Origin of the sequence: Gordonia sp. PvP123, from assembly GCF_040547295.1 — a bacterium.
Taxonomy (GTDB): domain Bacteria; phylum Actinomycetota; class Actinomycetes; order Mycobacteriales; family Mycobacteriaceae; genus Gordonia; species Gordonia terrae.
In genome coordinates, this window is the sequence record NZ_JBEPPN010000002.1 from 1 (window position 1) to 459,972 (window position 459,972).

At 68.4% G+C, this 459,972-nt stretch carries 407 protein-coding genes, 3 tRNA genes, 5 pseudogenes and 2 riboswitches (1 of these 417 only partly in view); of the genes and pseudogenes, 220 read left to right on the forward strand and 195 right to left on the reverse strand.

Features of this window, described 5'->3' with window-relative positions; all coding sequences use genetic code 11:
- Positions 1-159: 159 nt before the first annotated feature.
- Complete coding sequence (locus ABIC25_RS02875; protein WP_248644940.1) at positions 160-930, reverse strand: SDR family oxidoreductase; 771 nt, start codon at positions 928-930, stop codon at positions 160-162.
- A gap of 189 nt (positions 931-1,119) precedes the next feature.
- Here ABIC25_RS02875 and ABIC25_RS02880 point away from each other — a divergent pair, with 189 nt between their 5' ends.
- The 6 genes from ABIC25_RS02880 (at position 1,120) to ABIC25_RS02905 (ending at position 7,389) form a co-directional block, all read left to right on the forward strand.
- Positions 1,120-2,043 carry an AurF N-oxygenase family protein gene (locus tag ABIC25_RS02880; protein ID WP_004020056.1) on the forward strand — a complete coding sequence of 308 codons (924 nt, stop codon included), beginning with the start codon at positions 1,120-1,122 and terminating at the stop codon, positions 2,041-2,043.
- On the forward strand, positions 2,043-3,662 hold the full coding sequence (locus ABIC25_RS02885; RefSeq protein ID WP_354559866.1) for an FAD-dependent oxidoreductase: 1,620 nt from the start codon (positions 2,043-2,045) through the stop codon (positions 3,660-3,662). Before ABIC25_RS02880 ends, ABIC25_RS02885 begins: the two co-directional genes overlap by 1 nt.
- A gap of 76 nt (positions 3,663-3,738) precedes the next feature.
- The gene (locus ABIC25_RS02890) at positions 3,739-4,092 is read left to right on the forward strand and encodes a DUF2834 domain-containing protein (RefSeq protein ID WP_248644942.1); all 354 of its coding nucleotides are present in this window, start codon (positions 3,739-3,741) and stop codon (positions 4,090-4,092) included.
- Positions 4,093-4,199: 107 nt separating this feature from the next.
- Positions 4,200-4,547: a hypothetical protein gene (locus ABIC25_RS02895; protein ID WP_033203836.1), complete on the forward strand. Its 348-nt coding sequence runs from the start codon at positions 4,200-4,202 to the stop codon at positions 4,545-4,547.
- The gene (gene nirB / locus ABIC25_RS02900) at positions 4,547-7,057 is read left to right on the forward strand and encodes a nitrite reductase large subunit NirB (RefSeq protein WP_248644943.1); all 2,511 of its coding nucleotides are present in this window, start codon (positions 4,547-4,549) and stop codon (positions 7,055-7,057) included. The genes ABIC25_RS02895 and nirB overlap by 1 nt, the downstream gene beginning before the upstream one ends.
- Positions 7,054-7,389, forward strand: coding sequence for a Rieske (2Fe-2S) protein (locus ABIC25_RS02905; protein WP_354559868.1), 336 nt, complete (start codon positions 7,054-7,056; stop codon positions 7,387-7,389). The genes nirB and ABIC25_RS02905 overlap by 4 nt, the downstream gene beginning before the upstream one ends.
- A gap of 318 nt (positions 7,390-7,707) precedes the next feature.
- Here the strand turns inward: ABIC25_RS02905 and ABIC25_RS24930 are convergent.
- Together ABIC25_RS24930 and ABIC25_RS02915 are read right to left on the reverse strand one after the other, a co-directional pair.
- Positions 7,708-7,890: pseudogene (locus tag ABIC25_RS24930) on the reverse strand (GIY-YIG nuclease family protein); the annotation flags it as partial.
- Between the two features lie 312 nt (positions 7,891-8,202).
- Positions 8,203-12,318 carry a bifunctional nitrate reductase/sulfite reductase flavoprotein subunit alpha gene (locus ABIC25_RS02915; protein ID WP_248645555.1) on the reverse strand — a complete coding sequence of 1,372 codons (4,116 nt, stop codon included), beginning with the start codon at positions 12,316-12,318 and terminating at the stop codon, positions 8,203-8,205.
- Between the two features lie 240 nt (positions 12,319-12,558).
- Between ABIC25_RS02915 and ABIC25_RS02920 the strand changes: the two genes are divergently transcribed.
- The 7 genes from ABIC25_RS02920 to ABIC25_RS02950 all read left to right on the forward strand — a co-directional run bounded on the left by ABIC25_RS02920 (position 12,559) and on the right by ABIC25_RS02950 (position 21,536).
- A complete protein-coding gene (locus tag ABIC25_RS02920; protein ID WP_004020048.1) occupies positions 12,559-13,245 on the forward strand; it encodes a response regulator transcription factor in 687 nt (228 codons plus the stop codon).
- Positions 13,245-14,780: a sensor histidine kinase gene (locus ABIC25_RS02925; RefSeq protein ID WP_033203686.1), complete on the forward strand. Its 1,536-nt coding sequence runs from the start codon at positions 13,245-13,247 to the stop codon at positions 14,778-14,780. Before ABIC25_RS02920 ends, ABIC25_RS02925 begins: the two co-directional genes overlap by 1 nt.
- A gap of 218 nt (positions 14,781-14,998) precedes the next feature.
- Positions 14,999-16,516 carry a trypsin-like peptidase domain-containing protein gene (locus ABIC25_RS02930; protein ID WP_239403747.1) on the forward strand — a complete coding sequence of 506 codons (1,518 nt, stop codon included), beginning with the start codon at positions 14,999-15,001 and terminating at the stop codon, positions 16,514-16,516.
- 139 nt (positions 16,517-16,655) lie between these two features.
- Positions 16,656-17,324 (forward strand): MogA/MoaB family molybdenum cofactor biosynthesis protein, encoded by a 669-nt coding sequence (locus ABIC25_RS02935; RefSeq protein ID WP_004020045.1) that lies wholly within the window; start codon positions 16,656-16,658, stop codon positions 17,322-17,324.
- Between the two features lie 705 nt (positions 17,325-18,029).
- Positions 18,030-18,671 (forward strand): MspA family porin, encoded by a 642-nt coding sequence (locus ABIC25_RS02940; RefSeq protein ID WP_248644946.1) that lies wholly within the window; start codon positions 18,030-18,032, stop codon positions 18,669-18,671.
- Positions 18,672-18,742: 71 nt separating this feature from the next.
- A complete protein-coding gene (locus ABIC25_RS02945; protein ID WP_248644947.1) occupies positions 18,743-19,441 on the forward strand; it encodes an MspA family porin in 699 nt (232 codons plus the stop codon).
- A 190-nt stretch (positions 19,442-19,631) separates the two neighbouring features.
- Positions 19,632-21,536, forward strand: a complete 1,905-nt coding sequence (locus ABIC25_RS02950) for an ABC transporter ATP-binding protein (protein ID WP_420871526.1) — start codon at positions 19,632-19,634, stop codon at positions 21,534-21,536.
- Here ABIC25_RS02950 and ABIC25_RS02955 read toward each other — a convergent pair.
- The 3 genes from ABIC25_RS02955 to ABIC25_RS02965 all read right to left on the reverse strand — a co-directional run bounded on the left by ABIC25_RS02955 (position 21,471) and on the right by ABIC25_RS02965 (position 26,177).
- Positions 21,471-22,451: an alpha/beta hydrolase gene (locus tag ABIC25_RS02955; protein WP_354559871.1), complete on the reverse strand. Its 981-nt coding sequence runs from the start codon at positions 22,449-22,451 to the stop codon at positions 21,471-21,473. The two genes, ABIC25_RS02950 and ABIC25_RS02955, sit on opposite strands and share 66 nt — an antisense overlap.
- Positions 22,452-22,513: 62 nt before the next feature.
- On the reverse strand, positions 22,514-24,421 hold the full coding sequence (locus tag ABIC25_RS02960) for an ABC transporter ATP-binding protein (RefSeq protein ID WP_354559873.1): 1,908 nt from the start codon (positions 24,419-24,421) through the stop codon (positions 22,514-22,516).
- Positions 24,414-26,177, reverse strand: coding sequence for an ABC transporter ATP-binding protein (locus ABIC25_RS02965; RefSeq protein WP_248644950.1), 1,764 nt, complete (start codon positions 26,175-26,177; stop codon positions 24,414-24,416). The genes ABIC25_RS02960 and ABIC25_RS02965 overlap by 8 nt, the downstream gene beginning before the upstream one ends.
- Positions 26,178-27,569: 1,392 nt before the next feature.
- Between ABIC25_RS02965 and ABIC25_RS02970 the strand changes: the two genes are divergently transcribed.
- Positions 27,570-28,193, forward strand: a complete 624-nt coding sequence (locus ABIC25_RS02970) for a hypothetical protein (protein WP_248644951.1) — start codon at positions 27,570-27,572, stop codon at positions 28,191-28,193.
- 138 nt (positions 28,194-28,331) lie between these two features.
- Here the strand turns inward: ABIC25_RS02970 and ABIC25_RS02975 are convergent, their stop codons facing one another.
- The 3 genes from ABIC25_RS02975 to ABIC25_RS02985 form a co-directional block, all read right to left on the reverse strand.
- Positions 28,332-28,460 (reverse strand): hypothetical protein, encoded by a 129-nt coding sequence (locus tag ABIC25_RS02975; RefSeq protein ID WP_255220176.1) that lies wholly within the window; start codon positions 28,458-28,460, stop codon positions 28,332-28,334.
- 142 nt (positions 28,461-28,602) lie between these two features.
- On the reverse strand, positions 28,603-29,439 hold the full coding sequence (gene mscL, locus ABIC25_RS02980) for a large conductance mechanosensitive channel protein MscL (protein WP_239403752.1): 837 nt from the start codon (positions 29,437-29,439) through the stop codon (positions 28,603-28,605).
- A 178-nt stretch (positions 29,440-29,617) separates the two neighbouring features.
- Positions 29,618-30,289 (reverse strand): SAF domain-containing protein, encoded by a 672-nt coding sequence (locus ABIC25_RS02985; RefSeq protein ID WP_248644952.1) that lies wholly within the window; start codon positions 30,287-30,289, stop codon positions 29,618-29,620.
- Between the two features lie 229 nt (positions 30,290-30,518).
- Here ABIC25_RS02985 and nhaA point away from each other — a divergent pair, with 229 nt between their 5' ends.
- Positions 30,519-31,784 (forward strand): Na+/H+ antiporter NhaA, encoded by a 1,266-nt coding sequence (gene nhaA / locus ABIC25_RS02990; protein ID WP_354559875.1) that lies wholly within the window; start codon positions 30,519-30,521, stop codon positions 31,782-31,784.
- A 4-nt stretch (positions 31,785-31,788) separates the two neighbouring features.
- On the opposite strand, the gene ABIC25_RS02995 is transcribed toward nhaA, so the two are convergent.
- Entirely contained in the window at positions 31,789-33,336 is a 1,548-nt protein-coding gene (locus tag ABIC25_RS02995) for an alanine/glycine:cation symporter family protein (RefSeq protein ID WP_248644954.1), read from the reverse strand.
- Between the two features lie 233 nt (positions 33,337-33,569).
- On the opposite strand from ABIC25_RS02995, the gene ABIC25_RS03000 reads away from it, so the two are divergent.
- The gene (locus ABIC25_RS03000) at positions 33,570-33,902 is read left to right on the forward strand and encodes an FmdB family zinc ribbon protein (RefSeq protein WP_174316843.1); all 333 of its coding nucleotides are present in this window, start codon (positions 33,570-33,572) and stop codon (positions 33,900-33,902) included.
- A 78-nt stretch (positions 33,903-33,980) separates the two neighbouring features.
- Here ABIC25_RS03000 and ABIC25_RS03005 read toward each other — a convergent pair whose 3' ends face one another.
- The gene (locus tag ABIC25_RS03005; RefSeq protein WP_004020031.1) at positions 33,981-34,559 is read right to left on the reverse strand and encodes a 5-formyltetrahydrofolate cyclo-ligase; all 579 of its coding nucleotides are present in this window, start codon (positions 34,557-34,559) and stop codon (positions 33,981-33,983) included.
- 163 nt (positions 34,560-34,722) lie between these two features.
- On the opposite strand from ABIC25_RS03005, the gene ABIC25_RS03010 reads away from it, so the two are divergent.
- From ABIC25_RS03010 to ABIC25_RS03025, 4 genes are all read left to right on the forward strand, one after another.
- Positions 34,723-35,667, forward strand: coding sequence for a UTP--glucose-1-phosphate uridylyltransferase (locus tag ABIC25_RS03010; protein WP_004020030.1), 945 nt, complete (start codon positions 34,723-34,725; stop codon positions 35,665-35,667).
- Positions 35,668-35,824: 157 nt separating this feature from the next.
- Positions 35,825-37,129: a molybdotransferase-like divisome protein Glp gene (gene glp / locus ABIC25_RS03015; RefSeq protein ID WP_004020029.1), complete on the forward strand. Its 1,305-nt coding sequence runs from the start codon at positions 35,825-35,827 to the stop codon at positions 37,127-37,129.
- 174 nt (positions 37,130-37,303) lie between these two features.
- Entirely contained in the window at positions 37,304-37,960 is a 657-nt protein-coding gene (locus ABIC25_RS03020) for a GNAT family N-acetyltransferase (protein WP_239403735.1), read from the forward strand.
- Positions 37,961-38,022: 62 nt separating this feature from the next.
- Positions 38,023-38,262: a hypothetical protein gene (locus ABIC25_RS03025; RefSeq protein ID WP_354559878.1), complete on the forward strand. Its 240-nt coding sequence runs from the start codon at positions 38,023-38,025 to the stop codon at positions 38,260-38,262.
- A gap of 7 nt (positions 38,263-38,269) precedes the next feature.
- Here the strand turns inward: ABIC25_RS03025 and ABIC25_RS03030 are convergent, their stop codons facing one another.
- Entirely contained in the window at positions 38,270-39,040 is a 771-nt protein-coding gene (locus ABIC25_RS03030) for an ankyrin repeat domain-containing protein (RefSeq protein ID WP_248644955.1), read from the reverse strand.
- Between the two features lie 105 nt (positions 39,041-39,145).
- Between ABIC25_RS03030 and ABIC25_RS03035 the strand changes: the two are divergent.
- Positions 39,146-39,816, forward strand: a pseudogene (locus ABIC25_RS03035) (SIMPL domain-containing protein).
- 147 nt (positions 39,817-39,963) lie between these two features.
- Positions 39,964-41,244: a divisome protein SepX/GlpR gene (sepX, locus tag ABIC25_RS03040; protein ID WP_354559880.1), complete on the forward strand. Its 1,281-nt coding sequence runs from the start codon at positions 39,964-39,966 to the stop codon at positions 41,242-41,244.
- A 63-nt stretch (positions 41,245-41,307) separates the two neighbouring features.
- On the opposite strand, the gene ABIC25_RS03045 is transcribed toward sepX, so the two are convergent.
- A complete protein-coding gene (locus ABIC25_RS03045) occupies positions 41,308-42,051 on the reverse strand; it encodes a hypothetical protein (protein WP_239403731.1) in 744 nt (247 codons plus the stop codon).
- Positions 42,052-42,137: 86 nt separating this feature from the next.
- Here ABIC25_RS03045 and ABIC25_RS03050 point away from each other — a divergent pair.
- Positions 42,138-42,210 (forward strand) — tRNA-Ala (locus ABIC25_RS03050).
- A 157-nt stretch (positions 42,211-42,367) separates the two neighbouring features.
- On the opposite strand, the gene ABIC25_RS03055 is transcribed toward ABIC25_RS03050, so the two are convergent.
- Both ABIC25_RS03055 and ABIC25_RS03060 read right to left on the reverse strand, forming a co-directional pair.
- A complete protein-coding gene (locus ABIC25_RS03055; RefSeq protein ID WP_435529094.1) occupies positions 42,368-42,997 on the reverse strand; it encodes a DUF3159 domain-containing protein in 630 nt (209 codons plus the stop codon).
- 40 nt (positions 42,998-43,037) lie between these two features.
- Positions 43,038-43,520 carry a hypothetical protein gene (locus tag ABIC25_RS03060; RefSeq protein ID WP_354559884.1) on the reverse strand — a complete coding sequence of 161 codons (483 nt, stop codon included), beginning with the start codon at positions 43,518-43,520 and terminating at the stop codon, positions 43,038-43,040.
- 509 nt (positions 43,521-44,029) lie between these two features.
- Between ABIC25_RS03060 and ABIC25_RS03065 the strand changes: the two genes are divergently transcribed.
- The 5 genes from ABIC25_RS03065 (at position 44,030) to ABIC25_RS03085 (ending at position 47,997) form a co-directional block, all read left to right on the forward strand.
- The gene (locus ABIC25_RS03065; RefSeq protein WP_143707996.1) at positions 44,030-44,362 is read left to right on the forward strand and encodes a protease inhibitor I42 family protein; all 333 of its coding nucleotides are present in this window, start codon (positions 44,030-44,032) and stop codon (positions 44,360-44,362) included.
- 283 nt (positions 44,363-44,645) lie between these two features.
- A complete protein-coding gene (locus ABIC25_RS03070; RefSeq protein WP_354559886.1) occupies positions 44,646-45,071 on the forward strand; it encodes a DUF5994 family protein in 426 nt (141 codons plus the stop codon).
- Between the two features lie 84 nt (positions 45,072-45,155).
- Positions 45,156-45,596 (forward strand): hypothetical protein, encoded by a 441-nt coding sequence (locus tag ABIC25_RS03075; RefSeq protein WP_101821938.1) that lies wholly within the window; start codon positions 45,156-45,158, stop codon positions 45,594-45,596.
- A gap of 107 nt (positions 45,597-45,703) precedes the next feature.
- On the forward strand, positions 45,704-46,648 hold the full coding sequence (locus ABIC25_RS03080; RefSeq protein WP_354559888.1) for an esterase/lipase family protein: 945 nt from the start codon (positions 45,704-45,706) through the stop codon (positions 46,646-46,648).
- Between the two features lie 56 nt (positions 46,649-46,704).
- Complete coding sequence (locus ABIC25_RS03085; protein ID WP_354559890.1) at positions 46,705-47,997, forward strand: family 1 glycosylhydrolase; 1,293 nt, start codon at positions 46,705-46,707, stop codon at positions 47,995-47,997.
- A gap of 44 nt (positions 47,998-48,041) precedes the next feature.
- Here the strand turns inward: ABIC25_RS03085 and ABIC25_RS03090 are convergent, their stop codons facing one another.
- Together ABIC25_RS03090 and ABIC25_RS03095 are read right to left on the reverse strand one after the other, a co-directional pair.
- Entirely contained in the window at positions 48,042-48,365 is a 324-nt protein-coding gene (locus tag ABIC25_RS03090; protein WP_354559892.1) for an AzlD domain-containing protein, read from the reverse strand.
- Positions 48,362-49,138, reverse strand: coding sequence for an AzlC family ABC transporter permease (locus ABIC25_RS03095; protein WP_354559893.1), 777 nt, complete (start codon positions 49,136-49,138; stop codon positions 48,362-48,364). Before ABIC25_RS03095 ends, ABIC25_RS03090 begins: the two co-directional genes overlap by 4 nt.
- Positions 49,139-49,195: 57 nt before the next feature.
- On the opposite strand from ABIC25_RS03095, the gene ABIC25_RS03100 reads away from it, so the two are divergent.
- Together ABIC25_RS03100 and ABIC25_RS03105 are read left to right on the forward strand one after the other, a co-directional pair.
- Positions 49,196-49,759 (forward strand): helix-turn-helix domain-containing protein, encoded by a 564-nt coding sequence (locus tag ABIC25_RS03100; RefSeq protein ID WP_354559895.1) that lies wholly within the window; start codon positions 49,196-49,198, stop codon positions 49,757-49,759.
- A gap of 282 nt (positions 49,760-50,041) precedes the next feature.
- Positions 50,042-51,673, forward strand: coding sequence for a DEAD/DEAH box helicase (locus ABIC25_RS03105; RefSeq protein ID WP_354559897.1), 1,632 nt, complete (start codon positions 50,042-50,044; stop codon positions 51,671-51,673).
- A 246-nt stretch (positions 51,674-51,919) separates the two neighbouring features.
- Here the strand turns inward: ABIC25_RS03105 and ABIC25_RS03110 are convergent, their stop codons facing one another.
- From ABIC25_RS03110 to ABIC25_RS03130, 5 genes are all read right to left on the reverse strand, one after another.
- Positions 51,920-52,717 carry a maleylpyruvate isomerase family mycothiol-dependent enzyme gene (locus tag ABIC25_RS03110; RefSeq protein ID WP_354559899.1) on the reverse strand — a complete coding sequence of 266 codons (798 nt, stop codon included), beginning with the start codon at positions 52,715-52,717 and terminating at the stop codon, positions 51,920-51,922.
- A 147-nt stretch (positions 52,718-52,864) separates the two neighbouring features.
- Positions 52,865-53,827 (reverse strand): EamA family transporter, encoded by a 963-nt coding sequence (locus ABIC25_RS03115; protein ID WP_354559901.1) that lies wholly within the window; start codon positions 53,825-53,827, stop codon positions 52,865-52,867.
- Entirely contained in the window at positions 53,824-54,306 is a 483-nt protein-coding gene (locus ABIC25_RS03120) for a hypothetical protein (RefSeq protein WP_354559903.1), read from the reverse strand. The genes ABIC25_RS03115 and ABIC25_RS03120 overlap by 4 nt, the downstream gene beginning before the upstream one ends.
- Positions 54,307-54,312: 6 nt before the next feature.
- Positions 54,313-55,914, reverse strand: a complete 1,602-nt coding sequence (locus ABIC25_RS03125) for a 4Fe-4S binding protein (protein ID WP_004020005.1) — start codon at positions 55,912-55,914, stop codon at positions 54,313-54,315.
- Positions 55,915-55,945: 31 nt separating this feature from the next.
- Positions 55,946-56,980 carry an AurF N-oxygenase family protein gene (locus tag ABIC25_RS03130; RefSeq protein ID WP_354559905.1) on the reverse strand — a complete coding sequence of 345 codons (1,035 nt, stop codon included), beginning with the start codon at positions 56,978-56,980 and terminating at the stop codon, positions 55,946-55,948.
- Positions 56,981-57,502: 522 nt separating this feature from the next.
- On the opposite strand from ABIC25_RS03130, the gene ABIC25_RS03135 reads away from it, so the two are divergent.
- Genes ABIC25_RS03135 through ABIC25_RS03155 form a run of 5 tightly spaced genes read left to right on the forward strand, consistent with a single transcriptional unit; the run spans position 57,503 to position 63,981 of the window.
- Positions 57,503-59,104, forward strand: a complete 1,602-nt coding sequence (locus ABIC25_RS03135) for an FAD/NAD(P)-binding protein (protein WP_004019998.1) — start codon at positions 57,503-57,505, stop codon at positions 59,102-59,104.
- Between the two features lies 1 nt (position 59,105).
- Positions 59,106-59,555: a hypothetical protein gene (locus ABIC25_RS03140; RefSeq protein WP_354559906.1), complete on the forward strand. Its 450-nt coding sequence runs from the start codon at positions 59,106-59,108 to the stop codon at positions 59,553-59,555.
- Positions 59,552-61,030, forward strand: coding sequence for an FHA domain-containing protein (locus tag ABIC25_RS03145; RefSeq protein WP_354559908.1), 1,479 nt, complete (start codon positions 59,552-59,554; stop codon positions 61,028-61,030). The genes ABIC25_RS03140 and ABIC25_RS03145 overlap by 4 nt, the downstream gene beginning before the upstream one ends.
- 13 nt (positions 61,031-61,043) lie before the next feature.
- Complete coding sequence (locus ABIC25_RS03150) at positions 61,044-63,167, forward strand: cation:proton antiporter (RefSeq protein ID WP_354559910.1); 2,124 nt, start codon at positions 61,044-61,046, stop codon at positions 63,165-63,167.
- A 1-nt stretch (position 63,168) separates the two neighbouring features.
- Positions 63,169-63,981 (forward strand): protein kinase domain-containing protein, encoded by an 813-nt coding sequence (locus ABIC25_RS03155; protein WP_239403717.1) that lies wholly within the window; start codon positions 63,169-63,171, stop codon positions 63,979-63,981.
- 45 nt (positions 63,982-64,026) lie between these two features.
- Here the strand turns inward: ABIC25_RS03155 and ABIC25_RS03160 are convergent, their stop codons facing one another.
- The gene (locus ABIC25_RS03160; RefSeq protein ID WP_354559912.1) at positions 64,027-65,508 is read right to left on the reverse strand and encodes a serine/threonine-protein kinase; all 1,482 of its coding nucleotides are present in this window, start codon (positions 65,506-65,508) and stop codon (positions 64,027-64,029) included.
- An 88-nt stretch (positions 65,509-65,596) separates the two neighbouring features.
- Complete coding sequence (locus tag ABIC25_RS03165) at positions 65,597-65,902, reverse strand: hypothetical protein (protein WP_033203819.1); 306 nt, start codon at positions 65,900-65,902, stop codon at positions 65,597-65,599.
- Positions 65,903-66,103: 201 nt separating this feature from the next.
- On the opposite strand from ABIC25_RS03165, the gene ABIC25_RS03170 reads away from it, so the two are divergent.
- The 7 genes from ABIC25_RS03170 (at position 66,104) to ABIC25_RS03200 (ending at position 73,489) form a co-directional block, all read left to right on the forward strand.
- A complete protein-coding gene (locus ABIC25_RS03170) occupies positions 66,104-66,967 on the forward strand; it encodes a universal stress protein (RefSeq protein ID WP_033203817.1) in 864 nt (287 codons plus the stop codon).
- 72 nt (positions 66,968-67,039) lie between these two features.
- Positions 67,040-67,489: a redox-sensitive transcriptional activator SoxR gene (gene soxR / locus ABIC25_RS03175; protein ID WP_004019988.1), complete on the forward strand. Its 450-nt coding sequence runs from the start codon at positions 67,040-67,042 to the stop codon at positions 67,487-67,489.
- Between the two features lie 70 nt (positions 67,490-67,559).
- On the forward strand, positions 67,560-68,648 hold the full coding sequence (locus ABIC25_RS03180; RefSeq protein WP_354559914.1) for a patatin-like phospholipase family protein: 1,089 nt from the start codon (positions 67,560-67,562) through the stop codon (positions 68,646-68,648).
- Positions 68,645-69,874, forward strand: coding sequence for an MFS transporter (locus ABIC25_RS03185; RefSeq protein ID WP_004019986.1), 1,230 nt, complete (start codon positions 68,645-68,647; stop codon positions 69,872-69,874). The genes ABIC25_RS03180 and ABIC25_RS03185 overlap by 4 nt, the downstream gene beginning before the upstream one ends.
- 93 nt (positions 69,875-69,967) lie before the next feature.
- A complete protein-coding gene (locus ABIC25_RS03190; RefSeq protein WP_033203667.1) occupies positions 69,968-71,233 on the forward strand; it encodes an arginine deiminase in 1,266 nt (421 codons plus the stop codon).
- Complete coding sequence (locus tag ABIC25_RS03195; protein ID WP_354559915.1) at positions 71,230-71,646, forward strand: GntR family transcriptional regulator; 417 nt, start codon at positions 71,230-71,232, stop codon at positions 71,644-71,646. Before ABIC25_RS03190 ends, ABIC25_RS03195 begins: the two co-directional genes overlap by 4 nt.
- 31 nt (positions 71,647-71,677) lie before the next feature.
- The gene (locus ABIC25_RS03200) at positions 71,678-73,489 is read left to right on the forward strand and encodes a BCCT family transporter (RefSeq protein ID WP_239403713.1); all 1,812 of its coding nucleotides are present in this window, start codon (positions 71,678-71,680) and stop codon (positions 73,487-73,489) included.
- Positions 73,490-73,598: 109 nt separating this feature from the next.
- On the opposite strand, the gene ABIC25_RS03205 is transcribed toward ABIC25_RS03200, so the two are convergent.
- On the reverse strand, positions 73,599-74,921 hold the full coding sequence (locus ABIC25_RS03205; RefSeq protein ID WP_354559917.1) for an aminotransferase class I/II-fold pyridoxal phosphate-dependent enzyme: 1,323 nt from the start codon (positions 74,919-74,921) through the stop codon (positions 73,599-73,601).
- A gap of 79 nt (positions 74,922-75,000) precedes the next feature.
- On the opposite strand from ABIC25_RS03205, the gene ABIC25_RS03210 reads away from it, so the two are divergent.
- Complete coding sequence (locus ABIC25_RS03210) at positions 75,001-75,414, forward strand: DUF5313 family protein (protein ID WP_354559919.1); 414 nt, start codon at positions 75,001-75,003, stop codon at positions 75,412-75,414.
- A 43-nt stretch (positions 75,415-75,457) separates the two neighbouring features.
- Here the strand turns inward: ABIC25_RS03210 and ABIC25_RS03215 are convergent, their stop codons facing one another.
- Positions 75,458-77,038: a dolichyl-phosphate-mannose--protein mannosyltransferase gene (locus tag ABIC25_RS03215; protein WP_354559921.1), complete on the reverse strand. Its 1,581-nt coding sequence runs from the start codon at positions 77,036-77,038 to the stop codon at positions 75,458-75,460.
- A gap of 38 nt (positions 77,039-77,076) precedes the next feature.
- Between ABIC25_RS03215 and rsmI the strand changes: the two genes are divergently transcribed.
- A complete protein-coding gene (gene rsmI / locus ABIC25_RS03220; RefSeq protein ID WP_101821891.1) occupies positions 77,077-78,015 on the forward strand; it encodes a 16S rRNA (cytidine(1402)-2'-O)-methyltransferase in 939 nt (312 codons plus the stop codon).
- Here the strand turns inward: rsmI and ABIC25_RS03225 are convergent.
- The 8 genes from ABIC25_RS03225 to ABIC25_RS03260 form a co-directional block, all read right to left on the reverse strand.
- Entirely contained in the window at positions 77,939-79,186 is a 1,248-nt protein-coding gene (locus ABIC25_RS03225; protein WP_354559922.1) for a transcriptional regulator, read from the reverse strand. The two genes, rsmI and ABIC25_RS03225, sit on opposite strands and share 77 nt — an antisense overlap.
- 29 nt (positions 79,187-79,215) lie before the next feature.
- Positions 79,216-80,442: an aminodeoxychorismate synthase component I gene (locus ABIC25_RS03230; protein ID WP_354559923.1), complete on the reverse strand. Its 1,227-nt coding sequence runs from the start codon at positions 80,440-80,442 to the stop codon at positions 79,216-79,218.
- Positions 80,443-80,457: 15 nt separating this feature from the next.
- A complete protein-coding gene (metG, locus tag ABIC25_RS03235; protein WP_248644978.1) occupies positions 80,458-82,032 on the reverse strand; it encodes a methionine--tRNA ligase in 1,575 nt (524 codons plus the stop codon).
- A gap of 570 nt (positions 82,033-82,602) precedes the next feature.
- Complete coding sequence (locus ABIC25_RS03240) at positions 82,603-83,844, reverse strand: HNH endonuclease signature motif containing protein (protein WP_354559925.1); 1,242 nt, start codon at positions 83,842-83,844, stop codon at positions 82,603-82,605.
- 200 nt (positions 83,845-84,044) lie between these two features.
- Complete coding sequence (locus ABIC25_RS03245) at positions 84,045-85,034, reverse strand: HEAT repeat domain-containing protein (RefSeq protein ID WP_354559927.1); 990 nt, start codon at positions 85,032-85,034, stop codon at positions 84,045-84,047.
- A gap of 2 nt (positions 85,035-85,036) precedes the next feature.
- Positions 85,037-85,726, reverse strand: a complete 690-nt coding sequence (locus tag ABIC25_RS03250; RefSeq protein ID WP_354559929.1) for a HEAT repeat domain-containing protein — start codon at positions 85,724-85,726, stop codon at positions 85,037-85,039.
- A 67-nt stretch (positions 85,727-85,793) separates the two neighbouring features.
- On the reverse strand, positions 85,794-88,151 hold the full coding sequence (locus ABIC25_RS03255) for a glycoside hydrolase family 65 protein (RefSeq protein ID WP_004019672.1): 2,358 nt from the start codon (positions 88,149-88,151) through the stop codon (positions 85,794-85,796).
- The gene (locus ABIC25_RS03260; RefSeq protein ID WP_354559930.1) at positions 88,148-88,870 is read right to left on the reverse strand and encodes a beta-phosphoglucomutase family hydrolase; all 723 of its coding nucleotides are present in this window, start codon (positions 88,868-88,870) and stop codon (positions 88,148-88,150) included. The genes ABIC25_RS03255 and ABIC25_RS03260 overlap by 4 nt, the downstream gene beginning before the upstream one ends.
- A 170-nt stretch (positions 88,871-89,040) precedes the next feature.
- On the opposite strand from ABIC25_RS03260, the gene ABIC25_RS03265 reads away from it, so the two are divergent.
- The 4 genes from ABIC25_RS03265 (at position 89,041) to rsmA (ending at position 93,016) form a co-directional block, all read left to right on the forward strand.
- Positions 89,041-89,871 carry a PhzF family phenazine biosynthesis protein gene (locus tag ABIC25_RS03265; protein ID WP_354559932.1) on the forward strand — a complete coding sequence of 277 codons (831 nt, stop codon included), beginning with the start codon at positions 89,041-89,043 and terminating at the stop codon, positions 89,869-89,871.
- A 64-nt stretch (positions 89,872-89,935) separates the two neighbouring features.
- Positions 89,936-90,853 carry a TatD family hydrolase gene (locus ABIC25_RS03270; RefSeq protein WP_354559934.1) on the forward strand — a complete coding sequence of 306 codons (918 nt, stop codon included), beginning with the start codon at positions 89,936-89,938 and terminating at the stop codon, positions 90,851-90,853.
- 133 nt (positions 90,854-90,986) lie between these two features.
- Positions 90,987-92,111 carry a resuscitation-promoting factor gene (locus ABIC25_RS03275; protein WP_064569339.1) on the forward strand — a complete coding sequence of 375 codons (1,125 nt, stop codon included), beginning with the start codon at positions 90,987-90,989 and terminating at the stop codon, positions 92,109-92,111.
- A complete protein-coding gene (gene rsmA / locus ABIC25_RS03280; RefSeq protein WP_354559936.1) occupies positions 92,075-93,016 on the forward strand; it encodes a 16S rRNA (adenine(1518)-N(6)/adenine(1519)-N(6))-dimethyltransferase RsmA in 942 nt (313 codons plus the stop codon). The genes ABIC25_RS03275 and rsmA overlap by 37 nt, the downstream gene beginning before the upstream one ends.
- 122 nt (positions 93,017-93,138) lie before the next feature.
- Here the strand turns inward: rsmA and ABIC25_RS03285 are convergent.
- Positions 93,139-94,357: pseudogene (locus ABIC25_RS03285) on the reverse strand (IS110 family RNA-guided transposase).
- Positions 94,358-94,702: 345 nt separating this feature from the next.
- A complete protein-coding gene (locus tag ABIC25_RS03290) occupies positions 94,703-95,695 on the reverse strand; it encodes an LLM class F420-dependent oxidoreductase (protein WP_239400791.1) in 993 nt (330 codons plus the stop codon).
- Between the two features lie 142 nt (positions 95,696-95,837).
- On the opposite strand from ABIC25_RS03290, the gene ABIC25_RS03295 reads away from it, so the two are divergent.
- Both ABIC25_RS03295 and ABIC25_RS03300 read left to right on the forward strand, forming a co-directional pair.
- A complete protein-coding gene (locus ABIC25_RS03295) occupies positions 95,838-96,506 on the forward strand; it encodes an HAD family hydrolase (RefSeq protein WP_239400789.1) in 669 nt (222 codons plus the stop codon).
- A 75-nt stretch (positions 96,507-96,581) separates the two neighbouring features.
- Positions 96,582-97,544 carry a 4-(cytidine 5'-diphospho)-2-C-methyl-D-erythritol kinase gene (locus ABIC25_RS03300; protein WP_004019662.1) on the forward strand — a complete coding sequence of 321 codons (963 nt, stop codon included), beginning with the start codon at positions 96,582-96,584 and terminating at the stop codon, positions 97,542-97,544.
- Between the two features lie 77 nt (positions 97,545-97,621).
- On the opposite strand, the gene ABIC25_RS03305 is transcribed toward ABIC25_RS03300, so the two are convergent.
- Both ABIC25_RS03305 and ABIC25_RS03310 read right to left on the reverse strand, forming a co-directional pair.
- Positions 97,622-99,556, reverse strand: a complete 1,935-nt coding sequence (locus tag ABIC25_RS03305; protein ID WP_354559938.1) for an FUSC family protein — start codon at positions 99,554-99,556, stop codon at positions 97,622-97,624.
- Entirely contained in the window at positions 99,553-100,584 is a 1,032-nt protein-coding gene (locus ABIC25_RS03310) for a linear amide C-N hydrolase (RefSeq protein WP_354559940.1), read from the reverse strand. The genes ABIC25_RS03305 and ABIC25_RS03310 overlap by 4 nt, the downstream gene beginning before the upstream one ends.
- Positions 100,585-101,329: 745 nt before the next feature.
- Between ABIC25_RS03310 and ABIC25_RS03315 the strand changes: the two genes are divergently transcribed.
- The 7 genes from ABIC25_RS03315 to ABIC25_RS03345 all read left to right on the forward strand — a co-directional run bounded on the left by ABIC25_RS03315 (position 101,330) and on the right by ABIC25_RS03345 (position 109,612).
- Complete coding sequence (locus tag ABIC25_RS03315; RefSeq protein WP_354559941.1) at positions 101,330-102,097, forward strand: ATP-binding cassette domain-containing protein; 768 nt, start codon at positions 101,330-101,332, stop codon at positions 102,095-102,097.
- A 2-nt stretch (positions 102,098-102,099) separates the two neighbouring features.
- Positions 102,100-104,064, forward strand: coding sequence for a YhgE/Pip family protein (locus ABIC25_RS03320; protein ID WP_354559943.1), 1,965 nt, complete (start codon positions 102,100-102,102; stop codon positions 104,062-104,064).
- Positions 104,065-104,136: 72 nt separating this feature from the next.
- The gene (gad, locus tag ABIC25_RS03325; RefSeq protein WP_354559944.1) at positions 104,137-105,549 is read left to right on the forward strand and encodes a glutamate decarboxylase; all 1,413 of its coding nucleotides are present in this window, start codon (positions 104,137-104,139) and stop codon (positions 105,547-105,549) included.
- Positions 105,550-105,624: 75 nt separating this feature from the next.
- Positions 105,625-106,290: a hypothetical protein gene (locus ABIC25_RS03330; RefSeq protein ID WP_354559946.1), complete on the forward strand. Its 666-nt coding sequence runs from the start codon at positions 105,625-105,627 to the stop codon at positions 106,288-106,290.
- Positions 106,287-107,315 (forward strand): helix-turn-helix domain-containing protein, encoded by a 1,029-nt coding sequence (locus ABIC25_RS03335; protein ID WP_354559947.1) that lies wholly within the window; start codon positions 106,287-106,289, stop codon positions 107,313-107,315. Before ABIC25_RS03330 ends, ABIC25_RS03335 begins: the two co-directional genes overlap by 4 nt.
- Positions 107,316-107,355: 40 nt before the next feature.
- A complete protein-coding gene (locus tag ABIC25_RS03340; RefSeq protein WP_239400775.1) occupies positions 107,356-108,408 on the forward strand; it encodes an AraC family transcriptional regulator in 1,053 nt (350 codons plus the stop codon).
- 94 nt (positions 108,409-108,502) lie between these two features.
- The gene (locus ABIC25_RS03345) at positions 108,503-109,612 is read left to right on the forward strand and encodes an alpha/beta hydrolase (protein WP_435529098.1); all 1,110 of its coding nucleotides are present in this window, start codon (positions 108,503-108,505) and stop codon (positions 109,610-109,612) included.
- Between the two features lie 3 nt (positions 109,613-109,615).
- On the opposite strand, the gene ABIC25_RS03350 is transcribed toward ABIC25_RS03345, so the two are convergent.
- Positions 109,616-111,424, reverse strand: coding sequence for an ABC-F family ATP-binding cassette domain-containing protein (locus tag ABIC25_RS03350; RefSeq protein ID WP_354559950.1), 1,809 nt, complete (start codon positions 111,422-111,424; stop codon positions 109,616-109,618).
- A gap of 32 nt (positions 111,425-111,456) precedes the next feature.
- Positions 111,457-112,269, reverse strand: a complete 813-nt coding sequence (locus ABIC25_RS03355; RefSeq protein WP_435529097.1) for an SGNH/GDSL hydrolase family protein — start codon at positions 112,267-112,269, stop codon at positions 111,457-111,459.
- A 227-nt stretch (positions 112,270-112,496) separates the two neighbouring features.
- On the opposite strand from ABIC25_RS03355, the gene ABIC25_RS03360 reads away from it, so the two are divergent.
- Positions 112,497-113,195 carry a type IV toxin-antitoxin system AbiEi family antitoxin domain-containing protein gene (locus tag ABIC25_RS03360; protein ID WP_354559953.1) on the forward strand — a complete coding sequence of 233 codons (699 nt, stop codon included), beginning with the start codon at positions 112,497-112,499 and terminating at the stop codon, positions 113,193-113,195.
- On the opposite strand, the gene ABIC25_RS03365 is transcribed toward ABIC25_RS03360, so the two are convergent.
- Both ABIC25_RS03365 and ABIC25_RS03370 read right to left on the reverse strand, forming a co-directional pair.
- Positions 113,170-114,327 carry an acyl-CoA dehydrogenase family protein gene (locus tag ABIC25_RS03365; RefSeq protein WP_354559955.1) on the reverse strand — a complete coding sequence of 386 codons (1,158 nt, stop codon included), beginning with the start codon at positions 114,325-114,327 and terminating at the stop codon, positions 113,170-113,172. The genes ABIC25_RS03360 and ABIC25_RS03365 overlap by 26 nt on opposite strands.
- A 58-nt stretch (positions 114,328-114,385) precedes the next feature.
- The gene (locus tag ABIC25_RS03370) at positions 114,386-115,582 is read right to left on the reverse strand and encodes an acyl-CoA dehydrogenase family protein (RefSeq protein WP_064569346.1); all 1,197 of its coding nucleotides are present in this window, start codon (positions 115,580-115,582) and stop codon (positions 114,386-114,388) included.
- 378 nt (positions 115,583-115,960) lie between these two features.
- On the opposite strand from ABIC25_RS03370, the gene ABIC25_RS03375 reads away from it, so the two are divergent.
- From ABIC25_RS03375 to ABIC25_RS03390, 4 genes are all read left to right on the forward strand, one after another.
- Entirely contained in the window at positions 115,961-117,385 is a 1,425-nt protein-coding gene (locus tag ABIC25_RS03375; RefSeq protein ID WP_354559956.1) for an MFS transporter, read from the forward strand.
- Between the two features lie 161 nt (positions 117,386-117,546).
- A complete protein-coding gene (locus ABIC25_RS03380; RefSeq protein WP_354559958.1) occupies positions 117,547-118,680 on the forward strand; it encodes a thiolase family protein in 1,134 nt (377 codons plus the stop codon).
- A gap of 335 nt (positions 118,681-119,015) precedes the next feature.
- Positions 119,016-119,780, forward strand: a complete 765-nt coding sequence (locus tag ABIC25_RS03385) for an SDR family NAD(P)-dependent oxidoreductase (RefSeq protein WP_354559960.1) — start codon at positions 119,016-119,018, stop codon at positions 119,778-119,780.
- A gap of 58 nt (positions 119,781-119,838) precedes the next feature.
- The gene (locus ABIC25_RS03390) at positions 119,839-121,485 is read left to right on the forward strand and encodes a class I adenylate-forming enzyme family protein (protein ID WP_354559961.1); all 1,647 of its coding nucleotides are present in this window, start codon (positions 119,839-119,841) and stop codon (positions 121,483-121,485) included.
- A gap of 54 nt (positions 121,486-121,539) precedes the next feature.
- On the opposite strand, the gene ABIC25_RS03395 is transcribed toward ABIC25_RS03390, so the two are convergent.
- Entirely contained in the window at positions 121,540-122,724 is a 1,185-nt protein-coding gene (locus tag ABIC25_RS03395) for an acyl-CoA dehydrogenase family protein (RefSeq protein ID WP_064569379.1), read from the reverse strand.
- Between the two features lie 150 nt (positions 122,725-122,874).
- Here ABIC25_RS03395 and fabG (ABIC25_RS03400) point away from each other — a divergent pair, with 150 nt between their 5' ends.
- On the forward strand, positions 122,875-123,636 hold the full coding sequence (fabG, locus tag ABIC25_RS03400; RefSeq protein ID WP_064569351.1) for a 3-oxoacyl-ACP reductase FabG: 762 nt from the start codon (positions 122,875-122,877) through the stop codon (positions 123,634-123,636).
- 52 nt (positions 123,637-123,688) lie between these two features.
- On the forward strand, positions 123,689-124,912 hold the full coding sequence (locus ABIC25_RS03405; protein ID WP_354559963.1) for an acetyl-CoA C-acetyltransferase: 1,224 nt from the start codon (positions 123,689-123,691) through the stop codon (positions 124,910-124,912).
- A 58-nt stretch (positions 124,913-124,970) separates the two neighbouring features.
- On the opposite strand, the gene ABIC25_RS03410 is transcribed toward ABIC25_RS03405, so the two are convergent.
- The 6 genes from ABIC25_RS03410 to ABIC25_RS03435 form a co-directional block, all read right to left on the reverse strand.
- Complete coding sequence (locus tag ABIC25_RS03410) at positions 124,971-125,843, reverse strand: LysR family transcriptional regulator (RefSeq protein ID WP_239400825.1); 873 nt, start codon at positions 125,841-125,843, stop codon at positions 124,971-124,973.
- Between the two features lie 8 nt (positions 125,844-125,851).
- Positions 125,852-126,754: a LysR family transcriptional regulator gene (locus tag ABIC25_RS03415; protein WP_354559965.1), complete on the reverse strand. Its 903-nt coding sequence runs from the start codon at positions 126,752-126,754 to the stop codon at positions 125,852-125,854.
- Positions 126,755-126,892: 138 nt separating this feature from the next.
- Positions 126,893-127,654, reverse strand: coding sequence for a crotonase/enoyl-CoA hydratase family protein (locus ABIC25_RS03420; RefSeq protein ID WP_004022627.1), 762 nt, complete (start codon positions 127,652-127,654; stop codon positions 126,893-126,895).
- A 33-nt stretch (positions 127,655-127,687) separates the two neighbouring features.
- Positions 127,688-128,815: an MBL fold metallo-hydrolase gene (locus ABIC25_RS03425; protein WP_354559967.1), complete on the reverse strand. Its 1,128-nt coding sequence runs from the start codon at positions 128,813-128,815 to the stop codon at positions 127,688-127,690.
- 130 nt (positions 128,816-128,945) lie between these two features.
- Positions 128,946-129,731, reverse strand: coding sequence for an alpha/beta fold hydrolase (locus ABIC25_RS03430; RefSeq protein ID WP_354559969.1), 786 nt, complete (start codon positions 129,729-129,731; stop codon positions 128,946-128,948).
- The gene (locus tag ABIC25_RS03435) at positions 129,622-131,457 is read right to left on the reverse strand and encodes an ABC-F family ATP-binding cassette domain-containing protein (protein ID WP_354559971.1); all 1,836 of its coding nucleotides are present in this window, start codon (positions 131,455-131,457) and stop codon (positions 129,622-129,624) included. Before ABIC25_RS03435 ends, ABIC25_RS03430 begins: the two co-directional genes overlap by 110 nt.
- 214 nt (positions 131,458-131,671) lie before the next feature.
- Between ABIC25_RS03435 and ABIC25_RS03440 the strand changes: the two genes are divergently transcribed.
- Complete coding sequence (locus ABIC25_RS03440) at positions 131,672-132,682, forward strand: enoyl-CoA hydratase/isomerase family protein (RefSeq protein ID WP_064569355.1); 1,011 nt, start codon at positions 131,672-131,674, stop codon at positions 132,680-132,682.
- Between the two features lie 73 nt (positions 132,683-132,755).
- On the opposite strand, the gene ABIC25_RS03445 is transcribed toward ABIC25_RS03440, so the two are convergent.
- On the reverse strand, positions 132,756-133,505 hold the full coding sequence (locus tag ABIC25_RS03445; RefSeq protein WP_354559973.1) for a hypothetical protein: 750 nt from the start codon (positions 133,503-133,505) through the stop codon (positions 132,756-132,758).
- A 7-nt stretch (positions 133,506-133,512) separates the two neighbouring features.
- The gene (locus tag ABIC25_RS03450; RefSeq protein ID WP_101819224.1) at positions 133,513-135,123 is read right to left on the reverse strand and encodes a peptide chain release factor 3; all 1,611 of its coding nucleotides are present in this window, start codon (positions 135,121-135,123) and stop codon (positions 133,513-133,515) included.
- Positions 135,124-135,268: 145 nt separating this feature from the next.
- Here ABIC25_RS03450 and ABIC25_RS03455 point away from each other — a divergent pair, with 145 nt between their 5' ends.
- Complete coding sequence (locus ABIC25_RS03455) at positions 135,269-136,153, forward strand: PDDEXK-like endonuclease domain-containing protein (protein WP_354559975.1); 885 nt, start codon at positions 135,269-135,271, stop codon at positions 136,151-136,153.
- Between the two features lie 63 nt (positions 136,154-136,216).
- Here the strand turns inward: ABIC25_RS03455 and ABIC25_RS03460 are convergent, their stop codons facing one another.
- Complete coding sequence (locus ABIC25_RS03460) at positions 136,217-137,233, reverse strand: beta-ketoacyl-ACP synthase III (protein ID WP_004022635.1); 1,017 nt, start codon at positions 137,231-137,233, stop codon at positions 136,217-136,219.
- 290 nt (positions 137,234-137,523) lie between these two features.
- Here ABIC25_RS03460 and ABIC25_RS03465 point away from each other — a divergent pair, with 290 nt between their 5' ends.
- Both ABIC25_RS03465 and ABIC25_RS03470 read left to right on the forward strand, forming a co-directional pair.
- Complete coding sequence (locus tag ABIC25_RS03465) at positions 137,524-138,597, forward strand: ATP-binding cassette domain-containing protein (protein WP_239400743.1); 1,074 nt, start codon at positions 137,524-137,526, stop codon at positions 138,595-138,597.
- Positions 138,594-139,358: an ABC transporter permease gene (locus ABIC25_RS03470; protein ID WP_004022637.1), complete on the forward strand. Its 765-nt coding sequence runs from the start codon at positions 138,594-138,596 to the stop codon at positions 139,356-139,358. Before ABIC25_RS03465 ends, ABIC25_RS03470 begins: the two co-directional genes overlap by 4 nt.
- On the opposite strand, the gene ABIC25_RS03475 is transcribed toward ABIC25_RS03470, so the two are convergent.
- From ABIC25_RS03475 to ABIC25_RS03485, 3 genes are all read right to left on the reverse strand, one after another.
- Positions 139,355-140,380, reverse strand: a complete 1,026-nt coding sequence (locus ABIC25_RS03475; protein ID WP_239400821.1) for a beta-ketoacyl-ACP synthase 3 — start codon at positions 140,378-140,380, stop codon at positions 139,355-139,357. The genes ABIC25_RS03470 and ABIC25_RS03475 overlap by 4 nt on opposite strands.
- A 111-nt stretch (positions 140,381-140,491) precedes the next feature.
- Complete coding sequence (pth, locus tag ABIC25_RS03480; RefSeq protein WP_101819221.1) at positions 140,492-141,058, reverse strand: aminoacyl-tRNA hydrolase; 567 nt, start codon at positions 141,056-141,058, stop codon at positions 140,492-140,494.
- A gap of 75 nt (positions 141,059-141,133) precedes the next feature.
- Entirely contained in the window at positions 141,134-141,775 is a 642-nt protein-coding gene (locus tag ABIC25_RS03485) for a 50S ribosomal protein L25/general stress protein Ctc (RefSeq protein ID WP_354559978.1), read from the reverse strand.
- A gap of 235 nt (positions 141,776-142,010) precedes the next feature.
- Between ABIC25_RS03485 and ABIC25_RS03490 the strand changes: the two genes are divergently transcribed.
- A complete protein-coding gene (locus ABIC25_RS03490; protein WP_354559980.1) occupies positions 142,011-142,472 on the forward strand; it encodes a limonene-1,2-epoxide hydrolase family protein in 462 nt (153 codons plus the stop codon).
- Positions 142,473-142,491: 19 nt separating this feature from the next.
- On the opposite strand, the gene arsC is transcribed toward ABIC25_RS03490, so the two are convergent.
- The 3 genes from arsC to glmU form a co-directional block, all read right to left on the reverse strand.
- Positions 142,492-142,833, reverse strand: coding sequence for an arsenate reductase (glutaredoxin) (arsC, locus tag ABIC25_RS03495; RefSeq protein ID WP_354559981.1), 342 nt, complete (start codon positions 142,831-142,833; stop codon positions 142,492-142,494).
- Between the two features lie 248 nt (positions 142,834-143,081).
- Positions 143,082-144,059 (reverse strand): ribose-phosphate diphosphokinase, encoded by a 978-nt coding sequence (locus ABIC25_RS03500; protein ID WP_004022643.1) that lies wholly within the window; start codon positions 144,057-144,059, stop codon positions 143,082-143,084.
- Between the two features lie 57 nt (positions 144,060-144,116).
- Entirely contained in the window at positions 144,117-145,577 is a 1,461-nt protein-coding gene (gene glmU, locus ABIC25_RS03505) for a bifunctional UDP-N-acetylglucosamine diphosphorylase/glucosamine-1-phosphate N-acetyltransferase GlmU (protein WP_354560323.1), read from the reverse strand.
- A gap of 328 nt (positions 145,578-145,905) precedes the next feature.
- Between glmU and fabG (ABIC25_RS03510) the strand changes: the two genes are divergently transcribed.
- Together fabG (ABIC25_RS03510) and ABIC25_RS03515 are read left to right on the forward strand one after the other, a co-directional pair.
- Positions 145,906-146,661 carry a 3-oxoacyl-ACP reductase FabG gene (gene fabG / locus ABIC25_RS03510; protein WP_101819216.1) on the forward strand — a complete coding sequence of 252 codons (756 nt, stop codon included), beginning with the start codon at positions 145,906-145,908 and terminating at the stop codon, positions 146,659-146,661.
- Between the two features lie 112 nt (positions 146,662-146,773).
- A tRNA-Gln gene (locus ABIC25_RS03515) sits at positions 146,774-146,845 on the forward strand.
- Between the two features lie 66 nt (positions 146,846-146,911).
- On the opposite strand, the gene ABIC25_RS03520 is transcribed toward ABIC25_RS03515, so the two are convergent.
- The gene (locus tag ABIC25_RS03520) at positions 146,912-148,252 is read right to left on the reverse strand and encodes an NtaA/DmoA family FMN-dependent monooxygenase (RefSeq protein WP_354559982.1); all 1,341 of its coding nucleotides are present in this window, start codon (positions 148,250-148,252) and stop codon (positions 146,912-146,914) included.
- On the reverse strand, positions 148,249-149,421 hold the full coding sequence (locus ABIC25_RS03525) for an LLM class flavin-dependent oxidoreductase (RefSeq protein WP_354559983.1): 1,173 nt from the start codon (positions 149,419-149,421) through the stop codon (positions 148,249-148,251). Before ABIC25_RS03525 ends, ABIC25_RS03520 begins: the two co-directional genes overlap by 4 nt.
- Positions 149,422-149,606: 185 nt before the next feature.
- Between ABIC25_RS03525 and ABIC25_RS03530 the strand changes: the two genes are divergently transcribed.
- From ABIC25_RS03530 to ABIC25_RS03540, 3 genes are all read left to right on the forward strand, one after another.
- Positions 149,607-150,740, forward strand: a complete 1,134-nt coding sequence (locus ABIC25_RS03530) for an LLM class flavin-dependent oxidoreductase (RefSeq protein ID WP_354559985.1) — start codon at positions 149,607-149,609, stop codon at positions 150,738-150,740.
- Positions 150,741-150,750: 10 nt separating this feature from the next.
- Positions 150,751-150,945 carry a hypothetical protein gene (locus tag ABIC25_RS03535; RefSeq protein WP_033203652.1) on the forward strand — a complete coding sequence of 65 codons (195 nt, stop codon included), beginning with the start codon at positions 150,751-150,753 and terminating at the stop codon, positions 150,943-150,945.
- 76 nt (positions 150,946-151,021) lie between these two features.
- Positions 151,022-151,531, forward strand: a complete 510-nt coding sequence (locus tag ABIC25_RS03540) for a pyridoxamine 5'-phosphate oxidase family protein (RefSeq protein ID WP_354559986.1) — start codon at positions 151,022-151,024, stop codon at positions 151,529-151,531.
- Positions 151,532-151,609: 78 nt separating this feature from the next.
- Here ABIC25_RS03540 and ABIC25_RS03545 read toward each other — a convergent pair whose 3' ends face one another.
- From ABIC25_RS03545 to ABIC25_RS03560, 4 genes are read right to left on the reverse strand one after another with little or no spacing between them, the layout of a single operon-like run.
- A complete protein-coding gene (locus tag ABIC25_RS03545) occupies positions 151,610-152,611 on the reverse strand; it encodes a glycine betaine ABC transporter substrate-binding protein (RefSeq protein WP_354559987.1) in 1,002 nt (333 codons plus the stop codon).
- Complete coding sequence (locus ABIC25_RS03550; protein WP_004022651.1) at positions 152,611-153,429, reverse strand: ABC transporter permease; 819 nt, start codon at positions 153,427-153,429, stop codon at positions 152,611-152,613. The genes ABIC25_RS03545 and ABIC25_RS03550 overlap by 1 nt, the downstream gene beginning before the upstream one ends.
- Entirely contained in the window at positions 153,426-154,757 is a 1,332-nt protein-coding gene (locus ABIC25_RS03555) for an ATP-binding cassette domain-containing protein (RefSeq protein ID WP_101819209.1), read from the reverse strand. The genes ABIC25_RS03550 and ABIC25_RS03555 overlap by 4 nt, the downstream gene beginning before the upstream one ends.
- Positions 154,754-155,398 carry an ABC transporter permease gene (locus tag ABIC25_RS03560; protein WP_004022653.1) on the reverse strand — a complete coding sequence of 215 codons (645 nt, stop codon included), beginning with the start codon at positions 155,396-155,398 and terminating at the stop codon, positions 154,754-154,756. The genes ABIC25_RS03555 and ABIC25_RS03560 overlap by 4 nt, the downstream gene beginning before the upstream one ends.
- A 135-nt stretch (positions 155,399-155,533) precedes the next feature.
- Between ABIC25_RS03560 and ABIC25_RS03565 the strand changes: the two genes are divergently transcribed.
- A complete protein-coding gene (locus ABIC25_RS03565) occupies positions 155,534-156,184 on the forward strand; it encodes a vitamin K epoxide reductase family protein (RefSeq protein ID WP_004022654.1) in 651 nt (216 codons plus the stop codon).
- Here ABIC25_RS03565 and ABIC25_RS03570 read toward each other — a convergent pair.
- Positions 156,178-157,395: a PrsW family intramembrane metalloprotease gene (locus ABIC25_RS03570; RefSeq protein ID WP_354559990.1), complete on the reverse strand. Its 1,218-nt coding sequence runs from the start codon at positions 157,393-157,395 to the stop codon at positions 156,178-156,180. The two genes, ABIC25_RS03565 and ABIC25_RS03570, sit on opposite strands and share 7 nt — an antisense overlap.
- Positions 157,392-158,012, reverse strand: coding sequence for a hypothetical protein (locus ABIC25_RS03575; protein ID WP_354559991.1), 621 nt, complete (start codon positions 158,010-158,012; stop codon positions 157,392-157,394). Before ABIC25_RS03575 ends, ABIC25_RS03570 begins: the two co-directional genes overlap by 4 nt.
- 99 nt (positions 158,013-158,111) lie before the next feature.
- On the opposite strand from ABIC25_RS03575, the gene ABIC25_RS03580 reads away from it, so the two are divergent.
- On the forward strand, positions 158,112-158,813 hold the full coding sequence (locus tag ABIC25_RS03580; RefSeq protein ID WP_239400713.1) for a TetR/AcrR family transcriptional regulator: 702 nt from the start codon (positions 158,112-158,114) through the stop codon (positions 158,811-158,813).
- Between the two features lie 112 nt (positions 158,814-158,925).
- The gene (locus tag ABIC25_RS03585; RefSeq protein WP_354559993.1) at positions 158,926-160,509 is read left to right on the forward strand and encodes a cation:proton antiporter domain-containing protein; all 1,584 of its coding nucleotides are present in this window, start codon (positions 158,926-158,928) and stop codon (positions 160,507-160,509) included.
- 37 nt (positions 160,510-160,546) lie between these two features.
- On the opposite strand, the gene ABIC25_RS03590 is transcribed toward ABIC25_RS03585, so the two are convergent.
- Positions 160,547-161,122, reverse strand: coding sequence for a GNAT family N-acetyltransferase (locus ABIC25_RS03590; RefSeq protein ID WP_248645016.1), 576 nt, complete (start codon positions 161,120-161,122; stop codon positions 160,547-160,549).
- A 90-nt stretch (positions 161,123-161,212) separates the two neighbouring features.
- On the opposite strand from ABIC25_RS03590, the gene mfd reads away from it, so the two are divergent.
- Entirely contained in the window at positions 161,213-164,794 is a 3,582-nt protein-coding gene (gene mfd / locus ABIC25_RS03595) for a transcription-repair coupling factor (protein WP_354559995.1), read from the forward strand.
- A complete protein-coding gene (locus ABIC25_RS03600; RefSeq protein ID WP_248645018.1) occupies positions 164,791-165,699 on the forward strand; it encodes a nucleoside triphosphate pyrophosphohydrolase in 909 nt (302 codons plus the stop codon). The genes mfd and ABIC25_RS03600 overlap by 4 nt, the downstream gene beginning before the upstream one ends.
- A gap of 109 nt (positions 165,700-165,808) precedes the next feature.
- Here the strand turns inward: ABIC25_RS03600 and ABIC25_RS03605 are convergent, their stop codons facing one another.
- Genes ABIC25_RS03605 through ABIC25_RS03615 form a run of 3 tightly spaced genes read right to left on the reverse strand, consistent with a single transcriptional unit; the run spans position 165,809 to position 169,369 of the window.
- Positions 165,809-167,140 carry an amidohydrolase family protein gene (locus ABIC25_RS03605; protein ID WP_354559997.1) on the reverse strand — a complete coding sequence of 444 codons (1,332 nt, stop codon included), beginning with the start codon at positions 167,138-167,140 and terminating at the stop codon, positions 165,809-165,811.
- Positions 167,140-168,144, reverse strand: coding sequence for an isopenicillin N synthase family dioxygenase (locus ABIC25_RS03610; RefSeq protein ID WP_239400701.1), 1,005 nt, complete (start codon positions 168,142-168,144; stop codon positions 167,140-167,142). The genes ABIC25_RS03605 and ABIC25_RS03610 overlap by 1 nt, the downstream gene beginning before the upstream one ends.
- A 46-nt stretch (positions 168,145-168,190) precedes the next feature.
- On the reverse strand, positions 168,191-169,369 hold the full coding sequence (locus ABIC25_RS03615; protein WP_354559999.1) for a nitrate ABC transporter substrate-binding protein: 1,179 nt from the start codon (positions 169,367-169,369) through the stop codon (positions 168,191-168,193).
- Between the two features lie 295 nt (positions 169,370-169,664).
- Between ABIC25_RS03615 and ABIC25_RS03620 the strand changes: the two genes are divergently transcribed.
- From ABIC25_RS03620 to ABIC25_RS03635, 4 genes are all read left to right on the forward strand, one after another.
- Positions 169,665-170,444, forward strand: coding sequence for an ABC transporter ATP-binding protein (locus tag ABIC25_RS03620; RefSeq protein WP_354560001.1), 780 nt, complete (start codon positions 169,665-169,667; stop codon positions 170,442-170,444).
- Positions 170,441-171,319 (forward strand): ABC transporter permease, encoded by an 879-nt coding sequence (locus ABIC25_RS03625; RefSeq protein ID WP_004022664.1) that lies wholly within the window; start codon positions 170,441-170,443, stop codon positions 171,317-171,319. Before ABIC25_RS03620 ends, ABIC25_RS03625 begins: the two co-directional genes overlap by 4 nt.
- Positions 171,320-171,380: 61 nt before the next feature.
- Positions 171,381-172,412: an isopenicillin N synthase family dioxygenase gene (locus ABIC25_RS03630; RefSeq protein ID WP_354560003.1), complete on the forward strand. Its 1,032-nt coding sequence runs from the start codon at positions 171,381-171,383 to the stop codon at positions 172,410-172,412.
- Between the two features lie 52 nt (positions 172,413-172,464).
- A complete protein-coding gene (locus ABIC25_RS03635; RefSeq protein WP_004022666.1) occupies positions 172,465-173,115 on the forward strand; it encodes a GntR family transcriptional regulator in 651 nt (216 codons plus the stop codon).
- A 22-nt stretch (positions 173,116-173,137) separates the two neighbouring features.
- On the opposite strand, the gene efeB is transcribed toward ABIC25_RS03635, so the two are convergent.
- From efeB to efeU, 3 genes are read right to left on the reverse strand one after another with little or no spacing between them, the layout of a single operon-like run.
- Entirely contained in the window at positions 173,138-174,463 is a 1,326-nt protein-coding gene (gene efeB, locus ABIC25_RS03640; protein WP_239400691.1) for an iron uptake transporter deferrochelatase/peroxidase subunit, read from the reverse strand.
- A complete protein-coding gene (efeO, locus tag ABIC25_RS03645) occupies positions 174,460-175,668 on the reverse strand; it encodes an iron uptake system protein EfeO (RefSeq protein WP_354560005.1) in 1,209 nt (402 codons plus the stop codon). Before efeO ends, efeB begins: the two co-directional genes overlap by 4 nt.
- Positions 175,665-176,561 carry an iron uptake transporter permease EfeU gene (efeU, locus tag ABIC25_RS03650; RefSeq protein WP_354560325.1) on the reverse strand — a complete coding sequence of 299 codons (897 nt, stop codon included), beginning with the start codon at positions 176,559-176,561 and terminating at the stop codon, positions 175,665-175,667. The genes efeO and efeU overlap by 4 nt, the downstream gene beginning before the upstream one ends.
- A gap of 319 nt (positions 176,562-176,880) precedes the next feature.
- Here efeU and ABIC25_RS03655 point away from each other — a divergent pair, with 319 nt between their 5' ends.
- The 11 genes from ABIC25_RS03655 to ABIC25_RS03705 all read left to right on the forward strand — a co-directional run bounded on the left by ABIC25_RS03655 (position 176,881) and on the right by ABIC25_RS03705 (position 187,864).
- Positions 176,881-178,287, forward strand: a complete 1,407-nt coding sequence (locus ABIC25_RS03655; protein WP_354560007.1) for a sulfatase family protein — start codon at positions 176,881-176,883, stop codon at positions 178,285-178,287.
- Between the two features lie 141 nt (positions 178,288-178,428).
- A complete protein-coding gene (gene stf0 / locus ABIC25_RS03660; protein WP_248645024.1) occupies positions 178,429-179,238 on the forward strand; it encodes a trehalose 2-sulfotransferase in 810 nt (269 codons plus the stop codon).
- The gene (gene cysD / locus ABIC25_RS03665; RefSeq protein WP_354560008.1) at positions 179,235-180,218 is read left to right on the forward strand and encodes a sulfate adenylyltransferase subunit CysD; all 984 of its coding nucleotides are present in this window, start codon (positions 179,235-179,237) and stop codon (positions 180,216-180,218) included. The genes stf0 and cysD overlap by 4 nt, the downstream gene beginning before the upstream one ends.
- Positions 180,218-182,140 carry an adenylyl-sulfate kinase gene (gene cysC, locus ABIC25_RS03670; protein ID WP_004022673.1) on the forward strand — a complete coding sequence of 641 codons (1,923 nt, stop codon included), beginning with the start codon at positions 180,218-180,220 and terminating at the stop codon, positions 182,138-182,140. The genes cysD and cysC overlap by 1 nt, the downstream gene beginning before the upstream one ends.
- Entirely contained in the window at positions 182,137-183,096 is a 960-nt protein-coding gene (locus ABIC25_RS03675) for an SUMF1/EgtB/PvdO family nonheme iron enzyme (RefSeq protein ID WP_494337980.1), read from the forward strand. The genes cysC and ABIC25_RS03675 overlap by 4 nt, the downstream gene beginning before the upstream one ends.
- A 112-nt stretch (positions 183,097-183,208) precedes the next feature.
- Positions 183,209-183,997 (forward strand): lytic transglycosylase domain-containing protein, encoded by a 789-nt coding sequence (locus ABIC25_RS03680; protein ID WP_354560009.1) that lies wholly within the window; start codon positions 183,209-183,211, stop codon positions 183,995-183,997.
- Between the two features lie 183 nt (positions 183,998-184,180).
- The gene (gene eno, locus ABIC25_RS03685) at positions 184,181-185,464 is read left to right on the forward strand and encodes a phosphopyruvate hydratase (RefSeq protein ID WP_354560010.1); all 1,284 of its coding nucleotides are present in this window, start codon (positions 184,181-184,183) and stop codon (positions 185,462-185,464) included.
- Positions 185,465-185,476: 12 nt separating this feature from the next.
- Positions 185,477-186,166 carry a septum formation initiator family protein gene (locus ABIC25_RS03690; RefSeq protein ID WP_101819195.1) on the forward strand — a complete coding sequence of 230 codons (690 nt, stop codon included), beginning with the start codon at positions 185,477-185,479 and terminating at the stop codon, positions 186,164-186,166.
- A gap of 10 nt (positions 186,167-186,176) precedes the next feature.
- Entirely contained in the window at positions 186,177-186,713 is a 537-nt protein-coding gene (locus ABIC25_RS03695) for a DUF501 domain-containing protein (protein ID WP_004022678.1), read from the forward strand.
- On the forward strand, positions 186,710-187,657 hold the full coding sequence (locus ABIC25_RS03700) for a Ppx/GppA phosphatase family protein (RefSeq protein WP_354560011.1): 948 nt from the start codon (positions 186,710-186,712) through the stop codon (positions 187,655-187,657). Before ABIC25_RS03695 ends, ABIC25_RS03700 begins: the two co-directional genes overlap by 4 nt.
- Positions 187,658-187,687: 30 nt before the next feature.
- Positions 187,688-187,864 (forward strand): hypothetical protein, encoded by a 177-nt coding sequence (locus ABIC25_RS03705; RefSeq protein ID WP_167550895.1) that lies wholly within the window; start codon positions 187,688-187,690, stop codon positions 187,862-187,864.
- Between the two features lie 78 nt (positions 187,865-187,942).
- Here ABIC25_RS03705 and ABIC25_RS03710 read toward each other — a convergent pair whose 3' ends face one another.
- The 4 genes from ABIC25_RS03710 to ABIC25_RS03725 form a co-directional block, all read right to left on the reverse strand.
- Complete coding sequence (locus ABIC25_RS03710; protein ID WP_004022681.1) at positions 187,943-188,440, reverse strand: DUF4395 domain-containing protein; 498 nt, start codon at positions 188,438-188,440, stop codon at positions 187,943-187,945.
- A gap of 102 nt (positions 188,441-188,542) precedes the next feature.
- Positions 188,543-189,031 (reverse strand): hypothetical protein, encoded by a 489-nt coding sequence (locus ABIC25_RS03715; protein WP_004022682.1) that lies wholly within the window; start codon positions 189,029-189,031, stop codon positions 188,543-188,545.
- Between the two features lie 94 nt (positions 189,032-189,125).
- On the reverse strand, positions 189,126-190,340 hold the full coding sequence (locus ABIC25_RS03720; RefSeq protein WP_354560013.1) for a fatty acid desaturase family protein: 1,215 nt from the start codon (positions 190,338-190,340) through the stop codon (positions 189,126-189,128).
- Positions 190,341-190,412: 72 nt separating this feature from the next.
- Entirely contained in the window at positions 190,413-191,534 is a 1,122-nt protein-coding gene (locus tag ABIC25_RS03725) for a ferredoxin reductase (RefSeq protein WP_354560014.1), read from the reverse strand.
- A gap of 160 nt (positions 191,535-191,694) precedes the next feature.
- On the opposite strand from ABIC25_RS03725, the gene ABIC25_RS03730 reads away from it, so the two are divergent.
- The 4 genes from ABIC25_RS03730 (at position 191,695) to ABIC25_RS03745 (ending at position 196,189) form a co-directional block, all read left to right on the forward strand.
- Positions 191,695-192,357 (forward strand): TetR family transcriptional regulator, encoded by a 663-nt coding sequence (locus ABIC25_RS03730; RefSeq protein WP_004022685.1) that lies wholly within the window; start codon positions 191,695-191,697, stop codon positions 192,355-192,357.
- Positions 192,358-192,550: 193 nt separating this feature from the next.
- On the forward strand, positions 192,551-193,729 hold the full coding sequence (locus tag ABIC25_RS03735) for an LLM class flavin-dependent oxidoreductase (protein ID WP_064569254.1): 1,179 nt from the start codon (positions 192,551-192,553) through the stop codon (positions 193,727-193,729).
- Between the two features lie 67 nt (positions 193,730-193,796).
- The gene (gene sfnG / locus ABIC25_RS03740) at positions 193,797-194,924 is read left to right on the forward strand and encodes a dimethylsulfone monooxygenase SfnG (RefSeq protein ID WP_064569255.1); all 1,128 of its coding nucleotides are present in this window, start codon (positions 193,797-193,799) and stop codon (positions 194,922-194,924) included.
- Positions 194,921-196,189 carry an SfnB family sulfur acquisition oxidoreductase gene (locus ABIC25_RS03745; protein ID WP_354560017.1) on the forward strand — a complete coding sequence of 423 codons (1,269 nt, stop codon included), beginning with the start codon at positions 194,921-194,923 and terminating at the stop codon, positions 196,187-196,189. The genes sfnG and ABIC25_RS03745 overlap by 4 nt, the downstream gene beginning before the upstream one ends.
- 10 nt (positions 196,190-196,199) lie before the next feature.
- On the opposite strand, the gene ABIC25_RS03750 is transcribed toward ABIC25_RS03745, so the two are convergent.
- Positions 196,200-197,420, reverse strand: a complete 1,221-nt coding sequence (locus ABIC25_RS03750; RefSeq protein WP_354560018.1) for a TerD family protein — start codon at positions 197,418-197,420, stop codon at positions 196,200-196,202.
- Between the two features lie 291 nt (positions 197,421-197,711).
- Between ABIC25_RS03750 and ABIC25_RS03755 the strand changes: the two genes are divergently transcribed.
- From ABIC25_RS03755 to ABIC25_RS03765, 3 genes are all read left to right on the forward strand, one after another.
- Positions 197,712-199,355 carry a serine/threonine-protein kinase gene (locus tag ABIC25_RS03755; RefSeq protein ID WP_239400671.1) on the forward strand — a complete coding sequence of 548 codons (1,644 nt, stop codon included), beginning with the start codon at positions 197,712-197,714 and terminating at the stop codon, positions 199,353-199,355.
- Positions 199,355-200,302, forward strand: a complete 948-nt coding sequence (locus ABIC25_RS03760) for a serine hydrolase (RefSeq protein WP_354560020.1) — start codon at positions 199,355-199,357, stop codon at positions 200,300-200,302. Before ABIC25_RS03755 ends, ABIC25_RS03760 begins: the two co-directional genes overlap by 1 nt.
- A gap of 162 nt (positions 200,303-200,464) precedes the next feature.
- Entirely contained in the window at positions 200,465-201,310 is an 846-nt protein-coding gene (locus ABIC25_RS03765; RefSeq protein ID WP_354560329.1) for a hypothetical protein, read from the forward strand.
- A 6-nt stretch (positions 201,311-201,316) separates the two neighbouring features.
- Here the strand turns inward: ABIC25_RS03765 and ABIC25_RS03770 are convergent, their stop codons facing one another.
- From ABIC25_RS03770 to ABIC25_RS03790, 5 genes are all read right to left on the reverse strand, one after another.
- The gene (locus ABIC25_RS03770) at positions 201,317-202,651 is read right to left on the reverse strand and encodes a YibE/F family protein (RefSeq protein ID WP_354560022.1); all 1,335 of its coding nucleotides are present in this window, start codon (positions 202,649-202,651) and stop codon (positions 201,317-201,319) included.
- An 83-nt stretch (positions 202,652-202,734) separates the two neighbouring features.
- Positions 202,735-203,664 (reverse strand): MetQ/NlpA family ABC transporter substrate-binding protein, encoded by a 930-nt coding sequence (locus ABIC25_RS03775; protein ID WP_354560024.1) that lies wholly within the window; start codon positions 203,662-203,664, stop codon positions 202,735-202,737.
- Positions 203,665-203,764: 100 nt separating this feature from the next.
- On the reverse strand, positions 203,765-204,472 hold the full coding sequence (locus ABIC25_RS03780; RefSeq protein ID WP_354560025.1) for a methionine ABC transporter permease: 708 nt from the start codon (positions 204,470-204,472) through the stop codon (positions 203,765-203,767).
- Positions 204,469-205,527 (reverse strand): methionine ABC transporter ATP-binding protein, encoded by a 1,059-nt coding sequence (locus ABIC25_RS03785; protein ID WP_354560027.1) that lies wholly within the window; start codon positions 205,525-205,527, stop codon positions 204,469-204,471. The genes ABIC25_RS03780 and ABIC25_RS03785 overlap by 4 nt, the downstream gene beginning before the upstream one ends.
- The gene (locus ABIC25_RS03790) at positions 205,524-206,978 is read right to left on the reverse strand and encodes an LLM class flavin-dependent oxidoreductase (RefSeq protein ID WP_354560028.1); all 1,455 of its coding nucleotides are present in this window, start codon (positions 206,976-206,978) and stop codon (positions 205,524-205,526) included. The genes ABIC25_RS03785 and ABIC25_RS03790 overlap by 4 nt, the downstream gene beginning before the upstream one ends.
- Positions 206,979-207,047: 69 nt before the next feature.
- Here ABIC25_RS03790 and ABIC25_RS03795 point away from each other — a divergent pair, with 69 nt between their 5' ends.
- Complete coding sequence (locus tag ABIC25_RS03795; RefSeq protein ID WP_354560030.1) at positions 207,048-207,551, forward strand: mycothiol transferase; 504 nt, start codon at positions 207,048-207,050, stop codon at positions 207,549-207,551.
- Between the two features lie 86 nt (positions 207,552-207,637).
- Here the strand turns inward: ABIC25_RS03795 and ABIC25_RS03800 are convergent, their stop codons facing one another.
- Complete coding sequence (locus ABIC25_RS03800) at positions 207,638-208,051, reverse strand: DUF6764 family protein (protein ID WP_004020276.1); 414 nt, start codon at positions 208,049-208,051, stop codon at positions 207,638-207,640.
- 127 nt (positions 208,052-208,178) lie between these two features.
- Between ABIC25_RS03800 and ABIC25_RS03805 the strand changes: the two genes are divergently transcribed.
- The 3 genes from ABIC25_RS03805 to ABIC25_RS03815 all read left to right on the forward strand — a co-directional run bounded on the left by ABIC25_RS03805 (position 208,179) and on the right by ABIC25_RS03815 (position 210,444).
- A complete protein-coding gene (locus tag ABIC25_RS03805) occupies positions 208,179-209,108 on the forward strand; it encodes an LLM class F420-dependent oxidoreductase (RefSeq protein WP_354560032.1) in 930 nt (309 codons plus the stop codon).
- Between the two features lie 88 nt (positions 209,109-209,196).
- Positions 209,197-209,586, forward strand: a complete 390-nt coding sequence (locus tag ABIC25_RS03810) for a hypothetical protein (protein ID WP_033203633.1) — start codon at positions 209,197-209,199, stop codon at positions 209,584-209,586.
- A gap of 21 nt (positions 209,587-209,607) precedes the next feature.
- Complete coding sequence (locus ABIC25_RS03815; protein ID WP_354560034.1) at positions 209,608-210,444, forward strand: alpha/beta hydrolase; 837 nt, start codon at positions 209,608-209,610, stop codon at positions 210,442-210,444.
- Between the two features lie 16 nt (positions 210,445-210,460).
- On the opposite strand, the gene ABIC25_RS03820 is transcribed toward ABIC25_RS03815, so the two are convergent.
- The 4 genes from ABIC25_RS03820 to ABIC25_RS03835 all read right to left on the reverse strand — a co-directional run bounded on the left by ABIC25_RS03820 (position 210,461) and on the right by ABIC25_RS03835 (position 214,895).
- Positions 210,461-210,907, reverse strand: a complete 447-nt coding sequence (locus ABIC25_RS03820) for a hypothetical protein (protein ID WP_354560036.1) — start codon at positions 210,905-210,907, stop codon at positions 210,461-210,463.
- Positions 210,908-211,017: 110 nt separating this feature from the next.
- Positions 211,018-212,505, reverse strand: a complete 1,488-nt coding sequence (locus tag ABIC25_RS03825; protein ID WP_354560038.1) for an alpha/beta hydrolase — start codon at positions 212,503-212,505, stop codon at positions 211,018-211,020.
- Between the two features lie 75 nt (positions 212,506-212,580).
- Positions 212,581-213,381, reverse strand: a complete 801-nt coding sequence (locus tag ABIC25_RS03830) for an alpha/beta fold hydrolase (protein WP_004020285.1) — start codon at positions 213,379-213,381, stop codon at positions 212,581-212,583.
- Between the two features lie 89 nt (positions 213,382-213,470).
- Entirely contained in the window at positions 213,471-214,895 is a 1,425-nt protein-coding gene (locus tag ABIC25_RS03835; protein WP_239400653.1) for an aldehyde dehydrogenase family protein, read from the reverse strand.
- Between the two features lie 184 nt (positions 214,896-215,079).
- Here ABIC25_RS03835 and ABIC25_RS03840 point away from each other — a divergent pair, with 184 nt between their 5' ends.
- Positions 215,080-215,400 carry a putative quinol monooxygenase gene (locus tag ABIC25_RS03840; protein ID WP_064569264.1) on the forward strand — a complete coding sequence of 107 codons (321 nt, stop codon included), beginning with the start codon at positions 215,080-215,082 and terminating at the stop codon, positions 215,398-215,400.
- 6 nt (positions 215,401-215,406) lie between these two features.
- Here the strand turns inward: ABIC25_RS03840 and ABIC25_RS03845 are convergent, their stop codons facing one another.
- The 3 genes from ABIC25_RS03845 to ABIC25_RS03855 form a co-directional block, all read right to left on the reverse strand.
- Positions 215,407-217,764 (reverse strand): MMPL family transporter, encoded by a 2,358-nt coding sequence (locus tag ABIC25_RS03845; RefSeq protein WP_354560040.1) that lies wholly within the window; start codon positions 217,762-217,764, stop codon positions 215,407-215,409.
- 1 nt (position 217,765) lies between these two features.
- On the reverse strand, positions 217,766-218,425 hold the full coding sequence (locus tag ABIC25_RS03850; RefSeq protein WP_033203774.1) for a TetR/AcrR family transcriptional regulator: 660 nt from the start codon (positions 218,423-218,425) through the stop codon (positions 217,766-217,768).
- Between the two features lie 109 nt (positions 218,426-218,534).
- Positions 218,535-219,548: a LacI family DNA-binding transcriptional regulator gene (locus tag ABIC25_RS03855; protein ID WP_248645040.1), complete on the reverse strand. Its 1,014-nt coding sequence runs from the start codon at positions 219,546-219,548 to the stop codon at positions 218,535-218,537.
- 119 nt (positions 219,549-219,667) lie between these two features.
- On the opposite strand from ABIC25_RS03855, the gene ABIC25_RS03860 reads away from it, so the two are divergent.
- Entirely contained in the window at positions 219,668-221,140 is a 1,473-nt protein-coding gene (locus tag ABIC25_RS03860; RefSeq protein ID WP_354560042.1) for an MFS transporter, read from the forward strand.
- Positions 221,141-221,196: 56 nt separating this feature from the next.
- On the opposite strand, the gene ABIC25_RS03865 is transcribed toward ABIC25_RS03860, so the two are convergent.
- The 6 genes from ABIC25_RS03865 to ABIC25_RS03890 form a co-directional block, all read right to left on the reverse strand.
- The gene (locus ABIC25_RS03865) at positions 221,197-222,432 is read right to left on the reverse strand and encodes an alpha-hydroxy acid oxidase (protein WP_238422679.1); all 1,236 of its coding nucleotides are present in this window, start codon (positions 222,430-222,432) and stop codon (positions 221,197-221,199) included.
- Between the two features lie 20 nt (positions 222,433-222,452).
- Entirely contained in the window at positions 222,453-223,940 is a 1,488-nt protein-coding gene (locus ABIC25_RS03870) for a rhamnulokinase (RefSeq protein WP_354560044.1), read from the reverse strand.
- Positions 223,937-225,973, reverse strand: a complete 2,037-nt coding sequence (locus ABIC25_RS03875) for a bifunctional aldolase/short-chain dehydrogenase (RefSeq protein WP_354560046.1) — start codon at positions 225,971-225,973, stop codon at positions 223,937-223,939. The genes ABIC25_RS03870 and ABIC25_RS03875 overlap by 4 nt, the downstream gene beginning before the upstream one ends.
- Positions 225,974-226,042: 69 nt before the next feature.
- Positions 226,043-227,203: an L-rhamnose isomerase gene (gene rhaI / locus ABIC25_RS03880; protein WP_354560047.1), complete on the reverse strand. Its 1,161-nt coding sequence runs from the start codon at positions 227,201-227,203 to the stop codon at positions 226,043-226,045.
- A 112-nt stretch (positions 227,204-227,315) separates the two neighbouring features.
- Positions 227,316-228,689, reverse strand: coding sequence for an MFS transporter (locus ABIC25_RS03885; RefSeq protein WP_101819172.1), 1,374 nt, complete (start codon positions 228,687-228,689; stop codon positions 227,316-227,318).
- A 114-nt stretch (positions 228,690-228,803) separates the two neighbouring features.
- Complete coding sequence (locus tag ABIC25_RS03890; RefSeq protein WP_354560049.1) at positions 228,804-229,166, reverse strand: L-rhamnose mutarotase; 363 nt, start codon at positions 229,164-229,166, stop codon at positions 228,804-228,806.
- 246 nt (positions 229,167-229,412) lie between these two features.
- Between ABIC25_RS03890 and ABIC25_RS03895 the strand changes: the two genes are divergently transcribed.
- Positions 229,413-230,270, forward strand: coding sequence for an SDR family NAD(P)-dependent oxidoreductase (locus ABIC25_RS03895; protein WP_354560051.1), 858 nt, complete (start codon positions 229,413-229,415; stop codon positions 230,268-230,270).
- On the opposite strand, the gene ABIC25_RS03900 is transcribed toward ABIC25_RS03895, so the two are convergent.
- From ABIC25_RS03900 to ABIC25_RS03915, 4 genes are all read right to left on the reverse strand, one after another.
- Entirely contained in the window at positions 230,267-230,485 is a 219-nt protein-coding gene (locus tag ABIC25_RS03900) for a hypothetical protein (protein ID WP_064569269.1), read from the reverse strand. The two genes, ABIC25_RS03895 and ABIC25_RS03900, sit on opposite strands and share 4 nt — an antisense overlap.
- A 107-nt stretch (positions 230,486-230,592) precedes the next feature.
- The gene (locus tag ABIC25_RS03905; RefSeq protein ID WP_354560053.1) at positions 230,593-231,156 is read right to left on the reverse strand and encodes an SMI1/KNR4 family protein; all 564 of its coding nucleotides are present in this window, start codon (positions 231,154-231,156) and stop codon (positions 230,593-230,595) included.
- 5 nt (positions 231,157-231,161) lie between these two features.
- Positions 231,162-232,055: a DNA/RNA non-specific endonuclease gene (locus ABIC25_RS03910; RefSeq protein ID WP_354560054.1), complete on the reverse strand. Its 894-nt coding sequence runs from the start codon at positions 232,053-232,055 to the stop codon at positions 231,162-231,164.
- A 230-nt stretch (positions 232,056-232,285) separates the two neighbouring features.
- Positions 232,286-232,359: transfer RNA gene (locus ABIC25_RS03915), tRNA-Leu, on the reverse strand.
- Positions 232,360-232,552: 193 nt separating this feature from the next.
- Between ABIC25_RS03915 and ABIC25_RS03920 the strand changes: the two genes are divergently transcribed.
- The 5 genes from ABIC25_RS03920 to ABIC25_RS03940 all read left to right on the forward strand — a co-directional run bounded on the left by ABIC25_RS03920 (position 232,553) and on the right by ABIC25_RS03940 (position 238,564).
- On the forward strand, positions 232,553-233,791 hold the full coding sequence (locus ABIC25_RS03920) for an oxygenase MpaB family protein (RefSeq protein WP_354560056.1): 1,239 nt from the start codon (positions 232,553-232,555) through the stop codon (positions 233,789-233,791).
- A gap of 53 nt (positions 233,792-233,844) precedes the next feature.
- The gene (locus tag ABIC25_RS03925) at positions 233,845-236,118 is read left to right on the forward strand and encodes an MMPL family transporter (protein WP_354560057.1); all 2,274 of its coding nucleotides are present in this window, start codon (positions 233,845-233,847) and stop codon (positions 236,116-236,118) included.
- A 55-nt stretch (positions 236,119-236,173) separates the two neighbouring features.
- Positions 236,174-236,860, forward strand: a complete 687-nt coding sequence (locus ABIC25_RS03930) for a TetR/AcrR family transcriptional regulator (protein ID WP_239400625.1) — start codon at positions 236,174-236,176, stop codon at positions 236,858-236,860.
- Between the two features lie 144 nt (positions 236,861-237,004).
- Complete coding sequence (locus ABIC25_RS03935) at positions 237,005-237,871, forward strand: Bax inhibitor-1/YccA family protein (RefSeq protein ID WP_004020932.1); 867 nt, start codon at positions 237,005-237,007, stop codon at positions 237,869-237,871.
- A 132-nt stretch (positions 237,872-238,003) separates the two neighbouring features.
- Positions 238,004-238,564: a DUF6790 family protein gene (locus ABIC25_RS03940; protein ID WP_033203765.1), complete on the forward strand. Its 561-nt coding sequence runs from the start codon at positions 238,004-238,006 to the stop codon at positions 238,562-238,564.
- 16 nt (positions 238,565-238,580) lie between these two features.
- Here the strand turns inward: ABIC25_RS03940 and ABIC25_RS03945 are convergent, their stop codons facing one another.
- Together ABIC25_RS03945 and ABIC25_RS03950 are read right to left on the reverse strand one after the other, a co-directional pair.
- Entirely contained in the window at positions 238,581-239,804 is a 1,224-nt protein-coding gene (locus tag ABIC25_RS03945) for an acetyl-CoA C-acetyltransferase (RefSeq protein ID WP_064569274.1), read from the reverse strand.
- Between the two features lie 65 nt (positions 239,805-239,869).
- Positions 239,870-240,781: an SGNH/GDSL hydrolase family protein gene (locus ABIC25_RS03950; protein ID WP_354560330.1), complete on the reverse strand. Its 912-nt coding sequence runs from the start codon at positions 240,779-240,781 to the stop codon at positions 239,870-239,872.
- A gap of 122 nt (positions 240,782-240,903) precedes the next feature.
- Here ABIC25_RS03950 and ABIC25_RS03955 point away from each other — a divergent pair, with 122 nt between their 5' ends.
- The 4 genes from ABIC25_RS03955 to ABIC25_RS03970 are packed head-to-tail and all read left to right on the forward strand — an operon-like array spanning position 240,904 to position 247,956.
- A complete protein-coding gene (locus tag ABIC25_RS03955; RefSeq protein WP_354560059.1) occupies positions 240,904-242,298 on the forward strand; it encodes a cystathionine beta-synthase in 1,395 nt (464 codons plus the stop codon).
- Between the two features lie 10 nt (positions 242,299-242,308).
- Complete coding sequence (locus tag ABIC25_RS03960; protein WP_354560061.1) at positions 242,309-243,481, forward strand: cystathionine gamma-synthase; 1,173 nt, start codon at positions 242,309-242,311, stop codon at positions 243,479-243,481.
- A 22-nt stretch (positions 243,482-243,503) separates the two neighbouring features.
- On the forward strand, positions 243,504-244,703 hold the full coding sequence (gene ilvA, locus ABIC25_RS03965; RefSeq protein ID WP_101819165.1) for a threonine ammonia-lyase: 1,200 nt from the start codon (positions 243,504-243,506) through the stop codon (positions 244,701-244,703).
- Positions 244,704-244,731: 28 nt separating this feature from the next.
- Complete coding sequence (locus ABIC25_RS03970) at positions 244,732-247,956, forward strand: AfsR/SARP family transcriptional regulator (RefSeq protein ID WP_354560063.1); 3,225 nt, start codon at positions 244,732-244,734, stop codon at positions 247,954-247,956.
- On the opposite strand, the gene ABIC25_RS03975 is transcribed toward ABIC25_RS03970, so the two are convergent.
- The 3 genes from ABIC25_RS03975 to ABIC25_RS03985 all read right to left on the reverse strand — a co-directional run bounded on the left by ABIC25_RS03975 (position 247,938) and on the right by ABIC25_RS03985 (position 250,447).
- A complete protein-coding gene (locus tag ABIC25_RS03975) occupies positions 247,938-248,771 on the reverse strand; it encodes an ABC transporter permease (protein WP_354560065.1) in 834 nt (277 codons plus the stop codon). The two genes, ABIC25_RS03970 and ABIC25_RS03975, sit on opposite strands and share 19 nt — an antisense overlap.
- Positions 248,768-249,838, reverse strand: coding sequence for an ATP-binding cassette domain-containing protein (locus tag ABIC25_RS03980; protein WP_354560066.1), 1,071 nt, complete (start codon positions 249,836-249,838; stop codon positions 248,768-248,770). Before ABIC25_RS03980 ends, ABIC25_RS03975 begins: the two co-directional genes overlap by 4 nt.
- Before the next feature lie 90 nt (positions 249,839-249,928).
- Positions 249,929-250,447: an SRPBCC family protein gene (locus ABIC25_RS03985; RefSeq protein ID WP_354560068.1), complete on the reverse strand. Its 519-nt coding sequence runs from the start codon at positions 250,445-250,447 to the stop codon at positions 249,929-249,931.
- Between the two features lie 181 nt (positions 250,448-250,628).
- On the opposite strand from ABIC25_RS03985, the gene ABIC25_RS03990 reads away from it, so the two are divergent.
- Positions 250,629-251,546: a type IV toxin-antitoxin system AbiEi family antitoxin domain-containing protein gene (locus ABIC25_RS03990; RefSeq protein WP_354560070.1), complete on the forward strand. Its 918-nt coding sequence runs from the start codon at positions 250,629-250,631 to the stop codon at positions 251,544-251,546.
- A gap of 134 nt (positions 251,547-251,680) precedes the next feature.
- Here ABIC25_RS03990 and greA read toward each other — a convergent pair whose 3' ends face one another.
- The 3 genes from greA to ABIC25_RS04005 all read right to left on the reverse strand — a co-directional run bounded on the left by greA (position 251,681) and on the right by ABIC25_RS04005 (position 253,572).
- Positions 251,681-252,172 carry a transcription elongation factor GreA gene (gene greA / locus ABIC25_RS03995; RefSeq protein ID WP_004020945.1) on the reverse strand — a complete coding sequence of 164 codons (492 nt, stop codon included), beginning with the start codon at positions 252,170-252,172 and terminating at the stop codon, positions 251,681-251,683.
- Positions 252,173-252,301: 129 nt separating this feature from the next.
- Positions 252,302-253,078 (reverse strand): queuosine precursor transporter, encoded by a 777-nt coding sequence (locus ABIC25_RS04000; RefSeq protein ID WP_004020946.1) that lies wholly within the window; start codon positions 253,076-253,078, stop codon positions 252,302-252,304.
- Positions 253,075-253,572 carry a DUF4307 domain-containing protein gene (locus ABIC25_RS04005; protein WP_239400607.1) on the reverse strand — a complete coding sequence of 166 codons (498 nt, stop codon included), beginning with the start codon at positions 253,570-253,572 and terminating at the stop codon, positions 253,075-253,077. The genes ABIC25_RS04000 and ABIC25_RS04005 overlap by 4 nt, the downstream gene beginning before the upstream one ends.
- 48 nt (positions 253,573-253,620) lie before the next feature.
- Here ABIC25_RS04005 and mca point away from each other — a divergent pair, with 48 nt between their 5' ends.
- From mca to ABIC25_RS04020, 3 genes are read left to right on the forward strand one after another with little or no spacing between them, the layout of a single operon-like run.
- Positions 253,621-254,517 (forward strand): mycothiol conjugate amidase Mca, encoded by an 897-nt coding sequence (mca, locus tag ABIC25_RS04010; protein ID WP_248645061.1) that lies wholly within the window; start codon positions 253,621-253,623, stop codon positions 254,515-254,517.
- Positions 254,517-254,843 carry a hypothetical protein gene (locus ABIC25_RS04015; RefSeq protein WP_004019379.1) on the forward strand — a complete coding sequence of 109 codons (327 nt, stop codon included), beginning with the start codon at positions 254,517-254,519 and terminating at the stop codon, positions 254,841-254,843. Before mca ends, ABIC25_RS04015 begins: the two co-directional genes overlap by 1 nt.
- Before the next feature lie 22 nt (positions 254,844-254,865).
- A complete protein-coding gene (locus ABIC25_RS04020) occupies positions 254,866-255,369 on the forward strand; it encodes a TspO/MBR family protein (protein WP_354560072.1) in 504 nt (167 codons plus the stop codon).
- Here the strand turns inward: ABIC25_RS04020 and rocD are convergent.
- Positions 255,352-256,614: an ornithine--oxo-acid transaminase gene (rocD, locus tag ABIC25_RS04025; protein WP_354560073.1), complete on the reverse strand. Its 1,263-nt coding sequence runs from the start codon at positions 256,612-256,614 to the stop codon at positions 255,352-255,354. The two genes, ABIC25_RS04020 and rocD, sit on opposite strands and share 18 nt — an antisense overlap.
- 97 nt (positions 256,615-256,711) lie before the next feature.
- Between rocD and ABIC25_RS04030 the strand changes: the two genes are divergently transcribed.
- Both ABIC25_RS04030 and ABIC25_RS04035 read left to right on the forward strand, forming a co-directional pair.
- Positions 256,712-257,158 (forward strand): Lrp/AsnC family transcriptional regulator, encoded by a 447-nt coding sequence (locus tag ABIC25_RS04030; protein WP_004019376.1) that lies wholly within the window; start codon positions 256,712-256,714, stop codon positions 257,156-257,158.
- 248 nt (positions 257,159-257,406) lie between these two features.
- On the forward strand, positions 257,407-258,495 hold the full coding sequence (locus tag ABIC25_RS04035) for a 3-deoxy-7-phosphoheptulonate synthase (protein ID WP_010841814.1): 1,089 nt from the start codon (positions 257,407-257,409) through the stop codon (positions 258,493-258,495).
- Between the two features lie 19 nt (positions 258,496-258,514).
- On the opposite strand, the gene ABIC25_RS04040 is transcribed toward ABIC25_RS04035, so the two are convergent.
- From ABIC25_RS04040 to trhA, 4 genes are all read right to left on the reverse strand, one after another.
- Entirely contained in the window at positions 258,515-260,083 is a 1,569-nt protein-coding gene (locus ABIC25_RS04040; protein WP_354560075.1) for an alkaline phosphatase D family protein, read from the reverse strand.
- Positions 260,084-260,196: 113 nt separating this feature from the next.
- On the reverse strand, positions 260,197-261,714 hold the full coding sequence (locus tag ABIC25_RS04045; protein ID WP_354560077.1) for a PepSY-associated TM helix domain-containing protein: 1,518 nt from the start codon (positions 261,712-261,714) through the stop codon (positions 260,197-260,199).
- 94 nt (positions 261,715-261,808) lie between these two features.
- Positions 261,809-262,360, reverse strand: coding sequence for a hypothetical protein (locus tag ABIC25_RS04050; RefSeq protein ID WP_239400599.1), 552 nt, complete (start codon positions 262,358-262,360; stop codon positions 261,809-261,811).
- A 59-nt stretch (positions 262,361-262,419) separates the two neighbouring features.
- A complete protein-coding gene (gene trhA / locus ABIC25_RS04055) occupies positions 262,420-263,088 on the reverse strand; it encodes a PAQR family membrane homeostasis protein TrhA (protein WP_354560079.1) in 669 nt (222 codons plus the stop codon).
- Positions 263,089-263,243: 155 nt separating this feature from the next.
- Between trhA and ABIC25_RS04060 the strand changes: the two genes are divergently transcribed.
- Entirely contained in the window at positions 263,244-264,026 is a 783-nt protein-coding gene (locus tag ABIC25_RS04060; protein ID WP_004019366.1) for an isoprenyl transferase, read from the forward strand.
- Positions 264,027-264,053: 27 nt separating this feature from the next.
- Here the strand turns inward: ABIC25_RS04060 and pdxR are convergent, their stop codons facing one another.
- The gene (gene pdxR, locus ABIC25_RS04065) at positions 264,054-265,520 is read right to left on the reverse strand and encodes a MocR-like pyridoxine biosynthesis transcription factor PdxR (RefSeq protein WP_354560081.1); all 1,467 of its coding nucleotides are present in this window, start codon (positions 265,518-265,520) and stop codon (positions 264,054-264,056) included.
- A gap of 82 nt (positions 265,521-265,602) precedes the next feature.
- On the opposite strand from pdxR, the gene ABIC25_RS04070 reads away from it, so the two are divergent.
- The gene (locus tag ABIC25_RS04070; RefSeq protein ID WP_354560083.1) at positions 265,603-266,400 is read left to right on the forward strand and encodes an SDR family oxidoreductase; all 798 of its coding nucleotides are present in this window, start codon (positions 265,603-265,605) and stop codon (positions 266,398-266,400) included.
- A 26-nt stretch (positions 266,401-266,426) separates the two neighbouring features.
- Positions 266,427-266,906 (forward strand): carboxymuconolactone decarboxylase family protein, encoded by a 480-nt coding sequence (locus ABIC25_RS04075; protein WP_064571999.1) that lies wholly within the window; start codon positions 266,427-266,429, stop codon positions 266,904-266,906.
- Here the strand turns inward: ABIC25_RS04075 and coaA are convergent.
- Positions 266,878-267,819 (reverse strand): type I pantothenate kinase, encoded by a 942-nt coding sequence (gene coaA / locus ABIC25_RS04080; protein ID WP_004019361.1) that lies wholly within the window; start codon positions 267,817-267,819, stop codon positions 266,878-266,880. The genes ABIC25_RS04075 and coaA overlap by 29 nt on opposite strands.
- A 97-nt stretch (positions 267,820-267,916) precedes the next feature.
- Between coaA and ABIC25_RS04085 the strand changes: the two genes are divergently transcribed.
- The 5 genes from ABIC25_RS04085 (at position 267,917) to ABIC25_RS04105 (ending at position 274,698) form a co-directional block, all read left to right on the forward strand.
- Complete coding sequence (locus ABIC25_RS04085) at positions 267,917-269,158, forward strand: DUF885 domain-containing protein (RefSeq protein WP_354560085.1); 1,242 nt, start codon at positions 267,917-267,919, stop codon at positions 269,156-269,158.
- 154 nt (positions 269,159-269,312) lie between these two features.
- Positions 269,313-270,620 (forward strand): serine hydroxymethyltransferase, encoded by a 1,308-nt coding sequence (gene glyA, locus ABIC25_RS04090; RefSeq protein WP_101819148.1) that lies wholly within the window; start codon positions 269,313-269,315, stop codon positions 270,618-270,620.
- 43 nt (positions 270,621-270,663) lie between these two features.
- Positions 270,664-271,530 (forward strand): acyl-ACP desaturase, encoded by an 867-nt coding sequence (locus tag ABIC25_RS04095; RefSeq protein ID WP_239400589.1) that lies wholly within the window; start codon positions 270,664-270,666, stop codon positions 271,528-271,530.
- Between the two features lie 356 nt (positions 271,531-271,886).
- Positions 271,887-273,179: an RNA 5'-3' helicase PhoH2 gene (gene phoH2 / locus ABIC25_RS04100; RefSeq protein ID WP_004019356.1), complete on the forward strand. Its 1,293-nt coding sequence runs from the start codon at positions 271,887-271,889 to the stop codon at positions 273,177-273,179.
- Between the two features lie 553 nt (positions 273,180-273,732).
- The gene (locus ABIC25_RS04105) at positions 273,733-274,698 is read left to right on the forward strand and encodes a L,D-transpeptidase family protein (RefSeq protein WP_354560332.1); all 966 of its coding nucleotides are present in this window, start codon (positions 273,733-273,735) and stop codon (positions 274,696-274,698) included.
- Between the two features lie 18 nt (positions 274,699-274,716).
- On the opposite strand, the gene ABIC25_RS04110 is transcribed toward ABIC25_RS04105, so the two are convergent.
- From ABIC25_RS04110 to ABIC25_RS04120, 3 genes are all read right to left on the reverse strand, one after another.
- Complete coding sequence (locus tag ABIC25_RS04110) at positions 274,717-274,923, reverse strand: hypothetical protein (RefSeq protein ID WP_354560087.1); 207 nt, start codon at positions 274,921-274,923, stop codon at positions 274,717-274,719.
- Between the two features lie 155 nt (positions 274,924-275,078).
- A complete protein-coding gene (locus ABIC25_RS04115; RefSeq protein WP_354560089.1) occupies positions 275,079-275,978 on the reverse strand; it encodes a universal stress protein in 900 nt (299 codons plus the stop codon).
- A gap of 136 nt (positions 275,979-276,114) precedes the next feature.
- Positions 276,115-276,762 (reverse strand): response regulator transcription factor, encoded by a 648-nt coding sequence (locus tag ABIC25_RS04120; protein ID WP_033203760.1) that lies wholly within the window; start codon positions 276,760-276,762, stop codon positions 276,115-276,117.
- Positions 276,763-276,922: 160 nt separating this feature from the next.
- Here ABIC25_RS04120 and ABIC25_RS04125 point away from each other — a divergent pair, with 160 nt between their 5' ends.
- Positions 276,923-278,644: a sensor histidine kinase gene (locus tag ABIC25_RS04125; RefSeq protein WP_354560091.1), complete on the forward strand. Its 1,722-nt coding sequence runs from the start codon at positions 276,923-276,925 to the stop codon at positions 278,642-278,644.
- Positions 278,645-278,950: 306 nt separating this feature from the next.
- Here ABIC25_RS04125 and ABIC25_RS04130 read toward each other — a convergent pair whose 3' ends face one another.
- The 4 genes from ABIC25_RS04130 to glpX all read right to left on the reverse strand — a co-directional run bounded on the left by ABIC25_RS04130 (position 278,951) and on the right by glpX (position 283,872).
- Complete coding sequence (locus tag ABIC25_RS04130) at positions 278,951-279,640, reverse strand: PIG-L deacetylase family protein (protein WP_004019350.1); 690 nt, start codon at positions 279,638-279,640, stop codon at positions 278,951-278,953.
- Between the two features lie 5 nt (positions 279,641-279,645).
- On the reverse strand, positions 279,646-281,052 hold the full coding sequence (locus tag ABIC25_RS04135; protein ID WP_354560092.1) for a class II fumarate hydratase: 1,407 nt from the start codon (positions 281,050-281,052) through the stop codon (positions 279,646-279,648).
- Positions 281,053-281,058: 6 nt separating this feature from the next.
- Positions 281,059-282,756 carry a fumarate hydratase gene (locus ABIC25_RS04140; protein WP_101819276.1) on the reverse strand — a complete coding sequence of 566 codons (1,698 nt, stop codon included), beginning with the start codon at positions 282,754-282,756 and terminating at the stop codon, positions 281,059-281,061.
- 120 nt (positions 282,757-282,876) lie between these two features.
- Positions 282,877-283,872, reverse strand: a complete 996-nt coding sequence (glpX, locus tag ABIC25_RS04145; protein WP_004019347.1) for a class II fructose-bisphosphatase — start codon at positions 283,870-283,872, stop codon at positions 282,877-282,879.
- Between the two features lie 130 nt (positions 283,873-284,002).
- On the opposite strand from glpX, the gene ABIC25_RS04150 reads away from it, so the two are divergent.
- Positions 284,003-284,581 (forward strand): DUF4245 domain-containing protein, encoded by a 579-nt coding sequence (locus tag ABIC25_RS04150; RefSeq protein WP_033203614.1) that lies wholly within the window; start codon positions 284,003-284,005, stop codon positions 284,579-284,581.
- 57 nt (positions 284,582-284,638) lie between these two features.
- Positions 284,639-284,965 (forward strand): hypothetical protein, encoded by a 327-nt coding sequence (locus tag ABIC25_RS04155; RefSeq protein WP_354560094.1) that lies wholly within the window; start codon positions 284,639-284,641, stop codon positions 284,963-284,965.
- Here ABIC25_RS04155 and ABIC25_RS04160 read toward each other — a convergent pair whose 3' ends face one another.
- The 3 genes from ABIC25_RS04160 to ABIC25_RS04170 are packed head-to-tail and all read right to left on the reverse strand — an operon-like array spanning position 284,966 to position 287,216.
- Positions 284,966-285,211, reverse strand: coding sequence for an exodeoxyribonuclease VII small subunit (locus ABIC25_RS04160; RefSeq protein WP_354560096.1), 246 nt, complete (start codon positions 285,209-285,211; stop codon positions 284,966-284,968).
- Complete coding sequence (gene xseA / locus ABIC25_RS04165; RefSeq protein WP_354560098.1) at positions 285,208-286,533, reverse strand: exodeoxyribonuclease VII large subunit; 1,326 nt, start codon at positions 286,531-286,533, stop codon at positions 285,208-285,210. Before xseA ends, ABIC25_RS04160 begins: the two co-directional genes overlap by 4 nt.
- A complete protein-coding gene (locus ABIC25_RS04170) occupies positions 286,530-287,216 on the reverse strand; it encodes a lipid droplet-associated protein (RefSeq protein ID WP_248645078.1) in 687 nt (228 codons plus the stop codon). The genes xseA and ABIC25_RS04170 overlap by 4 nt, the downstream gene beginning before the upstream one ends.
- Before the next feature lie 52 nt (positions 287,217-287,268).
- Between ABIC25_RS04170 and ABIC25_RS04175 the strand changes: the two genes are divergently transcribed.
- A complete protein-coding gene (locus ABIC25_RS04175) occupies positions 287,269-288,222 on the forward strand; it encodes a 4-hydroxy-3-methylbut-2-enyl diphosphate reductase (RefSeq protein WP_004019341.1) in 954 nt (317 codons plus the stop codon).
- 37 nt (positions 288,223-288,259) lie between these two features.
- Here the strand turns inward: ABIC25_RS04175 and mycP are convergent, their stop codons facing one another.
- Both mycP and eccD read right to left on the reverse strand, forming a co-directional pair.
- A complete protein-coding gene (gene mycP / locus ABIC25_RS04180) occupies positions 288,260-289,657 on the reverse strand; it encodes a type VII secretion-associated serine protease mycosin (protein WP_248645079.1) in 1,398 nt (465 codons plus the stop codon).
- A complete protein-coding gene (eccD, locus tag ABIC25_RS04185) occupies positions 289,657-291,210 on the reverse strand; it encodes a type VII secretion integral membrane protein EccD (RefSeq protein WP_248645080.1) in 1,554 nt (517 codons plus the stop codon). Before eccD ends, mycP begins: the two co-directional genes overlap by 1 nt.
- Positions 291,211-291,308: 98 nt before the next feature.
- Between eccD and eccCa the strand changes: the two genes are divergently transcribed.
- From eccCa to ABIC25_RS04245, 12 genes are all read left to right on the forward strand, one after another.
- Positions 291,309-295,388, forward strand: coding sequence for a type VII secretion protein EccCa (gene eccCa / locus ABIC25_RS04190; RefSeq protein WP_354560100.1), 4,080 nt, complete (start codon positions 291,309-291,311; stop codon positions 295,386-295,388).
- 13 nt (positions 295,389-295,401) lie between these two features.
- Positions 295,402-296,793: a type VII secretion-associated protein gene (locus tag ABIC25_RS04195; protein WP_354560102.1), complete on the forward strand. Its 1,392-nt coding sequence runs from the start codon at positions 295,402-295,404 to the stop codon at positions 296,791-296,793.
- A 195-nt stretch (positions 296,794-296,988) separates the two neighbouring features.
- Positions 296,989-297,432, forward strand: coding sequence for a 50S ribosomal protein L13 (gene rplM, locus ABIC25_RS04200; RefSeq protein WP_004019336.1), 444 nt, complete (start codon positions 296,989-296,991; stop codon positions 297,430-297,432).
- Entirely contained in the window at positions 297,429-297,965 is a 537-nt protein-coding gene (rpsI, locus tag ABIC25_RS04205) for a 30S ribosomal protein S9 (protein WP_101819133.1), read from the forward strand. Before rplM ends, rpsI begins: the two co-directional genes overlap by 4 nt.
- Before the next feature lie 2 nt (positions 297,966-297,967).
- Positions 297,968-299,314 carry a phosphoglucosamine mutase gene (gene glmM / locus ABIC25_RS04210; RefSeq protein ID WP_004019334.1) on the forward strand — a complete coding sequence of 449 codons (1,347 nt, stop codon included), beginning with the start codon at positions 297,968-297,970 and terminating at the stop codon, positions 299,312-299,314.
- Positions 299,311-300,015, forward strand: coding sequence for an HAD family hydrolase (locus ABIC25_RS04215; protein WP_354560104.1), 705 nt, complete (start codon positions 299,311-299,313; stop codon positions 300,013-300,015). Before glmM ends, ABIC25_RS04215 begins: the two co-directional genes overlap by 4 nt.
- Before the next feature lie 255 nt (positions 300,016-300,270).
- Positions 300,271-300,606: a hypothetical protein gene (locus ABIC25_RS04220; protein ID WP_435529095.1), complete on the forward strand. Its 336-nt coding sequence runs from the start codon at positions 300,271-300,273 to the stop codon at positions 300,604-300,606.
- On the forward strand, positions 300,603-301,721 hold the full coding sequence (locus ABIC25_RS04225) for a hypothetical protein (RefSeq protein ID WP_354560108.1): 1,119 nt from the start codon (positions 300,603-300,605) through the stop codon (positions 301,719-301,721). Before ABIC25_RS04220 ends, ABIC25_RS04225 begins: the two co-directional genes overlap by 4 nt.
- Positions 301,718-301,978 (forward strand): hypothetical protein, encoded by a 261-nt coding sequence (locus tag ABIC25_RS04230; RefSeq protein ID WP_064571971.1) that lies wholly within the window; start codon positions 301,718-301,720, stop codon positions 301,976-301,978. Before ABIC25_RS04225 ends, ABIC25_RS04230 begins: the two co-directional genes overlap by 4 nt.
- Before the next feature lie 10 nt (positions 301,979-301,988).
- Positions 301,989-302,972: a dienelactone hydrolase family protein gene (locus ABIC25_RS04235; protein WP_354560110.1), complete on the forward strand. Its 984-nt coding sequence runs from the start codon at positions 301,989-301,991 to the stop codon at positions 302,970-302,972.
- 100 nt (positions 302,973-303,072) lie between these two features.
- Positions 303,073-304,935, forward strand: a complete 1,863-nt coding sequence (gene glmS, locus ABIC25_RS04240; protein WP_004019175.1) for a glutamine--fructose-6-phosphate transaminase (isomerizing) — start codon at positions 303,073-303,075, stop codon at positions 304,933-304,935.
- 9 nt (positions 304,936-304,944) lie between these two features.
- Positions 304,945-306,420, forward strand: coding sequence for an NAD(P)H-hydrate dehydratase (locus ABIC25_RS04245; RefSeq protein WP_354560112.1), 1,476 nt, complete (start codon positions 304,945-304,947; stop codon positions 306,418-306,420).
- Here ABIC25_RS04245 and ABIC25_RS04250 read toward each other — a convergent pair.
- Positions 306,368-306,838 carry a hypothetical protein gene (locus tag ABIC25_RS04250; protein WP_354560114.1) on the reverse strand — a complete coding sequence of 157 codons (471 nt, stop codon included), beginning with the start codon at positions 306,836-306,838 and terminating at the stop codon, positions 306,368-306,370. The two genes, ABIC25_RS04245 and ABIC25_RS04250, sit on opposite strands and share 53 nt — an antisense overlap.
- A 173-nt stretch (positions 306,839-307,011) precedes the next feature.
- Between ABIC25_RS04250 and alr the strand changes: the two genes are divergently transcribed.
- The 8 genes from alr (at position 307,012) to groL (ending at position 314,291) form a co-directional block, all read left to right on the forward strand.
- The gene (alr, locus tag ABIC25_RS04255) at positions 307,012-308,196 is read left to right on the forward strand and encodes an alanine racemase (RefSeq protein ID WP_354560115.1); all 1,185 of its coding nucleotides are present in this window, start codon (positions 307,012-307,014) and stop codon (positions 308,194-308,196) included.
- A complete protein-coding gene (locus ABIC25_RS04260) occupies positions 308,193-309,332 on the forward strand; it encodes an alpha/beta fold hydrolase (RefSeq protein WP_239400529.1) in 1,140 nt (379 codons plus the stop codon). Before alr ends, ABIC25_RS04260 begins: the two co-directional genes overlap by 4 nt.
- Positions 309,329-309,805 (forward strand): tRNA (adenosine(37)-N6)-threonylcarbamoyltransferase complex ATPase subunit type 1 TsaE, encoded by a 477-nt coding sequence (tsaE, locus tag ABIC25_RS04265; protein WP_004019181.1) that lies wholly within the window; start codon positions 309,329-309,331, stop codon positions 309,803-309,805. The genes ABIC25_RS04260 and tsaE overlap by 4 nt, the downstream gene beginning before the upstream one ends.
- Positions 309,802-310,512, forward strand: coding sequence for a tRNA (adenosine(37)-N6)-threonylcarbamoyltransferase complex dimerization subunit type 1 TsaB (tsaB, locus tag ABIC25_RS04270; protein WP_064571652.1), 711 nt, complete (start codon positions 309,802-309,804; stop codon positions 310,510-310,512). Before tsaE ends, tsaB begins: the two co-directional genes overlap by 4 nt.
- The gene (gene rimI, locus ABIC25_RS04275) at positions 310,509-311,018 is read left to right on the forward strand and encodes a ribosomal protein S18-alanine N-acetyltransferase (protein ID WP_064571634.1); all 510 of its coding nucleotides are present in this window, start codon (positions 310,509-310,511) and stop codon (positions 311,016-311,018) included. Before tsaB ends, rimI begins: the two co-directional genes overlap by 4 nt.
- A complete protein-coding gene (tsaD, locus tag ABIC25_RS04280) occupies positions 311,015-312,061 on the forward strand; it encodes a tRNA (adenosine(37)-N6)-threonylcarbamoyltransferase complex transferase subunit TsaD (protein ID WP_354560117.1) in 1,047 nt (348 codons plus the stop codon). Before rimI ends, tsaD begins: the two co-directional genes overlap by 4 nt.
- A 194-nt stretch (positions 312,062-312,255) precedes the next feature.
- Positions 312,256-312,555: a co-chaperone GroES gene (gene groES / locus ABIC25_RS04285; RefSeq protein ID WP_004019185.1), complete on the forward strand. Its 300-nt coding sequence runs from the start codon at positions 312,256-312,258 to the stop codon at positions 312,553-312,555.
- Positions 312,556-312,674: 119 nt separating this feature from the next.
- Positions 312,675-314,291, forward strand: a complete 1,617-nt coding sequence (gene groL / locus ABIC25_RS04290) for a chaperonin GroEL (RefSeq protein WP_064571632.1) — start codon at positions 312,675-312,677, stop codon at positions 314,289-314,291.
- Between the two features lie 102 nt (positions 314,292-314,393).
- Here the strand turns inward: groL and ABIC25_RS04295 are convergent, their stop codons facing one another.
- Positions 314,394-314,690, reverse strand: coding sequence for a WhiB family transcriptional regulator (locus ABIC25_RS04295; protein WP_004019187.1), 297 nt, complete (start codon positions 314,688-314,690; stop codon positions 314,394-314,396).
- A 415-nt stretch (positions 314,691-315,105) separates the two neighbouring features.
- Between ABIC25_RS04295 and ABIC25_RS04300 the strand changes: the two genes are divergently transcribed.
- From ABIC25_RS04300 to ABIC25_RS04310, 3 genes are all read left to right on the forward strand, one after another.
- Entirely contained in the window at positions 315,106-316,038 is a 933-nt protein-coding gene (locus ABIC25_RS04300) for a hypothetical protein (RefSeq protein ID WP_354560119.1), read from the forward strand.
- A gap of 175 nt (positions 316,039-316,213) precedes the next feature.
- Entirely contained in the window at positions 316,214-316,801 is a 588-nt protein-coding gene (locus ABIC25_RS04305; protein WP_033203601.1) for a sigma-70 family RNA polymerase sigma factor, read from the forward strand.
- Complete coding sequence (locus ABIC25_RS04310; protein WP_004019190.1) at positions 316,785-317,846, forward strand: anti-sigma-D factor RsdA; 1,062 nt, start codon at positions 316,785-316,787, stop codon at positions 317,844-317,846. The genes ABIC25_RS04305 and ABIC25_RS04310 overlap by 17 nt, the downstream gene beginning before the upstream one ends.
- A 133-nt stretch (positions 317,847-317,979) precedes the next feature.
- Here ABIC25_RS04310 and ABIC25_RS04315 read toward each other — a convergent pair whose 3' ends face one another.
- Positions 317,980-318,369 carry a DUF5319 domain-containing protein gene (locus tag ABIC25_RS04315; protein ID WP_064571630.1) on the reverse strand — a complete coding sequence of 130 codons (390 nt, stop codon included), beginning with the start codon at positions 318,367-318,369 and terminating at the stop codon, positions 317,980-317,982.
- Positions 318,370-318,516: 147 nt separating this feature from the next.
- Between ABIC25_RS04315 and guaB the strand changes: the two genes are divergently transcribed.
- From guaB to ABIC25_RS04335, 4 genes are all read left to right on the forward strand, one after another.
- Positions 318,517-320,028: an IMP dehydrogenase gene (gene guaB / locus ABIC25_RS04320; RefSeq protein ID WP_064571629.1), complete on the forward strand. Its 1,512-nt coding sequence runs from the start codon at positions 318,517-318,519 to the stop codon at positions 320,026-320,028.
- Between the two features lie 87 nt (positions 320,029-320,115).
- Positions 320,116-321,273, forward strand: a complete 1,158-nt coding sequence (locus ABIC25_RS04325; protein WP_033203751.1) for a GuaB3 family IMP dehydrogenase-related protein — start codon at positions 320,116-320,118, stop codon at positions 321,271-321,273.
- Between the two features lie 70 nt (positions 321,274-321,343).
- Positions 321,344-323,122: a GMC family oxidoreductase N-terminal domain-containing protein gene (locus tag ABIC25_RS04330; protein ID WP_435529093.1), complete on the forward strand. Its 1,779-nt coding sequence runs from the start codon at positions 321,344-321,346 to the stop codon at positions 323,120-323,122.
- Positions 323,123-323,217: 95 nt separating this feature from the next.
- Positions 323,218-324,153, forward strand: a complete 936-nt coding sequence (locus tag ABIC25_RS04335) for an epimerase (protein WP_354560123.1) — start codon at positions 323,218-323,220, stop codon at positions 324,151-324,153.
- A 28-nt stretch (positions 324,154-324,181) separates the two neighbouring features.
- Here ABIC25_RS04335 and ABIC25_RS04340 read toward each other — a convergent pair whose 3' ends face one another.
- The 3 genes from ABIC25_RS04340 to ABIC25_RS04350 are packed head-to-tail and all read right to left on the reverse strand — an operon-like array spanning position 324,182 to position 326,109.
- Entirely contained in the window at positions 324,182-324,784 is a 603-nt protein-coding gene (locus ABIC25_RS04340) for an energy-coupling factor transporter transmembrane component T family protein (protein ID WP_354560125.1), read from the reverse strand.
- Positions 324,781-325,455: an energy-coupling factor ABC transporter ATP-binding protein gene (locus ABIC25_RS04345; RefSeq protein ID WP_239400517.1), complete on the reverse strand. Its 675-nt coding sequence runs from the start codon at positions 325,453-325,455 to the stop codon at positions 324,781-324,783. Before ABIC25_RS04345 ends, ABIC25_RS04340 begins: the two co-directional genes overlap by 4 nt.
- Before the next feature lie 21 nt (positions 325,456-325,476).
- The gene (locus ABIC25_RS04350) at positions 325,477-326,109 is read right to left on the reverse strand and encodes a biotin transporter BioY (RefSeq protein WP_101819270.1); all 633 of its coding nucleotides are present in this window, start codon (positions 326,107-326,109) and stop codon (positions 325,477-325,479) included.
- Positions 326,110-326,206: 97 nt separating this feature from the next.
- Here ABIC25_RS04350 and guaA point away from each other — a divergent pair, with 97 nt between their 5' ends.
- Positions 326,207-327,823, forward strand: coding sequence for a glutamine-hydrolyzing GMP synthase (guaA, locus tag ABIC25_RS04355; RefSeq protein WP_435529092.1), 1,617 nt, complete (start codon positions 326,207-326,209; stop codon positions 327,821-327,823).
- A gap of 108 nt (positions 327,824-327,931) precedes the next feature.
- Here guaA and ABIC25_RS04360 read toward each other — a convergent pair whose 3' ends face one another.
- Both ABIC25_RS04360 and ABIC25_RS04365 read right to left on the reverse strand, forming a co-directional pair.
- On the reverse strand, positions 327,932-328,177 hold the full coding sequence (locus ABIC25_RS04360; protein WP_101819109.1) for a hypothetical protein: 246 nt from the start codon (positions 328,175-328,177) through the stop codon (positions 327,932-327,934).
- Positions 328,174-329,589, reverse strand: coding sequence for a PspC domain-containing protein (locus tag ABIC25_RS04365; protein ID WP_354560335.1), 1,416 nt, complete (start codon positions 329,587-329,589; stop codon positions 328,174-328,176). Before ABIC25_RS04365 ends, ABIC25_RS04360 begins: the two co-directional genes overlap by 4 nt.
- A 171-nt stretch (positions 329,590-329,760) precedes the next feature.
- On the opposite strand from ABIC25_RS04365, the pseudogene ABIC25_RS04370 reads away from it, so the two are divergent.
- Positions 329,761-330,858, forward strand: a pseudogene (locus ABIC25_RS04370) (PspC domain-containing protein); the annotation flags it as partial.
- Positions 330,859-330,968: 110 nt separating this feature from the next.
- On the opposite strand, the pseudogene ABIC25_RS04375 reads toward ABIC25_RS04370, so the two are convergent.
- A pseudogene (locus ABIC25_RS04375) lies at positions 330,969-331,028 on the reverse strand (hypothetical protein); the annotation flags it as partial.
- 36 nt (positions 331,029-331,064) lie between these two features.
- Between ABIC25_RS04375 and ABIC25_RS04380 the strand changes: the two are divergent.
- Positions 331,065-331,769, forward strand: coding sequence for a LuxR C-terminal-related transcriptional regulator (locus ABIC25_RS04380; RefSeq protein ID WP_101819107.1), 705 nt, complete (start codon positions 331,065-331,067; stop codon positions 331,767-331,769).
- Positions 331,770-331,790: 21 nt separating this feature from the next.
- Here the strand turns inward: ABIC25_RS04380 and ABIC25_RS04385 are convergent, their stop codons facing one another.
- On the reverse strand, positions 331,791-333,056 hold the full coding sequence (locus ABIC25_RS04385; protein WP_354560128.1) for a serine/threonine-protein kinase: 1,266 nt from the start codon (positions 333,054-333,056) through the stop codon (positions 331,791-331,793).
- A gap of 77 nt (positions 333,057-333,133) precedes the next feature.
- Between ABIC25_RS04385 and ABIC25_RS04390 the strand changes: the two genes are divergently transcribed.
- The 6 genes from ABIC25_RS04390 (at position 333,134) to ABIC25_RS04415 (ending at position 340,995) form a co-directional block, all read left to right on the forward strand.
- Positions 333,134-334,159 carry an Rv2578c family radical SAM protein gene (locus ABIC25_RS04390; RefSeq protein ID WP_354560130.1) on the forward strand — a complete coding sequence of 342 codons (1,026 nt, stop codon included), beginning with the start codon at positions 333,134-333,136 and terminating at the stop codon, positions 334,157-334,159.
- A gap of 260 nt (positions 334,160-334,419) precedes the next feature.
- Positions 334,420-335,250 (forward strand): DnaE2-dependent mutagenesis accessory factor ImuA', encoded by an 831-nt coding sequence (imuA', locus tag ABIC25_RS04395; RefSeq protein WP_354560132.1) that lies wholly within the window; start codon positions 334,420-334,422, stop codon positions 335,248-335,250.
- Positions 335,250-336,956, forward strand: coding sequence for a DNA polymerase Y family protein (locus tag ABIC25_RS04400; RefSeq protein ID WP_354560134.1), 1,707 nt, complete (start codon positions 335,250-335,252; stop codon positions 336,954-336,956). Before imuA' ends, ABIC25_RS04400 begins: the two co-directional genes overlap by 1 nt.
- Positions 336,957-337,017: 61 nt before the next feature.
- Positions 337,018-338,247, forward strand: a complete 1,230-nt coding sequence (locus ABIC25_RS04405) for a UPF0158 family protein (RefSeq protein ID WP_354560136.1) — start codon at positions 337,018-337,020, stop codon at positions 338,245-338,247.
- A gap of 106 nt (positions 338,248-338,353) precedes the next feature.
- Positions 338,354-340,264, forward strand: coding sequence for a S9 family peptidase (locus tag ABIC25_RS04410; RefSeq protein WP_354560138.1), 1,911 nt, complete (start codon positions 338,354-338,356; stop codon positions 340,262-340,264).
- Positions 340,261-340,995 (forward strand): DUF3159 domain-containing protein, encoded by a 735-nt coding sequence (locus ABIC25_RS04415; RefSeq protein ID WP_354560139.1) that lies wholly within the window; start codon positions 340,261-340,263, stop codon positions 340,993-340,995. Before ABIC25_RS04410 ends, ABIC25_RS04415 begins: the two co-directional genes overlap by 4 nt.
- A 10-nt stretch (positions 340,996-341,005) precedes the next feature.
- Here the strand turns inward: ABIC25_RS04415 and ABIC25_RS04420 are convergent, their stop codons facing one another.
- From ABIC25_RS04420 to ABIC25_RS04435, 4 genes are read right to left on the reverse strand one after another with little or no spacing between them, the layout of a single operon-like run.
- The gene (locus ABIC25_RS04420) at positions 341,006-341,626 is read right to left on the reverse strand and encodes a response regulator transcription factor (RefSeq protein WP_354560141.1); all 621 of its coding nucleotides are present in this window, start codon (positions 341,624-341,626) and stop codon (positions 341,006-341,008) included.
- Positions 341,623-342,891, reverse strand: coding sequence for a sensor histidine kinase (locus ABIC25_RS04425; RefSeq protein ID WP_248645104.1), 1,269 nt, complete (start codon positions 342,889-342,891; stop codon positions 341,623-341,625). The genes ABIC25_RS04420 and ABIC25_RS04425 overlap by 4 nt, the downstream gene beginning before the upstream one ends.
- Positions 342,892-342,921: 30 nt before the next feature.
- Positions 342,922-344,004 (reverse strand): alanine racemase, encoded by a 1,083-nt coding sequence (locus ABIC25_RS04430; RefSeq protein WP_239400495.1) that lies wholly within the window; start codon positions 344,002-344,004, stop codon positions 342,922-342,924.
- Positions 344,001-345,941, reverse strand: a complete 1,941-nt coding sequence (locus tag ABIC25_RS04435) for an SDR family oxidoreductase (RefSeq protein ID WP_354560143.1) — start codon at positions 345,939-345,941, stop codon at positions 344,001-344,003. The genes ABIC25_RS04430 and ABIC25_RS04435 overlap by 4 nt, the downstream gene beginning before the upstream one ends.
- A 204-nt stretch (positions 345,942-346,145) precedes the next feature.
- Here ABIC25_RS04435 and ABIC25_RS04440 point away from each other — a divergent pair, with 204 nt between their 5' ends.
- Positions 346,146-346,883 carry a hypothetical protein gene (locus ABIC25_RS04440; RefSeq protein ID WP_354560145.1) on the forward strand — a complete coding sequence of 246 codons (738 nt, stop codon included), beginning with the start codon at positions 346,146-346,148 and terminating at the stop codon, positions 346,881-346,883.
- Here the strand turns inward: ABIC25_RS04440 and ABIC25_RS04445 are convergent.
- Positions 346,819-348,762, reverse strand: coding sequence for a heavy metal translocating P-type ATPase (locus ABIC25_RS04445; protein ID WP_354560147.1), 1,944 nt, complete (start codon positions 348,760-348,762; stop codon positions 346,819-346,821). The two genes, ABIC25_RS04440 and ABIC25_RS04445, sit on opposite strands and share 65 nt — an antisense overlap.
- 92 nt (positions 348,763-348,854) lie before the next feature.
- Between ABIC25_RS04445 and ABIC25_RS04450 the strand changes: the two genes are divergently transcribed.
- Genes ABIC25_RS04450 through ABIC25_RS04465 form a run of 4 tightly spaced genes read left to right on the forward strand, consistent with a single transcriptional unit; the run spans position 348,855 to position 353,662 of the window.
- Positions 348,855-349,217: an ArsR/SmtB family transcription factor gene (locus ABIC25_RS04450; protein ID WP_004021707.1), complete on the forward strand. Its 363-nt coding sequence runs from the start codon at positions 348,855-348,857 to the stop codon at positions 349,215-349,217.
- Between the two features lie 40 nt (positions 349,218-349,257).
- Positions 349,258-350,061: an enoyl-CoA hydratase gene (locus ABIC25_RS04455; RefSeq protein WP_354560149.1), complete on the forward strand. Its 804-nt coding sequence runs from the start codon at positions 349,258-349,260 to the stop codon at positions 350,059-350,061.
- 57 nt (positions 350,062-350,118) lie between these two features.
- Complete coding sequence (locus ABIC25_RS04460; RefSeq protein WP_354560150.1) at positions 350,119-353,406, forward strand: error-prone DNA polymerase; 3,288 nt, start codon at positions 350,119-350,121, stop codon at positions 353,404-353,406.
- 28 nt (positions 353,407-353,434) lie between these two features.
- Complete coding sequence (locus tag ABIC25_RS04465) at positions 353,435-353,662, forward strand: DUF167 domain-containing protein (protein WP_354560151.1); 228 nt, start codon at positions 353,435-353,437, stop codon at positions 353,660-353,662.
- A gap of 2 nt (positions 353,663-353,664) precedes the next feature.
- On the opposite strand, the gene ABIC25_RS04470 is transcribed toward ABIC25_RS04465, so the two are convergent.
- On the reverse strand, positions 353,665-354,129 hold the full coding sequence (locus tag ABIC25_RS04470; RefSeq protein ID WP_033203743.1) for a tRNA (cytidine(34)-2'-O)-methyltransferase: 465 nt from the start codon (positions 354,127-354,129) through the stop codon (positions 353,665-353,667).
- A 55-nt stretch (positions 354,130-354,184) separates the two neighbouring features.
- The gene (locus ABIC25_RS04475; RefSeq protein ID WP_354560152.1) at positions 354,185-355,126 is read right to left on the reverse strand and encodes a serine/threonine dehydratase; all 942 of its coding nucleotides are present in this window, start codon (positions 355,124-355,126) and stop codon (positions 354,185-354,187) included.
- Between the two features lie 75 nt (positions 355,127-355,201).
- Here ABIC25_RS04475 and ABIC25_RS04480 point away from each other — a divergent pair, with 75 nt between their 5' ends.
- The 3 genes from ABIC25_RS04480 (at position 355,202) to ABIC25_RS04490 (ending at position 358,196) form a co-directional block, all read left to right on the forward strand.
- Complete coding sequence (locus ABIC25_RS04480) at positions 355,202-356,077, forward strand: bifunctional methylenetetrahydrofolate dehydrogenase/methenyltetrahydrofolate cyclohydrolase (protein ID WP_197505665.1); 876 nt, start codon at positions 355,202-355,204, stop codon at positions 356,075-356,077.
- Between the two features lie 110 nt (positions 356,078-356,187).
- On the forward strand, positions 356,188-356,451 hold the full coding sequence (locus tag ABIC25_RS04485; protein WP_004021699.1) for a DUF3017 domain-containing protein: 264 nt from the start codon (positions 356,188-356,190) through the stop codon (positions 356,449-356,451).
- Between the two features lie 167 nt (positions 356,452-356,618).
- A complete protein-coding gene (locus ABIC25_RS04490; protein ID WP_354560154.1) occupies positions 356,619-358,196 on the forward strand; it encodes an Hsp70 family protein in 1,578 nt (525 codons plus the stop codon).
- Between the two features lie 33 nt (positions 358,197-358,229).
- Here the strand turns inward: ABIC25_RS04490 and metX are convergent, their stop codons facing one another.
- Positions 358,230-359,384 (reverse strand): homoserine O-acetyltransferase MetX, encoded by a 1,155-nt coding sequence (gene metX / locus ABIC25_RS04495; protein ID WP_101819089.1) that lies wholly within the window; start codon positions 359,382-359,384, stop codon positions 358,230-358,232.
- 16 nt (positions 359,385-359,400) lie between these two features.
- A complete protein-coding gene (locus ABIC25_RS04500) occupies positions 359,401-360,738 on the reverse strand; it encodes a bifunctional o-acetylhomoserine/o-acetylserine sulfhydrylase (RefSeq protein WP_354560155.1) in 1,338 nt (445 codons plus the stop codon).
- Positions 360,739-360,800: 62 nt separating this feature from the next.
- Positions 360,801-360,921, reverse strand: a riboswitch (SAM riboswitch).
- A gap of 269 nt (positions 360,922-361,190) precedes the next feature.
- Here ABIC25_RS04500 and ABIC25_RS04505 point away from each other — a divergent pair.
- Both ABIC25_RS04505 and ABIC25_RS04510 read left to right on the forward strand, forming a co-directional pair.
- Entirely contained in the window at positions 361,191-362,942 is a 1,752-nt protein-coding gene (locus ABIC25_RS04505; RefSeq protein ID WP_354560156.1) for a cutinase family protein, read from the forward strand.
- Between the two features lie 128 nt (positions 362,943-363,070).
- A complete protein-coding gene (locus tag ABIC25_RS04510) occupies positions 363,071-364,348 on the forward strand; it encodes an MFS transporter (protein ID WP_101819266.1) in 1,278 nt (425 codons plus the stop codon).
- A gap of 75 nt (positions 364,349-364,423) precedes the next feature.
- Here ABIC25_RS04510 and bfr read toward each other — a convergent pair whose 3' ends face one another.
- A complete protein-coding gene (bfr, locus tag ABIC25_RS04515) occupies positions 364,424-364,909 on the reverse strand; it encodes a bacterioferritin (RefSeq protein ID WP_004021693.1) in 486 nt (161 codons plus the stop codon).
- 100 nt (positions 364,910-365,009) lie between these two features.
- Positions 365,010-365,192, reverse strand: coding sequence for a (2Fe-2S)-binding protein (locus ABIC25_RS04520; protein ID WP_010841902.1), 183 nt, complete (start codon positions 365,190-365,192; stop codon positions 365,010-365,012).
- 146 nt (positions 365,193-365,338) lie between these two features.
- Between ABIC25_RS04520 and ABIC25_RS04525 the strand changes: the two genes are divergently transcribed.
- The 3 genes from ABIC25_RS04525 to ABIC25_RS04535 all read left to right on the forward strand — a co-directional run bounded on the left by ABIC25_RS04525 (position 365,339) and on the right by ABIC25_RS04535 (position 368,468).
- Positions 365,339-366,190 (forward strand): exodeoxyribonuclease III, encoded by an 852-nt coding sequence (locus tag ABIC25_RS04525; protein WP_101819086.1) that lies wholly within the window; start codon positions 365,339-365,341, stop codon positions 366,188-366,190.
- A 23-nt stretch (positions 366,191-366,213) separates the two neighbouring features.
- On the forward strand, positions 366,214-367,269 hold the full coding sequence (gene trpS, locus ABIC25_RS04530; RefSeq protein WP_033203737.1) for a tryptophan--tRNA ligase: 1,056 nt from the start codon (positions 366,214-366,216) through the stop codon (positions 367,267-367,269).
- Between the two features lie 77 nt (positions 367,270-367,346).
- Positions 367,347-368,468 carry a YhjD/YihY/BrkB family envelope integrity protein gene (locus tag ABIC25_RS04535; protein WP_354560158.1) on the forward strand — a complete coding sequence of 374 codons (1,122 nt, stop codon included), beginning with the start codon at positions 367,347-367,349 and terminating at the stop codon, positions 368,466-368,468.
- A 43-nt stretch (positions 368,469-368,511) separates the two neighbouring features.
- Here the strand turns inward: ABIC25_RS04535 and ABIC25_RS04540 are convergent, their stop codons facing one another.
- The 4 genes from ABIC25_RS04540 to ABIC25_RS04555 all read right to left on the reverse strand — a co-directional run bounded on the left by ABIC25_RS04540 (position 368,512) and on the right by ABIC25_RS04555 (position 372,394).
- Complete coding sequence (locus ABIC25_RS04540; protein WP_354560160.1) at positions 368,512-369,819, reverse strand: D-alanyl-D-alanine carboxypeptidase family protein; 1,308 nt, start codon at positions 369,817-369,819, stop codon at positions 368,512-368,514.
- A 10-nt stretch (positions 369,820-369,829) separates the two neighbouring features.
- Positions 369,830-370,606 (reverse strand): type 1 glutamine amidotransferase, encoded by a 777-nt coding sequence (locus ABIC25_RS04545; protein ID WP_354560162.1) that lies wholly within the window; start codon positions 370,604-370,606, stop codon positions 369,830-369,832.
- Positions 370,607-370,694: 88 nt separating this feature from the next.
- Positions 370,695-371,093, reverse strand: coding sequence for a hypothetical protein (locus ABIC25_RS04550; RefSeq protein WP_239400467.1), 399 nt, complete (start codon positions 371,091-371,093; stop codon positions 370,695-370,697).
- Between the two features lie 116 nt (positions 371,094-371,209).
- Positions 371,210-372,394 (reverse strand): cytochrome P450, encoded by a 1,185-nt coding sequence (locus ABIC25_RS04555; protein WP_354560164.1) that lies wholly within the window; start codon positions 372,392-372,394, stop codon positions 371,210-371,212.
- Between the two features lie 162 nt (positions 372,395-372,556).
- On the opposite strand from ABIC25_RS04555, the gene ABIC25_RS04560 reads away from it, so the two are divergent.
- The gene (locus ABIC25_RS04560) at positions 372,557-373,111 is read left to right on the forward strand and encodes a TetR/AcrR family transcriptional regulator (protein ID WP_354560166.1); all 555 of its coding nucleotides are present in this window, start codon (positions 372,557-372,559) and stop codon (positions 373,109-373,111) included.
- A gap of 86 nt (positions 373,112-373,197) precedes the next feature.
- Here ABIC25_RS04560 and ABIC25_RS04565 read toward each other — a convergent pair whose 3' ends face one another.
- Genes ABIC25_RS04565 through sdhC form a run of 4 tightly spaced genes read right to left on the reverse strand, consistent with a single transcriptional unit; the run spans position 373,198 to position 376,627 of the window.
- Entirely contained in the window at positions 373,198-373,986 is a 789-nt protein-coding gene (locus ABIC25_RS04565; protein ID WP_004021684.1) for a succinate dehydrogenase iron-sulfur subunit, read from the reverse strand.
- Positions 373,986-375,740, reverse strand: coding sequence for a succinate dehydrogenase flavoprotein subunit (gene sdhA, locus ABIC25_RS04570; RefSeq protein ID WP_004021683.1), 1,755 nt, complete (start codon positions 375,738-375,740; stop codon positions 373,986-373,988). The genes ABIC25_RS04565 and sdhA overlap by 1 nt, the downstream gene beginning before the upstream one ends.
- 14 nt (positions 375,741-375,754) lie before the next feature.
- Positions 375,755-376,210 carry a succinate dehydrogenase hydrophobic membrane anchor subunit gene (locus ABIC25_RS04575; RefSeq protein ID WP_004021682.1) on the reverse strand — a complete coding sequence of 152 codons (456 nt, stop codon included), beginning with the start codon at positions 376,208-376,210 and terminating at the stop codon, positions 375,755-375,757.
- A 12-nt stretch (positions 376,211-376,222) separates the two neighbouring features.
- Positions 376,223-376,627 carry a succinate dehydrogenase, cytochrome b556 subunit gene (gene sdhC, locus ABIC25_RS04580; protein WP_004021681.1) on the reverse strand — a complete coding sequence of 135 codons (405 nt, stop codon included), beginning with the start codon at positions 376,625-376,627 and terminating at the stop codon, positions 376,223-376,225.
- 224 nt (positions 376,628-376,851) lie between these two features.
- Between sdhC and ABIC25_RS04585 the strand changes: the two genes are divergently transcribed.
- Genes ABIC25_RS04585 through ABIC25_RS04595 form a run of 3 tightly spaced genes read left to right on the forward strand, consistent with a single transcriptional unit; the run spans position 376,852 to position 379,717 of the window.
- Positions 376,852-377,256, forward strand: coding sequence for a cytidine deaminase (locus ABIC25_RS04585; protein ID WP_354560168.1), 405 nt, complete (start codon positions 376,852-376,854; stop codon positions 377,254-377,256).
- Entirely contained in the window at positions 377,253-378,590 is a 1,338-nt protein-coding gene (locus ABIC25_RS04590) for a thymidine phosphorylase (RefSeq protein ID WP_354560170.1), read from the forward strand. The genes ABIC25_RS04585 and ABIC25_RS04590 overlap by 4 nt, the downstream gene beginning before the upstream one ends.
- On the forward strand, positions 378,587-379,717 hold the full coding sequence (locus tag ABIC25_RS04595) for an adenosine deaminase (RefSeq protein WP_354560172.1): 1,131 nt from the start codon (positions 378,587-378,589) through the stop codon (positions 379,715-379,717). Before ABIC25_RS04590 ends, ABIC25_RS04595 begins: the two co-directional genes overlap by 4 nt.
- Positions 379,718-379,759: 42 nt before the next feature.
- On the opposite strand, the gene ABIC25_RS04600 is transcribed toward ABIC25_RS04595, so the two are convergent.
- The 3 genes from ABIC25_RS04600 to ABIC25_RS04610 all read right to left on the reverse strand — a co-directional run bounded on the left by ABIC25_RS04600 (position 379,760) and on the right by ABIC25_RS04610 (position 382,474).
- Positions 379,760-381,052 carry a SatS C-terminal domain-containing protein gene (locus ABIC25_RS04600; protein WP_064571601.1) on the reverse strand — a complete coding sequence of 431 codons (1,293 nt, stop codon included), beginning with the start codon at positions 381,050-381,052 and terminating at the stop codon, positions 379,760-379,762.
- Positions 381,053-381,176: 124 nt separating this feature from the next.
- A complete protein-coding gene (locus ABIC25_RS04605) occupies positions 381,177-382,133 on the reverse strand; it encodes a C40 family peptidase (protein WP_354560173.1) in 957 nt (318 codons plus the stop codon).
- Positions 382,130-382,474, reverse strand: coding sequence for a type VII secretion target (locus ABIC25_RS04610; RefSeq protein WP_354560175.1), 345 nt, complete (start codon positions 382,472-382,474; stop codon positions 382,130-382,132). Before ABIC25_RS04610 ends, ABIC25_RS04605 begins: the two co-directional genes overlap by 4 nt.
- Positions 382,475-382,623: 149 nt before the next feature.
- On the opposite strand from ABIC25_RS04610, the gene upp reads away from it, so the two are divergent.
- Positions 382,624-383,253 carry a uracil phosphoribosyltransferase gene (gene upp, locus ABIC25_RS04615; RefSeq protein ID WP_064571599.1) on the forward strand — a complete coding sequence of 210 codons (630 nt, stop codon included), beginning with the start codon at positions 382,624-382,626 and terminating at the stop codon, positions 383,251-383,253.
- A gap of 20 nt (positions 383,254-383,273) precedes the next feature.
- On the opposite strand, the gene ABIC25_RS04620 is transcribed toward upp, so the two are convergent.
- Positions 383,274-383,933: a hypothetical protein gene (locus ABIC25_RS04620; protein ID WP_354560177.1), complete on the reverse strand. Its 660-nt coding sequence runs from the start codon at positions 383,931-383,933 to the stop codon at positions 383,274-383,276.
- Between the two features lie 39 nt (positions 383,934-383,972).
- A complete protein-coding gene (locus tag ABIC25_RS04625) occupies positions 383,973-384,776 on the reverse strand; it encodes a purine-nucleoside phosphorylase (protein ID WP_101819078.1) in 804 nt (267 codons plus the stop codon).
- Between the two features lie 102 nt (positions 384,777-384,878).
- On the opposite strand from ABIC25_RS04625, the gene ABIC25_RS04630 reads away from it, so the two are divergent.
- Together ABIC25_RS04630 and ABIC25_RS04635 are read left to right on the forward strand one after the other, a co-directional pair.
- Complete coding sequence (locus ABIC25_RS04630) at positions 384,879-385,577, forward strand: enoyl-CoA hydratase/isomerase family protein (protein WP_354560178.1); 699 nt, start codon at positions 384,879-384,881, stop codon at positions 385,575-385,577.
- A complete protein-coding gene (locus ABIC25_RS04635) occupies positions 385,577-386,776 on the forward strand; it encodes an amidohydrolase (protein ID WP_354560180.1) in 1,200 nt (399 codons plus the stop codon). The genes ABIC25_RS04630 and ABIC25_RS04635 overlap by 1 nt, the downstream gene beginning before the upstream one ends.
- Before the next feature lie 11 nt (positions 386,777-386,787).
- Here the strand turns inward: ABIC25_RS04635 and ABIC25_RS04640 are convergent, their stop codons facing one another.
- Positions 386,788-387,267: a gamma-glutamylcyclotransferase family protein gene (locus ABIC25_RS04640; protein ID WP_004021668.1), complete on the reverse strand. Its 480-nt coding sequence runs from the start codon at positions 387,265-387,267 to the stop codon at positions 386,788-386,790.
- Between the two features lie 247 nt (positions 387,268-387,514).
- Here ABIC25_RS04640 and ABIC25_RS04645 point away from each other — a divergent pair, with 247 nt between their 5' ends.
- The 3 genes from ABIC25_RS04645 to ABIC25_RS04655 all read left to right on the forward strand — a co-directional run bounded on the left by ABIC25_RS04645 (position 387,515) and on the right by ABIC25_RS04655 (position 390,923).
- Positions 387,515-388,918, forward strand: coding sequence for an NAD(P)H-quinone dehydrogenase (locus tag ABIC25_RS04645; protein WP_004021667.1), 1,404 nt, complete (start codon positions 387,515-387,517; stop codon positions 388,916-388,918).
- 108 nt (positions 388,919-389,026) lie between these two features.
- Complete coding sequence (locus ABIC25_RS04650) at positions 389,027-390,448, forward strand: hypothetical protein (RefSeq protein WP_354560181.1); 1,422 nt, start codon at positions 389,027-389,029, stop codon at positions 390,446-390,448.
- Between the two features lie 34 nt (positions 390,449-390,482).
- Entirely contained in the window at positions 390,483-390,923 is a 441-nt protein-coding gene (locus tag ABIC25_RS04655; protein WP_064571595.1) for a hypothetical protein, read from the forward strand.
- A 13-nt stretch (positions 390,924-390,936) separates the two neighbouring features.
- On the opposite strand, the gene glpK is transcribed toward ABIC25_RS04655, so the two are convergent.
- On the reverse strand, positions 390,937-392,424 hold the full coding sequence (gene glpK / locus ABIC25_RS04660) for a glycerol kinase GlpK (protein ID WP_354560337.1): 1,488 nt from the start codon (positions 392,422-392,424) through the stop codon (positions 390,937-390,939).
- 76 nt (positions 392,425-392,500) lie between these two features.
- Between glpK and glpD the strand changes: the two genes are divergently transcribed.
- Positions 392,501-394,243 (forward strand): glycerol-3-phosphate dehydrogenase, encoded by a 1,743-nt coding sequence (gene glpD, locus ABIC25_RS04665; RefSeq protein ID WP_004021663.1) that lies wholly within the window; start codon positions 392,501-392,503, stop codon positions 394,241-394,243.
- An 86-nt stretch (positions 394,244-394,329) separates the two neighbouring features.
- Complete coding sequence (locus tag ABIC25_RS04670; protein WP_354560183.1) at positions 394,330-394,752, forward strand: pyridoxamine 5'-phosphate oxidase family protein; 423 nt, start codon at positions 394,330-394,332, stop codon at positions 394,750-394,752.
- A 16-nt stretch (positions 394,753-394,768) separates the two neighbouring features.
- Here ABIC25_RS04670 and ABIC25_RS04675 read toward each other — a convergent pair whose 3' ends face one another.
- Complete coding sequence (locus tag ABIC25_RS04675; protein ID WP_354560185.1) at positions 394,769-395,560, reverse strand: DNA-formamidopyrimidine glycosylase family protein; 792 nt, start codon at positions 395,558-395,560, stop codon at positions 394,769-394,771.
- 8 nt (positions 395,561-395,568) lie between these two features.
- On the reverse strand, positions 395,569-400,182 hold the full coding sequence (locus ABIC25_RS04680) for an ATP-dependent helicase (RefSeq protein ID WP_354560187.1): 4,614 nt from the start codon (positions 400,180-400,182) through the stop codon (positions 395,569-395,571).
- Between the two features lie 61 nt (positions 400,183-400,243).
- Positions 400,244-400,380, forward strand: a riboswitch (cobalamin riboswitch).
- A gap of 75 nt (positions 400,381-400,455) precedes the next feature.
- On the opposite strand from ABIC25_RS04680, the gene ABIC25_RS04685 reads away from it, so the two are divergent.
- The 4 genes from ABIC25_RS04685 (at position 400,456) to ABIC25_RS04700 (ending at position 403,418) form a co-directional block, all read left to right on the forward strand.
- Positions 400,456-400,692, forward strand: coding sequence for a CbtB domain-containing protein (locus ABIC25_RS04685; RefSeq protein ID WP_004021659.1), 237 nt, complete (start codon positions 400,456-400,458; stop codon positions 400,690-400,692).
- 41 nt (positions 400,693-400,733) lie between these two features.
- A complete protein-coding gene (locus ABIC25_RS04690) occupies positions 400,734-401,564 on the forward strand; it encodes a CbtA family protein (protein ID WP_354560189.1) in 831 nt (276 codons plus the stop codon).
- 19 nt (positions 401,565-401,583) lie between these two features.
- Positions 401,584-402,075, forward strand: a complete 492-nt coding sequence (locus ABIC25_RS04695) for a histidine phosphatase family protein (protein WP_354560191.1) — start codon at positions 401,584-401,586, stop codon at positions 402,073-402,075.
- A gap of 116 nt (positions 402,076-402,191) precedes the next feature.
- A complete protein-coding gene (locus ABIC25_RS04700; protein WP_354560193.1) occupies positions 402,192-403,418 on the forward strand; it encodes an acyl-CoA dehydrogenase family protein in 1,227 nt (408 codons plus the stop codon).
- Positions 403,419-403,438: 20 nt separating this feature from the next.
- On the opposite strand, the gene ABIC25_RS04705 is transcribed toward ABIC25_RS04700, so the two are convergent.
- From ABIC25_RS04705 to ABIC25_RS04735, 7 genes are all read right to left on the reverse strand, one after another.
- Positions 403,439-404,776: a diacylglycerol/lipid kinase family protein gene (locus tag ABIC25_RS04705; RefSeq protein WP_354560195.1), complete on the reverse strand. Its 1,338-nt coding sequence runs from the start codon at positions 404,774-404,776 to the stop codon at positions 403,439-403,441.
- Positions 404,773-406,212 (reverse strand): hypothetical protein, encoded by a 1,440-nt coding sequence (locus ABIC25_RS04710; protein WP_354560197.1) that lies wholly within the window; start codon positions 406,210-406,212, stop codon positions 404,773-404,775. The genes ABIC25_RS04705 and ABIC25_RS04710 overlap by 4 nt, the downstream gene beginning before the upstream one ends.
- A gap of 28 nt (positions 406,213-406,240) precedes the next feature.
- Complete coding sequence (locus ABIC25_RS04715) at positions 406,241-406,669, reverse strand: DUF7144 family membrane protein (RefSeq protein ID WP_354560199.1); 429 nt, start codon at positions 406,667-406,669, stop codon at positions 406,241-406,243.
- A gap of 159 nt (positions 406,670-406,828) precedes the next feature.
- Positions 406,829-409,594, reverse strand: a complete 2,766-nt coding sequence (locus ABIC25_RS04720; protein ID WP_354560200.1) for a molybdopterin-dependent oxidoreductase — start codon at positions 409,592-409,594, stop codon at positions 406,829-406,831.
- Positions 409,591-410,436 (reverse strand): FAD binding domain-containing protein, encoded by an 846-nt coding sequence (locus ABIC25_RS04725; protein ID WP_004021648.1) that lies wholly within the window; start codon positions 410,434-410,436, stop codon positions 409,591-409,593. Before ABIC25_RS04725 ends, ABIC25_RS04720 begins: the two co-directional genes overlap by 4 nt.
- A 182-nt stretch (positions 410,437-410,618) precedes the next feature.
- Positions 410,619-412,115 (reverse strand): MFS transporter, encoded by a 1,497-nt coding sequence (locus ABIC25_RS04730; RefSeq protein ID WP_064571585.1) that lies wholly within the window; start codon positions 412,113-412,115, stop codon positions 410,619-410,621.
- 123 nt (positions 412,116-412,238) lie between these two features.
- Positions 412,239-413,015: an SGNH/GDSL hydrolase family protein gene (locus ABIC25_RS04735; RefSeq protein WP_101819260.1), complete on the reverse strand. Its 777-nt coding sequence runs from the start codon at positions 413,013-413,015 to the stop codon at positions 412,239-412,241.
- Between the two features lie 520 nt (positions 413,016-413,535).
- On the opposite strand from ABIC25_RS04735, the gene ABIC25_RS04740 reads away from it, so the two are divergent.
- Positions 413,536-416,925: a pyruvate carboxylase gene (locus ABIC25_RS04740; RefSeq protein ID WP_354560202.1), complete on the forward strand. Its 3,390-nt coding sequence runs from the start codon at positions 413,536-413,538 to the stop codon at positions 416,923-416,925.
- Positions 416,926-416,959: 34 nt separating this feature from the next.
- Here the strand turns inward: ABIC25_RS04740 and uraH are convergent, their stop codons facing one another.
- Both uraH and uraD read right to left on the reverse strand, forming a co-directional pair.
- Positions 416,960-417,286 (reverse strand): hydroxyisourate hydrolase, encoded by a 327-nt coding sequence (gene uraH, locus ABIC25_RS04745; protein ID WP_101819061.1) that lies wholly within the window; start codon positions 417,284-417,286, stop codon positions 416,960-416,962.
- Positions 417,283-417,786, reverse strand: a complete 504-nt coding sequence (uraD, locus tag ABIC25_RS04750) for a 2-oxo-4-hydroxy-4-carboxy-5-ureidoimidazoline decarboxylase (protein WP_004021643.1) — start codon at positions 417,784-417,786, stop codon at positions 417,283-417,285. The genes uraH and uraD overlap by 4 nt, the downstream gene beginning before the upstream one ends.
- A gap of 49 nt (positions 417,787-417,835) precedes the next feature.
- Between uraD and ABIC25_RS04755 the strand changes: the two genes are divergently transcribed.
- Positions 417,836-418,420, forward strand: a complete 585-nt coding sequence (locus ABIC25_RS04755; RefSeq protein ID WP_354560204.1) for a nucleotidyltransferase family protein — start codon at positions 417,836-417,838, stop codon at positions 418,418-418,420.
- Between the two features lie 130 nt (positions 418,421-418,550).
- Positions 418,551-419,312, forward strand: coding sequence for a hypothetical protein (locus ABIC25_RS04760; RefSeq protein ID WP_354560206.1), 762 nt, complete (start codon positions 418,551-418,553; stop codon positions 419,310-419,312).
- An 11-nt stretch (positions 419,313-419,323) separates the two neighbouring features.
- Here ABIC25_RS04760 and ABIC25_RS04765 read toward each other — a convergent pair whose 3' ends face one another.
- From ABIC25_RS04765 to ABIC25_RS04775, 3 genes are read right to left on the reverse strand one after another with little or no spacing between them, the layout of a single operon-like run.
- Positions 419,324-421,429 carry a xanthine dehydrogenase family protein molybdopterin-binding subunit gene (locus ABIC25_RS04765; RefSeq protein WP_354560208.1) on the reverse strand — a complete coding sequence of 702 codons (2,106 nt, stop codon included), beginning with the start codon at positions 421,427-421,429 and terminating at the stop codon, positions 419,324-419,326.
- Positions 421,426-422,409: an FAD binding domain-containing protein gene (locus ABIC25_RS04770; protein ID WP_354560210.1), complete on the reverse strand. Its 984-nt coding sequence runs from the start codon at positions 422,407-422,409 to the stop codon at positions 421,426-421,428. Before ABIC25_RS04770 ends, ABIC25_RS04765 begins: the two co-directional genes overlap by 4 nt.
- The gene (locus ABIC25_RS04775; RefSeq protein ID WP_004021638.1) at positions 422,406-422,927 is read right to left on the reverse strand and encodes a 2Fe-2S iron-sulfur cluster-binding protein; all 522 of its coding nucleotides are present in this window, start codon (positions 422,925-422,927) and stop codon (positions 422,406-422,408) included. Before ABIC25_RS04775 ends, ABIC25_RS04770 begins: the two co-directional genes overlap by 4 nt.
- Positions 422,928-423,002: 75 nt before the next feature.
- Here ABIC25_RS04775 and ABIC25_RS04780 point away from each other — a divergent pair, with 75 nt between their 5' ends.
- Positions 423,003-424,313, forward strand: a complete 1,311-nt coding sequence (locus tag ABIC25_RS04780; RefSeq protein ID WP_033203577.1) for an NAD(P)/FAD-dependent oxidoreductase — start codon at positions 423,003-423,005, stop codon at positions 424,311-424,313.
- A gap of 104 nt (positions 424,314-424,417) precedes the next feature.
- Positions 424,418-425,545: a nitronate monooxygenase gene (locus ABIC25_RS04785; RefSeq protein ID WP_004019003.1), complete on the forward strand. Its 1,128-nt coding sequence runs from the start codon at positions 424,418-424,420 to the stop codon at positions 425,543-425,545.
- Between the two features lie 19 nt (positions 425,546-425,564).
- Here ABIC25_RS04785 and ABIC25_RS04790 read toward each other — a convergent pair whose 3' ends face one another.
- From ABIC25_RS04790 to ABIC25_RS04810, 5 genes are read right to left on the reverse strand one after another with little or no spacing between them, the layout of a single operon-like run.
- Complete coding sequence (locus ABIC25_RS04790) at positions 425,565-425,894, reverse strand: rhodanese-like domain-containing protein (protein ID WP_248645144.1); 330 nt, start codon at positions 425,892-425,894, stop codon at positions 425,565-425,567.
- A gap of 46 nt (positions 425,895-425,940) precedes the next feature.
- Positions 425,941-426,357, reverse strand: coding sequence for a MarR family winged helix-turn-helix transcriptional regulator (locus tag ABIC25_RS04795; protein ID WP_354560211.1), 417 nt, complete (start codon positions 426,355-426,357; stop codon positions 425,941-425,943).
- Between the two features lie 48 nt (positions 426,358-426,405).
- Positions 426,406-427,800, reverse strand: coding sequence for a flavin monoamine oxidase family protein (locus tag ABIC25_RS04800; RefSeq protein ID WP_354560213.1), 1,395 nt, complete (start codon positions 427,798-427,800; stop codon positions 426,406-426,408).
- 36 nt (positions 427,801-427,836) lie between these two features.
- Positions 427,837-429,291: an aldehyde dehydrogenase family protein gene (locus ABIC25_RS04805; RefSeq protein ID WP_354560214.1), complete on the reverse strand. Its 1,455-nt coding sequence runs from the start codon at positions 429,289-429,291 to the stop codon at positions 427,837-427,839.
- A gap of 53 nt (positions 429,292-429,344) precedes the next feature.
- Positions 429,345-430,781: an APC family permease gene (locus ABIC25_RS04810; protein WP_354560215.1), complete on the reverse strand. Its 1,437-nt coding sequence runs from the start codon at positions 430,779-430,781 to the stop codon at positions 429,345-429,347.
- A gap of 142 nt (positions 430,782-430,923) precedes the next feature.
- On the opposite strand from ABIC25_RS04810, the gene ABIC25_RS04815 reads away from it, so the two are divergent.
- The gene (locus tag ABIC25_RS04815; RefSeq protein WP_004572196.1) at positions 430,924-431,508 is read left to right on the forward strand and encodes a TetR/AcrR family transcriptional regulator; all 585 of its coding nucleotides are present in this window, start codon (positions 430,924-430,926) and stop codon (positions 431,506-431,508) included.
- 3 nt (positions 431,509-431,511) lie between these two features.
- Here ABIC25_RS04815 and ABIC25_RS04820 read toward each other — a convergent pair whose 3' ends face one another.
- Positions 431,512-432,993, reverse strand: a complete 1,482-nt coding sequence (locus ABIC25_RS04820; RefSeq protein ID WP_354560338.1) for a PAS domain S-box protein — start codon at positions 432,991-432,993, stop codon at positions 431,512-431,514.
- A 174-nt stretch (positions 432,994-433,167) separates the two neighbouring features.
- Between ABIC25_RS04820 and ABIC25_RS04825 the strand changes: the two genes are divergently transcribed.
- The 6 genes from ABIC25_RS04825 (at position 433,168) to ABIC25_RS04850 (ending at position 438,343) form a co-directional block, all read left to right on the forward strand.
- Positions 433,168-434,343, forward strand: a complete 1,176-nt coding sequence (locus ABIC25_RS04825) for an acyl-CoA dehydrogenase family protein (protein WP_354560217.1) — start codon at positions 433,168-433,170, stop codon at positions 434,341-434,343.
- Between the two features lie 47 nt (positions 434,344-434,390).
- On the forward strand, positions 434,391-434,753 hold the full coding sequence (locus tag ABIC25_RS04830) for a hypothetical protein (protein WP_004572199.1): 363 nt from the start codon (positions 434,391-434,393) through the stop codon (positions 434,751-434,753).
- 64 nt (positions 434,754-434,817) lie between these two features.
- Positions 434,818-436,095: an aromatic ring-hydroxylating oxygenase subunit alpha gene (locus ABIC25_RS04835; protein WP_354560219.1), complete on the forward strand. Its 1,278-nt coding sequence runs from the start codon at positions 434,818-434,820 to the stop codon at positions 436,093-436,095.
- Positions 436,088-436,585: an aromatic-ring-hydroxylating dioxygenase subunit beta gene (locus ABIC25_RS04840; RefSeq protein ID WP_239400399.1), complete on the forward strand. Its 498-nt coding sequence runs from the start codon at positions 436,088-436,090 to the stop codon at positions 436,583-436,585. The genes ABIC25_RS04835 and ABIC25_RS04840 overlap by 8 nt, the downstream gene beginning before the upstream one ends.
- Before the next feature lie 14 nt (positions 436,586-436,599).
- Entirely contained in the window at positions 436,600-437,352 is a 753-nt protein-coding gene (locus ABIC25_RS04845; protein ID WP_354560220.1) for an SDR family NAD(P)-dependent oxidoreductase, read from the forward strand.
- Positions 437,353-437,392: 40 nt separating this feature from the next.
- Positions 437,393-438,343 (forward strand): PDR/VanB family oxidoreductase, encoded by a 951-nt coding sequence (locus tag ABIC25_RS04850; RefSeq protein ID WP_101819048.1) that lies wholly within the window; start codon positions 437,393-437,395, stop codon positions 438,341-438,343.
- Positions 438,344-438,352: 9 nt separating this feature from the next.
- On the opposite strand, the gene ABIC25_RS04855 is transcribed toward ABIC25_RS04850, so the two are convergent.
- The 3 genes from ABIC25_RS04855 to ABIC25_RS04865 are packed head-to-tail and all read right to left on the reverse strand — an operon-like array spanning position 438,353 to position 440,586.
- Entirely contained in the window at positions 438,353-438,988 is a 636-nt protein-coding gene (locus ABIC25_RS04855) for a response regulator transcription factor (protein WP_101819047.1), read from the reverse strand.
- The gene (locus ABIC25_RS04860; RefSeq protein ID WP_004572205.1) at positions 438,985-439,263 is read right to left on the reverse strand and encodes a hypothetical protein; all 279 of its coding nucleotides are present in this window, start codon (positions 439,261-439,263) and stop codon (positions 438,985-438,987) included. The genes ABIC25_RS04855 and ABIC25_RS04860 overlap by 4 nt, the downstream gene beginning before the upstream one ends.
- Before the next feature lie 27 nt (positions 439,264-439,290).
- The gene (locus ABIC25_RS04865) at positions 439,291-440,586 is read right to left on the reverse strand and encodes an amidase (RefSeq protein ID WP_354560222.1); all 1,296 of its coding nucleotides are present in this window, start codon (positions 440,584-440,586) and stop codon (positions 439,291-439,293) included.
- A gap of 155 nt (positions 440,587-440,741) precedes the next feature.
- Between ABIC25_RS04865 and ABIC25_RS04870 the strand changes: the two genes are divergently transcribed.
- From ABIC25_RS04870 to ABIC25_RS04880, 3 genes are read left to right on the forward strand one after another with little or no spacing between them, the layout of a single operon-like run.
- Complete coding sequence (locus tag ABIC25_RS04870) at positions 440,742-442,190, forward strand: MFS transporter (RefSeq protein ID WP_354560224.1); 1,449 nt, start codon at positions 440,742-440,744, stop codon at positions 442,188-442,190.
- A 31-nt stretch (positions 442,191-442,221) separates the two neighbouring features.
- Positions 442,222-443,394, forward strand: coding sequence for a flavin reductase family protein (locus tag ABIC25_RS04875; protein WP_354560226.1), 1,173 nt, complete (start codon positions 442,222-442,224; stop codon positions 443,392-443,394).
- Entirely contained in the window at positions 443,391-443,954 is a 564-nt protein-coding gene (locus ABIC25_RS04880) for a nuclear transport factor 2 family protein (RefSeq protein WP_354560228.1), read from the forward strand. Before ABIC25_RS04875 ends, ABIC25_RS04880 begins: the two co-directional genes overlap by 4 nt.
- Here ABIC25_RS04880 and ABIC25_RS04885 read toward each other — a convergent pair.
- Together ABIC25_RS04885 and ABIC25_RS04890 are read right to left on the reverse strand one after the other, a co-directional pair.
- Entirely contained in the window at positions 443,890-445,290 is a 1,401-nt protein-coding gene (locus ABIC25_RS04885; protein WP_354560230.1) for an NAD(P)/FAD-dependent oxidoreductase, read from the reverse strand. The genes ABIC25_RS04880 and ABIC25_RS04885 overlap by 65 nt on opposite strands.
- 222 nt (positions 445,291-445,512) lie before the next feature.
- Positions 445,513-447,192, reverse strand: a complete 1,680-nt coding sequence (locus ABIC25_RS04890; protein WP_435529104.1) for an HNH endonuclease signature motif containing protein — start codon at positions 447,190-447,192, stop codon at positions 445,513-445,515.
- 218 nt (positions 447,193-447,410) lie between these two features.
- Here ABIC25_RS04890 and ABIC25_RS04895 point away from each other — a divergent pair, with 218 nt between their 5' ends.
- Both ABIC25_RS04895 and ABIC25_RS04900 read left to right on the forward strand, forming a co-directional pair.
- Positions 447,411-448,079 carry a DUF433 domain-containing protein gene (locus ABIC25_RS04895; RefSeq protein WP_354560233.1) on the forward strand — a complete coding sequence of 223 codons (669 nt, stop codon included), beginning with the start codon at positions 447,411-447,413 and terminating at the stop codon, positions 448,077-448,079.
- A 34-nt stretch (positions 448,080-448,113) separates the two neighbouring features.
- Complete coding sequence (locus ABIC25_RS04900) at positions 448,114-448,467, forward strand: PIN-like domain-containing protein (RefSeq protein WP_354560235.1); 354 nt, start codon at positions 448,114-448,116, stop codon at positions 448,465-448,467.
- Between the two features lie 64 nt (positions 448,468-448,531).
- Here ABIC25_RS04900 and ABIC25_RS04905 read toward each other — a convergent pair whose 3' ends face one another.
- From ABIC25_RS04905 to ABIC25_RS04925, 5 genes are read right to left on the reverse strand one after another with little or no spacing between them, the layout of a single operon-like run.
- Positions 448,532-449,422 (reverse strand): hypothetical protein, encoded by an 891-nt coding sequence (locus ABIC25_RS04905; protein ID WP_354560237.1) that lies wholly within the window; start codon positions 449,420-449,422, stop codon positions 448,532-448,534.
- Positions 449,415-452,615: a type I restriction endonuclease subunit R gene (locus ABIC25_RS04910; protein WP_354560239.1), complete on the reverse strand. Its 3,201-nt coding sequence runs from the start codon at positions 452,613-452,615 to the stop codon at positions 449,415-449,417. The genes ABIC25_RS04905 and ABIC25_RS04910 overlap by 8 nt, the downstream gene beginning before the upstream one ends.
- Before the next feature lie 52 nt (positions 452,616-452,667).
- Positions 452,668-453,849 (reverse strand): restriction endonuclease subunit S, encoded by a 1,182-nt coding sequence (locus ABIC25_RS04915; RefSeq protein WP_354560240.1) that lies wholly within the window; start codon positions 453,847-453,849, stop codon positions 452,668-452,670.
- The gene (locus ABIC25_RS04920; protein ID WP_354560242.1) at positions 453,842-455,467 is read right to left on the reverse strand and encodes a class I SAM-dependent DNA methyltransferase; all 1,626 of its coding nucleotides are present in this window, start codon (positions 455,465-455,467) and stop codon (positions 453,842-453,844) included. The genes ABIC25_RS04915 and ABIC25_RS04920 overlap by 8 nt, the downstream gene beginning before the upstream one ends.
- Positions 455,468-455,524: 57 nt before the next feature.
- Positions 455,525-457,420 carry a hypothetical protein gene (locus ABIC25_RS04925; RefSeq protein ID WP_354560244.1) on the reverse strand — a complete coding sequence of 632 codons (1,896 nt, stop codon included), beginning with the start codon at positions 457,418-457,420 and terminating at the stop codon, positions 455,525-455,527.
- A 189-nt stretch (positions 457,421-457,609) separates the two neighbouring features.
- On the opposite strand from ABIC25_RS04925, the gene ABIC25_RS04930 reads away from it, so the two are divergent.
- From ABIC25_RS04930 to ABIC25_RS04940, 3 genes are all read left to right on the forward strand, one after another.
- Positions 457,610-459,028, forward strand: coding sequence for a Fis family transcriptional regulator (locus ABIC25_RS04930; RefSeq protein ID WP_354560245.1), 1,419 nt, complete (start codon positions 457,610-457,612; stop codon positions 459,026-459,028).
- 59 nt (positions 459,029-459,087) lie between these two features.
- Complete coding sequence (locus ABIC25_RS04935; RefSeq protein ID WP_354560246.1) at positions 459,088-459,384, forward strand: hypothetical protein; 297 nt, start codon at positions 459,088-459,090, stop codon at positions 459,382-459,384.
- A gap of 142 nt (positions 459,385-459,526) precedes the next feature.
- Entirely contained in the window at positions 459,527-459,910 is a 384-nt protein-coding gene (locus ABIC25_RS04940; RefSeq protein ID WP_354560247.1) for a hypothetical protein, read from the forward strand.
- A gap of 36 nt (positions 459,911-459,946) precedes the next feature.
- On the opposite strand, the gene ABIC25_RS04945 is transcribed toward ABIC25_RS04940, so the two are convergent.
- Positions 459,947-459,972, reverse strand: the final stretch of a protein-coding gene (locus tag ABIC25_RS04945) for a DUF3349 domain-containing protein (RefSeq protein ID WP_248645157.1). Its footprint extends 298 nt past the window's final position; the window shows 26 of its 324 coding nt (coding positions 299-324); its start codon lies beyond the right edge, outside the window; it ends in the stop codon at positions 459,947-459,949.

Below are 459,972 nucleotides of genomic sequence, written 5' to 3' on the forward strand. Positions count from 1 at the left end.
GGCTACCGCCCGCTCACGCTGCTCCACCGACAACGAACTACGTGGATGCATACAACTCTCCCCGGGTAGTCGAAACTGATTTTCAGTCCAACTCCCGGGGAGCAGTCCATTAAGCCCGGTGGGTGTCTGGAAAAGGGGTGGGTTTGCGGGGGTGCGGGACTACTGGGCGATGTACTTGTTGACGGTCCGGTTGAGGAAGTTCGGGATGAACTTGGCGGCGTTCTGGAGGACGAGGGTCTGCGTGCCGACGGAGTAGCTGGTGCGATGCAGCAGCTTGTCCTGGCGGGTCGGGTGCACCGACTCCCAGATCTTGTCGGCGACCTGCTCGGGGGTGATACGGATGCCCAGCGTCTTCGTCGACTTCGCGCCGCCGGTCGCGAGCGCGGTCTTGGCCCAGAGCGGCCAGATGCTGACGACGCGGATGTCGTCGTGCTCCCACTCGAGCTCGAGTGCCTCGGTGAGGCCGGCGACGAAGAACTTGGTGGCCGAGTAGACCGCGATGCCGGGCTGGCCGTAGATGGCCGACGCCGATCCGATGTTCACCAGGTGCGCGCCCGGCGTCTTCTTCAGGTACGGGTACGCGGCCTGCGCGCCGAGCGCGACGCCGAGGGCGTCGATGTCGATCTGACGCTTGATCTGATCCGGCGTGATGTGGTCGATCTGGCCCTCGTGGAGGATGCCGGCGTTGTTGTCGAGGACGTCGAGTGTGCCGCCGGTGTGCGAGGTGAACTCGGCGAGGGCCTCGGCCCACTGCTCCGGTTCCCGGACGTCGATGGTGCCGGTGATGAAGTCGGGATGGTCTGCCTTCACCTTCGCCAGCGCGTCGACGTCGACGTCGTAGACGCCGACGGTCCATCCTTCGCGGCCGAAACGTTCCGCGGTGGCGAGACCGATTCCGGCGGCGCCGCCGGTGATGAAGATGGAAGGCATGCGAACTCCTAGTCGGTGAACAGAACAGTTGGACGTCGATGACCTGCGACGATCGTGCTCGGTGTCGAACTTACCGGTGAGTATATTCGTCGATTCGTTTACTCGGTCACACGGCGGTGCTATCTTGACAACACGCATTGTCATTACATCGATCATTGTCACGATCGACGACCGGGAAGCGAGTGCTCCATGACCGCCGCGATGGAACGATCCGAGAACGTCATCAGTCTGCGTGACCAGGGAACCGAAGAGGTCTCGGCACGGTTGCTGGCATCGGCCGCCCGGTTGTCACGCAACGCGATGACCGAGATCGACTGGTCCAAGCCGATGGACCCCACCAAGTACGGGTGCAGCCCGGAGTGGTCCTCGCTGTACGGAACCGCGTACTGGGACGAGCTGACCGAGGAGCAGCGCATCTCGGTGACGCGCCACGAGTTCGCGTCGATCATGAACATCGGGATCTGGTTCGAGATGATCCTGCAGGAGATGGTCATACGCGATCAGTACCTCGGCGACTACCACGGGTCGGAGTTCCAGTTCGCGCTGACCGAGGTCGCCGACGAGTGCCGGCACTCGCTGATGTTCGCCAAGGCGTCGGAGAAGATGGTCGGCGCCTCTTACCACCCGTCGAAGAAGGTCTCGCGCCTCGGCAAGATCTTCATGCAGACCGCGAAGAACGAGGTCGCCTACGCCGGCATCCTGGTCGCCGAAGAGGTCTTGGACGTCTTCCAGCGCGGCTGCATGCGCGACGACCGGGTGCTCGACTTCATCCGCACCGTGAACGAGATCCACGTCCTCGAAGAGTCGCGCCACATGAAGTTCGCGCGCGAAGAGGTCCGTGACTCCCTGGAGGGCGTCAGCTGGGCGCGCCGCCAATTCAGCGCATTCGCGGTCGCCGTCGGGGCCTACTTCATCGTGACGAGTCTGGTGCAGCCCAAGGCCTTTGCCGACGCCGGACTCGACGTCGACCGTGCTGTCCGGGAGATGCGCAGCAATTCGCACTTCCACTCGATGATCCGCAGCAGCTGCGCCCACCTCATGGAATTCCTCGACGAGGTGGGACTGCTCACCAAGCCGGCCATGCGGTACTACCGGAAAGCGCACATGCTCTGATGTTCGTCATCACCCAATCATGTTGTAGCGACGCGGCATGCGTCGCCGTGTGCCCGGTCAACTGCATCCATCCGACGCCGGAGGAGCGCGGCTTCGGCAGCTCCGACATCCTGCACATCGATCCCGAGGCGTGCATCGACTGCGGCGCCTGCGCCGACGCCTGCCCGGTCGACGCGATCTATCCCGCCGACAAGCTCGGCACCCGGGACAAGGTCTTCATCGACATCAACGCGGACTTCTACAAGAACAACCCGGATGTCCGGTCGGGCTGGGCGCCCATCGGCGAGGACTCGGAGTCGACGGTCACCTATCCGGACGTGCCGAAACTGCCTGCGGGACTCCGCGTCGCGCTGGTCGGCACCGGTCCCTCCGGCGGTTACGCGCTGCGCACGCTGCTCGATCGGACCGAGGCGCGGGTCACCGTGATCGACAAACTCCCGACGCCGGGCGGGCTCGTGCGCGCCGGGGTCGCCCCGGATCACCCGGGCACCAAGGGCGTGCTCCGCGGCTTCGACCTGCTCTACCGCGATCCCCGGGTCACGATGCTCACCAACGTGACCATCGGCGACGGTCGAGACCAGATCACGCCCGCCGAACTGGCCGAGCACTTCGACGCCGTGTTCTACGCGGTTGGCGCGAGTGAGTCGCGGCGACTGGGCATTCCGGGCGAGGACCTTCCGGGCTCGACCTCGGCCACCGATCTGGTGGCCTGGTACAACGGGGTGCCCGGCGTCGACGCCGGGCCGCCGTTGCGTCGCGGAACCTCCGACGACCCGGCGATGGGCCGCGCGGTCGTCGTCGGTACCGGCAACGTCGCTCTCGACATCGCGCGCATCCTGGTGTCGCCGCCGGAGCTGTTGGCCACCACCGACATCGCCGACCGTGCGCTGGACCTGCTGGCCGAGCAGAACGTGCACGAAGTGGTTCTGCTGGGTCGTCGCGATCAGGCCTCGGCGGCCTACACCGCGGCCGAATACCGTGCGCTGTCGGAGATCCCGGGCGTCGAGGTCGAGGTCATCGACGAGGTCGACGGTGCCGACCTCTCCAGGTTCCGTGAGCCGGCCGATCCGAATCGCCGCCGAATCGTGTTCCTGTTCCACAGCAGCCCCGAGGAGATCACCGGTGATTCGCAGGTCGAGTCCGTCACGGTCCGCACCGGCGAGGGACGTCACCACATCGCGACCGATCTCGTGGTGCGCTCGATCGGCTATCGTTCGACCCCGATTCCCGGGCTCACCTTCGACGATGCGCGTGGAGTCTTCAGCAACGTCGACGGCCGCCTCGTCGACGAGACGGGCGCGATCATCCCGGGCGGTTATGTGCTCGGCTGGGCCAAGCGCGGACCCAGCGGCGGGATCGGCGCCAACAAGATGTGTGCCACGCGAACCGTCGAGGACTTCCTCGCCGATGCCGCGGCGGGACGTCTCCGACGCACCGATCGCGAACCCGGTGCGTTCGGCGCCCTGGTCCGCAAGCGCGTCGCGACGGTGATCGGCTACCGCGGAATGCGTGCCATCGATCGACGTGAACGGCGTCGGGGCCTCGAGCAGGGGCGGCCGCGGGTGAAGTTCACCCAGGTCGCCGAGATGGTCGGCGCCGCCGGGTGGCGCCGGACCTGAGGTCCATCGTCGGCGCGGAATCTCGCCGCGCCGGCGCTCGACCGTGGCACGATCCCGGCATGTCGAGGGAGGCGCGATGACGACGACCGATACCGACCAGAAGTGGCGCGAGCGATCGTTGTTCGTGGTCTTCGTGGCTGCGCTGGTGACCCAGAACGCCATCGCGATTCCCTACGTACGACGTAACGGTCCCGAGTCGGTGAAGGACTTCTTCGTCGGCGACATCCTGAAGACGACTCCGGGCCGGTTCGCGATGGTGGACCTCACCTTCGTCGTCATCGGCTTTCACCTGTGGGCCTTCGCCGAAGCCCGTCGGCTCCGCATCCTGCCCTGGTGGGCCGCGTCGGTGGTGCTGACCTTCGGGGTGGGTATCGCCACCGCGATCCCGTTCTTCTTCCTCGCGCGGGAGCGTGCGCTCGGCGCGCGATAGTCGCGTTGCCCGCGCTCTCCTCGGCGGGCGGGCCCGGTGAGAACCAGACAACGTCGCCGTAACACCGAGGCAAGTCGCATTTCATGCGCCTCGCGGATAGTGGCGACATGTCGAGCACTCCACGTTTTCTACAGGGTGTCCATGCGTTCGCCGGCTCGGGTCTGTCCAAGCCGGGGCCGATCGACGCGTCGCTGACCTTCGTCGTGCCGTCGGGAATGACGGCTCAGCCGTTGTACTTTCGCGGCGGTAACAGCTCCGACGAACTCATCTGCGTGACCCTCGTGCGCGACGGCACCCCGATGCGAATGTTCCCCATGGGGGCGAAGTCGTCGGTCAATGTGCCGTTGCGGGTCGTCGAGGACGTGGAACCCGACAGCACACTGGAACTCCTGCTCGCTGCGCCCGAGGGGGCGAGCGGCGAGGTCGTCGTCGACTTCGGGATGGTCGTCTTCTGATGGGCGGCGAGTACGCGACGCCTGACCGGGAGGCGGTCCGCAGGCTGGTGGTGGTCGGCAACGGCATGGCCGGCGCGCGCACCGTGGAGGAGATCATCTCCCGGGGAGGCCGGGATCAGTTCGACATCACCATGATCGGCGACGAGCCGTACGGCAACTACAACCGGATCATGCTCAGTCACGTGCTGGCCGGTGAGGCCGCGGTCGACGACGACGATCTGATGCTCAACCCGATGGCGTGGTACCGGGAGAACGACGTCACTCTCCACTCCGGTGATCGTGCCGAGTCGATCGACCGGTTCGCCAAGACGGTGACCTGCGCGAGCGGACGGATCATCGGATTCGACGTGCTGATCGTCGCCACCGGGTCCCACACGTTCTTCCCGAACATGGACGGACTGCGCGAGTCCGACGGCCGGCTCGCGCGCGGGGTGTTCGGCTTCCGCACCATCGAGGACACCAACGGCATGCTGCAGATGGCGGCGTCTCGTGACGACGTGCGCGCGGTGGTGATCGGCGGCGGGTTGCTGGGACTCGAAGCCGCTTATGGCCTTCGGACGCAGGGGCTGGCCGTCGACGTCGTCCACTCGCCCGGGCATCTGATGAACCAGCAACTCGACGAGCGCGGCGGCAAGGTGCTGCGCAACCAGATCGAAGCGCTCGGGGTCGGTGTCCACACCGGTAAGCGGACCACCGCGGTGCTGCGCAACGACGACGGGACCGTTGCCGGCGTCGGTTTCACCGACGGGGATTCGCTGCCCGCCGACATGATTGTCGTGACCGCCGGCATCCGGCCCAACGTCGAGATCGCGCGCGGCGCGGGCTTGGTCGTCGAACGCGGAATCGTCGTCGACGATCAGATGCGTTGCGAGGACGAGGCGTTCATCTACGCGGTCGGCGAATGCGCGCAGCACCGCAGCGAGGTGTACGGTCTGGTCGCGCCGCTGTGGGAGCAGGCGGTGGTGCTCGCCGACGTGCTGACGGGCGCGAATCCGGCTGCGGAGTACCATGGTTCGCGCCTGACCACCAAGCTCAAGGTCGCCGGCGTCGACGTCGCGGCCATGGGTGTCAAGGGCCCCGAACGCGAGGACGACGAGTTCGTCCAGTTCTACGAACCGCGCAACGGCGTCTACAAGAGTGTGGTGGTCCGCGACAACAAGCTCATCGGAGCGATGCTGTTGGGGGACATCTCGAAGGTCAATTTCCTCACCCAGGCATTCGACGACAAGGTCCCGTTGCCGGACGAGCGCATCTCGATGCTGTTCGACCTGGGCACGCCCAGCGCCGAGACCGGGGCGGCCGAACTCGCCGACGACGTGCAGGTGTGCAACTGCAACGGGGTCACCAAAGGTGACATCGTGGCCTGCGTCGCGTCGGGGTGCACGAGCGTCGGGGATGTGTGTGCGAAGACCCGCGCCGGCAAGGGCTGTGGGTCCTGCAAGGGTCTCGTCGCCGACATCGTCGAACTGGCCGCGGGCGACGCGCTCACCGCCGACGCTTCGGCCGACTGGTACGTACCGGCCATCCCGCTGACGAAACCCGAACTCATCGCCGCCATCCGACGGCAGAACCTCCGGTCGGTCAGCGAGGTGTTCGACAAACTCGCACCCGACGGTGAGGACGCGACCGCCAAGATGCCGCTCGCGTCGCTGTTGCGGATCATCTGGGGTTCGGACTGGAAGCGCGAACCCGGCGCACTGTTCGTCAACGACCGTGTGCACGCCAACATCCAGCGCGACGGCACGTTCTCGGTGGTGCCCCAGATGAAGGGCGGGGTGACCTCGCCCGATCAGTTGCGCAAGATCGCCGACGTCGCCGAGAAGTACTCGATACCGATGATCAAGGCGACCGGTGGACAACGACTGGACCTGCTCGGCGTGAAGAAGGAAGACCTGCCGAAGGTCTGGGAAGATCTCGGCATGCCGTCGGGGTACGCCTACGGCAAGAGTTTCCGAACCGTGAAAACCTGTGTCGGAACCGATTACTGCCGATTCGGACTCGGCGATTCGACACAACTCGGCATCGACATCGAGACCCGGTACCAGGGGCTGGAGTCGCCGGCGAAGCTCAAACTCGCGGTGACCGGATGCCCACGTAACTGCGCGGAGGCGCTGTGCAAGGACTTCGGCGTCGTCGCGATCGGCGACGGCAAGTGGGAGATCTACGTCGGTGGCGCCGCAGGCGCGCACATCCGCAAGGGTGACCTGCTCGCGACGGTCGACTCGGCCGACGAGGTGATCCGGTTGTGCGGCATCTTCATCCAGTACTACCGCGAGCAGGGCAAGTGGCTGGAGCGCACATACTCATTCGTGCCGCGCATCGGCATCGACGAACTCCGCGCGATCATCGTCGACGACCGTGACGGACTGGTGGCGGGGTTACAGGAGGGGATCGACGCCGCAGTCGAGGCCTACGTCGATCCCTGGCTCGATCGCGCCGAACCGAAGTCGCCCGCACAGTTCACGTCGGCGCTGCCGCTGCTTCCGCTGCCCCAGGTGCCGGTCCGATGACCAGCGTGTCGGTGGACGCCGGCGTCGTCGTCGGTCCCATCGCGGATCTGCAGATCGGCGAGAGTCGGGCATATGCGGTGCAGGACAGACAGGTCGCGGTGTTCCGGCTGACCGACGGGACCCTGCGCGCCACCGACGCCGTCTGCCCTCACCGCGGGGGACCGCTCGCCGATGGCCAGTTCGATCTGGGCAGGGTCGTCTGCCCGTTGCACCAGTACGCCTTCGGGCTCGCCGACGGTCGATGTACCACGGACGGAATCGGTTCCGTCGGCGTCTACCGGGTCGAGGAGCGCGGCGGGGACATCGTGCTCTGGTTGGATAGCGCTCCCTGAGGAGCGATGGCGACCATCGGAATGCTCCTGAGGTGTGATGGTGACCATCGAATGCTCCCTGAGGAGCGAGCTTGCGAGGGCCCCATCCTGCTCCCTGAGGAGCGAGCTTGCGAGCGTCCCATCCTGCTCCCTGAGGAGCGAGCTTGCGAGCGTCACGAAGGGTCTGGGCGACTGCTCACCGAGATGCTCCCCTTGGCGCGACTCGAGAGTTGACGAAGGAGTTCGACGTCTCCGTCGATCAGGGCACGCTTCTTCGCAACGTGACCACCCGTGGATGCGTCGCTCGATCGCGTAAGCGTCCTGCAACTCTAGTTCAGCCGCCCACATGAGCTTCACCGGGCGTCGTCGGGATGTGAACCCGACTTGCGCGGAACTGTGCTGTTGCAGTCGCTTGTCAAGATCGCGCGTGCTCCCGACGTAGAACAAGCTGTCGGCGCACTCGAGTAGATAGACCCATGCCATCCGCCCATCCTCGGGGCACATGTGAACCAATGACGGCATGCGTACAGCTCTGTGTATGGACGAGTCGCTTCATCGATGCTTGTACACACCGCCGGATGAAAGTGTTGTCAGTTCGGATCGTGTGGTTGCGAGGACCCTTCGTGACGGCCCTCCGCAGGCTCCGGGCCTCCTCAGGGAGCGGTAGGGGTTGCGGCTGTCGGGCATTGCGCAGGGAGCGGTGGGAGGTTGTGGGTGTGGTTGCGAGAACCCTTCGTGACGCTCGCAAGCTCGCGCCTTGGGGAGCAGAGGGGGTCGCTCTTCGCACCTCAGGGAGCATGGGGGTCGCTCCTCGCACCTCAGGGAGCATGGGAATCAGTACACGTCTCGCACGTACCGCTTGTCGGCGGCGAGTGCCTTGACGTAGGATTCCGCACTCGCGGGGGATCGGCGACCGTGCTGCGCGACAATGCCTTTCAGTGTTGCGTCGACGTCCTTGGCCATCTTCGTCGCGTCCCCGCAGACGTACACGTGGGCGCCGTCGTGCAACCACTGGTAGAGCTCCTCGCCGTGCTCGCGCATCCGATCCTGCACGTAGATCTTGCGGTCCTGGTCGCGTGAGAAGGCGACGTCGAGGCGGGTCAACACTCCGTCACCGAGCATCGCCGTCAGCTCGTCGCGGTAGTAGAAGTCGGTGGCCGAGTACTGCTCGCCGAAGAACAACCAGTTCTTTCCGTTGTGCCCCAACGCCTCACGCTCGCGCAGGAACCCGCGGAACGGGGCGATGCCGGTACCGGGACCGATCATGATCATCGGGGTGTCGGGATCGGCCGGCGGACGGAAGTGACTGGTCGACGTCACGAAGACACCGATCTCGTCGTCGGCGCGGTCGGCGAGGAAGGTCGAGCAGACGCCGCCCCGGGGTGTCCCGAACAGGTTGTAGCGCACCGCCGACACCGTCAGCTGGACTTCGTCGGGACTTTCCATGGGGCTCGAGGAGATCGAATACGAACGCGGCGACATCGGTTTGAGGACCTGCATCCACTCCTCGACGTCGGCGGCGACGGGGTGATCGGCCAGGATGTCCACCGACTGACGTCCCCACGCCCACTCGGTGAACTGCTGCTTGTTCCCGGCGGCGATCAGGGTCTTGAGGTCGGCGGAGCCGGTTCGATCGGCGACGAAGCGGACGAGATCGGGTGTCACACGGGCGAACTCGATCCGCTCCCGCAAGGCGTCGTGCAGGGGCAGGTTCTCGCCGGCCACCGTCACCGACGCGCCGGCGTCGAGACCGGTGCGCTCGAGGAATTCCCCGACGAGTGCGGGATCGTTGCGTGGCCACACCCCCAGCGCGTCACCGGCCTGATAGGACAGGGTGTCGGCGGGGAGATGAAAGCCGAAGTTCCGCACGTCTTTCCGCGACCCGTCGGAGTTGAGTCTGACGTTCCGGACGAGCGAGGTGAGCAGGGGCTTCTTGCGCGAGTAGGCCGGCGCGGATCGCACCGACGGTGCCGCCGCGGAGTCGGCCGGTTCGCTGACCACGGTCACCCGGTCGTCGTCGACCCCGGAGGTGGGCGCCCGGTTCGACATGCTGATCGCCCGGATGACCTCGGTCAACCAGCCGCCGGCCGTCTCCTCGAAGTCGGGTTCGCAGTCGACACGATCGAGCAGGCGGCGTCCACCCAGTTCGCCGATGCGGGTGTCGAGATTGCGTCCGTGTCCGCAGAAGTCGTCGTAATTGGAGTCGCCGAGCGCCAGCACCGCGTAGTCGACCCCGGTCAGGTCGGGAGCGTCGTCGGAGTTCAGGGCATCCCAGAAGGATGTGCCGTTGTCCGGTGGGTCGCCGTCTCCGGTGGTCGAGGTGACGAACAGGGCGGTGCCCTTCAATTCGCCGACCTCGACGTCGTCCATGGATCGGGCATCCACTCGCAGACCACTGGCCTTCACCCGTTCGGCCGTTTCCACGGCGAGTTCCTCGGCGTTGCCCATCTGCGACGCCCACAGCACGGTCACGGTGTCGGTGTCCGGCACCGTCGACGACGAATCTCCCTGGGGTGCACCCGTATCAGGCGCCACGGTGCCCCGGGAGTACAGGCCCGCGAGCACGCCCGACACCCAGACGCGCAGCTCGGCACCCAGTGGTGCATCGGCCGGAAGGACCGGACTGCCCGCGGGAGATGCACCCACCCCGGCCGCCAATCCGGCCAGATAGAGGCGTTCGGCCGGCGTCATCGGGGGCGGCGCCACCTCGGACACCCCCAGTGCTTCGGTCAGTCTCGTCGACCCGGCGGCGACGACCGGCGCGTCGTCGGCGTCTCCACGCGCAGCCGGTACCCGGATCAAGGTCACCGCGCACACCTTCAGCTCCGGCTGCTGCGAGAGCGGGTCCACCGCGTCGGACGTGACCGCGTTGATCGCGAGATGCTCGCCGAAGACGTCGTTCCAATGGAACGGCACGAAGCAGTTGCCGGGCCGGACGCGGTCGGAGATCCGCGCGGGCAACACCGCCCGGCCCCGCCGGGACGCGACCTCGACCTTGTCCGCGGCTGTGATGCTCAGCCGGTCGGCATCGTCCGGGTGGATCTCGACGAAGGGCTCCGGATTCAGTTTGTTCAGCTTGGCCACCCGTCCGGTCTTGGTCATGGTGTGCCACTGATGCGGCAACCGGCCCGTGTTGAGCAGGAACGGATAGTCGTCGTCGGGCATCTCGGCCGCGTCGAGGTGCGGGCGGGCGAAGAACTGCGCGCGGCGGGTCGGGGTGGCAAAGGCCAGCCGCGGCGTCGACCCGTCGTCGAGGCGGTGCAGGGTTTGGCTGCGACCGTCGTTGAGATACCGGATCGGGTTGCGGGCACCGCTGTCGGCCGGGTCGGCGGCGTCGTCGGAGACCGGTGGACACGGCCACTGCATCGGAGTCCGGCGGAGTCGGTCGTAGGTCACCCCGCGCAGGTCGTACCCGGTGTTCGGGTTCGCGAACCGCGTGATCTCCGCGAACACCTCTTCGGCGCTCGAGTAGTCGAAGGCGTCGGCGAAGCCCATCTCCGAGGCGATCCGCGCGATCATCTGCCAGTCCGGGATCGCCTGTCCGGGTGCGGCGAGCGCGGGTTCGAACAGGGTGAGGTTGCGTTCGGAGTTGACCATGACACCGGTCGACTCCGACCACAGGGTCGCGGGCAGGACGACGTCGGCGTACTGGTTGGTCTCGGTCTCGACGAAGGTGTCCTGGGCGATCACGAGTTCGGCGCGTTCGAGTCCCTCGATGACGGTCTTGCGATTGGCCACCGAGGCAACGGGATTGGTGCAGATGATCCAGCACGCCTTGATCTCACCGTCGGCCATGCGCTGGAACATGTCGATGGTGCCGCCACCGACGTCGGTGCGTAGCGTCCCGGCCGGGACACCCCAGATGTCCTCGACGAAGTCGCGATCCGCCGCGGACACCACCGAGCGCTGGCCGGGCAGGCCCGGACCCATGTAACCCATCTCGCGGCCGCCCATGGCATTCGGCTGCCCGGTCAGCGAGAACGGTCCGCTGCCGAGTCGGCAGATGGCACCGCTGGCGAGGTGGAGGTTGATGAGCGCGTTGGTGTTCCACGTCCCGTGGGTGGACTGGTTGAGACCCATGGTCCAGCAGCTCATCCAGTTGGCTGCGTTCCCGATGAGGTCGGCGGCCGCCCGCAGGTCGGCTGCCGGTATCCCGGTGATCGATTCGACGACCTCCGGCGGGTACTGGGCGGCGAACTCGGGGATCTGGTCGAAGCCGTCGGTGAAGGACTCGATGAACTCGGAGTCGGTGTGGCCGTTCTCGATGAGCAGATGGAGCAGACCGTTGAGGAAGGCGAGGTCGGTCCCGGACCGGATCTGCAGGAACAGATCGGCTTTGTCGGCGGTCGCCGTGCGTCGCGGGTCGACGACGATCAGATTGGCTCCGGCTTTGACGCGGTCCATCATGCGCAGGAACAGGATCGGGTGACAGTCGGCCATGTTGGCGCCGATGACGAGGAAGACGTCGGCGTGGTCGAAGTCCTGATACGACCCGGGCGGCCCGTCCGAGCCGAGTGACAACTTGTACCCGGTCCCGGCGCTGGCCATGCAGAGCCGCGAGTTCGACTCGATCTGGTTGGTGCGCAAGAACCCCTTGGCCAGTTTGTTCGCCAGGTACTGCGCCTCGAGCGACATCTGGCCCGAGACGTACAGGGCCACCGCGTCGGGCCCGTGCTCGTCGATCACGGTGCGAAGCCGGCGAGCCGTGTCGGTGATGACGTCGTCGAGTTCGGCGGGCCGGAGCTGACCGCCGCGATCGTCCCGCACGAGGGGAGTCGACAGGCGTCCGCCGGCCGAGAGCATGTCCGCGGTCGTCGACCCCTTGGTGCACAGGCGGCCGAAATTGGTCGGATGATCGGATCGTCCGATCGTCTTGGTGACCCGGTCGGAGTCGTCGTCGAGCTTCATCTCCATGCCGCAGCCGACGCCGCAGTAGGCGCACAGCGACATCACCGATGGGGACACGACAGAACGAGTCGGGGCAGGGACGGTCACGGGTTCCAGCGTCTTAGGTCGATGTTTCGCGACCCGAAGCCCGGCGTTACGCATCCATCAACTTGACCTCACAGGACTCGGTCCCGGATGTGAAAGGGTGCGAGAACCGCAGGTGAGCGACGAGACCGTCACTCGAACGAGCGGGTTTCGGCGTTGCTCAGCCGGATCTCAGCCGGGGTGGATAAGACTGTATCCATGCGCATCCTCGTGGTCGATGACGATCGGGCCGTCCGGGAGTCGTTGCGACGGTCGCTCACCTTCAACGGCTACAGCGTCGAGACCGCCGGCGACGGCATCGAGGCACTCGAGAAGATCCTGGCCGACCGGCCCGACGTGGTCATCCTCGATGTCATGATGCCCCGTCTCGACGGTCTCGAGGTGTGTCGCCGACTCCGTTCCGCCGGTGACGACCTCCCCATCCTGGTCCTGACCGCCCGTGACTCGGTGTCCGAGCGGGTGTCGGGCCTCGACGCCGGGGCCGATGACTACCTGCCGAAACCGTTCGCCCTCGAAGAACTCCTGGCCCGGTTGCGGGCGCTGCTGCGTCGTGCGTCACCCGACGACGACGCGGACTCGGAAACCCTCACCTTCGCCGATCTCTCGCTCGACCCCGTCACCCGTGACGTCACCCGAGGCGAGCGTCCGATCAGCCTGACCCGCACCGAGTTCGCCCTGCTCGAGATGCTGATGGCCAACCCGCGCCGCGTGTTGTCGCGCAGCCGCATCCTCGAAGAGGTGTGGGGATACGACTTCCCGACGTCGGGCAACGCCCTCGAGGTCTATGTCGGGTATCTGCGGCGCAAGACCGAGGCCGACGGTGAGCCACGACTGATCCACACCGTGCGCGGCGTCGGATATGTACTCCGGGAGACGCCGCCCTAGTGATGGGGAAGTCGTCGAACCCCGCGTCACGTCCGAGGACGCGGGATCTCCTCCGCGACCGGGTCACCCGGGCGATCACGGGGCACAGCGCCGGTGACGGATCCGACGAGAAGGAGATGCGCGCGCCGATGCCGCTGATGCGCGCGGTGTCGCTGCGGACCCGGGTGACGATCCTGTCGGCGACCGTCGTCCTGGTCTCGGTGAGCCTGATGGCGGCCGCCGCGTACTTCGTCGTCTACCGCGCGATGTACAACGACGTCGACCAGCAGCTCGAGAGTCGCGCCGACGGGATGGCCGCGCTCGCCCGAGCGGGGGTGCTGCGCACGCAGCCCGAACAACTGGTGGCGGGCACGGTGTTCTCCACCAACATCTCGATCGCGCTGGTGACCCCCGGCGGCGAGACATATCTGATCGGCCAGGTGCCCTTCGACGACGTCGAGCGCGGCATCGTCCGATCGCCGTCGGTGCCCGGCTCGACGCAGCAGAGCTTGCGCACCACGCGAAACCAGCGAGTCCTGACGCGCAAACTCGACGACGGCAATACCCTCGTGCTCGCGCAGAGCCTGATCCAGACCGACCGGGTACTCAAACGTCTGGCCTGGGTGCTGTTCGTGGTCGGCTGCGGCGGGGTCGCGCTGGCCGCCCTGGCCGGGACGACGGTGGCGCGCGCCGGACTCCGGCCGGTGGCCCGGCTCAACCGGGCTGTGGAGCGGGTCGCCCGAACCAACGACCTCACACCCATCCCGGTCACGGGCAACGACGAATTGGCCAAGCTCACCGCGAGTTTCAATGCGATGCTGCGCGCCCTCGACGAATCACGGGACCGGCAGGCGCGTCTCGTCGCCGACGCCGGCCACGAACTGCGAACCCCCCTGACCTCCTTGCGGACCAACCTGGAGCTGTTGATCGCGGCGAGCCGACCGGGCGCCCGAGCCGTACCCGAGGACGACATGATCGACCTGCGGGCCGACGTGGTGGCGCAGATCGAGGAGTTGTCCACGCTGGTGGGCGATCTCGTCGATCTCGCACGCGAGGACGCCCCCGAGGTGGTGTACGAGGAGGTCGACGTCGCCGAGATCGTCGAACAGGCCCTCGAGCGAGTTCGACGGCGCCGCAACGACGTCGAATTCGAGGTCGATCTCTCGCCGTGGTTCGTCTTCGGCGAGGCGCACGGCCTCTCGCGCGCAGTGCTCAACGTTCTCGACAACGCGGCCAAGTGGAGCCCGCCGGGTCGGACGGTGAGTGTCGGCCTCACCCAGGTCGGGATGTCGAGTGCGCAGCTCACCGTCGCCGACGCCGGCCCCGGAATCCCCGAGGAGGACCGCGGTCTCGTGTTCGAGCGGTTCTATCGGTCCACCCAGTCGCGGTCGATGCCGGGATCGGGCCTGGGACTGGCGATCGTGCGTCAGGTGGTCGAACGACACGGCGGCACCGTGGTGGCCGACACGTCGCCGCTGGGGGGAGCGCTGATCCGGATGACCCTGCCGGGCCGGGCAACTGCCGCGGAACCATCCCCGCAGGTGATTCGTCAGTAGAGGAGAAGCGGTGACATCGGCGCCGACGACTCAGCTGCCGGCGACGGCGAACGGCTCCGTACGCACCCGGTGTGACCTGGTCATCGATAGGGTTGACTGAAGGCGCAGTTCGGGTACACGGCCGAGGAATCGGTCCCGGCCCGTCCATCGGAACAGATCAGCACCGGCTGCACAGACGAGCACGAGCACACGGCCGGACCGACGAGGAAGAGACGAAGATGACGACTGGCGGTTCGCACGGTGACGGTTCCTACGGGGGCGGTCAGCACGGGGATGGTCAACCCGGTGGCGATCAGCACGGTGGCGGTCAACCCGGTGGCGGCCGGCCTGCCGGGGCCCACCACGCGGCGCCCGGGAACGAAGCGTCATCGCCGGGTGGTTCGTTCGGCCCGCCGTCCGGGTCCTTCCCCGCACCGGGCGGCCGGCCCGGTTACCCCGGCAGCAATGCGCCGACGTCGTCGTACGGCCGACCCGGCACGAGTCCGTTCCCGCCTCAGGGCCCCTACGGTCCGGGTCCCGCGTACGGACAGTCGGGGCCGGCGCCCTATGGCGCGCAGCTCGGCTCGCAGCCCGGCATGCCGGGCCAGGGCGCGGACGGCTCGTCGGCCGCGCCCACCAAGAAGAAGGGGGGCGGCGGACGCCTCGTCGCCCTGGGAGTGGGTGCCCTCGTGCTCGCGTTGGTCGCGGGCGGTGCGGGCGGTGTCGCCGGATACAACCTGGCCGATTCCGACGGCGGTTCCAGCACCAGCAGCGGCCCGCTGGGCGGCGATCCCGGCAATGGCAACACGGCCCCGGTGGCCGCGCCGGCCGGTTCCGTCCAAGAGGTCGCGGCCCGGGTCACCCCGTCGGTGGTCTCCATCGAAGTCGCCTCCGGCGGGGCGATGGGCTCCGGCTCGGGGGTGGTGCTCAGCGACGACGGCGTCATCATGACGAACAATCACGTCGTCAGTGCCGGCGGCGACGGCCCGGCATCGCGCGTCGCGGTCAACTTCGCCGACGGTTCGCGATCGCAGGCCCGTGTCCTCGGCGCCGACCCCATCTCCGACATCGCGGTCATCAAGGTCGACCGCGACGACCTGACACCGATCACCGTCGGCAACTCGAACAATCTCGCCGTCGGGCAGGACGTGATCGCGATCGGCTCGCCCCTCGGACTCGCGGGGACCGTCACGACCGGGATCATCAGCGCACTCAATCGGCCGGTGCTGACGTCGCGTGACCCCGGAACCAACACCACCTCGGTCATCGACGCCATCCAGACCGACGCCGCGATCAACCCCGGCAACTCCGGCGGCGCACTCGTGAACGCTCGCGGCGCGCTGATCGGGATCAACACCGCCATCGCCACCCTCGGTGGGGGCGAGGAGCAGGCCGGTGGCAGCATCGGACTCGGGTTCGCGATCCCGATCGACCAGGCCATCCGGGTGGCCCGGGAACTCGAATCGACCGGCAAGGCCACCCACGCCAACATCGGGGTGTCGGTACGGCCGAGTGGAGCGTCCGACGCACCGGGTGCCGTGGTCACCGCGGTGACGCCCGGCGGCCCGGCCGCAAGCGCGGGCATCCCCGACGACGCGGTCATCACCAAGGTCGACGACCGCGTCATCTCTTCCGGGGACGCGCTCGTGGCCGCGGTCCGGTCGCACGCCCCGGGCGACACGGTCAGCGTCACCTACGTGGACAACGGTGCGACCAAGACCGCCCAGGTGAAGCTGGGGACGCTCGAGGTCGGCTGAGGGGGTGATCGTCGGCGGGACCGTCCCCGCCGGCGAGGACAACTGCATCGAGGAGGCTGCGTCGACGACCGCCCAGGGCGGCGGCGCAGCGCAGCACGAAAGACCGTTTCGACGGTCCCACCCATAGAAAGGGCCTGTCATGTCCGACGCTGCTTCGCGCAAGCCGGGTAACACCGTCGTCTCCGCCGAGAACGACATCGACGAGAACTCGCTGGACGTCCGCCTCGCGGGCGGGCCGGGACCGGTCGATCCCGCGGACGTGGTCGCCGCCGATGCCGCGGCGCGTGAATTCGTCGCCCGCCACGAGCAGGCCACCCATCGTCCCCAGGGTGAGGAGATCGGCCGCGCGCTGGTCGTCGTGGTCGACGACGAAGCGGCCCACGGTGAGGATCAACGACTTCTCGGCCCGCTCGTGAGCGAGTTGCTCGCCGAGGCCGGGTTCCACGTGGACGCCGCTGTCGTGGTCTCGGGCGACGAGGTGGAGATCCGCAACGCGCTCAACACCGCGGTGATCGGCGGTGTGGACCTCGTGGTGTCGGTGGGCGGGGTGGGTGTCGGCGCGCGCGATGTGACGCCGGAGGCCACCGAACCGCTCCTGGATCGACGTCTGCGCGGCATCGAAGAGGCCGTTCGCAGCTCGGGCCTCGCCGCAGGAGCCACCGACGGCGGACTTTCGCGCGGCCTGGTCGGAATCAGCGGCCAGACACTCGTGGTGAATCTGGCCAACTCGCGCGCGGCCGTCCGTGACGGGATGGCGACCGCCGCGCCCCTCGCCAAGTACGTGATCGAGTCGATCAGCGAGTTCTGACCGGTTCGCTCTTCGGGCCGTTTCTGGGCTGCGAAATCTGTTCAGCAATGCTAAGAAAACACCTGGTTAACAGGGTGATGACCGCCTCTCGATTGGACGTCTGACCCGGTGGCACACGATCCCACAGACCCGGAGAAATCCGCGATGAGCAGCGATGATGACGCCGCGCAGCACCGGGCTGCGCGGCGTCGTCGCCTCGACTCGGTGTTCGGGGACGACCTCCCTGAACTGACTTCAGACGAGAGTGACCAACATCACACAGGGCATTCTAAGGATTGGTTCGAGGCGCAACGACCGCCTCATCACGGGTGAGCGGGGCGCGCTCGCACGCGGGCACAGCAGGGTGTTTTCCTGTCGTTAACTTTCGACTTTCGATCGCTGGCGAATCCGGTATTCACGATGGTGCGTGGCCTGTTCGTGACACGCTCGAGTCCTCCTGTTGCCCCACTTGAGACCCCTCCGATAACGTTCGGCTCGACGACACGCCGGTCCCCAGAGTCGGGGACCGGGGGTAGTCCTGCGATCTGTCGCGAGTGACAACGCAGCAGTGACCAGGAATTCGATGGATTCTTAACGACAGCTAAGACATGCGTAAGAGCTGGCTTGGTGGTAACTGTGTGGAAGCCCATCGAACGTCGTGGGTCATGACTTGCGGGTGTGAGTGCATTCCGCGGGGTAACAGCCGAATCCTGTGAGAGGGAACGAATGAGCAAGTTCAGCAAGCTTGGGCTGCGCCGCGCCGCGGGCGCGGTCGCGATCGCCTCGGCCGCGGTCGTGGGCCTGGCCGGCATGGGTGCCGGTGAAGCCGCGGCAGTGAAGCTGCCGAATGGTTACAAGAACGCGACCGGCATCGACGGCGAGTCGATCCAGACCTGGCGTACCGCCGAGAGCGCGTACCCGATCCCGACCGTCGCGAACAACCCCGCATCGCGCGGATTCGTGATCTCCGGTACCTACTCCGGCAAGGCGTCAGCGGGCGTCGGCGGCAACCTGGCCGTGAAGTACATCGTCGGCTGCCAGGTCGACGTCAGCGGCATCACGCTTGACCTCGGTGGCGTGATCAGCCTTTCCGCGGCCACGCTGTCCGGATCGCTGAGTCTGCCGCTGGCGCCCGGCCAGGTTGCTGTTGTCAGCATCACCGACAAGGACTACTCCGACTCCGGTGTCGCTGCTGTCCAGCTGTCGCAGCTCTCGTTCAATCTGAACCAGTGCGGCGGCTACGCTTCGGCCCGCTCGGCTGTCAAGACCATCGGTGCCAAGGGTTACAGCACCGATGACGGCAAGCTGAGCGGCGAGGGCACCCTCATCCAGTCCACCCTGTACGGCAAGCCCTTCACCATCGGTTGATTCGGGCGCAGATAACCAGCTCCACCTGACTTGTCTGCCCTGAGCAGATCGATATTCCACGAAGGGGAATCATGAAGAAGAACATCACGCGTCGCGTGGTTGCGGCGGCCGGTATCACCGGTGCCGTCGCGATGGGCCTCACCAGCCTGGGCGCCGGCGGCGCCACCGCCGGCCCGCTCGCGGGTGGCACCATCACCAAGACCCTGGTCGATGGCACGCCCGTCACCGTTCAGCTGTTCGACGAGTACGTGAGCATCCAGCGTCCGATCAGCAATGTCCCCACCACCCGTGAGGGCTGGCTGTCGGGCAAGGTCCGCGTGACCGTCGGTGGCAAGGCCGAGGGTGGCTCGATCAAGGTCGGCTACGACGTCGGCTGCCAGGTCCATTTTGGTGGCGGCGAAGCGAAGGTTCCCGGCGCCGAGGCCGGGGTCGAATACGCCCCGGGTAACGTGACCGCCGGTGGCGGCCTGACACCCATCGACGACGACGACAACCTTTTCGGTGGCGGCGTCTCGCTCGGCCCGGGTGAGGTCAAGCGTCAGTGGCTGATCGACGAGACCTCCGGCGACAACACGGCGTACAAGGACTACAACCTGAGTGCTTACACCTTCAAGGGCCAGAGGGGCGGTGTCGCCTACAGCCAGGAGCAGTTCAAGATCGAGAGTTGCGCTGGTTACGCGTCGGCTCGCGCCTTCATCCAGGTGACCGTCAGCACCGACGCCGTCAAGGGTGTCGTGGCGCTGAACGGCAAGCCGTTCAGCCTCGGCTGATCGACTCTTTCTCTCCACGCCGCGGGGCGGGAATCCGAACGGATTCCCGCCCCGCGGTTTTTGGTTGGCGGCTGCTGCGGTGTCGCTGTGAGTCTCCTGTAACCGGCCTTCTCGCATGGTTTTTCGACGGTCATCGGTCGTAGTGTCGGTCGCGGCGGTCCCGTCCCGCCGGCGAGGAGTGAGAAATCAAGTGTGCACTGCAACCGAATCGAGAGCGGCCGACGGTCGAGCCGTGGCGGAGTCGGCGCCACCGATGCCGGGTCGTGACACCGGGCCGGCGGCGTTGTCCGTGCCGGCCACCGTCCGTCGGTTCGCTCCGCTGCTCGCCGGTCTGCGGTGGCAACTCGCGATCGCGGTGTTGTGCCACCTCGTGCAGGTGGGCACCACGGTCGTCACCGTCGCCCTGTTCGGTCACATCGTCGACGAGGTGCTCGTGTCCGGGGACCTCGGCGCGCTCTGGACACCGATGACGATCTGGGTCGGGGTGTCGATGCTCGGCGCGGGGTCGTCGTACGCCGGCGCGATGCTCACCGGAAACGTCACCGAGACGGTCCTGCTGCGCCTTCGCGATCAGTTGTATGCGCACACCCAGCGGCTCGCACCGCATGCGCGGAGCCGATTCGGAGGTGGAGACCTGGTGTCGCGCAACACCGGTGACGTCGAGGCGGTCGACAGTCTGTTGTCGTCGGGAGTGGTCGCCGGCGTCGTCGCGGCGGTGAGCGTGCTCGTCTACGGGCTCGCGGCATTCGTGACGAACTGGCAGCTGGCGCTGATCGCGGCGATCCTCGCGCCGCTGCTGTGGCTGATCGCCCGTCGATTCGGGACCGCGGTGAAACGCGCCTCGCGTCGGGAACGGGAGGCGGCCGGGCAGATCAGTTCGCTTGTCGCCGAGGGCATCGGCTCCATGGTGGCCTTGCAGGCCGACAATCAGACAGCGCGTCACCGGCACCGGGTCGCCGACCAGAGCCGCCGGTGGCGGGATGCCCGGATGTCGGAGCTACGGGCCGACGCCGCCTTCACCGAGGCCGTGACGGTCGTGGAGGTGCTGTGCATGATCGCCGTCATCGCGTTCGGGGCGTGGCAGATCTCCCGGGGCGAGGCGCAATTGGGCACACTGATCGCCCTGACCGGCTATCTCGGCTACCTCTACCCGCAGATCCAGACGCTGGGCGGTCTGGTCGTCGAGATCACGTCCGCGACCGCGAGTGCCGAACGGGTGGCCCAGGTCCTCGATGCGCCGATGGGTGCTGCCGACGAGCACCTCCTCGATCCCGGCCCCACCGAACCGAGTGTCGCCGCCCGGGCCCCTGCCGGCTCCGTGGTCGCGGACTCCGGCCCCGCGACCTTGTCACTGACCGGCGTGTCGTTCGCGTACCCGGACAGCAGGTCTCAGGTTCTCGAGGACGCCCACCTGGAGATCCGCGCGGGTGAGACGCTGGCGATCACGGGTCCGAGCGGCGCGGGCAAGAGCACCCTGACCTATCTGCTGTTGCGCCTGTACGACCCCGATGCGGGCACGATCCGGTTGAACGGCACCGACATTCGCGACCTCGACGCGGCCGGGTTACGGGCGCACCTGTCGGTGCTGCACCAGCAACCGGCCCTGATGCGCGGCACGATCGCCGAGAACATCCGCTTCGGTCTCGAGACCGCCACAGCGGCCGACATCAGCGCGGCCGCGAAGACCGCGGGCGCAGCCGAGTTCATCTCGAGAATGAGTGGCGGCTTCGACGCCGAGGTCGTCGAGCGAGGGGAGAACCTGTCCGGCGGTCAGCGACAGCGAATCGCGCTGGCGCGCACGGTCCTGCGGAACCGGCCGGTGCTCGTCCTCGACGAACCGACCACCGGTCTCGACGACGAGAGCGTCGGCGAGATCCTCCGGCCACTCGCGGAGATCGCGTCCACCCGGACCACGCTTCTCATCAGCCATGACCCGCGCGTTCTCGAGCTCGCCGACCGGCGAGTCGAGTTGCGCGACGGTCGTTTCCTCGCTGCCGGGCCGATGGGGCCGCGGCGAGCGAGGCGGGGGCTATCCGAGGGCGCGTTCGTAGAACGACCACGAACGGTGCAGCTGGTCCTGCCAGTACAGCCATGAGTGGGTGCCGGTCGGCGGGAGATCCACGGTCGCCGGGATGTTCAGCTCACCGAGACGGTTGAGGAGCTGGACGGTGCATCCGAGGGTGGCGCCCTCGATCACGCCACCGACGACGACCTGGTCGGCGAGGGTGTCCAGATCCTTCACGTACCGGGGATTGTCGTACTGCCCGGGCAGACCACCGGCATTGCTGATGTAGAGCTTCTGGCCGCGGAGTTTGGCGGCGTTGACCACCGGATCGTGGGCGCGCCAACCGGAACCGCCGTAGGGGCCCCACATGTTGGTGGCGTCGCCGTCGCCGCGGGTCTCCACGACGAGGCGGATGTACTCCTGTCCGAACGGATCCGACGTCGTCGGGCAGCCGCTGTAGGAGCCGACGGCCTCGTAGAGATCAGGGTGCTCGATGGCGAGGTTCAGCACCGACGTCGCCGACGACGAGATCCCACCGATGGCGTTGCGGCCCGAGGTGTTGTACGTGGCGTCGACGACCGCGGGCAGCTCCTTGCCCAGGAAGGTCGACCACTTGTGCACGCCGAGAACCGGATCGGGCTTCTGCCAGTCGGTGTAGTAGCTGTACTGTCCGGCGTTCGGGATCACCACGTACAGATTCTTGTTGCGGGTGAACTCGACGATGTCGGTCTTCTCCAGCCAGTTGGCGCGGTCCTCGCCGCCGCCCGCACCGTTGAGCAGGTAGAGCACCCCGCGCGGCTTCGACTTGTCGGCCGGCTTGATCACCGTGAGCGGAACATCGCGATTCATCGCGTCGGAATGCACCACGATGTCGGTGACACGGCCGGGTGAACCGGCGTCGACCAGTCGTGGTGCCGCGCTCGCCCCACCGGTCAGCGGGGCGACGAGCGAGACGCTGAGGGCGACGACTGCCGCCAACCCGAGCCTGCGCAGACTGCTGTACACGTTTCCTCCTGATCGGGAGACGACGGACCGGTGACCCGACCCGCGCTGGCTCCTGCCTTCTGTCACGGGTTCGACCCCGTGTCCGGACCGTTCGGACTGCTGCCGTCCACCCGCTCGTCGTCCCGAGTGGCCTCACCCGGACCGCCCGGCGCCAGTCCGCACCGCCGGGCGTAGATGCCGCCCGCGGCGATCAGTTCCTGGTGGGTCCCGGCCTCGGCAATCACCCTATCGTCGAGCACGACGATCGTGTCGGCCAACGCGGCGGTCGCCATGCGGTGGGTGATCAGCAAGGTGGTGGTCCCCGCCCGCAGGCGGTGCAGGGCGCGTTGGACGAGCAGCTCGGTACGGGGGTCGGCAGCGCTCGTCGCCTCGTCGAGGATAAGGATCTTCGGCGACGACGCGATCGCCCGCGCAACGGTGACCAGCTGTTTCTCGCCTGCGCTGAGGTTCTCGGATTCTTGACCGATGATGGTGTCGATGCCGTTCGGCAGTGCGGCGACGATCTGCGCGACGTGGCTGTCATCGAGTGCGGCGTCCACCGCCCGCCCGTCGTCGATGCCGAAGGCGATGTTCTCGCGGACGGTTCCGGTGAACAGCCACGGCTCCTGGGTGACGACGGCCATGTCGGTGCGAACCTGCTGCGGTCCGAGTTCGGTGAGGTCGACGCCGTCGATGGTGATCGATCCGCGGCTCGGTGTGTAGAACGCCTGCAGGAGGTTGGTGAGGGTGGTCTTGCCCGACCCGGTGGTTCCGACCACGGCGGTGGTCGTGCCGGGCGCCATGCGGAAACTCACCGACCCGAGGACGGGGTTGTCCTCGTCGTACGCGAAAGCCACGTCGTCGAAGACGATCTCGGGTGGGAGCTGGTGCCGGCCGGATGAGGCGGGTATCGGCACGCCGGTGTCGACCCCGACGTCCTCGGGGGCCTCGAGCACCTCGCGGACCTTGCTCGCCGACACCGTTCCGGACTGGACCTTGGTGACGAAGCCGGCGAGCTCGCGGACCGCACTGGTCAGCTGTTGCGCGAACACGACCACGACCTGGGCCGCGCCGAGACTCAGATGGCCGTCGACCACCATGATCCCGCCGAGGACGGCCAGGACGAGGAACACCAGGGCATTGACCGCGGTCAGCACGGAGGGCAGTGAACCGCCGATCCACTGGGCGGAACGGACCGAGGAGAAGAGGCTGTCGTTGAGGTCGCGGAAACGACGTGCCGCAGTCGGTTCGGCGTTGTAGGCCTGCAGCATCCGGCGCGCGCTGAGCTCCTCCTCGACGTGACCGGTCAGGGCGGCGGTGGTCGTCCACCGGGACTCGAGGTGCGGCCGCGCCCGGCGGGCGAGCAGGACCGCGGCCAGCGCCGACACGGGCGCGGCGACGAGAGCGACGCCTGCCAGGACCGGGGAGATGACGAACAGCACGGCGGTGACGACGACGAGCGTCAGGGCATTCGTCGGGACGGTCACCAGCACCGGGGCGATCACGGTGGCGGCGTTGTCGGTGTGCGCCGTCAACTTGCTCACCAGCGCACCGCGTTTGGTGTTCTCGAAGTAGCGCAGCGGCAGCCGGTGGATCTTGTCCTCGATCCGGGCGCGGAGTCCGGCCACCGACCGCTGCACGGCGACGGTCAGCAGCTGGCCCTGGGCGAGGCTGCAGGCCGCGGCGGCCACGAACACCACGATCTGGACGCCGAGCAGGGTCCAGAGCAGCCTCCAGTCCATCGTCGCCTCGCCGACCGTGCCGTCGACGATGACGTTGGTGATCGCGCCGAACAGGATCGGTGCGACCACGCCTGCGACGGCCGCCAGGATGGCGAAGAGGGAGATCGCGGCACCACGACCCCGGCTCAGGTCGAGCTGCCGCACGATCCAACGCAGGGATCCGTCCGGCCCGGTCGTCTTCGGCGACGGAGTCGGTCGCCGGCCCTCGGTGGGTGCGCCCGGCCGCGTCTGCGACCGCTGGTCAAGCATTGGTCACCGCCTGTGCGTAGGCGATCTCCCGGTAGATCTCGCTGCGGTCCCGCAGCACGGAGTCGGTGCCCAGGTCGACGATTCGTCCGGCGTCGAGCACCGCGATGACGTCGGCTCGCTGCACCGATGACACCCGCTGCGCGGCGAGCAGGACCGTCGCGTCCGGATCGGCCCGCCGCAGGCGGTCGATGATCGCGGCCTCGGTGTCGACGTCGAGGGCGCTGAAGGGGTCGTCGAGCACGTACAGCGACGGCCGGCGGAGCACCGCGCGGGCCAGCGCCAGCCGTTGACGCTGACCGCCGGAGAAGTTGCGTCCCTCCTGCGACACCGCGGCCTCGAGAGCGCCGGGACGCGTCGAGACGAAGTCGGTGGCCGCGGCGACCTCGAGGGCGGACCACAGTTCGTCGTCGGTCGCGTCGGGGCGGGCGATCCGCAGGTTGTCGGCGATCGTCCCGGTGATGAGTTCCGCGCCCTGACCGACGAACGCACTTCGTGCCCGAACCCACGCGGGTGCGAGGCCGGTCACGTCGTGCGCGTCCCAGCGGAGGAGCCCCGAGGTCGGGTCGGCGAACCGCAGGGGCAGGGACAGCAGAGTCGATTTGCCGCTCCCGGTGCCGCCGAGGATGCCGGTGACCGTGCCGGGCGCGCAGAACAGCGAGACCTCGTCGACGGTGGGGGCCTCGGCCCCTGGGAAGGAGACGGACACCGCGTCGAAGACGATCGCGGGTGGCGTCGACGATCCATCCGCCTGGGGAGCGCCCGGGTCGAGGGGCTCGGTGTCGAGTACCTCGGTGATGCGTCCCGCGCTGGTGACGGCGCGCGGGATGATCCCGGCGATCATGGTCAGCAACGACACCGCCAGCAGGATCTGCGCGAGGTATCCCACCGTGGCGGTGATCTGGCCGATCTGCATCTCCCCGCGGTCGACGAAGACCGCACCCAACGCGGTCACCGTGACCACGGCGAGGTTCGAGACGACGGTGACCATCGGGAGCATCAGGACCTGCAGACGACCCAGACGCAGGGCCACATGGGTGAGTTCGTCGTTCTCCGCCGCGAACCGAGTGCGCTCGCGGTCCTCGCGACGGAAGGTCCGGATGATCGCGATCCCGCGCAACTGCTCGCGCAGCACCCTGTTGACGACGTCGAGGCGACGCTGCAGCTGGGAGGCCCACGGCACCAGACGTCGTACGAGCACGGCGACCAGGATCACGAGCACCGTCCCCGCGACGACCAGCACCGGTGCCATCCGCCAGCCCTGAACCAGCGAGAGCACCAGTGCGCCGAACAGCATCAACGGTGCGGTCACCACGACGGTCAGGGCGACGAAGAGGAATCCCTGGACCTGGCCGACATCACCGGTGGTACGCGTCAGCAGGCTCGACAGGCCGATGGAGTGGACCTGCGGATCGCTGAACGCACTGATCCGGCTGTGCAGGCGGAGGCGGAGGTCGCGCGCGGCGGTCGCCGAAATGTGTGACGCGAGAAAAGTGGCTCCGATCGACACCACCAGGTTGATCACGGCGACGACGACCATCAGCACACCGACTCGTTTGATCGTGGCCACGTCGCCGCGCAGGATGCCGTCGTCGATGATCGCGGCGTTCAGTGCCGGCTGGGCGAGTGTGGTGAACACCGACGCCAGCTGGAAGACGAGGAAGCCGGCACAGGCCCAGCGGGTGGCCCGGAGCGCGTCGAACAGGAGCGCGAGCAGCGCGCGGACCTCATCCTTGCTCAGCGAGCGGGTGACGGGCATCAGGTGAGGCTACTCCGGGTCGTGGTGACGCTGGCGAACCGCGCGGAACGGAAATTCTGCCCCGACATCGGGCTCGGTGGATGCGCGGTCGTGAGTGTTCCGAAGTCTACATGCGCGCGTTTTGCGCCGGACCGCACCGGATATCCCGGCCGACGATTCATCCGCTCTATCGCAAAATGGGCGCGAAGAATGCTTCGATATAGCGGAAAAACGTCGGGTTTGGAGCCAAAAACCGCCCCGGACCGTAGCCCGGGGCGGTTGGTCTCGGATCGAGATCTACGCGGGAGCGTCTTCCGAACCCGATTCGATCGAACCCGTGACCAGTTCGACGATTGCGTCGGTGATTGCGCCCTGAATGATGTCGGCCATGTGATCTCCTTCGTCGATGTGGACTTCCGCCGTGGGCGTCGAACGCGAGCGAACGACGATCACGACGCAGACAATACGATATTCGACAATGCGCTCCTCAACAGTCCGTGGACTCAGGATGAACCGTTCCACAACACTCGGACGCGCTGACCCGGCAATTCTTTTCGGACGGTGTGGCGCAAAGCAAACCGCCCACGGCGTGGGCCGGGGGCGGTTTGGGGACTCGGTGGATCAGTTCTCGGACTGAGCCTCGTCCGACTGGCTGTCGAGCTGGCGGAAAATCTCGCTCAGGTTGATTTCGATTCCGGTGGCCATGTGCATCTCCTTCTTGGTGAAGCGATTCGGGTTGCGCGGCAGCGTGCTTTGGCCGCTGAAGTCACCTGCTGTTGCAGTCGGTCCCGCGAGCTCGGACCGATGAACAAGATGGCTGACTAGGAGGGATCCTCAGGAACCTCGGGGACCTCGGGATCGGCAGATCCGCTCAGCAACGATGCGATGGCCTGCGCGATGCTTCCTTCGACAATTTCACCCATGTGGTCTTCTCCTTGCTTGGTGTTTCGTTCTAAGTCTCTTCCGCGCGCCGTTTACCGCCGAACGGGTTACGTCGAAGCCGTGAACTATTGAGCCCTCGTAGAAAGCTTGGACGGACGCAGGCGTTCTTCGGCTTGGGACTGGGCTCCCCTGGATGACGAACTAGTCGCCGGTGGTGGGGGGAGGCAGCGGCTCGTCCGAGCCGCCGTCGGAAGCGGTGACCAGTTCCTCGATGTAGAGGCGGATCCAGGAAATATTGATCGCTTCAGCCATGCGAATCTCCTATTAAGTGTCGACGATCTTGTTGTGTAGCCCGGTCGTTCCATCGATAAGACGGCAACGCGGCTGACCATACCGCACGTTTCCAGGGCTGTCCTGACCAGAGAAGGTTGAATTCTCGGTGAACTCATTCGGCTCGGACGCACGGAACGGTCCTGTCGAACACCGACCGATGGTTGGCCGTCGGCCATGTGAATGTGCTGGTATGAACCGATGACGCAACGCGTGGAGGTAGGCGGCACGACGTCCCGGCAGTTGGTCGAATCGGATCGGGAGACCGCACTCGACCTGCTCGAACACGGACTGCGTGAGGTCCCGGTCTACCGCTGGCTGATCGGCGCGGACGCGCCTGTGGAGGCATACCGCTGGTACGGGGAGATCCTGTTCATCGAGTATCTGCACGGCCTGCACGGTGTGTTCGACGAGCGGGGTGAGATGATCGCGCTGATCGCGGTGTCGGCCCCCACCGACGAAGCCGGGCGGATCGACGAGGACCTCAAGACACGCACCAAGCATCAGGTACAGGCCATCGACGGCTTCATCCACCGCTTCACCGAGTTGCAGCGGAAGTCGGAGGAGGCGCAGGTTGCGGAGAACCCGATCCGGGTGATCTTCGCGCTCGTCCGGCCGGATCATCGCCGAGGTGGCACTCTCGCCGGGCTGGTCGACCCGGTCATCGAACGCGGACGACGCGAAGGGCTGCCGGTCACGTGCAGCACGAGCGACGAACAACTCTCGGCGTTGTACGCCCGCAGATGGAATGCGCTGGTACGCACGGAGTTCACGTTGACCGACGGTCCCACCGTGTGGGTCCAGCGCGTCGATCCGCCGGTGTGACGAGTTGTTCCGGCGGTGGGAGCGAAGCGAGCCACGAAGGGTGGTGGGTCACCAGCCCTTCGTGGCTCGTCGCTATCGCTCCTCGCACCTCAGGGAGCAGAGGGGGTCGCTTCTTTCGGATTAGGGAGCGGAGGGGTGTCAGCTACCGAAGAACCACGGGAACGTCTTGGGGCGGGCCTGCGGACGCGCCTGGTTGCGCTGCTGCGGACGCGCCTGGCGGCGGTTCTGGGGCTGCGGCTGACGGTTCTGCGCGGGCTTGTTGGGCATTCGATCATCCTGTTCTCGTTCGGTCGCACCGGTTTGGGGCCCGGTGCGGTCGCACGTTCCGGCGACGAATCCCAAAGTAGGGAGCCAACCTTCGGGTTCGGATGGTTCCGCCTGTCAGCTTCCTGGGAGACCGCGGTCCGCGTCAGCGCGAGTGACGGCCCGGCGCGTCCGGGCCCTCGCCCGGGAAGTCGCCCGGGTACTGCTCACCGGGATAACCGGATCCGGGGCCGGGCGGCGGGTAGTTGCCGGCACCCGGGTAGTTGCCGGGCGGCGGGTAGCTGCCCGGAGCGGGTTGCGGCGTCGGATACGGCTGTCCGGTAGGGCCTCCCGGCGGCGGTCCCTGCGGCGGGCGGTTCTGCGGAGGAGCCGACTGGGGCGGAACGGACTGGGGCTGGCCCGATTGCGGGGGAACCGGGTGTGAGGGCGGACCCTGAGGAGACGGGGGAGTCGAGATGCGTTGCGTCGTACCGGCTCCGGCGGGCGCCTCATAGGGGGCAAAGGAACCCGACGGCGGACCGTAGGAGTCGCCGGCAGGCCCGGCCGGATCGGACAGATGCGGCGGCAGGTCGCTCTCGGCTTCCGCCTTGGCTTTCGAGGTGCCCTCGGGGTCGAGCAGATCGCGGATCTCGGACAGCAGCGCGATCTCTGTGACCTCCGCCTTCTTCCCGAAACCGCCCAGTTCGGCCAGCTTGTTGTACGGCAGGATGATGATGAAGTACACCACTGCGGCGATGATCAGGAAGTTGATCACGGCAGTGATGACGCTGCCGAGGTCGACGAATGTCGATGGGTTGTCGGTGATCTGGAAGCCGAGTCCCTGCGCGGCGTCGGAGCCGACGGGGATCGAGTTGATGATCGGCTGGACGATGCCGTCGGTGAAGGCGGTGACGATCGCGGTGAACGCCGCGCCGATGATGACCGCTGTTGCCAGCTCGACGACATTGCCCTTGAGTATGAAGTCCCTGAATCCCTTGAGCACGGTGTGCGGCCTCTTTTCGGTGATGTCCTGCTCTTGTCCGGCGATTCTGCGCACGATCGGAGCAAATCCGACACGCGCTGTGCGAGCTCGTACTACCCTATCCACGATCGTGAAGGAACCGATCCATTTGAGTTGATTCGCGCCGCTGTGTCGTTGCGGGCGAGGTCGGTATCCGCGGTCAGTGCAGGACCACGGCGAGCGACGTGTCGAGCCCCGCGGCGGCCACCCGGTGAGCAGCCGCGGCGTCCATGGCGAGCAGCACCGGGGCGGCCGCCGCCCGGCTGGGAGCGAGGCCGCCGGACTGCGGCTCGGCGGCGTGGAGGGCCACGACAGCCCGGCGTGCCAACACCTCCGCGTCCTCGGTCAGCACGTCCACCACGTCACCCGGGCGGAGGAGTGAGGTCACCGCGTCGTCCGACAACCGGATCGGCACGAGGCGGGCGTCGTCGACCCCGGTCAGGTCGGCGGGCAGATGCGAGGACAGCAACCGCGCGTCGGTGAGGATCTCGCCTCCGCGGACGCGTCCGGTGACCGTCCGTCCGATGGCCGGTGCCGCCTCGGTCAGGACGCCGTCGGGAACCGTCCTGCCGGCGACCAGGTGGGATCGTAGGTCGCCTGACTCGACGATCTGACCCGGCAGCAGGTCATGCGCGGCGACCAGGACCTCGACATCGCCGTCGGCGCGCGTTCCGGCGACCCCGATGACCACCGCGGCGACGACCAGGCACGCGGCGGCGACGCGGCGGACCAGGAGGTTGCGTGTCCACCCCGGGCGCAGTGCGGAACTCAACCGGTCGCGAAGTCGAGGCCCGAGGGAGGCGCTGGACCGGTGCTTCGACGGGGCAGACATGAGGCAGAGGCTAGGTTCGTCGACCGGGATGGGCGGCGCTCCGGGCGCGCCTGTGGACAACTCGAAACCTGCCCTCGTTCCTGTGGACCTCGTCCTCGCGGGCGGGTCGGAATGGCCCGCGGCGTGGCAGTGGGGGAGAATCGGTGATCGGTGTGCCGGGAAGTCTGGTCGGCCGCTGCCCGGCGCGGGTGGCGTGACGATGATCCGTCCGTCCGACCAGAGGAGATCGATGACCGACCAGACACCAGACGAGCTCGCAGGCGACGCCGGCCGGGCGAACCGATTGCGGCGCTGGGCCGCGCTCGACACGACCAGCGGGGCACTGCTTCTCGTGGCCGCCGCCATCGCCGTGCTGTGGGCCAACTCGCCGTGGCGCGAGGCCTACGATTCCCTGCTCGACGTCGAAGTCGGGCCCGAGGCGCTCCACCTGCACCTGTCGCTGGCGCACTGGGCGTCTGACGGGCTGCTGGCGATCTTCTTCTTCGTCGTGGGGGTCGAACTCAAACACGAATTCGTGGCCGGGAGCCTGCGAGACCTGAGACTCGCGGGCGTGCCGATCGCCGCTGCGGTGGGCGGGATGGTCACCCCCGCGCTCTGCTACGTCGCGGTGGTCGCCCTCGGCGACCCCGAAGGGTTACGGGGCTGGGCCATCCCGACTGCCACCGACATCGCATTCGCCCTGGCGGTGCTCGCGATCTTCGGACGCGGACTGCCGCTCGCGCTGCGGACGTTCCTGCTGACGCTCGCCGTCGTCGACGACCTCCTGGGCATCATCGTCATCGCGACCTTCTACACCGAGGAGATCGACTTCGTCATGCTGGCGGCCGCGCTGGTCACGGTGGCCCTCTTCGCCGTGCTGGTGCGGCAGGCGTGGCGGTGGTGGCCGGTGCTCATCCCGGTCGCCGTCACCGCATGGGCGTTGATGCACGCCTCGGGGGTGCACGCGACAGTTGCCGGTGTCCTGCTCGGATTCGTCGTGCCCGCCGTTGCCATCCGCGGCGAGGCGCAGCGGCGCACCGAACGACTCGACGACGCGGTTCGCCCGTACTCCGCCGCGCTCGCCCTGCCGGTGTTCGCCTTCGCCGCCGCGGGGGTGACCGTCGTCGGCGGGGCCGGGTCGATCGTGCAGCCGGTGTCGATCGGCATCGTCGTCGGACTCGTCGTCGGCAAACTCGTGGGCGTCCTCGGCTCGACGTGGCTGATGACGACGTTCACTCCGCTGCGATTGCCCGACTCGATCGGACTTCGCGACCTCCTGCCGGTGGGCCTGCTGACCGGCGTCGGATTCACTGTTGCGTTGCTCATCGCTGAACTGAGCTTCGAGGCCGGCTCCGACGATCACGCCGCCGCGGCGAAGGCGGCGATCCTCGTCGGATCAGTGGTCTCGGCGATCCTCGCCGCGATCCTGCTGCGGTGGGACGCCCGGCAGGCGCGCGACCCGGACATGAACCGCGACGACATCCCCGACATCGACAAGGACGTCATCGGGGGATAGGTCCCTACTTCGACAGTGTCGCGGCTTCCCGGGTGTCGTCGGCCCGACCGTAGGACTCCCAGAACGTCGCTCCCACGATGCCCAGGGCGACCGGATCGAAGATCGGGTCCTTGCCTTCCTTCTTCTGCTTCTCGTAGTCGCGCAGCGCCTTGAACGCCGGCTGCTGCAGGATCAGGATGCCGATGATGTTCAGCCACGCCATCAGGCCGACGCCGATGTCGCCCAGCGTCCACGCCTCGCTTGCGGTGGAGACGCAGCCGATGGCCACCGACACCAGGATCAGGGCCTGGAGCAGCATGGTCAGGTTGGCGCCGAGCGTGCTGCGGAGCGGACCGATGTAGATCGTGGACGCCTTGCCCATCAGGAACCGCAGGTTGGTCTCGGCCATGTAGTAGTACGCGATGATCGTCGTGAGGCAGAAGAACGCGAGTGATACCGCGACGAAGGTCGATCCGGCGCCGCTCCACATGCTGTCGAAACCGATCTGGACGAAGGTGGGGCCCACATCGGTGCCGCCGGGGAGCAGGCCGCCGTCGGCGATCACCGCGCCGTCGGCGCTCTCACCTTCGAACACCCGGTAGGCGCCGGTCGAGATGATGAGGAAGCCGGTGGCCGAGCAGACGAACAGCGTGTCGATGTACACGGCGAACGCCTGCACGAAGCCCTGCTTCGCCGGGTGCGATACCTCGGCGGCCGCCGCGGCGTGCGGTCCAGTGCCCTGGCCGGCCTCATTGGAGTAGATGCCGCGCTTGACGCCCCACATCACGGCGGCGCCGACGACCGAACCGAAGACGGAATCGATCCCGAAGGCGCTCGCGAAGATCAGGCGCAGAACCTCGGGGATCTGCGACGCGTTGGTGATGACGACGACGAGCGCGAACAGGATGTACAAGACGGCCATGAACGGGACGACGATCGTCGCGAAGGTCGCGATGCGCTTGACCCCGCCGATGATGACGAACGCGAGCACGATGACCACACCGACCGCGACCGCCCAGTCCGCGATTCCCCACGCCTGGTTCATCGCGAGCGCCATCGAGTTGGACTGCACGCTCGGCAGCAGCAGTCCGCAGGCGAGAACGGTCACGGCGGCGAACACGAGACCGTAGACCTTGAAGAACGGTGCCGCCTTGGTGTGGGCGAGTGCCTTGCTGAAGTAGTAGGCCGGCCCGCCGCGGTATTCGTTGGTCAGCGGATCTCGGGTTTTGTAGATCTGCCCGAGCGTGCACTCGACGAACGACGTGGATGCCCCGAGGAAGGCCATCGCCCACATCCAGAACAGTGCGCCCGGTCCGCCGAAGGCGATCGCCGTCGCCACACCGGCGATGTTGCCGGTACCCACACGGCCGGCCAGCGAGATCATCAGCGCTTGGAAGGACGAGACACCGTCGGGGGAGCTCTCGCCATGACGCATGACCCGGATCATCTCGGGCACGTGCCGGATCTGCAGGAATCGCGACCGGATGGAGAAATACACCCCCACGCCGAGACACAGGTACACCAGCGGATTGCTCCAGATGATGCTGTTGAGGTCGTTCAGAAAATCGGTCATGGAGGGCTCCAGCGATGGTGGGTGTTGCCCTGCGGGCAGCACGTCGCGGACATTGCGCGGTGAACGGATTACTTCGGCTTGGCAAACACTTTGCACGACGCCACGCGGTGGTGCGCGACAAGCCGGGAATCGAACGACGGAAGATCAGCTCGGAGCCTTGCTTAGCACTCGGAATGACTGAGTGCCAAAGTCGGTTACACTGGTCAGCGTTTACTGACTTTTCGGAGGTTTCGGTGCCCACCTACTCGTATGCCTGCACGGAGTGCGACAACAAGTTCGACATCGTCCAGTCCTTCTCCGACGACTCGTTGACCGAGTGCCCGCAGTGCGCGGGTCGTCTGCGCAAGCTGTTCAACTCGGTCGGCATCGTGTTCAAGGGCAGCGGTTTCTACCGCACGGACTCGCGTCCGGGATCATCGTCGGACACCTCGACGTCGTCGTCCTCGTCAGAGAGCTCGTCGTCCTCGAGTTCCACGTCGTCGGACAGCTCGTCGAGCAGTTCGAAGTCGGACTCGTCCAGCTCGTCGTCGACGAAGAGCGAGACCAAGGCCGCGACGCCGGCCTGACCGGCGCCACGACGACATCATCGACGCAACCCGGGCGGCTGTCACGACGACACCGCCCGGGTTTCGCTGTCCCGCCGATCAGGCGAGCCTGCCGAACCCGTCCTCGGGTGTGAGTGTCCAGCCGACCGGGACGTCGTGGTCGCCGGACGGCAGTGAGTCGACGACCTCGTCGTCGTAGACCACACCGACGAGGTCGGCCGACAGCCCGTGCAGGGTGCGGTCGTAGTACCCCGCGCCCCGCCCCAGCCGCACCCCGCTCTTGTCGATGGCCAGTGCGGGCACCAGGATCACCGATGCCGCGCGGATCGCGGTCACCCCGACCCGGTCGGTCGTCGGCTCGAGAAGGCCCCAGCGGCCCGGCGCCAACGAGTCCGGCCCTGTGTAGGGAGCCCAGTCCAACGGTGCGGGACCGCCGTCGGGGACCACCGGGACGAGCACCGAGACGCCTCGGTCGACCAGTGCGTCGAGCATCGAATTCGAGCCGGGTTCGTTGCCCACCGGCACGTGGGCGGCAACCGTGACGTCGTACTCCAGACGGAACGGGCAGGCGTACATCCACTCGGCGAGGGCGGCGGCGGAACGGTCCCGTTCTGCCTCGGAGCGCCGGGAGCGTCGCTCTTCGATCTCTTGTCGCAGTTGCTGTTTCAGCGTTGGCAAGACCCGACCGTCCTTCGCGTCGTCTCGACACCGGTGGCGTGTGCGTCCCGGCGGTGACAGCCGGGACGCCCGCACTGTATCCGACCGTCGGAATGCGTGTGGTGAGGTCCCCGTGACCGCCGTCTGTCCGGCCGACCACTCACTCCTGTCCTAGGGTGGATTCATGAGTGCGACGGATAAAGCTGGTTTCAGTGAGTACGACGGTGTACCCAACACTCCGCCGATCCCGCGTACCGCGGTCGTCCCGGCAGCCGGGTTGGGCACGAGGTTCCTGCCGGCCACCAAGACGGTTCCCAAGGAATTGCTCCCCGTGGTCGACACCCCGGGCATCGAGCTGGTCGCCGAGGAGGCCAAGGCGGCCGGCGCCGATCGTCTGCTCATCGTCACCTCGCCCGGCAAGGACGGCGTGGTCGCCCACTTCGTCGAGGACCTCGTCCTGGAGAACACACTCGCCACGCGCGGCAAGGAGTCGATGCTGGCGAAGGTGCGCAAGGCGCCCAACCTGCTCGAGGTCGCCTCGGTCGTCCAGGAGAAGCCGCTCGGCCTGGGTCATGCGGTCGGGTGCGTGGAGAGCTACCTCGACGACGACGAGGACGCCGTCGCGGTCCTGCTGCCCGACGATCTGGTCCTGCCCGGCGGTGTCCTGGAGGTCATGGCCCGCACGCGGCAGCGCCGAGGTGGGTCGGTGCTGTGTGCCATCGAAGTTCCCGAAGAACGGATCAGCGCGTACGGCGTCTTCGACGTCGAGCCGCTGCCCGATGCCAACAACCCCAACGTGATGCGGCTCAAGGGCATGGTCGAGAAGCCCGAACCGCAGGACGCGCCGTCGAATCTCGCCGCCGCGGGCCGCTACATCCTGGACCGCAAGATCTTCGACGCGCTGCGGCGCATCGAGCCCGGGGCCGGCGGTGAGCTCCAACTCACCGACGCGATCGCGCTGCTCATCGAGGAGGGCGAGCCGGTTCACGTCGTCGTGCACCACGGCACCCGGCACGATCTCGGCAACCCCGGCGGTTACCTGAAGGCCGCCGTCGACTTCGCCCTCGACCGTGACGATTACGGCCCCGATCTGCGCGAGTGGCTGGAGAAGCGCCTCGCCGACAGTTGAGTCGGCGCCGCGATCGACGGTTGCATCCGCGCGCCTCGCACGCCGAGGCGGGAGTGCTCGATAACGTCTCCGACGTGTTGTATCGAGTGCACGACGCGCCGTGGGCTGTCGTCTGCACGTTCCGGTGCCGACCGGTTGAGACGAGAAGAGCGGTGAGATGCGGTCTGTCGAAGATCATCTGACGCTGGTGACCGCGGCGGCGGTGGCGCCGCGACCGGTGCGCGTCGCGATCTCCGAGGCGCAGGGCCTGATGTGTGCCGAGGAGGTCGTCACCGAGCACCCGATGCCCGGATTCGATCAGGCGGCGATCGACGGCTACGCGGTACGGGCGGTCGACGTGGGACTCGCCGGGGTACTCGCGCCCGAGGACCTCGAGGAGTTCGACGCCAACGGCGCGGAGCTGGTCGATCTCGAACCCGGTGAGCCGATGATCGTGTCGCTGCCCGTGGTCGGAGAGGTCGGCCCGGGTGCTCGCACACCGACGCGACTGCAGCCACGTCAGGCTGTGCGCGTCGAGACCGGGGCCCCGATGCCGACGCTCGCCGACGCAGTGGTCCCGCTGCGCTGGACCGATGGGGGCGATCAGAAGGTCAAGATCGGGCACGGTGTGGAGAGCGGCAACTACGTCCGGCGGGTCGGCGACGACGTACAGCCGGGCGACGTGGCTGTCCGCGCGGGTTCGATCATCGGTCCGGCCCAGGTCGGTCTCCTCGCGGCGGTCGGCCAGGCGCGGGTGATGGTCCACCCCCGGCCGCGGTTGTCGGTCATCTCGGTGGGCAGCGAGCTCGTCGACATCGACCGCACACCCGGACCCGGTCAGATCTACGACGTCAACAGCTACGCGCTGGCGGCCGCCGCCCGCGACGCCGGAGCCGATGTGAACCGTGTCGGCATCGCCGAGCGCGAGGCGTCGCGGATGCGCGAAGTCGTGGAGGCGCAGCTGATCCGCTCCGAGATCGTGGTGATCTGCGGTGCCGTCGGGGGCAGTGCGTCGACCGCCGTCGCCGACGCACTCGCCGATCTCGGCGACCTCGAGATCGTGCGTGTGGCGATGCATCCCGGCTCGGTCCAGGGTTTCGGGCGCCTCGGTCGCGACGAGGTGCCGACGTTCCTGCTGCCCGCCAACCCGGTGAGCGCGCTGGTGACCTTCGAGGTGATGGTCCGTCCGCTCATCCGGATCGCGCTCGGGAAGCGGCAGCCGATGCGGCGGATCATCAAGGCCCGCACCATCGGACCGATCGCGTCGGTCCGCGGCCGCAAGGGCTACCTGCGCGGGCAGTTGATGCGCGATGAACGTTCCGGTGACTACCTGGTGCAGGTGCTCGGGGCGTCGCCGACCGGGTCCTCGCACCTGCTCGCCGAACTGGCCGAGGCGAACTGCCTGATCATGGTCGACCCCGACGTCGAGGAGATGGGTACCGGCGACGAGGTGGAGGTGGCCTTCCTCGCGCAACGCGGGTGAGCCTCCGCTGACCGAGCCGGCCCCTGCTGGTTGAGGCGGCACCGAGCGGAGCCGCCGGGCCGAGCAGGCGACGGAGGAGCGCGTCGAGGTCGAGGAGCCGAGTCGAAGCCACCCTCGCATCCGAGATGCCGGTCTCATGCCGACACCACTGTGACTGCGCATAAACTTCTTCTCGTGTTCAGGTGGTTGAGCGGCAATCAGGGAAGCCCGGGCTGGCCGGCAACTCTCGGGCCGCTGCGCACCCGGACCGGCACGGTCACCCTGCGGCCGGTGAAGATGCGCGACGCCAAGACCTGGAGTGAGTTGCGGATCCGCAACCAGAACGCCCTCCTGCCGTGGGAGCCGACTGGCGTGGGGAGCTGGGCCGAACGCCATCAGCCGGGGTCGTGGCCGCCCCTGTTCGCGGTGTTGAAGTCCGAGGCCAAGCGTGGGGCGTTGCTCCCGTTCGTCATCGAACTCGACGGCCGCTACGTCGGACAGCTGACCGTGGGGAACATCCAGCGCGGCGCGGTACGGACCGCGTGGATCGGCTACTGGGTCGACGCGGCCTATGCCGGTAACGGCATCGCGACCGCCGCCGTGGCGCTCGGGGTCGACCACTGCTTCGGTGCCGTCGGCCTGCACCGGCTCGACGCGACGGTGCAGCCGCTCAACGAGGCGTCGCAGAAGGTGTTGACCAACATCGGATTCCGGCAAGAGGGTCTGCTGCTGCGCTACATGGACGTCAACAAGCGCTGGCGTGACCACATGCTGTTCGCGCTCACGGCCGAAGAGGTGGTCGGCAGCGCGGCCGAGGCACTGGTCCGGGCGGGCAGGGCGACGTTCCAGTGATGCGGGGCGCGGCGTCCCGACCGACATGCACTTGGGAGATCGGTGCATTCCGGGATCCGAGTATGTACTACTGGGTTTCGGGTCCGACCCAGCCCGACGGCCTCAACGACCTGACCGACATCGGCGGCACGCAGGCCGAGATCTTCTATGAGTCAGTGGGACTGGCGCGATACATCGTGCGCCTGGACCGCCACATGTTCGACGTGGCGTATTCGGCCGACACCTCGCCGGACACCCCCAGCGCGCCCGATGGGGCGGGGCTCGTGATCTCGGCGCTGCTCGACAAGTACGGCTACCGTTAGCCGCCGGTCAGCGTCCGGTTTCGACGGGGAAGTCCCGCGCGCGCATCTCCGATTCGATGGCCCCTCGAGTACGCAGATAGGAACTCGTCCGGATCGAGTCGTCGGCGGTGTACAGCGAGGGCAGGAACGTCGAACCGCGCTGATCCCGGTGCGCGCCATCGGCGCCCGCACGCAGCAAGACGAGGCAGTGATCGATGTTGAGCACATCAGCCGCGGTGAACAGCGGCGTCCGACCGGCGAGTGGCTGCACCGAGTCGAGGTCGGCGCCGCGGTCGATCAACAGACGCAAGGCGTCCCCGCGACGATGGCGGACCGCGGTGTGGACGATGTTGCCGCCGATCCGGTCGGACGCCTCGACCAGCCCCTCGTCGAACCCGATGATGGTGCGGAAGGCGTCGAAACGGTCGAGCAGCACGCTGTAGGCGACGGCGTTGTACCGGCCGGCGCCCGGCAGGTGTGGATCGGCGCCCGCGCGGAGCAGGGCACCCACGGCCGTCGGCGGCCCGAATTCCACCGCCCACTGCAGGGGTGTGATGTCCACGCGGCGGGGGTCGATGTCCGGGTCGCCGCCGAGTTCGTCGAGGTCGGCGCCGGCGGCGATCAGGGATTCGATCTGCGGCTGGTCGTCTCGCCGGGCGGCGTCGAGCAGTCGAACGGTGGGTGCGGTGAAGTAGTCGGCCGCGTCCACGCGCGTCGAGACGACATCGGCGATCCATCCGCATCCCGCGACCATGCACGCCGACATCGCTGCGGCGATCAACCCCACGAGTCTCCTCATCCGCACCAAGTCCTCCGCACCAGGCTGTTCCCTCCACGACCTTCGCCCCGAATGTCCGATTTCGACGATAGTCCGGATCGGCTCGTCGACACATAGGCTCTCGGAATGACCGAGCACATCGACGAACTGGAGATCGTGGTCCGCGGCAACGCTCGCGGGCGGTACCGGCCCGAGCGCGGAATCATTTACCTCGTGGTGCGGGTGGAGGGTGCGGACAAGCCGGCGGTGTACACGCGCGCGGTCGAGGTCCACGCCGAGCTGAGTCACGCGCTGACGGACCACGAGTCGGCCGGGATGGTGACCCGATGGTCGGCCGACTCGGTGCGGGTGTACTCCTATCGCCCGTACTCGGACACCGGGGAGCGGCGAGAACTGGTGTACAACACCCGTATTCGCATCGAAGCCGAGTTCGTCGACTTCGAGAGGCTGTCGGAGTTCATCGACCGGTGGGCGTCGGTCGACGCCGTCGAGATCGGGGACGTCGACTGGGATCTGCGCGAGGAGACACCCGCCGCGAACACGAACGAGAGTTGCGTCGCGCCGCGGTCGACGACGCGATTCTCAAGGCGCAGGCCTATTCCGATGCGGTGGGTCGGGGACCGGTGACACCTGTGCTGTTGTCCGATCCGGACATGGCTGTGCGCGTGCCGGCGTCACCGCGTCGGGCCATGCCGATGGCGGTCTCCGCCGGTCCACCGTCCTCGCCGTCGCTGGAACTGCGGACCGACGACATCGAGATCGCCGTGGCGGTGGACGCGCGATTCCGGGCGCATTGACCCTCTCGGCAACGGTGTTGCTGAGAGGCGCGTGTGAAACCCGTGCCGATTCGCTTGTGACACGGCGCGTCTACCCGGGGCCGACGTCTCGTCGCCCTAGATTGTGGAGTGGCTTCGTGTGACCAGAGTGAATGAAGGGAGAGTCGCATGCCCAACTCCGTACTGTGGGTCTGTCTCGTCGCGGTCTGGCTCTTCGTGCTGGTCCCGATGGTCATCAAGGGACGTCCGCAGATCCTGAAGTCGACCGACGCGGCGCGCAAGACGCGTCTGCTGCACCGTGGTGGGTCGCGTGCGACGACCGCTTCGGGCAACCGCCGCCGGTCGTCGGCCCGTCACCCGCACGACCCGTCCTGGAAGTCCTCGCGCCGCAGCACAACCGCGACGCTCGAGAGGGACGCCGACGTGGAGGCCGCGGACGACGCCGAAGTCGATGAGGCCAAGCCCTCGACCCGGATGCGTCGTTCCGGCGACGCCAAGGTCGAAAAGCCGGTGGCCGAATCCGTGGACGACGACATCCAGGTGGCCGAGACCGTACTCGACGAGACCGAGGACGGGCTGGTGGACGGCGACGCGACGGCGGAGACCGGCGACGACATCGAGGCCGAGGCCGACGTCGAACACGTTGACACCACCGAGGACGAGGCGGACGCCACGTCCGAGGCCGCCGAACACGACGACGACTTCGAGGACGTCGACAGCGAGTACGAGGACGCCGAAGACGAACTCGACGACGACACCGACCACGACGACACCGACCACGACGACGCCGACTACGACGACGCCGACTACGACGACGCCGACTACGAGGACGTCGCAGACGAACTCGACGAAGACGAGTACGACGACTACGCCCGTGGGTCGCGGCACACCGACGCGCCGTCCGCGGTCGACGAGGACGAGACCGCCGAGACGGACGACGCCGAGGTCGACGAGGTCGAGGACAGCCGCCCCGCGGCGCGCTCGTCGAGCAGTCGACGGTCCGGACGCAGCATCTACTCCTCGGACAAGGAACGCGAACTCAAGTACCGGGAACGTCAGCGCGTCACTCTGGGGCTGTTCGTACTCGTACTGCTGGCGATCGTGGCCGGGTTCGTCGTCGGGATGCCCGGCTGGGTCGCCACCGGCGTGCTCGGTCTGCTCCTGGTCGGTTACCTCGCGTACCTGCGTCGTGCGGTGAAGACCGAGCAGCAGATCCGGGCGCAACGTCTCGCGCGTGCCAAGCGGTCGGCGCGCGCCGAGGAGGAGCGTCGTCGACGCGCCGCAGCGGTTCCGGAGTTCGCCGCCGCACCTCCGCCTCCGCGACTTCGGCGACCCGGCGGCGCAACGGTTCTCGAGATCGACGACGAGGATCCCGTGTTCGATCACATCCCGCCGTTCCAGCGGCGTCGAATGGACCGCGAGGACCTGCAGTACCGCCGCGTCGGCTGACCCGGCATCGCAGTTCAGCAGAAGGTTTCGCTCGGCGACACCTACTGCCGAACTGCTTGTGGGTTACTTGGTCAGTGCCGGCCTGCCATGCGAATCCAGCCACGCCTGACCGGCTTTCGCGGCCCGCGACAGTGCGAACCGTTCGCCGAGGTAGGTCGCCGGGGCCCCGATGACGGGGATGTAGGCCAGCATGCGGAAGAGGGCCATCGGTTGCGGACGCTTCTCGAACTCGTCATCGACGGCGCGAAGTAACTTCGCCGCATCCCAGATCGCGGCGAACAGCGACTTCTCGCGTTCCTTCGGTTCCGACGGCAGGGACTCGCCCGACTCGGCGGTGACATCCGGGTTCGTGAGATCGCGCTTGCACAGCACCGACGCGAGCAGCTGCACCTGCCGCTTGCGATCGGTGACCTCGTACTCGCGGGCGATCGCCACCAGCACCATGGCCTGGTTGGCGAACCCGAGGTAGGGCGTGATCGGCAGACGCTTCGCCCACACGCCGAAGACTCCCGGAAACGCCACGGCGCCGGTGTTCAGGGTGCCGATGCGGGTCACCCACCAGCTCGCCCGCTTGTGCATCGACCGCTCGGACCAGCCCTTCGTGCCGGGCCACTCCGCGACGTCGAGCAGCTTCGACGCGGCGTGCTGGGCCTGCTGCAGGCGCGAGTCGGAATGGTCGTCGTCGTGGAAGGTGTGGCCCTTCAGCCCGAGCGGGTCCCGCTCGGCGAGGGCATCGAGGACGGGGTTGATCACCCCCACGACATTGTCGAGAATTCCGGCCAACTGCTGATCAGACATCCGAGGCACTCGTCCAGCCTAGTGGTGTACCAGCCGTTTGGGAGTCGACGACCCCGGGCTGATAAAGTGGCTCGCGGTTGGTCGCAAGACCTCCCGGGGCTATGGCGCAGTTGGTAGCGCGACTCGTTCGCATCGAGTAGGTCTGGGGTTCGATTCCCCATAGCTCCACCGATAACAGCAGTTCAGACGGCCTCACCCGCGTCCCGGGTGGGGCCGCTTCTCGTTGTCCAACGGGAACCTGCGCGAGGCGATCGAGCAGGCGCCGCGCGTCCGTCCCCCCTGAGTCCCCGGCTCAGAGTCGGGTCTGCAACCCCCAGCCTCGTCGTCAGTTGCCGGGGCTCCTGACCTCTCCCGGTTGGCGATCGCGTTCCTGACGCGCCGCTCCGACCGCATGCTCGGTGTATTTGCCGGCCAGAACGAGCAGCGCGATGGGCACCATCCAGTTCAGCAGCAGGTCGACAGGGCGGGAACCATCCGGCGGTGCGGACGCCGGCTCGACAAGTCCGGCCACCACATGGCCGACGCCCATGAACAGAACGGCCAGTCCCCAGACAGCACTGACCTTCCGGTTGGTCGCCCGGAACAACGGGCTCGACCATCGCTCTTCGGGTACCGAGTCCTTGGCGTATTGCTCGGTGAAGGGGACGGTGGCCGCGGAGATCAACATGAGTACGGCGAGTAGCAGGGTGGAGCCGCCGCGGGCGAAGTTTGTCAGCCACTCTCCGAGTGAGTCGCCACCGATGAAGCCGGCGACGGCGATGGCGCCGAAGGTCACCACACCTGCCACGTCGAGGAATTTGATTCCACCCCGCCCACGGCTGGTCCATGCCATGACCGCGGCGAGTGTCGCCGCACAGAGTGCGGCGATGGCGACCGAGTCGTCGCCGTGCCGGTGGCTGAGCAGCGAGAACAAGAACCAAGGTGCCAAACCGAGAACAAAGCCGATCGGATTCATGCGATCACCGAAAGTGTCTGGAGTCGAGTCGATGTCATGATCATCCCAGCACGTACGTCGCCTGGGAGTGCGCGCCGAAGCGGTCGATGCGCGCGAAGTTGATCTCACCGTCGGAGGCGCCGGTGTTGCCGAGGGTGGTGAAACCGAGCGCCCAGCTGAGTTCGGACTGGTAGCGCCAGTTCGCCCACCGGTAGCTGTTGGAGTACGTCACCGACGCGGACATGTGCGCCGGGTTCGCTGACCAGGCACGCACGACCTCGACGCCCCCACGCGGAAGGACCGGGGCGGGAGGGTCGATCCACTGTGTCATCGACGAGCTTCCTCCCCAGGTGTCGGTGGACGGCCATCCGCTCAGCGACAGGTCCCAGCCCGTCTTGTTGATCATGATCAGGGTCACGGTCGATCCGCCTGGAGGCGTCGGCCGTGCCTGAGCGTGCGGCGACGTGCCGATGCTCAGGCCGAGCGCGAACAGCAGTGCTGACACGAGTGCGATCAGACGGTTGGCGGATCGTGTTGTGTGCATGACGGGGTCCTCACTGATTGTTTCCATGGGGTGATCTGCTCGACGGGCACACTTTCCGAAATGCTGCTCGGTGTGGCAGGTCGACTCGCTGAGATGCGACGATAGCACTTTGAATATAGTCAAACTACATCAAAATAGAGACGGGATGCTTTCTCCGCGTCCGGCGGGCGATGGGGTCGTCCACCGCCCGGTGAAGGTGGCGGGATGGCCCGCGATCACCACCAGGAAACGGCGGGCCCACCGTGGGGGTGAACATGCTGGTGGTCGCAACGATCGAGATGTCGTGAATTGCACCGGCTTCCGGTCGCGGGCAGCATTGCGGATGCCGCCCTCGGTAGGGGGCGTTCGGTGCGGGCAAGGAGGTTGCGGTGAGTTGGTGCCGTGTAGCAGGTGGTCCCTGGTCAACGGCGCCCGCTCTTGCGATCGCGATCGCCGGCGCTCTGGTGGGCTGCGCCGGCACCACAACCGGCAGTGGCACGCCCGTCGGGTCGTCGACCCGTGGCCTGTCGGTGCCCTCGACAGTCGGGGAGGTTCATCTGGACGTCGGCGACACGTTGGCCGTCGAGTTCGGCACCGTGAACTACAGCGTCGGCGATCAGTGGAGGGTGGCCGATGATCCTGATCCCGAGGTGCTCACACCGTTGCTCGCCGACGGGTCGGGCGGCGAACAGGAGCCGGCCCCGCCCGGGAGTGCAATCGAGCTGACCATGCGGTTCGTCGCAGTGGCGCCCGGCTCGACATCGATCGCCTTCGAGTATTCCTATCGGGGTGGAGCGGGCACCCCACCCGATTCCGGCCCGCGGCGCCGAACCGTGACGGTGACAGTGGCAGGGCAGTCCTAGCGCGCGGCCTCTCGGTCGGGCACGTGCCGGCGGCGACGCAGATCGTGCGCGGGGTCAGCGATCCGCGGTGACCCGTGTACCCGGGAGTCACGCGGATGCGGCGGCGCGATGAGAACCGGGCGTACACTGCGGACAACTGGATCGAACATCTGACAGGCCCCTGTCGGCGTCGCCGGTGTCAGATGATCGCCCCTGGGTGGTCAAGTCAGGTGGCAACGGTGAAAGTCGTTACTCGTGCCGTGGGAGTCGACCCACGAGTTCCTCCGCACAACCGGCTCGACGGATGAAGCCGCTGCTCGGCCCCGCCCGGGTGCGATTCGGCGTCGACCCGGCCGCGGTCGTCGGCGGTGCCTGGTATCCGTACACGGTCCAACTCGCCGACGAACTCCCCGGGATGCTCACGACGGCGCGGTCGTCGGTCGGCGATGTCAGCGGCATCGACGTGAACTGGAGCAGCTTTCGTCGTCTTCCCGGTCTGGACTCGCCGGACTCGCCGGAGAAGCCTCCGCTGATGACACTCACCGCGTCCGGACGGTCGGTGACCCTGCTGGTCATCCCGCCGCGGACGGCGTCCTCACTCGCGGCGATCCTGCTGCGACAAGCGAGTGGCAGCGTCCTCGCGGACGGCCGGTGCCATTCGCTGGAATTCCGTCGTGCCGAGCGAATCCTGGCGCGTGCCGGCCTCGCGGCCACCCGCGAGACGCGCTGACCGCCTCGGCACCCAGACCGTCACTGCCCCTGACCCGGTCGCTTCCAGGGTCGTGGCCAAGCCCTGCGGTGTAGGTTTTCGCCCATGACCGCCGCGATGCTCACGTTCGCCGGGACGTTGCTCGTCGCGGTGATCGGTGCGGTCATCGCGCGGCTCGACGCCAACGACCGCCACCAGAAGCTCTCGCAGAAGGTCGACATCCTGACCAAGCTGCCGCATGACTCCCCGGCACACGCGCGGATGAGCGGGATCGTCCTCGACGCCATCGACGAACTCGGCGAGTACGAGCACCGGCGTCGAAGTGCGGTCTTCCAGCGGAGGGCCCTCACCATGGCGTTCCTGGCCTGGCTCGTGGTGGTCGGCCTGCGCATCGCTGCCGAACAATTCGACGTCGGGCACTACGAGCAGATCATGCACTATGCCGCCGTGACCCTGCTCGTGCTCGGCTTCGTGCTGGTGTTCGCCTCGGCGGTCGCCACGGTCCGTGACATCCGGCACCGCGACGAGGAACCCGGCTCGGACTGATGGCGGTCTCGCCCGGCGGCGGAGGCGGGCCGCGCGGCGATCTGGTTTTCACAGTGGGTCCTGTGAAACCCACGTTCCGGCCTGAGACGGTTTGTTAGGTTTCGTCCATGAAATCGCCGAAGACCCTGTGGGGCCTGATCGTCGCCGTGATCGGTGTGCTGGTGATGACCGTGGCACCCGCCCGTGCCGACACCCTGCCGGTCGCCTACAACTTCCTGGGCGGCATCCCGAACGAACTGGCCGATCCGGGCGGCTCACTTCCCGGTTCGAATGACTGGAACTGCAAACCGTCTGCGCGCCATCCCAATCCGGTCATCCTGGTCCATGGCACAGGCGGGTCGCAGCAGACCAACTGGGGTACCTATGTCCCGCTGCTGAAGAACGAGGGTTATTGCGTGTTCGCGCCGACCTACGGCGCCGTGACGGGGGCGCCGTGGCCGATCAGCGCAATCGGCGGCATGGGCGAGATGTCGACCAGCGCCGCACAGTTCGGTGAGTTCGTGGACAAGGTCCGCCGGACGACCGGCGCGTCCAAGGTCGACATCGTGGGCCACTCGCAGGGGTCGGTGGTGCCCGCGTACTACGCGAAGTATCTCGGCGGACGAGACGCCATCGACAAGTACGTGTCGCTGGCCCCGGCGTGGCGGGGCTCCGGGGTCGGTGGGAACGACGTGATCATGCCGATCGTCCGGTCTCTCGGACTACGGCCCGAGCAGGTGCCGTTCTGTCAGGCCTGCGCCCAGCTCGATCCCGGGGCCGAGGTGATGCGCAAGATCGCCGCCGGCGGTTTCTACCTGCCGTCGGTCCGGTACACCAACATCGCCACGCGGTATGACGAACTCGTGGTGCCCTACACCCTCGGATTGCCGCCGGGCGGTTCGAACGTACGCAACATCGTCGTGCAGGACGGGTGTTCGGTCGACTACACCGAGCATGCCGGGATCGCGGGTTCGCGGCGTGCGGCGTTCTTCGTGCTGAATGCGCTCGATCCGGAGAACCCGCGACCGGTTCCGTGCGACCGCGCCGCACCGATCACGGGGAGCCCGTTCTGAACGCGCTCGGAAGACGTTCCGTAGGCGGGGGTTTCAGGCGGATTCGAGGTCGTGCCGTGGCCACCGCGACGGCCGCGATCCTGGTCGGGATCTGCGCTCTCGGTGGTGTCGGGACGGCGTCGGCGGATGTTCCGTCGCTCGGTCCTGCCTTCGAGTTCGGCGTCGCCCAATCCGGCTTCCAGTCCGAAGGGTACAACCGCGACTCGAACTGGGTGCGATACGGCGATCAGGGCCGGGTTGCCCACCGTGTCGGCAACGCGGTCGACTTCTACCATCGCTACGCCGAGGACATCGCCCGCGCCGAGAGCCTCGGAGTGGGTATCTACCGAACGTCGGTCGAATGGTCGCGGGTGGAACCGTCGCGCGGGCGGGACGATCCGGCGGGGTGGGCGTTCTACGATCGGGTGATCCGCGCGGTCGTGGACGCCGGGATGCGGCCCATGATCACCCTCAACCATTGGGTGCATCCGGGCTGGGCGGTCGACCTCGGCGGTTGGAATCGTCCGCAGATGTCCGCGGACCTCGTGCGCTTCGCCGAGCGGGTGGTCGACCGGTATGCGTGGGCCGACCCGCTGTGGATCACTTTCAACGAACCCACCGAATACGTTCGGCGCGAGGTGATGTACGGGGGAGTGGCACCGCAGAACGCGGGGCTCATGGCCGACGGGATCGTGACGGCGCACCGGGCGATCCACCGCCACATCCACCGCGTCCAACCCGGGGCGCAGGTGTCGTCGAACATGGCGTACTACCCGATCGCCGGTGTCCAGACATGGCTCGAATCGGTGTTCCCGCAACGCATGCGCAACACACTCGATTTCGTGGGCGTCGACCACTACTACTCCTTCTCGGTCACCGACGCTTCCGTCGCCAACGGCGCGTCGGGTGAGTTCTGGAAGAGTTCGCAGGCGCCGGAGAGCATCTACTACGTGCTCCGTCATGTCGCGCAACAGTTCCCGGGAAAGCAGATCCGGGTAATCGAGAACGGTCTGGCCACCGACCCCCGAGGCCGGCGGCCGGACGGTTACCGGCGGGCCGACCACCTACGCGACACCGTGTACTGGCTGCAGCGAGCCCGCCAGGACGGCATCGACGTGGCGTCGTACAACTACTGGAGCCTCACCGACAACTACGAGTGGGGTGACTTCGACTCGCGTTTCGGTCTGTACACCGTTGACGCGCAGCATGATCCGAGTCTGACCCGTCACCCGACCGATGCGGTCGCCGCCTATCGTCAGATCACCCGTGACCACGGAGTTCGCCGCGACTATCGTCCGACGCGGATGCCGGTGGCGTGTTCGCTGGTCGCCGTGCCGGACAGCTGTACGACTCCGGCCGTGGTCCGGTGACGAAGCGCGGTGACGTCGTGCGGTGACGTTGCGCGACGATGACGTCAGGCGACGCCGAGTGCTCGTAATCCCGCGGCGGTGGCGGCGGCGAGGATGACGACGACGGCGAGGGGCGCCTTGAGCAGCGCCGCGATCACGCCGACCGCCACACCAGCGGGCCGCGCCCATCCGGCGAAGTCGTGGTCGATGAAGAACGCGCCCGTCAGCGCCACGGCGACGAGCAGGACGACGGCCGCCCGGTCCATCAGCTTCTCGGTCGCCTGCGACACCGAGATCCGGTTCCGCAGAACAGGTCCGGCTGCGCGCATCGCGTAGGTGCCGACGGCGAGGAGTGCGACGCCGATCGCGAGGGAGGCCCCGGTGTTCACTGCCCGCTCCGAATGGTGTTGTGCCCGAATATGTCACGTGTCGTGATGTCCTCGTCGGCGGCGTCGGAGTCGGACCGATCCGGTGTGCGCGGCGGTGCCGCACGGAACCGCCGGGCCGTCTCCAGCGCGGCAAACCCCCCGAGCGCACCGATGATCGGCAACCCGGCCGGCAGAAACGGTGTCGACGCCACGGCGACCGCTGCGCCGATGGTCACGGCCGCCCAGGTGGCGCCGTCGCGAAGGGCCGGGATGGCCAATGCGGCGAGCAGGGCGGGGAACGCGGCGTCGAGCCCGAGGCTCGCCGGGTCGGCGACCACGCCGCCGAGGGCGGCCCCCAGGGCTGCGCCGACGGGCCACGAGACGAGAACACCCAGCCCGCACAACAGGAATGCGGCGCGTGCGCGACGTGGGTCGGACTCGGCCGTCGCCAGGGCTGCTGTCTCGTCATTGATGAGGTGTGCGCCGAACAGGATCTCGGGAGTGCTGCGCAGGTGTTTCCCGACGGCGAGGCCGTATCCGAAGTTGCGGGTGTTCACCAACAGGCCCGCCAGCGCAGCCAGGATCGGGAGCCCGCCGGCGGCGAGGATGCCGACGAAGACGAATTCCGACGAGCCGGCGAGCACCACGGTGGCGATCAGGACGATCTGCCACAGCGCGAGACCCGCGGTGTGCGCGGCCACGCCGTACGACGCTCCGATGACGAGCACCGACAGAGACATCACGACGACGGCGCGCAGGGTCGCCGTGTCGAGTGTTCTCCAAGCCGAACGCATGACTATTATAGTGAACAAGAGGAGTGTGTTCGTCAAGATGGACGATCGGACGGTTTGATGAACGATGCACGGTCGGTGAACCCGAAAGAGCTCGTCGCGGCGTCGCTGAAACGGGAACGAACGCGGGCCGGTCTGTCCCTGACCGAACTCGCGCGCCGAGCCGGAATCGGGAAGTCGACGCTGTCCCAGCTCGAATCGGGGGAGGGGAATCCGAGCGTGGAAACCCTCTGGGCCCTCTCGACGGCCTTGGGCGTGCAGTTCTCGGCGCTGTTGGATTCGCCGATGCCGGCGGTCGAGGTCATCCGTTTCGGCGAGGGGCCGGTGATCCCGGCCGCGGACGCGGACTATTCGGCCACCCTGCTGTCCACCGCCTCGCCGGGGTCGCGGCGCGACATGTATGTCATCCGGGCCGAACCCGGCAAGCCGAGAATCTCGGCGCCGCATGCGCGCGGGATCATCGAGCATGTCGTGATCAGTTGCGGCCGTGCGCGTCTCGGTCCCACGGACTCGGCCGAAGTCCTCGCGGCGGGTGATTACATCTCGTACCCCGGCGACGTCGAGCACGTCTTCGACGCACTGGAGCCGGGTACCGTTGCGGTGATGCTCAGCGAGGCGTTCTGAGACGGTGGCACAGGTTTCGGCGAAACGCGACGTGCATCACAGCGATTCGCGGTATCGATGACCGACGCGTACTGTTGCTGTCAGTGATGCGCCCGTACCGGCCGCGTCTAGCGTCGTAGAACGCCTCTCTCGCAGGTCTGGAGATTCCGACACAGGTCGGCCACCTGCCATTGACTTCATACGGCGAACGAGCTCGCGCACCCGCGTGTTCGCCACCGGCACCGCCTTGCACGTCAGTCGTGCTGTTCGCGTGCCAAGCACAGGAAGACACCTGCACACCACATGACTGCTGTACTCGAAACCCCGACGACCACCCCTGCCGACGCCGCTGCGTCTGCTCCCGGTGTGTCGTTCGAATCCCTCGGTGTTCCAACCGAACTCGTCAAGGTCCTGGCCTCGCAGGGCAAGACCGACGCCTTCCCGATCCAGCAGGACACCCTGCCCGACACCCTCGACGGCAAAGACGTCCTGGGCCGCGGCAAGACCGGATCGGGCAAGACCCTCGCCTTCTCCATCCCGCTCGTCGCCGGCCTGGCCGAGATGCAGGTCAAGCGCTACGTGGGAGCACCCACCGGCCTGATCCTGGCGCCCACCCGCGAGCTGGCGACCCAGATCGCCGCGGTCGTCGAGCCGCTCGCCGCTTCCGTGGGACTCACCGTCACCACCGTCTTCGGCGGGGTCAAGCAGACCCGCCAGGAGCAGGCGTTCCGCCGCGGCGTCGACATCGTCGTCGCCTGCCCCGGTCGTCTCGAGGACCTGATGCGCCAGGGCATCGTCCGCCTCGACGAGGTCGAGATCACCGTGATCGACGAGGCCGACCACATGGCCGACCTCGGCTTCCTCCCCGTCGTGACCAAGATTCTGGCCGCGACCCCCGCCGACGGACAGCGGATGCTGTTCTCGGCGACGTTGGACAATGGCGTCGACAAGCTCGCCAAGCGCTTCCTCGACAACCCGGTGCTGCATTCGGTGGACTCGGCGGAGTCGCCGGTCGCCGCGATGACCCACCACGTCTTCGAGGTCTCCTCGGCGAACAAGCAGGATCTCGTCGCCGAGCTCGCCTCCGGCACCGGGCGCCGCATCCTGTTCATGCGCACCAAGCATCAGGCCAAGAAGCTCGCCAAGAAGCTGACCGAGGCCGGGATCCCCGCCGTCGACCTGCACGGCAACCTCAGCCAGGCGCAGCGCGACCGCAACCTCGCCGCATTCGGTGAGGGAGACGTCCGCGTCCTCGTCGCCACCGACGTCGCCGCCCGCGGCGTGCACGTCGACGGCATCGAGCTCGTCGTTCACGTCGACCCGCCGGCCGAGCACAAGGCGTACCTGCACCGCTCGGGCCGCACCGCCCGGGCCGGGTCGGCCGGCGACGTGGTGACCGTGTGCCTGCACGAGCAGCGTCGTGAGGTCGCGCAGCTGCTGCGCAGGGCGAAGATCAACGTCACCCCCGTCTCCGTCGACGCCTCGTCGGCGGCCGTCGACGAGCTCGTCGGCGAGCGCGCGCCCCGCGTGTCCGCAGCCGCGCGCGCCGCAGCCGAGGCCGCGCGTGGCGGCGGTGCTCAGGGTGGTCGGTCCCAGGGCGGCCGCGCTCAGGGTGGCCGGTCACAGGGGAGTCGCCGCGGCGGTCGTGGCCGAGGCCAGGGTGGTAACGGCAGTGCTCGAGGCGAGAACCGGAGCGCCGGCACCGGCGGTGGCCGGAACGCCGCCGGCGGTGACTCGCGCGGCACCCGCGGCGAGGGCCGCGGACGTCCGGCCCGGAGTGACTCACGGTCGGGCGGTTCGCGCTCGGCCGAGGGTCGCACAGGCGGTCAGGGTCGAGGCGCGGGACACTCGCGGGCCGGCGATCAGCAGCGCGCGGGCAGCCGCGGGCAGGGTCGTCGGGTGAGCCGCCCCGCTGGTTCGCCGACCGGTCGCTGAACCTGATACGTCAGCCGCACAATCGAAGAACGGCGCTCGCCTACGCGAGCGAAGTGAGCCTCGAGGGGCTGGTGACCATGGTCGCCGCCCTTCGAGGCTCGTCGACCTCGACGCGCTCCTTCGTCGCTTGCTCGGCCCGGCGGCTTTCGCTCCTCGCACCTCAGGGGGCAGAGGGGCGGCCCTCTCTCCGGACTACGGGAACAAGGAATCTGGTGCTGCTTTCGGATCAGGGAGCAACGCGCCCGCTCAGGCGGGTAGGAATCGCTGGGCCAGCCGCGGTGCGAGCCACGGGCGGGCGCCCCAGGCGATCGCCTTGCCGGTGAGGCCGATCCAACCCGGCGACACCCGGCCGTAGCCGGCCAGGAGGGCGGTGGCCGGGTCGACGCTGATGTGTACGTCGGGGCGGCGGGGTTCCGGCGGGTCGATCACGAGCTCGCCGTCGGTGAACTCGTAGACATGGCGTTCGCCGCACCCGCGCAACCGGATATCGTAGGTGCCGGAATGGCCGGCGGCGTTCACCGGATCGACCCAGCTCGGCAGGATGTGCTGGCGGGCGCGGATGATCATCGACACCACCTCGGGCTCGACCCACCAGCGGGCGCCGACGGCCCGGGCGATGTCGTGGGCGTGCACGACGAACTCACCGATCAGCAGACCCAGTGCGGCGTCCGCGCGGATGAGGCGGTCGCCGTCGAAGTGCATCTTGGGGACCTGGGCGTGGAAGTGCGACACCTCGTCGACGAGTTCGCGCAGGTCGTCGGCCAGCCGCCGGCACAGCAGTCGCACGTCTCGGGTGGGCAGGTTGGCGATCTGCTTGGCGTTGAAGTCGGGGACGTCGACCGCCGAACAACACCATTCGCCTTCGCCGCGGGCGAGTCCGAGAAAGCGCGACGGTGCCGAGGCCACATGACCCAGGCAGTCGGTCAGCGTCCAGCCGGGGACGTCCGGGAGCCGGGTGTCGGGGTCGTCGACCCCGAGCACGAGATCGGTGAACCGATCCCCGGTCGTGAGCGCGGCGTCGATGTAGTCAAACCTCGAGAACATCCCCGTCGCGCGTGGTTCCTCCCCCCACATGGGGCACGACAGTACCCCGGCGCGTTGCGACGTGCGACACATTCAGTCCCAACACGCCGAACCTGGGGACAGATGTGCAACGTGCGCAACATTATTCACAAACGCGCACGGTGATTCTCAATCGTGTGACGCTGCTGGGGCGGCTTCGCCGAGACGGACGCACACGACGCCGAGCACGATGAGCAGGCCGCCGGCGAGTTGGATCGGTGCCGGCAGTTCGTCGAGAACCAGCCAGGCGAAGACCACCGCGAACAGGACCTCGGACAGCGCGACGAAAGACATCACGCGCGCGCCGAGGAGCCGCCCGCCCGCGATGCCGAAGCCGTAGGCCATGGCGGCCGAGACCACACCGAGCAGGACCAGCGGCACCCACCAGGCCACCTCGAGTGCACCGACCCGGACCGGAACGGTGGTCATGGTCATCGGCAGGAGTCCGGTCAGTCCGGCGCCGACGAGGGCCAGCGCACCGATGAGCAGGCCGCCGGCGGCGAGGCTCAACGGCGGCCAGCCCGTGCGATCGTCGGCCGAGATCACGAAGTAGGCGGCGGCCCCGACCATCGCGGCCAGCGCCCACAGCACCCCGACCGCACTGATCGGCACGTCGCCCGTCAGGTCGAGCACGAGTGCCAGTCCGGCGATCGCGAGGGCCGCGCCGAGGACCGTGACCCGTCCCGGACGCTGACCGTGGCGGAGCCACAGCCACACCAGCACCGCGACCGGCGCGGTGTACTCGATGAGCAGCGCGACCCCGACCTGCAGGTAGGTCACCGCGTAGAAGTAGGCGAGCTGACAGCCTGCCACGGCGAGCAGACCATAGCTGACGAGCACGGGCCAGGACCGGCGGCCGGGCCGGTCCGGGACGGGCCGTCGGCGATCGCGGAAGGCGAGCAGGCCGGGCACGGCCAACACCAGTCCGCCGAGCGCGATGCGCACCGTGACCGTCGCGCCGGCCGACCACCCCGCCTCGATCATGGCCCGGGCGAGTACGCCGGAGATGCCGAAGCAGGCCGAGGAGATGAGTGCCAGCGTGATGCCGAGGGCAGGTCGGGGGAGGGCGGGAGTACGGTCCGCGGAGCTCACGGATTCTTCGCGGCGACGATCGCCGTGCGAAGGGCTTCGCGGCACTCCGGCCCGGCCGGCTCGCCGGTCCCGAGGTAGAAGCTGCCCGGGCGACCCTCGTCACCGGCGAACCCGGTCACCGAGAATCCGTCCGACTCGGGAAGATACGGGGTCGACGACATCGACGCGACAGCCAGCGGACACGACAACGCCGCGACCCCGCGCTTGGCCCCGGACACGACGACGATCAGGTGGGTCGGGTGCAGCACGATCAGCGTCTGGTGCTCGGAGTCGGGGTCGACCGGGTTGCTGCGTCGTCCGAAGACCTTGCCGAGGAAGGTCGTCGACGGCGGGTTGATGCTCCGGGTGATCCACGCCGGCAGATCATCGGTGACGGTGAGCTGCTTCGACTCGGCGTGGTCGCGCAGCGTCGCGGCGACGTCGGCGGAAAGATCGGACAGATCGGCACGCACGGTGGTGCGCTGATACGCGGGCCCCATGGCTGCTCAATCTAGTGCAGTGGCCCCGCCGTCGAGGCCGGCGACGGACTGCGCGACACCCAGACGTCGGCCGAGTAGCCGACGCCGACGCGGCACCGAGACCTCCGGCGCCTTCGCCTCGAGGTCGTCGAGCAACGACGCGACGGTCTGCGCGGAATCGGTCTTGTTGGTGCCGATGAAGCCCGACGGCCCTCGCTTGATCCACCCCGTCACGTACATGCCCGACACGGGTTCGGTCCCGTCGAGAACGCGGCCGTCGAGGTGGGGGATGACCCCCGCGGCGTCGTCGAACGGCAGGCCGGGTACCGGCACGCCGCGGTAGCCGACCGAGGTGAGGACCAACCCGGTCTCGAGAGTGGTGGTGTCGCCGGTGGGTTCGATGCCCACCGCGGACCCGGCGTCGTCGACGACCGGCCGGTTGCGGCCGACGACCAACGCGCTCGCCCGACCGTGGGGGCCTGCGGTCACCTCGGACGGTGAGCTGAAGAAGGCCAGCCGGATTCGACGGCCCGTCGGCTCGGGGCGCGCGGCGCATTCGGCCAGGATCTCGAGTTTGCCGCGGACGGTGGCGTCGAGATCGGCCGGCGCGGGGAGCGCATCGAGATCGGCGGCATCGACGGTGACCGGGACACCCGAATCGACCAGTCCGATGAGTTCGGGCAGGGTGAACGCCGCGTGCGCGGGTCCGCGACGTCCCATCACGACGACTTCGCGCACCGACGAGGCCCGCAGGGTCGCCAGCGCACTGCGAGAGATGTCGGTGGCCGCGAGCGTGTCCGGGTCGGCGACGAGAATGCGCGCGACATCGAGGGCGACGTTGCCGTTGCCCACGACCACCACACGCTCGGTGTCCAGGTCGACGTCGAGGTCGGTGAAGTCGGGGTGGCCGTTGTACCAGCCCACGAAGGAGGTCGCACTGGACACACCCGGGAGGTCGAATCCGGGCAGTGCGAGTCGCCGGTCGGTGGGGGCGCCGCCCGCCCAGATCACGCCCTGGTGCCGGGCGCGCAGGTCGGCCAAGGTGAGATCCCGCCCGACCTCGGTGTTCAGCAGGATCTCCAGACGCGGGTTGCGCGCGATGTCGTCGAACAGCTCCATCACCTTGCGGGTGTGCAGGTGATCGGGTGCGACGCCGAAGCGTGCCAGCCCGAACGGTCGGTCGAGGCGCTCGTACATGGTGACCGAGACCTGCGGCTGCCGCAGCAACTCGTCGGCGGCATACATCGCCGAGGGACCCGACCCCACGATGCCGATCGAGATCGAGCGCTCGACGGCCAGCTGCCGCGGCCGGTCGATGGGTGCGAGTGGCAGCCGACGGGCCGGGTCGACGGGGAAGCGAGCGGCCCCGTCGGCCGGATCGTGGTACTGCGTCGCGTTGACCTCGACGAACCGCTCCTGGCCCGCGGGCAGACGGTGACCCGGGACGATGGCGCCGACCGGGCACGCACTGACACACGCGCCGCAGTCGACACAGGTCGCGGGATCGATGTACAGCATCTCGGCGATGCCGAAGTCGGGTTCTTCGGGCGTGGGGTGGATGCAGTTGACGGGGCATGCATAGACGCACGACGCGTCGCCGCAGCACGCCTGGGTGACGACGTGGGGCATGGTCTCGGGATCTACCTGCGTTCGGTGCGGCTCAGGCCGCGGTGTAGGTGGGCTCGCTGCGGAAACGCGAGGGCCGACCGCTGATGCCGAGTGCACGCCACAGCAGTCGCGACACCGGGTTCATCAGCCCGCTCTGCTCGCCGAGCATCCGAACGTCGCCGAAGACGTTGCGCAGAAAGCGCTTCGACTCCGCCGACCGCCAGAAGATGTCCTTCATTACCTCATCGGGGACGTCGAAACGCTTGGCGAATCCACGCGGGGGCACCACGATCGCGCCGCACAGGATGCGCATGGTCAACGGGAGCATGAGGGACAGGATGAACCGCTGGAAACGGCCACGCTGCGGCACCTGCTCACGGATGAGGTGATGGGCGAACGAGATGTGGCGCGCCTCCTCGGCGACATGGAGCTGCATGACCGCCGCCATCGTGGGATGCAGGCTGGCGCGGGTGCGCAGGAAGTCCTTCTGGATGTGGTCGATCGGCTCCTCGCCGCCGAGGACCCCGAAGAAGAACAGGGTGGGGAAGACGGTCGAGACGAGCGGGACGAACGGAGAGATCAGCCGGTAGCCGATCTTGGCGCCCGGCACATCCACCCCGGTGCGGTTGATGAACTCCTGGAACATCAGGGTGTGGTTGCACTCCTCCTTGCATTCGTGCGTGGTGTACCGGAATTCGCGCGCGCCGTTGGGGAGCTTGAAGCTGTACTGCATCAGGCCGCGGATGAGGATCGACTCGAACTGCAGTCCGACCTTGGCGACGTTGGCCTGGCGCCACATGCCGATCTCGATCTGCTTCTCCTGGGGGAGCTGCTGGTACCACGGGTGACGGCCGATGGGATCGACCTCGTAGGACAGGATCCACCGGGGGTCGTTCTCGGTGATCGCCATGTGCGGCGCGTCCCAGTCGATGTCCACGTAGGGATCGAAGTTGCGGTGGACCGAGGCCGCGGACAGGTCGTCGAGCACCTGGCCGTAGTCGTGGTCGCCGCCGGACTTGTCGTGCTGCGGCACGTAGCGGGCGGGGGCCTCGTGCTCCCGATCGGTCGGGGTCAGTGCTTTCGTCATCGTCGCATCCCTTCGGGTGGGCGGCTCGGTCGGTGAAACAGACCACAGCGGATGACTCGAACGTATTTCGACGCCGCCTTATTTGTCAACAGTCGATGTCACGTTCGATACCGGCACAATGGGCTGGTGCACCTGCCGGCCGATGTCCGGCTTCGGGGGCTGACCTGGTGAGACGGGTGTAATTCGATCGGGTTATATAACCCGGTCGAGGCGATGGTCGCGGGTTAGAGTTACCACCGTCCGTGCCCGTGTCTGCTCACCTGGAGGAGCGATGTCCCGTCGTGTTCACGCGTCCCAGCGCTTCCGGGCCCCGACGCACTCCACCCGCGCCTGCCGGCACGGAGCGCCCGCGGTCGTGACCCGGGTCCGGAGCCGGTCGTGAATCAGCCGCCGCAGGGTCCGACGCGTGTCGTCCCCCCGCCGGGCGGGCCCCCGCCGGGTATGCCCCATCCGGGCGGTCCCCGCCCGGGTGCGCCGGGTCCTCATCGGCCCGGTCCGCCGCCCCCGCCTGCTCCCGGTCCGATGCCGCGGCAGGCCCCGCGGTCGCCGAACCGGGGTGCGCCCGGTCCCGGCGGTGCCCTCGGCGATCTGACCCCGCAACTCATCGACACCGACATCTGGACCGACGCGATGGTCGAGGGAGCGGGCATTCCCGTCGTCGACGTCCCGTTCGTGACGGTCGGGTCGGGCATCGGCTCGTTCGTGACCGTCGACTACTTGCGGATCAGCGGGGTGCCGCTCGATCGGATCGCGGTGCTCGGCCCGCAGGATGTGCCGTGGCACAGCTACGAGTATCTGACGCGGGTGTCGCAGATCCCCCGCGGGGAGCGCCTGCGTTCCGACTCGGCGTCGACCCCGGACAACATCTGGGGTTTCCCGTCGTACGCGGTCCGGGAGGCGTGGGCGGACAAGAAGTTCAAGCCTCTGTGGAACGTGTTGGTGGAACCCGTCTTCGCGAACTTCTACACGCCGAAGGCCGGACAGGCATTCGCCTCGATGGAGAAGGAGTGCGAGCGCATCGGCTACCTGAAGTGCCTGCACCGCGGCCAGGTCCGGATGATCCGGCGCCGCGCCGGTGGCGGGTATTTCACGATTCTCACACCGCCGCAAGGATCTTCGCCCACCAAGCGGGTGGCGTTCCGCAGCCAGTGGGTCCACGTCGCGATCGGTTACCCCGGGATCAAACTGCTGCCCGATCTGCAGGCGTTCCGGGAGACCTACCGCGACGCCAGCAAGGTCGTGAACGCCTACGAATCCCACGAACACATCTATCAGTCGTTGCAGCGCAAGCCCGGCACCGTGGTGATCCGCGGCGCCGGGATCGTCGCCTCCCGGGTTCTCCAGCGACTCATCGACGATCGCGACGCGTACGGACTCCAGACGCAGATCGTGCACCTGTTCCGCACCTACTACGACAAACCGCACGGGCCGCACATCTTCATGCGGCGCAAGGGCAAGGACGGCTGGGCCTATCAGGGGTTCAACTACCCGAAGTCGGTCTGGGGCGGACAGCTCAAGGCCCGGATGCGCAAGCTCGAGGGGCATGAGCGGGCCGAGGCGTACAAGCAGATGGGCGGCACCAACACGCCGGTCCGCGACGACTGGCAGGAGCAGCTGGCGCGTGGGCGGCGCGAGGGCTGGTACCGCGTCGCCGTCGGCAAGGCGGAGAGTCTGGTGCCCGCGGCGGGTGGTCAGGGTGTGGTGACCACGGTGCGGGTCGACCCGCACGCACCGATCCGGCAGGACCACCGGCCCGACGGGACCTTCGAGATCTACGCGGACTACGTGATCGACTGCACCGGACTCGAAGCCGACGTTCGCGAGCACCGCCTGCTGCGCGACCTGCTCGACCACACCGGTGCCGGCATCAACCCCGTCGGCCGCATGGATGTCGAACGTGACTTCGAGCTGAAGGGCACGCGGAGCGGGAACGGCAAGCTCTACGCCTCCGGCAGTGCCACACTCGGGGGCTATTTTCCCGGCGTCGACACGTTCCTCGGCCTGCAGATCGCCGCCCTGGAGATCGTCGACGACCTGGCGCGCCAGGGTTTCTGCAAGCGCCTGACGCCGTGGCGGTCGACCGCTCAGTGGTGGCGCTGGATGAACAACAAGGGAGTCGACTGACATGTTGCCCACCCTGTGGGGGCGAATCCAGACCCGCGTGCTCGTGCTCGGCATCCTCGGTGGTCTGTGGACCGTCGTGCTGGTCCCGTTCCTCTGGCTGATCTCCTCGGGTGATCCGACGATCCTCGACGTCTACCGGGTCGCCTTCACCGTGCTCGTCACCGTCATCGTCCTCGGGGTGTTCTGGGAATTCCTGTACCACTTCCTGCAGCAGTTCCGGTGGGAGAAGGACTGGCCGACGCTGTTCGGGCTCCTCACCGCCATCAACGAGGGAATTCTCGTGTGGGTGGTGATCGACAACACGGGACTCATCCCGGAATCCCTCCGGCCAAATCCCTTCGTGTTCTCGGTCCAGTTCGTCACCACGTGGCTGCTCGTGTGGGTGGCGGTCAACGGGCCACTGCGAGCGGTCTTCCCCCACTGGCGATTCCAGGGAGGTCGTTTCCTGTGACCAGTCCGGGCGACATCCCCAGCGTCACACCGACCGTGACGCTGATCCGCGGGGAGGGGGTCGTGATCCGGACGCCGGCGTTCCTGTGCCTGTTGAACGACACGGTGCCCGCGTCCTTCCTCACCGACCTCCTCGACATCGAATCGGCGGTCTCCGTGCCGGATTCGGCACCCCGACGCGGACGGCACCTGGTGCGGGCGCTGGCGCAACTGGTGGCCACCGCAGCCGACCCGGTCGACATCGCCTTCGCCGCACCCGACAGTGCCGGCATCGCGATCTTCCTCTCGGGCCGGGTGTACGGCGAGACCGACGGCAAGCGTGTCGAGCCGGCCGCCGGCGACACCTACGACCGCGCCGTGCCGTGGCCGTACGAGGGTCTCGGGCTGTATCTCGCCGGCACCGAGCCGGCCGAGGTCGGCGAGGAGCGATTCGACCTGGTCGAGGGCACGGTGCCCGCCGCGGGTGCGTTGCTGCACACTCCACTCGGTCTGCGCGGCACCGAGTTCCACGCGGTGTCCGACAGAGCGGCGCAGCCTCGGCCCGACAGAGCGGCGCAGCCGCGGCCGGACCGGGTGGTCGAACCGCCCCGACCCGACCCGGATGCGGGGCCGCCGACCGAGGCGCTGGGAGGGCTCGACGAGCCGGATCCCGAGATGCTCAGAACTCCGGCACCCGAAGCGGAACCGGAGCCCGACCCGATGGGCACCACCGAACGGATGGCCCCCGGCGCCGGGAGTCTCGGATCGCCCGCGCCGGGCCCGCTGCCGTTCACCTCGACTCCGCTGGGCGGCCCGTTCGAGGCGGAACCGTTGTCGCCGAACGCGCCGCTCCCGTCCGAGCCCGCGCCGCGGGACACCATGCCGCCGGGCGGACGCGCGCCCGTCGAACCCGGAGCCGCGTCGAATCCGTTCGCCGAGCCTCTCGAACCGCGCGCGCCCCTGCCCAAGGCAGAGCATCAGAAGCCCGCGACCGAGGTCGTCAAGATCGAGGCCTCCCGGGCCATGGTCCACGGGATACGTTGCTCGCGAGGCCATCTGAACCACCCGCAGTCGTGGCTGTGCGGAGTCTGCGGAATCCGGATGGATCAGTTGACGACCTTCCTCGTCGAGGGGGAGCGGCCGCCGCTGGGCTGGTTGCTGCTCGACAACGGATTCACCTTCCTGCTCGACGAGGACCTGGTCATCGGTCGAGAGCCGGGATCAGCCGGAGGCGGACCGGCGGGTTCGCCGAAACCGATTCGCGTACAGGACGAAACCGGTCAGCTGTCGCGGCGGCACGTCGAGATCCGGCTGGTGGAGTGGACGGTGCAACTGGTCGACCTCGGGTCCGCCAACGGCACCTTCGTCGCCGATCCCAGCAACGGCAACCGCGAGACCCGCCTGCTGCCGCATCGTGCCCATGTGCTGGTGCCCGGATCGCATGTGCGAATCGGCGGTCGGCACTTCATCTTCGAGTCGCACCACGCCCGCATCTGAGGGATCCGAGGTCATGGAGAAACACACGATCGCCTTCCTGCTGCTCGACGTCGCGGTCGTCATCGCCGCCGCCCGGGTGGGCGGGATGATCGCGCGGGCGTGCCGTCAGCCGGCCGTGGTCGGCGAGATCGCCGCCGGGATCGCGCTGGGCCCCAGCCTGCTCGGACTCCTGCCCGGCGATCCCGACCAGTGGCTGTTCCCCGACGACGTCCGGCCGCTGCTGGGCGCGCTGGCGCAGATCGGTTTCGTGCTGTTCATGTTCATCGTCGGCCTCGAACTGGACATGCGGCTGACCAAGGGGCGTGAACGCGCGGCGGCGAGCATCTCGGCCTTCTCGATCGCCCTGCCGTTCGCTCTCGGTGCCGGGCTCGGTGTGCTGCTCTACCCCTCGCACAACATGGTCGGGGGCATGGAGATCGAACGGCTCGGGATGGTGCTGTTCATGGGCGTCGCGATGTCGATCACCGCCTTCCCGGTACTGGCGCGAATCCTCACCGACCGCGGGATGATGCGGACCGTCCCCGGGGTCTTCAGCCTGGCCGCGGCCGCGATCGACGACATCCTGGCGTGGACGCTGCTGGCCTTCATCATCGCGATCATCCAGGGCGGCAGTCCGCTCGAGGTCGCCAAGATCGTCGGGCTCACGCTCGTGTACGCGGCCGTGATGTTCGGCGTGGTTCGTCCCCTGCTGGCCAAGCTGATCGCGTGGCGCGACACGGCCGGCCGGCTCACCCCGGACATCCTGGCGGTCATCCTGATCGGTCTGTTCCTCTCGGCGGCGGCGACCGACGTCATCGGCATCCACCAGATCTTCGGCGCCTTCGTGTTCGGCGCGGTGATGCCGAAGGTGGGGGCCGAGCAGCTGCACCGGGAGATCCTCGAGCGGCTCGAGCAGGCGAGCGTGCTGCTTCTGCTGCCGATGTTCTTCGTCGTGACCGGACTCAACGTCGACCTCACCGAGATCGGGTTCGCGGGGATGGGGCAGTTGCTCCTGGTCCTGCTCGTCGCGATCGCGGGCAAGTTCGTCGGTGCCTATGCCGGCGCGCGGGTGAGTGCGATACCCACCAGGCAGAGTGCGGCCATCGCGGTGTTGATGAACACGCGCGGACTGACCGAGCTGGTGATCCTCGCCGCCGGCCGGGAGCTCGGCGTGCTGAGCGACGAGCTGTTCGCCATGCTCGTCGTGATGGCGCTGGTGACCACGATCCTGACCGAGCCGTTGTTGCGCGTGGTGTACCCGGACCGGGTGGTGGCCAACGACATCGCGGCAGCCGAGCGGCGTGCGCTGGCCACCGCCACCGCACCCCGGGTCCTGGTGCTGATCCGCGATCCCGTCGGGACGGTCGCGGATCTGCGAGCGAGGCACCGGCGAATGCTGGATTGCGCCACCGGATTCGACGTCGTGCTGGCCGGGCTGCTCACTGCTCCGGATCGGTCCGCCCGTCCACTCGAGGTCGGTATCCCGGTGGTGCCGGACTTCGCGGCGATCGCCTCGGCCGTCGAGAAGCTCACCGAGCTGGGCTCGTCGCTGACCGGCGCGGGTTCGGTCTCTGTGCTGTGCCGGTTCAGCGCCGATCCGGCCGCCGACCTCGACGCGATGTCGGAGAACGCGCATGCCGACATCATCGTCGTGGACAGTGTGGACCGATCCCTGGGGGAGTCGCTGCGATCGGCCCCGGTCGCCGTGATCGACGAGGCCGCAGATGAGGCGGTGGCCCCGGGTCGCAGCACCGTCACCTGCTTCGCCGCCGACAGTCGCAGCGGCCGGACCGCTGCGCTGGTGGCCGCGGGTCTGGCGCTCTTCGGATCGCGCTCGCTGACCGTCGTCGCATCCGGGTCCCGGCGACGGTGGCTCGCAGATCTCAACGCTGTTGCGGAACAGGGAGTCTCGGTGTCGGTGCAGGATCCGCGGCGGCATCGCGACGATGCGGTGTCGTTCGCCGTCACCGCACCGGACGAGGGTGGCCCGGGCACACCGGTTCCGGTCACCGTCGTCGACAACACCGGGACAAGCGAGGAATCGCTGGGCGACCGCGTGGCGGCCCTCTATCCGCCGCCGGTGGCGCAACCCACGCCGTCGCGAGCGGCCCCCGACACATCCAGCCCCGACATCGGTTCATCATCGGAGAGGCACTGACATGGCGACAGTCGAGATCCCGCAGCAACTGGCGGATTTCACGGTGCTCGAGAAGCTCGGCATGGGCGGCAACGGGACGTTCTACCTCGCCGTGCCGCCGGCCCGATTGGGTCTGAGCACCGACCGCGTGGTGGTGAAGGTCTTCGGGGGAGTCTGCAGCGACGACGCCTACCGCCGAGGCGTGCGCGAACTGCGGGCATTCGCGGCCGTCGTGTCGCCCTACCTCGCGGGCCTCTACGACGCGGTGCTGCAGGGCCAGTTCATGTACGCGATGGAGTACTTCCCGCTCGGCTCGCTGGGCAGTCCGGCCCGCGAGTTCAGCCGAGACGAGAAGCTGGCCGCCATCGCCGACGCGGCGCGCGGGGTCGACGCACTGCACGAAGCCGGGATCGCGCACGCCAACATCACGCCGTCGAGCATCATGGTCACCGACACCGGTGGCAAGATCTCCGATCTCGGCCTGGCCCGGGTCCTCGCCGCCGACGAACCCATCACGAGCTTCGCCCAGCCCGGCGCGGTGCAGTACATGGATCCGGCACTGCTGGCGGGTGACGTGCCCTCGCGTGCGACCGACATCTGGTCGCTCGGAGCCTGTCTGCACCGTGCCCTCACCGGCGACGGGGTGTACGGGGAGGTCCCGGACGCCCAACCCCTGCTGGCGATCCGGGCGGCGCTGTCGACCCCGCCGGCGCTCTCGGAGAATCTGGACCGCGACGAACGCACCCTGATCGCCAACTGCCTGGCGCTTGCCGGTTCGCGTCCGTCGACCGCCGCGGAGGTCGCTGGCCGGATCGACGCGCTCCGCGGGCGCTGACCCACGGCCGCGCACCGGCCGCCGGGCGGGCGACAGTCCGGGCGGTCAGCCCAGCGGCGCGGTTCGCCACCAGTCGTCCAGGATCTCGCGGCCGGTGTGCCCGGGCCACGTCGTCACCAGGGTGTACTCCGCGTGTGGTGAACCGCTGAAATTCGTGACGACCCAGCCGTCCTCCACACTGTCCCGGCTCGTCGAAGCCGGCCCGTCCCGCCAGCTGATCTCGTCCCCGGGAAAACCTTTCAGGTCGGCCGTGACAGCGGCACGTGCGGCTGGCGTCGGCGTGCGCCACACCACGAATCCGACGCTCGCGTCGTCAGTACACGAGATGGCGTCGACGCCGTCGCGGAAGACGGCCGCGCAGGCGGCATCGCGCCAGCCGGTCCCCTCGGGTGTGTCGGGGAGGAGTTGCGGGAAGGCCGCGGCGATCGGGGCGACGGTCGACGGCCACGGGGGCCGGGTGGTGCGCGCACCGAGGAGCATCAGCGATCCGACGACGACGGCGACGACCAGCGTCGCGACGAGAAATGGTGCGATCCATCGACGGCGTCGTGGCGACGCCGGCACCGGTGTCGTGGACGGCTGCCCCGTCGCCGCGACCGTCCGGTTCCGGTCGGTGCTGATCTCGGTCGGCCGGTCCGGATGACCTGCGGGCTGGAACACGTGTGGGACGTGGTCCGGGCGGGGCGCGTTCGCGACGATGACCTCGGTCGGAGGTTCGCCGCCGGTGTGCGTGAGATGTAGGGCGAGTTCGGCGGCGCGGACGAATTCCGCGCAGGTGCGGTATCGGTGATCGGAACCGGCGTCGAGTGCGCGCGCCAGCACGGCGTAGAAGGCCGGCGACACGGCTCCCGACACCCGATGCCGTGCGACCGAGTCTGTGCCGGTGAGCAATTCGACGAGTGTTCGACCCAGGGAAGCGACATCGTCTGCCGGATGCGGCATCTGGTCACCGTTCGCCGGTGCGGTGAGGCCGAACCCGGTGAGCGTGACGACCCCGGGGGTCGCCGCGGTGGAGGCGGTCAGGTCTGCGGACTCGGCGAGCAGGATGTCGGCGGGGGAGACGTTTCCGTGCACCAGTCCTCGGCGGTGTGCGGCGTCGAGCGCCTCGCCCACGATCGAGACGATGCGCACGGCGAGTTCGTCGCCGATGCCGTCGGGCCGGCGGCGGACGAGCAGTGCGGCGTCGGAAGCAGGCACGGGTGTGACCGCCACCCATGACCGCCCGCCGGCAGAACCATGACCGGCGACGCGTGCGATCGCGGGATGCCGCATCGTGGAAGCCTTTTCGAGCGCAACGGGGAACCAGCCGTGGAACCCGGGGTCGGCCGAGGTCCCCCGGTCGACGACGGTGAGCAGAACCCGCTCGGCAGGCGAACCCGGTGTCGGGGGCTCCCCGGCGCCGCCGTGGCGGACGGTCGCGAGGTAGTCCGTACCGTGCGGGCGCCCGCGGAGCAGGCGGTCGACGCGATGAGGCCCGACGAGAGTGCCGGGCAGGAGTGGCTCGTCGTGAGCCGGACCGACGGACACGGCGCCCCCTCACCTCAGGTGAGTCCTGACTTTACCGGTCGGACCATGTCCGCCCGGGGTGATCAGTCGTCGGTCGTCGCCGCGGAGATCATTCGAAGAGGAGCGGGGCGGAGTTGAACAGCATCACGATGAAGAAGAACAGCAGGAACCACGCACCGCCCTGCCACACCTGCCAGCGGCCGTTGCGCTTCCAGACCAGGTACGTGCGGTACAGCATCGCGCTCGCGCCCACGAGAACCACGACGGGGGAGGCCACGACGAGTACGGTCTGCAACGAATCCGACGACGCGTGCGCGAGGAACAGCAGGCCGAGTCCGAGGGCGACGGTGATCCCGACGTGGATCAGGATCGCGCGAAAGTCGTTGGTGCCGTTCTGCGGAAGCGGTGACGTCATGGTGTCCACCAGGTTACACGCCGGGCGAATCGTGCAGAAAGCCACCGCGATCAGGACTTCGTACTCATTGCCGCGGCCACGACGCCGGGGCAGGATGGAGGGCGGGGCCGAACCGGGCCGCGCGGGGCGACCCGAACGGCCCGCGGCCGAACCCGAGGACCCCACCCGGGTCTGTCGAGATCAGAGGAGATGAGCCACAACATGAATGCGATACTCGTCGGCGTGGACGGGTCGGACGCGGCCACGGGAGCAGTGCGATGGGCCGCCCGGGCCGCCGCGGCCGAAGGTCTCGATCTCAAAGTGGTCGGTGTGTACGACGCCAGCACGAGTGACTACGCCCCCGGCCTCATCATCCCGCAGGACGTCGTCGACGCCATCCGCCAGGACGCGTCCGACGCCGTCCACGCGGCCGCCGACGCCGCGAAGGAAGTGGCGCCCGGGGTGACGGTCGCCACCTCGATCGTCGACGGCGACGCGACCCGGGTCCTGCTCGAGCTGGGCAAGGACGCGGCGATGATCGTCGTCGGCACGCGCCGTCTCGGCAGCGTGAAGGGACTGTTCCTGGGTTCGGTGAGCACCAGTGTCGCCGCCCACGCGCACGGCCGGGTCGCGGTGGTGGCCGCCGAGGGCAGTGACGCCGGCCCCGTCGTCGTGGGTGTAGACGGTTCGCCGGTCAGTGACGCCGCGGTCGCCGAGGCCTTCCGACAGGCGTCGCTGCGGAACGTTCCACTTCGGGCGGTGCACACATGGACCCCCCTCGACGCGGACGCGCTGCATGGTTACGGCATCGGGGCCGACGAGGTGGCGCGGATGACGCAGGACGCGGTGGAGGTGCTGGCCGAGCGGCTGGCCGGATACGCGCAGGACTACCCGGACGTGACGATCGAACGCTCCGTGCTGCCCGAGGACCCGGCGAAGGCCCTGCTCGACGCGGCGGGCGCCGACGCGTCGCTCCTCGTGGTCGGGAGTCGTGGGCGGGGTGGCTTCCGCGGGCTGCTGCTCGGTTCGACGAGCCAGAAGGTGATGCACCACGCCGAGTGTCCGGTGATGGTGGTCCGCGCCTGACCGGACGAACGCGGCGCGTCGTTTCCGATCGCGGACCGGGGCCGACGCACCGGCGGCGCTTACCATCGACGCATGACGCTGAAGAAGCTGGAGCTCTCGGTCGGGGAGCTCGCCCAGCGGGCCGGTATCGCCCCGTCGGCGGTCCGCTTCTACGAGGACCAGGGCCTCATCTTCAGTCGGCGCACCTCGGGTAACCAGCGCCGCTATCACCGGGCGATGCTGCGGCGCGTGGCCTTCATCCGCGCGTCGCAGGTCGCCGGTATCCCGCTGTCGGTGATCGGTGAGGTGCTCGCCGAACTCGGCGACCATGAATCCCCGCCCAAGTCGATGTGGGAAGCGGCGTCGAAACGCTGGATGGACGACATCAATCACCGCATCGCGCTGCTCGAGAACATGCGGGACATGATCGGCTCGTGCGTGGGTTGCGGTTGCCTCTCGCTCGGGGAGTGTCACCTCCTCAACCCCGGCGACGAACTCAACAAACTCGGTCCGGGGCCGCGCCGACTCCTCACCGATCAGTAGCGAGCTCGACCACAGCGGGTTCGGCCACTTGCGATTCGGGGCGCACAACTGCCGGCGGTACTGTTGCCCCATGGCTCGACCGTCGCGCGTGGCGCTGGCTCTGGGAAGTGGAGGCGCCCGCGGTTACGCGCACATCGGGGTGATCGCCGAACTCGAGGCACGCGGATTCGAGATCGTCACCGTCGCCGGCTCGTCGATGGGTGCGCTCGTCGGCGGCCTCTACTGCGCGGGCAAACTCGACGACTACGTCGACTGGATCTCCGGCCTGTCGCAGCTCGACGTCGTCCGGTTGCTCGACGTCTCACTGACCAAGCCGGGTGTCATCGGCGCCGAGCGCATCCTTCTCCGCGTACGAGAGATCCTCGGCGACACCGTGATCGAAGATCTCCCCGTCCCGTTCACCGCCGTCGCCACCGACCTGAACGCCGGTCGTGCGGTCTGGTTCCAGCGCGGTGTCCTCGCCGACGCCCTGCGCGCGTCGATCGCGATCCCGGGGGTCATCAGCCCGCACGAGCACGGTGGCCGGCTGCTCGCCGACGGCGGCATCCTCGATCCACTGCCGGTGGCGCCCACCTCGACGGTGTCGAGTGACGTGACCATCGGCGTCATCATCGGCTCCGACGGCGGTCCGGAGGCGGGCGCCATCCGCGAGCCGAAGGCCAAGGGACTGCTGCGCCGCAACGTGGCGCCGATCCTCGACAACGAGTTCATCCGCGCGGTCCGGGACCGGCTCGGCCACGAGGTGCCCCCGACCGAGCGCGGCGAGCCGTCGGCGACAGGCGGGGCGGCGACAGGCGGGGCGGCGACAGGCGGGGCGGCGACAGACGGGGCGACGACGGGTGGGGCAGCGACCGCCACCGGCGGTGCCGACATGGTCGACGCGGCGGCCGGGCCGGACTCCGTCCCCACCACCGAGCAGGCCGGGTTCGGCGTCGACGAGCCGGCTCGGATGGGACGCGTGGAAGTGCTCAGCCGGTCCCTTGACATCATGCAGGAGGCCCTGACCCGCTATCAGGTCGCCGGTTATCCGCCCGACGTCCTGATCAGGGTGCCTCGGCGGACGGTTCGCACGCTCGACTTCCACAAGGCCTCCGAGATGATCGAACTCGGCCGGACCCTGACCGCGCGAGCCCTCGACGACCTGCCCGAGCTGCCATGAGGCAGATCCCCCGCGGCATCTGGGTCCTGCTGTCGGCGAACGTCGTCATCGCACTCGGATACGGCTTCATCGCGCCCGCGTTGCCGACCTTCGCCCGCACCTTCAACGTGTCGTTCACGGCCGCGACCGCGGTCGTGTCGGCGTTCGCCGTCATGCGGCTCATGTTCGCGCCCGCGACCGGCCGCCTGGTCACGGTCTTCGGCGAGCGGCGCATCTATCTGACCGGCCTGCTGATCGTCGCGGCGAGCACGCTGGCGTGCGCGTTCGCCCAGACCTACTGGCAGCTGCTCGTCTTCCGCGGCCTCGGCGGAATCGGCTCGACGATGTTCAGCATCTCCGCGATGGCGCTGCTGATCCGGATGGCGCCGAGCGACATTCGCGGGCGGGTGTCGGGCTTCTTCTCGGCCGGGTTCCTCATCGGCAGCATCACCGGGCCGCTCATCGGGGCGGCACTCGTCGGCTTCGGCCTCCGTGTCCCGTTCGTGGTGTACGCGGTTGCGCTGCTGGTCGCGTCGACGGTGGTGGCCACCCAGCTGCGGGAGGTCATCGCCCCCGATCAGGCCGACGGCCCGGCCGGCGCGCTGATCGGTTTCCGGACCGCCCTGCGCGACAGCGCCTATCGGGCGATCCTCGCCTCGAACTTCACCCAGGGCTGGGCGTCCATGGGCGTCCGGGTCGCGGTGGTGCCGTTGTTCATCACCGAGAGTCTCGGTGCCGGAGCGGGAATGGCCGGGATCGTGCTGGCGATCTACGCCGCGGGCAATGTGCTGGCGATCCTGGTCGCGGGCCGGTTGTCGGACCGGTTCGGGCGGCGGCCCATCATGCTGCCCGGTCTCGTCATCACCGTCGTCGCGACCATCGCGCTCGGCTTCTCGCCGAACGTCGGCGTCGCCCTGGCGTTGTCGGTGGTCGCCGGAGTGGGCTCGGGTCTCTTCGCACCCACCCATCAGGCGGCCCTCGCCGACGTCCTCGGCAACCGTCAGCAAGGCGGTTCGGCGTTGGCCGCCTACGGCATGTCGTCGGACCTCGGCGCCGTCACCGGACCCGTGATCGTGGGGTTCGTGGCCGATCGGGTCGGCTTCGGCCCGGCGTTCGTGCTGACCGGGGTGGTGGCGGCGGTTGCGCTGGTCCTGTGGATCTTCGCGCGGGAGACCGCGCCGGCGATCGTGGGCGACGGCCCCACGATGACGCCGACCGACACGAACCCCCGCGGTGCCGATGAGTGATGTGCGCGGGCGGACGACGAATTACGGTTGAGCGATGACCGGTGCAGGGCAGTCGGATCACCCGCCTCGGCGGACCGTCGGACGCGTGGGCCGATGACGTCCGGCAACGGTGGCCGCGCGCCGGGATACGACTACGCGCTCGGGGCCGATTCGGAGGTCGGCGTCCTGCGGGCGGTCATGTTGCACCGTCCCGGCGACGAACTGCGCCGACTCACCCCGCGGAACAGCGATCAGCTCCTTTTCGACGGGCTCCCGTGGGTCGGGCGCGCGCAGGAGGAGCACGATGCGTTCGCGGAGGTGCTGCGCGGCCGGGGAGTCGACGTGTACCTCCTCGGCGACCTGCTCGCCGAGACGATCGCGCACAGCGGTGCGGCCCGAATCCAGGGCATCGCGGCGGCCGTCAGCGCACGCCGGCTGGGAACGCACCTCGCGGAGGATCTCGCCGCCCACTTGCGGGGTCTGTCGCCGGCCGACCTCGCCTACGTGCTGATGGCCGGGATGACGTTCGACGAGCTGCCGATCACCCCGTCGGCAGAGCGGTCGTCACTGGTGCGGCGGATGCACCACGGGCCGGAGTTCGCGATCGAGCCCCTGCCCAATCTGCTGTTCACCCGCGACAGTTCGTTCTGGATCGGTGGACGGTTCGCGATCACCTCGCTCGCGCTGCCCGCACGGGCCCGGGAGACGTCGCTGACTGATCTCATCTACGCCCATCACCCGCGGTTCACCGGCGCCCGACGTGCCTACGAGTCGCAGGTGGCGCCGGTCGAGGGTGGCGACGTGCTGCTGCTCGCCGCCGGTGTGGTGGCCGTCGGGGTCGGTGAGCGCACCACGCCTGCCGGGGCAGAAGCGCTGGCGCGCAGCCTGTTCGACGACCATTTGGCGCACACGGTGCTCGCGGTGCCGATCGAACAGTCGCGGGCCTTCATGCACCTCGACACCGTCTGCACGATGGTCGACACCGACGCCGTGGTGATGTATCCCAACATCCGCGACACGATGTCCGCGTTCACCCTCGTCCACGACGCCGCGACCGATGCGGTCCGGATCACCGGTGAACGGCCCTTCCTCGACGCGGCCGCCGAGGCGATGGGGATCTCCAAGTTGCGTGTCATCGACACCGGCCTCGACCCGGTGACCGCCGAACGGGAGCAGTGGGACGACGGCAACAACACCCTCGCCCTCGCCCCCGGGGTGGTGGTGTCCTACAACCGGAACTCCGAGACCAATCGGCGACTCCGCGATTCCGGCATCGAGGTCATCGAGATCGAGGGTCGCGAGCTGGGCTCGGGCCGCGGCGGGCCGCGGTGCATGTCGTGTCCACTCGCACGTGATTCTCGGGAAGGGGGCGCGTCGTGACCTCGGATTCATCGACCCCCGACGCGGCGAGCGACGCCGCCCCGTCGGCGCTCGCCGCACTGCGGATCGACGCAGACTCCGATCGGCCGCCCTTCGAGCAGGTGCGGGTCGGCGTCATCGACCTCATCGAATCCGGGCAGTTGCTCACGGGCGAACGCCTCCCGACGGTGCGGGCGCTGGCGTCGCGGCTCGGCGTGGCCGCCAACACGGTCGCGCGCAGCTACCGGGAGCTCGAGGCGGCCGGGGTCATCGAGACCCGTGGGCGGCAGGGATCGTTCATCAAGGCCGGTCGCCACGATGCGCTCGACGCCGGCTTCGCAGCCGCCGCCGCATACGTCGAAATCGCCCGTGAGCTGGGCTTCGACGATTCCCTGATCGTTGAGATGCTCAACCGTGTGCTCGGGCGAACTTGAATAGATTCACCGAGATTGATTGGCTTGAACGATGACAAGTGAACAGGATGTGATCACCAGGCGTCCGAAGCAGACATTGGACCCGGTGGTCTTCACCGTGACCGCGGTTCTGGTCATCGCCTTCGTGATCTGGGGGATCGGCGACAAGGAGAGCCTCAACACCACCACGACCGAGGTGCTGAGTTGGATCACCAACAACCTCGGGTGGTTGTTCATCCTCTCGGCCACAGGCTTCGTGATCTTCGCGATCTTCCTGGCCGTGTCCAAATACGGCCGGATTCCGCTGGGCCGGACCGGGGAGAAGCCGCAGTTCCGCACCATCAGCTGGATCGCGATGATGTTCAGCGCCGGCATGGGCATCGGACTGATGTTCTTCGGCGCCTACGAGCCGCTCTACCACTTCGCCAGTCCGCCACCGGAAATCGGTCCCGACGACATCCGCGCGGCCATGGCGACGACGATGTTCCACTGGGGTTTCCACCCGTGGGCGATGTACGCGGTCGTCGGTCTGGCGCTGGCCTACAGCACGTACCGGCTGGGTCGGACGCAGCTGATGAGTGCGGTGTTCGAACGGCTCCTCGGTCCGCGGGTGTCCAACGGGCCGGGCGGCAAGGTCATCGACATCCTCGCGATCTTCGCCACCCTGTTCGGCACCGTGGCCTCCCTGGGACTCGGCGCGCTGCAGATCGGATCGGGTCTCGACACCCTCGGCTGGGTCAACGAGCCCACCAAGATGCTGCTCGTCGCGATCATCGCGCTCCTGACCGCGGCCTTCGTCGCGTCGGCGGTGTCGGGAATCGCGCGCGGTATCCAATGGTTGTCGAACATCAACATGGTGCTCGCCGTGGTGCTGGCGCTGTTCGTCTTCGTCGCCGGTCCGACCATCTTCATCCTGAATCTGCTGCCGACCACTCTCGGGGCCTACGCCACCGACCTGACCACCTTCGCGGCCCGCTCCGACGCCACGGTCACGACCGAGGCGGGTCATCAGTGGCTGGCGGACTGGACGATCTTCTACTGGGCGTGGTGGGTGTCCTGGACCCCGTTCGTCGGTCTGTTCCTCGCGAAGATCAGCCGCGGTCGCACCATCCGCGAGTTCGTGATCGGCGTCATGGTCGTCCCCACGACGGTGTCGCTGGTCTGGTTCTGCATCTTCGGCGGCACCGCGATCCATCAGGACATCGAGGGCACGCTGGCCTTCGATCCGGCGACCGCGGCCAGCGAGAGCACGCTGTTCGATGTTCTGGCCCACATGCCGTGGACCGGGGTGGCCTCGGCCCTGGTGATGATCCTGGTCGGCATCTTCTTCGTGTCCGGCGCCGACTCGGCCTCGCTCGTCATGGGCACTCTCTCGCAGCGGGGCGTCGAACATCCGTCGCGCTCGCTGACCGTGTTCTGGGGTGTGCTGACCGGCGTGGTCGCCGCGCTTCTCCTGGCGATCAGCGGCGACGACGCCCTCGACGGCATCAAGACGATGGCCATCATCGCCGCGCTGCCGTTCGTCGTGGTGATGATCGGCATGTGCCTGTCGCTCTATCTCGACCTCCGGCGTGACCCGCTGATCGTGTCCCGGCACGTCCTGACGGCCCAGGTCGACGAGCACGTCCGTGAGCAGGCGGTCGCCATCGCGACGGGCGAACTCCAGTCGATCGACGCCGACGCGGTACGGCACCTGGAGAAGATCGACCCGGACTTCGTCGAGCAGGCGAACGGTTCGGAGGCCGCCGGATCGACCAACGGGTCGTCGCCCGCCGCGCCGTCTGTCGGTGACGACGGCCGCACCGACGGGAACCGGGACGAGGGCCAGCGCGACACCGATCGCCTGCCCGGACCTGCGGTCTAGCAACCGATCTGCCCCCGATGGGGCGATGACACCCGGTGGGCCGCGCGATGGTGCGCGGCCCACCGGCGTCGGCGGGGCCGTGCCGGGGGTGGGAAGGGCCGAGGGCCGCCTACGGAGCGTCGATCTCCGCGATCGACGCGGCGAGAGCAGCGGTGAACGTCTCGGCAGCCGCCCGGTCGAGCCGGGACGTCGTGACCCGCAGGCCGTTTCGGGGGGTGGCGCTGTCGACGGCGAAGATCGTCCCGGGTTGTACCGCCCAGCCACGCCGGGCGAGCTCGGTGCTCACCTTCTCCGCGGGGACCTCGCGGGGCAGGTCGACCCAGGTGTTGATCCCGTCAGGTGGTCCGAGCGTCGACGCGACGCCCGCGGAGGTGAGTGCATCGATGAGAAATCCTGTGCGACGGGCATATTCGTCGCGAGCCGTGACGATGAGCTCGGTCGTCGCCGGATCGGTGAGAAGGTGCGCCGCGGTGGTCTGCAGCAGGTGGCTGACCCAGGGGCGGCCGGACCGGAGTCGCGCGTCGAGTGCGGCCGCTGTCGTCGGGTCGGCATCGACGAGGGCGACCCGCAGGTCCGGACCCAGGAACTTCGCGACGGACCTGACGACGGCCCAGTGCCGGCTGTTGTCCGGGATCACGCGCCGGTAGTCGTAGACCGACAGCAGCGAGAAGTGGTCGTCTTCGATGACCAGCACCTCGGGGTACCGCTCGAGGAGCGTACGGAGTTCTCCCGCACGGGTCTCGGAGAGGGCGATCCCGCCGGGGTTGTGGCCGCGGCAGGTGACGATGACGGCCCGAGCGCCCTCGTCCAGCGCCCGCGCCAGGTGATCGGGTCGCATGCCGGACCCGTCCAGTTCCACCGGTAGCGCGCGATATCCGTTGACGCGAATCGTGCCGACGCTGGCGAGAAAACACGGATTCTCCACGGCGACACCGTCACCCCGGACGAGGTGGGTGTTCAACAGCCGTTCCATCGCGTCGACGGCGCCGTGGGTCGCGACCAGTTCGCCTTCCTGCGGATGATCGCCGAACAGCACCGGCGCCGCGGCCCGGAGCGCCGGAGCCACCGCGGAAGTGCCGTACATCGTGGGCCGGTACGGTGACGCGGCGATCGCGGCGCGCAGGTCGGGGAGGAGATCGGGGTCCGGGTTGCCGCCGGCGAGGTCGACGGCATCTGCCGGGGCGGCGAGTTCGCTGCCGGGGTGGAGTCGGTCGGCGACCACCGTTCCGCCGCGGCCTCGGGTGTCCGCCGCGCCCAGTACGACGAGCTGCCGGTATGCCGTGGCCACGGTGTTGCGGTTGACGCCCAGCTCGGTTGCGAGTTCACGGATCGGCGGCAACGTGTCACCCGGTCGGAGTCGGCCGGAGACGATCGCGTCCCGAGCGCTCTGAACGATCGCGTTCACTGTCTGCCCGGAGATCACAACGGACACTGTAACCCCCGCTCCCCATTTTTGTCCTAGGACAAATGCTACCCTGGTCGTACACCACCGAGATCAGGAGTGTTCGCCCATGAATCACGAGTCCCCGCGCCCGGCCTGGTGGCGCTATGTCGCGTACTGGTACGGCGGCAGACTGCCTGTCTGGGTGCAGGATTGGGTGATCAACGACCTCGTCGGTCCCGGCGCCTCGGCGCGGATGGTCGCTCGGTGGTCGATACCGTGCATCATCCTCGTGCTGCCGATGCTGTTCGTCCCGGGGCCGTGGGGGGTGCGGATCACCATGACCATGCCGATCCTGCTGTCGTACCTGTTCTTCTCCATCGCGCTGAACCGTGTCTATCGCCGCTACCGGCTGGTCCAGCACGGACTCGATCCGGCACTGATCAACGCGCTCGACCGGGAGAAGAACGCCGACCTCTACGCCGAGTACCACCGGAAGTACCGCAACGAGGCCGCACCGCCGCCGTTCCCCGTCTCACGGTGAGGCCGCGTAGGCCTCACGGGATTCGGTTGTGCGCCAGGAGTGCTCAGCCCCAGCTGGGCAGCCAGATCTGCTGGCGCCAAAGGCCCGGTGATATCGGGGAACCCGTCAGGATGGGCCACAACCAGACGAAGTTCGCGACGACCAGGCCCACGTAGATCGCGACGACCAGGATCGCGAGCGCACGGCGCTCGGGCCGGGCGCGCGCCGTCGCCGCAGCCGAACGCAACAGATCACCGCAACACAGGGCGAGACCCATCACCAGAAACGGCGCGAGGACGGTCGCGTAGAAGAAGTACATCTGCCGGTCGAGCGCGAGGAACCACGGCAGGATGCCGGCGAGGTATCCGACGAGGACAGCCGCGTACCGCCAGTCGCGACGCACGATCCACGACCACAGTCCCCACAGGAGCATCGGCAACGACAGCCACCAGAGCGCGGGCGAGCCGATGAGCATCTGGGCGCGGACGCACTCACCCCCGCCGCACTGGTCGGGCCCGTTCTCGAGCGCGTACAGCATGGGACGCAGGCTCATCGGCCACGTCCACGGCTTGGACTCCCACGGGTGATGGTTGCCCGCGGAATTGGTCAGCCCCGAATGGAACTCGAGGATGCCGGACTCGTAGTACCACAACGATCGCCAGGCACCCGGCACCCACGCGAACGGGCCGTCGGTTCCGATCGTGTTGCCCACCTGGTAGCGGTAGACGGCGGTCTCGCTGGTGAACCAGGGGATGTAGGTCAAGAAGTAGATGACGACCGGCATCACCGCGAGACTCGCGCCGCTCGGGACGACGTCGCGCACCAGGGTGCCGACCCAGGGGCGCGGCACGTGATAGGCGCGGCGGGCGGCCACGTCGAAGCCGATCGCCAGTGCGGTGAAGAAGATGACGTAGTAGATCCCCGACCACTTGGTGCCGCAGTTCAACCCCAGCATCACACCGGCGGTGAACCGGTACCAGCGGAAGCCGAGTCGCGGTCCGAACGGGCTGTCGGCGATACGGCCCTCGAGGTACACGCGGTACATGCGTTCCCGGACCTGGTCGCGATCGGCGACGAGCGCGGCGAACGTGGCCACGATGAAGAGGGTCTGGAAGATGTCGAGCATGCCCATCCGGGATTGCACGAACAGCACGCCGTCGCAGATCGCGAAGATCCCCGCGATGGCGCCCACCAGCGTCGACCGGGTGAGCCGGCGCACCGCGCAGTAGATCAGCACGACGACCAGCACGCCCGAGACGGCCGGTGCGACACGCCAGCCGAGTGGACCGTAGCCGAAGATCGCCTCGGACGCCGCGAGCATCCATTTGCCGACCGGTGGGTGCACGACCAGGCCGTACGCCGGGTTGTCCTCGATCCAGTTGCCGCCGGACAGCACCTGCCAGCCCTGGGGGACGTAGTGCTTCTCGTCGAAGACCGGTGTGCCCTTGTCGGTGGGGTGGGTCAGGGCCCAGAACCGGGTGATGGTGGCCAGCAGTGCGATGACGACTCCGACGAGGAGTCCACGCCCGCGGTCGGGGGCACCGAACAGCGGTGCGGGCACGTCCGGGCCCAGGCGGGGTCGCGGAATCGGAGACCGTGGGTCGCCGCCGGACACCGGGGTGTCGTGCACGGCGGTGATGGTCACCCGATCGATCCTAGTGGTCCCTCGTAAGCTGGCTGTCGATGAACACCGCCCACCCCGGCATGTCCCACGCCGACGACGACGCCTCCGGGCCTCCGGACACCAGTGCTGTCGCCGACCCCGGTCGCGTGTCCCACGGTCTCGGCCGGCTGGTGCTGGCCGCCACGCCGATGGGACAGATCGACGACGCCTCGCCGCGTCTGCGTGCGGCCCTGCAGACCGCGGACATCGTCGCCGCCGAGGACACCCGGCGCGCCCGGTCGCTGGCCGCGGCGCTCGACGTCGAGATCGGCGGGCGGCTGGTCAGTTACTACGACCAGGTGGAGGCCGCGCGTACCCCGGGTCTCGTCAGCGCGATCGCCGAGGGGCAGACGGTACTGCTGATCACCGACGCCGGGATGCCGTCGGTCAGCGATCCCGGGTATCGCGTGGTGGTGGCATGCGCCGACGCGGGACTCCCGGTCACGGCACTGCCCGGGCCGTCGGCGGTGACGACGGCCCTCGCGGTGTCGGCGCTGCCCTCCGAGCGGTTCTGCTTCGAGGGTTTCGCTCCCCGCAAGCCCGGCGCGCGAGCCGCGTGGCTGCGCGAACTGGTCGCCCAGCCCCGGACCGCGGTGTTCTTCGAGTCGCCCCACCGACTCGCCGACACGCTGGTCGCCGCGGCCGAGATCCTCGGTCCGGACCGCCGCGCGGCGGTGTGCCGCGAGATGACCAAGACCTACGAAGAGGTCCGGCGCGGCCCGCTCGCCGAACTCGCCGAGTGGGCGGCTGACGGCGTCCGCGGCGAGATCACCGTGGTGATCGCCGGTGCCGTGGCCGCCGAACCCGACGTCGACGACCTCGCCGATCGGGCCGAAGAACTCGTGGCAGGCGGCATGCGGCTCAAGGACGCGTGCGCCGAGGTCACGCAGGGTTCCGGTGCCTCTCGGCGCGACGTCTACCAACAGGTACTCGAAAGACGTCGAGCTGATCCGGGCTGACGCGCAGTTCCACTCGCGGCGCCAGTCGATACGGCCGGCTCGAGACGAGCGCCCCGACCACCCGGCGCAGTCGGGACAGCTCGGCGCGCACGCTGACGGTGTGGCCGTCGTCGCCGAAGAGCAGCTGGCTCAATCGCTGTGAGGTGAGGCCCTGGTCACCGGCGTCGGCGAGGAGCAACAGGATCTGGGCATGCCTACGGGTCAGCACCGTGCGCCACGGCTCGCCGTCGCCGGTGACCGTGACGGTCGGCTCGCCGTCGAGGGAGAGCTCGGCCAGGACCGGGCCGGACGGGCCCGCCGGACGCACCAGCCACCCCTGCCCGAGGCGTTCGACCACACAGATCCCGAGCCCCGGCACGAACTGCCGCATGTCGTCCGTCGGGGCGGCGACGCGGACGGGCGGCGTGCAGCCGCGCCCTTCGGCGACCCATCCGTCGTCGTCGATGAGCAGCCCCGGCCCGTGCAGCCCGGCCAGCTGCGATTGTCCTGCGAATCGCAGGTCGGCGAGCTCGCGCTGGTGGGCGAGGGTGATCTCGTGTTCGCCGAGGGCGGCCAGCGCGGAGGTGAACGCCGATGCCGCCGGCTGCATCTCCATGGCCGGGCCCGCCAGGCCCGCGATGGCGATCATGTCGCCGGTGCGGTGGTCGTGCACCGGCACCGCGGTGCAGAACAGCCCGTGCAGCGAGCTGTAGTAGTGCTCGGCACCGAACAGCCGGGTCGGGCGCTGGAGGTGCACGGCGAGGCCGACCGCCGTGGTCGCCGTGGAGTTCTCGTCCCATCGGCTGCCCTCGACGAGTTCGAGCCGGTCGGCCTCCGGGAGAACGGACGCCGAGCCGCCGCGCCACAACAGCACGCCGTCCGCGTCGAACACGCCCAGCGTCATCGAGGCATCGTCCGCGGACTGGGCGAACAATCGCTGAAGTGGTTGTACCGCGTCTCTCAGGGGGTGCGTGGCGCGCCGGGTCTCGAGCTCGTCGTCCGAGATGTGGCCTGGGTTGTGCGTGTTGACGGTGGACCGGTGCCTGCCCGCCCGGACACGGCCCCACGATTCGACGACATCCCCCGGGACGTCGGCACGCGGGGTGCCGCCCGACATGAAGGCATCGTGGTCACGGCGCAGATCACGATCGAGCACCGCGAGATCGGTGGACGACCGGATGGGCACAGTCATGGCGGAATCGTACCCAACGAGGGGGTCGATCATGCCCAACCGCGCGACCCGACGATGCTGGCGGCCTTGTCGAGGCATTCCTGCCATTCCCGGGCCGGGTCGGAGTCGATGGTGATCCCGCCGCCGACACCGAGGGCGAGTGCCCCGTCGGGCGTGATCTCCACGGTCCGGATGGCGACGTTGAGGTCGAGTGCCCGCCCGGGGCCGGCCATGCCGATGGCCCCGCAGTACACGCCGCGCGCGTCGGACTCCCAGCCCTCGAGCAGTTCCATCGCCCGCAGCTTCGGGGTGCCGGTGACCGACGCCGGCGGAAACGTCGCCGCCAGGACGGCGTCGTTGCCCGTTCCCGGCGCCAGGATCGCCTCCACCCGCGACACCAGGTGCCAGACGCCGGGGGCGGGTACGACGGTCAGGAGTTCGGGGACCCGCACGCTGCCGGTCACCGCGATCCGGCCCAGATCGTTGCGGACCAGGTCGACGATCATGATGTTCTCGGCGATGTCCTTGGCAGAGGCGGCCAGCGCATCGGGGTCGGCGGAGGCGGGCAGGGTGCCCTTGATCGGCGACGACGAGATGATGTTGCCGGTCCGGCGCAGGTACGACTCCGGCGACAGGCTCGCCACCGCCCCCCAGTCACCTTGCAGGAAAGCGGCTTTCGCCGGCGCGGTGGCGCCGGCGAGTCCGGTGAAGAACTCGACGGGCCGGCCGCTCAGCGTGCCGGTGAAGCGGGTGCACACGCACGCCTGATAGACCTCTCCGGCGCGGATGGCGTCGAGGCACTGTGCGATGGCATCCAGATGTGAACTCCGTTCGGGCGCATGCCATTCCGCCGTCGATGCAGCGGCGGATCCGCGCCGCGTGACGGGGTCCGCCCGGTCTCCGGCGGCGCGCACGGCCGCCTCCGCCCAGTCGGGTACACCGGTGCCGGTGCGACTCCAGCGTCCGTCGCGGAGTACGAGCACGCCGTCGGTGTGTCCGCCGACGTTCGGTGGCAGCGACGCATCGTGCGGCCGCACGGGAAACCCGAGGTACCCGAACCAGAACCGGTCGGGGTCATCCGGGGGCAGGCAGCCGGGTGTCAGTTCGATCGACGGTGCGATGACGGCGTCGGCGTCGTACCAGTCACCGATCAGCGCGGCCGGCGGCGGCAGGCGACGCGCGGCGGTCTCGGCGTGCAGTGCGCGCAGCACATCGAGTGCCGGCGCCACCGCGTCCGGGCCGAGCGAGTCCGACCCCACCCCGTCCCACGCGACCATTCTCGATGTGCGGGTTCAGTTCTCGTACCGGGGGAACACCGGAGTCGGCTTCGGCAGCGCGGTACCGGGTTCCAACCGGGTGGCGGCTGCGGTGAACTGGCGGTCGTCGCCGACGACGAGGAGGTCCAGGATCTTGTTGGACGACTCCGGCATGACCGGCTGGCTCAGCAGCGCGACGATGCGCACCACCTCGGCGCAGACGTAGAGGACCGTGCCGGTGCGGTCGAGGTCGGTCTTGGCGAGCTTCCACGGTTCCTGTGCCGAGATGTACCGGTTGGTCTCGGCCAGCGTCGACCAGAGCGCCTCGAGCGCCAGGTGGATGGCCTGGTTGTCGATGTGGGCGCGCACGATGTCGAGCAGGGAATCCGCACGTGTCAGCAGCGCGGTGTCGGTGTCGGTGAACTCGCCCGGTGCCGGCAGGGTGCCGTCGAAGTACTTGCCGATCATCGACAGGGTGCGCTGCGCCAAGTTGCCGAATTCGTTGGCGAGGTCGGCGTTGATGCGGGACACGATCGCCTCCGCCGAGTACGAACCGTCCTGACCATAGGACACCTCGCGGAGGAAGAAGTAGCGCACCGGGTCGAGACCGAACTCGTCGATCAGGTTCTCCGGGTCGACGACGTTGCCGACCGACTTGCTCATCTTCTCGCCCTTGTTGAACAGGAAACCGTGCGCGAACACGCGCTTGGGCAACTCGACCCCGGCGCTCATCAGGAACGCGGGCCAGTAGACGCAGTGGAATCGGATGATGTCCTTGCCGATGATGTGCAGGTCGGCAGGCCAGAACCGCGCGAAGGTCTCCGGGTCGTCGGCGAAACCGACGCCGGTGAGGTAGTTGGTCAGGGCGTCGACCCACACGTACATGACGTGTTCGGGATGTCCGGGTACCGGGACGCCCCAGTCGAAGGTGGTGCGCGAGACCGACAGGTCGGTGAGGCCGCCCTTGACGAAACTGATGACCTCGTTGCGCCGGACGTCGGGACCGACGAACTCCGGCCGGGACTCGTAGAGCTCCAGCAGTTTGTCCTGATACGCCGAGAGGCGGAAGAAGTAGGTCTCTTCCTCGGTCCAGGTGAGGACATGCCCGGTGTCGGTGGCGACGCGGTCGCCGGACTCGTCGACCCGGGTGTCGGCCTCCGCGTAGAACGTCTCGTCCCGGACGTCGTACCAGCCCGAGTACTTGTCCAGGTAGATGTCGCCGCGGTCGCTCATCCGCTTCCACAGTTCTTCCGAGGCGCGCTTGTGGTCCTCGTCGGAGGTGCGGATGAAGCGCTCGAAGCTGGACCCGAGGCGTTCCTGCAGCGACTGGAAACGGTCGGAGTTCCGCTTCGCGAGTTCGGCGGTGGGGATGCCCTCCGCGGCGGCGGTCTGCTGCATCTTCTGCCCGTGGACGTCGGTGCCGGTGAGGAACCGGACGTCGAACCCGTCGAGCCGCTTGAACCGCGCGAGCGCATCGGCGGAGATGTACTCGTAGGCATGCCCGATGTGCGGAGCGCCGTTGGGGTAGGCGATCGCGGTGGTGATGTAGTACGGGCGTCCGTCGCCGTGGGATGCGCCGGACGGATCGGGGCTGGTCAGATCGGGTGCCATAGTGCCCAACAGACTACCGACCGGCCGGGACGGCACCCAATTGCGGTCCAGACGATTTCTGGTCGGCGCTGTGTTGATCCTGCGCGCGGCGCTGGGTCTGCGGAGGCCGCGGGAGCTGCGGAACGGTCACCACCAGCTCGCTGACCATCGTGCTGGTCCATGAACGGGCTCATGCGCCGACCCAGGTGCAGAACAATGCAGCGTCCGAGGTGGCGAGGGCCAGACCCGCGTGGTGGCGGCACACACGACCGAGACGGTGACGGCTGAGGCGACCGGGACGGCGGCGACTGCCGCGACCAAGACGGCGGCGACTGACGCGACCAAGACCGCGACGACTGATGCGTCAAGGAACGCGTCGAGTAACGCGGATTCGTTGCGGTCCATCTCCCGAAGATCCAGGAGATGGACCGCATCGACGCCCACGCCGTGCTCGGCTTTCACACTGTGGAGTTGTCAAGGAACGCCGCGACGGCCATGCCGTCAGGATCTGTGGTCGTGAGGTGTTGTCGTGTCGGCTGCTCGGTCCCGTCTGAGATGGCTTGTCCGGCAGCGCGTGCGGTGGCGCAGGACCTACACGAAGACGTCGTCGAGCCGCATCGTGCGTCGGTTGTAGGCGGGCCGCGTGCGGCGCTGTGGGTCGATGTCAGCAGGCGGGATCAGCCAGGGGTGGCGGTCATATCCCATCGTCACTTCCCAGCCGTGGTGATGTACCTGGGTGTGGCAGCGTTGGCAGAGCAGGCACCCGTTGTCGAGGTCGGTGGGGCCGCCGTCCACCCATGGCACGATGTGATGCACCTGCGTATGTGCAGCGGGCGCACCGCATTTGATGCAACACAGGTCACGGACCGTGATGGCCTTCCGTAAGTGGGACGGGAAGAGCCGCCTACTTGTCCCCATCTGTAAGGGCACGCCTTCCCCGTCCAGGACGATCTCGCTCACAAGGGCGTCGCACGCGAGTCGCTTGGCGGTGGTCTGCGACACCGGACCGACCCATGGCAGTCGCGCCGGATCTTTCGCATCGGCCGGGATCGTCACCAACAGCTGGGTTCGAGGCGAACCGCTGGTGTCGAGGGTCGCTCCGATCGCCGCCTGATCCATCAACAACTCGAAGCCGTCGGCCCACCGCTGGTCCCGCGTCCGTCGATCCTCGCTGCCGTCGGGTTCGGGTCGCGGGCAGGATCGTTCGTCGATCATGGACAGGAACTTCTCACCGACCACAGCGGTGAGGTCGGCCTTGATCTCCACACGGCCATCGTCGGTGATGCGCGAGTTCACCACGTTCAGCGAGGCGTCCTCGGCAACCGGGATGGCGTCGTCGGCGGTGTCGGCGTTGCGGTGGGCGATGGTGCGTGCGTGGTCGGCGATCTCGGTGGGGGTGGCACCCGAGAAGGCTTGAGCCAGTAGCTCGGACTCATACGCCGCCCGGTCCTCGTCGGAAAGTCCTGTGGGTGTTTGCTTCTCGATGACGGTCAGGCCGCGGACAACCGCGTCGACGCATTCGCTCGCCAGATGCCCGTCGGAGGCGCAGTCGCCGAGCTTCGGCAACGAGTCGATCCGCTCTCCGATCCGTATGCTGCGGTGAGCGACAGCCGGCGCGAAACCCATCTCGATCAGCACCCCGCGTGTGGTCGACCCCACCTTGTCTGCCGCGCCGGTCGCTTCGAACGATGCTGCGTGCACGGCGATCTGATGACCGACGACGTTGTGCAGCAACCGAAGTTCGTCCAGTTGGTCGAAGATCTCCCGGCCGGTCGGGTCGGTGGGTGGTTCGAGGGTGATCACGAAGTCTCGCATCTCGGCGATCGGGGTCATGCCACCAAGGTACTCGACAATCCGTTCGAAGACGAGCGATTTCCACAACTACTTCGAGTCAAAGATGTTCTACGACAGCGATTTTCACATCAGAACCATCAGTGAACAGGAGCACCTTCAGTGAACCGCAGTGAACCGCAGTGAACCGCGGTGAACAGAAGTCTCACGAGTCACACAGTTTTCGTCGACTTGTTGAGCTATCAGCCCTGCGGCCGCCGATCGAGCAATACGGTCGCGGTGCGCGCGACCATTTCGTCGGCGTCACCGGTGCACGTCCGCAGCGCCGAAGCTGCTGCGGTACCGGGGATCTCGGCGAGAGCTTGCACCAGGCGCGATCGAACGGACGCGTCGGGGTCGGCACCCAGGCGGTCGACGAGAAGGTCGACGATCCGCTCGCGGTGGGCTTCGTGACCGGCGAGGACCTCGGCGGCCTCGACATCGCGGTCGCCGGCACCGATGAGCTCGACCAGGGCATCGACCGCGACCGCGGCACCGCGGCGTCCGAGGGTCAGGGCAGCGGTGCGTCGGACGGCGGGATCGGGATCGGCGAGCAGTCCCTCGAGAACCGACGTGACCTGTGTGGTCTCCTCGATCGCGGCGAGCGCGGTGACCGCCCGGCGTCGAACAACCGGATCGGGGTCGGCCGCACCGTCGACGAGGCGGTCGACACCGCCCGGTCTCTGCGCGAGCGCCCACCGAAGGGCACCGGCGACGTTGGGATCCGGCTCCTTCAGGAGTGCGTCCGCCAGCGAGTCCCCGGACACCCTGACCTCGCCGGCCAGCATCGCGGCAGTCTGACGATCGGCCGCGTTGTCGGACTGGACGGCGCGGAGCAGTCTGACCACTCCCAGCACCGCGGACCACTCGGTGGGCCCGGCACCCCGCACGTCCTGTAGACGGGCGAGGAGCTGGGCATCGGCAGCCATCCTCGCCTCGGTGTCGTCGATGAGGCGGTCCATGAGCGTGTCCGGTGCGAACCCCGGCTCGTCGAGCGCGCGGCCGACTTCGCGCAGCGAGAGTCCGAGCGATCGGAGGCTCTCGACGTGCATGAGCCGCTCGAGGTCGGCCTCGGAGTACTCCCGGTAGCCGCCGGACGTCCGGCCGGTCGGTCGCACGAGTCCGAGTGAGTCGTAGTGGCGCAGCATCCGGCTGCTCAAACCGGTGTGCCGTGCCACCTCGCCGATCAGCACCGCTACATTCCGTCCTTTGTTTCGACGGCCGAATCGTCGTCGGGGACAGGGCTGGTCGTCGGCGCGACGAAGTCCGACGCAGCGGCGAAGTCACCGTCCGGGTCGTCGATCAGCCGTTCGGTGGCCACGACGTGTGCGCGCACCGCGCCGTTGCCCCGCTGTTTCGCGACGGCAAGCGGTCCGGCCGTGGCGTCGCCGAGTCCGGCCAGGGCACGGCTGAGACTCCGTCGGACGTCGGTGCTCCCGCGGCCGAGTTCGCCGGCCAGTTCGTTCGCGAGCCAGGCCTCCCGGCCCGCCGGGACCAGGACGACCGCGGTCCGCCAGGCGGCGCGAGCCACCTCGTCGTCCGCATCGTGCAGGAGCGCGGGGGTGATCGACGTCCACGCCGACCGGTCACCGATCTTCGACAGGGTGTGTAGCGCCTGTGCCCGCGCCTGCGGAGACGCGGACGCCAGCTCGGGAATGAGGCCGGGCACCGTCAGTTCGGCGGGCAACCGCGTCAGGGCCCAGGTCAACATGTCCCGCACGAAGAAGTCCGGTTCCACGCCGCAGCGTCGGATCAGCTCCTCGGCATACCCGGGATGCGGGTTGCTGCCCGCCGCCATCGCGGCCCGCAGCCGCATCGACGCGTCATCGGCCGACAATGCTGCCATCAGGGCCGGATCGAGTGGGCGGGTTGTCTGGTCGGTCATGATCGACCACCTCCTTCACCGCCCACCTGACCGCTTGACACCGTGTCAAGGTCAAGCGTCGGGGGCTTTAGATCTCCCGACGATACGGATCACACCCGGGCGGGGCCTTGGGCGGCTCGCGATATTCCAGTTCCGGGATGTGCATGGTCATCGGGGCGGACTCGAGAGTGAACTTCTCGCCGTGATGCGCGAGGTCGATCGGCGGGCCCGACAGCAACCGATAGGTCGCGTTGTCCTTGTCGACGGCCACGACGATCTTCGAGTCACGGATGATCATGCGGAACGACATGTAGGTCAGCCGCTTCGGGAGCCGGGGCGCGAACGTGATGTTCCCGCCGAAGTCGCGCATGCCGCCGAAACCGGCCACGCAGTCGGTCCAGGCACCCGCGAGCGCCGCGATGTGTAGTCCGCTGCTGACGTTGTTGTGCAGGTCGTGCAGGTCGGTGAACACCGACTCGGCGAGCAGATCGTAGGCGAGATCGGGGTAGCCGACCTCGGCGGCGGTGACCGCCTCGCAGCACGCCGACAGGGACGAGTCGCGGACGGTGAGCGGGTAGTAGTAGTCGAAGTTGCGCAGTTTCTGCTCGGGGGTGAAGGCATCGCCGAACAGATAGGTCGCGAAGACCAGGTCGGCCTGCTTGACCACCTGCTTGCGGTAGAGGTCGTAGTACGGATAGTTCAGCAGCAGCGGATACCGCCCGACCGACGACTCGAAATCCCAGGCGCCCAGCAGGGTGAACGACTCGCACTGCTGGTGGACGCCGAGGGCGTCGTCGTAGGGGATCGTCATGTCGTCGGCGCACGCCTCCCAGTGCGCCGCCTCGGCGGTCGTGACCCCGAGATGCTCGGCGAGATCGGGCCGGCGGTGCACGGCGGCCACCGCGTCCCGCAGGTTCTGTTGCGCTGCGAGGTTGGTGAAGGTGTTGTTGTTCACGACCGCGGTGTACTCGTCGGGACCCGTCACCCCGTCGATGCGGAACTTCCCGTTCACATCGTGGTGACCCAGCCCGGCGAACAGTCGCGCGGTCTCCACGAGTAGTTCGACGCCGCACTCGGTTTCGAACTGCTCGTCGTTGGTCGCTCGAAGGTAGCGAGCGGTGGCGTTGGCGATGTCGGCGGACACGTGCACGCCTGCGGTGCCGGCGGGCCAGTAGCCCGAACACTCGTCGCCGTTGATCGACCGCCACGGGAACATCGCCCCGCGCTGGCCGAGTTCGGCGGCGCGGGACTTCGCCTTGTCCATGGTGGAGTGGCGCCACCGTAGTTCCTCGCCGGCGGCGGCGGGGACCGTGTAGGTGAGCATCGGCAGGATGAAACTCTCGGTGTCCCAGAAGGTGTGACCGTCGTAGCCGGGGCCGGTGAGGCCCTTGGCCGGGATGGCGCGGGACTGACCGCGTGCGCCGGCCTGCAACACGTGGAAGAGCGCGAACCGGACGGCCTGCTGCAGCTCCGGATCGCCGTCGAGTTCGACATCGGCGTCGCGCCAGAAGTCCTCGAGGTAGCGGACCTGGTCGGCCTTGAGTGAGTCCCAGCCGGTCTCCATCGCCATCGCGAGGGCCGCGTCGACCTGGGCGCGCAGTGCCGGCACCGAACGCCGCGCCGACCAGCCGTACCCCATGTACTTGGTCAGCGTGAGGCTCTTGCCCTTCGGCACGTTCGCCGCGATGGTGAGCCGGGCGAGGTCGCCGTCGGCGCGGATGAACGTGTCCGCCTTGTCCGGGAAGTAGATTTCGTGATCCATCCCGGCCGCGATGTGCAGGCCGGACTTCTTGGTGTGGTGGACCAGCATGCCCCAGTAGTTGCGGCATGTCGCGAGATCGGAGACGAGGGGTGCGTCGAGCGCGGCCGCCAGGCGCGGGTCGTTCCCGGGGGCGGGCACCGGCTCGTTGGCGAGGAGGTCCGACTGCAGGACGAGCTTCATGTCCTCGTCGACGGGCTCGACCTCATACCGGATCGCGGCGATGGTGCGCTTGGTGAAGGACACGAGCCGCTCGGATTTGATGCGCACCTTGCGGCCCGTGGGTGAGGTCCAGACGGTGTGGCGACGCAGTGTGCCGGTACGGAAGTCGAGGGTCCGCTCGTGTTCTTCGGTACGCCCGTACCGGAGGTCCATCGGCTCGTCCTCGACGAGCAGCCGGATGATCTTGCCGTCGGTCACGTTGACGACGGTCTGTCCCGACTCGGGGTAACCGTAACCGCTCTCCGCGTAGGGCAGGCCGCGCAGTTCGTAGAAGCCGTTGAGATAGGTGCCGGGATGATCGACGGGCTCGCCCTCTTCGAACGACCCGCGTAAACCGATGTGTCCGTTGGACAGTGCGAAGAGTGTCTCGGTCCGGCCGAGCATGTCGAGGTCGACTCCGCCGCGCCACTTTAGCTGCCACGGGTGGATCTCGAAGCCGAAGTCGTGGCCGTGCTCGGCGGTCATGCGGGGAGCAATTCGTCGAGGTCCGTCACGACGACGTTGGCGCCGGCCGCGCGCATCGCCTCGGCCTGCCCACCGCCGACACGGTCGACGCCGACGACGTAGCCGAATTCGCCCGCGCTGCCGGCCCGGATGCCGGAGATGGCGTCTTCGAAGACCGCTGCCGCAGAGGGTTCGACGCCCATCTGCTCGGCGCCCAGGAGGAACGAGTCGGGAGCGGGTTTGCCGTTCAGGCCCTTCGACACGATGTCGAGCCCGTCCACCCGGACCTCGACGAATTTCGACAGATCCGCTGCATCCAGCACTGCTGCTCCGTTCTTCGAGGAGGTCACGACCGCGATCCGGAGGCCCGCATCACGAGCCGCCTCGAGGTACCGCACCGAACCCGGATATGCCTGCCCGCCGTCCTCGGCCAGGGACACCAGGAACATGTCGTTCTTCCCGTTCCCGATGGCGGTCACGGTCTGCGGGTCGACGTCGTCGATGCCGCGGGAGGCGAGGAAGGCTCGCACGCCGTCTTCCCGGGGACGTCCGTCGACGTAGTCGAGGTAGTCCTGGTCGGTGAACTCGACGAAATCGGCATGGTCCGCGCCGCCCGCACGCGCGGCGAGGAAGGCGTCGAACGCCTTCTTCCATGCCTTGCGGTGCAACACCGCGGTCTCGGTGAGAACCCCGTCGAGGTCGAACAGTGCGACGGTGATCGAATCTGGCAATCCCAACACGCTTCGCCACGCTACCCGTCCCGGACGACTCCGGCGCGATTTGCGCGGCCGGGCGAACCGTTTTCCCGCGGTGGTGGTGCTCGCGGCGGCGGGCGACCGCTCGCCGTCCCGGGGTGACGGGCCCGAAAAACCTTTGACCGGGCTGCAACTGAGGGTGAGACGATGAACCGATGACCCGACGTTTCGCCCAGATCGATGTGTTCTCCGCCACCGGAACCGGTGGTAACCCGGTGGCCGTGGTGCTCGATGCCGCCGACATCCCCGACGACCGGATGGCGGCATTCGCCCGCTGGACCAATCTGTCGGAGACGACGTTCGTGCTGCCGCCGACCGACGCCGCAGCCGACTACCGCCTGCGGATCTTCACCCCGGACGGGGAGTTGCCCTTCGCCGGTCACCCCACGCTCGGTTCCGCGCATGCGTGGCTGACGACGGGCGGCCACCCTGCGGGGGAGGACATCGTGCAGGAGTGCGGCGTCGGCCTGGTCCGACTCCGCCGTTCGGGTGCACGGCTGGCCTTCGCGGCACCGCCGTTGCGACGATCCGGCCCCGTCGAGTCCGCGGTCGTCGCCGAGGTCGCCGCCGCACTGGGGATCGTGGCCGGCGAGGTCCTCGCGGCCGAGTGGGTCGACAACGGGCCGGAATGGATGGTGCTGCAACTCGCGTCCGGGGAGCGGGTGCTCGAGGTGACGCCGGACATCCCGGCGCTCGGCGATCACAAGGTCGGATTGTTCGGGATGTACGAGTCGGACGGTGAGGTCTTCGGAGAGGTCCGGGCCTTCGTGCCGGGCATCGGCGTCCCCGAGGACCCGGTGACGGGCAGTCTCAACGCGGGTATCGCGATGTGGCTGCGTGCGAACGGTCACGCCCCGGCGTCGTATGTCGCGGCCCAGGGCGCCGCACTCGGCCGTGCCGGACGCGTTCACGTCCACGACGACGGCGAGAACATCTGGATCGGTGGCGACACGACGACGGTGATCGAGGGCACGGTGACGCTCTGACCCGGATGCCCGGGCGTGAGGGCCGCAACCGGAGGGTGTCGGCGCGCTGTGCCAAGGTGGTGCCATGAGCGACGCCCCTGGCGCCCCGGACAAGAGCGATCCCGAGACGAGCGGCGACGAATCTCTGAGCAACAAGGCCGCCAGGAAGCGGCGTCGACGCGAACCACCGCCCGACCCGGCGCCCCTGCCCGGCCTCGTCGACGCCCACACCCACCTGGCCGCGTGTGGCGGGCGCGATGCCGAGACGGTCCGTGCGATCTGCGACCACGCGCATGCCGTCGGTGTCGACCATGTCGTCACGGTTGCCGACGACATGGTCGACGCGCGCTGGGCGGTCGCCGCCGGGGACTGGGACGACCGGGTGTACGCGGCGGTGGCCCTACACCCGATGCACGCCGGCGATCTGAACGACGAGACTGCCGCCGAACTCGAGCAGATGGTTCGTCATCCGCGCGTCGTCGCCGTGGGCGAGACCGGGCTCGACTACTACTGGCCTGGGAAGTCGGACGAGTGCGCGCCGCCCGAGGTGCAGCACGAGGCCTTCCGCTGGCACATCGACCTCGCGAAGCGTGTGGGCAAACCCCTGATGATCCACAACCGCGAGGCCGACCGCGACCTGCTGGACATCTTGGCCGCGGAGGGGGCACCCGACTCCGTGATCATGCACTGCTTCTCCGGTGACCGAAACGTTGCCCGCGAATGTGTCGACCGTGGCTTCATGCTCAGCTTCGCCGGCACTGTGAGCTTCGCCAACGCCGACGAACTCCGGGTCGCGGCCGAACTCGTGCCCGACGACCAGATCCTCGTCGAGACCGACGCCCCGTTTTTGACCCCGCATCCCTACCGTGGCCAGCCGAATCGGTCCTACTGCCTCCCGTACACGGCGCGAGCGCTCGCCGAGGTGCGCGGCGTGACCGATGTGGAGATGGCGCGTCTTCTCGGAGCCAACGCGCGACGGGTCTACGGCATCCCTTTGCCATAATCTGGCCGGTTCGTTATCGTACTGTGATCCGCCTGGCCGACGTGCTGATCCACTCGGCGGGCGTGGTGCCAGTGTTGCCTATCAGGATGTCGTGCCCTTGTCTTCCTTGCCCAATCCAGAGTCGTCCGAGCCGGTGTCGTCCAAGTCGGTGTTCGCCAAGATCAACGGATCGAACTCGTTGCGTGTCCGCGTCGCGGTCGGCGCCGTCTGCGCCACTGTCGCGGCCGGCGGGATCATGGGCGTCACCATGCACAAGAACGTCGCGATCGACGTCGACGGCGACGTCCGGCACGTGTCCACCATGGCGATGTCCGTCGAGAGCCTCCTCGAGTCCGAGGGGCTGGCGCCCGCCGACGGTGACAAGGTGAGCCCCGCGCCCGACTCCGGCTTCGGCGACGGCCAGACCATCCGGGTGAACAAGCTCAAGCAGCTCACCCTCGACATCGAGGGCAAGCGCGAGACCATCGTCACCAACGCCTCGACCGTGGACCAGCTGATGGCCGAGCGTGGGTTGACCCACGCCGCCGAGGAGACCGCGTTCGGCCAGGAGCTGCCGGTCGGCGGCGGCCAGATCGAGGTCGCACTGCCCAAGCCGGTGAACCTCGTCGACGGGCCGGCCAAGAAGCGTCCGACCGTCGCCGCGCACACCGTCAAGGATCTGCTCGAGTCGCTCGGGACGCCGCTGGGCGCCGAGGACAAGGTCACTCCCGCGGCCGACACCAAGGTCACCCCGAATCTGAAGATCGTCGTCACGCGGATCAAGACCGAGGACGTCACGCTCACCGAGCCGGTCGCGCCGCCGGAGGTCAAGAAGGAAGATCCGACCCTCATCCGCGATCGCAAGGTGGTCGAGAAGAAGGGCACGCCCGGTGAGGCGCGCGTGACGTACAAGGTCACCACCGTCAACGGCCGAGTTGTCAAGCGCGACAAGCTGACCAGTGAAGTGCTCACCGAACCGGTCGCGGCCACCGTCCGCATCGGCACCAAACCGGGCGCGCCGTTCGTGCCGTTCGGGTCCGTCTGGGACGCTCTCGCCGCGTGCGAGGCAACCGGGAACTGGGCCATCAACACGGGCAACGGTTTCTACGGCGGGGTGCAGTTCGATCAGAACACCTGGGAACGCTGGGGCGGTCTCGAGTATGCGCCGCGCGCCGACCTCGCCAGCCGCGAGGAGCAGATCGCCGTCGCCAGCAAGACCCAGGCGGTCCAGGGCTGGGGCGCGTGGCCGTCCTGCTCGTCCAAGCTGGGCCTGCGCTGATCGACGAGACGCCGGCACCTGACGAGACGCCCGCGGGCAAGCCCGACGAGGCTCCCCGTCTGCTCGGTCCCGCACAGATCCGGGAACTCGCGGCCGAGGTCGGCGTCCGGCCGACCAAGACGCTGGGACAGAACTTCGTCCACGACGCGAACACGGTCCGGCGGATCGTCGCGGCGTCGGGTGTCGGTCCCGAGGACACCGTTCTCGAGGTCGGTCCGGGGTTGGGCTCGCTCACCCTCGCGCTCCTCGGAACCGCAGGCAAGGTCGTCGCGATCGAGATCGATCCGGTTCTCGCCCAACGTCTTCCGGCGACGATCGCGGAGTACGCGCCGGGCCGTCAGGACAATTTTCAGGTCATTGTCGCCGATGCGCTGCAGGTGACGCGCGACGACCTCCCCGCGGTGCCCACCGCGCTCGTCGCGAACCTGCCGTACAACGTGTCGGTGCCGGTCCTGTTGCACCTGCTCGGTCTCTTCCCCGAGATCACCACCGCCCTGGTGATGGTGCAGGCGGAGGTCGCCGACCGCCTCGCCGCGGGCCCGGGCAGCCGGACCTACGGCGTGCCGAGCGTCAAGGCGCGTTACCACGGGCGCGTGAGCCGCGCCGGTGCGGTGGGACGCAACGTGTTCTGGCCCGAACCCAAGGTCGAATCGGGGCTCGTCCGTATCGAACGCACCGACGATCACTCCACCGATCCGGTTGAACGCGCGCGGGTGTTCGCGGCGATCGACGCGGCATTCGCCCAGCGCCGCAAGACGATGCGGTCGGCACTGGCCGGATGGGCCGGGTCGGCGGCCGAGGCCGAACGCCGACTGCGCGAAGCAGATATCGATCCCGGCGTGCGCGGCGAGAAACTCGACGTCGACGATTTCGTCCGGCTCGCCCGCACGACCGCTGGTCTCTGAACCAGCCAGGGGCGACGACTCATTCCGCTCGATGCACCAGCGCGAGCGACGTCTCACTCTGCTCCCTGAGGTGCGAGGAGCGATAGCGACGAGCCTCGAAGACATCCCAGGGGTGCATGGTGTCAAGCGGCGAGGGTGGTGCGGTGGTTCCAGGCGGTGTGTTCGTTGTAGGGGGTGCGGTGGGTGAGGCAGCCGTGGAGGATGCCGATGAGCCGGTTGGCGACTGCACGCAGTGCCTGGCTGTGGGACTTCTTCTGGTCGCGGAGGCTGTCGTAGTAGGAGCGGGCGCCAGGACTGCCGGTCAGGGCGCTTTGCGCCATCCGTAGGGCGGCGTCGTTGAGTCGGGTGTTGCGGATATGGCGGGCCAACACGACGTGTCCTTTGCCCGAGGCGATGGTGCGTGGTGAGGTGCCGGCGTAGTTTCTGCGAGACTTGGCAGTGGCATAGCGTTCGGGGTCGTCCCCGAACTCGCCAAGCATCCGGGCGCCGGTGATGTCACCGACTCCGGGCATGGACAGGTAGATCGCGGCGTCGGCGATGCGCGTTAAAAGACTGGGCCATAGTGGTTTCGAGTTGACCGATTTGGGTGTTGAGAGCGGCCAGCATTTCCACGGTCGCTGTCACGGTCGCGGCATAGGCTGCGGTGAGCGCCTCGGGTGCACCCAGGTGGCCGCTACCGCGTAGGGCGTGCTGGATGTCGCGGGCACGGGTGTCGATATTGCGTTGGCGGCCGCCCTTTTTCAGAGCTGATCGGATCGCCGCGACAGATAGTGCCGCGCCCTGTCGGGGCGTTGGTGCGCGACGCAACACCGCCAGGCAGTCTTTGTGGGCGAGGTCGTCGCCGAAGGCATCGACCGCGGCCGGGTAGTAGGCGCCCAGTTGGGCGCGCAACACATTCTGTTGCGCTGAACGCGCCCACACCAGGTTCTGGTGGGTGCGGGCCATCACCGTGATCGCGTCGGCAGCGACGGTGTCGGCGGCGACGAGGCGATGGTTGTGTCGGTCGGTGCGCACCAGATCAGCAAGGGTTTTCGCATCGGCCTTGTCGGATTTGGTGCCCCCGACGTGGTGGCGGTCGCGGTAGCGCGACACTGACAACGGGTTGATCGCGAACACCTGATAGCCCGCGGCGGCCAGGGCGGTGACCCACATGCCGTGATCGGTTTCGATACCCACCACCACCTCGGCGGGATCCTGCACATACCGGGCGAGTAGTTCGTGCATCGCGGTGGCACCGGCAGCGGTTTCGGGTATTCGGCGGGTGGCCAGGGTGGTGCCGTGCTCATCCATCACGCACACGTCGTGATGATCTGAGGCCCAGTCGTTGCCCACAAAGATCATGACAGTCGTTCACCTCGTCTTCGGTCGTCTCGACGATCTCGATGTGAACCTTGCGGGAGTCACCCTGGACGCGGCCTAATGGATCAGTGCTCACCCAGATGTTTCGGGGGCACGACATCCCAGAAGCGTTCGAGCGGGTGATCCCTCCCGGCCGGGCCACGGTCTTCGAGTAGAAATCCGACACCGTTTCAGGGCCTGGCAGTGGTCACCGACCAGGAAGGCTCACACGACCAGCATCCCCTCCAGGACACCGATCCACCCCCATTAGGGTCTGGCGACTCACGCTGCGAAAACCCTTCGTGACGCTCGCAAGCTCGCTCCTCAGGGAGCAGGGAATCGCGGGACTCAGTTCGACGCGGCGCGCAGCTTCTCCAGCAGCTCGGGAGCGGCGTCGCGCAGGAACTCCTCCTGGGTGTCGCCGCCGATCTGGACGAGCGCGATGTCGGTGAAACCGGCCTCCCAGAAGGGTTTCACCGCCTCGACGATCTGATCGAGGTCGGGGCCACACGGGATGTTGCCCGCCACGTCGTCCGGCGTCACGAACTGGGTCGCGGCGGCGAATCCCGCGGTGGTGCGCAGGTCGGCGTTGACATCCCAGCCGCCGGCGAACCAGCGGAACTGATCGTGAGCGCGCTCGATCGCCTTGTCGCGATTGCGATCCCAGCTGATCGGGATCTGTCCGATCGCGCGCGAGCCCTGCCCGTCGACGGTCGGGGTCGACGAATGGGCGTTCCAGGCGTTGATGAACTCGGCGTCGGGTTCGACGGCGATCAGGTGGTCGGCGAGGGGACCGAACGTCTCGATACCCGCGTTGCCCGCGACCGCGACACCGATCGGGACCGGCTGATCGGGGAGGTCCCAGATCCGGGCCGCGTCGACCTGGAAGAACTCGCCGCGGAAGTCGACGAGCTCGCCGGTGTGCAGCTTGCGGATGATCTCGATCGCCTCGGCGAGCATGTCCTGACGGTCGGCGACCGACGGCCAGCCCTCGCCGACGACGTGTTCGTTGAGGTTCTCCCCGGAGCCCAGGCCGAGGGTGAAGCGACCGTCGGCGAGGATCTGCAGTGTCGCGGCCTTCTGGGCGATGATCGCCGGGTGATAGCGGATCGTCGGGCATGTCACGTAGGTCATCAGGTCGACCCGCTCGGTCGCGTGGGCCACGGCGCCGAGGACCGTCCACGCGTATGGGGCGTGTCCCTGGGCCGAGAGCCATGGGAAGTAGTGGTCGCTCGACACCTCGAAGTCGAAGCCGGCGTCTTCGGCGCCGACTGCGTACCGCACCAGCTCTTTCGGGCCGGCCTGCTCGGTCATCAAGGTGTAGCCGAATCGGGTTGCCATGGGGTTCTCCTCTGCGAGATCGGTCGCGTCGGTGTAGGCGTTGAGTCGTAGGTCCGAAACCTGGGCGCTCGAGACGGTGGTGCCCGGGCAGGCGGACATTCGACGACGGGGCGCGGTTCTCGACCCCGGAAACGAGGTGCAGATGCCTGACCACAAAGCGGATGGGTCGATCGACACCGTGCTTCTCGATGTCGACGGTACGCTCGTCGACTCCACCTACCTCCACGCGTTGGCGTGGATGCGGGCCTTCGCCGGCCACGACCTGACCCCGCAGTGGTGGCAGGTGCACCGGGCGATCGGCATGGGTGGTGATCGTCTGGTCGGCGAGATCCTCGGCGACGACGTGGAGGAATCGCTGGGGGACACCCTCCGGGACGAGTGGGAGAGCGCGTACCGTGGCCTGCTGCCCGACGTGCGGCCGCTGCCGGGCGCTGCCGACCTGGTCCGCGGGTTGCTCGACGCCGGGTATCGGGTCGCTCTGGCGTCGTCGGGCAAGTCGGAGTTCACCGACGCGGCGCTCGAGTCGATGGGATTGTCCCGGAACGACTTCGCCGCCGTGACCACGTCAGACGACGCCGATTCGTCCAAGCCGGCACCCGACATCCTGTCGGTCGCCCTCGACGAGGCCGGCGGCGGCAAGGCCGTCGTCGTAGGCGACACGGTGTGGGACGTGGCGTCGGCGCACCGACTGCCTGCGGACTGCGTGGCGGTGCGGTCCGGTGGGTTCGCGGAGGGGGAGTTGCGCGATGCGGGCGCGGTGCTCGTCGTCGAGCATGTCGGCGAACTCGTGGACCGCGGCTGGCGCCCCTGACCGACCCCGGCTGGGCCCACGGCCGGTTGCGGCGGTGGGCACGGGGCCGACCCCGGGGCGCTAGGCTGGATCATTGTGTCGCGAACGTCGCTGTCGGTGGTGTCGGACTCCGTCACCGCGCGGGCTCCGTCGAAGGTCAATCTGCACCTCGGGGTGGGTCCGCGCCGCGATGACGGCTACCACGACCTGGTCACCGTCTTCCAGGCGCTGTCCCTGCACGACGACGTCAGGGTGGCCCGTGCCAACGAGATGACCGTCACCGTCCGCGGCGAGGGCGCCGCGTCGGTCCCGGCCGACGAGTCCAACCTCGCGGTTCGGGCGGCCCTGGCACTGGCCGACTGGGCGGACCGTTCCGGCAAGGTCGCCATCGACATCGACAAGACGATCCCGGTTGCCGGCGGCATGGCCGGCGGCAGCGCCGACGCCGCGGGGGCGCTCGTCGCACTGGCCGCGCTGTGGAAACTCGACATCGGCCGGGACGACCTCGCCGCGATCGCCGCGGGTCTGGGCAGTGACGTGCCGTTCGCGCTGCACGGCAACACCGCACTCGGCACCGGACGTGGCGAGCGGCTGATGCAGGTCCTCTCTCGCGGAGAATTCCACTGGGTCCTGGCCCTCGCGCGGGAGGGGCTGTCCACGCCGGCGGTGTATGGCGAGCTGGATCGGTTGCGCGACAGCCGATCTGGCGAGTGCGCCGACGACGCCGGGCGCGATCTGCTGCGTCGTCCCGACGAACTGATGCAGGCGCTGGCGTCGGGTGACCCGCACGCGGTGGCGCCGCTCCTGCACAACGACCTGCAACCCGCCGCGCTCTCACTGCAGCCGACCCTCCGCCGGACCCTGCGCGCTGGGGTCGATGCCGGGGCGCTGGGCGGCATCGTCTCGGGCTCGGGTCCGACGTGTGCCTTCCTCTGCGCCGACGAGACCAGCGCGGTGAACGTTGCCGCGGAACTGTCCGGCGCCGGCGTCGCGCGCTCGGTCCGCACCGCCAGCGGTCCGGCAGCCGGGGCGCGAGTGCTCGGGGCCGACCGAACCTGACCGTTCGTGCCGGCGCCCGCACGTGACCCTTCGACGAGGCGCGGGCAACAGCCAGCCGTCGAGTTCGACGAGGACGGTTATCGTCTGTCGGTCTGCGTCGTGCTGTCCAGTTCGTGGGGCGCAGGTCGGGATTCGCGACCGATCAGTGACCGCAGATGTGCGAGTTCGTCGGCGAGTTCACGCACAGCGGGGTCGGGGGAGTGCGCTGCGCGTGCGGGTGGTGTCGGGGTACGGCGTGCGCGGTGCTCGGCGGTGACCTGATGGTCGAGGTCGGCGAGCTCGCCGGCGAGGACCGAGAGTTCGTCGGCGTCGGGGGTCGTCGCCGGTGGTGTCCGCGCTGCGGATGCGCTTGTGACCCGGTCGGCGACGCGCTCCGTCGCGCTGACCACCGGAATCCAGGCCCAGGCTTCAGCTCCCGCCGGGGGAGGCTCGGAGAGGTTGCGCTGCAACGAGGTTCGCGCATCCGATAGCCGTCGATACACGATCCGGCGATCGGCGGTCACGACGTCTGGTGACGCATTGCCCGCCACGTCTTGGGCGTACCGTGCGAGAACGGTCAGCGTGGCGCCGAATGACTCGACCATGTGCACGCGGCGAGCCCCCGGCCAGACGAGGTAGCCGACGACGATCACGATGACACAGCCGATCACCGTCGTGGCCACCCGCGCTTCACTGAGATGGAGGATCGATGCGTGGGGTACGACCACATCGAGCAGAATCATGATCAGCGGTGTGAGCACCAATGCTTGCCCCAGATATGACCGCGTCATGGCCCAGGGCAAGGTTGCCGCAAGGACCGCGATGACAAGCCCGGAGATGATCGGTTGATGAGGGAGAACACCGACCGCGACGGCGACGCAGGCGCCGCCGACGGTGCCGATGCCACGAAGGACCGCACGACCGAACACCGAACCGAGGTCGGGCTTCATCACCAGCGCGACGGTCAGCGCGATCCAGTACCCATGTGCGACGGGCAGGACGAAGTACATGGCGTAGGCGATTGCTGTGCACAAGGCCAGTCGGCCGGCCGACGCGAGCAAGGCCGGACCCGGCGGGGACGGCGTGGTGCGTTCGGGCGGTGCGGTCGATACCGGCGAGGGCGCGTCGCCGAAGATCGCGTCCTCCAGCATGCCGAGGCGGATCAACGTCCCGTCCGGTGGGCGAGCCCCGGGTCGGCGCCGATGGGTGAGTGCAGCGGCGCATTCGGCCAGCCGCGGCGCCGTCTGTGTGGATAGGTCCCGATCTGCATCGTCGGCGAGCAGGCGGGCCATCAGCTGATCGGCAGCCCGCGAGATGGCCGCTGCCCGGTCGTACTCGGGGGTCGGTCCACCTGCGGTACCGCGCCCGGTGATGGCCATGTGATCGAAGGCGTCGAGCGCACTGATGGCCTGCGCCCGCTCCACGGCGAGATCGGTGTTGCCGGCAGCTTGTGCGCGAGCGAGCACGGACAGTGACCGCAGCAGGGTCACCAATGAGTCTCGCTGGGGCCGAGACCGGCTGATGGCCACCTCGACCGCAAGTCCCGCGGCATAGAGAACCGCCCCGGCGAGGAACAGTACCGCCGGTTCCCAATAGGGTCGAGCTGCTGGGACCCCGATCGCGATCGCCGCGATCACCATCGCCTGCATCGTCGCCACCGACACTGTTCCCGAGTACCCGCTGACGATGCCGGAGACGCCGGCGATCACGGCCATCACGGCCACGGTGACCGGGGCCGGTGCGGTGGACAGGACTCCGAGAAAGTACGCGGCGGCCGCGAGTGGTGTGGTCGTCGCGAACTGTCGGAAGCGGGCCCGGTACGCCACCGACTTCTCGCCGGCCGCGAGCAGCAGCGTTCCCATGCTGATCCACATCCCGACCAAAGGGTGACCGGTCAGCGCACCGAGGGTCACCGGGGCAGCAACGGTCACCGCGCCCCGGATCGACCGGCCCAGCGGCCATGTCGCCGACGGTGTGGCGAGGAGGGCCCGCATCCACACCGTCGGCTGCCAGCCGGGCAGGTCGGTGGTCACGACTGGTGCGACGGATCCTGCAGTGTGGCGAGTTGGGCGAGGAGTGCGAAGGAGAGGAACGTCATCGGACCCTGATCGGCGAACTGTCCGCTGACGTTGCCGGCGATCCCGCCTTCGACCGACAGTTTGCCCTGCAGGTCGAGTTTGAGTTGCGGAGAGCCCTCGGCGAAGTCGAGATCCTCGAGGTCGACCCAGACGATGTTCGGCCGTGTGGTCGACTCGAAGACGAAACGCTTGTTCGTCAGGTCGGTCACCGTCTGCCAGATCGTCTGCGAGGCATCGGGTTTTCCGGGATCGGGCAACCGGAAGGGTTGCGCAGCATTGCGGATGACGCTGAACATCCCGGCGATCGCCTCGACCTTGCTCTTCGGCTGGGGTAGTCGCCCGGAGTAGTACGCCGCGCGCGCGAATCGGTGCTCTGCCTCGGTGTCACCGGGGAGGGGCTGGTCGCCGCCGAGGCCCTCCCAACGCCGGAGAAGCTCGACCTGCTTGTCATAGGTCGGTGAATTCGTCATCACCCGGAAGGAGCTGTCGTGATAGACACGCGGCTTCCCGTCGATGTACTCGATGATCGCCGAGTCGCCGGTTGCATCGTCGAGCGCGAGATGAATGGTCGGCGGGTTCCCGCCGGTCGGATCCGGCATCTGGATGACCTGAACATTGGTGTCCTCGACCCACTGCACGGCATCGGCGACGGTTGCGAAGTTGTCGAGGAAGTACTGCAGCCAGACCGCCTGGCTGAGCGCAGGCCTGGATTTGTCGTGCTCGCCGTATGTGGATTCTGCCAGCCAGAGGACGTGACCGGCGAGTCCTGCTTCGTTGATGCCATCGACCGAGATGATGTCGAACGCAGCAGCGATCACGCTCCCGTACTTCGAGGTCCAGGTCAGCTCTCCCTCGACGCCGTCGTCGCGACTGATCCCACGGGGCTGGGTCCACAGGTTGGTCATCAAGTCCTTGTGGAAATCCATGTTGCGGCCCACGAGCACTGCGCCGGCCGCGTCTGGCCAAATCACCCGGGTGCACATCGTCGATCACCACTTTCTGTATAGGACAAACGAATTGGTGAGCCGAAGCGTCTGTGGACACGACCTTATCAACGGACAGCGTCATGGTTCTGACGCGATTGTCCTGTGACGGATCGCCTTTCACGAATCGGTGACCACTTCAGTCGCCCAAAACCCTAATACGCGAATGCGGTCGGCCGGTGCTTCGAGACCCATCTGGCACAGAATCGAGGTTTTGTGGTCTCAAAATCCGGGCACGCGCGCGCGCTTTCGTCGAGGTGTTCGTTTGGGACATTTCAGGCACGGATTCGTGCCGTGTTTGACGCGGTCGGCGGTGCGCCGTGTCGGCATCGGTCGTCAGGTCGCCGCCGCGGTTCCCCAAGGTTCTGAGTCTTCGAGATCTGGGGGACCACCGTGAAAAGTGCTGTACAACAGCGTGCTCGATCGCTGTGCGTTTGCTCCGACACGTTGCGGCGCACGCTCCCGGAAGTCGGTGATGCTTGCGAATGGGCGCGCGCGAACCGGCGCCCGAGTCGATTTCAGATCGCGGAGTATTGCTGTCTCGTGGCGCATTTCAGCGCTAATGTCCGCCCGTAACGATTACTGAGCCGGGCACCGCGATGTCTCAATCAGTGCGTTGTTCGAGCAGAGTCTCAAGTCCCGAGAAACGGGGACGAAGGTTCTGTGTCATGTGCCGTCGGGGCGGAACGAGAAGCGATCTCCGCGTCATCACCGCGGGTCGCCACTCGGAGATGAGAGGTCCACCATGAGTACGACCGGAGTACCCGGGCCCGAAGGTCCGGGTCCTGGCGGTGCTGCCGACGGGTACCGCGACGTGGATGAGTTCCTCCTCGTCGCGGAGGAGATTGCGGTACGTGCCTCCTGGGGGCCGATCTTCGGACCCACCGACGTGGCGATCCGCGCGGGCGGGGTCACGGTCCTGCAGGGGTCGGGCGGTCGTGGACGAACGGCACTCCTGCTCACACTGGCCGGGCGGATGGCGCCCACCAGCGGCTCACTCACCGCTTTCGGGAGGACGAACGACGCCCGAAAGCTCTTCAAGAACGCGGCGATCGCCGACATCGACGAGGTCGACGGCATCGACCAGACGATCAGGGTCCGTGACGTCCTGACCGAGCAGATCCGCTGGCAGGCCCCGTGGTTCCGATGGGTGGGGCAGTCGACGGCCGACGATCTGGAGCGGTTGTGCCGACCGGTGTTCGGGCCGCTGACCCTTCCGCACCTCGATGCCTTCGTCGAGGAACTGCCCGAACTGACGGCTGCACTGTTCCGCATCGCGATGGCGAACCTGCGACGACCGCCACTGCTCGTCACCGGCGGCGTCGACCGGATGACGCGGACCAGCAGCGCGCACCGGCTACTCGAGCGGTTGGTCGACCTCGGGCGTGAACAGACGGTCATCACCGCCGACGTCAACGGTGTCCATCCAGGTGTCGGCATACGTGAGGTCCTCCTGGTCGACAACCTGACCGACCACGAGTTCGTGCGAATCGTCTCAGAAGATCGGAACTGAACATGCTTGCCGCATTCTCTCCGGGCAGCGACTTCAAGCGTTACTACCGGGGCCGCATGCCCCGACTCGCGCTGATCGTCATCATCCTCATGCCGCTGATGTACGGCGCGCTCTACCTGTGGGCTTTCTGGAATCCGTTCAACGCCGTCGACAAGATTCCCGTGGCCCTTGTGAACGCAGACAGCGGTGCCGTCGTCCAGGGGGAGCCTCTCAAAGCCGGTGATCAGGTCGCGGCGGGTCTGATCGCTTCCAAGCAACTCGACCTCCACCCCGTCTCGGCAAAGGAGGCCGAGGAAGGCGTCGCGAACGGGACCTACTACTTCTCGATCACCCTGCCCGAGGACTTCAGCGAGGCCCTGGCGTCCCCGACGAGCGGCACGCCGCGATCGGCCGAGCTGATCTTCACTTACAACGACGCGAACAACTACCTGTCGACGGTCATGGGACAGGACGCCGCCCAGCAAGTTGTCAACCAGGTCGGTGCGCAGGTCGGCGCGCAGACCTTCGACATCGTCCTGAACGACGTCAGCCAGATGATCCCGAAGCTGCGACAGGCGCAGGCCGGTGCGAACGAGCTGAACGCCGGGATGAAGACTGCGAACACCGGTGCCGGGGAACTGGCCACCAACCTGGTGACGGCGCGGGACGGCAGTCAGCAGCTGGCCGGCGCCCTCGATGAGCTCGACACGGTCGTCCAGCGCGCGACGACCCCGCTGATCGCCGCACTCGGTCAGGGCCCTGGTTCCGGACCGAGTCCGCAGGAACTCGCGGCGACCGCGTCTCGGCTGGGCGCCACGAGCGGGTCCATCGCCGAGCAGCTCGGAGCAGTGTCCTCACGGCAGTCACAGGCGAGTCGACTGCTGTCCGACGCTGTGAATCGCCTGCGGTCCAGTCCTGACCCCAACGTGCGTGCCATCGCCGACACCATCGCACCAGCCCAATCGCTGCTCGACACCGGCGGATTGAGTCCCGACGCGAACAACCAGCTCACCCAGCTGCGAACCGACGCGCAACTGTTGTCCGGCCAGTTGTCGAACCCGCAGAGCCCGACGCGGATCGCGCTGGGCCTGTTCGCCGACGACGGCCTGCGCAATGACGTTCTCGCCGCGCGCTCGGCGTCCTCGCAACTGAGCTCCGGCGCCGACCAACTGAGTACCGGTCTGGTGGAGCTCAGCAACGGGGCCGACCAGCTCGCGGCGGGTACCGTCCGACTAGCGGCCGGTACCCAGCAACTGGCGACCGGGATCAACGAGGGCGTCGCGGCGATTCCCGCGTGGTCACAACAGCAGAAGGACGAACTGACCGCCACTCTGGCACGCCCGGTCGCGCTCAAGGAGAACACCCTCAACGAGGCCAAGACCTTCGGCACCGGTTTCACCCCGTTCTTCTTCGGGCTCGCGCTCTTCGTCGGCAGCATCATCGCCTGGATGCTGTTCAACCCGTTGCAATCCCGGCCGATCGCGCAGGGTCTCAATTCGTTCCGCGTGGTACTGGCGTCGTTCGCGCCGACTTTCATGGTCGGACTGCTGCAGGCGACCATCCTCTATCTCGTGGTGGTCTTCGCGATCGGTCTGCGACCGGCGTATCCCGTTGCAACGTATGGCTTCATGTTGCTGATGGTCGCCATGTTCCTCGCGATGATCCAGATGTTCAACGCGCTGTTCGGTCCAGCGGTAGGACGAGTGGTGACCTTGGCGTTCCTGATGATCATGCTCACCTCGGCGGGAGGTATCTACCCCGTCCCGACCACCACGAAACCGTTCCAATACATCCACTGGGTGGATCCGATGACGTACACCGTCAACGGCCTGCGGCAACTGACGGTCGGCGGCGTCGATCATCGCCTGTGGATCGCGGTCGGTGTGGTGGCCGGACTCACGGCGGTGTTCCTCGCCGTGTCCACCTGGGCGGCTCGTCGAAACCGTCAGTACAACATGGATCGTCTCTACCCGCCGGTGGAGGTCTAGATAGCCAGGTCACCCACGGACTGCCCGAGTACGTCAATCCGACTGAAACCCCTACTCCCAAGGAGAGAGAGTATGACCACCACCGAGCATTCGAATGCCAGAACAACCACCAACGCAACCGATTCGCTGTTCATCAACCCGGTCTTCGTGCGGCCCGGCGAGGCGACCGAGCTGCCGAAGTTCCAGATCCCGGACGGAATGAGCCTGCCCCAGACGGCGTATCAGATCGTGCACGACGAGGCGATGCTCGACGGCAACGCACGCCTCAACCTCGCCACGTTCGTCACCACCTGGATGGACGACGAGGCGCGACAGCTCTACAGCGAGACCTATGACAAGAACATGATCGACAAGGACGAGTACCCGCAGACCGCGGCGATCGAGGACCGGTGCTGGAAGATCCTTGCCGACCTGTGGCACGTGCCCGACGTGGAGAGTTCGATCGGGACATCGACCATCGGCTCGTCGGAGGCGGCGATGCTCGGGGGCTTGGCACTCAAGCGGCACTGGCAGGCGCGTCGCAAGGCCGAGGGCAAGTCGACCGAATCGCCGAACCTCGTGCTGTCCACCGCGGTTCAGGTCTGCTGGGAGAAGTTCCTCAACTACTTCGAGGTGGAGCCGCGGTGGGTTCCGGTCACCGAGGACCACGTCGTCTTGGACGGTCACGACCTCGAGAAGTACGTCGACGAGAACACGATCGGTGTCGTGGCGATCATGGGTGTCACCTACAACGGGTTGTACGAGCCCGTGAAAGCGATCTCGGAGAAGCTCGACGAGATCCAGGCGTCGACCGGGCTGGATGTGAAGATCCACGTCGACGGCGCGTCGGGCGCGATGATCGCCCCGTTCTGTCAGCCGGATCTGGAATGGGACTTCCGGGTACCGCGGGTGGTGTCGATCAACACCTCCGGGCACAAGTACGGCCTCGTCTACCCGGGCCTCGGCTGGATCATCTGGCGCGACACCGACGCCCTGCCGGAGAGCATGGTGTTCCACTGCAGCTACCTGGGCGGTGACATGCCCACCCTCGCGCTCAACTTCTCGCGTCCGGGCGCGCAGGTTCTGTTGCAGTACTACAACTTCCTGCGCCTCGGGCGGGAGGGGTATCGCCAGATCCAGCAGAGCTCACTGGACGTCGCGCAATACCTGTCCGGGAAGATCGCCGAGATCGGACCGTTCGAGCTGGTGAGTCGAGGCGACACCATCCCGGTCTTCGCGTGGCGACTCAAGTCCGATCACACCGACAACTGGACACTGTTCGACCTGTCCGACCGACTCCGGATGAAGGGCTGGCTCGTACCCGCCTACCCGATGGCGGACAACCTCGCGTCGATGACCCTGCAGCGCATCGTCGTCCGAGCGGGATTGAGCCATGATCTGGCGACCGCGCTGCTGACCGACATCGTGGCCGAGGTCGACTTCCTCGACAGTCTCGACGCTCCGATGCCGCGCGTGTCCGACACCGGTTCGCACTTCCACCACTGATGTCCCGGTGCCGGGGCGCCGTCGACGCCCCGGCACCGGTACGTGTGGTGTCCGACTCCTGAGGACGCACAACACATGAGCATCGCTGTCGAGCCGCGGCACTGGCGCCACCTCCTGCTCGAACCGACCCTCAACAAGCAGTGCTGGGGTTTCGTCATCGGCTCCGCACTGTTCGCACTCGGATCGGCCCCCGGCTTCGGCTCCTGGGCGGGGGCGTCGAACTCCAACCTGTGCTACTTCGTCGGTGCCTGGTTCTTCACCGCGGCCGGACTGGTCCAGCTGCTCCGCAGCGGACCCGCCACCGTCTCCGTCGATTACGGTTCGGGCACGATGGTGCGTGCGGAATGGCTTGCCGCATCGACCCAATCGGCCGGCACTATCATGTTCAACGTGAGTACAGCCTCCGCGCTCACCGCCCATACCGCCGCGGCCGACAAGCATTTCGTCTGGTCTCCCGACGCGGCAGGTTCGGTGGCGTTCCTCATCAGCGGTGTCGCCGCGATCATTGCCTACACCCGCACCGACCGATGGTGGAATCCGCGGAGCGTCGAATGGTGGTCGACCCAGATCAACTGGGTCGGCTGCGTCGCGTTCGCGGTGTCCGCGGTGGGTGCCTACGTCCTCGCCGACGGCAACAGCCTGGACAACACCCTCGCCAACACCGGTACGTTCGTCGGCGCGCTGTGCTTCATGGTCGCGTCGCTCATCGTCGCGCCGGTCTGGAAACGGCCCGTGGCGTGACACCCGCCTGGCAGTCGGCGGACACGTCTTCTTTGTTCTCCGACGACACCGTCGAGCAGTGGTACGGGCGGATCGGTGCCTTCAGTCCGATCGGTCAGAGCGCAACCCGGCACGTGTACCGAGCCGGGGCGGACGGGGCCGCGCACTACCTGCCGGCGCTGACCGTGTCCGGCCCGGACGGGGTCGACAGTTTCGCCGAGATCGTGTTCTGGCGGCCGTTGACGCTGATCTGCGCGTTTGCCGCCCTGCGCTCGCCGTGCACGATGTCGGGCAGCGGCCCACCCGTGGTCGACGGACTCGAGTCCCACGTGATCGTCGGCACCCAGTCCATGTCGTCGTCCGGTGTCGTCACCCATGGCCGGGCGTCGACGACATATCAGGGAAGCGACTTTCTGGGAGTCCTCGACACCTCGCAGGAATTCACGCACACGGCGTTCGACATCAGCGATCCGGCCGGCGTGTGGATTCCCACCGCACTGCTCGCCGAGGACTTCGGTTCCGGTCCGCTCATCGCCGAAAGCCCACTCGCCCGATCCGCCGCCGCCTTCCTACGCAACTTCGCTCATGAAGTCGCGGTGCGTGGCGCTGACACCGACGTCGAGGCCGAACTCGCCGCGATCGACGTCGTTCGTTGTGCATTGCGGAATTCGACGACGCGACCCACGCAGACGGACAACAATGCCCAGATCATCCAGGACGCCACGCTGTCGCTGATCGAACAGAACTATCGTGACCCGGGCTTCTCGGTCGATTCGATCGTCCGGAATCTCCATGTCAGCCGGCGACATCTCTACCGGATGTTTGCGGGGGCCGTCGAGTCGCCGGCCGCGCTGATCGCACGCCGCCGTCTGGAGCGGGCGCGGACGATGCTGGAAAGCCCCGGGGACATCACCATCGATCGGGTGGCGCAGGCTTCGGGATTCACCTCGGGTGCCATCTTGCGGAACAGATTCCGGTCCGAATTCGGCGTGACGCCGGATCAGTTCCGTCGCAACCGGTTCGAGCAAACGGCAGCGGACGAGTGACGGCGGGCATGTGATGGGGCCCGGTTATTCCAGGTCTGGTTTGGATTCTGCTGTGGTCGACGCCTGGTATCAGCGATGGGGTGTACGCGATCCGGGTGATCTGTCCGCACCCGTTCGACTCCGGGGACGAGCGGGCCTGGCCGCCTACTCGACCGGTTTCAGTGCGGTCAGTGCTGATCAGCCGGAGACCTACGAGTCCATCATCTACCATCGAAAACTGTCGATGATGATGGCGCACTGCGAATTACATACGCCTCGACGAACCGAACTGACCGAGACGACGATTCGCGCGCAACCGATGGAACTCGTCATCGTGGCCGCTCACGTCCTCGACAGCGAGTTGCGGATCACCCAGTACGGCAGACGGATGTCCTATGGCGAAGGCCAATTGGTGGTTCTTGCGCTCGACAGCCCGTTCGTCAACGTCGTCGAATCGGTGGCCGATTCCGCGATGCTGATCATTCCCAAGCGACTGCTCGGACTCGGCAACGGAGCCGAGCAGATGCCGGCCCTCCCGGCCGCAGCCGACTCGCTCGTGTCGCGATCGACCGCACAGTTCGTGCGCCGCTTCGCCGGTGATGCCGCGATGCTGGGGCGCACGGTGACTCCGGACATGGAGATCGCAGCGATTCGCATGGTCCGGGAGACCATCGGTTTGCACGGATATCACGAGCGTCATCCCCAGCACGACAGCATCGTCGTCCGGGAGACCGCGCTGGAATTGATCGAGCGGAGCTATCGCGACCCGCACTTCTCCGCGGATTCCATCGCGTCCGCGCTCCACATGAGCCGACGGCATCTCTACCGGCACTTCGCGGACGCGGAGTTCTCACCCGCCGTCCTGCTCAAACAGCGACGGCTTGCCCGGGCGATGGAGTTGCTCGCCGGTGCTCGGGAACTGCCCCTCGACGAGGTGGCGCGGCGTTCGGGATTCGTATCGGTCTCGACCATGCGCAACCGGCTGCGGGCGGAGATCGGTATGACGCCCGTCGAGTTCCGTGCCTCGGTTCGCCCCCCTGCGCCGGAAGTCCTGGCGTCGGAAGTCCCGGCGACCACGCAACCCCGCGCCGAATCGGGTGAGGGTGCGACCTGACCCGACTCGGGTCGCCGTGTCGCCTCCGGTGCGTCGGTACAGTTGATCGATGCCTCGCATACGTCGGACGGTCGCCGAATCCATCTCGGTCGTGATGCTGTCGACTGTGCTGCTGTTGGGGGCGCTGGTCGTCGCGGCACCAGCTGGTGCCGCCGCACCCGTCGACGGTTTCGTGTTCACCACCACCGACGTCGTTGCCGACGAACTCCCGTCGGCGGCCGCATCGGGCACCCGGCTCACCTACGCGACACGCGATCAGAACGGCCGTCCCGCGATGTCGAGCGGCGTGTACTGGGTGCCGAGGGGGACGCCGCCCGCCGGTGGCTGGCCGATCGTCTCCTGGGCGCACGGAACCGTCGGACTGGCCGACGAGTGCGCGCCGACCCTGCACCGACTCGGCGATGGCGTCGAAGCTCCCGTGCGGGCGGCACTCGCAGCCGGTTATGCCGTGACCGCAACCGATTACGCCGGGCTCGGATCGGCGGGGGAGACGGAGTACCTCGGCGGCCGGGCGGCGGCGTATTCGGTGCTCGACATGATCCGCGCGGCCCGGTCGGTCGATCCCTCACTCGGGTCGCGATGGGTGTCGACCGGCCATTCGCAAGGCGGTCACGCCGCGCTGCAGGCGGGCCGCCTCGCCGCGGACCATGCACCCGAGCTGCCGGTGGCCGGCATCGTCGCGATCGCCCCGGTCTCGTCGCTGGAGAACCTGTTCGGATTGTTCGGCCCCCGCGTCCCAGGTCTCGGCGCGCTCAATGTCCTCAGTGCGCCGTTCCTGTTCACCCTCGCCGGACTCGACCACGCCCACCCGGAACTCGGCGTCGCCGACTTCCTGACCTCCGACGGCAAGCGTTTCCTCGACCGCGCGCGAGCCCGGTGCAACGGCGATCTCGTCGATGCGCTGCGGTCGGTGTCCCCGGGCTCGCTCGTCGCGTCGTCGTTCACCGCCGAGCTGGAGTTCCGCAACGCCTTGCGCGAGTATGCCGAGGTCCCCACCTCCGGGTATCCGGCGAAAGTGACTCTCGCGCACGGTCTTCTCGATCCGGTGCTGCCCTATCCGCTGAGCCGGTCGCTGCGCTCGGCGATGCGCGACGCCGGCACCGACGTCGATCTCAAGACCTATGCGCGCGCCGACCACAGCAGTGTCGTCGACGAGTCGCTGCCCGACGTGATGACCGCGATCCGGGAGTCGTTCGGCCGGTAGCGATCACTCGAGCGCTTCGCCGAGTTCCATCCAGCGTTCCTCGACCTCGGCCAGCTCGGCCTCCATCGCGCGGATGCTCTCCGTCTCCGCGGCGAGCCCCTGGTAATCGGATTGATCGTGGTCGGCCAGTGCGGCTCGGGCGGCATCGATCTTGCTGTGCAGCTTGTCGATCCGACGTTCCAGCGAGGCCAGCTCCTTGTTGGCCGCACGCAACTCGGCGCCACTGAGAGACGGGCTCGAGTTCCCGCCGGCAGGGGTCGACGCGGTCGCCGAGGCCACCGCCGAGTTTCCCTTCGACTGTGCTGCACGCAGTTTCAGAAACTCGTCGACCCCGTTCGGGAGGTGACGCAGCTTGCCGTCGAGGACAGCGAACTGCTGATCGGTGACGCGTTCGAGGAAGTACCGGTCGTGCGAGACGACGATGAGCGTGCCCGGCCAGGAGTCGAGGAGATCCTCGAGCGCGGCGAGCATGTCGGTGTCGAGGTCGTTGGTCGGCTCGTCGAGGATCAGCACGTTGGGGGCGGCGAGCAGGATGAGGAGCAGCTGCAGCCGACGCTTCTGCCCGCCGGACAGGTCTTTGACGGGGGTGGAGAGCTGGGCGCTGTCGAAGCCCAGTCGTTCGAGGAGTTGCGACGGCGAGAGCTCCTGCGCCTTCGACCCCGAGCCGAAGGTGTAGGTGGTCTGTAGTTCGGCGATCACCTTCCGGACCGGGTCGTCGAGGTACCGGTCGAGATCGTCGAGGCGTTGGGTCAGCGTCGCGACCTTGACGGTCTTGCCACGCTTGACCCGTCCGCCGGTCGGCTCCACGGTGCCGGCGATGAGGCCGAGGAGCGTCGACTTGCCGGCGCCGTTGACGCCGAGGATGCCGGTTCGCTCACCCGGGGCGAGTCGCCACTCGACGCCGTCGAGGACGTCGCGGTCGCCATAGGACACCGACACGTCGAGGAGGTCGACGACGTCTTTGCCCAGACGCGCGGTGGCCAGGGACTGCAGGGCGACCGTGTCACGCACCGGCGGGACGTCGGCGATCAGCGCGTTGGCGGCGTCGATGCGGAACTTCGGCTTGGAGGTCCGCGCGGGGGCGCCGCGACGCAGCCAGGCGAGTTCCTTGCGGGCGAGGTTCTGCCGACGCGCCTCGACGGCCGCGGCCTGCCGGTCGCGTTCGACGCGCTGCAGGATGTAGGCCGCGTAACCACCCTCGAAGGGTTCGACGATCCGGTCGTGCACCTCCCAGGTGACGGTGCAGACCTCGTCGAGGAACCACCGATCGTGGGTGACGACCATCAACCCGCCGGCGTTGGCCGGCCAGCGCCGTTTGAGGTGCTCGGCGAGCCAGGTGATGGCCTCGACGTCGAGGTGGTTGGTCGGCTCGTCCAGCGCGAGGACGTCGTGCTCGCCGGCGAGCAGCCGGGCCAGCGACACCCGACGGCGCTGACCGCCCGACAGCGAACTGGTGGGCGCCGCCCATTCGACGTCCCCGAGCAGTCCGCCGATGACGTCGCGGACCTTGGCGTCGCCCGCCCATTCGTGTTCGGGGCGGTCGCCGACGACTGCATGCCCGACGGTCTCGCCCTCGTCGAAGACGTCGACCTGGTCCAGGACACCGATCCGCACTCCGCCACGCACGGTGACGCGACCGGAATCCGGCTGCATCCGTCCGGCGAGCATCGCCATCAGGCTCGACTTGCCGTCGCCGTTACGGCCGACGATGCCGATGCGGTCGCCCTCGTTGACCCCGAGGGACACCGACTCGAAGACCTTGGTGGTCGGGTATTCCAGGCCTAGGGTTTCCGCGCCGAGTAGATGAGCCACCCGTCAGACGCTAGTGGGTGGCCGGTGCCGGGCTAACGGCGGATGGCCCCGTTGACCATGGCCGCGAAGGCGACGGCGCCCGCCTGATTGACGTGGAAGGGCAGCGCGATGCGATTCGACAGCGAGCTCTCGTACCAGGGGTTGATCAGGTTGCACGCATCGTGGCCCGCCGATCGCCGGTTCGCGTCGATGAAGGTGCCGCCGACCTTGGTCGACGCCCGCCAGAGCGCGCCGTTGGCACGGTTGAAGACCTCGCGCATCCACCGGGCGTCGGGGTCGCTCAGCGGTACGAGCGGCCAGCATCCGCTGAAGCCGATGAAACCACCGAGCCCGACGACGATGATCTGGGCCTTCGGCGCCTTCTGCCGGATCGCACGCAGCGCCGGTGTCACCCGGTTCTCCATCAGGTCGATCCGCCACCGGACCTCGTTCTCAAGGGCGCGGTTGTGGCGACAGCGGCGGTCGGTGAACGCGGGGGTCCGGCACTGGTTCAGGATCGCGTTCCACCGCATGTCGTTGCCGCCGATGCTCACGGTGATCAGTTGCGCATCACGGGGGACCAGGTGCAGCTGGATCGGTTTGGTGCCGCCGCTGGTGTGCTGCGGGGACCGGTACAGGTGTGTCGCCTGCGCGCCCGCACACGAGGCGTCGATGAAATGCCGCGGCAGGGTCGCCCCGGCGACGAGGGTCGGGTAGTTGAACGCCGACCGCTTGCATCCCGCGAAGTACGCCGGGGTCGGGGTGTAGAAACTCCCGGACGCCCGCGAATCGCCGAGCGCGACATAGGTGCCGCCGGTGTAGCGCACGGGGGCGGCCTGCGCGGGCGCGGCCACCGCCGCCATCATCGACACCACGAACGCGGTGACCAACACCGTCGCCAACACCTGGAATCCGCCCCGGACAAACCCCACCACGCACACCACTTCCGCTACCCGCCGATTGCTCAGGAAATCTTAAGGCAACGACCCCGGGTCCGGCCGCAGAGTGCGGGATCGGTCTCGGAAGTCGGCACAAATACGGCACTCTGCCGCGGACGTGGAACCTGCACGGTTCGGCGTGCGTCTACCTGTGCATGGCCACTGCACCTGCCTTGCGGGCATTCGCTCTGGCGCGCGACGGCGTTGTCACCGCGGCCGAAGCCGGCGAGCACGGTCTCAGTCGCGGCACGATCGGACGGCGGGTGAACTCCGGTGAGTGGGTTCGTGCGAGTTCCGGCGTCTATCGGCTGGCCGATCATCCGGTGACCGCGAGGACCCGAACTCGCCTGGCCACTCTGCAGGTCTCCGCAGACGCCGTACTCAGCGGACTGGCGGCCGCATGGTGGCACGGTCTCGTGACCACACGGCCGGCGACGACAACCGTCACCGCTTCGCGGAGTTGGCACGGTTCGCCGGTGAAGGGGACGCTCGTCGTGCGAAGAAACCTCGACGAGTCCGACGTCGTGGTCGAGAAGGGCCTCACGGTGACGGCCGTGCCGCTGTCCGTCCTCGAGGGTGCCATCGAAGGAAAGATCGACGTGCTCGACCGCGCCTTGCAGGACAAGAGGGTCACCGTCGATGCTCTGGTGCAGACGTATCAGCGTCGACGACGCTGCCGAGGTGCACACGAGATGGCGAAGATGCTCGCGCTCCTGGGTTCTGGTGCTCGTTCGGTCGCCGAGCGATCGCCTGATGGTCCTCACAGAGTGCGGGATTCGTACTGGAAACCGGCACGAATCCCGCACTCTGCGGACACGGGTCCTACACCTACAGGCCGAGATCCTTGGCGATGATCGTCTTCATGACCTCGCTGGTGCCGCCGTAGATGCGGGTGACACGGGTGTCGGCGTACAGCCGGGCGATCGGGTACTCCAGGACGTAGCCGTACCCGCCGTGCAACTGCAGGCACTTGTCGATGACCTTGCCCGCCGTCTCGGTGGCGAACAGCTTCGCGCGGGCCGCGTCCGGGACGGTGAGCTCGCCCTCGTTGTGGAGTTCGAGTGCCCGGTCGACGAATTGCCGGATGGCCTCCACCTCGGCGGAGCACTCGGCGAGTACGAACTTGGTGTTCTGGAACGCGGCAACGGGTTTGCCGAAGACGTCGCGCTCCTTGGTGTAGGCGATCGCGTGCTGGACGGCGGCGGCCGCGGTGGCCGACGCCCCGATGGCGATGGTCAGCCGTTCCTGCGCGAGGTTGTGCGCCAGGTAGGAGAAGCCCGCGCCCTCCTCGCCGAGCCGATCCTCGACGGGAACCCGGACCGAGCTGAACGAGAGCTCGGCGGTGTCGGAGGCCTTGAGTCCGATCTTCTCGATCTTGCGACCCACCGCGAAACCCTCGGATGCGGTGTCGACGACCAGGATCGACAGCCCCGCACGACGATTCGACTCGTCGAACGCCGCGGTTCGGGCGACCACCAGGATGCGATCGGCCAGCGCTCCACCCGTGATGAACGTCTTCGCGCCGTCGAGTACGTAGTGCGACCCGTCCTCGGACAGCTTGGCCGTGGTCGAGATGTTGGCGAGGTCCGAGCCGGTTCCGGGTTCGGTCATCGCGATGGCGAACATGAGTTCGCCGGAACAGAATCCGGGCAGCCAGCGCTGCTTCTGCTCGGCGGTGGCGTACTCGACGAGGTAGGGGAGGATCAGGTTGGAGTGCACCGAGTAGCTGCCGAAGGTGACACCCGCGGCCGAGGTCTCCTCGGCTATCACCATCGAGTAGGTGAAGTCCGAGACACCTCCGCCGCCGAACTCCTCGGGCGCTTCGATACCCAGGACGCCGAGTTCGCCCAGCCGGTTGTAGAACTCGCGCGGCGGATGCCCCTGCTTCTCCCAGTCGTGGTAGACGGGCGCAACCTCTTTGGCGATGAAGTCCCTGATCGTCTTGCGGAAGGATTCGTGGTCCTCGGTGAAGATGCGGCGCTGCATGTGATCCCTCGAAACTGTTGTGGGCGGGTGGTTCTGACGACGTTCATCGCTGCGGCGGTCATCGCTCCCGATACTCGCGCAGCAGTCCCTTGGAGATGATCTGTTTCTGGATTTCGCTGGTGCCCTCGCCGATCAGCAGGAATGGCGCGTCGCGCATCAGCCGCTCGATCTCGAATTCCTTCGAATAGCCGTAGCCACCGTGGATTCGGAAGCTGGCCTGCGTGACCTCGGCGCAGTACTCGCTGCACAGGTACTTGGCCATCCCGGCGGCGACGTCGTTGCGCTCGCCGGAGTCTTTCAATCGCGCCGCGTTGACCATCATCAGGTGCGCGGCCTCGACCTTGGTCGCCATCTCGGCCAGCGAGAACGCGATGGCCTGATGTTCGGCGATGGGTTTGCCGAACGTGGATCGCTGCTGTGCGTACTTCACGCCGAGTTCGAATGCGCGCTGGGCGATTCCGCAGGCGCGCGCCGACACGTTGACCCGCCCGACCTCGACGCCGTCCATCATGTGCGCGAAACCGCGGCCGGGTTCGCCGCCGAGGATGTCCGTGGCCGGCGCGCGATAACCGTCGAAGATCAGCTCGGTGGTGTCGATGCCCTTGTAGCCCATCTTGTCCAGCTTGCGCGGGATCGTCAGGCCGGGCAGCACCTCGCCGAATCCGGCGGGTTTCTCCACCAGGAACGCCGTGAGGTTCTTGTGCGGCCGTTCGCTGCCCTCGTCGGTACGGACCAGAGCGGCAACGAGAGTCGACGACCCGCCGTTCGTCAGCCACATCTTCTGCCCGCTGATGACGTATGCGTCGGCTCCGTCCCGCTTCGCGATGGTCTTGATCGCCGCCACGTCCGACCCGAGTTCCGGTTCGGACATCGAGAACGCGCCGCGGACCTCACCGGTCGCCATGCGTGGCAGGAACCGTTGCTTCTGGTCGTCGGTCCCGTGCTGGCGGATCATGTACGCCACGATGAAATGGGTGTTGATCACCCCGGACACGCTCATCCACCCGCGAGCGAGTTCTTCGACGCACAGGGCGTAGGTGAGCAGTGACTCGCCCAGCCCGCCGTACTCCTCGGGGATCATCAGGCCGAACAGGCCCATCTCGGCCATGCCGTCGACGATGGCTTGTGGATACTCGTCGGCGTGCTCGAGCTCCTGCGCGGCGGGGATGATCTGTTTGTCGACGAACGAGCGGACGTTGGCCAGGATCTCCGTCTGGATCTCGGTGAGGCCCAGGGTCTGCGCGAGGCGGGTCATGGTGGTGGCTTGTCTCCGAAGTCGGTCGGGGTGCGAACGCACCATCGGCGGCGAAGTGGCGTGCGACTCCACACGGTCCGTCTCACAGCATGCACGCCTCGACCTCGGCGAGGTAGTCGCCGTGAACTAAGGGAGCGATAGCGCGTGCCAATGAAACGAGGGGTGCCGAACGCACCAACGCTAAGTCTCCGATAGGGCCTGCCAATGACCCCAGCTCGCGCCGGCGCGGGCCTGGACACATAGGCAGGCGCAGTCGGATCGTTTGCCGAGCGAACGTTGTCAGTGGTGTTCACGCGCGGTTTGAATCAGGACAGATGTGATCCACCCCACTCGGCGATCGCATCGTCACCCAGACCACTCGTCGGAAGAGGTATCACCATGCCGGTCACGACCACCTCCGGATCAGGACCCGGGAAGAGGCCCGCGTTCGCGGCGCGCGCCTCATCCGGAGAGGCCACGCAGACCACCGACTTCGAAGCGGGCCGGACCCCGCGGGGCCTCGGCCCGCGCGGCGAATCCCGCGCCGGCGCCTGGGGTCTCACGGCTCTGCTGGTGAGCCTCTACGTGATCAACTACGCCGACAAGGCGGTGCTGGGCATCATCGCGCAACCGCTCCGCGAAGAGCTGGGCCTGAGCTCGTCCCAGATCGGTCTCGTCGGCAGCCTGTTCTTCCTGACGTTCACGATCGGCGGCTTCTTCGCGGGACTGCTCAACCGCTGGATGACCCTGCGCTGGTCGCTGGTCCTGCTGGCGCTGTGCTGGGCCGCGGCGATGCTACCGATGGTCATGGTGGCGTCGTTCGCGGTCCTCATCCTCAGCCGGCTGTTCCTCGGTCTCGCCGAAGGTCCGAGTTCGGCGCTCCTGCACACCGCTGCCTACTCCTGGCACCCCCCGGCCCGACGCGCGCTGCCCGGCGCACTCCTCGCCGGGGCGGCGTCGATCTCGAAGATCGCGATCGCTCCGCTGCTCGCCGTGATCACCGTGAGCTTCGGATGGCGTTGGGCGCTGATCTCCCTCGCCGCCGGCGGCCTCGTCTGGTGCGTCGTCTGGCTGTCGACCTGGCGTAACGGCCCGTACATCGCGAGCGGCAAGGCGTCCAAGAAGACGCCCGCCGCGAGCGCCGATGCCGAACCGGCGACGCCGTGGATCTCGATCTTCCGCTCGCGCACCTTCGTCACCGGAGCCCTCGTGGTCATGAGTGTCTACGCGCTGGTCAGCGTCGTGCTGACCTGGCTGCCGTCGTACTTCGAAGAAGGACTGGGCTACAGCCGGCTGCAGTCCGGGTCGATGTTCGCGTTCCCCTCGATCGTCGGCCTGGTCCTGATGGTGCTGAGTTCGATCACGAGTGACCGGATGATCTCGAAGGGGGCGACGTCGCGGATGCTGCGCATCGTCGTGCCGTCGGTCGGGGTCCTCGTCTCGGGCGTCCTGCTGTTCCTGCTGCCCTCGGTCGGCACCCCGATCATCGCGGTAGCGATCCTGTCGATCGGCTATGGCTCCGCGGCCACGGTGTTCCCGCTGTTCAACGCCGCCGTCGCCGAGATCTGCCCGCCCCGGCAGACCGCGGGCACGCTGGGCGTCTTCCTGGCGATCATGGCGATCGGCGGTCTCGTCGCGCCGTACGCCACGGGTGTCATCGTCGACGCGGCCGCCACACCCGCCGAGGGCTACGCCACCGCGTTCCAGGTGCTCGGGATCGTCGCCGCGGTGTGCGCGCTACTCGCCCTGGTGTTCGCCGATCCCGAGCGGGACCGTGCCCGGTTGCGTCCGCACGCGCCGGCCGTCGAAGGCGCCACACCGTGACCTACGCGTCCCATAGGCAGGGCCTCATCGACTGTGAGTGTGAATCGACTTGTCTGCCAAGCGCCCCGGTGGTCGGCTCGTCACAACGGGCGATCGGCGTCCGCCGGCGTCGTGCACGCCGGACACAACCACATCCCTTGCCCTGACCTCGAGGAGTCCCCATGCGTGATGCAGTGATCGTCGACGCGGTCCGCGCGCCCATCGGCCGCCGCCGCGGCGCCCTGTCCGGTATCCATCCCGCCGATTTGTCGGCCCACGTACTCGAGGCGCTCGTCGAGCGGACCGGCCTCGATCCGGCCGTCGTCGACGATGTGGTGTGGGGTTGTGTCAGCCAGGCCGCCGAACAGGCGGGCAATGTCGCGCGGACGGCCGTACTCGCCGCCGGCTGGCCCGAGAGTGTCCCCGGGACCACCGTGACCCGTGCCTGCGGATCGAGCCAGCAGGCGGTCAGCATGGCGGCCGCGGCGGTTGCGTCGGGTCAGCAGGACGTCGTGATCGCCGGCGGTGTCGAGTCGATGAGTCGGGTGCCGATGGGCAGCGCGGCACCGAACGGCGAGCATCAGCCGCCCACGGTCCTCGACCGCTACGGCGTCGACAAGTTCAGCCAGGGGATCGGCGCCGAGATGGTCGCCGCGAAATGGGGATTGGATCGCACCCGTCTCGATGAGTACTCGCTGCGATCGCATGAGCTCGCCGCGCAGGCGGCCGACCGCGGCGCGTTCGACGCCCAGCTGGCCCCGATCCCGGGAGTGCTCGAGGGCGACGAGGGAATCCGGCGCGGTGGCACCCTCGAGTCGCTCGCCAAGCTCAAGCCGGCCTTCAGCGAGGACGGCGTCATCCACGCCGGCAACTCCTCGCAGATCTCCGACGGATCGGCTGCCCTGCTGATCATGTCCGCCGAGACCGCGAAGTCGCACGGTCTCACGCCGATCGCCCGAATCCACACCGCGGTCGTCGCCGCCGACGACCCGGTGATCATGCTGACCGGACCGATCCCGGCCACGGCGAAGGCACTCAAGCGCTCCGGGCTGTCGATCGACGACATCGGGGCCTTCGAGATCAACGAGGCTTTCGCCCCGGTGCCCCTGGCCTGGCAAGCCGAGACCGGCGCCGACATCGAGCGTCTCAACCCACTCGGCGGTGCGATCGCCGTCGGCCATCCCCTCGGCGGATCCGGCGCGATCCTCATGACGCGGCTCGTCCACCACATGCGCGACAACGGCATCCGGTACGGGCTGCAGTCGATGTGCGAAGCCGGCGGCATGGCCAACACCACCATCCTCGAACTGCTCTGACGGCAGAGCCTCCGCTCCGGCGGCGCGAGGAGCGGTGGGCCCCCTTCGCTCCCTGAGGAGCGTCCGGAGCTTGCGGAGGGCGCGCCTGTTCTCGCTCCCTGAGGAGCGTCCGGAGCTTGCGGAGGGCGCGTCACGAAGGGTCTGCCACGCACCTCGCCAGGACCCTTCGTGACGCTCGCAAGCTCGCTCCTCAGGGAGCAGGGTTGGGCTCGCAAGCTCGCTCCTCAGGGAGCAGGGTTGGGCTCGCAAGCTCGCTCCTCAGGGAGCAGGGTTGGGCTCGCTTCGCTCGCTCCTCAGGGAGCACGAAAAATCACATCGAAAGGTACTTAATAACAATGGAACTCAAAGGACGCTCGATCGCGATCACCGGTGGCGCATCCGGTCTCGGTCTCGCAACCGCCCAACGTGTCGTCGACGCCGGTGGGCTGGTCACCCTGATCGATCTGCCGACCTCGGACGGGCAGGCCGTGGCCGACGGACTCGGCACCGCTGCCTCGTTCGCCGCCGCCGACATCACCGATGCCGAACAGTTCGCCGCCGCACTCGATGTCGCCGACAACCGCGGAGGTCTGCGCGGACTCGTGCACTGTGCCGGAGCCGGCCGGCGGATGCGCATCCTCGACAAGGAGGGCAAGGCGGGTTCGGTCGAGGACTTCGAATTCGTCATCAAGCTCAACCTCGTCGGGTCGTTCCATGCGCTCGCGCTCGGCGCGGAACGCATCGCGCGGCAGGAACCGGTCGACGGCGAACGCGGCGCCATCGTCATGACCGCGTCGGTCGCGGCGTTCGAGGGACAGATAGGCCAGATCAACTACGCGGCGTCGAAGGCGGGCATCGTCGGGATGACGCTGGTCGCCGCGCGGGACCTGGCCAGCAAGCTCATCCGTGTCAACACCATCGCGCCGGGCACGATGGACACGCCGCTGCTCGCGCGTCTGCGCGACGACGTGCGCGATGCGCTGGCCGCGAGCATCCCCAACCCCGCACGGCTGGGGCGTCCGGAGGAGTTCGGCCGGCTCGCGGCCTCGATCCTGGAGAACTCCTACCTCAACGGCGAGACCATCCGCCTCGACGGGGCGATCCGGATGGCGCCGAGGTAGCCGGAGCCGGCACGAACGATTCGGCACTCCCACAACGCCTCTCGAGAGGAACATCGCGATGTCTGCCCCGACGCCCACCACTCTCCGCTATCCCGAGACCACGATGGCGGTACTGCCGGCGAGTATGGCGGCCCTGTACGGCGATCGTGCAGCCGTCGTCGACGGCGCGACGACGCTCACGTTCGCCGGGCTCGACGCACGGTCGGCCGCGGTGGCGTCGGCGTTGCGCTCCGCGGGGGTCGCCGATCGCGATGTGGTCCTGCTGTACCTGACCAACAGCGTCGAGTTCGTCGTCGCCTACTACGGGTCGTTGCGCGCGGGCGCATCCGTGACCCTGGTCAATCCGTTGCAGCCCGTACCGGGTCTGCGGCGTCAGATCGCGGAAACCGGTGCGGTGGTGGGTTTCACGCAGGTCGAACAGTCCGGGCGTCTCCTGGAAGCCGCCGCCGGTACGAGGTTGACGACGGTGGTGACGGTGGACGGGGCCGCGGATGCGCGGGACGGCATCGACACCGTCCCCCTCGCGGAGTTCGTCGCCGGGCATGGTGCGGCACCGCAGGTTTCGACCACGAGCGACGACGTCGCGCATCTGGCCTTCACCGGTGGCACCACGGGTGTGTCCAAGGGCGTGCGGGTCCTGCATCGCAACGTCCTCGGCAACGTCACGCAGATGATCGGCTGGCGGGCGGGACATTCCGTCGAGGTGGGTGCCGACGGGCTCCTGACGTTGGCACCCCGGTCGGCGGAGAACCCGGGGGTCGTCCCCGGGCACGCGGCGACGGTCGTGGTGTCCCCGCTGTTCCACGCGCATGCCCTCATCAACATGTCGTTTCTCCTTCTGTGCGGCGCCACGCACGTGTTCGCCGGTCGTTTCGAACCCGGACGGATGCTGGCCCTCATCGAGGAGCACCGGGCGTCGTACGTGACGGGTAGCCCAGCGATGTGGCACGCGCTCGCCGTGCACCCCGACGTCTCCGCGCGGGACCTGACCTCGGTGCGGGTCGTCTCCTCCGGCGCCGCACCGATCGACCATGTGACTCTCGAGCAGCTCCAAAAGGCGTTCCCGGCAGCGGCGATCGTGGAGGGCTACGGCCTCACCGAGGCGACATGCCTGGTGTCCTCGGCGCCCCTGACGTCCGCGGGACGATACCGGCTCGGCAGTGTGGGTCTGCCGACGTTCGACACCGAGATCGAGATCCGCGCCGTCGACGATCCGACCGTCGTCCTCGCGCCGGGGGAGAAGGGGCAGTTGTGGGTGCGTGGACCGCAGGTCACCGACGGCTACCTCGATCACCCCGACAAGACGGCCAAACAGTTCGTCGACGGGTGGCTCGACACCGGTGACATCGCCTACCGCGACGCCGACGGGTACCTCTACATCTGCGACCGCGCGAAGGACATGCTGATCTACAAGGGCTACAACGTGTATCCGCGCGAGCTCGAGGAGATCCTGGTGACGCATCCCGACGTCGAGGCGGCCGCGGTCGTCGCCCGGGAGGCGGGTGCGGTGGGTCAGGAACCGGTCGCCTTTCTCGTCGCCCGGGGCGGTCATGTCATCGACGCCGATGCGGTGTCGGACTTCGTCGCGGCACAGGTGTTGCCGTACAAGAAGATTCGCGATGTGTTCGTCGTCGACGAGCTGCCAACGTCGGCGGCGGGCAAGGTCCAGAAGGTGGCGTTGCGGGAGCGCCTGGCGAAAGCCTGAGGTCCCGGGCGCCGGCGCACGAACGAGGCGCCGGCGCGGCGCACGCCGGCGGGGTCAGCGTTGCGCGCGCTTGACCAGGTTGCGCCCGATGATGAGTCGCTGGATCTCGCTGGTGCCCTCGTACAGGCGGAGCAATCGCACCTCGCGGTAGATGCGCTCGACCGGGACGTCGCGCATGTAGCCGCTGCCGCCGTGGATCTGCACGGCGAGGTCGGCGACCTTGCCGACCATCTCGGTGCAGAACAGTTTGGCAGCCGACGGGGCGATGCGCCGGTCGGTGTCGTCGACCCAGGCACGGGCCGCCTCCCGGACCAGTGCGCGCCCGGCCATGACACCGGATTGCTGATCGGCGAGCATCGCCTGGACCAATTGGAACTCGCCGATGGCGGTACCGCCCTGGGTGGCGGTCGCGGCCCACGAGACAGACTCGTCGAGCGCCCGCTGGGCGGTGCCCACCGAGAGTGCGGCGATATGGACCCGGCCGCGGGCGAGGCTCATCATCGCGGCCTTGTAGCCCACGTCCTCACTGCCGCCGACGAGGGCCGAATCCGGCACGCGGACACCGTCGAAGTGCACGTCGGAGGTCCAGGCGCCCTCCTGGCCCATCTTGCGATCCTTGGCTCCGACGCTGAGCCCCGCGGCATCGGCGGGGACGAGGAACACCGCGATGCCGGTGCCGGCGTCGTCGGCCGGCCGGGTTCGCGCGAACACGACGAACAGATCGGCCAGCGGGGCGTTGGTGATGAACCGCTTCTCGCCGGTGATCACCCAGTCATCGCCGTCGCGGACGGCTTTCGTGCGCAGTCCGGCCGGGTCGGACCCGGCCCCCGGTTCCGTCAGCGCGAACGAGGCGACCACCTCGCCGGACGCGATCTTCTCCAGCCAGGCGGTCTTCTGTTCGTCGGTGCCGAAGTGGACGAGGACCTGGCCGGCGATGCCGTTGTTGGTGCCGAACATCGACCGCAGTGCCAGGGACGTGTAGCCCAGCTCCATCGCGAGTTCGACGTCCTGGGTGAGGTCGAGGCCGAGGCCGCCCCATTCCTGTGGGATGGCGTAGCCGAAAAGGCCCATGTCCTTGGCTGTTTGGCGGATGTCGTCCGGGATCGCGTCGGTGTCGAGGATCTCCTGCTCACGGGGGACCACCGCCTCGCGGACGAACGCACGCGTCGCGGCGAGGATGTCGGCGAAATCCTCTGGGCCCACCTGGGAGGTCGTGGCTGGTTGCATCACACCGGTCATGAAACCACTCTGGCGTGTCCGCCTGCGACCGTCCAATACGAAACCGGGATCGATCCGATAGCCGCTGCGTATGAGCGCGGAGGGGTTCGACGGCGCCGGATCTCGATAGATTGAGGTCACTCAACCGTTCCCGGAAGGACGACACCACACATGGCTCCCAGCACCACCGCCGAGTTGCTGCTCGAAGGACGCACCGCCGTCGTGACCGGCGGCGCGCAGGGCATCGGTCTCGAGATCGCCCGGTCGTTCGTCGGCGCAGGCGCCCGAGTCGTCCTCGGTGATCTCAGCCTCGACGCCGCGCAGGCCGCCGTCGACGAACTCGGCGGCAGCGAGGTGGCCCGGGCGGTGCGGTGCGACGTCGTCGACGCGGGCGAGGTCGACACACTGCTCGCGACGGCGGTCGAGGGCTTCGGATCCCTCGACGTCCTGGTGAACAACGCGGGAATCACCCGGGACGCGACGATGCGGACGATGACCGAAGACGACTTCGACCAGGTCATCTCCGTGCATCTCAAGGGCACCTGGAACGGGACGCGCAAGGCGGCGGCGATCATGCGCGAGGCCAAGCGCGGTGCGATCGTGAACATCTCGTCGTTGTCCGGCAAGGTCGGCATGGTGGGACAGACCAACTACTCGGCGGCCAAGGCGGGCATCGTCGGACTGACCAAGGCCGCAGCCAAGGAGATGGCCCATCACGGTGTGCGGGTCAACGCGATCCAGCCCGGCCTGATCCGGTCGGCGATGACCGAGGCGATGCCGCAGAAGGCGTGGGACCAGAAGATGGCGGAGATCCCGATGCGACGCGCCGGTGAGGTCGGTGAGGTCGCGAGCGTGGCCCTGTTCCTCGCCTCGGACATGTCGTCGTACATGACGGGCACCGTCCTCGAGGTCACCGGCGGTCGCTTCATGTGACGGTCCGCGCCCACCGAACCCCGCACGCTTCTCTTCACCCGAAAGGTCACCCATGCGCGACGTCGTCATCTGCGAACCGGTACGCACCCCCATCGGCCGCTACGGCGGAATGTTCACGAGCCTCACCGCCGTCGACCTCGGGGTCGCCGCGCTGACCGGAATGCTCGACCGCACGGGGCTCGACCCGGAGAAGGTCGAAGACGTCATCCTCGGACATTGCAACGGCAACAGCGAGGCGCCGGCGCTCGGTCGTGTGATAGCACTCGACGCCGGATTGCCGATCACGGTGGGCGGCATGCACATCGATCGACGATGCGGCTCGGGCCTGCAAGCCGTCATCCAGGCCGCCTACCAGGTGTCCGCGGGCGACAACGACCTCGTCGTCGCGGGCGGGGCCGAGTCGATGAGCAATGCGTCGTTCTACTCCGTCGACATGCGGTGGGGTGGGGCCCGCACCGGTATCGCGATGCACGACAGCCTCGTTCGTGCTCGCTCGACCGCCGGCGGCAAGAACTATCCGGTGCCCGGCGGGATGATCGAGACGGCCGAGAACCTGCGCAAGGAGTACGAGATCTCCCGCGCGGAGCAGGACGAGCTGGCTGTGGCATCGCACGAACGAGCGGTCCGCGCCCAGAAGGACGGCATACTGGCCGAGGAGATCATCCCGGTCACGGTGCCCGGCCGCAAAGGCGATCAGGTCATCGACACCGACGAACATCCGCGTCCCGATGTCTCGGTCGAATCGCTGTCGAAACTGAAGCCGATCATGGGCACGACCGATCCGGACGCGACCGTGACGGCGGGCAACGCCAGTGGCCAGAACGACGCCGCGTCGATGGCGATCGTGACCACACCCGAGGTCGCGGAGAAGCTGGGCCTACGTCCACTGGTGAAGCTGGTGTCCTGGGGTCTGGCGGGGGTACCGCCGCGCACCATGGGGATCGGACCGGTACCCGCGACCGAAAAGGCGCTCGCGAAGGCCGGACTGACACTCGCCGACATCGACGTGATCGAGTTGAACGAGGCCTTCGCGGCGCAAGCGCTGGCGGTGACGCGCGAGTGGGGATTCGGCCGGTTCGGCGCCGGTGGCGACTTCGAGCGCACCAACGTCAACGGTTCGGGTATCTCCCTGGGACACCCCGTCGGCGCGACCGGCGGCCGCATGCTGGCCTCGCTGGCCCGCGAACTGCACCGTCGAGATGCGCGCTACGGGCTGGAGACCATGTGTATCGGCGGCGGCCAGGGACTCGCGGCGGTCTTCGAGCGCGTCGCCTGACACCGAGACTCACCGGGCCCCACCTGATCCGCACCGGTGGGGCCCGGTGTTCCACCCGTCATCCCGCCGATTCGCGCACGAGGTCGACGAATGCCTGGCCGACGGCCGACAGAGACGGCGGGTGGAAAGCGATCGCGAAGGGACGCACTACATTCGGCTCGATCTCGCGGATGACGACCGGTTCGTCGGCCGACTCCGCGACCGACCGCTCGAGGAGCGTACCGCCGATCCCGGACTCCACCATGGGAAGCCGTTCCTCGCGGATCTCCGACAGTACGGCCAGCGGTGGCCGGACGCCCGCGACTCGGATGGCCTCCTCGAACTCGTCGGCCACCGAGTAGCCGCGCGGCACGAAGACCATCGGGATCGACGGCAGGTTGTTCAGCGGGATCGGGCCATCGGGCACCTCGGTACCGGGTGGGTAGACCAGCACGTGTTCGTGTTCGCCGATCACGATCACCTCGAGATCGTCACCGGCGATGGGCAGGTGGGCGACGGCGAACTCGCAGTGACCGTCCTCGATGGCCGACGCGGCCCTGGTCTCGTCGCGTAATTCGCCGAGTCGCACCGACACTCGCGGATACGTGGCCCGGAACCGGGCGACGAGATCGACGACGGGCCCGACGGCGGTCGCGGCGAAGGCGAGAATGTCCAGGTGGCCGGTGAGTTCGTCCGCCGACGCGGAGAGCAGATCGTCGACGGCATCCATGTCCCGCACGATCTGCCGTGCGGGACCGACCATCGTGCGCCCGGCCGCCGACAGGACCATCCCGCGACCGATGCGGTGGAACAGCTGAACCCCGAGTTCGCGTTCGAGCGCCCGGAGTGCCTGGGACACAGTGGGTTGGGCGACACCCAGGGCCGATGCCGCACCACCGATGCCCTTGTTCTCGACCACTGCCAGGAAGTATTCGACCTGCCGCAATTCCATGGTGGAACTCACCAATCCCGTGGTTCGGCGGGATCGGGAGCGATCCCGCAGTGGACCTTCGCCGCGGAGATGAAGGCGAGTGCGGCCGGCGAGGGGAGCCCCGATCGCAGGACGAGGCCCCACGGTCGGGTCAGGGGCGGGTCGAGTGCCAGGCGCCGGAGTCCCGCGAGCTGCCGGTCGGCCACGGTACGCGGGAGAACCGTTGCCCCGGTTCCTTTCTTGACCAGACTCCACACCGCGGACGGCAACTGGCAGTCGACCACCACGTTCTTGCCGTCGTCGTCGAGGAGCCCGTCGAGAAGCGCCGCGGTGATCGGGTCGCTGTGATCGATGACGAGAGGTAACGAGCGGACCGCCGCGTGCGGTATCGGATCGGGCAGGCTGTCGGCGAGCGTGGCCGGCGCCGCCACGACCAGCTCCTGCTCGGCCATCGGGATGGCCGTGAACGTCGCGTGCTCGGCGGCCGAGTCCATGATCCCGACCTCGGCGTCGCCCGATCGCAACGCCGACAGCACTCCGGCGGGGCTGTCGGCGGAGACGACCCGAACCGACAAGCGCGGGAAACGTTCCCGGAACAGCCGGACGACGTTGACCACCGGATCCACACTGAACGCCGCGTAGGTCACGACGTCCACGCGGCCGGCGCGCAACTCGCGAACCGCGTCGACCTTGGCCTTGGCTCGGTCGACGTCGGCCAGGATGCGCCGGGCGGCGACGTCGAGTTTGCGACCGGCCTCGGTGAGTTCGAGACGACGGCCGGTGCGGTCGAACAGGGTGACGCCGAGTCGCTTCTCGAGTGTCCGGATGGCCTGGGAGAGCGAGGGTTGTGAGATGTACAGCGACTGGGCGGCCTTCGTGATGCCGCCGTGGTCGACCACGGCGATGAAGTAGGTCACGAGGTGCAGGTCCACCCCGGTCACCTTATCCGGCGCCGGGAGCGGAGCGAGCGGGCCGAGTGGATCCGGCGCCGGGAGCGGAGCGAGCGGGCCGAGTGGATCCGGCGCCGGGAGCGGAGCGAGCGGGCCGAGTGGATCCGGCGTCCGGGGAGGTCACTTACCCGTCCATCGCGGCGCCCGCTTCTCGGCGAAGGCGATGGCGCCCTCCTTGGCGTCGTCGGAGGCGAACACCGGGCCGAGGAAGTCCCACTGCTTCTTGATCAGTTCGGGATCGGTGTAGCGGATCGCCATCGAGGTGACCTGTTTGGTCGCCCGGACGGCGAGGGGGCCGTTCGCGGCGATGACGGCGGCCAGTTCGCGGGCGCCGGCGAGTGCCTCACCCGGTTCGGTGACCCGGTTGACCAGCCCGAACTGGTGCGCGCGTTCGGCGGTGAGCGGTTCGCCGGTCAAGGCGAGTTCCATCGCGACCTGGTACGGCAGGATCTTCGGCAGGCGGAGCAGCCCACCTGCTGCGGCGGCGAGCCCGCGCTTGACCTCGGGGATACCGAATTTGGAGTTGTTCGCCGCGACGACGAGGTCGGCCGACAACGCGAGTTCGCACCCACCTGCCAGCGCCCAGCCTTCGACGGCGGCGATGAGTGGCTTGGTCGGCGGCGAATCGGCGAGCCCGCCGAATCCGCGGCCTTCCAGCGACACCACTTCGCCGCGCGTGAAGGCCTTCAGGTCCATCCCTGCGCAGAACGTCCCGCCGGCGCCGGTGAGGATGCCGATGGTGAGGTCGTCGCGTGCCTCGAGTTCGTCGATGGCGGCGGCGATGCCCTCGGAGACCTCGCGGTTGACGGCGTTCTTCGCTTCGGGGCGGTTGATCGTGATGACGGCGACGCCGTCGGCGAACTCGGTGAGCACTGCACTCATGGGGACTCCTGGATCGGTGGGTGGAGCGGGATGTCAGGTGTTCTCGGTCATGGAGATCGGTTGCGGCTCAGCCGATGTGGCGCTGTCGGTGAGGAACCAGCGAACCGGGTTCGTGGCAGCCGTGTCGTCGTCGGGAGCGCCGGCGGGCACGCGTGCGTCGAGGATCCCGCGTTCCTGCAGGACGACCAGATGGGCGTGTGTCTCCCGCAGCGCCAGGCGGCTGAGCGTGAGCGAAAGCTCCTCGAACGGGCGCGACCAGGTCACCGATCGGGTGATCTCCCACGCCGTGCTCTCCGGATGCCGGGCCACCGTCGCGGTGATCTCACCGAGTCGTTCCTCGTGATGCGTGAGCAGCCCCGTCACCCGGTTGCCGAGGCCCCGGAATCGGTACTCGTGGGACGGCAGCGCCTCGTGGTCGCGCATCTTCTCGGTGTTGGCCAGCGAGATCAGGTAGTCGGCGAGGGGGCTGCCGGTCTGCATGGGATTGGTCGAGATGTTCGGACTGATCCGCGGCAGCAGGTGGTCGCCGGTGAAGATGACGCCGGCGGTGTCGTCGGCGAAGCAGAGGTGTCCCGCGGTGTGGCCGGGGGTCCAGATGGCGCGGAGATCCCAGCCGGGGATGTCGAGCGGGGCGTCGCCGGTCAGCTCGCGGTCGACCGTCCGGCCGTCGGGCATGCGGATGAAACCCACCAGGCCCTCGTCGGCGACCTCGGCCGGTGCGCCGAGCAGCCGGAGTTCCGACCGCGCCTGCTCCAGCTGGCTCTCGACCTCGTCGTCGGAGTGGTGACGCAGATACCGGGCGTCGTCGCGATGCATCCACAGCTCGGCGTCGACGTGTTCGAGCAGGCGCGGCACGAGCCCGAAGTGGTCGGGATGGAGGTGGGTCACACCGATCGAGCGCACGTCGGTGAGGTCGTGGCCGGTGGAGCGGATGCCGGCGACGAGGACATCCCATGACTCGTCGGACGGCCAGCCGGCATCGATGAGCGCGAGACCGCCGTCGGGCAGTCCGAGGGCGTAGACGAGGACGTATCGCAGCGGATTGGGACCCATGGGTACCGGGATCGACCACAGCTGCGGCCGGACCTCCTCGACCGGCGGCAGGACCTTGTCGGCCCAGGCCTGCTTCTGCAGTACGCCGGTGACCTCGATCGGGACCATCCAGCCTCCTCCTCGGGTGCGTCGTTCGCGCCGGGCACCGCGACGAGTGGTGCAGTGAACTGCTGTCATCCGATCACGAGACGACTTCGACGCTCAAACTGGGTGCGGCTCAGACACCCTGAGGTAGGACCTATGTGTCGAGTTCGGCGACGCACACGGGTCGGCCGTCGGCCGGGTCGATGGGGCGGCCTTCGGCCGGGTCGCCACCGGCGGCCTCCACGGACCCACCGAGTGCGGCGGTGTCACACGCCGCCGCGACCTCGCCGATGAGACGACCGGCGAGTTCCGGCTGGATGAGCGGGAAGAGGTGGCTCGCACCGGGAATGACGGTGAGCGATCCATTCTGGGCCGCCTCGACGAACCGCTGCTCGTGCATCCGGAACTGGTCATGGCTCCCGTTGACGAACACCGTGCGACCCGGATAGCGCCGGATCTCACCGAGAGCGTCGAATCGCTTGATCCCGGCGACGACGTCGGCGATCGAACCCAGGGCGAGCCCGCCGATCTCCATGTCCGCCGACACCTGCCGCCCCACGGCGAGGCGGGTGGCCACCTGGCTGATGATGGCGGCCTGACGCGGGAGGAACGCTGTCACCGCCCCGAAAGTCTCGAACGGGGCGGCGAGCAGCGGACTCGGTTGCGTGGTCGCGCACATCGGGACCAGGGCCGCGGCAGCCTCCGGGTGGCGTCCGGCGACCGCCATCGCCACATAACCGCCCATCGACATCCCGGCGACGACCGCGGGTCGGCCCAGTCGGCGGATCTCGGTGAGCACCGTGTCCACCGCACCGGACATCGAGAACGTCTCATCGCGTCGCGCACCGTGGCCGGGGAGGTCCGGGGTGGCGACCTCCCGCCCCGGTGCGGCAGAACCGGCGACTGCCTCGGCGACGCGGTGCAGCGTTGCGCCGCTCACTCGTAAGCCGTGGACGAGGACGACTGGTGTGGGCTCGTCCACCGGGGAATCGACGGTGACGGGTGCGGGCGCGGCCATCGCACGCAGTATGCAGGCGAATCGGCCTCCACGCCGCGCGCGTCATCGACTGTTCGTCAGCGGGCTGCTTCGGAGTCCGTTGTTCGGTGTCTGTTCGTTCGAGATCTGCTTCCGCGGCGGGCGGGGACACCCGCCGCTCGATCCCGATCCGATCCAGGAACCCGGCGTCGTGGGAGACCACCAGGAGCGCACCGGTCCAGGCCTCCAGAGCGTCGACGAGTTGCGTGACGGTGTCGAGGTCGAGGTTGTTCGTCGGTTCGTCGAGGATCAGGAGCCGCGGTGTGGGGTCGCCGAGCAGGGCGTCTGCCAGGGCGACGCGTAGTCGTTCCCCGCCGGACAGTTCGGCGAGTGCGCGATCCGCGCGGGCCCCCCGGAACAGGAACCGCGCGAGGTGCGCCCGCACCTCCTGGGTGGAGATGTCCGGGTGGGTCCGCGCCAGGTGTTCGGCGATCGATCGCGCCGGGTCGGGGAAGGCGATCCGTTGAGGCACCGATGCGTACGGCACGACGACGGATTCGCGCGCGATGACGTCGGCGATCAGCGTGGATTTCCCGGAACCGTTGGGACCGACGAGGGCCACCCGCTCGGGTCCGTCGACGCGCAGACGGTCGTCGACGATGATCTGGGCGCGCGGGGCCACCTCCGGCGTCGGTACGACGATCCGGGCGGTCCGGTCGGCGCGGATGTCCTCGCGCGCCTCGTCGAGACGTGTTGCCGCGGAGGCGACGTCGTCGCGATGGGCGTTGCGGAGCTTGCCCGCCGACACCTGTGCCTCACTCTTCCGATTGTGCGCGACGATCTTCGGTACCCGCTTCTCGCGTTCGGCGGTGGCGCCGGTCCGGGCCCGCCGGTCGAGTTTGATCAACGCCTCGGACATCTCCCGGCGCTGTTTGCGCAAGTCGCCGGCCGCGGTGGCGACCGCGGCCTCGGCGGCTTCCTGCTCGGCGTCGACGATCTCGCGGTACTGCGAGTACGGGCCGCCGAACAGTCGCACGCGACCGTGGTACAGCTCCACCGTTGCGTCGACGCGCTCGAGGAGCTCGAGGTCGTGACTCACCACGACCACCGTGCCCGTGAACGCGGTGATGGCGTCGAAAAGCCGTGCGCGCGAGTCGGTGTCCAGGTTGTTGGTCGGCTCGTCGAGAAGCAGGATCGTCGGATTGGCGAGAAGCGCGGCGACGATCGCCAGCAGGGTGGCCTCGCCGCCGGACATGGCGCCGACCGGGCGGTCGAGGTCGCGCGGCAGGCCCATCTGCTCGAGGAGTCCGATGGCGCGCTCCTCGACGCCCCAGTCGTCCCCGACGGCGTCGAAGTCCGCCGGATCGACCGAACCGTTCTCGATTCGCGCTATGGCGCAGCGGATCTCGTGGATGCCGAGAGCCTGCGCCACGGTGGACGACGGATCGGATTGCGGGTCCTGTGCGACCACGCCGACCTCGGTTGTCGAGGCCCCGCCCGCGAGGGTGACACTGCCGGACGCCGACCGCAACCGGCCCGCGATCAGGCCGAGGAGCGTCGACTTGCCCGCACCGTTCGCACCGATGAGAGCGTAGGTCTCGGCACCGAGAGCGAGGTCGAGGTGATCGAAGACGACGGTCCCGTCAGGCCAGGCGAACGAGACGTCGGACAGCACGATGGAAGATGGCATGAGCACTCCTGAAGTGGGTCGGGTACACCGACGAGGGCGTCGATGATGTCCGCCGGCGGTGCCGACGGGCCGGGGCCACTTCAGTTCTTCATCGCGGTGGATCACTCCTGACAGGTCTGCGTGCAGTGGTGACCACCGTAGCGGACGAGTCCGGCGTTGCCAACGGAATTACGGCCGGAGTGTTCTGGTCCGGGGTCACCGCTACGGTTGGGGTATGTCTCACCTCCGAACCTCGGTGTCCAACGGCGTCGGCGAGATCGTCCTGGACCGGCCCAGGGCTCTCAATGCGTTGGACCAGAGCATGATCGACGACATGTACGTCACCCTCGGCGAATGGGGCGACGACGACGCGATCGACACGGTCCTGATCACCTCGGCGAGCGACCGCGCATTCTGCGCGGGCGGCGACATCCGCGCGATCCGCGAGCACGCCATCGACGGCGACGCCGCGGCCATCAGCAGGTACTTCGGCAGCGAGTATCGACTCGATCAGCTCGTCGCCGACTACCCGAAGCCCTACATCAGCCTGATCGACGGGGCGGCGATGGGCGGCGGGCTGGGGATCAGCGTGCACGGTGAGATCCGGGTGGTCACGGAGAAGGCGATGATCGCTATGCCCGAGACCGCGATCGGCTTCTTCCCCGACATCGGCTCGACCTACTTCCTCCCGCGACTCCCCGAAGGCGTGGGCATGTGGCTCGGCCTCACCGGCGCCCGGATTCGCGGTGTCGACGCGGTGGCCGTCGGCCTGGCAACGCATTTCGTGTCCTCCGCAGACCTGCCGGCGGTCGCCGACAGCATCCGTTCGGGTGCTCCGCTCGCCGACGCGCTCGCCACCTCCGGGACCGAGGACACGAGCGACGTGCCCCTGCGAAAGATCGGTGAGTACTTCGCCGACGACAACGTCAACGCGATCCTCGGGGGTCTGCGCGGTGCGGTCGGCGACGACTGGGCCCAGGAGATGGTGGGCCTCCTCGAGAGCGCCTCACCCACCAGCCTCTGGGTGACCGCGGCGATGATCAGTGCCGGCGCGAAGTCGGGGATCGACGAGTGTTTCGACCGCGAACTGTATGCGGCAGAACAGATCACGCAGACCCACGACTTCCGTGAAGGCGTGCGGGCGGTACTCGTGGACAAGGACCGCAGCCCCGCGTTCGACCCGGCCACCATCGACGACGTCGACCCCGCCCTCGTGGCGCGGATCGTCGGTGCCGCCGCTGGTTGAGTCGGCTGCCCCGCTGGTCGAGTCGGCTGCCCCGCTGGTCGAGCCATGTCGAGACCACCTGGCGACACCCGTGTCAGGGCGTGAGTTGGAACCACCCCGACAGTGCGACACTGTCTGTCGAATTGCCCTCGGCGTCCGGTTGTTTCGTCGTCGACGACTCGTCGAGGTCGTAGGCGACGTCATCGTTCGGGGCGAGTGGGTTGGCGTCGACCCGCGTCGCCGTCGGGCAGGAGAACGACCCGGCCGCGAGTGTGCCCGACATCCCGCTGACACTGAGCTGGCAGGTGGACGAGTGGTGATAGACGCCGTTGATCGAGACACCGATCTGGGCGTTGATCGGCCTGGTCAACGGCCCGACGGTGGGGCGGGTCGCGCCAACGGGCGGTAACAGGCCGCCGGTCAGTTCACTGATCAGGAACTCGATCTGTGCGCCGCCGGCACCGGCGTCCTTGAACACGAACAGCAGCGAGTCCGGTGGCACGTCGGGCCGTGCGGGTCCCCACCGGTCGAATTCGTAGCAGCTCGAGTCGGCGGCGCGGCTCGGACCCGCCGCGGGCCCGCGGCCGGAGTCCGCCGGGGTCTTCGTGACCGCGACCTTGATGTCGCCGTGGCGGAATTCGAAGTTCTGGCCGCTGCGGTCGACGCTGCCCTGGGGTGGCTTGTCGGCGCAGATCGCGGAGTCGACCGGTCGTGCGGTGGGCGTCGGGGTCGAGGTGGTGGTCGTCGACTGCGGCGGGGTGTCCGAGCCGCAGGCGGCGATGAGTGCCGACACCGCCGCGCCCATCAGCACGGCAGCGCGTACGGGTCGTCCCCGGGAACCCACCGTCCGGTCAGTCCGCGGCCGCGACAAGGGGTTCGAGAGTGAGGTCGGGGTGTTCCTTCTCGATGTACTGCAGGCGCCACTTGTCACTGAAGAGGGCCAGCACCGCGCCGTCGGTGCGCGTGAAGACCTCCACGCCGCGTTGCCGGTTCAGTTCGGCCGCGCTGTCGGCGTCGGTGCGCCGGGCGAGGGTGTAGCCAAGGGGTTCGATGATCGTGTCGACGTTGTACTCGGCCTTCATCCGGGCCGTCACGACCTCGAACTGCATCGGTCCGACCGCGGCGAGCACCGGCGACGCCTCACCGCGGGTCTCGTTGCGCAACACCTGGACCACGCCCTCGCTCTCGAGCTGGTCCATGCCCTTGCGGAACTGCTTGTACTTGTCGGCCGTGGTGGCGCGCAGCGTCGAGAAGTGTTCGGGCGCAAACGACGGGATGGGCGGGAACTGCACCTTGGGACCGTCGTAGAGGGTGTCGCCGGGAGCGAGCGCGGTGGCGTTGACCAGGCCGACCACATCGCCCGGATAGGCGGTGTCGACCGTCGAGCGGTCGCGGCCGAACACGGCCTGGGCGTACTTGGTGGCGAACGGTTTTCCGGTCTGGGCGTGGGTGACGACCATGCCGCGTTCGAACTCACCGGACACGATCCGCATGTAGGCCAGGCGATCCCGATGACTCGAGTCCATCCCGGCCTGCACCTTGAAGACCACCGCGCTGAACGGATCCGTCACCGGCCGGTCGGTGCCGTCGACATCGGCTCGGGGGCCGGGCGGGGGAGCGAGCTCCACCAGGACCTCGAGGAGTTGCCGCACACCGAAGTTGAGCATCGCCGAGGCGAAGATCATCGGCGAGGTCTGTCCGGCGAGGAACAGTTCCTGATCGTGGTCCTGGCCCATCTCGGTGAGGAGTTCGCTCTCCTCGAGTGCCGATGTCCACTCGTCGCCTTCGCGGGCCTGCGCGTCGTCGGCGGACATGATCTCCTCGGGCGCGATCTTGGCGCCGCCTGCGGTGCGGGTGAAGTGCACGTATTCGCCGGTGCGTCGATCGAGGAGACCGCGGAAGTCGCCCGCGATGCCGACCGGGAAGAACAGCGGGGTCGGCGTGAGGCCGATGCGCTCGGTGATCTCGTCGATCAGCTCGAGCGGACTCTGCCCGGGCCGGTCCCACTTGTTGATGACCGTGATCACCGGGATGCCGCGGTGGCGGCACACCTGGAAGAGTTTCAGGGTCTGCGGCTCGAGTCCCTTGGCGGCGTCGATCAGCATCACCGCCGCGTCGACGGCGGTGAGCACCCGATAGGTGTCCTCGGAGAAGTCCGCGTGACCCGGGGTGTCGACGAGGTTGATCACACTCGGGATCTCGGGGTCCGGCTGAGCGGCCGCGGAGTAGTTGAACTGCAGCGCCGTCGAACTCACGGAGATGCCGCGCGCCTTCTCCATCTCCATCCAGTCGGAGACGGTCGACTTGCGGCCTGCCTTGCCGTGGACGGCGCCGGCCTCGCTGATCATCCGCGCATGCAGCGCCAACGCCTCGGTCATCGTCGATTTACCGGCGTCGGGGTGGGAGATGATGGCAAAGGTACGACGACGCGTCACTTCGCGACTGATCACCTCGGAACTCACGAGGTTCCAGGCTACCGGGCGTGCAGAGGGCGGCCAAACTCGCTCGCGGTCGAGCGCCCGGGGGCAGGTTGTGCCGGTATGCGGCATCTGATGCCCCCGCGCCAGAAACCGGGAACCCGTCACCCGTGCTGCGCGTCTGATCATCGTGCAGCTTCCCCCGGGCCTTCGGCGCCGTGCTCTCGTCCGTGACGGGGTACTGACCATGGCCGATGCGCTCGACTTCGGCCTCACGCGGTCCGCGGTCCGGCGTCGAGTCGATTGCGGCGACTGGCTGCGGCACTCACGTGGGGTGTATTCGCTCGCCGATCATCCGGCGACGCCGGCCACGCGTGCGCGGTTGGCGGTCGCGACCGTGGGCCGCGGTGCGGCGCTGTCCGGAGCCGGAGCCGCGTGGTGGCACGGGCTGATGGACGAGCCGCCGAAGAAGTTCACGGTCACCGCACCGCGATCGCGGCATGGCACTCCGGTCGATGGCGTTCGGGTCCGGCGCCGCCGCCTCGCGGACGCGGAGGTGGTGACCCGCAAGGAGCTGCTCGTGACAGCGTTGCCGCTGTCCGTGCTGGAAGCCGCGATCGAGAGCGACAGCGGAGTCCTCGACAACGCTCTGCTCGTTCGCAAGGTCTCGCTGCGTCAGCTACGAGTCGCCGCTGATCGTCGACGCGGTAAGGAGGACGGACCCGCGATCGCGGCCCTTGTCGACGGCGTCGAATCCGGTGCGCGCTCGGTGGCGGAGCGGCTCGCCGTCGACGCGTTGAGCGCCGGGGGCGTGAGCGGTTGGTCGTGCGGTCATCCGGCCGGCGGCTACTTCATCGACCTGGCGTTCCCGGATCGGCTGCTGGCGGTGGAGATCGACGGGATGGCATTCCATCGCGACGCAGAGACGTTCCAGCGAGACCGCCGACGCCGAAACGACCTCATCGCATTGGGTTGGACCGTCCTCAACTTCACATGGAGTGACCTGCGGGAGCGGCCCGACGACGTCGTGGCGCGTGTCCGCCAGGCGCTGGGCCTGCGCGACCGGCCGGCATGACAAATACGGGGGCACCGTGAACCGCTGAGCGGACCAGATTGCCCCCGGACGCGATACGCCGCCCTACTCGAACGGCACCGGCGGCATGGTGACGACCTGCGCGGCGTAGGAGAGTCCGGCACCGAAGCCGAGGAGAAGTGCGGTCTGCCCGGGCTGCGCCTTGCCGGTGGACAGCAGGTCCTCCATGGCGAGCGGGATCGAGGCGGCGCTGGTGTTGCCGGTGTACTCGATGTCCTTGGCCACCACGGCGTCGTCGCGCAGTTTGAGGTTCTTCGCGAGCAGTTCGTTGATGCGGGCGTTCGCCTGGTGCGGGACGAACACGTCGAGGTCCTCGGAGCCGAGCTTCGCTGCCTCGAGGGCGCGGTGGGCGACCTTGCCCATCTCGAACGCGGCCCAGCGGAACACCGCGGTGCCCTCCATCCGCAGGTACGGGCGCTGGGTGCGGTCGCTGTCGAGGAAGGTGACCCAGTCGAAGTCCTGGCGGATGGCGTTGAACTGGGAGCCGTCGGAGCCCCAGATCACCGGGCCGAGCTGCTGCTGTTCGGTGGGTCCGACGACGACCGCGCCCGCGCCGTCGCCGAAGATGAAGCAGTTGGTGCGGTCGGTCATGTCCATGGTCACCGAGAGCTGTTCGGCTCCGATGACCAGCACGTGCGTGGCGCTTCCGCCGCGGATCATGTCGGAGGCGAGGGCCATTCCGTAGCCGAAGCCGGCACAGCCGACGGTCACGTCGAAGGCGGGGACGCCGTTGCAGCCGAGTTCGGTGGCGACCTTGGTCGCGCCGGCCGGGGTCAGCAGCAGGTGGGTGTTGGTGGCGAGGATGACGGCGTCGATGTCGGAGCCCTGCAGCAGCGCGTTGGCGATCGCCTTGCGCCCGGCGTTGACCGACATCTCCATGACGCTCTCGTCGCGACGCGCGAACCGGCGGGTCTTGATCCCCGTTCGGGTGTAGATCCACTCGTCGGACGAGTCGATGTGCTGACAGATCTCCTCGTTGGTGACGACGCGTTCGGGGCGGTACGCGCCGATGCCGAGCATGCCGATGTTGTTGATGCCAGTGGTGTCTGCGATGACCGCCATGGTGAACCCTTCCCGAAAACGTGCCCGGCGAATATGTGACCCGACATACGACGGTACTCACACGGTCTCTTACTTGGAAGTAGCGGGACCCCGCCCGTATTCGTTACGGACTTGCGAAATGCGGACCGAATTCGTCCTCGATGCGGTGGAACCTGGTCGGTAGGTCGATCGACCACCGTCGGGGCGTCGGAAAGTCGCCCCGAGGTCCGACGATCAGCACACGACGACGTACGTGCACCGCACAGCGCGCCCGTCGACACACCGTTCAGGCATCGAGAAGGGGAGTCCGCATGATCCATGCACGCGGGTTGGTCCAGGTGTTCCACACCGGGAAAGGAAAGAAGAAGCGCGAGGTGAGGGCCGTCGACGGTGTCGACCTCGACATCGCGGAAGGAGAGGTGGTCGGGTTCCTCGGTCCCAACGGCGCGGGCAAGACCACGACGCTGCGAATGCTGACGACCCTGCTGCGGCCGACCGCGGGAACCGCGACGGTCAACGGTTTCGATGTGGTCGCCGACCCGGTCTCCGTCCGGCGCAGCATCGGCTATGTCTCGCAGGCCGGCGGCACCTTCAGTCAGGCGCAGGCCGGCGACGAGATCGTCGATCACGGCATGCTCTACGGGCTGTCCCGTGCCGAGGCGACCCGCCGCGGTCACGACCTGTTCTCCCAGCTCCAGCTCGACGGTCTGTGGGAGCGGCAGCCCAAGAACATGTCCGGCGGCCAGAAGCGCCGGCTCGACATCGTGATGGGGCTGGTCCACGAACCGTCCCTGGTCTTCCTCGACGAGCCCACGACCGGTCTCGACCCGCAGGCGCGCGCGAACCTGTGGGACCACATCCGGCGCCTTCGCACCGAGCGTGGCGCAACGGTCTTCCTCACGACCCACTACCTCGACGAGGCAGACGAGCTGTCCGACCGGATCATCATCATCGACAACGGCCGCATCGTCGCGGCGGACACCGCCGACAACCTGAAGGCACAGGTCTCCGGTGATCTGGTGGCACTCGAGGTCGCCGACTCCGCGGCCGTGCCCACGGCTGCGGAGAAACTGGCCGCGGTCACCGGTGGTGGGGGCGAAGGCCGGATCGAGATCGACGGCCGACATGTCCGAAGCCGTGTGCCACGGGCCGGCCGGGCGGTTCCCGGGTTGCTGCGCGACCTCGACGCCGCGGGCATCACCCTGGACTCCATCGAGGTCATCCGGCCGACCCTCGACGACGTGTTCCTCACCCTCACCGGCCGGTCGCTTCGTGACGCCGAAACCGAGCGAGGCGACGACATCGCTTCGCAGACAACCGAAACCGAATCCGACTCGGCCGCCGCCGCGTCGTCCGAACTCGATCAGCAGGGGGCCAACCGATGACCACGTTCCTCCGCGAGAGCACCATCGTGTTCCGCCGACAGATCCGCATGAACCTGCGGAACCCGGCCTGGGTTCTCATCGGCGTGATGCAGCCGATCCTCTATCTCGTACTGTTCGGGCCTCTACTGAAGCCGCTTGTCGCGCAGTTCCCGGGCGGCGCGGACAATCCGTACACGTTCCTGGTGCCCGGTCTGCTCGTGCAGCTGGGCCTGTTCGGTGCGCTGTTCGCCGGCTTCAGCCTGATCGGCGAATGGCGCGAAGGGGTCATCGAGGCCGAACGGGTGACTCCCGCAAGCCGCACGGCCCTGCTCACCGGCCGGCTCATGCGGGACATGCTGCAGCTGCTCGTGCAGGCGCTGATCCTGGTGGTGCTCGGCTACCTGATGGGCATGCGCGGTTCGGTGGTCGGCGTGATCCTCGGCATCATCATCACGATGCTGATCGGTGGCGCGTGCGCCGCGGCGTCGAATGCCCTGGCGCTGACCACCAAGAGCGAGGATGTGATGGCGCCGCTCATCAACATGGTGATGATGCCGGTCCTGTTGCTGTCGGGCATCCTGCTCCCGATGACCCTCGGGCCGTCGTGGCTGCAGAGCCTGAGCGACTTCATGCCGTTCCGGTGGATCGTCGACGCGGTGCGCGACACCTTCTCCGGCGACCTCGCCAGTGCTCAGGTCCTGTGGGGCGTCCTCGCGTCGCTTGTCCTCGCCGGACTCGGAACCCTGTGGGGCACTTCGGTGTTCCGTAAGGAAAACGCCTAGCGCCCGTCGAAACTGGTGATCGCCGGGGCCGGGGGCAGGGTCACGACCGCGCCCGCGTAGCTGAGGCCTGCGCCGAAGCCGAGGAGCAGCGCGGTCTGCCCGCCCCTGGCCTTGCCGGTCGCGAGCATCTCCTCCATGGCGAGGGGGATCGAGGCCGCCGAGGTGTTCCCGGTGTTCTCGATGTCGTTCGCCATCGGCAGGTCGTCGGGGAAGCCGAGGTTCTTCTTCATCAGGTCGTTGATGCGGGCATTGGCCTGGTGGGGCACGAAGACCTCGATGTCCTCGACGCCGACGCCGGAGGTCTCCAGCACGGTGGCGAGGGCCCTGGGCAGGGTGATGGCCGCCCAGCGGAACACCTTGGGTCCCGCCATCGTCACCACCATGCGACCGACCGGGTCGGTCTCGGGGTCTTTGTCCTGATAGGCCTGCGCGCGGTCCATGTACTCGGGGATGTCCCAGTTCTGCCCGATCGCCTCGGCGTTCTCGCCGTCGCTGCCCCAGACGGTCGGGGAGATCCCGTTGTCCTCGCTCGGCCCGACGACGACCGCCCCGGCGCCGTCGCCGAAGATGAACGCGGTGTTGCGGTCGGTGGGGTCCATGACCACCGACATGGTCTCGACGCCGACGAGGAGGACGTACTCGGCGCTGCCGGCACGGATGGTGTCGGCGGCGACCCCGAGTCCGTAGCCGAAGCCGCCGCACCCGGCGGCGACGTCGTAGGCGGGGATCCCGTTCAGCCCGATGTCGGAGGCCACGATCGGCCCGCCGTGCGGGATCTTGGTCTTCCAGCTGTTGGTGGCGAGGATCAGCGCACCGATCTTCTCCTTCGCGATGCCGGAGTTCGCGATGGCCCGCTCGGCGGCCGCGGCGGCCATGGACCGCGCCGACTCGTCGCCGCTGATCCACCGGCGGTTGCGGATGCCGCTGCGCTCGAAGATCCACTCGTCGGAGGAGTCGAGGACCTCGCACACCTCGTCGTTGCTGACCAGGCGTCGCGGACGGTAGGCGCCGATGCCGAGCATCGAGACGTTCTGATGTCCGGTCTTCACCGAGAGGTTGACCACTGTTGCCGATCCCTTCGCATTGCCTGCCGCAGCGAGTCTAAGGCCGCGCCGCAGCCGAATTGGGTGTCCTCACCAGGCGTGCACGGTGTTCTGCGCGGACTCCAGATCTTGTCCGAGCAGCAGTTCGACGGCGTCGCAGCCGTTCGCCAGTAGGAGTTCGACCTCGCTGCGGGCGGCGGACGGGAACGGCTTCAGCACGAAGTCGGCCGGGTCCTGACGGCCGGGCGGGCGGCCGATGCCGATGCGCACTCGCAGATAGTCGCGGGTACCCAGTACCTGGCTGATCGACCGCAGGCCGTTGTGGCCGCCCTCGCCGCCGCCCCGTTTCAGGCGGACGGCGCCGAAGTCGATGTCGAGTTCGTCGTGGACGACGATCAGGTCGTCGACGGACACGGAGTAGAACTTCGCGAGCGGTCCGATCTGACGACCGGACTCGTTCATGTAGGTGCGCGGCTTGGCCACGAGCACCGACTGGCCGCCGAGGCGTACCTCGGCGACCTCGGCGCCGGACTTCTTGTGCACCTTCCAGCGCTCGCCGGCCGAGGCGACGAGGCCGTCGGCGACCATCGCGCCGACGTTGTGCCTCGTCTTCTCGTACTTGGACCCGGGATTACCGAGTCCGACAACCAGTTTCACCACTGTGGGAGCTTCACTGCCGGGCAGACCCACTCATGGCAACCTCACCACTCGACCGAAGGGCCGAGAGTCGGATCACTCCGACTCCGCGGCGGCTTCCGCGGAGGCCTCGGCGTCGCCCTCACCCTCGGCGTCGGCCGAGCCGTCGGCCTCGGACTCGGTGGCGGCGAGCTGCGCCTCGTTGACGGCGACGATGAGGGTCTCCGGATCGGCGGTGAGGGTCACGCCCTCCGGCAGGTCCAGATCGGCGGCGTGCACGGACAGGCCGACCTCGGCGCCCTCCACGCTGACGACGATCTGCTCGGGGATCGACAGGGCGTCGGCCTCGACCTCGACGACGCTCGCGTCCTGGACGACCAGGGTGCCCGGAGCGGCATCGCCCTCGACGATGATCGCGATCTCGACGGTGACCTTCTCGCCGCGGCGGACGATCAGCAGGTCGGCGTGCTCGATGTAGTTGCGGATCGGGTGGACGTCGACCTGCTTGGTCAGCGCGAGCTGGCTGCTGCCCTCGATGTCGAGATCGATGACGGCGTTGAGGCCGCTGTTACGCAGGATCGCGGCGAACTCGCGAGCCGGGAGGTGCAGGTGCTGGGGATCGGTCCCGTGGCCGTACAGCACGGCGGGGACCTTGCCCTCGCGACGTGCGCGACGCGCCGCGCCCTTGCCCTTCTCGGTGCGGGTGCTGACGGACAGCTTGCTGGTCTGGGTGGCCATGATGGTCTCCTCGCGATCGGTGGGTGTGTTCGGTCGGCGTCGCGACGAGCGACACCGGGCACGAGGACCGACGCGGGCATCCATCCGCCCGTAGGGCGTGCAGAGTGCTGCGATGGCCGCGCCGATCACGGTGACTGGGTCACCCTCGCCGAGACAACGGCGACCAGAGTAGCCGATGACCAGCCGGGATGTCACATCCCCCGCTGCCGACGCCGAGCTCGGGGATACTGCTGACATGACCTCACAGACCCCGATCGAGATCGTGACGACCCTGCTGACCGAGTTCGCGCGGGGCGACGTGCCCGCCGCACTGGAGACCATCGACGACGACATCGCCTACACGAACGTCTCGTTGCCGACGATCCGCGGGAAGCGGAAGGTGGCCGGCGTCCTGGGCGGGGTGGCGCGTAAGAGTTCGGTGGGATTCAACTACCGGATGATCAACGTGAGCGCCGACGACACCGGTGTGGTGCTGACCGAGCGGGTCGACGAACTCCGGTTCGGCCGGCTGCACCTTCAGTTCTGGGTGTGCGGTCGCTTCGAGGTGCGCGAGGGCCGGATCACGGTGTGGCGCGACTACTTCGACTACTTCGACATGACGAAGGCGCTCGTCCGCGGGGTCGCGGCCCTGGCCGTGCCCTCGGTGCAGCGGCCGTTGCCCGCGCCGGTGGTCTCGGCGCGACCCGCACCCGCCTGACCCGGCCGCTGCCGGGCGGTCAGAGGATCTCGTCGAGTTTGTCGATGGGCCGCGGGATGCGAGTGCCCTTGTCGGTCACGACGATCGGGCGTTCCACGAGGATGGGGTGCTCGACCATCGCGTCGAGGATCTGATCGTCGGTGGCCGAGGCGAGATCGAGTTCCTTGTAGAGCGCCTCGCGTGTCCGGACGGCCTGTTTGGGTGTGATCCCGGCGTCGGCGAACAGCTCGACGAGTTGCTCGCGGCTGTACGGCTCGTCGAGGTATTTGACGATGGCCGGCTCGATGCCGGCGTCGCGGAGCGCCTGGAGCGCCTTCCGCGAGGTCGAACACTTCGGGTTGTGATAGATCGTCGCGTCCACGGACCACACGGTACCCGGTTCGCGGCGCGGCCCTTCGTGGCTCGTCGCTAACGCTCCTCGCACCTCAGGGAGCCGAGGTGCGAGGGCGCCACTCGCTGGGGTGCGTGCGGAGCTGCCTTCTGTTCCCTGGGGTGCGAGCGAAGCGGCTGTTCCCTGGGGTGCGAATCGGAGCTGCCTTCTGTTCCCTGGGGTGCGAATCGGAGCTGCCTTCTGTTCCCTGAGGTGCGAGCGAAGCGAGCCTCGAAGGGTCAGGCGATGCCGTCGAACAGGCTTGTGACAGAGCCGTTCTCGAAGACCTCGCGGATCGTCTGCGCGAGCAGGGGAGCGATCGAGAGGACGGTGAGGTTCTCGAACCGCTTCTCCGCCGGGATCGGCAGGGTGTCGGTGGCGATGACTTCCTTGGCGCCGCAGCTCGCGAGACGCTCGGCCGCGGGGTCGGAGAACACGCCGTGGGTGGTGGCGATGATGACGTCGCCGGCACCGGCGTCCTTGAGCACGCGCACCGCGCCGGCGATGGTGCCGCCGGTGTCGATCATGTCGTCGATCAGGATGCAGGTCCGGCCCTCCACCTCGCCGACGACGCGGTTCGACTTGACCTGGTTCGGCACGAGCGGATCACGGGTCTTGTGGATGAACGCGAGCGGGGCGCCACCGAGGGTGTCGGCCCACTTCTCGGCGACACGCACGCGACCGGAGTCGGGGGACACCACGGCGATGTTGTCGGTGCCGTACTTGCCCCGGATGTACTCGGCGAGCTGGCCCTGCGCGTGCATGTGGTCGACGGGGCCGTCGAAGAATCCCTGGATCTGATCGGTGTGCAGGTCGACCGTGATGATCCGGTCGGCGCCCGCGGTCTTGAGCAGGTCGGCGATGAGGCGGGCCGAGATGGGCTCGCGGCCGCGATGCTTCTTGTCCTGGCGGGCGTACGGATAGAAGGGGAGGATGACGCTGATGCGCTTCGCCGAACCGCGCTTGAGGGCGTCGATCATGATGAGCGCCTCCATGACCCACTGATTCAGCGGGTACGGGCAGCTCTGCAGGACGAACGCGTCCGAGCCGCGCACGGAGTCCTCGAAACGGACGAACAGCTCACCGTTGGCGAAGTCGCGGGCGGTCTGCGGCGTGACCTTGATGCCCAGTTCGTCGGCGACTGCTTCGGCGAGTTCGGGATGGGCACGACCAGAGAACAGCATCAGGTTCTTCTGGTTGTCAGTGGTCCAGGTCATGAAAACTCTTCTGTTCGTGTCGTTTCGGATCAGCAGGGTCGAGCACGGGTCGGGGTGTCAGGCCGTCCCGGAGTCGTTCTCGCGTGCGTCGAGGGCCGCCCGCGCCGCCGCGGTGTCGGGCCGCTTGCGCACGACCCAGTCCTCGATGACGCGTTGTTCTCCCGCCGAGACCGCGAGGGCCCCCGGCGGTACATCTTGCCGCACGACGGTTCCGGCGCCGGTGTACGCCCCGTCGCCGACGGTGACCGGGGCGACGAACATGTTGTCCGAGCCCGTGCGGCAGTGGTCGCCGATCACCGTGCGGTGCTTGGCGACTCCGTCGTAGTTGACGAAGACGCTCGACGCACCGATGTTGGAGTGCTCGCCGATGGTGGCGTCGCCGACATAGGTGAGGTGCGGGATCTTCGATCCGTCGCCGATGGTCGCGTTCTTGGTCTCGACGAACGTGCCGATCTTGCCCGCGACCCCGAGCGCCGTCCCGGGACGAAGGTAGGCGAACGGACCGACGGTGGCGTCGGCACCGATGACCGCGTCGCTGCCGTGCGTCCGGATCACCTGCGCACCCGTTCCGACGGTGACGTCGGTGAGAGTCGTGTCGGGTCCGATCACGGTGTCGGCGGAGATGTGTGTACGACCGTGCAGCTGTGTGCCGGGCCGGATCTGCGCATCGGGCTCGATGGTGACGTCGATGTCGATCCACGTGGTCGCCGGGTCGACGACGGTCACCCCGTCGAGCTGATGACGACGGATGATGCGTCGGTTCAGTTCGGCGCCGAGCGCGGAGAGTTGAGCGCGGTCGTTGCACCCGGCCACGAGTACCGGATCGGCGACCGTGTGTCCGCGGACCGCCCGCCCCTCGCCGCGGGCGATCTCGACGATGTCGGTCAGGTAGTACTCGCCCTGCACGTTGTCCGTCGACAGCTTCGACAGACCGACGCGCAGCGCGGCGGCGTCGAAGGCGTACACGCCGGCGTTCACCTCGGTGATCGCCCGCTGCTCGGGGGTCGCGTCCTTGTGTTCGACGATCGCCGCGACGGCGTCCCCGTCGCGGATGATGCGTCCGTATCCGGTCGGGTCGTCGGCAACGAAGCTCGTCAGCGTGACGGCGGCCCCGCCGCCGTCGAGGTGGGTGTCCACGAGGGCGCGCAGGGTGTCGGCGTCGAGGAGTGGGACGTCGGCGGCGGTGACGATGACGGTGCCGTCGAAATCCTCGGGGAGCGCGCTGAGTCCGACCCGGGCGGCGTCGCCGGTTCCGCGCGGCGAGTCCTGCTCGGCGATGCCGACCTCGACACCCAGGAGCGCGGCGATCTCACCGATGGCCGCCGTCACCCGTTCGCGTTCGTGGCTGACGACCGCGACCAGGTGCTCGGGTCCGATGCCTGCCGCGCCGTGCAGCGCGTGGCCGACGAGGGACCGTCCGGCGATGGTGTGGAGGATCTTCGGGGTCTTGGACTTCATGCGGGTACCGGCGCCCGCGGCCAGGACGATCACGGCCACGGATGGCGACGTTCCCGTCATCGAATGCCCACCCTCTTCCTGATCGGTGACTGCCACGATCATGTCTCCTCGACGGCGCCGACGGGGGTCGCTGACCCGGCCTGCGGTCGCACGTCGGGTGCGATCCTACGCATCCGTGCCCCACGGCCGAAATGCAGCGCGCTGTTTGTGCCCGATACACCCGACGGGGCCTGATAGAACACATAGGGACCGCGAACGCCGAGCGATCAATCGGTAGATCCTGCTGATGTCCCGTCGACTGTCACCGACGGATCAGGGTGGGTGCGGGAGCGAGAACCAAGCGCGCCGGAGTTGTCCGGTTCGTGAAACGACCACACGGAGGTAATGAATGAGCACGCAGAAGACGGCGATCGTCACCGGGGCCGCACGGGGGATCGGCGCGGCCGTGGCCAAGCGTCTGGCCGACGACGGACTGGCGGTGGCCGTCCTGGACCTCGACGCCGACGCCTGCGCCGACACCGTCAAGGCCATCACCGACGGCGGTGGCAAGGCCATCGCGGTGGGTGCCGACGTCGCCGACGAGGCCTCGGTGAACGCCGCGGTCGAGAAGGTCGTCGCCGAACTCGGCAAGCCGACGGTGGTCGTCAACAACGCGGGCATCACCCGTGACAACCTCCTGTTCAAGATGACTGTCGACGACTGGGACGCGGTCATGGCGGTTCACCTTCGCGGCGCGTTCAACGTCACCAAGGCTGCTCAGAAGTACATGGTCGAGGCGGAGTGGGGACGCATCGTGAACCTGTCGAGCACCTCGGCCCTGGGCAACCGCGGCCAGGTCAACTACTCGGCGGCGAAGGCGGGCATGCAGGGATTCACCAAGACCCTCGCGATCGAGCTCGGCCGGTTCGGCGTGACCGCCAATGCCATCGCACCCGGATTCATCGAGACCGAGATGACCGCGGCGACCGCCGAGCGCGTCGGTGTGCCCTTCGAGGACTTCAAGCGCGCCGCAGCGGGCCAGATCCCGGTCAACCGTGTCGGTGTGCCCGAGGACATCGCGCACACCGCGTCGTTCTTCATCAGTGAGGGTGCGGGCTTCGTGTCCGGCCAGGTCGTCTATGTGGCCGGCGGCCCCAAGGACTGATCGGTCTCAGGCCTCGTTTCGACGACGCGATCCCGACCGGAGGCGCGAAGTCGAAACGAGGTCGCGCCGACGTGAGTGCCGCGGTGCTGTGGCACAATCGTCAGCGCAGTGATCCGCCATGGTGTAATCGGCAACACTCCTGATTTTGGTTCAGGCATTCTAGGTTCGAGTCCTGGTGGCGGAGCTCATGAGTCGAGGCGCGCTGGAGCCGTCCTGAGGTGCCCGGCAAGCGACGGGGTCCTGACGAGGCTCAGCCCGCCGGATGCGCCAGCCCCAGATTGTCCCGCAGCGTGGTGCCCTCGTAGTCGGTGCGATACACGCCGAGTTCTTGCAGGACCGGCACCACCTCGTCGACGAACCGGTCGAGCCCGCCGGGCACGATGTGGGGCACGAGGATGAAGCCGTCCGCGACGTCGGCCTGCACGAAGTCGTTGATCGTGTGCGCGACGGTCAGCGGCGAGCCGACGAATGACTGGCGGCCGGTGACCTCGATGATGAGTTCACGCGTCGTCAGGTTCTTCGCCTCGGCGAGGTCGCGCCACTCGCGGGCGACGGCGACCGGGTCGCGGTGCATACGCACGCTCGCTCGTCCCTTCGCGACCGTGTTCTCGCCCGGGACCGGATCCTCCTGCGGGAGCGGGCCGTCGGGGTCGTGGGCGGAGAGATCGCGGTTCCACAACTGCTCCAAGAACTTGATCGCAGTCTGCCCGCTGACCTGCTGCAGGCGCACCTCGTGGGCGAGTTCGGCGGCCTGCGCGTCGGTGTCGCCGACGACGAACGTGGCGGCGGGCAGCACCAGGAGTTCCTCGGGACGCCGGCCGTGGGAGGCGAGCCGCCGCTTGACGTCGGCGTAGAAGGCTCGGCCCGCGTCGTAGGTGGCGTGCCGGGAGAAGATGGCGTCGGCGGTCGCGGCCGCGAACTCCCGTCCCTCATCGGAGTCCCCGGCCTGGAAGATGACCGGCCTACCCTGCGGCGGACGAGGGGTCGGAAAGTGCCCGTGGATGTCGAATTGCGAACTCGTGAAGTCGAATTCGCCGGCATCCTCACGAGCCAGGAATCGGCCGCTCGAGGTGTCGGCGAGCACGTCATCGTCGCGCCACGAGTCCCACAGCGTCGCCGCGGCGGTGAGGAATTCCTTGGCGCGTGCATAGCGCTGGTCCTCGGGCAGATAGCCCCCGCGACGGAAGTTCTCGCCGGTGAACTCGTCCCACGAGGTCACCACATTCCAGGCCGCGCGTCCGGCGGACAGATGGTCGAGGGTGGCGAATTGCCGTGCGACGTCGACGGGTTCGTTGAAGGTCGAGTTGATGGTGCCGGTCAGGCCGAGGTGGGTGGTCACCGCGGCCAGGGCGGACAGGACGGTGAACGTGTCCGGTCGCCCGACCACGTCGAGGTCGTAGATCAGCCCGTTCTGCTCGCGGAGTCGCAGGCCTTCGGCGAGGAAGAAGAAGTCGAACTTCCCGCGCTCGGCGGTCTGGGCGAGATGGACGAATGAGTCGAACTCGATCTGGCTGCCCGACGCCGGGTCGCTCCACACCGTGGTGTTGTTGACCCCGGGGAAGTGTGCGGCGAGATGCACCTGCTTGGTCATGCGACACCGGCCCTTCCAGTGGCGAATCGGTTGGACGGGCGGTCGAGGCCGAGGTGTCCGCGCAGCGTCGACTCGGTGTATCCGGAACGAAAGAGGTTGCGGCGTTGCAGTTCCGGTACGAGCCCTTGCGTGATCGCGCGTAGGTCCTCGGACAAGGCGGCCGGGTGCAGCCGGATACCGCTGATTCCCGCCACCGCCGCCCAGCGTTCGATCTCGTCGGCGAGTCCGGTCGGTGTACCGGTGAACGCAGCACTGTCGGGTGTGAACGGTTCACCGGCCCAGTCGTCCAGTTGAGCCCGACGCCCTTCCGCCTCCTCGTCCGATGCGGCCAGCACCACGGACAGGTCGACGAACAACAGTGCGGGATCGTCGATCTCACGACCGGCGTCCGAATGGGCGGCACCCACGGCGTCCACCGCGCGCACGGCGTCGTCGACATCGCGGGGGCTGATGAACCCGACATCGGCACCCCGCCCGATCACCTGTAGGTCGGTGGGATGTGCGCCGGTCGCGGCGACGACCGGCCGCCCCTGCGGCGGGCGCGGGGTGATGGCGGGGCCCCGCACCGAGAAATGGTCCCCGGCGAAGTCGATGTAGTGCAGCTTGTCTCGGTCGATGAAGCGGCCGGTCGCGACGTCGCGGATCTCGGCGTCGTCCTCCCACGAGTCCCAGAGCAGTCCGAGCACGGTCGCGACATCCAGCGCCTCGGAAGCGAGGTCGGCGAGCACCGCCGGGTCGTCGGGGAAACTCCGCCTGCCGAACAGAGCGGCCTCGGCCGGGTCCGCGGTGGTGCGCAGGACGACTCCGGCACGGCCGTTGCTGACGTAGTCGAGAGTCGCGATCGCCTTGGAGACGTGGAACGGCTCGGTGTGGGTGACCGTCGCCGTCGGGATCAGCCCGATCGAGCGGGTCGTGGGTGCGAGACGGGAGGCGAGCAGTACCGAGTCGAGTCCACCGGTCGCCCGGTCGGTACGCGGGCGCACGCGGTGCAGGGCAAACGAATCCGCGAAGGTGACGAAGTCGAGCAACCCGGTTTCGGCCTCTGCGACCAGTCGCTGCCAGTATGCCGCCGTCGTCAGGGTGTGTGGCTGGGCCCCGGGCGCGCGCCACGCACCCGGATGCGACCCCGAACCGTCGAGCGCCACGGCAATATGCACGTGTTCGGCCATCGAGTCCTCCCTCAGTCGTGTCGTGGATGTCTGTCCCCGTCTCGAACGGTGGCGGGAAACCGGGGATTCCGGGATCCGGTCATCGGATCGTGGTGGGTCAAACCCTTCCGATCTGCCGCCGACCACGCTTCGGTGATCAGGATGAGGCGTGTTCGGCGGAGGACTCGAGACGGTCAGGGAGAGGCATGACAGACAAGGAACCGATACCGCTGTCGGTGCTCGACCTCGCGCCGGTCACCGAGGGGAGTGACGCCGCGACGGCAGTGCGTCGCAGCGTCACGCTGGCCCAGCACGCCGAACGCCTGGGATACCGGCGGTTCTGGCTCGCCGAGCATCACTTCGTCGCGGTCGCCAGTTCGTCGACGACCACCCTCATCGGGCTGATCGCCGGCGCGACCGAGTCCATCCGGGTGGGGTCGGCGGCGGTACAGAGCGGACTGCACACCCCGGTGTCGATCGTGGAGGCATTCGGGACGATCGACGCGCTGTACCCCGGCCGGCTGGACCTCGGCCTCGGCCGGTCCGCTCAACGTCGCACCGAGTTGTCGACCGCAGACCCGCAACCGGCACTCCGCGAGCCGGCACCCCGACAGCCCGACGAGATCATCGACGGCCTGCTCATCCCGACGCCGTTCCCCGTCGAGTCGGTCCTGAACGCACCGCGGGTCGTCGCCGCGTTCGAGGCGTCGCAGTTCGACGGTGCGTCACCGCCGGACTTCGACGACGCCGTCGGCGACGTCCTCGCACTCTTGTCCGGCGACTTCGTTCACCACGACGTTGCACTGACCGCTGTGCCCGGACGCGGTGCGGACGTGGCGATCTGGATCTTCGGGAGCAGCAAGGGGCAGAGTGCCCAGACCGCGGGGGCGCGTGGCCTGCCGTTCGTGGCCAACTATCACGTCAGCCCGAGCACGGTCCTCGAGGCCGTCGAGGCGTATCGCAGCGCCTTCCGCCCGTCGTCGGTCCTGGCCGAACCCTATGTCGTCGTATCCGCGGATGTCGTTGTCGCCGAGGACGAGCCGACCGCACGTCACCGCGCGTCCACCTACGGACACTGGGTGCACGGCATCCGGAGCGGGGCAGGCGCGCAGCCGTATCCGGACCCGGATACGGCACGTCCCCTCGACGACGGTGCGCGCGTTCTCGTCGACGATCGGGTACGCACCCAGTTCGTCGGTGATCCCGAGACCGTCGTGGACGGTCTGCGGACACTCGCCCGGGTGACCGGCGCCGACGAGTTGTTGGTCACCAGCGTCACGCACGACTTCGACCATCGATTGATCTCGCACGAATTGCTCGCCACCGCGTGGGGATTGTGAGGGCAGTGACGTGACCGGTTTCGCGACAGCGGGTTTCGGGAGGCGCGCGGGCGTGCTGGCGTCGTTGAACGCCGTATGTGCGGGCATCGGACGCCGTGTCGACGTCGATCTCCTCGCCGCCGGCGCGGCTCTGCATCCCGAGGCGCCGCCACTGGGTCTGCCGCTCCAGACAGCAAGAACGGTCGGCCGCGAACAGCCCTCGTAGCCGGCTTCCGGTGGCACCATGGGGTTCCTCGGCGACGACGGTCGTCGCCGGTGAACGGCCACGAGGAACTCTCACCATGTACGAGACCCCGGACGAACTCCGCGACCTCCAGACGCTTCTCGACGCGTCCCTGTCCCGATCGACCGACCACCTCCGTTCCATCATCAATACCGAGAACACCGTCGACGCAACCCGATTGACCGAGATCCTGACCGGCATGCGAGTGCTCGCGCTCTCGACGGTGACCGCATCGGGTGAACCGCGGATCAGTTCCGTCGACGGTCATTTCCTCCACGGCAAGTGGGTCTTCGGGACCGCGCGCACGGCCGCGAAGGCCCGGCACCTCCAGACACGCCCGGCCGCCAGCGCCGCGCACATCCAGGGCGAAGAACTCGGCGTGTTCACGCACGGGACGGTCGAGATCCTCAACCCGCTGGACGGTCCTCGCGCCGATGACTGGCCCGAGTTGGTGGCGCACTTCAAGAAGATCTACGGTGACGACGCCTTCGACTGGGACGTCGAAGTCATCTACTTCCGATTGCACCCGCACTGGATGACGGTGTACGCCCCGAACCCGTCTCGTTGACCGTGCGTCGAAATCATTGACTGTGCGCCGGTCGAACGTGGGACGCACAGTCAACGGATATGGACGCACAGTCGACGGTCAGTCCACCGGGTCGATGAACCCCTCGTCCTTGAGCCAGTTGTACGCGACGTCGGACGGGTCGGCCCCGTCGATGTCGATGAGCCCGTTCAGTTCCTGCATGAGCGGATCGGTCAGCTTGGCCGAGACCGGCGCCATGAGTTCGGCTATCTCCGGATTGGCCTCGTTGAGGCCGGTGTTGACGACGACGCACCCGCTGTAGGGGAGGAAGAATTTGCGGTCGTCCTCCAGGACGACGAGATCGAGGTTCTTGATGCGGCCGTCGGTGGAGTACACCATGCCGAAGTTGCAGGGTTCGCTGCGTGCGGTCGAGGTGTAGACGACACCGGAATCCATGGTGGTCACGTTGCCCTTGGGCACGCCTCCCGGGGCGCCGAGCGGGATGTCGTAGGCCTCCAGCATCGGGATGAAACCGTCGGCGCGCGAGAGGAACTCGTCGTTGATGCAGAACGTCCGCTCGGACTCGGGCAGCTTGGCGATGTCGGACATCGTGCGGACGTTCAGCCTCTTGGCGGTGGGCGAGGAAGCCGCGAACGCGTAGGTGTTGTTGAAGTTCGACGGCGGCAGCCACTCGACGCCGTTGGCGCGTTCGGCGTCCCGGACGCGTTCGTAGAGCTGTTGCGGGTCGGAGATCGTCTCGGTCTCGCCGAGGTAGGTCTGCCACGCCGTGCCGGTGTACTCCCAGACGATGTCGGCGTCGCCGTTGAGGACCGCCTGTCGCGACGACATCGAACCAGGCGCGTTGGTCAGGTCGTCGACGTCGGCCCCGGCTGCAGCCAGGTAGGTTGCGGTGATCTTGCCGAGCAGGACCTGTTCGGTGAAGTTCTTCGACGTCACCGCGATCGACGTCCCTTCGAGCGGACGTTCGCCGCCGGGAAGGGAGGCGGGACGGAAGGTTCCGGACGAACTGACCAGCCCGCACGCCGACAGTGTCATCACCAGGGCGGCCGACGCGGCCAGGAGAGTGAGTGCGCGCGAGCGGGACAGGCGTGACCGAGCCATCATGCGATCCCCCGTGGTGTGGCGGCGAGTTCGACGAGGCGACCGAGCCAGTCGATCGTCATGGCGAGCAGGGCGACCAGGATCGCGCCCGACACCAGCAGCTTGGGCAGGAACAGCGTGATGCCGGTGGTGATGAGCGTGCCCAGGCTGTTCGCGCCGATGAACGTGCTGAGGGTGGCGGTACCGACGAGGATGACCAGCGCGGTCCGCACCCCGTTCAGGATGACGGGTACGGCGAGGGGGAGTTCGACCTGGACGAGGGTCCGGACGGCCGACAGGCCGATGCCCCGGGAGGCCTCGACCGTCCGCTGGTCGACCTGCCGCAGTCCGACGATGGTGTTCTGCAGGATCGGGAGCACCGCGTAGACGACCAGACCGACGATGGCGGTGGTGAAACCGGTGCCGAGCCAGAAGGTGAAGAGCACCAGCAGGCCGATCGCCGGCGCCGCCTGCCCGATGTTGGCGATGTTGACGGCGATGGGGTTCAGCCACCGGAGGGACGGCCGGGTGAGCGCGATGCCCAGCGGAATGGCGATCAGGACGACGATGATCGTCGCGACGAGCGTCAGCTGGATGTGATCGAGGATGGTGGCGCGCAGCGCGGGCCACGACATCGACGCGCTCTCCGTGGTGGTGAACGTCGTGTTCGCATACCAGATGACGAAACCGACGCCGACGACCACGATCACCAGCGGCTCGAACCAGACGTCGATCGGGATGCGGGCGAGACGGCGTCGAAATCCCTTCGGGACGGATTCCGGCGCAGGCGGTTTCGCGGTCTCGGTGATCCTCGCCTCTTCGGCGATGAAACCCGTCACCGGTCGGCGCTCGTCTCGGGCGCGCCGACCGCGGCGGTTCCGGTGCCGGGATCGGTGTCCTCGAAGCCGGGTTCGTCGTCGGCGGCGACGACCGGGGTCTCGACGGGTGCCGATCCCTCGGCGTGGTCGAGGTAGCCGCCGTGATCGTCGTCGTCGCGAACGGTCGCGAGCTGTCCGCGGATCGCCTCCATCACCGACGCGATGTTCAGGGCACCGACGACCGCGCCGCGCCCGTCGGTCACGAGCACGCCGCCCTGACTGGTCGCGAGCATCGAGTCGAGGGCGTCGTTCAGCGTCGAGGACTTGGCGACGACGGGCAGCCGGTGATCGAGGTAGTCCGAGACCTCCGGCTTGGCGCGGATCTCCTCGACCGACGGCCAGGCGCGTGGGCGGCCGTGCTGATCGACCACGGCGACCCAGTCCTCGCCGGCCGCCTTCGCGCGCGACACCACGGCGCCGGAGGCTTCCCCCACCTGGGCGGTGACGACCTCGCGGAAGTCGACGTCGCGGACGCGGGTCAGCGTCAGGTGGGCGAGGGTGGCGCCCGAACCCACGAACTCCTCGACGAAGGGGCTCGCCGGATTGGCGAGGATCTCCTCCGGGGGAGCGAACTGCTCGATGTGGCCGCCCTCGGAGAGGATCAGCACCTTGTCGCCGAGTTTGGTCGCTTCCTCGAAATCGTGGGTGACGATGACGATGGTCTTGGCCAGCTCGTGCTGGATCGCGATCAGCTTGTCCTGCAGACGAGCCCGGGTGATCGGGTCGACGGCGCCGAACGGCTCGTCCATCAGGAGGACCGGCGGGTCGGCGGCGAGGGCGCGGGCGACGCCCACGCGCTGTTGCTGGCCGCCGGACATGTCCTTGGGGAGCCGGTCGGCGAAGGTGGCGGCGTCGAGACCGACGAGGTCGAGCAGGTACTCGGTGCGTTCGGCGATGCGCTTCTTGTCCCAGTTGAGGATTCGGGGGATGGCGCCGATGTTCTTGCTCACCGACCAGTGCGGGAAGAGCCCCCCGGACTGGATGACGTAGCCGATGGACTGACGTAGCTTGTCCGGATTCTCCGCGGTGACGTCGCGCCCGCCGATGTAGATGCGACCCTCGGTGGGTTCGATGAGCCGGTTGATCATCTTCAGGGTCGTCGTCTTGCCGCATCCGGACGGGCCGACGAAGGCGACGATGTCGCCGGCGTCGATCTCGAGGTCGAGGCGTGCGACGGCCGGGGTCGTGGTGCCGCGGTAGCGCTTCACCACACCGTCGAGCCGGATGGACTCGCCGGTGACGCTGCGGTTGTCGCCGTTCGGCGCGGGCGAGGTGGCGGAGTCGGTCATGAGAGTCCCTTGGAGATGGTGAGTCGGCCGAGCAGAACCAGCAGAGCGTCGAAGACGAGGGCGATGATGACGATCAGAATCGTTCCGGCAAGGGCCATTTCGAGAGCATTGGCGCCGCCCAGGCGGGAAAGCCCGTTGAAGATGAGCGATCCCAGGCCGGGGCCGAGAACGTAGGCGACGATCGCCGCGACACCGACGATCATCTGCGTCGACACCCGGATACCGGTCAGGATCACCGGCCAGGCGATCGGCAGCTCGACGGTGAGCAGGATCCGCCACCTCGAAAGCCCGATGCCGCGGGCGGATTCGACGACGGACGGCGGCACGGAGCGCAGTCCGACCACCGCGTTGCCGATGACCGGCAGCGTGGCGAAGAACGCGAGCATCAGAAACGACGGCGTCACACCGAGTCCGAAGGGCACGATCAGCAGTGCGAGCAGTGCCAGCGACGGAATGGTCAGCGCCACACGGCTCGACGTCAGCGTCAGCGCGCTCGCCAGGGGGAGCCGGTAGACGACGGCGGCGATGAGGATGGCCACGGCCGTACCCACGAGCACTGTCTGGAACGACAGCGACGCGTGCTGATAGGTCAGAAAAGTGAGTGATCGTGCGTTCTCGCTGAGGTAATCCCACAATTGCACTGTCGGTGTCCCATCCCCGGTGTCTGGCTCGACATTACGCACGGAACAACGAGACTGCCGACATTTGGACCGATCCAGTGTGACTTTCGCGCGTCCAGGGTCGAAGTCCGCCCGAAGCGGTGCCATCCTGGACGGGTGAGTGACAGTGCGCTGACCAGTTCGGAGGCCGGGCCCGACGACGACCGGGCCCACCTGGCCGAGGCCGTGCGTTCGTGGACGCGAATCGTCGCCTGGCTGCTGAGTGTCGGCGGGGCCATCGGGTTCGTCGCCGCGTTCGTGCTGACCGTGGAACGGTTCGAACTGGCCGCCGACCCCGACTACGTGCCGTCCTGCAACTTCAATCCCGTGCTGAGCTGCGGTTCGGTGATGGCCGAGCCGCAGGCGGCGCTCTTCGGCTTCCCGAACCCGTTGCTCGGCATCGCCGGTTTCGCGGTCGCGGTCACGACCGGGATGGCGCTGCTGGCCGGGGCCCGCCTCGCGGGGTGGTACTGGGCGGGGCTGCAGGTCGGGGTCACCGCCGCCATGGTGTTCATCGGGTGGCTCATCTACTCGAGCCTGTACTCGATCGGGGCGTTGTGCCCCTACTGCATGGTGGTGTGGGCGGTCACCCTGCCGATCTTCGTCTTCGTCAGTGTGCGCAACGCGCATGCGAGTGGTCTCACCTCGCGTTCGCGCCTCGCGCTGGTCCTCGCGCGCAATCACGCCCCGATCCTCGTCGTGGGCGTCGGCCTCGTGATCGTGCTGATCGCGGTCCGGTTCTGGTCGTACTGGTCGAGCCTCTACTGAGTCGGTGGGGGCGTGGTGTCGTGGCCGGTTCCGACTCGAGCTGCGATGCGCAGCCGTTCGACCTCCGAACGGGAGTGCCGGACGGCATCGGAGTCCTCGTCGCGGTATTCGGCGACGTCGTGAGCGAGGTCGAGGACCGCTCGTCGTAGGTGGCGTCGGGCCCTGCGGGAACGGCGGTCGGGTGCCGACTTCGCAAAGGCCTTGCGCGCCTGCTTGTCCAGGACGCCGTCGATCTCTGCGGCGGTCACCGTCCCGGCTTCGACCTCAGGGGCGAGTATGTCGCGGACGAATTGGTGCTCGCGGGGTGCGGCTCGCCGGAAAGCGACCGTCAGAACCGTGAAGCCGAGGATGATCGAGGCGGCCATGACGAGGAACGTCACGGCCGGGACCCCGAAGCCGAGCCCGCTTGCATCGTCCCAGGTGAAGTGGAGGAACATCCCGGTGGCCACGAACGCCACGCCGCGACCGATCCGCCGGGGTTGGGCCATGGTACCGATGAGGTAGATGGCGCCCGCGCACACGAGCGCGCTGAACAGCGGGTGGGAGGCGAAACTGACGGCGATCCGGACCGCGGACAGCTGCACCGCATTGCCGATCGGGTCGGTTCCGAAGGCCCGCGAGGTCGCGTTGGCGGCATACAGGAAGTCCTCGAAGATCGCGAACCCGAGTCCGATGAACGCACCGACGACGAGACCGTCGTTGGCGGTGCGGATCAGGCGGGGCGCCAGCCCCATGAGGAGGATGAAGCCGCACAGTTTCGCTGCTTCCTCGGTGATCGGCGCGGTGGCGCCGGCAGCCCAGTTCGCGCTCCACTCCTGGCCGAAGAGCTTGGGGTAGATGCCCAGCATCGCCGTGTTGACCGTCAGCGCGAAGGCGAACGTCGCGGGCACGGCGCCCCACAGGATCGCGGCCGCGACGAGCCGTCCGGGTTGACGCTCCCACCGGTCGATGTGTCGGAACCACGCGAACCAGGCGAGCCCGCACAACCCGCAGAGGATGGCGCCCACCGCGAAGCCGCCGGCGTAGAACCCGGCTTCGGGCGCGAAGTAGTTCCAGGCCCGCCAGGCCCCTAGAACGGTGAGTGCGACGTACACCCAGAAGCAGAGATTGTGCGGCTGGACGAGTGTGAATTGTTCGCCCCAGCCGGAGAGTGCGATGGCCTCGTCGCGCCGGCGCCGGGCGGGGCTCTCGGTCTCGTCGACGGTGCTCATCCTCGGTCCTCCTCGACGGTGCGGATGCTGGTCGTCATGCTGCGGACGGTGTCGACGGCCTCGGCCATCTGGGCGGGTGGGCCGTAGGCCCTGACCTCGACCCCGGTGGGGCCGACGACGAACGCGGCGACCACACCGTCTCCGGTGAGGCTGCTGTAGCCCTGCATGACGCCGGTGTGGCCGCTCGTCGTGGTGAGGGTGGCGCGGTCGCCGTCGACACGGAAGGTCGGATCCGTGGTCCGGGACGTCACCTTCTCCACCTGGTCGAGCAGCTCGTCGGGATCACCGTCGAAGGCTGCGGACGAGATGTCGATGGTGACGCCGGCATCGGCGAGAGTCGCATCGCCGGATCTGCTGCTGCCGGCGCGGAATCCGGCTTCGACGTCCCACCCGGTCGCAGGGGTGAACACGATGTCCTTCGTGAGCGCGAGTTCCTCGCCCGCACGTACCGGGTCGTCCCAGGCGATGGCGGCGTCGATGCGCGGCACGATCACCGTCAGGATCACGAAGACCGCCAGGACGACGAGGGCAGGCGGTAGCGTTCGTCGATCCAGGCCGAGTATGCGGTGCTCGACCGGCACCCGCTTCTGGTGCTGACCGTGATGGGTGTGACGCACGGCGTCCTCTCTTTGGCGGCTCGTCAGACACTCTGTCACGGCTGACGCGTCGAGGCGTCTCGCGGCGCCGGGGCCGAAGGTGTGACCTACCCTGAGCACATGGCAATCGGGCGTCCGACGGAGGGTTCGGCCGAGGTGCAGCGCGCGCCCCGGGCGAGGATGACGGGCGCGCAGCGGCGATTGCAGCTCATCGAAGTCGCTCGGGGTCTGTTCGCCGAGCGCGGTTTCGAGGGCACGTCGATCGAGGAGATCGCGCAGCGGGCCGGCGTCTCGAAGCCGATCGTGTACGAGCACTTCGGCGGCAAGGAGGGGCTGTATGCGGTCGTCGTGGACCGCGAGATGGAGACCCTGCTCGAGATGGTCACCTCGTCGCTCTCGAAGAACCGTTCGCTCTACCGCATCCAGCAGGTGGCGCTCGCGCTGCTGACGTACATGGAGGAGCGCACGGACGGCTTCCGCATCCTGGTCCGCGGCGACAGCACCGCCAGCACCGACGAGACGGCCACGTATTCGAGTCTCCTGAACGATGCGATCAGCCAGGTCGAGCACATCCTCGCCAACGACTTCGAACGACGCGGTTTCGATCCCACACTCGCCCCGCTCTACGCCCAGGCGCTCGTCGGGATGGTGTCGGTCACCGCGCAGTGGTGGCTCGATGTCCGCGAGCCGTCGAAGGAGGTCGTGGCCGCTCACCTGGTCAACCTGTGCTGGAACGGGCTGACGCGGCTCGACCCGGATCCCACCCTGGTCGGGCCTGACTACGTGGAATCGCTGAAGCGGACGAGGGTCGACGACGCCTGACCGACGCGCAACTATGGTTGATTCACTCTGCGTCCCCCGGCCGGAAGGATCACCCTGATGTCGACCCCAGGTGCCGACCGGCCGAACCCCGCCCTCCGCTGAGACTCCGGAGATGGAGACCGTCGGGATCTACCTGGTCGTCATCTTCGGATGCGGTTTCCTCGCGCGCGCGGCACGTCTCCCGACGCTGGTCGGCTACCTCGCCGCCGGATTCATCTTGCACGCCCCGGGAATCGACGAACTGCCGATCGTCGACACGATGGCCGAACTGGGCGTCACGATCCTGCTGTTCACGATCGGACTCAAGCTCGACGTTCGGATGCTGCTCCGGCGGGAGGTGGTCGTCACCACCGGGGTGAACCTCCTCGTCATCCTCGGTCTCACGACGGGCTTCCTCGGCATCCTGGGTGCGGTCGGGGTGCCCATGCTCGCCGGCGAGGGCTGGGAGACGCTCGCGCTGTTGGGGTTTGCGCTGTCGTTCTCGAGTACGGTGTTCGTCGTCCAGGTGCTCGACGAGCGCTCGGAGTCGCATTCCCTCTACGGCCGGATCGCCATCGGTGTCCTGGTCCTCCAGGACATCGTCGCCGTCGTCTATCTGACCGCGATGCAGGGCGAACCGCCCAGCCCCTGGGCGCTGGCCCTCGTGCTGTTGATACCCGGCGCGTGGATCGTCCGCCGGCTCTGGAACACCCTCGGCCACGGCGAGTTGCAGACGCTGTTCGGGATCGTGATGGCCCTCGTGCCCGGTTACTGGCTCTTCGAATCCGTCGGGGTGAAGGGCGATTTCGGTGCGATGGTCGTCGGCGTCCTGCTGGCGTCGCATCCTCGCGCGGGGGAGTTGTCGCGCACGTTGTTCGGGCTCCGTGAACTGCTCCTGGTCGGCTTCTTCGTGTCGATCGGGCTGCACGTCACCCCCACGACCGAAACGGTTCTGCTCGGCCTGCTCCTGATCGTCCTGCTGCCGTTCGAGGGGGCGGTGTACACACTCGTCCTCGCCCTGTTCGGCCTGCGTCGGCGGACGTCGATCCTGACCGGACTCGCGTTGGCCAACTTCTCGGAGTTCGGGCTGATCGTGATCGCGACCGGGGTGGGAGCGGGGGTCATCGGCGAGGACTGGCTGGTCGTGACATCGGTGGCGGTGGCGGGGAGCTTCGTGTTCTCGTCCCTGCTCAATCGCCGCGGTTCCGGCCTGGTGAACCGGTTGTCGGCGTTCGTCCCGACCACGGCCGCGGCCCGGAGACACCCCGACGACGCGCCGATCGTGCTGGCGCCGGCGCGGGTGCTCGTCCTCGGCATGGGCCGCGTCGGGCACTCGGTGTACGAGCGGCTCGTCGACGAGTACGGCCTTCCGGTGATCGGTGTGGAGAACGATCCGCTGAAGGCGAGCGAACTCGCCGGACGCGGCGTCCGGGTGCTCGACGCCGACGCCACCGAGACCGACTTCTGGGACCGTGCGGTCGGCGTCCACGAGCTCGAACTGCTTGTCCTGGCGATGCCCTTCCACGGCTCGAATCTGGTGGCGCTGGAACGGATCGAGGAACTCGGCGTCACCGGGACGATCGCCGTCGTCGCGCAATACGACGACGAACGCGACGAACTGCTCCTGCGCGGCGCCGACGTGGCGTTCCACATCTACGAGGGCACCGGCGTCGGGCTCGCCGACGCGGCGGCCGAGGCCGCCGGCCTGGACCGGTGACGTCCGTGGCGAACCTCCGCGCCGGTGTTTCCGGTCGTCAGCCGTCCGCGCCGTCGGGAGCGTCGCCGCCCGGCCACAGATCCTTCTGCATGTAGACACAGTCGATCCACTGCTCGGCCTTGTGACCGATGGCGCGTAGACGGCCCACCTCGGTGAATCCGAACCGCCGGTGCAGTGCGATCGACCCGTCACCGCCCGTCGCGGCGATCACCGCGACGATCTGGCGGACGTTGTCCGGATTCGCCCGCTCGAGCAACGCCGCCATGAGCGCGGTTCCGACTCCGCGCCCGCCCTGACCGGGCCGCACGTAGATGGAGTCCTCGGTCGACAGGTCGTAGGCCGGCATCGTCCGGAAGGTCCCGAGGTAGGCGTAGCCGACGACTCGCTCGACCCCGTCGTCGACGGCGCGTGCGACCACGAAGGGCCGTCCCGCGGCCGTGATCGCGGCGTGTTTGGCATGCCACTGGGACAGGGACGGGACCAGATAATCGAAGGTCGCGACGGTGTTCTGCACGTAGTGGGCGTAGATGTCGGCGATGGCGTCGCAGTCGTCGATCGTCGCGTCGGTGACCCGGATGGGGGTCGCGGGTGCCTCGGGTACGCGCTCGCTCATGCCGACGAGGGTAGGACAGCGGCACCGACCGCGAGAACTCCTGCTGACCGGGCGGGGACCGGCGGATCGTCGACCCATAGAATCGACGGAGTGTCGACGCAGTCTGCTCTGTCCGGTCTGGCCGCGCTCGCGTGTGCGGACAAGTCCTTCCGCGAGGTGCACACGCACCGGAACGAGCGTCGGCTGGACATCACCGCACCCGACGCGGCGCGGCCGTTCCTCGTCTCGTGCCTGGTCGCCGGTGCCGAGTCCCCGCTCCTCGTCGTGTCGGCCAACGGCCGGGAGGCCGACGATCTGACCGCCGAGCTCGCCGAACTCCTCGACGACGCCGACGCCGTCGCGCAGTTCCCGTCGTGGGAGACACTGCCGCACGAGCGGTTGTCCCCGAGTGCGGACACCGTGGGCCAGCGGCTCGCCGTGTTGCATCGCCTCGCCAACCCGGGTGACACCCCGTTGCGGGTCGTCGTGACCACCGTTCGCTCTCTGGTCCAGCCGATGGCCCCCGGGCTCGGCGACGTCGCGACGGTGACCTTGCGCGAGGGCATCGAGATCGACTTCGACGCGCTGCTGTCCCAGCTCGTCGAGATGGCCTACGAGCGCGTCGACATGGTCGGGCGCCGCGGCGAATTCGCGGTGCGCGGCGGCATTCTCGACGTGTTCCCGACCACGGCCGACCATCCGGTCCGCGTGGAGTTCTGGGGCGACGAGATCACCGAGATGCGCGCGTTCTCGGTCGCCGACCAGCGCAGTCAGCCGGAGGTCGAGACCAGCGAGGTCCGGATCCACCCCTGCCGTGAGCTGCTCCTGACCGAGAAGGTCCGCACGCGCGCCGGCGATCTGGCGGCGAGCAACGCCGACGACCCGACCCTCGCCGAGATGCTCGGCAAGCTCGCCGAGGGCATTCCGGTCGAGGGGATGGAGGCCCTGATCCCCGCGCTCGTCGACGGTGGCATGCAGTTGCTGACCGAGGTGATCCCGGACGGCACGCGGGTGCTCATCCTGGACCCGGAGAAGGTGCGGACCCGTGCATCGGATCTGTCGAAGACGGGGGCGGAGTTCCTCGAGGCGTCGTGGACCGCGGCCGCCATGGGTGCCGGGGCGCCGATCGACGGCAGGTCGTCGACGGGCCTCGGCATCGATCTGCAGGCCAGTGCGTACCGCCCGCTCGACGAGGTGCGGAAGGCGACGCTCGCCGCCGGCCGTCCCTGGTGGACGCTGAGTCCGCTGGCGACCGGCAGCGGGGACGAACTCGAACTCGATCTCGCGCCCGGTCCCGCGCCGCGCGGTGACGAGCAGGAGATCGCGGCGACGTTCGCGCAGTTGCGCGCACACGTGTCCGACGGCAAGACCGCGGCGATCGTGGTGGCGGGCAAGGGCACTGCCCAGCGCGTCGGGGAGCGGCTGTCCGACGCCGAGGTGCCGCATGTGATCGCCGACCCCGGGCATCGTCCGCAGCCCGGTGAGGTCACCGTGTTCTGCGCCCCGCTGCGCGCCGGGATCGTCTGTCCCGATGCGGGACTCGTGGTCGTGGCCGAGGCCGACCTCACCGGCACGCGGGTCGCCAACGTCCGGGACGGCAGGCGGCTGCCGGCCAAGCGGCGCAACCAGGTCGATCCGCTCGCCCTGGCCGCGGGCGACCTCGTGGTGCACGACCAGCACGGCATCGGCAAGTTCGTCGAGATGATCGAACGGACCGTGTCCGGTGCCCGGCGTGAGTACCTCGTGCTGGAGTACGCCTCGAGCAAACGTGGGCAACCGGCCGACCGGTTGTATGTCCCGATGGATGCGCTCGACCAGCTCTCCCGCTATGTCGGCGGCGAGCAGCCGTCGCTGTCGAAGCTCGGCGGATCGGACTGGCAGAACACGAAGCGCAAGGCGCGCAAGGCCGTTCGTGAGATCGCCGGTGAGCTCGTCCAACTCTATGCCGCCCGCCACGCCGCGCCCGGACACGCGTTCGGTCCCGACACGCCGTGGCAGCAGGAGATGGAGGACGCCTTCGACTTCACCGAGACCGTGGATCAGCTCACGGTCATCGCCGAGGTCAAGGCCGACATGGAGCGTGCGGTCCCGATGGACCGCGTCGTGGTCGGCGACGTCGGCTACGGCAAGACCGAGATCGCGGTCCGCGCCGCGTTCAAGGCGGTGCAGGACGGCAAGCAGGTCGCCGTCCTCGTCCCGACGACGATTCTGGCGCAACAACATCTGCAGACCTTCACCGAACGGATGAGCGGGTTCCCGGTGCGGGTGCGCGGACTGTCGCGGTTCACCGACGCCAAGGAATCCCGCGAGATCACCCAGGCGATGTCGAAGGGCGAGGTGGATGTCGTCATCGGCACCCACCGCCTCCTGCAGACCGGGATCGTCTGGAAAGACCTCGGACTCGTCATCGTCGACGAGGAGCAGCGCTTCGGTGTGGAGCACAAGGAGCACATCAAGTCGCTGCGCACCCACGTCGACGTGCTGACGATGTCGGCGACCCCGATCCCGCGCACACTCGAGATGTCGATGGCCGGCATCCGGGAGATGTCGACGATCCTCACCCCGCCCGAGGAGCGGCATCCGGTCCTGACCTACGTCGGCGCCTACGCGCCCAAACAGGTCGCCGCCGCCATCCGCCGAGAACTGCTGCGCGACGGTCAGGTGTTCTACGTGCACAACCGCGTCTCGACCATCGACAAGATGGCCAAGGACATCGCGGCGATGGTCCCGGAAGCGAGAGTCGTTGTCGCACACGGGCAGATGGGTGAAGATCAGCTCGAGCGAACGGTCTCGGGGTTCTGGAATCGCGAATACGACGTGCTGGTCTGCACGACGATCATCGAGACGGGCCTGGACATCTCGAACGCGAACACCCTGATCGTCGACCGCGCCGAGAACCTCGGTCTCTCGCAGTTGCACCAGCTGCGCGGTCGAGTCGGCCGTAGTCGTGAACGCGGGTACGCGTACCTGCTCTACAGTCCGGACCGGCCGCTGACGGAGACCGCGTACGACCGGCTCGCGACGATCGCGCAGAACAACGAGTTGGGCGCGGGCATGGCGGTGGCACTGAAGGATCTCGAATTGCGCGGCGCCGGGAACGTGCTGGGCGCCGAGCAGTCCGGGCACGTGGCCGGTGTCGGCTTCGATCTCTACGTCCGTCTGGTCGGCGAGGCGGTGGAGGCGTATCGCGCTGCCGCGGACGGGAAGCCGGTCGAATCCCGTGAGAAGGGTGAGGTTCGCATCGATCTGCCCGTCGATGCGCACATCCCGGTCGAGTACGTGGACTCCGACCGCCTGCGTCTCGAGGCGTACCGCAAACTCGCGTCGGCAACCGACGACGCCGCAGTCGATTCGGTCCTCGTCGAACTCAACGACCGCTACGGTCCGCCGCCGGTCGAGACCACGCGCCTCGCGTCGATCGCCCGGCTGCGGTTGCGGTGCCGGGAGCGGGGGATCGCCGAGATCGGTCTCGCCGGTCAGGGCGTCAAGATCTCGCCGCTCTCGCTCCTCGACAGCGAGCAGGTGCGCCTGCGTCGTCTCTACTCGTCGGCCACCTACCGCGCGACGACATCCGTGGTCAACCTGCCGATCCCGCGCACCGGTGGCGTCGGGTCGGCGCGTCTGCGCGACGACGAACTGATCGAGTACCTGACGACGTTCCTCACGCAGCTCCGGCCGGAGCCGGTCGCGTGACGGTGGTGCTGCTGGACCCGGCACGGCCAGACCTGATCCCCATCCGGGCGCGTAAGAGTCTCGCCGGACCGGTGCGGGTCACCGAGGACGTGCCCGCGGCGATGCTGTGGGAGTTCGACCATGTCGAGCCGGTCTTCGACGACTCGCCGGACGAATCGGAGTCGGTACTCGTCAGCACCGACCCCGACCATCCACTGGTGCGGTCCCGGATCGCGCGCGGGGAGGAGGTCGTCGCCGCGCAGACGGTCGCCGGCATGGCACTGCTCGAGTCCGTGGCGCTGATGGACACCCTGAGGCGGAACGGGCCATGGGAGAGCACACAGACGCACCACTCGCTGCGCCGCTACCTGCTCGAAGAGGTCTACGAACTCCTCGACGCCATCGAAGCCGGCGATCCCGTCGAGCTCCGCGAAGAACTCGGAGACCTGTTGCTGCAGGTGCTGTTCCACGCGCGGATCGCCGCCGACGACCCCGACGCCCCGTTCGACATCGACGACGTCGCCCGCAGTTTCACCGCCAAGGTCTCGGGCCGCACCCCCGGCGTGCTGTCCGGGGCGCACTCGGATCTCGAGACGCAGATCCGGGAGTGGGAAGAACGCAAGGCCGCCGAGAAGCGGCGCGGATCGGTGCTCGACGGGGTGGCGACCACCCAACCCGCGCTCGCGCTGCTGCAGAAGGTGCTCGAACGTCTCACCGCGGCGCACTATCCCGTCGACACCATCCCGGTGGAGACCCTCACCGTGACGGTGACCGCAGGCGACGACAGCGTCGAGGCGCAGGCGCGAGATCGGGCGCTCGCGTTGATGTCCGACGTCCGGGCAGCCGAGAAGCGCGCAGCCGAGCGGGGCATGACTCTCGACTCGCCGGAGGCGTGGGCGGCCGTGCTCGACGAGAACCCGGCCTGAGCGGGGGGCCGAGACGCTGCGAGCGAGGAACGGTGAGCGCACAGTCGACGAAATCTGGTGCTCAGTCGACGGAATTCGCTGCACAGTCGACGTCGGGTCAGCTCTCGCTTCAGATGGCGAGCGCGGCCAGCTGCTCGGTGAACCCGGCCTCGTCGATCCGGGTGTTGCGTCCGTCCTCGACGAGGATCTCGCCGCCGACCATCACCGTGTCGACGATCGACCGCGAGCCGGTGGTGAGCAGCGATGCCCCGGGATCCCGGACGGGCAGTGTGGCGTAATCGCGGTCGAAGCGCAGCAGCGTGAGGTCCGCGGGGGCCCCGACCGTCACCCCGCCGGCAACCGGCGGTAGGCCGAGTGCGGAGTTCGCACCGCCGCAGGCGATGTCGAGAATCTCGGCGTACCCGAGGAGGTCGGCGCGCCGATGGACGGCCCGCTGGAGGTAGGCGGCGATACGCAGGGTCGCCAGCATGTCCTGGGTGTCGTTGCTCGCGGCGCCGTCGACACCCAGCCCGACGGCCAGTCCGCGCTCCAGCATCGCCGGTATCGGGGCCACCCCGCTTCCCAGCCGCATGTTCGACAACGGGTTGTGCGACACCGCCACGCCTCGGGCCGCGAGGGTTCGCCGGCCGGCGTCGTCGAGCTCGACGCAGTGGACGGCGAGGACCCGATCCCACAGGAAGCCGTTCTGGTCGAGGTGATCGACGGCTCCGAATCCGGTGTGCTGCAGACACATCTGCTCGTCGGTGAGTGTCTCGAGAAGATGGATGGACACCGGCAGGCCGCGGTCTCGGGCGAATTCGCGGATCGTCCCCATCCCGGCCTCGGTGACCGAGCGTGGATTGGGTACCGCCAGGGCCATCGAGATCCGAGACCCGGCGACCTCGTTGCGGAGGTGGTCGACGTGCTCGAGAACGTCGCCGAGCGGTTGCATCAGCCGCGGCTCGAATCCCCACTTGCGAGTCGGATCGGCTCGGTCCGCGACTCCGCGGCCGAGGATCGCGCGGATTCCGGTGTCGCGCAGTGCTCGAACGACGGCGTCGTGGACCTCGCCCGAGGGGTGGGGCCACATGTGTTCGACGACGGTCGTCGTGCCCGACCGCAACAGTTCCAGGCACCCGGACACGGCGGCCAGGTAGGCGCGCTCGGGGGTGATCGCGACCGATTCCTCGCCGACCGCAAGCAACCACTCGAGCAGGGGCGTGCATTCGGCGACGCCTCGCATGAGGGTCTGTTGGAGGTGGGTGTGGGTGTTCACGAAGCCGGGGATCACGAATCCGCCGGTGCCCCCGGCTCCCCGGGTGGTCGACTCGATCGAGGTGACGACCCCCGCGGTGACGTGGATGTCGCAATGGGGTTGCCATCGACCCGCGGTGTACACGGTGACGTCGCGGAAGGCCGGGGCCGCCGTCGGATCGGCGGCCCCGGGGAGGTGTGCGTCCATCACTTCGCGAAGTTCGCGGCGATGCGCTGGGCGAGATAGTCGGCAGCGGTGATCGGCGGGTAGGTGCCGCCGGCGCTCTTGATCAGCACGTCGGAGTTCGCCTGTGCGAAGTACGCGAGCGTGTAGCGCGGACCGGTGTACTCGCCTCGTCGTGGGGCCCGGACCCGGTGGAAGTTCGACGGCAACCGGTCGTCGGACCAGCGCATGAGCATGTCGCCGATGTTGCAGGTGATGGCGTCGTCGGATGGCTCGACCGACGTCCAGGCCTGGCCGTCGGCCTCCGCTCCGGGAAGCACCTGGAGGCCGCCCTGGCCGGACCGCTGGAAGAGTAGGGTCAGGGCGTCGAAATCGGTGTGTGCGCCTGCGCGCCAGCTGTTCTCGGAATCGATCAACTCGTCCGGGAAGGCATAGTAGTGCAGTAGCCGCAGCGTGCTCTGATAGGTGTCCGCCGACGGGTCGTGCGCCCGGGTGAAGAAGTCGTGGGCAAGTCCGAGGCGCTCGGCGAAGCAGCTGAGCAGGGTCATGGCCAGCGACCAGCACCGGTGCTCGAACTCCTCGATGGTGGCGCGGAATCCGGCCAGCTCGTCCTCACTCGGCCACAGACCCTCCATGCGCGGGCGGGTGAACTGGTAGGACTCCTTCTGGTCCGGGGTTCCGATCGACGGGCGGACCTGGGTGCGGTACTCCCAGCCGGCGTTCTGACCCTTCTTGAGCGGGTACTGCTCCTTCACCTCACGGGGGAGTGCGAAGAACCGGGCGGACATGTCGAACGCGTGGTCCACCGCGGCCAGGTCGATGCCGTGGTCGACGACCTGGAAGAAGCCGATGTCGGTTGCGGCCGACCAGAGTTGATCGGCGATCTCGTCGCGGCGGTTGTCGAGGTCGGCAAGGCTGATGCGGCGAATCTCGCGGGCGGTGGTCTCGGTGCCCAGCCCGCCCATCCGGCGTTCGCGGTCGAGCTCGGCCATGTCGGCCGGTGAGTGCAGTGGGGTGGTCTCGGTCATCGTGAATCTCTTCTGTGGTCGGAGACGGTGGAACGGACGTGTCGGGTCAGCGGATCTGTTCGCTGATGAACTCGGTCGTGAACAACTGGTCGGCGGGCAGCGACGGTGGGAGGTCGGCGCCGCCGGCGTTCAGGATCGGGACGAGATCGTTGATCACGTTCTGTGCCTTGACCATGTCGTAACTGCCGTACACACCGTCGGTGCCCGGGGCGATGACCGCGCGATCCTTGAGCAGCCCCGCCGAGTACGCCGCCTCGCCGGCCGAATAGGGGGTGAAAGAGACGTCCTGGGACACCCAGTCGACGATGGTCGCGTTGATCGATTCCGGCGCGGCCACATAGTCCTTACCGGTCTGCTGGATCATCGGGACCAGCTTCGCCAGGCACGGCGACATCTCCGCGACGTCATCCGCGCGTACCGAGACGTTCGACGCATACACGTCGTACCCGGCGTCTTTCACCATCGCGTAGGCGACCGGCTTGTTCCACGACGGGGTCTCGTTCTCGTAGGTGTAGGGCTCGGAGTTGGCGAATCCCTGCTGGGTGATGGACGGGTCGCCGACGAAGCGGGCCGGTGCACCGTCGTAGCTGGTGTCGAGCTGACTCTGATCGAGCAGTCCCTTCGCCACCAGCCACTGCGGGAAGATCTGATCCTTGGAGACCACCACGCTGGCGTCGGATCTGCCGATGTCGGCGATCGTCGTGACGTCCGGGTGGGATGCGGGGTCCCACATGATGATCGACGGGTTGTACTGCAGCAACGGCGTCACTCCGACGACACGTTGATCTCTGGCCGCGGAGATCATCTGGTCGCCGTGGACGAGGCCGAGGTGGATGGAGTCGTCGGAGTACATCGCGGAGGGGACCGACTGGAATCCGATCGCGGGACCGCCTGCGCGCAAAGTGATGTCGACACCGGTGTCCAGGCCATCGAAGGCGAGCGGCCCGGAGACCGACTTGTTGTCGGTGTCGACGGTGTACCCCGGGCCGAGGAGTCCGATGACCCCGGCCATGTCGGACTGCGGTTGCCACTGCAGTTGGATCACGACGTTGTCGGGACAGGTTCCGGCAAGGGAGTATTCGGCGGGCGCCGGCGGCAGGCTCGACGCCGCGGTGTCGCCGGACCCCGAGCTCGAGCATCCGGCCAGAACGGCCGCGCAGAGGGTCGCCGCCGTGGCCACGGCCAGACGCGAGGCGTTGGTACGGGACGGTGGGTGAGAAGTCATGGGATCTCCTGGACTCAGGCCGGACGTTCGCGACACATTCGCGATCTACATGTGAAGCTAGGCGGCCGATTCGGATTCCGCCAGCCGGGACGAGGCGCGGTCTCATCGACATGAATCCGTCGGTAAATGCTTCTGAACTGGACTTATGTCGTTGGAGAGATTCGGTGATGGGGTTGGTTCCCCGTTGCCGGTGACGCAGTGTTTACACGATGTCATCGGGCTGAAATACATGTAACCAATCATGAACAGGCAGACATTGGCTGTTGCCTACATGTAGCGAAGACGGGAAGGCCGCATGAGAATGTACGACACGGTGAACGACGTGGATGCGCGACATCTCACCAAGGATGTCGTCGCCTCCGTCTCCGGGGTGACGAAGCGATTCCATTCGGGGACCCGTGCGCTGGACCGGGTGGACCTCGACGTGCGCACCGGCGACTTCGTGGCGGTCGTGGGACCGTCGGGATGCGGCAAGTCCACCCTGCTCCGGATGGTCGCGGGACTCGAGAAGCCTACGGACGGAAGCGTGGCGCTCGCCACGGAGTCGGTCGGGTTCATCTTCCAGGAGCCCACCCTCCTGGCCTGGCGCAGCGTGCGGGGCAATGTCGAACTCTGCGCCGAGATCGCACGACTGCCGCGGGGCGAACGCCGGCGCCGGGCGCAGGCCGCGATCGATGCGGTTGGTCTCACCGGATTCGAGTCGCAGCTGCCGCGCATGCTGTCGGGCGGCATGAAGATGCGTGCCTCACTGGCCCGGGCACTGACCTCCGAGCCCGAACTGCTGCTCCTCGACGAGCCCTTCGGTGCTCTTGACGAGATGACCCGACTCGACATGCAATCCGAGTTGCAACGGCTCTACGCCGAACGCCGATTCACCGCGATGTTCATCACGCACTCGGTGTCCGAAGCGGTGTTCCTCGCCAACCGGGTGATCGTGATGTCCGCACGTCCCGGGCGAATCGTCGCCGACATCGGCATCGACTTCGCTCACCCCCGCCACCCGGATCTGCGTCATGACAGCCGCTTCACCGACCGTGTCGCCGAGATCTCCGAGACCCTCCGAGGTGCACGATGACCACTGCCGCCCGATCCCGCCCCGTCACCGGCGTGCAACCCGATCAGACGCCGGCGTCCGCCGGGGGACCGTCGGGGTCATCGCGGCGCGGTACCGCGCGCCGCGCGGCGCTGGGCGTGCTCCGATACGGGGCCCCACCGGTACTGTCCCTCGCCGTCGCGATCGGCGCCTGGTATGCGGTCAGCTATCTGATCCTCGCTCCCGCACGGCGTTTCCTGCTCCCACCCCCGCACGCCGTGCTGTTCGACTCGCTGCTCGAACCGGATCACGTGGGCCCTATGCTCGACGCGCTCTGGGTCACCGCCAAGGTGTGCCTCGTCGGCTTCGTCGTCGCCGCGCTCATCGGGGTGTCCATCGGGGTCCTGATGAGCCGAGGGTCCTTTCTCGAACGCGCGATCTACCCCTGGGCCGTTGTGCTCCAGGTGATCCCGGTGCTGGCGATCGTGCCGTTGATCGGTCTGTGGTTCGGTTACGGGATGGTCGCCCGCACCATCGTGTGCGTGATCATCGCCATCTTCCCGATCATCGCCAACACACACTTCGGTCTCGTCTCGGTCGACAAGTCCTCACAGGAGCTGTTCACGCTGTCCAAGGCGACGCCGGTGCAACGCCTGCTGATGCTCGAGTTCCCGTCGGCGCTGCCGTCGATGATGACGGGTTTCCGGACCGCCTCGGGGCTCGTCGTGGTCGGCGCCATCATCGGAGACATGTTCTTCGCCAAGGGCGAGCCGGGAATCGGCACGCTGCTCGACATCTACCGGGCCCGCCTGCAGTCCGACGACCTGATCGCCGCGATCGTCCTGGCATCGGTCTTCGGCATCCTCGTCTTCGGCATCTTCGGCATCCTCAACGCCGCCGTCAACCGCCGACGCTGACGACACGTCGCATCCACGCTCGCACCACTCCACTTTCGTCTCGACTCCACCCGGAGGACACATGTTCACCGTTCCCACGATCGACATCTCGGCCTACCGCGACCCGCACAGCACGCCCGCGGAGCGGAGCCGAGTGGCGCGCGCCCTCGACGACGCCTGCAGCGGAGTCGGTTTCGTCCAGATCGTCGGTCACGGCATCGCACCGGCCGTCATCGACGCCCTGACCGCGGCGCTCGACGAGTTCTACGCGCTACCGCTCGAGGAGAAGAAGCGATATGCCCGGCCGGGTCAGAACCGTGGCTACAGCCCCCCGAAGAGTGAATCGCTGAGCATGAGTCTCGGTGTCGCGGCGGCCAACCAGATGAACGACTTCTACGAGGCGTTCACCGTCGGCTCGGAGGGTGCCTGGTTCCCGGACCTGGACCTACCGGAGTCCAGCTACCCGACGAACACGTGGCCGGACGCGGCCCCGGGCTTCCGCGGTGCCGTAGAGGACTGGTTCGGCGCCGCGCGCGACCTCTCCCGAGTTCTGCTCACCGCGTTCACCGATGCGCTCGGTCTGCCTGCGGGCCACTTCGACTCGATGACCGACCACTCCATCGATGCGCTGAAGTTGAACAACTACACCCTCCCCGAAGGGGAGATCGAACTCGCCGGGGACTTGACCGGGATGGGTGCGCACACCGACTTCGGCATCCTCACCGTGCTGTGGGCCGACCAGGTACCCGGGCTCCAGGTGCTCGATCACGAGGGCCGATGGCACGACGTGGCGCCCGCCGACGGCGCATTGCTGGTCAACCTCGGGGATGCCATGGCGCGGTGGACGAATGACCGGTGGCGTTCGACCGTGCACCGCGTCGACCCGCCGGTCGTCGACGGCCGGATCCTCCGTCGCCGGTCGGCGGCGTTCTTCTTCGACGGCAACGCCGACGCCCTCATCGAGACGCTGCCCGGGTGCGCCCGCACCGATCACCCCGGATATCCACCGATCACCGTCGCCGAGAACATCAACGCGAAACTGGCCGGGATGAAGAACGGCGTCGCACCCGCCGGAGCCGATCGCGAGGCGCAGCGCGTGATGGCCGCGGGATGATGCCGTCGGCGATGATGCCGTCTGGGCCGCGGCCTTCTACGCTGGGACGGTCATGACTGGAAACGGAGACGACGGCGCCCTGCTCACGCAGTCGGTCCTGCGCCGCATACGCGACGAGATCTTCGACGGCACCCTCGAACCCGGTGCGTCGCTCTCGGTTCCGGGGTTGGCCGCTCGACTGGACGTCTCGCGCAGTCCGGTTCGGGAGGCGGTCCAGCAACTCGTCATGGACGGGCTGGCCGTCTACACCCCGCGAGTCGGGGCGAAGGTCGCGGTGCTCGACGACGCGATGCTGCGGCACGTCTTCGAGGTCCGCGAGGTGCTCGACGGTCTCGCCGCCCGCCAGGCCACGGTGCGGGTGACGCGCGCGGAGCTGGCGGGCCTGTGGGAGCGGGTCCGAGAACAGGAGCGGTTGCTGGACACCGATCCCGATCACCGACGCGACGCCGAACTCGACCTCGACTTCCACACCGCGGTCCGGTCGTTGTCGGGCAATGCGCCGCTGTGCGATGCCCTGCTGAAGCTCGACACCCAGTCACACCTGTACCGGTCCGACATGTGGTCGCACGAGGACAACCGCCGGCATGCCGTGACCGAACACCGCCGGATCGTCGCGGCGCTGGAGGCCGGCGACGCCGACGGGGCCGACCGGGCCGCACGGGCGCACGCCGCCGGCGTCCTCGTGCGCCTGCTCCGGACCTGAGGCCCTCTCGTCGGGGCGCGACTCAGGCGAAGAGGTGTTGTCCCCACCACTCGCCGGGAGCGAGCCCGGGGGGTATGGCGAAGACGGACGACCCGTTGGGGATGAGGTATTCGGTCATCGCGTCTCTGCGGGAGAGCGCGTGTTGCATCGGGACGAACTGCCGTCCGGTGTCTCGGTTGAACGCGATGAAGAACAGGCCTGCGTCCAGGTGGCCGAAGCCGTCCGAGCCGTCGGTGAAGTTGTACCCGCGCCGCAGGATTCGGACGCCGCCGAGGTTGTCGGGATGCGCGAGCCGGATGTGGGCGTCGCGGGGGATGACCGGCGTGCGGCCGGAGGTGACCGCGAAGTCGGGTGTGTCGAATTCGTCGGTCTGTCCCAGCGGTGCGCCGGCCGCCTTCGTGCGACCGACGATCTGTTCCTGTTCGAGCAGGTGGGCGCGGTCCCACGGCTCGATGTCCATGCGGATGCGTCGGGCGACGAGGTAGGTGCCGCCGGTCATCCAGCGGGCGGCCGGCGGGTTGTCCTCGGCGCCGACCCACACCCAGCGGTCGAGCAGCTCGGTGTCCTCCGCCCGGAGGTTGTTGGTCCCGTCCTTGAACCCGAACAGGTTTCGTGGTGTCGACTGCGACTGGGTGGTCGACGAGGTGCGGCCGAAGCCGAGCTGGGACCAGCGCACCGCGGCCACGCCGAAGGCCATGCGGGCCAGGTTGCGGATCGCGTGGACCGCGACCTGCGGATCGTCGGCACATGCCTGGATGCAGATGTCGCCGTAGGACCGTGCGGGTTCGATCTTCTCCGCCGCGAAACCGGGAAGGTCTCGCAGGGCAGCGGGTTTGCGGTCACCGATGCCGAACCGGTCGGGGCGGGTGGGGTCGGCGGCGCAGGGACCGAACAGTCCCGGGCCGAAACCGATGGTGAGAGTGAGGTTCGCGGCGCCGAGTCCGAGCGCTTCGCCGGTGTCGGCCGGTGGTGTGTAGTCACCGAGTCCGGTCGCGCCGTCGTCGACGGTCTCCTCGCCGCGAGTCATCCGTTCGGCCGCCGCGGTCCAGCGTTGCAGCATGGCGATGAGTTCGGCGCGGGAGTCGGTGACGACGTCGAAGCTGGCGAAGTGCAACCGGTCCTGGGCTGCGGTGGTGATGCCTGCCTGGTGCTCGCCGCGGAACTCGACGATCTGGCCGGGTGGCGACTGCGACGACGCCGAGGCCCGCCCGAGGGCGACCCCGCCCGCGGCGACGACGAGTCCGGCGCCGGCGCCGCCGATCACCGCGCGACGGGAGAACCCGCGCCGTGGGGACCGGGGTGCGGCATCGGTTTCGCCGTCGCGCGGGTCGGAGGTCGGATCACTCACTGGGCCAGCACGATCCCGGGAACCTGCGACAGTGTCGCCGACAGCGCGTCGATCTGGTTGGACATCTCCTTGCGCTGGTCCGCGGAGACCTCGGTGTAGGACACGTACCCGTCGCCGGAGCGATAGGTGTTCACCGAGTCGCGCACGGTGGCGAACTGGGCGGTGATGGTGTCCATCAGCTTCGGGTCCTTCGCCGAGATGATCGGCTGCAGTGTCGCGATCGCGGTCTCCGAGCCGTCGAGATTGCCGGCGAAGTCCCACAGGTCGGTGTGCGAGTACCGGTCTTCCTCGCCGTCGATCTTGGTGGCGGCGACCTCGTCGATGAGCGCCTGGGGGCCCTTCACGAACGACCCGGTCTCGAACTCGAACCCGGGTGCGTTGACCTCGTCGCGGAGCTTGGTCACGTCGGCGAGGAGCTGATCGGCGACCGGCGCGATGGTCTGCGGGTTGTCGGTGGCGGCCGCGTTCTGCGCGTCGGCCGGGGTGATCTGGCCGGGTGCGTCGCCGATCTCGGCCGGCTGCGGCGGCCACAGGAAACGTTCGATGCGGTGGAAGCCGGTGAACGGCTGGGCGCCGTCCTCGGTGTCGTCCCACCGCATGTCGATGGCGGGGTCGAGGTCGGGGAAGGATTCGGCGACGGGCTCGATGCGTTCGTACGGTGTGCGTGCGAGTCCGAACTGGGCGCGAGCGGCGTCGAGGTCGCCTGTCTTGACGCTGCCGACGAAGGCGGTCACCTGTGCGTGCAGGGTGTTGAGCTGGTTGCGGACGTACTCGAGGTACTGGCCCTTGGCGGCGGTCACGTCCGCGGGCACGTCGGCCTTTTTCTTGCGCTCGCCGCCGACGGTGAGTTCGGTGCGGATGCCGGTTCCGACCATGCCCGGTTTGCAGGCCACCGTGTAGGTGCCGGGTTCGACGATCTCCACGCTGAGGTTGCCCGACAGTCCGGGACCGATGTTCTCGACCTCGCCGAGTACGCGGTTGTTGGTGCCGTACACGTAGAACTCGGTGACCTTGTCGCCGGAGTTCGTGACGGCGAAATCGACGTTGCCCGTGGTCGCCTCCGTGCTCGCGAGGTCGCATGCATCGTTGGTGGACGTGACCGTGATCGCACCGTCCGAGGTGGCCTTCTGGGTACAGCCGGCCAGCAGCACGGGTGACACGAGTGCCACGACCGCGCCGGCGGCCATCACGGTTCTGCGATTCACTGAGGGTTCCTTTCGGTTGCGGCTTCCGCGGATGCGGGGTTCTGCGTGGACGTCGAGCCCGGAGCGGAGGCGGCGGGGGAGACCTGGGGTGCCGGGCTCAGTTGCCGCCGGCAGAAGATCGTCAGTACGACGGCCACGTAGGTGACCCACGCGACGACCTGCAGGACGGTGGGGTCGGGCCGGAAGTTGAAGATGCCGCCGAGCACGGTGCCGTACCAGGACGACGCGTCGTATCCCCCGGAGACGTCGAAGGCCACCGCCCCGTGCCCGGGTAGCCACCCGACGGTCTGCAGGGCGCCGACGCCGTAGGTGAGGATCCCGGCCGCCACGAAGATCAGGAAGATGCCGGTGTAGATGAAGAACAACCGCAGATCCAGTCGGATCGCGCCGAGGTAGATCAGCACGGTCAGTGCGACCGCGGCCACGACCCCGAGCAGCAGGCCGATCAACGGCCACACTCCGCCGGAAACGCTCTCGGCATAACCGACCATCAGCAACGCGGTCTCGAATCCCTCGCGCCCGACGGCGAGGAACGCCAGTCCCATCACCGAGGCCCGACCGGCGACGAGCGCCCGCGACATCCCGCTCTTGAGATCGGCGGAGATGTGCCGGGCGGCCTTGCTCATCCACAGCACCATGAACGTCACGATCCCGACCGCGACCAGCGAGGCGACCCCGGCGATGGTCTCGGCCGCGAGCGGGGTCATGGTGGACGTGCCGAAGTGGATCACCAGGAACACCACGACGACCATCGCCACCGCGGCGGCCACACCCGACCAGATCCACTTGAGCGCGTCTCGTCGTCCGGTCTTCACCACGTAGGCGACGAGAACCATGACCACGATGCCGGTTTCGAGCCCTTCGCGTAATCCGATCAAACCGCTGCCGAACATCTGCGTGAACGTCGAGGGCGCGTCGCTCGCTGCTGCGAACAGGCCGCCGTCCGATACGACCAGTGTCACGAAGCCTTCCCTCCCGGTTCGGTGGCGCCGCAGGTTCGCTGAGGCTAACCACACCGAAGGTTAGACCCGAAAGGGTCTCCGGCATAGGGCATATCGGCTCACACGGCCGCCCGCACCCCCGGATTCGGTCCCGGCCAGGACTTTTGCGCACGGTGATTTGATGTCGTCTGGCTGTGCGGTGGGCGGATTGTCGGAATCGGCCCGCGTGGGTGGGGCCCGGGACGGGAATCGTCTGCGTCATCATGGGTGGATGCTCTCCTCGCCCGATGACGCGCGCCGCGACAACGTGATCCTCGTGCACTGGCACGATCTCGGTCGCCATCTGCGGTGTTACGGAGCCGACGGCGTCGAGAGTCCCGTGCTCGACGACCTCGCCGCGTCCGGTATCCGGTTCGCCGACGCGCACGCGACGGCGCCCCTCTGCTCGCCCGCCCGCGGTTCCCTGTTCACCGGGCGCTATCCGCACGGCAACGGCCTCGTCGGCCTCGCACACCACGGCTTCGAGTACTTCCCGGACGTGCAGACCCTCCCGGCGCTCCTCGGCGGCGCCGGGTATCGATCGGCGCTCTTCGGGATGCAGCACGAGAGCGCCGACCCGGGCCGGCTCGGCTTCGACTCGGTGGACGTGTCGGATTCGCGATGCGACTACGTGGTCGACCGCTCCCAGGACTGGTTGCGGCGTCATGCCCACGACGATCGGCCGTTCTTCCTGACCGCGGGCTTCTTCGAGACGCATCGGCCCTACCCGGCCGACGAGTACAAACCTGCCGACACCAGCACCATCGCCGTACCCGGCTTCCTGCCGGACACCGACGACGTCCGCGATGACCTGGCGGGTCTGCACGGGTCGATCACCAAGGCCGACGCCGCCGTGGGCCGGCTTCTCGACACCGTGGCCGAACTGGGCCTCGATGACTCCACCTGGATCGTGTTCGTCACCGACCACGGCCTGGCCTTTCCGCGCGCCAAGTCGACGCTGTATGCCGAGGGCACCGGGGTGGCGCTGATCATGCGGCCGCCCGCGCGGCTCGGCATCGCACCGACGGTCTACGACGACCTGTTCTCCGGAGTGGACCTCACCCCGACACTGCTGGAGTTGGTGGGTCTGGACATCCCGGAGGCCGTCGACGGCGACTCGCACGCCGCGGCGCTCGCGGGCGCGGCAGACGCCGCGGTCCGGACCGAGGTGTTCACCGAGAAGACCTACCACGATGCCTTCGATCCGATCCGGGCCGTGCGCACCAAGGAGTTCAGCTACATCGAGAACTACGCGGCGCGACCGGCGCTGCTGCTCCCGCTCGACATCGCCGACAGCCTGTCCGCTCGATCGCTGGATCAGCAAGAAGTGCAACGGGATCGGCCCCGCGCCGAACTCTACGACCTGCGTTCCGATCCCCATGAGCGCAACAATGTCGCCGACGACCCGTCCTACGCCCGGATCCGGTCCGATCTCGCGCGAGCACTGGTGGACTGGCGGGCGCGCACCGGTGACGAGCTACCCGACGACGCCACCGGAACGGCGATCGCACAGGCCTTCATGGACGCATTCCACGCCAAGGCGGCGCAGGTCGCGAGTGAGGAGGAGGCGTTGCCGTCGCGGCGTCCGCTGGGCGCGCGGCGCGAGCTGGCCGGCGACATCACGTCGGGCGAGGGCTGAGCGGCGCGCCGCGAGAACTCCTCGACTCGGACACCGCGGTCCTGACCCTGCACAGCGACGTTCCGGTGTCAATGGTTTCACCCCTCTTGCGCGTAAAAGGCCAGCTTGCGGTGGGTTTCCGGCTCGCTAGACTCATCGTTCATGTCACTGACGTCCTCAGCGGGACCGGCAAACTATCTGGTGTGCGCGAGCCAGCGCAGCGGCAGCACGCTGCTGGTGGAGTCGCTCGCCGCCACCGGCGTCGCGGGTCGTCCGGAGGAGTTCTTCCAGTACTTTCCCGACTCGTCTCAGGCGCCGCAGCCGCGTGAATGGTTCGCCGGAGTCGCCGATCCGGCCATCGTCGAGCTGCTCGATCCGCTCGACCCCGGGGTGATCGACACCCGCGATTCGGCGACGTGGCGCGCGGACGTCCGGGCCGCGGGGCGCACCCCCAACGGGGTGTGGGGTGGCAAGCTGATGTGGAACCAGACGCCGCTGCTGATCTCGCGCAGCCGCATCGCCTCGGGCGCGCTGCGCGAAGCCGTCCGGTGGTTGTTCGACGGGGCCGACCCGCTCTACGTCCATGTCCATCGTGATGATGTTGTGCCGCAGGCTGTCTCGATGTGGCGTGCGGTGCAGACCCGCGTGTGGCGCCACGATGGCTCCGACGCCGACGAGCACGACGACGCGGTGTATCACGCAGGCGGTATCGCGCACCTTGCCGGCATCCTCGTCGACCAGGAACGACAGTGGCGCAACTGGTTTGCCGCCGAAGGGATCGAACCGCTGGAGATCGAGTTCCGCGACCTGGTCAACGATCCCACGAAGGCGACCGCGCGTGTGCTGGAGAAGATCGGGCAGGACCCGGAGCTGGCGCCCCCGCCGCCGCTGAAGCCACAGTCCAATTCGCGGTCCAAGGAGTGGGCCCGACGCTATCGAGACGACGCCGAACGGAACGGATACCCACTGTGACCGCTGTAGACGAGGGCTCGCTCCATCGGGCGACCGCCGGCCGGGACCGTCCCGGCGACGACGTCGACCATGTGACCGCCATCCGGGTGCTGGAGGCCGAGGCGGTCCACATCATCCGCGAGGTCGTCGCCGAACTGGAACGGCCGGTGCTGCTGTTCTCCGGCGGCAAGGATTCCATCGTCCTGCTCCGGCTGGCCGAGAAGGCTTTTCGGCCCGCGCCGTTACCCTTCCCGATCATGCACGTCGACACCGGGCACAATTTCGACGAGGTGATCGAGTTCCGTGACCGTCGGGTCGCGCCGACCGCGGAGCACCCCGAGGGCATCGACCTCATCGTGGCCTCGGTCCAGGAGTCCATCGACTCGGGACGAGTCGCCGAGTCCACCGACCCGTCGGGTTCGCGGAACCGCCTGCAGACGCGCACCCTGCTCGACGCACTCGAGAAGGGCGGATTCGACGCCGCCTTCGGCGGTGCCCGTCGCGACGAGGAGCGCGCCCGCGCGAAAGAGCGCATCTTCAGCTTCCGCGACGAGTTCGGCCAATGGGATCCCCGCGCGCAGCGCCCCGAGCCGTGGTCGTTGTACAACGGGCGGATCCGTCGCGGAGAATCGGTCCGAGTGTTCCCCCTCTCGAACTGGACCGAGACCGACATCTGGCGCTACATCGAACTCGAGGGCCTCGAACTCCCGTCGATCTACTTCGCCGCCGAGCGCGAGGTGTTCGACCGGGACGGCATCCTGCTCTCGGTCTCGGAGCATTCTCGCCCCCGCGAGGGCGACGAGGTACGGACCGAGTGGGTGCGGTACCGCACGGTCGGCGATCTCACGATCACCGGCGCCGTCCGGTCCACCGCGACCACCATCTCCGAGATCATCGCCGAGATCAGTGAATCCACCGTCTCCGAGCGCGGCGAGACCCGTGCCGACGACCGCACGTCCAGCGCCGCCATGGAAGACCGTAAGCGCGAAGGGTATTTCTGATGACTCTCACCTCTCCGCAGCCGGTCGTATCCGGTGGCGACCAGACCGGCACGGCCGCACGGCAATTCCTGCGCATCGCCACCGCGGGCAGCGTCGATGACGGCAAGTCGACACTGATCGGCCGGATCCTGCACGACACCGGAAGTCTGCCGACCGACCACCTCGCCGCGGTCACCGACGGCGACGGTGACATCGACCTGGCCGCCCTCTCCGACGGCCTGCGTGCCGAACGCGAGCAGGGCATCACGATCGACGTGGCCTACCGCTTCTTCTCCACGCCCACACGCAGTTACGTCCTCGCCGACACACCCGGACACGAGCGGTACACCCGCAACATGTTCACCGGGGCGTCCAATGCGCATGTCGCGATCCTGCTCGTCGACGCGCGGCACGGGTTGCTCCGGCAGACCCGCAGGCACGCGCGGATCGCGACGCTCGTCGGTGTGCCCCACGTGATCGCGGCGGTCAACAAGATCGACCTCGTCGACTACTCCGAGCACCGTTTCGACGAGATCCGCGCCGATCTCGCCGAACTCGCGGTGCAACTCGGGATCGGGGAGATCCCGGCGATCCCGGTGGCCGCCAAACACGGGGACAACGTCGTGCACCGCTCGTCGAACACGCCGTGGTACCCCGGGGCAACCCTGTTGGAGTACCTCGAGGACGTCGAACTGCACGCGCCCGCGCCGGTGACCGAGGAACTGCGCCTCCCGATCCAGTGGGTGTCGCGTCCCAGCGAGTCGAACCGGCGCACCTACACCGGCCGGCTCGCCTCCGGAACACTGCGTGTCGGTGACGAGATCGTCGTGCTGCCGTCTGGCAGTCGGTCGACCGTGACCGCACTGGACACCCTGGATCCCACGAGAGACGTTGCGGTGGCACCGCTCTCGGTCGGAATCCAGATCGACGACGACATCGACATCGGCCGCGGCGACATCATCGTCAGCGGCGCACCGGGAGCGCACGTGCCGGTCCTCGCGCGAGAGATCGACGCACACGTGTGCTGGCTGTCGAACTCGCCGCTGCGCGCCGGTGACCGCGTCGCGCTCAAACACGGTCCGTCGACGGTGCGTGCGACCGTCCAGTCGCTCGAGCGGCGCCTCGACCCGGACACCCTCATCGAACATGTCGCCCCGGGTGAACTCGTGCTCAACGACATCGGCACCGTCACGCTGCGGACGTCGTCGGTGGTGCCGGCGGATCCCTATGCGAGCAACCGGGACACGGGCGCGTTCATCCTCATCGACGAGGCGTCCAACGACACGGTCGGCGCGGGGACGATCCTCGAACCGCGCGAGGTCGTCCCCGGCAAGGCGACCCGCAACGACATCAAGTGGCATCCGAGTTCGCTGGCCCGGGCCGAACGATGGGCGCACACCGAACAGCGCGGCGCCACGGTGTGGCTCACCGGTCTGCCGGCGTCGGGCAAGTCCACGGTCGCCGTGGCACTCGAACGGGCCGTCGTCAGCCGCGGTCGCGTCGCCTATCTGCTCGACGGCGACAACATCCGGCACGGGATCTCCGACGACCTCGGCTTCTCGGCCGGTGACCGCGCGGAGAACATCCGGCGCGTCGGACACGTCGCCCGACTCTTCGCCGACGCGGGGGTCATCGCCATCGCGTCGATGGTCTCGCCGCTGCGCTCGGATCGTGAGATCGCCCGCGAACTCCACCGTGCCGCCGACCTCGACTTCATCGAGGTCCACGTGTCCACACCGGTCACCGAGTGCGAACGCCGCGACCCCAAGGGGCTCTACGAGCGTGCCCGTCGCGGCGAACTGCGCGGGCTCACCGGCATCGACGCGCCCTACGAGAGTCCCGAGAACCCCGATCTGCGATTCGACACCACCGGCGCGGACATCGACCGGCTGGCGTCGCTGATCCTCGGCGCCCTGATGGATCGCGGCATCATGGCGGGGTGAGTTGCTGTCATCCCCGAGGACCCGCGCGCGACGGCGCGGATGAGTCACCGACGGTCGAGCAGAACGGGATCCTCGGGTCCGGCCCGCACCTCGTCGAGACCGTGAGTGTCCCGGCCGGAGTCTTCGACATGGGCGATGCCTTCGGCGAGGGTTACCGCACCGACGGCGAGACGCCGGTCCACGAGGTCGAGCTCAACGCCTTCTCGATCGACACCACCGCGGTGACCAACGCCGCGTTCGCGTCCTTCGTGGCGGCGACCGGTCACCGGACCGACGCCGAGACCTTCGGCGGATCCGCGGTCTTCCACACCTACGCGACCGCCCCTGGACAGGCGGTGCCGGGCACCCCGTGGTGGCTGGCGGTCGACGGAGCATCGTGGCGACACCCGGCCGGTCCGGGCAGCACCCTCGACGGCCTGGCCGATCACCCCGTCGTCCACGTCAGCCACCGCGATGCCCAGGCCTACTGCGACTGGGCCGGACGTGCCCTGCCCACCGAGGCGCAGTGGGAGTACGCGGCCCGGGGCGGACGGCGCGGGGCACGGTACCCCTGGGGCGACGAGCCGCCCACCGCGGACGATCCGCGCTGCACCATCTTCCGCGGCGACTTCCCGAACGAGCCGACCGGCCCGGTCGGCACCACACCCGTCCGGACCTTCGAGCCCAACGGCCACGGCCTGTACCAATGCGCCGGCAACGTGTGGGAATGGTGTGCCGACAGGTTCAGCGCCCGGTACTACCGGGTGTCCGACCGCACCGATCCGTCGGGGCCGGCCCGGGGGAGCGCACGGGTTCTCCGCGGCGGCAGCCACCTGTGCCACGACTCGTACTGTCACCGCTACCGCGTCGCCGCGCGATCGCACAACACGCCGGAGTCGACGGCGAGCAACATCGGGTTCCGGACCGTGGGTCCCCGGGACACCCGACGGGAACCGATCTCCACCGCGGTCAGTTGAGTCACCAGACTGTGTGTTGATCTTCGGGCGACCCGATCGGTTGTGCGATCGTGGTCCACCGGGCGGTTCCGCCCGGGAAAGCACCCCCGACCGGGACAGGAGTAGGGCAGGAATGCGTGTGGTGGGCCGGGATGCGTCGCGTCGGGAATCGAGGCGGCGGCTCTCGTGGAAGAACGGCCTCGTGGCCTCGACCGTGGCGGTCGCGTCGTCGGTGTTGCTGGCCGGGTGCATCGATCTGCCGTCGCTGAGCAGACCGGACATCCCGGAGGGCATCCCGCCGGGCGCGGGCGTTCCGCAGCCGTACATCGACATCAATGCGCCCGGACGGACCGCGAACAAGATGCACGACTGGGCGGTGCCGATCTCGGAGTCCACCGGCATCCCGATCATCTCGTTGCAGGCGTACGGCAACGCCGCCGAGATCCAACGGCAGCAGCACCCCGAATGCGGCATCGCCTGGACGACGCTGGCCGGTATCGCCGGCGTGGAGAGCAAGCACGGCCAGTACCGGGGGTCGGAGGTGGCCGAGAACGGGGACGTCAGCCCACCCATCCGCGGCGCGAAACTCGACGGCACCCGCGGGAACATGGAGATCCGCGACACCGACGGCGGCGAGCTCGACGGGGACCCCACCCACGATCGCGCGATGGGGCCGTTCCAGTTCATCCCCGAGACATGGAAGCGATATGGAGTCGACGCCAGTGGCGACGGCATCCCCGACCCGGACAACATCGACGACGCCGCCTTGTCGGCGGCCCGCTATCTCTGTGTCTCCGCCGGCAACGACATGACGACTCCGGAGGGGTGGGAGAAGGCCGTCCGGACCTACAACAATTCGATGGCCTACGTCCTCGACGTGCGCGATCACGCGAACGCCTACTCGATCAACGTCCGCTTCTGACCGCCGTCGGCGACGGCGGCGCGGGTTGCGCCGACCTTGTCACGTGCGGCTTCGGCGCAGCCACTAGGCTCTTGCGTATCGGCCGGCACCAGAACCGGCCGTCGTCGGCGTAGGCGGCCCCGCGGAGGCCTCGCCCCCTGGGATATCGCCGACGAACTCGTCCACCGAGATTGGGGTGCAACCGTGGCAATCATCGAGCAGGTAGGTGCGCGTGAGATTCTCGATTCGCGGGGCAACCCGACGGTCGAGGTCGAGGTCGTCCTGGACGACGGCACCTTCACCCGTGCCGCAGTGCCGTCCGGTGCGTCGACCGGCGAACACGAGGCCGTCGAGCTGCGCGACGGTGGCGAACGGTACCTGGGCAAGGGCGTCACCAAGGCCGTCGAAGGTGTCCTCGGCGACCTGGCCCCGGCCGTGATCGGTATCGAGGCCGAGGAACAGCGCCTCGTCGATCAGGCGCTGCTCGACTGCGATGGCACCCCCGACAAGAGCCGCATCGGCGCCAACGCGCTGCTCGGTGTCTCTCTCGCGGTCGCCAAGGGCGCCGCCGAATCGGCCGGGCTGCCGCTGTTCCGCTACATCGGCGGACCGAATGCCCACATCCTGCCGGTGCCGATGATGAACATCATCAACGGCGGTGAGCACGCCGACAACGGCATCGACTTCCAGGAATTCATGATCGCCCCGGTCGGCGCGCCGACCTTCAAGGAAGCACTCCGTTGCGGCGCCGAGGTGTACCACGCACTCAAGGGTGTCCTGGGCAAGCAGGGCATGAGCACCGCCCTCGGTGACGAGGGCGGCTTCGCCCCCGACCTGCCGAACACCGAGGCGGCCATCGCGGTCATCGGCGAGGCGGTCGGCACGGCCGGCTACAACTTCGGCCGTGACGTCGTCATCGCGCTCGACGCCGCGGCGACCGAGTTCTTCTCCAACGGTGCCTACAAGCTCGAGGGCAAGGAACTGGGCGCCGATGAGATGGTCTCGTTCTACGAGAAACTGATCAGCGACTTCCCGATCGTCTCGATCGAGGACGGACTGTCCGAGGACGACTGGGACGGCTGGGCCAAGCTGACCGAGTCGATCGGCGATCGCGTGCAGCTCGTCGGCGACGACCTGTTCGTGACCAACCCCGAGCGTCTCGAGGAGGGCATCTCCAAGGGCATCGCGAACGCGCTGCTGGTGAAGGTCAATCAGATCGGCACGCTGACCGAGACCCTCGACGCCGTCGCGCTCGCGCACAACAACGGCTACAAGACGATGATGAGCCACCGGTCGGGCGAGACCGAGGACACCACCATCGCCGACCTCGCGGTCGCCTGCAGCTGCGGTCAGATCAAGACCGGTGCGCCCGCTCGTTCCGAGCGGGTCGCCAAGTACAACCAGCTGCTGCGCATCGAGGAAGGACTGGGTGACGCGGCACGGTACGCGGGCGACCTCGCCTTCCCGCGTTTCTCGTTTGGTTCGTGATTAGCTGTCTGCATGGCTTCGCAGCGACGTCACCGCGGTGACGGGCGTCAGCGTGGGCGCGATCGTCGGGTAGACGCGCGCTCACGCGAACGCGCCCGTCGCACGCGGCGGCACGCTCGCCCGACCCAGCCCGTGTCGTCCGACGACATGGTCGAGGCCGTCGAGCAGGAGGTCCACGCCGACCCTGCCCCGCCGACCGCCGACGACGCCTTGGATGCCGACACCTCGGACGCCGGCACCCCTCGTGTCGCACGGGAGCGTTCGCCGCGGAACCGGCGCCGCCCCGCCCGCAACGGACTCGGTGCTCGCCTGCGGGGAATCGCGATGACCCCCGCGAGCCTCGCGACACTCGTGATCACCGTCGTCGTGGTGTGCGTCGTGGCGTTGACCCTGGCGATGCCGCTGCGGACGTACTTCAGCCAGCGGTCGGAGTTCCGTCAGCTGACCGCGTCGAACGAACAGTTGCGACGCGAGGTCGCGGACTACCAGCAGAAGGTCAACGAGCAGAACGATCCCGCCTACATCGAGGCCCAGGCGCGGACACGTCTGCAGTTCGTCAAACCAGGAGAGATCCCGCTCGTGATGTTGTTCCCCGCCGACGAGGCGCGGCGCGAGGCCGCCGAACGTGCCGAGGAGCGTGCTCGCGCACCGTGGTACGGAAATCTCTGGGACACCTTGTCGACCCCACCCGGCGTGCAGTGAGCATCTCCGCGTGACCAATCCTCACCCCGACGTCTCCGCGGAGGACCTCGCGACGGTGGCCGCCCAGCTCGGGCGCGAGCCGCGGGGGGTCCTCGAGATCAGCTATCGCACACCCGACGGCAGGCCCGCCGTGGTGAAGACCGCGCCCCGGCTGCCTGACGGCACGCCGTTCCCGACCCTGTACTACCTGACCGATCCGCGTCTGACCGCCGAGGCCAGCCGCCAGGAGTCGGCCGGTGTGATGAAGGAGATGACCGCGCGCCTGCACGACGACGCGGAGCTCGCCGCCGCATACCGGAGTGCGCACGAGGACTACCTCGCCGAACGCGACGCGATCGAGCCGCTCGGGACCGACTTCACCGGCGGGGGCATGCCGGATCGGGTGAAGTGCCTCCACGTCCTGATCGCGCACTCACTGGCCAAGGGCCCGGGGTTGAACCCGTTCGGCGACGAGGCGGTGGCGCTCGCAGCCGCGAACGGGTTGCGCGGCACCGCGATCCCGGCCGACTGGCCCGAGCCGGCCGACCCCGCAGGGGACGGCGGGTGAGCGTCGTCGGCGCCGTGGACTGCGGCACCAACTCGATCCGATTGCTGGTGGCGAAGCCGGGGCCGGACGGGACTCTGATCGATCTCCATCGTGAGATGCGGGTCGTCCGACTGGGTTACGGCGTGGACGCGACCGGGATGTTCGCCGCCGAGTCGATCGAACGGACGCGGGTCGCACTGAGTGACTACGTCGACACGATGGAATCGCTCGGCGTCGAGCGGGTACGGATGGTCGCGACGTCGGCGACCCGCGATGCGTCGAACCGCGACGAGTTCTTCGCGATGACCGCCGATCTGCTCGGCTGCGTGTCCACGGGCGCCATCGCCGAGGTCATCACCGGTGACGAGGAAGCGCGGCTGTCGTTCCGCGGCGCCGTCGGCGAATTGGATTCGGCAGCTGGGCCTTTCGTGGTCACCGATCTCGGTGGCGGCTCGACGGAGGTGGTGCTCGGCGATGCCGACGGAGTGACCGCGGCGCACTCGGCCGACATCGGATGTGTCCGTCTGACCGAGCGGGCGCTGCCCTCGGATCCGCCGACTCCCGAGGAGTTGGCGGAGGCGACCGAATTCGCGCGCACCCGTCTGGCCGAGGCCTTCGCCGCGGTACCGGTGGCGTCGGCGCGCACGTGGGTCGGCGTCGCCGGAACGATGACGACGCTGGCCGCGCTCGGCGCCGGCCTCCCCGAATACGACTCCGACAAGATCCACCTGTCGAGGATCTCGCTGCCCGAACTCGATCGGGTCTGCCGGAACCTGATCGGGATGACACGCGCCGACCGCGCAGCGTTGGGGCCCATGCACCCCGGCCGCGTCGACGTGATCGGCGGGGGTGCTCTGGTGACCCTCGAGCTCGCGAGAGTGCTGTCCGCGCGGGCCGGCATCACCGAACTGGTCGTGAGCGAGCACGACATCCTCGACGGAATCGCGATGGGAATCCTCGACTGAGTACCCGGCAACCCGGTTACCATGCGACACATGGCATATAACCTGCGTTGCCCCTGTGGCGAGTCCATCACGGCTCTCGAGACCGACTTCGTGCCGGCTGTCCAGGCCCACCTCGCGGCCGAACACCCCGGTCGCGACTACAGCGAGACCGAGATCATGATGATGGCCATGACGGTTCCGGACCGCTCGGTGAAGTCGGACGGCTGAACCGGCCACCTGAAACGACGAACGGCCGTGCCCACCACCTCGCGGGTGGTGGGCACGGCCGTTGGTGATGAATGGGCGCTAGACGGCGGCCGGATTGCGGAGCGAGATGTTGTTGCACGCCTCGCAGACGGACTCGGGGATGACGCCGCGGCGCTGCAGGAATCCGAAGATGGTGCATCCCAGGCAGAAGCCGAAGACGGCCTCGAGGGTCGCGGCTGCGATCAGGACGCCCGTGGTGATCTGAGCGGCCAACCCGTAGCCGAGCAGGCTCAGCACGAATGCGGTGGCGCTGACGACGAGTCCGATGGTCTGTGCGAACCGTTTGGGCGGCCCCGGTACCAGTTTCTCCTTACGGATGACCTTGGGGACGAGCACGCGCACCGAGAGCTGTCCGAATGGCGAGAGGGTGGGCCCCGACGCCACGCGCAGGACGAATCCGAGGGCCAGGATTCCGTACAGCACGGGGGTGTCAACCGCGACCGCGACGATGGCGAGGACGACGACGAGACCCGCGGTGGACCGCGCGGCATAGTCGTTGACCGGGTTCGGGAACGTGAGTACAGAGCGCACCGACATCGGGCGACAACCTCCGGAAGAGCAGGGACAACCGCCGACCAAGGTACGTGCGGTCGTCGCTGCGGGCAACGATTGTGCCCAGGGTGATCCGATCAGCCGGGGTCAGGACCCCGCGGTCGGATCCATCCGCGGCTCCGAGGCCGCGACATCGCGCGGATCGTCGACGTCCGGTTCGTCCTTGTCGGTCTCACCGCCGTCGGAGGCGAGTTCGGCCTCCCGTGAGATTTCACCCTCCTGATCGATCCCGGCCTGCTCGCCGACGTCGATGCGGTCGGGGAGTTCGTCCATGTCCACTCCGGTCACCTCTCTCGCCTGTTCGGATTCGGCATACGGATCCGTCGGGTCGACCTCGGTCGATGCGTCCGCGAACTCGGCATCGATGATGCCGAAGGTCTCGTCCGACCGCTCGTCGGCCTTGGCCTTGCGGGCGGCCTCGCGCATCTCGAACCCGTCGGTCACGATCTCACCGATCTCGCGGGTCACGCCTGCTACGGCGCCGGTGATGATCGTTGCGATCCGGCCGACGTGCGTGGCCGTGGACTCGATCAATTCCTGGAACAGATCCTTGTTGCGTTCGATGCTGTCGACCATCGCTGTGGGAATCCCCCTGGAGGAGTTGGTTGCGGCACAAAGCCTCGATCGGTGTGTCCCGAGGCTACCCCCGGGACACACCGATCAAACAGCCTCAGGCGACCGACGCGGGCTTCTCGCGCTCGACGATCACCGTCAGATCATCGTCGTCGCGGGTCATCCAGTTGGGCAGCGACAGCTTGGCGATCTTCTTCCAGGTCGACGCGAGCTGGTGGCTCAGGGACCCGGTGTTGTAGGGCAGCCCGTAGCGCTCGCAGATCTCCTGGACCTCTGCGGACATCTCGGGGTAGCGGCTGGCCGGGATGTCGGGGAACAGGTGGTGCTCGATCTGGTGGGACAGGTTGCCGCTCATGATGTGGAACAGCGGGCTCCCGGTGATGTTCGCCGAACCGAGCATCTGCCGCAGGTACCACTGGCCGCGCGTCTCGTTCTGGCATTCCTCCGACGTGAATGTCTGGGCGCCGGTCGGGAAGTGGCCGCAGAAGATGATCGAGTAGGTCCACACGTTGCGCACGAGGTTCGCGGTCGCGTTACCGACGAGGGTCGGGACGAACAACGGGCCGGTGAGCGCCGGGAACACCACGTAGTCCTTCAGGACCTGGCGACCGGCCTTGCGCCACATGCCTTTCACGAGGCCCTTGATGTCGCTCCACTTGCGCTTGCCGGTGATGACGTTCTCGGCTTCGAGGTCGTGCAGCATGACGCCCCACTCGAACAGCAGCATCAGTGCGGTCGCGTACCCGAGGTTCCCCAGGTAGTAGGGGTTCCACTTCTGATCGCGGGCCATGCGCAGGATGCCGTAGCCGATGTCGCGGTCCTCACCGAGGATGTTGGTGAAGGTGTGGTGTAGGTAGTTGTGACTGTGCTTCCACTGGTCGGCCGGACAGACGGTGTCCCACTCGAATTCGCGGGAGTTGTAGGTGTCCTCGCGCATCCAGTCGTACTGGCCGTGCATGACGTTGTGGCCGATCTCCATGTTGTCGAGGATCTTCGACACGGAGAGCGCGCCGACCGCGGCGATCCAGGCCGGCGGGAAGAACCCGAGATACATGAGTGCGCGCCCGCCGATCTCGAAGCCGCGCTGGGCGCGGATCACCGAGTACAGGTAGTCGCGGTCTTTCTGGCCGAGGTCGGCGACGATGCGGGCACGTAGGGCGTCGAGGTCCTTCCCGAGCGCTTCGACCTGCTCGTAGGACAGCACGACGGTGTTCGGGTCGTTCGCGACGGTGTCGTCGGCGCCGACTCGGTGCAGCGCGGGCAGGTTGTCGCCGATGGTGGTCTCGAGGTCACGGCTGATGTCGATGGTCATGGCAATGCCTCCTTCTGGGAGAGGAGATGTGGCTGGGGAGGGTGGATCTGTGGGGGTGTCAGGTGGCGGACATCAGATCTCGATGTCGACGGAGCCGACCGGGGCGCTGATGCACAGCTGGATCTGGGTGTCGGATTCGTCGTCGACCTCGCCGGTCAGGACGTTGCGGGTGCATCCGGACTTCTTCGTCGCGACACAGGAGAAGCAGATGCCCATCCGGCACCCGGACTCGGGCGTGAGTCCGGCGGACTCGGCCTGGTCGAGGATCGGACGGCCGTCGTTGGCCGCCGATGTCCCCGATGTGGAGAACGTGACCTCGCCCTCGACGGAGTCCGGGTCGACGGCCGGGACGATTGGAGCGAAGGCCTCGCTGTGCAGCGGCTGCGAGATCTCGAGTTCCGCGTGTGCCCGGGCGACCTCGTCCATCAGCGTGGCCGGGCCGCAGACGAAGACGTCGGCGTCGGACAGTCCGGGGATTCCGTCGAGGTGCGCGGCGGTGAAGTGTCCGTCGGCCTCGTCGCGCGTGTGGTGCAGGCGCAGATCGAACCGTGGATGCGCGGCGGCGAGCACACGGAGTTCCGTGCCGTAGGCGACGTCGGCCGGGGTGCGCGCGTAGTGTACGAACGTGATCGGTCCGGCGTACTGTCGGGCGATGAGTGTTCTCGCCATTGAGAGTACAGGTGTAATCCCACTGCCGCCGCTGACGAAGACCGCCGAGGTCGGATCGGTCTCCGGCAGTACGAAGTCACCGCTCGCGGCGGACAGTCCGACGACGTCGCCGGCGCGGGCGTGCTCGCGCAGGTGAGTGGACACGAAGCCGTCGTCGTGGGCGGTGATCGTCAGTTCGATGTCGCCGTCCGGGCCCGCGGCGGCATTGGCCGGCGAGAAACAGCGCGTGTGGCGGACGCCGTCGATGACGACCTTGAGCTGCACGAACTGGCCCGCTTCATGGCCTTGCCACTGCCGGGTGGGACGAATGGTGAGTCGGACGGTGCGCGACGTGGGCCGCTCGACGCGGGTGATCTCGCCGCGCAGGTCGCGCCAGGTGATCATCGGGTCGAGAAGTTCGAGATAGCGGTCGACCGGATGCGGCGAGAGTGCGGCTTCGACGATCGAACCGACCAGACGGCTCCACCGGCCGGGCGTGGCGTCGGCGTCGGCGCGGGTCTGGTCCTGGGGTGTGCGGATGCTCATGGGCTGGGCTCCGTTCGGTTCATTTCGGTGTACATGTGTACACCGGCAAGTGTGACATGCGGTGGTCGGTGATCGTCAAGGGTTCACCGTTGTGACTGCCGTCACCCCGGCTCTCGGCCGGTTCGCGGCGGTCCTCGGCAGGACGCATAGACTCGGGTGCGTGACACGCACGCGAGAGCCGGGTCGACGCGATGCTCAGACGCGTGCGGACCGCAAGAACCAGACGCGCCAGGCGCTGCTGGACACCACGCGGTCACTGGTCGGTGAGCGCAGCTTCGGCAGCATCAGCCTCCGCGAGGTCGCCCGCGGCGCCGGGATCGTGCCGACTGCCTTCTATCGCCACTTCGCGTCGATGGAAGATCTCGGGGTCACCGTCGTCGAGGACTCGATGCGCGTCCTACGCCGGGCGCTGCGTGACGGTCGACGCGACCTGGCGGCGCGCGAGGCCCTGCCGACCGCGCAGAACTCGCTCGCGATCCTGCTGCGACATGTGCGCGAGAACGAATCGCAGTTCCGGTTCCTGGTGCGGGAACAGCACGGCGGCATCGCCGAGATCCGGCGCGCGATCGACACCGAACTCCGGCTGTTCTCCAAAGAGCTCGCGATCGATCTCGCGCGTATCCCCGACCTGTCGCGCTGGCAGCCCGACGACCTCGAACTCGCGGCGGAACTGATCGTCGTCATCATGCTCACCGCCGTGGCCGATCTGCTCGACGGGGAGTACCGCGGCCGTGGCGCGGAGCAGGAGATCGTCGAACGCACCGAGCGGCAGCTCGTGATGGTCTTCCTCGGCATGGGCCAGTGGCGCCCGTCGACCGACTGACCTGCGGGAACACATCGTCTAGCTGGCCGGACCCGCGGTTGTCGATTTGCCCTCAGGGCGATTTCAACTGTGGTCCGTCGTCGTGATGGTGCCCGACACTGGGCCGAGACACCGTGGCGGCCCTCTCTGAGAACGAGAATCGTGGCGGTGTCGTGCTCGCTCTCTGCCGTCTCGACCGAAAGGTGCCCTCGCGGTGTCTCTGCATTTTCACTGGTTCCTGCCCACCTACGGCGACTCGCGCAACCTGATCGCCGGCGGACACGGCAGCCAGATGACGGGGGACCGCCCGGCCGATCTGCGATACCTCAAGCAACTCGCCGGTGCCGCCGAGGCCAACGGCTTCGAGGCGGTCCTGACCCCGGCCGGGCTGTGGTGTGAGGACGCCTGGCTGACCACGGCCGCACTGATCGACGCCACCGAGAGCCTCAAGTTCCTGGTGGCGTTCCGGCCCGGACTCATCTCGCCGACACTGGCAGCGCAGATGGCCGCCACGTTCCAATGGCATTCGCAGGGCCGTCTGCTGGTCAACGTCGTGACCGGTGGCGAGTCGAGTGAGCAGCGCGCCTTCGGTGACTTCCTGGCGAAGAACGCGCGGTACGAGCGCTGCGACGAGTACCTGGAGATCATCCGGCGGCTCTGGACCGAGGACGCGCCCGTCGACGTGGTGGGGAAGTACCTCCGCGTCGAAGGTGCGCAGCTCGGCCGCCGCCCCGATCCGACGCCGGAGATCTTCTTCGGCGGGTCCTCGCCGGCCGCCGGCGACGTCGCGGCCAAACACGCCGACACCTACCTCACCTGGGGTGAGCGTCCGGACGCGGTCGCCGAGAAGATCGCCTGGGTCAACGGCCTCGCCGCCGCGCAGGGCCGCGAGCTCTCCCACGGCATCCGGTTCCACGTGATCGCCCGCGAGACGTCCGAGCAGGCCTGGGCCGAGGCGGCTCGTCTGCTCGGTGCGCTCGACCCCGCGCAGGTCGCCACCGCTCAGCAGAATCTGGCGCGCTCGGAGTCCGAGGGGCAGCGGCGTATGTCCGAACTCCACGGTCGTGGAACCGGTTTCGCCGACCACAACGATCCGCACTCGCTGGAGATCCACCCCGGCGTGTGGGCCGGGGTCGGGCTGGTCCGTGGTGGTGCCGGTACCGCTCTGGTCGGTTCGTACGACGAGGTGGCCGCACTCATCGCCGAATACGCCGCGCTCGGACTCGACCATTTCATCCTGTCCGGCTATCCGCACCTCGAAGAGGCATACCACTTCGGCGACGGGGTCCGGCCCGCTCTCGCCCGGCTGGGCCTGCTCGACCCGGCGTCGGCCGGCCCGTCCGAGGCCGTGCGGACCGCATTCCTGCCGCGCCTGCAGGCCGCATCATCCTGAGCGACAACCTGTTTCACTCTCACCACGTCCCTTCTCGCCATTTCACCGACACCTCGCGGAGGTAGCCATGTCCACCGAGTCCATCGCGGATCAGATCAAATTCGCCTACTGGGTGCCCAATGTCAGCGGCGGGCTGGTCACCAGCACCATCGAGCAGCGCACCGGCTGGGACTACGACTACAACGTCAAACTCGCGCAGACCGCCGAGAACAACGGGTTCGAATACGCGCTGTCACAGGTGCGGTACGAGGCGAGCTACGGAGCCGAATACCAGCACGAGAGCACCAGTTTCAGCCTCGCCCTGCTACTCGCCACCCAGCGATTGAAGGTCATCGCGGCGGTGCACCCGGGACTCTGGCATCCGGCCGTGCTGGCCAAGCTCGGCGCGACCGCCGACCATCTGTCCAAGGGCCGCTTCGCGATCAACGTCGTCAGCGGCTGGTTCAAGGACGAGTTCACCCATCTCGGCGAGCCGTGGCTCGAGCACGACGAGCGGTATCGGCGCAGCGGCGAGTTCCTCGAGGTGATCCGCAAGATCTGGACCGAGGACGAGGTCGACTACCGCGGTGACTTCTACCGGATCCACGACTTCACGCTGAAGCCCAAGCCGCTCAACACCCCTGAGCGTCCGAACCCGGAGTTGTTCCAGGGCGGGAACTCGTCGGCCGCCCGCAACAACGGCGGTCGCTACGCGGACTGGTACTTCTCCAACGGCAAGGACTTCGACGGCGTCACCGAACAACTCGACGACCTCCGCGCCGTCGCACGCGCTCACGAGCGCGAGGTGAAGTTCGGGCTCAACGGCTTCATCATCGCGCGCGACACCGAGAAGGAGGCCCGCGACACCCTGCGCGAGATCGTCGAGAAGGCGAATCGTCCGGCGGTGGAGGGCTTCCGGGACGCCGTGCAGCAGGCCGGCAACTCCACCGGCGACAAGAAGGGCATGTGGGCCGACTCCTCGTTCGAGGACCTCGTCCAGTACAACGACGGCTTCCGCACGCAACTGATCGGTACCCCGGAGCAGGTGGCCGAGCGCATCGTCGCCTACAAGCGTCTGGGCGTCGACCTCATCCTCGGCGGCTTCCTGCACTTCCAGGAGGAGATCGAGTACTTCGGGGAAAAGGTCCTTCCCCTGGTCCGTGAGATCGAGGGCGCCCAGAGCGAGTCATCTCGGACTGCTGCGGGAGTGGCGTGACCGCAGTGAGCCAGGGCCGACGGTCCGCGACGCGAATCGGGACCGACGCCGAGGCGTTGTCCGTGGCCCGCGAACTGGCCGCAGAGTTCGCGGTCGGGGCGGCCGAACGGGACCGCGAGCGGCGGTTGCCCCATGCCGAGATCGATCGGCTCTCGGAGTCCGGTCTGCTGGCGCTCACCGTCCCCGCCCGTTTCGGGGGTCTCGACGTGCGGCCCAGCGTGCTGGCGGAGGTGGTGTCGATCCTGGCCGCGGCGGACGCGAGCATCGCGCAGATCCCGCACAGCCACTTCGTCTACCTCAACCTCGTCCGGCTGTCGGCAGGACCGGCGTTGCAGGAGCGGATCTTCACCGACGTGCTCGGCGGCGGGCGGGTGGCCAATGCCCAGTCCGAGCGGGGCGGCAAGACCATCGCCGACATCTCGACGCGGTTGAGCCCGGTGGGGGCGGGCTCCCCGACGCGATGCGTCCTCAACGGTGAGAAGTTCTATTGCACGGGATCACTTTTCGCAGACACCCTGGCAGTTCTCGCGAAATCGGACGTCGCCGTCGGCGACCTCGTGCCCGGGGAATACGTCGCGTTCATCCCGGCCGACGCCGCCGGCGTGGAGATCGTCGATGACTGGGATGCGGTGGGGCAGCGCACGACCGGATCGGGGACCGTCCGCTTCACCGGGGTGACAGTGGGGGTCGAGGATCTGGTGGCGCGCGCACCGGCCACGTCCACACCCACCGGGTACGGCGCGTTCGCCCAGTTGCTGCATGTGGCGATCGACGTCGGGATCGCGCGGGGTGCGCTGCGGGAGGCGGCCGAGTTCGTGCGCACCAAGTCACGGCCTTGGTTCGAGGCCGAGGTCGATCGCGCCGTCGACGATCCGCTCGTGGTCCAGCGATTCGGCGAGCTGGAGGTCGACGTGGCGACCGCCGAGGCGACTCTTGCGGCCGCCGGCCGTCGGGTCGACACGGCCGTGGGTGCGGCGTCGGGGGAGTCGGGTCGCGCCGGCGTCGTCGATGCGTCGCTCGCCGTCGCCGAGGCGTCGATCGCCGTCGCCACGGCCAAGGCGGTCGCCGATCGGGTTGCCACGCCGGTGGCCTCGGCGCTGTTCGAGGTGAGCGGAACGCGCAGTGCCGCAGCCGGGAGCGGTCTCGACCGCTACTGGCGTGACGCCCGCACTCACACGCTCCACGATCCGGTCCGCTGGAAGTACCAGCACATCGGCCGTTGGGTGCTGCGCGGCGAGGAGCCGCCCCTGCACGGCGTGATCTGATCGATCGGTCTCAGAGGTATGTGCCGACGTGCGATATGGCCTTCTTCGGTGTCTTCGCGTTGAAACCGTCGCCGATCGCCCGGAGCTTCCATTCGCCGCCGTCGCGGGAGATGACAGCCATCGCGACGGCGGTGAACGGCATACCGCCCTTGAGGGTGTAGCGGGCCAGCTCGGCCGAGGTCGTCTCGTCGACGAGACGGCAGTAGGCGTTCTCGATCTTCTCGAATGTGTGGCCCCGGTAGGACGTGACGATGAACATCAACGCGTCGATCTGGGGTGGGACCGATTGCAGCGCAACGCGGATGACCTCGTCGTCGCCCTCGCCCTCGCCGGTGAGGTTGTCCCCAGAATGCAGGATCGAACGGTTCTTGCTGTTGAGATGGCCGTAGTAGACGGTCTCCACGCACTTCCCACCCGAGAACATGAGCACCGAGGCGTCGAGATCGATCGAGCCGCCCCGGCCGAATCCGCCGCGTACCGGGTCCCATCCCAACCCCATCTGGATGTCGGTGAGCGCCACGCCGCCTTCTTTGCGGAGGGTCACCCGCTGCCCTTTGGTCAGGCTGACGGGCGCGCCCTTGCGGAGACTGATCTCCGGGGACGACGGCGGGGCCGGGGGTTGCGGCGCCGCGGCAGGCTGCGGCGGGGTGGCCGGGGGTGCCGGGGGCGGCGTGGGCGCAGCCGGACGTGAGTAGCTGACCGGCGCCGGCGGGGCGGGTGCAGCGTGCGGTTCGTCGTCGACGCTCACGCCGTGGTCACGGACGAGGTCGGCGAAACCACCGGCGTATCCCTGCCCGACCGCACGAACCTTCCAGTCGTCGTGTCGGCGGTACACCTCGAGCGCGACGACAACGGACTCACTGGTGAGACCGGTGATGGTGAAGTCATACAGAGGGCGGCCGGCGGCGTCGGTGACCCGCGCAACCGGCGGTGCGAACCGGCCGAAGGTCGACGACGCGTCGTCGAGGGTGATCACCGCGCGCACCGCATCGATGTCCGCTGGAATCCCGGTCGTCGAGACGTGCAGTTGCGCACCACCTCCCGGAGCCTGCTGCAATCGGACGCCCGGTCCCGAGGGCTGGTTGTAGAAGACGAAGTCGTCGTCGGTGCGTACGACGCCACGGTCGGTCACCAGCAGCGCCGACAGGTCGGCGGCGGTCGCGAGATCCACGGAGACGATGACATCGGTGGTCGGCAACGGGCCGTTCTGGCCTTTGGTCAGAGCAGACATGTCCGGGCGGTTCCTCACATGAGTCGGGGCGCACTGGCGCCGGGAGCGGAGCGAGCGGGCCGGTTCCGCCTGGCGCCGGGAGCGGAGCGAGCGGGCCGGTTCCGCCTGGCGCCGGGAGCGGAGCGAGCGGGCCGGTTCCGCCTCGCGCCGGGAGCGGAGCGAGTGGGCCGAATACGGACAGCGTAGTCATGCGAGGCCACGCCTTCGGGCGCCCGACGCGATGTCCCGGCGGGGAAGTTGCAATCGAGCGGCCGACAGACGGTGTCCGATTGGGGGCATATGCTCCTGCGTATGGCTGGGAGTCGGGTCAACACACAGTTCGGGCCGTACCGCCTCGACGAGTTGCTGGGCCGCGGTGGGATGGGCGAGGTCTACCGCGCATACGACACGACCAAGGATCGGGTCGTCGCGCTCAAGCTGCTCAATCCCGGACTGGCCCACGATCCGATGTACCAGGAGCGGTTTCGCCGCGAATCGCATGCCGCGGCACGGCTCGGGGAGCCCCACGTCATCCCGATTCACGATTGGGGTGAGATCGACGGGGTGCTGTTCATCGACATGCGCCTGGTCGCGGGCGAGGATCTGCGCGCGCTTCTGACGCAGAACACCCGGCTCGCCCCTGAACGCGCGGTGTCGATCGTCGAGCAGGTGGCCGCAGCGCTCGACGCCGCGCATTCCGAGGGGCTCGTGCACCGCGACATCAAGCCGGAGAACATCCTGGTCGGCGCCAACGACTTCGCCTACCTCGTCGATTTCGGTATCGCGCACGCTGCCGAGGACACCCACCTCACCCAGACCGGTACGGCGGTCGGGTCGATCGCCTACATGGCGCCGGAGCTCTTCGACGCCGCGCAGGTCAGCGCTGCCAGCGACATCTACGCCCTGGCATGTGTCCTCTTCGAGTGTCTGACCGGCCGCGTGCCGCACCCGGCGAAGACGGTGAGCGCGGCCATCAAGGCGGCGGTGCTGTCACCGCCGCCATCACCCAGTGCGGTCAACGCCGACGTACCGCCCGCGATGGACGAGGTGATCCGCACGGCCCTGGCCGCCGACCCCGCGGTGCGCCACGGCTCCGCGCTCGCGCTCGCCCGGGCGGCCCGCGCCGCTCTCGCCGGGGGCGTGGACGATGTCCGGTCGGGGCCGATCCTCGTCAAGCCGGCGCCCGCAGCGCCGGAGGCGCCGACCGGTGTCGTGCGTGCGCCGGACACGGTCATCGCGCCCACCGACCCGGTGTACGAACCGACCCTCGTACGGCACACGACGGGTCCTGAGGCGGGAGCCGGGACCACGCAGCTCTCCGGCCCGCAGCAGCTCTCCGGCCCGCAGCAGTTCTCGGGCCCGCACGGTTACGCGCCGCCGCAGCACTATTCGGGTGCCCAGTACCTCGGGGGTCGGGATCAGGGGTATCCGCCAGGCTTCTCGGGTCCGCACGAGGGGGCCTCGGCGTACGGACCACCCGGGTATCCGCCCGCATACCCGCCGGCCCAGCGCCGCTCGGTCGCGATTCCGGTGCTGATCGCCTTGATCGCGGTGGCGCTCGTCGGGCTCGCCGTCCTCGGCGGCGTCCTGATCGCGGGCTCGGGCGACGACACCACCACGCGGGCCGACGACGAACCGACCACGCCGACGGTGACCGAGACGGTCGCACCTCCGCCGACCGTCCAGAACGCCCCGCCGGCACCCCCGGCCCCGGCAGCGCCGCCTCCTGGCTCGAGCCCGTGCGATGCGACGGTCGGGATCGGTACCTCGGTGACCAGTTGCCCGTTCGCGTTCGCAGTCCGCGACGCCTACGCGGTGTCGGGGGCTGCGCGGTCCCCGCGCGTCGTGGTTGCGATCAGCCCGGTCACCGGCCAGGCCTATGCGATGAACTGCGTGCCCGAGGGCGCGATCGTCGCCTGCCGCGGAGGCAACGACGCCGTGGTGCACATCTACTGATGGGGATCACCGAACAGCAGTCCCGGCGTACGTCGAGTCCGAAGCCCCGGATGACAGGTGCGATCGCACTGGGCATGGCCGCGCTTCTCGCGGGATGCGCGGGCGGACCCGAGCCGGAGCCCGTCGAACCGGTCACGGTCACGGTGACCGCGGACCCCTCCGCATCGACACCCGCGCCCGGTCCGAACGCTCCGACCGCGTCGTCGACCGTTCCTCCTGCCGCGTTCGGGGGCCTGGCAGGCAGTTTCCGCAAGGTCGCGGCGTCGACCGGCCTGACGGTCGGCATGGCGATCGCGCCCGTCGGGGGGTCGGCCGTCCCGGCACTGACGCTCGGTGACGACGCGCCGAGGGTGGCGTGGTCGACGATCAAGGTGCCGCTGGCGGTCGCCGCGGAGCGCGCCAACGGCCCGAGTCCTTCGGCGCGCGCCGCGATCGTCGATTCCGACAACGCCGCCGCGGAGAGTCTCTGGTCCTCGCTCGGCGGTGGACAATCGGCGGCCGGTGCGGTGACCGCGGTGTTGCGCGACGGTGGCGACACCACGACGGTTGTCCCGGCGACACAGCGTCGCGCCGGCTTCACGGTCTTCGGACAGACGGTGTGGTCGTTGCCCGACGCGGCGACGTTCACTGCCGGTTTACCCTGCCTGGAAGGTGCGCGCAATGTGGTCGCGCTCATGGGGCAGGTGGCCGGCAACCAACAGTGGGGCATCGAGATCATGCCGGCACCGCGTGCCACCGCCGTCAAGGGCGGCTGGGGCCCGGGTGTCACGGACGGATACCTGGTCCGGCAGATCGGAATCGTCACCTTCCGCGACGGTCAACGGGCTGCGGTGGCGATGAGCGCGGTCGGGGGCTCGATGTCGGGTGGTGTCGCGGCATTGAACTCGGTGGCGAACTGGCTCAACAGCAACCTGGCCCGTCTACCGCGTGGTCGCTGTTCCGCCTGATCACTTCTCGGGCAGGTGTGACACCGGTCCCAGCTAGGTCCCGATTGGGTATACAGCCTGGCTCGAGAACTCGAACCGCCATAGTCTCATGTGTCTGGAGTGACTCAGGAGACAATTGTGAAAGTTGTGACAAGGATCGGCGTGGTGTTCTGCGCGGTCGTGATGTCGGTGGTGATCGGCGCGGGCTCGGCGACGGCGATACCGCTCCCCGTGCTGCCGCCGCTGCCGGAGCCCTTCGCGACGTGGTTCAAACCACCCGAGCCGCTCGACAAGAAGCTGGCGAAAAGCTATGCCGCACTGACGAAGTCGATGCGGAAGACGTTGCCCGGCCAGCTCGGGATCGCGATCGTGCCGGTCGGCGGCGACGAGGTCATCTCACTCGGATCGCTCAAGTCCGGGCGTGCGTGGTCGACGATGAAGGTACCGGTGTCACTTGCCGCGCAACGCGAGCGTGGGCCGGCGGTCGCCGCGATGGAGGACAAGGCGATCACGTTCTCCGACAACGACGCGGCCGGTGAACTGTGGGGAGTCCTCGGCGGTGGGCACGCCTCCGTCGATGCCGTCAGCGCGGTCTTGCGTGAGGGGCACGATGTCCGGACGCACGTGTCCTCCGAGGTCGACAACCCGCCGTCGTACCCCGGGTACACCGCGTGGGCGTTGCGCGATCAGGCGATCTTCGGCGCCCATCTGCCGTGTCTCCCCGACAGCGAGCACATCGTCCGGCTGATGAGTGCCGTTGCCCCGAACCAGCAGTGGGGAATCGCGAAGGTGGGACGCAGTCAGGGTGCGGTGACCGCGGTCAAGGGCGGCTGGGGGCCGGCGACGTCGAAATCCTCGGCGCATCTCGTCCGGCAACTGGGCATCATCAGCACCACCGGTGGTCAGGTCGCGGTGTCGATGGCCGCCATACCGCGTAGCGGATCGTTCACCGACGGCACCAAGATGTTGACGCGACTGGGCAACTGGCTCGGCAAGAACCTGGCCGACCTGCCGAAGGGACGGTGCTGAGCGCCGTCAGGCCGCGGCGTGCGCGGCGACCGTCTTTCCGGCGCCGGCCGGGGTGGTGAGCGCGGCGGCTATCGCTGTCGTGAGCGGAACCGACAGCGCGATCGCGATACCGCCGACGAACGAGCGGGCCAGCTCAACCGCCACGACATCGGTCGTGAGCAGTCCGCCCAGCGGTTGCTGGGCCACCGAGAAAAGCAGCATCAGCGGCAGAGCGCTGCCCGCGTAGGCGAAGACGAGGGTGTACACGGTGCTGGCGATGTGGTCGCGGCCGACACGCATCGCGGCGCGGAACGTGGCCAGCCGTGAGGGTTCGCCGGCTGCGGCCAGTTCGAACGCCGCCGAGGCCTGGGTGATCGTGACGTCGTTCAGGACGCCGAGGGTGCCGATGATGAACCCGGCGAGCAGGAGACCACTGACCGAGATGTTGCCCTGGTACACCTGCAGATTGGTGGTCTGATCACCCGAGAGTCCGGTGAGGTTCATCGTCCGGATCGCGAGCCAGCTGAGGAATCCCGCGAGCAGCAGAGAGGTCAACGTCCCGAGGAGAGCCGAACTGGTCCGCAGGCTCACCCCGTGGGCGAGGTAGAGGACGACGAACAGGATCGCCGCCGACGAGACCACCGCCACCGCGACCGGGGACGCGCCGTCGAGGATGGCGGGCAGGGTGAACACGGTGAGAATCCCGAAGGCGATCGCCAGCCCGATGATCGAGCGGAAGCCGCGCCAGGCGGCGACCAGCACGATCGCGGCGATGAACAGCACCGCCCAGAAGATGATCGCCGGCCCACGCTGGAAGTCGAAGAAGGTGTAGCGGTTGCCGTCGGGGCCGGGCACGGTCGAGAGCCGGATGCCGTCCCCGACGTTCAACGTCGGCTGGCCTGCCTGCGGGTCGTCGAGGGTGCCGGCCGCCGGCGCCACGGTGTCGGGCCCCGACCCGGCCTGCGCCCGGTTGGTGGGGATCTCCAGAACGGTGTACTGGCCGGCCACGTCGCCGGAGGAGAACCGGACCGCGTTGAGGATGCACGGGCCGCCGGGGACCGGGTTCACCGGGATGTCCGCGGTCTCGAGCACCGATCCCGCCACCGAGTTGAGGCAGTTCGCATGGAACTGGTCCACGATCTCGCCGTCGACCGTGGTGATCGGCCCGCCGTCGGCGGAACGGAACTGGGTGGGGATCGGGTGCTCGGATTCCGACGGCCACAGGACGACCATCCCGACGGCGACCGCGACCGCGGTGACGGCGAGCGAGCCGATGACGAACCATCGGGCGAACGGCGAGAGCGTGTGGCTGATGTCGGACAGCGAGTGCGCGTGACCGTGCCCGTGATGTGTGCGGCTCACGCGGTGAGCCTATGCGCCCCGCACCCGGGACGCGATGGGCGACCCGGGTGCGTTGACGAGGCGTGCGCCGGCGCTCCCGCTGCTCACAGCGGCAGCAGGATGCCCTTCACCCGCGGATCGGTACGCAGGAACTCCTGCACCGCGGGGTCCTTGAACGCGGCGACCAGATTCTTGATGTTCTCGGTGTCCTTCCACTGCGTCCCGATGGTCAGCTGCCCGGCGAATTCGTCGGGAGCGGGCGGGGCGTAGATCTGCTTGGCGATGTCGATGTTCGCGGCCAGGTAGTACTCGGTGTAGCCGACGGTCGCGTCCAGGTCGGCGAGCGAGCGCGACTGGGCGGCGAAATCGAGCAGCACGAACTGCAGATTGCGCGGGTTGGTGGCGATGTCCTTCTGCGTCGCCTTCCACTTGTCCACGCCCGGCTTGAGCGTGATGAGTCCGGCGCGTTCGAGCAGCCAGAGTCCCTGCGCCTCGTTCGCGGGATCGGAATACAGGGAGACGCGCGCGTTCTGCGGCAGGTCGGCGACGTCGCGATACTTGTCCGACCAGATGCCGAAGCCCCAGCGGAAGACCGGGGTCGCGGCTTCCTCCTGGAAGTCCGGGTTCGCCTCGAGGACCTGCGACAGCCACAGCTTGTGCTGATAGACGGTGCCGGCGACCTCACCGTCGCTGACCGCGCGGTTGAGCGTCGTGGAGTCGGACAGGCCCTTGAACGCGACCTTGATGTCGTACCGGGGTGCGACCTCGTCGGCGATGAACTCGACGAGTGCCTGCTCGGAGGCATTGCCCTCGGCGGTCACGACGGTCAGCGTCGCACCGGCGGTCTCGTTGGGTGACGTCGAGTCGGAGCCGAGGAATCGCCAGCCGATCACCGCGGCGATGACGGCGACCACGACCAGCGCACCGACGATCAGCGGCCAGCGTCGCCGGGCCGAGATCTCGATGCCGGAATCTCCCGGTGGCGAGGGGGAATCGGGTGAGGTCTCGGTGGTCGAACCGGTGTCCTGTGTCATGAGTGGCCTTTCGGGGGTGGGTTGGTGGCTGCCGGGGACAGGGCGGCAGTGGGTCGGCGACTCCCCGAACAGGGAGCAGCAGACTTCGGGCTTGTGAGGTTCAGCGGTTCACCCGGCGGGATGTGACCGGGTTGAGACTGCGGGCGAGAGCGTCGCCGGCGACCTGGATGATCGCCACCGTCACGATGAGCACGATGATGGTCGCGACCATGACTCCCTGGTCGAATCGCTGATATCCGTAGGTGACCGCGACGTATCCGAGTCCGCCGGCTCCGATGGTGCCGGCGATGGTGGAGTACTCGATCATCGCGATCGTGTTGATCGTCAGACCGCCGACGATGCTCGGCAGTGCCTCGGGTACCTGTGCCTTCCAGATGATCTGCGCGTTGGAACCCCCGGAGGCGCGTGCGACGTCGATGGTCGACGCCGGGACCGACCGCAGGGAGTTCTCCACGATCCGTGTGAAGAAGGCGATTCCGGCGATCGACATCGGGACCACCGCCGCGGCGATGCCGATGTTGGTGCCGGTGATCAGGCGGGTGAACGGGATGATCGCCGTCATCAACACAAGGAAGGGCAGCGAACGACCGATACTGATCACCCACGACAGCGGAGTGTGCAGCGATCGTCTCGCGAAAAGACCACCGGGAGCGAGGTTGTGGATGAGCGCGCCCAGCGGGACACCCACCACCAGGACGACGACCATCACGATGCTGACCATCAGGACCGTGTCGATCGCCGCCGGGATGAGCAGGTCGGGGATCTCGTCGAGCGGCACCGTGATGTTCGCCGAGTACGTGGTACTCATGCGGCCACCCCCGGGCTTTTGGTGGCGGAGCCATTGGTTGTGGTGGTGGCGGAGTCACCCGATGCCGGGGTGTCGGTGAGAAGGCGTGCGGCCAGCCCGAGTTCGCCTGCGGCCCCGATGAATGCCGACGCGTGCCCGGTCGGCACCGACACGGTGAGGTCGCCGAAGACGGTCCCGTCGATGGTCTGGACGTTGGCGCCGAGCACCGAGATGGGGAGATCGAGCCGTTTGCCCAGACGCGTCAGCCAGTCCGCGGGGACGGTCGAGGAGTTGTAGACGACGGAGACCGGAGTCTCGGCGGACGCCGCTTCGGCGCTCGGACCACGCGGTCGAAGTGCGCGCCCCAGAACCGAATCCGGGTCGAGGACGAGCCGATCCAGGCGGCCGTGTTCGACGATGCGGCCATGGTCGAGTCGGCCGACCGTGTCGGCGACCCGCACGATGGTGTCCATCTCGTGGGTGATGAACACCACCGCGAGACCCAGTTCGTCCCGCACGTCGGTGAGGAGTCGGAGAAATGTGTCCGTGGCAGCTGGGTCCAGGCCCGACGTCGCCTCGTCGGACAGGAGGACCGACGGTTTGAGCGCCAGGGCCCGTGCGATCCCGACCCGCTGTCGCTGACCCCCGGACAGCTGATGCGGGTACCGGTCGGCCTTGTCGGCGAGACCGACCAGGTCGAGCAGTTCACCGACGCGCGACGCGGTCGATCGCTGTGTGGCACCGAGATATTCGAGTGGGAGAGCGACATTCTGCGCCGCGGTGCGGCGGGACAGCAGACTTGCCGACTGGAACACGGTCCCGATCCGGCGCCGGGCATCGCGCAGGCCCGAGGTGCCCAGCGCGGTGAGATCCTCGCCGTTCACGACGACCTTCCCGGAGGTCGGACGTTCCAACAGGTTCAGACAGCGGGCGAGCGTGCTCTTGCCGGCACCCGACGGCCCGACGACGGCGAAGATCTCACCGGCATCGACGGTGAAATCGACGTCGTCGAGGACCGTCGTCGGATTCGGTGACCCGACCCCGAAGACCTTGGTCAGGCCCGCCACCTCGATCACCGGAGATCGCCTTTCGCGCCGGCGAGCTGTGTGGTCTTCCTGATCGAATCGTCGATGGTCGAGTTGGCCCCACCGACCCGATACGTCGACCCCCGGTGGTTCTCGGGCAACTGGTCACCGCGGCCGAAGAGCTTGTGGCGCAGGGTACCCGGGACGTAGGCGCGGTCGTAGAGTCCGCGCCGCTCCAGGGCGGGCACCACGTGGGTGATGATGTCCTCGAAAGATCCGGGTGTCACCGCGTACGCGACGTTGAAACCGTCGACGTCGGTCTCGGTCACCCAGTCCTGCAGGGCTTCTGCCACCTCGTCGCCGGAGCCGATCAGGACCGGGCCCATTCCGCCGATGCCGCCCCACGCGGCGATGTCCCGCACGCGCCATTCCTCGCCGGTGTCGCCGGCCTGCTGGAATGCCGCCACCGCGGACTGGATCGCGTTGCTGTGCACGTTGCCGATCGGTTCGTCGATCTCGTAGCTCGCGAGGTCGATGCCCATCCAGCCCGACATGAAGACCAGCGCACCTTCGCTGCTGGCATAGGACTGGTACTCCGCGGCCTTCGCGCGGGCAGCCTCCGGAGTCGAATCGGTGATGATCGTCAGCAGCGTGTAGATCTTCGCGTCGTATGGGTCGCGCCCGACGAGGACGAGCTCATCGCGCACCTTGCTCACGACATCGCGCAGGATGGCCTTGGTCGGTGCGGCGACGAAGATGGCCTCCGCGTTCTCCGCGGCGAAGCGGCGTCCCCGGGGCGAGGCGCCGGCCTGATAGATGACCGGCGATCCCTGCGGCGACGGCTCGGCCAGGTGGATTCCCGGCACGGTGAAGTGGGTGCCGTGATGGCCGATGTGATGGACCCGGGCCGGGTCGGCGAAGATGCCCGCCTCGCGATCACGGAGGACCGCGTCGCGTTCCCAGGAACCCTCCCACAGCTTGTACAGCACGGTCAGGTACTCGTCGGCCTGGTTGTAGCGCTCGTCGTGCTCGAGCTGGTCGTCGGCGCCCATGTTGCGGGCCGCGGCCGGGAGGTAGCCCGTGACCACGTTCCAGCCGATGCGGCCGCGGGTGAGGTGGTCGAGTGTCGACAGTCGCCGCGCAAACGGGTAGGGATGCTCGAAGCCGGTACCGGTGGTGACGCCGAAGCCGAGGTGCTCGGTGGCGTGCGCCATCGCGGAGACGAGTAGCAGGGGGTCGTTCACGGGGATCTGTGCACCCTGGCGGATGGCGGCTTCGTCGTTGCCGGCGAACACGTCATAGGTACCGAGGACATCGGCGATGAACAGGCCGTCGAATCCGCCGGTCTCCAGTAATCGTGCGAGGTCGACCCAGTAGTCGATGGTGTTGTAGTTCCACGACCGGTCGTCGGGGTGACGCCACAGTCCGGGCGATTGGTGCGCAACGCAATTCATGTCGAAGGCGTTGAAGCGGATCTTCCGCGGGGTGTTCGGTTCTGACACCGGAGGAATGATGCTGTCGGATCGGTGGAGTCGCCATCGTTGTGCCCACGGCGAACCTAAACTTGCGCCATGCGATCTTCAGAGGTGTTGCTCGACGGTCTGGGGCGAGTGGCCGAGAACGTTCACGCTGTACTCGACGGGGCCACGCCGGAGCTCTTGAACACCGCGCCCGCGCCCGGTACCAACACCATCGCATGGCTCGTCTGGCATCTGACCCGCGTGCAGGATTCCCACATCGCCGATGTCGCCGGTACCGAGGAGGTCTGGGCGGCCGGTGGATGGGCCGACCGCTTCGATCTCCCGTTCTCCTCCGGCGAGATCGGGTACGGGCAATCGGCCGACGAGGCCGCACGCGCGATCGTGGACGACGCCGGACTGCTTCGGGACTACTACGACGCCACTCACGCCGTCAGCGCCGACTACATCGGCGGGCTGACGGATTCAGATCTCGACCGCATCGTCGACCACAACTGGGATCCGCCGGTCACGCTGGGCGTGCGGCTGATCAGCGTGATCGACGACGACACCCAGCACATCGGCCAGGCGGCGTACGTGCGGGGTCTGTTGTCCTGACGCGTTGGTCCCCACCGGGATGTCGTAGCGAAAGAGGCTGTATTGGTGCGCATTTCGCCACCGGATCCCGGTGGGGTGCGGGGCGGTCAGGACAGGCAACCCTTGAAGGTCTGGAAGTCGCCCGCGAAAGCCGGTCCCTTGCAGGTCGGCCCGTTCTTGCCGTCGACGACGACCTCACCGCCGGGCCCCGCGATGCCGATGGCCAGACCGGGGCGTACTCCGTCCATGGTGACCGTCGCGCCGGGGCCGAGTGCGATCGCCGCGGGCCCGGCGAAGTTGTCGGCGGTCGAGGTGGCGACACCGCCGTTGTCGGTGATGGCCAGTGCCAGTCCGGAGGGTCCGGATTCCGCACTGCAGGAGGCCTGGGATGAGGACTGGCCGGGGAGTGCCGGGCATACTGCGGGGGCGGCGCCGGCGGACGGTGCGGCGGCGAGGGATACCGCGGTCGCACCTGCGGCCGCTACGACGAATCCAAGGGCTGTGCGCGTGACCGTCTTCATGGTGAACTCCTTTGTCGAGGAACGGTGTCGTGCGTGGAGCGATTCGGAATGGCCGTCGGGCCGGATGGGGTCCGATCGCACGCCGCCTCGCCGTCGGTGGGGTGCCCAGCGGGCGTAGGTTGAAAACGTGCAGCTGCGAATTTTCACCGAGCCCCAGCAGGGTGCGACCTACGATGACCTGCTCGCCGTCGCCAAGGCGACCGAGGAACTGGGCTACGACGCCTTCTTCCGTTCCGATCACTTCACCGGCATGGGTGGCGACGGTCTGCCCGGACCCACCGATGCGTGGATCACGCTGGCCGGCCTGGCCCGCGAGACCTCGCGCATCCGGTTGGGGACCCTGGTGTCGTCGGCGACTTTCCGCCTTCCCGGGCCGTTCTCGATCGCAGTCGCCCAGGTCGACCAGATGAGCGGTGGCCGTGTCGAATTGGGTATCGGTACGGGCTGGCACGAGCGCGAGCACGAGGCGTACGGTATTCCCTTCCCGCCGCTGAAGGAGCGCTTCGAACGCCTCGAGGAGAACCTCGAGATCATCACCGGGCTGTGGCAGACCCCGCTCGGTGATGAATTCGACCACGAGGGCAAGCACTTTCGCCTCTCGAAGTCGCCGGCCCTGCCCAAACCCGTGCAGAGCCCGCGCCCGCCGATCATCATCGGCGGCAGTGGCAAGAAGCGGACGCCCGCGCTCGCGGCGCGTTTCGCCGACGAGTTCAACGTCGTCTTCCAACCGCTCGACGTCGCCGGCGATCTCATCGGACGCGTTAGCACGGCGTGCGTCGACGCCGGTCGCGATCCGGAGTCCCTCACCTACTCGGCCGCGCTCGTATTGTGCTGCGGCCGCGACGAAGCCGAGTTCCGGCGCCGGGCCGAGGCCATCGGCCGAGAGCCGGCGGAGTTGCGTGAGAACGGCGCGGCGGGAACGCCCGACGAGGTGGCCGCGAAGATCGCGACCTACGGTGAGCTGGGCGTCACGCGCATGTATCTGCAGACCCTGGACCTGTCGGATCTCGACCACCTCGAACTCGTCGCCTCGAAGGTCGCCCCGCAGCTGGCGTGAGCGGTGCGGGGTGCCTGCGCTCCCCGAGCCTCGAAGGGTTCGCCCGACCCCGCACCCGGCCCGGCCGGAATGGGTCATAATCCACCTCATGGCCGACAGGGGCGAGCACACATCATCGAGACCGCCGGAACGTCAGCGCATCAAGAAGCTGGCACAAGCCGCACTGAACGCCGACGTGACCGTCGAACAACTCGAGGGCATCCTCGCCGACATGGGGGAGACCCTCGACGGGCTCGGGCCCACGATGGACGGGCTGAACTCGACCATCGCGAAGCTCGACTCGACGCTCGTGCGCCTGTCGGGGACCCTGGACCAGGTCGACGCCACCGTCGACCGCATGTCCGACGTCGTGGGACGGCTCGAGCGGGTCGTCGGACGGGTCGAGACGCTCGTCGGCATCGGCGAGGCCGCGCTCCGGCCGCTGGGCGCCCTGGAGTCGGCGGGCAGGTCCGTGGTCGCGCGATTGGGCTGGCACTGAACACCGAAACGAGATCAGGGAATGACACCGGAAGAGCACAGTTTTCGCGGTCGGCACGGGCACACCATCGTCTATGACGTCTACCGTCCCCGAGAGAGTCCGCGCGGCGTCGTCGTGGTGGTGCACGGCCTCGCCGAGCACGGACGCCGGTACCTGCATGTGGCCGATCGTCTCGTCGCCGAGGGCTACCTCGTGGCGATCCCCGACCATGTCGGTCACGGCCGATCGGGCGGCAAGCGCCTCCGGTTGCGCCGGTTCGCCGACTTCACCGACGACCTCGACACCGTCCTCGCCCACGTCGCCGACGGGAGCGTCCCGACGTTCCTCATCGGGCACAGCATGGGCGGGTGCATCGCCCTCGACTACGCGCTCGACCACCAGGACAGGCTCGACGGGCTGATCCTCTCGGGGGCGGCCGTGCTGCCCGGTGACGACCTGCCCGACCTGGCCGTCCGATTCGCGCCGCTGATCGGCCGGATCGCACCGGGGCTGCCCACCACCGAGCTGAGTTCGTCGAGCATCTCCCGGGACCCGGCCGTCGTCGCCGCCTACGACGCCGATCCGCTGGTGACGCGCGGCAAGATCCCGGCCGGACTCGGCGGGGCGATGATCGGCACCATGCGGTCGTTCCCCGAACGCCTGCCGTCGCTGCAGTTGCCCATCCTGGTGATGCACGGCAGCGAGGACGCGCTCACCGACCCGCGCGGCAGCGAACTCGTGGAGAGGCTGGCCGGGTCCGCGGACAAGACGCTCGTCATCTACGACGACCTGTTCCACGAGATCTTCAACGAGCCCGAGCAAGGGGTGGTGCTCCACGCCGTCACGACCTGGCTGCGTGGGCACACCGGGGACCGGTGAGATTCCCGGTCGGCTCTCAGACCAACCGCACCAGCACCCCGGCCACCAGTACCAGTACGCCGCCGATCTCGCCCACGATGAGCGCGAGCATGAACAGGTACGTGCCGGGAGTCGGGTCGACGAACTGATTCGTGGTGTCCCGCAGGGCCCCGTGGATGCAGTACGCGGCGATCGCGGCGACGAAGAAGACGATCGGGACCGCAGCTGCGATCACGTTGACGGTCGTCGGGAAGGCGCTCAGTTCGACCAGCGCCGCCAGCACGAGAGTGGCGAACGAGTACATCAGCGCCGCCCGGTGGGCGATGTCCACGTAGATGTGAGCCGTCCGGTCCGGCGAGGTGCGGATGCCGTGGTATTTCCAGACGCCCAGGGCGAGTCCCCAGACGAGGATCACTCCGGAGGCGACGACCACGAGGGTCGTGTCGAGGCCGACGAGATCGGCGAGATCAGGGTCGGCGGTCATGGCTGAACGCTAGCAGCAGGCGCGGCCGGCGGATTCGTTCGCTCGCGTACTCCGCTCCCGCTCACACGATTCTGGTGAGCGGGAACGGAAACCGTGAGGGGGCGGGCCGTTCAGCGGGACGGGACCGGGGTGCTGCTCGAGGTCGCGGGCGTGGACGAGGCCGGACCCTTCGGGGCGAGCCGGGGCGCGCTCGGCGCGCTCGACTCCGCGCTGGTGACCGACTCCGGGACGGAGGCATCCACCGATTCCGACCCCGACACCGCGGACGGTGCGAGTCCGGCCGAGGGGGATTCGGATGCCGACGACTCGGATGCCGACGACTCGGATGTCGAGGACGCCGACTCCGAAGCGGATTCGCTCGCCGACGAGCCGCGCGCCGACAGGCCCGAGAGGTCGAGGGCCGGCGATTCCTCGGCCGCCTTCTTGGCCGCGAGGGTCACCTTCGCGGGGCCCTCGGGATCAGGGTTGCCCGAGGCGGAGACGACGGTGGTCTTCGCGGTCACCGGCGGGTTGTTGCGCAGCGTGGTCAGCACGTGCTCCTTGCCGTCGCCGAGGGCGCGTCCCCAGTTCTCCCAGGTGTGGCCGCCGTAGTTCGGCAAGGAGATCACCGATACGCCGGCCTGCTTCGCCTGCAGCTGCATGAGCACGGTCGACACCGCCGACAGGATCTCGAGTGCCATCGCACTGAGCTGATCCTGCGGCGACAACTTGGCCATCTCCGACGGGGTCAGGAAGCCGTTACCCGAGGAGATGATCAGGACCTGGCCGTTGTCGGCGAGCTGAGTGAGGTTCTTCGACGGATCGTTGTCGGTCCAGCGGGTGCTTCCCGGCGCGCCCCACATGTTCACGACACCGTTGACGTAGTTCGACACCATCGTCTGAGTGGCCATGACGCCGAGGGCGCCGACCGGGTTGTCGGTCTGGTAGTAACCGGACATCGCCTGGACCACCTTGAACTGCTCCGGGTGGCGCTCGGCGAGGGTGACCGCCGGACCGCCGGACATCGACAGTCCGATGATCGCGTTGTTGTTGCGCGCCACGCCGAACTCGCTCTCGAGATAGCCCGGCAGCTCCGAGGTCAGGAACGTCTCCTGCTTGATGACCGTGTTCTTGTCACCGGCGCCGCCATCCCAGTCGGTGTAGAACGACGACGCGCCGCCGACCGGCATGACCAGGGTGGTGTCGGCCTTGGCGTCGTAGACCTTGGCGGCCTGGACGTCGGTGGTCCACGCCGAGCGGGCCTCGCTGGCCCGCATGCCGTCGAGCAGGTAGACGCCGCTGTCGCTGCCGCTGGACGCGCGGATCTGGACGATCACCTCGCGTTGCTGCGACTCCGACCACACCTTGCAGTTCTGGACGTAGTTGCCCGAAGAGTCCCAGGTACAGCCCTTGCGCAAGACCTCGGGGTGTCCGCGCAGAGCATTGGCGGTGTTCGACGTGTTGAGCAGGGTGCTCGCCCCGAACAGGCCGAGCGTGAGGATCGCGACCACCGAGATCCCGGTGAGGATGCGGCGTCGGGGTGAGAATCTGCGTGGCGACTCGGGCGTCTGGCCCGCGGGGGTGGAGGGGACGGGCGGTTCGCTGTGCGAGTGCGACATGGAGCTCCTGACATACGCGGCCACCCGATCACACGGTGCCGATGTCAGGGATGTCGTTCGGAGAGGGGACCGGCGTTACCGCCCGAGCGCATTTTTTCGGATGACCTCGGCGGTCTCCTCGGGACGTTCCCACCAGAACATGTGCCCGACGCCGGTCCATCGTTCCAGGGTCGCCTGCGGGATCAGGTCGGCGAGGCGCTCACCCTCGGCGACCGCGATCACCTCGTCGACGTCTCCGTGGATGACCGCGGTGGGCATGGTGAGTGTCCCTATCCGGTCGCGGGTGTCGTGTCCCGCGCAGGCACCCGCCTGCCACGCGACGACCGCCGAGGGCACGCGCCGCTGCGTCGACATCGACACGAAGTGGTCGAACGCGCCGGCGCCGGCGGTGTACGCGGCTGACAGGTTGACCTCGAATGCCGTGCGCGCGACGCGCGCCGCGTCGCGGGAGGAGATCGCCTCGACGAGGCGGACCGCGCCGGGTGCACCGATCGCCCCGGGGCCGCCCGCGGTCGTGCACCCGAGGACGAGACTGCGCACGCGGTCCGGTGCGGCGAGAGCGAGTTCCTGCGCGATCATGCCGCCCATGGAGGTGCCCAGAACATGGGCGGCGTCCCAGCCGAGGCCGTCCAGGATGCCGCGGGCGTCGGCGGCCAGGTCGGCGATGGTGAACGGACCGTCGGCGCGACTGCTCGTCCCGATGCCGCGGTGGTCGTAGACGGCCACCGAGAAATACGGCGTCAGCGCGTCGAGGAGTTCGTCGGTCCACATCCCGCGGTGTGCGGACATGCCGCCGATGAGCAGGAGCGGTTCGCCCTCGCCGACGACCTCGGCGTCGAGGACCGGGCCGGCGTCGGACGCGACGGGGATCTGCATGCGCCAGATCCTAACGGCGACCCGGTCGGAAGAAGTGAGGGATGCGTATCGGAGTCCGATACGCATCCCTCACCCGGAAACCCGGTCGGTCAGGCGCCGAAGCCGAGCAGCGACTTCACCTCGAGGAACTCGTCGAAGGCGTAGTCGCTCCACTCACGGCCGTTGCCACTCTTCTTGTAACCGCCGAACGGTGCGCTCGGGTCGAGCTGCGCGCCGTTGAGCGAGATCGAGCCGGCGCGGATCTGCGAACCGATGCGGCGCACCTCGTCGACGTCCTGGCCCGACACGTAGCCGGCGAGGCCGTACTCGGTGTCGTTGGCGACCTTGATCGCTTCGTCGATCGAGTCGTAGCCGATCACGACGAGGACCGGGCCGAACACCTCGGTGCGGGCGATCTCCATGTCGTTGGTGACGTTGGTGAACACGGTCGGCTTCACGTAGTAACCGGTCTCGAGGCCCTCGGGACGGCCGGCGCCGCCGACGGCCGCGGTGGCACCGTCGGCGAGGGCGCGCTCGATGAGGCCCTGGATCTTGTCGAACTGCGCCTCGGAAACCACCGGACCCAGCTTCACGTCGGTGGTCGGGTCGCCGACGGTGAGCTCGACGGCGACGCCCTTGGCGATCTCGGCGACCTCGTCGACGCGACCCGCCGGGACCAGCATCCGGCTCGGGGCGTTGCAGGACTGGCCCGAGTTCATCATCATCGTCGCGATGCCGCCCGCGACGTTCTTCGCGAAGTCCTCGTCGTCGAGGATGATGTTCGGGCTCTTGCCGCCCAGTTCCTGGGCGACGCGCTTGACGGTGGGCGCCGCGCTCTTGGCGACCTCGATGCCGGCCCGGGTGGAACCGGTGAACGAGATCATGTCGATGCCCTCATGGCTCGACAGCGCGGCACCGACGCCGGGGCCGTCACCGTTGACGAGGTTGAAGACACCGGCGGGAACGCCCGCGGCGTCGAAGATCTCGGCGACGATCGCGGCCGAGAACGGTGCGACCTCCGACGGCTTGAGGACCATGGTGCAGCCGGTGGCCAGAGCCGGGGCGACCTTGCACATCACCTGGTTGAGCGGCCAGTTCCACGGAGTGATGAAGCCGCACACGCCGATCGGCTCCTTGGCGATGCGCGAGCTGCCCCGGTCCTCGACGAACGTGAAGTCGGGGAGTTGCGCGGCGGCGGTCATCAGGTGGCCGAGTCCGATGGGTACCTGGGCGGCGTTGGTGAGACCGACGGGCGAACCCATCTCCTCGGTGACCGCGGCGGCGAGATCGCCCATGCGGTTCTGGTACTCGGCGATGATCCGGTTGAGGACCTCGAGGCGTTCTTCGACGGTGGTCTGACCCCAGGTGACGAATGCGCGACGAGCGGCGTCGACCGCTGCGTCGACGTCGGCGGCACTGCCGATCGCGACCTGACCGGCCGACTTCTCGGTGGCCGGGTTGATGACGTCGATGAGGTTGAGCTCGGCGGGCTCGACCCACTGGCCGTCGATGTAGAACTTCGTGATGTCCGGCATGGTGCCTCCATTGCAGCCTGAAGTGAGGACAATTGTTGTCTGTTTCACACTCTATGCCCTGCCGCGATCGGGGTCTCGTGAATCCCCGCCTTCCGGGTGGAACACTTCGTGACACATTCTGGGACAGCCGTCCCGGTCGCATTCTGCGACGCTTCGTCCTCACGCGGAGTACTAGGGTCGAGTCATGATCCTCATCGTCGTGAAGTTCCCGATCAAGCCCGAGTACGCCGACGAGTGGCCCGAGCTGTCACGTGAGTTCACCGAGGCGACGCGCGCCGAACCCGGCAACAAGTGGTTCGACTGGTCGCGGTCGCTGGCGGACCCGAACACCTACGTGCTGGTCGAGGCCTTCGACGACGACGCCGCCGAGGCGCACGTCACCGCTCCGCACTTCAAGCAGGCCCAGCAGGAACTCCCCAAGTACCTGCAGCGCACCCCCGACGTCATCAACACGACGATCGACGGGGACAGCTGGTCCGAACTCGGGGAGTTCCGGGTCGACTGATCTGCCTCAGCGGCCGGCGCGGACCTCGGCGTCCGCGTCGGCCCCCGTCGCCGAGCCGGCGGGGGCGTTGCCGAGTCCCAGCTTCTCGCCCTCGATGTCGACCTCGGGCAGGATGCGATCCAGCCAGCGCGGCAGCCACCAGGCCTTGTCACCCAGGACGGTGAGCACCGCGGGCATCAGCGTCATCCGGACGACGAAGGCGTCGAAGAACACCGCGGCCGCGAGCGCGAAGCCCATCACCATGATGAACGCCATGTCCTGCAGCATGAACGCGGCGAACACCGAGATCATGATGGCCGCGGCGGCCGCCACCACGCGGGCGCTGTGCCGGTACCCCTCGACCACCGCCGTCTTGGCGTCGGCGCCGTGCACGTACGCCTCCCGCATCCGGGTCACCAGGAACACCTGGTAGTCCATCGCGAGCCCGAACACGATGCCCACCAACATGATCGGCAGGAACGACACCAGCGGTTGCGGGTTGTCGACGATTCCCAGATCGCCATCGGTGAACAGGGCCACCGTCACACCGAAGGTCGCGGCGACGCTCAGCAGGAAGCCGAGTGCCGCGGTCAGCGGGACGAGGATCGAGCGGAACACGATGATCAGCAGGATGAACGCGAGACCCACCACGACCAGGAGGTAGGGGATCAGTGAACTCGACAGGCGGTCGGAGATGTCGAGTTCGATCGCGGTCTGGCCGGTCACACCGTACGAGATGCCCGTCGCGCCCTGCGCCTGGGACTCCATCTCACGGAGCGCTTCGACCAGTGCGGGAGTCGCCTCGTCCGACGGCGCGGTCGACGGGATGATCGTGATCTTCGCGGTGTCCTGGGCCTCGTTGAGACCACCCGCGCCGATCTGGGCAACCGCGACGTCGTCGATACGACCGAGGTCGTCGACGAGGGTGTCGAAGGCGCGCAGACGCTCGCCGGTGTCCTCGATGGCCCGACCGTCCGCGACGACGACAAGCGGTCCGTTGAAGCCGGGGCCGTAGCCCTCGGCGACCATGTCGTAGGCGCGGCGCTGTGTTTCGGACGGATCCGCGGTCCCGTCGTTGGGCAGCGCGAGCTTGAGCCCGGCCATCGGGATCGCGAGGACGATCATGATGCCCACGATCGCGACCGTCACGGTGCGCGGCCGGGCCACGACGCGCTGGACCCAACGTTGGCCGTTGTGGACGCGGTCGGCGTCATGCGGTCCGACATCGGGTGCGTTGAGGCGCGGCACCCGTCCGGCGAAGGCCTTGCCGCCGAAGAGGCCGAGGATCGCCGGCAGGAGTGTGAGGGCGACCAGCACGGCTGCGACGACGGTGCCCGCGGCGGCGATACCCATGGCGGTCAGGAACGGGATGTTCACGATCGCGAGTGCGGCCAGCGCGATGACCACGGTGCTGCCGGCGAAGACGACCGCGGAACCGGCGGTGCCGACCGCTCTGCCCGCCGCGTCGGCCCGGCTCGTCGATCGATGGATCTCGTGGCGATAGCGGGAGACGATGAACAGTGCGTAGTCGATGCCGACCGCGAGGCCGATCATCGTCGCGAGGATGGGGGTCTCGTTGCTGAGATCGAAGAAGTGGGTGCCCATCTGGACGCCGAGCATCCCGATCGCGACGCCGACGATCGCGGTGATGATCGGCATGCCCCACGCGACGAGGGAGGCGAACGTGAGGATGAGGATCAGCGCGCCCACGCCGATGCCGATCAGCTCAGAGGTGATCCCGAGCTCGAATTGCTGGGTGGCCGAGCCCTTCATCTCGACGGTGAGCCCCGCAGCGCGCGCGTCGTCGGCGATCTTGTCCATCTGTTCGCGCATCGTCTCGGTGACGTCCGACGACGCCTCGACATTCAAGGAGGCGCCGAGCTGCGCGACGGTGCCCGCCGCGTTGATCGGTGACGTGGCCTGCGCGTCGGCGGCCGCCTCCTCGGCGTTCTTGCCGAAGGTCTTCTCCTGGAAGGCCGCCGACAGTTCGCGGAGCTGACCCGGTGACTGCTCGGTGCCGTAGGAGACGAACGGGTTGGTGATCGAGTCGGGGCTCTTGACGTCCTCGACCGACTTCAGTCCGGCGACCATCGAGTCGATGGCCTCCTGGAACCGCGGCTCGGTCAGCGTCGAACCCTCCGGTGCGCGAACGACATACGTGACGCCGATGTCTGAGCCGAAGGTCGCCTCACCGGGGAAGCGCTCGACCATCAGGTCCTGCGCCTTCTCCGACGGGATGCCCGGGATCGAGAACGATTCCGAGGTCGGTTTGGCGAGAAGGCTCGCGCCGATGCCCAGTCCGATGAGGACCAGAACCCAGATCGCGATGGTCTTGAGGCGGTTCTCGAACGCCCATCGCCCTAGTCGGTACAGGTGTGTTGCCACGTCAAAGCTCCTCGGGGGATGGGACGGCGAGATCGTTCATGGGTGGGATCGGTTGCGACAGGCCGGATGCCAGCTGATCGAAGGCGGACTCCAGGACCGAGGCCAGGTCAGCCGGCTCGTCTGCGGTGTCGTCGTGATGCGTCACCCAGAATTCGAGGGCGACGCGGATGGTGGTGATCGCGTTGTGCAGGACCAGTCGCGGGTACAGGGTGTGTGCCGGCTGGCCGCGCTGTGCGCACAACTCGGCGAGTCGGGCCTCGACGGTGTCGCCCAACTCCATGTCCCGGGACCTGGCCGTCAACCCGGGATCGGTGTCGAGAAGGCGTAGCAGCGCGACGATCTCGGCGGGGTCGCCGACATCGGGCGAGGTGGCGGCATCGATGAGAGCCGTGCGGACCGAGCAGAAGAAACTCTCGTCCGTCGGCCGGGCCTCGATTCGTTCCACGATCGTGTCGAACAGCGACGACACGAAATACAGCAGCGCGTCCTCTTTGCCGCTGAAGTAGTTGTGGAACGTCCGGACCGAGACGTTGGCCTCGGCCGCGACGGCGTCGATCGTCACATGGTCGATGCCGGCCCGGGTGGACAACCGGAGCACGGCGCGGGCGAGCGCCGAGCGGGTGGCCGCTTTCTTCGCTTCGCGGAGGCCGGTGGAGTGCACGACTTCCACCGTACGGAAGTTGCAGAAGTCTGCAATGTTGCAGAGTCATGCACTATTTAGGAGAGTCCTCACACCGCGTACCCGGCGATGACGCGCATCACACCGGCGATCACCCCAGGGTCGACGCCCGGGCGACGAGTTCGGGCTGGAACACCAGGTTCGACGGCTCGTGGCGTTCCGCGGGATCGTTTGCCGCGCTGATCAGCAGGTCGACCGCGGTGACGCCGATCCGGGTGGTCGGCTGGCGGATCGACGACAACGGAACAACCGCCGACCTGGCGAAGTCGATGTCGTCGTAGCCGATGATCGCGATGTCGTCCGGAACCGCGACGGCGCCACCCAGCATCGTGAAGGCCTGGAGCACGCCGATGGCGAGGAGGTCGTTGGCGCAGAAGACGGCGTCCGGGCGCTCGCCGGGCCCCCTGCCCAGCAGTGCCGTGCCCGCCTCACGCCCGGCGAGCACGCTGAGAGTGGACGTGTGCACGACCTCCAGCGACGCACCGTCGACGCCGTCGACCGCGGCTTCGGCGCCGCGCCGGCGGTCGACGACCTGCCGTAGTCCCGGTGGGCCGCCGACGAAGGCGATCCGGCGTCGCCCTGTCTCACACAGGTGCGACACCGCGAGCAGACCGCCCGCGATGTCGTCCACGGCAACCGAATCGAACGGGGATCCCCCGGCATCCCGGTCGACCAGGATCACCGGGGTGCCGCGACGGCGCAGCGAGTCGAATCGCCGAAGGTCGTCGCCGATCGGCGAGACGAGAAGGCCGAAGACCCGCTGTTCGTCGAAGGTGTCGAGGTAGGCCTGTTCGCGCGATTCGTCGTCGTCGGACGTACCGAGCAGCACCGTCAGGTCATGGTCGGCGGCCCGCTGCTCGGCGGCGCGGGCGATGTCGGTGAAGAAGGGGTTGCCCACGTCGAGGACCACCATGCCGACACAGCGTGAGCGCCCGGCCCGCAGTTGCCGCGCGGCGTCGTTGCGAACGAAGCCCAGCTGATCGATCGCCGCCTGCACCCGCGCGACGGTCGAGGGGGAGACCTTGCCGGGCGCGTTGAGGACGTTCGAGACCGTTCCCACCGACACCGAGGCCGCTGCCGCGACGTCCCGCATGCTCACACCCATGTGTTCATCTCACCAGACGCCGTACCGCAATACGCGTCACGCAGAGTCGGGAGGGTCGCCCATCTCCCGGGCTGATTGACTACGAACAGCGCGGTACCTCTCGAATGAAAGGCGGCTCGATGTCGACTCCGGCCAGCCCGTTCTCCGCGGACTATCAACCAGACCCGCGACGCTGGAAGGCGCTTGCCGTGTGCCTGGTCGTCGGCTTCATGACGCTCCTCGACGTCTCGATCGTCAATGTCGCGCTGCCGTCGATCGAATCCGGTCTCGGGGCCGACTCGGCCGATCTCTCGTGGGTCGTCTCCGGCTACGCACTGGCCTTCGGGCTCGTGCTGGTGCCGGCCGGTCGCGTCGGTGACGCCCGCGGCCGCAAGGTGACCTTCCTCGTCGGCTTGTCCCTGTTCGTACTCTCCTCCGCGGCATGTGGTTTCGCGCAGGGGCCCACGCAGCTCGTCGTGTTCCGGCTGATCCAGGGAGTCGCGGGCGGCATTCTCGCGCCGCAGGTCTCCGGCCTCATCCAGCTGCTGTTCCGCGGGGCCGAGCGCGGCAAGGCCTTCGGCATGTTCGCCGCGACCATCGGCATCTCGACCGCGGTCGGGCCGCTCCTCGGCGGCGTCCTCATCCAGCTGGGTGGGTCTGCCGAGGGCTGGCGCTGGATCTTCTTCGTCAACGTGCCGATCGGCATCGCCGCCTTCGTCGCCGCCATCCGGCTCATCCCGGCCCGGCCGTCGGAGACCAAGCAGCCGCTGCGAGGGAGTTTCGACCCGCTGGGTGTGCTGCTGCTGGGTGCCGGTGTGTTCGCATTGATGTTGCCGATGGTGCAGGAGCAGGAGTGGCCCGGCGCGCAGAAGTGGCTGCTGCTGATCGTGGCCGCGGTGCTGCTGGGTGCCTTCGTGCTGTGGGAGCGGCGTCAGGGCCGGGTCGGGCATCAGCAACTCGTCGACCTCTCGCTCTTCTCGATGCGGTCGTACTCGCTCGGGTGCATCATCGCCATGGTCTACTTCGCCGGATTCACCACGGTCTTCTTCATCTACACCCTGTTCGTCCAGCAGGGTCTGGGCTACTCGGCGCTGCAGGCGGGGCTGGCGGTCACGCCGTTCGCCCTGGGGTCCGCGGTGTCGGCAGCCGTCGGCGGCAACATCGTCAACCGGGTGGGTCGGTCGCTGGTGCTGCTCGGCCTGGGGCTCGTCGTCCTCGGGATGATCACGACGATCCTCGCCGTCCAGTTCGTGCCGGGCCACAACGTCGGGTACGCCGCGGCGTTGCCGCTGCTCGTCGCCGGTGTCGGCTCGGGTCTGGTGATCTCGCCGAACCTCACGCTGAGTCTCGACCAGGTCCCGGTCACCAAGGCCGGCATCGCCGGCGGCGTCCTGCAGACCGGCCAGCGCATCGGGGCCGCGGCCGGTATCGCGCTCGTCGGTGCGGTGTTCTTCGCCCAGGTCGCCAACAGCGGCGGCGATTGGGCCCGTGCCTTCCAGATCGGGCTCGCCACTGCCGCCGGCCTGGTCCTCATCGCGCTGCTGGTGGGATTGGTGGACCACTTCGCGCATCGCCGGGAACAGTCTCCGGACGTCGGGGCGCCATCCGCCTGAACAGACGCGGAAGGGCCCGATCGCACGAATCGGGCCCTTCCGCGACAGCGTGCGCGTCAGGAACGTGCCCGGGGCACCAGACGCTCGAGCTGGGTCACATGCGCGGGGGTCAGCTCCTCCAGGGATGCGACCCCGAGCAGGCGCATGGTGCGCGCGATCTGCTCGCCCAGGATCTCGATCATCCGGTCGACTCCGGCCTCGCCTCCGGCCATGAGGCCGTACAGGTAGGCGCGTCCGACGAGCGTGAACCGGGCGCCGAGTGCGACCGATGCCACGATGTCGGCGCCGCTCATGATGCCGGTGTCCAGCATGACCTCGGTGTCCGCCCCGACCTCCCGGGCGACGTCGGGCAGGAGGTGGAACGGGATGGGTGCCCGATCCAGCTGTCGGCCACCGTGATTCGACAGGACGATGCCATCGGCGCCGAGTCCGGTGACGGCCTTGGCGTCGTCGACGGTCTGGATGCCCTTGACCACCAGCTTGCCCGGCCACTGCGACTTGATCCAGGCCAGGTCGTCGAAGGTGACGGTCGGGTCGAACATGGTGTCCAGCAGCTCGGCCACGGTGCCCGACCATCGGTCGAGGGACGCGAAGGCGAGGGGTTCGGTGGTCAGGAAGTCGATCCACCACTGCGGCCGCGGGATCGCGTTGACCACCGTCTTGGCGGTGAGGGCGGGCGGGATCGACATGCCGTTGCGCTTGTCACGCAGGCGTGCCCCGGCGACCGGGACGTCGACCGTCACGAGAAGCGTGTCGTAACCGGCCTTCGCGGCGCGGTCGACCAGGGCCATCGACCGCTCGCGGTCCTTCCACATGTACAGCTGGAACCAATTGCGCCCGTGCGGGTTCGCGTCCTTGACGTCTTCGATCGACGCGGTGCCCATCGTCGACAGCGAGAACGGGATGCCTGCGCGTCCGGCGGCACGCGCACCCGCGTACTCGCCCTCGGTCTGCATCATCCGGGTGAACCCGGTCGGCGCGATGCCGAACGGCAGTTCCGAGCGTCCGCCCAGGATGGTCGACGAGGTGTCGACCTTCGAGACGTCGCGCAGGATCGCCGGATGGAACTCGATGTCGGAGAACGCCTGACGAGCACGTTCGATGGACAGCTCCGCCTCGGCGGACCCGTCGGTGTAGTCGAAGGCCGCCTTGGGGGTGCGCCGCTTGGCGATCTTGCGGAGATCCTCGATGGTGAGCGCGGCGTCGAGGCGACGCTTCTTGGCATCGAACTGCGGCTTCTTGAACTGCATCAGCGGCGCGAGGTCGCGCGGCTTGGGTACGCGGCGCTTCATAGCGGAACCGGTGTCCATGGTCATGCCTTTCCGGCCCCGACCGCGGCGCGCGTACGCGTGCCGCGACTGCGTCGGGGTGCATAGTGTTGCGGCGGGAACCTGTCGGCGACGATAGTCCGCATCGCCTCGAGATCGCCATCGATCAATTCATGGGCGCGTGCCGTGAGGAGGACGTTGCCGAGTGCGGTCGCCTCCACGGGCCCGGCCTGGACGGGCAGTCCCAGGCGGTCGGCGGTGAGTTGGCACAGCAACCGATTCTGCGACCCGCCGCCGACGAGGTGCACCGTCTCCACCGGGATCCCCGACAGCGCGGCGGCCTTCTCGACGCCGTCGGCGAATGCGGATGCGAGACTCTCGACGATCGCGCGCACCATCTCGGCGCGCGTCATCGGCGGTCGCATGCCGCGCTCGTCGTACCACCCGCGGATGCGTGCCGGCATGTCACCCGGCGGGAGGAAGCGCGCGTCGTCGGTGTCGAAGACATCGACGGTCGGCGTCACCTCCGCGGCCTGGGCCAGCAGCTCGCCGAGGTCGGCCCGGTAGCCCTCGCGCTGGTACTGACGCACCGTCTCGCTGAGCAGCCATAGTCCCATCACGTTGTGCAGGTAGCGGATTCGGCCGTCGGCGCCGACCTCGTTGGTGAAGTTGGCCTTCCATCCGTCGCGGGACAGGACCGGTTCAGTCAGTTCCACACCGACGAGACCCCACGTGCCGCAGGAGATGTAGGCCGCCCGCGCGGGGTCCATCGGGATCGCCGCCACGGCCGAGGCCGTGTCGTGCGAGGCGACGGCGGTGACGCGGGTGGACGACGACAGGCCGAGTCGCTCGGCGACCTCGGCGAGGAGTGGTCCCTGGTCGGACCCGGTCTCGACGATCTCGGGGAAGAGTCCGACGGGCAGCCCGAGGCGTTCCATCATCGCGGTGTCCCACTGGCCGTTGACGGCGAGCAGGCCGGTGGTCGAGGCATTGGTCCGCTCGGTGCCCCGCCTGCCGGTCAGCCAGTAGGTGATCAGGTCGGGGATCAGCAGGGCGTTGTCGGCCTGATCGAGCAGACCGTCGGCCTTCTCCGCGGCCAGCTGGTACACCGTGGTGAACGGCAGGAACTGCAGGCCGTTGCGCAGATACAGGTCCACCGGCCCGAGTTCGGCGTGTACGGCGTCGACGCCCGCCGCCGTGCGGTCGTCCCGGTAGTGGTGCGGCAGACCCAGCATCCGGCCGTCGCGGAGCAACGCGTAGTCCACCGCCCACGAGTCGACGCCGATGCCGACGAGGTCGTCGGACTGCCGGGCAGCCTCGGCCAGGCCCGCCGAGGCCGCCCGGAACAGGCCGGGTACGTCCCAGTGCAGTGCCGACCGTCGACCGTTCCACACGTGCACGGGATCGTTGGCGAACCGGGCGACCTGTTCGAGCTCGAGTCGTCCCTGCGACACGTCGGCGAGCATCACCCGGCCGCTGGTCGCGCCCAGGTCGATGGCGGCGACCTGGGCGGACCGAGTGGAGCGACTCATCGCAGGAACGCGGCGGCGACGCCGGCGTCCACCGGGACGTGCAGACCGGTGGTGTGCGAGAAGTCCGAGGTGCACAGGGCGAACGCGGCGTTGGCGATGTTCTCCGGCAGCACCTCGCGCTTGAGCAGGGTCCGCTGGGCGTAGAACTTGCCCAGGTCCTTCTCCTCGACGCCGTAGACCGCGGCGCGCTTGGCGCCCCAGCCGCCGGCGAAGATCCCCGAACCGCGCACCACACCATCGGGATTGATGCCGTTGACCTTGACCCCGTGCTCGCCGAGTTCGGCCGCGAGCAACCGGACCTGATGGGCCTGGTCGGCCTTGGTGGCGGAGTAGGCGATGTTGTTGGGGCCGGCGAAGACCGAGTTCTTGGACGAGATGTAGAGGATGTCGCCGCCCAGCTTCTGGTCGATCAGGGCCCGCGCCGCTGCCTTGCTGACGAGGAACGAGCCGCGGGCCATCACGTTGTGCTGCAGGTCCCAGTCGGCAGCGGTGGTGTCCAGCAAGGACTTCGACAGCGACAGGCCGGCATTGTTGACCACGAGGTCGATGCCGCCGAAGGCGAGCACGGTCGCGTCGACCGCCGCCTGCACGGCTGCCTCGTCGGTGACGTCGGCAGCCACGCCGATGGCGACGTCGGTCGAACCGATCTCCTCGGCGGCGGCGCGTGCCTTCTCGGCGTCGAGGTCGGCGATCACGACGCACGCACCTTCGGCGGCGAGGCGGGCCGCGATGGCCTTGCCGATGCCCGACGCCGCGCCGGTGACCAGTGCGATGCGGGTGGCGAGCGGCTTGGGCTTCGGCATCCGCGCGAGCTTGGCCTCCTCGAGCAGCCAGTACTCGATCCGGAACTTCTCCGATTCGTCGATCGGTGCGTAGGTGGAGATGGCCTCGGCACCCCGCATCACGTTGATCGCGTTCAGGTAGAACTCGCCGGCGACGCGTGCGGTCTGCTTGTCCTTGCCGAAGCTGAACATGCCGACGCCCGGGACGAGCACGATGGCCGGGTCCGCGCCGCGCATCGCCGGGCTGTCCGCGGTCGCGTGGCGGTCGTAGTAGGCGCGGTAGTCCTGGCGATAGGCCTCGTGCAGGGCGGACAGGCGTTCCTTGCACTCGTCGACCGATGCCGACGCCGGGAGGTCGAGGACGAGCGGCTTGACCTTGGTGCGCAGGAAGTGGTCCGGGCAGCTGGTTCCGAGAGCGGCCAGTCGCGGGTGCTCCTGTGCGGCAAGGAAGTCGAGAACCGGTTCGACGTCGGTGAAGTGGCCGACCTGGGGCTTGTCCATCGAGGCGAGACCGCGGATGAACGGCGCGAGGGCCGCGGCCTTGGCACGACGTTCGGCGGCCGGGAGTGCGCCGTACCCGTCCAGCGGTGCGCCGAACGGCTGCGAGCGGCCGTTGGCGGCGATGTACTTCTCGGCGGTGTCGATGATCTCGAGCGAGTGGGCTTCGGCCTCGTCGGACGTGTCACCCCAGGCGGTGATCCCGTGTCCGCCCAGGATGCAGCCGATCGCCTGCGGGTTGTTCTTCTTGATCTCGGAGATGTCCAGACCGAGCTGGAAGCCCGGGCGGCGCCAGGGCACCCACACGACGCGGTCGCCGAAGATCTTCTGGGTCAGCACCTCTCCGTCGGCGGAGGTCGCGATCGCGATGCCCGAGTCGGGGTGGAGATGATCGACGTGCGCGGCGTCGACGAGGCCGTGCATGGCGGTGTCGATGGACGGCGCCGCCCCGCCCTTGCCGTGCAGGCAGTAGTCGAAGGCGGCGACCATCTCGTCTTCGCGGTCGAGGCCGGGGTAGACATCGACGAGCGCGCGCATGCGGTCGAGACGAAGAACGGCGAGGCCCTTCTCGGTCAGGGTGCCCAGGTCGCCGCCGGAACCCTTGACCCACAGCAGTTCGACGTCCTCGCCGGTGACGGGGTCGGTGTCGGTGCCCTTCGCGGAGGTGTTGCCGCCGGCGTAGTTGGTGTTCTTCGGATCGGAGCCGAGCCGGTTGGAGCGCGCGATGAGCGCGGCGACTGCGGGATTGGTCATGGCGAGAGATCTCCTGAAGATCGGGAAAGCGGGCAGTTCGAGAAAGCAGGGAGCAGGTGTGAGGAGCGCTCAGGCGCCCCAGGACGACTGGGTGCCACCGACGCGTTCGGCGACGATGCGCTCGCGGTGGCCGGAGCCGGCGTAGGCGGCCATCGGGTCGGCGGGGAGTCCGCGCCGGGTACGACGCTCGGCCAACATCGGACGCACGTCGGTGTAGAAGGCGTCCATCAGGATTCCGTTCGCGCCCAACACGTCTCCGGATTCCTGCGCCGCGGTCAACGCGTCGGTGTCGACGAGCAGCGCGCGGGCGGTCATCTCCTCGACGTTGAGCACCGAACGGATCTGCCCGGGGATCTTCTCCTCGACGTTGTGGCACTGGTCGAGCATCAGGGCGACCGGGGACCCGGCGTCGAGGCCGCCGCCGCGGATGACCTCGAAGAGGATGCGGAACAGCTGGAACGGGTCGGCCGCACCGACGATCAGGTCGTCGTCGGCGTAGAAACGCGAGTTGAAGTCGAACGACCCGAGCTTTCCGAGGCGCAGCAGCTGGGCGACGATGAACTCGATGTTGGTGCCCGGCGCGTGATGGCCGGTGTCGAGGCAGACCATCGCCCGCTCACCGAGAGCGGTCACGTGGGCGTAGGAGGTCCCCCAGTCGGGGACGTCGGTGACGTATGTCGCCGGCTCGAAGAACTTGTACTCCAACACGAGTCGCTGGTCATCGCCGATGTGCTGGTAGATGGTCGCCAGCGATTCGGCGAGACGATCCTGGCGTCCGCGGATGTCTCCCTGACCCGGGTAGTTGGTGCCGTCGGCGAGCCAGATCTTGAGATCCCGCGAACCGGTCGCGTTCATCACGTCGATGCACGCGATGTGGTGGTCGATGGCCTTCTGGCGCACGGTCTTGTCGGTGTGGGTCAGGCTGCCGAACTTGTAGTCGTCGTCCTGGAAGGTGTTGGAGTTGACCGTCCCGAGATCGACGCCGAGATCCTGCGCATATGCGGCGAGCGCGCGGTAGTCGTCGACGGTGTCCCAGGGGATGTGCAGGGCGACCGTCGGGGCGAGTCCGGTCAGCTGGTTGACGGTGGCCGCGTCGGCGATCTTCTCGTGGATGGTGCGGGGGGTGCCCGGGGTGCCGAACACCTTGAACCGGGTGCCGGAGTTGCCGAACGCCCAGGAGGGGAGCTCGATCTCGAGATTGTCGAGGATCGTCTCGTCAAAGGTGGTCATCAGTGTTCTTTCGGTTGGGTTTCCCCGCCGCCGGCGTCGGGGAACAGCCGGCGGCGGGGAAGTCGATGGACTGATACGTTTCAACCGAGCGGGACGGCCCGGTCGAGACGACTCAGACGGCGGTCTTGCTGGTGGACTCTGCGGTGGGTGCGTCGCCCACGACCGGGCTGTTCGTCGATACCGGGTGCTCGATGAGTTCCGGCGACAGCGGTGCGCCGTAGCGCTCGACCTCGATCTCCTGCAGGGTCTTGCCCTGGGTGTCCGGAGCCGCGATGGCGCCGATGATCAGAGCGATCGTGAGCAGTGCGACCAGCAGGATGCCGACCGTCGTGAGCCCGGTGGCCGCGAGCATCGTGGGGAAGAAGTAGCTCAGGAGACCCGTTGCGGTGCGGACGGCGAAGAACATGACGCCCTGGGCGCTCGCACGGTAGGGCGTCGCGAACATCTCGCTGGCCCAGAGGCTGTAGAACGCCTGCGCGCCGATACCCGAGGAGATGCCCCACAGGACCGCGAAGACGAGCATCGTGGCGACACCGCTGTCGGTGAACGCAACCAGCACTATCCAGGCGACGATGCCCAAGGCGGCGCCGAAGACGTACAGCGCGCGCTGCGAGACCCGATCTGCGTATCGCATGAAGCCGAAGTAGGTCGCGAGGACGGTGCAGCCCCAGACGAGCACCTGCAGCAGGTTCTGCTGGACGGCGCTCTCGACGCCCGCCGTCTCGTAGACACGGGGCATGAAGATGCCGGCCTGGCCGGCGACGGTGTTCCAGAACAGGTAGATGCCACCGAGCAGGAGCAGGGCCGTGATGTTGACCTTCTTGGAGAACAGGCCCTTGATGCCGCGGGCGCCGACCGATGCGGTGAGCTCGCGCGTCTCGTTGACCGCCTCGTCGGACCAGATCTTCGACTCCGCGAGTCCCTGGCGAATCCACCAGACGACCGCCGCGACGACGAAGAGGTGCAGGAAGATGATCCGCGAACCGAGGAGGCCCATCGGAGCGAGTGCCGCGGCGAGCGCGAAGCCGATCAGGGGTCCGACGGACCAGGCGAGCTGCGCGGTGCCGACATGCTTGGCGCGTTCGACCGACGGTGCCTCTTCGGCGATGTATGTCCACGAGGCCGGTACGCCCGCGCCGACCGCGAGGCCGGTGATGATGAAGGCGGCGAGCAGCATGGTGAAGTTGAACGCGAAGGCCGCGATCAGTACGCCGACCATGTAGACGAGCAAGTCGTAGGTGTAGATCGCCTTGCGGCCGTAGCGGTCACACAGCGGGCCGCCGATCGCGGCGCCGACTGCGGCACCGAACGCGTTGGCGCTCAGCGCGGCCAGGAGGCCGACCGCGAAGTTGCTGATGCCGAACTCGTCCTGCCAGAAGGTGAGGCTGGTGGCGATCGCGATGATCGAGCCGGCCTCGATGTAGTTCGACATGGCGACCGAGATGGTCGCCCGCCAGCCGGTGGTGGAGCGCGCTCCTACTTTCATGGTGATTCCTTGCGTCGGAGATCAGTACAGAGGGTCGGGATCGGAGAGGTCAAACCGGAGTTCGTTGATGTCGGTGCGCCCGTCGGTACGTGTCGTGTGCTGCGTGGTGCGAGGTCAGTCGAGGTGGAAGTACTCGAGGAGTTCGGTGCGGATCGTGTCGGGGTTCGCGCCCCCGGCGCCGCCGCCCCCATCGCCGCCGCCCACCGCGGGGAGGAAGTACTCGGACATGTGCGCCTGCCAGCGGGTGTTGACGTCGGTCGCCTCCATGGCGGCGCTGGTCGTCGCGAAGTCGTCGGTCTCCAGGTAGCCGACGACCATGCCGTCGTCCTTCCGGAGGAACAGGGAGTAGTTGCGCCAGCCGGTCTCGCGCAGGGCGTCGAGCATCTCCGGCCAGACCTCGGTGTGTGCCTCGAGGTAATCCTCGACGCGTTCCGGGCGGAGGTGGAGCACGAAGCAGACGCGCTGGGGGTCGGACATGGCGGCTCCTGACAGACGACGGACGGGGAAACGCAGATCGTCGGGAGTGCACCGTCTCGGCGAATTAAAACGTTTCAATTTGTGATTGCAGCAACATTAAGAGGGAGCTGTGAGGATGTCAAGGCCCGGTCCGGGCAAAGCGGCGCCGCTCGGGTCGAGATCGGTCATGCTCGTCTGAGCCCGCCCGCGGTGACCGTCGTCATCGCCGGCCGCGGGACACGGACTGCAATCGACAGGGGGGTTGACGTGCTCGGATGTCGGCGGACGAGGGGTGGACCGGACCTCGCGGGCAAGGTGGCGATCGTGACCGGGGGCGGCTCCGGCATCGGGGCTGCGCTCACCCGTGCGCTGGCCGCCGAGGGGGCGCAGGTCATCTGCGCCGACATCGACCTCGCCGCGGCCGAACAGGTGGCGTCGTCGCTGTCCGGCGGGCCGGGCGCGGTTCGGGCCGTGCACCTCGACGTGACGGACCGCGCGGCGGTCCAGCGCGTGGTCGACGACGTCGTCGCGGAGGCGGGACGACTCGACCTCATGTTCAACAACGCCGGGATCACGTGGGGTGGCCCCACCGAGATGCTGACGCCGGACCAGTGGGACGCCATCATCGATGTCAACATCCGCGGCGTCGTCCACGGGGTGGCGGCCGCCTATCCGGTGATGATCGGTCAGCGGTCGGGGCACATCGTCAACACGGCATCCATGGCCGGCCTCGTTGCGGCCGGCCTGATCACCAGTTACGTCATGACCAAGCACGCGGTCGTCGGGATGTCGCTGGCGCTGCGCACCGAGGCGGCCGGGCATGGCGTCAAGGTGACGGCCGTCTGCCCGTCCGCAGTCGAGACACCGATCCTGGACAAGGGCTCGGTCGGCGGATTCGTCGGCCGCTCTTTCTATCTGGCGAGTCAGGGTTCCGCGACGGCCTACGACGCGGATCGGCTGGCGCAGGACACCCTGGCCGCGATCGCCGCGAACCGATCGCTACTCGTCGTACCGCGACGTTCCAGGATCTCGTGGCGCATGCAGAGATTGGCGCCCGGACTCACCAATCGCCTTGCCGCGCACTTCATCGCACGGCAACGTGCGGAGTTGCGCCCGGAGGGCTAACCGCCTGCAGTACTGCTCAGAATCGCGACGATGACACCGGCCACGGTCAGTACGCCGACCACCCACGCCATCGCGACGGCAACGCGTCGTCGACCGAAGCGGGCGGCGTTGATGCCGATGCCGATGCAGACCAGGATCGCGATCGAGTACACGGAGATACCGAGGGTGAGAAGGGCGACCGAGGAGTCGGCGAGGAAGACAACCCGAGTGGACATGCCACCGAGTACAGCACGCCCCTGCCGGGATCGTGGAAACCCGTCCACGCAGTCGCGTGGACGGGCCTCGTGTAGTCGCTCCGGCATGGCGCCTCTCCGGCGCCGCGCTAGGAACCGACGGCCACCTGCTCGAACGTGAGCCGTTCCGGCGCTTCGCGCCCGGCGAAGACCTGCCGGTTCGGGAAGCCCCCCGTCCAGAAGTCGTACAGGTACGAGACCAGCCCGCCGGAGTGGTAGTCGCACACCATCACTCCGTCGGTGATGAGCACCGGCCACTCGTCGGGGTCGTCGCCCGTCCGGTGCCAATAACCCGAGTCGCCGTCGGTGGAACGCCCCCATCCGAAGAAGGAGCCGCCGGCCAGATCGACGGCCGTGTCGGTGCCATCGTCGTGAGCCCAGGTCACGATGCTCAGGTCCTCGAGGAGTGGCTCGAGTTCGGCCACCGCGCGGCGGCCCGCCTCCTCGACCGGCGCGTCGGGCCAGGGGAGTCCGGTCCACACGAGGAAGTCGTCGCAGAAGACTCCGGGCCCGTAGGTGTCGGCCAGCGCCTTGTAATCGGTCGGCAGCCGGAATCCGAGTCGCTGTTCGATGATCGCCCAGTCGACCGTCGCCGGTCGCGCCGCCGGTGGTGGGATCAGCGCGATCAGATCATCGATGGTGTGCTTCGGCATGGTGGTCACCTCACGTTCGGGATGATCTCGAAATGAGCGATACCGCCCCGGACGCCGAATGCGCCGACGGCGATGTCGGTGGGCGGACGGCTGTACCCGTTCCCGTAGATCGGGGTCACACTGTAGTGGACGGCTTCGCCCCTCGCGACGACACGAGCGATGCGATTCTCGAGGACCCGCATGCGGGTGTTGGCCGCATTGCTCAGGGCCACGATGTTCCGGGCGTCGCCGCCGAGACCGCCGAGCCGGTTGGCGAGCAGGTGTCCGCGTTCCAGGCCCGGCCGGTACCCCGGCGGAGTGACGGAGCGCGTACTCGGAGTGCCGGTCCGCAGCATGTTCGGAGTGATGGCGGCGTTCATACCGGTCGCCGCGCGACCCTGCATCCGTGTCAGGTTGACTTCGCCGCCGTCCCGGAATCGGGTGGTCCGCGTGAGGGTCGTCCGGTCGGTGCGGTCGCTCGAGATCTTGTCGTTGTACGGGTAGCGCTGTGGCGCCGGGTAACCCGGCGTCGGATTGGTGACCGACGGCGCCGGGGTGCCCGGCCGCTGCGGCGGTGGGGGAGTGCTCGGCCGGTGTGGACCGCCGGAGCCGGGGCCCATTCCCTGCAGGTGTACGCGGCACCCGTTGGCCCAGGCGACGAGGGCCGCACGTTCGGTGTTCAGTCGATTGGCCTCGGCCTGGTAGGCGGTGGCCTGTAGTTGCTGCTCCGGAATCCGGAACTGTCTCGGCTTGGAGTTGTGCGCCGCGATGCGAGCGTTCAGTGACCGGGCCTCGGCATTTCCCTGCGCGATGTCGCGGTCACTGCACCCGGTCGGTACGGCATTCGCCGCATGGACCGGCGTGACAAGTGCGACGACGAGAAAGAGGGCGATCATCGCCCCACGCATCAATATCTTCATCTGTTCCCCCGACGGGTCGTCCTGAGTGGTCTCGATGGGCCGCAACGGACTCGGAAGGTCCCGAGAGTCGTTCGGTACCACCGGCAGTCATGTAACCGTGGGGATCGGAGCGGTGTCCACGCACGTATTCGGCTGAACGGCCATGCGTTTGATCGACGCGGATCGGGTCGACGAACGTGGACGGGCGCCGGAAACGGCGACTCGAGACAGCGAAAACGCCCGGCCGTGAGTGCCCCCAGTCGGACTCGAACCGACACTGTGCCGATTTTAAGTCGGCTGCCTCTGCCAATTGGGCTATGGGGGCGCAGGGTCCGCGCGACGACGGTGCCCCTGGTGAGCATAGTCAGCCGGCGCCGTGGCGGCTGCCCTGTGGTCCGGCGTCGCCACCGCCAGACCTCAACTCGACCGCCAGACTTCGATCGACGTCTGCCGGTCGAGTCGAAGTCTGGGAGTCGAAGCATCCTTGACCGGCCTCGAAGCCGGGGCCATCATGAGGCATGGACGCGGCAGCAGTGACCGGGGCACGCAATTGGGAAGCCGTCCGAGAACGGCATCCCGCCATCGTCGAGCGTCTCGAGGCGGGTCTGATACAGGGCGACCCGCTTGCCGACGCGGTGATCGCCGAGGCGAGGGAGCGGGGCATCTCGTTCTCCACCCTGGTCACGCTGCTGGAAGAGCGCGACGCCGACACGGCGTCCGATCCCGACCATCTCGAGATGCCGAGCTCGATGGTGCATCTGCTGCAGGTCGCGAGCACCCCACCGCCGTGGTTCGATGCCGCCTGGGCCGAGGCCGGCGCCCGCGCGTGGTGGCGCTTCGGGACCCTGCAGTCGTCGACGTTGTACCAGTCGCTGATCTACGGGTTCAAGGCCCAGGGTTTCGTCCGTCCGCTCGTCGCCACGGGCCGACTGGGATCGGGGACTCGTGATCGGGTCGAGTCGACGGCGCGCTGGGTCGCCGAGGCGACGGCTCCCGGTTCGATGCTCCCGGGTCGTCCCGGTTGGGTTGCGACACTGCGTATTCGGCTCCTGCACGCCTACATCCGCGACATTCTGCGACACCCACCCGGAGGAGGGGCGTCGGAACAGGACGGCCGGGGCTGGGACGAAGACGAGTGGGGCGCGCCGATCAACCAGACGTACTCGGTGATGACCATCTCGTGCGGCTTCCTCGCCCTACCCCTCGTCGTCGCACGGGATTTCGGCATCCACTACAGCAGCGCCGAGCGGGAGGCGATCACCCATCTCTGGCGCTGGATCGGCTGGGTCATCGGCGTCGATGACGACCTGCTGCCGCCGACGCATGACGCGGCCACTGAGTTGTTCGCTGTGGCAGGAGAATTCGAGCTGCAACCCGACGACTCGGCCAAGGTCCTGATCAAGGCATTGCTCCGCGAGGGCTACGACCTCCCGCGCGTCGTGCACGGTGCCGCCCCCATACCGGTCCCCGGGCTCCTGGTCTCCGCGGTGGATGCACTCACCAGGCCCCTGCTGATGTCGTCGTTCTCGGCCATCAGCACCCGGTGGGTCGAGCGGCCGGTCGCCCGGCGGATGGGTCTGCGCCGGACGCCACTGCATCATCTCGTCGATGTCGCACGCCCCGCCGTCCGGTTGCGGGAGATCGCGCGGGCGACCGGCCTGCTCGGATCGGAGTCGACGGTGATCGAACGCGAACTGCGCACCGTCCGACGCGGACTGGGGATGCCGCAACCGGCAGAAGCGTCCTTGACCGCCTAAATTACTGCTGATAACTTAACGCCGTAAAGTCGACCGACGCGACAGGGGTCCGCATGCTGGTCAGAGCGACACGGCTGGTCATATCCATGCCCAAACGAGTGCTGCTGGGTGCGCTCATCCTGCTGGTGGTGTGCGGGGCGTACGGCGCCACCGCGGCCGAACACCTGCTCGCAGGCGGTTACAGCGACCCGAATTCGGGGTCGGCCCGAGCCGAGAAGGTCCTCGACGAGACGTTCAACCGGGGCGGGGTCCAGGTCGTCCTCAAGCTCGACGGGCCGGATGGCGTCGACATCTCGCGCGACCCGACGGCCCGAGCGGTCGGCGACGACATCGTCGCCGTCCTGAACCGCAACCAGTACGTGCAGGACCAGATCCTGTCGGTGTGGGCCAATCCGGCGCTCGACTCCGCGCTGGTCAGTCGCGACCGGACGTCGACATTGATCATCGCGTCGCTCGACGGGGGCGAGGACTCGGCACCAGCCCACGCCGAGGAGATCGAAGACGCCTTGGCCGGTGTCCGGGACGGGATCACCGTGCAGGTCGGTGGCCAGGGACTCGTCTTCGCGCAGGTCAACGAACAGACCGCCGCGGACCTGCTCATCGCCGAGGCGATCGCGATCCCGATCACGTTCATCGTGTTGATCTTCATCTTCGGCGGGGTGCTCGCCGCGGCTGTCCCCGTCGGCATCGGCATCGTGTCGATCATCCTGACCTTCGCGCTCCTCCGGGTGATCGGATCGGTCACCGACGTTTCCGTGTTCGCCCTGAACCTCACCACCGCACTGGGTCTCGCGCTCGCGATCGACTACACGCTGCTGATCCTCACGCGATACCGGGAAGAGGTCGAGCACGGCCTGAGCCGGCCCGACGCGATCGTCCGGACCCTGGCCACGGCCGGGCGGACCGTCGCCTTCTCCGCGGTGACCGTCGCCCTGTCGCTGAGCGCGCTCGTGCTGTTCCCGCAGTACTTCCTGCGGTCCTTCGCGTTCGCGGGCCTCGGCGTCGTGGTCGTGGCCGCGGTGTCGGCGCTCGTACTGACGCCGGCCGTGCTCATGCTCCTCGGTGATCGCATCGACGCCCTCGACGCCCGGAAGCCACTCCGACGCCTGCTGCGACTGCCGCCGGCTCGGCCCGTCGAACCCGAGGACACCTGGTGGTACCGGCTCGTGCAGTGGGTGCTGCGCCACGCACTGCCGGTCGCCGCGGTCGTGACGGTCTTCCTGCTGGTTCTCGGCGCGCCGTTCCTGTCGATGAAGCTGGGGTTCCCCGACGACCGGGTGTTGCCCGAGTCGGCGAGTGCGCACGCGATCCAGCAGGAGATCCGCGACGACTACGAGGACGATCTGTCCGCAGCGGTCACCGTCGTCGTGCGCGGGCCCGTGGACGACGCGACCCTGGCCGCCTACACCCGCGCCCTGTCGACGGTCGGCGACGTGAACTCCGCAGGGTCGTCGGCCGGCACCTTCGTCCGGGGTGCGCAGGCCGCCCCCGGCAGTCCGGACGACAGCCGCGGCGACGTCCATGTCCTGCAGGTCTCGACCGACCGCGACCCGATGAGCGAGTCGGGGATCGCCCAGCTCGACGAGCTGCGGGCGGTGCCACAGCCGACGGGGACGGAGACCTTGTTCAGCGGGCTCGCCGCCGCCACCGACGACACCGTCGGGTCGATCTACGCGCATCTGCCGTGGGTGCTCGGCCTGATCGCGATCGCGACGTTCGTGCTGCTGTTTCTCTTCACCGGAAGCGTCGTTCTTCCCCTGAAGGCGCTCGTCCTCAACGTCCTGTCGCTGTCGGCGACGTTCGGCGCGATGGTCTGGTTCTTCCAGGAGGGGCACCTCGGCGGACTGGGGACCACCGCCACCGGCACCCTCAGTGCGACCATGCCGGTGCTGCTGTTCTGCGTCGCGTTCGGCTTGTCGATGGACTACGAGGTGTTCCTCCTGGGACGGATTCGCGAGGAGTGGTTGCGATCGGACCGGACCCGCGCGGCCAGCGACCACGCGGTGGCCCTGGGCTTGGCCCGCACCGGGCGGGTCATCACGGCCGCGGCTCTGCTGATGAGCATCGTCTTCGCCGCCATCGCGGCGTCGGAGGTGTCGTTCATGCGGATGTTCGGGGTCGGCCTCACCTTGGCCGTCCTGATGGACGCGACGATCATCCGGATGTTCCTCGTCCCCGCGTTCATGCGTCTGGCCGGGCGGGCGAACTGGTGGGCGCCTGGTCCGCTGAGACGGCTGCACGATCGGATCGGATTGACCGAGGAAGCCCCGGAGGTCGGGCATCCCGCCGAGAAACCGGCGCCCGACACCGCGCCGACGAGGGCCTGACACCGAATACCCCACAGAGGCGGATGAACGGCGGCAGGACAGGTTCAGGAGTGCAGTGACGACACGCAGACGAGCGAGATCACCACGCGGTTCGGGGGAGATCCTCGCCGAGGAGATCATCGAGGCCGCCGGTGAGTTGCTGGTGGAGAACGGCGACGACACCGCGATGTCGATCCGCGCGGTCGCCAACCGTGTGGGGGTCACGCCGCCGTCGATCTATCTGCACTTCGCCGACAAGGAGGCGCTTCTCGACGCGGTGTGCGCCCGGTATTTCGAGCGCCTCGACGACGAGATGGCCGCCGCGTCGGAGGGCATCGACGACGCCTTCGAACGAGCGCTGAACCAGGGGATGGCGTACGTACGATTCGCCGTCGCCACGCCGGTTCTCTATCGCGTGGCGTTCGGCAAACCCACTCCCGAAGGGCATCCGTCGAAGGTCGACGAGGTGCTCGCCGCCAGTGCCTACTCCCGGTTCGTCGCCACGGTGACCGAGCTGGCCGACCTCGACGTGTTCGACCCCGCGGAGATCGCGGACATCGTCCTCGAGTTCTGGGCCGCGGCCCACGGGATCGCCTCGCTGATGCTCGCGAAACCGGGCCTCGCATGGGGCGACGACTTCGCGCGGGCGGAGTCCATGCTGACCGCGATGTTCCTCGGCCGGGCCGCACTCGGGACCGGGGAGGGCTTGGATCAGGCCGCTGTCCGCAGCCGGTTGCGGACGCTGCGCGAAGGCGTGGAGTGACTCCACGACGGGTCTTCGACGACAGAAGAGTCAAGAGTCGGTAAAGTCGACGTCGACTCGGTCGTTCCGCGTTCTCGTCAGGGAACTCACAGGAAAGGCCCGACGTTGAGACGGTATACATCCGTACCGATTAAGGAGCGCTTCGTGCGAGAAAGCAGCAATCCGGTGATGCGCGGCGTGGTCCGCGACAATCAGTCCGGGTACGCGGGTTTCGGGGCCGGCATGGCCGGCGCCGGCGCCGCGGTCAATCAATACGGTCAGGCCACTGACCCCTACACCCAGCCGGCACCGCCGGCCACCCGTCAGCTCACGATCGACGACGTCGTCACGAAGACCGCCATCACCCTCGGGGTGCTGACGGTGGCTGCCGTGGCCACCTACTTCGCGATCAGCAGCCGCGCGACCGAGGCCGCCCAGGCAGCTCTCGCCACGCCGCTCATGCTGGTCGGTGCCATCGCCGGTCTCGTCCTCGTCCTGGTGGCGAGCTTCGGGCGCAAGCAGGACAACCCGGCCATCGTGCTGGCCTATGCCGCGTTCGAGGGCCTGTTCGTCGGCGCCATCTCGTTCGTCTTCGCGAACTGGGCCGTCGCCGGTGACACCTCGGCCGGAGCCCTGATCGGACAGGCTGTCCTCGGCACCTTCGGCGTGTTCTTCGGCATGCTGTTCGTGTACAAGGTCGGCGCGATCCGCGTGACGCCGCGCTTCACCCGCATGTTGTTCGCCGGCATGATCGGTGTCCTGGTCCTGATGCTCGGCAACCTGGTCATCGGCCTGTTCACCGGCGAGGCCGGGGTGCTCCGCGACGGCGGCCCGATCGCGATCATCTTCTCGCTGGTCTGCATCGCTCTCGCCGCGTTCAGCTTCCTGCTGGACTTCGACGCCGCCGATCGTCTGATCCGCGCCGGCGCACCCGACCGCGCCGCCTGGGGCGTCGCTCTCGGCCTGACCGTCACCCTGGTCTGGCTCTACGTCGAGATCCTGCGCCTGCTGACCTACTTCAACTCCGACTAGTCGTCCGACGCCCGCGGCCCCGCACCTCTGAGGTGCGGGGCCGCCGGCGTGTCCGGGCCGGATGGCGACAAACTGTGCCGCCCGATCGCGTTTGCGGGGGCCAACCCGCCGCAGCGGTTCTACCGTGCGGACATGGTGTTCTTTCTGATTCAGCTGGCGCTGATGATCATCGGCGCCGTGGTGCACATACTGGTGGACCGATCGGTGCGGCGACGCACTCTCGGCCGCGCAGCCGAACTCGTGCTGCTCTGGATTCTCGTACCCGGAGGTGCGTTCGGCATCCTCGCCGGCATCGGGCACGTCGGACCGAACGCGCCCGAGATCGCCGAAGGCATCGGACCGGATTTCATTCCGTCGATGTTCCAGTGGGAACTCGGGTGGAACGACATCGCCGTGGGCGTCCTCGGCGTGCTCTGCTTCCGCGTGGCCAACCGTGGCGGATGGCTCGACGCCGCTGTCTGGGCGCTGGCGATCAGCTACGGCGGAGACCTCGCCGGGCATATCTCGCAGTACTACATCCACGACAACACCGCGACGAACAACGTCTGGGCGATTCCCGCCGAGATCTACATTGTCGGCGCGGTCGTCATCGCATGGTTCGTCTACCGACGAACAACCCCCCGCAGCGTCGCGGTCCGAGGACCTGACGCGGCGAGGGGTGTCGACGAGACGGAGACGACCTCGATCAGCTGAGGCGCTCCAGCACTGCTCAGCTGAGGCGCTCCAGCACCATGGCCATACCCTGACCGCCGCCCACGCACATCGATTCGATGCCGAAGGTCTTGTCGTGGGTACGAAGGTTGTTGAGCAGAGTGGTCGTGATGCGGGCGCCGGTCATTCCGAACGGGTGCCCGAGCGCGATCGCACCGCCGGAGACGTTCAGCTTGTCGTGGTCGATGCCGAGTTCGGCGGCCGACCCGAGGACCTGAACGGCGAACGCCTCGTTGATCTCGACGAGGTCGATGTCCGACAGCGACATCCCGGAGACCTTGAGCACCTTGCGGATCGCCTCGATCGGGCCGAGGCCCATGATCTCCGGTGACAGGCCGGTCGCCGCGGTGGCGACCACGCGGGCGAGCGGCGTCAGGCCCAGTTCTTTCGCCTTGGTGTCGCTCATGATGACCAGCGCCGCGGCGCCGTCGTTGAGCGGGCACGCATTGCCCGCGGTGATGGTGCCGTCGGGACGGAAGACCGGCTTGAGCTGTGAGATCTTCTCGTAGGTCGTGCCGGCGCGGGGGCCGTCGTCGGTGGTGACGAGGGAGCCGTCGGGAAGCGTGACCGGGTCGATCTCGCGCTCGAAGAAGCCGGACTTGATGGCGTCCTCGGCGCGGTTCTGGCTCAGCACGCCCCACCGGTCCTGGTCTTCGCGGGAGATGCCGGTGAACGACGCGACGTTCTCCGCGGTCTGGCCCATCGCGATGTACACGTCGGGGATGAGCTCGTCCTTGCGGGGATCGTGCCAGATCCCGGCATCGCCGGCAGCGGCCTTCTCGGTCCGGGCCATGGCATCGTCGAAGAGCGGGTTCTTCGAGTTCGGCGCGCCGTCGGCGCCACCGGAGATCCCGAAGCTCGACACGCTCTCGACGCCGCCGGAGATGAGGACGTCGGCCTCGCCGGCCTTGATCGCGTGCAGTGCCATCCGGGTGGTCTGCAACGACGACGAGCAGTAGCGGTTCACCGTGACACCGGGGATGTGGTCGTGACCGAGCTCGACCGCGATGACCCGGGCGATGTTGTAGCCGCCCTGTCCGCCGGGCTGACCGATGCCCCAGTGGATGTCCTCGATCAGGGCGGGGTCGAGCTCGGGCACCTTGGCGAGAGCGGCTTCGACCATCTGGCGCGACAGTTCGTCGGGCCGGACGTCTTTGAGGGATCCCTTGGCGGCGCGGCCGATCGGGGAACGGGCATGGGCGACGATGACAGCTTCAGGCATACCTCAAAACTACCGCACCAAGCATCTGCTTGGTCGCACGGTCGACGTGCGCAGAAAGATGCCGGTCAGGAGCTTGCGAACAGCTTCCTGACACGTGTGACGAGCCGTGTTTCTTCGACGGCCTCGGACACCTTGGGCGGTTCGGGCAGCGGCGTCGGTCCCCATTCGCCGATCGCGGCGAGAACCTCGGGCACGAGGATGTCGGCGGCCAGCTCGTACCCCGCGGCCGATGGATGGAAGCGGTCGGGCGACAGCATGTGTTCGGGGCGCGCGAGGAACTCCTCGGTCAGCAGGTCGGCGAGTGGCACGGGACGGCCCCCGGCGGCACGGACCGCCGACCGCTGCGCCGCGGCCAGCGTGAGTCCCCAGCGTCGCAACACCATTCGCAGCGGCTGGGGGATCGCGGTGACCACCCCGAAGTCCGGGCAGGTACCCACGACCACCTTCGCGCCCTCGTCGACGAGTGCGTGGACCGCCTCACCGAGCCTGCGTGCCGACGGAAGCGGACTGTTGCGGGCGGTGACGTCGTTGGCGCCGACGAGGATGACGGCGACGTCGGGTCGCTCGTGGTGGACGAACATGGCCTCGATCTGGGCGGCGAGACCTTTCGACGTCGCTCCCACGATGGCCTTGTTGGCGTAGCGGACCACCTGATCGGTCTCCGTGGCGACCCGGCGGGCGATCTGTACCCCCGGCGTCTCCTCGGACGTCTCGGCACCCAGCCCGGCGGCTGTCGAATCGCCGAACACCACGAGGTACAGGTCGTAGACGGTGTCGCGGGTGAAGCGCTCGCTGGTGCCGTCCGGCCGGTACACGCCGTCACCGTCCGGGGCGTTGTCGGTGCGGTGCGGGATCACCACTCGGGCCTCGGCCGCCTGACTGTTCAGCAGGTTGTAGGCCGCCCATCCGGCACCCGCCGCGCCGGCGGTCGCAGCAGCCGTGGCTCCCACGTCCCGGATGATTCTCTCGGCGGTCATCTTGCGGCTCGAACCGGACACGGGTGCCAGTTTAGAGGCTCGGGCGCGGCCGCCCGGTCCGCTCGTCGGCCGGGTGTCGGGGTCCGCGGCGACTCCGGGACCGACTCTGGGACCATGGACACATGCGCATCGCCAATCACGTCGTCGACCTGGTGGGCAACACCCCGCTGGTCAAACTGAACTCGGTGACCTCACCCGGATCGGGCCTGGTCGCCGCCAAGGTCGAGTACCTCAATCCCGGTGGTAGCAGCAAGGACCGTATCGCCGTGCGGATGATCGACGCCGCCGAGGCGTCGGGTGAGCTGAAGCCGGGTGGGACCATCGTGGAACCGACGTCGGGCAACACCGGCGTCGGTCTGGCACTCGTCGCCCAGCAGCGCGGGTACAAGTGCGTGTTCGTCTGCCCGGACAAGGTGGGCGAGGACAAGCGCAACGTCTTGCGTGCCTACGGCGCCGAGGTCGTGGTCTGCCCGACCGCGGTCGAGCCGTCCCACCCGGACAGCTACTACAGCGTCTCCGACCGCCTGGTCACCGAGATCGACGGCGCGTGGAAGCCCAATCAGTACGCCAACCCGGCCGGTCCGCAGAGTCACTACGAGACCACCGGTCCCGAGATCTGGGCCGACACCGACGGCAAGGTCACGCACTTCGTGGCGGGCGTCGGCACGGGCGGCACGATCACCGGCACCGGCCGGTACCTCAAGGAGATCTCCGACGGCGCGGTGAAGGTCGTCGGCGTCGATCCCGAGGGGTCGGTGTACTCCGGCGGGACCGGTCGGCCGTACCTGGTCGAGGGCGTCGGTGAGGACTTCTGGCCCTCGGCCTACGACCCGGCCATCCCCGACGAGATCATCGCCGTCTCCGACGCCGACTCGTTCGACATGACGCGGCGACTGGCACGCGAAGAGGGACTGCTGGTCGGCGGTTCGTGCGGGATGGCGGTCGTCGCGGCCCTTCGGATCGCCGAGCGTGAGGGTCCCGACGCCGTGGTCGTCGTCCTGCTTCCCGACGGCGGTCGCGGCTACATGGCGAAGATCTTCAACGACCAGTGGATGAGCAGCTACGGGTTCCTGCGCACCCCGCTCGACTCCAACACCAAGGAATCGCTCGTCGGGGATGTGTTGCGCGGCAAGACGGGCGCGTTGCCCGACCTCGTGCACACCCACCCGCAGGAGACGCTGCGCGATGCGATCGAGATCCTCCGCGAGTACGGCGTGTCCCAGATGCCGGTCGTCGGTGCCGAGCCGCCCGTGATGGCCGGCGAGGTCGCGGGCGCGGTCACCGAACGTGATCTGCTCAGCGCGGTTTTCGAAGGTCGCGCCAGCCTCGCCGACCCCGTGTCGGCACACATGGGGGAGCCGTTCCCGCTCATCGGTTCCGGCGAACCGGTGTCGGCGGCCACCAAGGCGCTCGGCGACTGCGACGCGCTCATGGTCGTCGAAGACGGCAAGCCCATCGGCGTGATCACGCGCCACGACCTGCTCGCCTTCGTGTCGAGCCACCCGATCGTCGGATAGGAGCACCACCGTGAGTGAACGACGCAGCGCAGCGGACTCGGTTCGCTGGCAAGGCTTCTCGACCCGCGCCATCCACGCCGGTTACGACCCGGATCCCCAGACGGGCGCGGTGAACGTCCCGATCTACGCGAGTTCGACGTTCGCCCAGGACGGTGTCGGCGGATTGCGCGACGGGTTCGAGTACGCACGCACCGGCAACCCGACCCGACGCGCCCTCGAGGCCAACCTCGCCGCTCTCGAGAGCGGCACCTACGGACGGGCTTTCGCCTCCGGTATGGCGGCCACCGACTGCCTGCTGCGGTCGACGCTGCGGCCGGGCGATCATCTGGTGATCCCGAACGACGCCTACGGCGGGACGTTCCGGCTGATCGACAAGGTCTTCAGCCAGTGGGGCATCACCTACTCGGTGGCCCCGGTGTCCGACGTCGCCGCGGTGCGCGACGCCATCCGGCCGGAGACCAAGCTGGTCTGGACCGAGACGCCTACCAACCCGCTGCTCAACGTCGGCGACATCGAGACTCTCGCCGCCGTCGCGCACGAGGCCGGCGCGAAGCTCGTCGTCGACAACACCTTCGCCTCGCCGTACCTGCAGCAGCCACTCGTGCTGGGTGCCGACGTCGTCTTGCATTCCACGACCAAGTACCTGGGCGGGCACTCGGATGTCGTCGGTGGCGCACTGGTCACCGACAGCGAGGAGCTCGACGAGGCGTTCGCGTTCCTGCAGAACGGTGCCGGTGCGGTTCCCGGACCGTTCGACGGATTCCTGACGCTGCGCGGCATCAAGACCCTCGGGGTGCGGATGGATCGGCACTGCGACAACGCGGAGAGGGTGGTCGAGTTCCTGAACGGCCACGCCAAGATCGACGCCGTCCTGTACCCGGGTCTGGCGAACCATCCGGGACACGAGGTCGCGGGTAAGCAGATGAAGCGCTACGGCGGAATGGTCTCGGTGCTGGTCAAGGGCGGCCTCGACGACGCCAAGGATTTCTGCGCGCGCACCGAGGTGTTCACGCTCGCCGAATCGCTCGGCGGCATCGAGTCGCTGATCGAACACCCCGGCGCGATGACGCACGCCTCGACCGCCGGATCGCTGCTCGAGGTGCCGGCCAACCTCGTCCGCCTCTCGGTGGGCATCGAGGACATCGACGACATCCTCGGCGATCTGGAGAACGCGCTGCGCTGACCCGGGGCGGATACTGGTGCCCATGTTGCTGACTGCCGCCGACGTCGACCGGGCCGTTGCGGAACTGTCGGGGGTGATCCGGCGGACGCCGACGATCGCCTCGCGGGTGGTGTCCGAGCGCAGTGGGGCCCAGGTGTGGCTCAAGTGCGAGAATCTGCAGCGCACCGGGTCTTTCAAGCCGCGCGGCGCGTACCTGCGCATCTCCCGGTTGTCGGCGGCGGAACGCGCGCGCGGGGTGGTCGCGGCCAGTGCGGGCAATCACGCGCAGGGAGTCGCCTGGGCGGCATCGGATCTCGGCATCGCGTCGCGGGTCTACATGCCCACCGGTGCCGCGCTGCCGAAGATCGCCGCCACCAAAGCCTATGGCGCCGAGGTGGTGCTGGCGGGATCGACGGTCGACGAGTCGCTCGTCGAGGCACAGCGACATGCCGAGGCCACGGGCGCGGCCCTGATCCATCCGTTCGACCATCTCGACATCGTGGCCGGACAGTCGACGGTGGGGGTGGAGATCCTGGAGCAGATCCCGGATGTCGCCACGATCGTGGTGCCGCTCGGCGGCGGTGGACTGCTGGCCGGCGTCGCCGCCGCGGTGCGTCTGCGACGTCCCGAGGTCGAGGTGATCGGCGTGCAGGCCGCTCAGGCAGCCGCTTGGCCGACATCGCTCGCCGAGGAACGGCCGATGCCGGTCGCGGCGATGAACACGATGGCCGACGGCATCGCCGTCGCGACCCCGGGGGCGGTCCCGTTCGCGCATGTCACCGAGTTCGTGGACCGGGTCGTCACGGTCAGCGAGGAGGAGTTGAGCACCGCGCTGCTGCTGATGCTCGAGCGGGCCAAGCTGGTGGTCGAGCCCGCCGGGGCCGCGGCGGTGGCGGCGGCCGTGAGCGGACGGCTCGCCCTGTCGGGGACCGTGTGCGTCGTGCTGTCCGGCGGCAACATCGATCCGCTGCTGCTGCGCCATGTCACGACGCACGGCCTGACCGCCGCCGGACGTTTTCTCACCGTGACGGCGACCGTCTCCGACCGGCCGGGTGGTCTCGTCACTCTCCTCGAACTGCTCCGCGATCTGGGGGCGAGCGTGCTCGACGTCGTGCACTCGCGCGTCGCCGACGACCTCTATCTCGGGGAGGTGCAGGTGACGGTGAGCGTCGAGACCCGCGGACACGATCATCAGCACGACGTCCGGCGGGCCCTCGCCGACGCCGGGTTCCTGCGCGACTGAGCACGGACGGCGGCGCTAACCTGTCCTGGTGTCTGCCGACGGACCCGCCCTGATCGGTCTGCTGGGCCCGATCGCGGTCGGATCGTGCCCGGTGGGGGCCGAGCGGCCCGACCGGCTCGTCGGAGTGCCGGGGCTGCGTGCCCGACGCCTGCTCGTGGCGCTCGCCCTCGCCGAGGGGCGCCTGCGTTCGGCGGACCGCCTGATCGACGACGTGTGGGCCGACGATCCGCCCCGTTCGCCGCACAGCGCGCTGCACACCCAGGTGTCCCGGCTGCGCAAGCTCCTGCCCGAGGGGGTTCTGGAGGGCACCGAGAACGGTTATCGGCTGCGCAACACCCGCACCGACCTCGACGTGGTCGACAAGCTTCTCACCGAGGGCGACCGGGAGGCCCACGACCGGGCGCGGCAGTGGTGGCGCGGCGTGCCCGGAGACGACCTCGGGGACGGCTCCCCGGTGACGGCGATGCTGTCCACCCGGATTCGACGCACCGAAGACGCGCTCGACGCCGCGCAGCTGACGGCCGCGCTCGCCGAGGGCGATTTCGCGACCGCCCGATTCATCGCCGAACAACGCTGCGCGCGAGACCCGTTCGACGAGGCGGCACACTCCGCGTTGATGCGGGCCCTGGCCGGCGAAGGCCGCGCCACCGACGCGCTCGCCGTGTTCGACCGGCTCAGACGCCGACTGTCGGCCGAGCTGGGGATGGACCCGGGCGCCGAGGTGGCCCGGGTCCACGCCGACGTCCTGGCCGCGACACCACGACCGGCGAGCAGCGCGCCGCGACCCACGCGTGCCGTCGGATTGCGTTCGCCCACCACCGAACTCATCGGCCGCGGTGCCGACCTCGACACCGTTGCGGACATGCTCGACACCGGGCGCGTGGTGACCGTGCTCGGTCCGGGCGGCGTCGGCAAGACGAGGGTCGCGACCGAGATGGGCCATCGACTGCATGCCACGGGAGTCCCGGTCTATTTCGTGTCCCTCGCCTCGGTGCGATCCGACGACGACGTGATCCCGGCGATCGCCGCCACGCTCGGGGTCGGCGAATCGGACCTCTCCGCCACCGGCCGCCCGCGCATGACCCCGGGAGACCTGACCGCACGTCTCGAGGACGTGCTGCGGGAGCGGCCATCGGTGGTGGTCCTCGACAACTGCGAACAGATCGTCGACGCGTGCGCCCGGATCGTCGCCGAACTCACCGCCGCGGTACCCGGCCTCCGGGTCCTGTCCACCAGTCGCACTCCGCTGGCCATCGCCGGTGAGCAGGTGCACCAGCTGCCTGTGCTGGCGGCGGTGGACGCGGATTCACCTGCGGTGCAACTGTTCCGGTCCCGCGCGCGGGCCGTGCGTCCCGACGCGGATCTACCCCCGGAGTGCGTCGTCGAGCTGTGCCGCCATCTCGACGGTCTCCCGCTGGCCATCGAGTTGGCAGCGGCCCGCATCCGGACGATGACGGTCGAGGAGATCGCCGACCGCCTGGGGGAGAAGTTCGCGCTCCTGCGGTCCGCCGACCGCACCACGCCGGACCGCCACCGCACCCTCTACGCGGTGATCGAGTGGAGCTGGGAACTGCTCGACGACGCCGGCCGGGCCGCGCTGGTACGACTGTGCCGCTTTCCCGGGGGTTTCGATCGATCGGCTGCCCGCGCGGTGACCGGGGCCGCCGGGGCGATTCTCGACGACACCCTCGAGAGCCTGACCAACCAGTCGCTGCTGTCGGTGGTGGAGACCGACGGTTCGGCGCGCTTCCGCATGCTGGAGATGGTTCGGGAGTTCGGCGAGACGCGGATGGACGCGGACCTGGCCACGCGCGTCGAGTCACTGATGAGACGCTGGGCCATCGAATTCGTCTCCGAGATGCGCAACCTGGCAGAGAACGGCGACCACACCGCGGGCGCCGGCGGACTGGCGCGCGAAGCCGACAACTTGACGTGGATTCTCCGGTCGGCCTGCGAGTCCGCGGCCACGTCGCCGACCGACGCTGTCGTCGCGGTGCTCACCACGCTGTACCCGGCGCTGGCTTACCACTGGACGGTTCGCGGTCTGCACGGGGAGACCCGAGCGTGGGGCGCCCGCGTGCTGATGGCTCTACCGCGCCCACCCGAGGCACCCGACGACGCCGTGCGCGAGAACTGGCAGGTGACCGCGATCGTCGGTGCGGTGCACGGGACGATGACCGGCGAACTCCGGGTGATCGCCACTGCGAGGTTCATCCTGCGGGGATTGCATCGCCCCGGTCTCACCTACGATCGTGCCAGCGAGTTCGTGTCCGCTGTCGGCCTGGCGTCCAACGCGATCCGGGGTTACCGCATGGTCTGTCGGGCCGCCGAGACCGCGTCCGACGACGAGGTGCGGGCGCTGGCGCTGACGATGCGGTCCCATCTGCGGGGGAACCGCGGACTGCTGGGTCCCGCGCTCCGGGACTCGATCGCGTCGGGCGATTGGCTCACCCGCAGTCGCTATGCGTCCTGGTTCCAGGGGATGTGGCAGTCGAGCACCGGCAGCCTGTACGCCCAGCAGGGCCGGTACGCCGCGGCGGCGTCGAGGTACCGGGACGGTATCGACCTGTTGGGTCGCCTGCACGCCGTCGAGGACGTCCGCCAGCTCCAGACCTTCCTGGCGCTCACCCTGCTCTCCGACGGCCAGGTCGCCGACGCCCGGCGCGAACTCGCGGTCATCGTCGACGACTGGGATCTCGACGTCGAGGACCCCCAAGGGAATCCGGAGGTGACCGGACCGGCGTTGCTCGGTGTCGCCGAACTCGCTCTCGTCGACGGTCTGCCCGAGGACGAGGTCGCGGCGATGTTCGCGCGGGCCGCACGGATCATGCTGCGGGATCACCCCTTCGGTGTCGCCGACCCCGCGGTGCTGATGGTGGTCAGCGGGTGTGTGGCCGGGCTGGTGCGGTGCGGGGACATCGAGGCGGCACGGGAACTGGTCCCGCAGATGGTGAAGGGGCTCGACGACATGATGTTCGGGCCCGGGTGGCAGGACCTCCCGCAGGCCGGCACCGTGGCCGCGGCGTTCACCGTGCTGTACGGCGCGGACCGCGAGTCGGAGCCCCTCAGCCGACGCCTCGTCGAGCTGACGCTGAGTCTGCCCGGGCGCCAAGACTATCCGTCGTTGCGGTGGGCTCAGCAGTGGTCCGAGGAGCGCATTCGCGAGCACGGCGGTGCGGCCCGGCGGGTGCCGCGCCGCATCGCCGTGGACGAACTCGCCGACGTGATCCGAGATCAGGCGTTGCGCATGTAGGCCCGCACCGCGAGCGGGGCGAACACGGCAGTGATCACTGCGGCGCCGATCAGGGCCCACACGACGTGGATTCCGGCGTGGCCGGAGTTCGTCAGTTCGCGGACCGCCGTGACGAGGTGACTGACCGGGTTGACGTTCACGAAACCCTGCAGCCAACCGGGCATGGTGTCGACCGGGACGAAGGCATTCGACATGAAGGTCAGCGGGAACATGATCATCATCGAGATGCCCTGCACGGCCGACGCTTTGCTCATGAGACAACCCATGAGTGCGAAGATCCACGAGACCGCGAAGCTGCACACGATGATGAGTGCCGCCGAGGCGATCACGCCGAGAACGTCGGGGCGCCAGCCCATCAGCACACCCATCACGACGGTCAGGACGGTCGCGATGGAGTAGCGGATGACGTCGGCGAGCAGGGCGCCGGCGAGCGGGCTGATCCGGGCGATCGGTAGCGAACGGAACCGGTCGAAGACGCCCTTGTCCATGTCCTCCCGCAGCTGGGTGCCGGTGACGATCGAGGTCATGATGACCGTCTGCACGAGGATGCCCGGGATGATCACCGGGAGATAGGCTTCCACGTTCCCGCTGATCGCGCCGCCGAAGATATAGGTGAACATCAGCGTGAAGATGATCGGCTGAAACGTGACGTCGAAGAGCTGTTCGGGGTTGTGCCGGATCTTGAGCACACCGCGGTAGGCCATGCTGAAGGACTGCCGGAACGACTCGGCCAGGCTGATGGAGGTCTTTACCTGCGTGCGTGCGGCGCGGGTCGTGACGGAGGTCGACGGGGGACTGTCGAGGGTGGTGGTCATGAACGGGCCTCCTGGGTGGGGTCGGACGAATGTGTGTCGGACGACGGGCGCCCGGATGTGTCGGTGTCGGCGTCGGGCTCCGCAGGCCTGCCGGTGATGGTGAGGAACACCTCGTCCAGACTCGGCTTCTGCACGGTGATCTCCTCGACGCCGATCCCGTTCTCGCGCAGGGCGATCAGCACATCGGGTACGAGCTCGGCCGAACTCAGCGGTACGGTCGTCCGCGCGGCTTCGGGGCTCAGGGTGGCCTTCTGCCCGAGGATCGTCTCGGCGATCTCACACACGCGGGGTGCGTCCGCGCGATCGGCTGCGACGAGCTGGAGCGTGCTGGCGCCGATCGAGTGCTTGAGTTCGTCGGCCGTACCGTCGGCGATGACGCGGCCGTGGTCGATGACCGCGATGCGGTCGGCCAGCTGATCGGCCTCGTCGAGATACTGGGTGGTGAGCAGGACCGTCGATCCGCCGGCGACGAGCCGGCGGATGGTGTCCCACATCTGGGCGCGGGTTCGCGGGTCGAGGCCGGTCGTCGGCTCGTCGAGGAACAGCAGCGGCGGGGTGTCGATGAGGCTGGCTGCGAGATCGAGGCGCCGGCGCATTCCGCCGGAGAAGTTCTTCAGCGGTCGGGCCGCCGCGTCGGTGAGGGCGAACTCCTGGAGCAGTTCGTCGGCACGCGAGCGCGCCGCGGTCCGCGAGAAGCCGAGCAGACGGGCGAACAGCACCAGGTTCTGGGTGGCGGTGAGGTCCTCGTCGACGGAGGCGTACTGCCCGGTGACGCCGACGAGCGAACGCACCGCAACCGCATCGTCGACGACGTCGTATCCGAAGACGCGTGCGTCGCCGGCGTCGGGACGTAGCAGGGTGGCCAGCATGCTGACGGTGGTCGTCTTCCCCGCGCCGTTGGGCCCGAGGACGCCGTACACCGATCCGGTCGGGACGGTCAGATCGACACCGTTGACCGCACGGGTGGAACCGAAGTGCTTGACGAGGCCGCGCGCCTCGATCGCGAGGCCGGTGTGGGGGGACGAAGCCGGCCCGACGTCGGGCCGGGGAGTGGTTGTCGTTGTCATGGCGACAACTGTGGCGCCGTCGCCTGTCGTGGGGCTTGCGTCGGCTTACGTGGTGCTGTCGCGCGGCGTCACCACGTAAGCAGCAGGACCCTAGGTGGCAGGTTCGAGATTCGCGAAATGCTTGAGGGTGTCGGCCTCGATGGTCTTGTAGACCGTCGACGACGCCGGACCGGAGAAGGCGGTGACCACGCGCGAGGACGTGGGGAGTTCCAGTGCGAAGGTCCACTTGAGCCGGCATCCCACGTCGGCGGGCAGGATCTCGGTCGCCTCGCCGAACCGCCGGATGCCCGGGACGTTCGCCCGCAGAACCCGAAAACCGTTGCGGTAGTGACCGGTCTCGGGATCTTCGGTCCAGTCGAAGAAGTCTTCCTCGAGGGTGACGTAACCGGGACCGAGGACCGCCCGGCGCTGGGTACCCACCCCGTATGGCGGCGGTGACACGAACTCGATCTTCTTGATGGCGCGGCACCAGTCCAGCGTGTGCTGACGGGTGAACTCGGCCCACGCGCGTTCCGGCGTGACCGGCAGACGCACGTCGATGACGTGCCGGACCGGCGCATCGTCGAAGAAGTCGAGATCAAAGGACTCCAGCTCATGGGAACGTGCCATGGGTCACATTGAAGCACGTGTGTCCGGCCGGCCGTGCTCGACCGCCAGACCCCAACTCGACTGCCAGACTTCGATCGAAGTCTGGCGGTCGAGTTATGTTCTGGCAGTTGGCTTTGCGGTGCGGCAACCGATCAGGTGGCGACAAGTGAAACCGCAGCGGCCCGTAGTGCGTCCAAGAGGTATGCCAACTTTTCCCGCAGACCGATACGGACTCATTCGGCGAGAGACGACGCTACGCCTGGGCATCAGCGACGATGTGGTGAGCTCGGCGGTGAAGCGAGGCGACCTGGTCCGGCTTGCTCCGGGCGTCTACGTGACCGCGACGGATGACGCTGATGATCTGTACCGGTTGAGGTCCGTGGCGGTGGCCACCTCCGCTCGGGACAACGAGTCTTCGATACTCAGCCATGATTCGGCGGCGGCGGTCCTTCGTCTGTCGCTCCTCCGTCCTGAGCGGGAGCGCGTGCATCTGACCAGGATCGAGTCGGGTACCGGCTTCGTGCGTGGGCTCCGGGCCGTCCACGCGGGACCAGTGATCGCGGACGAGATCGTGGACGTCGACGGCGTCCGGCTGACCAGCCTCGAGCGGACCGCGGTGGACGTGGCGATGGCCGGCGACTTCGCGCGGGCCCTGGTCGTGTTCGACCGCGCCCTCGCTGCCGATGCCGACGTCAGCACCATGGCCCACCTCATCGAGTCGCGCCGGCGATGGCGCGGTGCCGGGATTGCCCGTCGCGCGTTGTCGCACGCGGACGGTGCATCGGAGAGTGTCGGGGAGTCGTGGAGCCGGGCACAGATGATCGAGGCCGGATTCCCGACTCCGCGACTGCAGCACACGTTCCGGACGGACGCCGGAGACGCGCGGACCGACTTCGATTGGGACGGAACACTTGTCGGTGAGTTCGACGGACTACAGAAGTACGGCCGACTGTTGCGCCCGGGTGAGACCACGCGCGATGCACTCATCCGAGAGAAGCGTCGGGAAGACGCACTGCGCGCGCAAGGGATCATGGTGATCCGGTGGACGTGGGGAACCCTCGAACGCGGCGAGCTCGCGGATCTGCTCCGGCCGTGGTTGGACAACCTCACCGCAGCCTGACGGCCAGACTTCAACTCGACCGCCAGACCTCGATCGAAGTCTGGCGGTCGAGTTGAAGTCTGCCGGTTACAGGCACCCCCGAAAACACGAAGCCCGGGACGACCATGTCGTCCCGGGCTCTGGTTCAGTGTCGATCAGCCGTGGTAAGGCTCCGCGCTGACCAAGGTCACCTTGATGGTGGCACCGCTGGGCACGGAGTACTCGCGGGTCTCGCCGACCTTGGCGTCGATGAGGGCGGCACCGAGCGGCGAGCTGGGGGAGTAGGTCTCCAGTCCGCCCTGGCCGCTCTCCTCGCGGGTGGCGATGAGGAAGGTCTCGGTGTCTTTCTCGTCACCGTCGTAGTAGACGGTCACGACGGAACCGGGCAGCGCGACGCCGGACTGGGTCGGCGCCTCGCCGACCTTCGCGTTGTTCAGCAGTTCCTGCAGCTGGCGGATGCGCGCTTCCTGCTGGCCCTGCTCTTCGCGAGCGGCGTGGTAGCCGCCGTTCTCCTTGAGGTCGCCCTCTTCGCGACGCTCGTTGATCTCGGCTGCGATGACCGGACGGTTGGCGATCAACGAGTCGAGCTCGCTCTTGAGGCGGTCGTGCGACTCTTGGGTCAGCCAGGTCACCTGGGTGTCGGTCATCGGTCACTCCTTTGTGTTGTCCGCGGCCCCGGGCGACCGTTTACACCAGGGGCATATGGACTGCTATAAATGCAGCAACACGACCCCTCGCGGAGCCGTGTATCCGATCAGAGTACCAGGTGCTGAGACCTATGGCACATCGGTTGTGCCGCGCGAGGCCGCCCGGAGCGCGTCTTGATAGGTCGGTTCCGCCCGCTTCAGCCATCCCACAACGAAATACGTCAGCGGCATGATGACGATTTCGACGAGCGTCTTCCACACGAAACCGACGATCGTGTAGTTGATGAAGTCTCCCCAGGTCGAGATGCCCAGCGCGGTGGCCGCGATCGAGCAGAACACGAGGGTGTCGGCGAATTCGCCGACAATCGTCGAACCCAGCAGGCGCGCCCACAGATGACGTTCGCCGGCTCGTTCCTTCATTTTGACGAGAACGAAGGAATTGAGGAATTCGCCTACGACATATCCGGCCAATCCGGCGAGCAGGAATTGTGGGACGACTCCGGCGACGGTCTCGAAAGACTCCTGCCCCTCGTAGAAATCTGCAGCCGGCAGATGAATGGTGAGCCAGAAACACAACGACGCGAGGATGAGCACCGCGAAACCGGCGAGAATGGTCCGGCGCATCGCCCGGAACCCGTAGACCTCACTGATCACGTCGCCCAGGACGTAGGCCAGCGGGAACAGGAAGAAGGCGCCGTCGGTCACGAGTCCGTTCATCTGGATCGGGCCCAGATCGATGTGGAGCCAGTCGTCGAACAGCACCACGCCCTTGGTCCCGGTGACGTTGCTGATCAGCATGACGCCGACGAAGAGCGCGACCAGGAGCGGGAAGTAGCGGCTGCCGATCGAGGCGAAGGCGGCGCGCGGCGCCTGCGATTCGTCGCGTCCGGCCAGGGGAGCGGTCACTGATCCGACGGTTTCAGGTAGGCGGGCACGTCGAGCGTGCAGCCGAACACCTCACCGATGACCGGCGGCCTCGACGTCGTGATCTCGGTGCGGACGCCGATGCGTTCCGCGGGGTCGGCGGGGATGAGGATCTCGCGCCGGCCGGTCTCGCCGCCGTCGCGGGAACGTCCGCGCACCACACAGGCCGCGGGCCGGCTCGGATCGGAACGTTCGACGGTGAACTGCACGGCGACGGTCGAGTCGTCGAGGATCTCGTAGCCGGTGGCCTCGCCCGTCACGTCGGCCGAGGAGAACTTGCTGTAACCGATGACCGCGAGTGCGACACCCGCGACGACGACGAGAACCGACAGGGCGACGAACCAGCGCCGACGACCCCGGGCGGTCTCCGAGTGCTCCGGGTAGGTGGCGCGCGGTCCGCTGTGCGGTCGTGTCGTGTCAGGCGTCGTGCGTGGTGCGTCACCGGCGTCTGCGGCGCCCCCGTCCGAACTGTTCACGCGTCAATACCTACCATGGGAGGAGTAGCGATCCGAAGGTGAGGAACTGTGACCGAATCCCACGTCGGCGACCCCAAGTCGGGGGTGTTCCGTCTGATGGCGGTGCATGCGCACCCAGACGACGAGTCGAGCAAGGGTGCGGCGACGACCGCGAAATATGCGGCCGAAGGCAACGAAGTGCTCGTGGTCACACTCACCGGCGGTGAGCGTGGCGACATCCTGAATCCGGCGATGGACCGGCCGGGCATCAAGGAGCGGATGACCGAGGTCCGCCGCGAGGAGATGGCGAAGGCCGCCGAGTCGCTCGGCGTCCGGCAGACGTGGCTCGGCTTCGTCGACTCCGGGCTGCCCGAGGGCGACCCGCTGCCGCCGCTGCCGGAGGGGTCGTTCGCGACGGTGCCCCTCGAGGAGGCCACCGAGGCGCTGGTGCGCGTGGTTCGCGAGTTCCGCCCGCACGTGATCATCACCTACGACGAGCACGGTGGCTATCCGCATCCCGACCACATCCGATGCCACGAGGTGTCGGTCGCCGCCTACGAACAATCCGGCGATCCCGACGCGTTCCCCGGGACCGGCGAGCCGTGGACGGTGTCGAAGCTCTACTACACCCACGGTTTCATCCGCGACCGGATGGTGCTCTTCTCCGACGAGTTCGCGCGACACGGCCAGGAGAGTCCGTTCGCCGAGTGGCTCAGCAAGTGGGACCCGAGTCGCGGCGACCTGATGGGCCGCGTCACCACCCAGGTCGAGTGCTCGAAGTACTTCCCGCAGCGTGACGACGCCCTGCGTGCGCACGCCACGCAGATCGACCCGAACGGGGTGTTCTTCGCGGTGCCGCTGGAATGGCAGCAGCGTCTGTGGCCGACCGAGGAGTTCGAGCTCGCCCGGACCCGGGTCAAGACCGCCTTGCCCGAGACCGACCTGTTCGCCGGGATCGAGGCGTGATGAACAGCACCGTCGTGAACACCGTGATGATCCTCGCGGAGGAGCCGCAGGGGCCGGAGTTCGGCAAGGCCTCACCGCTGGGCCTGCTCGTGATCCTGCTGCTGCTCGTCGGCACGGCGTTCCTCATCTGGTCGATGAGCCGACAGCTGAAGAAGCTGCCCGCCTCCTTCGACACCGAGCACCCCGAACCCGACCAGGCCTTCGACGAGGGCACCGACTCGCCCGGTCCGGCCGAGTCGGGCACCGCGACTCCGGATGTACCCGGCTCCCCGGATGCCACGACGGCCGCCGGCACCACCGACGACCGACGGCCCGCCGACACCTGAGTCGAGGCGTACAAGTGGAGTCATGCGCATCTCCACCCTGATCGGGACGTCACTTGCGACCGCAGACGCAGCGGCCATCGGCAGCGTGGTGACCAAACCGGCGGTCGAGACCTGGTACCCCAAGCTGGCGAAGCCGTCGTTCGTGCCGCCCGACTGGGCCTTCCCGGTCGCGTGGACCGCGCTTTACGCCGACATCGCCGTGACGTCCGCCGTCACGCTGGATCAACTGGACGAGAACGGCGATCACACACAGCGGCAGAGGTATCTCGCAGCGCTCGGGGCCAACCTCGTGCTCAACGGCGGCTGGAGCTGGATCTACTTCGGCCGGGGTGCGCTCGGAACCGCGTCGGTCGCGGCGGTGGCGCTCACCGTGAGCAGTGCCGATCTCGCGCGGCGTACCGCACAGACCAACCCGGCGGCAGGTGCCGCGCTCGCGCCCTACCCGGCGTGGTGCGCATTCGCAACCGTGCTCTCGACGAGCACCTGGTGGCTCAACCGTGGCCGGCGGTCACCGGCGGTCTCGTAGGGTCGCGGCGAATCGTTCCATCGCCCAGTCGATCTCGGACTCGGTGACGACCAGCGGCGGCGCCAGCCGCAACGTCGACCCATGGGTGTCCTTCGCCAGCACACCGCGTTCGGAGAGCTGCCGGCAGAAGTCCGCACCGGTGCCGATCGCGGGGTCGAGGTCGATGCCCGCCCACAGTCCGACACCGCGGACCGTCACCACACCGTCCCCGACGAAGTCGTGTAGCCGCCCGTGCAGGTGTTCACCGAGGTCGGCCGCCCGACGCTGCCACGTCCCTTCGGCGAGCATGTCGACGACGGTGTGACCGACGGCGGCGGCGAGCGGGTTGCCGCCGAAGGTCGATCCGTGTTCACCGGGGTGCAGGACGTCGAGAACGTTGCGGTCGGCCACCACCGCCGACACGGGCAGCAATCCGCCGCCCAGCGCCTTTCCCAGTAGGTAGACGTCGGGTTCGACGCCCCAGTGCTCCACCGCGAACGTCCGGCCGGTGCGGCCGAGGCCCGACTGGATCTCATCGACGATCAGCAGCGCGCCACGCTCGGTACAGAGGGTCCGCGCGCCGGGGAGATAGTCATCGGGCGGGACGATGACGCCGGCCTCACCTTGGATGGGTTCGAGGAGGACGGCCACGGTGTTCTGGTCGACGGCGGCCTCCAGCGCGGCCAGATCGCCGAACGGGACGCGGACGAATCCCGGTGTGTACGGACCGAACCCGGCATAGGCAGCCGGATCGTCGCTGAACGAGATGATCGTCGTCGTGCGGCCGTGGAAGTTGCCGCCGGCCACGACGATCGTGGCACGGCCGTCGCGTACGCCCTTGACGTCGTAGCCCCATTTGCGGGCGACCTTGATGCCGGACTCCACCGCTTCGGCGCCGGTGTTCATCGGCAGGACCATGTCCTTGCCGCACAGGGAAGCCAGTGCGGCGCAGAACGGTTCGAGTCGATCGGACCGGAAAGCGCGGCTGGTGAGGGTGACCCGCGTGAGCTGATCCAGGGCCGCGGCGACGATGCGGGGATGGCGGTGACCGAAGTTGACCGCGGAATAGGCGCCGAGGCAGTCGAGGTGACGGCGCCCGTCGACATCGGTGATCCAGGCGCCCTCGGCGGTGGCGGCGATCACCGGCAGGGGCGAATAGTTGTGCGCTACATGGGGTTCGAGCAGATCAGTGAGGGCCGGACGGGCGACCGGGACAGGCGCGCCGGAACGTCCGGGCGTACCGGCTGCCGGGCTCGTCATGGTCATGGATCGAGCGTATCTTTGGGCTTCGGTGCAAACAATCGACGTTTCTTGCGTGATCGCGCAACGGATCGTCGAGAATTGTTGGCAGAGGAGGCTTCTGTTGCGATTATTAGACGATCTCGACGAACAGGTACTCGCCTGCCTCACCCGTGATGCCCGGGCCACCTACCAGCAGATCGGGGAGCGGATCGGACTGTCCGCTCCCGCCGTCAAACGGCGCGTCGACCGACTGGTTGCCGACGGGGTCATCCGGGGTTTCACCGCCGTCGTCGACCCCCAGGCGATGCAGTGGACCACCGAGGCCTACGTGCTCGTGTACTGCCGGGGCAACATCTCGCCCGAACAGCTCGAAGCCGCCTGGGACCCCATCCCCGAGGTCGTGAGCGCCGCGACCGTGACCGGTCAGGCCGATGCCATCCTGCGCGTCATGGCCCGCGACGTACGGCACCTCGAGCAGGCGCTCGAACGCATCCGGCGGGCGGGCCCGGTGGATCGGTCGGAGTCCATCCTCGTGCTCAGCGAGCTGATCGACCGGGGACACCCGTGAGAACGGGAACGTGAAACGCCTGTGCTAGTGTGGTCGCCGTGATCAGCACCGTGCGCGCGTATTGGCGCTTTATCGAGGCTCCGGGTGGGGCCACGATGATGCGTTGATCTGACGCGCGTACGACACACCCGGAGCCCGAGCAGCGACCAGACGGTCGCTGCTCTTGTCATTTGATCGGGGCTCCGACCACACCCAGGGCATGCCTCGTCACCACATCGACACGGGCATGACCTCGAAAGGCACACAACGTGACCACCTTGCCGGACCTTCCGATCCGATCCGACGACAACGCCGAATCGACCTCTGACCGCCGGATCCGGGCCTTCCGTCCGATCCCCTCGCCCGACACCGTCCGCAGCGAACTGCCGCTGTCCGCACGACGCGCCGTCGCCGTCCAGCGCGACCGGGACGAGATCGCCGACATCCTCGCCGGGCGGGATGACCGCCTACTCGTCATCGTCGGACCCTGCTCTGTCCACGACCCGATCGCGGCCATCGACTACGCGCGACGCCTCGCACCGCTGGCCGATGCCTACGCCGAGCGTCTGAAGATCGTCATGCGCGTCTACTTCGAGAAGCCGCGCACCACGGTCGGGTGGAAGGGGCTGATCAACGACCCCGGGATGGACAACACCTTCGACGTCGAGCGTGGTCTGCGCACCGCCCGGTCGCTGCTGCTCGACATCATCGACCTCGGTCTGCCCGTCGGCTGCGAGTTCCTCGAGCCGACCAGCCCGCAGTACATCGCCGACGCGGTGGCGTGGGGTGCCATCGGCGCCCGTACCACCGAGTCCCAGGTCCATCGTCAGCTGGCGTCGGGGCTGTCGATGCCGATCGGATTCAAGAACGGCACCGACGGCAATGTCCAGGTCGCCATCGACGGCGTGAAAGCCGCTGCGGCCGAACATGTCTTCTTCGGAGTCGACGACTTCGGCAATGGCGCCGTGGTGGAGACCGCGGGCAACGAGGACTGCCACATCATCCTGCGCGGCGGCACGCGTGGCCCCAACTTCGACGCGGAGTCGGTGTCGGCGGCGGCCGAGGCGCTCGCCGCGGCCGGGTTGCCGGCGCGGGTCATGATCGACTGCTCGCACGCCAACTCCGGCAAGGATCATGTCCGCCAGGCGGAGGTCGCCACCGAGATCGCCACCCGCCTCCGGGCGGCCCGCGAGGCCGGTGAGCCGTCGACCGTCAGCGGCGTCATGCTGGAGAGCTTTCTCGAGCCCGGCGCGCAGTCGACCGAGGCCACCCCGCTGGTCTACGGCAAGTCCGTCACCGACAAGTGCATGGGCTGGGAGGCCAGCGCTCAGGTGCTGGCGGCGCTGGCGCGGGGCTGATCCCCGAGAGGACCGGGGGTCAGACCACGTCGACCTCGGGGGTCGAGTCCGGGATCGTGATCAGTGCTCGACGCTGAAGCGTGCCGCGTGGCGACCGTACGGACGGCGCCACGCGGAACTCGGCCTCCCACCGGTCGGCGTGAATCCGATTCAGCAGGTAGCCGCGCTGTGAGTTGCCGAACCGGACGTGGGGCGAGGCCTCCTTCAGGCGGCGGTCACCGTCGTCGCTGTCCTCTCCGTCGCCGCCGGAGGTGATCGACGTTGCGGCCAGTTCCACTCCGCGCGTAGCGGATTCAGCGGTGTACGAGGTACGGAGGTCGGCGACCACGCTGCGGTGGATGTCGCCGGCGAGGGACACCAGATTGCGTACCCCACGGTCCGCGGCGCCGTCGAGCACGCGGGCGCGCGAGGCCTCGTAGCCACTCCACCCGTCCATGCTGACCGCTCGGGTCGAGCCGACGGTCCGGGCGAGGTCGGCCATCGGAACCTGCTGGGCGAGAACGTCCCAGCGGTGTCGGGAGGACGCGAAACCGTCGAGCAACCATCGTTCCTGCTCGGCGCCGAGGATCGTCCGGGACGGGTCCGCGGTGGACGCGTTCTGACCGGTGTCGTTGTCTCCGTTGGCCTGATCGCTGCGATGACTGCGGGTGTCGAGGAGGGTGAGGTCGACGAGATCACCGAAACCCAGCCGCCGGTGCGCACGGATGACGGTTCCGTTCGGCCGGGCGGCGATCCGCACCGGGGTGTTCTCCCACCAGGCGCGCAGGGCGCGTGCGCGGCGCAGCGCGAACGCGGTCAGCGGTGCGTGGTCCTCGGGAACCGCACCCGCCCAGTTGTTGTCCACCTCGTGGTCGTCGAAGGTGATCACGAACGGTGCCGTCGCGTGGGCGAGTTGCAGGTCCGGGTCGGACTTGTACAGCGCGTACCGTTCCCGGTAGTCCTCGAGGTCGACTGCCTCCCGGGTCGCCGAGAGCGGAAGAGCGGCAGCGTTTCTCGCGCCGCCCCGCGCGGGGACCGGCTTCTCGTAGATGTAGTCGCCGAGGTGCAGGACGACATCGGGCGCGTGGGCGGCGAGGTCGGCGTAGGCGTGGTAGTAGCCGTCGGCCCAGTTCTGGCAGGACGCCACGGCCAGCGTGAGCGTGTCGACGCGTGCGTACGGGGCAGGCGCCGTCCGGGTTCGCCCGACGGTGGAGATCTCGCCGAGGGCGCGGAACCGGTAGAAGTAGTCGGCGGCGGGCGCGAGTCCGCGGACGTCGACGTGCACGCTGTGCCCCCATTCCGGTGTCGCGTGCACGGATCCGCGACGCACGATCCGGGTCATCGACTCGTCGGCGGCGACCTCCCAGTCGACCCGGACCGGTCCCGTCCCCATCCCGCCGCCCGGGGCGAAAGGGTTGCGCGACAAGCGCGTCCACAGCAGAACACCGTCGGGGAGCGGATCCCCGGACGCGACGCCGAGGCCGAACACGCCGCCGGAATGGGCCGGAGCGGGTACTGCCGGTGACGTGCCGCCGAGCAGACCCGGGGTGAACGCCAGGCCTGTCACGAGCGCCGACCAGCCGAGGAATCGACGTCGCGATGTGCCCATGGGCACACCCGACCAGGACCACCTGACCTCGATTCCACCTGCAGGCGGCGGGGACATGATGGGGAGGTGAAGTCTGCGACCCCCCGGTGAGTCCCCGCCGACCAGGCGCAGCGCTACGTCGAGGAGGCGGATCGGCCGCGGCGCTCGCGTAGTCCGAGCGCGACGTCGACCGCGAGGAAGGCGAGAAGGCTGAGTCCGAGCAGCGGCACGAACCAGCCCACCGCGGCCGCCACCACACCGACCGCGACGGCCGCGGGCACGGGCACCCGGCGCAGCGCGCCACGAGCCGGGGGGCGGCCCACGGCGAGCGCCCCGGAGCGTCGTGGCCGTCGTTGCCACCACATCTGGTAGCCGCGCACGATGAGCATCACCAGCGCAACCGCCAGCACCAGGAGTGCGAGCTGGCTCACCCGGCCGAACAGGATTCCCATGTGCAGGGCGATGCCCCAGGTGGTGAGTTTCGCGGCGAGCGGCCAGTCGGCGAACCGCGAGATGTCCACGACCCCACCGGTCGCACCGTTCACCGCGATCGAGTCCTGGCCGAACTGCCAGGGTTGCCTGGTCTGCGCGACGGTGAACGCCGTGTCCGCGGTGGCGGGAATGGTCACCTCGACCCTGCCGTCCACTCCCGCGACCCGCGCGGTGTCCAGGACGCGGTCGAGTTGCGCCACCGACTCACCGGACGAGCTCGGCAGATCCGGCACCTGATCCTCGTGTGCGCCATGGTCCCCATGGCCGCCGTCGTGGTCCCCGTGGCCGGCGGGCGCCGACGGCGCCTCCGACAACGCGGTCTCGACGCCGGGCGTCGTCCAGCTCAGGGCGGTGCGGAGTTCGGAGACGTTCTCGCCCGCGTACTTCGACCACGTGAGGCCGGTCGCGGACAGGAAGACGAGCCCCACCGCGATCCACACGCCGATGACCCCGTGGCGGTTCCGGGTGCGGTTGCGTCCGGTCGCCGACCGGTCGACGGTGACCAGCTCGGCGAGCCGTCGCTGCCGCCGAGCTCGGAATGCCGTGAGCCACAGGGCGAGACCGCCGAGGGCGATTACCCACAGCCAGGAGGCGGCGAGTTCGCTGTAGATGCGGCCCGGTTCGCCGAGATGGAGATTGCGGTGCAGCTCGCTGAGCCAGGTGCGCAGCGGCAGTGATGCACTGCTGCCGTAGGACACCAGTGCGCCGGTCGACTCGAGCGTCACCGGGTCGATGAACACCGCCAGGCGCTTGGACGCCCCGAGCGCCGGGTCGTCGAAGAGGACGCGGGTGGTGTCGCCGGGCTCGGTCGACGGACGGACTGCGGACAGCGTGAGGTCGGGACGGAGCCGGACCGCCGCATCGACCTGTTCGGACACCGGGCGGGCATCGCCGGTGCTCTCGGTGTGGAGCTGGTCGCGGTAGACGACCTGCTCGAGTGTCGGCGCGATCGCGTAGAGCCCGCCGGTGATGGCCGCGACGACCAGGAACGGCGCGATGAAGATGCCGGCGTAGAAGTGCAGTCGTCGGAGCAACGGTTGCCAGGTGGCAGGTGGGGACCGGCGGGCGCGGGGATCGCCGTCCGGTGGGGTGCCGGGCGGGTTCTCGGGTGGATTGTCGGAACGGGACAGATTGGGCAGGGACACGTGTTGGCCTCTCATGCGGAAGACGGCACGCGGCATCGACCACGGTCAGGTGGGATGGCAGACGCGCGCCGACCGGCCCGTCGGGGTGACGGGTCGGCGGAGGAATGGATCAGCGCGTGAGGGCGGGCGGTCCGCGGGTGTCGAGGGCGGCGATGGCGCGCAGACGGGGCCGCGCGTCGTCGTGTGTCGGGCGGGGGACGAGCCCGGTGACATCGTCGGCGGGCGGATCGAGAACGGCCCGGATGAGCGCGACGATCGCGGTCAGGACGCACAGGAGCGCCGGCTCGGCGACCCGGATCGCGGCCGCGGTCAGCAGTGTCGCGACCCCGTGCACCAGCAGCATCGACTGGCTGGGGGCGTGCGTGAGCGCCGCCGCGGCGGCGTGGTGGCCCGACGAGGCGTCGAGCGCGGTGAGGGAGATATGCGCGAGCAGTTGCCCGGCGGCGAGGAGCCCCATCGTGGCGACAAACCCCGGACGTCGCCGGGACATCGCGCCGATCGCCCAGCCGAGCGCGGTACAGGCGGCGGTCATGATCACGAGTGACGTCGTGGCGGGCAGGGAACCGGCCGCGAGTCCGTGTGCGGCCACCGCCGTACTCGCCGACAGCGCGCCGACGACCCCACCGCGGAGGCGGTGGAGGGCGCGCATGTCCGGGTTCACGCAAGGAGCATAGCGGCGGTGATCTCGCCCCGACTGCGGGCGGTCACCGAAAAGGCAGGTCAGCCCAGCACGAGGAGCCACGCGGCGACGTAGTGCAACAGGGCCGCGATCGCGGTGCAGGCGTGGAACACCTCGTGATGGCCGAAGGTGTCCGGCCATGGATCGGGCCAGCGCGCCGCGTAGAGGATGCCGCCGACACTGTAGAAGACGCCTCCGAGCGCCAGCAGCACCATGACGAGCACGCCGGTCTCGCCCACGAGTGCCGGAGCGACGGCCACGATCACCCAGCCGAGCACGATATAGAGGCTCACCCCGAGCCAGCGCGGCGCGCCGGGCCACGCGATCTTGAGGGTCGCACCGGCCGCGGCGCCCGCCCAGACGATGCCGAGTACCCACCAGCTGGTCGGTGAGGGCAGGCCCAGCGCGCAGAACGGTGTGTACGTGCCGGCGATGAACAGGAAGATCATCGCGTGATCGGCGCGCTTCATGCGGGTCCGGGCACGTGCGGTCTTCCACGGGATCCGGTGGTAGCCCGCACTGATCGCGAAGAGTCCGAGCACGGTGACCGCATAGACGGCGCACGGCACGACGGCGACGGGATCGCCGACCGTGGCCGCGCCGATGACCAGGGCGAGGCCGGCGACCGCTGCCACGTAGGCCGAGTAGTGGTGGATGACTCCGCGCAGGCGTGGGCGGACGTCGACCGGTTGGTTCAGCAACGTGCTCACCGAACCTACGGTACCGTAACTTGACGCATCGGCGGCACGTCGGCGGCTCCGCACCGGCACGCAGGGCCGCACCGCCGGTGGCCGGCGAGATGCGTCTCGGCGCGTAAGGTGTCCTGCGTGACACGAGGCCGAGACGACGCCGGAACGATCCGACGATGAAGCTGCTGCCGGATCGGCTTCGACGCCCCGTCCTCTCGGTCTACGAACGCCGGCTCATCCAGCTCCTCGACACCGAGCGCCTGCCGCGGCATGTCGCGATCATCTGCGACGGCAACCGGAGGTGGGCGCGCGAAGCAGGTTTCGAGGACGTCAGCCATGGACACCGGGTGGGCGCACAGCGGATCGCGGACATGCTCGGCTGGTGTGCCGGGCTGGGTATCGAGGCCGTCACCATCTATTTGCTCTCGACCGAGAACCTCAACCGATCCTCCGACGAGCTGGACGCGCTCCTCGAGATCGTGCCGGACATCGTCGACGAGATCTCCTCGCCCGACGGTGAGTGGCGCATCCGCATCGTCGGCACCCTGGACTCACTGCCCGAGCCGGTGGCCGGGCGATTGCGGGCGGCCGCCGACCGGACCGCCGAACGGCGCGGGATGAACGTCAATGTCGCTGTCGGGTACGGCGGACGGCAGGAGATCGTGGACGCGGTTCGCGCGCTGCTCGAGGAAAAGGTGGCCGCCGGGGCGACTGCGACCGAGATGGTGGACGCGGTGACCGTGGAGGCGATCGACGCCAACCTCTACACCAAGGGTCAGCCCGACCCCGACCTCGTGATCCGTACGTCCGGAGAGCAGCGGTTGTCGGGATTCCTGTTGTGGCAGAGCGCCTATTCGGAGATCTGGTTCACCGACGCCTATTGGCCGGAGTTCCGCCGGGTGGACTTCTTGCGCGCCCTGCGCGACTATTCCGCGCGGAGTCGGCGGTTCGGCAAGTAGCCCCTCCGGTGTCGACCCGTACCGGGGTCAGTGTGCGATGGAGTCGGCCAGCAACCCGGTCAGCGCGCGGAGATCGCTGCTGAAGGTCGACGCCGCGGGAGTCCCGAAGCCGACACCTATCCCGCCGGTGGGGAGCGGATCGGCGTCGGGATGCCGGAACAGGGACTGCCCGGTCACCGCGACCCCACGTTCGTAGGCCCGATGTACTATCGCCCCTTCTTCGGCGTGCGCGACCGGGATGAGCGCGTGCAGGCCCGCGGCGACGCCGGGCACTTCCAGACCCACGCCGGCCAGGGCTGTCACCAGCGCGTCACGCCGGGTGCGGTAGGCCTGACGGCTGCGGCGGATGTGCCGGTCGTAGGCGCCCGAGCCGATCAGCTCGGCCAGCGTCAGCTGATCGACGATACTTGCGTCGGCTTCGCGGAATCCCTTGCCGCCCAGGATCGGTTCGACCAGATGTGCGGGAGCGGCCAGCCACCCGGCGCGGACGGCCGGCGACAGGCTCTTGCTCAGCGAACCGGTGTGGATGACGACGTCGGGTCCGAGGGCCTGCAGGGCGCCGACGGGTTCGCGGTCGTAGCGGAACTCGCCGTCGTAGTCGTCTTCGACGATGACCGCGCCGGTCCGTCGCGCCCAGTCGACGACCTGCATGCGTCGGGCCGGGGAGAGGGCGACACCGGTGGGGAACTGGTGGCTGGGGGTCAGCAGCACCGCGGCCGCGCCGGTGTGTTCGAGCTCGTCGATCACCATGCCGTCGGAGTCGATCCGCACCGGCACGACCCGGGCCCCGCCGCGCTCCAAGGCGTGCCGGTGGAACGGCAGTCCGTGGCTCTCCACCGCGATGACGCCGTCGATCACCGTGCGCGCCAACAACTCCAGCGCCGAGAGGACCGAGGTGCCGAGGATGATCTGGTCCGGGCCGATGCGGACCCCCCGTGTGCGGGCCAGGTAACCGGTGAGCGCGCTCCGCAGCTCGGTGCGACCGCGGGGATGAGCCGGGCCGAAGGCCTCGTCCGAGGTGTCGGTGAGGGCGCGACGGGTGGCGCGGATCCAGTCGTTGCGGGGGAACATGCCGGCACACGGCCGTCCGAGCGAGAAGTCGTGGCGGAGTGCGGGCACAACGGTGGAGGCGCCGGGATCGTCGACCGCCGGTGGACGTGCGGCGCCGTCGGCGACCCGGGTGGCCGATCCCTGCCGAGCGGTCAGCCATCCCTCCGCGATGAGCTCGGAGTACACTGCCGACACGGTGCCGCGCGCCAGGCCGAGGTCCGCGGCGAGGGACCGGTAGGGCGGCAGGGCGGTTCCCGGGGGTAGCCGATTCTCGAGGATCGCCGAGCGCAGGGCCTCGGTGAGGGCCCGGCGCCGGGTGGCGCCCCGTCCGCGGGCACCGGCGGCGGGATCGGGCTGCAGGTCCAGGAAGAGGTCTGCGCCGAGCCGCTCGGCGACTTCGGCCCACGGATCGGGGAGCGTCGAATTGACCCGTTTTTCTGCCATCGGATTGGACCACTTTCTTGAGCTAATCGCGGCCTAGCCTAAACCCAGAACATCCAGTTGTCCGTCCTTGAGGAGGAACGAGATGAAGATCGTGATCGTGGGAGCCAGCGGCGCGCTGGGCAGTCGGGTCGCCGACCTGCTCGTCGAGCGCGGGCACGAGGTGGTGCGTGCCCACCGTGCGAGCGGCGTCGACGCCTACACCGGAAGCGGTCTGGCGGCGGCGTTCTACGGAGCCGACGCCGTCGTCGACTGCCTCAGTCTCCAGACGTTGAAGGCCGCGGCCGCGATCGACTTCTTCGAGACCACGGCGACCCACATCGGGCGCGCCGCCACCTCCGCGGGCGTCGCACACGTCGTCGTGGTGTCGATCGCCAATGCCGACGATCCCGCGGTGAATGCCAAATTCGGTTATTACCAAGGGAAGGCGGCGCAGGAAGCCGCCTATGCGAAGGTCGTGGACCCCGCCGCGCTCACCATCGTCGCCTCGGTGCAGTGGTTCGAACTCGCCGAGCAGATGATGTCCACGATGCGATTCGGCCCGATCGCCGTGGTGCCCCGGATGCGGTGTGCGCCGGCGGCTGTGGCCGACGTGGCGGTGGCGGTCGCCGACGAGGCGACGGTGAATCCGGCCGAAAAGCGGGGTCCGTCGGGCAGGCGGAAGGTCGAGGTGAGCGGACCGGTGACCATGGACCTGGTCGATGTCGCGAAAGCGGTTGCCGCGCAGACCGGCTCGCCGCGCTGGGTACTGGGCGTGCGGTTCGGCGGGCCGGCGATCCGGGGCGGCGGGCTGGTGCCCGCCCATCCGGATGTGGTCACCACGACGACGCTCGACGGGTGGCTGGCCGGTCGCGAGCGCGCCGGGGCGGGGGACCGGCGGTGAGCGCCGACACCCGGCCGGCGACGAGAATGTGGATACCGCAGGACAATCCGTCGGTCTACAAGGCTCTGGTCGCACTGCAACGGGCGGCGTCGGCCGGCGTCGACCCGGTGATCGCCGAACTCATCGTGATCCGGGCGTCGCAGCTGAACGGGTGTGCATACTGTCTGCACATGCACACCTCCGACGCACTGGCCAAGGACATCGATCCGCACAAACTGATGCTGATCGCCGCGTGGCGCGAGGCCGGCCCGGCGTTCACGCCGGCCGAGCGGGCCGCGCTCGCCCTCACCGAGAGTGTCACGCGGATCGGGGAGAACGGCGTACCCGACGACGTGTTCGATTCGGTGCGCGCGCATTTCGACGCCGCCGAGATGGGTCAGCTGGTCGCCTCGATCGTTATGATCAACGCCTGGAACCGCATCGCACTCGCCGGCGGCTACCCGGCCGGACTCGACGAACGCCGAGCCGCATCATCGGTCAGAGCTTCCGCAGGCGCACCCGGTTGATCGAGTGGTCGTAGTCCTTGCGCAACACCAGTGACGCCCGCGGCCGGGTGGGCAGGATGTTCTCGATCAGGTTCGGGCGGTTGATCGAGGTCCACAGATCCCGTGCCGCGGCCGTCGCCTGGTTGTCGGTCAGCGACGCGTACGCGTGGAAGTGCGAGTCCGGGTTGGCGAACGACGTCGTCCGCATCTGCAGGAAACGCGAGATGTACCAGGACTCGATGTCGTCGATCTTGGCGTCGACATAGATGGAGAAGTCGAAGAGGTCCGACACCATCAGCGTCTCGCCGGTCTGCAGCACGTTGAGGCCCTCGAGGATGAGGATGTCGGGCTGGCGCACATAGTGATAGACGTCGGGCACGATGTCGTAGGCGAGGTGGGAGTACACGGGCGCGGCGACCTCGCGCGCACCCGACTTCACCTCGGTGACGAAGCGGAGCAGCGCCCGGCGATCGTAGGACTCGGGGAACCCCTTGCGGTGCAGTATGCCCCGGCGCTGCATCTCGGCGGTGCGGAGCAGGAATCCGTCGGTGGTGACCAGGTCGACCTTCGGATGCGACTCCCAGCGGGCGAGCAGGGCGGCGAGAACGCGTGCGGTCGTCGACTTCCCGACCGCGACGCTGCCGGCGATCCCGATGACGAAGGGCACCTGACGATTTGTCTGTCGCTCGCCGAGGAAGGTGGAGGTCGCCGCGAACAACCGTTGCCGCGCAGCGACTTGCAGGTGGATCAGACGTGACAGGGGCAGATAGACGTCGGCCACCTCGTCGAGGTCGATCTGCTCACCGAGGCCGACGAGCTCGGCCAGTTCGTCCTCGTTGAGGACCAGGGGCATGGACTCACGCAGTTCACGCCACTGCCTCCGGTCGAGCTCCAGGTACAGACTCGGATCCCGATCGGTGGCGTTGCGGGCCATCAGGGCAGCTCCGCCGATGTCGGATCCGCCGCTCCCGGAGTGATCATGCGTACAGCTTAGGGCGACGTGTGACGGCCCCGATCGGTAGCCTGCCGATATGCCGTCCTCGCCCGTCGCCGACGCCACCCGCGCCCGAAACCCGCTGGTGACCGAATACCTCCGACTCGGACTCGCCTTCGATCGCCTCGAACGGGGCTTCGTCGACTCCTACACCGGCGATCCTGCACTGCGAGCGGAGGTCGAGAACGGGCCCGTTCCCGATCCCGTCCGGCTCGCCGAACGTGCGCGCGGTCTGCTCGCCGACCTGCCCGGTGCACTCGATGCGGCGCGCGCCGAATTCGTCGGTGCGCACCTTCGCGCCCTGGAGTGCTCGGCCCGGAAGTTCGCCGGCGACGACGTCGGGTTCGTCGACGAGGTCCGGGCCTACTTCGACGTCGACATCGAGATGGCCGACCCGGACCGCTACCGCCAGACACATTCCGAGCTCGCGGAGGCGCTCGGCGTCCCGGGCGCCACCGGCGAGGAACTCCGCAGCGCCTATGCCGCGCACCGGCGTGCCGACGAGATCCCGCCGGAGCGGGTGGACGAATGCGTCCGCGCGTTCAGCGGCGCCCTCCGCGAACGGGTTCGATCGACATACCCGTTGCCGGACAACGAGATCGTCGAGTTCGAGGTCGTCACCGACAAGCCGTGGTCGGGATTCAACTACTACCTCGGGGACTACCGCTCGCGCGTGGCCATCAACGCCGACCTCACGCAGTACATGTCCTCCCTGCCGGCCCTCATCGCGCACGAGGCCTACCCCGGGCACCACACCGAACACTGCCGCAAGGAGCAACTCCTCCTCGGCGCCGGACACGACGAGCAGTCGATCTTCCTGGTCAACACGCCGCAGTGCCTGATGGCCGAGGGCCTCGCCGATCACGCCCTCGCCGCGATCGCCGGCACCGACTGGGGCGCGTGGGCGCAGGAGATCTACGCCGACCTCGGCCTCCGCTTCGACGCCGAGCGCGCCATGCGCGTCGGACGTGCCACGGCCGGGCTCCTGTCCGTCCGGCAGGACGCCGCACTCATGCTGCACGACCGCCACACCGACGCCGACACGGTCGCCGAACACCTCCGGCGCTGGCTCCTCGCTCCCGAGGAACGGGCCCGGCAGATGCTGCGCTTCCTCACCTCACCGCTGTGGCGCGCGTACATCAGCACCTACGTCGAGGGTTATCGGTTGCTCGGGCAGTGGCTCGACACCGCCGACGACCGCGCCGCCGCCTTCGGACGCCTGCTCGACGAGCCACTCATCCCGGCGAGTCTGCGGCGGGAACTGGCACACCCTTCGTGACGTCCCTCCGCAGGCTCCGGGACTCCTCAGGGAGCGGGCGGGGAGTCTGCGGCGCGAACTCGAGTAGTCACTCGGCCCGCTCGCTTCGCTCCCGGCGCCTGATCGAGTCGGCCCGCTCGCTTCGCTCCCGGCGCCGGGTACCTAGAATCGGGGCATGACCGCGAACCCGTCATCCGTGAACTCGATGTCCCTGGCCGAGCTCGACCCCGATGTCGCCGCCGCCATGAACGGCGAACTCAGCCGCCAGCGCGACACCCTCGAGATGATCGCCTCGGAGAACTTCGTGCCGCGCGCGGTCCTGCAGGCGCAGGGCAGCGTGCTCACCAACAAGTACGCCGAGGGATATCCGGGACGCCGCTACTACGGCGGCTGCGAGTACGTCGACGTCGTCGAGGACATCGCACGCAACCGTGCGAAGGAACTGTTCGGCGCCGACTTCGCCAACGTGCAGCCGCACTCGGGTGCCCAGGCCAACGCCGCGGTGCTGCAGGCGCTCATGGAGCCGGGGGAGACCATGCTCGGTCTCGACCTCGCCCACGGCGGTCACCTCACCCACGGCATGCGCCTGAACTTCTCCGGCAAGCTCTACGAGAACGCCTTCTACGGCGTCAGCAAAGAGGATTTCCGCATCGACATGGACGAGGTGCGCAAGATCGCCCTCGACGTGAAGCCGAAGGTCATCGTGGCCGGCTGGTCGGCCTACCCCCGGACGCTCGACTTCGAGGCGTTCCGGTCCATCGCCGACGAGGTCGGCGCCCACCTCTGGGTCGACATGGCGCACTTCGCCGGCCTCGTCGCCGCCGGACTCCACCCGTCACCGGTGCCGCACGCCGACGTCGTCTCCTCGACCGTGCACAAGACGCTCGGCGGTCCTCGTTCGGGAATCATCCTGGCCAAGCAGGAGTGGGCCAAGAAGCTGAACTCCGCGGTCTTCCCCGGGCAGCAGGGCGGTCCGCTCATGCATGCCATCGCGGGCAAGGCCGTCGCCCTGAAGATCGCCGCCACCGAGGAATTCGCCGAGCGCCAGCGCCGCACCCTGTCCGGTGCCCGGGCTCTCGCCGAGCGACTCACGGGCTCCGACGTCGCCAAGGCCGGGGTCTCGGTGCTGACCGGTGGCACCGACGTCCACCTCGTCCTGGTCGACCTGCGCGACAGCGCGCTCGACGGCCAGCAGGCCGAGGACCTGCTCCACCAGGTCGGTATCACCGTCAACCGCAACGCGGTGCCCTTCGATCCGCGTCCGCCCATGGTCACCTCGGGCCTGCGTATCGGTACTCCCGCGCTGGCCACGCGCGGCTTCGGCGACGAGCAGTTCACCGAGGTCGCCGACATCATCGCGACCGCGCTCGCCGCCGGTGAGTCCGCCGACGTCACCGCCCTGCGCGGGCGCGTGTCCAAGCTCGCGCTCGACTTCCCGCTCTACGAAGGTCTCGAGGAGTGGGGCCTCATGAGCCGGATCTGACCTCGATTGCCCGGCCGGGCATCGCGTCAGTATCCTTTCACCGATGAACGCCCTCACTGAAGACGACCTGATCATCGCACTCGAGAAGGCTCTTCCCGAGATCGCGGAAGACCACCAGTCGGCTGCGAGCCCCTGGAATCCGCACGACTGGGTGCCGTGGGACGACGGACGCAACTTCGGGTTCCTCGGCGGTTCGGACTTCGATCCGTCGGAGGCCTTCCTGTCCGACGAGGCACGCGCCGGGCTCCTCGCGCTCCTGCTGACCAAGGACAACCTGCCGTCGTATCACCGGGTGCTGGCCAAGCACTTCCCGGCGTTCTCCGACTGGCGGCAGCTCGTGGGCGTGTGGACCGCCGAGGACAACCGGCACGCCATCGTGCTGCGCGACTACCTCGTCGTCCGGCGCGCCATCGATCCGGTGGACGCCGAGGAGCGTCGCCGCATCCACGTCACGCAGGGTTACCGGCAGATCCCGGAGCAGGTCGACCCGCTCGGCCCGCTCGACGTACTCGCGCTGATGGCCGTGCACGAGAACCAGTGCGTGCACTTCATCAAGCGCCTGACGGCGGTTGCCGGCGACGAGACACTCGTCGAGATCCTGACGAAGATCGCCAATGACGACCAGGGGCAGGCAACCACCTTCGGCGCGTTCCTCAACGCCGGGATCATCGCCGACCAGGACGCCACCGTCCTCGCCATCGACAGCGCGCTGGCCCTCGACGAACCCATCGGCCACGACATCGCCGATTTCGACGCCGAGCGCGCTCTCATCGCCGACTACGAGGACGACGACGTGAAGGCGGCCATCGCCGCGGCACTGGCCGACGCGGTCAAGCTCGACACCGTCTCGGGACTCGGCACGGAGGCGGAGGCCGCGCGCACCCGCATCCTCGCGCGCGCCGGCCGCTGACTCCTCGGCCCACCGCGACGGCATCGCGGATATGAACACGGCGCCACCGGGACGACAAAAGTCCTGGTGGCGCCGTGTTGCGTCTCCGCTCCTCACGATACGGCGGTTTACCCACAATTCACGCCGACACACCCGATTCCGGCGCGCCGCCTGAGGTTTTCGCGCGTACGTTGGCGAGTGACGGACCGCGGGGAAGCGGTTCGTTCGGGAGGTTCAATTCGTGGTTTGTGCGAACAACGCGAGGGGGCCGGCCCCGGTCCTCGTCCACCTCGGCTGACGCCGGGACAGCGGACAATTGGACCGCCGGTCGACCAACACCGGTTTGTGCGGGTGCCGCACGAATGTAGGAGCCCCACGTGACCACACGCACCTACGTCCTCGATACCTCCGTGCTGCTGTCCGACCCCTGGGCGGTCATGCGCTTCGCCGAACACCACGTCGTGCTGCCACTGGTGGTCATCAGCGAACTCGAGGGCAAACGTCACCACCACGAACTCGGCTGGTTCGCACGTGAGGCGTTGCGCATGCTCGACGACATGCGACTCGAACACGGTCGGCTCGACCTGCCGCTCGAGATCGGCGATGACGGCGGCACCCTCCAGGTGGAGCTCAACCACACCGACCCCGCGGTTCTGCCCGCCGGATTCCGCACCGACTCCAACGACTCCCGCATCCTCGCGTGTGCCCTGAACCTGCGCGCCGAGGGCAAGGACGTGACCCTGGTGTCCAAGGACACGCCGCTGCGTGTGAAGGCCGGCGCGGTGGGGCTGGCCGCCGACGAGTACCACGCCCAGGACGTCGTCGTGTCGGGGTGGTCGGGCATGACCGAACTCGACGTCGAGACCGCCGCGATCAACACGCTGTTCGCCGAGGGCGTCGTGGACATCGACGAGGCCCGGGAGCTCCCGTGCCACACCGGAATCCGATTGCTCAGCGCCACGTCGAGTGCGTTGGGCCGGGTGAATGCCGACAAGCGGGTGCAGTTGGTACGTGGCGACCGCGAGGCCTTCGGACTCCACGGACGGTCGGCCGAGCAGCGGGTCGCGCTCGATCTGCTCCTCGACGACAGCGTCGGGATCGTGTCGCTCGGCGGCAAGGCGGGCACCGGCAAATCGGCGTTGGCGCTCTGCGCGGGACTCGAAGCCGTCCTGGAGAAGCGCACGCAGCGCAAGGTTGTCGTGTTCCGTCCGCTGTACGCGGTCGGTGGGCAGCAATTGGGCTACCTGCCCGGTAGTGAGTCGGACAAGATGGGTCCGTGGGCGCAGGCGGTGTTCGACACCCTCGAAGGACTCGCGTCACCGGAGGTCATCGACGAGGTTCTCAGCCGCGGGATGCTGGAGGTGCTGCCGCTGACGCACATCCGTGGACGTTCACTGCACGACTCGTTCGTCATCGTCGACGAGGCGCAGTCGCTGGAACGCAACGTGTTGCTCACCGTTCTCTCCCGGTTGGGTTCGGGGTCGCGGGTGGTGCTGACGCACGACGTCGCCCAGCGCGACAACCTCCGGGTGGGCCGTCACGACGGTGTGGCCGCAGTCATCGAGAAGCTCAAGGGGCACCCGCTCTTCGCACACATCACGCTCACCCGCAGCGAGCGTTCGCCGATCGCCGCACTGGTGACCGAGATGCTCGAGGAGTTCGCACCGTAGTCGGCGGCTCATCGGCCCGGGGTGCGTGATCTTCGGCCACACAACAGGTTCGGCCCGTAACGCGAAGGCCGCGTCGACTTCCCGAGGGGCGGGAGTCGACGCGGCCTTCGGTGTCGGATCAGGCGGTCGGCGGTTCGATCGGGGTGAAGTCGCCCAGCGCATTCAACAGGTCGACGATGGCGGTGAGCAGTTCGACGTTCTCCAAGGATGTCATTTGTTCTTCCTTTGATCGACTGGCTATCCGGTGTGACGAACGCCTTCTCGAGGCGACGTCGTTTGCGACAGTAATGATTTAATAACAAACGCGCAAACACGATCCTGGCTATTTCTATAAATAGACGAGAATGGTTTCTGGGAATCACGGGTTGTCCTGCATCGCAAATCATGACAATTCACAGTTTTTCTATCGAGAACCGCATTTCACGGGCGGCGCGCGAGTGGTCTGAGGGGTACCGGCCGACACCCGATCCGAACCGCACCGTGACCAGGACGTGACTCATCGACTCTTGCGCACTGTCACACTGGTGTGGTGCAGAAGTTACTGATGAGGCAAATGAGACTGCTGGGACTACTGGTGATCGCGGTGCTGGCCGCGACTGTCGGCGGTGCCGGCCAGTCGCTCGCCGCCCCAGAGACAACTACACCCGGGACGACGACGCCGGAGACCTCCACGACGCCGGGTCCCGGCGCGACGCCCGGATCGGAGATTCCGCTGCTCGACGGCATCCTCGACCAGTTGGCGGGGACCGGATCGGCCGATGGCGCCGACGCACCCGGAACGGGCGGGGCGACCAGCCAGATGATCGTCGTCACGGCGCCGAAGGCGTCCGACACCACCGCCACCCTGACGGCGTTCGACAAGGGCGCCGACGGTGGGTGGAAACCGGTCATCGGCCCGACGAAGGCATCGCTCGGATCGCTGGGCATGGGGGAGCCGAAGGACAACGTCCACCGGACGCCGGCGGGCACCTTCGCGCTCGACCAGGCGTTCGGCCGCGCGGCGAACCCCGGCACCAAGATGCCCTACCTCAAGGTCGACCAACAGGACTGGTGGGACTCGAACATGAAGTCGCCGACCTACAACACGCACGTACGGCAGCCGCAGAGCCCGGGCGGGGACAGTGAGAACCTGTACAACTCCGGGCCGGTCTACGACTATGCGGTCAACATCGCGCACAATCCGCAGCGCACCCCGGGCCGGGCCTCGGCGATGTTCCTCCACGTCACCAACGGTCAACCGACCATGGGCTGTGTCGCCATCGAGCGTGAACTGATGAAGCAGATCCTCGTGTGGCTCGATCCGGCGAAGAACCCGAAAATCACCATCGGGGTCAATCAGGGGGCACCGGCCGGCGAAGCGCCCGGAGCAACCCCTCAAACCGCTCCGGGCACGACGCCTCCGGGGACGACACCGCCCGCCACGTCGGGTGTCCCGGGTGCCGATGTCCTAACCGGACTGCTCTCGCAGCTGGTCGGTGTGGTTCCCTCGCTGTTCGGACTCGCCGGTCAGGCGGGCTGACGGCGAGCCGCACCCGGACTAGGACGTCGAGAGGCTCATCCGGGCGCATCGGCACCCCGGGCACCACGTGGTGTCGGTGCCGATGTGCCAGCCGTTGACCCGGGCGAGGTCATCCAGATCGGACCGACGGAGGCGAATGCGGACGGTGAAGCTGCGTCCGCAACTGTCGCAGTTCCGGTCGAAGGGGGACCCTTCGGTTTCCACGAGCGCGGAAACAACTGTCATCTCGGTGGACCTTCTGTCGTTCGGGGACGTATCGGGTCGTGGTCGTCCGAGGGCCCTCCCACACTCGGACGAGCGACCACTTCAGTCTCAGCGTATGTGATATAGATCTCAAGGGTCCAATGACACATCGTTCGACGGACGGCGCCGGCGTCGGGTCATCGACCGAACGGGACGACCATGACCGGGCATCGGGCTCCCTGCAGGACAGCGCGGGCGGTCGAACCCAGCAGCATGTGGTCGAAGCCGCCGCGCCCGCGGGCGCCGACCACCACCAGCTGCGCGGCCTGTGCGTGATCGAGGAGTGCTCGCGCCGGACGATCCCGAACGACGGAGCGCCGAACCCGGACCGTCGGGTGGTCTGCGCGCAGCGAACGGAGTTCGTCGTCGAGCCAGCCCGTCGCAACCCGGGTGCGCAGGTTCCGCCAGGCGATCAGGTCGTGCTCTGGTGACAGTGTCGTCGGATCACGGTCGGACCCGTCCGAGTCGCTCCAGGCGTGGACAACCGTGAGGGCGACACCGCGGACCGCTGCCTCGGCGAAAGCGGCGGTCGCGGCCCGGCGACTCGCGCGCGACCCGTCCACGCCGACCACAACCGCAGCCGACAACGATTCACGAGCGACCGGACCCGGGTCACGGACCACGGTCAACGGACTCCGGCAGTGTTCGGCGAGTGCAACCGCGACCGATCCCAGCGGAACGCGGTCGGCTGCGCGATGACCTCGGTTGCCGACGACCAGCATCCGTGCCGCCGCCGAGGCGTCGAGCAGAGTGGGTATGGGCGGTGCGCACTCGATCCGGCTGGTGATCCAGTCGATCTGAGCGGTCGCCTGACCCGATTCCGCGATCGCCCGGCGCGAGTCCGACAGCGCCCGCTCGGCGCGCCTCCGCAGTGGCTCGAGGGCCTGCGGGCTCTCGGCGACGAGGCCGGCCGACGGGCAGGCCGCGGACACGAGCTGGAGCGGTGAATCGTGCAACCGGGCATCGCGTGCCGCCCAGCACGCCGCCGTGCGGGCGGTGGCCGAACCGTCGATCCCGACGATTGTGGACGCAGTCAACGCGGTTGCCCCCTCTGCAGGCCGCACACCGGTGACCCCCGTGGGGTCCGTGCCTTCCAGTACACGACCCCGCGTCACGGCGCGCATGCGACGAAGATCCCCCATCGTGGGGACCAAGGACCCTGTCGGGGAGGGCTCAGCGTCGTCGATCGCGGTTCGCGGCCTTGGCCGCATACACGGCCGCCTGCGTGCGCCGTTCCATCCCGAGCCGGCTGAGAAGTCGCGAGACGTAGTTCTTGACGGTTTTCTCCGCGAGATGCATGCGAGCGGCGATCTGACGGTTCGTCAGACCCTCTCCGAGGAGGGCGAGCAGTGTGCGGTCCTGTTCGCTGAGACCGTCGTCCACGGGCTTCTCGGCGTCCTGTCGCGCGCGCAATCGGTCCATCAGGGCCGCGGCGGCGCGGTTGTCGAGCAGCGATCGACCGGCGCCGACCTCCGTGATGGCCCGTGCCAGCTCCATACCGGTGATGTCCTTGATGACATAGCCGCTGGCCCCGGCCAGGATGGCGTCCATCATCGCCTCGTCGTCGGTCAGCGAGGTCAGCATGAGACAGCGGAGGCCGTCCACCCTGCTCAGGAGGTCGCGGCACAGTTCGATGCCGTTGCCGTCAGGCAGCCGGACATCGAGTACGGCGACGTCCGGCGACACCGCGGGAATCCGCGCCAGCGCCTGCGCGACGGACGCGGCTTCGCCGACCACCTCAACGTCGGCTACGGAGTCGAGGAGTTCGACAAGACCCCGGCGGACGATTTCGTGGTCGTCGACCAGGAAAACCCGGATCATGCCGTCTCCCTCCGGCAACGGACGCACAGATTGTACGGCGCGGCGAACGATATCGCCGAATGTGCGCACGGCGAACAAACGATTTCCCCGGATTCCGCGGTCCGAAACCTCGTTCGACCGAAGCACGGCGGTTGAATTCGTCTCTGACTATGATCTGAATATGGTTTCCGAATTCTCGGAACTCGACCCGAGATCGCTCGAAATGCAGAAAGCGCTGTCGCAGATGCGATTGCGCGAGTTGCTCGACGAGGTCTCCGACCGGATCGGTCAGATCGCCGACGTGCGCGATCAGACCGACGGACTTCTCCAGGCGATGCTCGTCGTCAGCTCCGGGCTCGACCTGGAAACCACGCTCGAATCGATCGTCGCGTCGGCGATCCGGCTGGTCGACGCCGAGTACGGCGCGCTCGGTGTGCTCGGGAGCGGCCACCACCTGTCCGCATTCCTCTCGCAGGGCATCGACGACGACACCCGCGTGCTGATCGGCAACCTGCCCACCGGGGGCGGCGTCCTCGGCCAGCTCATCGATCAGCCCGAACTCCTGCGACTGTCCGACCTGTCCGAGCACCCCGAATCGGTGGGATTCCCCGCCAATCATCCGCCGATGACCAGTTTCCTCGGCACCCCGATCCGGGTTCGGGACGAGATCTTCGGCAATCTCTACCTGACCGAGAAGAAGAACGGCGGGGTGTTCACCGAGGACGACGAGGTGGTGATCCAGGCGCTGGCCTCGGCGGCCGGGATCGCCATCGACAACGCCCGGCTCTACGAGCAGGCACAGAATCAGCTGGCCTGGATCGAGGCCAACCGCGACGTGATGACCGAATTGCTGACCGGCGCAGACCATCAGGATGTCCTCGAACAGATCGCACGGAAGGTGCTGAACCTCGCCGATGCCGACCTCGTCTTCATCGCCGAACCCCACGACACCGAGGAGCCCGTCGAACTGATCGACGAACTCGTCATCACGGTGGCCGAAGGAGCCGACGGGCACGTGTTCCGCGGGCAGAGCATCCCCATCACCGGGTCGACATCGGGAACCGCGTTCGTCCAGCGGACCCCGGTACTCCGTAATCACCTGGAATACGACGTCGGCGATTCGACGCGCTACGGGCCGGTCATGGCCGCCCCGCTGCGCACGGCGGATTCCACCAGGGGCGTGCTGATCGCGATGCGGGCCGACGGACGAGAACCGTTCGCGCGGGATCTCCTCGGGCTCAGCGCGGACTTCGCCGACCAGGCCGCACTGGCACTGCAAATGGCCACCGCGACGATGCAGACCCACCAGATGCGGGTCCTCGAAGATCGGGAACGCATCGCCCGCGATCTACACGATCACGTGATCCAGCGGATCTTCGCCGAAGGTCTCAGTCTGCAAGCGACGCTGCAGCGCACTCATTCACCCGACATCCGCTCGCGACTCACCCGCTCCATCAACAACCTGCAGGACATCGTCCAGGAGGTCCGGACGACCATCTTCGATCTGCAGGCCGAGGACATGACGGTGACCCGTCTGCGGCAGCGTGTGCAGGAGGTCATCGACCAGCAGATCGACGACCTGCCGATACAGATGCACGTCCGGACCTCGGGCCCGCTGTCGGTGGTCGAGCCACCGCTGGCCGAGCACGTCGTCGCCGTGACGCGCGAGGCGGTCAGCAACGTCGTCAAGCACGCCCGGGCGACGACGGTGACGGTGTCGATCGCGGTCGCCGACGAACTCGTGGTCGAGGTCATCGACGACGGCATCGGCCTGCCGTCGGACGTGACCCCCAGCGGCCTGCGCAATCTCGCACTCCGCGCGGAGAAGGTCGGCGGCGAGTTCACGCTGACCACTCCGCCGGACGGCGGTGGTCTCGCGCTGCGGTGGTCAGCGCAGCTCTAGCGGGGACGGGTCGGTCTCGGCGGGCAGCCGCCAGGCCGATGTCCGCTCGGTCAGCCAGGCCACTGAGTGCAGCCCGGTCAGCACGCCGAAGAGCACCAGCAGCCACACCGACAACCCGATGATCGCGCAAGCGACGAAGGCGGCGAACAGAACGACGAGAACGGCCGTGAAGGTGATGACGGTCCCCCTGGGAGAGGCTGGCTCCGACGGTGTGCGGAGAAACGGACCCCCACACCATCCACCGGTGGCGCACCCGGCGGGAGGGGCCGAAGGTCACCGACGGGAGGGCCAATGACCAAGCGGACGTCAGCTCCGGCGGCCTCGCTTCAGCTCGAAGCCGGCCACGTGGCCGCGGGGGTCGTCGTCCCGCGGCGCCGTCGCCATCTCGATCTGTGTCCGCGCCTGATCGAGCACGGGAGTGTCCGGGTCGAGGACCGAGAGGTATCGGTCGTGCGCGGCCAGAGCATGCACGGCCGTGTCGATCTGATCCTCGACCTCGACGACGTGGGTCGCCGCCGGGCCGTTCTCGAACAACCACGACGGTGGCGACTCCAGGGCGTCGTAGGTGTCGAGCACCGCCGCCGCGAACTCCATGTGGTCGCGCTGGTTCGGCATCCCCGGCGCCCATTCGGGGCCGCCGAACAGCGACACGATGACCTGCGGGCGGACGCGGTCGACGGTCTCGGCGATCTTGGCCCGCAACTCGGGGACATTGCGGATATCGCTGTCCGGAAAGCCCCAGAACTCGACCTCGTCGACGCCGACGATCGACGCCGACGCGCGCTGCTCGGCTTCCCGCAGCGGGCCGCATTCGGCCGGTGCCAGACCCTCGATGCCCCGCTCGCCGCTCGAGGCCAACGCGTACACCACGCGTCGGCCCTCGCCGGTCCAGCGGGCGACGGCCGCCGCCATCCCGTATTCGGGATCATCCGGGTGGGCGACGAGCACGAGCGCGGTCTGCCAGTCGGTGGGGAAGGGAAGCAGTTGCGCCGCCACGGTTCTCAGCGCTCCCGGTCGAGATTGGCCATCTTCAGCACGTCCAGTCGGGCGTCGAGCTCGTCCTCGGTCAGTTTCTCGCCGACCAGGCCGCGGTCGAGGACCGTCTCCCGGATCGTCTTGCCGTCCTTGAGGGCCTGCTTGGCCACGGCTGCCGCTTCCTCGTACCCGATGGCGCTGTTGAGCGGGGTGACGATCGAGGGCGAACTCTCCGCGAGGGTGCGCAACCGCTCGGTGTTGGCCCGCAGGCCGGCGATGCACCGATCGGCGAACAACCGGGAGACGTTGGCGAGCAGCTTCTCCGACTCGAGGACGTTGCGCGCCATCATCGGGATGTAGACGTTGAGCTCGAACGCTCCGTTGCCACCTCCCCAGGTGACCGCGGCGTCGTTCCCGATGACCTGCGCCGCGACCTGTGTGACCGCTTCGGGCAGAACGGGATTGACCTTGCCCGGCATGATGGAGCTGCCCGGCTGCAGGTCCGGGAGGAGGATCTCACCGAGTCCGGTGAGAGGACCCGAGCCCATCCAGCGGACGTCGTTGGCGATCTTGGTGAGTGACACCGCGATCGTCTTCAGTTGACCGGAGAGTTCGACGAGCCCGTCGCGGGCCGCCTGTGCCTCGAAGTTGTCCTTCGCGAGGGTGAGGGACTCGACACCGGTGCGTCGTACGAGTTCGGCGACGACCTTGGTGCCGAAACCGGCCGGGGCGTTGAGGCCGGTGCCGACGGCGGTGCCGCCGATGGGCAGTTCGCCGACGCGGGGGAGGGTCGCAGTGATCCGCTCGATACCCGCCTCGACCTGGCGCGCGTAGCCGCCGAACTCCTGACCGAGCGTGACCGGTACGGCGTCCATCAGGTGCGTGCGACCGCTCTTGACAACCTCACGCCACTCGGTTGCCTTGTCGCCAAGCGCCTTCTGCAGGTGCTCGAGCGCCGGGATCAGATCGGTGACGGCAGCTTCGGTCGCGGCGACGTGCGTCGCCGTCGGGAACGTGTCGTTCGACGACTGGGACATGTTGACATGGTCGTTGGGGTGGACGTCCACGCCGCGTGACTTCGCGATCGACGCGATGACCTCGTTGGTGTTCATGTTCGAGCTGGTGCCCGAACCGGTCTGGAACACATCGATCGGGAACTGGTCGTCGTGGAGACCGTCGGCGATCTCGGTCGCCGCGGCGACGATCGCCTCGGCCTTCTCTGTGTCGAGGAGGCCGAGGTCGGAGTTGACCGTGGCGCAGGCCGCCTTCAGCAGTCCCATCGCGCGGATCTGCGTGCGCTCGAGCGGGCGTCCGCTGATCGGGAAGTTCTCGACCGCGCGCTGCGTCTGGGCCCGCCACAGGGCGTCGACGGGCACCCGGACCTCGCCCATGGTGTCGTGCTCGATGCGGTACTGCTCGTCTGCCTCGGTCATCGGTGACTACTCCTTCGATCGAATCCTTATGCCGCTCAGCGGAACGTTCACGGCCCCGCTCGGGTCGGTGAAAAAGTCGTTGCCCTTGTCGTCAACAACGATGAATGCGGGAAAATTCTCGACCTCGATCTTCCACACGGCCTCCATGCCGAGTTCGGGGTACTCGATGATCTCCTGGCTCTTGATGCAGTCGAGCGCCAGACGTGCCGCGGGCCCGCCGATCGAGCCCAGATAGAAACCGCCGTGCGAGCCGCAGGCCTCGGTGACCTGTTTGGATCGATTTCCCTTGGCCAGCATGACCATCGAGCCACCCGCGGCCTGGAACTGCTCGACGTAGCTGTCCATCCGGCCGGCCGTGGTCGGCCCGAACGATCCCGACGCCATGCCCTCGGGGGTCTTCGCCGGTCCCGCGTAGTAGACGGGGTGGTCGCGCAGGTAGTCGGGCATCGGCTCGCCTGCGTCGAGACGCTCCTTGATCTTGGCGTGGGCGATGTCGCGCGCGACGACCAGCGGCCCGGTCAGCGACAGACGCGTCTTGACCGGATACTCCGAGAGCTGCGCGAGGATCTCGGCCATCGGCCGGTTGAGGTCCACCTCGACGACTTCGCCGCCCGAGATGTCTTCGGCCACACCGGCTGCGGGCATGTAGCGGGCCGGATCGGTCTCGAGCTGCTCGAGGAAGACCCCGTCGGCGGTGATCTTGCCGAGGGCCTGCCGGTCGGCCGAACACGACACCGCGATCGCCACCGGGCACGACGCGCCGTGGCGGGGCAGGCGGACGACGCGCACGTCGTGGCAGAAGTACTTGCCGCCGAACTGTGCTCCGATGCCGAAGGACTGGGTCAGTTCGAAGACCTTGTCCTCGAGCTCGAGGTCACGGAACCCGTGGGCCGACATCGAACCCTCCGTGGGCAGGTTGTCGAGATAGTGGGCCGACGCGTATTTGGCGGTCTTGAGCGCGAATTCGGCTGAGGTACCGCCGATCACGACGGCGAGGTGATACGGCGGGCACGCCGCCGTGCCCAGTGAGCGGATCTTCTCGTCGAGGAACGTGAGGATGCTCGTCGGGTTCAGGATCGCCTTGGTCTCCTGGAACAGGAACGACTTGTTGGCGCTGCCACCGCCCTTGGCCATGAACAGGAACTTGTATTCCGGACCCTTGGGTCCCTGCTCGGTCGCGTAGATCTCGACCTGCGCGGGCAGGTTGGAGCCGGTGTTCTTCTCCTCGTAGGTCGTCAGCGGGGCCAGCTGCGAGTACCGCAGGTTCAGCTGGGTGTAGGCGTCGTAGACACCCCGGGAGATGGCTTCGGCGTCGTCGGTGCCGGTCAGGACCCCTTCGCTCTTCTTGCCCATCACGATCGCGGTGCCGGTGTCCTGGCACATGGGCAGCACGCCGCCGGCGGAGATGTTGACGTTCTTGAGCAGGTCGAGGGCGACGAAACGGTCGTTGCCCGACGCCTCCGGGTCGTCGATGATCTTGCGCAGCTGCGCGAGGTGAGCCGGGCGCAGGTAGTGGCTGATGTCGTGCATGGCCTCGGCGGTGAGCCTCCGGATGGCCTCCGGATCGACCTGCAGGAAGGTCCGACCGCCCGCGGAGAACGTGGACACACCGTCGGTCGTGATCAACCGGTACGGGGTCTCGTCGGCGCCGGTGGGGAGCAGATCGGAGTAGAGAAACTCGGGGGCTGAGGCTGGTTTACTCACGGACCGCATCGTATCGCCCGACGAGAACGGCCCCACGCCAGAGGTTCGCTCGTCGTCGAGCCTCGTGGACATGGGGCCGGTGGGGGCCCGGGATCGGAAGTCACCGCATTCGGTGCGATCTCAGAGATCGAGACGCGAGTACCCGCGGAGCTTGGCCGGCTTGTGCACGGCCTCGATACGACGGACGGTGCCGGACTTCGACCGCATCACCAGCGACCGGGTGGTGGCACCGTTCGGTCGGTAGGTGACGCCGCGCAGCATGTCGCCGTTGGTGACACCGGTGGCGCAGAAGAAGGCGTTCTCGCCGCTGACGAGGATGTCGTTGGTCAGGACGCGGTCGAGGTCGTGGCCGGCGTCGAGGGCCTTCTGGCGCTCCTGGTCGGTCTGGGGCCACAGCTTGCCCTGGATCTCGCCGCCCATGCACTTCATCGCCACCGCGGTGATGATGCCCTCGGGGGTGCCGCCGACGCCCATCAGCATGTCGACGGTGGAGTAGTCGTCGGCCGCGGCAACGGCACCGGCGACGTCGCCGTCGGAGATGAGGCGGATCTTGGCGCCGGCCTGACGGATCTCGCCGATGAGATCGGCATGGCGCGGACGGTCGAGGACGATGACCGTCAGGTCCGCGACGTCGATCCCCTTCGCCTTGGCGACCGAGTTGATGTTCCACTCGACGGACTCGTTGATGTTGATGGCGCCCTTGGCGTCCGGCCCGACGGCGATCTTGTCCATGTAGAACACCGCTGACGGGTCGTACATGGTGCCGCGCTCGCTGACGGCGAGCACCGAGATCGAGTTGGGGCGGCCCTCTGCCATCAGCGTGGTGCCGTCGATGGGGTCGACGGCGACATCGCAGTCGGGGCCCTCGCCGTTGCCGACCTCCTCGCCGTTGTAGAGCATCGGCGCCTCGTCCTTCTCGCCTTCGCCGATGACCACGACACCGCGCATCGACACCGACGAGAGAAGTTCGCGCATCGCGTCGACGGCGGCGCCGTCACCGCCGTTCTTGTCACCCCGGCCGACCCATCGCCCGGCCGCGAGAGCAGCCGACTCGGTCACGCGGACCAACTCCATCGCGAGGTTGCGGTCCGGGGCCTGATGGGTGCTGGCGGTCATGGGCAATCGACTCCTCTGTTCGGCGCTGATCGGGGAGCGCCGAGTGATTGTGGCGGTGGTCTCAGAGACCATCCTTGCATGTCACACCGGGCATTCGGTCAGTGACCCTGCTGGTGGGATACTCGGCGCCATGGCAGACAAACCCCGCATTCTGATCAACGGCAAGGACATGTTCTGGTCGTTGGTGCCGTTGCTCGCCCTGTGCGCGCTGGTGCTGATCGCGTCGGGGAACTGCTCGGTCGGGGCGTCGAAAGACGTGGCCGACAGCAAGCTGCCGCCGTTCGACGTGGTCAGCGCTTTGAATGCCGACGCGAGTCAGCTCCCGTTCCCGATCCGCCGCCCGCCGACGCCGGCGGGGTGGCGGCCCAACTCCGGTTCGTCGGACGCGATCGAGGGGCACCGGATCAGCACGGTGGGGTGGCTGAGCAGCGGTGGCGCGTATGTCCAGCTCAGCCAGACCGATGCGCCGGAGGACGTGTTCGTGCCGTATCTGGGCGGGAGTCGGGGTGATTTCGGCGACATCGCCGGCACCGGCACTCGGCAGGCAGGTGGGCGCCAGTGGGTGACCTACGAGACGGCGGAGGGCAAGAAGTTCTGGATCACCGATCTCGGCGCCGTTCGCATCGCGGTGCTGTCGCGGGGCAGCGATGCCGACATCGAGACGATCGCGTCGTCGGTCGTCGCCCAGGCCCCGCTGCGAATGGGGTAGCGCACTACTCGTGAGGACCCGGGTCGGAGTCCATAGCGTCGTCTCCAGGAGGCGCTCATGGATGGGGGATCCGGGTTCGGGCCACACTTCGTGTGGACGCGACTCGTAGTGGCCGCGGTCCTGGTGATGCTGGTGGTGGTCGTTCCGGGGCAACGTGCGGGCGCGATCGTCGTGCACGCCGTACCGCCCGCCGCAGTGGCGGCGACCGCGCCCGGTCCGGGTCTGGGGCCATCCTCCGAAACCGTGGTGGGGCGGCCGCTTTCCTCCCGATCGAGGGGCCGGGAGGATCGTCGGCCGGTCCTCGCCCGAGCCGCTGCGCGACCGTCCGCCGAACATGCTCGCATCAGCGCTCTCGACCGTGAGGTGCTCGCGCGGTTCGACTGATCAGTCGTCGTCCTCGTCGTCGCGGTCGGTGCTCTTCTCGGAGATGACCGCCTCGATGCGTTCCCGTGCTCCGCGCAGGTGCTCCTCGCAGCGCGTGGCGAGGGCCTCGCCGCGTTCCCACAGTGCCAGCGAGGCGTCGAGATCGAGCCCGCCGTGCTCGAGCGTGGTGACGATCTCGGCGAGCTCGTCCCGTGCCTCCTCGTATCCGAGTTCGTCGATGGGGGTGAATGTCTCGTCGGTGCTCACGCGTCTCCTCCGTCTGTCTGCGCGTTCGTCGGTCTCGTGGCGGATCGGGCGCGGGAGCGTCGTGGGGCTGGTCCGTCGACCCGTGCGGTCGCGGCGCCGTCGGCGACCCGGATGCGCAGGGACGCGCCCGGTGGCAGGTCCGCGAGGGCGCCGACCACATGCGGCGGGTCGGTGTCGGTGCGCTGGACCACCGCGTAGCCGCGCGCCAGCGTCTGTGCGGGACCGAGGGTGGACAGTCGCGCGGCGAGATGGTCGCCGCGACGTTCCTCGGAGTCGATGTGGCGCAACACATCCCGACGCAGCGCGCGGACCAGCTCGGCCACCCGCGCGGCTTCGGAGTCCACCAGCACCCCGGGACGGGCCAGTACCGGACGGGCCCGGAACGACCCCACGACGCCGGACTCCCGGCGCACCCAGTTGCGCAGCGCCTGCGCACTCCGGCGACGCAGGTCGGCGATCCCGGCGAGTTCGGCCTCGACGTCGGGGACCACGCGTTTGGCGGCATCGGTCGGGGTCGCCGCGCGCAGGTCCGCGACGAAATCGAGCAACGGATTGTCCGGTTCGTGTCCGATCGCGCTGACCACCGGTGTCCGGCATCGTGCGACCGCGCGCAACAACGCCTCGTCGGAGAAGGGGAGCAGGTCTTCGACGCTGCCCCCGCCCCGCGCGATGATGATGACCTCGACATCTGGATGTGCGTCGAGTTCGGCGAGATGGGTGAGGATGCGGGCGACGGCCGTCGGACCCTGCACGGGCGCTTCCCGGATGTCGAACCGTACGTCCGACCAGCGTGCCGTCGCCACGCTCACCACATCGTGCTGGGCGGCGCTCGCGCGTCCGCTGATGAGCCCGACGGCCCGCGGGAGGAAGGGCAGCGGCCGCTTGAGGCGCGCGTCGAAGAGTCCCTCGGCGGCCATGAGCTGCCGCAGTCGTTCGATGCGCAGCAACAGCTCGCCGATGCCCACCGCGCGTATCTCGCTGACCCGCAGGGAGACCGTGCCGCGGCCGGTGTAGTAGCTCGGCCGGCCCAGGACCACCACGGAACTGCCGTCGGTGAGCGGGACCTCGGTGCGCGCCAAGAGGTCCGGGCTGCACGTCACCGAGATCGAGATGTCTGCGGCGGGGTCGCGGAGGGTGAGGAATGCGGTCCGGGTACCCGGGCGCCGGCTGATCTGGGTGACCTGACCCTCCACCCAGATCTGTCCGAGCCGATGGATCCAGTCGGCGATCTTGGTGTTCACCGTCCGGACCGGCCACGGGTGTTCGGCCGAGTTCGGCGACGAGGAACGTCGCGGTGTGTCGCTCGTGTCGGCCCCGGTCACGCTTCGGTGGAGCGCTTGTTCTGCGCGGCTATCCGGTTCTCCAGCATCGTCACGAACGGAGCGCGGTTGCGGGCGGTCTTCTCGTAGTCGACGAGCGCCATCAGATCGTCGATGGCCACCGAGCGGAGTCGGGCGCGCAGTTGAGCGAGGGTCAAGGAGTCGTAGTCGATGAGTTCGACGATCTCGGGACCCGAGCCGTTGGAGGCGCCCACCGCCTCGGCGCCCGGCACCTCGGCCGCGACGACGTCGTCGGGGGTCGAGCTGTACAGCGCGAAGCGTCCGGCGTCGGCTCGCGGCGGAGCGGCGAGATCGGCGTCGGTGGCGGCCTCCTCGACCTCGTCGTCGATGCTGGTCGGTGCGGGGGTCTTGGCTGCCGGCTCGCGATCCGGGGTCGGTGTGGCGCGAGCGGGCGTCGAGTCCGGCTCGGGGGCCTCCGCCTCGTCCTCGTCGAAGCGCGCCCACTCGGGCTGTTCGTCGGGTCGGTCGAAGAACATCTCGAGAGCGGCGTCGCCCTTGATGGCCAGTTCGGCGATGTTCTGCTGCGCCCGCATGCCGGCCTGCAGTGTCTGGCTGACCGCGGTCATCGGCAAGGTGATGAGGAGCGCCGGGAGCTTCCGTGTCTCCTCGAGGGCGGTGACGATCAGACCTGCGGCTATCCGGGCCGGGTATGGTGCGCGATCCATGCCAACACTCTGCCATCACGGGCAACGCCGCGTAACCCGTACCCTGGGAAGCATGTCTGAGACGAAGCGTGTCCTGCTCGCCGAACCCCGGGGCTACTGCGCTGGTGTCGACCGTGCGGTGGAGACCGTCGAGCGTGCGCTCGACAAGCACGGCGCTCCCGTCTACGTGCGCAAGGAGATCGTCCACAACAGGCACGTCGTGGAGACCCTCGCCGAGCGCGGTGCGATCTTCGTGGGCGAGACCGACGAGGTGCCCGAGGGTGCGATCGTCGTCTTCTCGGCGCACGGGGTCTCCCCGCTGGTCCACCAGACCGCCGCCGAACGCAACCTGCGGACGATCGACGCGACCTGTCCGCTGGTCACCAAGGTCCACCAGGAGGCCAAGCGGTTCGCGCGCGACGACTACGACATCCTGCTGATCGGTCACGAGGGCCACGAGGAGGTCGAGGGCACGGCCGGCGAGGCCCCCGAACACATCCAGCTGGTCGACGGCCCCGACAGTGTGGACTCGGTCACGGTGCGCGACGAGTCCAAGCTCGTGTGGCTGTCGCAGACCACCCTCTCCGTCGACGAGACCATGGAGACCGTCCGGCGCCTGCGGGAGAAGTTCCCGCTGCTCAACGACCCGCCCAGCGACGACATCTGCTACGCCACCCAGAACCGCCAGGTGGCGGTCAAGGCGATGGCGCCCGAGTGCGATCTGGTGATCGTCGTCGGGTCGCAGAACTCGTCGAACTCGGTACGCCTCGTGGAAGTGGCGCTGCAAGCGGGTGCCCGGGCCGGCCACCTGGTCGACTACGCACGGGAGATCGACGAGACCTGGCTCGAGGGTGTCACCACCGTCGGCGTCACCTCCGGCGCATCGGTGCCCGAGGTCTTGGTCCGCGGCGTCCTCGACTACCTGGCCGAGCGCGGCTACGGCACGGTCGAGACGGTCAACACGGCCAACGAGACGCTGACCTTCGCGCTTCCGCGCGAGCTGCGTCCCGCGCGTTCGTCCAGCTGACGACGCCGCGAGCGGTGTGGCCGGTCGCGGCGCGAGGTCAGAACTCGTCCGGGTCGAGCTTGCGCACCCGTCGATGAGGTAGGGCGATCGCGAGCACCGCTGCGATGACGATCGCCGCGACCGCACTGCCGACGATCGCCACGGTGCGGGCGCTGTGATCGGGTGGCTGGGCCACCGGCGGGGCGGCGATCGGCGCCGACGCACGGTCCGGCCGTTGATCGGTCGGCAACTCGGCGGTGAGGGCGGCGACCGGGTCGACGACCCCGTGCCCGATCCGTTGATCGTGTCCATCGCCCGGCGAGTGGGCGGTGGCGATGATGCGCTCCATCACCTCGCGCGCGGACAGCTCCGGAAACCGCGACCGGATCAGTGCGGCGGTACCCGCGACGTACGGTGCGGCGAAACTGGTGCCGATCAGGGGGATCGGTCCACCGTCGCTCTCCTGCGCCGACGCCAGCCGCCGGGAACCGCGTCGACTGTCCAGGCTCACGATGTCGGTGCCCGGAGCCGCGACGCTCACCCACGGCCCGTGCAGGCTGAAGTCGCTGGGAGAACCGGTGTCGGCATCCACGGAACCCACGGTCAGTACGTACGGCGCATACCACGCGGGGCTTGCGATGGTGGAGACCGACCGCCAGCCTCCCGGATCGTCGGCGGCGGGGGCCGGATTCTGGTTCTGGCAGGCGCCGTCGCGGGTCAGGTTGCCCGCGGCGACGATCACCACGACGTCGCGGTCGTAGGCGTGCCGGATGGCCGCGCCGAGGGCGCGATCGTCGACCGAGTCCGACGCCGGAGCACATGCGACCTCGGAGATGTTGATGACGGTGGCGCGCAGGTCGACCGCGCGCACGATCGCATGCGCAAGGGTCCGGACCGACCCGTACCCCGACCCGACCGACGGCGCCGCGTCGTCCCGGGCGCGATCGTCCTTCTTCTGGAACGCGCTGCTCGACTGGCGGATGGCGATGATCGACGCCGCGGGTGCCACACCTGCGAACGCGTCGGCGGTGCTGGGCCGTGCGGCGATGATGCCGGCCACCAGGGTGCCATGGGCGTCGCAGTCGTCGAGTCCACTACCGCCCGAGACGTAGTCGCCACCGGCGACGACACGGCCGAGCCGCGGATGCGGTGTCACCCCGGTGTCGATGACCGCGACCCGCTGGCCCTGTCCACGGCTGAACCGCCACGCCTCGGGGAGGTTCATCATCGACTGCGCCGCAGTCGATTTCGATACATTGCGCGTCAATTCCGTGGTGTTGCACAGATGGCGCTGCTCGGTCGGTTCGGGCGGGGCGACCGGGGCCGACCGGATCAGGGCGCCGGGATCGATGCGCGGTGGGTTCACCGCCGCGGCCGGCGACGTCGACGTCGCGATCAGCGCAGCGACCAGAGCCGACCCGAGCAGCCCGGCGCCGCGGATGCGCATGCGGCGCATCAGATCTCGCGGACCATGCGATACAGATCGAGCAACCAGAGCAGCAGCGGCACGATGAGCGCGACGAGGATGTACTCGCCGATCTCCGCCCAGCGGCGCATGACAGGGGAGAAGTCCTGGTTCGGGGCGACGACCCCGAAGACGAATGCGGCGATCACCGCGAGGACGCCGAGCGCGAAGCCGATGACCGGCCATCGGTCGTCGCCGAAGGCGAGCCCGGTGATCAGCGTGATCACCACGAGCGACCCGGCGACGATGAGGATACCGGCCTGGAACAGATCGCTGTGGGATCGGCCTCGTAGGCACAGCACGACGCCGATGATCGCGGCGTAGACGGCGTTGCGCCATTCGAATCCGGCGAGCGGGGCCGCGGTGAGGACCGCCGCGATCGCGGTGATGAGGGTCAGGCCGCCGACGATGCCGGTCAGATAGGCGTTGGCCAGATAGGAACGACGCTCCAGCGCATCGGCTTTCGGCAGCGCGGTCGCGCCGATCGCCCCGATGCCCTCGATGGCCGGGCGCGGTTCGATGTCCTTGACGTCGATGGCGGCGCCGGCCGTCGGAACCGGGGGCAACGGGAGTTTGGCGAGCAGGATGGTGGTGCGGGGCGCGAGTCCGATGAGGAGGAGGCCGACCGCGGCGATGACGGCGGCGACATCGGGCACCGGTGCATCGATGAGGAGCCGGGCCCCGGAGCCGGCCGCACCGAGCAGAGCGGCGCTGGTCACGGCGCTGTGCGCGGTCGGGCCGGCGGCGGTCATGCGGTAGCTGACGACCGCGGCGACGAGTGTCACCGCGAAGCCCAGCGTCAGGTGCGCGGCCCCGAACGACCCGGGCGTGAGGACCATGCCGGTCACGAACGCCATGGGTGCGGCGCACAGCGACAGGATGGTCGACGTCTGCTCGTCGCGGTAGTACCGGGACACGATCGTCGATGCGGTGACGAACCCGACGACAGCCAGGCCCGACAGGCCGGCGGACCACAGGGCACCGGTGTCGGACCGGATCGCGGCCAGGGATGCCGCCGCCGCGACCGCGGCGACGAGAGCGAGCGCGTAACCCACGCGTCGGGCGGCGGCGGCGGTCCAGTCGACGAACTGGGATTCGTTCAATCGGGCGACGGCGTCGACCACGTCGTCGAACAGCACCGGGGACTCCCCGGTGCGCGTCGAGGTCAACAGGAGCAGGTCGCCGTCGCGGATGCCCGACTCGGACAGCGACCGGTGCAGGGGGAGCGGTTCCTGCCCGACGAGGGCGAGCGTCCACTTGTTCTGGCGGTCGTGCGGGCGTCCGGGATTGCGCGCGTCGGCGTCGGGATCGTCGGGGTCCGACCGTGAGGGGTTGCGCGACTCGATCTGGGCGACGAGGTCGCCGATGAGTCCCGCGATGGGGATGCCTGCGGGGAGGCCGACGTCGAGCTGGGTGTTGCCGCCCAGCACCGACACCCGGACGAGCTGGGGCTCGACGGCCGCCTCACCCCGCCGGCGGTCCCCGATGTCCGCGTCGGCGGCGGTCGTCGGGTACCCCGGTGCGAATCCGTCCACAGACGACATCAGGTCAATCCTCCCCCTGGGTTCAGCAGCTAACATAGCCAACCTCAGCGGGTTCGCCCGCCCGGGGATACACAGGCGCGACATGTCAGGGGGGACGTGTGGTCACGACGACCGAGGGTTTTGTGCGTCGGCCGCGCATCACGCCGCCACGCACACCCGGCGGCGAGGTCAACATCCAGGCGCCGCCGGACGTACCGCGGGTGGTGCCGGGCAATCTCCTGATGAGGCTGCTCCCGGTGGTGATGGTCGTCGCGGTGGTCGGCATGGTGTCGCTGATGGTCGTCACCGGCGGACGCAACATCCTGTCCAACCCGCTGTTCATGATGTTCCCGCTGATGATGCTGATGTCGATGTTCGGCATGTTCGCCGCGGGCGGGCGCGGCGGCGGCAAGCGGGCGGGCGAACTCAACGAGGAGCGCAAGGACTACTTCCGCTATCTGGGCCAGCTGCGCAGCCAGGTGTTCGAGACGGTCGACAACCAGCGTGCGGCGCGCACCTGGAGTCATCCGGACCCGCGTGCGCTGCTCGACGTGATCGGCAGCAGGCGGATGTGGGAACGCCGCCCCAATGATGCCGACTTCGCCCATGTGCGAGTGGGTGTCGGCGTCCAGCGCCTGGCCACGCGACTGATGCCACCGGAGACCGGGCCGCTGGAGGACATCGAACCGGTGTCGATGGTGGCCCTGCGTCGCTTCGTGCGCACCCACTCGGCGGTGTACCGCCTGCCGACCTCGATCTCGTTGCGCGGCTTCCCGGCGGTCAACATCGAGGGCGCCCGGCAGGAGACCCGCGACCTCGTCCGGTCGATGGTCGTGGAGTTGTGTGCCTTTCACGGTCCCGATCACCTGCACATCGGCATCGTCACCGGTGATCCCGCGGGAGAGGCCTGGGACTGGGCGAAATGGCTTCCGCACGTGGGGCATCCGACGCTGCGAGACGGCGTCGGCGCGATGCGGATGATCTATCCGACCCTGGCGGACCTGGAGAACTCGATGGCCGCCGACCTCCTCGAGCGCGGCCGCTTCAGCCGTTCGGCACCGCCGAACGCCCATCGGGCGCACCTGGTGGTGATCATCGACGACGGGTACGTCGCCGGGGACGAACGGATCATCAACGACGCGGGCATGGAGGGGGTCACGATCCTCGACCTGACGGCGCCGCCGGACGGTCTCGCGGTGCGGCGCGGATTGCAGCTCGTCGTCCGTGGGGGCAAGGTCTCGGCACGCAGCGCGGCCGGCGTCGAGGAGTTCGCCGACATGGACTCGCTCACCATTCCCGAGGCCGAGGCGATCGCCCGCCGCATGGCGCGCTACCGACTGGCCACCGCGGCGACACTGGCCCACCTCGAGTCCGAGGCGACCTCGGCCGACCCGGGCCTGCCCGCGCTGCTCGGCATCGACGACGCGGCGCGGTTCGATCCATCCACCGCCTGGCGCGGGCGCACCGGCCGGGAGCGCCTGCGCGTGCCGATCGGTTACACGCCCACCGGCGCGCCCGTCGAGATCGACATCAAGGAGAGCGCGCACGGCGGCATGGGTCCGCACGGGTTGTGCATCGGCGCCACCGGGTCGGGCAAATCGGAGTTCCTGCGCACACTCGTGCTGGCCATGCTGGCGACCCACTCGCCGTCCGAGCTGAATCTCGTGCTCGTCGACTTCAAGGGCGGTGCGACGTTCCTCGGCCTGGAGTCCGCGCCCCACGTGGCGGCGATCATCACGAACCTCGAGCAGGAACTGTCGATGGTCGACCGCATGAAGGACGCGCTCTCCGGTGAGATGAACCGGCGCCAAGAGGTGCTGCGGGCCGCGGGCAATTACGCCAACGTCGCCGACTACGAGCGCGCCCGCGCCTCCGGAGTGCGGCTCGATCCGCTGCCCGCACTGTTCATCGTCGTCGACGAGTTCTCCGAACTGCTCTCGCAGAAGCCGGATTTCGCCGAACTGTTCGTCGCGATCGGACGACTCGGCCGCTCGCTGCACATCCACCTGTTGCTCGCATCGCAACGCCTCGAGGAGGGCAAGCTCCGGGGTCTGGACTCGCACCTGTCCTACCGGATCGGTCTGAAGACCTTCTCCGCCAACGAGTCCCGGTCGGTTCTCGGTGTGCCCGACGCCTATCACCTGCCGAGCGTTCCCGGTTCGGCCTACCTCAAGTGCGACTCGGCCGACCCGATCCGGTTCAACACGTCCTACGTGTCGGGTGCCTACCACTCGCCGACGGTCGTCGAGTCGTCCGATCCGAGCACCACGGCGTCGCTGCGGCGCGGCAACCTGAAGGTGTTCACCGCGTTGCCGGTCCCGTTGGACGAGGGCGCGTCACGGTCCCTGCTCGATCAGGCCGAGAGTCTGCTCGACGAGGAACCGCCCGCCCCCGAGGAACCCATAGATTTCGAACCGGTCTCGGCGCCGGTGCCCACACTCATGGAGACGATCGTCGACCGCATGGGAGACGCCGGTCCGCCGGCCCACCGCGTGTGGCTGCCGCCGCTGGACGAGTCCCCGACCGTGGAACACCTTCTCGGCGAACGGGACTGGTCACGACCCGCGGTCCCCGGCGACCTCACCGTCCCGGTCGGTGTGGTCGACCGGCCCTACGATCAGCGACGCGACCCCCTCGTCATCGACCTCGCGGGTGCCGCGGGCAACGTGGCGGTGGTCGGCGGTCCGCAGTCGGGCAAATCGACGACGCTGCGCACGATCATCATGTCGGCGGCGGCATCCCACACGCCCGAGCAGGTGCAGTTCTACTGTCTCGACTTCGGCGGCGGCAGTCTGACCGGACTCGCCGGACTCCCGCATGTCGGTTCGGTCGCCTCGCGGGGCGACATGGACGCGGTCCGACGTACGGTTGCCGAGGTCGCGGCCGTGGTCCGGTCCCGCGAGCTGCTGTTCGCCCGCCTGGGCATCGAATCGATGCGCGACTACCGGGCCCGCCGTGCGTCGTGGTTCCGGTCCGGGGTCACCTCGCCGGCGACCGACCCGCTGGCCCAGGACCGGTTCGGCGACGTGTTCCTCGTCCTCGACGGCATGAACGTGCTGCGGACGGAACTGGAGTCGCTCGAGGAACAGATCACCGCAATCGTGGCCCAGGGCCTGAGCTATGGCGTGCACGTCATGGTCACCGCGTCCCGGTGGGCCGAAGTGCGCCCGGCGGTCCGCGATCTCATGGGTACGCGTATCGAGCTGCGCCTCGGCGACCCGATGGACTCAGACATGGGGCGTCGCGCCGCCGCTCTGGTCCCGCAGAACCGTCCCGGACGCGGCCTGACCGGGCAGGAGCTGCACATGCTGATCGCGCTGCCTCGCCTCGACCCGGTCAGCAGTGCCGAATCGCTCCCCGCCGGTGTCGCGCAGTCCGTGGAGAGGCTCACCGCCGCCTATCCGGGCCGTGGGGCGATGGCCGTGCGCAAACTGAGCACCGAGATCGACCACGCGTCGGTACAGCGCGCGGTCGCCGACGCCGGGCTCACCCTCGCGCCCAACCAGGTCGCGATCGGTGTGGGGGAGCTCGAGCTCGCGCCGGTGGTGCTCGACTTCACCGCCCAGCCGCACTTCATGGCCTTCGCCGATGTCGAGCACGGCAAGACCAACCTGCTCCGCACCATCGTCACCGGGCTCGTCGCGGGCGCCACACCCGAGCAGGTCCGGATCGTCTTCGTCGACTACCGCCGCACCATGCTGGGGATCATCGACGGCGACCATCTGGCCGGGTACGCGAGTTCGCCCGACCGCGCGGCGTCGATGATGACGGAGCTGGCGGCCTACCTGAAGAACCGGATGCCGCCGGAGGACGTGACCGTTCAACAGCTGCGGGACCGCACCTGGCTCGAGGGTCAGCCGGAGGTGTACGTCGTGGTCGACGACTACGACATGGTGGTGACGTCGACGGGCAATCCGATGCTGCCGATCGTCGAGCTGGCCTCCCATGCCCGCGACATCGGCCTGCACATTGTGCTCGCCCGGCGGTCCGGTGGACTGGGACGGGCGATGTTCGACCCGCTCATAGCCCGCCTCAAGGACCTGTCGTCGGACATCCTGCTGATGAGTGGCGACCGCGACGAGGGCTTCATCACTGGTCGGTCACGGCTGCAGTCGCTGATACCCGGCCGCGGTGAGCTCGTGTCGCGGGTCCGGCCACCGGAGATGATCCAGGTCGCTCATCTCGCGGTCGGCGACTAGGCCGGATCCGCAGATGACGCGAGCGGGCGGGACGCCGGCCTCGGACGTGGGGCCGGTGCACCGGGCAGGACGGCGGCACCCCCGCCCGGCCGTGGTCGATCTCGCGTTCGGGACGCCGCTGGTCTGGGAGCCGGAGGGCGGCCTGCGCCGGGTGGATCGCGACGTGCGGATGTTGCTCGAGTCGGTGGATCACATGAGCGTCGTGGTCGACGGCCGGCGCGAGCATCCACGCCAGGCGTGGCGGCGGGTCTTCGCCAACCTCGCTCTGTCCGCGGGACGGCCGCTGATCGTCGGGCACCCGAGTACCTGGGGACCGCGTCGTGTGTCGACCCTTGCCGACCTCGGCGACGCCGGCGCACCGGTGTCGTTGCTGCCGCGGGCGGTTCTCGTCGCCCGCAGTCACGCCGACCTCACCGTGCAGCGCTGCGCTGTCGTCGAGACCACCCACCTGCCGCATCCGCCGACCGACCCCGCCCACCCGCGACCCTCGTGGTGGGACGTGCAGATCGTGGGCCGGGGTCCCGACGGCTGGACGGTCGAACGCTCCGGCATCATCCGTCCGGGAACCGGTCTCGCGTCGTCGGCCCCGGCCGACGGCGAGGGGATCGACGGCGCGGGGATCGACGTCATCGACGACTCGGTCGAGGCGGTGTTCGTCGACGGGGCGGCGGCGGACGACGTGTCCGCGGCGATCGACGTCATCTCCGCGCACGCGGTCGCGGGACGGGTCGTCGCCGTAGACCGTGACCTGGTCGTCCGGCTCGGGCACCGCACCGGCGGCGCCGCCGACGACGCGGCGGATCCCGGGCGTGACCCTCGCCCGCCGGACTCGTTGCCGGTCGGCCGCACGAGACGGCGGTCGCGCTCGCTGCTCGCGGCCGCGGTGGTGGCGGTCCTCGTCGTGAGCGGTGCGGTCGGGGTGGGCCTCTGGCAGCGCGAACCCGCATCAGGCGCGTCGTCGGCGGATGTCCGCCTGGGGCGCGCGACGTTGACCGTCCCGGGGGATTGGCGGCAGGCCGACCAGGACACCCCGAGCGACGCCGCCGACGACCCGTCCACCACTCGCGCGGTGTTCGTCGACCCCGACGACGGCCGGCGCATCATCGCCGTGCTCACCGAGGTGCGCGAGGGTTCCACCCTGGCCTCGGTCGCCGGCAGCCTGCGCAACCGGATCGAACAGCGCGGCGACGACGTCGTCACCGAGTTCTCCGCCGCCACCCGGTTCGCCGGCCGCGACGTGATCGGTTACCGCGAGTCACCGGCATCCGGGGGTGCGATCCGCTGGTACGTCGTCGTCGATGACGGTCTACAGGTCTCGATCGGCTGTCAGGCGGGTACCGCGGCCGAGCCGGCCGAGGCCGAATGCGCGGAGGCGGTCCGGACGATCCGGGTGCTGCCGTCGTAGAGCGGGCCGATGTCGGAGGCCGGCGCCCGTTTTGACCCTGACCAGCGCGGTCGCGTAACCTGGATCGCTGGTGCTCGGCACCTGGTGCACATCTGTGTGTCCAGGTCAGCGGAGGCCCGGGTCCCCACTGGTCGCCGGGAACAACCTCTGCCGTGCACCCGACCAGCACCCACAAGACAAGAGTTGAGGACAACTGTGCCTACCTACACCCCGAAGGCCGGTGACATCACGCGTACGTGGCATGTCATCGACGCCGAGAACGTGGTGCTCGGCCGGCTGGCCGTGCAGGTCGCGAACCTGCTCCGCGGCAAGCACAAGCCGACCTACGCCCCGCACATGGACGGCGGCGACTTCGTCGTCATCATCAATGCGGAGAAGATCGCGCTGACCAGCAACAAGGCCGATCGCAAGCTGAACTACACGCACTCGGGGCATCCCGGTGGCCTGAAGTCCCGCACCACGACCGAGCTGCTCGCCACCTACCCGGAGCGCGTCATCGAGAAGGCCGTCAAGGGCATGCTGCCGTCGACCAAGCTCGGCCGCGCGATGGCGTCGAAGCTGAAGGTCTACGCCGGCCCGAATCATCCGCACGCGGCCCAGCGCCCCGTCCCCTTCGAGATCAAGCAGGTGGCCCAGTGAGCAACGAGAACATCAACGAGGCCGTCGAGGCCGTCGAAGAGGCCGCTGTCGCCGAGGCTGCTGTCGAGGTCGTGGAGGCCGTCGAGGTCGCCGCTGACGACTACGAGACCGCCGCTGTCGAAGACGTCCGCGAGCCGATCGTCATCGATCGTCCGATCCAGACCGTCGGCCGCCGCAAGGAAGCCGTCGTCCGCGTCCGCCTGATGCCGGGCGCCGGTGGGTTCACCCTCAACGGTCGCTCGCTGGAGGAGTACTTCCCCAACAAGGTGCACCAGCAGCTCATCAAGGCGCCGCTGGTCCTCGTCGAGCGCACCGAGTCGTTCGACATCTTCGCCAAGCTCGTCGGCGGCGGCCCCTCGGGCCAGGCCGGCGCGCTGCGTCTCGCCATCGCGCGTGCGCTCATCGAGGTCACCCCGGAGGATCGTCCCGCCCTGAAGAAGGCCGGCTTCCTCACCCGTGACCCGCGTGCGGTCGAGCGCAAGAAGTACGGCCTCAAGAAGGCCCGCAAGGCGTCGCAGTACTCCAAGCGCTGATCTTGGCACGCCTTTTCGGAACCGACGGCGTCCGAGGCCTGGCCAACGCCGAGCTCACCCCAGAGCTCGCGTTGCGCCTGGCCTCGGCCGCCGCGGTCGTTTTCGCAGAGAGTTCCACGACGGACTCCCACCGGCGCCCGCGTGCGGTCGTCGGACGTGATCCGCGTGCATCCGGCGAGATGCTGGAGGCCGCGGTGTGTGCCGGTCTCGCCGCCACCGGAGTCGACGCCATCTGCGTCGGCACCGTGCCGACCCCGGCGGTCGCATTCCTGACCGCGGACTACCACGCCGACTTCGGTGTGATGATCTCCGCATCGCACAACCCCATGCCCGACAACGGGATCAAGTTCTTCTCCGCCGGCGGGCACAAGCTCGACGACGACGTCGAGGACCGCATCGAGGCGGCCATGGACGACGAGGTCGTCCGGCCGATCGGTGCCGCGGTGGGACGCATCGTCGCCGCGCCCGACGCCGGCGACCGTTACCGGCATCACCTCACCCAGGCCATCGACACGCGACTGGACGGGCTGACCGTCGTCGTCGACTGTGCGCACGGCGCGGCGTCGGAGCTCGCGCCGCTGGCCTACGCCGACGCCGGGGCGACCGTCATCGCGATCCACGCCGAGCCGGACGGCCTGAACATCAACGCCGACTGCGGGTCCACGCACATGGACAAGTTGCAGGCTGCGGTGCTCGAACACGGCGCCGACCTCGGACTGGCGCACGACGGTGACGCAGACCGTTGTCTCGCAGTCGATTCCACCGGTCAGATCGTCGACGGCGACGCCATCATGGCGGTGCTCGCGACGTCCCTGAAAGATCAGGGCAAGCTCCGCGAGGACGTGCTCGTGGCCACCGTCATGAGCAATCTCGGTCTGCACATCGCGATGCGCGAGGCCGGGATCACCGTGCACACCACCGCGGTCGGGGACCGATATGTCCTCGAGGAACTGCGCCGGGGCGGTTACGCGATCGGCGGCGAACAGTCGGGCCACATCGTCGTCCCGGGTTCGGGTACGACGGGTGACGGCATCCTGACCGGGTTGATGCTCATGGCACGGATGGCTGCCACCTCGGCGCGGCTGGCCGACCTCGCCGGCATCGTCACCGTGCTGCCCCAGGAACTGATCAACGTCCGGGTCGCCGACAAACATGCGGTGTCGCAGTCGCAGTCGGTCCGGGAGGCGGTCGCGGCCGCCGAGACCGAACTGGGCGAGACGGGCCGAGTCCTGTTGCGGCCGTCGGGAACCGAGCAGCTCGTCCGCGTCATGGTGGAGGCCGCGACGGCCGACCAGGCGCTGTCGGTGGCCGGCCGGCTGGCCGATGTCGTCCAAGGCGTCGGGGCATGACCGGTCCGGCGCCCCGGGCGGTCCTGTTCGACTTCTCCGGCACGCTGTTCCGCTTCGAGGCCCGCGACGAGTGGTTCGCCGACCTGCGCGACGACACCGGCGCCGAGTTCGACCGTGACCGGCAGGCGGACATCATCCGGCGCATGGTCGCACCTGTCGGGCTGCCCGACGGCATCGTCGGGGACGACCGACAGGCCTGGGAGTCCCGGGATCTCGACCCGACGCTGCACCGCACCGGCTATCTGGCGCTGCTGCGCGCGGCCGGGATGAGCAACGCCGAGCACGCGAACGCGCTCTACAACCGAGTGCTCAATCCGTCCTCCTGGGTCCCGTTCACCGACACCGTCCCCGTGTTGCAGAAGCTCGGCGCCGCACAGGTTCCGGTCGGCATCGTCAGCAACATCGCCTTCGACCTGCGCAAGGTCCTGGCTCTGCACGGTGTCGAGGATCTCGTCGCCGCGTTCGCGCTGTCCTACGAGGTGGGGGCGATCAAACCCGACCCCCGGATCTTCCATGCCGCTCTCGACCCGCTGGGTGTTCCGGCAGACGAGGTGCTCATGGTCGGGGACAGCGAGACCGCCGACGGCGGAGCGCGCGAACTCGGTTGTTCCTTCGCGCTGGTGCACGACGTCCCGGCCGCCGAGCGGCCCACCGCGCTGCTCGATGCCGTGACCTCACACGGCATCGAACTGGGTGACTGAGTCGAACCACTGCCCGGCTCGGGCACCTCTGCCGGGGCACCTGGGCACGGCGCACTGGCGGCGCGGGCGGGGGTACGCGACAATCTCCTGCGGGATCGGCGCACGCATGGAACCGTCGAGCGCCGCGGTGCGTCCAAGTGTGCAGGATGCGTGGCGCGGGTTCGGGCCGGCTGCGAACGAGCGCTCCGATTGAGCAGATCGGGAGGGGACGACGTGGGCAGTGGCGGTGGGGACGATGTGTCGCGCCGGACCTCCATGGACACCGCCCAGGTGTCGGCGGTCGCGTCGTACTACCGCAGGTCCTCACTGGTGCTGTCGGCGGTCGCCGACGATCTGGCCGCGCACGACTTCGGGGCCTGGGCTCGACAATCCACGGTGCGGGACGCCGACTCCGCCACCTTCGGACCATCGGCGGCGACCTACGCAGACATGACCACGACCCTGTCGCGCCGGTTGCGCGTACAGGCCGCCGCAGCCGCGGCGCTCGCCGACACCCTGCGCAACAGTGCGCTGACCATGGCCGACGGCGACGGCCGCGCGGCGGTGGAGATCTCGCGAGCGCTACCCGCGGCGGAGGTGGACGGCCGGTGAGGCGCGGCGCGGACTCGCTGTCGGTGCTGAGATCTGATGCCCGGGAAGGCGTCGAGGCGTTGATCGAGCTCGTGTCGGTGGGGCGCCTGATGGGGATCGGTGCGCCCGACGAGTCCACCATCCGCAACGGAGTGGGTGTCGTCGACGGCTTCGACATCGCGGCACTGTCCGCGGACAGTCGGGCCCTGGTGTCGGCGCATCGCGCCGTGTCCGAACAGCTCCACCATCTCCCCGAGCAGCAGGTCCGGCTCGACGACGGCTGGAACAGCGAGTCCGCGACCGTCGCGATCGCCACGGTCATCGATCATCAGCGTCGTGCCGAGTCGGATCTGCACATCCTGCGCACCCTCACCGAGGCCACCTCGGCCGCGGCGTCGGGTATCGACCGGTTGTTACGCACCTTCTATCTGACGCTCGCCCGGTTGTCGGCGCCGGCCGCTGCCGGTGTGCCGCCGGCAGAGCTGCCGCAGGCGGTGCTCACCGGTCGGGTGCCGATGGGGGTGGCGGTCGAGGACATCTCGTCGAGGCTTGCCCTGTTCACCACGTCGCTGGAGACCACGACCCGTGGTGTCGCCGGGATTCTCGACCTCCTGAACCGGTCCGTCGACGGCATCGACGACGAGGCGTATCCGGTCGACGCCGAGCGCTCGGGCCGCGTTCCGTCCGCGATGCCCGATCCGCCGCCCGCGACACCGGCCCGACCGGTCGCGTCGGCGCCCGTGCACACCGTCGCCGCGCCCTCGCCGGTCACCCAGACGTGGCTCGCCGAATCGACCACCGAGGACCGAACCCACGAGATCGGTGCCGCGAGTGCATCCGCGGTGTCCGCGTCGGCACCCGACGAGGTCGAGGCAGCCCGCGCCGTCCCCGAACCCGATGATGGAATCGACATCCCGTTTCGGCTCGGCGGCACCGAGGGACTCGACGCACCCGTGGCCACCGTCGAGGAGGCAACCGCCGAAACCGGGCCCGCCGAAACCGAACCCGCAGAAACCGAACCCGCAGAAACCGGGTCCGCTGACACCGAACCCGCCGGACCTGATTCACCTGGGCCGACACCGGACGCATCGTCCGACCTGTCCTCGGGTGACCTCGCCCTGGCAGGCGACCAGTGAACCTCGCCGATCAGATCGAGGCGATGGCCCGCACCGCGACCGCCGGTGTCGCCGAGGCATCGCACCGGTTCTCCGCGCAGCAGCGTGACCTCGAACTCGCGATGGCCGACCATCGTCGCAACGCGGTGCGGTCCGAGACACAGCGGCTGCGCGACGATCTCGAGAACGACGCCGATGCCGCGGACGCCACCCCGGGCATTCTGCTGCCGGCCGACGTGGCCGACGCCAGTCCCCATCTGCCGCCGCCGAACACATAGGCTGTCTGCTGTGCCAGGCAAGAAGCAGAAGCCGCAGTCGCCCGCGAAGCTGATGTCCGCGCTCGCCCGACGCGGCCCCCATCGTGTGTTGCGCGGCGACCTCGGGATCGTCGGAACCCCGGGCGTCGTCTTCACCCCAGCCGAGGGCGAACGACTCCCGGCCGTCGCGTTCGGCCACGGATGGATGACCTCGGTCGAGCGGTACCGCGACCTGTGCCACCACCTCGCGTCGTGGGGCATCGTCGTCGCCGTCCCCGCGGGTCAGCGCGGCCTGCTGGTGTCCGATGACGCGATGGCCGCCCAGCTCCGTTCGGCACTGTCGATCGTGACGAGGGTCCCGCTCGGCTTCGGCGAGATCACCGTCGACCCGCGCAAGATCGGGTTCGCCGGTCACGGCTTCGGTGCCGCCGCCGCGGTGCTGGCCGCATCCGAGGGCGTGCTGCACGGCCAGCCGCAACCGCAGGCCCGCGGGGTGGTCGCGCTGTTCCCGGCGCCGACGACCTCCGCGCTGCTGCCCGCGGCCCGTCGGTTGAGTGCTCCGGGCCTCATCGTGTCGGCGATCGGCGAACTCGACACCATCGACGGCAACGCGCTCCCGCTTGCGCAGGCGTACGGGTCGGAGTCGGCGGCCGACCCCCGGCCCGCCGCGACGCTGCGCACCCCGCCGGGCGCCACCTCGCGCGGACTGATCGAGCACCGGTCGATCAAGTCGTTGCTCGGCGGCAACGGCGCCGACAAGAAGACCCACACCGCGGTACGGGCGATGACCACCGGATTCCTGCTGCACACCCTCGACGGCGACGACCGCTACGAGGCGTTCGCCGACGCCGACACGGTGCTCGGGAAGGTGCCTGCGGTGGATCTCGACGATCCCCCGGAGATGCAGGACAAGATCGCCAAGTTGCTGGGCGCGAAGGAACGCAAGCGCCGCCGCGCGGCGAGCCCGGTGCCGTCCGGTGCGCCGAACGCGGTGGTGCCCGACACCATCGAGTGACGGCGGTGCGGAATCACCCGATCGGGGCCCGTTGTGACCCCGGCTCGGGACGCGACGCGGCGCGCTGCCACTCCCGCGTCCGCAGGTACCCTGACTAGCTATGTGTGGAATCGTGGGATACGTGGGGCGGCGCGATGCCCTGGACATCGTCGTCGACGCGCTGCGACGGATGGAATACCGCGGATACGACTCGGCGGGCGTCGCGATCCTCGACGGCGAGGGAAGCACCGCCATCCAGAAGAAGGCGCTCCGACTGGAGAACCTGGAGAAGCAGATCGCCACCGTCGGTCGCGAATCCCTGTCGGGGACGACCGGCATCGGACACACCCGCTGGGCGACGCACGGCAAGCCGACCGATCGCAACGCGCATCCGCACGCCAGTGACGACGGCAAGCTCGCCGTCGTGCACAACGGCATCATCGAGAACTACGCGGAGCTGCGCGCCGAACTCGAGGAGGACGGGGTCGAGTTCACGTCCGAGACCGACACCGAGACCGCCGTGCACCTCGTGTCGAAGTACTACGCGCTGGGTCCGACCGCCGGCGACTTCGTGGCCAGCGCCTACGCGGCGCTCCGTCGTCTCGAGGGGGCCTTCACCCTCGTGTTCACCCACGCCGACCACGCGGACACCATCGTCGCGGCGCGACGGTCGACACCGCTCGTGGTGGGCGTCGGGAAGGGTGAGATGTTCCTCGCGTCGGACGTGACCGCATTCATCGAACACACCCGGGACGCAGTCGAACTCGGCCAGGACGAGGTCGTGGTGATCACCGCCGACTCGTACACGGTCAGCGACTTCGACCAGAACGTCCGCGAGGGCAAGCCGTTCCACATCGACTGGGATCTCGCCGCCGCGGAAAAGGGCGGCTACGACTTCTTCATGCTCAAGGAGATCGCCGAGCAGCCGCGCGCGATCGCCGACACCCTCCTGGGGCATCTGCAGAACGGCCGCATCGTGCTCGACGAACAGCGCCTGACCGACGACGACCTACGCGACGTCGACAAGGTGTTCGTGGTCGCCTGCGGAACCGCCTACCACGCGGGTCTGCTCGCCAAGTACGCGATCGAGCACTGGACCCGGCTCCCGGTCGAGATCGAACTCGCCAGCGAGTTCCGCTACCGCGACCCGGTGCTCGACCGGTCGACGCTGGTCGTCGCGATCTCGCAGTCCGGTGAGACAGCCGACACGCTCGAAGCCGTCCGGCACGCGAAGGACCAGAAGGCTCGCGTCCTGGCCATCTGCAACACCAACGGCGCACAGATCCCGCGGGAATCCGACGCGGTCCTCTACACCCACGCGGGCCCCGAGATCGGCGTCGCGTCGACCAAGTGCTTCCTCGCGCAGATCGTCGCCGCCTACCTGGTGGGCCTCGCGCTGGCGCAGGCCCGGGGCACCAAGTACGCCGACGAGGTCGCGCGCGAGTTCGCGGCCATCGAGGCGATGGCCGATTCCGTCGCCCAGGTGCTCGACACGATGGAACCGGTGCGCGAACTCGCGCGCTCGCTGGCACATCACAACACGGTGCTGTTCATCGGCCGCCACGTCGGATATCCGGTCGCGCTCGAAGGTGCCCTCAAGCTCAAAGAACTCGCGTACATGCACGCCGAGGGGTTCGCGGCGGGTGAGCTCAAGCACGGGCCGATCGCCCTGATCGAGGACGGGCTGCCGGTGATCACGGTCATGCCGTCCCCGGACGGACGCGCCGTGCTGCATTCCAAGATGGTCAGCAACATCCGCGAGATCCAGGCCCGTGGCGCGCGCACGATCGTCATCGCCGAGCCCGACGACGTGGCCGCCCGTGCGGTCGCCGACGAGTTCATCCCAATCCCGAAGACGCCGACATTGCTGCAGCCCCTGGTCTCGACGGTCCCGCTGCAGGTGTTCGCCGCCAGCGTCGCCCAGGCGCGCGGCTATGACGTCGACAAACCGCGGAACCTGGCCAAATCGGTGACCGTCGAATAGTCGATCCGCATGCCGATCCGCTATCTGACGGCTGACGAGGTCCGCGACGCCGAGCGGGCCTCGGGGGACCTGCTCACCGGCGGCGTCCTGATGCGCCGGGCGGCGCATGGGGTCGCCCAGGTGATCGCGGCGGAGCTGAACCGGACCGGCGGCTGCTACGGACGGGCGGTCGGCGTCGTCGTCGGTGCCGGGGACAACGGCGGCGACGCGCTGTTCGCCGGCGCCGAACTGTGCCGCCGCGGAGTGCGGGTCGAGGCGGTCCTCCTCGCTCCGGACAAGGCCCACGCCGCCGGTCTGGCGGCATTCCGCGCCGCCGGCGGACGGACCGGTGAGCGACTCCCCGACGGACTCGACGTGATCGTCGACGGCGTGGTCGGTCTCGGCGGCCGGGGTCCGTTGCGGACGAACGCCGCCGAGGTCTTCGCGGGTGTCGATCCGGACACCACGGTCGTCGCGGTGGATCTGCCGTCGGGTGTCGACGCCGACACCGGCGAGGTCCACGATCCGGCGGTTCGTGCCGACATCACGGTCACCTTCGGGGTCCGGCGTCGTGCGCATCTGCTCGCCGCTCCGCAGTGTGGGGCAGTCGTCCTGGTCGACATCGGCCTCGACGATGTCCTGCCCGCGACGAGCCGACTCGCCACACCGACGCTCAGCGCGCTCGTCGACGACGAGATCGACTGGCCCACACCGGGTCCCGGAGATGACAAGTACACCCAAGGGGTCGTCGGGGTCATCGCCGGGTCGCATCGGTACCCCGGCGCCGCGGTCCTCGCCACCGGCGCGGCGGTGACCGCGACCTCGGGGATGACGCGCTTCGTGGGGTCCGCGCACGCCGAAGTGGTGGCGCGGTGGCCGGAGGTCGTCGCGACGCCCGATCTCGCCGACGCCGGTCGCGTCCAGGCGTGGGTCCTCGGCCCCGGTATGGGTACCGACGACGCCGCCGCGGCGACCCTGCGGACGGTCCTGGCCACCGACCTGCCGGTCCTCGCCGACGCCGACGCACTGACCCTGATCGCCCGCGACCCCGGTCTCGTCGACGGACGGACGTCGCCGACCCTGCTGACACCCCACGCGGGCGAGTTCGCCCGGCTGACCGGCACCGCGCTCGGCGCCGACCGTCTCACCGCTGTCGCCGACCTCGCCGCGAGGTGGGGCGTCACGGTGCTGCTCAAGGGGCGCGTCACACTGGTCGCCGACCCGACGGGTCACGTCCTCGGCAACGACGCCGGGTCGTCGTGGGCCGCGACCGCCGGGGCCGGGGACGTCCTGTCAGGGGTGGCCGGGGCCCTGCTCGCCGCCGGGACACCGCCTCGGATCGCCGGTGCGGCGGCCGCGCGCGTCCACGCCCGGGCGGCGGAGCTCGCGAGTGGCGGCGCGCCGATCGGGGCGTCGGCCCTGCTGTCGGCGCTGCGTCCGGCGATCCGCGAGTTCACCACGCGCCGAGCACGAACACGAGTGGGTACAGCGCCGTCAGCGCGGTGAACGCGGTGACCGACGACAGCACGATCGCATCGGCGATGATGCCCGCGCGCCGCAGCGCGCCGTGCCGGATGCGCTGGGTGACCGAGATGGCCAGCGCCGCGCAGGCGGCGACCGCCGCGACGACCCCGACGCCGAAGGCGACCAGGGCCGCGACCCCGTAGGCGTCGGCGGGTTCGCCGGCCATCGCGTGGCCGAGGGCGAGCAGGAAGAGCACCCCGGCCGTGATGAACGCCACCCAGGCGATCGCATTGGCGGCCCAGGAGGTCAGCGATGCGCTCAGGCCCGGACGGGCGGGGCCGGCGGGCGGGATGACCGGATCGACGGGGGAGAACGCGGCGAGGTCCTGGCCGTACGGCGGGGGCGCGAGGTGGGCGGGGGCGAACACGGCGGTGGCCTGCGGATTCGGATTGTTGTACATGGTGACTCCGTGGGTGCGGCGACGGTCGGGACTGCAGTGGGGTCCACTCAACCGCCCGGAGCACGCCGGTGCATCGGTGTGACTACTCAGACCCCGTCGGTAGATCGTCGCCCTCCTCTCGCTGCGGGCAGCCGGGGTCGGCCCGACCCGGCGATCTGGGACAATGAACGACGATGACTTCCCCTGCTCTGACCGCGACCGTCGATCTCGGCGCGATCGCCCACAACGTCGGTGTGCTGCGTGCCGTCTCGGGTTCCGACGTGATGGCGGTCGTGAAGGCCGACGCCTACGGCCACGGCGCGCTGCCGGTGGCGCGTGCCGTGCTCGCCGCGGGTGCCACCGAACTCGGTGTCGCGCACCTCACCGAGGCCGCCGCGCTGCGGGCAGCCGGCATCGACGCCCCGATCACGGCATGGCTGCACACGCCGGGTGCCGACTTCGCCGGTGCGATCACCGACCGCATCGACATCGCGCTCTCGTCGATCGCGCAGCTCGACGCGGTGGTCGCCGCCGCGCGGCGCGTCGGTCGACCCGCCCTGGTGACCGCCAAGGTCGACACCGGCCTCAATCGCAGCGGCGTCGCGGTGGACGAGTGGGCCGACTTCGCCGAGCGGGTCGCGAAGGCACACGCGGACGGATCGGTGATCCTGCGCGCGGCGATGTGCCATCTCGCGCGCGGAGACGAGCCCGAGCACCCGTTGAACGACGCCCAGGCGCAACGGCTCGACCTCGCGGTGGCCGACCTGGTCCGGCTGGGGGCGACGCCGCAGAGGGTGCACATCGCCAATTCGCCGGCGGCGCTGACCCGCCCGGATCTGGCCCGTGACCTCGTCCGTCCCGGGATCGCCGTGTACGGCCGCACCCCGGTGCCCGCACAGGGCGACTTCGGGCTGATCCCGGCCATGACGCTGACCGCGCGCATCGCGCTCGTGAAGAAGGTGGCCGCGGGGCAGGGCGTGTCCTACAGCGAGACATGGATCGCGCCGCGCGACACGGTGGTCGCCGTGGTCGCCGCGGGATACGCCGACGGCGTACCGCGACTGTTGTCGGGCCGCATCCGGGTCCGGATCGGTGATCGGATGTTCGACGGCGTGGGCCGGATCTGCATGGATCAGCTGGTCGTCGACCTCGGACCGGACGGGGCCGGTGTCCGCGAAGGGGACGAGGCCGAACTGTTCGGCACCGGAGCCGCCGGCGGCCCGACCGCGAAGGACTGGGCGGACGCGATCGGCACCATCGACTACGAGATCGTCTCGCAGGTCGGGACGCGGGTGGTCCGTAGGTACGTCGGCGAGAGGGTCGCCGGGGTAGATTCCGAGGACACGGTGACACCCGAGAACGCGGGGACCGGACAGTGAGCGGGGCACCACTGGTGGACGATTCCGAACGCGTCGGATTGCTGGCCGGGGTGGCGGGGATCGCCGCCCTGGGCGGTATGGCGGCCGTGGGGGCGGCACGAAACATCGCTCGCAAGAGTGTGGTCGGCCGGGCGGACCCACACGCCGACGTCGACCTCACCGCGCTCTACGGCGAGCGGGCGACCACGGTCACCACCGATGACGGCCTCGAGCTGGCGGTGCGGATCGTCGACCTCGGGACGGTGACGGCCGACTCGGCGCCCGACCTGACGATCGTGTTCGTGCACGGCTTCAGTCTTCGGTTGTCGAGCTGGCACTTCCAGTGCGAGCAACTCGCCGCGGAGTGGTCCGACCGCAACTACCGTCTGGTGTTCTTCGACCATCGGGGTCACGGGGAGAGCGACCCGGCTCCGACCGAGACGTGCACGATCGCCCAGCTCGCCGACGACGCGGCAGCCGTGGTCCGGGCCACCGTCCCGGTCGGACCCGTTGTCCTCGTAGGTCATTCGATGGGGGGCATGACCCTGATGGGCCTCGCTCGCCGCCACCCGGCACTGTTCTCGACCCACGGTCCGGTGGCCGGTGTGGGTCTCGTGGCGACGGCATCGCGCGGTATCACCGACGCCGGACTCGGTGAGGGACTGCGCAATCCGGTGGTGGACGCCTTCCGGATGAGTGTCCGCCGCGCCCCGCGCCTCGTACAGGCCGGCCGCGGACTGACCCGCTCGGCTCTCGAACCGGTGCTGGTCGCAGCGAGTTTCGGACCGACGTTCTACAGTCCGGCGCTCGGTGCGGCGGTGGACAAGATGATCCAGAGCACGCCGATCGAGACCATCGTGAACTTCTTGCACGCGTTGGAGATCCACGACGAATCCACCGCCCTGCCGGTGATCGCGCAGGTCCCGACCACGGTTGTGTGCGGCGATCGGGACCGACTGACGCCGCTGCGCAACTCGGTGCGGATGTACTCCCAACTCGGCGCCGACTCGCGACTGGTGGTCGCCAAGGGCGCCGGTCACATGGTCCAGATGGAGGAGCCGCGTCTGGTGAGCGACGCGATCGTCGAACTGGTCGACCGCGCGCGGGTCGCGCTGCCTGCTCCCCGCCGGCGCTGGTGGAAGCGAGGCCGGGGATGAGCCGACCGGGTCCCGGCGGTGCGCGTGAACTTCCCGACGTCGCCGACACCGAGGCCTTCGGTGCCGAGCTGGCGTCGACCCTGACCGCGGGGGACGTGGTCATCCTCGACGGACCGCTGGGTGCGGGGAAGACGGCGCTGGCCCGCGGGATCGGAGCCGGGCTCGGCGTCGTGGGCCGGGTGACGTCGCCGACCTTCATCATCGCGCGCGAGCACCGACCGGGCCGCCCAGACCGACCGGGGATGGTCCACGTCGATGCGTACCGGCTCGGCGGCACCGGGAACGGTTCCGGCGTCCTCGACGAGCTGGACGCCCTCGATCTGGACTCCGACCTCGACGAGGCGGTCGTCGTCGTGGAGTGGGGTGAGGGCGTGGCCGAGCGGCTGGCCGATCGGCATCTCGTCGTGCGGCTGCGCCGGGACGCCGACAGCGATGTGCGACATGTGGAGTGGGAATGGGTGAGCGCCGAATGAGCGAGGGTCTGGTGCTGGCGGTCGACACCGCCACCGACTCGGTGGTGGCCGGAGTGGCCGCCCTGCACGACGGCGAGGTGCGGGTCCTGGCCGAGCGTGTGGTCGCCGACCATCGGCGGCACGCGGAACTGCTCACCAGCCTCATCGCCGAGAGTCTCGCCGAATCCGGCGCCGCCCGAACCGATCTGACCGCGGTCGTCGTCGGCTGCGGGCCCGGGCCGTTCACCGGGCTCCGGGTCGGGATGGCGACCGGCGCCGCCTTCGCCGATGCGCTCGGGATCCCGGCGTACGGTGTGTGCTCCTTGGATGCACTTGCCGCCGAAGCCGATCCGGGCGCCGCCGATGCCTCGTCTCGGATTCTCGTGGTGACCGACGCGCGCCGGCGTGAGGTGTATTGGGCGCTGTACGGGGGCGGCCGCCGGCTGCGCGGGCCCGAGGTGGCCGCGCCCGGGGTGGTCGCCGATGAACTCGCCGCCGACCGGTCCGCAGGACGGATCGGGGCTGCTGCCGGTTCTGCCGCCCATCTGGAGCTCACCGGCTGGACCGGCGGCGCACCCGCGATCGCGGTACCGACCGTCCGCGGGCTCATCGCGGCCGCGGCCGCCGACATCATCGCCGGACGGGAGCCCGCACCCCTTGTCCCGCTGTATCTCCGACGCCCCGACGCCGTCGAGCAGAAGGACCGCCGGGCGGGTGCGGCGCGATGACCACACCCGAATTGATGATCGACGCCCTCACCTACGGCGACATCCCGCGCTGTGCCGCGCTGGAACGGCAGATGTTCGCCGACGATTCCCCCTGGCCGGCAGCGGCTTTCCGGGCCGAACTCAACGCGCCCTACAACACCTATTTCGCGGCGCGGGAACGCGCCGGGGCCGACGTCATCGGGTATGCGGGCGTCTCCCTGCTCGGACAGCCGGACGCCTGGGAGTGCGAGATCCACACCATCGCCGTCGATCCGGACCATCGGGGCCGGGGAGTGGGCAAGGCCCTGCTCGAGGCCATGCTCGTCGTCGCCGACGAGAACGACGCCCCGGTGTTCCTCGAGGTGCGCACCGACAACGACGTGGCGATCGCGCTGTACTCGCGGCACGGGTTCAGCACCGCGGGTCTTCGCCGCAACTACTATCAGCCGTCCGGCGCGGATGCCTACACGATGTTGCGGCTACCGGTCTCGGGCCGGCCGCTCGAACCGGAGGAGGGCCCCGCGTGATCGTCATGGGTATCGAGAGTTCCTGCGACGAAACGGGTGTCGGCATCGTCCGGTGGACGCCGGGCGACGGTGACGCCCCCGGATACGCGACGATGCTCGCCGACGAGGTGGCGTCGAGCGTGGACGAACATGCGCGGTTCGGCGGCGTGGTCCCCGAGATCGCATCGCGTGCGCATCTGGAGGCGATCGTCCCCACGATGCGCCGGGCGCGGGAGACGGCCGGGATCGACCGTCCCGACGCCATCGCCGTCACCATCGGCCCGGGCCTGGCCGGTGCGCTGCTCGTCGGGGTCGCCGCGGCGAAGGCCTACGCACTCGCCTGGGATGTGCCGCTGTATGCGATGAACCATCTCGGCGGCCACGTCGCGGTGGACACCCTCGAGCACGGACCCATGCCGGAGTGCGTCGCACTGCTCGTGTCCGGCGGGCACACCCACCTCCTGCACGTCACCGATCTCGCCGAGCCCATCGTCGAACTCGGCACCACGGTCGACGACGCGGCGGGGGAGGCCTTCGACAAGGTCGCCCGTCTGCTGGACCTCGGCTTCCCGGGCGGTCCGGCACTCGACAGCGCCGCCCGCGCGGGCGACCCGGGCGCGATCGCCTTTCCGCGCGGGATGACCGGTCCCCGCGACTCGCGGCACGACTTCTCGTTCAGCGGAGTGAAGACTGCTGTCGCACGGTATGTGGAGAAATGTGAGCGAGACGGCGCGGAGGTGCCCGTCGCGGACGTGGCGGCCTCGTTCCAGGAGGCGGTCGCCGACGTGCTGACCATGAAGGCGGTCCGTGCGTGCCGTGACCTCGGCGTGGACACCCTGGTCCTCGGGGGCGGCGCGACCGCCAATTCACGCATCCGGTCGCTCGCCCAGGAGCGCTGCGCGGCGGCCGGGATCGACCTGCGGGTGCCCAAGCCGCGGCTGTGTACCGACAACGGGGTCATGATCGCGACCCTCGGTGCCCATGTGATCGCGGGGGGAGCGCGGCCGTCACCGCTGACCGTGGCGTCGGACCCGGCGATGTCGGTGCGAGTCAGCCAGCTGTAGTCGAGGGTCGTCGACGGATTCGCGGGCAGCGAACACGTCCGGGTTTTTGCAGCCACCACCCTTGAGTGCTGGCACTCGCATGTATAGAGTGCTAGTTGGCGCTGAGCGAAGCCTCGGATACCCGCGACGACGGGGTTTCACAGGGCCGTGAACGTGCAGATTCTTTCTCAGTACGAAAGTTGAGGACTCACATCGTGGCGAGCGTGAACATCAAGCCGCTTGAGGACAAGATCCTGGTGCAGGCCGTCGAGGCCGAGACGACCACCGCCTCGGGCCTGGTCATCCCGGACTCCGCCAAGGAGAAGCCGCAGGAAGGCACCGTCATCGCTGTCGGCGAGGGTCGGGTCACCGAGCAGGGCAACCGCGTCCCCGTGGACGTCAAAGAAGGCGACACCGTCATCTACAGCAAGTACGGCGGCACCGAGATCAAGTACGCCGGCGAGGAGTACCTGATCCTCTCGGCACGCGACGTCCTCGCCGTCATCGGCAAGTAGGACCGGCCGAGTTAGACCCCGCGAGCCGTTTTCGCGTCTCACATCGCCCCGGCGCCCCGTGCAGGGGTACCGGGGCGATGTGCGTTGCGGCGATCGGCTCCTGCTGAAGAAAGTGATTCATGGCCAAGCAGATTGAATTCAACGAAACCGCGCGACGGGCGCTCGAGCGAGGCATCGACCAGCTCGCCGACACCGTCAAGGTCACCCTCGGCCCCCGCGGACGGCATGTCGTCCTCGCCAAGGCCTTCGGCGGACCGAGCGTCACCAACGACGGCGTCACCATCGCCCGCGACATCGAACTCGACGATCCGTTCGAGAACCTCGGCGCGCAGCTGGTGAAGTCCGTCGCCACCAAGACCAACGACGTCGCGGGCGACGGCACCACCACCGCAACGGTTCTCGCGCAGGCGATGGTCAAGGCAGGTCTCCGGAACGTGGCGGCCGGGTCCAACCCGATCGCCCTCGGGCAGGGGATCAGCAAGGCTGCCGATGCGCTCAGCGAGGCCCTGCTCGCCGCGGCCACCCCCGTCTCGGGCGAGAAGGCCATCGCACAGATCGCCACCGTGTCCTCCCGGGACGAGGAGATCGGCGAGATGGTCGGCAAGGCGATGACCGCGGTCGGCGCCGACGGTGTCGTCACCGTCGAGGAGAGTTCCGGACTGAGCACCGACCTCGAGATCACCGAGGGCGTCCAGTTCGACAAGGGCTTCCTCTCGCCGTACTTCGTCACCGACGTCGACAGCCAGGAAGCGGTCCTCGAAGACGCGCTCGTGCTGCTCTACCGCGACAAGATCAGCTCCCTGCCGGAGTTCCTGCCGCTGCTGGAGAAGGTCGTCGAGGCGGGCAAGTCGCTGCTGATCGTCGCCGAGGACGTCGAGGGCGAGCCGCTGTCGACCCTCGTCGTCAACTCGATCCGCAAGACGATCCGCGCCGTCGCGGTCAAGGCGCCGTTCTTCGGCGACCGCCGCAAGGCCTTCCTCGAAGATCTCGCGGTCGTCACCGGCGGAACCGTGGTCTCCTCCGACATCGGTCTGAGCCTGTCGACCGTCGGCCTCGAGGTGCTCGGCTCGGTCCGCCGCGTCGTCGTCACCAAGGACGCGACCACCCTGGTCGAGGGTGCCGGGACCAAGGACGCGATCGCGGACCGTTCGGCCCAGCTCCGGCGCGAGATCGAGCAGTCCGACTCCGACTGGGACAAGGAGAAGCTCGCCGAGCGTCTGGCCAAGCTCTCCGGTGGTGTCGCCGTCATCCGTGTCGGCGCGGCCACCGAGACCGCCCTCAAGGAGCGCAAGCACCGCGTCGAGGACGCCGTCGCCGCGGCCAAGGCCGCGGTCGAGGAGGGCATCATCCCCGGCGGTGGCTCGGCCATCGTGCAGGCGTCGAAGAAGCTCGACGCACTCGCCGAGTCGCTGACCGGCGACGAGGCCCTGGGCGTGCGGGTCGTACGCGACTCCGCGCGTGCACCGCTGTACTGGATCGCCGCGAACGCGGGCCTCGACGGTGCGGTCGTGGTCGACAAGGTCGCAGGCGCGGCCGACGGCTCGGGATTCAATGCCGCCAGCCTCACCTACGGCGACCTGGTCGGCGAGGGCATCATCGATCCGGTGAAGGTGACCCGTTCAGCAGTCGTCAACGCGGCATCGGTGGCCCGGATGGTGTTGACCACCGAGACCGCCATCACCGACCAGCCGGCCGACGAGCCCGCCGGTCACGCCGGTCACGGGCACGCGCACTGACGTAGAACCTCGCCGGTCGCACACCGACGAACACGAGAGCCGGGTATCCCCGCAGGGATACCCGGCTCTCGCCGTCGTCAGATGGGCTCGTCGCCCCGGGCCTCAGCTGGCCATCCGGCGGCCGACGCCGCGCTTCATCAGGATGCTGCGCTCGGATTCGGAGAGGCCGCCCCAGATGCCGTACGGCTCCGCCACCGCGAGGGCGTGCTCCCGGCACTGCGCGATGACCGGGCACTGGTGGCACATCTCCTTCGCGCGGCGCTCACGTTGCGCTCGGGCCCGGCCGCGCTCGCCGTCCGGATGGAAGAACATGGCCGAGTCGACGCCGCGGCAGAGTCCTGACATCTGCCAGTCCCAGATGTCAGCGTTGGGGCCGGGGAGATGATTGGGCTGAGGCATGACAGCTACTCCTTGTCGTGGGCCGCACCGAGGTGCTCGGTGAGAAACGTCGATTTCCTGCAACGCTGAACTCACATTAAGCGGGCCTGAGAAATGGCGTCAATAGGCCCGAAATGGGACGTGATTGCCGCGAAAGTCTCAGAAATGTTAACGGCGGGTTAGGTGATGTCGGTCGGATAGCACAGCAGTGGCGAGGGTTTCATGCGGCCCCTGGATCGGATGGTCTCACCCCATGTGACCAGCGAATACAGCGAACCTCGCGTAGTCTTTGTCCAGCGTGACGTGCGCCGGGGTGTGGTGACGTCGAGCGAACCGATTTACACGTCGGAAATCCTCCGATGATGCACCCGTGATCTGTCCAGAGAATTAACGTTGGGAATCGTTCGTTAAATTCATGCAAACCAAAAAAGTCGGAGTGACCAAGAACACCTGGGCGGCGCTCGAGAACGCCGTTGAGCTGCGTCGACACCCGTCCACCGCGTCGGTGGTGGCACCGCTTCTGCGCGCTTGGGCCGACGCGGTCTCCGCCGGTGGACGCGGGGACTACGCGGGCGCGCTGACGACGCTCATCGATCTCGAGCGGGTCGTCGGTCCGCAGACCGGCCCGTCGACGCCTCCGGGACCGCGAACCGCACTGCTGTCGCTCTGCCAGAGCACCCGCGCATCGCTGGTGCGTCAGGCCGGGCGTCATCGGATCGCACATGGGATCGACGGCCGGTCCCTCGCGACCGTGGGTCTCTCGGATGGGATGGGATCGCCGGGCCCGGCCGAGGTCTCCCTGACGCGTGCCGCGGTCGCGGACGGACTCATCGGGCTCGCGGCCGACAATCTGGGCCTGCTGAGATTCGGTGCCTCTCGCCGGCTGCTCGATCGGGCGAGGTCGGTTCTCGACCCGTCTCCCGGACCGGCCCGGGGTGAATGGTCCTGGCAGGCGCCGGACGCCGATTGGGCCACGGCGACCCGCTGTCGGTTGCGCTGGGAGTGGGTGAGCGCCGAACTCGGTCTCTATCGTGGCGACGTCTCGACCGGGCTCGGCCATGCCCGGGCGGGGGCCTTGTTGATCCGGGAGATACAGGAGGCGGGAACCCCGGTTCCGGCTCGGCATCGCATCAAGACCGATCTCATCGCCGCAGCCGCCACCGCGGGTGGTGGGGATCGCGGCGCCGCGGCGACGGCTGCGCGGGGTGTCGCCGACGACGCTCGCGACGAGGGTCTCCTCCCGCTGGAGTGGGCCGCGATCAGTCTGCTGCTGGGCACCGGGTCCGCCTCTGACGACGACGCCGCACGCCACCGCGAGCTCCGCGCCACGCTGATCGGCAAGGGCATGGCGCTGATGCCCGGGGGTTGATCGCTAAGGTGTGTTGGGGTCTGCCACGCCGTCGCCGCCGGGGACGTCGGGGAACGCTGCTCACCAGCCGCGGTCCACGACGGTCGCCACCGGCGGCGTCACCGTGTCGGGGCCCGTACCAGGACTGGCGGCGAGGCCGGTTGGCCGATCTGTAACACGGGGATTCCTACGCGCGATGAAGTTGACAGGTGGTGAGTTGAACGACGCCGTCCGGGCCGCGGGCCAAGGCGATCGTGCCGCTCTCACGTCAGTTCTCGAAAGCGTGCAGGAACCGATCCTGCGCTACTGCCGAGGACGCATCGGGGTCGGGGAACGCCATCTGTTCTCCGCCGACGACATCGCGCAGGAGGCATTGATGGCGGTGATGACCGCACTGCCCCGTTATCGGGACCAGGGCAAACCGTTCATGGCCTTCGTCTACGGCATCGCGTCGCACAAGGTTGCCGACGCCATGCGGGTGGCGGCGCGGGTGAAATCGGACCCGGTCGACGAGATCCCCGAGGTCTCGCACGTCGCCGGCGGTCCGGAGCAGTTCGCCATCGACGCCGACGGCAGCAGACGGATGCGAGCCCTGCTGGGCATCCTGCCGGAGAAACAGCGCGAGGTCCTGGTACTGCGGTTGATCGTCGGCATGTCGGCGGAGGAGACCGCGCAGGCCATCGGCAGCACTGCCGGGGCGGTGCGAGTCGCCCAGCACCGGGCGCTGGCGAAATTGAAAGACGAGTTGAGACGGACAGGAGGTCACGATGAGCGGACAGTCTGATTGGCGTAGACGCCGTGTCGTCGGTGGTGACCAGCCGAACCGACCCGGCCAGCCACCGGCGCATCGCCGTGCGCCGGGTGCGAGTGGCCCGTCGCCGGCCGGTCCCGGACCCCGACCGCTGGACTCGGCTCCGTCAGGCGTCGATCCCGCCTCGGTCGAGGACGACGCCCTCGACCTCTCCGAGGTCAATTTCGACGAGAACTTCCTCGACGCGCTCACCCGCGACGTGCCGGTGCCGACCCGCGACGCGGCCGAATACCAACTGGCCGAGATGCTGTCGGGCTGGAAGTCCGAGATCATGTCCACCCCGGAGCCGGAGCTGGTGTCCGTCGACGATGTCGAACGGGCGATCGGCACCACCGAGCGGGCCAGTCGCGGGCGCCGGATGGTCCGTCACCTCCGCGTCGTGTCGGGTGCGGCCGCGATCGTCATCGTCGCGGCGGCCGGTCTGACCGTGCTCTCCGAGGGCTCGCAACCCGGTGACCCGCTGTGGGGCATCAAGCAGGTCGTGTTCGCCGAGGCGGCGTCGCAGACGCAGGCCGCGCACGATGTCCGCAACAATCTCGAGCGAGCCGAGGCCGCGATCGCGGCGGGCGACCCGGGCGCGGCGGCCGGCCTGCTGGCCGAGGCGCAGGAACGCATGGGACCGATGGACAGCGAGATGCGCGACGAGATGACCGAGTGGATGAACCGCATCCGCGACGGCGCCGGTCTGCCGACCGAACTCACCGTTCCCGCGCCGTCGACCGGCGCGGAACAGCCGGCCACGACCGAGCCGACCCGACCGGATCTGACCAGCCGCGAGGACGAGCCCTCGTCGCCCGGCGAGTCGACCCCGCCCGGTGGCGGTACCGATGAGCCGACCACGCCGTCCGAGCAGACGAGCGAACCGCAGGTGCCGTCGACGGTCCCCTCGTCGAGTGCTCCGACACAACCCTCGACGCCGTCCTCGAGCACCAAGGTCACGCGTTACCCGGCCGAATTCCCCGAGATCCCGTGGACCCCGCCGCCCGGTGTGGATGCATCGGGTCGGCCGATCGGCTGACGACCCCGGCACCACGTTCAACGAGTGAGGCCCTGCACCGAAGCGGTGCAGGGCCTCACTCGTATGGTCTGGCCGACGACTCGGTCACCGGACCGGCGAGCCGATGCGGGCTGTCCGCGTTCGTCTGCGGCAGTCAGCGTTCGTCGTCGAGATGGCTGCGCGCGTCTGCGTACCCGCGGCAGTAGTCCCACGTGACGTAGGCATCCGGGCGTGGATCCACCGCCGGCTCATGGGGCCGGACGGTGCCATCGATGAGAAGCTGGATCAGGTTGGCGCGCAACATGTCCCAGTCGTGGTAGTGGTCTTCGTGGCAGTCTTCGCAGACCACGACGAGGCCGCGCACGCCGCGATTGGCCAGCAACGCCTCGTAGAGTGCGAGATCGGCGAGATCCTCCTCGACCGCGAGCCGTTCGTTCTCGTCCAGCGGGATACCCGGTTCCACGCTGTCCAAGGCGGATGCGGGATCGCTGGGATCGTCGGCGAACGGGTCCGGCGGGAGGCCGGGTGGCAGGTGGTCACGCACCTCACCACCGTAGCCGATCCCCAGCCGCCCGCGCCGCAAGCATTCACCGGTCCCGGCGGCCGTGACCGGAGTCGATCAGGCGGTCTCACCGGCACGAAGACGCCTGTGTGACGATCGCCGCACCAGGGGAGTCGATACGATGGTCCGATGACTGCTGTTCGTACCGGTGGAGACGATCCCGGCAAGGTCGCGATGCTCGGCCTGACCTTCGACGACGTCCTGTTGCTGCCCTCGGCGTCGGACGTGATCCCCAGCGAGGTCGACACCTCGTCGCGGGTGACCAAGAACGTGACGTTGCGGGTCCCGCTGGTGAGTTCGGCGATGGACACCGTGACCGAGTCCCGGATGGCGATCGCCATGGCCCGTGCCGGCGGTATGGGTGTCCTGCACCGCAATCTGTCGATCGAGGAACAGGCCGGTCAGGTCGAGACGGTCAAGCGGTCCGAGGCCGGGATGGTCACCGATCCGGTCACCTGCACGCCCTCCCACACGCTCGCCGAGGTGGATGCGATGTGTGCGCGCTACCGCATCTCGGGCCTGCCCGTCGTCGACGACAAGGGTGAGCTCGTCGGCATCATCACCAACCGCGACATGCGCTTCGAGGTCGACCAGAGCCGACCGGTCGCCGAGGTCATGACCAAGGCGCCGCTGATCACCGCCCAGGAAGGGGTCTCCGCGGAGGCCGCGCTGGGACTGCTGCGCCGGCACAAGATCGAGAAGCTGCCGATCGTCGACGGCAACGGCCGGCTGACCGGACTCATCACCGTCAAGGACTTCGTCAAGACCGAGCAGCATCCGCTGGCGACCAAGGACTCCGACGGACGGTTGCTCGTGGGCGCAGCCGTCGGCACCGGCGACCCGCAGTGGGACCGTGCGATGGCACTCGCCGACGCCGGCGCGGACGTGATCATCGTGGACACCGCCCACGCGCACAACCGGCTCGTGCTCGACATGGTGGCCAAGCTGAAGGCCGAGGTCGGCGACCGCGTGGACGTGGTCGGCGGCAATGTGGCGACCCGTGAGGCCGCGCAGGCGCTCGTCGATGCCGGTGCCGATGCGGTGAAGGTCGGCGTCGGCCCGGGCTCGATCTGCACCACCCGCGTCGTCGCGGGCGTCGGCGCCCCCCAGATCACCGCGATCCTCGAAGCGGTGGCGGTCTGCCAGAAGGCCGGTGTGCCCGTGATCGCCGACGGCGGTCTGCAGTACTCCGGCGACATCGCCAAGGCACTCGCCGCCGGCGCGTCGACCGCGATGCTCGGTTCGCTGCTCGCGGGCACCGCCGAGGCGCCCGGCGAGCTGGTCCTCGTCAACGGCAAGCAGTTCAAGAGCTACCGGGGCATGGGCTCGCTCGGTGCGATGCAGGGGCGTGGGCAGGCGAAGTCGTACTCGAAGGACCGCTACTTCCAGGACGACGTCCTGAAGGAGGAGAAGCTGGTTCCCGAGGGCATCGAGGGACGCGTGCCGTTCCGGGGCCCACTGTCGCAGGTGATCCACCAGCTGGTCGGCGGCCTGCGTGCCGCCATGGGCTACACCGGCGCGTCGACGATCCCGGATCTGCAGACCGCGCGGTTCGTCCAGATCACCGCGGCGGGACTCAAGGAATCCCATCCGCACGACATCACTCTGACCGCCGAGGCGCCCAACTACTATTCCCGCTGAACTCCCCGAGGCCGTTCCCGCCGGACTCGTCCGGCGGGCCAGGCCGTAGGGTCGTTGTGCAGCTGAACTCCGCAGAAAGGCGCAGTGGTGCGTGACCTCGTCGAAATCGGCATGGGCCGGACAGCCCGACGGACCTACGAGCTGGGCGACATCAGCATCGTCCCGTCCCGTCGGACCCGTTCGTCCAAGGACGTCTCCACGGCGTGGCAGATCGATGCCTACCGGTTCTCCTCGCCGATCCTGAGTCATCCGACCGATGCCCTGGTGTCGCCGTCGGTCGCGATCGAGCTCGGCAAGCTCGGTGCGCTGGGGGTCCTGAACGGCGAGGGGCTGTGGGCCCGTCATCGCGACGTCGAGGCCAAGATCGCCGAACTCGTCGCGATCGCGGCGGAGGATCCGGATCCCTATGCGGCGGTTCGGCATCTGCAGAAGCTGCATGCGGCTCCGCTCGACAGCGGCCTGCTGGGCGAGGCCGTGGCGCAGGTCCGCGATGCCGGCGTCACCACGGCCGTGCGGGTCAGCCCTCAGCATGCGCCGGAACTGACCCCGGCGCTGCTGGCCGCCGGGGTCGAGATCCTGGTGGTGCACGGCACGATCATCTCGGCCGAGCACGTGGCACAGGTCGACGCCGACGGCGCCGCGCGCGAACCGCTCAACCTCAAGACCTTCATCGCCGACCTCGACGTGCCCGTCATCGCGGGCGGCGTGCACGATCACCGCACCGCCCTGCACCTGATGCGGACGGGCGCCGCGGGCGTCATCGTCGGCTACGGCTCGGCCGCGGGGGCCACCACGACCGGCGAGGTCCTCGGCATCGGTGTGCCGATGGCGACCGCCATCGCCGACGCCGCCGCCGCGCGTCGCGACTACCTGGACGAGACGGGCGGTCGCTACGTCCACGTCATCGCCGACGGCGACATCCACAGCTCGGGCGACCTGGTCAAGGCGATCGCCTGCGGCGCCGACGCCGCGGTTCTCGGAACCTCGCTCGCCGCAACGAGTTCGGCGCCCGGCAACGGCTGGTACTGGCCGTCGGCCGCGGCGCACCCGGACACCCCGCGCGGCGCGCTCCTGCAGGTCGCCGCGGGCGAGGACCGCCCGAGTCTGGAGCGTGTCCTCAACGGGCCGTCCGATGATCCCTACGGCGAACTGAACGTCGTCGGGGCGCTGCGTCGTGCCATGGCGAAGGCCGGGTACTGCGACCTGAAGGAGTTCCAGCGCGTGGGGCTGTCCGTCCACGCCTGAGTTCCCCCTGGCCCCGCGTCACGACGGGTTAGGGTGACCTGGGTCTCCTTATGTGACAATGCGCGTTAGTATGTTCGCCATGGGATTGGACAGGTCGACCGAACACGCCACCGACTTCGACGTTCTGATCGTCGGCTCCGGGTTCGGCGGGAGCGTGAGTGCGCTGCGGCTCGTGGAGAAGGGGTATCGCGTCGGCGTGGTCGAGGCGGGTCGTCGTTTCGAGGACGAGGACTTCGCCAAGACCAGCTGGCGCCTGAACCGGTGGCTGTGGGCGCCGAAGCTGGGCCTGTACGGCATCCAGCGCATCCACGCACTCAAGGACGTGATGATCCTGGCCGGGGCTGGGGTCGGCGGCGGGTCCCTCAACTACGCCAACACCCTGTACAAGCCGCCGACGCCGTTCTTCACCGATCCGCAGTGGAACCACATCACCGACTGGGAGGACGAGCTCGGTCCGTATTACGACCAGGCCCGCCGGATGCTCGGCGTGGTGACCAACCCGACGGTCACCGCCTCGGATCGTGTCGTTGCCGAGGTCGCGGCGGAGATGGGTGTCGGCGACACGGTGACACCGACGCCGGTCGGTGTGTTCTTCGGTGCGAAGACGGGCTTGTCCGGGGCGCCCGGCGAGACCGTCGCCGACCCGTATTTCGGCGGTGCGGGGCCGGATCGAACTGCGTGCACCGAATGCGGCGCATGTATGACCGGATGTCGGGTGGGTGCGAAGAACACTCTGCTGAAGAACTACCTCGGTCTCGCGGAACGCAACGGCGCCACCATCATCGACCGGACGACCGTGGACTCGCTGAACCGGCGCGCCGACGGTGTGTGGGAGGTGGGCACCCATCACTCGTCGTCGTGGGGGCCGCTGGGGCGTCGCCGGCGGACGATCACCGCGGGGCAGGTGATCCTCGCGGCCGGCACGTTCAACACCCAGCGACTCCTGCATCACGCGAAACTCGGTACGCTGCCGCAAATCTCGGACGCGATGGGCAGGCTCACGCGGACCAACTCGGAGTCGATCCTGGGCGCGATGGGTTCCCGGATCGACCCGGAGAACGACTACTCGCGCGGGGTCGCGATCACCTCGTCGTTCTATCCGGAACCGAACACGCACATCGAGCCGGTGCGATACGGCAAGGGCTCCAACGCGATCGCGTACCTGCAGACCCTGCTGACCGACGGCGGGAGCCGCCGCAACCGGTTCGGCCAGTTCCTCCGCCAGGTCGCCCGCAATCCGTTGCTGCTGGTGCGGCTGCTCGTGGTGCGACAGTGGAGCGAGCGGACCGTGATCGCACTGGTCATGCAGAACAACAACAATTCACTGACCACCTTCGTCCGCAAGCGCGGACCGCTTCGCTATGTCACCAGCAAGCAGGGCCACGGGGAACCGAACCCCACCTGGATTCCCAAGGGCAACGAGGCGACTCGGCGGATCGCGGCGAAGCTGAACGGCGGTGTCGCAGGCGGAACGTGGGGCGACATCGTCAACATGCCGCTGACGGCGCATTATCTCGGCGGGTGCGCGATCTCCGACGACCCGGAGAACGGTGTCATCGATCCGTACCAGCGCGTGTGGAACTACCCGACGCTGCACATCGCCGACGGTGCGTCGGTGTCGGCGAACCTCGGTGTCAATCCGTCGCTGACGATCTGCGCGCAGGCGGAACGCGCAGCGGCGCTGTGGCCGAACAAGGGGGAACAGGATCAGCGCCCCGCACAGGGTGACCCGTACCGCCGCATCGAGCCGACGACGCCGAGGTCGCCGGTGGTCCCGGCCGACGCGCCGGGCGCCCTCCGGTTGCCGATCATCCCCGTCGTACCGGTCACGGCCCAGCGGATCTCGTAGCAACCGTGCGCGGACAGCGCGCATTGTGAGTGGGGGATCCCGTTCGGCGTCGTCGCCGGGGTAGGGTCGGCGTGCACGGCCGAACGGGGGAGCGCATGTCGGGCACAGAGTCGCCGACCGTGGTGTTGGCGGGCGGAAGTGGTTCGCTGGGAACGCATCTGGCGACCGATCTCGCCGCGCGCGGACACCATCCGGTCATCCTCACGCGGCGGATCGATCCGTCGTCGCCCTTCGAGCAGGTGATCTGGGACGGCAAGACCCAGGGCGACTGGGTCGAAGTGCTGGCCGCGGATCGGCCGACGGCGGTGGTGAACCTCGCGGGCAAGCTCGTGGACTGTCGTCCCACCGAGGCCAACATCGCCGCGCTGCGGAGCAGTCGGGTGGATGCGACTCGCGCTCTCGTCGTCGCCTCCCGGGCGCGGTCGACCCCGATCTCGTACTGGTTGCAGTCCAGCACGACGGCGATCTGGAGCGACGCAGGTGACCAGTGGTGCACGGAGTCGACGCCGGTCCCCCTCGGCCTGCCACAGATGACCGGCGTCGCGCAGCCGTGGGAGGACGCGGTGGACGGCGCGAACACCGATCACCTGACCGTGCTGCGGACGTCGATCGTCCTCGACGCGGATGCCCCGGCCATGCGCCGTCTCGCCGGCCTGACGAGATTCGGTCTCGGCGGGCGGGTCGGCGACGGCCGGCAGTGGTTCAGCTGGATTCACATCGACGACTGGCTCGCGATCGCCCGCGCGGCACTGCGCGTCGACGACGCGGTGTCTCTTCCCGACGGTGTCGTCGTGGCGGCCAGTCCGTATCCGGTGCGCAACACCGAGCTCATGGCGATGCTGCGCGCGGAGATCGGACGCCCGCCGGCGCCGCCGACGCCGGCCTGGTTGCTGAAACTCGGTGCGGAGGTGCTGCGTACGGATCCGGCGCTCGGGCTCACGGGACGCCGTGCGCGATCGGATGTCCTGGCCGACGTCGGGTTCGAGTTCCGCTTTCCCCGGCTCGAGGACGCACTCTCGGATCTGCTCTGAGTCGTCGTCCGTCGGCGGCAGCGGGGAGTCAGTCCAGGCCGCGCGCGGTGAGGGTGTCGGCGAAGCCGTCGGCGGTGCGCAGCGCGGCGAGCACGACCGGGGCGACGAGGATGCGTGGCCCGGGACGCAACCCGCGGGCCTTGCGCGCCTCGTCGACCTCGCGCACCACCTCGACCATCAGCGGGATCGCCCGGATCGTGAGCGCCAACGCGATCGCGATGAGGTCCACGCGCACACCGAAGCGGGCCAGCGGCCCCAGTGCTCGGACGATCGTGTCGAGCATGTCCGTGGTGCGGGTGGTCAGCGAGACGACGGCGGCGAGTGCGACCGACAGCGCGAGGACCCCGCAGATCACCACGGCCCGTCGCCAATCGGTGAACACGACCTGGAACGCGAAGATGAACAGCAGCAGCCACAGCAGCGGGCGCAGCTGCCGCCATGCCTCGCAGGGGCCGATCCCGGCCAGTGCGTAGATCACTGCGACGCCGAGGGTTGCGATCCCGAGAGCCGGCAGCGACCGCACGGTCAGCGACACCACGAGGATGAGCACGCCCATCGCGAGGAACTTGAACCCGGCGGGCAGGCGGTGCACGAGGGTGTTGCCGGGCCGGTAGACGCCGAGCACGTTCACGACATGAGCCTGCGGTACGCCGCGAGCGCGGGCCCGGGGGAGTCGTCGGCGACGACGCGCCCCTCGTCGATGGCGATCACCCGGTCGAAGCCGGCGAGGATGTCGAGGTCGTGACTGACGACGACGAGCTGTTCGTCCAGGGTGTCGAAGACCCGGGTGAGCATGCGGGTGTTGCGCAGGTCGAGCAGGGTGGTGGGCTCGTCGGCGACGATGATCGCCGGGTCGGTCACGAAGATCGACGCGAGGGCGAGGAGTTGCTTCTGTCCACCGGACAGTCGCTGGGCGGGATGGTCGGCGTGGTCGCCGAGTCCGAACCGGGCGAGTACCGCACGAGCGCGATCGGCGCGCGCCGCCTTGTCGAGATCGGTCCGGCGGAGGGACAGCTCGATGTCCTCCAGCACCGTCGGCATGATGATCTGGCGGTCGGGGTCGGAGAAGATGAACCCCACCCGTCGGCGGACCTCACGCTTGTTCTTCGCGACCGGCAGGCCGTCGACGGTGACCGTCCCCGAGTCGGGCACGACGAGCGCGTTGATCATCCGCGCCAACGTCGACTTACCGCTGCCGTTGGCCCCGACGATCCCGATGCGGTTCTCCGACAACGTGAGCGAGACGTCGCGCAGCACGACACGACCGTCGTAGGCGTGCGAGACGTTCTCGAACTCGATCATCCGGCTCGGGCCACCGCCGCGTCAGCTGTCGGCGACGCCGGCACGCCGCGACAGTCGCATCGGTGCGATGAGTCCGGGCCGCCCGCGATGGACCTGGGCGGCGACCAGCGCGGCGACCACGGCCTTCGCGATGTCACCGGGGATGAACGGGCCGTTGGCCGACAGCGCCGCCCACACCGTCAGGTCGGTGCGCAGGAGCATGCCGACGATCCCGAACACGTAGAGCACGACGATCCCGCCGAGCACGTTGATGCCGATGCCCCAGATCACGCGGTAGCGCGGGGTGGTGCCGACACCGAGCATCATCGCGGTCAGCACGCCGATCACGATGACGGCGGGCAGGAACCCGATGAAGAAGCCCGCGGTGGGCGAGGAGAGCGAGGTGTACCCGTTGCGGCCGCCGGCGAGGATCGGCAGCCCGGCGATCGCGAGCACCATGAAGAGCACGACCGCGAGGGTTCCCTTCTTGGGTCCGAGAACCGCACCGGCGAGGATGACGCCGAGCGACTGGAGGGTGATCGGCACACCGCTGGAGCCGATGTTGATGGTCCCGGGCAGTCCGAGCGCGGCGATCAGCGCGGCGAACACGGCGGCCTGGGTGAGGTCGCCGATGCTCAGCGACCAGCGATGGGGGGTTTCCGGCGATGCAGTCATGTCGATTCCGGAGTATTTCACGCGGGTATCGCGGGCCCGCATCCGCCGGGCGGGGTGACCAGGGACGGGCGCCGGTCCGCCCACTAGACTCGGCCCGGTGACAGACTCTTCTGCGACAGATTCTCCTGCGAACTCCCCCGAGGATTTCCTCGAGGGTCCGCGGCCGGTGCTCGTCGTCGACTTCGGCGCGCAGTACGCGCAACTGATCGCCCGCCGGGTGCGCGAGGCACGCATCTACTCCGAGGTGATCTCCCACGACGCTCCGATCGAGAAGATCCAGGAGAAGGATCCGGTTGCGATCATCCTGTCGGGTGGTCCCTCGTCGGTGTACGCCGAGGACGCGCCCGATCTCGATCCGGCCCTCTTCGACCTCGACGTCCCGGTGTTCGGCATCTGCTACGGATTCCAGGCGATGGCCGACAAGCTCGGTGGCGAGGTCGCCAACACCGGCGGCCGCGAGTTCGGGCGCACCACGCTGACCGTCAACGGCGAAGGTGTTCTGCATCAGGGCCTGTCGGACACCCAGCCGGTGTGGATGAGCCACAACGACGCCGTGCAGAGTCCGCCCGAGGGATTCACCGTCACCGGGTCGACGCCCGGTGCGCCGGTCGCGTCGTTCGAGAACCTCAAGCGCCGGATGGCCGGGGTGCAGTATCACCCCGAGGTGCTGCACACGCCGCACGGCCAGCAGATCCTCACGCGCTTCCTCTACGAGATCGCGGGCCTCGAGGCCACCTGGACCGCCGCGAACATCGCCGACGCGCTCATCGACGCGGTCGCCGACCAGATCGGCGACGGACGGGCCATCTGCGGACTGTCCGGTGGAGTCGATTCCGCGGTGGCGGCCGCGCTCGTGCAGCGGGCCATCGGGGATCGGCTGACCTGTGTCTTCGTCGACCACGGACTACTGCGCGCGGGTGAACGCGAACAGGTGCAGCACGATTTCGTGGGCGCGACCGGCGCCAAACTCGTCACCGTCGACGCCGCGGACGTGTTCCTGCGCGAGTTGACCGGCGTGAGCGATCCGGAGACCAAGCGCAAGATCATCGGCCGGGAGTTCATCCGGTCGTTCGAGGGTGCGGTCAGCGAGGTCCTCGGCGAGGAGGCAGAGGCGGGGGAGAAGGTCGACTTCCTCGTGCAGGGCACGCTGTATCCCGACGTCGTCGAGTCCGGCGGCGGCAGCGGGACGGCGAACATCAAGAGCCACCACAACGTGGGCGGCCTACCCGACGACCTCGAGTTCAGCCTGGTGGAGCCGCTGCGGCTGCTCTTCAAGGACGAGGTGCGCGCGGTCGGCCGCGAACTCGGGCTGCCCGAAGAGATCGTCGCACGTCAGCCGTTCCCCGGACCGGGTCTGGCGATCCGGATCGTCGGCGAGGTCACCGGCGACCGCCTGGAGATGCTCCGCAAGGCCGATCTGATCGCGCGCGAGGAACTCACCGCCGCGGGACTCGACGCACAGATCTGGCAGTGCCCGGTGGTGCTGCTGGCCGATGTGCGCAGCGTCGGTGTCCAGGGAGACGGCCGGACCTACGGACACCCGATCGTCCTGCGCCCGGTGTCGAGCGAGGACGCGATGACCGCCGACTGGACGCGCGTGCCCTACGAGGTGCTCGAGATCATCTCGACCCGCATCACCAACGAGGTGGCCGAGGTCAACCGCGTGGTGCTCGACGTGACGAGCAAGCCGCCGGGCACCATCGAATGGGAATGAGGCGATGAGAAGCGGGGGGGGGGGGGGGGGCCCCCCCCCGGGGGGGGGGGGCCCCCCCCCCCCCCCCCGCTTCTCTGTCTCCGCCGGGAATCGGGACCGTTGTCGCGGTCAGCGCCGGGAACGAGTCCCGGACACGATCAGCACGAGCCCGATCAGCAGGCCGATCCCGACCGCGACCCACCCGAGGTCGGCGGCCTCGGGCAGTGCCGGCCCGTCGGCGAGTCCCCATCCGGCCACCGCGAGGGCCGCGATCCCGAGGAGTCCGAGCCCCGGTGCGCGATGGGTGGACCCGCATCCCCGGTCGTCGCTGGTGGCCGCCGGGTCGTCTCCGTAGGTGTTGTCGGGTGCGTTCATCGCAGGACCTGAACCTCTCCCATGCCGGTGCGGGCGTCGATCTGCAGGACCGGGCCATCGGTGCCGTCGCGGCCGCCGTCGAGCCCGGTGGGGCAGGTGTAGTCACCGATGCCGGTCTGGCAGTTGGCACGCACGTTCATCGTGTCGGGGACGTGGACCCGGATCGTCCCGACGCCGTTCTCCAGGCGCACCGTCCGGTCGGTGGTGAGATCCACCGCGCGCAGGTCCAGGGTCATCTCGCCGACGCCGAGCGAGTATTCGGCCTGGATGTCGTTCTCGGTCAACGGCTTCCATTCGCGCTCGCCCGCCCCTCCGGCGGGTAGCGGTCCGGACAGCCCGCTCACCCCGGAGATCACGGTGGCGACCACGACGGCGGCTCCCAGGACGATCGCGATGGGCACGAGGCCGGTGCTGTGTTCCCCGGTCCGGCGCCGGACGACGGCGGCGACCAGCAGTCCCGCGCCGATGACGGCCAGTGAGAGCGAAAGGATGTGCGGCACGGTGAACCAGTCGACGCCGATCTGGTGCAGGCCCGTGCCGACGGCGCCCGCGATGATCGCGAGACCGATCACGATCAGCGTCAGAGGTGAGCGTCGGCGCATGCGGGCGGGCGGCTCCGCCGGGCTGGCCGGCTCGGGCAGATCCCACGCGAACCGCGCCGCCCCCAGCGGATCCCATGCGGGCGGACTCACGTCGAGGTCGACGTCGTCGCGCGCCCCACTGGTCCCCGAGGTGTGCGGAGCGTCGGCGACCGCCCCTCCGCTCCCTGAGGTGTGCGGAGCGTTAGCGACGAGCCTCGAAGGGTCCTTTTCCAACTCGACCCGGGGCGCAGGCGTCACCGGATGGGTACCGGCCGGACTGCTCATCCCACGCGGTACCCAGCGCTCGAACTGACCGGCCGCCGGCGGCGGGACGACGATGTCGGTGACCGCCGCGGTGTCGATGCTCGTGCCTACCGGTGGAGTCGGGGTGCGCAGATACAACAGGAACCAGCCGCCGAGCATCAGGATCGCGCCGACGAGTCCACCGGAACCCCATGTCCGGTTGGGTCCGACAGACGTGACGATGACGATCGCGAGCACGACCAGGAGGATGACCTGGGGGTTGCCGAGTCCGTGCAGCGAGCCGTGCGAGCTGTGGCCGGCTCGCGCGGATTCGACCCGGAGCGCATCGGCGCGTGCGCGGCCGGCGCCCGGGAACGCGACCCAGGCCGCGAGGTAGAGGATGAGTCCGCTGCCACCGAAGAACGCCGCCACCACGAACGCGACCTTCACCAGCGTCGGGTCCACGCGGTAGCGCGCGGCGATGCCGGTGCAGACGCCGGCGATCGTCCGATCGTCGGGCCGATACGGGCGGGTCGACCACATGCCCTGGATCTGCTGCTGGAACTCCTTGGTCTCCATGCCGATCATCGTGCCGCCCACCGGGCCACGAACACATCGGGTGATCCCCTGAATTGTCCCCCGGAGAAATCCGGTGTGCAGGGGTGGTGGAGCGACACACCCTGAGATCGACACGCACGAACCGGGGTTGACCCCGATGTCGCGGAGCCGATCGCATGGGACGATCGAGGAGTGAGTCGAATGGAGGTCGAACCGGTCCCGAGGCTGGTGCGCCGCGACGGCGGGCGCGTGGTCGCCGGCGTCGCCGGTGGACTGGCCGACCACCTCGGTGTCGATGTGTTCCGCGTGCGGATCGTGTTCGTGGTGCTGGCCGCGCTGGCCGGGGCCGGTGTTGCCGCGTACGGTCTGCTCTGGTTCTTCTGCCCCCAGGGGAGCGACACCGCGCCACCGGCGCCGGGTGTGCGCCGTCAGTCGCTCGGACTGGCGATGATCGGGCTGGTGGCGATGGCCGTGGTGGGGTTCGCGGCCTCGGGGACCCCGGCGTCTTACCTCGTCCCGTTCGTGTTCATCGCCCTCGGCGCAAGCCTGGTGTGGCGCGAGTTCGACACGTCCCATCGGGCACCGCGTACCCCGTTGCTCACCTGGACCCGGCTGATCGGCGGCGTCGCGCTCGTCGTCGGCGGTCTGGTCGTCGTGGTGGTCGCGGGCGACCGCAGCTTCGGCGGACTCAACTCGACGATCCTCGCGGTCGGCGCGACCCTCATCGGCGTCGTGTTGCTGACCGTGCCCCTGTGGATGCGCCTGCTGCGCACCCTCAACGAGGAGCGCTCCGCCCGGATCCGGAATGCCGAGCGCGAGGAGATCGCCTCGCACCTCCACGACTCGGTTCTGCAGACCCTGGCGCTGATCCAGAAGAAGGCGGGTCGGCCCGACGAGGTGGCACGGCTGGCCCGGAGCCAGGAACGCGAGCTGCGGGCGTGGCTGTTCGGTGATCCGGCGACCGAACGCGGTTCCCTGGCGGCGGCGCTGCGCAGTGTGGGCGCCGAGGTCGAGGACGCCTACGGTATCGAGGTCGAGATCATCACCGTCGGTGATCTGCGCCCGAACAACACCCGCGACGCCAAACGATGGTCCGCTCTCGTCGGCGCGACGCGCGAAGCCCTGGTCAACGCCGCCAAGCACTCCGGCGAGCGCACGGTGGACGTATACGGCGAGATCACCGACGACGAGGTCGAGGTGTACGTGCGCGACCGTGGCCTCGGCTTCGACCCCGAGACGGTCGACGACGACCGGCAGGGGATCTCCCGGTCGATCCGCGCTCGCGTGGAACGGATGGGCGGGCGCGTGCGGATCACCTCGACGCCCGGACGCGGAACCAACGTGGGCCTCATGATGCCGCGCGGTGACGGGGGTTCGGTGGAGGAGAGATCCGACCCGGAGAGATCTGACCCGGAGAGATCTGACCCGGAGAGGTCCGAGCCACCCGCGCGGACCGGCGAGATGAGCATGGATGCGGTCGCCCCGGCCGACAACAGGAAGGCACGATGACAGCGAGTCCGACGAGCCCCGACCCCTCCGGTCCGGTGACCGTGTACCTGGTCGACGACCACGCCGTCTTCCGTTCCGGGGTCCGTGCCGAACTGGCCGACGAGCCGGGTCTGCGTGTCGTCGGCGAAGCGGGTGCCGTGGCCGACGCGATCGACGGGATCGTCTCGACGGCGCCGGATGTGGTCCTCCTCGACGTGCACATGCCGGCCGGTGGCGGGGTGGCCGTGCTGCGCGGCGTGCTCGATCGGATCGGTTCGGCCGCACCGGGTTCGGTTCCACCGGTGTTCCTCGCGCTGAGCGTGTCCGACGCCGCCGAGGACGTCATCGCGACCATTCGCGCCGGCGCCCGCGGTTACGTGACGAAGACGATCGCAGGTCCGGAACTCGCCGACGCGGTCCGTCGGGTGGCCGACGGCGACGCGGTCTTCAGTCCGCGTCTGGCGGGTTTCGTCCTCGACTCGTTCACCGGCAAGTCCTCGGCCCCCGAGCCGCCGCTCGACCCCGAACTCGACTCGCTGACCAGGCGAGAACTGGAGGTGTTGCGTCTGCTCGCGCGGGGGTACACCTACCGCGAGATCGCCGAGGAGCTGTTCATCTCGATCAAGACGGTCGAGACCCACGCGTCGAATGTCTTGCGCAAGACGCAGCAGTCCAACCGCAACGCCCTCACCCGGTGGGCGGCCACCCGCCACATCGGCTGAGCGCCCGCCGCGGACGACCGCTCAGCGCACCAGCGCGATCGCGAGTACGACGACCACGGCGAGCACCGCGAAGAACACGAAGATCGACACCGCGAGCGCGGTGCTCGACGTGCCCGACGGTTGCGCGGGCGGACCGTACGACGGCCGGCGTCCATCGGACGGATGGTGCTGTGCCGTGGGCGGTCTCGGCGTCGACGAGTGTGGTTGCGACGTCGACATCATCGTGGGGGACATGCCCTGTCGGGTGCGCGGCAGGTCGCGGGAGCCGCGATCGGCCGACATCGTCGGGGCGTACGGGGGCAGGGTGGCGCCGGCGGGGCGGTGCGGACCGGTGGTGGACGATCGGTTGGTCCGCTGCGACCAGACCGGCGTACCCGCTCCCGGGCGGGTGATCAGGCCGGTCAGGACCTGATCACGGGTGCCGCGGGAGCCGGCCGCGAACGAGGTGAGGAGATCTCGAGCCTGGCTCATCGTCGGGCGTTTGGTCGGGCTGGGTTCGAGGAGACGCAGCAGGACCGGCTCGAGTTCGGCGGCATTCTGCATGGGATTGATGCGGGCCCGTGCGACCCTGTGCAGCAAGGCGATCGAGTTGTCGTCGACGCCGAACGGCGGCTGGCCCTCGACCATCGTGTAGATCGTCGCGCCCAGTGAGTACACGTCCGACGCCTCTTGTGGATCGGCTCCGCGGGCGACCTCGGGGGCGAAATATGCCGGCGTGCCGGTGATCACGCCGGTCTGGGTGAGGGTGACATCGTCCTTGGCTCGTGAGATCCCGAAGTCGGTGATCTTGACCAGGCCCGTGTGGCGGCCGCCCTCGGCGATGAGGATGTTGCCCGGCTTGATGTCGCGGTGCACGATCCCCGCGGCGTGGGCCTCGACCATCGCATCGGCCACCTGCGCGCCGATCTGGGCGGCTTCGGCAGGTGCGAGTGTCTTTGTGGCATGGAGGATCTGGGCGACGCTGCGCGACGGCAGGTACTCCATGACCAACCAGGGTTCGCCCCGGTCGAGGGCCACGTCGTGCATGGCGATCGCGTTGCGGTGGGAGAGTTTGGCGGCGATGCGGCCCTCTCGCATGGCCCGCTGGCGAACATTGTCCGCGGAGTCCTCGGTGAGGCCCTCGGTGGAGACGACCTGCTTGACGGCGACGTCACGGTCGAGGAGCTGGTCGCGGGCGAGCCAGACGGTGCCCATGCCGCCCCCGCCGATCCGCGACTTCAGGCGGTATCGTCCGGCCACCAGATACTGGGGACCCGGGGCATGGTGGGGTCCGGCGGTCGTCGACATACGGAGATGATAGCGGCGCGGCCCGCACGGCGGGCACGCACTTGACAGTCGAGTCGTACGTATGTTCGACTCGGATCATGCGATGGTCCGATCAGGCGGTGGAGGTCGACGACGGGTCGCTCCCCGGGCTGAGCCGTTCGGGTCTGGTCCGGTCCGTTCGCACGCCCGAGTTCGAGGGTGTCACATTCCACGAGGTGCTGGCCAAGAGTGCGCTCAACCGCGTCCCGGAGGCCTCGCAGCTCCCGTTCCAGTTCACGGTCAACACCTTTCGCGGGTGCACGCATGCCTGCCGCTACTGTTTCGCCCGTCCGACGCACGAATACCTGGACCTCGACGCGGGGACGGACTTCGACACCCAGGTGGTCGTGAAGCTCAACGTGGCGGCGGTGTTGCGCAAGGAACTCAAGCGCCGATCGTGGAGCCGGGAGACGGTGGCACTGGGCACCAACACCGACCCCTACCAGCGGGCCGAGGGGCGATACCGGCTCATGCCGGGTGTGATCTCCGCGCTCGCCGAGTCCCGGACGCCGTTCTCCATCCTCACCAAGGGCACCTTGATCCGTCGTGATCTGTCGCTGTTGCGTCAGGCCGCGGGGGAGGTGTCGGTCAGCGTCGGGATCTCGCTGGCGATCCTCGATCCGGATCTGCAGAAGAAGATCGAGCCCGGGACACCGTCACCGCAGGCACGGCTCTCGCTGATCCGCGACCTCGCCGACGCCGGGATCGCGCCGCATGTGATGGTGGCCCCCGTCATCCCGTTTCTCACCGACTCCTCCGCGCATCTCGACTCCTTGCTCGAGGCCCTCGCCGACGCCGGTGCGTCGGGCGTGACCGCGTTCCCGATGCATCTGCGGTCCTCGACGAAGCCGTGGTTCCTGGAGTGGCTGGCGGAAGAGCATCCGGCTCTCATCCGCCGCTACCGAGGGCTGTACGGGCGTGGCGCCTATGTCACCCCGGAGTACTCGTCGTGGCTCCGTGACCGGATGAAGCCGCTCGTGCACCGACACGGCCTCGCGGGGTCCGGTGGTCTCCGGCAGGCGGGTCGGGACACGTCGACGACGGTGGCCGCGCCCGAGTTGCAGCACGCCCTCACCCTGTTCTGACCCCTGCTCTTCCGAGTCGGCGCAGTCCTGATCTGCGCCGATTCGACGTGTTCGAGTACATGTGCTGTCGCGCAACGGATTTCGATGTCATTTGACGCTTGTCGGTGGTTGGTTCTACTCTCGAAACATCGAAAAAGTGTTCGAATGATCTGCGGCCGGGGGTACCCCTCGGGATCACTCGGAAGGCTGTTCGAGACCCTGGTGGCGCGCACCTTCCCGGCTCGCTCGAGTACCTCATGTCGACTGGAGGGTGTCCGGAGATGGATGTGTCAGCTGGTGTTGCCGTGACCGATGTCGCGGCCCGTGGACGCGCCGACGAACTGGCGGGATTGCGTCGGCGGATGGCGGCCATGTCCGGTCGGCCCGATCAGCGGGTGGTCGAGGTCCGCGATCGGGCGGTGGGTGTACTCCCGATGCCGGATTCGTTGTCGGAGGTGATGCCGCACAACGGGATTCCGCGGGGTACGGTGGTCGGTCTCGATGGTGCCCGCTCGGTGCTGGTCGCGATGATCGCAGCGGTGACCCGTGCCGGTGGGCAGGTGGGGATCGTCGGTCTGCCACGGTTGAGCTTGTTGTCGGCGGCGGAGATGGGTGCCGACCTGTCCCGTATCGCCACCATCCCCGATCCCGGCCCCGATCCGGTCGAGGTGGCGGCGGTCCTGCTCGACGGTATGGACCTGGTGATCCTGGACCTGGCGGGCGACGGCGTGGGGACTCGCCCACGGACCGAGGTGGTGGCCCCGTCACGTGCCCGGGTGGTCATGGGTCGGGTACGCAAGCAGTCGTCGGTGTTGCTGGTGACCGGTGGCACCTGGCCGGGCGCGCAGCTGGCCATCGAGGCCCGTGTCCTCACCTACCGGCACAGCCCGCACCTTCCGGGCCGAACCGCTTCCCGCGCAGCCGGTCTCGACTCCGCGCGCAGTGGCTACGGCCGCATCGGCGGGATGCGGTTGCAGGTCACGGTGTCCGGCCGCGGCCGGCAGTCCGCGAGCACCGAGGTCGAGCTCCTGGCGGCGGGTCACGGCGCCGACCGCACGGTCGAGATGGTCGCGGCGACGAGTACCTCCCCGGTGCTCGCGGTGGCGAACTGATGCCCCCCGAGGAGACGGGGGCCCGGCGGATTCTCGCGCTCTGGTGCCCGGACTGGCCGGCGATGGCGGCCTCGGCCGAAGCGGACCTGCCCCCACTGCATCCGGTGGCGGTGCTGTCGGCGAATCGGGTGGTGGCCTGCTCGGCGTCGGCCCGGGCGGCGGGTGTCCGCCGTGGGATGCGCAAACGCCAGGCGCAGGCGGCGTGTACGGAGATGACCGTGGTCACCGCCGACGAGAACCGGGACGGGCGGTTGTTCGAACCGGTGGTCGCCGCGGTCGCCGAGGTGATACCAGCTCTCGAAGTGCTCCGGCCGGGTCTCCTGGTGATCGCCGGCGACCGCGCGGCCCGCTATTTCGGGGGGATGGAGGCCCTCGCGGAGGAACTCGTCGACGTGGTGTCGGCATGTGGCATCGAGTCGCAGGTCGGCATCGCCGACGAGATCTTCACCGCTGTCCTCGCCGCCCGGAACGGGCATCAGGTGGAGCCCGGAGGTGACCGGGAATATCTCGCCGGGCGGCCCGTCGCCGATCTCGCCGTCGAACCCAGCATGAGCGATCCGTCCCGGGCTGATCTCGTGGAGTTGCTGCGCCGGCTGGGGATCGGCACGATCGGCGCCTTCGCCGACATGTCCGTCACCGACGTCGCCACCCGGTTCGCCCGGGATGCGGTGGTCGCGCATCGGCTCGCCAACGCGTTGCCGGGGCGCGTCCCCTCGTCCCGCGGTGTGCCCGCCGAACTCGACGTCGACCACACCTGCGACCCGCCGGTCGACCGCATCGACGTCGCGGCGTTCATCGGCCGTACCCTCGCCGACGCGCTGCACCGACGCCTGCGCGATGCCGCGGTGGCCTGTACGCGACTCACGATCACCGCGACCACCGAACGCGGACAACAGCATTCGCGAACCTGGCGGTGCGCCCAACCGCTGACGCCGGAGACGACCGCGGATCGTATCCGATGGCAACTCGAGGGGTGGCTGACCGGCGCGGCACGACGTACCTCCCCGCTCGAAGCCCCCTACGGGAGCACAGCCCAGGGGAGAGGTGCGCAGCGCGTCACGGTGCGGGACACCCGGCCCGACTCACCGATCGTCCGCTTGCGGCTCGAGCCGGTCGAGGTCGTCGAGGCCGGTGCGCTGCACTACCAGCTCACCGACGATCTCGCCCGTGGCGGACTGGCCGGTGAGCCCGACGTGGAGGAGCGCGCCCGGCGTTCGCTGGTGCGGATACAGGGCTTGCTGGGTGGTGACGCCGTGCGCATCCCCGTGTTGAGCGGTGGTCGCGGACCCGCCGAACGGATCACGATGGTCTCCCTGGGCGACGAGCCTGCTCCGCACCGGGACCCATTGGCGCCGTGGCCCGGGCGCCTGCCACAACCCAGCCCGACGGTGCTGGTGGAGACCGCGATCCATGTGCTCGACGCCGTGGGGCAACCGGTGAAGGTGACCGAACGCGGGGCCTTCACCGCCGAACCGGTGACCGTCGCCTTGGCATCATCCCGGGCACGCCGATCGAGCTGGGGGCTGTGTTGGTGGGCCGGGCCCTGGCCGGTCGGGAGCACCGACCGGCCCACCGGGCCACCGGGGCCGGCCGGAACCACCGAGACCGGACTCATCGCCCGGGCACAGGTGTTGCTCGACGATTCGCGTGCCCTGCTGCTGTGCTACCGCGCAGGCGAGTGGATCGTCGAGGGGGTCTATGAGTGACTAACGAAACGCCCGAGTACGAAACGGTGCGTCTTCGCCTCCAAGATGTCACTCTCGACGCATGGCGCGCACATGGTTGTCGGTGACCGTGGAACTGCTCGGTGGTCGAGGTACGGAACTGTGGCCCTGGCCGGGCAGGGTTTTCGCGGTCGGACCGGCGCACACGTTCAAGGATCTGGCGACCGCCGTCGATGACGCGTTCGCTCGATGGGATCGTTCCCATCTGTCACTTTTCACCCTGGACGACGGCAGGGTGGTCGCCGACGCCGCGCTCGGTGCCGACCTGGCCGGTGGTATCGCCGGCCCGATCTCCGAGCCCGTGGACATCGCCACGGCCAAGGTCGCCGCGTTCGCAGCGACAGGCTCCGAGTTCCAGTACACCTTCGATCTCGGCGACGAGTGGACCCACCGGTGTGTCGTGGGAGATCTGAAGGTTGACCCGTTGGACGTGTTGGGCATCAAGCCGAAAACGCCGCTGGCGTACTTCGGCTGGGGCGACATCCCGGATCAGTACGGTCGACGGACGGCCGATGGGGACGACGAGACGCCACCACGCCCCACCGTTCCGCATCCGATGCTCGTCGGGCAGTGGCCCGCGCAGAAGGAGATACGCGAACTCGATCTGGGCGAGGTACGCGGGTCGATCGCGTCGTCGGATGCCGATCGTTTCCTGGATGCCGTCATCGGATGCGATCTGCACGACGTACTCCAGCAGGTCGGCCCCGGGGTGCCGATGGCACTGCAGAAGCGCCGCGAGCGAGCCGAACCGGTGGCCGTGTCGATCGTCGAACAACTCAACCGACGGGGGGAGTCCGGCGACGCCGAACTCGCCGAGGACCTGCTCGCGAGTCTGCGCGGTGAACCCGCACCGGGACGGCCGGTCACGGTGGATCTCGAGATGCTCAGCGACCAGATGGAAGGCGATCCGAGCCGATCGACCGGTGGCTACGTCGACCTGACCACCGGTTTCGCCTACGACGACGAGAGTCTCGAGCCGGGGGTATTTGATGAGGAGATCGATGTCGAGGAGGACCCGGATCGCTGGCTGCGCTTCGACTGCGTCGGTTCGCGCGACAGCTGGCGGGACATGGCGGACTTCGCCACGCGCATCTCCGATCCCGATCTGAGGAATCGTCTGGAACGTGCGATCGAGGGGCGAGGCGCGTTCCGCAGGTTCCGGGACGTCGTCCACGAAGCGGGCGTGAATCAGCGCTGGTACGCGTTCTCCACCGATCGCAAGTTCGGACGGGCGCGCGAGTTCCTGGTCCGGCAAGGATTCCGACCGACCTGACCTGCGCACTCTGACATCTGTCACGGGTCGCCGCACCGGAATGTCACGACATTCTGATGATCGGCGACACTACAGGCCACGCCTCGTCGCGGGCAGGGTCGAATGCATGACGACGACACGAGAACACACCGCACCAGGACTCATCCCGCTCGAGGACTTCTTCAGCCCGCCGCAGCGCACCGGCGCGACGATCTCGCCCGACGGCACGCGGATCGCGTTCCTCGCCCCGTGGCGTAACCGACTCAACGTCTGGGTCGAGGATCTCGAGCCCGGCAGTGAGCCACGTTGTGTCACCGCGGATGCGACGCGCAGCGTTCGCAACTTCCGGTGGACCGATGATCCGCGGTGGCTGGTCTACCTCCAGGACACCGGCGGTGACGAGAACTGGCATCTGTTCCGCGTCGACCTCGATGCCGACGATGCCGGTTCGGTCGACCTGACCCCGTTCCCCGGGGCACGAGTCGTCGGAGCCGAGACGGTCGCCGGCCGGTCGGGCACGATCTCCTTCCTGATGAACGCGCGCGACGTGAGCGAGTTCGACCTGCACGAGATCGACATCGCCACCGGGGAGATCACCCTGGTGGCGCAGAGCCCGGGCGTGGCCATGTCCTGGATGCGCGGACCCGGGGACGACATGATCCGCCTCTCGCAGACCGACGGGGGAGGTCACGAGATCGCCCGCCTCGACTCGGCCACCGGTGACCTCAGTCCGGTCGTCACCTTCGACGGGGACGATTATCCGTTGGGAGTGGCCCCGCTGGAATCCACTCCCGACCGCACCGGGATCTGGGCGGGTTCGAGCGATGGTGCAGACCTGACACGTCTGGTGCGCATCGATGTACGGACGGGCGAGATCACCGAGGTCGACGCGCATCCGACGCTGGAGATCGACGGTGCCCGGCGTGCGGTGGCCGAGATGTCGTCGGCGCTGCTCCGTGACCGTGGCACCGGCGAACTCATCGGCGTCCGCTATCTCGGCGAACGGCAGGTCATCCACGCGCTGACAACGGAGTTCGCAGAGGTGCTGAAGAACCTCGAAGTCCTGTCCGACGGCGATGTCGGCGAACTGTCCTCGGACGAGAGCGGACAGAAGTGGATCGTCAGCTTCACCCACGACCGCGACCCGGGTGCGACCTGGTTCTACGATCACTCCACCGGCGAGAGCCGTCGGCTCTATCGTCCGTTCCCGCATCTGCATCCCGAGGCGTTGGCACCGATGACCCCGGTCACGATCACCGCCCGCGACGGCCTCGAGCTGCCGTCGTACCTGACCCTGCCCGTCGGCACCGATCCGACCGGACTGCCCCTCGTGGTGCTGGTCCACGGCGGTCCGTGGTACCGCGATTCGTGGGGATACCAGCCGACGGTGCAGTTGCTCGCCAATCGCGGATATGCCGTGCTGCAGGTCAACTTTCGCGGTTCCGTCGGATATGGGCCGACGCACACCCGCGCGGGGATCGGTGAGCTCGCCGGCAAGATGCACACCGATCTGCTGGACGCCGTCGACTGGGCCGTGGCACAGGGGTACGCCGACCGTGACCGCGTCGCCATCATGGGTGGTTCCTACGGCGGGTACGCGGCACTCGTGGGTGCGGCGTTCACCCCGGACGTGTTCGCCGCCGCCGTCGACTACGTCGGCATCTCCGACCTCGAGAACTTCATGCGCACGCAACCGTCGTTCCTCGGCAAGGAGTCCCTTGCCAACAACTGGCACCTCTACGTCGGCGATCCCGACGACCCGCAGCAGGTCGCCGAGATCCGTGCTCGCTCACCGATCAGCCGGGTCGACGACATCCGGCGTCCGCTGTTGATCGCGCAGGGAGCGAACGACGCCCGCGTCGTCAAGGCCGAGTCCGACACCATCGTCGAGGCGCTGCGGCACCGCAAGATCGACGTCGAGTACCTCGTCTTCGACGACGAAGGCCACGGGTTCGTCAATCCGGAGAATCAGATGACCTTCTATCGCGCCGTCGAGCGCTTTCTCGCACGGCATCTCGGTGGGCGGGAACAGTCATGACCCATGCCGCCGAATGCACGCGCAACCAGATGTTCGACACCCGAGGACGATCGGAGGGCACCACCGTGGACGAGACCACCCAGAAGGAGACCCGGCAGAAGAACGACGCGGCCGATTCTCGGCCGAAGACCACCGACGCTCAACAGGTCTTGATGGATCAGCTCGGCGGTGTGTCGGGGATGATCTACTCCGCGATCCCGGTCGTGGTGTTCGTCGCGGCCGATGCGGTGGCGACACTGCCGATCGCCATCGGCGCCGCGATCGCCGTCGCCGTCCTCACCGCGGGCATACGTCTCGCCCGGGGTGAGCCCGTGGTGCAGGCGTCGGGCGGCATCATCGGAGTGGCCGCCGCCGGTGCGGTCGCCGCCGCCACCGGGTCGGCGGACGGGTACTTCCTGCTCGGGATCTGGGCCAACGGGATCGAGGCGGTCATCGTGCTGGCGACCGTGCTGATGCGTAGGCCGCTGACGGGAATGCTGTGGAACCTGCTGCACGGCAACAAATATTCGTGGCGTCAGGACCGAGTCGTGCTGCGCGCGCATGACATCGCCACACTCGTCCTGACCGCGGTCCTCGCGTCGCGATTCGGTGTCCAGCTGTGGTTCTACGAGACGCATGCCACCGGGATGCTCGCGACCGCGAAGATCGCGATGGGATTCCCGTTGTTCGCCGCCTTCATCGGTGTTGCGGTGTGGGCGTTCCGACGGTCGACTCGACGACTCGTCGGGTGACGCCAGGGTGTCAGATCCAGCCGAGTTCGCGAGCCTTGAGGGCGGCCTCGTAGCGGTTCGACGCGTCGAGCTTGGACATCGCCGACGACAGGTAGTTGCGTGTCGTCCCCGACGAGAGGTGGGCACGGCGGGCGATCTCCTCCACGGACGCCCCGTCGAGGGCGAACTCGAGGACGTCCGCCTCGCGGGCGGTCAACACCGAGTCGCCGGTGCTGATCGCCTCGGTGGCGAGCTCGGGATCGATGTACCGACCACCGGCATGGACCGTCGAGATCACCTGCGCCAGTGTGGTGGCGGGGGTGGTCTTCGGCAGAAAGCCCCGGACACCCGCGGCCAGCGCACGTTTGAGGTAACCGGGCCGTCCGTGGCTGGTCACGATGAGAACCCCGGCGTCCGGTGTGAGGGTGAGGAGCTCCATGGCGGTGTCGATGCCGTCCATGCCGGTCATCTGGAGATCCAGGACGGCCACCGCCACGGGTTTGCCGGCGTCGACCCGTGCTCGCCACTCCTCGAGGAGTTGCTCGCCCGACTCGACGTGCGCGACCACCTCGATGTCGGCCTCGAGATCGAGCATCGTCGCCATCGCTGTCCGTACGAGAGTCTCGTCGTCGGCCATCAGGACCGGGATCATGGCTTCGCCCAACCGATCTGTAGAAGAAACTCATCGTCGCGCACGCTGGTGTCGAGAGTCGCGCCCACGGGCTCGAGTCGCTCGGCGAGGCCACGGAGGCCTGACCGCGGTGACGGTGTGTGCATGTCACCCACCCCGACCCCGTTGTTGCGCAACGACATACCGTCCGGCTGCAACGTCAGTCGCGCCGACGACGCGGCCGAGTGCTTGACGATGTTGGTCGTACCCTCGCGGACCACCCACGCGGCCACCTCACGGTAGCGATCAGGTACCTCGGCCGGCTCACCGTCCACGACGAGTAGGCAACCGGCGGCCGACAACAGCGATCGGGCGCCGGCGACCTCACCCGTCAGGTCGACGTCGCGGTAGCCGCGGACCAGCGAACGCATCTGTTCCATCGACCGGACGGCGAGCGACTTGATCTCGTCGATCTCGGTCGCCGCCCGGGCGGTCACGGTCTCGCGATCCGCGGTGGGGGACTCCGCGGCACGGAGCAGGGAACCGGCCAACTCGCTCTTGACGGCGATCGCGGAGAACCCGCGTCCGACGACGTCGTGGAGGTCGCGCGAGAAGCGCAGTCTCTCCTCGGCGACGCGGAGTCGTGCCTCGACCGCCTTGGCGCGCTCGAGGTCGTCGATCACGTGCAGGCCCCACTGGGTGGCGAGGGTGGTGGCGACCATGACGAGCCCGATGACGAAGACGTAGACCGTGAGTCGGACCGCGCCCGGCACCGAACCCGACAGCAGCGCACCCGATCCGAGACTCAGTGCGGCCAGCACCCACCAGCGGTGGCGGAGGAACGGCAGTACCGACAAGGCGACGAGGAAGGCGACGTACATGCCGAGCGTGCGTGCCGCGTCGATGTCGGAGCCCGCGACGCCGGAATCCTCGGCGGCGGTGTGCGAGGCGATCACCGCGGCCACCCAGACCGCTGCCATCACGAGCACAGCACCGATGAGCAGGCCCCGACGCCAGCGGGCGGTCGGCCCGACGGCGAAGTCGGGCTGTGCCTCGAGGGCGACGACGGCGGCCGCACCGCCGAGGAGGATCCCGGCGATCGACCATCCGGTACCGGCGGAGACGCTCAAGACGATCGAGATGGCGACGATGACGGCTTGGAGGGTGCATCGGGTGTAGAGCCGGTACCGCTGCGGTCCCGAGAGTTCCCGCCACCGGGCCGCCGTGCGCGTCACCACCGACCGTCGTCCCCGCCCTTCCGGAGACGCCGAAGCCGAGCGGGCGACGCGATCACCGGAGCGGTCCATCCGTCCAGTGTCGCAGGCCCGGCAACCAGATCAGGTGTTGCGTCCTCGCGCGATGACCGGCCACCGGCTGTCCGAGCCGTCGATCGCCACCAGTTCGTCGACGAGGTTGACCGCGTTGCAGACGTGGTTCGGTACCACCCTGAGGACATCGCCCGGCCGGGGGACCGACGTCGACTCCGTCGGGAACTCGACGACGGCGTGGTGTTCCGACAACTGCACGACGCGAGCCTCGGGGTGGTCGAGGAGCCGCCCGTGACCGGTGGCCCAGGCGGCGCGGTCGGCGCCGAGGATCTTGCTGCCGGCGTCGACGACAACTCGGCCGGCGTCGCTCCGCACCACGGTCGTCACCGCGGTCAGCGCGACGTCGTCGAATCCGCAGGCGCCCATCTCGATCTGCTGGGCATCGTTGAAGGGGTACACGCCCGGACGGATCTCGGTGAGCACACCCGCGTGCGACGGGTCGCCGACGAATTCGATGGTGGGCGTGGACCCGCCGCTGCGTACCCGCGGATCGATCCCCTGCGCTCGCAGACCGTCCGCCGCCGTACGGAGCGCCGCCACCTCCTGGTCCGCGGCCCGCCGCCGGGTGTCGCCGACGCCGTAGCCGTGACCGGGGAAGGTGAACACGCCGACGACGTCGAGTCCGGCTGCCACTGCTGCCGCCGCGACCTCACCGGCCCCCGCGGGCGCGGTTCCGGTGCGGTGCTGTCCGGAGTCGACCTCGACCAGGGCCTCGATCCGCTGCTCGCCGAGCAGCGCTGCGAGATGCCGTGCGCCCTCGACGGAGTCGATACCCACCCGCAGCGACACCCGGTCCGCGAGGGCCCGCAACCGGGCGGCCTTCGCCGGTGTCGGCCAGATCGGGTAGGCGATGAAGATGTCTGTGCACGCGGTGATCTCGGCGGCGTCGGCGAAGGCCTCGGCCTCGCCGATGGTCGCCACCGCCAGACCCGCGGCACCGAGATCGAGCTGCATGCGGGCGATCTCGGCGCACTTGTGGGTCTTGGCGTGCGGACGCACCGCCACGCCGATCGATCGCGCACGGTCGGCGAGGAACGTGAGGTTACGCGTCATGCGGTCGACGTCGACCTCGAGATAAGGGGTGTCGATCACGAATTCTGCCCGCCGGCATCACGATCCGACCGACCGAGCGCCGCTGCCGATTCGCCGAACACGAGGAACTCCTGGTGCAGGATGCGGGTGGTCAGGCCGGGGGTCACCCGGTGCCCGATCTCGGCGACGAGCCCGACGAGCGAGTCGACGCGTTTGGGCCGGTCGACGATGGCGTGCAGGACGCGCGCCGCGGCGCGGTCCACATTCCAGGTCCCGGGCTGGTTGTCGTAGGCCTCGGTGGGCGCGATCATTCGCGTCTTCACCAGGGGGAGGCGAACATTGGAGAAGGTGACATGGTCGGAGACGGTCTCGGTGCCGGTGACGTCGCTGAAGGCCTCCAGTGCGGCCTTCGACGCCGCGTACGCGCCGAAACGGGGCCCGCGCGACTGCACCGCGACCGACGTCACGTTCACCACGTGGCCTGCCTGCCGGGCGACCATGTGCGGCAGCAATCCGAGGACGAGGTTCACCGCGCCGAAGTAGTTGACCGCCATCACCCGGTGGTAGTCGTGCGACCGGTCCACCGAGTTGACGGTGGCACGACGGATCGACCGCCCGGCGTTGTTGACCAGGATGTCCACGTGACCGTGTGCGGCCAGGACGGTCTTGACGAGGGCATTGACCGATTCCTCGTCGGTGATGTCGCACTGATACGAGGTCACCTGGCCGGGCGGGATGCCCTTCTTGCTCGTCGTCGAGTTCAGTTCCGCTGTCGCCGAGGCGAGTTCCTCGGCATTGCGGGCGACGATGAGGACGTTGGCGCCGCGGGCGACACACATCCGGGCGGTGGCCTTGCCGATCCCGCTCGACCCTCCGGTGATGAGGATGTTCTTGCCGACGAGCGGCCCGCGCGGATCGGTGCGGCGGTTGCGTGACCGGTCGAGGTGTCGCGACCAGTAGGTCCACAGGCGCGGAGCGTATTCGGCGAAGTCGGGCACGGTGATGCCGAGGTCGTGCAGAACCGCGACGGTGGTGTCGGCGCGGAAGTCGACCGGGATCGTCACCGCATCGAGCAGTGCCCCGGGTATGCCTTGCTGCGCGGCGACGAGGTTGCGTCCGACGCGCGCGATTCCCATGCCGGACAACGCCATCACGGGTTCCACCGCCGCCCGCGGAATGGCATCGAAGCCGCGCGGGGCGCGGAATGCCGGTGCCAGCGCGTTGTACATCTCGGTGGTGGTGAGCGACTTCGGGTCGCTGAGGTGGAACACCAATCCACTGCGAGTGGGATTGACGCCGATGAGTGCGACCATCGCGTCGGCGACGTAGTCGACGGGCACGATGTTCAGCGTCCCCAGGTCGGGCATCGGCAACCGCAGCATCGAGGGCAGCCGGCCGAGCGCTCCCAGGTGGCCGAAGAAGTAGTAGGGGCCGTCGATCTTGTCCATCTCGCCGGTACGCGAGTCGCCGACCACGATCGACGGCCGGTAGACGCGCCAGCGGAGTCCCTCACGATCGCGGACCACGCGCTCGGCCTCGAATTTGGTGCGGTGGTACGGAGTCGGAAATCCCTGTCCGACTTCGAAATCCATCTCGGTGAAGCGCCCACGGTGGTCACCGGCCACGGCGATCGAGGAGACATGGTGGAACAGTGCATCGTGTGCGATCGCGAAGTCCGCGGCGCGCGAGGTCCCGACCACATTGGCGGCGCGCTGCGACTCGGCATCGGCGGCCATGTCGTAGATCGCGGCCAGGTGGATGACGTGATCGATCGCGGGGACCGCGTCCGGTGAGATGCCGAGCCCGGGCGCGGTCAGGTCGCCGACCACGGGTGTCACGCGGTCACCCGCGCCGAGGTCGTCGAGCATCGCGACGAAGGCCGCGCGTGACGACTCGCGAACCAGGGCGTGGATCGTGTCGTCGGGAGAGGCTAGGAGACGATCGAGAACGCGACGTCCGATGAATCCGCTGCCCCCGGTGATGAAGTAGCTCGTCATGTGAGAGATCCCATCAGATGGGCGGGCCGACGGCCCGCTGGCTGTCCGCGCCCCGCGGGCCGCGGATGTGTCTGGTACTCAGAGTGACACCAACTTGCGGCCTTGGCAACGGTTCGTCCCGTCGCGAGTCGCCGGTGTTGACCATTCGCGAGCAGTGCTCTCTAATAGTGAGAGCACTGCTCACGAATTGAAACGGACTGGCTCATGTACCCCGCTTCTCGCCTCGCACTGCCCCCTAGCTCCGCACTACTCGGTCTCGCAGCGCTCTCCTTCCTGCTGTATCCGTTGCTGCGTGGTTTCGGCCCGGAGGTCGGAGTCGCCGGCGCCCGGCATCTCGGCTCCCCGAGCTGGGTCGCCGCACATGTGGCGGCGATGATCGGATTCGTCGCCCTGGCCATCGCTCTGCGCCGGGGAGCCGACGATCCGCGACGACGGTCGACCGAACTGCTCGCCTGGCTCGCGACCAGTCTGCTCCTCCCGTACTACGGCGCGGAGACGTTCGCGCTCAACGACGTCGGTCAGTGGGTCACCTCGGGTGGTGATCCGGCCGCGATGGCGGTTGCCGACGATTTCCGGATGTCGCCGGTCCCGCTCGTGACCTTTGTCGCCGGATGGGTGCTGCTGGGGTGGGTGGCGGTTCGGATCGTGCGGGACGACGGCCGGGCTGCGTCGCCGCAACGGTGGGGTGTCCGGATGACCGCGATCGGGCTCCTGCTCTTTCTTCCGCAGTTCTTCGCGCCGGGGCCGGTGCGCATCGCGCACGGGATCATCCTGGGTCTCGGTCTCGCGATCTGGGCGATCACCGAAGCCCGGCGCGACGACGGCGTCAGCGCCGCGAACTCGACTGTGCGCCCGAAACCGTCGACTGTGCGTCCGATTACGCCGACTGTGCACCCCGAGACCCCGACCACGCAGAACTTCGGAGCAGACGTGCGCCGTTGAGGGCGACCAGAACGGTGGAACCCTCGTGACCGGCCACGGCCAGGGGGAGAGGCAGGGTTCCGATCAGGTCCCAGGTCACGAGCGCGACGATCACGGTCGCCGCGATGCAGAGGTTGGCGATCACGTAGCGACGGGCGAGGCGTGACAACCGGATCAGTGCGGCGACCGCGGTGAGATCGTCGCGGACGATGATCGCGTCGGCCGTCTGAACTGCGAGATCAGCCCCACGGCGCCCCATCGCGACGCCGGTCCCGGCTGCGATGAGCGCCGGTGCGTCGTTGATCCCGTCGCCGACCACCAGCACGTGCCCGCCCGCCTCGCCGACGACCCGGACCTTGTCTTCCGGCAGGAGGTCGGCGTACATCTCGTCGATGCCGGTCCGGGCGGCGACGTCGGCCGCGACCGACGGGCGGTCGCCGGTCAGCAGGAGGACCGGACCCGACGTGACGTCGCCGATCAGACGTACCGCGTCGGCCGCATTGTCCCGGAGACGGTCGACGAGCTCGACCCGACCGATCTCCACGTCGTCGACGAGCACGCCGACCACGGTGCCGGTCGAGGCGGCGAGCGTGCGCTCGACGGTGATCCGGCGTCCACCGACCGTGCCGGTGACGCCGCGCCCGGGAAGTGCCCGGAAGTCGTCGACCGGTTGAACATCCAGCCCGCGGTCGGCCGCGGCCGTCACGACCGCGCGACCCAGCGGGTGTTCGCTGGGGTGCTCGACCGCTGCGGCGAGTGCCAGTACGTCCGACGGCTCGCGCCCGTCGAGCGCCGTCACGTCGACGACCTGGGGCCGTCCCTCCGTCAGGGTGCCGGTTTTGTCGAAGGCGACGACGGAGGTCCGTCCGACCGACTCCATCACCGCGGCGGACTTGACCAGGACGCCGTGGCGGCCGGCGTTGGCGATCGACGCCAGCAGCGGCGGCATCGTCGACAGGACGACAGCGCAGGGTGAGGCCACGATCATGAACACGATGGCTCGGCGCAGGGCCTCATCGAAGGCGCTGTCGGACAACAGCATCGGGATACCCAGCACCAGAAGTGTGGCGACCACGACGATGGCGGAGTATGCCTGCTCGACCTTCTCGATGAAGAGCTGGGTCGGCGCCTTCGTCTCGGAGGCCTCGGCGACGAGTGTCGCGATGCGCGCGATCACCGACTCCGACGCCGGAAGTGATACTTCGACGATCAAGGCGCCGGTGCCGTTGACGGTGCCGGAGAGCACCTCGTCACCGGCCTCGCGCACGATGGGTACCGACTCGCCGGTCACCGCCTGCTGGTCGACCTCGCTCCGGCCGCGGACGACCACTCCGTCGGCGCCGATCCGTTCACCGGGTCGGACGAGGATCTGTTGTCCCACGTCGAGGTCGCGACAGTCGATCTCGTGTGTCGTGCCGTCGGCTGCGTAGCGGGTGGCCCGCTCGGGGGCCAGCCCGAGCAGCGCGGTCACCGAGTCGGCGGTGCGCTGGGTGACGACGACCTCCAGTGCGCCCGAGGTCGCGAAGATCACGATCAGCAGCGCGCCGTCGACGACCTGTCCGATCGACGCGGCCGCGATGGCGGCGACGATCATCAGCAGATCGACGTCGAGTCGTCGCTGCCGGAGTTCCTGCAGGCCGGACCGGGTCGGTTCCCACCCGCCGCTCAGGTAGCACGCGAGAAACACGGTCCACCACGACCATTCGGGCGCGTTGCCGAGTTGGAGCAACCACCCCGCGAGGAACAGAGCCAGCGCGATACCCGCTCGGCGCACCTCGGGCAGGCGGAGCCCGGTCCGGATCAACGACGGCGGGACGACGCTCCCGCGTTCGGCTCGCTGTCCCGGTGCATCGTCAGGTGCCGCGCGTTCCGTCGTGTCGGTCGCTCTCGTCGCGCCCATCGTGTCTCCCGTCTGCCGCCGACCAGATCCTGACAGTAACAGTTCATATGAAGATATATTCATGTGAAGGGCAACCGGTAGCATCTCGCTGCATGGGACACGGCATCGACGAGGGGATGCGGCCGGCTGCGCGGCTCGACCCGGAGTCGGCTGTGCATGTCGCCACCACGCTGCAGGCGCTCGCTACCCCGAGCCGATTGCTGATCCTCACCGCGTTGCGCTCCGGTCCGCGTTCGGTCACCGATCTCGCCGACGCCGTGGGCATGGAGCAGTCCGCGGTCTCCCATCAGCTCCGGTTGCTCCGGAATCTCGGACTGGTCACCGGCACGCGATCGGGTCGGTCGATCAGTTACAGCCTGTACGACAGTCATGTGGCCCAGCTGCTCGACGAGGCCGTCTACCACAGTGAACACCTGCGGCTCGGGCTCGCCGAGCGTCCGCCGTCGGCGGGTTGACCCCGGCGCCACGCGCAGGCGACGAACCGAAAGGCAGCGCATGAGCAGTGATCAGACGTCCACGCCGGTCGAACCGCCTCTGTTGATCGAGCAATCCGGAAGAGTGCGGACGCTCGTCCTCAACCGTCCGGAGGTCCGGAATGCGCTCAGTTCCGGCCTGATCGACGCTCTCCGAACCGAGCTGGCGAACGCGGATCACGCCGATGACGTCGACGTCGTCATCCTCACCGGCGCGGGGTCGGCATTCTGTGCCGGCCTGGACCTGGCCGAGTTGGGCTCGTCGACCGAGAGTGCTCGACTGCTCGATCATGCGGACGTACCTGTCGGGCATCCGTGGCGCCCCATCTCGAAGCCGATCATCGGCGCCGTCAACGGCGTTGCGGCCACCGGTGGTCTGGAGTTCGCCCTCGCGTGCGATGTACTGATCGCGTCCGAACGGGCTCGCTTCGTCGACACCCATTCACGGGTCGGGGTGTTGCCGGGCTGGGGGCTGACATCCCGATTGCCGGAGGCGGTCGGCCGGGGTTTCGCGCGCCGCATGAGCTTGTCCGGGGAGTTCGTCGATGCCCAGACGGCGCTGCGGGTCGGTTTGGTGACCGAGGTGGTGGCCCATGATCAGCTGATGGCCTCGGCGATGGACCTCGCGGTGTCCATCGCCGGGAGTGACCAGCTCGCGGTGCGGACCATGCTCGACTCGCACCGGCGTGCCGAGGATCATCTCGTCGGTCCGGCGCTCGATGCGGAGCACTCCACCTCGGTGGAATGGATGGCGGGTTTCGACCCTGCTCGGGTGGCCGACCGTCGGTCCGGCATCGTCGAGCGTGGCCGGGTCAACAACAGCTGATCGACGGGGGCGGCAGTCCCGCTGTCGTATCGAACTCATGTTCGATAAACTCTGTGAGTGGGCTGGGATCAAGGGCCTCCGACATGGTCGGAGATGGAGCGGGTGCTCGCGGGCCGAGCGCCCGGGAACGCCGACCGGCCAGGCACCGAATTCGGCCCGGATCTCAGCGAATGGGCACCGTTTCCCGGCGACGGGGGTGACAGTCCGGCGTGGTCGCGCAAGCGCGGCGCCTATCAGGCCGAGGACATCTCCCGTGGTTCCTCGGCGGTGTCCTACGCCGAACTCCACGCGCACAGTTCGTACAGCTTCCTCGACGGTGCGTCGATGCCGGAAGAGCTGGTCGAGGAGGCGCAACGACTCGGTCTCCGCGCCCTGGCCGTCACCGATCACGACGGGTTCTACGGCATCGTGCGCTTCGCCGAGGCGGCCCGCGAGTTCGAGATGCCGACCGTCTTCGGCGCCGAGTTGTCGCTGGAGCCCGACGTCGCTCGGACGGGTCAGAACGATCCGCCGGGAGAGCATCTGCTGGTCCTCGCCCGGGACGGTGAGGGCTATCGGCGCCTGTCCCGGACCATCGCCGCCGCGCACATGGTCGCCGGGGAGAAGGGGCTGCTCCGCTACGACCGCGACACCCTGGCCGGTGCCGGTGGCGGGCACTGGCTCATCCTCACCGGGTGCCGGAAGGGTGCTCTGCGACGCGCCCTCGATCGCGGCGGCATCCCGGCCGCCGAGCAGGCGCTGCGGGAACTGATCGAGACCTACGGCCACGGCAACGTCGTCGTCGAGCTGACCGCGCAGGGCATGGCCGACGACGACGAACGCAATGCGGTGCTCGCCGGCCTCGCCGCCGGTGCGGGCGTGCCGACCGTCGCCACCACCGGCGCCCATTTCGCCGCGCCGCGACGCCGGCGGCTGGCGATGGCGATGGCCGCCGTTCGGGCCCGCACCGACATCGACACCATCTCGGGGTGGATGCCCGGGGTCGCCGGAGCGCACCTGCGCAGCGGTGACGAGATGGCCCGGCTGCTGCCCGCGCATCCCGATGCCATCGACAACGCGGTGGGCATCGCCGCGGACTGCGCATTCCATCTGGGCCTCATCGCGCCGCAGTTGCCGCCGTTCGACGTTCCCGACGGTCACACCGAGGCGAGCTGGCTGCGCGAACTCACCATGACCCGGGCACGCCGTCGCTACGGCACACCGGCCGAACATCCGCAGGCCTACCGGCAGATCGAGCACGAACTCGCCATCATCGAGACGCTCACGTTCCCCGGTTACTTCCTCGTCGTCGCCGACATCGTCGACTACTGCAAGGACAACGACATCCTGTGCCAGGGTCGGGGGAGCGCGGCCAACTCGGCCGTCTGCTACGCCCTCGGCATCACCAACGTCGACCCGGTCGCCAACACGCTGCTCTTCGAACGGTTCCTGGCCCCCGAGCGCGACGGGCCGCCCGACATCGACATCGACATCGAATCCGACCGACGCGAGGAGGCCATCCAGTACGTCTACCGCCGCTACACCCGGGAGCGCAGCGCGCAGGTCGCCAACGTCATCACCTACCGAGGGAAGTCGGCGATCCGGGACATGGCCCGGGCGCTCGGCTATGCGCCGGGCCAGCAGGACGCCTGGGCCAAGATGCCCGACACGGCACCGACCGACGTCGCCGAGCTGGCCGGCGAGATCCTCGGGATGCCACGGCATCTGGGTATCCACTCCGGCGGCATGGTGATCTGCGACCGGCCGATCGCCGATGTCTGCCCCACGGAGTGGGCGCGGATGGAGAACCGCAGCGTCCTGCAGTGGGACAAGGACGACTGCGCCGCCATCGGGCTGGTCAAGTTCGACATGCTGGGCCTCGGCATGCTCTCCGCGCTGCACTACGCGATCGATCTGGTCGCCGAACACAAGGGGGTCGACGTCGACCTGGCCACCCTCGACCTCGGTGAACCGGCAGTGTACGAGATGCTCTGTCGCGCAGACTCGGTCGGCGTGTTCCAGGTGGAGTCACGTGCGCAGATGGCCACGCTCCCGCGGTTGAAGCCGCGCTGCTTCTACGACCTCGTCGTCGAGGTGGCACTGATCCGTCCCGGCCCCATCCAGGGCGGCTCGGTGCATCCGTTCATCAAGCGGCGCAACGGGGAAGAGCCGGTGACGGTCGAGCATCCGTCGATGAGCAAGGCGCTCGAACGCACCCTGGGAGTGCCGCTGTTCCAGGAACAGCTGATGCAGCTGGCCGTCGACGTGGCCGGCTTCGACGCCTCCGAGGCAGATCAGCTGCGCCGGGCGATGGGATCCAAGCGGTCGCCGGAGAAGATGGAACGTCTGCGGCAACGCTTCTACGAGGGGATGGAGAACCTGCACGGCATCACCGGGGACATCGCCGACCGCATCTTCGAGAAGATGGCAGCGTTCGCCAATTTCGGTTTCCCGGAGAGTCATTCGCAGAGTTTCGCGTCACTGGTGTTCTACTCGTCGTGGTTCAAGCTGCATCATCCGGCGGCATTCTGCGCCGCGTTGCTGCGGGCTCAGCCGATGGGCTTCTACTCGCCGCAGACCCTGGTTGCCGACGCCCGGCGACACGGCGTCACGATCCATCGTCCCGACATCAATGCCTCACTCGCGCACGCCACCCTGGAGAACGATGGTCTCGACGTCCGGTTGGGTCTCGACGGGGTGCGCGGGGTCGGGGAGGAGGCGGCGCAGCGCATCGTCGAACGGCGGTCCGACGGCCCGTACCTCGACATCACCGATCTCTCTCGCCGCGCCGGGCTGACGACCAAGGAACTCGAGGGGCTCGCCGGCGCCGGCGCCTTCGACGGGTTCGGCCTCAGCCGGCGACAGGCCCTGTGGGAGGCGGGGGCCGCCGCGACGGTGCGTGACGATCAGTTGGCCCTGGAGTCGGCGCAGGCGACCCCCACACTCCCGGGACTGTCCGACGTCGAACTCGCGGCCACCGACGCCTGGGCCACCGGGATCACACCCACGTCGTACCCGACACAGTTCCTGCGCCCCCGGCTCGACGCGATGGGCGTGCTGGCCGCCGACCGACTGCTGTCGGTGCCCGACGGTTCGCGGGTGCTGATCGGTGGTGCGGTGACCCACCGCCAACGACCCGCCACCGCGTCCGGGGTGACCTTCATCAACCTCGAGGACGAGACCGGGATGGTCAACGTGGTGTGCTCGGTCGGCCTGTGGGCGCGGTACCGTGTACTCGCCCAGACGGCGCCCGCACTGCTGGTCCGCGGACGGGTGCAGAACGCCGAAGGTGCTGTGACCGTCGTCGCAGATCGTCTGCAACGCATGGATCTTCGGGTGGGAAGCAGATCCAGGGACTGGCAGTAGTGCTCGAGCAGAATCAGGGAAAGAGTCGATGCCGCAACAGGTCGTGGTGACCGTCAAACCGAAGAGCAGCAAGGGCCCGTTGGTCGAGACGGGGCCCGACGGCGCGATCATCGTCTACGTCCGCGAGCCTGCAACGGAGGGCCGGGCGAACAAGGCCGTCTCCGAACTGCTCGCCGCTCACCTCGGGGTTCCGAACAGCAGGATCGCGCTCATCGGCGGCGCCACGGCACGAACCAAGCGCTATCGCGTCGGCTGATCCTAGACAGCACCGGAAAAGCCGTGCTGCCGCCACGCCTCGTACACCACGATGCTCGCGGCGTTGGCCAGGTTGTGGGAACGACGACCGGCGAGCATGGGGATGCGCACCCGGTCGGTGACCTCGGGTTCGTCGAGGACCTCCGCGGGCAACCCGGTCGGTTCCGGGCCGAACAGCAGCACGTCACCGGGCCGGTAGTCGACGTCGGTGTGGTACCGCTCGGCGTGGGCGGTGAACGCGAACACCCGCTCCGGCTTCAGCGTCGTCCAGGCGGTCACCAGGTTGGGATGAACCGTGACATTGGCCATCTCGTGGTAGTCGAGTCCCGCGCGTTTCACCTGCGCGTCGGACATGGAGAAACCGAGCGGTTCGATGAGGTGGAGTTCGCACCCCGTATTGGCGGCCAGCCGGATCGCATTGCCCGTGTTCGGCGGGATGCACGGCTGGTAGAACATGATTCGGAACATGATGGTGTCAGCGTAGTCGGTGCCGTACGAAGCGTATTCCACTCGATCCCGCCCCTCACACCGCCAACGCGGTGTTGGCCCCGCACAGCACGATGCACAGCGTCGAATCCGGTTGCGGCCGAATCTGTCCCGAGGTCACACCGGCGACGGCCGTGGCGGTGCCGTGTTCGACGAGGATGCGATGGGAGTCCCAGAGCATCCGTCGCGCCGCGATGATCTGGTCGTCGGTCACGATGATGCTGCGGACGGCGGGGTTCTCGGCGACGGCGTTCCAGCACAGGTCGCCGACCCGGGTCGCGCCGAGAGAGTCGGCGGCCACGCTCTCCAGTTCGACGGGCACGGGCGTCCCTGCGGCGAGTGCCTGGTGCAGGCACGAGGCACCGAGCGGTTCGACGCCGACGAGGTGATCGCCCGGGCGTAGCGTCGCGGCGAGGCCGGCCAGAAGTCCGCCACCGCCGACACAGACGACGGTCGTGAGTGGCCCGGGCACGTCGTCGATGAGCTCGAGACCGATCGTGCCCGCGCCGGCGACGATGTCCGGGAGATCGTAGGCGTGGAGCGCCAGTGCGCCCGTCTGGTCTGCGAGCTCCTCGGCCGCATCGGCGGCCTCGGAGTAGCGCCGTCCGATGAGATGCACCCGCGCACCCGCGGCACGGAGGGCGTCGATCTTGACCGGCGGTGCCGTCTCGGGGATGACCACGGTGACCGGGACGCCGACGATCCGCGCCGCTACCGTCGCGCCGATCGCGGCATTGCCGCCGGAGGCGACGAGCACACCGGCGTCGGTCAGAATCCCCTGGTCGCGGGCATGCAGGGTCGCCCACAGACTGCCTCGCGGTTTGAAACACCCGCCGAGCTGGGTGTACTCGAGTTTGAGGACCACGTCGACCGGGCCGTCGACGGTGTCGATGACCGTGCGCAGCGTCGGCGTGCGTCGGAGATGGGGACTGATCGCCGCGCAGGCGAGGTCGACGTCGACGGGCACCACGGTCACCACCCCGACCCTAGTGGTGCAGGACCCATCCGTCCGTCGATGACGGATTACCCGGGCACGAGTGGAAGAATGTCGGGCGTGACCGCGATACGACTCGATGGGAAGACCACGCGCGACGAGATCTTCGCTGATCTGGCCGAACGGGTGGAGAAGCTCCGGCTGGCGGGTGTCACCCCTGGTCTCGGCACCGTTCTGGTCGGCGATGACCCGGGTTCGCACTCCTACGTCAAGGGCAAGCACGCCGACTGCGCGCGCATCGGCGTCGCCTCGATCCGCAAGGATCTCCCGGCCGACGCCACGACCGAACAGCTCAACGCCGCGATCGACGAACTCAACGCGGACCCGGCCTGCACCGGCTACATCGTGCAGTTGCCGCTGCCCCGGCACCTCGACGAGAACGCCGCGCTCGAGCGGATCGATCCGCTCAAGGACGCCGACGGACTCCACCCGATCAATCTCGGGCGGCTGGTCCTGGGCAAGGAATCGACGCTGCCCTGCACCCCGCGCGGCGTCATCCACCTGCTGCGCCGCTACGACGTCCCGCTGGCCGGAGCCCGGGTCACCGTCGTCGGGCGCGGCGTCACCATCGGCAGGCCCATCGGTCTGCTCCTCACCCGCCGCAGCGAGAACGCCACGGTCACCCTGTGCCACACCGGGACCACCGATCTCGCGTCCGAGATCGAACGCGCCGACATCGTGGTCGCCGCCGCGGGTGTGCCGCACCTCATCACCGCGGACATGGTCAAGCCAGGTGCCGCGGTGGTCGACGTGGGGGTCAGCCGCACCGACGAGGGTCGTCTCGTCGGCGACGTACATCCCGACGTCTGGGACGTCGCCGGCCACGTGTCACCGAACCCCGGCGGCGTGGGACCGCTGACGCGAGCGTTCCTGCTCGTCAACGTCGTCGAACGCGCGGAGCAGACGCTCGCCTCCGGGGGTGGCGGCGACGCGTGACCCGAGACGAGCGCCCGAGTGAGTCCGCTCACTCCCAGCCGCGTGGTGTCGACAACTCCCGCCCGGGAGGCCGGACCCGCGCTTCCGCCGACCGCACCCGCCTTCGGGAGATGCTCGTCCAACTCCCGTATCTGCTGGTGATGGTGGGTGTGCTCGTCGCGGCACTGCTCGTGATGTTCGATCGCTGGCGGCGTGGGTCGTTCGTCTTCGGGGCGGCGCTCCTCGTCGGCGCCGTGCTACGAGCGTTCATTCCCTCGTCGCAAGCCGGGTTGCTGCAGGTCAGGGGTAAGACGTTCGACGTCACGGTGATGGCGACGGTCGGCGGTGTGATGCTGTGGCTGGCGGCGTCGATCGACTCTTTGGGCACGGATTGATTACAATAGAGACCTGAGCGTGACCTGACGGCCAGTCGTCCGCTCGACCAGGCACTTTCCGCTGCCCTGCCGCAGACGCACCGACCGCTGGAGTTTGTATCACTGCATCACCAACCGACGACACCGTGAGCGAAGTGACGTCCATGGGCGTGTCAGCAGGTGCTGGCATGATCCACTACGTCCTCCTGACGCGTGACGATCTCGGGCGCAGTGTGGTCGACTCACGCGTCATCGACGTCGACCCCACCGACGGTCTCGATGCCGCCGGTCGCGTCAACGCCGGGATCGACGTGATGCTGACCGCGGCCCGCGAGTCCGCGACGAGGGTGGGACCCATCGGGGTGGCCGCACGCACGGGCAGTCAGCGCCGACAACTGCGTTCGAGGGGCAGCGGCCCCCGCCGCCAGGTTCGCCTCGCCGGCGAGGACGAGGCCGTTCTGGCCTACCTCGCCGACACCGGGGAGGTCGACCGCTTCACCGCCGCGGTCGTCGTCGACTGCGGCGACACCGGTATGTCTCTCTACACCGTCGACCCCCGCGAGGGCCGGATCGGCAATCCCGAACACTCGACGGTTCTGAGCGGCCGTCGCCTGGACCGATCCATCGTCGACCAGCTGACCGCGGACAACCCGGCCCTCGGTGAAGCCGGCCGCACCCGGGCCGATCGCAGCGAGTTGCGCAGCGCCTGCCGGACCGCGAAGGAAGAGATCGCCTACGGCGGGACGTCGTCCGCGGCCGAGTCCGTGGTGGCGGTCTCGGCGGGCGCGGGGCGCGTGACGCTGTCGGCGGCGCATGTCGAGCAGGCGATCGAGCCGATGATCCGGGACGCGAGAGAGGTGTTCACCCGGTACATCGACGCCGCACGATCGCGCGGCGTACGGCCGGACGCAGTGATCTTCATCGGCGGCCTCGCCAACCTTCCCGCGGTGCGCACGATCGCATCTGGGCATGATCTGGAAGTTGTCGGTCCGACCGCTCCGGAATTGGTCGTGGCCACCGGCGCAGCCCTGCTTGCGCTCCAGAGTTATTCGGGCGCAGCGCGTCTGGCGTTCATCGGCGGAAAACCGCAACGTGAGTGGCTCTCCGCGACACCCATCGCGGTCGCCGGAGCCGTCATCGCCGCCACGCTCATGACGATCTACGCGGTGAGCTCGTCATTCGCGGATCGTCCGGCCGTTGATCCGCAGCCCTCGGTCAGCAGCAGCGTGCCACCGGCCGCGGCAACCAGTGACAGCGACCCGCCGGTCGCCCCGAGGCCCCCCTCGCAGCCGATCACCCGGATTCCGGATGAGCCCGTCGAGCCGACCGTCGTGGCCCCTGTCCCGACCCAACAGCCCATGCCGCAGACCGGCTGGAACGATCCGCCGGCCTGGGCGACCACGGAGTTGCCGCCGACGCGCCCGTCGACGAGCACCAGCACCCGCACGCTGTCGCCGTTCCCGTGGCCGGAGTTGCCGTTCCCGCCCGGATCGACGCCGACGATCCCGCCGGAACTGTTGCCGCCGGGTTTCCTCCCGCCGAGCGCCGCGCCCACGCCGCCGCCTCCGACGTATACGACGCCGACGCCGGAGTCTCCGCGCACCGGTTCGGCACGGCCGAGCAGCACGCGCGCCCAGGGGGCGACCCAGGCGCCGTCGGTGCCCGACTCAGGGCAGCCCGCTGATCGGGGCGGGGAGTCGGCACCGCAGATCCCGCCGTCGCCTCAGCCCAGCAGTCCGGTGCCCACGGTTCCCGCGCCGCGCTGACGAGAGGTCGCCGACGGCCGGATCGGGACGCCCTCAGGCGTCGCGTCGCGCGAGTTCGACTGTGCGCTTGAGCAGATCGCTGATGGCGTCGAACTCGGTCAGGAAGCCGTCGTGACCGGTGTCGGAGTGGACGACCTGGAGGCCGCCGACGCAGTTGCCCAGCTCCTCGGCGAGTTCGACCTGGAGCCGGATCGGGTAGAGGCGGTCGGAGTCGATTCCCCCGACGATCACCGGAACGGTGCATGCGTTGAGCGCCTTGGCGACTCCGCCGCGACCGCGCCCGACATCGTGATGGTTGAGGACCTCGGTGAGGACGACGTAGCTCGCCGGGTCGAAGCGCGACATCAGCTTCGACGCCTGATGGTCGAGGTAGCTCTGCACCGCGTAGCGCCCGCCGGTCAGCGGATTCTCGTCGCCCTGGGCGTCGTTCGCGAATCGGCTGTCGAGCTCGGGCTCGCTGCGGTACATGAGATGGGCGATTCGACGAGCGATTCCCATGCCCTGCAACGGGGTTCGTCCAGTGCCGTGATAGTCGCCACCGCGCCAGTCCGGGTCGGCCTTGATCGCGGCGATCTGAGCGGACTGGATACCGATCTGGTCCGCGGTCGCGCGGGCGCCGACGGCGAGGACGAGTGCACTGCGCACCCGGTCGGGGTACTCGATGACCCACTCGAGGGCGCGCGCGCCACCCATCGACCCGCCGAGAACCGCACCGACGCTGGTGATTCCGAGGCGATCGAGGAGTGCCACCTCGGCGCGGACCTGGTCGAGGACGGTGATCTGCGGGAAACGCGAACCCCACGGACGGCCGTCGGGGGCGATGGAACCCGGGCCGGTGGACCCCTTGCATCCCCCGAGGACGTTGGCGGAGATGACGCACCACTCGTCGGTGTCGATGGCCTGCCCGGGCCCGATCAACCCGTCCCACCATCCGGCCGAGTCGTGGTCGGCGTCGGCGGGGCCGGTGACATGCGAGTCACCCGTCAGCGCATGAAGAGTGAGGATCACGTTGTCGCGGGACGGCGACAACGTCCCCCAGCGCTGGAACGCCAGGGTGACGTCGTCGATCCGTGCTCCGCTGTCGAGAGGCAGCGATCCGATCGGGATGCCGACGAGTTCCCCGTCCGGGAGAGACTCCCAATCGGGCTGATCAGACGCTGTCGCGTTCAGGTCGATACTCACCGACAAAGCTGCCTCACCTGTTTCACTTGGCCGCCGCGAATCCCTGTTCGAGGTCGGCCAGGATGTCGTCGATTCCCTCGATGCCCACGGCCAGTCGGACCAGTCCGGGGGTCACGCCCGCGGCGAGTTGCTCCTCGGGGGTCAACTGACTGTGCGTGGTCGAGGCCGGGTGGATCACCAGCGAGCGCACGTCGCCGATGTTGGCGACGTGGCTGTGCAGGCTGAGCGCGTCGACGAACCTCTTGCCGGCGTCGACGCCGCCGGTGATCTCGAAGGCGATGATCGCGCCCTGACCCTTGGGGGCCAGTTCCTGGCCGCGCTTGTACCAGGGGGAGGACTCCAGGCCGGCGTACGCCACCGACTCGACCTGGCCGTGGCCCTCGAGGAAGGCGGCGACCTTCTGCGCGTTGGCGACATGGCGCTCGATGCGCAGGCTCAGGGTCTCCAGGCCCTGCGCGAGGAGGAACGCGTTGAACGGTGCGATGGCCGCACCCGTGTCACGCAGCCACTGCACGCGGGCCTTGAGTGCGAACGCGGGCGCCCCGAGGTCGGCGAAGACCGCGCCGTGGTAGCTGGGGTCCGGGGTGGTGAAACCGGGGAACAGGTCTTTCCCGTCGCGCTGGACACGCCAGTCGAAGGTCCCGCCGTCGACGATGACGCCGCCGATCGCCGTGCCGTGGCCGCCGATGTACTTGGTGGCCGAATGCACGACGATGTCGGCCCCGTGGGCCAGCGGATTGATCAGGTACGGCGTGGCGACCGTGTTGTCGATGATCAGCGGTACGCCGTTGCGGTGGGCGACCTCCGAGATGCCGGGGATGTCCAGGATCTCGTTGTTGGGGTTGGAGATCGACTCACCGAAGAACGCGCGGGTGTTGTCCTTGACCGCGGCCTGCCACGACGCCGGATCCTCGGGATCGTCGACGAACGTGACCTCGACGCCCAGCTTCGGCAGCGTGTAATTGAAGAGATTGAAGGTGCCGCCGTACAGGCGCGGGCTCGACACCACGTGGCCGCCGGTCTCGACGATGTTGAGGATCGCGTAGGTCTCCGCGGCCTGGCCTGATGCCACGAGCAGCGCGGCGACGCCACCCTCGAGTGCGGCGATCCGCTGCTCGACGGCATCCTGGGTCGGATTCATGATGCGGGTGTAGATGTTGCCCGGCTCGGCGAGCCCGAAGAGGTTCGCGGCGTGCTGTGTGTCGTTGAAGACGTACGACGTCGTCTGGTAGATCGGCAGCGCCCGCGCGTTCGTCACCGCATCGGCGGCCTGTCCGGCGTGGATCTGCTTGGTCTCGAAGCTCCAGTTGTCCACTGGGGAGGTGCCGTCGGCGGAAGTGCCGTCAGGGGCATCAGACATGGCGATTGATCACTTTCTACGGTCGGCAGGGCCAACTCGACCCTGGTGGGGTCCGACCTTCGGACCCGCGCTTGCCGGGGATCGTCGCTGCGATCCCACAACCCGGTCATCACCCGGAGCACCCCACCGCGGATGGAGGGTTGCCGATCAGCCAGCCGGGGCTTGACGCTGATGCTCATGACCTGGCGACAAGGATATAACACGGATGTGAGTGCCGGAGAACCGTCCCGGTCAGGCCGCGTCCAACACTTTCCAAGCGCGGTCCGAAGGTGGCATGAGCTGTCCTCCGACCGAGTGAAATCACGTGTGGTCAGATGTATCGTGCCAGGTCACGGTCGTTAGCGTCCCTCAGCGTGCTGTCGGTTTCACCGTCGCGGATCTAGCGTTCGGACCAGCCCCGGCTGCGTCGGAGGATTCCGATCGGGTGGTCCGGGTTCGCACAGGAGCGCCCCATGGCCGCGATCGCTCGTCTCCGAACCCGACGGACCTCGCTCACGATCGCCGCTCTGACCGCCCTGGCGGTCGCGGCAGCTCTCAGCCTGTCCGGGGCCCCTCCCGCGACGGCCGCCGAATGCAGCGACTCGGGCGCGGTCATCATCGTGGCCGGGACCAACGACCCGGAGAGCGCCCATCTCGTCGGTGTGAAGCAGCGCTACACCGGCAAGGTGCCGACGGTGCAGAACGGCGAGGTGGTCATCGAGGACGACCCGGGGAGTCCCTATCTCGCCGCGCCCAAGGACGTGATCCACGTCGACTACCCGACCACGCTCTGGCCACTCGGTGCCGCCGGATACGACGACAGCACCGGACAGGGCAGGAGTGCGACGGCGTCGGCGATCGCCGGCTATCAGCAACGATGCGGAGCAGGCGCCGATATCGTGGTCGCAGGCTATTCGCAGGGTGCCCGTGTCGCCGGGGACGTACTCGCCGACATCGGGAACGGTCGCAACGTCGAGCAGGTCGTCGCGACCGACGAGAACGGCGACGTCATGCTCGACGAGCAGGGCAATCCGGTTCTGGTGGACATCGTGACGGGGAACGTCTCCGGCGAGCTGTACGCGGATCCCCGCCGCTCCGGCGACAAGACCGGCCGCGGTATCGAGTTGTCGTTGATCGGGATCATCCCGGGTCTGACGATGGCAGGGGCACGAGGTGCGTCCGAGACCGACGGCGGGTTCGGAGACCTCGAGGGCCGGGTGGTGTCGGTCTGCATCGATGGCGATCCCATCTGTGACCTGCCGGATCCGATCCACGACCCGATCGGCGCGATCGACGGCCTGCTCGGCTACTTCACCAAGCACAACCTCTATCCGTTCCAGATGTATCGGGATCCGCGCACATCGACGTGGAACGACGGGCGGACCGTTCGCTGCGATCCGGGGACCGCGGTGTGCGTGGTCACCGCCGATTCCGCATTCGCCGAACTCGTTCAGGGGTGGGCGCGCGATCTGGGGTTTTCCGGCGACATCGGGGACTTCTTGTCCGGTCGTCCGACGATCGACCTGCCGTACGGCATCGAACTCGCGAACCTGCAGCCGGTGATCCGGCTCGTGCAGGACCTCCTGCCCCCGCTGCCGAAGCTCGGGTATGGCGCCTATCTGCCGGATCTGTTCGTCTTCGAGGACATCCTGCAGGGGATCCTGACGCTGTCGCCGGCGAGATTCGTCGACGGGGCCACCGCCCTTGCCGCGAGCCTCCGCAGCATCGTCCTGCTCCCGGTGAACTTCGTGCGGTACTGGGCGGGAACGATCGTCGGACCGGTGGCGCCACAGGCCGGCACCGTCACGGTTCTCGCGGCGGATGCGTCGAGTCTGCGGTCGTCGACGTTCTCGAGGCTCGCGACCGCAAGCGGTGACGCCATCGAACCGGTTCGGGTCGAACCGGCCACCGGATCCGACGACTCGGTGGTGCCGTCACCGGCCCCGGCCGACCCGACCGCCGACACTCCCGGGGGACCCGCCGGCACCGACGACGCGAGCGGTGTCGAGGCGCCCGACGAGGATCCCGCCCCGGCGCCCGTCCGCGACGAGGTCCCGGCCGCCACCGATCCGTCGTCGGGCGAGCTGTCCGGGGACGAACCGGCCGGGGAGGAACCGGCGGGGGAGGAACCGGCGGGGGACGAGCCGCCCGGAGACGACCCCGAGGCGGCCGACACGGCCCCGGCGGGAGACGGGTCCGGGGGCGGCGCCGAGGCCGGCAGCTGATCCGGGGCGCACGGTCGCGGCGCCCGACCGCGACCCGGCCGATGCGATGACCGCGCGGGCAGGGGGGTGTGAATGAACTCACCGCCGGGTCCGGAATCAGGGCCTCCCGGACACGGTTGGCATCAACCGTGTCTGACGCTCTTTCCACCACCGATGCCCCGGCCGACGTCTCGCTGACGGATCGGCTCGCCGCTCCGGAGGTCCACCGTCCCGAGGGGGCCGTCTCGGTCGGCGTGTCCCGCCGGGTACGTCGCTGGACGATTCTCGCCCTCGCGCTCGGCGGTTTCGGGATCGGTACGACCGAGTTCGTCGCGATGGGTCTGCTGCCCAACATCGCCGGCTCGCTCGGAGTGTCCGAACCGACTGCCGGACATGTCATCTCGGCGTACGCGATGGGTGTGGTGGTGGGGGCTCCGCTGATCGCGGCGCTCACCGCGAGGATGTCTCGACGCACGTTGCTCATCGGTTTGATGGTGGCGTTCACCGTGGGCAACCTGGCCACGGTTCTCGCGCCGGACTACGGGCTGCTGCTGGTGGCGAGGTTCGTGGCCGGTCTGCCGCACGGCGCCTACTTCGGCGTCGCGGCGCTGGTCGCCGCTCACCTCGCGGGCCCGCGGAATCGCGCCAAGGCCGTGGGGCAGGTGATGCTCGGTCTGTCGGTTGCCAACGTGTTCGGCGTGCCGGCCGCCGCCTGGCTCGGGGAGACCTTCGGCTGGCGGTCGGCGTTCGCGATCGTCGTCGTCATCGGGGTCGCCACCGTCATCGCACTGATGCGCGCCCTTCCGGCGCTCACCGGGATGAAGACCACCGATCCGCTCACCGAGCTCGGTGCACTCAAGCGGTCCCAGGTCTGGTTCACCCTCGTCATCGGGACCGTCGGATTCGGCGGGATGTTCGCGTTCTACACGTATCTGAACTCGGCGTTGACCACTGACACCGGGCTGTCGGTGTCGGTCGTGCCCTTCGCGCTCATGCTGTACGGACTGGGCATGGTGACCGGCAACTTCGTCGGCGGCTACATCGCCGACCGCAGCGTGTCGGTGGCGATCCTCGGTGGCCTCGCCGCCAGCGCCCTATCGCTCGGCGCGTTCGCGGTGCTGGCTGAGAACGCCTGGGCAGCGCTGTTTCTCACGTACATGGTGGCGCTCACCGGTACGGCGATGCTGCCCGCGCTGCAGACCAGGCTGATGGATGTGGCTGCTGACGCGCAGACCCTGGCCGCCGCGTTGAACCATTCGGCACTCAACATCGCCAACGCGGCCGGCGCGCTGCTCGGTGGTGTGGTGGTCAGCGCAGGCTACGGGTATCTCGCACCGTCGGTCGTCGGGGTGTTGCTCGCGCTGGCCGGCATCGCGGTCACCGTGGTGGCCCTTGCGACGTCGCGGCGCCGGCCGGTCGGATCCTGACCGAGCGAAGTCCTCTGTTCGACGACGAGGGCCGACCGGAGAGTTCCGGTCGGCCCTCGTCGTCGAACGCGTGGGTCAGCTGTTGGTCGGCGGTGTGGCGATGGTCTTCGAGAGATAGAGCTGCTCGCCGAGTTTGTTGATCAGCTCGAGCTGGGTTTCGAGGTAGTCGATGTGTTCTTCCTCGTCGGCGAGGATCTGCTCCAGGAGGTTCGCACTCGTGATGTCACCCTTGGACCGGCACAACGCGATTCCGGGGCGGAGTCGTTCCACGACCTCGACCTCGATCGCCATATCCGATTCGAACTGCTCGCGGATCGACTGTCCGATGCGCAGCGGCAGCAGGCGCTGGTAGTTGGGGAGGGCATCGAGGAACAGGATTCGATCGGTCAGGATCTCGGCGTGCGTCATCTCTTCGATCGACTCGGCCCGGGTCTTGGCCGCGATCTCGGTCAGCCCCCAGCTCTGCTGCATCTTCGCATGCAGGAAGTACTGGTTGATCGCCGTGAGCTCACTGGTGAGCTGTTCGTTGAGCAGTTCGATGACCTCGTCGTCGCCACGCATGTGTCAGCCTCCGGTTCGCCGTGAATGTCCGGTCGAACCGTAACACGACAAAACCCCCCGCGCGTCGTGTCGCGCGAGGTTCGTCGGGTCGGCTGTCAGGTCATGCAGCGGTCGTCGCGGTTGACGCCCTTTCGCTCAGGATGTCGTGCAGTTGGTCCAGGCAGGTTCCGCAGCCTTCGCCCGCGCCGCATCGGTCGCTGATCGCATCGACGGTGTACGCACCTGCGTCGCAGTGTGCGTGGACCTCGTCGACCGTCACGGCGCGGCATATGCAAACGAACATCTTCGGACTCACCTTCGTGCCTGGATTAGGCAATGCTTACATATCTTAGGGTGTCCGCACAAGGGTTGCCTTACCTCTATCTGGCCGTGTGCGCCGCGGCCACGGCCGGCCGGGGCTGTCCGACCCGGTCCGTAGGATGTGGCCCCGTGCCACTCACGATCTCCACGGTGAACGTCAACGGAATCCGCGCAGCGGTGAAACATCGGTCGGAGGCCAACCGCGGCTTCCTGCCCTGGCTCGATCAGGCCGGACTGGAAGGGTCCGGGTTGGACGTGGTCCTGCTGCAGGAGGTCCGGGCCAGTGCGGAACTCGCCCGCGACGCCCTGGCGCCGGCGTTGGCCGAGGGCTGGCATCTCACGATGAGCGAGTCGGCCGTGAAGGGCCACGCGGGCGTCGGCGTGCTCACCCGGGGGGAGCCCGCCGCGGTGCGGGTCGGGTTCGGGAGCGCCGAGTTCGACGAACTCGGGCGTTATGTCGAGGTCGACCTCGACACCGATCTGGGGCCGTTGACCGCCGCGAGCCTGTACCTCCCCAAGGGGGCCGCGCTCTCCGACGCCGAGAAGGACATCGCCAAACATGACGAGAAGGTCCGGTTCATGGCCGAGTTCGGCGACCATCTCGGCCGGCTCGTCCGTCGTCGCCGGCATGTCGTCGTCGGTGGCGACTGGAACATCGCGCCCGCCGAGGCGGACATCAAGAACTGGAAGGGCAATCTGAAGAGCCCCGGTTTCCTGCCACATGAGCGTGCGTGGGTGGCCGATCTGCTGGCGGCCGGGTGGCGCGACGTCATGCGCGAGCTGTTCCCCGACGACGCCGGTCCCTACTCCTGGTGGTCGTGGCGCGGAAAAGCCTTCGACAACGACTCCGGGTGGCGTATCGACTACCAGCTCACCAACAAGATGCTGGCCGGCCGCGCGACCAAGGCCGAGGTCGCACGTGCCGCGGCATACGACCTCCGCTGGTCCGACCATGCGCCGGTCACCGTGCGGTACGAGTGACGGGATCTGACAAACTGGGCGTCATGACCAGCGACGCAGAGCGCACCGGAGACCCGTCGGCCGGTGCGGTGCCGACCCGCCCGCGTGTGCTGTCGGGCATCCAGCCGACCAGCGATTCCTTCCACCTCGGGAACTATCTCGGCGCCGTCCGGCAGTGGGTGGCGTTGCAGGACGATTTCGACGCGTTCTACTTCATCCCCGACATGCACGCGCTGACCGTGCCGTTCGAGCCGAAGGTCCTGGCCGACCGCACCCGTCTGAGCGTTGCCCAGTTGCTCGCCGTCGGCGTGGACCCCGAGCGTTCCACCATCTACGTCCAGTCCCACATCCCCGAGATCGCACAGCTGACGTGGGTCCTGTCGTGCATCACCGGCTTCGGCGAGGCGAGCCGGATGACCCAGTTCAAGGACAAGTCGGCGAAGCAGGGCGTCGACGCGGCGGGTGTCGGCCTGTTCACCTATCCCATCCTGATGGCCGCCGACATCCTGGCGTTCGGAGTCGACCGGGTGCCCGTCGGGGAGGATCAGCGGCAGCACCTCGAACTCACCCGCGATCTCGCGCAACGCTTCAACTCCCGCTTCGGCAAGGTGCTCAAGGTGCCGCAGGCGCACATCGTCTCCGAATTCGCCAAGATCTACGACCTGCAGAACCCGACCGCCAAGATGAGCAAGTCCGCCGAGACCGACAAGGGTCTGATCAACCTGCTCGACGACCCCAAGCGTTCGGCGAAGAAGATCCGCTCCGCCGTCACCGACACCGGATCGGAGATCCGGTTCGATGTCGCCGAGAAGCCGGGCGTCTCCAACCTCCTGACCATCCAGTCGGCGTTGTCCGGCGTCGGCGTCGACGATCTGGTCGCCAAGTACGAGGGCAAGGGTTACGGCGATCTGAAGGTCGACACCGCGGAGGTGCTCGCCGAGTTCGTGACCCCGCTACGGGGGCGCGTCGACGAATACCTGTCGGACCCGGCCGAACTCGACGCCGTCCTGGCCCGGGGCGCGGCCCGCGCTCGGACCGTCGCCTCCGAGACGCTGGCATCTGTCTATGACAAGGTGGGGTTCCTGGCGCCTGGCCGGTGACACCGGACCCGCAGGACGCCCGTACCGGGACCGAACAGGGACGGCCGGTCCCCGCGCTCCGACCAGGAAGGCCATTCATGACCTCCGCGCCAGACCCGGCGAAATCACCGGTGGACACCGCGAAATCGCCGGTGGACACTGCGAAGTCGGCGGTGGACACCGGGAAGTCGACCGTCGACAAGGGCAAGGCGGCCTTCGCGGCGGCGCGAGAGAAGTGGCCCGCCGTCGAGCATCTGGTGCAGACCGTCGAGCGCTACAACGATCGGCGCGGCAACGTGTACGCCGCAGCCATCAGCTTCAACGGCATCCTCGCGCTCGTCCCGATCATCATGGTGGTGTTCTCGGTGGCGGCCTTCGTGCTCGCCAATCAGCCCCAGTTGCTGGAGGACCTGCAGAAGGCCATCGTCGAAGCCGCGCCGGGCAAGATGGGTGAGCAACTCAGTGAGGTCATCGACTCCGCGATCTCCTCGCGCGCCGCGGTCGGGATCGTCGGGCTGATCGGTGCCGCGTTCACCGGGATCGGGTGGATCTCCGGCGTCCGGGTGGCCTTCACCGAGATGTACGGAGGCCGCGTCGACCGCAACCCCGTGCTGTCGAAGGTGTGGGACCTCCTCACGTTCGCGTTGCTGGGTATCGCCTTCGCTGTGACGATGGCGCTGACGACCCTCGGCAACAGCGGCCTCACCACCACGATGCTCTCCTGGGTCGGACTCGACGACGCGTCGTGGGCCCCGGTCGTGGTGCGGGCGGTCGCCATCCTCGTGTCCGTCGTCGCCAGCTGGCTGCTCTTCACCTTCGTGCTCGCGCGGCTTCCGTTGGTGCCCTTGCCCATGACACACGCGATGAAGGCCGGCTTGATCATCGCGATCGCCTTCGAGCTGATGAAATCGCTTGGTGGACTGTACCTTCAGTCGGTCCTCAGTTCCCCGGCCGGGGTTGCGTTCGGCCCGATCCTCGGTGTCTTCGTCTTCGCGTATCTGGCGTCGCGGATCGTCCTGTACGCCACCGCCTGGTGTGCGACCGACCCCATCAACAGCTCGTATCAGGTGGTCGAGGAGCCCGACGCGGAACTCCGGCGGCCGGTGGTGATCTCGCCGACCGTCGAGGTGAACCCGGCGCCCCGGGCCGGTGCGCTCGCGGCCGCCGCCGGTGTGGGCGCGGCAGTCGCCGCGCTCGTCGGAGTCCTCCGGCGACGCTGACACCCGGTCCGGGCCGGTCCGAGCCGGGATCTCGTGCAGAGAGTCAGCGCCGGCCGGCGAGTCGCAGGCCGAGCAGCAGCAGGATCACCGCCACGAGCGCGGCCACGAGTCCGATCAGAACCTGGACGGAAGTGGACGACGCTCGATCGGAACCCGTTGCCGTGGCTCGCTTCTCGGTCTGTGGGTCAGGCGGTGACGACGACGCCCCGTCCGGTGACGACGTCCGCTCCGGCGACGACGGTTCGACGAGGTGGCCCACGGAGATGGTGGGGTCGGTCCGGAATCCGTAGTCGAACATCGACGCGGCCTGATCCCAATACAGGTCGCCGTCGAGGGACAGGCCGAACATCTGCACGATGACCACCGTCCGGCCGTCCCGTTCGGCGGCTCCGACGAACGTCTTGCGCGCGTCGTCGGTGTAACCGGTCTTGCCGCCGATGATCCCCGGATAACCGTCGAGGAGAGGGCGATTGGTGCTGTACATGTCGTAGGCCGGGTGATCCTTGTCGCCCGGCACGTCGGGGCGCCGCGGATATCCCGGAAAGCGGTAGGTGCGCAGCGTGATCATCTCGCGGAACGTCGGTTCGGCCAGTGCGGCGCGGAAGAACAGCGCCAGGTCGTAGGGTGACGACGACATCCCGGCGGCGTCGAGGCCGGACGGGCTCGCCGCTCGCGTGTCCTGCGCGCCGAGCAGTGCCGCCCGATCGTTCATCTTCTCCAGAGCCGCGTCGACGCCGCCGAGCTGACGCGCGAGGGCGTGCGCGCAGTCGTTTCCCGACACCAGCAACAGGCCCGTGAGCAGATCGCGCACGGTGTAGACGCCCCCGGGCCCCATACCGCAGGAGTCGCCCTCGGCGGTCCAGTCCTCGGGGGTCGGTTCGACGCGTGCGGCGAGGTCGAGTTCGTCGAGGACGACGAGGGCGAGCAGCACCTTGATCGTCGATGCCGGCCGGTAACGGCCGTGGGGGTCCTTGGCGGCGATGACCCGCCCGGACCCGAGGTCGGCGATCAACCAGCCGGCCGAGGTCAGGCGCGGCGGAACAGGTCCCGCGGCGGGATCGGCGACGACGCCGCAGCCGGCGAGTTCGTCACCGCCGACGGCCGGCGACGGAACCGGCAGGGGAGTGGGGGTCGGCGAACCGGGCGCGACGACCTCGGATTCGTCGACGGCGGGCGGCGTCGCGACCTTGTGTGGGCAGTGTTCGGTGGCCGGAGTGGTGATGGCCGGTGGCGGCGGGGCCGGCAGCGGGACGGCGACCGCGGGCTCGGTACCGACGACCAGGCCCACGAGCCCGAAGGTGAGCACGGCGACGAGAGCGCACGCGGTACGACGAGTCCACGTCGAGGTCATCGGCCGCACGTTACCAGCGGGAGAGCCCGTTGCCGACGACCTCGTGCAGCCATCGCCGCATCACCGCATCCGCCATCGGTGCGGTCACGCTCTCGGTGGCCGCCGCGTCGGCGGCGAACCGATCGGTGGCGGGTTCGCCGAGTACCTCGACCACCGAGGACCGCGAATCCGGATGTGACAGCCAGTCGCCGACGAGCTCGCCGCCGGCCTCGAGGTGGAACTGCACGCCGTAGCAGTTGTCCACGCGGAACAGCTGAGCGACGCAGGTTTCCGACGATGCGAGCAGTGTCGCCCCGGGCGGCAGGGTGAAGGTGTCGAAATGCCACTGCACGGTGTCGATCTCGCGAGGTGTGGGTGCCGTGACCGCGCCGCCCCACACCGGATCGGCCATACCCGCGTCGTTCAGGATCACGCGGTGCACGCCGAGTTCCGGTGCGTCAGCGGTGGACACCTCGCCGCCGAGCGCCGCGGCCAGCATCTGCGCACCCAGGCAGACGCCCCAGATGGGCATTCCCCGGTCCCGGGCTCGACGCAACAGGTCGAGTTCGTCGCCGATCCATGGGATACGGCCCGCGTCACCCACGCCCATCGCGCCGCCCAGAACGACGATGGCGTCGAAACACGTCAGATCGACCGACGCGGACTCGCGCCAGATCCGTAGCGTGGTCGTCTCGGTGGTGTCGTACAACGCGGGCCCGTATGCGCCCGGCGGCTCGGACTCCGCATGCCGGATCTCCAAGACCCGCAGCCGCTCCGGCGGGTCGATCCGCTCTGTTCTGGTGCTCATGACGAGAGCAAGCGTACGGCCGCGGCGGCCATTCCTCTCGTCGACGCGGTCGGGAGTGGATCGAGCCGGGGGGTGCACAGCGCCGGGATCAACCGGTGCGACACGAGCTCGTGGGGCGCGGGCCGTCTGCGGTGTGGTCGGCGACGTGCTCGCCGTCGATCCGGATCTCGCATCGGGAGAGGCGACCGCCGGACTGGAACAGGGCGTCGACCGGCACATCGCCCGCGGCTCTCGTGTACACCAGGGACGCCGTCCAGTTGCCCTCCGAATCCCGTTGCAGAAGTGGGACATCGGACTGTGTCCGCAGTCGGCCGTCCGCGTCGGTCCAGGCAACGGCGCCGTTGTGCTGCTGGTCGGAGGTCAGGATGATCGTGATCCGTTGGGTGTCGGTGGTGGGTGCTGCCGCGGCCGGGGTGAAGACCAGAAGGCAGGCGAGCACACTCACCGCGAACGTCAACAGCAGCCGAAACAACAGGGCGCGGGCCATGGGGAACTCCGTTCGATGTGCGAGAGCCGATCCGGCGACCGTCCGGTCGTCCTCGGTCTCTCTTCGACGTATCGAGCGCCGGATCGGTTCCCTCGGAGTGCGGGCCTGTCCCTGCGTCAGGTGGTGACCGTCAGCGGCAGCGTGGTGAAACGGCGGACGAGAACCCCCGGCTCCCAGAGCGTCTGCCCCAGATCGATGCGGAAGGTCGAGGTGGAAGTCAGCAGATGCTCTGTCGCGAGTCGCGCCTGGAGCCGCGCCAGTGCGGCCCCGACACACAGATGCAGACCCTTGCCGAATGCGAGGTGCGACCTCCGGGCCGCCGGATCGAGGTCGATCGCAGCGGGGTCGTCGAAATGGGCCGGGTCGCGGTTGGCTGCACCCCACATCAGGAAGACGTGCGAACCGGCCGGAAGCCGCGTGTTGCCGAGCGTGGTGTCGGCGACGACGTGCCGGAAGTGGCCACGGAACGGGGTCTCGAGTCGCAGGGCCTCCTCCACGAACACCGGGATGAGTTCGGGGTCCCGGCGCAGACGATCGACGACCTCGGGATGACGGTCCAAGAGCCAGACGACACTGTTGAGCAGACTCGTGGTGGACTCGGCGCCCGCGGCGACCAACTGGAACAGGATCATCACGGCCGACTCGTGGTCGAGGCCACCCGCCGCGACGCGGGCGGCCACCTCGGCCAACGCAGTCCCGCTCGCTCCGCTCCCGGCGCCGGTCAACGCCGCTGACAGATACCCCGTCAGCTCGCCGACCGCCGCGGTCGCCGTCGTCAGCTGCTCCGGCGTGATGACGCCGTCGATCAGGACATTGGTCGCGATCGCCCACCGGGTGAGTACGGCACGGTCGTCGGCCGGGAATCCGAGCAGCTCGCACGCGACCGCCATCGGAATCCGTTGTGCCACAGCGCTCACCCAGTCGATCCGACCGTCGTGCAGATTCGCGCTCCAGGATCGCTCGAGGTGCCCGCGGATGGTCGGCTCCAGCTCACGGATCCGGGCCGGCGAGACCGACGTCATCGCGAGCTTGCGATGATCCCGGTGGCGGGCACCGTCGGCGGTCGCGAGGACGTGCATCGCATCGCCCAGACCCGCGACCGGGAACTCCGAGACCGAGCCGTCGCCGTGCCACACCATCGTGGCGGTCAGGTTCGACGAGAAGTCCTCCGGGCGGCGGACCGCGTCGGCGATGAGATCCCAGGAGCCGACGGCGAAGAACGAGGAGTCGCCGATGCGCTGTACCGGGGAGTCGGTGTGAAGGCGCGAGTAGAAGGTCGTGGGGTCCTCGGTGGTGTCCATGACACCAGAGTCGACGGCGGCGGACGCGGTGGCACGCGATTCCGGAAAGAGGAGATCGGTGGGATCGACTGGCACGCGGTAGCGTCTCACCGTAGCGTCGTGACCAGCGGGTGACGGACACCCATAGGGTGCGATCCGTCTCATGGTGAGAATGGAGGGCTCGTGGCCCAGGACTGGCTGGTCGGTGGAGAACGGCGGGACGCCGCCCGCGAACGGCTCGTCGCGCACGCCGCGGCTCTCATCGCCCGGCGCGGACTCGACGCGTTCGATCTCGACGAGCTCGGTCGCCGGGCGCACTGTTCGAGGGCGACGATCTACCGGCACGCCGGCGGGCGGGCCGCGGTGATCGAGTCGGTTCTGGCCACCACCTCGGCGCCGGTGCTGTCGGCGATCCGGGCCTCGATCGCGGACCTCACGGGACCCGAACGTGCCCGGACGGCGATCATCGAGACCTTGCGGGCCCTGCGGGGGGACCGGGTCATCCGGCAGTTCCTCCGGCCGGACAACCTGATCGACGCGACGCCGACGGTCCTGTCGTCTCCCGCGGTGCACGCGGTGGCCGCCGATCTGGTCGGCGTCGATCCCGACGACCCCGCGGATGCGCGGTTCCTCATCCGTTCGGTGCTGGCAATGTTGCTGTGGCCCGCCGAGCCGGACGAGGAGGCGCGCAGCGCGGAATCCATTGTCGCCGGCCTTTTCCGCCCGGAAGCACCTTGAGCACCACCTCGACCGTCACCGACGACGACGGCCCGCACCCCTGAGGGTGCGGGCCGTTGCCGGGCTGCAGAGAGAGTTCGAAAGGGTCAGCGGGAGAACATGAGCGCGCGCTTGACCTCCGAGATCGCCTGGGTGACCTGGATGCCACGCGGGCAGGCGTCGGTGCAGTTGAAGGTCGTGCGGCAGCGCCACACACCGTCGACGTCGTTGAGGATGTCGAGACGCTCGACGGCACCCTCGTCACGGCTGTCGAAGATGAACCGGTGCGCGTTGACGATCGCGGCCGGGCCGAAGTAGGAGCCCTCGGTCCAGAACACCGGACAGCTCGTCGTACAGCAGGCACACAGGATGCACTTGGTGGTGTCGTCGAAACGGGCGCGGTCGGCCTGGCTCTGGATGCGCTCACGGGTCGGCTCGTTACCCGAGGTGATCAGGAACGGCTTGATCGCGCGGAACGCGTCGAAGAACGGCTCCATGTCGACGACGAGATCCTTCTCCACCGGCAGGCCGCGGATCGGCTCGATGGTGATGGTGATCTCCTTGGACTTGTCCTTGGGGAGCATGTCCTTCATCAGGAGCTTGCAGGCGAGACGGTTGACGCCGTTGATCCGCATCGCGTCCGAGCCGCACACACCGTGGGCGCAGCTCCGACGGAACGTGAGTGTCCCGTCGAGGTAGCCCTTCACGTAGAGGAGCAGGTTGAGCAGACGGTCGGTCGGCAGCGCCGGGACGCGGAAGCTCTCGAAGCCCTGTGCGTCGGGGTTCTCCGGGTTGAAGCGGAAGATCTTGAGCGTCACCATGGTGGCCTCGTCGGGCACCGGTGGCAACGGCGGCTCGTCGGAGGACGGCGCGGGCTTGTCCAGAACAGATGTCATCAGTACTTACGCTCCATCGGCTCGTAGCGGGTTTCCACGACCGGCTTGTACTCCAACTCGATGTCCGAAAGGAGATCGGTGCCCTTCTTGTAGGCCATGGTGTGCCGCTTGTAGTTGACGTCGTCACGATCCGGGTAGTCCTCGCGGGCGTGGCCGCCGCGCGATTCCTTGCGGTTCAGGGCTCCCGCCACGGTCACCTCGGCCATCTCCAGCAGGAAGCCGAGTTCGATGGCCTCGAGGAGATCGCTGTTGAACCGCTTGCCCTTGTCATGGACACGGATGTGGGCGTAGCGCTCCTTGAACCCGTGGATGTCGGTCAGGGCCTGCTTGAGGGTCTCTTCGGTGCGGAACACCGAGGCGTTGGCGTCCATCGACGCCTGCAGTTCGGTGCGGATGTCCGCGACGCGTTCGTGGCCGTGATCGCTGAGCAGCAGTTCGAGCCACGAATCGACCATCTCGGTGGGCGTTTCGGGGAGTTCGGCGAACTCGGCCGAGTTCGCGTAGTCCGCCGCGGCGATGCCCGCCCGGCGTCCGAAGACGTTGATGTCGAGCAGCGAGTTGGTGCCCAGGCGGTTGGCCCCGTGGACCGACACGCACGCGCACTCGCCCGCGGCGTACAGGCCGTGCACGACCTCGTCGTTGTTCCGCAGCACCTGGCCGTTGATGTTCGTCGGGATGCCGCCCATGACGTAGTGACACGTCGGGAACACCGGCACGTATTCGGTGACGGGATCGACGCCGAGATACGTGCGCGCGAACTCGGTGATGTCGGGGAGCTTCTCGTTGAGGACGTCCTCGCCGAGGTGGGTCACGTCGATGTAGACGTAGTCCTTGTTCGGCCCGGCGCCGCGACCCTCGAGCACCTCGAGCACCATCGAACGGGCGACGATGTCGCGCGGCGCGAGGTCCTTGATGGTCGGGGCGTAACGCTCCATGAAGCGCTCGCCGTCGGCGTTGCGCAGGATGCCGCCCTCGCCGCGGACCGCCTCGGAGATCAGGATGCCGAGACCCGCCAGACCCGTCGGATGGAACTGGTGGAACTCCATGTCCTCGAGGGGGAGGCCCTTGCGGAAGATGATGCCCATGCCGTCGCCGGTCAGCGTGTGCGCGTTGGACGTCGTCTTGTACATGCGGCCCGAGCCGCCGGTGGCGAAGACGATCGACTTGGCGTGGAACACGTGGATCTCGCCGGTCGCGAGTTCGTAGGCGACGACGCCGGTCGCGACCTGCTCGCCCTTCTCGTTCTCGGTGAGGCAGATGTCGAGGGCGTAGAACTCGTTGAAGAACTCGACGTCGTGCTTGACGCAGTTCTGGTACAGCGTCTGCAGGATCATGTGGCCGGTGCGGTCGGCCGCGTAGCAGGCACGCCGGACCGGCGACTTGCCGTGGTCGCGGGTGTGGCCGCCGAAGCGCCGCTGGTCGATCTTGCCCTCGGGCGTCCGGTTGAAGGGCAGCCCCATCTTCTCGAGATCGAGCACCGCGTCGATGGCCTCCTTGGCCATGATCTCGACGGCGTCCTGATCGGCGAGGTAGTCACCACCCTTGACCGTGTCGAAGGTGTGCCACTCCCAGTTGTCTTCCTCGACGTTGGCGAGTGCCGCACACATGCCGCCCTGGGCCGCGCCGGTGTGGCTGCGGGTCGGGTACAGCTTGGTCAGCACCGCGGTGCGGGCACGAGGGGCGGCTTCGATCGCCGCGCGCATGCCTGCGCCGCCGGCGCCCACGATGACGACGTCGTAGCGGTGTTCCTGCATGTTCTAGGTCTCCTCTAGCCGACGCTGTTGACGTCGAAGGTCAGGAGGGCGTAGGTGCCCATCGTGAGGACGAGGATCATCGACACGGCGAGCAGCACGTTCAGCCAGAAACGGGTCGAGTCCTTGCGGGAGTAGTCGGCGATGACGGTGCGCACACCGTTGCCGCCGTGCAGCTGGGCCAGCCACAGCATGGTGAGGTCCCAGATCTGCCAGAAGGGCGAGCTCCAGCGTGCCGCGACAAACGAGGCGTCGATGCGATGCACGCCGCCGTCCCACGCCAGCATGATGAACATGTGGCCGATCGTCAGGACGACGAGCAGCAGACCCGAGAACCGCATGAACAGCCACGCGTTCTTCTCGAAGTTGCCGCCCTTGGGCTTGCGGGGCGAGCGCGGGTTGTCCAGGCTCGCGGGACGGTCGTGTTGCGTGCCGAGGGTCTTGGCGACACCGGTGGCTTCCGAGGTGGTCATCTCTGGTGTCTCCTACAGGTGGCTGAACAGGATCTGCAGCAGGCGGACCGTGCCGGCACCGAAGACGATGACGAACAGGGTCATGGCCACCCACAGCATCTGTCGCTGGTACTTGGGTCCCTTGGACCAGAAGTCCACGAGGATCAGGCGCACACCGTTGAAGGCGTGGAACAGGACGCAGGCGACCAGGGCGATCTCCATGAGGCCGATGATCGGCGTCTTGTAGGTCTCGATGATCGCGTCGTACTGGTTGGGATCGACGCGGATGACCGCGGTGTCCAGCACGTGGACGAACAGGAAGAAGAAGATCGTGACGCCGGTGATGCGGTGCAGGACCCACGACCACATGCCGGGATCGCCGCGATAAAGAGATCGTCTGCGCACCGGGTCGGGTGCGACTTCGGTCGAGGTGCTCATCGGGAAAGTGGCCTCCAACATCGTCGATGGACGCGTCGAATCGGCATGCTCCGACTCGACCATGGACCCATAGGAAGAGACTCTAAACCCATGCCCATTCCGGTGGTAAATTGCCCAAACCGATCTGAGCGACAAGACATTACGACTTAGGTTTGCCTTACCCAAGCTTTGCGGTGATGAAATCCGGATGAACGGTCGATGACGCCGTGCGACAGGAGATTCAGGTGGTTGCTGATATCGAGTGGGATGTGTTGCGGGACAAGGCGAAATCGATGATCGACCGGGCCTATGCGCCGTACTCCCGGTACCCGGTGGGCGCTGCCGGGATCACGGCCGAGGGTCGTGTCATCGCTGGTTGCAATGTGGAAAATGTCTCATATGGGCTGGGGATCTGCGCCGAGGTCGCGCTGGTCGCCGCCCTGGTGAACGGGGGCGACCGGGCGCTGCGGGCGGTCAGTGTCTGCGACGCCCGCGGAGTGGTCCTGATGCCCTGTGGCCGGTGCCGGCAGGTGCTGCTCGAGCACGGCGGTCGCGAGCTCCTCGTCGACCACCCGGCGAGGCCCCGGCCGCTCGCGGATCTGCTTCCCGACGCTTTCGGACCCGACGATCTCGACGCGGTCCGCTCATGACGGTCGAGGACCGGGAGATCATCCACGCGGTGTCGGTCATCGCCACCAAGCGGGGCGGGCGCGCTCTCAGCGACGCCCAGATCGCGTGGGTGGTCGACGGCTACACCCGAGGCGAGGTGGCGCCGGAGCAGATGTCGGCGCTGTTGATGGCGGTCTGTCTGCGCGGCATGGATCGCCGGGAGATCGCGTCCTGGACGCACGCGATGATCGACAGCGGACGCCGGCTGGATCTGTCCGGGCTGCAGCGGAACGGGAAGTCACTCGCCACCGTCGACAAGCACTCCACGGGTGGCGTCGGCGACAAGATCACCCTCCCGCTCACGCCGCTCGTCGCATCGTTCGGTGTCGCCGTGCCGCAGCTGTCCGGCCGCGGGCTCGGTCACACCGGCGGGACGCTCGACAAGCTGGAGTCGATCCCGGGATGGCGTGCCGAGGTGAGCACGGCCGGCATGCTCGACCAGCTGGAGCGGGTCGGCGCGGTCATCTGCGCCGCGGGTGCCGACCTGGCCCCGGCCGACCGCAAGCTCTATGCGCTCCGCGACGTCACCGGGACGGTCGAATCCATTCCGCTGCTGGCCTCGTCGATCATGAGCAAGAAGATCGCCGAAGGGACCGGCGCGCTGGTTCTCGACGTCAAGACCGGTTCGGGTGCGTTTCTGCCGGATGAGGACGACGCTCGCGAACTGGCGTCCACGATGGTCGAACTCGGCCACGACGCCGGTGTCGACACCCGCGCGCTGATCACCGACATGAGCACACCGCTCGGACTCGCGATCGGGAACGCCGTCGAGGTGGCCGAATCGGTGGAGGTGCTCGCAGGAGGCGGTCCGGCCGACGTCGTCGAGCTCACCCTCGCCCTCGCCCGGGAGATGCTCGACGCCGCGGGGCTCGTCGACGCCGATCCGGCAACTCATCTCGCCGACGGTCGGGCGATGGACACCTGGCGGGCGATGATCGCCGCACAGGGTGGAGATCCGGACGGGCCGCTACCGCAGGCACGACACCACGACACCGTCACCGCGTCGCGCGACGGCGTCGTCGCGCAGATGGATGCCCGGGCGGTCGGCGACGCCGCGTGGCGTCTGGGCGGCGGCAGATCGAAACCGGGGGAGGCGGTCGCGGCCGAGGCGGGAGTCATCATCCATGCGAAGCCGGGGGAGCGTGTTCGGGCGGGTCAACCCTTGTTCACCGTGCACACGCAGGATGAGGACCGGATCGCCGGTGCCCGCACGTCCCTGGCCGGGGCGACGACCATCGAGCCCGACGCCGCGGAACACGCGGTCGGCGCGGGCGCCCGGCCACTGATCATCGACCGCGTTAGGTTCACTCCATGACGACGCTGACCCCGGCGAACATCTCCCTCGCCCCGAAGGTGCTCCTGCACGACCACCTCGACGGCGGACTCCGGCCCGCGACGGTCCTCGAGCTGGCCCACGAGGTGGGTTACGACGGCTTGCCGCGGGACGAGAACGGTGCGCAGATCGACGATGCCGAGACGCTCGGGCGTTGGTTCCGCCGGGCCGCCGACAGCGGCTCGCTCGAGCGCTACCTCGAGACCTTCTCCCACACGGTCGCGGTGATGCAGACCGCTCCCGCTTTGGAGCGCGTGGCGCGGGAGTGCGTCGAGGATCTCGCCGACGACGGCGTCGTCTACGCCGAGGTCCGGTACGCGCCCGAACAGCATCTCGAGGGCGGGCTGGATCTCGACGAGGTCGTCGAGGCGGTGCTACGGGGGTTCGCCGAGGGTGAGGCGGCGGCGGCCGAGCGGGGTCGGAGCATCACCGTGCGCTGCCTGGTCACCGCGATGCGCCACGCGGCCCGGTCGCGGGAGATCGCCGAACTCGCGGTCCGCTACCGCGACCGGGGAGTCGTCGGTTTCGACATCGCGGGCGCCGAGGCCGGGCATCCGCCGACCCGTCACCTCGATGCGTTCGAGTACATGCGTGCCAACTGCGCGCCGTTCACGATCCATGCCGGCGAGGCTTTCGGGCTGCCGTCGATCCACGAGGCGATCGGCTTCTGTGGGACGGACCGGCTGGGCCACGGCGTCCGCGTCTTCGACGACATCGAACTGCCCACCGGGGTCGATCTCGCCGCCCACTCGTTCGCGGGTGCCCGGCTCGGACAGATCGCGAACATCGTGCGGGACAAGCGGATTCCGCTGGAGTTGTGCCCGAGTTCGAACGTCCAGACCGGCGCGGTCGGCTCCTTGTCCGAGCATCCGTTCAACGTGCTGGCCCGACTCCGGTTCCGCGTCACCGTCAACACCGACAACCGGTTGATGTCCGACACCACGATGAGCAGGGAATTCGGTCTGCTCGCCGATCAGTTCGGTTACGGCTGGGCCGACTTCGAGCGGTTCACGGTGAACGCGATGAAGTCGGCTTTCATCCACTTCGACGAGCGGTTGGCCTTCATCGACGATGTCATCAAGCCCGGCTACGCGGTGCTGCTCGGCTGAGCGCCACCCGGGCCGGCGTGCGATCGACCGCCGACGGGCCGGTCAGCCCTTCTTGGTGAGGCGGGCCTCGAAGTCGTGCTCGAGCGCGCGCCACGCCTCGGCCTCGTTGTCGAACGGGCCGCTGGGCGCCATCCGCTTGGGGTCGGGGTTGACCGTGTAGTCCACGAACCATCCCAGCGGGGTGGTGGTGCCCAGGGCCTCGGTGACCGTGTTGTCGCCGGCGTAGTCGGCTGCGTCGGTGAACAGTTCGACGGCGAGGTCGAGCTGGTCGCGATCCATGCGACGCGGGCCGTCGGCGATGTCGTCGGCCAGGCCGGGCAGCACGTACACGTTGTCGTCGATGACGTCGAATTCGAGAGAGCCGTCGGTCGCCTCGGTGCGGACCTCGTCGAAGGTCGACAGGTCGGCGAGGTCGTGCTCGTTCTCGTCGGCGAGGAATCGCGACAGCGAGCGCGCCGAGGTGAACACGAAGATCTTGCCCTTGCTCCCGAGGAAGACCGGATCGTCGCCGAGGTAGCAGCGGAGAGTGAGGTACTCGCCGGCGCTCGTGACGATCTTGACCGGGTCGATACCGACCGACGCCCAGAAATCGTCGTCGTCGTAGTCGTCCTCGTCGTCATGGTCGTCGTCGACGTGCTCGTCGTCCTCGGTGTCCACGGACTCGTCGTCGTCGGTGTCCGCGGCACCGACGATCTCGATGTCGTCGTCGGTGGGCTCGTCCTCGTCCTCTGCGGACGCGGCGGCCTCCAACTCGGCCTCAGCGGTTTCGACGGCCTTCGCATCGACCTTCGGGGTGCTGATGACCCCGTCGATGGCGTCGAGTACGTCGTCCCAGTGCTTGGCGATCAACCGGCCGATGCGGACCCAGAGGTCGGTGCCCTCGCGGCCGTCGAAGTTGCGCGTGCCGGTCGTGACGGCTCCGAGGATCGGGTTGCCGTTGAAGAACTTGGTGACCGGCGTCAGTTCGCAGACCTCGCCGAGGATGCGCACGATCTCGAGAGCGTCCTCGAGCTCGGCGATGACCTCCGGCGTCGGATCCTCGGCGGCGAGCTCGGGCACACCGACGAGGTCGTAGCTGTGACGCTCATCGGGGACCAGTTCCTCGGCCTGCACACCGACCACCGTCGACCAGGCGGGATGCTCGACGAGGTCGTTGTCCTCATTGGTCCGGATGAAGGCGGCGAGCTCGGCGACGCCGGGCAGTACGTACAGGTCCTCGTCGAGTCCGAGGAAGGCCTCCCACTCGTCATCGCCCTCACGCCAGCGGGGTGCCCACAGGGTGAAGCTGTTTCCGTCGGTGAGTCCGAGCTCAATCGGGACGATGTCTCCGGCCATGGGGACACAGCCTAGCGATCGTCGACGGCGAATCCAGTAGTGCCCCCACAGACGGTCGGTGGTGTGCCGACGACATTTCCGTGAACTCGGCGGGCCGGTGTCGGACATGAGCGGCCCCGGGTGCTCACCGCGGCCGGAAGAAGCCCTCGAACGCCTGGTCGAGGTTGGCGGTCCGCACCGGCGAGACGCCCACCGGGTCACCGGCTTCCACCATCTGACCGTTCCCGATGTACATGGCGACGTGCCCGGACCACACCGCGAGGTCCCCGGGTTGCAGTTGCGACTGCGAGACCTGGTGGCCTGCGGTGTCCTGGTCCTGGGCGAGGCGGGGGAGCTCGAGTCCGGCCTGACGATAGGCCCACTGGGTGAAGCCGCTGCAGTCGAATCCGTCCGGCGTGGTGCCGCCCCAGACGTAGGGGACCCCGCGTTGACTGAGCGCGGCCCGCACCGCGGTCGCCGCTCGTCGGTTCGGTGCGTAGGCGACCGAACCGTCGGGCAGCGTGATCGGTATGCCGCCCGAGGTCGGGCCCGCCGACGGTCGCTCGTTCCCGTGGGCGACGCCGGTCACCTCGGCGGGAGCCGTCCGCCGGGTCAGCGCGGCCAGCGCCTCGGTGTCCGAACCGAGCTCGGCGCGAGCGCGCGCCACGATCTGCACGCCCCGGCCGAGGTGCTCGACGGCGATGGGCAGAAGCGTGAGAAGCCCTGTCGGCCCGACCAGTCCGCCGCCGAGGTCGCGGACATGCCGTTCCAAAGAGTCCACCAGTCCGTTCAGTCCGGTCGACGCGGCGTGCACGGTGCGACTCGCGTCGTCGACGAGCCGGCCGAACTCGGCGGCGCAGTCGGTGAGTCCGCCGAGCTGCTGCTGGATCGCCACCGTCGCGTCCTCGGCACCCGTCGCACCCGCCCCGTCCCAGCGGGTGCGGACCGATTCGGTGGCGGACATCGATCGGCGGCGCACCGATTCGACGGCGGCCGCGTCCGTCCGGACCCGCTCGACGGGGTTGCCCGGTGCCAGGACGCCGGTGCCCAGCGCGGCGAGGAGCTGACGCAACGGCTCGATGAGGAGTTCGACGGCGATCACAGCGTCAGCTCACTGTGCGCCAAGACCCCGTCGGCAGCCGCGCAGTCGCAGTCGGCGTAGGACGCGGCTGCCGAACCCGTGGTGGACCCCACGCGCTCCTCACGCCTCGCCGCGGCCTCGAGACTCCGGCGATGCAGCTCGAGGAACTCGACGACGGCGGTGAGGAACTCGATTCCGATCAGTCCGAAGGTGATGGCGAGGTCCACCACGGCGGCCTCGTCGCTGCCGGCCTCGCCGTCGAGCATCCGGGCGTTGGTGCGGTGTACGTCGGAGAAATCGTGCAGCGCAGAGGGATCGGCCGACAGGCGGTTACCGGCCGAGAGACCTGGACGGGCAGGCATGGGATCGGGGAGCGAAGAGGACGGGCTCATGGGATTCAGACGCGGCGCGACCGAGATGGGTTCCATCGAATTTCGAGCGCATGACGACGGGTGGGCCGGACTCGCCCACGGGGGCACGCCGCCTCTGCGGAGGAAATAGGGTGGTGAGCATGGAGTCCTTGATCGTCGACCATCCCCTCGCGGCCGCACGGCTGACCACCATGCGCGACAAGACCACCGACAACGCCGGATTCCGGGCCGCGCTGTCCGACCTGACCCAGATGCTGATCTACGAGGCGCTCGCCGGCGCGCCCCGAGCCGATGTCGCGATCGACACACCGCTGACGGCGCACACGGGTTCGAGGCTGGCATCCCCGCCCCTGCTGGTGCCGGTGTTGCGTGCCGGACTCGGCATGGTGGAGCAGGCGCACGCGATGGTCCCCGAGGCGCATGTCGGTTTCGTCGGTCTGGCGCGCGACGAGGAGACCGCGCAACCGGTGCCCTACCTGGAGTCGCTGCCGGAGAACCTGGCGGGACGCCCGGTGTTCGTCCTCGATCCGATGCTCGCCACCGGTGGTTCGATGCTGCACACGATCGAACTCCTGGTGGCCCGCAATGCCACCGACATCACTGCGGTGTGCGTTGTCGCCGCCCCGGAAGGTGTTGCCGCGCTGAAGGAATCGGGGCATCCGTGCCGGCTCGTGGTGGCCGCGGTCGATGACGGTCTCAACGAGGTCAACTACATCGTGCCGGGCCTCGGCGACGCCGGGGACCGTCAGTTCGGTCCGCGCTACTCCTAGCGGTCCGACGACGCCGAGCCTCAACCGGGCAGCGACCAGTAGGCCAGCATCGGCTCCTCGGCCAGGACGGTCCCGCCCTCGACGATGGTGAGGCTCGTCGGCGAGACGAGGTAGCGGACCGCGCCGTTGCGGGCTTCGAAGGTGTCGCCGGTGCGGGTCGGGAACTGCACCTCGATCCCGCCTTCGGGTGCGAGACCCTTGTAGTACCAGCGCCCGGTCTGGGTGCCGACCTGACAGATCACGACGCGCGACCGCGAGGTCTGCCCGACGACGACTGCGGGGTCGCCCGCGGCGTTGCAACGGGGGCCGGTCGTGAACCCCTGCCAATCCGCGCCCGAGACACCGGGGGTGGGCCGGTCGGGTGTCGACGACGTCGTGGTGGTCGTCGTGGGGGGCGTGGCGGTCGGTGTCGTCGTCTCGGCGGATCGGGTGACGGTGCTCGTGAAGGTCGAGGCGGACGGCTGTCCGCCGTCAGCGGTGTCGCGGTCGGCGGACTCGTCGTCCGCGGGGATCAACAGCAGCGCCGCGAGCACGCCCACGACCACCAGCAGCACACCCGCGCCGATCGCCACCAGCACCGCGGGCGACGACCACGGCGACCGGGGCGGCCCCGGGGGAACCGGGCCCGTTGGGTAACCGCCCTGGGGGTAACCGCCGGGACCGGTCGGTGGATAGCTCATGTCGCTCCTTCGGTTCGGCCGGCGGACATCGGTGCGGGTCTACAGTTCGCCGATGATCTGTGCCAGCAGCTCACCCATCCGGGTCGCCGACGCGCGTCCCACCTCGAGAACCTCGGCATGGCTCAGGTGTTCGCCGGTCATGCCGGCGGCGAGGTTGGTGACCAGCGAGATGCCGAGCACGTCGAGCCCGGCGGCCCGGGCGGCGATGGTCTCGTGCACGGTCGACATCCCGACCAGGTCGGCACCCATCGTCCGCAGCATCCGGATCTCGGCGGGGGTCTCGTAGTGCGGGCCGGGCAGTCCGGCGTAGACACCCTCGGCGAGCCCCGGGTCGATACCGCGCGCGATGTCCCGTAGGCGCGGCGAGTACGCGTCGACCAGGTCGACGAACCGAGCGCCCACCAGGGGGGAGCGGGCCGTGAGGTTCAGGTGGTCGGAGATGAGGACGGGTTGCCCGACCGACATGTCCGCGCGCAGGCCACCCGCCGCATTGGTGAGCACGACGGTGTGGACACCGGCTGCCGCGGCGGTGCGGACCGGGTGGACCACGCGGGCGAGGTCGTGTCCCTCATAGGCGTGAATCCGCCCCAGCATCAACAGGACCCGCCGATCACCGATCCGGACGGAGTGGACGACGCCGCCGTGGCCGGCGGCCGCGGGTGGGGCGAAACCGGGGATCGACGCCATCGGCAACGAGCGGATGGGCCTGCCGAAGGCCTCGGCCGCGGGGGACCAGCCCGATCCCAGGATGACGGCGACATCGTGTGCGGCGGCGTCGGTCTCGGCGGCGATCGTGGCCGCGGCGACGATGGCTGCGGCGTCTGCGTCGACGGTGGGGTCCATGCGCCAACCCTAAACCGTTCCGCAGCCCGCACGACCTCGTGACGGCGGTGCGCCGACCGATCGGGTCGGCGACGACGACACCGGGGGCGATAAGGTCGGGACATGCCATTTCTGAACGATGCCGGGGAGGTCGTCGAACTCCATCTCGGAGCGCGCGGTGAGGAGATCAGCGAGTCCAATCCGGAGAACCGGTTCCGGGTGGAATGGTTGGACGAGGTCGAGCGGCTGCTGGACGACGTCGTCGCCGCCCCGACGCGTCCGCTGGTGATCACCGCCACCGGGAAGTATTTCTCGAACGGACTGGACACCGATCACATCTTCGCCGCCCCCGATCAGCTGCCCGCCTACCTCGACCGTGTCCACGCGCTGTACGCGAAGGTCCTCACCCTGCCGGTCCCCACGGTCTGTGCCGTGAACGGGCACGCCTTCGGTGCGGGCGCCATGCTCGCGCTGTGCACCGACCACGTCCTCATGCGCACCGAGCGCGGATTCTGGTCGCTGCCCGAGGCCGCCCTCAGCATGCCCTTCACCCGCGGGATGGCCACCCTGCTGCGCACTCGCCTCACCGACCGCACCGCGACCGAGGCGATGTACACGAGCCGCCGATACGGTGCCGACGACGCGGTCGGCGCGGGCATCGTGGACGAGGCCGTCGGTGCCGAACACCTCACGGCCCGGGCCGCCGAGATCGCCGGCGCCCGCGCCGCGACCGTTGGCGCCAATCTCGCACTGATCAAACGCGGACTGCGCGCACCCCTGCTCGACGATCTCGCGCGTCCGACCCCGCCCGGGGTCTTCTGATGTCGGCCGCGGGAGCGGGTTTCGCCGCGGCGGGCGATCCCATCGACTCGTGGCTCGCCGAACACGGCACCGACCTCATCGCGTGGCGCCGCGAGATCCACGCGCATCCGGAGTTGTCCCGGCAGGAGGTGCGCACCACCGAGCTGGTGATGAGCGAACTCACCGCCGCCGGGCTCGACCCGCGTCGACTGCCGTTGGGTACCGGCGTCGTGTGCGACCTGGGACCCGCCGGTGAGCCTCGGATCGCCCTGCGCGCGGACATGGATGCTCTGCCGGTCACCGAACACACCGGACTGCCGTTCACCTCGTCGGTGGAGGGCGCGTCGCATTCGTGCGGGCACGATGCGCACACGGCCATCCTGATCGGCGTCGCGAAACTGCTCGCCGCGGCGCAACCGCTGCCCGTCGGTGTCCGGTTGATCTTCCAGGCGGCCGAGGAGGTCATGCCCGGTGGCGCCCTCGACGCCATCGAGGCCGGGGTCACCAGCGGTCTCGGCCGCATCTTCGCCCTTCACTGCGATCCGCGACTGCCGGTGGGCACGGTCGGGCTGCGGTCCGGCCCGTTGACCTCCGCGGCGGACCACATCGATCTGCAACTGCATTCCGCAGGCGGGCACACGTCACGCCCACATCTGACCGGGGACCTGATCTACGCGATGGGCACCGTGATCACCGGACTGCCCGGGGTGCTGTCGCGTCGCGTGGACCCGCGGTCGGGGACGGTGATGGTGTGGGGTGCGGCCAACGCCGGCAGTGCTGCCAACGCGATCCCGCAGGAGGGACGCATGCGCGGGACGGTCCGCACCGGTGACCACACCACCTGGGCCGAACTCGAACCGCTGGTACGCAGCGTCGTCGGTGAACTCCTGGCACCGCTCGGTGTCCGCTACGACCTCTCGTACTTCCGAGGCGTGCCGCCGGTCGTCAACGACGAGATCGCGGTCGCGATGTTCGAGCGTTCGGTCGCCGCGATCGGACCCAGGGCCATCGCGGACACGCCGCAGTCGCCCGGTGGGGAGGACTTCTCCTGGTATCTCGAACAGGTGCCCGGAGCGATGGCCCGCCTGGGCGTGTGGGACGGGTTCGGCCCGCAGGTCGATCTGCATGCGCCGAACTTCGACCTCGACGAGCGCGCCCTCGCGATCGGCGTCCGTGCACTCGCCGGGATCGTGCTGAACGCGACGAGCGCGGCCGGTTAGTCAGCCGTCGGCTACTCCGCGGGACCCGGGCCGGGACCGACGTTCCGCGACTCGCGCAGTCGCAGATCCTGCACGTATTCGGCGGGTGCACCCGCGATCTCGGCCGCCTCGGCCATGACGCCCAGATAGCGCGCCGAGGGAAGTCCGCCCTCGAATGCGTCGAGGACGTAGAGCCAGGCGAGGACCGGACCGTCCGCCGTGTCGACGCGGGCCCGGATCTTGCGGTGGATGCCGAGTTCGGAGCCCTCCCACCGGTCGAGGAGGTCCTCGTCCTCGGTGGTGACGTCGTAGAGAACCACGAACACCCGCGCGTCGGGATCGTCGCGGTCCTCGGTCACCGTGGCCAGCGACCCCTCCCAGCCGATGTCGCCGCCCCCGAAGGTCAGACGCCAGCCCCGAAGCCATCCGGTGCCCGACATCGGCGAGTGCGGCGCGCGCTCGGCCATCTGCTCGGGATGCATGTTGGATCCGTAGGCGGCATAGATGGGCACGGAAGGAGCCTAGATGGTCGTCGCCGAGTCCGGAAGGCGACACCGTCGCCCCGGCGGTGTGTGCGACCACGTTCACACCGCCGCACCCGCACGACTAGTTTGGTAGGCGGCGGACACGGGGTCGACCGTCTCGCCGACCCGAGGGAACGCACCACCCCGCGCTCCCCGTCGAGCTACAACACGCAGCCGGACGCGCCATCCCCACAAAGGATGGCGCGACGACCCGGCGTGGAGAACAGGAGTGACAGTGACCAGGATCGTCATCATCGGCGGTGGACCCGCGGGTTACGAGGCGGCGCTCGCGGCGGCCGCCTACGGCGCCGACATCACGGTGATCGATTCGGACGGGATCGGCGGTGCCTGCGTGTTGTGGGACTGCGTGCCGTCCAAGACCTTCATCGCGTCCACCGGCATCCGCACCGAGGTCCGGCGAGCTGTCGACCTGGGAATCAACATCAAGACCGACGACACCTCGGTCACGCTCCCGCAGATCCACCAGCGGGTCCGCGACCTCGCGTTCGCGCAGTCCGCGGACATCCGCTCACGGCTCATCAGCGAGGGAGTCAAGCTCGTCGCCGGTAGTGCGGTGCTCGACGAACGGCAGGTCGGCGTCTCGACACACAGCGTCGTCGCGACGCTGGCCGACGGGACCACCGAACGCTACGACGGCGACGTGGTGCTGTTGGCGACGGGAGCGTCGCCGCGCGTCCTGGACGACGCCCGGCCCGATGGCGAGCGCATCCTCACCTGGCGTCAGCTCTACGACCTCGAGGAACTGCCCGAACACCTCATCGTGATCGGCTCGGGCGTCACCGGCGCCGAGTTCGTCCACGCCTACACCGAACTGGGCGTGAAGGTGACGCTGGTGTCGAGCCGCGACCGGGTGCTCCCGCACGAGGACGAGGATGCGGCCCTGGTCCTCGAGGACGCGCTCGCCGAGCGTGGCGTCGAACTGGTCAAGCACGCCCGCGCCGACAAGGTCGAGCGCCACGGCGACTCGGTCACCGCGCACCTGGCCGACGGGTCGACCGTCACCGGCAGTCACGTGCTGATGACCGTCGGTTCGGTCCCGAACACCACCGACCTGGGGCTCGACCGCGCCGGCGTCGCCGTGGGCAAGGGCGGCTACATCGAGGTCGACCGGGTGTCCCGCACATCGGTCGCCGGGATCTATGCGGCGGGTGACTGCACCGGTCTGTTCCCGCTCGCCTCGGTGGCGGCCATGCAGGGCCGCATCGCGATGTATCACGCCCTCGGCGAGGGCGTGAGCCCGATCAAGCTGAAAACCGTTGCCTCCGCGATCTTCACACGCCCCGAGATCGCGACGGTGGGGGTGTCGCAGAACGCGATCGACACCGGCGAGTACCCGGCCCGCACCGTGATGCTGCCGTTGGCCACCAACCCGCGCGCCAAGATGAGCGGTCTTCGGCGGGGCTTCGTGAAGATCTTCTGCCGGCCGGCCACCGGCGTGGTCATCGGCGGTGTCGTGGTGGCACCGAATGCCTCCGAACTGATCCTGCCCATCGCCCTCGCGGTGCAGAACAAGCTCACGGTCGGCGACCTCGCGCAGACCTTCTCGGTGTACCCGTCGCTGACCGGGTCGATCACCGAGGCCGCGCGCCAGCTGGTGCGCCACGACGACTTGGACTGAGTCGGGCCTTCCGCTGTGCACAGGCGGTGCCGGTGTTCACCGCGGCCGGGGATGCCACGGTAGGGTCGGACGAATTCGTTCGTCCCGGCCAGCGACCAAGGGGGTGTCGTGACCTCGCCGGAGGAGTCCTACAACACCCACGGCAGTCGCAACGAGCGCATGTTCGACGGCGACCGCACGCAGTGGGCCGGTATGAGCATCGACGAGATCCTCGACGTCCTGAGCACCATGGAACCGGGACGTGCGAGTGGTGACGTCCAGACGATCCTGACGGCGATCGAGTCCGTCCGGCGAGCGGCCGAACGGATGCATGCGATGTTCGGCGACAGCATGCTGGGGCTGGCGTCCGACGCGGCGCTGGAAGCGGGCCGGTCACTGTCCGCTGATCTGGCGGCGACGTCGGACACCGCGAGCCGGATCGGTGATGCGCTGACCGGTGCGACGGGCATCCTCGGGTCGGCGCGCGGCCAGGAGGGACGGCTGCGCGAGTTGCAGCAGCACATCCGGGACCACCCCGAGGACGCCCCCACGGTGCGGCATGAGGCCGATCGAGCCATGACGGGCGCGTACTCGTCGCCGATGATCGGGCTGCAGCACTCCCTTCCGCACGACCCGTCCGGCGCCAACGGGGTCACCGGCGGGCTCGGGTCAGCATCAGCCGGTGGGCCGTCCGGCACCGGGGGCTCCGGGTCGGATGCCGCGCGCGGCCAGGCGGGCAACACCGTGGATGCCGGTGACTTCGGCCGCCCGGCATCCTCCGGTGTGCCGGTGCCGGCCGGGGCGGCCGGGCCACCGCCGGGAGGTGGCGGCCCGGGTTCGTCGACGACGCCGGCGGGTCCGGCAGGTCCGCCGTCGGGCCCCGCGGGACGCGGTGGCACCGATGGGTCCGACGGCCTCGTGCGTGGTGGTCGTGCGACCCCCGATTCGACGCCACGAGGTGCGGCGACCTCGGGATCGCATCGTGGCGTGGGCCCCGACGGGACCGGGGAGTCCGGTTCCCGCGGAGGCGCTCCGGGCAGCGGCGTCGGATCGGGTGTCCCCGCGTCGACGGCCACGCCCGCCGTCCTGACTCCCGGGGCGCTGCCACCACCGCTCTCGGCCCCGTCCGCCACTCCGACACCGGCGTCCCCGACGGCCGGCGCACCCACATCGGCAACTCCGGCCGGCCCGGTCGGCCAGCGCCCCGCGGGGATGCCACCCGCCGGCATGCCGGGTGGCGGCCGGCGCCCCGGGGCGGACGACGCCCCCCACCGCGCCGCGCCATACCTGCACAACCGGGAACACGGGGCGGAGATCGTCGGCGACATGCCGCTCGTGGGTCCGCCCGTCATCGGCGACTGGATCCGGCAGGCGTTCCCGACAGTCCCCGAACCGCGCCCGGCCGATCCCGGCGAGACCTCGTCCCCGCGGTCCGCCCCGCCCCGCGACGCCGATTCCCCTGACGGCAACGGCACTGCAGCGCAACCGGTTTCGAACGACGACCGAACGACCGCGGACGGTCCGGTCCCCGCGAGACCGGAGCCGGTGTGATCCGGAAGTCCCGCAGGCGACGACGGGTGACACCGTGCTGAGGCGTGTCGACCGGCTGCCCGGCGGCGTCGCCCGACTCGTCGATGCGGTCCCGGACGAAGACCTCACCGCGTGTCTGCACCTCATCGTCGCCACCGTTCTGGACGTGACGGCGGTGTCGACGCCCGAGATCCGGGAGATCATCGGCCAGTGGCGTCGGCAGGGCGGTACGACGGCGGCGGGGATCGCCCGGCTCCGTCTCGTCGCGGCCCAACACGACTTCGACGCGTTCGCGCATCAGCGCCGCGGCGACGTCGGCGCCCAGCGCGAGAGCTTCCGGCGCGCCCGCGCCGTCGATTGCGCGGTCGCCGCGATGTCGACGTCGGCCGCCGGCGAATCACCCCGCGACGCGCTCCGCGACACGGCATACGAGGCCGCGGCCGCGCTCGGCGGGAGTGCCGGCGTGGTCGCCGTCCTCGCCGACCACGTGGTGTGAGGGGCGGCTTCGGTCAGGTCAGGCCGAAGCTGTGCTCGACCGCCCGGTTCCACCCCGCATAGAGGCGGTCGCGTTCGTCCGCATCCATCCCCGGCTCCCACCGCTTGTCCTCGGCCCAGTTGGCGCGGATGTCGTCCTCGCTCTCCCAGAAGCCCACCGCCAGCCCGGCCGCATAGGCCGCGCCGAGGGCGGTCGTCTCGTTGACGACCGGGCGCACGACGGGGACGTCCAGGATGTCGGCCTGGAACTGCATGAGCAGTTCGTTCACCACCATCCCGCCGTCGACCTTCAGCGTCGACAGTTCCACCCCGGAGTCGGCCTGCATCGCCTCGATGACCTCACGCGTCTGGAAAGCGCTGGCCTCCAGCGCCGCTCGCGCGATGTGGCCCTTGTCGGCGAACCGGGTCAGACCCACGATGACGCCACGGGCGTCGGGGCGCCAGCGCGGTGCGAAGAGTCCGGAGAACGCCGGGACGAAGTAGACGCCGCCGTTGTCGTCGACCCCGCCGGCCAGTTTCTCGACCTCGGACGCCTGCGAGAACAGCCCGAGGTTGTCGCGCAGCCACTGGATGAGCGAACCGGTCACCGCGATCGAGCCCTCGAGTGCGTATCGTGCGGGCTGCTCGCCGATGCGGTAGCAGACGGTGGTGAGCAGTCCGTGCTCGCTGAAGACCGGCTCGGTGCCGGTGTTGAGGAGCAGGAAGTTGCCGGTCCCGTAGGTGTTCTTGGCCTCGCCCGGTTCGAGGCAGGCCTGGCCGAAGGTCGCGGCCTGCTGGTCGCCGAGGATGCCGGCGAGCGGTACCCCGGGGAGGGGACCGTTGCCCCGGAGGGCGCCGAAATCGCCTGAGGAACTCCTGATCTCGGGCAGCATGGCCATCGGGATGCCCATCTCGGCGCAGATGTCGGCGTCCCAGGTCTGGGTCCGCAGGTCCATCAACATGGTGCGCGAGGCGTTGGTGACATCCGTGACGTGCCGGCCGCCGTCCACCCCGCCGGTCATGTTCCAGGCCATCCAGGAGTCCATTGTGCCGAAACACAATTCACCGTTCTCGGCGCGTTCGCGGAGGCCGTCGACGGAATCGAGGAGCCAGCGGGCCTTGGGGCCGGCGAAGTAGGTCGACAACGGCAGGCCGGTGCGATCGCGGAACCGGTCCATGCCGACATCTCCGGCGAGCTCGGTGCACAGATCATCGGTTCGCGTGTCCTGCCACACGATGGCGTTGTGCACCGGCTTGCCGGTGTCGCGCTCCCAGATCACGGTGGTCTCGCGCTGATTGGTGAGGCCGCAGGCGACGATGTCCTTCGCGGTCAGTTCGGCCGACGCGAGGGCAGCGGCGCCGACGCGCCGGGTGTTACGCCAGATCTCGGCGGCGTCGTGCTCGACCCAGCCCGCGCGCGGGAAGATCTGTTCGTGTTCGAGCTGCTCGACGCCGACGACGCGACCCTTGTGATCGAAGATCATCGCCCGGGTCGAGGTGGTGCCCTGGTCGATCGCCGCCACGTATTTGCCTGACCTACCCACGCCGGACAGTGTCGCACGCTGTCCGACTCGCCGAGATCAATTAGGCTCGGCAACCATGAACACCGAGTTCAACCCGGACCGGCCGGCCGACATGGGGCCCCTCTACCGCGCCGAGGCGTGGCGGAGATTCGGGGAGGAGCAGTTCGACGTCGTGGTCATCGGCGGCGGCGTGGTGGGCGTCGGCGCCGCACTCGACGCGGCGACGCGCGGCCTGCGGGTGGCGCTCGTGGAGGCGCGCGACATCGCCTCGGGCACGTCGAGCCGGTCGTCGAAGATGTTCCACGGTGGGCTCCGTTATCTCGAGCAGCTCGAATTCGGGCTCGTGCGTGAGGCTCTGCGCGAACGCGAGTTGTCGCTGCGGTTCCTCGCCCCGCACCTGGTGAAGCCCCTGCCGTTCCTGTATCCGCTCACGCAACGTGTCTGGGAGCGGCCCTACGTCGGAGCCGGCATCTTCCTCTACGACCGGATGGGTGGCGCCAAGTCCGTTCCCGGACAACGGCATGTCACGCGATCGGGCGCGCTGCGCGTGGCGCCGGCACTCAAGCGCAACTCGCTGATCGGCGGGATCCGGTACTACGACACGGTCGTCGACGACGCTCGCCACAGCCTCACGGTTGCCCGCACGGCGGCCAACTACGGGGCGGTCATCCGGACCTCCACACAGGTGATCGGATTCCTGCGCGAGTCCGACCGCGTCCTCGGAGTCCGGGTGCGCGACACCGAGAACGGCGACGTCACCGAGATCCGTGCGCACTGTGTGATCAATGCCGCCGGGGTGTGGACCGACGAGGTGCAGGCGTTGTCCAGACAGCGCGGGCACTTCAAGGTCCGCGCCTCCAAAGGGGTGCACATCGTGGTGCCCCGCGACCGCATCGTCAGCGAGACCGCGATCATCCTGCGTACCGCCAACTCGGTGCTGTTCGTCATCCCGTGGGAGACGCACTGGATCATCGGCACCACCGACACCGACTGGAACCTCGACCTCGCGCATCCGGCCGCCACCCGCGCCGACATCGACTACATCCTCGAACGCGTCAACGAGGTCCTCGTGACCAAGCTGACCCACGACGACATCGAAGGTGTGTACGCGGGACTGCGTCCGTTGCTCGCCGGTGAGGACGACGAGACCTCGAAGCTGTCGCGCGAGCACGCGGTCGCGACCGTTGCACCCGGTCTCGTGTCGATCGCGGGCGGCAAGTACACCACCTACCGGGTGATGGCCGCCGACGCCGTGGACGCCTGCAACGACTTCATCCCCACCCGCGTCGCGCCGTCGATCACCGAACGGGTCCCGCTGCTCGGCGCCGACGGCTACTTCGCGCTCATCAACCAGTGCGAGCACCTGGGGCAGCGTTTCGGCTTGCACCCGTATCGCATTCGGCGATTGCTCAACCGGTACGGCTCACTCATCGACGACGTGCTCTACTACGCCGACGGTGACAAGAGCCTGCTGCAGCCGCTCGCCGCGGCGCCGCAGTATCTGCGCGTCGAGGTGGTGTATGCGGCGGTCGACGAGGCGGCGCTGCATCTCGAAGACGTGCTCGCCCGCCGCACCCGTATCGCCATCGAGTACTCCCACCGCGGGGTCGACTGCGCCGACGAGGTGGCCGACCTGCTCGCGCCGTTGCTCGGCTGGACCACCGAGCAACGCGACTTCGAGGTCGCGACCTACATCGCGCGGGTGGAGGCCGAGGTGGCCTCCCAGCAGCAGCCCGATGACGACTCCGCCGACGCACTACGCGCCGCGGCGCCCGAGGCGCGCGCCGAGATCCTGGAGCCGGTGCCCGTTCCGAAGTGACGGCGGCCCGGTCAAGTCGGGACGTTGGCCTCTGTCCCTGCCCCTGATCGCGCGGCACGATCGGGGTGGGGGAGAAGGAGACGGTCATGGTCGACGAATCGGTTCGGGTACTCACCCCCGACGAGGCCTGGAAGCTGTTGGGAGCCACTGATTTCGGCAGGCTCGCCCTGAGTGTCGACGGTCAACCCGACATCTTCCCGGTGAACTTCCACGCGATCGACGGCCGCATCCTGCTGCGGTCCGGCGAGGGCACCAAATTGTCGGAGCTGGCGGTGAATTCGCGGGTTGCGTTCGAGACCGACGGACACACCGACGCCGACGGCTGGAGCGTGGTCGCCAAGGGGACGGCGCGGATCCTCGTGTCGTTCAACGAGATCGAGGCGGCCGACCAGCTTCCGCTGCGACCCTGGATCGCAACGATGAAGTACCACTACGTGGAGATCACGGTCGACTCGATCACGGCCCGCCGCTTCGAGTTCGGGCCCGAGCCCGAGCGCTACCCCGTGTGAGGGGGCCTCGGCCGCCTCAGATCTGACACCGGGGACACCAGTAGACCGAGCGCTCCCCGCCGGGGGATTCGAGTTCGCCGCGCTTCACCGGCGTCGCACAGCGCCGGCACAACCGACCGTGACGGCCGTACACCCACATCCGCGCGTTGGGTGAGGTGTTGCCCGTGGTGGTGCGCGCCGAGCGCGTCCGGTTGGCCCATAGGAGACGCCGGCTGAGATCGACCACCGGGCCGAGATCCACCTCGCCCACCGGCCGGGTGGGGAGGACACGGCGGAGGAAGCAGATCTCACTGCGGAAGACGTTGCCGATCCCCGCGATGAGGCGTTGATCGAGGAGTGCCGACCCGATGGTCTCGTCGGGGTGCGCGGCGAGTCGCCGGATCGCCTCTTCACGATCGAAGTCGTCGGCGAGCAGGTCGGGACCGAGGTAGGCGAGCGCCGCGTCCGGGTCGGCGAGGAGTTCGAGGACCCCCAGGTCGAAACCCACGGCCTCGTGGTCGGCAGTTCGCAGGACCGCACGCGCTTGATAGGCGGGCCGCCGCCACCGTTGCCCGCGAGGATGAACGTGCCAGGCCCCCTCCATCTTCAGGTGCGAGTGGATGCTGACGGCGTCGCCGGCGCCCGGGCTGCTCTCGGCGACGTCGATCAGCAGATGTTTGCCCACCGAGCGCACCGCCGACACCTCCCGTCCGGAGAGATCCGCGGTCGCCAGTGACGGGATGCGGAAGTCCGACGACTCGAGCACGCGACCGGCGAGACCGGCCCGCAGACGCGCCGCGGCGGCGAAGACGGTGTCGCCCTCAGGCATCGCTCTCCTCAGGCATGATCGCCGTAGCGTAGCCGGATGCCGCGCGGGGTCGTCGAGAACCCGGCTTCGACGAGCACCTTGCCGAAGTCGGTGGCGCGCACCGGCTCCGAGTCGATGTGATCGATCGTCAGGCGGGAGATCCGGCCGCGCCGAACCAGTGCGACCAGCGCCCCGGCCGCCGACTCCAGCCGCGGGATGGAATCGCTGAACGTGAGCAGCGTCTTGCCACCGCGCTCGACGAAGCACACGAGTTCGCCGTCGACGAGCACCACGAGCGCCCCCGGTTTGCGACCCGGGCGGTGTCCGGCCTCGGTGTCGCGGGACGGGGGCCAGTCCAACGCCGCACCGAAGGGGTTGGCCGGGTCGGTCGCGGCCAGCACTGTCGCCTCGCGGGGCGGTTTGCGATCGGGGAGCGCATGCCGACGCAGCTCGTCGACCGTGGCGGGCGAGGCGAACTGCGCCCCGCCGAGACCGTCGACGTAGTAGCCGCGGCGGACGTGTCCGTTGTCCTCGAAGACGGTGAGCGCCTTGTAGACCCGCGCGAATCCGCCGGTGACCTCTTCGGAGACGACGCTCCCGCGGGTGATCACGCCGTACCGGGTGAGCAGTTGGTCGCAGAGGCCCTGGGTGGCGATCGTCGGTTCGGTCGAGGGGTGGTCGAGGGCGAACCAGCGGCCGCTCGCGGTCGGGGACACCGGCGGTGACGTGGAGTGTTCGGTCAGGTACCGGGCGGACAGACGACCGGCGCGGAGGCGGGGCGCCCGCCCCCGTGCGCGATGAGCCGGGGCCGAGCGAGGGGCGGACGGGTTTCGTCGTGGCTGCAGGAGGGCCCGGACGGGCGCGAAGCTGTCGTTGCTGACCTGTCCCGCCCACACCAGGTCCCACAGGGCGGTCTCGATGTCGGCGGCAGGCGTCGTGGTGCCGGTGCTGATGTCGGCGGCGATCTGTGGGAAGCGCAGTGCGCCGCCGGGTTCGAGTGCGGCCGTGACCCCGTCGTGCACCGGGGTCGTGTCGATCTCGTCGGCGTCGGGCAGCGTGAGGACGGCTACGTCGGCCGGATGCAGCGCGACCCACCCGTCGGAGTTGCCGATCCGGCCGTGCCCCGACCAGATCACCTCGCCGGCGCTGAGCAGTTCGTCGAGCATCGGCGGCGCGTAGTCGGAGACCCGCGCGGGCAGGACCAGTGACTCCCATGCCGACGCCGGGAGCGGGAATCCGGCGAGCTGGTCGATGACGGTCGCGACCCCGTCCACGCCGCGCAATCGGGTCCCGGGCGAGGCGTGCTGCCAGTCGAGGAGGAAACGTGTGAGGACGTCGGTGCCGACCGGAGCGACCTCGGCGCGGCTCGCCGCGAGGGAGCCGCGTCGGATCTGCCCCAGCACGTCGGTGTGGCACCACTGGCCCTCCCGCGGAGTGGTGTCGCCACCCTCCGGCAGGAAATCGCCCTCGACGACGCGTCGTTCCGAGGCCAGGCGGTTCAGGGTGTCGCGCACGACCCCGGTCGCGATGCCCAGCGCCGCGGAGGCCTCGGGCACGGTGAACGGCCCGTGGGTACGGGCATACCGGCCGATCAGGTCCCCGACCGGATCGGGGACCGGTTCGAGAAAGGCCGCCGGGATACCCAGCGGTGCAGGGACTCCCAACGCATCCCGCAACCGCGCGGTGTCGTCGATTGCGGCCCACAGCGCGCGCGAGTTGTGGTTCACCGAGATGATCTGGCCGCTGCGGTGCAGCTCGGCGAGGACATCGGTCGCCGGCTCGTCGCCGCGGTACCGGGCCTCGACCTCCTGGGTGGTGAGGGGTCCCAGCCACCGCAGCAGGTCGACGACATCCTCGGCGTCGCGGGCCTGGCGTTCGGGAGACAGGCGTTGGAGACGGGCGATCACGTCGGCGATGACGGCCGGATCGAGGAGTTCGCGGAGGTCGACGCGACCGAGGAGTTGTGCCAGCAGGCTGGTGTCGAGCGAGAGCGCGGCCGCCCGGCGCTCGGCGAGCGGGGCGTCGTCGGCGTACATGAACGCCCCGACGTAGCCGAACAACAACGATGCGGCGAACGGTGACGGGCTCTGTGTCTCGGTCTCCACGACCCGGATGCGGCGTGTGCGGATGCGGGTCAGCAGATCGAGGAGGGCGGGGAGGTCGTAGACGTCCTGCAGGCACTCGCGGACGGCCTCGAGCACGATCGGGAAGTCGGGGAACTTGGAGGCGACGGACAGCAGTTGGGCGCTGCGCTGGCGCTGCTGCCACAGCGGAGCGCGCCGTCCGGGGTCGCGTCGCGGCAACAACAGTGCGCGAGCGGCGCATTCGCGGAACCGGGAGGCGAACATCGACGAATCCGCGAGACCGTCGGTCACGAGCTGCTCGACCTCGTCCGGGTCGAGGAGGAACACGTCGGCGCCGGGCGGGGCGTCGTCGGTGTCGGGCATGCGCAGGATGATCCCGTCGTCGGAGGCCGTGGTGGCACCCTCGATGCCCAGGGTCTCCAGCAGGCGCTGCGAGATCGCGCTCGCCCAGGGTGCGTGGACACGTAAACCGTAGGGGGAGTGCAAGATCACCCGCCAGTCGCCGAGCTCGTCACGGAACCGCTCGACCACCAGGGTGCGGTCGGTGGGGAGGTGTCCGGTCGACTCCCGTTGCTCGGCGATGAGGGTCTCGAGGTTGGTGCGGGCGTTGTCGGTGAGGCCGAGGCGTGCGGCATGGTCGTCGAGCTTGCCGGGGTCGGCGATCGCACCGGTGAACGCACCGATCGCGGCGCCGAGTTCGGCGGGGCGTCCGATCGCGTCGCCGATCCAGAACGGCAACCGGCCCGGCTGACCGAACGCGGGGGAGACCAGGACGCGGTCGTGGGTGATGTCCTCGATCCGCCAGCTGGTCGCGCCGAGTGCGAAGACGTCGCCGACACGCGACTCGTAGACCATCTCCTCGTCGAGTTCGCCGACGCGCGTTGCCTTCTCGCCGACCATGAACACACCGAAGAGGCCGCGGTCGGGGATGGAACCGCCCGAGGTGACCGCGAGCCGCTGCGCTCCGCGCCGGCCGGTGATCACCCCGGCGTCGCGGTCCCAGTTCACCCGCGGGCGCAGTTCGGCGAACTCGTCCGACGGAAAACGACCCGCGATCAGGTCGAGGGTCGCGTCGAAGACGCCCCGGCCCAGTTCGCGATAGGGCGCCGCACGCCGGATCACCTCGTACCAGTGGTCGACCTCGAGGTCGTCGACCGCGGCGGCCGCGATGGTCTGCTGGGCGAGGATGTCGAGGGGATTCTGCGGGACCTTGATCTCCTCGATCGCCCCGTCGAGCATGCGGCTCACCGTCACGGTGCAATGCAGGAGATCGGTGCGGTGCTTCGGGTACAGGATGCCCTGGCTGATCTCGCCGACCTGGTGGCCGGCGCGGCCGATGCGCTGCAGCCCGCTGGCCACCGACGGCGGGGACTCCACCTGGATCACGAGGTCGACCGCGCCCATGTCGATGCCGAGTTCGAGGGAGCTGGTCGCGACGACGCAGGACAGGCGCCCGGCCTTCAGGTCGTCCTCGATCTGGGCGCGCTGCTCCTTGCTGACCGAGCCGTGATGCGCGCGGGCCAGGACGGGTTCGGCGCCGGAGCTCGCGCCGCTGCCCATGACGAACGCGGGGGCGCCGCCGGCGACCGACGGATTGCCGGTCGGTTCGGCCGGCTGCCCGTGGCGTTCGGCGTGGATCTCGTTGAGCCGGGCGGTGAGTTTCTCGGCGAGGCGCCGGGAGTTGGCGAACACGATCGTCGCCCGGTTGGCCTCGATCTGGTCGACGATCGAGGCCTCGACGTACGGCCACAGCGACCCGGCGGTCGGGGAGAACGCGTCGTCGAGTGCGGCGGGGTCGGCATCGGACACCGGGGGTGGGATGTTGGCCATGTCCTCGACCGGGACATCGACGCGGAGGTCGAACGTCTTGTCGGCCTTGGGCTTGACCACCTGACACGGCGCGGCGCCGGACAGGAACCCCGCCACCACCTCCGGCGGCCGGACGGTCGCCGACAACCCGATCCGCTGCGCGGGCTTCTCGAGCAGCTCGTCGAGTCGTTCGAGGGTCAGCGCGAGGTGCGTACCGCGCTTGGTGGCGGCGACCGCGTGCACCTCGTCGACGATGACGGCCTGGACGCCGGTGAGGCTCTCTCGCGCGGCCGACGTGAGCATCAGATACAGCGACTCCGGCGTCGTGATCAGGATGTCGGGCGGTGTCTTGACCAGTGCGCGGCGGTCCGCGGCGGAGGTGTCACCGGACCGGACGCCGACGGTGATGTTCGGTTCGGGCAGGTTGAGCTCCTGAGCCGCCCGCGTGATGCCGGTCAGCGGGGCCCGCAGGTTGCGTTCGACGTCGACGGCCAATGCCTTGAGCGGCGAGATGTAGAGGACCTTGGTGCCGGCGGGCCGCGAGTCCGGGTCGGCGGCGAGGCGGTCGAGGGCCCACAGGAACGCGGCGAGGGTCTTGCCCGATCCGGTGGGGGCGATGACCAAGGTGTGCGAGCCGTCGGCGATCGACGTCCACGCACCCTTCTGCGCGGCGGTGGGAGCGGTGAAGGCGCCGGAGAACCACCGTCGGGTGGGGGCGGTGAAGCGGTCGAGCACCGAAGCGCGGGGCATCTCTCCACTATGTCTCACGCGTACGACAGAACGCGGTATAGAGTCATCCCACGCCTGTGCGGGGAATCCGGTGAGAGTCCGGAACGGTCGCGCCACTGTGAACGCTGCCCATATCGACACCGTAGATATGTCGACGCGGTCGACGTGTCGACATATCGACGCGGTCGATGGTGACGGGGTGACGTGAGTCAGGATGCCGTGCCGGCGCGTAGCAGTCCTCCGGACTGCTACACCACGACATCTCCGACGCGAGATCGGCGAAAGGACCCCTCCATGACAGCTCCCCGCACTGTTGCAGCCGTACAGGCCGCCCCGGCCCGTGCCCTGCCCGTACCGAACCTGTCGGTCGCGAGTGCAGCCCTCTGGCTCAGCCTGACCGTGCTCCTGGCGGGTCTCGCCTACTACTTCCTCGGGTACGACCAGGGCGTCGTGTCCGTCTTCGGCTCCGACACCCACGTCCACGAGTTCGTGCACGACGCACGCCACTTCCTCGGCTTCCCCTGCCACTGAGCCGGCCTGACCGGCCGTATCCCACAGGAAGCCAAGTACATATGGAGAAGAAATTCATCGGCGCCGGCCTGCTCGCAGGTCTGATCGCCGGAATCGTCTCGTTCGTGTTTGCCCGGTTCTACCTCGAACCGGTCGTCGCCAAGGCCATCGACTACGAAGGCGCCCGTTCGGAGGCCGAGGAGGCACTGGCCCACGCCGCCGAACCGGGTGGCCACACGCACGGTGAGGGCGGCGAGCTGTTCACGCGGGCCATGCAGGAGAACCTCGGCGCCGGTGTCGGCAACGTCGTGTTCGCGGTGTGCATGGGTGCGTTCTTCGCGGTGGCGTTCACGGTGCTCTGGAGTCATCTCGGCAGTCGCCATCCGGCGACCGACCCGCGCGCGGTTGCGGGTGTGCTCGGCGCGATCGGTTTCGTCGCCGTGTTCGCCGTGCCGTTCTTCGCCTACCCGGCGAATCCGCCCGCCGTCGGCGACGACGACACCATCGGCGAGAGGACCGGAGCCTTCCTCACCATCAGTGTGGCGTCGGTGATCCTGGCCATCGCGGCCGTGGTCCTGGCGTTGTGGCTGCGTCCGCGGATCGGCGGATTCGTCTCGGCCGTCGCCGCTGTCGCGGCCTACCTGGCCGGCATCGCGATCGTGCTCGCGTTCCTGCCGTCCTTCAGCGAGGTCCCCGAGCCGGTTCGCAACGACGTGGGTCAGATCGTGTTCCCGGGCTTCCCCGGTGACGTGATCGGGGACTTCCGGGTCTACGCCATCGCCAACCAGGTGATCCTGTGGACGGTTCTCACCGTGGTGTTCGCCCTGCTGCTGGGGGCGATGGCGCGCTCGCGTACCGCCGACCGCGCCCCGGCGGTCGCCGCCCAGCATTGAGGCGGCGATCGTTTCGCGCATGCAGATCATCACCGCCGGTCGCACCGGCCCCAACCGGTCGGTGCGATTCGGCGGTGATCCGCTTCTGGACGAGCGTGGCCGTCGGGACGTGCTCCGCCTGGCCGCGGCGTCCACGCGCCCGGTCCTCTGTTGCGGTCCGGAGATCGCGACCCGGGAGACCGCCGGACTCCTGGGGGCAACCGACGCCCTCGTCGACGACGCGCTGCGAACCCTGGACGTCGGAACGTGGGCAGGGCGCACCCCGGAGCAGATCGATCCCGCCGAACTCGGCGCATGGTTCGCCGATCCCGGCGCCCGGCCACACGGGGGCGAGAGCCTCGCGGATTTCGTCGGCCGAGTCCACGCGTGGCGCGTGGGGCACTCCGGGCTCGCCGACCGTTGTGTGGTGGTGGCGATGCCGGTTGCCCAAGCCCTTCTGTGCCCGGACGCAGAGCGGTTCTTCGCCCACGAGGTCCGTCCCGCGACCATCTACACCTGCGCAAACACCTGATAGGAACAGATTCGCGACGGCGTACCTAGACATCGGCAGTGACTCCTGACACAGTTGGGGACGACGAAACTGAAACATGTTCGCCCCCGGGCGGACACCGGTCTGGGAGTGTGACGATGTTCGAGTGGTCCGATGAAGATCTGATGGTTCGGGACGCCTTGCGGGCGTTCATCGACAAGGAGATCCGGCCACATCTCGACGAACTCGAGTCCGGCGTCCTGCCGCCGTACGACATCACCCGCAAGCTGTTGTCGAGCTTCGGTGTCGATGCCATGGCCAAGGATGCGCTCGAGAAAGAACTCGAGGCAGAAGCCAAGGGGGAGAAGAAGAAGTCCTCCGGTGACGGCGGCGGCATGGGCGGCTCGATGTTCATGATGGTCAACATCGAGCTCGCGGGTGTCTGTCTGGGCCTCGTCGCGTCGCTGGGTGTGAGCATGGGGCTGACCGCCTCGACCATCCGCGGCAAGGGCACGCTGGCGCAGAAGAAGCGCTGGCTGCCCGAGCTGGTGACCATGGAGAAGGTCGGCGCCTGGGCGATCACCGAACCCGACTCCGGGTCGGATGCGCTCGGCGGCATGAAGACCACGGTTCGTCGTGACGGTGACGACTACATCCTCAACGGGCAGAAGACCTTCATCACGAACGGTCCCTACGCGGACACCATCGTCGTGTTCGCCAAGCTCGACGACGGCAGTGGCGTCCCGATGCGCGACCGCAAGGTGCTGTCGTTCGTGCTGGACAAGGGCATGCCCGGGCTGACCCAGGGCAAGCCGTTCAAGAAGATGGGCATGATGAGTTCGCCGACCGGTGAGCTCTTCTTCGACAGCGTCCGCGTCGGCAAGGACCGTCTCCTCGGTGAGACCGAGGACACCGGCGCCGATTCGCGTGGATCCGAGGGCGCCAAGGCCGGTTTCACCGCGGAGCGCGTCGGGATCGCCGCCCTGTCGCTGGGCATCATCAACGAGGCGCAACGGCTGTCGATCGATTACGCGAAGAACCGCAAGCTGTGGGGTCAGGAGATCGCCCAGTTCCAGCTCATCCAGCTGAAGCTGGCCGAGATGGAGGTGGCGCGGATCAATGTCCAGAACATGCTCTTCAGCGCCATCGAACGCGGCAAGGCGGGTAAACCGCTCAGCCTGTCCGAGGCGTCGGCGATGAAGCTCTACTCGTCGAAGGCGGCCACCGACGTCGCCATGGAGGCGGTGCAGCTGTTCGGCGGCAACGGTTACATGGCCGAGTACCGCGTGGAACAGCTTGCGCGCGATGCCAAGTCGCTCATGATCTACGCGGGGAGCAACGAGATCCAGGTGACCCACGTCGCCAAGGGACTGCTGCGCGGCTGAGGTACGCGCTCCAGCTGTGGTCAGGCGGCGCGGTGGGGACGCCACGCCAGATACCACAGCTGGAGCCAGTCCAGTTGCGGTGGCGCGATCCGGGTCTCGGGGCGGTGCCGTGGGACGCGGACGCGCAGCGCACCGGGCGTGATCGTGCATCGCACCGGCGTCGTGAGCTGGAGCGATTCGCCGTCGACCCCGACGGGGATGACCTCGGCGTCGGCGTCGACGGTCACCTCGGTGGCGGTCCGCTGGACGAGCCCCTGATCGTGCGTACGCCGCAGGAGTCCGACGGCCTGCCGGGTGTCGGACACCGAGACGGTGACGACGCCCAGGCGCCCCTCGTCGATGCGGGTGCGACGACCGAGCCCGGCCACGTCGTTGGTGGCATACGGGCCGTTGCTGACCAGGATCGCCTGGGGGTCGGCAACCGACTCGTTCCCGATGACAGCGCGCAGACCAGACGTCGAGCCTCTGCCCAGCAGGTCGGGGAGCATGCGTAACACCGTGCGCGTCTTGTCATCCCGGTATTGCGGGCTCTGGACGACTTCGGCGTAGATCCCGAACGACGCGTTGTTGACGAAGGGGCGGCCGTTGATGTGACCGAGGTCGACGCGGAACTCGACGCCGTCCCGTAGAGCGTCGAGACACCGGGCGGGATTCTGACGGTCGAGTCCGAGATCGAGCGCGAAATGGTTTCGGGTGCCGGCGCTGACGACCAGGAAGGGGACGCCGGATTCGGCGGCCACGCCCGCGACGAGCGCCTGGGTGCCGTCACCGCCCGCGACCCCGAGCAGGTCGGCTCCGCGGGCCACGGCGTCTCGCGCCAGCTGCACCACGTCGATCTCCACCGGCCCGTCGAGCAACGCGACTTCGGCGCCCAGGGACTCGGCCTGACGCTGCAGGTCGAACCGGACGACCTTCCCGCCACCGGAACGTGGATTCATGATGATGAACGGACGGTGGACATCCGGGGCCGCGTGCTCGGGCATCAGCGAGTCGATGCGGGACGGTCGGAGCGCGCGGCGGCCGCACCCCACCGCTGCGGCTGCCAGCAGCGCGGCGACGATCACGACCCACAGCTGTCGCTCGCGGATGAGGAACACCACGAGCAGGGGGACGGGGGCGGCGGCGAGAACGGCCGCGACCACCCGTAGGACGCCCCGGCTGATCAGGAACCAGTACAGCGCGACGACGATGACCACGACGCAGCTGACGCAGATGATCAGCAGACCGAGAAGGCCGAGGATTCCCGCGGCGGCCACCGGGAGCAGGATCGCGGCCACGGCCAGGGCCATGGCCGCGCGCGCCCACCACCTGCGAGTGGTGGGCGGCGCGACCTCGGCGGCGACCGACGCCTGGCTCATACGGTCTCGACGACCGGCGCCGCGTCGCCCGACGGCTTCTCCTCATCCGGCGTCGCCCCACTCTCGGCCCAGGTCTTCGCCGGCCTGATGACGAGTTCGAGGATCAGCAGGGCGAGGAGCCCGAAGACGGCGATGAGCAGCACCACCAGCCCGGTCGGATAACTCCAGAACACGAGGAGCAGCGCTGCGATACCGATGATCGCGCTGCGCAACGCGATCCGTGCACGGAACAGGCTCTCCTCGAACGCGTTCGGCGGTCGTGACCGCCGCATCCGTTGCACCGAGTCGAGGCCTTGGCCGAACCCGCGTCGCACCGCCGCGGCCGACGCCGACCCGCCCAGCAGGTAGGCCCCGACGGCGACCACGAGGCCGAGGACCGCCACGGCACGCAGGGCCAGACGCAACGGGTCGAGCACGGTGTCGATGGCGGCGGATGCGGCGTCGGGGGAGAGGATGTCGGGAGGCATCGCATCGAGGTAGAGCGCTCGCCCGATCAGCAGGCCGATGGCCAGGACGAGCATCGCGAGGACCAGCGAGAGCCCCGCGAGTGACAGAGCCCGCATGCGCCGGCCGCGGGGTGCGACCGCGACCGCGGCGAACGCGAGCGCGATCGTCAGCCACGGCAGGACGTCGGCGGCGGTGTCGAGCGCCGAGACGGCGCGTTGGGCCCGAACGAGTTCGGGCGAGCGGAAGAGGACGAACTGCTTGTCGACAGCGGGGATCTTCTCGACGAAGGTGAATCCGCGGTCGAGCAGGCGTGCCTTGACGTTGTCGATCACGGTGCCCAGCGAGATGCTCACCGTGCCGGAGTCGTCCACGGTCACCGACGACGGCCCGACATCGCCCGTCACCACCGCGACCAGGGCCGTGTGTGCGGCCCGATTCGCCTGCAACCACAGCGTTTCGAACTGATCGCTGGCGACGAATGACGACACGGTCTGCTGGACGAATCCGCGTGCCTGGCCGGCCAGCACCGGTGCGAGGCCCTCGACCGCACGATCGACGCGCGGTGCGTTCTCGGTGGCCGGAACCGAGTCGGTCAGGGTGGTCAGCGCGGCCGCGGTGAGCGCCTCGACGTCGATGCGACCGAAGATCTCGTCGGTGATCGTATTCGAGATCTCCGCTTGGACAGCGGGGTCCGAGGCGAGCGGCGCGACGGTGCTGACGTAGCGATCGGTGTCGAGGATCTCGCCGCGGACGAACCGCGAGGTCACCGAGGTGATGGCGAGCACCGCGACGAGCACGCACAGGAGCGCGACCGCGAACCAGCGCCACCGGTGCCGCTGTATCGACGTCGCGGCACCGGACGGAGACCCGCTCCCGGTCTTCTGTCGTAACTGTGCGACTTCGGCTCTGAGTCGTTCGAGTTCGGCGCGTTCGGCATCGGTGATGCCGACGCTGCGCTCGACGTCGTGCCCGTTGGTGTCCGTGGTCATCTCGACCCCGCCTGGTCGCCCGGGCCCCCTACCGGTACTCGGCCTTCGGGTGCCAGGTGGACACGGCCCAGATGACCACGATGTCGAGGGCGATGATCAGGATCGACCACCACGGGTAGTAGGGCAACCACAGGAAGTTGGCGATGATCGACAGGCCCGCGATCACGATCGCGGTGAACCGCGCCCAGGTCGCGCCGTTCATGAGTGCGATACCGACGATGACCATCACGACGCCGAGCGCGATGTGAATCCAACCCCAGGTGGTGAAGTTGAGCTTGTAGACGTACTCGAGGCCGCGGACGAAGACCTCGTCCTCGGCGACGGCGGCAATACCCTGGGCGAGCTGGATGACACCGAGGACGGTCAGGATGATCGCGGCGCCGACGGATGTCCCCGCGGCGATGCCCTGCTTGACGGATGGACCGTGGTTCTCGTTGGTGGGTGCGGTGTGAGTCATGGCGACGCCCTTCTCTGGACAACTCTGACAAGCAGGAGTTTCCGCCCGAAGTTCCGCCGCCGCAAGCAATAGGCGAGAGTGGGCGCAGATTTGTGACCACCGCGCCGCGGCCCGATGTGGTTGTCGCGCAGAGTGTTACGCGGTGCTAACGAATCGAGTTCACTCCGACCGGGTGAGCCGCCAGATCCGGTCTCGCGACATCGGCGTCTCACAAGGCCTGACGCCCAGCGCCCGTCGGATCGCGTTGGCGAGTGCCGGCGCAACCGGGTTGTACGGTGACTCGCTCATCGACTTGGCGCCGAACGGACCCAGTTCGTCGCTGGTGTCGGCGAAATAGACCTCCGTGACGGGGACGTCGGCCATCTGCGGCACGCGGTAGACCCGGAAGACGTTCGTCAGTGGCCGCCCGTGGTCGTCGATCATGATCTCTTCGTACAGGGCGGTCCCGATTCCCTGTGCGACACCGCCTTCGACCTGTCCCCGGCACTGCTCGGGGTTCATCACGGTGCCGGCGTCGGCCGCATGGACCGATTGCAGGATGCGCACGGTGCCGGTCTCGGTGTCGACCGCGACGCGGAACGCCTGCACGTTGAACGCGATGGATCTCATCTCACCGCGTTCGGCGCCCGCGGCGACGGCGCGCGGGCCGCCCGGGTGGTCGACCCGGTTCGACGGATCGACGGCACCGATGAGGTCGGCGAACCCGACGACCCGGCCGTCGACGAGTGCGCCGTCGGCGACGAGTCCGATCGCTGTGGGTTCGGAGCCGGTGAGGCGCGCGGCAGCGTCGACGAGGGCGTCGCGCAGCGCGAGACAGGCCGAGTACACGGCCTTTCCGGCGACCGTCGTGCCGGCCGAGGCGAAGGCCCCGGTGTCGTGGGTGACGGCATCGGTGTCGCCGTGCCACAGCGAGACGCGATCCAGCCCGGTCGACAGGGCGGTGGCGACGATCTGGGCGTGCACGGTGGTGGTGCCGTTGCCGAACTCGGCGGTCCCGACCCCCACGTGGTAGGTGCCCGCGGCGTCGACCGCGACGGTGACGTCGGCGAAGTGCCCGCGCGGGGCCATGGTGGCGATCGCGGCGATGGCCATGCCCTCACCCACGCGCCATCGTTCGCCCGGCGGTGCCTCGACCCCGTTGCCGCTGCGCATTGCCCGCTCGGCGAGGTCGAGACACTGGTCCAGTCCGTAGCTGCCGTAGACCAGGTCGACCTCGGGCTCGGCGCGTGCGATGAGGAGTGGGTCGCCGTCGGCGACGGCGTTGCGACGCCGGAACTCGAACGGGTCGATGCCGAGTTCGATCGCGAGTTCGTCCATCGCGCTCTCCACGGCGAAGACCACCTGGCCGAGGCCGTAACCGCGGAACGCGCCCGAGGGCGGGTTGTTGGTGTAGACGACCTCGGCGTCGAGCCGCTTGACCGGGCAGTTGTACACCGACACCGATTCGGCGCAGGCGTGGAACATCACGCCGATCGCGTGGTTGCCGTAGGCGCCGGTGTCCGACAACAGGTTCACCCGCAGGCCCGTCAGCCGGCCGTCCTCGTCGGCGCCGACGTCGACGGTGACCCGCATCGGATGCCGGTAGGTGGTTCGGGTCAGCTCGTCGGTGCGCGTCATCTCGTAGGCGCAGGGTTTGCCCGTGCGGAGTACGGCGAGGGCGACGAGGTCCTCGGTCAGCATCTCCTGTTTGCCGCCGAACCCGCCGCCCACGCGGGCGCTGAAGACCCGGATGCGCTCGGGTGGCAGGTCGACGAGGAGCGCGAGCTCGTTGCGGACGAGGAACGGGACCTGCGTACTGGTCCGGATGACGAGGCGTCCGTGCTCGTCGAGCCACCCGATCGAGCCGTGTGTCTCGAGCTGGGCGTGCGAAACCCGTCCGCTGGACCAGGTTCCGTGCACGGTTGCCGACGACGCGGCGAGGGCGTCGTCGATGTCGCCGCCGAAACCCTCGTGGAAGGTGGCGACGACGTTACGGTCGGCCTCGGCGACCCGGTCGGCGGGCGTGCGATCGGGGTGGAGCAGCGGCGCCCCGGGTGTTCGGGCCTCCTCCGGGTCGAACACCGCCGGGAGCACCTCGTAGGTGACGTCGATGAGCGCCAGCGCCTGGTCGGCGACGGCCGGGGACGACGCCACCACCGCCGCGACCCGTTGGCCGACGAACCGCACGACCGGGTCGAAGACGAGTGTGTCATCCGGGTCCTCGAGGCGATTCTCGTGCCGACCCGTGGAAAACCTGGCGGTCGAGACGTTCTCGTGGGTGAGGATCAGTTCGACGCCCGGGAGCGCGGCCGCGTCGGTGGTGTCGATGGCGGTGATCCGTGCGTGTGCGTGCGGCGACCCGAGCACGTGGATGTGCAACGTCCCGGGCGTCGGGACGTCGAAGGTGTACGGCTCGGTGCCGGTCACCACCCGTCGAGCCGCGATCGGGTTGACCGAACTGCCGACGAGGGGGCGTGGTCCGGTGGCCGAAGGCGCCGCGGTCGGGGCGTCGACGGGCGCGACGACCGCGGTGATCGCATCCCGGATGGAGCGATAACCGGTGCAGCGGCACAGGTTTCCCTTCATCCGGCGCGGCAGGTCGGGAAGATGGTCGGCGGTGACGGTGGAGGCCGTCACGATCATCCCGGCGGTGCAGAACCCGCACTGGAACCCGAAGTTGTCGACGAACGACTGCTGGACGGGGTGCAGGTCGTCCGGGGTACCGAGGCCGGAGACCGTCGTGACCGACTTCCCGGCGGCGCGATGAGCGGGAAAGATGCAGGAGTGCACGGGTTCTCCGTCGACGAGCACCGAGCACGCCCCGCAGTCCCCGGCGTCGCAACCCTTCTTGACCTCGTAATGGGCGTGCTCGCGCAACAACATTCGGAGGCATTGTCCCGCGGCGGGTTCGGCGTCGAGTTGCTCGCCGTTGACCTCGAACCTCATCCGTCGGCTCCGAATCCCTCGTCGGTCACCGGCGTCCGCCGGGCCAGTTCCGCTCGGATCTCCTCGCCCAGGACGGCCGAGACCCCGCGGCGCCAGTCGGCCGAGCCCAGCGGATCGGTGTAATAGCCGCTGGCCGCAACGATGTCGTCGTGGAGCGCGTCGCGGGTCGGCACCACGGGGTAGCGCAGGACCGTCGGCCATTCGGTGGCTGCGGTGATCCCGAAGGTGGCGGCGCCGTCGTCGTCGACCCGGCCGGTCACCACGGCCCCCGAGCGGCCGAGTTCGGCGAGAGCGATCTTGCGCACCGCGGTCCGCGCACGCAACGCATGACCAGGGAAATCGATGGCGCGCAGTACTTCTCCCGGTCCGAGCAGATTGATCCCGTTCCCGATGACCAGCTCGGCGACGGGCAGGTCGCGGTCGGTGCCGTCGGGTGTCCACACGTGCGCGGTCGCATCGAGTCCGACCGCGAGGGAGACCATCGACGCCGCGGCGAATGACCGGCAGATGTTGCCGCCGACCGTGGCCATGTTCCAGATCTTGAACGACGCCAGCAGCGCGTTCGCGCACTGCGCGAACATGGGTTGGGCCTCGAAGCCGGGGCGCGGCGGGATCGCGGCGAGCTCGGCGATCGTGCAGGTGGCCGCGATCCGGAGGCCGCCTCCGGGCAGGTTTTCGACAGGTGCCCAATCCATCTCGCTCAGGTCGACCAGTCCGGTGGTCGCCGGCTGTGGCTCGGAGAACACCCACGTGCCACCGGCGACGATCTGTTCACCGGGACCGGGGAACGCCTCGTCGCGGACGCGCGCGAACCGGTAGTGGGAGACGGCGGTGAGGTCCATCAGCGTGCCTTGTCGAGGAGGCGGGGTGCAGCGGTGAGTGGCTCCCACCGTACGAGGCCGATGCGCCCGCCGGAGCGGATCGCAGAGATCGACGTCGAAAGAAGCACGGCGTCACGCTACGTGCATCCGGTGCGGTCCGCATCTCGTGGCCGGCGGGCCGGTTCCGAGTCCTCGCCGTCGCGTCAGACCGGGGTTTCGGTGCTGCGTCCGTGCGCAGGAATCGCGAAGGCGACCACCGCGGCGATCACGCTCATCACGAGGGCGATGCCGGAGGCCCACAGATACCCCTCGGCGGTCGGGACCCCGATCGAGGTCCCGTCGGCGACGGGAACCGAGATCATCGACCAGGTGAGCAGCATGCCGACCGCCGCGGCGGCGGTCGAGGTCCCGACGATCCGCATGAGTGCGTTGACACCATTGGACTCACCGGTCTGCTCCACACTGACCGATTGCATGATCAGGGCCGGCATCGCGGAGTAGGCGATGCCGAGGCCCGCGCCGATGCAGCAGGCGATCACGAGCATGTGAATCCACGTCAGATCCCATGGGCCGGCGATCCCGACGATGAAGATCACGTAGCCGATGCCGATGATGACCGCGCCCAGGGCGAGCGAGATCCGCGCGCCGAAGACGGCGTTGATGCGGCCGCTGATGTGCGAGAACACGAACATGACCAGTCCGCTGGGCGCGAGGATCAGACTCGCGTGGACCATGTCGTACCCGAAGCCGTCCGGGCTGTTCGTCGGGGCCATCAGCAGCTGGATCGGGATGAGTTGCATGGCGTAGAAGGCGAACCCGGTGGCGATCGAGGCCAGATTCGTCAGCAGCAGGGGGCGCTTGGCCAGGATGCGGAGATCGATCAGCGGACTGGCGCGACGGAGCTCGACGAAAACCCACACGCTCGTGGACACCACGAAGCCGGCGAACAGGCCGAGCGTGAGTGGGTGGGACCAGCCCCACTCGGCGCCCTTCGACAGCGGCAGCAGCAAGCAGACGAGCAGCACGGTCAGGCCGAGTGCGCCGAGGGCGTCGAACCGGCCACCGGAGGGCTTGGCGGTCGAGCGCACCGTGAGGGCCACACCGACACCGGCCAGGGTGGCGGCGCCCGCACACGACCAGAACAGGGCGTGCCAGCTCACGTGTTGGGCGATGAGGGCGGCGACCGGTAGGCCGAGTGCACCGCCGATACCGAGCGAGGCGCTCATGGTTCCCACCGACGAGCCGAGGTGGCGGGGCGGGACGATGTCGCGCATCACGCTGATCCCGAGCGCGACGATGCCGAAGCCGAGACCCTGCAGCCCGCGGCCGATGATGAACAGCGGGAGGGATGTCGCGACGGCACACGCGACGGATCCGACGGCGACGAACCCGAGACTGACCAGGATGGCGAGGCGTTTGCCGTACATGTCGCCGATCCGCCCGCCGATCGGTGTCGCGACCGCCCCGAGCAGCAGGGTGATGGTGATCGCCCACGTGGTGTCGGAGGCGTCGGCGTGCAACAGCGCGGGGAGTTGGGGGATCAGCGGGACGATGATGGTCTGCATCAGCGCCACGACGATCCCGGCGAGGCAGAGCACCGCGACCGCCAGTCGGGGGTGGGGTTTCTCGGCGGCGTGATCGGGGGGCGGGAGATCCGGGGTACTGTCCGTCGTTCCGTCGGCGTCGGTGCGGCTGGTCACGCCGTCATCCCGCTGGTTCCGATCATCGATTGTTCACACCTCCGAACGATCAGGATATCGCGCGGGTCACCGACGCAAACGTTCGCGTCCGCCGGAGCGGGCCGGACCGGCCAGGCGAGCGGACTACCCGAGCTCGGCGGCGCCGACGGGGTGCGGCCATCGCGGGGTGAGTCCGTCACCCGACGAGACGCCGCGGATACGGCGCATCACCCATGGCCCGAGGAAGGTCCGCGCCCATTCCGCATTCTGGCGTCGTTGCTCCCGCCGGGTCGCGACCGCGGCGGCGGCGAGGGTCGCCGGCGTGAGATCGTGGTCGACCCCGAGCAGGTCGAGGACCCGGCCGGACATGTGTGCGTGTCCGAGCGGCGACATGTGCAGGCGGTCGTTGTCCCACATGCGGTAGTCGTCATACCCCGGCATCCGCCAGAAATCGCAGATCAGTGCGCCGTGATGCTCGGCCACGGCGCGGACGAGTTCGTTGTAGATCGCGACGCGCCCGCGAAGCATCCGGAAGACCGGAGCCCATCCGGTGTCGTAGGCGGTGAAGACGACGACGGTGGCGCCGGTCGCGGCGAGGTCGCCGAGTGCTCGGTCGTAGCGCGCGATCATCGCGTCGACGTCGAGGGACGGACGCATGAGGTCGTTTCCGCCGGCGTAGATGGTGACGAGGTCGGGGTCGAGTTCGATGGCCGGGCCCACCTGTTCGGCGATCACCTGGTCGAGCAGCCGGCCGCGGATGGCGAGGTTGGCATACGTGAACTCCCCGCCGTCTGCTGATGCGGCGAGCCGTTCGGCGACGCGGTCGGCCCATCCCCGCACACCGTTGGGTCGGGTCGGATCCGGATCGCCGACGCCTTCGGTGAACGAATCGCCCAATGCGACGTAACGGGTGAAGCCCACGAGCGCGCCTTTCTGTCGAGTGGTCGGAACGACGCTAATCCCGACCGCCGGTTGCGGCCAAAGCATGCTCGGACGGAACGATCGATCGGCATTCCGACGGAGCGCTCGATCGGCATTCCCGAATTACCGCGGCACCGGATCTCTCATTGCCGAACGGCACTGGAGAGTATTTCTCAACACTGTCGCAATGAGTGCCACGTACATTGCGCGGCAATTGTTTTCGCCCCCGGTGACGGGGTCGCCGCACCCCTGCGTCGGAACGTTTCGGACGATCCGGAATGCGGTGGCGCGCGCCCTTTCCGAAGGCGTCGTAGACAGTGTGAGGGGGTGGCCGGTCGGCCGGTCTCGGTGAGTAGGATCACGACGTGAACTGCCCGTGGAAAACGGGTCGGCGTCGTCGGGGGCACCTGCGTCGAACCGTGTCCGTCGGGGGGTTTGTTCGCGCGATCTCCACCGCGATTGTGCGAGTCGCTGAGCACGCGCCGGACCGGCGCAGGCGTGAGAGAAAGAGAACACCACGATGTTCGACAAGGTTCTGGTCGCCAACCGCGGCGAGATCGCCATCCGCGCATTCCGCGCCGCCTACGAACTGGGGGCGCGCACAGTCGCGATCTTCCCGTACGAGGATCGCAACTCCGTGCACCGGTTGAAGGCCGACGAGTCCTATCAGATCGGGGTGCCGGGACATCCGGTGCGGGCCTACCTGTCGGTCGACGAGGTCGTCAGCGCAGCGGTTCGCTGTGGTGCCGACGCGATCTACCCCGGTTACGGATTCCTGTCGGAGAACCAGGGTCTGGCCGCGGCGTGCGCGGAGGCGGGCATCACCTTCGTGGGCCCGAGCGCCGACATCCTGGAGATGACCGGCAACAAGGCGACCGCGGTGGCCGCGGCGAAGGCGGCGGGCATCCCCGTTCTCGCGAGCTCGGAGCCGTCGTCGGATCTCGACGAACTGCTCGCCGCGGCGCAGGACATGCAGTTCCCGGTGTTCGTGAAGGCGGTCGCGGGTGGCGGCGGGCGCGGGATGCGCCGCGTCGACGAGCGTGCCGATCTCGCCGAGGCCATCGCCGCCGCGTCGCGCGAGGCCGAGGCCGCGTTCGGCGATGCGACGGTGTTCCTCGAGCAGGCGGTGGTCAACCCGCGCCACATCGAGGTCCAGATCCTCGCCGACACCCACGGCAACGTCATCCATCTCTACGAGCGCGACTGCAGCCTCCAGCGCCGGCACCAGAAGGTGATCGAGCTGGCTCCCGCCCCGAATCTCTCCGACGAGTTGCGCGAGAGGATCTGCGCCGATGCCGTCGCCTTCGCGCGCCACATCGGTTACTCCTGTGCGGGCACCGTCGAGTTCCTCCTCGACGAGCAGGGTCGGCACGTGTTCATCGAGATGAACCCGCGCATCCAGGTCGAACACACCGTCACCGAGGAGATCACCGACGTCGACCTCGTGAGTTCGCAGCTGCGGATCGCCGCGGGCGAGTCGCTCGCGGACCTCGGCCTGAGTCAGGACGTGATCCGCATCCGCGGAGCCGCCCTGCAGTGCCGCATCACCACCGAGGACCCGGCGAACGGGTTCCGGCCCGACGTCGGGCGCATCACCGCGTACCGCAGCCCGGGCGGCGCGGGGGTGCGGCTGGACGGCGGCGCCACCCTGGGTGCCGAGGTCAGTGGTCACTTCGACTCGATGCTGGTCAAACTGACCTGTCGCGGTAGGGATTTCCCGACCGCGATGCGTCGGGCGCGGCGCGCGGTGGCCGAGTTCCGCATCCGCGGCGTCGCGACGAACATCCCGTTCCTGCAGGCGGTCCTCGACGACCCGGACTTCCGCGCGGGACGCGTCACCACCTCGTTCATCGACGAGCGTCCCGAGCTGCTGACGTCGCGCTCGTCGGCCGACCGCGGTACCAAGATCCTCTCGTACCTGGCCGACGTCACGGTGAACAAGCCGCACGGCGAGCGGCCCACCACGGTGTACCCGCGCGACAAGCTGCCCACCGTCGAGCGCTCGGTGTTGGCTTCGCCCGCGAACGGATCGCGGCAGCGACTGCTGGAGCTGGGGCCGGAGGGCTTCGCGCGCGACCTGCGGGAGAACCCGCGCCTGGGCATCACCGACACGACGTTCCGCGACGCACACCAATCGCTGCTCGCGACGCGCGTGCGCACCAACGGGCTGCTCAACGTCGCACCGTACGTGGCGGCACTGACCCCCGAACTGCTCTCGGTCGAATGCTGGGGCGGTGCGACCTACGATGTGGCACTTCGCTTCCTGAAGGAAGACCCCTGGGATCGGCTGGCCCAGTTGCGGGAAGCCATCCCCAACATCTGCCTGCAGATGCTGCTCCGCGGGGCCAACACCGTCGGATACACCCCATACCCCACCAAGGTGACGACCGCGTTCGTCTCCGAGGCGACCGACGTCGGCATCGACATCTTCCGCATCTTCGACGCGCTCAACAACATCGACGCCATGCGACCCGCGATCGATGCGGTCCGCGAGACCGGTACGGCGGTCGCCGAAGTCGCGATGAGCTACACCGGCGACCTGTCCGACCCGGCCGAGGACCTGTACACGCTCGACTACTACCTGCGCCTGGCCGAGCAGATCGTGGCGGCGGGCGCCCACGTCCTGGCGATCAAGGACATGGCTGGTCTGCTCCGTGCTCCCGCCGCGACCACCCTGGTGACCGCGCTGCGACGCGAGTTCGACCTGCCGATCCACGTGCACACCCACGACACCCCCGGTGGGCAGCTCGCGACCTACATGGCCGCGTGGCAGGCGGGTGCCGACGCCGTCGACGGTGCGAGTGCCGCTCTGGCCGGGACCACGAGCCAGCCGCCGCTGTCGGCGATCGTCGCCGCGACCGCCCACACCGAGCGGGACAGCGGTCTCGACCTCGCGCGGGTGTGCGATCTCGAGCCGTACTGGGAGGCACTGCGAAAGGTGTACTCGCCGTTCGAGTCCGGCCTCCCGGCGCCGACCGGCCGCGTCTACTCGCACGAGATCCCCGGCGGGCAGCTGTCGAACCTGCGCCAGCAGGCCATCTCACTCGGCCTGGGCAACCGCTTCGAGGCGGTCGAGCAGGCCTATGCCGCAGCCGATTCGATGCTGGGCCGGCTGGTCAAGGTGACCCCGTCGTCGAAGGTCGTCGGCGATCTCGCGCTCGCCCTGGTCGGTCGCGGTATCACCGCCTCGGACTTCGCGGCCGACCCGGCGTCGTACGACATCCCGGATTCGGTCATCGGCTTCCTGCGCGGCGAACTGGGTGATCCGCCCGGTGGCTGGCCCGAGCCGCTGCGCACCCTGGCGCTGCAGGGCCGGGCGCCGGCGCCCGAGGTCACCGAACTCTCCGCGGACGACGAGGCCATCCTCGACAAGCCGGGACGCGACCGTCAGGTCCGGCTCAACCACCTGCTGTTCCCCGGCCCCGCACGCGAATTCGAGGAACACTACGAGACGTACGGCAACACCTCGACGCTGTCGGCCAACCAGTTCTTCTACGGCCTGCGGTACGGCGAGGAACACCGCGTCGAACTCGAACCCGGCGTCGAACTCCTCATCGGACTCGAAGCGATCAGCGAACCGGACGAGCAGGGCATGCGGACCGTCATGTGCGTCCTGAACGGGCAATTGCGCCCGATCGCGGTACGCGACCACGCCATCGACTCGGCGGTCGCGTCGGCGGAGAAGGCGGACCGGTCCGATCCGCACCACGTGGGTGCACCGTTCGCCGGTGTGGTGTCGCTGTCGGTGGACGTCGGCGACGAGGTGGCGGTCGGTGCGACGATCGGCACCATCGAGGCGATGAAGATGGAGGCGGCGATCACCGCACCGGTCGCGGGCAAGGTCGCCCGCCTGGCGATCGGGCAGGTCACCCAGGTCGCGCCGGGGGATCTGCTGATCGAGATCCGCTGAGGCTGCGGCGGCGGGGCGGGTGCCCCGCCGCCGGTCAGCTTCCCCGATAGGTCGAATAGGCGAAGGGGCTCAACAGGATCGGCACGTGATGGTGGCGCCCGGGGTCGTCGATCTCGAAACAGACGTCGATCTCGGGATAGAAACCCTTGATGTCGTTGTCGGCGAACCAGTTACCGGTGTCGAAGACGAGGTGGTAGATCCCCGGGACGAGGGGTTCGGTGTTCACCGTCGTGATGCGACCGTCCGAATCGGTCGTACCCGTGGACAATTGGGTTCCCGACGCGTCCTGGAGCGACACCTCGATGCCGACCGCTGGTGCCCCGGACACCGCGTCGAGGACATGTGTGGACAGACCGGTCATCTCGGGATCCCTTCGTCGGCGGTGCGCTCGGTCGACAGCATACGGAGCAGGCGAGCGCGATTGATCTTCGCCAACTCCTCGCGCAGGACACGCCGTTCGGTGGCGGCGTCGTTGGTCATCCGCTGGTGGAGGAGGGCGAGGAGCTCGTCGGCGGGACGACCGTTCGCGAAGACCAGGTACACGTGCCCGAACCGCTCCTCGTAGGCCGCGTTGCCCTTCCTCAGGTCGGCGAGCACCGACGCCGCCGAACTCGCGACGCCGGCCTGCTCTCGCGCCGACGAGGCGTTGTCCGGCCGGTCCCCGATCCGGGGGTGCCCCGCGAGCGCCTCGTCGACGTCGTCTTCGGAGAGCTCCGCCAACGTGCGGTCGGCGGAGTCGAGCAGTGCGGGTACATCGTGAAACGGCCGCGCGCGCATCATGCGCTCGATCCAGGCCGTCGAGGCGCAGCACGACCGCAACGCCGCCCGGACCTCGGCATCGTCCATCTCGTCGAGAATCATGCTGCCCAGCCTAGGAGGCGCGCGTGGCCGTCGCGTGGAAGATGGAGCGATGACCGACGCCGCCGCGCCCCGACGAGCTCAGCGATCGCCGGGTCGGGTGCTCGGTGTGGTGCTCGCCGCCGGCGCGGGCACCCGGTACGGGATGCCGAAGATCCTGGCGGACGACGGTCGGTGGCTCGGACACGCGGTCGCGACGCTGCGCGACGGCGGATGCGCGGAGGTGGCGGTCGCCATGGGAGCGGCGGTCGTCGAACCGCCCCCGGGCGCCGGTGCGCTGGTCGTCGAGGACTGGACCGACGGTGTCGGCGCCTCGGTGGCGGCGGCCCTGCGGTGGGCGATGGCACGACCGGATGCGGCGGGACTGGTGGTGCACGTGGTCGACACCCCGGACAGCGGCCCAGAGATCACCGCCCGGCTGCTCCATGCGGTCGGGGCTGATCGAGCCGCGTTGGCGCGAGCGGTCTTCGAGGGCCGGCCGGGACACCCGGTGTACATCGGTGCCGACCATTTCGGGCCCGCGTTGCGCGACATCGGTGGTGACGTCGGGGCGCAGGTCTACCTCCGCTCCCGGGCGGTCACACCCGTCGAATGTGGGGATCTGTCGACTGGCGAGGACATCGACGAGAGACGCTGACCTGCGGTGAGCGTGCCCATTTCGAGACCTTCTCGTCGCCGTTCCGGTGCACGGGGATCCCGCGTGGGACAAGCGTCCATGTCTAGGGTGCAGACATAGCCGGGTAACGGACCGCACTCTCTCGAAGCGGGTGATCGCCGTGGCGCACGATCGTCGTCGACGCCTCACCGCGATCATCGCCGCGCTGGTCCTGGGAACGGGGCTCGCGGCGTGCGCGGCCGGTCCCGACGTCGCCGACCCGGCGCCCCGGCTTGTCGAGGACGCGCATCTGCCGCCCGGTGTCGACACCACCTTCCGCTGGGCCGCCACCGGCGTCCTCGACCCGCAATCAGCCGAAGGCACCTTCGTCCGAGCCTTCACCGAGTCCTTCGAACTCGCGAATGCCGGCCGGTCCGTGCGGTGGGGTTATCCCGGGTTCGTCGAGGCCGCCCCGTCGAACATCGATCAGATGGTCACGGCCTATCCCACCGATTCGTCGACGGGTCGCGAGGTCGGCACCGCCTTCTACAGCGCGCTGCGCCGGGTCGATGACAACGGATGGGTGCGAATCGTGCTGTGCCGCCACGGATACAGATCCGTGCAGCACGCCGGTGGGTGGACCGTCGGCTTCGACACCCCGCGGCCGGTCGAGATCGACATCCGGCGGGTCGGGGACGATCCCGCGGCCGCGACACGCGGTGGTGAACGGACCCCGGGCGCCGATGTGTTCGGCGGGTGGTTCACCTCCCGCTACGACTTCGCGGCGCTGTATCCGACCCCGACAGCGGATCAGAAGTCCTGCGCGGCACTGACTCCGGCGGGGATGCCGCACTGGCTGCCGACGGCCGCCACCGAACCGTGGCCGTCGCTGTCGCCGTCGCCGGGATGGTCGAGCTACCCCGGCGCAGCCTGATCCCGCACGGACTACTGGTCGGGCAACCCGTCGAGCAGGTCGTCGCAGTGCACCGGGAGATCGCGGACCCGCACCCCGGTGGCGTTGTGGATCGCGTTGACCACGGCCGCGGCGCTGCCCACGATGCCGATCTCGCCCGCACCGCGTGAACCCATCGGGGTGGCGTGCTCGTCGCGGTCGTCGAGACAGATCGCGTCGACGTCGGCGATGTCGGCGTGCACCGGGATGTGGTACTCGGCGAGGTCCTGGGTGACCACGTGCCCGAAGCGGTGATCGCGAACGCTCTCCTCGTGCAACGCCATCGAGATGCCGAAGGTCATCCCGCCGATGAGCTGCGAGCGGACGGTGCGGGGATTGATGGCACGCCCGATGGAGAACACCCCGAGCATGCGCGGGATCCGGATCTCGCCGGTGTCCACGTCGACGCGGACCTCGACGAAGTGCGCTCCGAACGAGGCCACCGTGAACTTCTCGAGATCGGGGTTGTCGGCTGCCTCCGCGCTGAGCTCGGCGCCCTCGGGCGGATCGTCGCCGAATCGCGCGCGGAACTGATGCGCGGCGGTGACGATCGCCGATCCCCAGGACGAGGTGCCCGACGAGCCGCCGGCGACGGTCGCGCTCGGGAGAGCGCTGTCGCCGATCTCGATGTCGACGACGTCGGTGGGCACCCCGAGCGCGTCGGCGGCGATGAGCAGCAGCGTCGTCCACGCGCCGGTGCCGATGTCGGTGGCGGCGATCCGCACCGAGTAGCGGCCGGACCGGTGGGTTATCGACGCCTCGTTCCCGGGCTGCACCATGTGGGGATAGGTCGATGATGCGACACCCAGTCCGATGAGGTGCCGGCCGTCGCGTCGGGACCCGGGTTCGGTGGAACGCCGGTCCCAGCCGAATCGGTCGGCGCCCTCGCGGAGACAGTCCAGGAGCCGCCTCGACGACCACGGGTTGCCCGTCTCGGGGTCCTCGGGCGGTTCGTTGCGCACGCGCAGCTCGATGGGGTCGATCCCGATCGCGTGTGCGAGTTCGTCCATCGCCACCTCGCCGGCGAACATCCCCGGCGCCTCGCCGGGCGCGCGCATCCAGAAGGGGACCGGAACGTCGAGCGGGACGACGTGGTGGTCGGTCCGGCGGTTCTCGACGGCATACATCGACCGGGAGGTGACCGCGGCCTGCTCGGCGAATTCCTTGACGTGCGCGCTGTGCGTGTGTGCTTCGTGAACCAGGGCGGTGAGGTGGCCGTCGCGGTCGGCGGCGAGTCGCAGCCGCGATCGTGTGGGCGCGCGGTGTCCGACATAGGCGAACATGTGCTGCCGGGTCACGGCGAATTTCACCGCTCGCCCGGGCAGGCTCATCGCTGCGAATGCGGCCAGCACGTCGTGGGAATGCGGGGACCCCTTGGAGCCGAATCCGCCGCCCACGTGCGGCGCGACGACTCTCATCTGATCGGGTTCGAGTCCGAGCACCGGAGCCAGCGCGGACACCACGCCCTGCGTCGACTGGGTCGAGTCGTACAGCGTCAGCGTCGACTCGGCGGGCTGCCACGTCGCCACGACGGTGTGGGGCTCCATCGGGTTGTTGTGCTCTTCCGGCGTCGAGTACCACTCGTCGATCGTGACGACGCCGGACTCGCCACGTCCCCCGGTAGCCTCGTCGAGAACACGATCCGGGTCCCCGTCCAGCGAGGTCGGCTCGAACCCGCCGTTGACCTGCTCGGGCCGGTAGCTGTCGGGGTGGTCCACGCGGAACTCGGTGTCGTGATCGTCGTCGTCGTAGGTCACGATCACGGCCGCCGCGGCCTCCCGGGCAGTCTCGGGACTCTCCGCGACGACGGCGCCGATGAGCTGGCCGCGGTAGGCGATCTCCGGTGACTGCAGGATCGTCAGGTCACCGTTCGAGGTGTCTGCCAGCCGGGGTGCGTTCTCATGGGTGAGGATCAGGAGGACGCCGGACGTCGACTCGGCTGCGGCGGTGTCGAATCCGGTCACGCGGCCACGCGCGACGGCGGCGGTGATCGGCCACAGGTACACCGCGTCGGTGAGATGTTCGTACGCGTACGGCGCTGTGCCGCGGACCTTGTCGACGCCGTCGATCCGGGCGTGTGAGGTGCCGATGGCGGTCATCGGGTGCTCAGTTCCCGCAGGGTGGCGACCAGGGTGCGTCGTGCGAGCGGCACCTTGAATTCGTTTCCGTCCAGACCGCGCGCGTCGCCGAGTTCGGCATCGGCTGCCGCGGCGAAGAGTTCGGTCGACGGACGCTGTCCGCGCACCACGGATTCGGCGCGTTCGGCGCGCCAGGGCTTGTGGGCGACACCGCCGAGTGCGATGCGTGCCTCACCGATCACGTCACCGTCCATGCGCAGCTCGGCGGCGACGGACACGAGCGCGAAGGCGTAGGAGGCGCGGTCACGGACCTTGCGATAGGTCGACGCCGAGTCGGGCGGCGGTGGCGGCACGTCGATGGCCACGATGACGTCGTGCGGTTCGAGGACCGTGTCCCGCTCCGGATGCTCCCCCGGAAGCCGGTACAGATCGAGGATGTCCACGACGCGCTCGCCGTCGGGACCCTGCACCACCACGCGGGCGTCGAGTGCGGTCAGGGCGACGGCCATGTCCGACGGGTGGGTGGCCACGCAGGCGTCGGACGCGCCCAGGATGGCGTGGTACCGGGTGTAGCCTCCGATGGCCGAGCAACCCGAGCCCGGCGTCCGCTTGTTGCACGGCGTCGTGACGTCCCGGAAGTACACGCACCGCGTGCGTTGCAGCAGGTTGCCCGCGTTGGTCGCGAGGTTGCGCAACTGTGGTGACGCCCCCGAGAGGAGCGCGCGCGCCAGCACCGGGTAGCGGCGTCGGACCAGGGGGTGGGCGGCGGTGTCGGCGTTGCGCGCGGTGCCGCCCAGACGCAGCGAACCGTCCGGCCGTTCGGTGATGCCGTCGAGCGGGAGGCGCGAGATGTCGAGCAGGGCAGGCGGATCGGCAACACCGAGCTTCATGTGGTCGACGAGGTTGGTGCCGCCGGCGATCAGCTTCGCACCGTCGTGGTCGCGCAGGAATGCGACAGCGCCGGCCACATCGGTCGCGCGGTCGTAGGTGAACGGGATCATCGATCGGCCACCTGTCGGATCGCGGCGAGAATGTTGGGGTAGGCCGCGCAGCGGCAGAGGTTGCCGCTCATCCGTTCCCGGATCTCGTCGTCGGCCAGACCGTTCGCGTCATCGGTGGCCGCGGGGTCGAGGTCCTCGGTGACGTGGCTCGGGTGGCCCTGTTTCGCCTCGTCGAGCATGCCGACCGCCGAGCACAGCTGGCCGGGGGTGCAGTAGCCGCACTGGAAGGCGTCCTCGTCGATGAACGCCTCCTGCATCTCGTGCAGGTCGTCGCCGTCACCGAGCCCCTCGGCGGTCACGATCTCGGTGCCCTCATAGGCCACCGCGAACGACAGGCAGCTGACGATCCGGCGACCGTCGACCAGCACAGTGCACGAGCCGCACTGCCCGTGGTCGCATCCCTTCTTGGGGGAGAAGATGCCCAGGCGGTCGCGGAGGCCGTCGAGCAGGGTCGTGCGCGTGTCCACGACGACGTCGCGGAGGGCACCGTTCACGGACAGCGAGATTCTGGCTTCCACATCGCGGGGCGTACCCGACGTCCCGGGCGGTAAACACCCGCCGCAGGCGCGGGAATGTCTGGAACAATCGGCCGGGTGGCCACCCCAAGACCCAGAGTTGTCGTCATCGGCGCCGGATTCGCGGGCATGCACTGTGTCCGCCGGCTCAAGAACGAGCCGGTCGACGTCACCGTCGTCGACCGCGGAACCAGTCACTTGTTCCAACCGCTGCTGTATCAGTGCGCCACCGGGCTGCTGTCGGAAGGCGCGATCTCCAGCCCGGTCCGTCATCTGACACGCAGGCACAAGAACCTCGACGTGGTGCTCGGCGAGGCATCGGACATCGACGTCGACGCCCGCGAGCTGACGGTCGATCGCATCGACGGATCGTCCTTTCGCCTGTCGTACGACCATCTGGTGGTCGCGGCCGGGATGCGCACCGCCTACCGCGGCAACGAGGACTTCGCCGCCCACGCACCGGGAATGAAGACCCTCGACGACGCGCTGTCCATCCGGCGCAAGATCATGGCCGCGTTCGAGATGGCCGAGACGGTCACCGACCCGGAGGAGCAGCGATCCTGGCTCACCTTCGCGGTGGCCGGCGGCGGGCCGACCGGAGTCGAGCTCGCGGGGCAGATCCGGGAGGTCGCGACGCTCGCGCTCGAGCGCGAGTTCGATGCGATCGATCCGGCGCAGGCGCGGGTGCTGCTCCTGCACGGCGGTGATCGGGTGTTGCCGTCGTTCTCCACCAAGCTGTCGGCCAGGGCCCAGCGCACACTCGACGAACTCGGGGTCGAGACCCACCTCGGCGTACACGTGACCGGTGTGGGGGAGGACCACGTCGAGACGACCCGCAAGGCCGACGGCGACAAGCAGACGTACCCCGCGCGGACGACGCTGTGGACGACCGGTGTCGAGGCCGTCCCGTTCGCGACCACGCTCGCCCGGGCGCTGGGGGCCGACCAGGACCGCGGCGGCCGGATACCGGTGGAAGCCGACCTGTCGGTCCCGGGTCACCCCGACGTCTTCGTGTGCGGTGACATGAGCGCTTACCGCGACCTCCCGGGGGTCGCCGAGGTGGCCATGCAGGGCGGCCGGCACGTCGGCGCGGTGATCGCCGAAACCGTTGCGGGACAAACGGACCGGTCCCCGTTCAAGTACCGCGACCTCGGCACGGCGGCCTACATCGCGCGCCGGCACGCGATCGTGCAGTCGGGACCCCTGCAACTGTCGGGCTTCCTGGGCTGGGTCGCGTGGGGTGTCATCCACATCGCGTTCCTGGCGGGTGTGCGCAATCGGATGGGCACCGTGATGACCTGGGGCGCAACGCTGCTCACCGACAGTCGGCGAGAGCGCGCGATCACCTACGGCGACCCGGAGACGGCGCGGCAACCGTACGGGCAGTGACGGGATCGATTCGGCCCGGGTTCCGGTCGAACGCTTGTCCGTGACCCCCCGGCCTGGTATTCAGAGTAGAACACGTTCTAATTCTGACCGGCGAGGAGTCCTGCATGCACACCCCGATCTGTGATGAGCTCGGTATCGAGTTCCCGATCTTCGCGTTCACCCACTGCCGCGACGTGGTGGTCGCGGTGAGCAAGGCGGGCGGATTCGGGGTGCTCGGCGCGGTCGGGTTCACCCCGGAGGAGCTCGAGATCGAGCTGAACTGGATCGACGAGCACATCGGCGACCGTCCCTACGGCGTCGACATCGTCATCCCGAACAAGTACGAGGGCATGGACTCGAACATGTCGGGTGACGAGCTCACCAAGATGCTGCAGTCGATGGTCCCGGCGGAGACCCTCGACTTCGGACGCAAGCTCCTGCGTGACCACGGTGTGCCGCTCAACGAGGACAGCGACAACTCCCTGCAGCTCCTGGGTTGGACCGAGGCGACGGCCACCCCGCAGGTCGAGATCGCGCTGCAGCATCCCAAGGTCACCCTGATCGCGAACGCGCTCGGGACGCCGCCCGCCGACATGATCGAGAAGATCCAGGCCGCGGGCCGCAAGGTGGCCGCGCTCTGCGGATCGCCGAAGCAGGCGCGCAAGCACGCCGACGCAGGCGTCGACATCATCATCGCCCAGGGCGGCGAAGGCGGCGGTCACTGCGGCGAGGTGGGTTCCATCGTGCTCTGGCCGCAGGTGGTCAAAGAGGTTGCGCCGGTGCCGGTTCTGGCTGCCGGGGGCATCGGCAGCGGTGAGCAGATCGCGGCGGCCCTCGCGCTCGGTGCGCAGGGCGCGTGGAGCGGTTCGCAGTGGCTGATGGTCGAAGAGGCGGAGAACACCCCGGTCCAGCAGCAGACCTACATCGACGCCTCGAGTCGCGACACGGTGCGCAGCCGGTCGTTCACCGGCAAGCCGTGCCGCATGCTCCGCAACGACTGGACCGAGGCCTGGGAGGACCCGAACAATCCCGATCCGTTGGGAATGCCGTTGCAGTACATGGTCTCCGGCATGGCGGTCGCGGCGACGCACAAGCACCCCGACGAGAGCATCGACGTCGCCTTCAACCCCGTCGGGCAGGTCGTCGGGCAGTTCCGCAAGGTCGAGAAGACCTCCGCGGTGATCGAACGGTGGGTCACCGAGTACATCGACGCGACGAGCAGTCTGGAGTCGTTCGCCAACGCGAACGCCTGAGCCGTCGACGGTGGCGATCTCACTCGGTGAGGTCGCCGCCGGCCGCTCGCCAGCCGATGAGGCCGCCACTCATGTTGACGGCCTCGAATCCGTTCTCCACGAGGAGGTTTGCCGCACCGGCGGATCGGATTCCGCCGGTGCAGAACGCAATGAGCAGGGTGTCTTCGGGCAGTTCGAGGCACCGCGTCGGCAGCACCTCCAGGGGCATGTGCACCGCATCCGGGATGTGGACGCGGTTCCATTCGAACTCGCGGCGGACATCGACGACGACGGCGCCCTCGGCGACCAGGCGCAGTGCCTCGGCGGCGGACACGGTCGGGGGTCGACGGAGGTAATGGCGGACCTTCACAACCTTCAGTCTAACTGAAGGTGGCCCCGTACGGCACCGCGGCGGATCAGGACTCCGAGATGGTGCGTCTCATCACGTCGCGCAGTGCCTGGGCGAGTTCGGGATCACGCGAGGTGAACTCGGCGTCGAGCCGGGTGACCGCCTCGGTGGCGCGGGTGAGCGCCTCCTCGCCCGCCGGGGTGATCCGCAACGTCGACGCGGCCCCGGCGTGGGCGGTGGCGTCGTCGACGAGGCCGGCGTCGACGAAGCCCGAGACCGCGGCGTGTGCGCTCTGCACCGTGATGCGCGACCGGCGGGCCAGTTCGCTGAAGGAGATGTCCGGTGTGCCGCGGATGTGGCCGAGCAGACCGAACTTCCGCGTCGTCAGTCCGAGGGGCTTGAGCGCGGAGCCGAGCTCGGCCTCCCACACCCGGCTGAGGGTGAGCAGGGTGACGACCGGGCTGAACGGCGGCGGCTCCGACATGGGGGCAGGCTAACAGCCACCCGGACGGCGGCTCCGGCGTCCGCGCGCTCACCGCAGTTCGGCGATCACCTTGCGTGCGGTGGTGATCCCGGATTCGATGGCGCCGTCGACCACCACGCCGTTCCAGCCCTTCGCGAAGTCGGCCCCCGCGAAGTGCAGGCGGGTGGTGGAGTCGTGGAACAGGCTCCAGCCGTTGAAGAACTGACCTGACTTGAGTGTCGCCCAGGTCTGGCCGGACCAGGGGTCGGCTACCCAGTCGTGACCGCCGCACTCGAGCACCGTCAGATCGGTGCGCCAGACATCGACGGCCATCTGTGCCGAGGCGACGTCGTCGAGATCGATGGCGGTGTGATCGGAACCGAAGCCGACGAGGATGGTGGCGTCCTCGTCCTCGAGGAAGTATTCGCTGCGCAGCAGGGAGATCGGGTGCTGTCCGGGCGCTCCGGCGATCACGGAGTGGTGACCGGCGACCTTGATCCAGATCTTGAACCCCACCGAGTTGGTGCCGTCGGAGATGAGAGCGGTCTGCTCGGCCGACAGCGCGGGGTTGAAGTCGATGGTGCGCAGCGCGCCGATGGGTGCGGTGACGATCACCGCGTCGGCCGCGACGACCTCACCGGTCGCCAGTGTGACCCGGGCGCCGTGGGAATCGTGGGCCACCGAGCGAACCGGTGTGCCCAGGGTGATCTCGCCGCGTAGGTCGCCGGCAATCGCCTCGTAGAGGCCCCGCATCCCCTTGGTGAGCTTGAACCGCAGGGTCTGCTCGTCCATGAGAGAGCTGCGGTGATCACTCAGCGAGGCCCAGTGTTTGGCCATCAGCGGGGACGCCGTGGCCGTCGGGCCCTGATAACCGGCCGACCAGTACGAGTCGGCGAGATCGATCTCCTCGCGGGTGAAGTCACCGTTGTGCAGGCAGTCGAGGACGCTGCCCTTGTCGGCGGCCAGGAAGCGTTCCCGCAGTTCGGGATCCGTGTCGGGGTCGCGGAGGATGGCGAGCGGGTCGTGCGGGTACGGGAAGAACTCGCGCGAGCCGTCGACGATGGTCTCCTGCAGCCGGGAGAGCTTGGTGTCGAGGTCGTGTTCGGTGCCGGAGTGCACGACGCCGTCGCTCACCCAGTACGCCGACTCGATGTCGGGGCTAGGGTAGATCGTCTGCGCGTAGCGGGTGATCTCGGTCCAGACGAACGGTTGCATCCAGTGCACCCACGTCGCGCCCATCTCCAGGGCATGGCCGCCCAGGCGTTCGTCGGTCCAGGCACGGCCGCCGATGCGCTCGCGTGCCTCGACGACGCGGACCTCGATGCCGGCGGCCTCGAGCTCGCGGGCCGCGGTGAGTCCGGCGAAGCCGGCGCCGATGACGAGGACAGATGGACGTGGGGATCGCCCGGAACCTGCTGCGTGCGGCGCGGATTCGTCGGCGCCGGGTAGGGGATGAGAGGACATGGCTGCTCCTGAGAACGGTGTGGGGAGGATGGGATGTCAGAGCACGACGGTGACGGTCTTGGACTCGGTGTAGGCGAGGATGCCCTCGTACCCGAGCTCGCGACCGATACCGCTCGCCTTGACCCCACCCCACGGGAGTTGCGGTGCCAGCGGTGACCATCCGTTGATGCCGATGGCCCCCGCATCGATGCGCGCGGCGGCGGTGTGGGCGCGGGTGAGGTCCGTGGTCCAGAGGGTCGCCGACAGTCCGTACTGGTTGTCGTTGGCCAATGCCAGCGCCTCGTCGTCGGTGTCGAACGGGATGACCAGGCCGACGGGTCCGAAGATCTCCTCGCGCGCGACGGTCATGTCGTTGCGCCCGGCCAGGACGGTGGGTGTCACGTAGAACCCGGCGGAGTCCGGTGCCGCACCGCCGATGACGACCTCGGCGCCCTCGTCGACGCCGGTCTCCAGCAGGGCGAGGACGCGGTCCCGCTGACGGGCGTTGACCAGCGGGCCCATCGTCGTCGACGGGTCGAACGGGTCGCCGAGAACCTGGGCCTGGGCGGCGCCGGTGAGTCCGTCGAGGATCGCGTCGTAGACCTTGCGGTGCGCGATCACCCGGGTGCCCGCCGCACAGACCTCGCCCTGGTTGAAGAACATGCCCATCGCGCACCCCGGGATGGCGGCGTCGAGGTCGGCGTCGTCGAAGACGATCTGCGGTGCCTTGCCGCCCAATTCGAGTGCGGTGCGCCGGAACGTGTCCGCGGAGTCGCGCAGGATGGTCCGACCGGTCTCGGTGGAGCCGGTGAAGGAGATCTTCTTGACCCCGGGGTGGCGGGACAGGGCGGCGCCGGCCACGCGGCCGAGGCCGGTGACCACGTTGACCGTTCCGGCAGGGAAACCGGCCTCGTCGACGAGTTCGGCAAGGCGGAGCACCGACAGCGAGGCGTCCTCGGCGGGCTTGATGACCACCGTGTTGCCGGCTGCCAGGGCGGGAGCCAGCTTCCACCCGAGGATCATCAACGGCGCGTTCCAGGGGATGATGGCCCCGACCACGCCGATCGGTTCGCGCCGGGTGTACGCGTGCGTGGGAACCGGTCCACCCAGGTAGCCGTCGTTCGCGATGAGTTCACCGTTGATCTTGTCCGCCCATCCCGCGTAGTAGCGCAGGGTCGCGATCAGGTTAGGGATCATCAGCGCCGAACTCATGCCGAGCGGACGCCCCATGTCGAGCGACTCGAGCGCGGCGAGTTGTTCGATGTCGCGCTCGACGAGATCGGCGAGCCGGTTCAGCAGCAGGCCCTTGCGCGACGGTGCGAGGGCGCCCCACTCGCCGCGGAAGGCCGAATGCGCGGCGGTGACCGCGGCGTCGACGTCGGCGTCATCGGCCGATGCGAGCTCGGCAAGTGGTTGTGCCGTCGACGGATTGAGGGTCGTGACGGTGGCGTCTGCGCTGCGCCAGGTGCCACCGATGTAGAGGCCGGTGTGCAGGTTCGAGATGTCGATCATGAGAACACGCTTTCTGGGTTGGCTGGGTTGGCTGGGTTGGCTGGGTTGGCTGATCAGGATGCGGACGTGGCCGGGGTGTCTCGGCGCGCCGGGTGAAGCCAGCGGCCGATGCATGCGCCCACGATGAACACGGCGGCGATGACGAGCAGGAACACGGTGGCGAGGACCTGTGATCCGCTGATGAGGGTGGTGAAGTTGGCGACCACGAGCGCGGTGATGCCGAGCAACCCGACGGTGCCCAGGGCCGGCGCGATCCTGGTGTGCCACAGGCGGTTGTCGGCGGTGTCCCGCCGGAACCAGACGATGATCGCGACGCTGGTGAGCACCATCAGCACCAGGATGCTGACGATCGCGACACCGGCCATCCAGGTGAACAACTGCAGCACGGGATCGGCGCCGGCCACCGCGAAGGCGCCGACCAGGATGAACGCGGTCGCCGTCTGCACCACCGAGCCGATGTGCGGCGAGCCGTGGCGATTATGCACATCCATGAGCCGACGCGGTGCGTACCCGGTCCGCGACAGCGCGAAGGTGTACCGCGCGATGGCGTTGTGGAAGGCGAGCAGTGCGGCGAACAGGCTCGTCACCAGCATCACCATCATGACGTCGGCGGCGACGCTCCCGAGGAAGGTGGTGGTGGCGATGAAGGTCAGGTTCGCCGGATCGGACTGTGCGGCGGCCTGTACCTGATCCGAGCCGAAGGCGAGCACCACCGCCCAGCTCGCCGCGGCGTAGAGGACACCGATGGTGCCCACGGCGACGTAGGTCGCGATCGGCACGGTCCGCCTCGGATTGCGGGCCTCTTCGCCGTAGATGGCCGTCGCCTCGAAGCCGACGAACGAACCGATGGCGAACATCAGCGCGATGCCGGGCGAACCCGAGAGGAAGGCCGACGGCGTGAAGGACACGACGTCGACGCCGTGCGCGCCGCCCTGCGCCAGCACCGCGACCGTCAACGCGACGATCAACGCGATCTCGGCCACGAGGAGGACGCCGAGCACCTTGGCGCCGAGGTCGATGCTGCGATAACCGAGGACCGCCACCATGGCCATGAGCACGAACGCCCACAACCACCATGGCACGTCGGGACCGCCGAATCGGATCACGACGTCGCGCATGGTGGATGCCGCCAGGCCGTAGATCGCCGCCTGGATGGTCGTGTAGGCGAGCAGCGCCAGCGCGGCCGAGCCGACGCCGGCGCTGCGGCCGAGCCCCTTGGTGACGTAGGCGTAGAAGGCGCCGGTGTCGGTCACCGAACTGCTCATCGCCGCGTAGCCGACGCTGAACACCAGCAGGACGGCCGCGGCGATGAGGTAGGCCATCGGCGCTCCCGCGCCGTTGCCGATGGCGATCATCACGGGCAGCGAACCCGCCACCGCGGTGAGCGGCGCGGCCGCCGCGATGACCAGGAAGACGATGCCGGCAACACCGATCGAACCCCGGAGGGCCGATCGTGCGGGAGCCGACGTCGGATGGGTGGTGTCGACCATGTCGAGCTCTCCTGTCGGTTATGGTTCAACGAACGTAGAACCAAGAACTGTGATGGAGGCTACATCCGGGGTGCGCCCGCCGGAAGCCGAACGAGGGTCGGTAAAACCTTTACCCGGGTCCGAACCGAGCCAGGGAGATGTGATGCCACGACTGGTCGACCACGATGAGCGCCGCCGCGCCATCGTCGCCGCGGCCTGGCGGCTGCTCGCCACGCGGGGAGTCGACGGGATCAGCATGCGGGATCTCGCCGCGGAGGCCGGGTACACGAACGGGGCGCTCAGTCACTACTTCGCGGGTAAGGACGAGATCCTGCGCACCGCATACGAATACGTCATCGAGGCGACGAACGCCCGGATCGCGTCGGCGACCCGACGCCGCAGTGGCAGAGCGGCGCTGCGGGCCCTGTGTCGAGAACTGATGCCGATGACCGACGAGGCCACCCTCGAGGCTCGTATCGCCATGTCGCTGTGGCAGCGAGCGATGACCGACTCCGTGATGGCGGACGTCAACAACGCGGCGGTCGCGGAGTGGAAGTCGCAGATGACGCAGCTGTGGAACGAAGCGGTGGATGCGGGCGAGCTACCGGCCCGCGACATCGGCGTCGGGGTCGAACTGCTGATGACGACCATCTTCGGACTCCAGGTGACGGCCGTGCTGGACCCGGTGACCACGGCGCCCGCCGACCAGATCCGCCTGATGGACGCGATCCTCGACGGCTCGTCCTGACTCCTATCCGGACGAGCCGGTGGCGAGCGGCAGGGTCACGCGGACCGTGGTACCCGACGGTTCGTTGGGCAGGTAGCTGATGGTGCCGCCATGGCGTTCCACGATGTGCTCGGAGATGATCAGCCCGATTCCCGAACCATCCTGTTTGGACGAGAACGCACCTGATGCGAGCCGATCGGTGGGTGCGCCCGTCATGCCCCGCCCCTGGTCCCGGATCCACACCGACGCCAGTCCGTCGGCCTCGCCGGTCTGGATCGACAGCTCCTTGACCTCGGTCGTCGGCCGGACGATCTCGTCGAGCGCGTTGACGCAGAGGTTGATGATGACCTGACCGATGAGCACGTTCTCGCCCTGGACGGGCAGATACCGGTCGGGGATCTCGGCGTACACGCGCACCCCCTGTTCGGCCGCCCGCAGACGCACGAAATACAGACTCTCCTCGACGGTCTCGTTGAGGTCCATGAGCGTCGTCGTGCTCTCGATGCGTCGGACGTAGCGGCGGACCGACGCCACGATGTCGGCCGCGCGGTGGAGTTGCTTCTCGATCTGGTCGATCCCGTAGGCGAGGCTACGGGCATCGACCGTCTCGGCGGAGACACGGGCCTTCAATCCGCTGAGGTAATTGGTCGACGCCGCGAGCGGCTGGCCGAGTTCGTGGGCCAGGATCATCGCCATGTCGCCCATCGCGTGATAGCGGCTCAGGTACTGGAGATTGGCTTCCTGGTAGGCGTTGCGTCGTTCCCATTCGACCCGGTCGGTCACGTCGCGGACGGTCAGGACCCGCGACCGGATGCCGTCGTGGGCGACGATCTCGAGTTCACCTGCCAGCCACACGGTGCTGCCGTCGTCTTTGATGATCTCCTGCTGGATCTCCACCGAACCCGCACCGTCCGCCAGTCGTTCGACGACGGGATCACTGGTGAGTCGGGGTTCGCACCGCCCCAGGTCTTCCAGGTGGACGCCCGACAGTTCCGCGGGGGTGCGGCCGAACAGCTTCGCGGCCAGCGGTGAGATGTCGTCGATGCAGTTGTCGTCGTCGAGGACGACGATGCCGGCCGACGTATGGGTCATGATGCGCTGCAACGACTCCGACACCCAGGTGAGTTCCTCCTGCAACTCGACCTCCTCGGAGATGTTGCGGAACTCGACCATCACGACCGGCCCGTCCTCGCAGCGCACGAGGGTCGCGCGGGCGTCGGTGAGGAACTCGGTGCCGTCCTTCGCGCGATACTTCCACTGTTTGCGGCTCGACCCGTGGACCACCGCCGACTGCAGCCAGGCCACACCGACCTCCCGGCGGTACTGCCGTTCCTGGGCGCTCATGTGGTGCGCCTTGAGGGGCTTCAGCTCCTCGAGGGTGAATCCGAAGATGCGGCAGGCGGCCGGGTTCGCCCACAGGATGTTCTTCGAACTCGCCTCGTGGATGAGGATGCCGGTGCCGGTGTGGAGGATCATCTGCTCGAAGTCCCGGCGAGCGGGGAACATCGCCATCACCTCACCTTCGTCGAGTCCGGCATTCGCCCTCGCCACGATGCCATGCAGGTGACGACACGCAAGTAAGGAATTGCTTACCCGCGGCGCGGGAAATCCCGATACCGCGCCCGGCGCCGCGTCCATAGTGTCGATCTCGAGATCGAGAGTCGATTCCGAACGGAGACAATGATGACCGCGGAGAGCCTGACCGAACGGGTGTGTGCGGAACCGGTGGGGGCGGCGCGCGACGCAGCCTTCGATCATGCGCTCGACGTGCTCCGGGATCGTCGCGACGAGTTCAACTCGCAGCGGTACGTCCCCGCCGACTTCATCGCGCTGCTGAAACGCGCCGGCATGTACCGGGCGTCGACGCCCGCGGTGTTCGGGGGTGAGCCGATGGCCCCGTCGGACTTCATGGCGCTGGTCGAGCGCATCTCCGCCGTCGACCCGGCCACCGGGTGGGTGTCCAGCTTCGGATCGTCGCTGGTGTACTTCGCCGCACTGCCGGCCGAGACGCAACGGAAGATCTACGCGCACGGACCCGACATCGCCTATGCGGGCGGTCTGTTCCCGATGCAGGAAGCCCAGAAGGTCGACGGCGGCTATCTGTGCACCGGCGTCTGGCAGTTCGCGAGCGGGTGCCGCGGCGCCGACCTCATCGGCGTCGGCCTGGCCGGCGGACCCGAGACCGGTGGCAAACCGCTGACGGCACTGCTCGATCCGGCCGACGTGGAGATCGTCGAGAACTGGGATGTGGCCGGGATGAAGGCCACGGGCTCACATGCCGTGCGCGCCGATCGGGTGTTCGTGCCGGAGGAGATGACCTTCGTGCGCGGCGGCGTGCCGCAGATCGACGAACCGCTGACGCGCTATCCGGCGCTGGCGTACGCCGCGCAGGTGCTCGCCGTGGTGACCCTCGGCGCCGCCCGGGGCGCACTCGACTACGCGATCGAGGTCGGCGCCGCGCGGACCTCGATCACCGGGGGTGCCAGCAAGGGCAACCGGCCGGCGTACAAGAGCGGACTCGCGGTGGCCGAGGCCGAACTGCGCTCGGCGCGGGCGTTCTTCTACGAGAGCACCGATCGGGTGTGGGCCAAAGCCGTCGCGGGACAGCACATCTCGACCGACGACCAGGCGCTGCTGCGGTTGAGTGCCACGCACGCCGCGCATGTCGGGCGCAGCGTCGTGCTGCAGGTCTTCGATCTCGCGGGGACCGGCGCCATCTACGAGACCCACCCGCTCCAGCGGTTCCTGCAGGATGCCCTGGTGCCCGCCCAGCACGCCATGTTGCAGACCAACACCTACGAGGCCGCCGGAGCCCTTCTCCTCGGCCTCGACGCCGGGATCCCGAGCTTCCCCTGACCCCCACACATCAGCCCCGACATCACGACCCGAGGAGTGCATCGCCCATGACCGACGAACCGTTGCGCACGCTGTTCTGCGTGGGGAACAACCAGAACTTCTTCGACCTGCCCAAAGCCGACATCGGTCCGGTGTGGGAGGCGACGATGGAGTTCCTCACCGGGCTGAAGAACCTCGACGGCGTCGACATCATCGGCACCTTCGACGACGACGCCCACATGGTCGGGCCGTCGGACGGGTGGCCCTGGACGTTCTATGTCCTCGCCGACGTGCGCGACCAGCCCACGGTCAAGGCGGCCTGCAACCTGTTGCGCACCACCATGGTCGGCGAGTACGCGCTGTGGAAGTACTTCAAGGTCGAGGCGCGGATGGGCCGGGCCCTCACCATCCGCGACGACGTCGCCTCCTGAAGATCGCGCACCGACAGCCCCTCCTCGTGCCCCCAGGGCGCGATCGACACACGAAGGAACATCGATGACCACCATCGAGCGGCCGACCCGCGGCTTCGCGGACCTCGCCGAGAAGGACCGCGTCGCCGGTCAGCTCTACACCGACCCCGAGATCTTCGCCGAGGAGATGCGCAAGATCTTCTACCGCACCTGGGTGTGGGTCGCCCACGAGAGCGAGGTCCCCGAGGCCGGCTCGTTCAAGACCACCCAGGTCGGTGACCAGCCGGTCATCGTGACCCGAGATCGCAAGGGCAACTTCAACACCCTGCTGAACCGGTGCCGGCACCGCGGGGCGACCGTGTGCGATCAGCGCAGCGGCAAGGCGAACGGGTTCACCTGCCCGTACCACAACTGGTCGTACACCCTGGATGGTCGACTCCGCGGCATCCCGTACCCGGACGGGTACGAGGGCGTCGTCGAGAAGAACGATTTCCCGCTGCAGAAGCTGCGCACCGAGAGCTACCTCGGCATGATCTTCGCGACGTTCAACACCGAGATCGAGCCGCTCGAGGACCACCTCGGCGACGCCAAGATCTGGATGGACCGATTCCTCAAGCAGTCGAACGGATTTCCGACCAAGGTCCTCGGCAGCCACAAGTTCCGGTTCAAGGGCAACTGGAAGATCCAGTTGGAGAACACGACCGACGGTTACCACTTCCCGATGGTGCACAAGTCGTGGATGGCCTCGGTCGACGCCGAGACCGCCAACATGATGTCGTTCATGGACGACCCGGCCGCGCAGACGCACGCACTCGGGAACGGGCACAGCGTCGCCATCATGGCGGCGGCGCATGCCGATCTCGACGTCGACGACGGCAACGAGGAGATCCAGCCGCGATTCCAGCATCTCGTCGACGAACTCACCGAGGCCGGCGAGAGTCCCGAACGCATCCGCCGGTACATGCGCTCCATGCACGGGTGCGGGTTCAACCTCAACATGTTCCCGAACATCGCGATGTCGTCGTCGTTCTTCCGTGTCCTGATCCCGATCAGCGTCGACGTCACCGAGGTCTGGCACATGGCCATCGGCATGGACGGCGGACCGGAGAGCATCAACCGGGAACGCCTGCGTATCCACGAACACTTCCAGGGCCCCTTCGGTTTCGGTAGCCCGGATGACGCGGAGGGGTGGGACCGGGTGCAGATCGGGGCCGGCGGCAATCCGAACATGCCGATCCTGGTCAATCGCGGGGAGAACCGCGAATACACGACCGAGGAAGGCTGGCCCACTTCGCATGTCACCGACGAGACCGGGATGCGGGAGTCCTACGGCATGTGGAAGAGGATGATGAGCGATGACTGAACTGCACACCTTCGACGACCCGCGCGTCCTGCGTGCGATCGCGCTCGTGTGGAAGGAGGCCGAACTCCTCGACGCCAAGGACTATCCGGCGTGGGAGGCCCTCTACACCGACGACGCGCACTATGTCATCCCGATCGACCCCGACACCGAGGACTTCGACTCGTCGCTGAACATGGTCTACGACGACAAGCGGATGCGCCGGTTGCGCGTCGAGCGGATGATGCAGGGATATGCGCCGTCGGCTGTCGCGGCGGCCCGGACGGTCCGGATCGTCTCCCGATTCACGGTGTCCGATGTCAGCGACGACACCGTCATCCTGCGCTCGGCGCAGATCCTCAACGCGTTCAAGCGTGACACCTTCTCGACGATCGGCGCCGAGCTCACCCACACCATCGAGCTCGGACCCGACGGGACCGACCGGATCAGCCTGAAGGTGGCCCGCCTCATCGACAGTGAGGACGCGGTCAGCGCCTCGGGATACCTGGTGTGAGGGCGGTGGTGGACATGAGCTCGACCACCAAGGGGATAGCGGTCGTCACCGGAGCCGCCGGCGGAATGGGTTCGTTCATCGCCCGGCGGTTGCACCGGGACGGTCATCGCGTCCTGCTCACCGACATCGCACTCGACGCGGCGCAGCGGATCGCCGAGGAACTCTCGCCCGACGGGTCGACCGCGCAGGCGGCAGTCCTCGACGTCGCGCACCGCCAGAACTTCGTCGACGCACTCGCGCACGTGCAGTCGGTGTGGGGCACACCGACGATCGTGGTCAACAACGCCGCACTCACCCAGGCCGCCGATCTCATGACGTTGGACGAGCCGGATTTCAACCGGGTGCTGAACACGAACGTCAACAGCATCTTCTTCGGCTGCCAGGTCTTCGGTGCCGCGATGGCCGACGAGGGCTACGGCCGCATCGTCAACATGGCCTCGCTGGCCGGTCAGAACGGCGGGACCGCCACCGGCGCCCACTACGCGACGTCGAAGGGTGCGATCCTCACGGTCACCAAGATCTTCGCGAAAGAACTTGCGGCGCGCGGTGTCACGGTCAACGCCATCGCGCCGGGACCCCACGACCTGCCCGTCGTGAAAGCCACCGTGCCGCCGGAGAAACTCGACGCCGTGATCGCCGGGATACCCGTCGGCAAACTGGGCAGCCCCGACTTCATCGGGGACGTGGTCGGCCTGCTGACCGCCGAGAACGCCTTCTTCGTCACCGGCGCGTGCTGGGACGTCAACGGCGGGCTCTTCGTCCGCTGACCGCACCGCCGAACCCACCGTCACCACCAGGAGCACTCCCATGGCCCTCACCGACGTCGTCGTCTCCGCGATCGTCCAGGAGACCCCGAGCATCAAGACCTTCTACCTGTCGAAGCCGGATGGTTCGACGATGGGGGAGTACACGCCGGGTGCGCACATCGACGTCGTCGGGCCGACCGCCATCACCCGGCAGTACTCACTGTGTAGTCGTCCCGACGGCCGGGAGTCGTTCGCTGTGGCGGTCAAGCGCGAGGACCAGTCCCGCGGTGGGTCGGCGGCTCTGCACGAGTTGCGTGTCGGTGACCGGTTGCAGATCAGCGAACCACGCAATCTGCTCGGGATCGACACCACGGCAACGCATCACGTCTTGGTGGCCGCCGGCATCGGGATCACCCCGATGTTGAGCATGGCGCGGTACATGGACGTACACGGCATCAGCTTCGAGCTGCACTACTTCGCCCGTACGGCGGAGGAGGCGGCATTCCTGCCGCTGCTGCGCGAACGCTGCCCGGAGAAGCTGCACGCGCACGTCGGCGTGGGTCGTGAGGCCCACGGACCGATCCTGGCCACCGCGCTGGAATCGGCGCCGCAGCACTCGCACGTCTACGTCTGCGGACCGGACGGTTTCATGACCAAGGTCCGGGAACTGGCCGAGCGTTTCGTCCCGGCGGATGCGGTCCACTTCGAGAACTTCCACGCCACCGATCAGCCGGATGCGTCGGCGAACTCCGCGTTCGACGTCGAGCTCGACGGCGAGACCTATCACGTCCCGGCCGACCGGAGCATCGTCGAGGTCCTCGAGGACAACGGTTGCGATGTCGACACCTCGTGTCAGGAGGGCATCTGCGGCACCTGCATCATGCAGGTCCTGTCCGGTGAGCCCGAGCACCGCGACAACGTCCTGACCAAGGCCGAGCGGGAGTCCGGAGAGGTCATCGCGGTGTGCGTCTCACGGACCACCGGCGACAAGCTCGTGCTCGACTACTACTGAGCCGCAGGTCTACGGGCCGGTCGGCACCGCGACGTCGAATCGCAGGATGTCCCGGACGAGCGTGCTGATGCTGTCGGCATCGGTTTTGCTCTTGATGCGAGCCCGATGGACGTCCACCGTCTTGACACTCATGTCGAGCCGGCGGGCGATGTTCTGGCTGGGCAGCCCCTCGACCACCAGCGCAAGGATCTCCCGCTCACGCGGGGTGAGCAGTGCGACCTTCGATTCGACCCATCGCTTCTGCTCGTGGGTGCGGAAACGCTCGACGGCCTTCTCCATGCCCGCCTGGACCGCGTCGAGCAATCGTTGGGGGTCGTAGGGCTTCTCCAGGAAGTCCATCGCGCCGGCCTGCAGCGTGGACACCGACATCCGGATGTCGCCGTGGGCGGAGACGAAGATGATGGCGACATGGGGCGCGAACTCGTTGAGCTTCTCCTGTAGGCGTGGACCGCTCATGGTCGGCATGCGGACATCGAGGACGATGCATGCGGGGCTGTCCCCGGAGTATTGGGCGAGGAAATCGTCGGCACTGTGGCAGATGCGCGGCGAGATCCCGATGCTGCCGAGAAGCCAGTCGACCGATTCACACAGTTCGGGGTCGTCGTCGACGACGTACACCGTTGCGGTCACATCTGCTGCCGTCATACCCACGCCGCGTCTGCCGTCCAGTAGTTCATGCCGACGGCACTGACCTGGTGCCGCCACTCCGAGGTCCGGTTCAGCCAGGGCTCCTCGCGCCGGACCGACTCGTCGGCGGCCTCCGGACCGTCGGCTTCGACGGTCCAGTGCACCCAGTTGACCTCCCGGCCGTGCTCGTCGTGCACGAACAGGTCGACGTGATGCCAGCCGTAGTTGAAGGTGTCCTCGTAGCAGGTGAGGAACATCCGGTGATGTGTCTCGGGACGGGGTTTGATCGTCATGGCAGATCTTCTCTCTTCCAACCGGACTCAGGCCGGAACGACCGGATGCGACCGGAGCTCGGTCTCGAGCACCGCGGCGACCTCGAACAGCGCCGACTCTCGGCCGGGCAGCCCGATCACCTGGAGGCCCAGGGGCATCCCGGCGTCGGTGGTGGCACCGGGCACGACGACGACCGGGCACCCGAGGAGCTGCCACGGACGGCTCAGCACGGGCGAACCGGTGGCTGCGAGACCGTGCGGCGCCGGGCCGGGCGCGGCGGGGCCGACGATCACGGTGTGATCGCCGAGCGCCTCGGCGAGGAGATCACGGGAACGGTCACGGCGGATGAGGGCGGCCGCGTGCTCGTCGACGCCGACCGCGCGCCCGGCGTCGACGAGTTCGCGCAGTTGCGGGCTGAGTGCGGTCCCGTGTTCCCGGACGACGCCGTCCAGCGTGCCGGCCGCCTCATGGGACATGACCGTGCCGTGGTCGTCGGCCAGGGTGCGTACATGATCGTCGTACTCGAGCGCCCGGGTCTCGACGCCGGCACCGCCGAGCAGCCCCGGCAATCGATTGATCAACTCCGACATCGCGGGGTGGATCGGGTGCAGATCGCTGCCGCCCCACACCACCACGGTCCGGACGGTGGAGCGCCCCGGGACCATCGGCGAGCGACCCGAGAAGGCGGAGTACACATACTGCAGGTCGGCGATGTCCCGTGTCAGGATGCCCAACGAATCCAGCGACTCGCTGAGGCCGGTGACCCCGGACAGGTCTGTCGAGCCGTGGGCGAGGACCAGGCCCGCCGCACCGCAGTACGCGGCCGGACGCGTGAGTGAACCCGCGGTCTGTGTGCCGAGCGCCATCGGGATGACACCTGCTCCGACGGCGGCCGCCGACCCGCTCGACGACCCGCCCGGAGTGTGCTCGCGCTGATGCGGGTTCCGTGTCGGCCCGGGCGAGAAGTAGCCGAACTCGGTCGTGACCGTCTTGCCCTGGACCACTGCCCCCAGATCGCGAAACCGGCTGACACAGGGCGCATCCGACGATACGGGAGACGACGAGGTGATGGTCGAACCGGCGCGGGTCGGCAGACCGGAGACGTCGATGAGGTCCTTGACTCCGAGGGAGACACCCCGCAGGGGTCGACGACCCGGCATCGAATCCTGGCGGCGGGCGTCGTCGACGACGGCCGGGGACAGCCCGACCCACGCGCGCAGGTCGGCGTCGGTGCGAACGATCTCCTCACGAACCTGTTGCGCGAGGACCTCCGCCGACACCACCTTCTCGTGGACCGCGGTCGCCTGCTCACTGATGGGCTGTTTCCAGTAGGCCGAGCTCACCGTTCCTCCTTCTTTCTGGCACCAGTCTGCCCTGTCCCGCATCACGGCGACAGTAAAGATTTCCCTCGTATCGCCGTAGGCGCGCGTGCCCATAACGTCGATGTCAGCCCTCGAAATCCAGGCGTCATCTCAGCCCGACAGCCCAAGGAAACGCAATGACCATCAGAGAATCCGAGGTGACGACGTCGTCGTCATCACCCACCCCCGATCGACGAATCGACTTCAGCCGCATGTCGAGACGGGCGTGGATCGTCACCGGCATGCTGGTGCTGTTCCAGATCATCGCCTTCGCCGACAAGGCGGTCCTCGGTCTGGTCTCGGCCGACGCGATGCCCGAACTCGGCCTGACACCAACCGAATTCGGATTCATCGGTAGTGCTTTCTTCTTCCTGTACGCGATCGTCTCGGTCATCACCGGGTTCCTGGCATCGAAGATCTCGGTGAAATGGATCCTCTTCGCGATGGGCGTCACGTGGGCGGTCCTCCAGTTCCCGATGCTCCTCGGCGGCGGTGCCGCCGTCCTCCTCGTGACCCGCATCGTGCTCGGTGGTGCGGAGGGCCCGGCCACCGCCATGTCGCTCACCTCCGCGCACACCTGGTTCTCGCCGACACGACGTGCGCTGCCGTCGAACCTCATCGCCGCCGGGTCCACCCTGGGACCGGTCCTCGCCGCACCGTTGCTCGCCTGGGTCATCGCCGTGTGGGGTTGGCGGTGGGCGTTCGGTGTTCTCGGGATCATCGGTCTGGTGTGGGTGATCGCGTGGTGGGCGATCGGCGCGGACGGTCCCTACCGGCCCAAGAAGACCACATCGCCCGATGAGCCGGCACTCGACGCCGGCGAGACCGGCACGAAGGAGGTCGCGACCTCCGCGGTCGACGAGCAGAAGCCGGTCGTGATCTGGCGGGCGTTGCTCAGCGTGGCCTTCCTGTCCGCCGTGATCGGCGGGGCGTCGAACTTCTGGGTCCAGGGTTTCCTGACGACCTGGCTGCCCCAGTACCTCGGTACCGTCGTCGGGCTCTCGCTCGGTGAGGTGGGCGCGATGACGACCGTGCCGTGGGTGGTCGGAGCGCTCGTGTTGCTCGGCCTGGGTGCGCTCGGGCATCGGATGATGCGGCGCGGGAGTTCGGCCCATCTGGCGATCGCCGTACCGTTCGGCTGCGCCGCGGTGTTGGCGGGCCTGTCCTTCATCGCGATCCAGGCGACGTCGGGGATCACCGCGGTGGCACTCCTGTGCCTCGCCGGCGGATGCAGTCTGGCGTTCCCGATGACCGCCACCGCGATCGGTTACGCGGTCGGCGCCCGGCAGCGGCCCATCCTGATGGCGACCCTCGGCGGTGTGGCGTCGTTCGGCGCGGTGATCTCACCGATCCTCGTCGGATGGCTGATGACCGACGCCGGGTACGTCTCACCGCCGAAGGGTGAGAAGCCCAGCGCGGAGATGGCCGGGAACATGGCCGACGGCGTGCATCAGGCCTTCACCATCACCGGGATCGTCCTGCTCGTCGGTGGCGCACTCTGCATCGCCTTCCTGCGGCCGGAGCGACTCGGTGCCACTTTGCAGAAGCGTTACGTCAAGGAATCGGCCGACTCCCCGGCCGCCTGACTGCCGCGACGAACCGATCTGAGGAGAAGCGATGTCCGACAATGTGATCAGCGCCATCGACCCGAGCATCTTCCGAAATGTGATGGGGCATTATCCCACCGGCGTGGTGGTGGTGACCGGACGCGGCGACGACGGGTCGGTGCTGGCCATGGTCGTCGGGACCTTCAGCTCGGTCTCGATGGACCCGCCGCTGGTCTCCTTCATGCCGATGAAGACCTCGCGCACCTTCGAGAAGATGCGGCGCTGCGAGTCGTTGTGCATCAACATCCTCGGTGGTGAGCAGGAGGACGTCGTGCTCACGGTCGCGCAGCGGTGGGAGAACAAGCTCGAGGGCATCGAGTGGTTCCCGTCGCCGTCCGGGGACCCGGTGCTGGCCGACTCCGTGGCCTGGATCGACACCCGCATCCGCAACGTGGTCGAGGCGGGCGATCACTGGATCGCGCTCTGCGAGGTCCTGGACCTGGCCGTGACGAACCCCGTGTCACCGCTCATCTTCTTCCAGGGTGGCTACGGCAGCTTCGTGTCCACGTCGCTGATGGCCCGGATGGACCACGAGATCCTGCCGACGATCCACGCCGCGCACGCGGCCCGCCCGCAGGTCGAGGCCCTGGCCACGTCCGTTCGATGCGAGGTGTCGGTCCTCACGGCCGTGAGCCGCGATGAGATGGCCGTGGTCCTCTCGGCCACCGCGCCGGGCGTCGACCGGGGAGAGGGTCTGGCATACCGCATTCCGATGGTGCCGCCGATCGGTGACACCTATGTCTTCGATCAGGACGACGAGACCCGCGAGCGGTGGCTGGCGAAACTCCGCGACGCCGACGACGATGTGCGACAACTGCATCGCGACCGGCTCGACTTCGTCCGGCAGCATGGTTATCTTGTGTCCTTCCTGCCCGAGGAGGGCTCGACCGCCTACGAGGAGATGCGGGCGGCGACGAAGTCCTATGAACGGGGCCGGTTGACGCCGTCGCAGGAACGTGAGATCTGCGCGTCCATCGGGAAATCGCCTGTCGACTACCGCATTCGGGACGTGCGGTCCGATCAGACGTACGACGTCGGCTCCCTCGTGCTGCCGATCCGGGATGCCCGCGGCGGCTATTCGATGACGCTCCGGCTGTCGCAGCTGCCGCCCGGTGTGACCGGGGCACAGCTCCAGACGTGGATCGAGCAGGCCCGCGCCGTGGCGGAGGTGCTCGGGCGATGACCGATGTGGACACCGACGCCCGGATCGCGGAACTTGTGGCGCGGGTCGAGACGCTCGAGGCCGAAGCCGACATCCGCCGGATTCAGGCGCGATACATGTTCCTGTGTGACACTCCGTGTCCCGAACCCGGTCTCGCGGACGACGCGGCGCGCATCGAACGCATCGTCGACCTCTACACCGACGACGCGGTGTGGGAGGGGGTCGGGGAGTACTACGACGGACAGTTCGGCCGTGCCGAGGGCAAGCAGGCGATCCGTGAGCATTTCCGTCGCTTCTGGGGAGAGAAACGGGACCCCGCGCTGTTGCTCAATGCGCACTACCTCACGTCGGAGCAGATCCGGGTCGACGGTGATGACGCGGAGGGGCAGTGGATTCACATGCAGCCGTGGCTGTTCGCCGACGGAACCGCGCTCCTTCGGTCGAGTCGGTTGAACAACGCCTTCCGCAAGGACGACGGTCGCTGGCGGATCACCCGAACCCGCACCGAGAACGTCTTCATCGCACCGCTGCCCACCGGATTCGCCGAGAGCTACCCGTCGTCGTCGGTGTTGATGGGCTGAGTCGTTCGAGGGTGCGGCGTTCGTGTCGGTCGCGTCGCATGCGCTGCGACTGGGTGCGCAGATCGGTCGCGACCGCGCGTGAGGACGCCCGCCGGGCTGCGTTGTAGACCAGTCCCGGCAGCGCAGACATGGGCAGCATCGCCGCAGGCGGCGTCGTCCGGTTGTAGATGTCCCCGAGTGTCGCGGCGTACCCGGGTCGATCACGGGCCCGGCGATTGACCTCGTACTCGAGCGGCGACGGTGGGGTGCCGGCCGCCAAGAAGTTCGTCCACTGATAGATCTCGACACACTCTTGCTCGCGACGTCTCGCCCAGGCCGCGGTGGCCATGTCGACGGCGTCGGGGTCGGGGTCGCGGTTTCGCAGGATGGGCGCGAGGTCTTCGCCGAGCAGGCGGCCGTACCGGTAGGCATCTCGGATGCCCTGTGCGGTGACGGGATCCTTGAAGTGTCCGGCGTCGCCGGGCAGCGCCCAGCCCGGCCCGCTCGATCGGCGGAAGTAGGACTCGATGCCGGTGCACGAACGGACGCGGGAGGTCATCTCCGCCTCTTCGAGGCGGCGTGCGAGTCCGGGTAGCGCGGCGACACCCGCCAGGTAGGCGTCGGTCGCCTTCCGGCCGCGGAACTCGCTGTCCATTCCGATCGGCGGCTGGAGGAGGCAGAGCGTCTGGCCGCCGTCGCAGGGGAAGGCGGTCCCGAGGAGGGCGCCGACGCGCCACTGGGAGGCGATGTGGCGCAGCTCGGTTCGGGGGTCCGTCCAGTACGCGAAGTAGCAGGACCGACCGCTCGGTGAAGAGATCAGCGGGATCTCGGCCCTCGCTTCGCGGGCAACCATGCTCTTGCGACCGTCCGCGCCGACCACGATCGGGGCGACGGCACGGTGTTCGCGATCGTCGTCATCGGTGTAGACGACGCCCACGGCGCGGCCGTCCTTCCAGATCAACGACGTTGCGCGACATGGTTGTCGGAAGTCGGCGCCGGCGGCGATCGCGGTTCGTTGGAGGGCGGCGTCGAGGTGCGCGCGACGCAGGCACATCGCGTAGTCGATGCCCGAGACCGGTGAATAAGTGGTGCGCCAGCCGATCTCGTCGAGGACGGCCTCGGCGATCGGGAGACGCGGTGCGCCCGCGTCCTCGACGGCGGGCAGGGCGCCGAGCGCGTGGATCTCGGCCATGGTCGACGGCCAGAGCAGGTGCGTCGAGAGGGTGTCGGACGGAAAGCGGGCCGAATCGATGAGCAGGACACGTGATCCCCTGGTGGCCAGTGCGATTGCCGTTGCCGCGCCGGCGCACCGGGCACCGACGATGACGGCGTCGAAGTGCTCGGTTCGGATGCTCATCGCGAACTCTCCATCCCTCAGCTCGTCACATGGACACATGAGACGATATCCGTGCGGCGTCTCGCCGCGTGGCGGTTTCACGTGATCGCACCCGGTGGTCGTGGCTTGGCTGTCATCGAGGTCGAGACCATCGGTGGGAGGGTGGCGAGAATCGAGATGGGCGCATGACTTCGAGCACCGTGGCGGAGTTGTTCTGACCGGCGGTGCTCGGGAGCCTGGTGTCTAGAAGGGTGGTGGGTTGGCGTCGTTCCAGCGCTGTTCGGCGCGTTGCTGGCGCCGGAAGTCGCTGTTGCGCAGTTCGTTCAGCCGTGCACGGGCGGGGTGGTCGGGTGGCCGTCTCGGGGTGAGTTTGTTGAACAGGTCGCGTCCGCTGAAGGCGTTGCCGACGAACATGTGCCCGGTGGGTGTGGTGAACCACGCGGTGAGGAATTCGTCCTGGTGGTCCTGCCAGCTGGTGAAGGTCTTGATGCGGTGGTGGAACCGGCACAGCGGTTTCAGATTCCGCGCATCGGTCGGCCCGCCGCGTCGTGGGTCGGTGTGGTCGAACGGGTCGGTGTGATCGAGATCGATCTGCCAGACCGGGGCGTTGCAGCCCGGGAAGGCGCAGCACAGTTCTCCTGCACGCACCAACGCCTGCAGCTTCTTCGATGGGGTGTATCGCGTCGAAGATCTGTCGGCCTCGGGTGCGACCGGTGCTGGTGCGGTTTCCGGTTCGGCAGGTGTGGGTTGGATGTAGGTGCGGCGGGCTTCGGCGAGCAGCGTTCGGGCGGTGTCGGAGTCGATGATGCCGTGCCTGTCGAGGAAGGCGGGGTCGTCGTCGAGTCCGATCAGGGTCGACAGGTTCACCACGATGTGAAACGTTGCGCGCGGAGCCTGCGACGGCGACGGCGAAACGGTCGGCTCCTGCGGGTCGGCGACAACCGCGTCGATGGCCGGGACGTCGGCGGGGGTGTCGAGGTCGCCGCTGGTCTCATCAAAGTCCTGCACCACCGTGGTGGTGCAGGCTTCGTTTGCGGCAGTGGCGCAGTCGTGGCACAGACAGGCGATTGCGGATTCGCTGCGGGCGAGTGCTTTGAGCGCGTCGGCGCGGCGCATGGGCAGGGTTCGCGGGTCACCGGCGTGTACCGCGTTGGCCATCGACGACAGGCGGGCGTTGAACTCGGCGGCGTCGGCGTCGGGCAGGGTGCCCGTGATCCGGGATTGCCCGGGCGTGAACCGATCGGGGGTGACCGTGACCTTGCGGTCACCCTTGACCCGCTCTTTGCGTCGGCGGATTGCGTCGGGCGCCCACTTTGCGACGATCGAGTCGACCATGGCGGTGAACCGTGCGGTCGACATCGGTGCGCGGGCGAAGATCGCCTCGGCCAGATGCGCGTCCACGGTCTGCATTTCTTCGTCATCGGTGATCAGATCGGTGCGCTTGAGGGCGATGAGGAAGCGGCGCTTGTCGATGCGGCCGCATGCCAGGGCGTGTCCGGTGAACGCGAGCCTGTACCTCAGTGCGTCACCGGCTTCGATGAGGTCTTTCGCCTCGGCCGGTGTCACCGTGAGGGTCGCGCCGACTTCGGCGATGGCCTGTTCGAGGCCGGTCGGACCGAACTGCTCATACGGGTTCTCCCCGGCGGCCACGCGTGCCGACAGGGCGTCGAAGGCTTCGATGGAGTCGAGTTCGCCGGTGTGCACCTCGGCGCGCCGCTGGGTGTAGTCCATTTCGCGTTCGTCGTGAATGAGACTGGCAACGGTCATCATTCGATGCGCAGACGCGGCCGCCAGGCCGGCGCAATGATTCAGGACCTCGACGAGTTCGGCGGCGGAGAGTTCATTGTCGGGACGAAGGCGCGGTTCGACGGAATGCTGTGATGGGTCCACCGCTGTGGATCCGGCCCCCGCCCCCGATGACATGACTCCACAATACCCGAACATACGTTCGAGTCAAGGGCTGATTCTCAACCTCTCCGACTCTCGTGCAAATGGAACCACGACACACCGACAGGTTGGAGGGTGGTCACAATGACTACGCAGCTGCTATGCAGACTCCACGGACCCGCTCGCGGTGCCATCATGGTGAGGCTACAATCGGCAACTCGTAATCCAGTGTCAGGCGGGAGGTGGAGTACAGCATGGCCACCATCGGCGATCCCCGCTTTGAGGCAGGCATTCTCACGATGAGCGACGCGGCTCGTTATCTCGCCATCAGTCAGCAGACGTTCCACCGCTGGGCGAAAGGCTACGACCGCGGGGAACCCCTCCTTCATGTGGTCGACGCGCCCCGGCGCAAGGCGAACGTGTCATTTATCGCCCTGACCGAGGCCTATGTCCTCGACGCCCTGCGAAACGCAGGTGTCCACGTCCGAAAGATTCGTCCTGCGCTCGAGCAGCTTCAACGGGACTTCGGCCGTGATTATGTACTGACAGCGCCGAATCTGGCCACAGACGGCGTTGATGTCCTATGGGACTTCGCCAAGACCCGAGCCGGTGCCGGGCTCATCGAAGCGCGATCCGGGCAGAACGTCATCCGCGAGATCGTTCAGGACTACATCTCCTACGTCAGTTGGGACGGTGAGCATCCGAACCGTCTGCAACTACGCGAGTGGGAACCAGACAAGGTCATCGTCGACCCGAATGTTGCCTTTGGGCAGCCGCGATTCGGCACATCAGGCCCCCGTCTGGCGGACGTCGCTGCGATGCTGAAAGCCGGAGAGGACGGGGAGGTCGTTGCCGAGGAGTTCAACATCTCCCGACCCCAGGTTCGAACCGCCGCTCGCGTCCTCCTGGGCCGCACCGCCTGAGTTCTATCTGGACGAGAACATCGCCGGCAAGACCTTGCGGCGAACGATCCAAGAGCTCGGCTACACAGTCCATACCCCGGCCGCGCTCTACGGAACCCGCGCAGCAGCGGAAGGGACGCCGGATGAACGCTGGCTCCGTGATGTCGGTCGGAACGGATGGGCGGCAATCGGTCGGGATACCACAATCCTCGTCACGCCCTCGGAGCTCCAGGCCTACAAGCGAGCTCGCATTCACCTGTTTCTCTTTCATGGTGAGGCGACCAGGCAGCAGCTGATTGACGCCCTCCACGCGAACTTGCGCGATATCTGTACTCACTGCATGAGTGGGACCCCTTCTGTCTGGCGCGTCTTCGGTGACCCGCGCCCGCGCCTTGAGCAGTTGATGTAACGGACGCCCCCACGCGTCACCCAATCCACGGTCGGCGACACCACTCGGGTTCTGGAGGCGTAGGTCAGAAGTGTCGGCGGGGCGGGCCGATTCGAATGAGGCGCGGGTCCTGCGTGAACTCGCGTACCTCGAACGCCCGGTCGATCTCTTCGGCGAAGCGGTCACGAACCAGCGAACCGCTTCTGTCGAATCCGATCCGGTACTGCGTCAACGTGGTTGTGAATTTCCAGACCGCCATCTCGTCGACATCTGTGGACACAGAGTCTTCGCACCGAATGCAGTCCTCGGCTTCATCGCTGTCCGGATCGTCGGCGTGTGCCTCACACGGCTCCCATTCCGAAGTGACGAGCGAACCCGGGCTCCACAGGGAGCCTTCCGTCGGTGGCCACTCGACCGCAAACCACTCGCCGGGCGAGACGCCGTACGTGTTCACTGCCGTGTCGAGGGCGGCCTTGCGGTGAGCTTCGGTCCAAGTCACTTGTGGCGGGACCGCTACGTCTTCGATGGGATCAAATCCGCAGTAGTCGTCGGGATCGCCGAGCAATTCCGAATCCACCATCTCACTCCCAGATGTCTCCGCTGCAGGCGATGTTGATTCGCTTGTGAGAGGGGGGAGTTCCGCGGCCAGGTATGCCGAGGAGTTCATTCGCTCGTGAATTGATGTCGCTGGGATCCGCGAAACAAGCTCGTCGACCACTACTTGGTCTGCTTCGTCGAGCACTGCCGACAACAGGCGCAGGGCATGTTTCCCGTCGGGTGGTGAGGTTTCTGATGCTCGCGAGTCCCAGAGGTCGGCGGCGATCTGCTTGTGCCGCTCGATCATCTCCGATACGCAAGCGTTCACGTCCTCCACCGACGTCAGATCGGGGAGCAAAGACTGCTCTTGCAAATCAGAGATCATACGCATGAACCGGTCTCGCGCATCCGCGGTCCAGTCGACCCAGCGCTCAGTCATCGCTACCTTCCTGGATGTTATCTGCGGCGAACCGTGGAGCCATCATCTCCATCTGCTCGAACACGGTGGTGATGGCGGCCGGCTGTTTGTCCGGTGGGTACTTGTACTTCACCAGCAGTCGTTTGATGGATGACCGCAACTTGGCTCGCACGTCGTCCCGGACAGTCCAGTCGAATTTCGTGTCGCGCTGCATGATTCGTACGAGGTCGCGCGCGATCTGTGCCAAGATCTCGTCGCCCTGGAACTCGACGGCCGATTCGTTGGTGGCCACCGCGTCGTAGAACGCGAGTTCGTCCTCGCTGAGGGCAGGGGAGAAGCGTCGGCCACGATGCCCCTCGGCCGCCACCTCCTTGGCCATCTCGATGAGTTCGGCGATCACCTCGGCAGACGTGATCTGCTGGTTGGTGTAGCGGTTCATGAGTTCGGTGATCCGCTCCGAGAAGTCTCGCTGACGCACAACGTTGTTGCGGGTGGCCCGAGCCGACTCCTCGGTCAGGGTCGCGCGGAGTGCTTCGATCGCGAGGTGCGGATTGGTTGCCGCCTTGGCCTTGGTCTCGAAGTCGGGACCGAGATCGGAGAGCGACGGCTTCGGGAGGCCGGCGGCATCGTAGATGTTTACGATCTCACCCGTTGCAGTCGACTTCGCCACCAGCGACGACAAGAGGCGTTTGATCTCCTCCGGGATCGGGCGGCCCTCGGCCTGTCGATCGGCAGCGTCGAACTTGCCCATCCACACCCGGACTTCTTCGTAGAACTGCACTGTCGGGCGCAGTTGCTCGAGTGTGTCCTTGCCGCCGGCGAGAGCCCACGCCTTGGCCAGGCTTGCGGCCAGAGTCCGGTATCGGCCCCCGAGCGTCTCCTCGCCCTCCGGGACATCGTTGCCCGGTGTCTCGGGCGACCGAAGATGCTCTGTCAGTCCGATCGCTGCGCGCATCCAACCCCGATCGGCCTCTTTCGCCTTCTCCCGCCAGTTGTATCCAGCGCACAGAGTGTCCAGCTGAGAGATCAATTCCTGTGTCAGTGCGACTGCTTCGTCCACGTTGCGGCCGACCGGCTGACTGGCCTGATCGGTCTCGGTGTACTCCGCCAACGCTTGCTGCAGGTTGTCCGCGAGGGGCGCGTATGCGACCAGCAAGCCGGACGGTTTTCCTCGGAACGTCCGGTTCACTCGCGCCAACGTCTGCATGAGCAACGCGCCCTTGAGTGGCCGATCGAGGTACAGCGTGTGCAGGGGTGGGGCGTCGAAGCCGGTGAGCATCATGTCCTTGACGATGACGATCTGCAACTCGTCGTCGGGGTCCTTCAGGCGCTTTTGGATGATCTTGTTCTGGGCGTCGCGTCGAACATGTTTCGCGACGAGTCCCTGATCCTTCGCGGTGCCGGAGTAGACCACCTTGATGGCGCCCTTGTCGACGGACTCGTCATGCCATTCCGGGCGGATGGCGACGATCTCCTCGTACAGGCGGGCCGCGATGTCGCGGGTGGCGGCGACGATGAAGGCCTTACCGGGTGTGGAGATGAAGGTCTCCAAAGATGCCGAACGGCCGTCCCAATGCGTGACGATGTCTGCCGCGAGCGCCTTGACCCGCTCGGGTGCGCCGTACACCGCATTGATGACGGCCACCGACTTCTCGATCTGCGCACGCTCGGCGTCGTCGAGACCTCTGGTCGCCTCGTCGGCGGCGTGGTCGAGGTCGTCCTCGGTCACCTCGTCGGCGAGGCTCACCTTGATCAGCCGCGGCTCGAAGTAGACCGGCACGGTGGCGCCGTCGTCGACGGCGCGGGTGAGGTCGTAGATGTCGATGTAGGGGCCGAACACCTCGCGAGTGTTGCGCTCCGCGAACGAGATCGGAGTGCCGGTGAAGGCGATGAGGGTGGCGTTGGGAACCGCGTCGGCGAGATGACGGGCATAACCGTCGAGATCGTCGTAGTGGCTGCGGTGCGCTTCGTCGACCACGACGATCACGTTGCGTCGGTCGGTCAGCAGCGGGTGGTCGGCGCCGGCGTCCCGTTCGGCCTGCGTACGGCTGAACTTCTGGAGCGTCGTGAAGTAGATGCCACCGGTGGTGCGATTCGTCAGCTCGTCGCGCAGTTGCTCGCGCGAAGTCACTTTGACCGGAGATTCGTCGAGCAGCTCGGAACGGTTGAACGTCTCGAAGAGTTGCCCGTCGAGCTCGGTGCGGTCGGTGACCACAACGATCGTCGGGTTCTTGAGCTTGGGCTGTCGCGCTACGAGGTGGGCGTACAGCTCCATCTCCATGGACTTGCCCGAACCCTGTGTGTGCCAGACGACGCCGGCCTTGCCGTTGCTCTCGGCCGCGGCAACCGTGTTCCCGACTGCTTTGGTGACCGCAAAGTACTGGTGAGGCTTGGCGATTCGCTTCACGTAACCGTCGGCGCCGGAGTCGAAGGCGGTGAAGTTGCGTTGGATCTGCAGGAATCTCTCGGAGTTGAAGACCCCGTCGATGAGGTACTCGAGTTCGAGCCCCATCTTGTCCGGGTCGGTGGGGTGGCCGGTGGTGATCGGCTTGCCGTCCTCGTCGACGTTCCATGGCGCATAGTGCTCCAGCGGTGTGAACGGGGTTCCGTACCGAGCCGTGATTCCGTCGCTGATGACCGACACCACGGCAAAGCGGAACACCATCGGGAACTCGCGCAGGTAGGTCCCCAATTGCGCATGGGCGGAAGCGAGATCCGCGTGCGCCGAGCCGGCCTGCTTCAGTTCGAAGAACACAACTGGCAGCCCGTTCAGATAGAGGACCACGTCGAAACGACGCTGGTGCTCCGAGTTTCGGACGGTGACCTGCTGAACGGCGAGCAACTCGTTGTCTTCCGGGCGCGGCCCGACCAGCCTGATGGTGGGGGTCTGCTCGAGCCCCTCGTGATCGACGTAGCTGATACCCCGGTACCCCTTGACGAGAATCTCGTGCAGTCGATGGTTCTCGGCGAGCGGATCCCCCGACTCGGGAGCCAGGATGGCCGCTCGTGCCTGCACGAGATACTCGTAGGGAACCCCGGGATTCAGGTCCCTCATCTTTGCGAGCAGCCGCTCGGGCAGGACGATGTCGTCCCACCGCGTGCGACCGTTCTCTTTGCCCGGCGCAATGTCCGTGCCTGTCAGCGGTTGCCACTCCTGCTCGGCCAACCACTCGAGCGCCAAAGTCTCCCACTCGGCTTCGCTGAATGTGCTCATCATGTGATCCTTGGGTCTGGTTCTCTCGGTGGTTGGGCGAGTTGCGTATGCGTCAGAGTAGGTCGTTGATATCGCCCTCGACGTCCTTCACCGTCACCTTGCCGGACATCAGGAGGGGGAGGAGCTGGTCGCGGGTGTCGGAAAGAATATGCGTTTCTTCTGATGCCGCGTGTGCTAGACGACGCAGTGGCTGCGCCCTGCCTTCAAACGCGGCCCATTCGGCGTCGGCCAACGCCGGTACCGGAGCCAGTTCGAATAGTTCACCGCGAACCGCCGGATAGGCACTGCCTTCCGCGACTGACTCCAGGTAGTCGGCGAAACGCTCTGTTCGGGATGCTTCATACACTCCGGCGTACCACCCGCTTCTAGGGGTCAGGACTGCCAGGCCGGTCGAAGCGATGATGTTTGTGTCCTTCTCCAAGATCAGGGCATGCGACCGACGGTTGGGGCGAACCGTGGACCACACTGTGTCCCCCTCCGCAACCACACGCCGGGCGCGGCCGGGCGCGTCCTTCCATTCGATCTGTTTGGGCCGCTCAAACGATCCACGACCTACGGACGCAATGTCGAGGTAGCGGAGACTGCCTGAACCAGGCCTGACCACGCAGTTGTTGACTTCGGCTATGTCGCCAAGCGTCGTCCATGCTCGAATCTTGAAGATATTGCTGAACTCTGCGGCGAGCAATTCGTCGATCCTGTCGCGCAGAGTTGTGTTCACAGCGATTTTGTCGTCGAGGGCGCCGAGGACTTCGGCGATGGCTCTCTGCTCACCTGCACTGGCGTGAATGCGGATCGGCAGATTGTCGAAATCGCCCTTCTTGAAGTGGGGAATCATCGTCCCTACGTGCATTCCCTCGATGTCCTCGAGGACGTCGTTCGCCAGGAGTCTGTAGTACAAGTAGCTGCCGTTTACTAAATCACGGTTTGCCCGGAGAGCTACCATGTCTTGCGCCACGCAGAAGTTGACTGGATCTGGTACGACAGCCACTCTTCCTGGTGATCCTTTGGTGACGAAAAGAACGTCCCCCGGTTGCGGATGCCCGCGGAACCACGTCGCGTAGGTTTCTGGATCGACGTACCTAACCTTCTCGAACACGGGATACCGATGCCCTGGCTTGAGACAGTTGGTGGCGATTAGCGGCATGCCCGTTGGCACGGTCGGACACGTCCGTCCCCGATTGTCGACGATCGCCTCAGTGAGAGCTAGAAGCGAGTGCGAAGCGAACTCACTCACCGACCCGCTCCATCTGCTGCCGCACAACCTTCTCCAACCGAGCCGACTCATCGAGCGCGGCAAACAGCTCCGACTTCAACCGCACGATCTTCTCGTCGATCGGTTCGCCGTCGTCCTCGACCTCCGCCGCACCGACGTATCGCCCGGGAGTCAGCGCGTACCCCGCTGCCTTGATCTCCTCGAGCGTCGCCGACTTGCAGAACCCCGGAACGTCCTCGTACGCAAGACCCTTCTTCGCCGCTGAGGCCGAGCCGCGCCACGCATGGAACGTGTCACCGATCTTGACGATCTCCTCGTCGGTCAGGACCCGCTCGGCGCGATCGACCATGTAGCCCATCTCGCGGGCGTCGATGAACAGCACCTCACCGCTGCGGTCGGTCGACCCCTGCGGTCCCTTGGTCTTGTCCTTCGCGAAGAACCACAGGCACACCGGGATTCCGGTGCTGCGGAACAGCTGCGTGGGCAGAGCGATCATGCACGACACGAGGTCGGCGTCGACGATCTCGGCGCGAATGTCGCCCTCGCCGTTGCTGTTCGACGACATCGAACCGTTGGCCAGTACCACGCCGGCCTTACCGCCCGGTGCCAGCTTGTACAGGATGTGCTGCAGCCACGCGTAGTTCGCATTCCGTGCGGGCGGAACCCCGAAGCGCCAGCGCGGGTCTTCTTCGTTGCGCGACCAGTCCTTGATGTTGAACGGCGGATTGGCCATGACGTAGTCCATCTGGAGATCAGCGTGCTGATCTCGCGCGAAGGTGTCGCCCCACCGAGCGCCGAGCCCGTTGTTGTCGATGCCGTGGATCGCGAGGTTCATTTTCGCCATCCGCCAGGTCTCCTCGATGGCCTCCTGGCCATAGACCGACACCTGTTTGGGATCGCCGTCGTGCTCGTAGATGAACTGCTCGGTCTGCACGAACATGCCGCCCGAACCACAGCACGGGTCGTACACGCGACCCTTGGTCGGTTCGAGCACCTCGACGATGACACGAACCACGCTGCGCGGCGTGAAGAACTCGCCACCCCGCTTGCCCTCGGCGCGCGCGAAGTTGCCTAGGAAGTATTCGTACACCTCACCCATCAGGTCACGAGCTTTGTGCTCACCCTGCCGGCTGAAACGCGCACTGTTGAAGAGGTCGACGAGCTCACCGAGACGGCGCTGATCGATATTGTCGCGGTTGTAGATTCGCGGGAGCGTTCCGGCGAGCGACTTGTTGGCCGCGATGACCGCGTCCATCGCCTCGTCGATCAGTTGACCCACGTTCTTGTCTGGGCCGCCGTCTTCGGACGACTTGCCCTTGGCATTGTCGGCGAGGAAGGACCACCGTGCGATCGGCGGCACCACGAACACGCCCGCCCCCTGGTACTCGCCGGCGTCATCGATCACGTCTGCGATCTGTGACTCGTCGAACCCGTCGGCAATGAGTTCTTGCCGGATCTCCTCGCGCCGTTCGTCGTAGGCATCGGACACGTACTTGAGGAAGACCAGACCCAGGATCACGTCCTTGTACTGGCTCGCCGACAGCGACCCACGCAGTTTGTCCGCGGCTTTCCACAGGGTGTCCTTGAGTTCTTTCATCGTCGACGGAGCCGACGGTTCTGCCTTGCGCCTTGCGGCCATTGGGGTAATTCCTCTCTATCGAAGCTGTTGTCGAATCGGACGCTGGTCGTCGACCGTTCATCCGCGTTCCGCTGTTGTCGTCAGAACTTCTATGCCAGGTGTGGTTTCGGTGGTGTCCAGGGAGATGTCGCCGGCGGCAATCCCGTCGATGAGTGCGACGGTCAGTTCCTTGGCCGCCACTACCTTTTGCTCGACGGCGCGCTGATAATCGGCGACGTCGACGAGCGCTCGTTCGAGTTGTTCGGACTCGGTCGCTGTGAGCCCGGGTACTCGCCAGGTCTGCCACTCCGACCCGGGTTCGGATCTCGAATTGATGATCGCGGCGAGCGTGTGGGGACCGAGCGGTGCCCGCGGATCGATTTGGAGAAGCTTCGCCGGAGCCTGCACGAGGGAACCCCCTACATCGTCGACGACGGCGTGTGGGACCGGCTTCTCGACGAACACGATGTCTCCCGGGTCGGTTCGCCGGGCGCGCGGAAAACGCTGCGCCGCGTCAAACGGATCGAACCGCAGCGATCCCTCTGGCAACACCACCACAGTTCCATCGGGGTCGGCATCCGAGTCGTCGAAGCGGTTCCCCGAGTAGATTCTGATGAGCTTGCGCTCCTGCAATTCAGCGAGCGACTGATCATGGGTGCGAAACCGCCCGGATTCTGTCTTGATGAGCACGTCCACCGTGCGCGCGGGTGTACTGGTCTGCAACGTGGCCTGGTGGACCCGATCGGCGTGATCGGCGAGTGCGCGGGATCGCAGGCGCGGGGCACTGGTGCCGCGGGGGACGACCGTACCGCTACCTCGGATCGAGATCAGTTCACGTGACCGGACAAACCGGTGGGCGCGTCTGGAGTCCCGGTCGAGAATTGCGGTGACGTCACTCGCGAGGTCGCCCAGATCGTCGACGGCGAACCTGTCCAGGTCTGCGGTGCCGATCACCTCGGAGTTCGCTCCACCCCGGCAGATCCACAGAGCCTGACTCTGCCGATGTGCCTCGCGCCAGAGTCCGCGCGGAAGTCGCAGTGCCGCAACAACAGTGCCGAGCTTCAGGGTTTCTGACCGGCGAATCTGCAGGTCACCGGCGAGGTGATCGGTGAGGGCGGCCGCCGGCGCCATGATCATCGCGACGTCGCCGTCCCGCAGGTCGAGGAGGAGTGCGTCCACAGCGTCGAGTGCTTCGGACACCTCGGACCCGATGAACGACGCGACGACGGCGCCCGGTGTATTGGCTGCGGTACTCACGCCGACTCTCGCAATCGCCGCGCGACGCCGTAGATCTCGGGCAACGTCGTCGGCGCCCTGGACGACGAGCCCCGCCGTCATGTCCGCACATGTCAGCGCCAAGGCCGGGTCGCCGGCCGGGATGACGGACACCTCCGCGTCGCCGAGGTGAACCAGCGTTGCACCGACAATCTTGCGGACGAGACTCTGTGCGGCGAGAGTCAGGTCTCGGACACCGCGCGCCCGACCCAAACGCCCCCGCTCGAGACGAGTCAGGGCATCAGGTGTACCCAGTGAGGCGTCGATGAGCTTCTCGGTGAATCGCAATGTGTCCGGTGTTGCGGTCATCGCGTCGAGCTCGCGTCGGATCAGGTGGTCGTCCGGGTCGACCTGCGCGGCCGCAGTAGTCAGATGGTCGTGCGCTGCGTCCGCCAGGTCGATCCCCGACAACGCATACAGCGCCAGAAGGCAGACGACGTCATCGAACCGGACGTGCTCAGGCACTGCCAGCGCGTCGACATCGAGGTGTTGTTCCGCGCGGTTCTTGCCGCGACCGGTCCGGTCCAGCCAGTCGACGATCGCGGTGCGGTCGAAATGCTCGATGCCCCCGATCGTCGAGACCGCGGCGGGGAAGGGGAGCGACTCGCCGCGCACGATCGGGCGTCTGCGCCACTGGCTGACAGCCGGCCGCGTTACTCTCGCCAGATCGGCGATGTCCTGCATCGTCAACGTACTCATCGTGGTCACCTCCTCGCCGGTGTCGCGTCGGTCCTCATCCGCCGAGAACACTACCCAGGCTCGATGACATCGGGACTTGAATGACTGTTAAGGCGGCTTAACAGTGAACTTATGGCCAAAAATATGACCTCGCCGCAGTCTGTTGTCGGCAGCCGATCCCGCTGGTCGGCCAAACCGAGAGGAGACGAGATGACCAACCCGAAAGCACCCGCCCACTTCGACGATGTGGCCGCGACCGTCGTCATCGAGGGAGTGACGCTCCGCGACAAGGACGTCGTCCGTGAGGCGCAACGATGGACCACCGGCGAACGGGGTCCCATCGTCGAGGACCTTGCAACACTCGCTGACGCGGACCTCGGTGAGTTCGTCACCAAAGCCATCACCATTGGCTCACATGCACTTTCGGCCACCGGTCAGGCGCAGGAAGCACAAGTCCTCGAGCGCATGATCACCGAACTGGGCGAGAAAGCTGCGTCGTCGACGGTGGAGGCCGCCACGATGACCGACCGCAGCGTGAAGGCCGCATCGGAGGCTGTCACAAAGGCCGCCGCGGAAGCGCAGAAGACGCTCCGTGAGGCTGATGAGGCAACTCGCAAGTCGCTGTCGGACTCCATCGCGCTGATGCGCCGCGAGACCGAGGCCGAACTCAAGCGACTGTTCGGAGGTACCGACCCGGAAGTCGTCGACCGCTTCGCACCGCTGCTCGAACGGTTCGCCGCGAACCTCGACAAACGGGCTGCAGAGAACACCAGCGAACTGCTCGCCAAGGCGGCCAAGCAGTTCGACCCCGCCGATCCGACCTCACCCATGGCCAAGCACACCGCCGACCTCGCCAAGCGTCAGGACGCACTGACTGCCCAGCTTGCAGAACAGCATTCGATGGTCGCTCAGCGACTCGACGAGGTCGTCACAGCGTTGAAGGTCGCCGAGGCGAAGGCCTCGGTCACCAAGGTGTCCCCGATCAAGGGGAGCACTTATGAGGCCGAGATCCATCAGGTTTTCCATCAGGTCGCCGCCGGCCTCGGGGATGAGTACCTCGAAACCGGCGCAGTCGTCGGTTCGGTCGTTCGTTGCAAGAAGGGCGACGGCGTGCTGGTCGTGGACGGTGGAGCCGCGCGCGTCGTCGTGGAGGTGACCGACTCCAAGCGTGACAATTGGGGCGCGTACTTCGACGAGGCCGAGCGCAACCGGAAGGCCACCGCTGCAGTCGGGTTGGTTCGGTCCGTCGAACAGAACGGCGGCGAGACGATTCGCGTGCTCGGCCGACGTCGAATCGTGCTCGCTTTCGACCCGACTGCCGATGATCCCGACCTCGTACGTTCGGTCGTGATGCTCCTGCGAACCGCTGCCATTGCCGCCGCCACCCGGTCGGGCGCGCATGAGATCTCCACAGCGGAGGAGAAGATCACCGCCGCCGTCGAGCAACTCGGCAAGATCGACGAGATCAAGAAGTCTGCCGGCGCGATCGCGAACAACGTTCGGAAGATCGAGAACACCTGCGGGACGGTCTATTCGATCATCGACCGTCTGTTGGCCGACGCTCTGGACGCGCTGGCCGGAGTGGACTCCGAAGGCCCGGCGGCGGAGGCCGAGCGAGGCGTCGCATGATGATGCCCGGACCCGTCGAACTCCCTCCCGCGATGGCACCCCCGGAGGTTGACTGTTCGGTGAACGCCGGGTGGTATCCGCTCCTTGTCCGTCTCCATCGCCAGCTCTCCACCGTCACCGACGACTTCACCTACGTGCAGATCAAGGAGAAGTTCGGGGTCCTGCGCTGTTACGTGAACTACGGAGACTCGATCGACGATTTCACCCGAGGGATTTGCGAGCTTCTCATCGACGCCAGCGTGGAGGAGTCGAGCACGATCTGCGAACTGTGCGGCCGGCGCGGACGCCTCCGAACGGGCAACGGCCGCATCCGGACCGCATGCGAGTCGTGCTTCCCAGGAGCCGACGTGCAGTAGGCAGCCGTCGGCTCGGCTGTCGGGCGAGCAGAGGAATTCCTGGCCCGCCCTGTCAATCACCCGGGTGAACTTCGATCGACACGCGTGCGTGCGTCGTGGACGCGCGGTCACCTGGAACCACCGCTAGTCAAGGAGTAAAGAAATGCGCAAGATCGTCCGCACGGCTCTCATCAGCGCCGGAGTCATCATCCCCGCACTCGGGATCTCGGTGCCTTCCGAGGCCGTGATCACCGATCAGTACGACCGGGTCAAGACCGTGTTCTGCTCATCGGAGCGCTACGGCAACGACGTCGAATACGACAACGGCAACCGCCACTACGACCAGCGCGTCCAACTGTCGCAGCGGAACAACGGGCTGTGGTGCGGGTCGTCGAGCTTCACCGAGTACAAGGAATACGGCCAGTACATTTCCGCGGACATCCAGAACGACAACGCGAGTTATGTGTACTGCGCCATCTGGATCAACGGTCAGATCGCCGAACGCGACGAAGACCGCTCCGAGTACGGTGCCTGGGCCATGTGCTGAGGTGGACCGGAACGAGCGCGATCGGTTGTCCGACTCCTAGTGCAACGGTTCGTCGTCGAACG

What these genes read in the sequence shown, in the direction of transcription:
- ABIC25_RS02975 (WP_255220176.1), bottom strand. Translation starts at nt 28,460, where the DNA reads ATGCCCAACAAGCCCGCGCAGAACCGTCAGCCGCAGCCCCAGAACCGC.
- ABIC25_RS03715 (WP_004022682.1), bottom strand. Translation starts at nt 189,031, where the DNA reads ATGGTCGACAGCATCGAACGCAACAAGGATCTGTTCCAGGAATTGATC.
- ABIC25_RS03075 (WP_101821938.1), top strand. Translation starts at nt 45,156, where the DNA reads ATGACCGCCGCGATGCTCACGTTCGCCGGGACGTTGCTCGTCGCGGTG.
- imuA' (WP_354560132.1), top strand. Translation starts at nt 334,420, where the DNA reads ATGGATGTGTCAGCTGGTGTTGCCGTGACCGATGTCGCGGCCCGTGGA.
- ABIC25_RS04850 (WP_101819048.1), top strand. Translation starts at nt 437,393, where the DNA reads ATGGCCCTCACCGACGTCGTCGTCTCCGCGATCGTCCAGGAGACCCCG.
- ABIC25_RS04835 (WP_354560219.1), top strand. Translation starts at nt 434,818, where the DNA reads ATGACCACCATCGAGCGGCCGACCCGCGGCTTCGCGGACCTCGCCGAG.
- ABIC25_RS04095 (WP_239400589.1), top strand. Translation starts at nt 270,664, where the DNA reads ATGAACGCCCTCACTGAAGACGACCTGATCATCGCACTCGAGAAGGCT.
- ABIC25_RS04785 (WP_004019003.1), top strand. Translation starts at nt 424,418, where the DNA reads ATGCACACCCCGATCTGTGATGAGCTCGGTATCGAGTTCCCGATCTTC.
- ABIC25_RS04420 (WP_354560141.1), bottom strand. Translation starts at nt 341,626, where the DNA reads ATGATCCCGGTCCTGATGGCCGACGACGAGACTCTCGTACGGACAGCG.
- ABIC25_RS04710 (WP_354560197.1), bottom strand. Translation starts at nt 406,212, where the DNA reads ATGACCACGGACACCAACGGGCACGACGTCGAGCGCAGCGTCGGCATC.
- ABIC25_RS04705 (WP_354560195.1), bottom strand. Translation starts at nt 404,776, where the DNA reads ATGAGCCAGGCGTCGGTCGCCGCCGAGGTCGCGCCGCCCACCACTCGC.
- ABIC25_RS04520 (WP_010841902.1), bottom strand. Translation starts at nt 365,192, where the DNA reads ATGTTCGTTTGCATATGCCGCGCCGTGACGGTCGACGAGGTCCACGCA.
- ABIC25_RS03185 (WP_004019986.1), top strand. Translation starts at nt 68,645, where the DNA reads ATGAGGCAGATCCCCCGCGGCATCTGGGTCCTGCTGTCGGCGAACGTC.
- ABIC25_RS03835 (WP_239400653.1), bottom strand. Translation starts at nt 214,895, where the DNA reads ATGCCGGACATCACGAAGTTCTACATCGACGGCCAGTGGGTCGAGCCC.
- ABIC25_RS03855 (WP_248645040.1), bottom strand. Translation starts at nt 219,548, where the DNA reads ATGGGTGTGAGCATGCGGGACGTCGCGGCAGCGGCCTCGGTGTCGGTG.
- ABIC25_RS04335 (WP_354560123.1), top strand. Translation starts at nt 323,218, where the DNA reads ATGTCGGGCACAGAGTCGCCGACCGTGGTGTTGGCGGGCGGAAGTGGT.
- ABIC25_RS04060 (WP_004019366.1), top strand. Translation starts at nt 263,244, where the DNA reads ATGAAGCTGCTGCCGGATCGGCTTCGACGCCCCGTCCTCTCGGTCTAC.
- ABIC25_RS04485 (WP_004021699.1), top strand. Translation starts at nt 356,188, where the DNA reads ATGCTCGTCCAACTCCCGTATCTGCTGGTGATGGTGGGTGTGCTCGTC.
- ABIC25_RS03240 (WP_354559925.1), bottom strand. Translation starts at nt 83,844, where the DNA reads ATGACCCCGATCGCCGAGATGCGAGACTTCGTGATCACCCTCGAACCA.
- ABIC25_RS04345 (WP_239400517.1), bottom strand. Translation starts at nt 325,455, where the DNA reads ATGATCGAGTTCGAGAACGTCTCGCACGCCTACGACGGTCGTGTCGTG.
- ABIC25_RS03610 (WP_239400701.1), bottom strand. Translation starts at nt 168,144, where the DNA reads ATGACCGAGACCACCCCACTGCACTCACCGGCCGACATGGCCGAGCTC.
- rhaI (WP_354560047.1), bottom strand. Translation starts at nt 227,203, where the DNA reads ATGACCACCTTTGACGAGACGATCCTCGACAATCTCGAGATCGAGCTC.
- ABIC25_RS02920 (WP_004020048.1), top strand. Translation starts at nt 12,559, where the DNA reads ATGCGCATCCTCGTGGTCGATGACGATCGGGCCGTCCGGGAGTCGTTG.
- ABIC25_RS03780 (WP_354560025.1), bottom strand. Translation starts at nt 204,472, where the DNA reads ATGAGTACCACGTACTCGGCGAACATCACGGTGCCGCTCGACGAGATC.
- ABIC25_RS04330 (WP_435529093.1), top strand. Translation starts at nt 321,344, where the DNA reads ATGTTCGCCATGGGATTGGACAGGTCGACCGAACACGCCACCGACTTC.
- ABIC25_RS04830 (WP_004572199.1), top strand. Translation starts at nt 434,391, where the DNA reads ATGACCGACGAACCGTTGCGCACGCTGTTCTGCGTGGGGAACAACCAG.
- ABIC25_RS03980 (WP_354560066.1), bottom strand. Translation starts at nt 249,838, where the DNA reads ATGACAACGACAACCACTCCCCGGCCCGACGTCGGGCCGGCTTCGTCC.
- tsaB (WP_064571652.1), top strand. Translation starts at nt 309,802, where the DNA reads ATGAGCGAGGGTCTGGTGCTGGCGGTCGACACCGCCACCGACTCGGTG.
- ABIC25_RS03255 (WP_004019672.1), bottom strand. Translation starts at nt 88,151, where the DNA reads ATGACCGCCGAGCACGGCCACGACTTCGGCTTCGAGATCCACCCGTGG.
- ABIC25_RS03170 (WP_033203817.1), top strand. Translation starts at nt 66,104, where the DNA reads ATGAATGCGATACTCGTCGGCGTGGACGGGTCGGACGCGGCCACGGGA.
- ABIC25_RS03365 (WP_354559955.1), bottom strand. Translation starts at nt 114,327, where the DNA reads ATGCAGCGCCGCATCTTCACCGAGGACCACGAATCCTTCCGCAAGACG.
- ABIC25_RS04380 (WP_101819107.1), top strand. Translation starts at nt 331,065, where the DNA reads ATGACAGCGAGTCCGACGAGCCCCGACCCCTCCGGTCCGGTGACCGTG.
- ABIC25_RS03630 (WP_354560003.1), top strand. Translation starts at nt 171,381, where the DNA reads ATGTTCACCGTTCCCACGATCGACATCTCGGCCTACCGCGACCCGCAC.
- ABIC25_RS02940 (WP_248644946.1), top strand. Translation starts at nt 18,030, where the DNA reads ATGAGCAAGTTCAGCAAGCTTGGGCTGCGCCGCGCCGCGGGCGCGGTC.
- ABIC25_RS02970 (WP_248644951.1), top strand. Translation starts at nt 27,570, where the DNA reads ATGACGCAACGCGTGGAGGTAGGCGGCACGACGTCCCGGCAGTTGGTC.
- ABIC25_RS04550 (WP_239400467.1), bottom strand. Translation starts at nt 371,093, where the DNA reads ATGGCCCGCGCCCTGTTGTTTCGGCTGCTGTTGACGTTCGCGGTGAGT.
- ABIC25_RS03410 (WP_239400825.1), bottom strand. Translation starts at nt 125,843, where the DNA reads ATGGAATTGCGGCAGGTCGAATACTTCCTGGCAGTGGTCGAGAACAAG.
- ABIC25_RS04845 (WP_354560220.1), top strand. Translation starts at nt 436,600, where the DNA reads ATGAGCTCGACCACCAAGGGGATAGCGGTCGTCACCGGAGCCGCCGGC.
- ABIC25_RS03765 (WP_354560329.1), top strand. Translation starts at nt 200,465, where the DNA reads ATGTCGGTGGTGATCGGCGCGGGCTCGGCGACGGCGATACCGCTCCCC.
- ABIC25_RS03530 (WP_354559985.1), top strand. Translation starts at nt 149,607, where the DNA reads ATGACAGACAAGGAACCGATACCGCTGTCGGTGCTCGACCTCGCGCCG.
- ABIC25_RS03120 (WP_354559903.1), bottom strand. Translation starts at nt 54,306, where the DNA reads ATGGGGCCCGCGTATCAGCGCACCACCGTGCGTGCCGATCTGTCCGAT.
- ABIC25_RS03750 (WP_354560018.1), bottom strand. Translation starts at nt 197,420, where the DNA reads ATGTCTGCTCTGACCAAAGGCCAGAACGGCCCGTTGCCGACCACCGAT.
- ABIC25_RS02880 (WP_004020056.1), top strand. Translation starts at nt 1,120, where the DNA reads ATGACCGCCGCGATGGAACGATCCGAGAACGTCATCAGTCTGCGTGAC.
- ABIC25_RS02935 (WP_004020045.1), top strand. Translation starts at nt 16,656, where the DNA reads ATGTCCGACGCTGCTTCGCGCAAGCCGGGTAACACCGTCGTCTCCGCC.
- ABIC25_RS03825 (WP_354560038.1), bottom strand. Translation starts at nt 212,505, where the DNA reads ATGTCGCACTCGCACAGCGAACCGCCCGTCCCCTCCACCCCCGCGGGC.
- ABIC25_RS03870 (WP_354560044.1), bottom strand. Translation starts at nt 223,940, where the DNA reads ATGAGTCGCTCCACTCGGTCCGCCCAGGTCGCCGCCATCGACCTGGGC.
- ABIC25_RS04880 (WP_354560228.1), top strand. Translation starts at nt 443,391, where the DNA reads ATGACCGATGTGGACACCGACGCCCGGATCGCGGAACTTGTGGCGCGG.
- ABIC25_RS04765 (WP_354560208.1), bottom strand. Translation starts at nt 421,429, where the DNA reads ATGACCGCCATCGGCACCTCACACGCCCGGATCGACGGCGTCGACAAG.
- ABIC25_RS03865 (WP_238422679.1), bottom strand. Translation starts at nt 222,432, where the DNA reads ATGAAGCGCCGCGTACCCAAGCCGCGCGACCTCGCGCCGCTGATGCAG.
- ABIC25_RS04600 (WP_064571601.1), bottom strand. Translation starts at nt 381,052, where the DNA reads ATGGCCGGAGACATCGTCCCGATTGAGCTCGGACTCACCGACGGAAAC.
- ABIC25_RS03465 (WP_239400743.1), top strand. Translation starts at nt 137,524, where the DNA reads ATGATCCATGCACGCGGGTTGGTCCAGGTGTTCCACACCGGGAAAGGA.
- ABIC25_RS03345 (WP_435529098.1), top strand. Translation starts at nt 108,503, where the DNA reads ATGCTGTCGACTGTGCTGCTGTTGGGGGCGCTGGTCGTCGCGGCACCA.
- fabG (WP_101819216.1), top strand. Translation starts at nt 145,906, where the DNA reads ATGAGCACGCAGAAGACGGCGATCGTCACCGGGGCCGCACGGGGGATC.
- ABIC25_RS04635 (WP_354560180.1), top strand. Translation starts at nt 385,577, where the DNA reads ATGTCGGCCGCGGGAGCGGGTTTCGCCGCGGCGGGCGATCCCATCGAC.
- ABIC25_RS03390 (WP_354559961.1), top strand. Translation starts at nt 119,839, where the DNA reads ATGTCTGCCCCGACGCCCACCACTCTCCGCTATCCCGAGACCACGATG.
- ABIC25_RS04855 (WP_101819047.1), bottom strand. Translation starts at nt 438,988, where the DNA reads ATGACGGCAGCAGATGTGACCGCAACGGTGTACGTCGTCGACGACGAC.
- ABIC25_RS04195 (WP_354560102.1), top strand. Translation starts at nt 295,402, where the DNA reads ATGACGCGAGCGGGCGGGACGCCGGCCTCGGACGTGGGGCCGGTGCAC.
- ABIC25_RS03030 (WP_248644955.1), bottom strand. Translation starts at nt 39,040, where the DNA reads ATGAGGAGACTCGTGGGGTTGATCGCCGCAGCGATGTCGGCGTGCATG.
- ABIC25_RS03210 (WP_354559919.1), top strand. Translation starts at nt 75,001, where the DNA reads ATGAATCACGAGTCCCCGCGCCCGGCCTGGTGGCGCTATGTCGCGTAC.
- ABIC25_RS03800 (WP_004020276.1), bottom strand. Translation starts at nt 208,051, where the DNA reads ATGAAGACGGTCACGCGCACAGCCCTTGGATTCGTCGTAGCGGCCGCA.
- glmS (WP_004019175.1), top strand. Translation starts at nt 303,073, where the DNA reads ATGTGTGGAATCGTGGGATACGTGGGGCGGCGCGATGCCCTGGACATC.
- ABIC25_RS03130 (WP_354559905.1), bottom strand. Translation starts at nt 56,980, where the DNA reads ATGACGAAAGCACTGACCCCGACCGATCGGGAGCACGAGGCCCCCGCC.
- ABIC25_RS04135 (WP_354560092.1), bottom strand. Translation starts at nt 281,052, where the DNA reads ATGACCGAGGCAGACGAGCAGTACCGCATCGAGCACGACACCATGGGC.
- ABIC25_RS03010 (WP_004020030.1), top strand. Translation starts at nt 34,723, where the DNA reads ATGAGTGCGACGGATAAAGCTGGTTTCAGTGAGTACGACGGTGTACCC.
- ABIC25_RS04630 (WP_354560178.1), top strand. Translation starts at nt 384,879, where the DNA reads ATGCCATTTCTGAACGATGCCGGGGAGGTCGTCGAACTCCATCTCGGA.
- ABIC25_RS03655 (WP_354560007.1), top strand. Translation starts at nt 176,881, where the DNA reads ATGCTCTCCTCGCCCGATGACGCGCGCCGCGACAACGTGATCCTCGTG.
- ABIC25_RS03620 (WP_354560001.1), top strand. Translation starts at nt 169,665, where the DNA reads ATGAGAATGTACGACACGGTGAACGACGTGGATGCGCGACATCTCACC.
- ABIC25_RS04555 (WP_354560164.1), bottom strand. Translation starts at nt 372,394, where the DNA reads ATGGACACCACCGAGGACCCCACGACCTTCTACTCGCGCCTTCACACC.
- ABIC25_RS04245 (WP_354560112.1), top strand. Translation starts at nt 304,945, where the DNA reads ATGCCGATCCGCTATCTGACGGCTGACGAGGTCCGCGACGCCGAGCGG.
- ABIC25_RS03555 (WP_101819209.1), bottom strand. Translation starts at nt 154,757, where the DNA reads ATGACCGACTCCGCCACCTCGCCCGCGCCGAACGGCGACAACCGCAGC.
- ABIC25_RS04535 (WP_354560158.1), top strand. Translation starts at nt 367,347, where the DNA reads ATGACCTCCGCGCCAGACCCGGCGAAATCACCGGTGGACACCGCGAAA.
- ABIC25_RS04670 (WP_354560183.1), top strand. Translation starts at nt 394,330, where the DNA reads ATGGTCGACGAATCGGTTCGGGTACTCACCCCCGACGAGGCCTGGAAG.
- nirB (WP_248644943.1), top strand. Translation starts at nt 4,547, where the DNA reads ATGGGCGGCGAGTACGCGACGCCTGACCGGGAGGCGGTCCGCAGGCTG.
- ABIC25_RS02945 (WP_248644947.1), top strand. Translation starts at nt 18,743, where the DNA reads ATGAAGAAGAACATCACGCGTCGCGTGGTTGCGGCGGCCGGTATCACC.
- fabG (WP_064569351.1), top strand. Translation starts at nt 122,875, where the DNA reads ATGGCTCCCAGCACCACCGCCGAGTTGCTGCTCGAAGGACGCACCGCC.
- rsmI (WP_101821891.1), top strand. Translation starts at nt 77,077, where the DNA reads ATGAACACCGCCCACCCCGGCATGTCCCACGCCGACGACGACGCCTCC.
- ABIC25_RS02965 (WP_248644950.1), bottom strand. Translation starts at nt 26,177, where the DNA reads ATGCCCGTCACCCGCTCGCTGAGCAAGGATGAGGTCCGCGCGCTGCTC.
- ABIC25_RS03385 (WP_354559960.1), top strand. Translation starts at nt 119,016, where the DNA reads ATGGAACTCAAAGGACGCTCGATCGCGATCACCGGTGGCGCATCCGGT.
- ABIC25_RS03055 (WP_435529094.1), bottom strand. Translation starts at nt 42,997, where the DNA reads ATGAATCCGATCGGCTTTGTTCTCGGTTTGGCACCTTGGTTCTTGTTC.
- ABIC25_RS04350 (WP_101819270.1), bottom strand. Translation starts at nt 326,109, where the DNA reads ATGACTGCATCGCCGGAAACCCCCCATCGCTGGTCGCTGAGCATCGGC.
- sdhC (WP_004021681.1), bottom strand. Translation starts at nt 376,627, where the DNA reads ATGAGCACCTCGACCGAAGTCGCACCCGACCCGGTGCGCAGACGATCT.
- ABIC25_RS03860 (WP_354560042.1), top strand. Translation starts at nt 219,668, where the DNA reads ATGTCGACTCCGGCCAGCCCGTTCTCCGCGGACTATCAACCAGACCCG.
- ABIC25_RS03900 (WP_064569269.1), bottom strand. Translation starts at nt 230,485, where the DNA reads ATGTCCACTCGGGTTGTCTTCCTCGCCGACTCCTCGGTCGCCCTTCTC.
- ABIC25_RS03110 (WP_354559899.1), bottom strand. Translation starts at nt 52,717, where the DNA reads ATGTTCTCGAGGTTTGACTACATCGACGCCGCGCTCACGACCGGGGAT.
- ABIC25_RS04800 (WP_354560213.1), bottom strand. Translation starts at nt 427,800, where the DNA reads ATGTCCTCTCATCCCCTACCCGGCGCCGACGAATCCGCGCCGCACGCA.
- ABIC25_RS03885 (WP_101819172.1), bottom strand. Translation starts at nt 228,689, where the DNA reads ATGAAAGTAGGAGCGCGCTCCACCACCGGCTGGCGGGCGACCATCTCG.
- ABIC25_RS03105 (WP_354559897.1), top strand. Translation starts at nt 50,042, where the DNA reads ATGACTGCTGTACTCGAAACCCCGACGACCACCCCTGCCGACGCCGCT.
- ilvA (WP_101819165.1), top strand. Translation starts at nt 243,504, where the DNA reads ATGTTGCTGACTGCCGCCGACGTCGACCGGGCCGTTGCGGAACTGTCG.
- ABIC25_RS03590 (WP_248645016.1), bottom strand. Translation starts at nt 161,122, where the DNA reads ATGAGCGAGCGCGTACCCGAGGCACCCGCGACCCCCATCCGGGTCACC.
- ABIC25_RS03540 (WP_354559986.1), top strand. Translation starts at nt 151,022, where the DNA reads ATGTACGAGACCCCGGACGAACTCCGCGACCTCCAGACGCTTCTCGAC.
- ABIC25_RS03520 (WP_354559982.1), bottom strand. Translation starts at nt 148,252, where the DNA reads ATGACCAAGCAGGTGCATCTCGCCGCACACTTCCCCGGGGTCAACAAC.
- ABIC25_RS03420 (WP_004022627.1), bottom strand. Translation starts at nt 127,654, where the DNA reads ATGAGTGCAGTGCTCACCGAGTTCGCCGACGGCGTCGCCGTCATCACG.
- ABIC25_RS03165 (WP_033203819.1), bottom strand. Translation starts at nt 65,902, where the DNA reads ATGACGTCACCGCTTCCGCAGAACGGCACCAACGACTTTCGCGCGATC.
- ABIC25_RS03725 (WP_354560014.1), bottom strand. Translation starts at nt 191,534, where the DNA reads ATGAGCATCCGCACACCCCAGGACCAGACCCGCGCCGACGCCGACGCC.
- ABIC25_RS04105 (WP_354560332.1), top strand. Translation starts at nt 273,733, where the DNA reads ATGAGACTGCTGGGACTACTGGTGATCGCGGTGCTGGCCGCGACTGTC.
- ABIC25_RS03225 (WP_354559922.1), bottom strand. Translation starts at nt 79,186, where the DNA reads ATGACTGTGCCCATCCGGTCGTCCACCGATCTCGCGGTGCTCGATCGT.
- ABIC25_RS04400 (WP_354560134.1), top strand. Translation starts at nt 335,250, where the DNA reads ATGCCCCCCGAGGAGACGGGGGCCCGGCGGATTCTCGCGCTCTGGTGC.
- ABIC25_RS03490 (WP_354559980.1), top strand. Translation starts at nt 142,011, where the DNA reads ATGACCTCACAGACCCCGATCGAGATCGTGACGACCCTGCTGACCGAG.
- ABIC25_RS03485 (WP_354559978.1), bottom strand. Translation starts at nt 141,775, where the DNA reads ATGGCCACCCAGACCAGCAAGCTGTCCGTCAGCACCCGCACCGAGAAG.
- ABIC25_RS03180 (WP_354559914.1), top strand. Translation starts at nt 67,560, where the DNA reads ATGGCTCGACCGTCGCGCGTGGCGCTGGCTCTGGGAAGTGGAGGCGCC.
- glpD (WP_004021663.1), top strand. Translation starts at nt 392,501, where the DNA reads ATGAACACCGAGTTCAACCCGGACCGGCCGGCCGACATGGGGCCCCTC.
- ABIC25_RS04155 (WP_354560094.1), top strand. Translation starts at nt 284,639, where the DNA reads ATGGATGGGGGATCCGGGTTCGGGCCACACTTCGTGTGGACGCGACTC.
- ABIC25_RS03355 (WP_435529097.1), bottom strand. Translation starts at nt 112,269, where the DNA reads ATGATGGCGGCGGTGGCCGCGCCCGCGCAGGCCGCCCCCGTGCGCTAC.
- cysC (WP_004022673.1), top strand. Translation starts at nt 180,218, where the DNA reads ATGACTCTCACCTCTCCGCAGCCGGTCGTATCCGGTGGCGACCAGACC.
- ABIC25_RS04545 (WP_354560162.1), bottom strand. Translation starts at nt 370,606, where the DNA reads ATGAGCACCAGAACAGAGCGGATCGACCCGCCGGAGCGGCTGCGGGTC.
- ABIC25_RS04695 (WP_354560191.1), top strand. Translation starts at nt 401,584, where the DNA reads ATGCAGATCATCACCGCCGGTCGCACCGGCCCCAACCGGTCGGTGCGA.
- ABIC25_RS04415 (WP_354560139.1), top strand. Translation starts at nt 340,261, where the DNA reads ATGACCCATGCCGCCGAATGCACGCGCAACCAGATGTTCGACACCCGA.
- ABIC25_RS03360 (WP_354559953.1), top strand. Translation starts at nt 112,497, where the DNA reads ATGGCCACTGCACCTGCCTTGCGGGCATTCGCTCTGGCGCGCGACGGC.
- ABIC25_RS04910 (WP_354560239.1), bottom strand. Translation starts at nt 452,615, where the DNA reads ATGAGCACATTCAGCGAAGCCGAGTGGGAGACTTTGGCGCTCGAGTGG.
- ABIC25_RS03525 (WP_354559983.1), bottom strand. Translation starts at nt 149,421, where the DNA reads ATGGCCGAACACGTGCATATTGCCGTGGCGCTCGACGGTTCGGGGTCG.
- ABIC25_RS04015 (WP_004019379.1), top strand. Translation starts at nt 254,517, where the DNA reads ATGAACAGCACCGTCGTGAACACCGTGATGATCCTCGCGGAGGAGCCG.
- mycP (WP_248645079.1), bottom strand. Translation starts at nt 289,657, where the DNA reads ATGCGCCGCATGCGCATCCGCGGCGCCGGGCTGCTCGGGTCGGCTCTG.
- ABIC25_RS03830 (WP_004020285.1), bottom strand. Translation starts at nt 213,381, where the DNA reads ATGCAGATCCCCGTCGCGTCCGACGCCGGCCCGGTCCTCGACGCCGAG.
- ABIC25_RS03100 (WP_354559895.1), top strand. Translation starts at nt 49,196, where the DNA reads ATGAACGATGCACGGTCGGTGAACCCGAAAGAGCTCGTCGCGGCGTCG.
- ABIC25_RS03795 (WP_354560030.1), top strand. Translation starts at nt 207,048, where the DNA reads ATGCGATCTTCAGAGGTGTTGCTCGACGGTCTGGGGCGAGTGGCCGAG.
- ABIC25_RS02895 (WP_033203836.1), top strand. Translation starts at nt 4,200, where the DNA reads ATGTCGAGCACTCCACGTTTTCTACAGGGTGTCCATGCGTTCGCCGGC.
- ABIC25_RS04700 (WP_354560193.1), top strand. Translation starts at nt 402,192, where the DNA reads ATGTTCGAGTGGTCCGATGAAGATCTGATGGTTCGGGACGCCTTGCGG.
- ABIC25_RS04450 (WP_004021707.1), top strand. Translation starts at nt 348,855, where the DNA reads ATGGGACACGGCATCGACGAGGGGATGCGGCCGGCTGCGCGGCTCGAC.
- ABIC25_RS04365 (WP_354560335.1), bottom strand. Translation starts at nt 329,589, where the DNA reads ATGATCGGCATGGAGACCAAGGAGTTCCAGCAGCAGATCCAGGGCATG.
- ABIC25_RS04885 (WP_354560230.1), bottom strand. Translation starts at nt 445,290, where the DNA reads ATGAGCATCCGAACCGAGCACTTCGACGCCGTCATCGTCGGTGCCCGG.
- ABIC25_RS04610 (WP_354560175.1), bottom strand. Translation starts at nt 382,474, where the DNA reads ATGCCTGCCCGTCCAGGTCTCTCGGCCGGTAACCGCCTGTCGGCCGAT.
- glmU (WP_354560323.1), bottom strand. Translation starts at nt 145,577, where the DNA reads ATGACGGGAACGTCGCCATCCGTGGCCGTGATCGTCCTGGCCGCGGGC.
- ABIC25_RS04815 (WP_004572196.1), top strand. Translation starts at nt 430,924, where the DNA reads ATGCCACGACTGGTCGACCACGATGAGCGCCGCCGCGCCATCGTCGCC.
- ABIC25_RS03150 (WP_354559910.1), top strand. Translation starts at nt 61,044, where the DNA reads ATGGAGAAACACACGATCGCCTTCCTGCTGCTCGACGTCGCGGTCGTC.
- ABIC25_RS04220 (WP_435529095.1), top strand. Translation starts at nt 300,271, where the DNA reads ATGGACACCGCCCAGGTGTCGGCGGTCGCGTCGTACTACCGCAGGTCC.
- ABIC25_RS03775 (WP_354560024.1), bottom strand. Translation starts at nt 203,664, where the DNA reads ATGACACAGGACACCGGTTCGACCACCGAGACCTCACCCGATTCCCCC.
- guaB (WP_064571629.1), top strand. Translation starts at nt 318,517, where the DNA reads ATGACTGCTGTTCGTACCGGTGGAGACGATCCCGGCAAGGTCGCGATG.
- ABIC25_RS03570 (WP_354559990.1), bottom strand. Translation starts at nt 157,395, where the DNA reads ATGAGCACCGTCGACGAGACCGAGAGCCCCGCCCGGCGCCGGCGCGAC.
- ABIC25_RS04125 (WP_354560091.1), top strand. Translation starts at nt 276,923, where the DNA reads ATGGTTTCCGAATTCTCGGAACTCGACCCGAGATCGCTCGAAATGCAG.
- ABIC25_RS04725 (WP_004021648.1), bottom strand. Translation starts at nt 410,436, where the DNA reads ATGGACCTCACCGCCGTCTCCCACTACCGGTTCGCGCGCGTCCGCGAC.
- ABIC25_RS03905 (WP_354560053.1), bottom strand. Translation starts at nt 231,156, where the DNA reads ATGCCGAAGCACACCATCGATGATCTGATCGCGCTGATCCCACCACCG.
- ABIC25_RS03060 (WP_354559884.1), bottom strand. Translation starts at nt 43,520, where the DNA reads ATGCACACAACACGATCCGCCAACCGTCTGATCGCACTCGTGTCAGCA.
- ABIC25_RS03140 (WP_354559906.1), top strand. Translation starts at nt 59,106, where the DNA reads ATGTTGCCCACCCTGTGGGGGCGAATCCAGACCCGCGTGCTCGTGCTC.
- glp (WP_004020029.1), top strand. Translation starts at nt 35,825, where the DNA reads ATGCGGTCTGTCGAAGATCATCTGACGCTGGTGACCGCGGCGGCGGTG.
- ABIC25_RS03925 (WP_354560057.1), top strand. Translation starts at nt 233,845, where the DNA reads ATGCTGGTCAGAGCGACACGGCTGGTCATATCCATGCCCAAACGAGTG.
- ABIC25_RS04465 (WP_354560151.1), top strand. Translation starts at nt 353,435, where the DNA reads ATGCCGCAACAGGTCGTGGTGACCGTCAAACCGAAGAGCAGCAAGGGC.
- greA (WP_004020945.1), bottom strand. Translation starts at nt 252,172, where the DNA reads ATGACCGACACCCAGGTGACCTGGCTGACCCAAGAGTCGCACGACCGC.
- ABIC25_RS03270 (WP_354559934.1), top strand. Translation starts at nt 89,936, where the DNA reads ATGAGCGACGCCCCTGGCGCCCCGGACAAGAGCGATCCCGAGACGAGC.
- ABIC25_RS03615 (WP_354559999.1), bottom strand. Translation starts at nt 169,369, where the DNA reads ATGACTTCTCACCCACCGTCCCGTACCAACGCCTCGCGTCTGGCCGTG.
- ABIC25_RS03315 (WP_354559941.1), top strand. Translation starts at nt 101,330, where the DNA reads ATGAGTACGACCGGAGTACCCGGGCCCGAAGGTCCGGGTCCTGGCGGT.
- ABIC25_RS02905 (WP_354559868.1), top strand. Translation starts at nt 7,054, where the DNA reads ATGACCAGCGTGTCGGTGGACGCCGGCGTCGTCGTCGGTCCCATCGCG.
- ABIC25_RS04565 (WP_004021684.1), bottom strand. Translation starts at nt 373,986, where the DNA reads ATGACATCTGTTCTGGACAAGCCCGCGCCGTCCTCCGACGAGCCGCCG.
- ABIC25_RS04445 (WP_354560147.1), bottom strand. Translation starts at nt 348,762, where the DNA reads ATGGGCGCGACGAGAGCGACCGACACGACGGAACGCGCGGCACCTGAC.
- ABIC25_RS03405 (WP_354559963.1), top strand. Translation starts at nt 123,689, where the DNA reads ATGCGCGACGTCGTCATCTGCGAACCGGTACGCACCCCCATCGGCCGC.
- ABIC25_RS04795 (WP_354560211.1), bottom strand. Translation starts at nt 426,357, where the DNA reads ATGTCGGAGCCGCCGCCGTTCAGCCCGGTCGTCACCCTGCTCACCCTC.
- ABIC25_RS04040 (WP_354560075.1), bottom strand. Translation starts at nt 260,083, where the DNA reads ATGGGCACATCGCGACGTCGATTCCTCGGCTGGTCGGCGCTCGTGACA.
- ABIC25_RS03440 (WP_064569355.1), top strand. Translation starts at nt 131,672, where the DNA reads ATGTCTCACCTCCGAACCTCGGTGTCCAACGGCGTCGGCGAGATCGTC.
- ABIC25_RS04860 (WP_004572205.1), bottom strand. Translation starts at nt 439,263, where the DNA reads ATGACGATCAAACCCCGTCCCGAGACACATCACCGGATGTTCCTCACC.
- ABIC25_RS04820 (WP_354560338.1), bottom strand. Translation starts at nt 432,993, where the DNA reads ATGTTCCCCGCTCGCCGGGACTTCGAGCAGATGATCCTCCACACCGGC.
- ABIC25_RS04920 (WP_354560242.1), bottom strand. Translation starts at nt 455,467, where the DNA reads ATGGCCGCAAGGCGCAAGGCAGAACCGTCGGCTCCGTCGACGATGAAA.
- ABIC25_RS04075 (WP_064571999.1), top strand. Translation starts at nt 266,427, where the DNA reads ATGTGGATACCGCAGGACAATCCGTCGGTCTACAAGGCTCTGGTCGCA.
- ABIC25_RS03545 (WP_354559987.1), bottom strand. Translation starts at nt 152,611, where the DNA reads ATGGCTCGGTCACGCCTGTCCCGCTCGCGCGCACTCACTCTCCTGGCC.
- ABIC25_RS04675 (WP_354560185.1), bottom strand. Translation starts at nt 395,560, where the DNA reads ATGCCTGAGGGCGACACCGTCTTCGCCGCCGCGGCGCGTCTGCGGGCC.
- ABIC25_RS04625 (WP_101819078.1), bottom strand. Translation starts at nt 384,776, where the DNA reads ATGGACCCCACCGTCGACGCAGACGCCGCAGCCATCGTCGCCGCGGCC.
- ABIC25_RS04110 (WP_354560087.1), bottom strand. Translation starts at nt 274,923, where the DNA reads ATGACAGTTGTTTCCGCGCTCGTGGAAACCGAAGGGTCCCCCTTCGAC.
- ABIC25_RS04770 (WP_354560210.1), bottom strand. Translation starts at nt 422,409, where the DNA reads ATGATCCCGTTCACCTACGACCGCGCGACCGATGTGGCCGGCGCTGTC.
- ABIC25_RS04175 (WP_004019341.1), top strand. Translation starts at nt 287,269, where the DNA reads ATGTCTGAGACGAAGCGTGTCCTGCTCGCCGAACCCCGGGGCTACTGC.
- ABIC25_RS03910 (WP_354560054.1), bottom strand. Translation starts at nt 232,055, where the DNA reads ATGAAGATATTGATGCGTGGGGCGATGATCGCCCTCTTTCTCGTCGTC.
- alr (WP_354560115.1), top strand. Translation starts at nt 307,012, where the DNA reads ATGACTTCCCCTGCTCTGACCGCGACCGTCGATCTCGGCGCGATCGCC.
- ABIC25_RS04840 (WP_239400399.1), top strand. Translation starts at nt 436,088, where the DNA reads ATGACTGAACTGCACACCTTCGACGACCCGCGCGTCCTGCGTGCGATC.
- metG (WP_248644978.1), bottom strand. Translation starts at nt 82,032, where the DNA reads ATGGCACCCGATCTGACCAGCCCCGATCCGTCCGGCGCATCCCACGGC.
- ABIC25_RS04540 (WP_354560160.1), bottom strand. Translation starts at nt 369,819, where the DNA reads ATGACCTCGACGTGGACTCGTCGTACCGCGTGCGCTCTCGTCGCCGTG.
- ABIC25_RS04360 (WP_101819109.1), bottom strand. Translation starts at nt 328,177, where the DNA reads ATGAACGCACCCGACAACACCTACGGAGACGACCCGGCGGCCACCAGC.
- ABIC25_RS04930 (WP_354560245.1), top strand. Translation starts at nt 457,610, where the DNA reads ATGACCAACCCGAAAGCACCCGCCCACTTCGACGATGTGGCCGCGACC.
- ABIC25_RS03370 (WP_064569346.1), bottom strand. Translation starts at nt 115,582, where the DNA reads ATGACCCGCCTCGCGCAGACCCTGGGCCTCACCGAGATCCAGACGGAG.
- ABIC25_RS04715 (WP_354560199.1), bottom strand. Translation starts at nt 406,669, where the DNA reads ATGACTCACACCGCACCCACCAACGAGAACCACGGTCCATCCGTCAAG.
- soxR (WP_004019988.1), top strand. Translation starts at nt 67,040, where the DNA reads ATGACGCTGAAGAAGCTGGAGCTCTCGGTCGGGGAGCTCGCCCAGCGG.
- ABIC25_RS03890 (WP_354560049.1), bottom strand. Translation starts at nt 229,166, where the DNA reads ATGTCCGACCCCCAGCGCGTCTGCTTCGTGCTCCACCTCCGCCCGGAA.
- ABIC25_RS03580 (WP_239400713.1), top strand. Translation starts at nt 158,112, where the DNA reads ATGGCAATCGGGCGTCCGACGGAGGGTTCGGCCGAGGTGCAGCGCGCG.
- ABIC25_RS03635 (WP_004022666.1), top strand. Translation starts at nt 172,465, where the DNA reads ATGACTGGAAACGGAGACGACGGCGCCCTGCTCACGCAGTCGGTCCTG.
- ABIC25_RS03290 (WP_239400791.1), bottom strand. Translation starts at nt 95,695, where the DNA reads ATGGCAACCCGATTCGGCTACACCTTGATGACCGAGCAGGCCGGCCCG.
- ABIC25_RS04680 (WP_354560187.1), bottom strand. Translation starts at nt 400,182, where the DNA reads ATGCCCCGCGCTTCGGTGCTCGACCGCTTCACCGCCCCCACCCGACGG.
- ABIC25_RS03135 (WP_004019998.1), top strand. Translation starts at nt 57,503, where the DNA reads ATGCCGCGGCAGGCCCCGCGGTCGCCGAACCGGGGTGCGCCCGGTCCC.
- ABIC25_RS02915 (WP_248645555.1), bottom strand. Translation starts at nt 12,318, where the DNA reads ATGTCGCTGTGCGCCTACTGCGGCGTCGGCTGCGGCATGGAGATGAAG.
- ABIC25_RS03605 (WP_354559997.1), bottom strand. Translation starts at nt 167,140, where the DNA reads ATGGACGCACACCTCCCCGGGGCCGCCGATCCGACGGCGGCCCCGGCC.
- ABIC25_RS03810 (WP_033203633.1), top strand. Translation starts at nt 209,197, where the DNA reads ATGGCCGACAGGGGCGAGCACACATCATCGAGACCGCCGGAACGTCAG.
- ABIC25_RS04425 (WP_248645104.1), bottom strand. Translation starts at nt 342,891, where the DNA reads ATGGACCGCTCCGGTGATCGCGTCGCCCGCTCGGCTTCGGCGTCTCCG.
- ABIC25_RS04575 (WP_004021682.1), bottom strand. Translation starts at nt 376,210, where the DNA reads ATGACCACCTCGGAAGCCACCGGTGTCGCCAAGACCCTCGGCACGCAA.
- ABIC25_RS03760 (WP_354560020.1), top strand. Translation starts at nt 199,355, where the DNA reads ATGGGGATCACCGAACAGCAGTCCCGGCGTACGTCGAGTCCGAAGCCC.
- ABIC25_RS04470 (WP_033203743.1), bottom strand. Translation starts at nt 354,129, where the DNA reads ATGTTCCGAATCATGTTCTACCAGCCGTGCATCCCGCCGAACACGGGC.
- ABIC25_RS03820 (WP_354560036.1), bottom strand. Translation starts at nt 210,907, where the DNA reads ATGACCGCCGACCCTGATCTCGCCGATCTCGTCGGCCTCGACACGACC.
- ABIC25_RS03375 (WP_354559956.1), top strand. Translation starts at nt 115,961, where the DNA reads ATGCCGGTCACGACCACCTCCGGATCAGGACCCGGGAAGAGGCCCGCG.
- ABIC25_RS04805 (WP_354560214.1), bottom strand. Translation starts at nt 429,291, where the DNA reads ATGATCGACATCTCGAACCTGCACACCGGCCTCTACATCGGTGGCACC.
- ABIC25_RS03295 (WP_239400789.1), top strand. Translation starts at nt 95,838, where the DNA reads ATGCCTGACCACAAAGCGGATGGGTCGATCGACACCGTGCTTCTCGAT.
- ABIC25_RS04435 (WP_354560143.1), bottom strand. Translation starts at nt 345,941, where the DNA reads ATGACGAGCTACTTCATCACCGGGGGCAGCGGATTCATCGGACGTCGC.
- bfr (WP_004021693.1), bottom strand. Translation starts at nt 364,909, where the DNA reads ATGCGTGGCGACGACGAGGTCATCGAACTGCTCAACGAACAGCTCACC.
- ABIC25_RS04310 (WP_004019190.1), top strand. Translation starts at nt 316,785, where the DNA reads ATGAGCGGACAGTCTGATTGGCGTAGACGCCGTGTCGTCGGTGGTGAC.
- sfnG (WP_064569255.1), top strand. Translation starts at nt 193,797, where the DNA reads ATGTCCACCGAGTCCATCGCGGATCAGATCAAATTCGCCTACTGGGTG.
- ABIC25_RS04215 (WP_354560104.1), top strand. Translation starts at nt 299,311, where the DNA reads ATGACCGGTCCGGCGCCCCGGGCGGTCCTGTTCGACTTCTCCGGCACG.
- ABIC25_RS02985 (WP_248644952.1), bottom strand. Translation starts at nt 30,289, where the DNA reads ATGTCTGCCCCGTCGAAGCACCGGTCCAGCGCCTCCCTCGGGCCTCGA.
- ABIC25_RS04740 (WP_354560202.1), top strand. Translation starts at nt 413,536, where the DNA reads ATGTTCGACAAGGTTCTGGTCGCCAACCGCGGCGAGATCGCCATCCGC.
- ABIC25_RS04905 (WP_354560237.1), bottom strand. Translation starts at nt 449,422, where the DNA reads ATGACTGAGCGCTGGGTCGACTGGACCGCGGATGCGCGAGACCGGTTC.
- ABIC25_RS03395 (WP_064569379.1), bottom strand. Translation starts at nt 122,724, where the DNA reads ATGACCGGTGTGATGCAACCAGCCACGACCTCCCAGGTGGGCCCAGAG.
- nhaA (WP_354559875.1), top strand. Translation starts at nt 30,519, where the DNA reads ATGACCGACCAGACACCAGACGAGCTCGCAGGCGACGCCGGCCGGGCG.
- glpX (WP_004019347.1), bottom strand. Translation starts at nt 283,872, where the DNA reads ATGACCGCCAGCACCCATCAGGCCCCGGACCGCAACCTCGCGATGGAG.
- ABIC25_RS03070 (WP_354559886.1), top strand. Translation starts at nt 44,646, where the DNA reads ATGAAGCCGCTGCTCGGCCCCGCCCGGGTGCGATTCGGCGTCGACCCG.
- ABIC25_RS04070 (WP_354560083.1), top strand. Translation starts at nt 265,603, where the DNA reads ATGAAGATCGTGATCGTGGGAGCCAGCGGCGCGCTGGGCAGTCGGGTC.
- ABIC25_RS03945 (WP_064569274.1), bottom strand. Translation starts at nt 239,804, where the DNA reads ATGCCTGAAGCTGTCATCGTCGCCCATGCCCGTTCCCCGATCGGCCGC.
- ABIC25_RS03705 (WP_167550895.1), top strand. Translation starts at nt 187,688, where the DNA reads ATGGCATATAACCTGCGTTGCCCCTGTGGCGAGTCCATCACGGCTCTC.
- ABIC25_RS03840 (WP_064569264.1), top strand. Translation starts at nt 215,080, where the DNA reads ATGATCCTCATCGTCGTGAAGTTCCCGATCAAGCCCGAGTACGCCGAC.
- ABIC25_RS03435 (WP_354559971.1), bottom strand. Translation starts at nt 131,457, where the DNA reads ATGCCATCTTCCATCGTGCTGTCCGACGTCTCGTTCGCCTGGCCTGAC.
- ABIC25_RS03955 (WP_354560059.1), top strand. Translation starts at nt 240,904, where the DNA reads ATGCGCATCGCCAATCACGTCGTCGACCTGGTGGGCAACACCCCGCTG.
- ABIC25_RS03190 (WP_033203667.1), top strand. Translation starts at nt 69,968, where the DNA reads ATGACGTCCGGCAACGGTGGCCGCGCGCCGGGATACGACTACGCGCTC.
- ABIC25_RS03975 (WP_354560065.1), bottom strand. Translation starts at nt 248,771, where the DNA reads ATGACCACCACCCTCGACAGTCCCCCGTCGACCTCCGTCACGACCCGC.
- ABIC25_RS03460 (WP_004022635.1), bottom strand. Translation starts at nt 137,233, where the DNA reads ATGGCGGTCATCGCAGACACCACTGGCATCAACAACATCGGCATGCTC.
- ABIC25_RS03155 (WP_239403717.1), top strand. Translation starts at nt 63,169, where the DNA reads ATGGCGACAGTCGAGATCCCGCAGCAACTGGCGGATTTCACGGTGCTC.
- ABIC25_RS02875 (WP_248644940.1), bottom strand. Translation starts at nt 930, where the DNA reads ATGCCTTCCATCTTCATCACCGGCGGCGCCGCCGGAATCGGTCTCGCC.
- ABIC25_RS04170 (WP_248645078.1), bottom strand. Translation starts at nt 287,216, where the DNA reads ATGGATCGCGCACCATACCCGGCCCGGATAGCCGCAGGTCTGATCGTC.
- ABIC25_RS04720 (WP_354560200.1), bottom strand. Translation starts at nt 409,594, where the DNA reads ATGAGGTTCGAGGTCAACGGCGAGCAACTCGACGCCGAACCCGCCGCG.
- eccD (WP_248645080.1), bottom strand. Translation starts at nt 291,210, where the DNA reads ATGTCGTCTGTGGACGGATTCGCACCGGGGTACCCGACGACCGCCGCC.
- ABIC25_RS04020 (WP_354560072.1), top strand. Translation starts at nt 254,866, where the DNA reads ATGCGCATCTCCACCCTGATCGGGACGTCACTTGCGACCGCAGACGCA.
- ABIC25_RS04490 (WP_354560154.1), top strand. Translation starts at nt 356,619, where the DNA reads ATGATCCACTACGTCCTCCTGACGCGTGACGATCTCGGGCGCAGTGTG.
- ABIC25_RS04250 (WP_354560114.1), bottom strand. Translation starts at nt 306,838, where the DNA reads ATGTACAACAATCCGAATCCGCAGGCCACCGCCGTGTTCGCCCCCGCC.
- ABIC25_RS03475 (WP_239400821.1), bottom strand. Translation starts at nt 140,380, where the DNA reads ATGCTCGGCATCGGCGCCTACCGTCCGCGACGCCTGGTCAGCAACGAC.
- ABIC25_RS03875 (WP_354560046.1), bottom strand. Translation starts at nt 225,973, where the DNA reads ATGACCAATCCCGCAGTCGCCGCGCTCATCGCGCGCTCCAACCGGCTC.
- ABIC25_RS04120 (WP_033203760.1), bottom strand. Translation starts at nt 276,762, where the DNA reads ATGATCCGGGTTTTCCTGGTCGACGACCACGAAATCGTCCGCCGGGGT.
- ABIC25_RS03470 (WP_004022637.1), top strand. Translation starts at nt 138,594, where the DNA reads ATGACCACGTTCCTCCGCGAGAGCACCATCGTGTTCCGCCGACAGATC.
- ABIC25_RS03265 (WP_354559932.1), top strand. Translation starts at nt 89,041, where the DNA reads ATGACCCGACGTTTCGCCCAGATCGATGTGTTCTCCGCCACCGGAACC.
- ABIC25_RS03425 (WP_354559967.1), bottom strand. Translation starts at nt 128,815, where the DNA reads ATGGTCCCGATCGAGGTCACCGGCGTACTGCAGAAGCAGGCCTGGGCC.
- ABIC25_RS04690 (WP_354560189.1), top strand. Translation starts at nt 400,734, where the DNA reads ATGGAGAAGAAATTCATCGGCGCCGGCCTGCTCGCAGGTCTGATCGCC.
- trpS (WP_033203737.1), top strand. Translation starts at nt 366,214, where the DNA reads ATGACCAGCGACGCAGAGCGCACCGGAGACCCGTCGGCCGGTGCGGTG.
- ABIC25_RS02995 (WP_248644954.1), bottom strand. Translation starts at nt 33,336, where the DNA reads ATGACCGATTTTCTGAACGACCTCAACAGCATCATCTGGAGCAATCCG.
- groL (WP_064571632.1), top strand. Translation starts at nt 312,675, where the DNA reads ATGGCCAAGCAGATTGAATTCAACGAAACCGCGCGACGGGCGCTCGAG.
- uraH (WP_101819061.1), bottom strand. Translation starts at nt 417,286, where the DNA reads ATGACCGGTCTGTCCACACATGTCCTCGACGCGGTGTCCGGGGCACCA.
- ABIC25_RS04895 (WP_354560233.1), top strand. Translation starts at nt 447,411, where the DNA reads ATGGCCACCATCGGCGATCCCCGCTTTGAGGCAGGCATTCTCACGATG.
- ABIC25_RS03380 (WP_354559958.1), top strand. Translation starts at nt 117,547, where the DNA reads ATGCGTGATGCAGTGATCGTCGACGCGGTCCGCGCGCCCATCGGCCGC.
- ABIC25_RS03680 (WP_354560009.1), top strand. Translation starts at nt 183,209, where the DNA reads ATGCGTGTGGTGGGCCGGGATGCGTCGCGTCGGGAATCGAGGCGGCGG.
- sdhA (WP_004021683.1), bottom strand. Translation starts at nt 375,740, where the DNA reads ATGCAGGAACACCGCTACGACGTCGTCATCGTGGGCGCCGGCGGCGCA.
- ABIC25_RS04685 (WP_004021659.1), top strand. Translation starts at nt 400,456, where the DNA reads ATGACAGCTCCCCGCACTGTTGCAGCCGTACAGGCCGCCCCGGCCCGT.
- ABIC25_RS04505 (WP_354560156.1), top strand. Translation starts at nt 361,191, where the DNA reads ATGGCCGCGATCGCTCGTCTCCGAACCCGACGGACCTCGCTCACGATC.
- ABIC25_RS03320 (WP_354559943.1), top strand. Translation starts at nt 102,100, where the DNA reads ATGCTTGCCGCATTCTCTCCGGGCAGCGACTTCAAGCGTTACTACCGG.
- ABIC25_RS03025 (WP_354559878.1), top strand. Translation starts at nt 38,023, where the DNA reads ATGTACTACTGGGTTTCGGGTCCGACCCAGCCCGACGGCCTCAACGAC.
- rocD (WP_354560073.1), bottom strand. Translation starts at nt 256,614, where the DNA reads ATGACCATGACGAGCCCGGCAGCCGGTACGCCCGGACGTTCCGGCGCG.
- tsaE (WP_004019181.1), top strand. Translation starts at nt 309,329, where the DNA reads ATGAGCCGACCGGGTCCCGGCGGTGCGCGTGAACTTCCCGACGTCGCC.
- ABIC25_RS04755 (WP_354560204.1), top strand. Translation starts at nt 417,836, where the DNA reads ATGACCGACGCCGCCGCGCCCCGACGAGCTCAGCGATCGCCGGGTCGG.
- ABIC25_RS03755 (WP_239400671.1), top strand. Translation starts at nt 197,712, where the DNA reads ATGGCTGGGAGTCGGGTCAACACACAGTTCGGGCCGTACCGCCTCGAC.
- ABIC25_RS04940 (WP_354560247.1), top strand. Translation starts at nt 459,527, where the DNA reads ATGCGCAAGATCGTCCGCACGGCTCTCATCAGCGCCGGAGTCATCATC.
- ABIC25_RS03920 (WP_354560056.1), top strand. Translation starts at nt 232,553, where the DNA reads ATGGACGCGGCAGCAGTGACCGGGGCACGCAATTGGGAAGCCGTCCGA.
- ABIC25_RS03815 (WP_354560034.1), top strand. Translation starts at nt 209,608, where the DNA reads ATGACACCGGAAGAGCACAGTTTTCGCGGTCGGCACGGGCACACCATC.
- ABIC25_RS04085 (WP_354560085.1), top strand. Translation starts at nt 267,917, where the DNA reads ATGCCGTCCTCGCCCGTCGCCGACGCCACCCGCGCCCGAAACCCGCTG.
- ABIC25_RS03095 (WP_354559893.1), bottom strand. Translation starts at nt 49,138, where the DNA reads ATGCGTTCGGCTTGGAGAACACTCGACACGGCGACCCTGCGCGCCGTC.
- ABIC25_RS04620 (WP_354560177.1), bottom strand. Translation starts at nt 383,933, where the DNA reads ATGAGCTATCCACCGACCGGTCCCGGCGGTTACCCCCAGGGCGGTTAC.
- ABIC25_RS04045 (WP_354560077.1), bottom strand. Translation starts at nt 261,714, where the DNA reads ATGAGAGGCCAACACGTGTCCCTGCCCAATCTGTCCCGTTCCGACAAT.
- upp (WP_064571599.1), top strand. Translation starts at nt 382,624, where the DNA reads ATGGAGTCCTTGATCGTCGACCATCCCCTCGCGGCCGCACGGCTGACC.
- ABIC25_RS03125 (WP_004020005.1), bottom strand. Translation starts at nt 55,914, where the DNA reads ATGCCCCACGTCGTCACCCAGGCGTGCTGCGGCGACGCGTCGTGCGTC.
- ABIC25_RS02930 (WP_239403747.1), top strand. Translation starts at nt 14,999, where the DNA reads ATGACGACTGGCGGTTCGCACGGTGACGGTTCCTACGGGGGCGGTCAG.
- ABIC25_RS03250 (WP_354559929.1), bottom strand. Translation starts at nt 85,726, where the DNA reads ATGACCGACCAGACAACCCGCCCACTCGATCCGGCCCTGATGGCAGCA.
- ABIC25_RS04590 (WP_354560170.1), top strand. Translation starts at nt 377,253, where the DNA reads ATGACGGTCGAGGACCGGGAGATCATCCACGCGGTGTCGGTCATCGCC.
- ABIC25_RS04875 (WP_354560226.1), top strand. Translation starts at nt 442,222, where the DNA reads ATGTCCGACAATGTGATCAGCGCCATCGACCCGAGCATCTTCCGAAAT.
- ABIC25_RS04500 (WP_354560155.1), bottom strand. Translation starts at nt 360,738, where the DNA reads ATGTCTGATGCCCCTGACGGCACTTCCGCCGACGGCACCTCCCCAGTG.
- ABIC25_RS04390 (WP_354560130.1), top strand. Translation starts at nt 333,134, where the DNA reads ATGCGATGGTCCGATCAGGCGGTGGAGGTCGACGACGGGTCGCTCCCC.
- ABIC25_RS04410 (WP_354560138.1), top strand. Translation starts at nt 338,354, where the DNA reads ATGACGACGACACGAGAACACACCGCACCAGGACTCATCCCGCTCGAG.
- ABIC25_RS04405 (WP_354560136.1), top strand. Translation starts at nt 337,018, where the DNA reads ATGGCGCGCACATGGTTGTCGGTGACCGTGGAACTGCTCGGTGGTCGA.
- ABIC25_RS03330 (WP_354559946.1), top strand. Translation starts at nt 105,625, where the DNA reads ATGAGCATCGCTGTCGAGCCGCGGCACTGGCGCCACCTCCTGCTCGAA.
- ABIC25_RS03500 (WP_004022643.1), bottom strand. Translation starts at nt 144,059, where the DNA reads ATGACCTGGACCACTGACAACCAGAAGAACCTGATGCTGTTCTCTGGT.
- ABIC25_RS02885 (WP_354559866.1), top strand. Translation starts at nt 2,043, where the DNA reads ATGTTCGTCATCACCCAATCATGTTGTAGCGACGCGGCATGCGTCGCC.
- ABIC25_RS03625 (WP_004022664.1), top strand. Translation starts at nt 170,441, where the DNA reads ATGACCACTGCCGCCCGATCCCGCCCCGTCACCGGCGTGCAACCCGAT.
- ABIC25_RS04595 (WP_354560172.1), top strand. Translation starts at nt 378,587, where the DNA reads ATGACGACGCTGACCCCGGCGAACATCTCCCTCGCCCCGAAGGTGCTC.
- ABIC25_RS03230 (WP_354559923.1), bottom strand. Translation starts at nt 80,442, where the DNA reads ATGGTCGCGTGGGACGGGGTGGGGTCGGACTCGCTCGGCCCGGACGCG.
- ABIC25_RS03720 (WP_354560013.1), bottom strand. Translation starts at nt 190,340, where the DNA reads ATGACCATCGACATCAGCCGTGACCTCGAGACCACCATCGGCGACAAC.
- coaA (WP_004019361.1), bottom strand. Translation starts at nt 267,819, where the DNA reads ATGGCCCGCAACGCCACCGATCGGGATCCGAGTCTGTACCTGGAGCTC.
- ABIC25_RS03310 (WP_354559940.1), bottom strand. Translation starts at nt 100,584, where the DNA reads ATGTGCACCCGGGTGATTTGGCCAGACGCGGCCGGCGCAGTGCTCGTG.
- ABIC25_RS03940 (WP_033203765.1), top strand. Translation starts at nt 238,004, where the DNA reads ATGGTGTTCTTTCTGATTCAGCTGGCGCTGATGATCATCGGCGCCGTG.
- ABIC25_RS02960 (WP_354559873.1), bottom strand. Translation starts at nt 24,421, where the DNA reads ATGCTTGACCAGCGGTCGCAGACGCGGCCGGGCGCACCCACCGAGGGC.
- efeU (WP_354560325.1), bottom strand. Translation starts at nt 176,561, where the DNA reads ATGTTCGGCAGCGGTTTGATCGGATTACGCGAAGGGCTCGAAACCGGC.
- ABIC25_RS04925 (WP_354560244.1), bottom strand. Translation starts at nt 457,420, where the DNA reads ATGAGTACGTTGACGATGCAGGACATCGCCGATCTGGCGAGAGTAACG.
- ABIC25_RS03690 (WP_101819195.1), top strand. Translation starts at nt 185,477, where the DNA reads ATGGCTTCGCAGCGACGTCACCGCGGTGACGGGCGTCAGCGTGGGCGC.
- ABIC25_RS03985 (WP_354560068.1), bottom strand. Translation starts at nt 250,447, where the DNA reads ATGGCACGTTCCCATGAGCTGGAGTCCTTTGATCTCGACTTCTTCGAC.
- ABIC25_RS02890 (WP_248644942.1), top strand. Translation starts at nt 3,739, where the DNA reads ATGACGACGACCGATACCGACCAGAAGTGGCGCGAGCGATCGTTGTTC.
- ABIC25_RS04305 (WP_033203601.1), top strand. Translation starts at nt 316,214, where the DNA reads ATGAAGTTGACAGGTGGTGAGTTGAACGACGCCGTCCGGGCCGCGGGC.
- ABIC25_RS03950 (WP_354560330.1), bottom strand. Translation starts at nt 240,781, where the DNA reads ATGACCGCCGAGAGAATCATCCGGGACGTGGGAGCCACGGCTGCTGCG.
- ABIC25_RS03585 (WP_354559993.1), top strand. Translation starts at nt 158,926, where the DNA reads ATGGAGACCGTCGGGATCTACCTGGTCGTCATCTTCGGATGCGGTTTC.
- ABIC25_RS04890 (WP_435529104.1), bottom strand. Translation starts at nt 447,192, where the DNA reads ATGTCATCGGGGGCGGGGGCCGGATCCACAGCGGTGGACCCATCACAG.
- rimI (WP_064571634.1), top strand. Translation starts at nt 310,509, where the DNA reads ATGACCACACCCGAATTGATGATCGACGCCCTCACCTACGGCGACATC.
- ABIC25_RS03990 (WP_354560070.1), top strand. Translation starts at nt 250,629, where the DNA reads ATGCCAACTTTTCCCGCAGACCGATACGGACTCATTCGGCGAGAGACG.
- ABIC25_RS04455 (WP_354560149.1), top strand. Translation starts at nt 349,258, where the DNA reads ATGAGCAGTGATCAGACGTCCACGCCGGTCGAACCGCCTCTGTTGATC.
- ABIC25_RS04440 (WP_354560145.1), top strand. Translation starts at nt 346,146, where the DNA reads ATGTACCCCGCTTCTCGCCTCGCACTGCCCCCTAGCTCCGCACTACTC.
- sepX (WP_354559880.1), top strand. Translation starts at nt 39,964, where the DNA reads ATGCCCAACTCCGTACTGTGGGTCTGTCTCGTCGCGGTCTGGCTCTTC.
- ABIC25_RS04295 (WP_004019187.1), bottom strand. Translation starts at nt 314,690, where the DNA reads ATGCCTCAGCCCAATCATCTCCCCGGCCCCAACGCTGACATCTGGGAC.
- stf0 (WP_248645024.1), top strand. Translation starts at nt 178,429, where the DNA reads ATGTCACTGACGTCCTCAGCGGGACCGGCAAACTATCTGGTGTGCGCG.
- ABIC25_RS04825 (WP_354560217.1), top strand. Translation starts at nt 433,168, where the DNA reads ATGATGACCGCGGAGAGCCTGACCGAACGGGTGTGTGCGGAACCGGTG.
- ABIC25_RS03080 (WP_354559888.1), top strand. Translation starts at nt 45,704, where the DNA reads ATGAAATCGCCGAAGACCCTGTGGGGCCTGATCGTCGCCGTGATCGGT.
- ABIC25_RS03200 (WP_239403713.1), top strand. Translation starts at nt 71,678, where the DNA reads ATGACAAGTGAACAGGATGTGATCACCAGGCGTCCGAAGCAGACATTG.
- ABIC25_RS04810 (WP_354560215.1), bottom strand. Translation starts at nt 430,781, where the DNA reads ATGGTCGACACCACCCATCCGACGTCGGCTCCCGCACGATCGGCCCTC.
- glyA (WP_101819148.1), top strand. Translation starts at nt 269,313, where the DNA reads ATGACCGCGAACCCGTCATCCGTGAACTCGATGTCCCTGGCCGAGCTC.
- pdxR (WP_354560081.1), bottom strand. Translation starts at nt 265,520, where the DNA reads ATGGCAGAAAAACGGGTCAATTCGACGCTCCCCGATCCGTGGGCCGAA.
- ABIC25_RS04385 (WP_354560128.1), bottom strand. Translation starts at nt 333,056, where the DNA reads ATGTCGACGACCGCCGGACCCCACCATGCCCCGGGTCCCCAGTATCTG.
- gad (WP_354559944.1), top strand. Translation starts at nt 104,137, where the DNA reads ATGACCACCACCGAGCATTCGAATGCCAGAACAACCACCAACGCAACC.
- ABIC25_RS03710 (WP_004022681.1), bottom strand. Translation starts at nt 188,440, where the DNA reads ATGTCGGTGCGCTCTGTACTCACGTTCCCGAACCCGGTCAACGACTAT.
- ABIC25_RS04150 (WP_033203614.1), top strand. Translation starts at nt 284,003, where the DNA reads ATGGCAGACAAACCCCGCATTCTGATCAACGGCAAGGACATGTTCTGG.
- uraD (WP_004021643.1), bottom strand. Translation starts at nt 417,786, where the DNA reads ATGATTCTCGACGAGATGGACGATGCCGAGGTCCGGGCGGCGTTGCGG.
- ABIC25_RS04870 (WP_354560224.1), top strand. Translation starts at nt 440,742, where the DNA reads ATGACCATCAGAGAATCCGAGGTGACGACGTCGTCGTCATCACCCACC.